Below are 389,246 nucleotides of genomic sequence, written 5' to 3' on the forward strand. Positions count from 1 at the left end.
CTCGCGCGTCCGCCCCGCTTCCATCAGCGCCATGCCGAGGCGAAACCGCAGCTCGGGATTGGCCGGATTACGCGCGAGCCGTTCGGCATAGGCCTCTGCCGACACCGACACGACCGCCGCTGGCGCTGCCGCTTCCGGCGCGCTGCTGGCCGCCGCATCGGGATGCGCGGCGATGGCCGTTGGTGTCCCGGCCATCGCCATCGCCCCCACCTGGGACATCAGCATGAATGCTCCCACTGCAGACATGTGCTGCCGTCCCATTCGATCCGCTGCCCCCACCACGCCCTCGGCGCCCCACGCGCGGGCAGCGGATCGCCCCTCGGGTTACTGCTTGATTCCGGCGATCGTGCCGAGCGCCGTGTTCGTGCCGTCAGAGAGCGACCAGATCGCGCCAATCTCATCGGCTGCCGGCCCGTAGAAGCTGCCGCCGATCGTGCCGACCGCGCCGCTCTGCAGGGATGCCGCACCGCTCGGTGCGCTCGTCACCGCCGTGGTGCCCGAGAAGTCATTGCCGGAGAGCGAAGCCGTGAACGAGGCATCGTTCCACGCCGCCTGCTGCCAGTTGCCGTTCTTCTCGTAGCCAACCTGCATGTTGGACGTGGTGCCGGTCAGGCTGTTGGCGGCAAAGTTGACGCTGATCGCGGCATTGCCTTCCAGCTCACCGACATTGCGGGCACTGCCATCGACAAAGCTGACATAGCCCTCCACCTCGCCGGCATAGGTGGCGGTGCCGCTCGTCGGCATGCCGGCGCTCGGCGTTTCGTACCCGCCGATCAGCGGCGCATAAGTTCCAAGCTGGCCGTTCTGTCCAAAGACCGCCCATTCGCCGAAGCGCAGATAGCTCAGATCGCCATTATCCAGCTCGCCATCGAGCACGACCTCCAGCTTGCGACCGTTGGAGAGGTTGGCCGAGTAGCAATCGTCGCAATCCTCGACGAGGGCCACATTGGTGATCCCGGCCGCGGGGACATTGACGGTGAACTTCAAGCCCGATGAGTCCCGGCTGATCGTGACGCCATTGGCGTTGGCAGTCGCCGCGGCGGTGGGATTCCCCTGTGCGTCGAAATTCACCGCAAGCTGGCTGAGCGGAAAGCTAATCGTTCCCGACGTCTGGGTATCGAACGAGGCGCCATTGGTGGCCTGCACGGCCGGCGTCGCGTTGCTGCCCGGCCCGGCGACGATGTTGGCGATCGGCCCCGCAGCAGGCGTGGGAGTCGGCGTGGGGGTTGGCGTCGGGGTCGGCGTGGGTGTCGGTGATGGCGTGGGTGTCGGCGCAGGCGTGGGCGTGGGGGCAGGCGTGGGCGTCGGCGTCGAGTTCACGCCTTCGTCTCCGCAGGCAGACAGGGTGAGTGACAGCGCCGCTGCCGAAGCGAGCAGCAAGGCCCTGGAATAAGTCCGTGAAACTATCATGATGCACCCCCTGGCAAAGACATGGACCGGCTCGGGATTTCATCCGTTCGCCGCTACAGCCTGCGCCTGCCAGAAGGTGATCAACCCGGCATCTCCCAAACGGGATATGCGCGTGCATCCACAAGAAAGGGGCGCCCGGCCCGTGCCGAACGCCCCTTTCCAATCTTAACCGATACGCCGCGCTCAGGCCGCCTTCGCCTGCTCCTCTGCCGGCGCGAGGCGGATCAGATAATCGAAGGCGGAGAGCGCGGCGGTGGAGCCCTGCCCCATCGCGATCACGATCTGCTTGTAGGGCACGGTGGTGCAGTCGCCCGCCGCGAAAATGCCCTGCTGCGAGGTGTGCGCCCGCGCATCGATCTCGATCTCACCGCGATTGCTCAGCGCCACCGCATCGGTGAGGAATTCGGTGTTGGGCACCAGACCGATCTGGACGAAAATGCCTTCCAGCTCGACCAGATGCGATTGGTCGCTGTTGCGGTCGCGATAGGTCAGGCCCACCACCTTTTCGCCATCGCCATGCACCTGCGTCGTCAGGGCGGAGGTCACCACCGTGACATTGGGCAGGCTGTGCAGCTTGCGCTGGAGCACGGCATCGGCGCGCAACTGGCTGTCGAACTCGACCAGCGTGACATGCTTGACGATGCCGGCCAGATCGATTGCCGCTTCCACACCGCTGTTGCCACCACCGATCACCGCCACGCGCTTGCCCTTGAACAGCGGGCCATCGCAGTGCGGGCAATAGGCCACGCCCTTGTTGCGATACTCATCCTCGCCGGGCACGTTCATCGTCCTCCAGCGGGCGCCAGTGGCGAGGATCACCGCCTTGGCCTTGAGGGTCGCGCCGCTCTCCAGCTGCACTTCGGCGAGGCCGCCCGGCGCCTTGGCCGGAACCAGCTTGCTGGCTTTCTGGAGGTTCATGATGTCGACATCATAATCCTTCACATGCTGCTCCAGCGCGGCAGCCAGCTTCGGCCCCTCGGTGTGCGGCACGGAGATGAAGTTCTCGATGCCCATGGTATCCAGCACCTGCCCGCCGAACCGCTCGGCAACCACGCCCGTGCGGATGCCCTTGCGCGCGGCATAGATGGCCGCGGCGGCACCGGCCGGCCCGCCACCGACCACGAGCACGTCGAACGGCTCCTTGGCGGCGATCTTCTCGGCAGCGCGGGCCACGGCACCCGTATCCAGCTTGGCGAGGATTTGCTCGATATCCATGCGTCCGGAGGCGAACGGCTTGCCATTCAGATAGACGCTGGGAACCGCCATCACCTTGCGCTCATCGACTTCCGCCTTGAACAGCGCGCCATCAATGGAGACGTTGCGGATGCGCGGATTGAGCACGCTCATCAGGTTGAGCGCCTGCACCACGTCCGGGCAGTTCTGGCAGGAGAGCGAGAAATAGGTCTCGAACTGATAGTCGCCCTCCAGCGCCTTGACCTGCTCGATGACCTCATCGCTCACCTTGGGCGGGTGGCCGCCGACCTGCAGCAGGGCCAGCACCAGCGAGGTGAACTCGTGCCCGAGCGGAATGCCGGCGAAACGCACGCCGATATCCGTGCCGACCCGGCGAATGAGGAAGCTGGGCTTGCGCGCATCGCCTTCATCGGCCGCAATGGTCACAAGATCGCTCAACCCGGCAATGTCTTCCAGGAGGCCCCGCAGCTCCGACGCCTTGGCGCTATCGTCCAGCGACGGCACCAGCTCGATCGGCTGCTTGATGTTGGCCATATAGGCCTGCAACTGGCTCTTGATATTGGCTTCCAACATGGGATTTCCTTTGAATTTCTCCTGCTTTCAGCAGGGTGGGGTGGTGGCGATGCGCAGCACCGCGCAAAAGCGAAAGGTCGCAGCGTCGCCGCACCACCCTCTGCCCCTCCTCGCATGAAGAGGGGAGAGAACGACGGGATCGCCACGCGACCCCGTCGCGAAGCAGTCTTAGATCTTGCCGACGAGGTCGAGCGAAGGTGCGAGGGTCTTCTCGCCTTCTTCCCACTTGGCGGGGCAGACTTCGCCAGGGTGGCTCGCCCAATATTGCAGCGCCTTGATCTTGCGGAGCAGTTCGGCAGCGTTGCGGCCGACGCCTTCCGGCGTGATCTCGACCAGCTGGATCGTGCCTTCGGGGTCTACGACGAAGGTGCCACGGTCAGCAAGGCCGACGCCTTCGCGCAGGATCTCGAAATTGTTCGAGATGCTGTGGTTCTGGTCGCCCAGCATGTAGTAGCTGATCTTGCCGATGGCCGGCGACGTGTCGTGCCAGGCCTTGTGGCAGAAGTGCGTGTCGGTGGAGACCGAATAGACTTCCACGCCCATGCCCTGGAGCGTCGGGTAGATGTCTGCCAGATCCTCAAGTTCGGTCGGGCAAACGAAGGTGAAGTCAGCCGGGTAGAAGAAGAAGACGGCCCACTTGCCCTTCACGTCCGCCTCAGTCACGTCGACGAACTTGCCTTCCTTGAAGGCCGTGGCGGAAAACGGCTTGATCGGGGTGTTTACGAGACTCATGTCTGCTCCTCTTGGTGAATTGACGCCTTCCACATAGGCATCATTGTTGTTCAGGCAAAATTGATTAATCTCAACGCAAAGATCGATTTTGTCGATCTCTGCGCTGTCGATTGCGCGCCTGTCACACAGTTAGGGAGAAAAAATGTCGGCTAAAGGACAGGCGCGACCATCCAACGCACATCGCACCCTGCCGGTCTCGAACCGGGCAGGGCGTCATGTGGCCAGAGCGGTACCGCGCTAGCCCCTCCCGAGATCAATCCTTGGCGAGATGCTCGGCAAAGAAGGGCAGGACGAAGGCCCGGAAGCGCTCGCGCACGCGATTGCCATGGTCGCCCTCATAGGCTGTATAGCTATGCGCAACGCCCATCCGGTCGAGCAGCTTGGCCATATCGCCATTATCCTTGATCAGCGTGTCCTTGTCCCCCACGTCAATCGCGATGGCCTTGAGGCTCTTGAGCGCCGGCAGATATTGCGGGGCCATGGCGAGCGGCGCATTGGCCGCCCATTGCGCGATGATCTGAGGCTGGACGACGCCCTTTTGCGTGCCAAGGTCGAGATAGAAGGGCGCCTTATCCGGCGCGGGCGACCAGGCCGATGCTGCCGCGAAATCGGCCCGCACGCCAAAGTCGCCTTTGAGTGCTTCATCCATGCTCATCGCTTCGAGGCGCTGGCTGCGCTCTGCATCCACCGGCCGGGCGGAGAGGCAGCAGGCGCTCATCGCGTAGATGCTCGAAAACACGCCGGGATATTTCATGGCGATCCGTAGCGTCCCATAGCCGCCCATTGAGTGGCCGCTCAGGCCGCGCGACTCTTGCTTGGCGAGCGTGCGATAGTGCTTGTCGACATAGGCAACGAGATCCTGCGCAATGAAGCGCTCGAAATTGCCCGTGGTCGGTGAGCTGGAATACATCGAGCCGCCATGGCGGGAGTTGGAATCCGGCACGACCAGAATCGCCTGGCGGTTCTTGGCCTCGGCGGTGTTCAGCGCGTCGGCAAAGCCGATATATTTGTCATAGCCCTCGGCCGATCCCATGAAGCCGTGCAGGAAATAGACGACCGGATAGCGCTTGGTGCTCGTCGCATAATCCTCCGGGAGGAAGACGATCACGTCGCGGTCGGCGCTGTTTCCTTCCAGATTGCCTTCCACCGCCTGCGAGTGGACCTTGATATGCTCCACCTTCACCTCGGCCCGGCTGGCCGTCAGTGGGAGAATCATCAGGGACGCCGCCATCAGGCAGCGGGCAAACAGGGATTTGGGCGGCATCACTCTCTCCTCAACGCGCGACCCGCCCTTGCGGGCGGATCGTTAGACCATAGCGTTAGCAGGAGTTGCACGACCGCCGCCGACCGCGCAACGCATTATGCGGTTGCGCGGTCGGTCTGATCAGCGTGCCTTGGCTTTCTCTTCGGCAAGCAGCGCCTTTGCCTGCTGGTTGAGATAGGCCCGGATGGCCTCGGCTTCCTCGGGCTTGAGATAGGCCGCGAAGCTCGCCATGCCATTCTGCGCCAGCGCGCCGCCGATCACGACCTGCTGCCACAGATCCTTGTCGGCAATCAGCGGCGAGCGCCGCAGGTTCGGGTTGACCGGACCGCCATGGCAGATCTGGCAGAACTGGAAGAAGCCCTTCTGGCCGGTCGCGATCTGCGCCGCCGTGAAGGTCTCGTTGCTCGGCGTCGGCTCGGGCTGCGGGATCGGCGTGTAGGGCGGCAGCTTGCCGCTGCCCTTGATCTTGAACGCCAGCACGAGGCCGTTGGGCATCTTGTTCTTCATGAACGGCGTGCCGCTTGCCATGCCCATCGAGCCGCCATAGCCGGCCATCACGGCAATATATTGCTCTCCATTGACACGATAGGTGATCGGCCCGGCCAGCACGCCGCGATGGGTCTGGAAGGACCATAGCTTCTTGCCATTGTCCGCGCTGAACGCCTCGAAGTCGCCATGCGGCGTGCCCTGGAAGACGAGGTTGCCGGCAGTCGCCAGCGTGCCGCCATTCCACGGCCAGTCGCGCTCGACCTCCCAGCGCGGCTTCTGCGTCACCGGATCATAAGCGACGAGCTTGCCCTTCACCATGGATTCGAGGGCCTTGCGGCGCCCTTCCACGGTATCGGGCAGACCCGGCATCGCCGGCGGATCGAGGAAGGACACTGCCGTATTCCAGCGCCCCTCATGGATCACGAACGGATCGGCATCGCCATAGACCAGCGGATGCTCCATCGCCGGAATGTAGACCAGCCCGGTCTTGGGCGAATAGCTCATCGGCATCCAGGCATGGGCGCCGATGCCCGAGGGGATGACCAGCGCCGGCCCATTGTCATAGCGCACGCCGGGCTTCTCGATCGGCCGTCCGGTCTTGAGATCGATGCCTTCGGCCCAGTTCTGCCGCGCATAAGGCTTGGCGGAGATCAGCTTGCCGTTCGTCCGGTCGATCACATAGAAAAAGGCGTTCTTCGGCGCCTGCATCAGCACCTTGCGGTCACGCCCGTCGATCTTCAGGTCCGCGAGCATGATCTGCTGGGTGGCCGTGTAATCCCAGGTTTCGCCGGGATTGATCTGATAGTGCCACTTATAGGCGCCGGTATCCGGGTCGAGCGCGAGAATGGAGGAGAGGAAGAGATTGTCTCCCTTCCCTGCGCTGCGCCATTTGTGGTTCCAGGGCGAGCCATTGCCGACGCCGATGAGAAGCTGGTTCAGCTCTTGATCGTAGACCACGCTGTCCCACACGGTGCCGCCGCCGCCGAGCTTCCAGTAATTCTCGCCATACCAGGTCGGCCGGGCGAGCTTCTCCAGGATCGCGTCGGACGCGGCACCATCGGGGCCGTCCTTCGGATTGCCGGGCACCGTATAGAAGCGCCAGACGAGCTTGCCGGTGTTTGTATCGTAGGCGGAGACATAGCCGCGCACGCCCAATTCCGCGCCGCTATTGCCGATGATCACCTTGTCGCGCACCACGCGCGGGGCCATGGTGATGGTATAGGGCTTCTTCTGGTCGACCGTGATGGTCTCCCAGACCTTCTGGCCGGTCTTGGCGTCGATGGCGATCAGCCGGCCGTCAATGGTGCCGACGAAAACGCGGCCCTTCCAGACGGCGACGCCGCGGTTCACGACGTCGCAACAGGCATGCGCGGCCTTGGAGCCTTCATTCTCCGGATCGAACTGCCAGAGCTGCTTGCCGGTCGCGGCATCGATGGCGACGACCTTGGACCAGGCGGTAGAGGTGTACATCACGCCATCGACCACGATGGGCGTGCCCTCCTGCCCGCGCGCGGTGTCAAGCTCCAGCGCCCAGGCGAGGCTCAGCTCGCCGATATTGCCGTCATTGATCTGGGTGAGCCGCGAATAGCGCTGCTCATCATAGGTGCGGCCGTAGGTGAGCCAGTTGTCGTCATCCTTGCCGGCCGCTTCGAGCCGCGCCTGATCGATGGCGGCGGGGCCGAGCGACGTTTCGCTCCCCTCGACGCCACTGCACGCCGCAAGAAGCATCGTCAGCACCGCAATCGGCACAGGCCGGATCGACCGCAACACCATAATCCACTCTCCTCTTCGCCCGACCCGCTCCGGCCCCGGCCTTGTCCTGATACAAAGATAAGAGGGGAATGCCCGGCAGGCAGTCCCCTCTTTCCCCCTTTTAGTCCGTCATCCTCAGAATTTGAACGACGCGCCGAGGTAGAAGCGGCGGCCATTCATATCATAGAAGTAGGCGTTGAACGGGCTGGCACCCACGCCATTTCCAAGCGCTGCGCCCGTGTTGTATTCGAGCAGCGGCGGCGCCTTGTCGAACAGATTGTCCACACCCCAGCGCAGCGTCGCGTCCCGCGTCACGGCGAACGAACCGTTCAGGTTGAACAGATCGTAAGCGGGCGCCCCGACAAAAGTGGTGGCGTTGTTGGAGGTGTAGGTGATCGACTTCGCGGCAGGCAGGTGCTGCCACTGTACCCCAACCGTGACAGGCCCGACCGCATAGCTGAACGAGTTCAGCATCTTCCAACGGAAGGAACCGGGATTGAGGCCGTTTTCGGCAATCGCCGCGCTGCCTGCCGGGCCCAGCGTGCCTGCATATTCAACCAATTGTCCGGCCGCACCAGCCGATGCCGGCAACGGCGCCGATTTCAGCGAGAGCAGATAGTTGAATACGGAGTTGATGCTGAACGTGCCTGGCCCCACCGGAACCGACCAGTCGAGTTGGACGTCGATGCCCGAGGTGCGGAAACGTCCGTTGTTCAGGTAGGTGACCTGCACATTGCCCAACGCACCATCGCCGGCCACGCGCCCGATAGCCTGGCAGGCTGCCGTCGCCGCAGCGGCTGTCGGATTGTTGGCGATCGCCGGATTGAAGACCGGATCGAAGCATTGGCGCTGCGCAGTGTCGAGGGTGAGCGGACCAATCGCGTCGTCGACCTTGATGTTATAGTAATCGACCGTCAGCCGCAGACGACGCAGCAACTCGCTGGTCGCAGTGGACCGCAGCACGGCGCCGAGAGTCCAGGTCTTGGCCTTTTCCGGCTGCACAGAAGGGTTGCCAACGAGGGTCGGGAACGCAAAGGCCGGGCCCTGGGCATTGTAGAAAGCCGGGTCCGAGTAGAAAGTGTTAGCCGTGCCCGCAATCGTCTGATCCATCAGGATTCGGCAGACTGCCTGCACATTCGCTGCATTCGAATTCTTCGCAGTATTGGCCGACCATGCTAGGCCGTTATTGAGGCGGCAGACATCGCCGCCACCGGCAGCCGTGAAGGTCTGCTGCGGTGCCAAGAACAATTCGGCGACGTTCGGGGCGCGAACGGCCTTGTTGAAGCCGCCACGAATCGTGAGGAAGTCGGTGACTTCCCAATCGGCCATCGCCTTCCACGTGAAGGCATTGCCTGTCGTGTTGTAGTGCGAGTTACGCGCACCCACGGTCACGTCCAGCTTGCGGATCAGTGGCAGATCGGAAAGCACCGGGACGAGCAACTCGCCGTAGAACTCGTCCACGCGGATGAGCCCCTGCGAGTTGCCGCTCGGGTAGATGCCGATCGCCTGATCCTGGAAGGACGTGCCCTGCGAGGTCAGCGTGTCATTCTGGAACTCATAGCGATTCTGGCGATGGCTCGCGCCGACCGCCGCACGAACCTGACCGGCTGGCAGGTTGAACAGCCCGCCCTGAGCATTCGCTTCAAACACGCTCTGTTGCATGACCGCGCGGTTCTTGAGATCGGCCCGGATCGCGTCGATACAATCCTGCGAAACCTGCGCATTGGGGTCGAACGGATTGAAGCCGCTCGTGCAGGTGGCTGAAGCCGCGCCGAAGCCGCCAAAGGCTGCGTTGCCCTGCGACTTGAAACCGGCGCCCCAGTTCGGTGACTGGATGACAGCGCGGAAGCGGGCGAGCGAGGCCGTGCCCGTGATCAGGGCGTTGGTTTCGGATTCACCTTGGGACGCATAGGCCTCCCAGGTCCAGTCCGTACCGGGGACCTTGCCTTCTATGCCAGCCACCAGATTGTAGGTAAAGACGTCGGTACGCGCTTCACGATTGGCGTAGTTTAGATAGTAGGTTAGCTGCCACGGCGCCGTGGGGTTCCCGCGAGAAGCCAGCACCTGCGCCAGTTCCGTTGGAATTGCCCGTCCGTCCACCGGGATCAGCGCGGACCATCCGTTCACCGAAGGCGAAGGCTGCTGGACCGTGTGAGTCTGAACGCGCGTGAACGTGCCTTGGGCGAAGGCGCCGATCCAGTCGTTGATTTCGTAATTGCCGCGTGCGTAGAGGTTATAGCGGTTGAGCGGCAGAACCAGCAGTTCGTCCTGGAAGTTCTGGCCGAGCGAGCCATCTCCCTGACGCTTCCATTTGAGACCCGTCAGATCGCCTTTGAAGCGCGACGCGCCGCCAGTGGGGCTTTGGAAGAAGCCGGTGAAGGCCGTGCCGTCGTCATTGAAATAAAGCCGGCTTCCGGCCGCCACATTCGGGACTGTTTGTCCTTGAGTGTTGACGGTGGTTCCGAACCAACTGTTGAGCAGTGCCTGATTGGGGTTGTTGCCGCCAATCGGCTGATAACCCGAAAAGTCGGGGAAGAACTCAGTGCCAGTAAAACGGGGGTCTTTCCAGGCATTGCGGAACCAGGGCCGGTCGCGGCGCAGGGCGCTCTCGCGATCGTTCATGGACAGGCCAATGGTGATGTTGCCTCGGCCGTCGTCGAAGTTCGCGCCCATGATCCCGCTGATCGAGAATTCACGGCCGTCGCCCCGCTGGGAGATGCCCATCTGGGTATCGAACTGAAGACCCTGGAAGTTCTTCTTGAGGATGAAGTTGACGACACCGCCAACGGCGTCGGCACCATAGGTCGCCGAAGCACCGCCGGTGATGATCTCGACCCGCTCGATAGCCGCTGCTGGAATCGTATTGATGTCCACCACACCCAAGGCGTTGGCCGGCGTGGCACGACGGCCATCGACCAGCACGAGGTTGCGGTTGGTGCCTAAGTTACGGAGAGAAACGGTTGCCGCACCGGGCGTGCTGGTTGCCGTCGGCTGAATATCGCTGGCAATTGCCGGCGTCTGCACAGGCGTAAACGCGGGAAGTTTGTTCAGGTTGGTCTCAAGCGCGGCGGTCGAGCTGTTCTGGAGCAGTTCCTGCCCCGCTGTGACGATCGGGCTGCTGGCTTCATAGTCGCGTCGAACGATGCGCGAGCCGGTGACCACGATGGATTGCTCGTCAGCGCCATCGGTCTGCTGCGCGATCGCGCCCGATGGCATGGACAGAACCGTCAGTGCCGTCGTGCAAGCCAATGCCGCGCGCACGCAAAACGAGTCCATTTTTACAGACATAGTTCCTCTCCCTTTTCTCAGCCGCCTCCCGACGACTGCACTCCCGCCCACTTTTCGGAGCCCGATTCTGGGTCGTCAGGTCGCTGACACCCACTTGTCGGCACACTCTCGTAGTAAGCTAACTAATAGGCTAGGCGACGATCCGGGACAAACTCAAGCGGATAATATCATCGATAACGCAATCGAACGGAGTGTTGCCAATTAGGCACATTTTTCAGAATTCCTATTTACCCTTCAAAAACAGAGCTTTGCAGATCTTTTCAGTCCGAAAATCGCCGATAAACAAGGAGATGTCGCCGGCCAATAAGTGGATGAAGTCAATTTTCGCAAAAACGCTTTCGGCAGTGCTGTCGGATTTCATGCAAATTCCGGCCCGCGATCCCGCGCAGCCTCCGTCGCGCGCCGCACCCGTTCGCCAAGGCTTGTGGCGTCGGCCAGCAGAGCTTAGATTGTGAGCATGGCCACCGCTGACCATCATATTCACAACCATGCCGAGCCGACGGGCATCAAGCTCTCTGCTGCGGCCCGCGCCACGCTCGAAGCCAAGGGTGAACAGTGGACGGATATGCGCAGCGACATTTTCGATGTGCTCGCGGCCGAGGAAAAGCCGGCCTCTGCCTATGATATCGCAGACAAGGTCTCGCAAAAGCGTGGCAAGCGCGTCGCGCCCAACAGCATCTATCGCATCCTCGACCTGTTCGTGGCGACCAACCTCGCCCAGCGGGTGGAAAGCGCCAATGCCTATATCGCCAACGCTCATCCGGGCTGCCTGCACGACTGCATCTTCCTGGTCTGCAAGGCCTGCGGCGAGGCCACGCATATCGACAATGACAGGCTGACCAGCGAAGTCCGCCGCATTGCCGGAGAAGATGGGTTCGCAACCGAACGTCCCGTCATCGAAGTGCTGGGCACCTGCGCCAAATGCGCCTGACCTGAGGCGCTCATAGGCACTGCGACATAGCGCCCTGCCCCTTAGACCAGTTGCCGCAATATGCGATGAGCGTATCATCACAGGTTGGATGACCGTTCGACAATGGCCGGTTAACGCACTAGATAAGAGCCGATGATGGACCAGCCCGAGACGCCCCTGCTCGATCAGGTGCGCACCCCCGCCGATCTTCGCAAGCTCGCCCCCGAACAACTGCGGCAGTTGGCCGATGAGTTGCGTGCAGAAACGATTTCCGCTGTCGGCACGACCGGCGGCCATCTGGGCTCCGGCTTGGGCGTCGTCGAGCTGACGACCGCCATCCATTATGTGTTCAACACGCCCGACGACAAGCTGGTCTGGGATGTCGGGCATCAATGCTATCCGCACAAGATCCTGACCGACCGGCGCGACCGTATTCGGACGCTGCGCCAGGGCGGTGGCTTGTCCGGCTTCACCAAGCGCTCGGAAAGCGAATATGATCCGTTCGGGGCGGCGCACAGCTCCACCTCGATTAGCGCTGCGCTTGGCTTTGCCATCGCCAACAAGCTGAGCGGCCAGCCCGGCAAGGGCATCGCGGTCATCGGGGATGGCGCCATGTCGGCCGGCATGGCCTATGAGGCGATGAACAATGCGCGCGAGGCCGGCAACCGGCTCGTCGTCATCCTCAACGATAATGACATGTCCATAGCGCCGCCGGTGGGCGGTCTCTCGGCCTATCTGGCGCGGATCGTCTCCAGCCGCGAATTCCTCTCGGTGCGCGAAGCGCTGCGCAAGCTGGCGCGCAAGCTGCCCCGCCCGCTCCACCAGGCCGCCCGCAAGACGGACGAGTTCGCCCGGGGCATGGCGATGGGTGGCACGCTCTTCGAGGAACTGGGCTTCTATTATGTCGGCCCCATCGATGGCCACAATCTCGACCAGCTGATCCCCGTGCTGGAGAATGTGCGCGACATGGCCGATGGGCCAGTGCTCGTCCATGTCGTCACGCAAAAGGGCAAGGGCTACGGCCCTGCCGAGGCGGCCGCGGACAAATATCACGGCGTGCAGAAGTTCAACGTCGTGACCGGCGAACAGGCCAAAGCCCCCGCCGGCCCGCCCAGCTACACCAATGTCTTCGCGCAGGCGCTGATGGCCGAGGCCGAGCGCGACGACAAGATCATCGCGATCACTGCCGCCATGCCCTCGGGCACCGGGCTCGACAAATTCCAGAAGACCTTCCCGAACCGCTGCTTCGACGTCGGCATTGCCGAGCAACATGCGGTGACCTTTGCCGCCGGCCTCGCCGCGCAGGGGATGCGCCCGTTCGCGGCGATCTACTCGACCTTCCTGCAGCGCGCCTATGATCAGGTGGTGCACGATGTCGCGATCCAGAACCTGCCAGTGCGCTTCGCCATCGACCGCGCCGGGCTGGTCGGTGCGGATGGCAGCACCCACGCCGGCAGCTTCGACATCACCTATCTCGCCACTCTGCCCAACATGGTGGTGATGGCGGCAGCCGACGAGGCCGATCTGGTCCACATGGTCCACACCGCCGCCTGCCATGACAGCAGCCCGATCGCGCTGCGTTACCCGCGCGGCAATGGCGTCGGCGTGCCCCTCCCGGCCAAGCCGGAGCGGCTGGAGATCGGCAAGGGCCGCATCGTGCGCGAAGGCAAGCGCGTCGCCATCCTCTCGCTCGGCACGCGGCTCGAGGAAGCGCTCAAGGCCGCCGATGCGCTGGACGCACGCGGCCTCTCCACCACGGTGGCCGACTTGCGCTTTGCCAAGCCGCTCGATGAAGCGCTGATCCGCAAGCTGCTGACCACCCATGATGTGGCGGTGACGGTCGAGGAAGGCAGCATCGGCGGCTTCGGCGCGCATGTGCTGACGCTCGCGAGCGACGAGGGCCTCATCGACGCCGGCCTCAAGCTGCGTACCCTGCGCCTGCCGGACGTGTTCCAGGATCAGGACAAGCCGGAAAAGCAGTATGACGACGCGCGGCTGAATGCGCCGCATATCGTCGAGACGGTGCTGACGGCGCTGCGCCACAACAGCACCGGCATCGAGGAGACCGGAGCGCGGGCGTGACCGCCGGCGCCATCCGCACCGGCATCGGCGGCTGGACCTACGAGCCGTGGCGCGGCACCTTCTACCCGGCCGATCTGCCCAAGGCGAAGGAACTGGACTACGCCGTCAATCATCTCGCGACGATCGAGATCAACGGCACCTTCTACCGCACCCAATCCCCGGCGACCTTCGCCAAATGGCGCGACGCGGCGCCGGACGGGTTCGTCTATGCGGTCAAGGCGCTGCAATATTGCGTGGCGAAGAAGAAGCTCGCCGAGGCTGGCGAATCGATTGGCAAATTCCTGAACTCGGGCCTGTCCGAGCTGAACGACAAGCTCGGGCCGATCCTCTGGCAGTTCCGCCCGACCCGTCAGTTCGATGCCGACGACATGGCCGCCTTTTTCGCCATGCTGCCGAATAAGATCGACGGCGTTCGCACCCGCCACGCCGTCGAGGTGCGTCATCAAAGCTTTGCGTGTGCCGAGTTCGTCGCCCTCGCCCGGCAACATGGCGTCGCCATCGTGATCGCGGATCATGACGAGCACCCGCAGATCGCCGATCTGACCGCCGATTTTGTCTATGCGCGCCTGATGAAGAGTGAGGAGCAGGTCGAGACCGGCTACGCAGCCGCCGATCTCGATCAATGGGCTGCGATCGCCCAATCATGGGCGGCCGGACAGGCGCCAGAAGCGCTGACCTATGTCACGCCGGACAAAGCGCCCGCGCAGCCACGCGATGTCTTCGCCTACTTCATTTCCGGTGCAAAAGAGCGCAATCCCGCAGCGGCCATGGCACTCGCCGAGCGCCTGACCGCGCGGGATTGATCCGACCGATCAGACCGGCATCTGCGCGTGATCGCCGGCTTCCTGCGGATCGATGCGGCTGCCGGTCAGCAGCTTGAGGCGGCCCTTGATGCCAAGATCGGCCGTCCAGATTTCGATGTCGCCAAGGTCCATCCGCAGCACCAGCAGCTTGGGGTCATCGCGGCCATCGAACCAGGCTTCGACAGGATTGCTCCAAAAGCGGTCGATCAGTCCCTCATCGGTTTCCTCGACAAGCTCACCTGATACGCAGGCGAACACATCATGCCCCTTGGACATGAACTGCGCCATGGCCGGGCCGCCGGACGCAAGGCGATTGTCACGCTCGGTAAAGAACCAGACCGCACCGCCATAAGCCGGGCCGAGATCCCTATCCAGGCAGGCGTGCATGGGCAGCGCATGCTCGTCGCTGCCGTTGCGGCGGACCATCAGCACCGGGCTGGCGGCCAGCGCCTTCCAGAAATCATCCTTGATATCGTGAGACATGAGTGACTCTCCTTTCCCCCGCTCAACGAGCCGCTGAGCGGAAAGGTTGCAGCGCTGCCCTTCGGGGCGGCGCCGTCACTCATGCTGATAAGCTGCGCCTTATTGCGCGGACGCAACCACGCGCGCGAACTGGCCGTCACCCTCGGGCGCGGCAATGATGTCCTGCGTGACACGGCCCTTTTCGAGCACTTCCGTCTTGGGGTCGCCAACGACCGAACGGATGCCGACCTCGGCCAGCGAGCGGCCGGCTTCGCGCAGCGCGGAGGTCTCCGCGCCGCTGCGCGCAGCGGTGCCGCCGAACATCGCTTCCAGCGCCTGCTGGTTGAGATTCTGCTGGCTGGCCGCCGTGCCGGGCGCCGGGGGCGAGAGCGAGAAGTCCGGCGGAATGACCAGCGGAGGCTGGCGGGAGACAGCCATTTCGTCCGGCCGGTCACGGTTGAACAGGCTCGTGCCTCCGCAGGCGGACAGCAGGGTCAGGCCGGCGAGCACAACCGGAAGACGATAAGACAGACGCATGTTAACGGGACTCCTTCGCTGCGGTCTTTTCGCGCAGCAGCAGCGCGCGTGCAAGCAGGATGACGACGCCGATACTGATTGCGGCATCGGCAAGGTTGAAAATGAGGAACGGCCGCCATTCGCCAATGTGGAAATCGGCATAGTCGATGACGTAGCCCAGGCGCACCCGGTCGATGATGTTGCCGATGGCGCCGCCCAGCACCAGGCCGAGCGCGAGCGCATCGTCGCGCTCCTTCTCACGCCAGATCCACCAGAGCACGAAGGCGGAGACGGCCATGGTCATGGCAACCAGCGCCCAGCGCATCACATCCGTCTCTGCGTGGAAGAAGCCCATCGAAATGCCGCGATTCTCGGCATAGGTCAGCTTGAAGAACGGGATCAGCTCGATGCCGACGAGGCCGCGCTCGTGCAGTTCCAGCACCTGCGTGACGAAAAATTTGACCAGCTGGTCAAGCGCCGTGACGCCGAGCGCAAGCGCCACCGCCGCCTTGCGCCAGGCCCCGGCAAGCGCCGCGCTCATGCGAGCACCTCCGCGCAACGCCCGCACAGGTCGCCATCCGCGTCCACCTCGGGCAGATGGCGCCAGCAGCGGCCGCATTTATGCTTGTCCGTCGCGGTAATCGCCGGGGCGGCCAGATCGGCATCCTGCGTCACGCTGGCCACGATGCACATCTCCGCAAAATCCACGTCCTCGGGCACATCGGCCATCCGCACATCCGCCGCGAGGCTGGAGCGCACGACCTTCTCGCGCCGGAGCGGTTCAATGGCTTCGTTCACCTGATCGCGCGATGAACGGATCGCCGCCCAGCGCACGCCGAGCGACGGATCGCGCCACAGCCGATCCACCTCTGGCCATTCGAGCAGATGCACGGAGCCATCCTCGCTCGGATAGCGCGCCTGCCAGACTTCCTCGGCCGTGAAGGGGATGATCGGCGCGGCATAGCGCACCAGCGCGTGGAAGAGATGGTCCAGCACCGTGCGGTAAGCGCGGCGCTTGGCCGTCTCCGCGCCCGTCGCCGGGTTCACGTCGCAATAGAGGCAATCCTTGCGGATATCGAAGAAGAAGGCCGAGAGATCGTTGTTGGCGAACTCGTTGAGTGCGCGGGTATAGCGGCCGAACTCCAGCCAGATGTCCCGCTCCTCGCCCTTGTCGACCACCGCGCGCAGCTCCGCGTCCAGCTCGGCGAGGCGATGGAGCATATAGCGCTCCAGCTCCGGCATGGCAGACGTCGCCACCCGATCCGCCTTTTCGAACCCAGCCAGCGCGCCGAGCAGATAGCGGAAGGTGTTGCGCAGCTTGCGATAGGCATCGGATGCACCAGCCAGCACTTCCTTGCCGATGCGCACATCGTCGAAATAATCGGTGGAGGCCGCCCACATGCGCAAGATGTCCGCGCCGCTTTCGTCCATCACCTTGAGCGGGTCGACCGTGTTGCCCAGGCTCTTGGACATCTTGCGCCCCTGCCCATCGAGCGCGAAGCCGTGGGTGAGCACCGCGCCATAAGGCGCATGGCCGCGCGTACCGCAGCTTTCCAGCAGCGAGGACTGGAACCAGCCGCGATGCTGGTCCGAGCCTTCGAGATACAGGTCGGCGCGGGCACCCTCGCCATAGCGCGCCTCGACCACGAAGGCGTGAGTCGAGCCGCTGTCGAACCACACGTCGAGAATGTCGTTGACGACCTCATAGTCCGCCAGCGCATAGTCCGGGCCGAGCAGCGCCTGATGATCCGCGCCGAACCATGCATCCGCCCCGCCCTGCTTGAACGCCTCGACAATGCGGGCATTGACGGCGGGATCGTTGAGATACTGGCCGGTCTGGCGGTTCACATAGAGCGCAATGGGCACGCCCCAGGCGCGCTGGCGCGAGATCACCCAGTCCGGGCGGTCGCTGACCATGGCGTGGATGCGGTTGCGTGAGCGGGCCGGCACCCAGCGCGTCGCCTCGATGGCATCGAGCGCCACTTCGCGCAGCGTCGGGCCGTTGCTGAGCGGCGCAGCGGCGTTGACGCCCAGCGCGATGCCCGCACCAATGCCAGCGAGCGGCGCGATCTCGACGTCGGACGTTGTGCTCGCCTTGTCCATCGGAATGAACCACTGCGGCGTGCAGCGATAGATGATCCGCGCCTTGGAGCGCCAGCTATGCGGGTAGCTATGCTGGAAATCACCGGCGGACAGCAGCGCCCCGGCCTCGCGCAGATCGGTCAGGATGGGGCCATCGGGACCGTTGAACTTCGTATTGATGACACTGCCCTGCCCACCGAGCCACGCCCAGTCGTCACGGTAGCGGCCATCATCGGTGACGGCGAACACGGGATCGATGCCGACCGCCTTGCAGGCAACGAAATCTTCCTCGCCATGATCAGGCGCCATGTGAACGAGGCCGGTGCCGGCATCGGTGGTAACATGATCGGCGGCAATGAACGGGCGGGGACGGTCGAAGAAACCGATCTTGCCACTTCCAGCACCCCCGTCACCCCGGACTTGATCCGGGGTCCAGCTGCCTTCGGCGCCGATTGAAGAGGAAGCGGGATCCCCGCTTTCGCGGGGATGACGAAGGAGATTGGCCATCGGGTGGCGCGCAATGGCACCAGCGAGTTGCGAGCCTTTTCCACGCCAAATTTCATCTGTGCGGTTTATCGGGAGACCTCTAATGGATGCCCGCCCGCCGTCGGGGCCGGTCGCCCTCTTCAGAAAATCAGACCAGCGATCAGGACTCAAAAGGACCTTGACGCTCGTTGAAGCGTCGAAGCCGACATCTACGCAGACATACTCAATATCCTCCCCATAAGCGATCGCCTGGTTCACAGGGATCGTCCAGGGGGTCGTCGTCCAAATCACCGCATAAGCGCCGACCAGCTCCGGCGCATTCGGCGCCTCGACAATCTCGAATGCCAGATCGATCTGCGTCGAGGTGACATCCTCATATTCCACCTCGGCCTCGGCCAGCGCGGTCTTTTCGACCGGAGACCACATCACCGGCTTGGCGCCGCGATAGAGCTGGCCGCTCTCCGCGAACTTCAAAAGCTCGCCGACAATCGCTGCCTCGGCCTCGAACTTCATAGTGAGATAGGGGTCTTCCCAATCGCCCATGATGCCGAGGCGCTTGAACTGCTCCTTCTGGACGCCCACCCACTTGTCCGCATAAGCGCGGCACTGGGCGCGGAATTCCTGCGGGGGAACCTCGTCCTTGTTCAGCTTCTTCTTGCGATATTCCTCCTCGATCTTCCACTCGATGGGGAGACCGTGGCAATCCCAGCCGGGCACATAGGGCGCATCCTTGCCGAGCAGGCTCTGGCTGCGCACGATGATGTCCTTCAACACCTTGTTCATCGCATGGCCCATGTGAATGTCGCCATTCGCATAAGGCGGGCCATCATGGAGGATGAAGCGGGTGCGGCCCTTCCGCTCCGCGCGCAGCTTACCGTAGAGATCCTGCGCCTGCCAGCGCGCGAGAATACCCGGCTCCTTCTGGGCGAGACCGGCCTTCATCGGGAAGTCGGTCTGCGGCAGGAAGACGGTGCTCTTGAAGTCTTCGCTCTTCTGGCTTGGCTGGTCGGTCATGGGCTTCCGGCAATCGCTATGGCGTCCGCATCGGGCGAGGCGCGGCGTCCGCCCCTGGCTGCCCTGCGCAGACGAACAGGAAATCAGCGCCCGCCCCTACGCGAGGGCGCGCGCTGGCGCAAGCGACGGGCAGCTCCACTGGCGCCGGCAAGGGCACATCGCGCCGCCCGCCATGGAACTACACGCCGGGCCGGACGTTCCTTTGAGCAGCATCTGGGATGCGCGCGCGGGACACAGCCTGGGAGATCGCTGTCGTCCAGCCGTTTAAAAAGACCGGGAGGGTTGCATGTCGCTTCTCAACATCATCATCATCTTGATCGTCGTCGGCGTGTTGCTGTGGCTCATCAACACGTACATTCCGATGGACGGCAAGATCAAAAGCATCCTCAACATCGTCGTGGTGATCGCGGTGGTGCTCTGGCTGCTGCAGGCCTTTGGCGTGCTCGGCTCGCTTGGCGGCGTCCACGTCAACTAGCTGACGTCGATCAGCCCTATCAAATCCCCATTTCAGCGGCGCGCAAGTCCGCCGCGCAGCAATCGAACGAGGTTATCCATGAAACTTCCCGCCACTCTCGCCAGCCTGGCCCTCATCTCGCTGCCCATTGCAGCCTGCAGTGAGAAGGCGCAGCAGGAAACCAGTGAAGCGGCCGACGCCGTCGGCAACGATGTCGAGCATGCCGGTGACCATGCCGCGCAGGAATCCCGCGAGGCGAGCCGCGAGGCCGGCGCCGCCGCCGACCGCATCGGCGACGACATCCAGCAGGGCGCGCGCGAAGCTGGCGCCGCAGCGGATCGCGTGGGCGACGACATCAGCCGTGGTGCCGATGCCGCAGCCGACCGCACCGGCGCTGCGCTGGAAAACACCGGACGCGCAATTCGCGACTGAATCTGAGGGGTAGCGCCTCCCGGCGCTGCTCCCCGCACGTCACAGAAGGGCGGCTCGGTTTACGGGCCGCCCTTTTTGCGTCTGGGCAGCACAGCCCACATTCTCATGCTTTATCAAGATGATCGACGCGCCCTTAGAAGATCGCTTGTCACGCGATCCATAATTCCGTACATCAGGAATTAACGGTCACTGAGAGCCGTCTTGGGAGAGTGAACATGAGAGCTTTGTTGTTGTGCACCGTCGCGTGCGCCGCCTTCATCCCCGCCGCCGTCGCCGCACAGGGCGCCGCGGTTTCGCCGGCCGATACGACCAATGATGGCGGCCTAGTCGACATCATCGTCACCGCCCAGCGCGTGGAAGAGAACAGCCAGCGCACCCCCCTCGCCGTCGATGTGATTCGCCCCGAGGAACTGACCCGCCAGAATGTTGTGCGCGCAGAAGATCTATCGCGCATCTCGCCGTCCCTCTCCGCATCCGGCGGCGGCGGGCCGACGACGGTGTTCTTCGTGCGCGGCGTGGGCAACTCCACCGTCAACGCCTATTCGGACCCGGCGATCTCGTTCAACTATGACGGCGTCTACATCGGTCGTCCCACCTCCACCTCCGGCGTGTTCTACGATCTGCAGCGCGTCGAAGTGCTCAAGGGGCCGCAGGGCACGCTCTATGGGCGCAACGCCACGGCGGGCGCCATCAATGTCATCCCCAATCGGCCCAAGCTGGGCGAGACATCCGGCAGCGCGACCCTGGGTTATGGCAATTATAACTGGTTCACCGGCCAGGCCGCGCTGAACGTGCCGCTCGGCGAAACTGTCGCCCTGCGTGCCGCCGGCACGTTCTCGCACCGCGATGCCTTCCAGACCGACGGGACCGGCAACCAGCGCGAGCATGGCGGCCGCCTGCAGATCTATGCCGAGCCCACACCGGACCTCTCCCTTCGTGTCGCAGCCGATTATGCCCACCAGGGCGGCGCGAGCAGCAGCGGCTATTATCTGGGCGCGGTCAACCCGACCTTCGGCCCGAACGGCCCCTCGGGCTACCAGTTCGTGCCCAGCAACTTCTCCACCCAGCAGGGACTGCTCGATCCAGCCTCCAACGCCTATCTGGCGCCGCGCTTCTTCACGCAGGTCGGTCGGGCCGGCGCGGTCGTGGACGGCCTGCCATTCAACGACAACGACTATTGGGGCGTAACCGCCGAGCTGAACTACACCACGCCCGCCGGCACCCTGACGGTCCAGCCCGCCTATCGTGAGGCGGACCTCGAATATGCCTTCAACGGCGTGTTCCGTCAGGGCTACACCAAGGAGAAGGACAAGCAGACCAGCGTCGAAGCCCGCTGGACGGGCGACTTCGGCCCCTCGGTCGATTATCTGATCGGCGCGATGTACTTCGACGAGGAAATCGCAGCAGTCGCCCGCTATAACCAGCAGAGCCTCTCGCCCTACCAGAATTTCCGGACGAAAACGGAAAGCTGGGCAGGCTTCGGCAAGCTCACTGTGCGCCCTGTCGAACAGCTGAGCCTGACGGCCGGCGCCCGTTATACCTCGGACAAGAAGCGGTTCGACGGCACCTCGAATGTCTACATCCTGTTCTGCGGCAATCCCGCGCCGCCGCAGGATGTTTGCCCGACGTTGCCGTTCATCCCGTTGGCAGAGACGGAAGCCGATTTGCAGGCCTTCTACGCCCAGCGCGGCATCCCGATCACGCCGGTCCCGCTCTTCGCCCTGCCACCGATCGCCGGCGGTTCTCAGACCGCACCTTTTGTCCTGCGCTCGCAAATCCCGATCAATTCCGGCCTAACCAATAACAAGTTCACTTATCGCTTGGCTGCGCAATATGATTTCTCGCCGCGCAATATGGTCTACGCCAGCTTCGAGACGGGCTACCATGCCGGTGGCTTCAACTTCGCACGCGGCCTTGAAACCTATCGGCCGGAAACGATCGACGCCTATACCATCGGCACCAAAAACCGGTTCCTCGACAATCGCCTGCAGGTGAACCTCGAGGGCTTCCTGTGGAAGTACAAGGACCAGCAGTTCAGCCAGTTCGGCTATGATCTCGGCACGCCGCCTTCGACCGTGTTCCTGACGCGCAACATCGGCAACAGCACGATCAAGGGGCTGGATCTCGACGTGGAGTTCATGGCCACGCCGAACACCCTGCTCTCGGCGAATGTGCAGTATCTCGACACGAAATATGACAGCTTCGTCTACTTCGCGCCGAATCAGGGCCTGCCGGCCAACACCACCTGCGCCTCGACGCCAGAGTTGCAGGTCACGCCCGGTGGCACGATCAGCGTGTTCCGTATCGACTGCTCGGGCAACCAGGCGTTCAACTCGCCGAAATGGTCGTTCAATCTCGACGCGCAGCAGACCATTCCGCTCGGCACATACAAGGCTGTGCTGCAGGGCGGGACGCGCTATCGTGGATCGAGCTATTCTACGGCGGACTATTTGCCCTATCTCCGGTCGGAAGCGGCGTTTGTGAGCTATGCGTCGCTGACGCTCGCAACGGAGGATGACCGGTTCTTCGTCACGGCGTACATCAACAATATCGAGAATAATCAGCGCCTCATCACCGGCAACATCACATCGGCCTCGCTGGTCACGGCCAGCGCAGAACAGCCCCGGACCTACGGTCTGCGTGTCGGCGGCAAGTTCTGAACGAGGTCAGGCTCATCCAGGGAGTTATGCATGGTTAGCGTTACCGATCTTCATTATGTCGCCATGGCCGTGCCGGACCTTGCCAAGGAACGCGAGTTCTTTGGCAAGACCTGGGGGCTGATCGAGGTCGCCGAGCAGGACGGCCGCGTCTACTTCGCCGCCGAAGGCATGCCCCATCCTTATGTGATCGTGCTGCGGGAAGACGTGGAGAAGAAGACCGATCTCGTCGGCTTCTCCGCCGCCTCCAAGGAGGATGTGCTCGCCATCTTCGAACAGGTGAAGGCAGCCGGCGCGAAGATCATCAGCGAGCCCGCTCCGGCCAGCGGCCCGGCCGGGGGCTTCGCCTTCCGCTTCTTCGATCCTGACGGGCGAGCGATGGAAGTGATCTGCGACAGCACCCCGCGCGAGTTCCGCAAGCTCGACAAGGGCGAGGCGATCCCCATCGGCATCAGCCATGTGGTGTTCCACTCGCCTGACCATGTCGCGCTGGCAGACTTCTACCAGAAGGCGCTGGGCTTCCGCCTGTCCGACTGGATCGGCAAGTTCATGGTCTTCCTGCGCTGCAACTCGGCGCACCACCGCCTCGCGATCCTCCCCGGACCGCCAGCGCTCAATCACATCGCGTTCGATGTCAGTTCGGTGGACGAGCTGATGCGCGGCCTCGCGCGGATGCATGAGAGCGGCATCAAGCTGAGCTGGGGGCCGGGCCGGCACACTGCGGGCAACAACACGTTCAGCTACTTCGTCACGCCCAACGGCAATGCCGTCGAGTACACTTCCGACCTTGAGGAAGTGGACGAGGACAGCTGGCAGGTCACGCATTATGAGCCGGGGCCAAACACCATCGATCAATGGGGCACCGGTCGCATCATCACCGGCAATGTGCCCCATGCCGAAATGCAGCCCGACAAGGGCCTGTGGCAGGTTCCGGCCTAAGAAAGGCGCTTACAGCATGATCCGTACAGCATTGGTCGTCGGCGGCGGCGTCGGTGGCATGAGCGCGAGCCTGTCGCTCGCCAAACGCGGCGTCGCCGTGGAACTCATCGATATCGACCCGCAATGGCGCGCTTATGGCGCCGGCATCAGCGTCACCGGCCTATCCTTACGGGCGTTCGATGACCTCGGCATTCTGGATGAAATCCGCGAGCAGGGTTTTGTCGGCACGGGCTTCCGCCTGCGCACGCCGGACGGCGCGGTGGTGATGGAAACGCCGCGCCATGCCGGGCTCGCTCCCATCGATTCGAGCGGCGGCATCATGCGCCCGGTGCTTCATGCCATCTTGCAAAGGCATGTTCGCAAGGCCGACGTCACCGTAACGCTGGGCGTCGAGCCGCGCGGCTTTAGGGAAAGCGGCGATGGGGTGACGGTTGCCCTGTCCGATGGCACGGAGCGCACCGTCGATCTGGTCGTCGCGGCCGATGGTATCCAGTCCAAGACGCGCAAGGCCCTGTTCCCCGATGCGCCGGCTCCGCAGTTCACCGGACAGGGCTGCTGGCGCATCGTCGCCGACCGCCCCGAGGGTCTGGACGGCGCCGAAATGTATATCGGCGGCCCGGTCAAGCTCGGCCTCAACCCGATCTCGCAGGACAAGCTCTACGCATTCATCCTCGAGCATGTGCCGGACAACCCCTGGTATGCCGATGAGGACATGCTGCCGCGCGTCGCGCAACTGCTCGCGCCTTATGGAGGCGACATCGTCAAAATCCGGGAAAGCCTCGGCGAAGACTCGCTGGTCAATTACCGCCCGCTCGAATGGCAGCTCCTGCCCCTGCCCTGGCACAAGGGGCGCGTGGTGGTGATCGGCGATGCCGCCCATGCGACCACGCCGCATATGGCCTCGGGCGCCGGCCTCGCTGCCGAGGATGGCCTCGTGCTCGCCGATGAGCTGGCGAAGACCGACGATGTCGAAGCCGCACTGACCGCCTTTGGCGTGCGCCGGTTCGAGCGCGCCCGCATGGTCGTGGAAAACTCGGTGCGGATCGGCGAAATCGAGATGGCCGGCGGCAATCAGGTAGATGCCAACAAGATGCTCGGCGGAACGATGCAGAAACTCAAGGAGCCCTATTGATGACTGTTGGTTTGGCGACAGTGGGCACGGCTGCCGTGCTCGTCCGCGACGATCGCTTCGTCCCGCTGGCCCATTGGGGCGAGCAGCGCGACCTGCCCGGCCTTCTGGCGGCGTGGGACGAGATCCTGCCGCAGATCGAGCGCTGGGCCGCTGACGAGGCGGCCTTTGCCGGTGCGCAGAGCTTTGCCGAGGCGGATGTGCGGGCGCCCTATCGCCCCGGGCAGGTGTTCTGCACCGGCGCCAACTACAAGAAGCATGTCGTCGGCCTTGTCATGGGCGACCCCTCGATGCGCACGGCCGATGCCGAGGCGATGAGCGACGACGAGCGCCGCCGCAAGGTCGAGGAGATGATGGACGCCCGCGCGCAGGCGGAACCCTATTGCTTCATCAAGCTGCCCTCCTGCGTGGTCGGTCCGCGCGATGCCGTGGTGCTGCCGCGCAACGTCATAAAGCCGGACTGGGAACTGGAACTGGGCGTGGTGATCGGCAAGCCGGCCCGCCATGTCTCCGCCGCGCAGGCGATGGACCATGTAGCGGGATTCGTGGTGGTGAACGACGTCACCGCGCGCGAGCAGATTTTTCGCCGCGATGCCGGCGGGCTGGGTGCCGACTGGCTCTCGGGCAAATGCTTCCCGACCTTCCTGCCCTTCGGCCCGATGATCGTGCCCCGGCAGTATGTCGCCGATCCCTATGATCTGACGATCACCCTGTCGGTCAACGGCAAGGTCTATCAGAATGAGTCGACGCGCGACATGATGGTCAGCATCGAGCGGCAGATCGCCTATCTCTCCAACCGCGTGGAGTTGATGCCGGGCGACGTGATCTGCACCGGCTCGCCTTATGGCAATGGCTCCGCCTTCGGCGTGTTCCTGCAGCCGGGCGACGAGATGGAAGGCATGATCACTGGCCTCGGCACCCAGCGCAACCGCTGCGTGGCGGAAGGCGCCAGCTAGGTGCGGGGCCGCAGGCCGTTCATCAGCAGGTCGACGACGAATTCCTCATATCGGCTGATCAGCTCCTCGGCAGCGATATCTGCCGGGAAGAGCTGCCTGACCACGGGCTCGGCAGTCGCAAAGAAGTCGAACAGTCCGAGGACCGCGACGTGAAGCAGGGCAGGATCGACGTCCCTGATCGAACTGGAGTCCCGCGCGAGCACTTCGCCCAGCCAGGCGACAGCCTCGCGGTTCATCTCGCCGAGGCGCTCGCCCACGTCGGACGATTTCGCGTCCGCCAGCTCGTCGACCATCAGCCGGTGGATATGGCGGTTGGAGCGGGTGAACCGCGCCGTGCGGCGGATATTATCTTCCACCACTTCATGCGCCGGGCGCGGATCGCGGGCGCTATAGGGCACCCGGTCCATCATCGAGGTCGCAACCGCCAGCAGCAGGTTGCTGCGGTCCTTGAAGTAATAGCGCACCAGCGCCGGGTCCACGCCCGCTTCCCGCGCGATCATCGCGATCGAGATGCGCTCGGGCGGATGCTCCTTCACAAGCCGTTCCGCCGTTTGCAGTACGACCTCGCGCCCAACCCCATTTTCGGTCGGCCGGCCCTGCCCCCGTTTGCGCGGTTTTTTCGCTTCACCCATGATGCTACGCTTGGCGCGAAAAATATATTCCTGCAAATAGGAATTGCTGGACCGCGCGCAATCGCTAAGCTTTGACGGATATCGACAGGAGAGACGGATGGCCAACTGGCCTTTCACCCAAGGCATTCATGACATCGGCAATGGCCTCTATGGCTATGTTCAGCCGGACGGCACGTGGGGCTGGTCCAATGCGGGCCTGATCGCCAGCGACGGCGAGACATTGCTGGTCGATACGCTGATGAGCGTGCCGCTGACGCGCGAGATGCTGGACCGGTTCAAGGCCAAGGTGCCGGAAGCCGCGAAGATCGACCGGCTGGTCAACACCCATGCCAACCCCGATCATTTCTTCGGCAATGGCCTGGTGGCGGATGCGGAGATCATCGGCACCAACGAAGCCAAGAAGGAAATGGCCGGCTTCAACCCGAAGATGCTCGCCAACCTGAAGAACGTCTACACCGAGATGGGCGACACCGGCGCGTTTCTCTATGAGACCATGGGCCGCAAGTTCGATTTCTCCGGCGTGGATGAACTGACGCTGCCGAACCGCACCTTCGACGGGCGGCTCGATCTCAATGTCGGCTCCAAGGCGGTCTCGCTGATCGACCTCGGCCCGGCACACACGGATTCCGACACGATCGTGTGGGTGCCGCAGGATCGCGTGGTGTTCACAGGCGACCTGCTGTTTAACGAGGGGCATCCGATCATGTGGGCCGGCCCGGTCGAGAACTGGATCGCCGCCTGCCAATATATCGTCGATCTTGATCCGCAGGTGGTGGTGCCCGGCCACGGTCCGATCACGGACACGACGGCCGTCCGCAACATGCAGGCTTATTTCGAATATGTCCGCGATGAATCGCGCAAGCGGTTCGATGCCGGCCTTTCCTATGAGGATGCCGCGCGCGACATCACCATGCAGGAGTTCCGCGGCTGGAGCGACCCCGAGCGGATCGTCGCCAACGTCTTCTCGCTCTACAAGCAATGGGGCGCGCAGTTCACGCCGGAGCAGCAGCGCGATCTGTTCGGCGCGATGGGCCGCTACCATCACGAAATGCAAAGCCATGCAGAAGGGTGCGACCATGCCCATTGAGATCAACGCGACGCACGACCCGCAGCGCAAGAGCTGGGTCGAAAGCGCAAACGCGGCTGACAGCGATTTCCCGATCCAGAATCTGCCCTTTGGCCTGTTCCGTCACCGGGGGGTGGCGCGCGGCGGTGTGGCGCTGGGTGCGTACATCATCGATGTACCCCAGCTCTACGCCGCCGCCCTGCTGGATGGCGACGCGGCAGAGGCTGCGGCGGCCATGGCCGGCCCCTCGCTCGCGCCCCTTCTGGCCACCAGCCCGGCCTCGATCAGCGCCTTGCGGGCCCGCCTCTCCGACCTGTTCCGCGCCGATGGGCTGGGCGACCGGCAGCAGTTGGAGACCATGCTGGTCCCGCAGGCCGAAGCTGAGCTGCTGATGCCGCTCAAGCCCACGGCTTTCACGGATTTCTGCACATCCTACGATCACATCGCGCGCATGGCGCAGAAGGCGCCGCCGCTGGCCGCGCTCTCGCTCCCGGTCGCCTATAATGGCCGCGCCAGTTCCGTGCGGGAAGACGGCACGCCGGTCGTGCGGCCGCAGGGCCAGTTCGAAACCCCGCCCGGCAGCGGCAACGTTCAGTTCGCGCCGGAGCCGATGCTCGACTTCGAGCTGGAATTCGGCGTGTGGCTGCGCGGCGGCAATCCGCTCGGGCAGCGCATCAGCGTGGCGCAGGCGGAAGACCTCATGTTCGGCTGCTGTCTCGTCAACGACTGGTCGGCGCGCAGCATCCAGTTCTTCGAATCCATTCTGGGGCCGCATCTGGGCAAGAGCTTCCTCACCACGATCAGCCCGTGGATCGTGACCATGGAAGCGCTCGCGCCCTTCCGCGTCGCCGCGCGCGGTCGGCCGGGCGACGAGCCGGCGGTCGCCGCCCATCTGCTCGACGCGCAGGATCGCGCGGCGGGCGGCATCAACATCGAACTGACCGCCGACTTCGCTAATGCGGCCGGATCGAGCGCGCGCATCGTGCGCAGCAATCTCGCCGAACTCTATTGGACGCTGGCGCAGATGGTCGCGCATCAGGCCTCCAACGGAGCCCCGCTGGAAGCGGGCGACCTGATCGCGACCGGCACTGTTTCCGGCGCCGCGCAGGAAGCGCGCGGCTGCCTTGCCGAGATCGTGCTGCGCGATGGCGAGACCATCGACCTGCCCGACGGCACGACGCGCCGCTGGCTGGAAGATGGCGACACCCTCACCCTCAATGGCCGCGCGGTGGCGGAGGGCTATGTGCCGATCGGCTTCGGTCCGTGCAGCGGCACCATCCATCCGGCAGGAGCAAACGCATGACCATCACCACCTGTGGCGACCGCCAGCCGATCAAGGTCGCCGCGCGCGGCAAGCATCTGGTGGTGGACATCCATTGCCACCTCGGTATTCCCGCCGCCGACGCCATCGTGCAGGCGCGCCACCCCGGCCCGCCGCCCGGCATCAACGATTTTACCAGTGCGAAAACGAGCGAGGTCAACCGCGCCCAGTTCGCCACGATGGGCCGCACCCTCAACACGCTCGACCAGCGGCTGGCCGACATGGACCGGCTCGGCATCGACGTGCAGGCGATCAGCCCCAGCCCCGGCCAATATTTCTATTATGCCGATGTCGATGTCGCGCGGGAGGCCGCGCGCGCCGTCAACGACGGCATGGCGGCCGCGGTCGCGCAGCACCCCGACCGGCTGGTCGGCATGGGAACGGTGCCGCTGCAGGATGTCGGCCTTGCCGTCGAGGAAATGCGCCGCTGCGTGCGCGATCTGGATCTGCGCGGCATCGAGATCAGCTCCAACGTCAATGGCCGCGATTTCCATGCCGAGGAGTTTCGGCCGTTCTTCGCGGCCGCTGAGGAACTGGGCATCCTGCTCTTCATCCACCCGCTGGGCTTCACCCATGCCAACCGGATGAGCGAATATTATTTCAACAACCTCATCGGCAATCCGCTGGAATCGACGCTGGCCGTGGGTCATCTGATCTTCGGTGGGGTGCTGGATCGCTATCCGGGGCTGCGCATCTGCGTGGCCCATGGCGGCGGCTATATGCCCGGCTATTGGGGCCGGATGGACCATGGCTGGCGCGCGCGCGGCGATTGCAGCGAGCATTGCCAGCACGAGCCCTCCAGCTATCTGCGCAAGCTGTGGCTGGATACGCTGGTGTTCGATCAGGACCAGCTCGACAGCCTCGTGCGCACTCATGGCGCGGACAAGCTGTGCCTGGGGACCGACTATCCCTTCGACATGTCCGAGCCCGATCCGCTGGGCTTCCATGCCCGCCTGAGCGACGAGGAGCAGCGCAAGATCCTCGGCCTCAACGCCGCTGAACTGCTTGGACTGGAGACTGCCGACAAGAGCTGACCCAGCCACATACGACCACCACCACCAAGGCCGCCGCACAAAGCAGACCTCCGATAAGAGGCAGGGCCGATCAGGAGAGAAGACGGTGACGAAGACGCAGCACGGCGGGGCCTGGGTGCCCGGCTATACCCTGTTCCTGCTCTTCGTGAGCAATGTGTTCAACTATGCCGACCGGGCCTTGCTCGGCATCGTCGTCGATCCGGTGAAGGCCGATCTGCAGCTGAGCGACACGGCCATGAGCCTTGTGTCCGGCACGGCCTTCGTGCTGTTCAACCTGATCGTGGGCATCTTCATCGCTCGCTGGGTGGACCATGGCAATCGCAAGAAAATCTTGCTGCTCGGCGTCGCCATCTGGTCCGGCGCCACGGCGCTGACCGGCCTTGCCGAAGGCTTTGTGTCGCTGGCGCTCACCCGGGTTCTGGTCGGTGTCGGCGAGGCGACGGCCTTTCCGGTCGCCATCTCCGTCATTGCCGACCTGTATCCCAAGGATCGGCGGCCGCGCGCGCTGGGCATCTATCAGTCGAGCGCCTTCGTCGGGATCGTTGGCGGGTCGATCGCAGCCGGGATTCTCGCCGCGATATTCGGCTGGCGGACGATGTTCTTCATCTGCGGCGGCGCGGGCCTCGCCTTCGTGCTGCTCCTCGCGCTGACCATGAAGGAGCCACAGCGTGGCATGCATGACGAGCCGGACGCGGCGGATATGGGCATGCGAAACCTCCCCCAATCCATCCGCTTCCTCCTCGACGTGCCGGGCTTCCGCATGCTCGCGGTCGGCATGGGGATCTCGGCGATGGGCGCGGGCGTGCTGCCGGTCTGGGCGCCAGCGTTCCTGCTGCGCAGCCATGGCGTCAGCCTTGCCGAGGTGGGCGCCCTCATCGCGCCCTCGGTCGGCCTTGGCGGCATCGCCGGCGCCATTGCATCCGGTTTCATGGCAAGCTACTTCACCAAGAAGCACGGGCGGGAGATCGACAGCCTCATGGTGCCCCTGATTGCGCTGCCCCTGTCCATCCCCTTCTTCATCGCCTTCTGCTTCGCGCCGTCGCTGGCTCTCACGCTGGGCGCGGCGGCGATCATGAACTTCCTGCTCTCCAGCGGCATCACCCCCTGCTTCTCCGCCGCCATGGGGCTGGCCACGCCACAGACCCGCGCGGTGGCGTCGATGTTGCTGCTGGCCTCCTCCGGGATCATCGGCTCGGCGCTGGCGCCGCTCGTGGTCGGCGCGGCCAGTGATACGCTGACGCCGCAGTTCGGCACGGAATCGCTGCGCTATGCCATGTCTGCCGTGACGGTGGCTCCGCTGCTGGGCTGCGTCTTCCTCTGGCTCGCTTATCGCCGCGCCCGCGCGACGGCCATGGCCGAGACAGCCACCGCGTGAGCACGCCAGCATCCCCGTCCGAGTTCCGTCATGGCTGGCCGGTGGTCCTCGCCGCCGCCTGCGGGTCGGGGCTGGGGATTGCCGGACTATTGACCTATTCGGCGGGCATCTTTGCGAAAGATCTTGAGAGTGCGATCGGCCTCAGCCGCACGACGCTGGGCGCCGCCTTCTTCCTGGCGACGGTGGCGCTTGCCATCGCCCTGCCCATCGCCGGCTGGCTGATCGACCGCGTCGGCCCGCGCTGGCCTGCCGTCGCCGGCTCACTGGCCCTGAGCGGCGGATTTGCGCTCCTCGGGACCGCCGTCCATTCCGTCGCGGGCTATATGAGCGTGATGGCAGGTATAGGCCTGCTGGCTGCCTGTTCGTCACCCGTTGCCTACACACGCGCCGTCAATGCCGTCTTCGATCGGGCCCGCGGACTGGCGCTCGGCCTGACGCAGGTGGGCATCGGCATTTCCGCCGCCACCGTACCGCCTGTTCTGGCCATCATCGTGGCGGAACGCGGTTGGCAGGCCGGCTATCTGGCCCTCGCCGCCATTGCCGCGATGGGCGTCATCCCGGCGCTCAGCCTGCCCAACCTCCGCAGCCCCCGGACGTCCGATCGCGCAGGCGGCATGGCCCGCGCCCAGATGCGCTCGCCCCTCTACCTGCTGGTGCTGGCATCCTTTGGCATGATGGCGCTCTCCTTTGCCGGCCTGCTACCGCATTTCGTGCCGATGCTGCGGGAATCCGGCCTGGATGCCCGCACCGCCGGATCGCTGGCGGGGCTCATCGGCGGCTCCGTGATCGTCAGCCGGATCGTTGTCGGCTGGCTGGCTGATCGGGTGCCTGCGCCACGCATTGCGGCGGCCTGCTGCGCCTTGTGCGCGCTGGGATGCATTGCGCTGGTGACCGGCGGCGCAACGCTCGCCTGGGTCGGCGCCATCGCGCTTGGCACGGCCATGGGCGCGGAAGCCGACCTCATCGGCTATCTGACCGCCCGCTACTTTGGCATCACCCATTATGGCGCGCTGTACGCCGTGCAATATGCCAGCTTCATGCTGCTGGCCGGGCTGGGCCCACTCTGGGTCGGCGCGCTGGCCGACGCGACCGGCGGATATAATGCCCCGCTCTGGGTGACCGCTGCCGGCCTTGGCGTTTCCATCTTGCTGTTCCTGCGCTTGCCCAACCCACAGACGAGCCGCTAGAGCCAGCGACAAGGCAAGTCGCAACCAAACGACCGCCGCGACCATTCACCCGAGGTCGAAACGGCTTTGATCCGGCGCATGGCCGGGCCAGACTGACCGTCACCCCAAAACCGGAGGCCTGCGCCTGATGCCTTTCTGCCCGTCATCTGCTCCCTTCGCCCGTCCTGTCGCACTGGCGCTGACCCTCGGCCTCACGCTCGGCGCCTTCGCGTCGACCGCCTCGGCCAGGGAGAAGGAACCGCGCCGCGTGCGCATCGCTATCGGGCCGGAAATCCAGCCCAGCTTCCCCGGTTCAGACAGCCTGTCCGTCCGGCCCTTTCTGGAAGGCGATATTGCGCGCGGGGATGAACCATTCGAGTTCGAGGCGCCGGACGAGAGCTTCGGCATCCCGGTCGTGAGTGTCGGCGGTTTTGAGGTCGGCCCATCCATGGCCGTGGAAGGCAAGCGAAAGGCGGACGAGGTTCCCGGCTTCGTCAAGGTCAACCGCTCGCTGGAGCTTGGCGGGTTCGTCCAGATGTTTCTCGCCCCTTCCTTCCGCCTGCGCGCCGATCTGCGCCAGGGCGTGACCGGCCATGAGGCGCTGGTCGGATCGGTCAGTGCCGACTGGATCATGCGCGACGGCGACCGTTGGCTGGTGTCGGTCGGCCCGCGCGTGACGCTCGGCAGCGGCAAGCACCAGCGCACTTGGTTTGGGGTGTCGCCCGCGCAAGCCACCGCCTCGGGCTTGCCGGTGTTCGAGGCGAATGGCGGCGTTCAGTCCGTCGGTGCCGCTGCCGGTCTGATCCGCCAGCTCGATGCGCGCTGGAGCCTCCATGGCTATGCGCGGTACGACCGGCTCGTTGGCGATGCCGCCGATTCGCCCGTTGTGCGGGCCTATGGCGCGCGCGACCAGTTTTCTGGCGGTCTGGCGCTCGGCTACACCTTCTGGTGGGGCAAACGCTAAGCCGCGCGGGGCGTCCTATCGCCCCTCCAGCCGCGCGTAGGCCGGCGACCGGGTAAAAGCCTCCCAGCGCGTGCACCATTGGCGTACCGGCTTGGCATCCGGCCAGAAGGGCGTCCAGATCTCACCCGGCTCGGCGCCCAGGGCCTGGGCGACCTTCTGGCTCGGCACATTGTCATCGGCGATCATGTGCAGCGTCTCACTCTGGCCAAGGGCCTCGTGCGACCATCGGAACGCGGCGGCTGCCGCCTCCGCTGCATAGCCCTTGCCTTGCGCGGACGGGAAGATGCACCAGCCGATCTCGAACGCCGGCCAGCCCGGCGGGTTCATCGGCCCGACATGGCCGATGAATGCCCCACTCGCTTTGTCTTCCACCGCGAAATTGCCATAGCCGCGCGCCACCCAATGGCCGGCGAGACTGCAGAAGCGTTGCCAGCTTTCGCCATAGGTGAGGCCGCGCCCTTCCTTGGTGATGAACCGCGCGAAGTCATCGTCCGCCATGGCCGCGCACAAGGGCTCGGCATCGGCCGCACGGAACGCTCGCAGGATCAGCTTGGGCGTTTCGATAGTCGGTGCGCGGTCGATGGTCGGGGCAGTGCTGTTCTGTTGGGTCATCCGTGGCCTCTCCTTGTCAGCGCAAGTCTTGCCGGAGACCTGCGCGGTGACAAGGCATGATTAGGCCCCGAGGATGATCCGCGCCCGCACGACATCGGCACTCATCTGCTCGACCAGCGCATCCAGACTGTCGAACTTGCGCTCGCCGCGCAACCACTCGATGAGGGCGATCTCCAGCGTCTGGCCGTAGAGGCTGCCGGAGAAATCGAACAAATAGGTCTCCAGCAACTCGCGCGGCGGCACAAAGGTCGGGCGAATGCCGAGATTGGCCGCCCCGCAGACGATTCGGCCATCGGGCAACCGCGCACGCACGGCATAGATGCCATAAGCCGGGCGCAGATAATGGCCCATCTCCATATTGGCGGTCGGGAAGCCGATGGTGCGGCCGCGCTTGTCCCCGTCGATGACTTCGCCGGCAATCGCGAAAGGCCGGGTGAGGAGGCCCGTCGCCGTGGCGCAATCGCCGGCCAGCAGGGCCTCGCGCACGCGGCTGGAGGAGATGATCTCGCCCTGCTCGTCGCGCACCGGCGCCACGGCCTCGGCGGCCAAGTCGTGCACCGCGCCAAGCGTGCGCAAAGCCGCGACAGTGCCCGAGCGCCCGCGCCCGAAGGTGAAGTCCTCGCCGGTCACCACCCCCGCCGCGCCCAGCTCGGTCGCCAGCATGGCCACGAAGTCCTCCGCGCTGTGCGAGGCCAGCTCAGCCGTGAAGTGGAAGACCAGCATGGCATCCGCGCCCGCCTCGCCGAACAGGCGCTCGCGCTGATCGAGCGTGGTCAGGCGGAAGAAAGGCGCATCCGGCCGGAACAGCCGCATAGGATGCGGATCGAAGGTCGCGACAATGGCGGGGCGGCCCTGCGCGCGGGCCAGCTCCACGGCCCGGCCGACCACGGCCTGGTGGCCCCGGTGAAAACCGTCGAAATTGCCGAGGGCAATGATGGCACCGCGCAAATGTGCCGGTATCGGCTGATCGCTGCTGATCCGTTCCATGGCGGGCGCCTATAGGGGGAGCGACGCGCGGGCGCCAGCCCCGATGGCGGCTCGCATGCGCACCGCGATCAGGCTCCGCGCCGCAGGAATGTGCGGTAGCTGAAAGCGGCGACTGCGCCCTCCGCCGGGTGATCCTCGCGCATCGTCTCTTCCCACCGGGCAGGATCGGGCGCATCGATCCGCGCATCGCCCGGCGGCGAGAGATGTACCTGCGTGATCTCCAGCCGGTCGGCCAGCGGCTCGAACAGCCGATAGACTTCCGCACCGCCAATCACCGACAGCACCGGCGCCTGCGCGGCGGCAAGGGCTTCATCGACGCTGTGGACCACCTCTGCGCCTTCCGCCTGCCACGCGGTGTCGCGGGTGAGCACGATGTGGCGACGGCCCGGCAGCAGCCCGGGCAGGCTGTCGAAGGTCTTCCGGCCCATCAGCATGGGCGTGCCCATGGTCATGGCCTTGAAGCGCTTGAGATCGCCGGGGATCCGCCAGGGAATGTCGCCCTCGCTGCCAATCACGCCATTGTCGGCGCGCGCGAGCAGCAGCACGATTTCTGGACGCGCGTCCATCGTCATGCCGCGCTATCGCTTATGTGCACGCGCGTCACATGGCCCATCTTGCGGCCGGGGCGTGCCTCGTTCTTGCCGTAGAGATGGAGATGCGCGGTCTCGTCGGCCAGAATCGCTTCCCACTCATTGGCCTCGTCCCCGATCAGGTTCTGCATGGAGACGGCCGGCGCGGCGAGCGCCGTCGATCCGAGCGGGAGGCCGCAGATGGCGCGGACATGGTTCTCGAACTGGCTGGTGACGGCGCCCTCAATGGTCCAGTGCCCGCTATTGTGGACGCGCGGTGCCATCTCGTTGAAGATCGGCCCGGCGGCCCCGGCAAAGAACTCCAGCGTAAGCACGCCAACATATTCCAGAGCCTGGGCGACCCGCGCGGCAATCGCCCGCGCTTCGGGCACCTGCGCCAGCACGACCGCCGGAGCCGGCAGCGTAGATGTCGCGAGAATGCCGTCGACATGCACATTATGCGGCGAATCCCAGAAGCGCACGGTGCCATCCTGTCCGCGCACGAGCACCACCGAAAACTCGTAGTCGAAGGTGACGAACCCTTCCAGCACCGCCGGATTGCAGCCGATTGCGTTCCAGGCGCTGTCCAGTGTCTCGGGCGCCGCATTCATCAGCCGGACCTGGCCCTTTCCGTCATAGCCAAAGCGCGTCGTCTTGAGGATGGCGGGCGCGCCGATCCGCGCGATTGCATCCTGCAGCACCGCGCCGCTGGAGACCGGCGCATAGGGCGCCGTCCGTCCGCCAAGGCCGGCGACGAAGCTCTTCTCGAGCAGCCTGTCCTGCGCGACCGCCAGTGCGCGGGCATTGGGCCGGACGTGCCCGAGCTTGGCGAGCAAGGCGACGGCGTTGCTCGGCACATTCTCGAATTCATAGGTGATGATATCGACCGCGTCTGCAAAGGCCGTGAGCGCGGCGTCGTCCTCATAGGGCGCCTGCGTCCACGCACTTGCAATGTCAGACGCGGGGCCGCTCTCTTCGGGCGCGAAAATATGGACCCGATAGCCAAGCTGGATCGCGGCCATGCCGATCATCCGGCCAAGCTGGCCGCCGCCGACGATGCCGATGGTCGACCCGGGCGCAATCGTCATGGGGGAGGTCATTGCGGGCTGCCTGCCACCGAATCCGTTTGCGCCGCACGCCATGCATCCAGTCGATCGGCCAGCGCCGCGTCGCTATTGGCTAATATTGCAGCTGCGAGCAAACCGGCATTCTTGGCGCCTGCCTTGCCGATGGCCAGCGTCCCGACCGGAATGCCGCCGGGCATCTGTACGATGGAAAGCAGACTATCGAGCCCGGAGAGGGTCGCCGACTGCACCGGAACACCGAGCACCGGCACGCGAGTCATGGCCGCGACCATCCCCGGCAAATGGGCCGCTCCGCCGGCTCCGGCGATGATGACGTGCAGACCTCGGCCTGCTGCCGTCTTGGCATAATCGACGAGTCGATCCGGGGTGCGGTGAGCCGAAACAATCCGCGTTTCGCATTCAATTTCAAGGTCTTGCAGAACATCGACGGCATGGCGCATCGTGTCCCAGTCGGACTGCGAGCCCATGATCACACCGATTTTCGCCATTCTTCGCCGCCCCGTCCTCATGCTGCCTGGCGTCAACGGGAACGCCGGCCGGAAACTTCTCTTTAAGTCTCAGCCCATAGACACCAGCGCCATGGCGCACAACCGGTCAAAACGCTCTGATCATACGGCGGAACGCGGGTTCCGCAGTGCACAAAGGCAAAGCTTGGAACTATACCCAGCGCACAGGGTTACATGCTGCGGTCGCGCACAGGAGATAGAGCTTTGATGGAAGCCACTGCGCGGACGGTCGCACTCGATCTTCCCGCACCTGACATTTCAGCGCTTGAGCAGGAGTTGGATATACTCCGCCGGGAGCTGTCCCTTCTTAAAACCGCCAACAAGGAACTTGAACGACTCGTCATTCGCGATACGCTCACTCCGCTCTACAATCGGCGGCATTTCATGAACTGCCTTCGGGATCGGCTGGACCGGCTCGAACGGCATGAAGGCAAATGCGCACTCGTGTTCATCGACGTGAACTCGATGAAGCGGATCAACGATCGCTTTGGCCATGGCGCCGGCGATGCCGCTCTGGTGCATATGGCGCGCCTTCTCGCGAATGGACTGCGGTCCACCGACGTCGCGGCCCGCATGGGCGGCGATGAGTTCGCGTTGTTGCTGGACGATCTTGACCCTGAGGCCGTGGAGGAAACCACCCGGCGGCTCCAGCGCATGATCGCGGAATCGGCCTGCTTGCACGAGGGCGTGATGCTGCCGCTGTCTATTTCCGTCGGCTGGACGGCCCTCGAACAAGGTGACACGGAGTTTTCCGCCCTTACTCGCGCGGATATGGCGATGTATGCTGCCAAAAGGCCCGGCAGCACCTTTGCCGAGGCAGCAGAATAAGGAGCAGGTCATGGCCCACGCGGTTCAGGACAATGCCGAGCGCAACCGATACGAGATCATAGTGGACGGCGAGATCGCTTTCGCTACCTATGAGCGCGATGGCGACACGCTGACGATCACGCACACCTTCACCCCACCGGCTTTGCGGGGGAAGGGCGTCGCGGCCGATCTGGTCGCCGGGCTGCTCGACGATGCGCGCGCACGCGGCCTCAAGATCCGGCCGGTGTGCAGCTACGTCGTCACCTATTTCGAGCGCCACCCCGATCAGCGCGACCTGCTGGCCGCCTGACGCGCGGGCCGTCCGCTCACGATCAGGCCCCCTCTAGCTCGGCCTTCTCGCGGTCCATCATCGCCTGAAGGATACGTCGGCCCTGCACCGCCGTTCCGTCGCTTTTGAGCATCAGCTCGGGCGGGAGGACGTCCAGCGTGGAAATGATCTTCTCGATTTCCTCGGTCGCGAACTTGTCCTCATCCAGCACCGGCTCGAGACGGCGGCGGGCGTCGTCCACCCGCGCCTGTGACGGCGCGCTCATCGCGAAGAAGTAGTTGCAGCTGGTCTTTTTCGCCGGCGTGACGGCATGCCAGACCCGGCTGGTGTGGAGCACCTCGCCAGCCTTCTCATGACCCTGCGGATAGCGGGATTCCCCAATCCCTGCGTGAAAGCCGGGGAAGAAGAAATCCATGCCAGAGATACGATCGACCAGCCCGTCATGCACGCTGCGATCATGATAAGGCGGCATCGGGGTATCGCGCATGATCCGGCGGCTCGACAGGCGACGGTCATTGAGGTCGCGCACTTCGGGCGTCGCGGCATCGTCGGGCGTGCCGATCGACGTGGCGTGGAGATAGCCGAGATGGCTCAGGTCCAGCAGGTTATCGTTGAGCAGTTGATAGCGCCCATCGACATGCATGGAATAAAAGGCATCCGGGATCATGCCGGGAATGTTGAAACCGATCTCGTCCAGCGTCGGGATGAGCGACTCATCCGCCTTGTCGGCATCACCCGGCCAGATCCACGCCCATAGCCCGCGCTCGACCAGGGGGTAGCTCTTGATCCGGTAGACGCCGGGAATGGTGCTCTGGCTCGGCACCATCGTGCAGGCCCCAGATGAATCGAAGGTGATGCCGTGATAGCCGCACTGGATCGCATCGCCGACGCGCTTGCTCGCGCCCAGGGGATAATGCCGGTGCGGACAGCGCCCCTCCACCGCCACGGCGGTGCCATCTTCCTTGCGATAGAGAACAACCGGCTCGTTGAGGATCCACCGGCTGAGCAAATCCTCGCCGATTTCGCGCGCAAATGCGGCGACGTACCAGCTGTTGCGCGGCGCGTAGCTGCCAGGGGTGAAAGGATACATAGGGTCCGCTCCTAATCGAACATCGTTCGTTTAGCGATTGATGCTTTTTCACCGGCAAACTGTCAAGGGAGCAGCATGTCATTCGCGAAGCTGGATCAGGACGGGATCGTCGAGGAAGCCATTGCGCTGCTGAAGGAAGAAGGGCTGGGGGCAGTCAGCCTGCGGAAGATCGCCACCCGGCTCAGCGTCAGCGTCTCATCGCTTTACTGGCATGTGGAGGACAAGCAGGCCCTCCACGCACTCATGTCCATCTCCATTTTCAAGGCCTGCCTCGACTCGGTGCCGCCGGCAGAAAGCTGGTGGGCATGGCTGCATGATTTCGGCATCGCCTTATGGGACGCGCAGACATCCATACGCGATGCGCGTCAGCTCATTGCCGTCACCCGCGCGCAGCGGGGGGCTGGCAACCATCTGATCGGGCAAATCGTGAAGGAGTTGACCGCGCTCGGCCTGAACGCAGAGAGGGCCGCCGTCGCGCAGCGGTCCGTCCAGGCGCTCGTCACGGGCTGGACGACGCTGCGCGCGGTTCAGGTCGAGGCGGACCGGGACAGCTTCATCCTGGCGCTGGATGTGCTCATCGACGGCTGGCGAACACGCGCAGCAGCGGATCAGCCGTGACGGACACGCCAAAACGCCCGGCCAGCAACTGACCGGGCGCCTGATCGGCAGAGGCAGGGCGAAAGCGCCCCGCCGCGCGTCTTCAGCCCTGGCGGGCCTTGAAGCGACGCTGCGTCTTGTTGATAACGTAGGTGCGCCCACGACGGCGGATCACGCGGTTGTCCCGGTGACGGTCCTTGAGCGACTTGAGCGAGTTGCGGATCTTCATGATCGGGTCCAAATGATTCTTGCGTGACGGAAAATTCGAAGCCGCGCCTCTATGGGTCAGTCCCCGGAAAGTCAAGGCGGCGGTGCAAGTTTTGCGCAGCCCCGTCCCCTCAGGCCGGCAACCGCTTTCCTGAACAACCGTTAAGCCATCATGCAGCATTTCCGGTGCAAACTCGACCGATGAGACGCCATTTCAGAGAGATGGCCAGATGATAAGGGATGCAAGGCCATGACGAGCAGTTTTCCCACGCCGCCGCTCCATGGACAGGCGACTCCCCGCATCAAGGGTCGTCGGCGATTCGGCGCGCGCAAGGTCGGCGTCGCGGCCATTGTGCTCGGCGCGCTCGCCCTGGGTGGCTGCGCGACATCCACCGGGCCTGTCGACGTCACCCGATTCCATCAGCCGGACATCACCAGGCAGGGAAGCGTGCTCATCGTGCCCGGCAATCCGGACGATAGCGCCAGCCTCGAATTCCGCACCGCCGCCAATGCCGTGAGCGCGGCGCTGGCGCGGACGGGCTTCTCTCCCCTCCAGCCCGGCGCACCCGGTGCAGGGGCAGCGCAATATGAGGCGGTTGTGGACATGGGGCGGGAAACGATCGCGCCGCTGCCCGCACGCTCCCCGGTGAGCGTCGGCGTGGGCGGATCGACCGGCTCTTATGGCAGCGGCGTCGGCCTTGGCATCGGGATCAATCTCTCCGGCAAACCCAAGCCCGTGGTCGTGAACCGGATGCGCGTGCAGTTGCGCCGCGCGAGCGACAAGGTGGTTGTGTGGGAAGGTCGCGCTGAGACGCAGGCCAAGGAAGGCACGCCGGCCGCCCAGCCCGGCCTCGTGGTCGGTCGCCTCGCCGATGCGCTGTTCAAGGGCTTTCCCGGCACGTCGGGCGAGACTATCACGGTGCCATGACCGCACAGCAGACAGGCAGCACCCCGCCCCTTCGCATCAACAGCAGCTTCGATAGCGGCAACATCCGTGTCGAGGCGATCGACGGCACCACCGCGACGCTCTCCATCCACAAGGATCATGAGAGCGATTTCTTCCAGTGGTTCTACTTTCGCGCTGCCGCGCCGGCGGGCACGCGCCTGACCTTGCGCCTCACCGGACTTGCGCAATCCGCTTACCCCGATGGCTGGCCAGGCTATGCCGCCTGCGTTTCGGAAGATCGCGAGCGCTGGGGCCGTGCCGCCAGCCGCTACGATCCGGGCGTCGATGGCGGCACTCTCACCATCGACTACACGCTCGCCGGCGATGCCGCTTGGTTCGCTTATTTCGCGCCTTACTCACAGGAGCGGCATCATGATCTCGTGGCGCAGGCGGCAGCCTGCGAGGGCGTGACCGTGCGCCAGCTGGGCGAGAGTCTGGACGGGCGCCCGATCGATTGCCTGGAATTGGGGAGCGGCGACAAGCCCGTCTGGCTGATAGCGCGCCAGCACCCCGGTGAGACGATGGCGGAATGGTGGATGGAAGGCGCGCTCGACATGCTCACCGACCCCACCAATGCCCATGCCCGCGCTCTGCTTGCCGCCTGTCGCTTCTACCTCGTGCCGAACATGAACCCGGATGGCGCCTTTCGCGGCCATCTGCGCACCAATGCCCGGGGCGTCAATCTCAATCGCGAATGGCACGAGCCGCAGGCCGATCGCGCGCCGGAAGTGCTCTGCGTGCGCAATCGCATGGACGAGACCGGCGTCGCCTTCGCCATGGACGTGCATGGCGACGAGGCAATCCCGGCCGTCTTTCTCGCCGGGTTCGAGGGCATCCCCTCGATCAAGGACGCGCAGCTTGCGCTGTTCCGGCGGTATCGCGATACGCTGGCCATCCGCACGCCGGACTTCCAGACCCGCTTGGGCTATCCCGAGGCACGCCCCGGCAAGGCCAATCTCTCCATGGCCACGGCACAGATCGCCGAGCGCTTCGGCGCGGTAGCAATGACGCTGGAAATGCCGTTCAAGGACAATCACGACCTGCCGGACACCGCCCAGGGCTGGAGCCCGGAGCGCTCCATGCAACTCGCGCGCGACTGCCTCGCCACGCTGGCGGAGATGGTCGGGGATATTTGAGAACGGTCGGGACCAGGGCGCCCGGACTGTGCCTTCCTCCACCGTCGCCCCGGGCTTGACCCTGGGTCCAGCTCACTCTTCCTAGGACGTTCGCCTGACGGGATGAGGCGTGAAAGGAAGCTGGCCCCCGGGTCAAGCCCGGGGTGACGGAAAATTGGGAGCGATCAGCGCTCTCGCTTCATCCCAGTTCATCGCCCAAAAACGCCATCGCAGCGCGCCAGCTGCGCCGGTTGGTCTCGGGCTCGAAGCCGAAGCTGCGGTCCGCATTCAGCGGCACATCGTCCGCCGTGAAGGCGTGGCCGGTGCGACTATAGGTGGTGAACTGGAAGTCCACGTCCGCCGCCGCCAGCTCCTTGCACAGGGCCAGCTTGGCATCGGGCGGGCAGAGATTGTCGTTCCAACCGTCGCAGATCATCAGTTTGGCGGTGATCGGCGCGTTGGGGAATGGCGGCGCGTCGTAGACGCCGTGGAAGGAGACACCGGCCTTGATGTCCGCCCCGGCGCGCGCAAGATCGAGCACGCATTTGCCGCCCGCGCAAAAGCCGATGGCGCCGATCCGGCTGCCATCCACGCCCGGCAACGCACGAAGCTCCGCAAGGGCATCGAGCAGCCGGGCCTTCACCGCCTGGCGATCCGCCATGAAATCATGCAGCAGCTTACCCGCGCTCTCCATGTCCGTGCCGCGCTTGCCCTGGCCGTAATAGTCGACGACCAGCACCTTGTAGCCCTGTGCCGCCAGCGTCTCGGCCTTGGCGAAATCCCATTCCTTGGTGCCCATGAAGTTGGGGAACAGCAGCACACCTGGCTGATCGCCTGCATCCGCATCGCCGACGAACATCGATTCAAAGGGACCGCCGGGGCCTTCATGAAGGTGGACAGTGCGGGTGATCGCCATGGTTCCTGCTCCTTTGCTGCAATGGGATGATGCGCTCATCCATGGCGAATTGTGCTCGGGCGGACAAGGGCGCTTGCGGCAGCAATTCCGGCCGAAAAGACAGCCCGCGCGGGTGGTTTCTCAACATTTAACGCAGCCGGTCGCTTTTGCCGGAACCAACCGGCCCCGGCGCAGTTTTCTGCCAGCAATATGGGAGTTTACGAGATGAAGACGTTGTGGGATCCGGGCTTTCTCCAGAGCCAGATCCAGCAATTCGAAGCGCAGGCCACGACGGCGATGCACCCGGATGAGAAAGCCGCCTATCAGAGCTATGTGCAGCATTACCAGACGATGTTGAAAGCGCTTCAAGCGCGTGGCCACGCCGCGACGCTCGAGCACGCCTGAAGCCTCTCTGCGCGTCTTCAAGACCCGCCCGAACGGATTGCGCTCACACCAAATCCCGCTATCAGGCCCGATAACGGTAAAACCGCCGAAGATCGGGAGATAAGACCTCATGCCCACCCTCGTCCTCATCCGCCATGGCCAGTCGGCCTGGAACCTGGAGAACCGATTCACCGGCTGGTGGGATGTCGACGTGACCGAGAAAGGCGCTGCCGAAGCCAAGGCTGCCGGCGCGCTGATGCGGGACAAGGGCCTCGATTTCGACCAGTGCTTCACCTCGCTGCAGACCCGCGCGATCAAGACGCTCAATCTGGCGCTTGAGGAAATGCAGCGGCTCTGGCTGCCGGTGGAAAAGGACTGGCGCCTCAACGAGCGGCATTATGGTGGCCTGACCGGCCTCGACAAGGCCGAGACGGCAGCCAAGCATGGCGATGAGCAGGTGAAGATCTGGCGCCGCAGCTTCGACGTGCCGCCGCCGCCACTGGAGGCCGGCAGCGAATTCGACCTGAGCAAGGACCGGCGCTATGCCGGCATCGCCATCCCGGCGACGGAGAGCCTTAAGGATACCATCGCGCGCGTGCTGCCCTATTGGGAGGGCCGGATCGCTCCCGAGCTGAAGGCCGGCAAGCGCGTGCTCATTTCAGCGCATGGCAATTCGCTGCGCGCGCTGGTCAAGCACCTCTCCAACATCCCCGACGACGAGATTACGGGCCTCGAAATCCCGACCGGCCAGCCCATCGTCTATGAGCTGGCCGACGATCTTTCCGCGAAGGACCGTTATTATCTGTCGGAACGGTAAGGGTTAGGCGGCCGGTCAGGCCGCCACCTTCACCTCAAGCTGATCGACGGCGGCGAGCGCCGCCTCGATGCCGGCTGCGCGATGCTCGGGACCGACGGCAGCGCCTTCCGCCACGATGAACTCGGGCACGATGCCGATGAAGCCGAACACGGCGCGCAGATAGCTCTCCGCATGTTCGACAGCGGCGGCAGGCGTGCCCGCACCGTAAAAGCCGCCGCGCGAGAGGGCGACGATCACGCGCTTGTCACCCGCCAGTCCGATGGCATTGCCAGTCTCGTCATAGCGGAAGGTCTTGCCAGCCACCGCGATATGGTCGATCCACGCCTTGAGCTGGGTGGAAATGGTGAAATTGTACATCGGTGCGCCGATCACGACCGTGTCCGCATCCAGGAATTCAGCCAGCACGGCCGCCGCCTCGTCCGTCCCGAAGCCGGGCAGCGTCAGGTGCGGCAAGGGCTGCGCAGCGAGATCGCGATAGCGCACGTCCGCGCCGGGCTGCTCCGCCTTGAGGCGCTCGACGATGGCTGCCGAAATCTGGCGGGTGATGGAGTTTTCGCCCTGAATGCTGGAATCGATATGCAACACGGTCATGGTCGGCCCTTTCGTAAAATTGCTGTTGAGAGACGGATCGGGAAGATCAGTTTCTGTTTGCAACCAGCTAGGGTGGACCTCTAGAACCAACAAGAACGCATTTTTTCGAGACCTAGTCACATGGATATGACCACCACCCGCCTCACCGTGACGTCGCACAAGGAGTGCATGCGCATCACGCAGACCCTCGCGCGCTTCGGCGACCGGTGGACATTGCCGGTGGTGGCAGCACTGGGTGATGGCACGATGCGCTTCAACCAGATCCGCCGGGAGGTGAGCAGTATCTCGCAGCAGATGCTCACCCGCACCCTCCGCGCGCTGGAGCGGGACGGCATGGTCAACCGCACCGTCCACCCGACGACACCGCCGCAGGTGGATTACGCCCTCACCCCGCTCGGCCATTCGCTGGCCCGCGAGGCGATCCGCCTCGGCAAATGGGCGCAGATGCATCGCGAGGAGATCGACGCGCATCGGGAGCGGTTCGATCGCCTGCAGGAGGGCTGAGGCGCTCTACATCATACAAAGTCCTCCTGCGAAGGCAGGAGCCTAGGACGGCAAGGCCCGGCATCTGAGCCATGGGCTCCTGCCTTCGCAGGAACACTGTGGTGGACCTATGCCTTGCTGCGGACGAACGCCACGGCGATGCCGGCGATGAACAGCGGCAACCCGAAGGCCAGCGCCACGCCGAACGGTCCAACACCCTGCGCCAGCAGCCAGCCCCCGGTCGCCGGCCCGATGATCGCCAGCAGTCGCCCCGCCCCGGCCGTCCAGCCAAGCGCCGTGGAGCGGATCTGCGTGGGATAGGCCGCGGAGATGAAAGCATAGAGCCCGCTGATCGAGCCGACCACGAAGGCGCCGAAGGCAATCGCCATGAACGCGGCCAGTGCCGGCGTGAACGGCTGTACCATGTAGACGAGCATCGAGGTGCCGCCCGCGAAATAGCAGAAGAGCAGGGTGCGCTTGACGCCGATCCAGCCGACCAGCGCGATCATGATGAACGGCCAAACGATCGCGCCGACGGAGGAGAGGGCAAACAGCGCTGCCGCATCCGCCATCGGGAAGCCGGCCTGCATGTGCCAGAAGGTCGGCGCCCAGGAGGCCACGGCATTGCCGACGAACATCATCATGCCGCCCGCCAGCATGAACAAGAGGGTCATGGCCAGCCGCCCCTCGGCAAAAACGGACTTGAGTGACGCCCGCCCGGCTGGCGGTTCATCGAGAAAATAATGGGCCGTGTCGCTGACGTCGCGCGTGATGTGCCGCAGGACGCGGTTGACCTGTGCAGTGCTGCGCCCGGCGGTGACGAGAAAGCGGGGAGATTCAGGCAGGGTGAAGATCAGCACTGGCAGGAGCAGCAGCGGGGCGGCGCCACCCGCCAGAAACGCGCCCCACCAATCGAGCCGATGAACAATGAGAGGCGCAAGCGCGCTGCCCATCGCCGAACCGAATGCAAAGCAGGCGGTGACCAGAATGATCTGGCGGGGACGGATGTGGCGCGGCGAAATCTCCGCCACCATTGCGATGATGTTGGGTGTGATGCCGCCGAAAAACGCAAAGGCGACCAGCCGCAGAAGCGAGACCGCCGTCAGGGTCGATGCCAGGGCCGTGACAAGCGTGACGAGGCCGAAGCCGAGCACGCACAGAATGACGATCGGCTTGCGTCCAACCCGATCTGCCAGCGGCGCGATGAAGGCATAGCCCAGGGCTAGGCCGATGCCCTGCGCCACGAACACGGCGGAAATCGCCGCTGGCTCGACAGCAAGACCCGCAGCAAGAGCCGGCACGATGGCCCCGAGCATGTACATGTCGAAGCCCTCCATTGCCATGGCGATGCCGCAGAGCGCAAAGATGTACCACCGCCAGGCCCCGTAAGGCCGGTCCAGAATGGTCTCGATGTCGATCCGCTGCCCGTCTGTATGGGACTGCGCCATGTATCTCTCCCCCGAAGGCTGGTCGGTCTGTCTTCGAGGGTCAAATGGTGAGAACCGCCCCCGCCGCATGTGCGCTCCTGCGGAACCGCTGCCCGTCTGGCAAGCCGGAATTCACCGTGACCAACCGCGCGCGAGGCAAGATTTTGCGCCGGCGAACAATGCCTTGCGGCTGCCTCCCATAGAGCCGGTTGAAGGAATTCTGGCCCTGCGCGATCACGTAAAGGTAGAGCGCGCCCCTGCGCCCTCATCGAAAACGGGTCCGATTGTGCGGTTGCACCAAAGTCGTGCGCCTGTAATGTCCCGCTCAGGTGCGCAATTCATCAGGCCACGAAGGGTCCCCAGTCTTGTTCGAAAAGTCCGCGACACTCATCCTGTTCGGCGCCACCGGCGATCTGGCGCACCGGATGCTGTTTCCTTCGCTCTACCATCTGCTGTGCGACGGGCTGCTGCCCGAGCCGTTCAACATCCTCGCCTCCGGCCGGTCCGAGATGGATGACGCGGCCTTTCGCGAGACCATCCGCAAGGCGCTGGCGACCTATCTCGCCGATGAGCATCATGATGAGGCGCGCGTCACCGCTTTTCTCGAAAAGATCAGCTATTGCGCCGTGTCTGCCGGCGAGCAGGCGCATTTCGATGCGCTGGCGAAACGGGCGAAGGCGCTGGGCGATGGTCCCATTGCGGTCTATCTGTCTACCCCGCCATCGCTCTTCGCGCCCACCGCTCAGGGCCTCGCAGCCGCGGGTCTGGTCGATGCGCACACCCGCATCGCCATGGAAAAGCCCATCGGCAAGGATCTCGCCTCGTCCAAGGTGGTGAACGACGCCATTGGCGACCTGTTCGATGAAGAGCAGATTTTCCGCGTCGACCATTATCTGGGCAAGGAAACGGTGCAGAACCTGATGGCGCTGCGCTTTGGCAACCGCCTGTTCGAGCCGCTGTGGAACGGGGGCGCCATCGATCATGTCCAGATCACCGTCGCCGAGACGGTGGGGCTGGAGGGCCGCGTCTCTTATTATGACGGCGTCGGCGCGCTCAAGGACATGGTGCAGAACCACATGCTCCAGATCCTCTCGATCATCGCCATGGAGCCGCCCGCGCGGATGGATTCCACCTCGGTGCGCGACGAGAAGGTGAAGGCGCTGCGCTCGCTGCGGCCGATGACGCCCGAAACGGTCCGCACCCACAGCGTGCGCGGCCAGTATCGCGACGGCGCGGTGAAGGGCAAGATCATCGCCGGCTATGCCGAGGAACTGGGCAAGGAGAGCGATACCGAGACCTTCGTGGCGTTGAAGGCCCATATCGACAATTGGCGCTGGACCGGCGTGCCGTTCTATCTGCGCACGGGCAAGTGCATGCCCAACCGCCAGTCGGAAATTCTCATCCAGTTCAAGCCGGTGACGCACAGCATTTTCCGCCGCAACGGCTATGATCGCGCGCTGGAGCCCAATTCGCTGATCATCCGCCTGCAGCCGGACGAGAACATCCGCCTGTGCATCATGGCCAAGCGGCCGGGGCTCGACCGGGATGGCGTGAAGCTGCAGGAAGTCGGCCTCGACGTCTCGCTCACACACGCCTTTGCCGGTGAGCGTCGCCGGATCGCCTATGAGCGGCTACTGTTGGATCTGCTGGAGGGCGACACCACATTGTTCGTGCGCCGCGACGAGGTGGAAGCGCAGTGGACCTGGATCGATTCCATCACCCAAAGTTGGCAGGAATCCGGCCAGCAGGTCGTGCATTATGCCGCCGGCACCTGGGGGCCATCCGCCGGCATTGCCTTGATCGAGCGCGATGGAGCAAGCTGGTATGACTGATCTCAATTCCACCGTCGCCGCCGTCACGCAGCGCATCGTCCAGCGCAGCGCGGCCAGCCGCCGCAAATATCTCGACCTCATCGAGCGCGGGCGCGATGCCGGCACCAACCGGGATCGACTTTCCTGCGGCAACCTCGCCCATGGCTTTGCCGCGAGCGGTGAGGACAAGCCGGCGATCCGCGCCGGCAATGCCATGAACATCGGCATCGTCACGGCGTACAACGACATGCTCTCGGCGCATCAGCCCTATGGCCGCTACCCGGAGGCGATCAAGATCGCGGCGCGGGAAGTCGGCGCCACGGCGCAGGTTGCGGGCGGCGTGCCGGCGATGTGCGACGGCGTGACGCAGGGCCTGGCCGGCATGGAGCTCTCGCTGTTTTCGCGCGACACCATCGCGCTCGCGACCGCCGTGGCGCTCAGCCATGCGATGTTCGAGGGCGCGCTGATGCTCGGCATCTGCGACAAGATCGTGCCCGGCCTGCTGATGGGCGCGCTGCGCTTTGGCCATCTGCCGACGATCTTCGTCCCCGCCGGGCCGATGCCCTCGGGCCTCGCCAACAAGGAGAAGCAGCGCATCCGCCAGCTCTATGCCGAGGGCAAGGTGGGGCGCGAGGAGCTGCTGGAGAGCGAGAGCGCCAGCTATCATGGCGCGGGCACCTGCACCTTCTACGGCACGGCCAACACCAACCAGATGATGATGGAAGTGATGGGCCTGCACATGCCCGGCGCCGCTTTCGTCAATCCGGGCACCAAGCTGCGCAGCGAACTGACCCGCGCTGCTGTGCATCGTGTCGCCAGCATCGGCTGGGATGGCGACGATTATCGCCCGCTCGGTAAGTGCATCGACGAGAAGGCCATCGTGAATGCCGCCGTGGGCCTGCTGGCGACCGGCGGATCGACCAATCATGCCATCCACCTGCCCGCCATCGCGCGCGCGGCGGGGATCGTCATCGACTGGACGGATCTCGCCGATCTCTCCGCCGCGGTGCCCTTGCTGGCGCGCGTCTACCCCAATGGCGCGGATGACGTGAACAACTTCCATGCCGCAGGCGGCATGGCCTGGATCATCACCGAACTGCTGCGCGGCGGCCTGCTGCACCGGGACGTGATGACCGTCGCCCGCGCTGATCTCACGGATTACGGGCGGATGCCGACGCTGGAGAATGACGCGCTCGTCTGGGACGAACCGCCAACCGCGCCCGGCAACGAGGCGATCCTGCGCCCCCTCTCCAACCCATTCAGCGCGGATGGCGGAATGCGGCTGCTCGCCGGCAATCTCGGCCGCTGCATCATGAAGACCAGCGCCGTGGACCGCGAACGCTGGACCATCGAGGCGCCGTGCCGCGTGTTCTCCGATCAGGATCAGGTCATGGCCGCGTTCAAGGCGGGCGAGCTGGATCGGGACGTCGTGGTTGTCGTGCGCTTCCAGGGGCCGCGCGCCAATGGAATGCCAGAGCTGCACAAGCTCACCCCGCCGCTCGGCGTGCTGCAGGACAAGGGCTTCAAGGTCGCGCTGGTGACTGATGGCCGCATGTCCGGCGCGAGCGGCAAGGTGCCGGCGGCCATTCACCTCTCGCCCGAGGCGCTGGGTGGCGGCCCCATCGGCAAGCTGCGCGATGGCGACATCGTCCGCGTCTGCGCCGAGAGCGGCACGCTGGAAGCGAAGGTCGATGCCGCGGAATGGGATGCGCGCGATCAGGCCGAAGCGCCGCCGCCGCCCTATGACACCGGTCGGGAACTGTTCGCCCTGTTCCGCCATAACAGCGATCTGGCGGAAGCGGGCGCCTCGCCGCTGCTGGCAGCCATGGATGCGGAACTATGACCGATCTCGTCGCCGCCGATATTGGCGGCACCAATGCCCGCTTCGCCCGTGCCACGCTCGATGCGCGCGGCGTGCCCACGCTGGGCACCGTGCGCAAATACAAGGTCGCCGATCATGCCAGCCTGCAAAGCTGCTGGCAGGCCTTTCTGGCCGATGACGATGCGCCAGCACCGGAGAGGGTCTCCATCGCCTTCGCCACGGCCATCGGGCGGGAGGTCATCAAGCTCACCAACTCAAGCTGGATCATCCGCCCTGCCCAGTTGGCCGATGATCTCGGCGTCGGGGCGGTGCGGCTGGTCAATGACTTCGAGGCGGTGGCCCACGCCATTGCGCGGCTGCCGCTGAGCGATCTGCCGCTGCTGTTCGGGCCGGATGAGGCCTTTCCTGAAAATGGCTCGGTCACGATTCTCGGCCCCGGCACCGGTCTTGGCGTGGCGATGATCGCGTTTGACGAGGGCGTGCCGCATATCGTCGCGACCGAGGGCGGTCATGTCGATTTCGCGCCGCTCGACGCGCTGGAGGGCCGCATTCTCGCGCAGTTGCGCACCGATCTCGTGCGGGTCTCGACGGAGCGGATCGTCTCCGGACCGGGGCTCAATACACTCTACCGGGCGCTGGCGACGATCAGCCAGGCGCCGGTCACGCTGATGAACGACGCGGACCTGTGGGCCGCCGCTCTGGATGGCAGCAATCCCCTCGCCCGCACGGCGCTGGAGCGGCTGTGCATGAGCTATGGCGCCACGGCCGGCGACCTCGCTCTGGCGCATGGGCCGCATCATGTGGTGCTGGCCGGCGGACTGACGCAGCGGATGCGCGACTTCCTCGTGAACAATAGCGCCTTCCATGACCGTTTCACTGCAAAGGGTCGCTTCGAAGCCTTGATGAGAACCATTCCGGTTCGCTTGGCAACCCATCCTGAAATTGGCCTTTATGGCGCCGCCGCTGCATGGCGGGAGAAGAAAGCATGAGCATGACTGTCGATGATGTAATGGCGCTGGCGCCGGTGATTCCGGTGCTGATCGTGGAGTCCGTGGCCGATGCCGTCCCGCTGGCGCAGGCGCTGGTCGCCGGGGGCCTGCCGGCCCTCGAGGTCACCATGCGCACCCCAGTCGCGCTCGAGGTGATGCGCGAAATGGCGCAGGTCCCCGGCGCCGTGGTCGGGGCCGGCACCGTGCTCAACCCCCGCCAGCTCGATCAGGCGCTGGAGGCGGGCGCGCAGTTCATCGTGTCGCCCGGCCTCACCGAGCCGCTCGGCAAGGCCGCGATCGCCAATGGGGCCACCCTGCTCCCCGGCGTCGCCACGGCGGCGGACATCATGCGCGGGCTGGATCTGGGGCTTGAGCGCTTCAAATTCTTCCCGGCCTCGACCAGCGGTGGCCTCCCCGCGCTCAAGGCGCTGGCGGCGCCGTTCGGCGGCGTGCGCTTCTGCCCGACCGGCGGCATCACGGCCGCAAACGCACCGGAATGGCTGGCTCAGCCCTTCGTCGGCTGCGTCGGCGGAAGCTGGGTTGTGCCCAAGGGGCCGCTCGATCCCGCAGCCGTGGAAGCACTGGCGAAGGAAGCCGCCGCGCTCCCGCGATGATCTGAGAAGCCAAGCCGGCGTGCCTTAACCGGCACGCCCCCCGCTTCCGTCAGTCCAGCGCGCCCCACAGGCTCGCGGCCTGCACATAGCCGCGCCGGCCGTTGACCTCCATCGCGCACCAGCCATCCGAACAGCCGGAGAGCCGCCCCACGACGCCTGGCGCCAGGCGGAACAGAAGGCGGGCGCTCTCGGAGGGGCCGTCGCGCATCTGGGCGATATTATCCTTCACGATCGCGGTCGCTTCATCTTTGAGCAGCCGCACATGCATCCAGCCCTGCGTGCCGTCCGGATCCTCGATCTTGCGCCAATTGGTGTAGACCTCGACCACCTTCACCGGCAGGTCGCGCTGGCGGTAGATCCAGCTCGCCGGATAGTCCGCGCTTGGCCCCACGCGCATCTTGGCTTCCCCCTTGGAGAGTGAGGCCCAATAGGGCGTCGGGCGACCGGTTTGCGCCTGCGCGCCTGCAGCACCCAGCCCGAGGCCCAGTCCCAGGGCCAGCGCCGCAAAAGCCGTGAATAGCCCGCGCGCGTTCATGCCATCGATCTCCCGGAAAATGCCCACACCATAAGGCCCGCTTCTGCCACGGCCACCGCATGGCATCAACCGGAAGCAGCCTTGCGCGAATTGCCGCTTGCCTTTCCGCTCTCGCCTGAGCATTCCGGCCACATGTCCAGGCGCCCCCGGCCCGCTTCGCCCCGCGTGATCGTGACGCGGCGTCTGCCGCAAGCGGTGGAAGCCCGGCTGGGCGAACTGTTCGACGCCCGCTTCAATGCCGACGATCATCCCATGACCCGCGCCGAGCTGCATGAAGCCATTCAGCAGTGCGACGTGCTGGTGCCCACCGTGACGGACGATCTCGATGCCGATCTGATCGCCGGCGCAGGCGATGCGCTGCAGCTGATCGCCAATTATGGCGCCGGCGTGAACCACATCGCCCTGCCCGCCGCCCGCGCGAAGAACATTATCGTCACCAACACGCCCGGCGTGCTGACCGAGGACACGGCGGACATGACCATGGCGCTCATCGTCTCGGTGCCGCGCCGCTTGGCCGAGGGCGAGAAGCTCGTGCGCTCGGGCGAGTGGACCGGCTGGAGCCCCAGCAACATGCTCGGTCACCGCATTGGCGGCAAGGCACTCGGCATCGTCGGCATGGGCCGCATCGGCCGCGCCGTCGCCCGCCGCGCTCGCGCCTTTGGCCTCTCCATCCATTATCATAATCGCCACCGCCTGCCCGAGGTCGCAGAGCAGGAAGTGGATGCGATCTGGCACCCCGACCTCGACGAGATGCTGCGCAGCATCGACATCCTGACGATCCACACGCCGCGCAATGCGCAGAGCGAGAACCTCATCGACCGGCGCCGCATCGGGCTATTGCGTCCCCATGTCTACCTCATCAACGCCTCCCGCGGTGGCATCGTGGATGAAGAGGCGCTGATCGAAGCGCTGGAAGCCGGGCAGCTTGCCGGCGCCGGCCTCGATGTGTGGGAGTTCGAGCCACAGATCGACCCGCGCCTGCTCGCTCTCCCCAATGTGGTGATGACCCCGCATATGGGGTCGGCGACCTTCGAAGGCCGCATCGCCTCGGGGGAGCGGGTAATCGCCAACATCCGCATGTGGGTCGGCGGCGACCGGCCGCCGGATCAGATTCTCGAAGGCTGGGTTTGAGCGAACAGCGCGCTCCTAACCTCACGTCATCCCGGACTTGATTCGGGATCCCGCTTCTTCTTCGCTCACCGCAAAAGGCAGCGAGGCCCCGGATCAAGTCCGGGGTGGATAAGGTGGGGCTGGCTTCCGCTCTTTAACCCGCCAGCGCCTTCGTCGCCTCGATCGCACTGCGATAGGCTTCCTGCCGCGCCTCGCTCCAGTAAGCGAGTTCGCCGAGCGGAATCTCCACCCCGCTCACGGCGCAGATCACGAAGCGGCCGGAGCGGACCACCTGATAATCCGCCGCACGATATTTGAGGATGGCGAGGCCCGGCATGTCCGGCGTGCGCATCATGCTCATCAATCCCCGGTGAGGATGCGGTCGACCAGTTGCTTCACGGTCGGCACGAACCCGTTGGAGTAGAAGGGGTCCTGCTTGAAGCGATAGGCGCCATGGCCGGCGAACAGCAGGTTCTTGTCGACATCGCCGCCATGCACCGCATCCTGCAGGGTCTTCTGGATGCAGAAGCTGCGCGGATCGGCAAGGCGGCCAGTCGAATAATCGTCATGGTCCTTCCACGACGAGAAACCGCAGTGCGAGAGGCAGCCCATGCAATCAGCCTGATCCTTGCGGATGACAGCCCGGTCCTCGTCGGTCACGAAGACCAGCGTGTTGTCGGGCGTCTTGAGCGCAGTCTCATAGCCCTGCAGCACCCACTCGCGGGCGCGCAGCAGATCGTTGCGGGTGACCCAGTAGTTGCGGCCCTTGATGCCGACATCGAGCTGATGGTTGTGGTCGCCCGCTTCCTCCATGGAGAAGGCAATCTGCCGCTCCGAGCGCGCCTCGAGATCGCGCAGGAAGGGATTGCGGATCGCGGAGGAATAGAAGCCGGTCGGCGAGAAGCGGTGGAGGAGGATGTCGCCTTCCTCCAGCGTCATCAGCTTCTCCTTCCACGCCTGCGGAATCGGGCTTTCCTGCGTGAGCAGCGGACGGGTGCCGAACTGGAAGGCAATCGCTCCCAGCTCCGGATTGTCGATCCAGTCGCTCCAGTCCCGCAGATACCAGACGCCACCGGCCATCACGATCGGCACTTCGTCGCTGATGCCGCCCTCGCGCATCGTGTCGCGCAGCGCCTTCACGCGGGGATAGGGATCTTCCGGCTTGGTCGGGTCTTCCGCATTGGAAAGGCCATTATGGCCACCGGCCAGCCACGGATCTTCATAGACAACCGCGCCCAGCCATTCCGCAGCCTTGTGATAGGCCCGCTTCCACAGCGCGCGGAAAGCGCGACCGGAGCTGACGATCGGCAGGTAGCTGACCTGATGCTGCGCAGCAATTTCGCTGAGCTTGTAGGGCATGCCGGCCCCGCAGGTCACGCCTGCGACCATGCCCTTGGTGCGCTCCAGCACGCCTTGCAGCACGGCCTGCGCGCCGCCCATTTCCCAGAGCACGTTGATGTTGATGGCGCCCTTGCCACCGGCCATCTCATAAGCGCGCTTCACCTGCTCCACACCACCTTCGATGGCGTAGGCGATCAGCTCTTCATGACGCTGCTGGCGCGTGCGGCCATGGTAGATTTGCGGGATGACATTGCCGTCGGCATCATAGCTGTCCGCATTCACGGCCGACACGGTGCCGATGCCGCCAGCGGCAGCCCATGCCCCGGAGCTCATGTGATTGGAGACCGCAACACCCTTGCCGCCTTCGATAACCGGCCACACCTCGCGACCGCCATAGACGATCGGCTTCAAGCCCTTGAACAAATGAAACTCCTCAGTGCCCCATCGGCCAGCTTCGCAAGCCAGCCACGAGCGCCTTTACCAGCATTTTCCTCAAACCAAGTGCTAAAATGCCACAAAACTCAAAATAACGCCAGTTCGTTACCGACCGCCTCACCATAGAGCCGGGCGTAGAGCTGGATCATCACGGCTTCATCGAAACAGCGCCTCGCTCTGTCGCGATTGGCTGCGCCGATGGTCCGACGCAGATCGGCATCCCCGGCCAGTTCTGCAAGGGCAGCCTGAAAATCATCGGTCGCATCCGGGGCCACGATGAAGGGCCGGTTGTCCGGCGCGACCATGCCGAGCGTATCGCCGACGTCGGTCGCCACCACCGGCAGGCCGGCCGCCATCGCCTCCATCAGGGCAGTGGGGAACTGCTCGCTATCGGAGGACAATGCGAAAATATCGAAGGCGCCGACATAATCCTGCGGGCGCGGCAGGGCTCCGGGCATCAGCAGATCGCGCATCCCCTGCCGCTCCGCCTCCGCCAGGATCGCGTCTCGCTCCTCCCCGTCACCGACGATGACCAGGCGCAGCCGGTCGCGCAGCGGCGCCACCGCCCGGACGAGCCGGGGCAGATTCTTGACCGCCCGCAGATTGGCGACGGTGCCCACGATCAGCCGTCCGTCCGGTACCAGCCCGGGAATCGCAGTGACCGGCCGGGTGCCCTCATAGGCGGCGACATCCAGCCCGTTGGGGATCTGGTGGACTTTCTCGGCGGGCTGCCGCCACTCCGCTTGAGCGATATGCGCCAACTGCGCCGACGGGACGACGAGCGCCCGCGCACCTTGCAAGGCGATCTGGCGATAGCGGTTGCGAGCGGCCTGGCGGACGAACGCCTCGTCCACATCGAAGCCCTCTTCGTGGTGGATCAACGCCGGCAGGCAGCGCAGCCGGCGGAAGAGACGGTGCGCCATGACGCCATCGATCGCGCCCCAATTGAAGCTCAGGATGAGGTCATAGCCGCGCATCGCCTTGGCCAGCGCGTTGAAGCGGGCGAAGGTCGCTGGCCCCTCCAACGCGGGCGAATCGAGAAAGCGCACCTTCAGCGCAGGGTCGAACAAAGCTTGCGCCGCAGTGGCGCCCGGCTCGCCCAGTAGGATGTCGTGCTGCATCCGCGCGCCCCAATGATTTATCAGCCGGGCAAGGCGCACTTCCTTGCCGCCCAGATCGAAGGTGCGGTGAATTTGCAGCACGCGCAGCGGCTCGCGGGAGAGATCGCGCCGGGCCGCCCGCCGCGTCATGGCTTCCCACTGATCCGGTCGAGCAGCCTGTCGAGCGCCGCCACCGCTTCTAGCTCTTCCAGCGTGGGTGCATGACCCACGCGCGGCACCGTCACCAGATCGAGCTGCGGCAGGCGCGCTTGCATCGCCTGCGCCGTCTGGACGGTCAGCAGATCGCTAAGCGCGCCACGCACCAAGGTGAGCGGGATGTCGCCGATCGCCTCGAACGCCGGCCACAGGTCGACGCCCGCCGCACCGCCGGGCGCCCGAAACGGCTCGGCGAGGCGCTGGTCATAATCCAGCACGATGCGCCCTTGACTGGTCAATCGATATAGCCGCTTGGCGATGCGCAGCCAGTCGGTCAGCTTGTAATCGGGGTAGATCACCCCCTGCACATCCGCCACCGCCCGCGCCGCGTGAACCCAGGTCGGCTGCGCGCTACCAGTGCCGACGCCCTGCCGGATACGCTCCAGCCCTTCCTCGGCAATCTCCGGCCCGATATCGTTGAGCAGCGCGCCCGCAAGGCTCCCGCGCCGCGTCGCCGCGATCAGCATAAGCATGATCCCGCCGAGCGACGTGCCGACCCCCACGAAGCGCGGCAGGGCCAGCTCATCGATCAGCTTGAGCAGATCCTGCAGATAGACCAGCGGCACATAGCTCATCGGGTCCTTGGCGTAAGCGCTCTCGCCGCGCCCGCGCAGTTCCACCACGATAACGCGCCATTCGCCCGCTAGCCGCTCTGCCACCGGCTCGAAGTCGCGGACGTTGCGCGTCAGGCCTGGCAGGCACAGGATCGGCGGCCGATCGTCGCGCCCGGGATAGTCCCGGTAATGCAGCCGTAAATTGTCCTGCGACCACCAATATTTGTCTTCATAGCCCGACAAGCTTGATCCTTTCCCGGGGCGCCCCCCATATCAGAGCATGGACGCAGCGCTTAAGACAGACATATTTCATCCGGAACGCGCAATAGCTTCAATTGCGGATTTTCTGGCCGACCCCGTGCAGCCGGCGGATTTCCCGCAGACGATCCTGCGCTTCCGCAATGATCGCGCGGCCAGCACGGTGGGGCTGGCGGAGCTCGACGATGCACAATGGATCAGCCATTTCGGCCGCTTCACGCCCCTGCCCGGCGCGCAGCAGACACCCTTGGCGCTGCGCTATCACGGTCACCAATTCCGTACTTACAATCCCGATCTTGGCGATGGACGCGGCTTTCTGTTCGCCCAGATGCGCGAGGCCGCGCCTGCCGGAGGCCGATTGCTGGATCTGGGCACCAAGGGCTCAGGCCGCACCCCGTGGAGCCGCACCGCCGACGGCCGCCTGACCCTCAAGGGCGGCGTGCGCGAAATCCTCGCGACCGAAATGCTGGAGGCGCTGGGTGTCACCACCTCGCGCACCTTCTCGATCATCGAGACCGGCGAGCCGCTGGTGCGCGGCGACGAGCCTTCCCCCACCCGCTCGGCGGTAATGGTGCGGCTCAGCCACGGCCATATCCGCATCGGCAGCTTCCAGCGGCTCGCTTATCTCGGCCAGCGCGAGGAGAGCGCACGGCTGATCGACTATTGCCTGCGCCATCTGCTGGCGCTGGAGCCCGGCGAGGTGCCCGCGCTCACGCTGCTGGAGGCGGTCGTCGCGCGCACGGCCGATCTCGCCGCGAGCAATATGGTCGCCGGCTTCGTCCATGGCGTCCTCAACAGCGACAACATCGCGGTCACGGGCGAGAGCTTCGACTATGGGCCATGGCGCTTCACCCCGCGCTGGGAGCCGGGCTTTACCGCCGCCTATTTCGACCAGACCGGCCTCTACGCCTTCGCCCGCCAGGCCGAGGCGATCCACTGGGATGTCGCGCAACTGGCGCAGTCGCTGGTGGAGCATGCGGAGACGGAGGCGCTGGTCGAGGTGCTTCGGCGTTTTCCGGCCATTTATGAGAGTCGCCTGATCGAGCGGTTCCTCTGGCGGCTGGGCCTCGACGCGCCGGACTCGGAGGCCGGCCGCGCTTTCGTGGTCGCCGCTATCGAGGCGCTGCGCGGCAGCGATGTACTCATCGACCGCTTCTTCTTCGATTGGCGGCGTGGCGACCATGCCGAATCGCGTTATTCGGGCGCAGCGTGGGACGAGGTGCGGGCCGCGCGCGTGTCCCTCGCCCCAAGACCCGGCGCCGGTGACCATCCCTATTGGCAGGCCGATGCGCCCTGCTCGATGCACATCGAGGAAGTCGAGGCGCTCTGGGCGTCCATCGCCGAGCGCGATGACTGGAGCCCGCTTTACGCCAAGATCGAGGCGATCCGCGCCATGGGGGCGGCGCACGGCCCGGTGCCGGGCCAGCCGCTTGCCTCGCGCAGCGCATAAGCCGATGCGCGCTCCGGCGCGCGCGTCGTAAATCCGCTGGAAACTAATTGCGCCGCATAGCCGCTGCATGTTGCACGCCCCGCTTCATGCCACCGAGGCTCCCCACGAGCCTGCCGTCCTCGAATCGCTCGATCCGGCGACGGGCGAGGTCGTCTGGCAGGGGCAGGAGGCCGACCCCGCCGCGCAGATCGCGCTGGTGGCGCACCAATGGACCGCATGGGCAGGCCTCTCCTCCGCTGTCCGCATCGAGACCATGCGCCGCTTCGCCAATGCCGTGCGCGCCAGTGAGGAGGCCTTCGCGACCCTGATCTCGCGCGAAACCGGGCGACCGCCCTGGTCCACGCGGCAAGAGGTGATCAGCCTGTTCGAGCGGGTCGAGAAGGCCGTACAGGCCTATTCTGAACGCACGGGCCAGCGGCAGAGCGAAGGCGCGATGGGCGCCCGCACCGCCCTGCGCCACAAGCCGCATGGCGTGCTCGCCATCATCACGCCGCATTGCCTGCCCGCGCGCATCCCCGTCGATCATATCGTGCCGGCGTTGCTTGCGGGCAATGGCGTGCTCTTCAAGCCCTCCGAGAAGGTGCCCGCCACCGGCGAAATGCTGGTGCGCCTGCTGCATGAGGCCGGCGTGCCGCACGATCAGGTGCAATGCGTGATTGGTGGCCCGGCGATCGGCGAAGCGCTGGCCGCCGCGCCGGATGTTCACGGCGTGCTCTTCACCGGATCGACCCGCACCGGCCGCGCCATCAACCGCGCCTGCGCCGACCAGCCCGGCAAGCTGCTGGCCCTGGAGATGAGCGGCAACAATCCGATCATCGCCTGGGACACGCCGGACATCGCCAGCGCCGCCGCGCTCATCGTCCAGTCCGCCTTCGACATGAGCGGGCAGCATTGCCTGTCCGCCCGCCGCCTCATCGTGCACAACACCCTTGCCGAGCCGCTGCTGGGCGCGGTGAAGGCGCTGACGGACCGCCTGATCGTCGGCCCGCCGACCGGCGATCCGCTCCCCTTCATGGGGCCGGTGATCGACATGGACGCTGCCGACGGCCTCACCGAGAGCTTCCTTTATCTGATGAGCCATGGCGGCCGCCCGATCCGGCACATGCAGCGCCCGGTCGAAGGCCTGCCCTTCGTCACGCCCGGCATCATCGATGTGACGGCCATGGCACCGCGCAGCGACGTGGAACTGTTCGGCCCGATCCTGCAGGTCCTGTGCGTCGCCAGCTTCGACGCGGCGATCATCGAAGCCAACAGCACCCGCCACGGCCTGTCCGCCACGCTGATCGGCGGTGGCCCGGAACATTATGATCGCTTCTGGGCCAACAGCCGCGCCGGCATTGTCAACTGGAACCGCCCCACTTATGCGCTCGCGCCCAACGCACCGGTCGGCGGTACCGGCCTGTCAGGCAATCACCGCCCCGGCGGCCATTATATGGCCGACCACTGCGCCTACCCCGTCGCCTCATCCGAAATGCCCCAGCCCCGCGCGACAATCGGCGTAGGTCTGCGCGCGATTGTGGCGGATCGGTGAAGGCTCGCGAGGGGTAAAGCCAGGGCGATAGGCCCGAGCCGTCGTGGGAGCCAGTTGTTAGCCCCTCCTCTTCAGGGGAGGGGTTGGGGTGGTGCAGCGACCGCGCCGTCATCCGCTGAACGCGCGATGCTGACGCATCGCCACCACCCCCGACCCCTCCTCTGAAGAGGAGGGAGACGTCTCCGCCAAATCAGAACGCCTGGACATCCTGCTGGCGGGCAGCGTCCAACCGCTCAGATACAGCGTGTGCATGGCAAGCATGATACGGCGAACCCTCCCCCCAACCCTCACCGTTCGTGCTGAGTAGGGTCTGAGTAGCGCCGCAGGCGCGTACCGAAGAGCCGTATCGAAGCACTGCAGCCCGAGGGCAAGTCCTTCGATACGCCGCTTCGACAAGCTCAGCAGCTACTCAGGACGAACGGAAATACCGTCTGCAATGTCGCTGTCTCTGGCCGAGCAGCCTCCATAATCGCTGCGAGTAGCCGGCATATGCACCAGCCACGCAGCCCAAAGCTCCCTCACGCCGCCAGCGGCTGCTCGTCCCGCCGCAGCGTCAGCACCTCTACGCCGGTCGCCGTCACGGCAACCGTATGCTCGAACTGCGCGGAAAGCTTGCGGTCCTTCGTCACCACCGTCCAGCCGTCGCCCTTGGTCATCACGCCGCGCGTACCCTGGTTGACCATCGGTTCGACGGTGAACACCATGCCCTCGCGCAGGGTGAGGCCAGTGCCGGGGCGGCCGAAGTTCATCACCTGCGGCTCCTCGTGCATCTCGCGCCCGATGCCATGGCCGCAATAGTCCCGCACGACCGAGTAGCCATGCTTCTTGGCGTGGCGCTCGATGGCAAAGCCGATGTCGCCGAGGCGCGCGCCGGGGCGCACTTGGCGGATGCCCTGCCACATCGCTTGCTGGGCAACGCGCACGAGCCGGCGCGCGGTGGGCGAGACCGTGCCGACAAGATAGGTCTTGCTGCTGTCGGCAATGAAGCCGTTCTTCTCCAGCGTGATATCGAGATTGACGATGTCGCCATCCGCAATGATCCGGTCGGCATCCGGCACGCCATGGCAGACGACCTCGTTGATCGAACAATTGAGCACATAGGCAAAGCCATATTGCCCCTTGCTCGCTGGACGTGCCGCCAGATCATCGACGATGAAGCGCTCGACCAGATCGTTGACCGCCATGGTGGAGCGGCCGACAAGATCCTCGCCGTCCAGCATCTCGAAGACCGATGCGAGCAAGCGGCCGGAGATGCGCATGAGGGCGAGTTCGTCCGGCGTCTTGACCATCTCAGGCGGCCTGCGCGGTGGCGAGGTCCTGCCGGTCCTTTTCCATCTTCACGATCTCGTTGAACGACAATGTGGGATGGGCCTCGGCGAGCATCCCGATCTTCATCCAGAACTCGGCCTGAGCATTGATGGAGCGGCACATGACGGCGCTGGTGCGGCGCGCTTCCTCATGCAACCCATCCTCGATCTTGACCAAACCCATGAACCGCTCCGTATATAGACAATATGCGGACCATATATGGTTCATATCGTCATACGTCAAACGATACGGTTCAGCTGGTGAGTCCCGCCAGCGTGGCCAGGCCCAGGAAGGAGAGGAAGCCCATCGAATCGGTGACCGTCGTCACGAAAATCGAGGAGGCGACCGCAGGATCGACGTTGAACCGCTCGAACAGGATGGGCACCGCGACTCCGGCGAAACCGGCGGTGACGATATTCAGCACCATCGCCGAGCCGATCACCCCGCCCAGCAAGGGGTCCTGGAAGAACAGGCCGACGCCTATGCCAAGCACCACCGCCACGGTCGCCCCGTTCAGCACTGCCACGCGCAACTCGCGCATGATCATGCGCCAGGTGTTGGATGCGGTGATCTGGTTGGTGGCAAGGGCGCGGACGGTCACCGCCATGGTCTGGCTGCCGGCATTGCCGCCCACACTGGCGACGATGGGCATCAGCACCGCCAGCACGACCATCTTTGCGATCGCATCCTCGAATGCAGCGATGATGGCGGTGGCGAACAGCGCCGTGATCAGATTGGCGAGCAGCCAGCGCACGCGCGCCTTGTAGCTCTCCCGCACCGGCTCGTTGATGTCGCCTTCACCGGCGCCGGACAGGCGGAGAATGTCCTCGCCAGCCTCTTCCTGAATGATGTGGACCACGTCGTCCACGGTGATCATGCCGACGAGACGCCCACCCGGGTCGACCACCGCAGCCGAGATCAGCGCATATTTCTGGAAGCGCAGCGCCACCTCTTCTTGATCCATATCGACCGGGATCAGCGTCTGCTCGCGCTTCATCACATCGCTCATGGCGATTTCGCGCGGGCAGCGCAGCACCCAGGAGAGCTGGCAGGAGCCGATGGGCCGATGGGCCGCGTCGACGACGAAGATTTCCCAGAAATCCGATGTCAGGTCGCGGGTATCGCGCAAAAAGTCGATGGTCTGGCCGACGGTCCAATGCTCAGGCACCGCGACCAGATCGCGCTGCATGAGTCGGCCTGCGGATTCCTCGGGATAGCCCAACGCGCTCTCGATGGCGGCGCGGTCTTCCGGCTCCATCGCATCGAGGACGGTCTGCTGGTCCTCCTCGTTGAGATCCTCGATGATCGCGACGGCATCGTCGGTATCCAGTTCGCCGGCCAGTTCCGCGAGTTGCTCAAGCTCGAGCGCCTCGACGACGGTATCGCGCACATAATCGTTGAGCTCGGACAGCACTTCCGCGCCGACCAGCGAGCCCAGCGCATGAACCAGCCCGGCCCGCCGATCCTCGGGCGTTAGCTCGAGAAGGTCGGCGATGTCGGCGGGGTGCAGCGTCTCGACCAGCGCCTGCGCGGCATCGTCCTTGCCCTCCTCGACGGCGGACAAAACGGCAGAGACGAACTCCGGCCGAAGACGATCGTCCTCGTCCAGATTGGTATCGACGAGCGCGTCTTCCTCCTCGGGAGGGATCGCGCCGGGCTGCGATGCGGCCTCGGTCTCGCTCATGCGGCGCCTCCCTTTCCGGCTGCGGCCGCCACTGGCCACGCCTGCTCTCGATAATCGCTCCTTTTGCCCATGCCCGGGGCAAATGCAACGTCATGCAGCCTTCCCTTGACGAAAGCAGTCACTATAGAGGCCGCTCCATTCCCCCGCCTGCTTCCGCTCCGCATTGCGACCCGAGGCCGGTAGAGACAAGGAGACTGCCCCCATGGCCGACCAGACCCTTACCCTGACGCTCGACACCGGCGACGTCGTGATCCAGCTGCGCCCCGATCTGGCCCCCAAGCATGTCGAGCGCATCAGCGCGCTTGCCAAGGACGGCTTTTATGATGGCGTGGTGTTCCACCGCGTGATCCCCGGCTTCATGGCGCAGGGCGGCGACCCGACCGGCACCGGCATGGGCGGCTCGAAGCTTCCCGATCTGCCGGCCGAGTTCAACAGCGAGCCGCATGTGCGCGGCGTGTGCTCTATGGCACGTAGCTCCAACCCGAACAGCGCCAACAGCCAGTTCTTCATCTGCTTCGACGATGCGACTTTCCTCGATCGTCAATATACCGTGTGGGGCGTTGTGACCGAAGGCATGGAGCATGTCGACGCGCTGCCCAAGGGCGAGCCGCCGGCAAAGCCGGGCAAGATCGTCAAGGCAACGGTGAGTGAAGCCTAAGGCAAGATTGCCTGCGCGATTGTAATACTATCGCGAAGTCTTCAAGTAAAACTGAACGCCAAGTGAATGGCCCCGTTGTGTAGCACATGTGCAACAGCGGGGCCTTTCCACAATTGCTCCACAATTCATTCGGGAACGGTTCATCTGGCTGAGCCATTTTAGGGACAGTGATCGACGCAGGTCGGTCGCGAAACGAGGACCTAAACAGTCCTGTTCTGTTAATAGAAGGTTCAGTGTTATGAAAGCTTTTCCCCTCACCCTCGCCGTTGCTCTGGCAGCGGGTCTCTCGGCCCCGGCTCTGGCACAGGACGCGCAGGGCCTGCAGCCCTATGTCGGCGTGATGGGCGGCCTGCATGACTTCGACAACCAGCAGCCCGCAGGTGGACCGCCGAGCGGCTATCGCGGTTGGGTCGCTGAAGGCGTGGCCGGTCTGAACTACGACCTCGGCCCCGTCGTGGTCGGTGCCGAAGGTAGTGTCGCCAAGGGCTTCGACAAGGACATCGACTGGGAATATGGCGCCGCAGGGCGTCTGGGCCTCAAGGCCGGTAAGGACAGCATGTTCTTTGCCAAGGTCGGCTATCAGTGGACCCAGTTCAATGACAAGACCGTGCCGCTGGCCGACACCGATCGCCACTATCATGGCGTGACTTATGGCGGCGGTGTCGAGCTCTCGCTGGCCGATATGGGCAGCACGGCTGAGACCAGCAACATCCGCCTGCGTGCGCAGGTCGACACGCGTGGTAACTTCAACAGCTTCCGCCCGATGGTCGGTGTTGTTGCCAAGTTCTGATGATCCAATGACTGCGATCCGCTCGATCTGAGCAGATCGCATGAAAAGAAGCGGCCGGGAGTTTCCTCCCGGCCGTTTTTTAATGGCTTACCCTTCCGTTCGCCCTGAGCTTGTCGAAGGGCCGTCCTTTCCCTCTGGCCGGGGAAGAGGAAAGCAGCCCTTCGACAAGCTCAGGGCGAACGGGACGAGTGAGAGGGGGCCGCAACGCCTGCCCGCCAGCCGTTCCTTATCCGCTGTTGCGCAGGGCCGTGGCAATTGCGTTGATCGAGAGTTCAATGCCTTCGCGAATGCGCGGGTCGGTCTCCCCGGCGCGGTGGCGCTTGAGCAATTCCACCTGCAGGAGGTTGAGCGGCTCGATATAGGGCAGCCGCAAGCGGATGGAGGCGTCCAGCGCCGGGCTGTCCGCCAGCAAATGGGTCTGCCCGGTGGCAGCGAGCAGCTGGTCATGGGCAAGATTCCAGCCCTCGCGGATGCGCTCGAAGATCGGATCGCCCACCGCGCGATCCGAGACCAGCGGCAGATATTTGGCGGCGATCTCCAGATCCGACTTGGCGAGCACCATTTCCATGTTTGCCATGCTCGCCCGGAAGAAGGGCCAGGCCTGCGCCATGTCCTTGAGCAGGGCGTCATCCCCGAAATCGCGCAGGGCCTGCCCGACGCCATACCAGCCCGGGAGCATCACCCGCGCCTGTGCCCAGGAGAAGACCCATGGGATCGCGCGCAAATCCTCGATGCGATTGCTCTTGGTGCGGCTGGCCGGGCGCGAGCCGATCTTGAGGCCGCTGATCTCCTGAATGGGGGTCAGCTCGCGGAAGAACTCGCGAAAGCCCTTGGTCTCGTAAACCAGCCCGCGATAGGCTTCAAACGCGAGGCCGGAAATGCTCGTCATTGCCTGGGTGAAGCGCTCGTTGTCCGCAGGGGAGAGCCGCTCGGGCTCCAGACTGGCGAGCAAAGCCGCGCTGGTTACTGCCTCAAGATTGGTCCGCGCGCTCTCCAGCGTGCCATATTTGGCGGCGATGACCTCGCCCTGTTCGGTGATGCGGATGCGGCCCTGCACCGTGCCGGGCGGCTGCGCCTGAATGGCCGCGAAGGACGAGCCGCCGCCGCGCCCGACCGCACCGCCGCGCCCATGGAAGAGCTGCATCGCAACGCCGGCTTCCTCGAACACCGGCGTCAGCGCAAGGCTGGCTTCGTACAGGCCCCAGGTCGAGGTGAGATAGCCGCCATCCTTGTTGGAGTCGGAATAGCCGATCATCACTTCCTGATGGCCCCGCGCCCGGACCAGCGCGCCGATCTCCGGCAGGGCGAAATAATCGCGCATGATGGCGGGCGCTTTTTCGAGGTCCGCGATCGTCTCGAACAAGGGCACCGCCATGATCGGGGCATGCGGCGCGCCCTCGCCCTGCGCCGCGCGCCACAGGCCGGCTTCCTTGAGGAGGATGTTCACCTCCAGCATGTCCGACACGCTCTCCGCCTTGGAGATGAGGTAATGGCGAATGCAGGCCGCGCCATAGCGGCGATGCGCCTCTGCGGCGGCCTCCACGATGCCGAGTTCGGTGGCGGTTTCCTCGCTCCAGTCGGCAAAGCGGGAGCCCAGCGGGCGGTTGGTGGCCAGTTCGCGGCGCATCAGAGCCACGCGCGCCTCTTCATCGAGCGCGAGATAATCCGGCTCGACACCGGCGACCTTGAGCAATTCCGCGACGACGCGCTCATGGACCGCGCTGTTCTGGCGCATGTCCAGCGTGGCGAGGTGGAAGCCGAACAGCTCGACCGCGCGGATCAGACGGGCCAGGCCGCCGCCACTGCCGAGCGCGCCATTGCCTTCGACGGCGAGGCCACGCCCAAGCGTCGCGAGATCGGCGCGCAGCTCACCCGCATCGGCATAAGGCTCGCCCGCAAGGCGTGAGGGGCGCGGCGGCGGGGTGCCGATGAGCTGTTCATAGGTCGCGGCGACGCGCGCATAGATACCCGCCACGGCCCGGCGATAGGGCTCGTCGCGCCGGCTGGCAGCCTCGTCACCGCTGGCCGCTGCCAGATCGCGCACGCCGGCAGGAATGGCCGCGAGTTCGCTGGAGATGGAGAGCTGCGCGCCCAGCTCGTGCAGCGCATCCATGTAGAAGCGCAGGGTCGATCCGCTCGCCCGGCCCAGCGCAGTGCGCAACTGCTCGGCCTGCACGAAGGGATTGCCGTCCCGGTCCCCACCGATCCAAGTGCCGAGCCGCAGGAAATTGGGGACGCGCTGCCCCAGCACCCGGTCCCAGCGGGCGTAAAGGCTGGGGAGCACCGGCATGAAGATGTCGCGAAAATAGGAGAGCGCATTGTCGATCTCGTCGCGTACGAACAGCCGCTCGCGGCGCAGTGGGCGCGTCTGCCACAGCAGGGCGATCTGACGGCTGATCGCCTCGTCGATCGGCTCGCCATGATCCGTCTCGCGCGCGCCGGTATCGCGCAGGGCCATGAGATCGGAAATGACGTTGCGATGGTCGATCATCGACTTGCGGCGCACTTCCGTCGGGTGCGCGGTCAGCACCGGCACCACCAGCGCCGTTTCCAGCAGCTTGACAATATCGGAGGGGCTGACGCCATGCTCGCTCAGCTTGGCGGTCGCACTGGCAACGTCCGCGCCCGGCTCGGCGGCGACGCCCTGGCGGTCCTCCGCGAGATTGGCGAGCATGGAGAACAGCATGAAGCCGCGCACGAAGGCGAGCGTATCGTCCAGCGTCAGCGCATCGAGACCGCTGTCCACGCCCTCGGCCGGGGCCACGCCGCGCGCCCGGTCGACGGAGGCAGACCGGATATATTCGGTCTGCTTGAACAGGCGCTCGCCACCATAGACGCGAATGACATCCCCGAGCAGGCGCCCGAGATAGCGAATGTCAGGATTTTGGGTGATGGCGGGGCGCATGGGTGACATGCACGCCATGCTGCATTGCAGCGATCAACGGGTCAAGAACGGATTGGGCGGGCGGCTACAAGTTCAGCCGCCCGATCAGTCGGTCAGGCATGCTCCAGCGTGCACTGGAGCGGATGCTGGTTCTGGCGGGCGTAATCCATCACCTGATTGACCTTGGTTTCGGCCACTTCATAGCTGAACACACCGCATACACCGACGCCGCGCTGGTGGACGTGGAGCATCACGCGGGTCGCCTGCTCGATGTCCATGCGGAAGAAGCGCTGCAGCACATCGACGACGAATTCCATCGGCGTGTAGTCGTCGTTGAGCATCAACACCTTGTAAGGCGTAGGCTTGCGGGTGCGCGCGCGGGTACGGGTGGCAACGCCAAGACCGGGATCGCCCGGCCCTTCCTCATCGGGCCGCCCAGCCATGAGCGGCTGATTCATGATCGCGCTTCTGTCTTGCATGGCCCAAAAATAGGGCATCGCCCCCCTTGGTTGCAAGGGCACAGAGACGGACTGCCCAAAAAAGCAAAGGCGGCCCGCCGGAGCGAGCCGCCTTTTCTGAATCGGATCGGCCCGATCAGGCTGCGATCGACTTCACCTTTTCCGTCACAACCGACACGCGGTTGCTGATCGGCTGGGAAATGTCGCTCACCAGCTTGAGCATCTTTTCGCTGTTCTTGGCAGCCTCGGACGCGAAGCTGTCCATCGTCTGGCTGAGCAGCTCGCTCTGAAGCTGGAAGAACTCGGCCGGCGACTTGATCGAGGCAAAGCTCTTCATCGTGGCGCTCGACTTCTCGAAGGACTTGCGGCCGAATTCGGCGGCGTCCTGGCCCAGCGTTTCCATGCCCTTGGCAGCGATCTTGGAGGATTCGACCATCGCTTCGAGATTGCCGCGCGTCAGTTCGCCCAGCTCTTCGAAAGCCCGGCCGGACTTCTCCATGGCCGCCTTGGTCTTCTCATTCATTTCAGTGAAGGCACTCTGCATACGGGTCTTGGCCTCCTCGGCATAGGTTTTCGCGGTGTCCATCATATCGGTCATGGTCGGTTCGCCTTTCGCTGCGGCGGATTTCCCGGTGTCGGGAAGGGGGAATGCATCCGCCAATTCTGGGTTCGAGACAGGTGAGAGGGGCGCCGGACTGGCATCAACGGCTTCAGCCTTGGCGGCAGCGCTGACGGGCCATTCCACCGGCGTTTTCACGGCCGGCACATCGACGGGCTTGCGCGCGACCGGAGCCTTCGGCGTCGCCGGCGCCTTGACCGGCATCGGAGCGGCCGCCGCGACCTTCTCACCCGTGGGCTTGGCCACAGGCTTGGAAGCGTCGTTCTTGGCCGGACTCCGTGCAACGGACGTCGCGGGCCGGGGACCGGCTTTGGACGAACGGGACTTGCGCGGGGTTGCCAACAAACTCACTCCTCGAACTTTGCTGCGATGCAACATAAGCGAATCGGATCGAATCTGCAAGCAAAATGATGCAGTGCAACAAAACCCTCTTATATGTGGGGAAAGGGCGCAAACGCGCCGGTCAACGCTGCGTGACGTAGCGTCCGGGCGCATCCTCGATCGCGGGAAGTTTGCCTTCTCCGGGCATCCGCGCACCGCTGGCACTGACCGTCTCTGGTGACAGCTCCCCCAGCCACGCTCGCCAATCCGGCCACCAGCTTCCCTTCGTTTCCTGCGCGGTCGCGCGGAACGCGGCAAAGTCCGGCTGCGGCGCGGCGCTGGTCCAATATTGATATTTGCCTGCTGCGGGTGGATTGACCACGCCGGCGATGTGCCCCGAGCCCGCCAGCACGAACCGCCGGGCCCCGGAGAACTGGTCCATCAGCTTCCATACGCTGCAGGGCGGCGCGATATGATCCTCGACACCGGCCTGAATGTAAGAGGGCGTCTCGACCTTGCGCAGGTCGATATGGATGCCTTCAATCTCAAGGCCGCCCGGCACGATCAGCCGGTTATCGCGATATAATTGGGTGAGATAGGCCCGGTGCCATTTCGCCGGCAGGTTGGTGGTATCACCGTTCCAGTAGAGCAGGTCGAACTGGGGATAATCCTTCCCCAGCAGGTAGTTGTTGACCACATAGTTCCAGATCAGATCCTGCCCGCGCAGCAGGTTGAATGTTGCCGCAAGATAGCGCCCATCCAGATAACCGTCCTTCACGAAGCCATCGATCAGCGCCAGTTGCTCGTCGTCGACGAAAAGAGCGAGATCGCCGGCCTCGGAGAAATCGACCTGGGTGGTGAAGAAGGTCGCGCTGGCGACCTTGTCGCTCTCCCCCCGCGCGGCCAACCATGCGAGCGTCGCGGCAAGGAAGGTTCCGGCCACGCAATAGCCGATGGCATGGACGCTGGGCACGTCGAGCAGATCGCGCACCACGTCGATCGCGTCCACCTGCCCCTTGAGCATGTAATCGCCCAAGTCGAAATCGGCCATGCTGGCATCGGCGGATTTCCAGCTGACCATGAACACGGTCAGCCCCTGATCCACCGCCCATTTGACGAAGCTCTTTTCCGGATTGAGGTCCAGAATGTAGAAGCGGTTGATCCACGGCGGGAAGATCAGCAGCGGTGTCTTCATCACCTGCGTTGTCGTCGGCGTATACTGGATGAGCTGATAAAGCGGCGTCTCGTAGACGACCTTTCCGGGCGTGGTGGCGATGTTGCGCCCCAGCTCGAAGGCGGAGCCGTCCGTATGGGTGAGCTGGCCGCGATCGAGGTCGGCGAGCATATGCTCCAGCCCGGTCAGCAAGCTCTCGCCCTTAGTATCGATCAGCCGCTGGAGCGCGGCGGGGTTGGTAAACAGGAAGTTCGCCGGGCTGGCTGCCTCGACGAACCGCTCGGTCACGAAGCGCAGCTTCTCCTTGTCCCGCACATCGAGACCATCGACGCTGTCGGCCAATTGCATGAAATAATCGGAGGCCAGCAGGTACATCTGGCGAATGAGGTCGAACACCGGATTGTCGTGCCAGCTCGGATCGGCAAAGCGCCGATCACGACTGGCAGGCGCAGGTTTCGCATCGCCATCAGGTCCTGCGCCGATGCCGTCCATTGCTCGCGCCAGCACCTGCTGCCACACCGCCATGCTGCGTTCCGCCGCCTGCGACTGGATGCGCGCGATCTTCCCGAGATTGGGCCGCGCCTCATGCCCGGGAAAGCGCGTCGCCTGCTCCGCCAGCTCGGCGCTGCGCTCCAATATGGCTTGCTGGGCGAGCCCCACCACCCGCGTCCAGTGCTGCAGCTGAGCAAGGCCGGTCGCGTCTTTCAGGTCCTGATCCATGGGAGATGCCTCGCTCGATTGTCCGGACGGTCTGTTTTCCAGACTCGCCGCCCGTTGTTTTGGTGGCACGACTGGCTGGCGCAAGCTATATGCAGCATTGGCCGGTCCTTACCACTTGCAGTGTGACACGGCCATTTCAACCCAAATGGAGATCGACATCCCAATGTCCGACGAATTCTACCGCATCAAGCGACTGCCGCCTTATGTCATCGCCGAAGTGAATGCGATGCGGGCAGCGGCGCGCGCGGCGGGCGAGGACATTATCGATCTCGGCATGGGCAATCCCGATCTGCCGCCGCCCGATCATGTGATCGCGAAGCTGGTGGAAGTGGCGCAAAAGCCCGATGCACACGGCTATTCGCAGTCCAAGGGCATTCCCGGTCTGCGCCGCGCTCAGGCGAATTATTATGCCCGCCGCTTTGGCGTGGAGGTGGACCCGGAGACCGAAGTCGTGGTGACGATGGGCTCCAAGGAAGGCCTGGCCAGCCTCGCCACGGCGATCACCGCGCCGGGCGACGTCGTGCTCGCGCCCAATCCGAGCTACCCGATCCACACCTTCGGCTTCATCATTGCCGGCGCGACGATCCGCTCGGTGCCGACGACGCCGGATGAGAATTATTTCCGCGCGCTGGAGCGGGCGATGCACTTCACCGTGCCGCGCCCGAGCATCCTCGTCGTCAATTATCCCGGCAATCCCACGGCGGAGACGGTGGACCTGGCGTTCTACGAGCGGCTGGTCGCGTGGGCGAAGGAAAATCAGGTCTGGATTCTCTCTGACCTTGCCTATTCCGAACTGTATTTCGACGGCAACCCGACCCCTTCCATCCTGCAGGTGCCGGGCGCCAAGGACATCGCGATCGAGTTCACGTCCATGTCCAAGACCTATTCCATGGCCGGCTGGCGCATGGGCTTTGCGGTTGGCAACCAGAAGCTGATCGCGGCGATGACGCGGGTGAAGTCCTATCTCGATTACGGCGCCTTCACCCCCATTCAGGCCGCTGCCTGCGCGGCGTTGAATGGCCCGCAGGATATCGTCGAGAAGAACCGCCAGCTCTACCAGAAGCGCCGCGACGTGATGGTGGAGAGCTTCGCGCGGGCGGGCTGGGACATTCCGTCCCCCCGCGCATCCATGTTCGCCTGGGCGCCCCTGCCCCCGGCGCTCAAGGAGATGGGTAGCCTCGAATTTTCCAAGCAGCTCCTCACCCATGCCAAGGTCGCGGTCGCGCCGGGCGTCGGCTATGGCGAGGATGGCGAGGGCTTCGTGCGCATCGCCATGGTCGAGAACGAGCAGCGCCTGCGCCAGGCAGCGCGGAACGTGAAGAAATATCTGCAGTCCATGGGCGTCAATACACCGGTGACCAAAGGCGCGGCCTGATGCCGGTGCCGGTGCTGGAAGCGCCCGAGGTCAGCCTCGTCGCGCACACGATCCAGTTGGCGGTGGCGCCGGTGTTCCTGCTCGCAGGCATCGGCGGCTTCCTCAACGTCTGCGCCAGCCGCCTCGCCCGCGTCATCGACCGGGCGCGGGCGGTGGAAGCGCAGGTGATGCGCACGACGGGCGCCGAACATGACCGGCTGATCGACGAGATCCGCATTCTCGACCGGCGCATCACGGTGGTGAATGCGGCGATCTTCCTTTCGGTGCTAGCCGCATTGACGATCAGCGCCGTGGTCATTCTGCTGTTCGCCTCCAATCTCATCGAGGTGAACCTGGGCACGGTCATTTCGCTGCTGTTCGTGGGGTCGATGACCTCCATCGCGGCAGCGTTCGCCATCTTTCTCTACGAGACCCGGCTGGGCTCGCGCGTGACGCACATCCGCAATGAGGTGCTGTATCACAAGGTGGAGAGCGAGCAGCTGAGCGAAGGGCCACGCCCGAGCAAGCCGGCCATTCCCGCGCCCGAGGTCAGGCAGTCGCACTAAGCCCGATGCCCGAGCCGTTTCGCCTCGTCATGCCGGCGCCCATCTACCTGCCTGCCTATCGTGCGGCGCTGGAAGCGGGCTGGTCGCCGGATACGGTGCTGGGCAATCTGGCGACCCAGCGCGAGCTGGACCGGATCGACCGCGACGCCATGGCCTTTCTGCTGTCACTGGATGATCCCAAGGCCAAGGGGCCGCCGGTGCTGATGAGGGACGGGACGCCCCGGCCACGGCTGCCCGGCTATCGCCGCTGGATGTGGGACGGCGAGTTCTGCGGCAGCATCAGCCTGCGCTGGCAGGAGGGCACGGCCGCGATGCCGGATTATTGCCCCGGCCATATCGGCTTTTCCGTCGTGCCCTGGAAGCGCGGGCATGGCTATGCGGCGCAGGCGCTGGGCGCCTTGCTCCCTGAGGCACGTGGACGCGGCCTCCCCCATGTCGACCTGACGACGAACATCGACAACGACGCGGCGCGTCGGACCATCGAGCGATGCGGCGGGATTCTGGTCGACCATGTCGAGAAGGACGCCGGTGACGGTGGCGGCAGCGCGGCGCGCTATCGGATCATGCTGGGATAATCGCCCGACGATCGGCAAGCCGTGCTCGCCACCCTCGCGACCAAAGAGACATAAGCCCAAATGAGAGGGGCCGCCGGAACCTCCCATCGGAGGTGCCGAGCGGCCCATCAGCATGGTCAGCGGCCGGAAGTGCCGCCACCCGGGGATTTACGCCGCGGTCCGGTTTCCCTCAGGAGACCCTCGCGCGACCCGCCACCAATGCCTTAGCGGCAGGCTCCCCGAACGGACTTGACCGACCCCATTGCTGAACCATGAGACATCGGATCACCTCCTTTCGCTTGCGTTGAAACTCTCTCGCCGGGTTGGCTGGAAGCCGTGCGTCCCTGCGATGGCTTAGATGTGAGTCATTCCGCGCTTGCGAACAAGACTTGTAATTATCTTTTTTCGAATCATAATCATGCGCTCGCCGATTTTAGGGCGACGCAGCCGGAAGGGCCTAGCTCCGGCAGTCCTCTACGACGCGCCCGATTTCCGAGACCACCGGCAGAATGATCCGTTGCCCGCCTGCGGGCTCGATGGACACGCGACCGCGCGAAAAGGCCATCCAGTCCAGCCCGGGATCGCTGGCGGGGCGCGTGATGACCAGCGCGCTGGTGCCGGCCATCGGCTGTGTGGCCCCGCTCCAGTCGAGCACGCCCTTGCTGGTGCGCAGGGTGACGCGCGGACTGGGGCTCCCCGCCAGCGTCATCGACACTTGCCGACTGCTCTTCTGACAGCGCAGGATCACAAGCGGCGCCACGGGTGAGGCGCCAAAGCTGGCGACACTCTCGCCAGTGCGGCTTTCATAACCCCAGCTACCGGACGTCACCGGCGCCACTTCCCAGGCATCGCTCGACTGTGACGGGGCAGGGACGGGCGCGGGGGCCGGAGCAGTTGGCGCGGGCGTGGGCGCCGGCGAGGGCTGCCGACCGCCCGTTTCCGGCACGACCTGGCAACCAGCCAGCGCGATAATAACGAGGGAAGCCGCAATATGCGGTACGATGCTTCTACCGATGCGCATGATCAGGGCCGGACCTGACCCGTGCCGCGCACGACCCATTTGTACGTCGTCAGCCCTTCCAGCGCCACCGGCCCGCGTGCGTGCATCCGCCCAGTCGAGATACCGATCTCGGCGCCGAGGCCGAATTCGCCGCCATCGGCAAATTGTGTGGACGCGTTCCACATGCAGATCGCGCTGTCGCAGCGGGCAAGGAACTGCTCGGCAATCGCCGCGTCCTGCGTGATGATCGCGTCGGTATGGTGGCTGCCATGCACGGCGATGTGATCGAGCGCCTCATCGACGCCATCCACGAAGCGCGCCGCGATGATGGAATCGAGATACTCGGTGTTCCAGTCGCCATCCTGCGCCGGCTCGATGCGGGGGTCGAGCTTGGTGACGGCCTTGTCACCGCGCACCTCGCATTGCGCATCCAGCAGCGCGGCCACCAGCGCTTGCGGCTCGGCATAGCCCTTGTCGATCAGCAGCGTCTCTGTGGCGCCACAGATGCCGGTGCGCCGCATCTTGGCATTGACCACGATCTCACGGGCCATTTTGGGATCGGCGGCGGCATGGACATAGGTGTGGCAGATGCCATCGAGATGGGCGAGCACGGGCACCCGCGCTTCATCCTGAACGCGCGCGACGAGGCTCTTGCCCCCGCGCGGCACGATGATGTCGATCAGACCCACCGCGCGCAGCATCGCGCCCACCAACGCACGATCGGTGCTGGGAACATATTGCACGGCATCGGCGGGCAGGCCGGCCTCGGTAATGCCGCGTACCATGGCAGCGTGGATCGCCCGGTTGCTCTCCACCGCTTCCGATCCGCCCCGCAGGATTACAGCATTGCCGGAGCGCAGGCCCAGCGCAGCCGCATCAGCGGTGACATTGGGGCGGCTCTCATAGATGATGCCGATGACGCCGAGCGGCACCCGTACACGGCTGAGGCGCAGGCCATTGGGCCGCTCGGATTCATCGATGACCTGTCCCACCGGATCGGCAAGATTGGCGACCTGCTCAACGGCATCGGCAATGCCACTGATCCGCGCCTCGTCCAGCCGCAGCCGGTCCAGCATGGCGGAGGAAAGGCCATTGGCGGCGCCGCGCTCCATATCGGTGCGATTGGCTCGGATGATCTTCGGCATCGCCTCCCGTAATGAACGGGCCGCGGCAACCAGCGCCTGCGCCTTCAGCTCGCTCGGCGCCTGCGCCATGTCCGCAGCGGCGCGGCGGGCACGCGCACCCATCTGGGCAATGAGCATTTCAGGCGTCTGCGTGAGATCATTCATGGTAAGAGTCGTCCTGTCCGGCGGAGGGCACTCCCCATAGCATGGGGAGAGAGTCGCGCAAATGGCGGCAACCCGACGCATGGCGGAGCGTTTGCCCTTTCAGCCGAAGGGAACCGCAAGCGATGCCCAAAGGGAGACGAGCATGAACCGACTGAGCCAGATTTCCTCGATTGCCGCGCTCACCCTCATCCTTGCAGGATGCCAGGTGTCGCCCGATGCGGACAATCAGGCCAATGGCATGAACGCGGCGCAGGCAGACGAAGCCCTTGATAACGCGCTCAATGCCAATGACAGCGGCACCACTTCGGTACAACCGGAATTTCTCGGCACGCTCGTTCCCCCTGCCCCTGGCGAGCAGGGCGGCCTGCCCGATGACCGCACCCCGCTCAACGAGGCGGCCGCGCGCGTGCCGACCAGCGTCGAGGCTTCCGGCGCGACCATCCAGCTTTGGGGCCTCGCGCTGGCGCAGGGCCGCTTTGGCGATGCCTACCGGCTCTACGCCGAGTCCGGGCGGGGCAGCGGCATGACGGAGGCCCAGTTTTCGAGCGCCTATAACCGCTACAGCGATGTGCAGGTTCTGGTCGGCCGGCCCCAGTCGACCAGCAATCAGCGCGTGAAGGTGCCGGTGCAGATGTACGGTCGCATGCGCGAGGATGGTCGCCCGTTCAACATGATCGGCACGATGACATTGGTGCGCAACCCGGGCGGACAGAGAGGCGAGAGCGGCCAGATGGCCTGGCTCATCGCGGAATCGGATCTCTCGCCGCGCGGCACGGTGAAGATCATCCCGCCGGGCGGCGAGACAGGCGGCGGCGCCATTCCGCAGGCCTTCCGGGGCAACTGGTCGTCCAGCGCCGCGGCATGCGGCAAGCCCGGCGACAATATGCGGCTAGCGGTGGGCGCGGACGACCTCACCTTCTACGAGAGCGTGGGCAAGGTGACGCAAGCCCGCCCGCTCTCGCCCAATCGCCTGAGCGTCACCGCCACTTACTCGGGCGAGGGCGAAAGCTGGACGGATACGGCCGCGCTGACTCTCTCCGGCGGGGGCGACGTGTTGACCATCGGGTCCGTCAAGCGCGTGCGCTGCCCGAGCTAATGCCCGGCACGGCGCCAGCGCAATAGCAGGACATTTAACGGCCAGCGTTTGAACAGCCGGGTACAGAAATGTCCGGAATGAGAGCCTTGCCTGCGTCGGCGATCCGCTTTACCCCGCCCTCGCCGCTCTGTTTTGTCAGACAGTATCCGCCTCCGAAGGGGCGGACATGCAGCGCCGGCAGGGAGAGGCGCGATGAGTCAAACCACGAGGCTGTTGGCAGGCCGGCTTCGCTGGGGCGTCCTCGCAGTGCTGTTTGGCGTCACCGTCATCAATTATGCGGACCGGGCGATCCTCTCGCTGGCGGCGCCTTTGATGACGCGCGATCTCGATATCGATCCGCTGCAACTCGGCATCGTCTTCTCGGCCTTTGGCTGGTCCTATGTCGCGGCGCAGCTGCCGGGCGGATGGTTGCTCGACCGGTTTGGCGTTCGGCGCGTTTATCTCGTCGCCATTGTCGGATGGTCGCTATTCACGGCCGCGCAAGGGCTGGTGGTATTTCTCTCAGGCGCCGCCGCGATCACGACGCTCTTCCTGCTCCGGCTTCTCGTCGGCTTGGCCGAAGCCCCATCCTTCCCCGGTAATGCGCGGATCGTCGCGAGCTGGTTCCCGGCCAGCGAACGCGGCCGCGCCACCGCCATTTTCACCTCCGCGCAATATTGCGCGACGATCCTGTTCGCGCCCATCATGGCCTGGATCATCGGGGTCATCGGCTGGCCGGAGGTCTTCCTGTTCATGGGCGGGGTCGGGCTGGTTGCGGCCATGGCCTGGGCGCGCACGGTTCACGAGCCGCATCGTCACCCGCGCATCCAGCCCGCAGAGCTCGCACTGATCGTCGATGGCGGCGCCTTGATCGAAAAGGCCGAGCCAGCCGGGCGGCCAAATGGCGAGACGGCGCGGCACGTGCGGGCCCTCATTCTCGCCCCGTCGCTCTGGGGACTCTATCTCCACCAGTTCTGCGTGAACGCCCTCACCTATTTCTTCATCACCTGGTTCCCAGTCTATCTCGTGCAGGAGCGTGGCCTCTCGATCATCGAGACCGGGCTGATGACCGCCATTCCGTCGATCTGCGGCTTTCTTGGCGGCTTGCTGGGCGGCCTGTGGTCCGACTGGCTGCTCAAGCGCGGGCATAGCCTCACGCTGGCCCGCAAACTCCCCATCGTCACCGGCATGATGGGCTCACTCGCCATTCTCGGCTGCAATTACACCAGCGCGCAGACAATGATCATGATCTTCATGAGCCTGGCCTTTTTCGGCAAGGGCTTCGGCGCGCTGGGGTGGGCCGTCATGTCCGATATCGCGCCACCTGGTGCGGCGGGCTTGAGCGGCGGCATCTTCAACATGTTCGGCAACATGTCATCCATCGTGACGCCGATCGTGATCGGCTTCATCCTGCAGCAGACGCAATCTTTCGAGCTGGTGCTGATCTTCCTCGCCGGCTGCGGCTTCACGGCCGCCTTCAGCCTGCTCTTCCTGTTCGGCAAGGTCGAGCGCATGAAAGCGCTCGCCCCTACCACTGGATAAATCAAAGCAATTTAGTCAGAGTTATTCCTCGATCGGCTGTGGCTCGGGCAAGGCGTTGGTCGGCTTCGCCCCCCACAACGCATAGAACAGCACGTAGAGTTCGCACGCCGCCGTCAGCAGGAAGGACATTTGCAGGCCATAGCTGTCCGCCAGCCAGCCCTGCACGATGACCAGCGCGCCGCCGGCAATTGCCATGATCAGCAAGCCCGAGCCTTCCTCAGTCAACGGTCCCAGCCCCTTGATGCCGAGCGTGAAGATGGTCGGGAACATGATCGAGTGGAAGAAGCCCACGAGGATCAAGGCCCACATCGCCGCAGGGCCGGTGGTGAAGACCGTGACCAGCATCACGACGAACGCACCGATGGAGAAGGCCGCCAGCACTGTCTCCGCCGGAATCTTCTGCATGATCGCCGAACCGACGAAGCGGCCGACCATCATCCCGCCCCACAGGAAGGTGAGGTAGCGACCGGCCTGCTCATGGGTGAGGTTGGCGATGTGCGGCTGACTGACGAAGTTGACGAACAGATTGGCGACGCCGATCTCGGCAATCAAATAAATGAAGATCGCCGGCACGCCGAACACCAGATTGCGGTGCCGCCAGAGCGAGTGGTTGCGGCGCTCCTCCTTGCTCGCGCGATTGGCGGCCGACCCCATGGCGGGCAACGGAAAGCGCGCAATGACGATGGCGAGCCCGATCAGCACCACCGCGACGAGGCCATAAGGCAGGATCACCGATTGCGCATCGGCAAGGCGCTCCGCCTGAGTGAGCACAACGCCCGCTTCCGCCGTGCCGCCCTTGGAGCGTCCGAGGATCAGATAGGCTCCGAACAAAGGCGCAAACATCGTGCCCGCCGAGTTCATGGCCTGCACGAGATTGAGGCGCGAGGATGCCGTTTCCGGCGAGCCGACCACCGCGACATAGGGATTGGCAGCCACCTGGAGCAGCGTGATGCCGCTCGCGATCACAAAGAGCATTACGAGGGTGACGCCATAAGATGGCAGGCTAGCGGCGAGCATCATGCCCAGCGAGCCTGCCGCCATCACCAGCAAGCCAACGACCAGCGATTTCTGGTAGCCGATCCGCTTGATCAGCCAGGCAGATGGGATCGACGCCACGAAATAGGCGATGAACCAGACCGATTCGATCAGCGTCGTCTGCGTATAATTGAGATCGAACACGCTGCGCAGATGCGGCAGCAGCGTGTTGTTGATGACAGTGATGAAACCCCACATGAAAAACAGGCTGGCCAACAGCACCAGGGCCGGGGTGTAATTGACCCCGCCGCTGTCCCTGCTCACCCCATTTGCAACCCCTGCCGGTCCGGCCATCGGCTCCATCCCCTCATCAATTTTGCCGGGGCGTTTTCGCCGGAATGTCGGCTTGCGTCAATGTCATTTGTCTGACTATAAACCCGCACAGCGCGAACAGAGACAAAAGGATTGGGGCAGGGATGCGACGTGCATATTGGATAGCGATCATCTCCGGAACACTGGCGATGGCGATGTCGGCTTCCGTGGTTCAGGCCGCCGAGGCGCACCGTGCGGCTGCCGGCACCCTGGCCGATGGCACCGCCATTGAGGCGATCACGCTCAAGAACGCGCAAGGCGTGGAAGCGAAGATCATCACTTATGGCGCCACGCTGCAGTCGCTGCTCGTCCCCGGGCGAGACGGCAAGCGGGCTGATGTCGTGCTCGGGTTCGACAGTGCGGCCCAATATGAGGCGCACCCCAATTATCTCGGCGTTACCGTCGGGCGGTTCGCCAACCGCATCGCCAATGGCCGGTTCGCGCTGGATGGCAAGACCTACCAGCTGACGCAAAATGACGGGACCAATTCGCTGCATGGCGGCGGCAAGGGCTTCGATCGCGCCGTATGGAAGATCGTCTCGGTGGAGAGCGGCCCGACCGCGCGTGTCGTGCTCGCCCATGTCAGCCCGGATGGCGATGCCGGCTACCCCGGCAAGCTGGACGTTACCACCACGTACACGCTGGATGAGAGCGGCGCGCTGGGCATTGCCTTCGAGGCCAGGACGGACAAGCCAACCATCGTGAACATGACCAACCATGCGCTGTTCAACATGGCCGGCGAGGAGACACCCGGCGGCGCGCTCGACCAGTTGCTGACCATACCCGCCAAGGCCTTCACGCCCGTCGATACCAAGCTGATCCCCACCGGCGAGCTGCGCCCGGTGGCCGGCACGCCGTTCGACTTTCGTAAGCCGCGCCGCATCGCGCAGGACATTCGCGATGGCCGGGACGACCAGATCCGCGCCGGCCGCGGCTATGACCATAATTTCGCGCTCGACAAGGGCGTGACGGCCAAGCCCGAACTGGCCGCCCGGCTTGAAGACCCCGCCTCCGGCCGCGTGCTCGAAGTGCTGACGACCGAGCCGGGCGTGCAATTCTATGCCGGCAATTTTCTGGATGGCACGGTCCCCGGCAAGAGCAGCCGCCTGTATCGCATGGGGGATGGCATCGCGCTCGAACCGCAGAAATTCCCGGATGCGCCGAACCATCCCGATTTCATTTCCGCCCGCGTCGATCCCGGTAAGCCCTATCGGCATGCCATGATCTACCGCGTTTCAATCCAGCAGGGCACGCACCACAAATGACAGACGCCAAAGGCTCGCGCCTGCGCTCGCGCGCATGGTTCGACAATGAAGACAATATCGACATGACGGCGCTCTATCTGGAGCGTTACCTGAACTTCGGCCTCAGCCTCGAGGAACTGCGCTCGGGCAAGCCGATCATCGGCATCGCCCAGACCGGCAGCGACCTCTCGCCCTGTAACCGCCACCATCTCGTGCTGGCCGAGCGGGTGCGCGAGGGCATTCGCGAGGCCGGCGGCATCGCCATCGAATTCCCCGTCCACCCCATTCAGGAGACGGGCAAGCGACCGACAGCCGGGCTGGACCGCAACCTCGCCTATCTCGGTCTGGTGGAGGCGCTGTACGGCTACCCGTTCGATGGCGTGGTGCTGACCACCGGCTGCGACAAGACCACGCCCGCCGCACTGATGGCCGCCGCCACGGTGAACATTCCCGCGATTGCGCTCTCCGTCGGCCCGATGCTGAACGGCTGGCATGAGGGCGAGCGCACCGGATCGGGCACGATCGTGTGGAAAGCGCGGCAGATGCTCGCCGCCGGCGAGATCGACGATGAAGGCTTTATCAAGCTCGTTGCCTCCTCGGCCCCATCGACCGGCTATTGCAACACCATGGGCACGGCGACGACCATGAACAGCCTGGCCGAGGCGCTGGGCATGATGCTGCCCGGCTCTGCCGCGATTCCGGCGCCTTATCGCGACCGGCAGGAAGTCGCCTGGCGCACCGGCAAGCGTATCGTCGAGATGGTGTCGGAAGACCTCAAGCCGTCCGACATCCTGACGCTCGATGCCTTCCACAACGCCATCGTGGTCAATTCGGCCATCGGCGGCTCGACCAATGCGCCCATCCACCTCGCGGCGATTGCGCGGCATATCGGCGTCGATCTGCCGCTCAAGGATTGGGAGCGGCTGGGCCACAAGGTGCCGCTGCTGGTCAATCTCCAGCCGGCCGGCGAGTATCTCGGCGAGGATTATTATCGCGCTGGTGGCGTGCCCGCCGTGGTCGCGCAGCTCATCCGCCACGGCCTGATCCGCGAAGGCGCGCTGACCGTGAACGGCGCCAGCATGGGCGACAATTGCCGGGATGCGCGGATCATGGACGAGCGGGTGATCCATCCGTTCGAGCAGCCGCTGGTCGAGGACGCCGGCTTTCTGGTGATGAGCGGCAATCTGTTCGATGCTGCCATCATGAAGACCAGCGTGATCAGCCAGGAATTCCGCGACCGCTACCTCTCCAACCCGGACGCACCGGGCGTGTTCGAAGGCCCGGCCATCGTGTTCGATGGACCCGAGGATTATCACAAGCGCATCGACGATCCCGCCACCGGCATTACCGAGAACACGCTGCTGTTCATGCGCGGCGCCGGTCCCATCGGCTATCCCGGCGCGGCGGAGGTGGTGAACATGCGGCCACCGGCCTATCTCATCACGGAAGGGATCAGTGCCCTCCCCTGCATCGGCGACGGGCGCCAGTCCGGCACCAGTGCCAGCCCGTCGATCCTCAATGCCAGCCCGGAAGCGGCGGCCATGGGCGGACTCGCCCTGCTGCGCGACGGCGACCGGGTGCGCATGGACCTGAATGCCTGCACGGTGGATGTGCGGATCTCCGACACGGAGCTTGCCGAGCGGCGTGAAGCCCTGATAGCCAAGGGTGGCTATGCCTATCCCGCGTCCCAGACCCCATGGCAGGAGATCCAGCGTTCGCTCGTCGGGCAGTTGGACAAGGGCGCGATTCTGGAAGGCAGCGAGCAGTTCCAGCGCATCGCGCAAACCCAGGGCCTGCCGCGCGACAATCACTAAGGCCGAAAGGGCAGCAGGATGACGGGCTGGCGGATCGTCGCGCGCGCCGTGCGCGATGAGCTTGGCGAGGGAACGCTGTGGAGCGCACGCGACAACGCACTCTACTGGACGGACATTCTCGCGCCAGCCCTCAACCGGCTCTCGCTCACCGATGGCACGGTTGACCGTTGGGCGATGCCGGAACGGCTCGGCTGGGTGGTGGAGCGCGATCCGGGCGGCTTCATCGCCGGGTTCGAGAGCGGCTTTGCGCGGCTCTCGCTCGATCCGCTCACCATCGAGCCGATCGGCAACCCCGAGCCGCATCTGCCGGACAATCGCATGAACGACGGCAAGGCCGACGCCAGCGGAACGATCTGGTGCGGCACCATGCACAGCCGGATCGAGGGTGAAAGCGGCACGCTCTACCGGTTCACGCCGGATGGTCGCTGGACGCCGATGGACAGCGGCTACACCGTCACCAACGGTCCTGCCTTCTCGACCTGCGGCCGCTGGCTCTACCATACCGACACCATGCGCGGCCTCATCTACCGGTTCGCGCGCACGCCCGATGGCGGCATCGCCGACCGCGAGGTCTTCATCCGCTTCTGCGAGCGAGATGGCGGGCCGGACGGCATGACCGTCGATGCCGAGGACGGGCTGTGGGTCGCGCATTGGGGCGCCGGCCGGGTGAGCCGCTTCCGCCCCGATGGCACCCTGGATCATAGCATTTCGCTACCCGCCTCCCAGATCACCAATGTCGCCTTTGCCGGTGAACGGCTCGACCGAATGTTCGTCACCTCTGCCGCGACCGGTCTGCCTCCGTCCGACTATGACGGCGCCCTGTTCGAGATCGAGACGCGGTTCAAGGGTGTCGCGCCGGGCCTCTTTCCGGCCTGACATCGACGCCAAGCCTCATCCGTCCTGCCCTGATCCTATTAGCGAGTAGCTATAACTTATAGCCTCACAGGCCGTTGCTTCTATCTGCCTCTCCGCATGACAAGGTGGTTCAAAATAGGGAGAGGAACGATGAGCTATTCAAGGAAGATGGCGTCCAAGGCCGCGTGGCGTGGCGCCAGCCGGCTGATTATCGCGGCATGTGCGGGCCTTGGGCTTTCCGCCGCGATGGCACAACAAGGCGCGAATTCGCAGCAGGCGTCGCCGCCGGTCGGCCCTGACTGGACCTATTATCCGCAGCCGACCAAGGCCCCCAAGGGTGCCCCCAATATCATCCTCGTCCTTATGGACGATGTGGGCTTCAGCGCCTCCACCTCTTATGGCGGCCCCATTCCGACGCCGGTGTTCGACAGTCTCGCTGCCTCCGGCCTGCGCTACACGCGCTTCCACACCACCGCCATGTGCTCGCCGACGCGCGCCGCATTGCTCACCGGCCGCAACCACCATGCCGTCGGCAACGCTTCGATCTCCAACGTGTCAATCGATGCCCCGGGCTACAGCTCCGTGATGCCGGACAGCGCCGCGACGCTGGGCCGGGTGCTGCGCGACAATGGCTATGACACGTCGTGGTTCGGCAAGAACCACAATATCCCCGACTGGGAGACCGGGCCGATGGGTCCGTTCAAGCGCTGGCCGATTGGCCTGGGCTTCGATTATTTCTACGGGTTCAACGGCGCGGGTGCCGATCAGTTCAACCCGACCATTGTCGAGAATATCAACCCCGTGCGGCGCGACCGGACGGACGATAATTACATCTTCGACCGTGACATGACCGACAAGATGCTGGGCTGGCTGGGCGCGCAGCAGGCGCAGGACCCGAACAAGCCCTTCTTCCTCTATGTCGCGCCCGGCGCCATGCACGGCCCGCAGCAGGCCCCGGCCGATTGGGTAGCCAAGTTCAAGGGCAAGTTCGACATGGGCTGGGACAAAATGCGCGACCAGATTTTCGCGCGTCAGAAAGCCATGGGCATCATCCCCAAGGACGCCCGCATGGCGCCGCCCCTGCCCGGCGTGCCGCGCTGGGATAGCCTGCCTGCCGATCAGAAGGCGCTTTACGCGCATATGATGGAAGTGGCCGCCGCGCAGCTTGCCTTCTTCGACAATCAACTGGGTCGCGTGATCGAGCGGGTGCGTCAGGATGGCGAGTTGGACAACACGCTAGTGATCTTCATCAACGGCGATAACGGCGCGGCGCTGCACAATATGTACGGCTCGATCAACGCTTACTCGCAGTTCGCCGGCATCAAGGAAACGCCCGAGACGCTGCTGCCGCAGAAGGACAAGTTCGGTACGGAGGAGAGCTTCGGCAACTACCCGGTCGGCTGGGGCTATGCGCTCAACACGCCCTACCCATGGGGCAAGACGGTCGCCTCCCAGCTCGGCGGGCTGCGTGTGGGGATGGTCGTCTCCTGGCCTGACAAGATCAAGGACAAGGGCGGCATCCGCACCCAGTTCAGCCATGTCATCGACATCGCGCCGACCATCTATGACGTGGTGGGGATTACCCCGCCGGCCACGGTGGACGGTGTGGCCCAGCAGCCGATCGACGGCATTTCGATGAAGTACAGTTTCGATGCCCCCAAGGCCCCGTCGCAACGGCGCGAGCAGTATTTCGAGATGCTGGGGAGCCGCGGTTATTACAAGGATGGCTGGTTCGCCGGCACCGAGGTCAATTGGGAACCATGGGGACCGAACAAGACCGACCCGACCAAGGCCGGCTGGGAGCTGTATAATCTCAACGAGGACTGGTCGCAGACCCGCAACGTCGCCGCGCAGTATCCCGACAAGCTGGCCGAACTGAAGGCGGACTTCGAGGCGGCGGCCCAGAAGTTCCATGTCTATCCGCTCTCGGCCGACTTCTTCGAGCGGCTGAACTACAAATATCGCCCCAACGCCCTCGCGCCCGAGCGGACGCGCACTTATTATACGAGCGACATCCGCTATCCGGCCGTGACCTTCCCGGAACTCAACCCCAACTGGACTGCCGAAGCCCGCGTCAAACTCAGCGGATCAGCGGTCAGCGGGCCAATTCTGACCCAAGGCGCCAAGTTCGCGGGTTATACGCTCGCGATGGAGAACGGCGTGCCGGTCTTCACCTACAACCCCTCGGGCCGCGCGCAGGAACGCAAGGTCCTGCGGGGCACCCAGGCGCTCGGTGCGGGCGACCATGTGATCACCGCCCAGATCGCCCCGGCGAGCGAAGGGCTGACGATCTCCTTGCTAGTCGACGGCAAGTCGCAAGCAACAGCTTCGATCCCCCGCGTCATCAAGATCGTGACCGGCGAAGCGATGATCGGCCACGCGCTGATCGATGATCGCACGGGGCCGCTGAACTTCCCCGATACGATCGAGAAGGTGACGATCACCAGCTACTGAGACCAGCACTTGCCCATGGCCGCCTGCCTATCGGTGGGCGGCCATGTCATTTGGGGTATGCAGGCCGCTTAGCGGCCGCTGTTGACCAGCAGCAAAATGGCCACGATCAGGATCGCGAGTGCCTGGAAGGTCACGCGGCCCATCATCGCCTTGTTCTGGCGCAGGCTGGACTGGCTCGGGCCGGTGCCATCGCCTTTCAGCTCCGCCTCGGTCGTGCGCAGGAACGTCACGATGCCGCGAACGAGCATGAAAAGTGCGCCTAGCATGGCGAGCACCAGCAGGATGATCATGAGGGCATTGCCCATAGCTTGTCTCCTTGTGGCCCCGATTTAGGAGGCTTCGACCCTGATTCCAACCGGAAAGCGGCCAGCCCGCAAATCTTCCGCGAGCGCCGGGCCGGAAAGGCCCTGATCGCGCAGCTCCGCAAGGCTCAGGCCATCGGCGCGCTTGGCAAGGCGCTTGCCCGCCGCATCCACGATCAGCCGGTGATGCCGGTAGCGCGGACTGGGCAGGCCGAGCAACGCCTGCAGGGTGCGATGGGCGTGGGTGGAGGCGAACACGTCCCGCCCCCGAATGACATGCGTGACGCCCTGCGCCGCATCGTCCACCACCACAGCAAGATGATAGCTGGCCGGCCGGTCCCGCCCCTTGATGATCAGGTCGCCCAGCGCATCCGGCTCGACCGGGACCGTACCGGCAAAATCATCCTGCCAGACCAGCGGACCGGTGCGCGCCAGCGCCGCGCCCATGTCCAGCCGCCAGCTATGCGGATCACCCGCCGCGATCCGTGCGGCGCGCTCGCCCGGCGACAGCGCTCGGCAGGTGCCGGGATACAGCGGCCCGTCGGCGCCATGCGGGGCGTGCAGGCTCGCGGCCAATTCCCGCGCGATATCGCCGCGCGTGCAGAAGCAGGGATAGACGACGCCCGATGCCTTGAGTCGCTCCAGCGCCTGCTCATAGGCATCGAAGCGCGTCGACTGGATCAGCAACCCATCCCAGCCGATGCCGAGCCACTGCAGGTCTTCATAGATGCCCTCGGTAAACGCGGGCCGGCAGCGGGTGACGTCGGTATCCTCGATGCGCAGCAGGAAGGTGCCGTCATTTTCCCGCGCGAAGTCATGAGCCTGCAACGCCGACCAGCCATGGCCGATGTGCAGGCGCCCGGTCGGGCTGGGCGCGAAACGGGTCACCACATGTCGTGGAGAGTCGTTTTCCATCATACAAGGCCTTGACGAAGACTCATCGTCTCTGCTGTCATATGCACGTCACGCTTCTCTTGGAGAGAGTGCGGCGAAACGAAAGGGGCAAGAGCGCGCATGTATCATCCCGATCGAATACGCCATCCAGAAAATTGCCCGGCGCTCGTGTTGAACGCCGACTACACCCCGCTTTCTTATTATCCGCTGAGCCTCTGGCCCTGGCAAACCGCCATCAAGGCGGTTTTTTTGGATCGGGTGGACATCGTCTCCAGCTATGAGCAGGAAGTTCATTCGCCGAGTTTCCAGATGCAAATCCCCTCGGTGATCGCGCTCAAGCAATATGTGCGGCCGAGCGAGCACCCCGCCTTCACCCGCTTCAACCTCTTCCTGCGCGACAAATTCTCCTGCCAATATTGCGGATCGACTAAGGATCTCACCTTCGATCATGTCGTGCCGCGCCGCGCCGGTGGTCGCACGACCTGGGAGAATGTCGCGACGGCCTGCTCGCCGTGCAACCTCAAGAAAGGCGGGCGCACCCCGCGCGAGGCGCATATGCCGCTGCGCCAAATGCCGATCCGCCCGACGACCTGGCAATTGCAGGACCATGGCCGCGCCTTCCCGCCCAACCATCTGCACGAGAGCTGGCACGACTGGCTCTACTGGGATGTCGAACTGCTGGCCTGAGCCAGGGAACCCGTCTCCGCCCTGCCCCTTGCACGCGGCTCTGGAGCCGCTAAGAAGCCGCGATGGACCGTATCCTCATCCGCGGCGGCAAGCCGCTCTCCGGCAAACTCCCCATCTCCGGCGCGAAGAACGCCGCGCTGACGCTGCTGCCTTGCGCGCTGCTGACCGAGGAGCCGGTGACCCTGCGCAACCTGCCCCGTCTGGCGGACGTGGACAGCTTCGGCCATCTGCTCAACCAGCTTGGCGTATCGACCACCATCGAGGGATCCCGGCAGGAAGATTTCGGCCGGGTGATGACGCTCAAGGCCGCGCGCGTCACCTCATCGGTCGCGCCCTATGACATCGTGCGCAAGATGCGCGCCTCCATCGTCGTGCTGGGGCCACTGCTGGCGCGCACCGGCGAGGCGACCGTGTCGTTGCCCGGCGGCTGCGCCATCGGCAACCGCCCCATCGACTTCCACCTGCGCGCGTTCGAGACGCTGGGCGCGACGATCGAGATGGCCAATGGCTATGTCCGCGCCATTGCGCCGGATGGTGGCCTTAAGGGCGCGCTCGTCACCCTGCCCTTCCCCTCGGTCGGCGCCACCGAGAACACGCTGATGGCCGCCGCGCTCGCCAATGGCGAGACGATCATCGAGAATGCCGCGCGCGAGCCTGAGATTGTCGACCTGTGCGGCCTGCTTGTCGCCATGGGTTGCGAGATCGAGGGCATCGGTACGGACCGGATCGTCATCCACGGCAAGCAGCGCCTCTATGGCACCACCTATCGGGTGATGGCAGACCGCATCGAGGCGGGAAGCTATGCCTGCGCCGCTGCGATCACCGGCGGGGAGCTGGATCTGATCGGTGCCAATGCCGACGACATGCACGCGATCCTCAAGGGCCTGCGCGATGCCGGCGTCCACATTGAGGAAAGCAAGACCGGCATCAAGGTCGCGGCCGATGGCCCGCTCAAGCCGCTGACGCTGACCACCGCGCCGCACCCCGGCTTCCCCACCGACATGCAGGCGCAATTCATGGCGATGCTGACGCTGGCCGGTGGCGCGAGCGTGCTCACCGAAACGATCTTCGAGAACCGCTACATGCATGTGCCCGAGCTGGCCCGCATGGGCGCGGATATCACCGTGAACGGCCGCACCGCCGTGGTGCGCGGCGTCGAGAAGCTGACCGGCGCCCCCGTGATGGCAACCGACCTGCGCGCCTCGATGAGCCTGATCCTCGCCGGCCTCGCCGCACAGGGAGAGACGGTGGTGAGCCGCGTCTACCATCTCGACCGGGGCTATGAGCGGCTGGAAGAGAAATTGAGCGCAGTCGGCGCCGACATCGAGCGCGACAGCGACGGCTAAGCCCCCGCCGCAGGTCTGCACGGCGTTTTAATCGCTAATCTTTAGTCATTCCCGCGAACGCGGGAATGACGGTGATTGAAATCGGCGGATGACTCGCCGCCGATCTTACCCGCAAAGGGGTAAGAGCGGCCCTCTCAGGCCGCCGTATCGATGCCCAGTTCCGCCAGCTTGCGGTAGAGGGTCGAGCGGCCGATGCCGAGGCGGCGCGCCACTTCCGTCATGCGGCCGCGATAATGGCCGATGGCGAGGCGAATGACGTCGGCCTCGATATCAGCCAACGCGCGCAAATGGCCGTTCGGCTCGTAGAGCGTGACGCCAATGCCACTTTCCTGCGCGTTGCGGACCATGGGCGTGACCTGCCCGTTCTCGCGCCGCACCGGCTCGCTCTGGTTGAGCTTGCCGGAGAGTTGCGGGAAATCGGCGGCCGTGAGGGCATCCCCCTCGCACAGCACAGCCGCGCGGAAGAGCGTGTTGTGCAACTGACGGACATTGCCCGGCCAATCGTGCAGGGCGAGCAGGTTGATCGCCTCATTGGTGATGCCGAGGCTGCGCATCCCCGGCTGCGCCACGACGCGCTCCAGCAGATGACGCGCCAGCGCAGGAATATCGCCACGACGATCCCGCAGCGGCGGAATGGTCAGCTGGACGACGTTGAGGCGGTAATAGAGGTCTTCGCGGAAACGCCCCGCCTCCACCTCGTCAAGCAGGCGCTTGTTGGTCGCCGCGATCACGCGGACATCGACCTGACTGGGCAGGCGCGCGCCGACGGGCTGGATCTCGCCGTCCTGCAACACCCGCAACAGCTTGACCTGCGCATCGAGCGGCAATTCGCTGATCTCATCGAGGAAAATGGTGCCGCCATTGGCGGTGCTGAACTTGCCGACATGCCGATCAAACGCGCCGGTGAAGGCCCCGCGTTCATGACCGAACAGGTCCGATTCGACCAGATTGGACGGAATCGCACCGCAATTGACCGTCACCATGGGCGCGCGGGCGCGCGGACTGGCGGCGTGGATGGCATGGGCGATGACTTCCTTGCCGACACCGCTTTCCCCCTCGATGAGGATGGGCACGCGGGCACGCGCCGCCTTGGCCGCGATGGCGAGGGCAGAGCGGAAGGTGGGCGAGGAGCCGACAATCTCGTCGAAGCCGAGCGGCGCCCGGTTCTTCTCGGTCAGCGGGCGCAGTTCACCCGCACTACCGGCATGGTTGAGCGCAGCTTGCAGCGCGCTCAGGAAACTGTCCGGCGCGATCGGCTTGATGAGGAAATCATGCGCGCCGGCCCGCATCGCATCCACCGCCCGCTCGGCAGAGCCATTGGCGGTGATGACCAGAACCGGCAATTGCGGGCGACGGACGCCGATGGCACGGATGAGGTCGCTGGCCTCGCCTTCCTGCGTCCAGTCGTCGATCATCACGGCATTGATGCGCGCGCCTTCACGGGACTCGAGCAGCTCGAGCGCGTCCTCCGCCGTGCTTGCGCTCATCGCGCGCCAGCCCGCCCGATGCGCCATGGCAATATTGAGTCGGCGCTGCGCCGGCTCATCATCGACCAGCAGCAGAACAGGATTTTCGGGATCGGTCATGCTCTCTTCCGCTCGTTGCAGCCGACGGAATTAAAGAGAGGGGGTAAAGAGGCTGTTAAGCCGACCTGTCTTTGCGGCAAGCTGCTTGAGGCCGCCAAATAATGCCGCTAGGACATTGCGAAGACGACAATCTGGAACAGGATAGCCATGGCGCACGAACAGGACATGAATCAGGCAACCGGCAGCTACAGCGGCTTCGTGACGCTGATGAAGTGGGGCACGATTCTCAGCGCAATCGCCGCGCTCATCGTCATCATGATCATCGCCTGATCCCTCCGAACGGGGGGATGTTCATGAAAATCGCCGTCATTCGCGAGACCGCCGCTGGCGAGCGGCGCGTGGCCGCGTCGCCCGAAACCGTCCGCAAGTTCAAGGCGCTCGGTGCGGAGCTGGCGGTGGAAACGGGCGCGGGCCTTTCTGCCAGCGTCTCCGATGCGGAGTATGAGGCCGCGGGAGCGACGGTGACCGACCGGGCTGCCGCCGTGCAGGACGCGGGCATTATCCTGTGCGTGCAGGGGCCGGAGCCCGAGAGCATTGCGGGCGCGGCGCCGGGCGCATGGCTGGTCGGATCGCTCAATCCCTTTGGCGAGCGCGCGCGGATCGATCGTTATGCGGCGGCCGGGCTGGAAGCGCTGGCCATGGAGTTCATGCCGCGCATCACCCGCGCGCAGAGCATGGACATTCTCTCCTCCCAGTCCAACCTCTCGGGCTACAAGGCGGTGCTGGACGCCGCCGCCGAATATGGCCGCGCCTTCCCGATGATGATGACGGCGGCCGGCACCGTTTCCGCCGCACGCGTCTTCGTGATGGGCGTAGGCGTCGCGGGGCTGCAGGCCATCGCCACCGCCCGCCGGCTCGGCGCGCAGGTGAGCGCGACGGACGTGCGCGCCGCGACCAAGGAACAGATCGAATCGCTCGGCGCCAAGCCGATCTTCGTCGATGCGGTGAAGGGCATCGAGGGCGAAGGCAGCGGCGGCTATGCCACCGAGATGTCGCCGGAATATCAGCAGGCGCAGGCCGAGCTGGTCTCCAGCCATATCGCCAAGCAGGACATCGTGATTACCACCGCGCTGATCCCCGGTCGTGCAGCCCCGCGCCTGATCTCGGACGCGCAGATCGCCTCGATGAAGCCGGGCAGCGTGATCGTGGACCTTGCCGTCGAACAGGGCGGCAATGTCGAAGGCGCGGTGCCAGGCGAAATCGTGGAGCGCCATGGCGTGAAGATCGTCGGCCACCGCAATGTTCCCTCGCGCCTCGCGGCGGACACCTCGGCGCTGTTCGCGCGCAATCTCTATAATTTCCTTTCCGCTTATTGGGACAAGGAGGCCAACGCCCCGGTGCTGCCGGATGACGACGAGATCGTAAAAGGCATCCGCATCACCCAGGGCGGCAAGGTGGTGAATGAGAGGCTGCAGACAAGCAGCACCTAGTCTCCATGGGAGGGGACCAGAATCATGGACTTCATTGCAATTCTTTCGATCTTCGTGCTGGCCTGCTTCGTCGGCTATTATGTCGTGTGGTCGGTCACGCCTGCACTGCATACGCCGCTGATGGCGGTGACCAACGCGATTTCCTCGGTCATCATCGTCGGCGCGCTCATCGCGGCGGCGGAGGCTGGCAATCCGCTGGCTGAGTGGCTGGGGCTGATCGGTGTGGTGCTGGCCTCGATCAACATCTTCGGCGGCTTTGCCGTGACCGAGCGGATGCTGGCGATGTACAAGAAGAAGGAGCGCAAGTGATGCTGGCGTTCCTGCCTGTCGGGCCGCTGGCGGCCCTCGCCTATCTCATTTCCGGCGTGCTGTTCATTCTGGCGCTGCGCGGCCTTTCCAACCCGGAGAGCAGCCGGCGCGGCAATCGCTTCGGCATGCTCGGCATGTTCATCGCCGTGGGCACCACCGTGGCGACGCATGATGCGGTCGCAATGCCGCGCATCGGCATCGCGATCATCATCGGCGGCGTGCTCGGTTTCGTGATCGCGCGGCGGATCGCCATGACGGCCATGCCACAGCTCGTCGCGGCCTTTCACAGCCTTGTCGGCCTTGCCGCCGTGCTGGTCGGCGTCGCCGCCTTCCTCAGCCCGGTGTCCTTCGGCATTGCTGACGAGCTGACCGGCGCGATCCATGCCGCCAGCCGCATCGAGATGGCGCTGGGCGTGGCAATCGGCGCGATCACTTTCTCGGGCTCGGTCATCGCCTTTCTCAAGCTCAACGGCAATATGAGCGGCAAGCCGATCCTGCTGCCGGGGCGCCACATCATCAACATCGGCACGCTGCTGGCGATCCTCTTCTTCACCTACGGCTTCTGGCACAGCCAGGCGCCGATGGACTTCTGGATCATCCTCGTCCTCGCCTTCGTCATCGGCTTCCTGCTCATCATCCCCATCGGCGGGGCCGACATGCCGGTCGTGGTCTCGATGCTGAACAGCTATTCGGGCTGGGCCGCCGCCGCCATGGGCTTCACGCTCGGCAACAGCGCGATGATTATCACCGGGGCGCTGGTCGGCTCCTCGGGCGCGATCCTCAGCTACATCATGTGCAAGGCGATGAACCGCAGCTTCCTGTCCGTGATCGCCGGCGGGTTCGGCGCAGAAGCGGCGAGCGGCGATAGCGAGGCCAAGGAGCAGCGCCCATGGAAGCGCGGCAGCGCGGAAGACGCGGCGTTCCTGATGAAGCAGGCGGACAGCGTCATCATCGTGCCGGGCTATGGCATGGCCGTCTCCCAGGCGCAGCACGCGCTGCGCGAGATGGGCGACATGCTCAAGGCGGAGGGCGTGAGCGTCAAATATGCCATCCACCCGGTGGCAGGCCGCATGCCCGGCCATATGAACGTGCTGCTGGCCGAAGCGAATGTGCCTTATGACGAGGTGTTCGAGCTGGAGGACATCAACAGCGAATTCGCGCAGACCGACGTCGCCTTCGTCATCGGCGCCAATGACGTGACCAATCCCGCGGCCAAGACGGACAAGTCCTCGCCGATCTACGGCATGCCGATCCTCGATGTGGCCAACGCCAAGACCGTGCTGTTCGTGAAGCGCTCCATGGGCGGCGTGGGCTATGCGGGGGTGGACAATGACGTGTTCTACATGGACAACACCATGATGCTGCTCGCCGATGCCAAGAAGATGGTCGAAGAGATCGTCAAATCGCTCGGGCACTGACACGCAAGATGGAGTTTTGATGCGCAAGCTTGGACTGATCGGTGGCATCTCCTGGACGTCCACGGCCCGCTATTACGACCTCATCAACCGCTCCGTGCAACGCGAGCTGGGCGGGCTGCACAGCGCGACCCTGCTGATTGACAGCCTCGACTTTGCCGATGTCGCCCGCTGCGCCTCGGCCAATGACTGGGATTGCGGGGCCGGCCACATGGTCGGCGCAGCCAAGCGCATGCAGGCCGCTGGTGCGGAAGCGCTGATGATCTGCGCCAACAGCCTACACAAGGTGGTGCCGCAGATCGGGGCGAGCGTGGACCTGCCGGTCATCCACATCATCGACGAGATCGGCGCGCGGCTGAAGGCGGACAAGGTGAAATCGGTCGCGCTGGTCGGCACCAGCAATGTGATGAGCGACCGCGATTATCGCCAGCATCTGGTGCAGGAAGGCGGCGTCTCACTGCTGCCAGCCGAGGCCGATCTGGCCGAGGGCATCGATAAGCTCGTCTATACCGAGCTGGCGGCCGGCATCATCACCCGCGAGGCCGAGCGCTACATGAAGACCGAGCTGACCAACATCGCCAAGGAGGATGTGCAGGCCGTGGTTCTCGCCTGCACGGAGCTCGACCTGATCGTGGACGTGAACGCCAATGTGCTGCCGATCTACGACAGCACGACCATCCATGCCGAGGCCGGCGCCCGCTTCGTGCTGGGCAAATAGCCGGACCGCTTTGGGCTTGTGCCGGGGTTCGCGCCGGGCGATACATACGGTCCTAATGGTTTAAAAGACCAAGCGAGAGGATCTGCCCGATGCGAGTCTCCCCGACCAAGATCTCGTTGCCTTTGATCGCCGCTGCGCTGTTGCTGGGCACGGCGCCTGCTCATGCTCAGATGCGTGCACTCAATGACGCGGTGGTGGCGCATCCCGACCCCGAATCGCTGTTCACGAGTCCCGACCCGAAGCTGCATCGCAACAAGCAGACCGCGCTCAAGATCGTGAAGGAGTTGCTGGAGGCCAATCACTGGGACCGCGCGCCGCTGTACCTCACCGATCGCTACATCCAGCATAATCCGATGGCGGGTTCAGGCCTCAAGGCCGTGATGGACTTCTTCATGAACGTCGCCAAGCGCACGCCCACGCCGATCCCTGAGAAGATGAAGACGCCGGTGGTGGCGGTGCAGGCCGAGGGTGATTTTGTGACGGTCAGCTTCGTGCGGGAAGTGCCCTATCCCAACGATCCTTCCAAGACCTACACGACGACCTGGTTCGACATGTGGCGCTTTGTCGATGGCAAGGCCGACGAGCATTGGGACCCGGCGACGCTGCCCGCCGCCCCGCCGCCCGCCGCAGCCCCGACGGCCGCGCCCGCCGCGCCGTCCCAGCCCGTGCCGCCGCCGGCCGGCTGAACCATAAACAGGGAGAGGACAGATGACGACACGCACAACTCTGACCGGCGTGGCGCTGAGCGCACTCATGCTGGTCGCTCAGCCTGCCCCGCTGCTCGCGCAACATGCCGGGCATGGCGATCAGGCCGATCACGCCCGCATCCTTCAGGAAGTGCAGGATCGCACCCAGATCGAGAAGCTGATGTGGGATTATGTGCGCGCGGCAGACAGCCTGAATGCGGATGCCTACGCCGCGCAGTTTACGCCCGACGGCGCCTTCAACGACGTCAAGGGCAGCGAAGCGCTGCGCAAGATGATCACCGCCATGAAGACCAGCCAGGAGGAGCGCCGGGCCAAGGGCGAGCATATCGGCGCGATGCACCACATGATGAGCAACCAGACCATCACCTTCATCGACCGCGACCATGCGCAGGTGAATTACTACTGGCAGACGGTGTTCGCCGACCGCGCGCTCAATCCTCCGCCGCGCCTCGCCGCCGCCGGTCGCGGACGCGACGACGTGGTGCGCGTTAACGGCAAGTGGCTGATCCAGCTGCGCAATGTCGCGGTAAAGGACTGACAGCGGAGGCCGCCCGTGCAGCAACAGATCGCCGTCATCACGCTGGGCATCGGCGATCTAGCACGCGCGCGGCGCTTTTATAGCGTGGGTTTCGGCTGGACGCCGGTGTACGAGGGGGAGGACATCCTCTTCTACCAGATGAATGGCTTCGTCCTCGGCCTCTGGGCGAAGGAGGCGCTGGCGCAGGACATGCAGCGCACGGTGGCTGGTGACGGGCCCACCGCCCCTTTCGCGCTGGCGCATAATGTCGCGACGCAGGCGGAGGTCGCGCCGCTGATTGCCCGGCTTGTCGAGGCCGGCGGCGAGCTGCTGCGCGCCGCCGACGCGCCGCCCCATGGCGGGATGCGCGGCTATGTTGCCGATCCTGACGGCCATGCCTGGGAGATTGCGTGGAACCCGGCCTGGCCGATCGATGCCGAGGGGCGCGTGACCTTCGCGCTTTGAATGGGGGTTAAGCTGTTTGTGCGCGCCTTAGCCCCTCCCCTTCAGAGGAGGGGTGGGGGTAGGGCTCAACCACCACGGATGTTCGCAATGCGAGCGATGCTGCGCATCGCCCCCACCCCCTTTCCACTCCCCTGAAGGGGAGGGGCTGATGGACGTCAGGCGTCCGTCGGCTCGGCAGGCTCCTTGGCAAGCAGGATCGGATCGTCCAGCCCCGCCGCGAGCGCATCCTCGACTGTCTCCAGCCAGATGAACTCCAGCTTCTCCCGCGCATTGGCGGGAATGTCGTCATAGTCGCGCTTGTTACGGGCGGGGAGCATGACGCGGGTGATGCCGGCACTCGCGGCGGCGACGACCTTCTCCTTGATACCGCCTACCGGCAGCACAAGACCGCGCAGGGAAATCTCCCCGGTCATCGAGGTATCGCTGCGCACCCTGCGGCCGGTGAGCAGGGAGGTGAGCGCCATGAACATGGCGACGCCCGCGCTTGGCCCGTCCTTGGGCGTGGCGCCGGCGGGGACATGGACGTGAATGTCGCTCTTCTCCAGCAGCTCTGCCGAGATGCCGAGGCTGTCGGCCCGGCTCTTGAGCAAGCTCAGCGCCGCCTGCGCGCTTTCCTTCATCACGTCGCCGAGCTGGCCGGTGAGGATGAGCCGGCCGGAGCCGGACATCTTCGTCGCCTCGATGAACAGGATGTCGCCGCCGACGGGCGTCCAGGCCATGCCGGTGGCAACGCCGGGCACGCTGGTGCGCTGCGCCACCTCATTCTCGAAGATGCGGTCGCCCAGCACCTCGTGCAGATCATCGACGCCGATGGAAACCTTGTCCGCACTGCCCTCGGCAATCCGCACGGCGGCGTTGCGGATGGTCTTGCCGATCTCCCGCTCCAGGTTCCGCACGCCCGCCTCGCGGGTGTAATAGCGGATGATCTCGCTCAGCACGGCATCGTCCACCGTCACCTGCTCGGCCGTGACGCCATTGGCGGCGAGTTGGCGCGCGACGAGATAGCGCTGGGCAATCGCCAGCTTCTCATCCTCGGTATAGCCCGAGAGGGTGATGATCTCCATGCGGTCGCGCAGCGGGCCGGGGATCGTGTCCAGCATGTTGGCCGTGGCGATGAACACCACGCGCGAGAGATCGAACGGCACGCCGAGATAATTGTCCCGGAAGCTGCCGTTCTGCTCGGGGTCGAGCACTTCGAGCATGGCGGCCGAAGGATCGCCCTGCACACCGCGCCCCATCTTGTCGATCTCGTCCAGCATGATGACGCAATCGCGCCGCCCGGCCTTGCGGATCGCCTGGATGATGTTGCCGGGCATGGCGCCGACATAGGTCCGGCGGTGGCCGCGAATCTCCGACTCGTCATGCACGCCGCCCAGACTCACGCGCTCGAACGGGCGGCCCATGGCTCGCGCGATGGACTGGCCGAGCGAGGTCTTGCCGACGCCGGGCGGGCCGGCGAAGCACAGGATCGGCGCCTTGCCGCCGGGCGCGAGCTTGCGCACGGCGAGATATTCGACGATCCGCCGTTTGATCTTGTCGAGGCCATAATGATCCGCATCGAGCGTCTCGCGCGCCTTGGCGATGTCGATGGGCTGCTCCTCAGGGATGTCCCAGGGCAGTTCCGTCAACCAGTCGAGATAGGTGCGGATGATGCCATGTTCAGCGGCGGCCTCGGGCATCCGCTCGAGCCGGCGCAGTTCCTTGCGCGCTTCCTTCTCGACCGCCTCGGGCATCTTGGCGGCCTCGATCTTCTCGGTCAGCTCCGCGATTTCCGCCGCGCGGCCATCATCCTCGCCCAGCTGGCGCTGGATGGCGGCCATCTGCTCGCGCAGGATCGCCTCGCGCTGGCGGCTGGTCAGCGTCTCCTGCACGTCCTTGCCGATCTCGGCCGAGAGGCGCAGCACCTGCAGGCGCTGCTCCAGCAGGCGCGAGACACGGTCCAGCCGCGCCGGCAGCGAGACAGTCTCTAGCAGCTCCTGCTTCTGGGTGGTATCCACGTCCAGATAGGCGGAAACGGTATCGGCCAGCGTCGAGGCGGACGCGATGTTCTGGATCGCCTCGGCCAGACCCTGCGGCGCCTGCGGCAGCAGCTGCACCGTCTCCAGCGCCTGCTTGCGCACATGGATCAGCCGCGCCTCGACGTCCGGCGTCTTGTCCTCCTGCTCGGCGAGCTTCTCGACCCGCGCGACCATGAACGGCCAGCCTTCCAGAAACTCGACGATGCGAAAGCGCGTCTCGCCCTGCAGGATGAGGTGATGGGTGTCATCGGGCGCCGTCACATAGCGCAGCACATTGGCGAGCGTGCCCATGGCGTGCATGTCCGCCGGGACCGGCGCGTCAACGCCGGCATCGCGCTGGGTGAGCACGCCAATTGGCAGACTCTCGCGCACCGCCGCCTGTGCGGCATTGACAGAGATCGCGCGGCTGAGCGCCAGCGGCATCACCACATCGGGGAACAGCACGAAGCCGCGCACCGGCACGATAATGATCGCATCCTCCGGCAGCGGGCGGAAAGGCTGCGTTTCGCCGGGCGCGGCGCCCTGGGGCTGCGCGGCACCGGTGGACGTGGGATTGGCGGTGTTCGTGGTCAAAACGTCCATCAGAAGCGGCCTCCATCGACCTTGCTGAGCGTAACGAGCAGGCAGCCATTCACGGCGGCGCGACGCACGCCGTGATACTGGCCACCGGGGAGCGGCAGGCGGCGCTCGAAGCGGCCCTGCGGCAGTTCGAGGCGATGAATGCGCGCGGTGCGCAGCTCCGGCGGCAGGATGCGCTGGCCGCGCACGATGAGCACGCCATCCTCGATGAACGCCTCCGCCTTCTCGGCATCGACGCCGGGCAGCGCGACGATGGCCAGCACCTCATGCGCGGTCTCGATCATGTCGGCGGGCGGCTCCCAGGCCGGCGGACCGCTGGCGGCGCGGACGGGCGCGTAATTCTGCTGCTGGAGGCGCTGCATGCGATCCAGCAGGTCGACCGCATCGGCCCACATCCAGTGCCTGTTCCGCGAAGTCATGCGCGCCCTCTTCCCCTTGGGTCACCGGGCGAGATGCGCGGCGTGCATCCAATAAGGTTGCTCGCCGGACCGATTTCAAGCCCGGCAGAAGGGCGCGGGGAAAGCCCGAGCAGCAATCAGTCGCCGGTCAGCACCGCAGGCAGATGCACGGGCGCGTTCGGCCCGAGCGGCAGGTCAAGGAGCGTCCAGCCGGCGAGCAGTGCCCCGCCAAAGAGCAGCAGCCAGAGCGAATAAGGCAGCATGACCGCCGCGAGGCTGCCAAGGCCGAAGCTCGGCACCCAGCGCTGGCAATAAATGAGGATCAGCGGGAAATAGACCATCAGCGGCGAGATGATGTTGGTCGCCCCATCGCCGACCCGATAGGCGGCCGTCGTCGTCTCCGCACTGATCCCGAGCAGCATCAGCATCGGTACCAAGACTGGGGCAAGCAGCGCCCATTTGGCGCTGGCCGAGCCGACGAACAGATTGAGCACGGTGGTGAACAGCACGATCAGGAGCAGCAGCACCGGCGTCGGCAAGGCGACGGCCTGCAGACCGCCGGCGCCGTGAATCGCGAAGATGAGGCCGAGATTGGACCAGCCGAACATCGCCACGAAATGCGCCGCCGCGAAGGCGAGGACGAGATAATAAGCAAGGTCGCCCATCGCCCCGCTCATCATCTTCACCACGTCACGATGATCCGCGATGGTGCCCGCCGCCTTGCCATAGGCCCAGCCGCCGGCGAGGAAGAGCAGGAAGAAGCCGCCGACCAGTGACTGGTAGAAGGGCGTCAGCCGCGCCTCCGGCACCGCTGCATTTGCATCGACCAGTGGCGCACCCGGCATCAGCGCCATGATCGCCCAGAGTGCGACCACCGCCAGCATCGCCAGGCCGCCGTGGCGCAGGCCCTTGCGCTGGGCGGCAGTGAGGCGCTGTTCGGCCTCTGCATCCGGTGTTCCCGCGATCATCGCCGCCTCACCCTGCGGCACATAGCCGCCAAGGCGCGGCTCGATGATCCGGTCGGTGACGTACCAGATGACCGGGATGTAGAGGATGAGCAAAGCGGCCATGAAGAACCAGTTGCCGGCAATGTTCATCTGCCAGTCGGCATCAAGCAATTGCGCGGCCTGCTGGGTGATGCCGAAGAGCAGCGCATCGAGCTGGCCGGGCAGGAGATTGGCCGAGAAGCCGCCGGACACGCCGGCAAAGGCAGCCGCGATCCCGGCGACGGGATGGCGACCGGCCGCCGCATAGATGATGCCCGCCAGCGGCACGAGCACGACATAGGCCGCATCCGCGGCGAGATTGCCCATCATGGCGACGAAGGCGACCATCGGCGTCAGCAGCATCGCCGGTGCATTGGCGACGCTGGCGCGCATGGCAGTGCCGAACAGGCCGGAGCGCTCGGCCACGCCCGCGCCGAGCATCACCACCAGCACATAGCCGAGTGGGTGGAAATGGGTGAAGGTGGCGGGCATCTCGACCCACAGGCGGCGGATATTCTCCGCCCCGAGCAGGCTTTGTGCTGTGATCGTCACCGGCGCGCCGGTTTGTGCATCGACCTGCGTCGGGTGCAAGGCCGACAGGCCGGCCAGCGCGGCGACGAGCGAGATCAGCACAAGCGCGAGGATCAGGTAGAAGAAGATGAACACCGGATCGGGCAGCTTGTTGCCCGTCCGCTCGATCCAGCCGAGGATGCCCTTTGATGCGCTGTCCGTCCCCGCCTGTGCCACGAGCCCTCGCTATGTGATTGTGATCGCTTGGCTTGTGCTAACCCGATGGCGGGAGCGGGGCAAGGCGGGTGGCTTATCGTCGACACAGTGCTCCTGCGAAAGCAGGAGCCTAGGGCAGATAAGGTGGTCGGTTGGGCCCTGGGCTCCTGCTTCCGCAGGAGCACGCGGGAGACCTAGTAGCGATAATCCACCGCAATGCGCACAGTACGCGGCCGCTGGGGCGTGGTGTAGCCGCCGGTGCCGGTGCCGAAGGGCGTGCCGAGCGCGAAGCGGTTGCCGGTTGTGTCGAAGAGGTTGGTGAGCGACAGCGTCACCCCCCGCCGCGCATCGCCGTAGCGGACGGTGACGCCGGTATCGACATAATCACCCTGTTCATCGCCCAGCACAGGCCCGATGCCGAGGCGCGAGGGGCCGATATATTTGAGCCAGCCGGCCAGCCGCAGATCCGCCGCACCGAGCGGCACGCGATAATCGATGCGCGCCTGCGCCGCATATTCGGCGACATTGGGAATGCTGCCGGGCGAGGCATCCGCGCTGAGCTGGCCCAGCGTGCCGGGCGCGGGAAGCTGGACCAGAGCATTGGTGACCGGCAGATCGGTGGCCCGCAGCGCAAAGAGCCGGAACGCCTCGGGCGTCAGCGCAATGACGCGGCTGTGATTGTAGACGGCATTGAAATCGATCTGCAGCCCCTCGAGCGGGAAGAGCGAGAGGCTGCCGGCTATGGAGGTGATGCGGCCATTGCCGATATTGGCTGTGGTCGGCAGCCCATTGCCGTCGATGAAATCGGCCTGAATGTCGCGCCAATAGGCATAAGCGGCCGAAAGGCTGGCCGCGAAGCCATAATAAGCGCTGCCCATCCGGACCCCGCCTTCCAGGCTCTGGATGTGATCGTTGCGGAACTGGCGGACGAACTGGGATTCGATCGCGAGGCCGCCCGGCCGGAAGCCCTCCTCATAGCGGGCATAGACGGTGAGGCCCGGCACCAGATGCGCCAGCACCTCGCCAGAGGGCAGCAGCTTGGTCTCGGTCCGGCTCGCGACAATATCGCCGCCCTGCAACGCGAACAGCGGCTGCACATCCTCCGCGCTGCCGCTCAGCCGGCTGTGCGTGATCCGCCCGCCGCCGCTCAGCAAAATGCCGCGCGAAACCTCGACGCTGAGCTTGCCATAGCCGGTCAGCTCCGTGACGCGATTGCGCACGCCCGTGGCAGCGGCGCGCAGCGTGGTGAGCCCGAAGGCGCGGCGCTGCTCGGCCTCATTGTCGATGGCGCTGACGCCCAACACCCAACCAAAGCCATTTTCGACCGGGCGCCACAGCCGCGTCTCGCTGGTCAGCATCCGCGTGCGGTTGCGCTGCTCGAACACGCGCGGGAGCGTGTCCGTCTCCGTCGCGTCGAACCGCTCGTCCAGCCCGTGGCTGACATAGGCATTGGAGGATTGGAAGCGCAGCGCGCCGAAATCCTTGCGGAGCACCAGCGTCGCCATGCCATAATCGGCATTGGCATCCTCGACTACAAAGCTGTTGCGGGTGAGCGGCGGGGCATCGCGGTCGGCATATTGGGAATCGTCGATGAGGGTCGACTGATAGATGCCGCCGACATCCACCGTCCATGCATCGCTCAGGTCCAACCGCAGCACGGCCCGGCCGCCAGCGATGCGCGTGCGGTTGACATCGTTCACGCCGCGTACCGGATTGTCGATATAGCCGCCGTCGGTGATGCCATAGCCGGTCAGGCGCAGGGCATGGCCGCGCGTGCCGATGGGCACGTTGACGGTCGCGGCGACATCGGCGCCCGGCTCGCCATGCTGGGTCACGCTGAGCCCAGCGCTGGTCTCAACCGTGAACCCGCGCGGATCAGGATCATTGGGCACCAGCCGGATGATGCCGCCGAGGGACCCCGCACCATAGAGCGTGCCCTGCGAGCCTTCCAGCACCTCGACCTGCTTGATGTCCTGCAGGCGCAGGTCCGGGTCCGGCGCATTATAGGTGAGGCGCAGATCGCCCAGATACTGCCCCACCGTCGCCTGCGTTGGCCCGGTGAAGCTGGAATCGGCGATGCCCCGGATGAACAGCTTGTTGCGCCCGGAACCCAGATGCGTCGAGGCAACGCTGGCGAGGCGCGAGGCGACGGAGTCCGTTCCGCGCTCACCGCCAAACCGCAGGTCACTGCCATCAAGCAGATGCACCGCGCCCGGATAATCCTCATAGCGCTGATCGAGCTTGCTCGCGGTGACGACGAAGGATTCCACCTCGGCCGGCGGGGGCGGCGCGGCGGCCGGACGCCTGGGCCTTTGCGCCTGCGCCACGGCAGCAGGCGTGCTCACGGCATCGATCCGCCAGCTGGTCGCGCTCAACTGCACGGCCCGGCTGCGCGTACCGGCCAGCATCCGCGCAATCGCCTCGGCCGGCGTCATGGTTCCGCGCACGGGCTTGACCTTTGTGCGCCAAAGCGCGTCGCTCGTCACGCTGATGCTGATGCCCGCCTGCCGCGCGAGTTGCGGCACCCGATCGGACAGGCGCCCCGCCGGCACGTCGATGGGCCGGGTCTGCGGCGCCTGCGCGGCGGCCGGCCCGGCGACGCCCAGCAGCGCCGCCGTGGCGAACAGCGCCAGCGGGGCACGAGCTATCTTGAGAGCGTCCACCCTCCGCTTTCCTTTGTCGCAGAGGTGCCGGAGAGCGCCGCCAGATCGTTCACCAGCCGTTCCTCGGGCAGATCGGTGCGCAGGGCCCCGCGAAAGCGAATGCCCGCCGCCGCCGGCGTGGTGCGCAGGGCAATGCCGGTGGTGCGCGCAACTTCCGCCGCCACATCATCCAGATGCACGCCATCATAGACGAGCTGGCCGGCGCGCCAGCCGCCCACCGCCGCAGGACTGACCGCGCTCAGGTCCGTCGCGCTGCCATCATCGCGTACGGTGAAGCGATAGCCGGCATCGACGCGGATCGCCGCGCCGCGCGGATTGTAGACCACCGCGCCTTCCGACACGGCCACGTTGATCCGCCCGTCATTGCGCGCGACATCGAACACCGTGCCCACATCGACCAGCTCGGCGCCGCCGACCGACACACGGAATGGCGCAGCATCCTTGTGGACGACGGAGACGAGCACCTGCCCTTCCTCCAGCTCGATCCGGCGCGGATCGCTGCGGCTGAGCTTGACCGAGGAGCCGCCGTTCACCGCAATCTCGCTGCCATCGACAAGCGTGACCACTTGCGAGCGGCCCAGTGGGGTTTTCACCCTGTAGCTATCCGACGACGTCTGAAACAGGCCGATGCCGACCATGCCGGCGATGGAAGCCGCCAGTGCGCCCCCGACCCACAGCCGACGGCTGAAGCGACGCGGCATGGACGGTGTGGCGGGCGCGGCCCGGCCCCCGTCCCGCGCCACGGCGGCGCCCTCCGGCCAGATATCCTCGGGGCGGGCGGGCAAGGTATCAAGATCGGCATCCATCGCAGCGAGCTGGTGATAGGCGGTCGCATGGGCCGGATCGCGCTCGAGCCAATCAGTGAAGGCCTCCCAAGCATTGAAGGCCGGATCGCGCTGGCGCATCAGCCAGTCGATGGCCGCAGCGTCCGCCGGGTTCATCCCCGCCTGCCGATCATGCGTCATCGGACTGTCTCCTTGCGGCCAGCAGGGCAGCATAAGCACGGCGCAGATCGCTCTCGACCGTGCTGAGGCTGACCCCCAGCTCGGCGGCAATCTGGCGCTGGGGCACGCCATCAAGACGATAGCGGCGGAAAACCTGGGAGGCGCGCGTGCCCAGCGCCTCCAGCGCGCGGTCGAACCGCCGCAAATCCTCGCGCGCAATCAGCTGCGCTTCCGCAGTCGGCTCGGGTACGACCTCACCCGTGCCGCGCGCCTCCGTCCAGGCCTGATCGCGGGCCCGCGCCTGCCGCTCGGCACGATAGCGATCGACCATGAGGTTGTTGGCGGCGCGATACAGATAGCCCAGCGGATTGCCGACCGGACCAGTAGGGCGCTGGGTGACGCGCATCCACAATTCCTGAAACAAATCCTCGGCGGCATCCCCGGCGCCATGGGCGACCAGAAAGCGGATGAGCTGGACGCGATGCGCCATCAGCGCACTGGCCAGCCCCTGCCCTTCGACAGGACCGGTATCGGTTCCCGTTTCACCTCTCATGGTCCGTCCGTTGTGGCTTCCCCGTGCCTTCATCGCCCGGCACCCTGCGTCCCGGGGCGCACCTGAAGCTCCTGCGCGGTATAGCCCGCTGACACCGCCACGCAAGGGCCGGCGCGGCCTACTCCACACAGGCTCCACGCCCCGTGAGCGAACGGCGCAAGGGGATTGTGAGCCAGCATGCGTGCAGCGGTCGATCGCAAGGACGGTCATCTCCATTCAACTCCGGGTTGGGCAAGAGGGAGTTGGGGGGTGGTGGGCACGGTTCCACGCTCCCTCTTGCCCGCACATCGGCCTCAAGAACCGCTTAGAGGCCGATGCGAAGACTGGCGCGCAGCGACAGGGCCCAATTGCCCTGATACTGCTCCGCGCCGAGTTCACCGCCGATCTGGAAGCCGCTGTTGCCGGCGACGCCGCGCAGGCGCCCGACCCAACCGCTTTCCCGATCATCGGGCAGCAGCGTGAACGCCTCGCCACCCTTGAACTGCGCCACAGTGGTTCCGAGATTGCCGCTCACGATCTCGCGACGACCGGCCTCTACCTCCAGCCGCGACCAGCCGGACCACTCATCCTGGCCGCCCATGTCGATGCCCAGCACTGCGGTGCCTGTAACCGCCAGCTCATCGCTGGTCCGCGAGCGCACGATGAGGTTCATGGCATCGCCACCGCCCGTCTCGGTGTAGCCATTCTCCTTCAAGCGGAAATAATCGAGCGACACGACCGGGCGGAAGGAGATGCCGCCCCGCGACACCCAGTCGTAGGAGAGCGTGCCCATCGCCGAATAGAGCCGGGCATTGCGATCGCTAGTGGCAGTCAGCGTGGTGGCGGTGCCATCCTTCAGCCCGTCGAAACTGCGTTTGCCTTCCAGATCCACGAAGCCGACCGATCCGCGCGCCGTCGCCCGCAAGCTCCCGGTCTTCAGGCGCCAGTAGCCGGCGACCTCGATCTGGTTGGCGGTCACCTGATTGGCCGTGTCGCCATCGCGATTGCGACCCCACAGGTAGGCTACCGACGTGCCGAAGCTGCCAAGGCCGGTCTTGATTTCGGCGCCGCCGCCGAAGCCCCAGCCGGAGGTCTTGTACGCCGCCGTGTCGCCGCGCCCCTTTTCGACGCCCCAGACGAGCTGGTTGATCCAGTAGCCCCATTTGCCTTCATCCTTGAACGGGCCGGTGGGGTCATCCAGCATCCGCCCGAAGGTGCGCGATCCTTGGGTGACGACTTGGAAGGTGCCGCCGGCATGATCGGGCAGGAGCTGGCGCAGGCTGGTGCGGAAGTCCTCGCCATCGGTGATACCGAGGAAGGCGGTTTCCACGCGCTCGTCCTTGGAGAGGGCGGCATAGATCGCATCGAAGGCCGCAGCCTCCGAGCGGTTGAGGCCAAGGTCCGCAGTGGTCTTGCGACCGAGGGTCACGCTGAGCGTGTTGGCGCTGCTGCTGAGCGTCGCCTTGTAGAGATAGGGCACCATCGCGGTTTCGGCATTGAGGTTGCCGGCGCCGGTGAGTGTGTCGGCGGTCAGCACGAGATGATTGCCCACTGCATTCTCGATATCGCTGACCCGCAACACCAGCCGCGAGTCCGCCGCGAAGCTCGCGGTGCCGGCGACCGAGAGATAGGCCGTGCTGTTGCCGGCCGCCCCCAACGTGATGCCGAGCGCGCCCTTGTCGGTCACGGCCAGGCTGCCGATCTGCGCCGGGCCCGTGAGATCGAGTGCGCCGCCCGCAAGGCTTAGCGCCAGCTGGCCGGCATTGGCGAAGGTGCCGGAATAGACGGCAGTGCCGCCAATCGAGAGCGTGCTCGCGGTGCCGCCGAAATCGGCCGTGCCCTTGAAGCGCGACGTGCCGGCAAGGCTCATCGTGCTTGTGCCGGTGCCGAAGGCGACATTGCCGGTATAGACCGCATCGCCGCGCAGTCGGAGCGTGTCGGCTCCGGCACCGAAGCTGGTGTTGCCGGTGATCGTGCCGTCCGCAATGTCGAACACGTCATTGCCGCTGCCGAACCGCACATCGCCCACAATGCTGGGCGCGGTGGCGCTGGCGGCGACCTCGGTCTGCTTGACGGTCACGCCGCTGCTATTGGCGGCGAGATCGATAGCGATGTTGCGCCCCGAATCCGCCTTGGCGCCGGTCGCCGAGATGGCGCCGCTGTTCTCGATGAGCGTCAGCCCGCCCGAGGCATCGACGATCCCGACCGCGCTGCCGGCCTCGCCGGTCGTCGCCTTGATCGTGCCGGCGTTGCGGAGGGTCGGCAGACTGGCGCCGGCATCGACGCGCACGGCGGTCGCCGTCGTGCCATCCTTGCTGGTGCCGGTCGCCTCGACCTTGCCGGTGACGTGCAGCAGCGGTGTCGATGCCCCGGCGCCGAGGCGCAGGGCCGTCGCCGAGGCATCGCGGGCGGAGGCCTCGACGCTGCCACTGATGCCGATGCCCCCGGCGATGGTCACGGCGCCGCCCTGGCCGCCGACGAGCAGGCCATTGCCTTGCACCCCAGTGTAGAGGCCGCTGCCGGACACGGTGCCGTCGATGATCAGGCCGTAGCCGCTGCCCGTCGCCGGCACCGCACCGATGGCGATATCCCGCCCGGCCGCGCCGATCCGCATCGCCGGTGCCGCGCCATAAGAGCGCACGACGGCGGAGCCTTCCTCGCTGTCCTTGATGCCGTCCTTGTCTTCATCATCATCGGTGGTGCTGGCGTCCTTGGGCGGCACGGCAAGGATGATGCCGCCCGCGACATTGCCTTCCACGATGACGGCCGAACCGCCCTGCAGCAGATCGTCCGCATCCAGCTTGGAGGGGTCCGACGGCGGCGTGGTATAGCGATAGCCCGTGGCGCTGATCGCGCCCTGAATGGTCAGCGTGCCGCCGACATTGCCTAGGAACGCCGCGCCGACCGCATTCACCCCCTGAGCGCCGACCGTGCCGGCGAGACGGACATTGCCGCTGATGTCTCCGGCCTGCACGCCGATCGCACGATCGCCCAGCACGCTGGTCGTGCCATCGTGCGAGAAGGCGCCAGTGAGCGGACCGCCCAGCCGGATGCCGAAGGAATCATTGCCCTCGATCTGGATCGTGGCACCGCGCGCCACGGTGATGGCGCCGGAATAGGCGCCCAGCGTGCGGATGCCGTGGCGCCCGGTGCCGACCGCGAACGGCCCGTCGAGATCGCCATCATTATCGCCGTCGGCGGGCGTGTAGCTCTCATCGATGATGATTTTGCCGCTGTGGACGATGCCGCCCGACGTGCCGGCATTGGCGACGATACCCGCGGCATTGTCCGCATTGCTGATCTGGATTGTGCCTTCATTGGTGATCTTGTTGGCACTGTTGACCGTGACCGCAACGCTGCCCGCGCCGGTCAGTTCGATCGACCCGGCCGAGCCGATCTTGATATCGTCGGCCGCGCCATTGTTGGCTGTGGCCGTCGTGATCGCGGTGGTCCGCTTGGTCGTGATCGAGGTTTCCGCTGACGCCGCATTGGCAAGAGCGAAGGCGCAGGTGGAAGCAAGCAGGAAATGACGCATGAATACTCCGCTGGTCGTTCAGTACCGGGGAGTGTTCCCTCCCCCCTTGACCAGCAGGACGGAGCCGAGGGCATACAGCCTTGGCTCCGACCGATATTCTGCGCCGCGTGACGCGGCGACCGGCGGACTGCGGCCCGCCGATCTGCCGCTTATTGCGGTTTTGCTGCTACGCTCATCACATAAGTGGCGACGTCGTTGATGTCCTTCTCGCTCAACTGCCCCTCATAGCCCGGCATGGCGCCGGCGCCCTTGGTGACGCGCTCGACGATCAGCGCGTGGGTGAGATTGGCATTGCCATCCAGCGAGGGGCCGATGGGGCCGCTGGCATCAGCTGCGGCCAGCGTGTGACAGGCGCCGCACACGGTGCTCTCGAACACCTGCTTGCCATGGGCAGGATCGCCGGCGGGCGCATCGGCTGCCTGCGCCGGAATCAAAGCAAGCGGGGCTGCGGCGAGCAGGGCGGCAATCGCTGATATGCTCCACATCTTGGCGGCGTTTGCGCGTGTCACAGAAAAATCCCTCCGTCCGAATCATTGCCATTCTAATCATCTGTGCCCTAAGTCAGGATCGGCGAAAAAGTCCAGAACCGCGCCTGACGCTCAAGGTCTTCGTCCCGACGCCTGAACCGGGGCGGCTGAACGGCGGCTGACGCGCGCGGTAAGACGAGAGGAGCAGAGCCATGGGCCAGGCAGACACAACGCGCTTTTCCGACGTGCGCTTTCCGCAAAGCGGCGGGTGCCAGTGCGGCGCGGTGCGCTATGAACTGAGCGCGCCGCCAGTGGGCATCTGGGCCTGCCATTGCAGCCTGTGCCGCAAGCAGAGCGGCAGCGCCTTTGGGCTCTCCATGGGCGTGGCTATCGAGAGCCTGGCGTTCACACAGGGGACGCCGGCGATCTGGACGCGCGACACCGACTCCGGCCATCGGCTCGACTGCCTGTTCTGCGCTGATTGTGGGTCGCGACTGGTCCATCGTCGCCATCGACATGAAGGCATGCAGACGCTCAAGCCGGGCACGCTGGACGATACGAGTTGGGTGGTGCCGGGGCGCCATTTCTTCGCGGAGACGGCGCTGGATTGGGTGAGGCCGCTGATTCAGGGCACGGACTAATCGACGATATAAAACCTATTTGGAATATTTTTTGAGATTGATCATTCCAAATTGACGTGCCTGCGCCTGAGACTGCAAACACCTCAAGTCTCTGGTGCCCCCTGCACTTGCCAATATCCCCGGTCAGGCCCATGGGATGGGGATGCTTTCGCTGCTCTCCATCCTGATCGGCGCGGTCGCGCTGATTCTTGCCATTCCCGCGATCATCCCCGGCCTTGGCTGGGCCAATTGGGTGATTGTGCCGATGGCCCTGTTCGGGGCGCTGATCGGCCAGTTCGCAGCGGGCACCGGAGCGCGCAATTTCTGCCTCGCCGTGGCCGCCTTCGGCATGTTGCGCCTGTGGGCCGGCGGCGGAATTTTCTGAACGAGAGCGGCAATATGAGCAGCCAACCCACCGACATCGCAGGCGCCGAACAGGCGGCGCAACGACGCGCTGGCCTGCTTGCCGGTGTTGGCGCCTATGCGATCTGGGGCCTGATGCCGCTTTATTTCAAGCTGCTCGGCCATGTCTCTCCCTTCGAAATCGTGGCGCATCGGGTGATCTGGTCCGTCGCCTTCCTCGCCATCGTGCTGGCGGCGATGCGGCAATATCGCGCCTTCGTCGCGATCTTCAGGCAGCCGCGCATTCTCGCCGCGCTGGCGCTGAGCGCGGTGCTCATCGGCATCAACTGGCTGGTCTATATCTGGGCGGTGGATACCGACCATGTCGTGGCGGCGAGCCTGGGCTATTTTCTCAACCCGCTGGTCAATGTGCTGCTCGGCACGCTGGTGCTCAAGGAAGTGCTGCGCCGCCGGCAGGCTGTCGCCATCGGCATCGCAGCGGTGGGCGTGGCATTGCTCGCCATCGGCGAGTGGCAGACTCTCTGGATCAGCCTCGCGCTGGCGATCAGCTTTGCCTTTTATGGGCTCGTCCGCAAGCTGACGCCGGTGCCCTCGACCTCGGGTCTGGCGGTGGAGACGCTGGTGCTGTGCGCCCCGGCCCTCGCGCTGGTGAGCTTTTATGCCGCGCAGGGCACCCTGGCCTTCGGTGAGGATCGCTGGGTGACGCTCGGCCTGATCGGCACCGGGGCGCTCACCTCCGTGCCGCTGATCCTGTTCGCGATTTCCGCGCGCGCCTTGCCGCTCGTGACGCTCGGGCTGATGCAGTATATCGCTCCCTCGCTGCAGTTCCTGTGCGGGGTGTTCCTGTTCGGCGAGCCGATGTCCGCCGGGCGCTGGGGCAGCTTCCTGCTCATCTGGGTCGCCCTCGCACTGTTCGTGTGGGACAGTCTGAGCGGCGCTCGCGCGCGGCGGCGCACGCTGGCATGAGCAGCGCCGCCGCTGCCGCGGCCCCCTCCGCGCCCGCACGCCGCGACCGGCCCCTGTTCGCCATCATGCTGCGGCTGCTGGCGATGATGATGATCGGCGCGACCTACGCCATCGGCAAGCTGCTGATCGAGCGCGGCGCCAATCTGGCCGAAGTGGTGTTCTACCGGCAGTTATTCGCCTTCCCCGTCGCGGCGATCTGGGCGGTCGCACTGATGGGCACGGCCCTGCTGCCCAAGGCGCCGATGCGCACCCACATCACCCGCACCAGCCTCGGCATGATCGGCATGTTGCTCAACTTCGGCGCGGTCGCATTGCTGCCGCTGGCGGAGGCGACCTCCATCGGCTTTACTATGCCGATCTTCGCCACCATCCTCTCCGCGCTGCTGCTGCGCGAACAGACCGGTGTCCACCGCTGGAGCGCCGTTCTGCTCGGCTTTGTCGGCGTGGTCATCATGACCCATCCGGACTCCGCCAATTTCGCCTCCGCCGGCGTGTTCGTGGCACTCGGTGGGGCGATGGTGACGGCGCTCGTTGCCATCGTATTGCGCGATCTCGGCAAGCGCGAATCGGCGCCGATCATCGTCTTCTGGTTCACCCTGCTCTCGCTGCCGCCGCTCGGGCTGATGCTGATCTGGTATGGGCAAAGCCATGATCCCGTCGCATGGCTGCTGTTCGTCGGCCTGGGGCTGACCGGCGGGGCGGCGCAATTGTTCATGACCTCGGCCCTACGCTACGGGCCGGTCTCCATCGTCATCCCCATGGATTACAGCCAGATGATCTGGGCCACGCTGGCCGGCTGGCTGCTTTGGTCCTACTGGCCGGAGCCTTCAACGTGGGTCGGGGCGGGCCTGATCGCGGCGAGCGGCCTCTACATCGCCTGGCGCGAGCATGTGCGCCGCCGGGCGCTCACCGTCAGCCCGGATGAGGACCGCGCCGGAAGATCAGGCTGAGATTATTGGCCGGCATCTCGACAACGCGCTTCAGCTCGAAGCCCTCGGACGCCGCTGCCGCCTCGACATCATGCACCCAGCGCAGGCCCCAGGCGGAGTCGCGCGCGCGCAGCGACTCATCGAAAGCGATATTGCTTGGGGCAGTCTCCACCTCGCGGCGGAAATAGGGGCCGTAAAGAAAGAGCGGCGCGCCTTCCGGCAACAGCATCGCCGCGCCGTGGAGCAGGCCGAGCGTCGCAGCCCAAGGCGAGATATGCACCATGTTGATGCACAGGATCGCGTCCGCCTCGCCGATCGGCCAGGCCTCGGGGTCGGCAGCGTCGATCTGCAGCGGCGGGGCGAGATTGGGCAGCGCCACCTCATCCGCCCAGGCGGTGATCGAGGCGCGCGCGACCGGGTCAGGGTCGCTCGGCAGCCAGCGCAAGGCAGGGAAGCAGCGCGCGAAATGCACGGCATGTTCGCCCGAGCCGCTGGCGATCTCCAGCACGAGCCCGGTGGCGGGCAAGGTTTGCGCGAGCAATTGGGCGATGGCATCGCGGTTGCGCACCGTGGCGGGCGCGTGGCGCTTGCCGCCCCGTGCGGGAGATTCACCGGTCAGCCAAGGCTTCGACCTGTCATCCATCGATCCGTGCTCCCTGTTCAAGCTCACCCTCTATAACAGACCGGGCGACGAAAAGAGGCATCAAACCGACGTAAAATGGCTCAATCCCAGCGCATGACGGTCTTGCCGATCAGTGCACCGGCCTCCAGCGCGGCGTGCGCCTCGCGCAGCGTGTCGACACTGGCGGTGAGCGTTCGGGTGCGGGTGGAGACGAGCGTGCCCGCATCAACCAGCGCGGCTACCTGCCGCAAAACCGCCTGCTGCTCGGCCATGCGAAAGCCGTTGATCGACTTGGCGAACATGAACTCCCAGTGGACCGAGAGCGCCTTCTGCTTGAACGGCAGGATGTCCAGCGCGGCGGGATCGTCAATGACCATGAGATGACCAAAGGGGCGCAACAGCGCGGGAATGACCGGCAGATAGGCGTCGGTATGCGTGGTGCTGAAGATGGCATGGAGATCATGCAGGCCCAGCGCCGCCAGTTCGGGCTGAACGTCGCGGCCGATGACATGATCGGCGCCCATAAGCTGCGCGAAGGCGACCGTCTCCGGCCGGGACGCGGTGGCGATGGCGGTGGCCGGGGTCAGCGCCTTGAGCAGCTGGATCGCCATCGAGCCGACACCCCCTGCCCCGCCGATGATCAGCACGCGGCTGTCCGCATCATAGACGATGCCGCGCTCCAGCATCGCCTCATAGGCGGTGAGCGCGGTCAGCGGCAGGGCGGCGGCATCGGCAAAATCGAGGCTCGCGGGCTTGTGCGCGACAAGGCGATGATCGACCGCTTGCAGACGGGCATAGCTGCCCGGTCGGTTGAGATCGCCGGCATAATAGACGGCATCACCAACCGCAAAGCCCTGCACCTGCGCGCCAACGGCCTCGACGATGCCGGCAGCATCCCAACCGAGCACGACCGGCGCATTCGCCGTGCCGCCGCGGCGCTGGCGGATCTTGGTATCGACCGGATTGAGCGCGAACGCCTCGACCCGGACCAGCAGATCCTGTGGGTCGGGCACCGGATCGGGCAGGTCGCGCAGGGTGAGCGCGAAGTCCGTCAGCGGGTGGGCGGCGTCATAAGCAAAGGCCTTCATCGCCGATCGACTCCTGGCTCCTGAATTGGGCATCTGGTTGGAAAGGGCGCCGTCAGTCCTTCAAGCGAACCCAGACCGGGGCGTGATCGCTGGCTTTCTCCCGCCCGCGATAAGCCTTGTCCACCTGCGCATCGGCCAGCCGGTCGGCAGCTGTGGGCGAGAGCAGCAGATGATCGATGCGGAAGCCTGCATCGCGCTGCCAGGCGCCGGCCTGATAATCCCAGAAGGTCCATACGCCACCGAGCGGATGGCGCGCGGCGAGCGCATCGGTCCAGCCGTCGTTGAGCAGCGTCTTGTAGGCGGCGCGGCTCTCCGGCTGCATCAGTGCATCGCTGGCCATGGCGGGTGGCGACCAGACATCGCGATCGAACGGGATGACATTATAATCGCCGGCCAGCACGGCGGGCACTTCCTCCGCCCAGATCTGCGCCGCACGGGCGCGCAGCCGCGCCATCCAACGCAGCTTGTACTCGAACTTGGGGCCGGGCACCGGATTGCCGTTGGGCAGATAGATGGAAGCGATGCGCACCCCGTTCACGTCCGCCTCGATGTAGCGGCTGTGCTCGTCTTCCGGCTCTCCCTCGAGCCCGCGCGTCACTTCCTGCGGGGTCGCGCCCTTCGCCAGGATCGCGACGCCGTTAAAGCCCTTCTGGCCGTGCCAGATGGCGCCATAGCCGGCATCCTCGATATCCTTGATCGGGAAGCCTTCATCCTGCGTCTTGATTTCCTGCAGGCAGGCGACGTCCGGCTGGGTTTCCGTCAGCCACTCGACCAGACGCGGCAGCCGCGCCTTGATGCCGTTGATATTGAAGGTCGCGATCCGCATGAACTAAAGCCCTTTTGCCGGCACCTGCCAGTGAGGGTCCGTCTTAGGGAGAAGCGGGGCGCTTCGACAAGCGCGTCCCGGCGCAAACGCTCAGAAAGTCAGACCGAGAAGCTGGTTCCGCAGCCGCAGCCGGCGGTGGCATTGGGATTTTCCACCTTGAAGGCGGCGCCGCCGAGATTGTCCACAAAATCGACCACGCAGCCCCGCACCAGATCGAGGCTCATGGAATCGACGACCAGCTTCACGCCGTCCGTCTCGACCATCACATCGTCCGCCTCGGGCGCATCGGCCAAGCCGAAGCGATACTGGAAGCCGGAGCACCCCCCGCCTTCCACCGCGAGGCGGAGAATAGCCGGCTTGCTCTGGCGCTCGGCGATCCAGGCGACCCGTGCGGCGGCGGTGGGAGAGAGGCTGATATCCATGGCTGCTAGATAGGGCGCGCGCGCCACAACGGCAAGCGGCGGCCCGCAAGGGAGCCGCGTCGCGCTTGACGATAGAGAAGGAAACTCAGGACAGCCTGCTCACCCGAGCGGGCGAGCGGCGATCAACGATCGCGGTTGTCGGTGGGGCGGTTGGCTTCCGGGCCACCCATGGCGACCTGACGATCGCTGTGCTCCTTGGCCTCGGCCAGAGCCAGCTCGTAATTGGTGCCTTCCAGATAGGGCATCGGGTTCACGGCGCTGCCGGCGATGCGGACTTCATAGTGAAGGTGGCTGCCGGTCGAGCGACCGGTGGAGCCCATCAGGCCGATGAGCTGGCCGCGACGGACGCGCTCATTGGGCTGGGCGATCAGCTTGGACATGTGGCCGTAGCGGGTCTCGAGGCCGTTGCCATGGTTGATCTCGACGAGATTGCCATAGCCGTTCACCCACTGCGAGCGGCGCACGACGCCATCGGCCGTCGCATAGATCGGCGTGCCGATCGGGCCGGGAATGTCGATGCCCTGATGCATGCGAGCGCGGCCGTTAAACGGATCGCTGCGGGTACCGAAGGAGGAGGTGAGACGCACATCGTCGACCGGCTGGCGCGACGGGATGGAGGCCTTGCTGTCCGTGCTCTGCTCGGTGGACTGCTCCATCTGGACCATCGCCGAGAAGAGCGAGGCGAACTGGGCGTCGTGCCCGGCATCGGCCAGAGCAGGAGAGGCAACCATCAGACCGGCAATCGCCAGAACCTTCGCGGCAGCTTTGAGGACACCCTCTTTAGCGAAGGTCATAGCGCTCGAATCGATCATTTGGACCCCGTGATGGGCCGTGACCGACCCCTCAATGTTTTTGTGTTTCCGGCTGATGTGAACCGGCTGGGGCTTTTCGAGCGAAGAACGGGTTAAGGCGCAAGAGGCAGGTAGAAATCGCGCGTCAAACCGGCCTGACTCCGCGCTGAGTCGTTGAACGGCGGCTTAACGGCACCGCGAAAGTGGCGCCGAACCAACATTTGGTAGCTTTCCTGCGGGTTTGCGCCGGATCGATTCATCGACCACAAAAACCATTTCGTCCCTGCGCCGACATGGCGAACTTCGTCGTCAATGATTCGGGTCAGCATCCGCGCGGTCCGCTCATCGTTGAAATGCCTGAACCGCACGATGGTTTCCGGCGTGATGTCCAGCGCCCGCGCTTCCAGCACCATCGGCACGATGGCGAGACGGGCCGCGACATCATGGGCGGTTTCGATCGCGGCTTCCCACAGACCATCATGGGCAGGCAGATCGCCATAGGCGCTGCCCAGTTCTTCCAGCCGGCGCGCAAGCAGGGCGAAATGCATCGCCTCGTCGGCACCGACACGCAGCCAGTCGTCGGCAAAGTCGGGCGGGAAGTCCGCGCCAAAGCGTGCGATGAGATCGAAGGCCAGGTCGATGGCGACGAATTCGATATGCGCCAGCGCGTGAATCATCGCGATGCGGGCGCGCTCCGAGCCACCCTTGCCGCGCTTGGGCATGCGGTTGGGCGGCAGAAGCTCAGGGCGCTCGGGCCGGCCGGGTCGGTCTGGCGGGGGCGTATCGAACCGGTGCGAGAGGCGCCCGAGGCGCCAGTCCCGTGCCGCCTTGCGCGCCGCCATCACCTTCTCGCGCGGATTGCTGCATTGCAGCACTGCAGCGCAGGCCTCGCCCAAGGTGGCGGGTTCGGTCAGAGCCATTCCATCACCGCCTTCCCGATGTAGAGCATGCCAATCGCGGTGACGATCCACGCCGTATAGCGCCGGAAGTGGCCGTCACTGATCCGATCCAGCAGTCGCCCGCCAAGCATCGTGCCGACCATGGACAGCGGCACGGCGATGGCGAACACCCACCAGGGCGGCATGGCACTCCGACCGGCAAGCAACATGGGCATACCAAAGACGCCAATCTTCGCGATATGGCTGAAAACCTGCCCCGCCGCCTTGGTCGAGACGATCTGGTGGCGGGTCAGCGGGGTGCGGACGAAGAACACGTCCATCATCGGGCCGGCAACGCCCGCCGTCAGGTTAAGGCCTGACACGGTGAACCCGGCGAGGAAGGCGTGGGAGGGCCGGGATGCATCGAGGGCGATCCACCGGCGGGGCAGCCAGACGACCAGCGGCACCAGCCCGAGCAGCAGGAACAGCAAGGGCCGCGAGGGCGAGAAGCCGATCATCGCGACCACCGCACCTGCAGCAAAGACCCCCAGGGCATAAGTGCGCATGATCGGCCAGACGACATGTTCGCGATGCACCACCGCGCGCCAGCCATTGGCGACAAGCTGGAGGATGCCATGCGTGACGAAGGCCGCGGACACCGGCAGCAGGAAGGCGAGGATGCCCATCAGCAGCAAGCCCCCCGCCATACCGAAGATGCCGGAAAGAAACGCGGTGGCGAAGGCCGCGATTATGATCAGGACGCCCGTCATCGTCGGCGCGGTTAGCCGCTTTTAGTCGGCCCGTCACCCGCCTGCTTGCCCATCACCAACGCGCCGCCGCATCAGTCTTGCCGGGCGAGAACGACGCGCCTAGGGCGAAACCGTGTGACGGATCAATGATCGGTTCAGCACGGAGGGGACCAGCATGATGAGCGCGCAGCAGACAAGGGACCAACGGCCATGAGCGGCGGCACCTTTTCTCCGTTGCGCCACCGGACCTTCCTGCTGATCCTGCTCGGCAGCCTGTTCTCGCACTTCGGCAATGCCATCCAGTCCGTGGGCGCCGCCTGGCAGCTCACCATCACGGGCCAGCCGGCCGACGTCATCGCCCTCGTCCAGAGCGCGACCAATCTGCCGATCATGCTGCTGGCGCTGCCGGCCGGGGCATGGGCGGACATGTTCGACAAGCGACTGGTGATGCTCGGCGCGCAGACCGGTATGGTCTCGCTTTCCATCCTGCTGGCGGCGCTCGCCTTTGTTGGCACGACGCCGCCGGGGCTGCTCATCGGCCTCACCGCTCTTCTCGCCTGCGGCGTGGCCTGCTTCAACCCGGCGCTCGCCTCCTCCATCGGCAGCATCGTGCCGCGCAACGAACTGGCCGCGGGCGTCGCGCTCAACATCCTCGCCTTCAACATCGCGCGCAGCCTTGGCCCGGCCATCGGCGGCGGCATCGTCGCGCTGGGCGGCGCGAAAGCAGCGTTCGTCGTCAATGCTCTCTCCTATCTGATGGTCATCGTCATCCTGCTGCGCTGGCGCACCGCGCCGCCAGCGCCGGCCACAAGGCGCCCCCTGCTGACGGTGATCGGCGAAGGCTTCCGCTTCGCGCTCGGCTCCCCGGCGATCCGCACCGTGCTGGTCCGCGCGATCAGCTTCACGCTCGCCGGCAGCGCCGCCTGGGCGTTGATGCCGCTGGTCGCGACGCAGATGCTCGGCCGGGGATCGATGACCTTCGGCCTGCTGCTCGGCGCACTCGGCCTTGGGGCCGTGATCGGCGCAGCGAGCAGCACCTGGTTCCGCCAGCGCTTCTCGAGCGAGGCGATCATCCGCGGCGCCGGGCTCCTCTATGGCGCGGTGTGCGTATGCGTTGCGCTCGGCATCGGGCTGGTGCCCACACTCGTTCTGCTGGTGCTGGGTGGCGCCGGCTGGGTGCAGGCGCTTTCCGGTTTTGCCGTCGCCGGCCAGATGTGGTCGCCCGCCCCGCTTATCGGGCGCATTACCGCTATGGTGAGCAGCCTCACCTTCGGCGGGATCGCGCTGGGGAGCTGGCTGTGGGGCCATGTGGCGCAGGCCCATGGCGTTGCCAGTGCGCTGCTGTTCTCCGGTCTGGCGATGCTGGTTCTGCCGTTCATCGGCCTGATCTGGCCGATGCCCCGGCACGAGGGCGCTAAGCCCGCCTGAGGCTCTGCGTTCGCGGGGCCTGCCCGCCTCTCCTCTGCCCCACGCTCTTGCCGCCGCTGGCCCACGCGCCTAGGGAAGCAAGGGACCATGGCCGATCCCCGCATCATCGACATCGTGCTCGACGAGAAGACGATATTGTGGCGCAGCGCGGATGTGGAGCAGGAACGACGGATCGCGATCTTCGACCTGCTGGAAGACAATCATTTCGCGCCGGTGCGCCAGCATGAGGACGGCTATGCCGGCCCTTACCGGGTGTTTCTGCGCGTGGCGGACGGGCGGCTGGTGATCGAACTGCGGCGCACGGATGACAGCGCGCTGGAAGCGATCATCCTCGGCCTCGCCAGCCTGCGGCGCGCGATCCGGGACTATTTCGCGATTACGGAGAGCTATTATCAGGCGATCCGGCAAGCGACGCCGAGCCAGATCGAAACCGTCGACATGGCCCGGCGCGCTGTCCACAACGATGCCGCCGAATTGCTGCGCGGGCGGCTGGAGGGGAAGATCGACGTGGACTTCGATACCGCGCGGCGGCTGTTCACGCTGATCTGCGTGCTGCATATCCGCGCATAACAGGACTGACGAACGACATGAGCACCACAAAGGCCAAGCGCATGACCAGCGCGCCAGGCGCCCGGCGCCGGCGGATCAAGGTGACGCCGCTGCGCCTCTTCATGCTGCTCCTGGTGATCGGTGGCGGATTGGTGGCGGGCCTCTTCATGCTCGCCCGCAGCTGGACGCCCTCAGCCAAATATTTCCCCGTGCAGGGCATCACGCTGAGCGCGCAGAGCGGCACGATCAACTGGCGGATGGCCCGCGCGGCAGGTGCCGACTTCGTCTATCTGCGCGCCACCGATGGCGCGCGTGGGCGGGACAGCGCCTTTAATGATTATCTCGCCGGCGCGGTCGCCAACGACATGCGCCACGGCGCGATCCATCGCTATGATCTGTGCAGCAGCGCCTCGGCGCAGGCCACGCGGTTCATCGCCACCGTGCCGCGCGACCCGCAGATGCTGCCGCCGGTGGTGGAAATGGGCTTCGACCTGCCCTGCACGGCGCGGCCCAACCGCGATACGCTGCTCGCCGAGCTGAACACCTTCCTCAACCAGATCGAAACCCACTCCGCCAAGCCCGCCGTGATCCGCACCAGCCGCGAATTCGAGGCGGCCTATGACGTGGCCGGTGGCATCAACCGCACCTTGTGGGTGGACGGCGACTTCTTCGTGCCCGATTACACCACCCGTCCCTGGACGATGTGGACCGCCTCCACCTGGAAGCGGGTCAACGGCATCGAGGGGCCGATCGAATGGAATGCGGTGCGGCAATGAGCGATGAAACGACCCGACAAGACTTGACAGCGCCGACCCCGGACGAGCGCACGCTGATCGACGCCGCCCGCGGCGCCATGGCGCAGGCCCATGCGCCCTACAGCCGCTTTGCGGTCGGCGCGGCGCTACGATTGACCGACGGGACGATCCTCACCGGCGCCAATTTCGAGAATGCGAGCTACGGCCTGTCGCTCTGCGCCGAGACCGTGGCCATCGCTGCCGCCAATGCGCAGGGGCAGCTACGGGATATCGCGGCCATCGCGGTGACGGGCGGCGCGATGGACGGCGGGGATGGCGGCATCATCACGCCCTGCGGTCGCTGCCGGCAGATCATCAAGGAAGCGCAGGATATGGGCGGGCGCCCGCTGACGATCCTGTGCGCCACGCCAGATGGCAGCGCCGTGCTGCGCCTTACGCTCGACGCGCTGCTGCCGCACGCCTTCGGCCCGGCCAATCTCGGCATCGGCCCGGGCTGATCCTCACCATATCATCGCCTCTGGCATTCGGCGCGGCGAGCGATTAGCAACGCCCCCATGGCCATACTCTCCGACAAATGGATTCGCCGTCAGGCGCAGGAAAACGGCATGATCGAGCCGTTCGTGGAAAGCCAGCGGCGCGAGGGCTGCATCAGCTATGGCCTCTCCTCTTACGGCTATGACGCGCGGGTGGCCGAGGATTTCAAGATCTTCACCAATGTCGATAGCGCCGTGGTGGACCCCAAGGACTTCGCCGCCAACAGCTTCGTCGACCGCAAGACGGACGTGTGCATCATCCCGCCCAACAGCTTCGCGCTGGCGCGGACCGTGGAATATTTCCGCATCCCGCGCGATGTGCTGGTGATCTGCCTCGGCAAATCCACTTATGCGCGCTGCGGGATCATCGTGAACGTGACGCCGCTGGAGCCGGGCTGGGAAGGCCATGTGACGCTGGAATTCTCCAACACCACGCCGCTACCCGCCAAAATCTACGCCAATGAAGGCGCCTGCCAGTTCCTGTTCCTGGAAGGCAATGAGCCGTGCGAGACGAGCTATGCCGACCGCGCCGGCAAATATATGGGCCAGCGGGGCGTGACTCTACCCAAGCTCTGATCGCGCCGGCATATCGCCGGAAAGCTTTTGCTAAGCACGATTGCGCTGGCCGGATCGCTCCCGCTCGCTTTATATGGAGAGGCACATGTTTGGCCTCTTCAAATCCAAGTCAAAGCCTGAACCTCTGACCCATGCGCCAGACCTGGGCGAGGGCCGCCGCGTCTACGCGATCGGCGACATTCATGGTCGCCTCGATCTGCTGCTCGAACTTATCGATCTGATCGCGGCCGACGACCATAGCCGAGGCCCGACCGGCAGCACGCAACTGGTGTTCCTGGGCGATTATGTCGATCGCGGGCAGGACAGCAGGGGCGTGATCGACTATGTGCTGCAACTTCGCGACTGGTGGCCAAACATCCTCTGCCTGCGCGGCAATCATGAGGAAGTATTCGCGATGGCCGTCGAAGGCGATGAGAGCGCGCTGCGCTTCCTCACCCGCATCGGCGGCCGCGAGACATTGCTCTCCTATGGCGCGAGCGAGGCCGATCTCGACACGATGACGCTGGGCGAACTGCGCGACTGGCTGACGAGTGCGGTGCCGGACACGCATCGCGCCTTCCTCGCCGGGCTGACGGACAAGGCGATCATCGGCAATTACGCCTTCGTCCACGCCGGGGTCCGGCCCGAAGTGCCGCTGGACGAGCAGGACGAAAAGGACCTGCGCTGGATCCGCGAGGAATTCCTGTTCTATGACGACCCGCACGATTATTTCATCGTCCATGGCCACTCGATTACCGAGGCGGTCGAGCAGCGCGAAAACCGGATGGGAATCGACACCGGCGCGTACAAGTCCGGCGTGCTGACAGCGGCCGGACTTGAGGGCACGGAGCGGTGGTTCCTCTCGACCGGTAAACCGGGGGGCTAGGTCGGCTCCGTCAGGCACAACGCAGACATTGCGATGAGTGCAGCCGGACTGCCCTCGCTTCCCGTCACCTACGGCTCCCCACCGCTCCGTTCGTGTCGAGCGAAGTCGAGACACGGTTGGTACAGGCCTCGCGTGTCTCGACTTCAGCCAAAGGCTGAAGTTCATCCCGAGCGCTCGCCTGCGGGCAGTCGAAAGGCTCGACACGAACGGCGCGTCTGTTCTGAGGACATGATGCGATCACGCCGAGGGCCATCGCCACGGGGTTGAGGCTGCGCGCAACTGCTTTAAAGGCTTCCGCTCACGCTCTACGAGCGCCTTGTCGGTCGCCTCGCGCGTCCGCCCGGCCGCGCGTGTCAGGAATTTGAATCACCATGAATTATCGCCATTCCTTCCATGCTGGTAACAGCGCCGATGTCGTGAAGCACAGCCTGCTGATCGCCCTTGTGCGCGCCTTGCAGCAGAAGCCGGGCGCCCTGACCCTGATCGACACCCATGCCGGCTGCGGGCTGTACGACCTTGGCGGCGAGCAGGCCCAACGCACCGGCGAGGCCATGAACGGCGTGCTGCGCGCCTTTGCCGATCCGAACCCCTTGCTGAGCGACTATCGCGCCGCCGTGCAGGCGGTGAACGTGGGAGCCGAGCCGCGCCTCTACCCCGGATCGCCGCAGATTCTGGCGCAGCTTCTGCGCCCGCAGGATTTGCTGATCCTCAACGAAAAACATCCCGAAGACGCTTACTCCCTGCGCGGCGTAATGCGCGGCACATCCGCCGCCGTGCACGAGCGCGATGCCTACGAGCTTTGGCTGGCGATGGTGCCGCCCCGCACCGCGCGCGGCGTGGTTGTGGTCGACCCGCCCTATGAGCAGACGGACGAACGCGCCCGCATCACCGCCACCCTCGCCGCCGCTCACCGCAAATGGGCGCATGGCGTGACGGTGATCTGGTACCCGCTCAAAGACCGCGCCACGCATCAACGTTGGAGTGGGCAACTCCGCAAGCTCGGCATCCCGAAATTCTTGCAGGTGGATCACTGGTTGTACGATGCCGACCAGCCGGGCATCTACAACGGCGCAGGCCTTTATATCGTCAACCCGCCCTACGCCTTCACGCAGGCGCTGCCGCCTCTGCTGGACGCCTTGCGAGCCGTCTTGGCGCCCGAGGGGCACAGGGGCGAGATCACGGCCGATTGGTTGAGCGAGTAGGGCAGAATCTCATCGGGGGCGGTAGTGGGCCGATCCTTCGATACGCTGCTTCGACAGGCTCAGCAGCTACTCAGGACGAACGGAGGATTGTCCGGATGTCGTTTTCGGCCGCAGATGACGCGGCGGCTATTCCATCGGAGACTGCATCTGCCTGGGGGTGCGCCAGGCCAAATCGAGGTGCTTATCTGCCCTGGGCTCCTGCCTTCGCAGGAGCACGGGGTGGTTTTTTGGAGGTCGGGCGTGTCCGGTATATGGGGCGTATGGTGTGCCCGCATGCGGCTGCGTTTTCTGCACCCCTGTCCTGATCCACCGGTTCCGGCGAGGCCCGCGTAGCAAAGGCCGACGGATCGCTCCGCCGGCCTTTGCCATAAATCCCGTTCGCAGCGTGAAGTCAGGCGACCTGCGCCGTCTCCAGCTCGTCGATGATCTCGTCGGGATCGCGCAGCACATAGCCGCGGCCCCAGACGGTCTCGATGTAATTGTCGCCGCTGCATGCCAGACTGAGCTTCTTGCGCAGCTTGCAGATGAACACGTCGATGATCTTGAGTTCCGGCTCGTCCATGCCGCCATAGAGATGATTGAGGAACATCTCCTTGGTGAGCGTGGTGCCCTTGCGGAGCGAGAGCAGCTCCAGCATCGCATATTCCTTGCCGGTGAGGTGGACCCGGTTGCCATCCACCTCCACGGTCTTGGCGTCGAGATTGACCGACAGCTTGCCGGTGCGGATGACGCTTTGCGAATGGCCCTTGGAGCGGCGGACAACGGCATGGATGCGCGCCACCAGCTCTTCCTTGTGGAACGGCTTGGTGACGTAATCGTCTGCACCGAAGCCGAAGGAGCGGACCTTGCTGTCCATCTCCGCAATGCCGGAGAGAATAAGGACCGGGGTCTGCACGCGCGATGCGCGGAGCTTCTTGAGCACGTCATAGCCGTGCATGTCCGGCAGGTTCAGGTCGAGGCAGATGATATCGTAATCGTAGAGCTTGCCGAGATCGAGGCCTTCTTCGCCAAGATCGGTCGTGTAGACGTTGAACCCCTCGGTGGTCAGCATCAGCTCGATAGCTTTGGCAGTCGTCGGTTCGTCTTCGATCAGCAACACGCGCATACACCAGCCCCTTTGCTCAGTTGGCCGGAGAGCTGCTCGTCACTCAATCCAACCACCAGTAACTATTAACCATATGAAGAGTGAACGCAAAAGGTTAATTTTACGTAAACTGGCCTGAAAGCACGAGTCGCGGGCCGTTTGCGTGCTTAATGGAGTGAGAATCAATGCGGCTCCCTCCGCCAATGGCAAGTAAATGGAGGCCATCCCTCCCTGCGTCTTCCCCCTGCGGGCGATAGCGCCTAGGGAGGCTGCATGTCCTTTACCCATGATCCCCGGAACAGCCGCAGAGGGTCGCCCGCGGGCGATCTGTCCCCCCTTACCGACCGGGTGATCTTCATGGATGGCGAGGCCATCGTGCTGGACAAGCCGGCGGGCCTGCCCGTCGACCGCCCGCGCGACGGCGCGCTGAGCCTGGAAAATCATCTCGACAGCCTGACCTTCGGCTTCCAGCGCTGGCCGGTGGCGGTGCATCGGCTGGACCGGGACACCAGCGGCTGCCTGCTGCTCGCTCGTAATCCCAAGGCTGCCAAGCGCTTCACCCAGGCCTTCGAAGCGCGCGAGGTGGAGAAGGTCTATCTTGCGGTGCTGGACGGCGTGCCAGCGGAGCGCGAAGGCGTGATCGACCTGCCGCTGGGCAAGACCAGCACGCGCGAGGATGGCTGGCGGATGCAGCCGGACCCGAAGGGCAAGCCGGCCGTCACGCGCTGGCGCCTGCTGGAGGCGCGCGATGGCCGCGCCCTCGTGCAGTTCCGCCCCGAAACCGGGCGCACGCACCAGCTGCGCGCCCATGCCCTGCACGGCCTTGGCCTCGGCATATTGGGCGACCGTTATTACCCCTCTGCTACACCCGGCGCGCCATGGGATGGCCGGATGCTGCTGCACGCGGTCAGCCTCAAGCTGCACCGCCCAGGCAAGCCGCCCGTCGAGGCCGAAGCCTTGCCACCGGCCCCGTTTGCAGCGGCGGGCTTCCCGGATGCCGAGGCGCTTAACCGGGATGCGCCCTCACCGGCCGAGGGCTAACGGGGCTGGTCAGACCTGCGCCTTGAACGGCGTGAAGTCAGTCTGCTCATCATAGACGTCCAGCCCTTCGCGCCGCTTGAAGAAATTGACGGCGAGGTAGGTGACCGGCGTCAGCACCGCTTCCCAGCCTACTTTCAGCGCCCAATTGGTGACCATCACGGTCAGCACCTGATCGGTGGACCACAGGCCATAAAAGGCCAGCGGATAGAAGAGCAGGCTGTCAACGCCCTGCCCGACGATGGTCGAGCCGATAGTGCGGGTCCACAGATGCTTGCCTTTGGTCAGCAGCTTCATCTTGGCGAGCACGAAGCTGTTGGTCAGCTCACCGGCCCAAAAGGCGAAGATCGAGGCGAAGACAATCCGCGGCACCTGGCCGAAGACCGACTCATAGGCTGCCTGCCCGTCCCAGCCGTCCGCCGGGGGCAGCGAGACGACCACCCAGCTCATCAGGGCCATGAACAGCATCGCGGCGAAGCCGGCCCAGATGCAGCGGCGGGCGCGGGCATAACCATAGACTTCGGTCAGCACGTCGCCCAGCACATAGCCCAAAGGAAAGAACAGGATGCCGGCACCGAAGGTGAAGCCCCACAGGCTCGCCAGCTTGGCGGCGCCGATGACGTTGGAGAGCAACAGCACCGCGACGAAGGCCGCCATCACGAAATCATAATATTGCAGCCGGTGGCCCGCGAGCGCGCTGGCATCGACATGAGCGATCGAATGGGGAGCGATCGAGGGCGGAGTCGCGGCGGACGCGGCGTCGGAGGGAGCAGCCATGGCGCGGGACTATGCCGCGCGATATCGCGCCCTGCAATCGATCTTGCAGCCTCCTGCTCCCGCCCAAAACCGCGCGCGGCATCGCTTTGCCATTGCCAGACGCCCGGCGATGCGGTTAGCGGATCGTTCCGTGGCCCCGTAGCTCAGCCGGATAGAGCATTCGCCTTCTAAGCGAATGGTCGCAGGTTCGAATCCTGCCGGGGTCGCCACTTCTTCCATTTCGCGTCAGCAAAGGCCGGGAAAGTTAAGCCCGCGCCGCCTGTGCCTGAGCGCGCCGTCGCTTGGCGGCATAGAGCGCCTCGTCCGCCTCGCGCATCAGCACTTCCATGTGGCTCTCCTCGGCGCGCGCGGTCGCGGTGCCGATGCAGGTGGAGATGCGGATGCGGTTGCCCTCGATGACGAAGGGCTGCGCGATGGCGCGGACCACGCGATCAGACAGCAGCGTGGCATCCTCCGCCTTATCGAGGCCGAACTGCACGATGACGAACTCATCGCCGCCCAACCGCGCCACGATATCCTCGCTGCGGATGGCACTGCTCAGCCGCTTAGCGACCATCTGCAGCAGCGTATCGCCGGCGGCATGGCCGTGGGTGTCGTTCACCGGCTTGAACCCGTCGAGATCGAGATAATGAACGGCCACGATCCCCTTTCCCCGCTTGAGGACCACGGCCTCATCGAACCGCTCGCGCAAGGCGAGCCGATTGGCGAGGTTGGTCAAAGGATCGCGCCGGGCCAATGACCCGGAGGTCAGCCGCTTGCTGATGCCTGTCACGGCAGACTCATGCCGCGTCGCCAGACTTTGCACGCCGGCATAGAGGAAGGCGAGAATGGAGGCGCCGGTGGCGATCGACATGGCATCGGCACGGATAAAGGCGGCCAGAGCGGTGGGGAGGCTGGCCGCCAGCATGCCCGGCACGGCAACGGGGGGGCGCAGGCCCGACCCGGCGGCGAGGCCGGCACAGAAGCCGACGACCAGACACACCATCAATGGCTGCCCGTCCGACTTCTGCAGGATGACGAGCCCGCTGAACAGGCCAAGCGCGAGGGCAAAGCTGAGCTGGGGTATGAGGAACATGAGCTCGAGCTGTCTGGCTCGAACCGGGTGAAGGTCGCTGGCCAGGGCCTGCCCGCGCAAGCGTAGCGTGACGATGATCCGCACCCCCATCGCCAGCACTCCGGCCACGCCGAGCGTCAGTGTGAGCCGGTCCCGCGTCTCGTTCACAATGAGGGCGACGCTGAGGGTAAAGGCGACCGCCATGATGGCAGACGGCGTCACATTGACGAACAGGCTGCGCACCAGTTCGACATACACCTTGTCTGCGAGCAGCACCTGCCGGTTGATCATTGGCCCTTCCCTGCCCCTTTGTACCAGCAAAACACACGGGCGCCGAGAATGTTCGCCGGGAGCCGGAAAAGACGGGAAATGCCAAGACGGCGCAGTGGTTCCCTACGCGCGGAGTTGGCGCGTTATCCGCGGATCAAGGTTCCGGCGGCCCGCAGGCTTTCATCGCTATTGACGAGCATCGACCAGCCCTGCGCATGCTGCTGCTCCAGCAGGCGACCGATCTCGCGATAGCCCTGCGCGAGCGGGTAGCGCTCATGCGCCTCCAGCCAGAGCCGCAGGAGCAACCGCTCGCGACCGGGCGTGTTGGTAAAGCCGGTGCGCGAGTGCATTACCCGGAAATTGTGCCAGAAGATCATCTCGCCCGGCTGCAGGGTGAAGGATACCTTCAACTCCGGCCGCGCCGCCATGCGCATCAAGACGCGCAAGGCCTCCACGAAGCGCTCCGGCACCGGCTCGCCCCTGATCTGCGCGGCCTGCACGATGAAGAGCACATAATTGTAGATGCCGATATGCCCGTCGATCACGGAGAAGCTGGGCACCTTGTAATCGGTGACGCTCTCCAGGCTGGTCGGGTAATAATAGCCCTCCTCCAGCACCGCCAGAACGTCCGGCCGCTCCGCCTGGATCGCCGCATAGACGGCGGCAGCACTGACCAGCCCGCTCACCCCGCCTTCCGGCGAGGTGACGACGGAAGCCAGGCTGAGAATCTCGTGATAGTCTGTGTGCGGCCCGAGCTCGGTATCGTTAAGATAGCCGCGCCGTTCGGGATTGGGCTCCTTGCGCACCAGCCCGATGCGATCATGCCGCGCGCTCTGTTCGACCGCGCGGCCCAGATGCGTCCCAAGACCGAAGTGCAGGCGCTGGAACGCCTCCAGATCGTAGCGCGCGATGTCGATCCCGCTCAGCAACACGGCGCCGCGCCCGGCCATCAGGTCGTAATTCACCGCTGCCATCAGGCTCGCGATCTCAGGCGCGCAGAAATCCTCCCGCGTGACGGATGTTGGCGCGCGGCCCTGCGTGGCGCGGACGGCAGCGTCCAGCGCGTCGAGCTGCGCCGGTGCCAGCCGCCGGGTCAGGCCTTCGGCACCCCCGCCGAGCGTGCCGGTCCATGCGCCGGAAGGCTTGCCGAGACGGGTCAGTTCGCTCGGGTCGGGGCGGGATAGGGTCGCGCTGTCAGTCATCAATACTCTCAATTCGCAGGATCATTCCGCCACGGCGGCCTGTTCGGCTTCCGGCATCTTGCCTGCCTGGTCATGCAGGAACACGCCCTGCCTGCGCAACTCTGCCTGCAGGCTGGTCACATCGAGCGCGCGGGGCTGGACGCCGGCGTTCACACTGAGCGCGGCTGCGGCGCCAGCGGCCTGTCCGGTCAGCCAGCATTGCGGGATCTCGCGCATGAAGCCATGCGAGTTGGCATCGCAGCTGATGTGCTTGCCACCTGCGAGCAGGCCATCGAGCTTGCGCGGCACCAACGCACCATAGGGCACCGAGATCACCGGATATTTGAGGCTGACCGAGGGGCTGACCCCGACCTCGTCAGGCAGCGCAATGCCATCGGCCCACTGGCTGCGCAGGATCTTGCCCATGCCGGCCAGACGCCTTGTGTGCCGCACGCCAAGCTGCGAGCCGCTCTGCAGCATATAGCATTGCTCGAACCCCGGCGCATGGGCGAGGAAGAATTCGCAATGCGTCTGCATGAACCGGTGCGAGCGGATCTCCAGCTCGGTCTGGTCGTCGACATCCAGCGCCGACAGGCCGGACTGGCGTGGGCCGAGGAACAGCGCGATGTCGTTGCGCCAGGAGACATAAGGCGGCTGGAAGAAGCCGAGCCGCTCACGGCCGAGCTTGGCGAACTCGGCATATTGCTCGGGCTCATTGGCGCGGAACGCCAGCCAGCGGTCCATGTCCACACCGCCCAGCATGAAGCCGGTGTTGGCGCTGTGGTGGACGTCGCCTTCCTCGATATCGGTGTCGAACTCGGCGCCGGCGCGCGCGAAGATGTCGCCATCGCCGGTGGTATCGACCACCACCTTGGCCCGCAGCGCCTGACGCCCGGCCTTGGATTCGAACACCACGCCCTCGACCTTGCCGTCGGCGACCATCGGCACCGCCGCCCAGCTGTGGAACACCAGCCGCACGCCGGCTGCCAGCAGCATCTCCTGACTGATCAGCTTCAACCGCTCGGGATCGAGCGTGGGCGACCAGCAGACCGTGCCGTGGAAGGCCGCAGTGCGCTGGCCCCAATAGCTCGCCTTCTTGGGATCGCGCGAGCCCCAGTCGGCGCGCGGCGGCCCGGCGAGGCCCGCAGCGGGCAGGCGCCCGAGCACATCATTGGCAAAGCCCTGAATGACCTGGCGGCCGGTCCAGTCGGTCATCCGGTCGATCCAGATGACGAGGCCGCCCGTGGAAAGGCCGCCCAGATGATTATAGCGCTCCATCAGCACCACATCGGCCCCGGCCTGCGCCGCTGCCCAGGCCGCCGCCGTGCCCGAAGGCCCGCCGCCGACCACCAGCACGTCGCAGCTATGATACACCGGGATCTCGCGCGCGGGCTCGACCCAAGTCCCCGTGCCATTGGCCCGCGGCAGCACCCGACCACCCGTCTCGAACACGTCAGAGGCCAGAAAACGATCCTCCGACTGGCGAACCTGACGGACCTTCGGCGTCTGCTCTTCAGCCATTGACATTCTCTCCTCACTGATTCGCCTTGCTTCATAGTCAAGGCAACAAATTTTCGCTCGTGTATAGAGAGCTTGCTAATTATTAGTTCAGATGTAGCTAAACAGGTAGCGAAATGATCGCGGTCCCGGCAAAGGACGGCGAGATATGGATAATCTGCGCGAAGAGGGAGATGCCTGCGGTATGGCCAGAGCGGCAAAAACGGTTGATCTTGCGACGTTGCTCGACGGACGCAAGCTCACGCCCTTCAACTATCTGCTGATCATGCTCTCCTGGCTCGTCACGCTGTTCGACGGGCTGGACATGATGATGATGTCGTTCACCGCCCCCTATATGCAGGACGAACTGCAACTGACCGACATCGAGATCGGCAATGCCTTCTCGGCCGGCACGGTGGGCATGGTCGTCGGCGGGTTGATCTTCACTTATGTCGGCGACCGCATCGGCCGCCGCCCGACAATCATCATGTGCACCTTCGCCTTTGGCATCCTGACCTTCCTCACCGGTTTCGCGACCAATTATCCGGCGCTGCTCACCCTGCGCTTCCTCGATGGTCTGGCCATTGGCGGCGCTCTGCCGCTCGCCTGGGCGCTCAATGTCGAATTCGTGCCACCCAAGCTGCGTGCCACAGTGATCGCCTTCATCATGATGGGCTTCAGCCTCGGGAGCGCGGCCGCTGCCCCGCTCACCAACATGATCGCACCCATCCATGGCTGGGAAGGCGTGTATTTCGCCGGCGGTATCGGCTCGGTCGTCTGCGCGCTTGCCATCGCGATCTTCCTGCCCGAATCCCCGCGTTTCCTGGCCAGCAAGGGCATCAAGCCCGAGCTGATCGTCGCGACGATCAAGCGGCTGGACAAGAGCATCGACGTGCAGGCGGACGACCAGTTCATTCTGGCCGACGAAGGCAAGCACAAGCGCAACTTCCGCTTCAGCGACCTGTTCGTCGGCAATCTGCGCCTGCTCACGCCGATCATCTGGATCGGCTATGGCGCCAGCGCCCTCGGCATCTTCTTCAAGTCCGCCTTCGGCCCGCTGGTGCTGGAGCGGATGGACGTGGCGCGGGAAACCGCCGCCAACGTCTCGGCCATCGGCGCGCTGCTCGGCGCGGTTGCCGGCGTGGTCATCATGCGCTTCTCCGCCCGCTACGGCCTCAAATTCGCTGCTGCCTGCACTCTCCTCATCGTGCCCATGGCCGTCGGCATCGGCATGGAGTGGATTCCGCGCGCGATGCTGCTGCCGACCATCGTGGTGCAGAGCATGCTGGTCGGTGGCTGCCATGCGGCGATCATCAGCCAGCTCGCGCTTTATTATCCGAGCGCGATCCGGGCGAGCGCCGGCGGCTGGGCCTCGGCGGTCGGCAAGATCGGTGGCATCGTCGGCCCACTGATCGGCGGCGCGATCCTTGCGAGCGGCATCCCCGCCGTGCGCACCTATGCACTGGCGGCGATCTGCCCCTTCATCCTCTTCCTCTCGATCCTCGTGATCAACATGCTGCTCAAGCGGCCGGAACGCCCGGCGCCTGAGACTGCCGGCACTGCAGCGGCTTAACAAGATCCTCCCCGCTTGCGGGGAGGGGGACCGCCGAAGGCGGTGGGGGGTCTCGCCCGCCCCCTCCGTCAGCGCTGCGCGCTGCCACCTCCCCATATATGGGGAGGATTTGAGGCGCGCTTAGCCGAGTGCGCGCTCGATCAGCGCCATGGTGGAGGGATCGAAGCCCTGCGCGCCATTCTGTTCGATGGACTTGGCGATCTCCTTGCCGAGTTCCACGCCGAACTGGTCGAAGCTGTTGATCTCCATCAGCACGCCATTGGCAAAAGTGCGGTGCTCGTAGAAGGCAATCAGCGCGCCCAGCGTGTGCGGGCTCAGCTCATCGATGAGGATCGTCGTCGAGGGGCGGTTGCCCGGATAGGCCCGCGCCGGGTCGGCGGCATTCTCGCGACCCTGCATCAGCGCGGCGCCCTGCGCGAAGCAATTGACCAGCAGGGTCTGGTGATGGGCAGAGTCGAGCGTGTCGCCCGGTTCGGTCACCGCGACGAACTCCACCGGCACGACATGCGTGCCCTGATGGAGAAGCTGGAAGACCGCGTGCTGCGCATCCGTGCCGACACCGCCCCAGGTGATCGCAGACGTCGGTCCATCGACCGGGCTGCCATCCGCCTTCACCGACTTGCCGTTGCTCTCCATCTCCAGCTGCTGAAGATAGGAAGGCAGCAGCCGCAGCCGTTGATCATAAGCGAAGACCGCGCGGGTCTGGCAGGCCATGACGCGGGCATAGAACAGGTCGACAAAGGCAGCGCGCAGCGGGGCATTGTCGCGGGCGCTGGCGTGACGGAAATGCCGGTCCATCGCCGCAGCGCCCTCTAGCAGCGCCTCATAGGCATCCCAGCCCAGCGCCAGCGCGGCCGGGAAGCCGATGGAGGACCAGAGCGAATAGCGCCCACCCACGCTTTCGGAAAAGCCCAAGATGCGCGTCTCGTCCACGCCCCATTCGATGGCCTTGTCCGGCGCGGCGGTGAGCGCGATGACCTGGCCATAGGGATCGTCCACCCCGGCCTGCGTCATCCACGCGATCGCACTGGCGGCATTGAGCATCGTCTCGGTGGTCGTGAAGGTCTTGGAGGCGATGACGAGCAGCGTGAAGGCCGGATCGAACCGGGCCATCGCATCCTCCAGCGCCACGCCATCGACATTGGAGACGATGGCGACGTCATAGCGGTCGGCATGGCGAGCAAGCGCATCGACCAGCAGATCAGGCCCCAGCGCCGATCCGCCGATGCCGACGTGCAGGATGTGGCGGATCTCGCCGAGCGCGCCGGCCTCGATGGCGTCGATCAGCGTGCGCATCCGCACCTTATGCTCGCGTGCTGCGGCCACGCTGTCCGGGTTGCCCTCGCCCCGCTCGGCGGTGTGCTCGACAGCGCGACCTTCGGTCACATTGATGACCTCGCCGGCGAACATCGCCGCGCGCTTGCCGTTAAAATCAACTGCCTGTGCCAGCGCCTCGAAGGCCGAGAGCGTCGTCTCGGTAAGGTGCGTCTTGGAGAAATCGAAGCGCAGGCCGGCCTCCTCGACCACATGGCCCGCCAGCCGATCCGCCTCGTCGCGGAACAGGCTGCGCAGATCGGGAATCGGCGCCGCCTTGATGTCGGTCCAGCAAGCGGTGATGCGATCAGGGTCGGTCATGGTGCGTAAGCGCTCCGGTCTGGCGTTGCTTCATTAAGGGGCGGCATATCCAATGCGCAGGCCTATTGCACGTGCGAAGCGCGCCGCAATGCTTGACGCCGCCATCCCCGCCCCGCAAAGACACTATTTTCCCGTCATCGCGACGAACCTGTCTGGAAAGCTGCCTTTCGATGTCCCACAAATCCGAGACACGGGATTTCCTGTGGTTCCTCGTCAAGCTTGTGGTGATCGTGGTGGCGATCCGCTCGCTGCTGATCGCGCCGTTCAATATTCCCTCCGAATCCATGCAGCCGCGCCTGCTGATCGGCGACTATCTGCTCGTCTCCAAATGGTCCTACGGCTATTCGCGCTACAGCTTCCCCTTCCAGCCCGCTTTGTTCGAGGGGCGGGTGATGGGCAAGGTGCCCGAGCGCGGAGACGTGGTGGTGTTCGCTTCGCCAGGCAATCCCAAGGAAGACTGGATCAAGCGCGTCATCGGCCTGCCGGGCGATACCATCCAGATGCAGGACGGCGTCGTCTATCTGAACGGCAAGGCCATTCCCAAGCGGCGAATCGATGATCTGGTGATCCCGGTGACCGCCAACATGCTGCAGGCAGCCAATACCGAGCGCAGCCCCTCGCCCTGTTTCATCGAGGAATTCGAGTTCACGGATGCCAAGGGCGAGGCGTTTTGCCGCTACCCGCGCTATCGCGAGACGCTGCCGAACGGAAAAAGCTACGAAGTGCTGGACCTTATCGACGGTCCGGCGGACAATAGCGCCGTCTCTGTTGTACCGGAGGGCCACGTCTTCGTCATGGGCGACAATCGCGACCGCAGTGCCGACAGCCGCATTCCCGTCGACGCCCGGGGCGTCGGCCCCTTGCCGATCGACCATCTGATCGGGCGGGCGCTGATCAGCTTCTTCTCCACCGACGGCTCGGCCAATCTGCTCCTGCCCTGGACATGGTTCACCGCCGCCCGGCCTGAACGCATTGGCGAAGGCTTTTGAGCACGGCCGATCTCGACGCCTGGCTCGCCGGCCTTATCGGTCAGGCGCCGGGGCAGCGGCCGCTCTATGAGCAGGCGCTGACCCATGGCAGCGCCAGCGCGACCCATTATGAGCGGCTGGAGTTTCTGGGCGACCGGGTGCTGGGGCTGGTGATGGCCGATTGGCTTTACGTCCGCTTTCCCGCCGAGAAGGAAGGCCAGCTCTCCCGCCGGTTCAATCAGCTGGTCACGGGTACCAGCTGCGCGCAGGTTGCTCGCGAGATCGGCGTGCGCACGCATCTGCGCCTCGGCAAGCAGGCGCGCGACGATGGCGCGGTCGAGAGCGACAATGTGCTCGGCGATGTCGTGGAAGCGCTGATCGGCGCCATGTATCTGGACATCGGCATGGATGCCGCGCGGGCGTTCATCCACCGCATGTGGGAGCCGATGGTCGAGGGACAGGCCAGCGCGCCCAAACACCCCAAATCCGCGCTGCAGGAATGGGCGGCGGCCCATAACCGCCAGCCGCCACATTATGAGCTGCTGGAACGCAGCGGGCCACAACATGCCCTGCGCTTCACCATCTCGGTGTCCATCCGCAATGCGGGTGAGGCGCAGGGCGAGGGCCATTCCAAGCAGGAGGCCGAGACGGCCGCCGCCATTGCCCTGCTCGCCAAGCTCAAGGCATGATCCGCACCCCCTTTTCAGCCAGCGCGCGCCATGCGCCCGACGGAGTGACCAGTGACCTCAACGCCATCGCCTGACCATCAACGCTGCGGCGTCGTCGCGGTCGTGGGGGCTCCGAATGCGGGCAAGTCCACGCTGACCAATGCCCTGGTCGGCCAGAAGATCGCGATCACCAGCCCCAAGGCGCAGACCACCCGCACGCGGGTAATGGGCATCGCCATCGAGGGGGCCGCGCAGATCATCCTCGTCGACACGCCGGGCATCTTCCAGCCGGACAGGCGGCTCGACCGCGCCATGGTGCAGGCCGCTTGGGGCGGCGCACAGGATGCCGACCTGATCGCGCTCATCGTCGACGGCCGCGCCGGCCTTGGGCCCAAGATGGAGCCGATCCTCGATGGCCTCGCCCAGCGGCGCGAAACAAAATGGCTGATCGTCAACAAGGTGGACATCGCCGCCAAGGACAAGCTGCTCACGCTGACCCAGCGTCTGCATGAGCGGGTGGATTTCGCCGAGACCTTCTTCGTGAGCGCCACCACCGCGGACGGGCTGGTCGACCTCAAGGCCGCCATGGCCGCCGCGGTGCCGGAAGGGCCGTGGCATTTCCCCGAGGATCAGGTTTCGGATGCGACGGACCGCCTGCTCGCCTCTGAAATTACCCGCGAGCAGCTCTATCACCAGCTCCACGACGAACTGCCCTATCAAAGCGCGGTCGAGACCGAGCAATATAAGGAACGTGCCGACGGGTCGGTGGAGATCCACCAGCAGATCCTCGTCGCGCGGGCCACGCAGCGCGGGATCATTCTCGGCAAGGGCGGGCAGCGGTTGAAGGAGATCGGCAGCAAGGCCCGGGCCGAACTGTCGAGCCTGCTGGGCGTGCCCGTCCACCTCTACCTGCATGTGAAGGTGAAGGAAGGCTGGGACGAGGACCGCCATGTCTATCGTGACATCGGCCTCGACTGGGTGGACTGACCCATCCCTCGCGCAATCCCGGATTGGATCAATCCGCTCCTCGCGTCGAAACCAGTGGTTGACGCCACGACCCTGCTTTTTCATGGAGCTTAGGTCGCTACGGAACGCCGGGAGGCTCGGTAGCGGGGGTGGGAGGATTGATCGCTTTTGGGAAGAGCGCTGCCCAGTCTGACCGAAGCTATCCTGAGTGCGCCTCTCACCGAGGGCGGCTGGGAGGGCGCCTTGCGTGCGCTCGCCAGAGAGACGCGGTCCTTGTCCGGCCAGTTGCTCGGGATCGGGTCGCCGACCACGCTGGCCTTCAACCTCCTCACCGATCCGGTAAACGAGCGTCTCTGCCGCCAGTTTGACAGCGAGGTTGCCAATTATTCCCATGGGAACTGGCGGGTCGCCGCTGCCAGCGGTCCGCTCGATGTGCGCCACGAATATCATTATGATGCCATCAAGGCCGCGCAGAACACCGACATCTATGACGACTTCACGCATGACGCCAACATGCCACATGGCTGCCAGGTCGTGCTCGTCAATGACGGGCAGGTGATGGTTGGACTGGCCGTTCTGCGCACCTATCAGGATGGGCGTACCACCGAGGCTGATCGCGCCGTTTTCACGCAGGCCGCGCCGCTGATGCAGTCCGCCGTCCGGATGCAGCGCACGCTGGAAGGCGAAGGCGCAAAGCTGCTCGCCGGATCGCTGGACACGATGAACACCGCCGCTTTCGTGTGCGACGGGCTGGGCCGGGTGTGCGCCACCACCCGCGCCGGCGAGGCGCTGCTCCGCGCCGAAGACCTGATCATGCTGCGCGATGAGCGGTTGACCGCCCCCAACAGCGCCGAAGCGCGCGAACTGCGGATGCAGATCGGCGCGATGCTGCAGGCAGGCGACCTGGCGCTGCCGAGTTGCGGGGTGTGGCTGGGCCAGCAGCGCCCTATCGCCCAGCGCCGCCTGTGCGAGATCTTCCGCCTGCCGGCCAAACCCGCCGCGCTCGGTTTCGAGCCGCGGGTGCTCGTCACTGTACGCGCGGCTGGCAACATTGGCGCGATGGAGCGCCAGGCATTGCAGCGCATGATGGGCCTGACGCGGGCCGAGACCGAGATCGCCATGCTGCTGGCCGAGGGCACCTCCCGCGAAATGATCGCCCTGCAGCGCGGCACGAGCCTTGGCACGGTCAACATCCAGATCAAGCGCCTGTTCGAGAAGACGGGCACCAATCGGGAAGCCGAGCTAGTCGCGCTGATCAATCGCCTGCTCCGCTGAGCGGCTTTTCGGACTTTATCAACGTCAACCATCGCGCATGGCTTGACCGGCGGAGGACAAGCGGGCAGCAGCGGCAGCACGAGACTTTTCGAGAGGAGCCGGAAATATGAGCGCCGGAAATATGAGCGATCGCCGCATGGTGACCATTGCGCCCACCGGGGGCACCACCTTCAAGAGCGCCAACCCGGCGCTGCCCACCCAGCCGCAGGAAATCGCCGACGACGTCTACGCCTGCTACAAGGCCGGCGCCTCGATCGCCGCCATCCATGCGCGGCGCCCGGACGACGAGGCGACCTGCAACCCGGCCATCTACCGCGATATCAACGAGCGCATCCGCGCCAAGTGCGACATCATCCTCAACAACTCCACGGGCGGCGGCAACAGCGGTGACATGCTCATCGAGCGGCCCGACGGCATGTTCGAAAACAGCTTCGAGGAGCGCCTCAAGGGCACCGAAGGCGGCGCGGAGATGTGCACCTTCGACGGCGTGACCGTGGTCGATACGATCAGCGGCAAGGACGTGCTGGTCATCACCCCGCCCTCGCGCTGCGAAACGCTGGTCAAGGCGATGGTGGACAAGGGCATCAAGCCGGAATGGGAAGTCTTCTCGCCCGACCACATCCTGCAGGACGTGACGCGGCTGATCCAGAAGGGCTATGATAAGCCGCCCTACTACATCAACATCGTGCTGGGCGGCGAAAAGGGCTTTCAGGGCGCAATGCCCTACAGCACCGACATTCTCGACTTCATGGTGAAGTGCCTGCCGCCGCAGTCGATCTGGTGCATCTCCGGCATCGGCCCGGCCCAGCTCCCGGCCACCACGCAGGCGCTGCTGCTCGGCGGTCATGTCCGCGTGGGGCTGGAGGACAATCATTATTATTCGCGCGGTGTGAAGGCGACCAACCTCCAGCTGATCGAGCGGCAGGTGCGCATCATGAACGAGATGGGCATCGAGCCGATGAGTGCGGCGGAGTCGCGGGAGTTGCTGGGATTGAAGGCGGTCTGAAGTCGGGCGGTCGGGGAGCGGCGCGCCGCTGCCCCGACGGCGCGCACGATTGCGAGCTTGCTCCCCACCCCAACCCCTCCCCTGAAGGGGAGGGGCTTGAGAGAGGGTGCCCGGTGAGAGGTTTGACTCTGCTGCACCGACCATCCAAGGTCGCCCGGTCGATGATCGGGCGGACGGGCTGCTGAGATCTGCCTCATCGCGCATGGAGCCGCCCGATTGTCCGCGCTGACCGCGCCGGCCTGACGGCTGCCGGGAGTTGGGACGGACAGCATGGCGGACGCATCGATGGGTTTCGGGCTGGGTCAGGCCATCATCCTGATGGGGGCCGGCGTGATCGCGGTGCCGCTGTTCCGGCGGCTGGGCCTCGGATCGGTGCTGGGCTACCTCGCCGCCGGCCTCGCCATCGGCCCCTTCGGCTTGGGGCTGATCAATGATCCGCAGGCACTGCTGCACATCGCCGAGCTGGGCGTGGTGATGTTCCTCTTCATCATCGGCCTCGAGATGCGGCCGCGCAAGCTGTGGAACCTGCGCAAACAGATCTTCGGCCTTGGCGCGGCGCAGGTTCTGCTGTGCGGTGCGCTGCTGACCCTGCTCGGCATGGCGGCCGGCCTGCCTGCGGCCGTGGCGGCTGCCGGCGCGATGGGCTTTGTCCTCTCTTCCACCGCCGTCATCATGCAGATGCTGAACGAAGCCGGGGACGCGGGCACCGAGGAAGGCCAGAAGGCGATCTCCATCCTGCTGCTGGAAGACCTCGCTATCGTACCGCTGCTGGCGCTGGTCGCCTTCTGGGCGGCGTTCCATGGCGCGGCGGGCGTGGAAGACGCGCCGCCGGTCTGGCAGAGCGTCGGCCTGGCACTGGCGGCGCTGGCCGCATTGATCGCGGCTGGGCGCTGGCTGCTCGATCCGCTGTTCGGCCTGATCGCGCGGGCCGGCGCACGCGAAGTGCTGACCGCCGCGGCGCTGCTCATCGTGCTGGGATCGGCCGTGTTGCTGGATGCCGCCGGGCTCTCCATGGCGATGGGCGCCTTCCTCGCCGGCGTGCTGCTCTCCGAATCCAGCTATCGGCACGAGCTGGAGGCGGATGTCGAGCCGTTTCGCGGCATCCTGCTGGGGCTGTTCTTCATGAGCGTGGGCATGTCGCTCGATCTCTCGACCGTGCTGCGCGAGTGGCAGCTCGTGCTCGGCGGCGTCATTGCCTTCATGATCGTCAAGGCCGTGGGCATCTATGCCGTCGCGCGGCTGCTCGGCTCTCCACACAGCGCCGCGACGCACCGTGCAGCGCTGTTCGCGCAGGGCGGCGAGTTCGCCTTCGTGCTCTATGGCGCAGCTGTGGCGGTCGGCCTCTTCGATGCCCGCATTGCCGCGATCATGAGCGCCATCGTCATCCTCTCCATGGCGCTGACGCCGCTGGTGCTCATCGTGCAGAGCCGGATGCGTCGCAACGCTCCGGTCTCGCTGGATGGGGTGGACAAGGCCAAGGATTTGACGGCACGCATCCTGTGCATCGGCTTCGGGCGGTTCGCGCAGGTCGCGAGCCAGGCGCTGCTCGCGCGGCGCTTCGAACTGTCGCTGATCGAGAATGACGTTGAGATGATCCAGGCGGCGGGAAATTTCGGCTTCAAGGTCTATTATGGCGATGGCACGCGGCTGGACGTGCTCCATGCCTCCGGCGCCGGGCGGGCCGAGGCGATCCTCGTCTGCGTCGACAAGCCGGATGTGGCCGACAAGATCGTCGAGCTTTGCCGGCACGAATTCCCGCTCGCCAAGCTCTATGTGCGCGCCTTTGACCGCGGCCATTCGCTGCGCCTGATCAAGGCGGGCGTCGATTATCAGATTCGCGAGACCTTCGAATCCGCGCTGGCCTTCAGCGAAGCGGTGTTGACCGACCTCGGCGTGGATGAGGACGACGCGCGCGAGGCAATCGAGGACGTGCGCGAGCGCGATGCGCAGCGGGTGGAACTGCAGTTGGTCGGCGGGATTACCGCGGGCCGCTCGCTGATGCGCGGCAATATGGTGACGCCCGAGCCGGAGCCGTTCTTCCCGCCGCAACGGGCGGAGGGAGGCTGAGGAGGGAGCTGCCACATTCCGTTCGTGTCGAGCGAAGTCGAGACACCAAGCGCGGTGCCAGCGTGTCTCGACTTCGCTCGACACGAATGGGGTTGGAGGGCGGGGTCTGGGGTTTTAAGGCCAAGAGCGAAGGGGCGTGGAGTTCGATGTTTGCGGCTTGCGGCACGACTGATCGAACGAGCCATCAACTTCCTCATCCGTTCGCCCTGAGCGAAGTCGAAGGGCCATGCTGAGCGGAGGCGAAGCGAACCTAACTGCGCTCGGCTTCACCCTTCGACTTCGCTCAGGGCGAACGGTGAGCGTAAGCGACGCGCGCGCCGAAGTGCCCCGCCTCAGCCCTCGCTGAGTGCAGCGACCAACGCCTTCACCTTCTTCTGCCGCCATTGCGGGAGGGGAGCGATCAGCCAGTAGCCGGGACCATCGCGTGATTCACCGAGCGCCACCACGCGGCCGGCGGCAATGTCGGCTTCCGCCAGCAGCGCCGGGACGCAGGCGCGGCCGAGGCCATTAGCGGCAGCATCTATGGCCAAACCCGCATCGGCGACGCGGACGACGGCCTTGCCATCCTCCACCGGGCAGCCGGGCCAGGCGATAGGCGACTCCAGTCCGCCGCCATCGGGTGCGCCGACCGTGACGAAGCGCGAGTCCCCGAGGGGCACGCCTTCATGCTCGCCGGTGCCGTCGGTCAGGCGCAAGGCGAGATCGAGATTGGCCTCGGTGAAATCGAGCGCGTCGTCCGCCGCAACGAGCATGAACTGCACGCCCGGCTCCTGCACCGCATAGGCGGCGAGGCGCGCGCTCAGCCATTTGGCGGTGAGATCGCGCGGGGCGGCGATGGTGAGATGCTGGCTGCTCTGCCCGGCCTGCATGGCGCGGACTGATTCCTCGAGTTCCAGGAAGGCGCTGCGCAGTGCGGGCAGGCCAGCTTCGGCTTCCGGCGTCAGTTCCAGCCCGCGGGGCGTGCGACGGAACAGCACGACGCCGAGCATATCTTCCAGCGCGCGGATTTGCTGGCCGACGGCGGCGGGTGTCACCGCCAGCTCATCCGCCGCGCGGGTGAAGGAGAGATGCCGCGCCGCCGCGTCGAATACGCGCAGGCCGTTCAGCGGCAGGTGGGTGCGCTTCATCCCGAGACCGCCGGCGCCTGAAGCGCGAAGCGGGGAATACGCACATCCAGCAGGCTGCCGCCGGCATCGAGCATCTGGTAGCTGCCTTCCATCCAGCCGGTCGGCGTGGAGAGCGGACAGCCGGAGACATAATCATAGGCCGCGCCGGGATGGATCACCGGCTCCTCGCCGACGACGCCCTTGCCCTCGCGCTTGTAGAGCGCGCCGCGACCATCCGCGATGGTCCAGTGGCGGGTGAGCAACTGCACCGGCGCCTTGCGGCCATTCTCGATGCGGATGTGATAGGCCCAGAACCACTTGCCCATGTCCGGCTCCGACTGCTCGGAGAGAAAGTTGACGGACACGCGCACTGTGACGTCGTGCGTGGTCTCGGCATAGGCGAAAAGGGCGTTCATCAAGGCATTCATGCTACGACCCGTCCTGTGTCCTGCCTGGCCCCGAGACCGACCCTAGTCAAAGGCCGACGGCGGTCAATGCCTGATCCAGATCGGCGACAATGTCCTCCGGGTCTTCCAGCCCCACATTGATGCGCACCATGCCCTCGCCCACGCCGGCCTCGGCGCGGCCCTCCGGCCCCATGTTATTATGGGTGGTGGAGGCGGGATGGCACAGCAGGGTGCGGGAATCGCCGATATTGTTGGAGATGTCGCACAGCTCCATCGCATTGAGCAGGGCCATGGCCTGCCCGCGATCGGCAAGGTTGAACGAGAAGATCGGCCCGGCGGCGCTCATCTGCTTCATCGCGAGATTGTGCTGCGGATGGCTCGGCAGGCCGGGATAGAGCACGTCGACGCCACGCTGCTCCATGAAGCGCGCGACCTTGAGCGCGTTCTCGGACTGGCGATGGGCACGCAAGTCTAGCGTCTCCAGTCCCTTCAGCACCACCCAGGCGTTGAAGGGCGAGCAGATCGGCCCGGTATTGCGCTGGAAAGGCGAAAGGACGCCGTTGATCCACGCATCCGTACCGCAAATGGCGCCGGCGAGCACGCGGCCCTGCCCGTCCATCAGCTTGGTGGCGCTGTAGGCCACGACATCCGCGCCGAAATCGAGCGGGCGCTGCAGCACCGGCGTCGCGAAGGCATTGTCCACCACCGTGGTGATGCCATGGGCACGGGCGAGGCCGCAGACATGCTCCAGATCGACGATGTCCATCGTGGGATTGGCCGGCGTCTCGAAGAAGAACACCTTGGTGTTGGGCTGGATCGCCTTTTCCCACGCATCATTGTCCCGCGCGTCGACGACGCTGTGGGTGATGCCGAAGCGGTTGAGCACATTGGAGAGGATCCAACGGCACGAGCCGAAGGCCGCGCGCCCGGCGACGACATGATCGCCCGCGCTCAGCATGCACAGCAGCGCACTGGTCATCGCCGCCATGCCGCTCGCCTGCACCTTGCACGCCTCGGCGCCTTCCATCAGCGCAATGCGCTCTTCCAGCATCTGCACCGTCGGGTTCTGGAAGCGGGAATATTGCATCCCCGTCGCTTCCCCGGCGAAGCGGGCAGCGACTTCCTCCGCGCTGTCATAGGTATAGCCCGAGGTGAGGAAGAGCGCCTCGCTCGTCTCCCCCTGCTCGGAGCGCCAGGTGCCGCCGCGCACGGCCTGTGTCGCGGGCCGCCAGCGGCTGGTGCGGGAACGATCCTGTCCGGTTTGTCTCTTCATGACGTTGCCTTCTAGACCCTGTCATGGGTCGGTCAATCCAATGGCGTCAGAGCGCCGCGAGCACGGCATCGCCCATGGCAGACGTGCTCATCGTGCCGCCGAGGTCGGCAGTGCGGGCACCACCGGCCAGCGCCTTGGCCACGGCAGCCTCGATGCGATCGGCCGCCTGTGCCTGATCGAGCGAGAAGCGCAGCATCATCGCGGCGGAGAGGATCGTCGCCAGCGGGTTGGCCTTGCCCTGCCCGGCAATGTCCGGCGCCGAGCCGTGGATCGGCTCGTACAGCCCCTTGCCGTTGGCATCGAGCGAGGCCGAGGCCAGCATGCCGATGGAGCCGACGCACATGCTCGCCTGATCGGAGAGAATGTCACCGAACAGATTGCCGGTCACGATCACATCGAACTGCCCCGGATTGCGCACAAGCTGCATGGCGGCATTGTCGACATACATGTGGGAGAGCTCGACATCGGGATAGTCGGCGGCAACCTCGATCACCACGTCGCGCCAGAGCTGGCTGGTCTCCAGCACATTGGCCTTGTCCACCGAGCAGAGCTTGCCTCGGCGCGCCTGCGCGGCACGCAAGGCGCTGTGGGCGATGCGGCGCACCTCGCCCTCGTTGTAGGACATGATGTCATAGCCCTCGCGCAGCCCCTCGGCGGTCTTGCGAATGCCCTTCTCGCCGAAATAGACGTCGCCATTCAGCTCGCGGACGATCAGCAGGTCGATCTTCTCGGCGACTTCCTTGCGCAGCGTGGAGGCGTCCGCCAGCTCGGCGAACATCTTTGCCGGGCGCAGGTTGGAGAACAGGGTCAGCTCCTTGCGCAGGCCGAGAATGGCCTGCTCTGGCCGCAAGGCGCGCTCAAGCGAATCGCAATCGGGATCGCCCACCGCGCCGAACAGGATCGCATCGGCGCGCTTCGCCAGATCGAGCGTGGCCGGCGGCAGCGGGTGACCCTGCGCCTTGTAGGCCGCGCCGCCGACCGGCGCTTCCTCATAGGTCAGGCCGGGGATCGCCAGCGCATCGAGCACACGCTTGGCCTGCGCGGTGACTTCCGGGCCGATGCCGTCTCCGGGCAGGATCGCAACGAGCATGGGTTTCCCTTTCTCAATCTGAAGACGGGCGGTGGCTGCGAGACAGGCGCGCCGGCCCTGAGGATGTGGGCTGAGCCATTGCCTCAAGCAGGCCGGGTCACGCAACCGCTCTTTTGAGCCGTTCGATCAGCCGCTCGCGCGCGGCCAGCACGTCAGACCGGCGTGGATCGAACAGCGACTGGGCGAGGAAATGGCCGGTCAGGTCAAATCCGGCGAGAATATCCGGCCAGCCGGCTTCGCCGCCCTCGGTGAGGAAGCCGGGCAAGGGCAGCAACCGGTCGCGGTGTGTACCGGCCGCCGCTGCCGTCACCGCGCGCCCGGTGCGCGGGCTGACATAGGCCAACCCCTCGCGCGCGCCGGTGACGGCGCATTCCGCCAGATCGAGTCCGAAGCCCAGCTCGGCGAGCAGCAACAGTTCGTAGCGCACCAGCGCCACGGCCCAGCCACGCGCGGCGGGCGCGGCTTCCACCGCGTCGAGCACCGCGCCCAGCGCGGCGAAGAGCGCCGGATAGGGATGGCCTTCCGGCAGCGTAATCGCCGTGAAGGCGCAAGCCCAGTCTATGGCGGCGGCGGGCAGCGGCTCGGCGAGCAGCGGCCCCCGGCTATGCTCCAGCTCGGCCGAGAGGCTGGCGAGCTGATCGGCCGTGCGAGCGCGGAAGGTGCCCCGCACGATATTGCCGGGCAGCAGCACCGGGCGCATCCGGCTCGAGCGGCCGCCCTGCACATAGCCCGCGACCAGCCCCGCATCCGCCGTGAGCGCCCGCACGATCGCGCCATGCTCGCCATGCGCCCGAACGGCGCAGACGATGGCAGTGGCGGCGAGCGTGGACATGGGCGCTTATCTACCGGCTCGCCACCGGTTTAGCGATGCCGATCAGGCTGCAGCGATGATCGGCCCGAATTTGGCGGCGGTGAGGCTCGCCCCGCCGACCAGCGCGCCGTCGACATTGTCGGTGTGGAGGATATCCGCGGCGTTCTCGCCGCTCACCGAGCCGCCATAGAGGATGCGCATGGCATTGCCGGCATCCGCACCCAGCGCCTTGACGAGCGCGGCCCGCAGGGCGGCGTGCATGGCGGCGATCTGCGGCGGGGTGGCGACCTTGCCGGTGCCGATCGCCCAGACCGGTTCATAGGCGATGGTCAGCCATTGCGGATCGGCGCCCTCGGGCAGCGAGGCGACAAGCTGATCGGCCACGAAGGCGTGCGCCACATCGTCGCCCTGCTCGCGCGTATCGAGCGTCTCACCCACGCACAGCACCACCGAGAGACCGCCCTTGTGCGCGGCGAGCGCCTTGGCGGCGACATCGGCATTGCTCTCCTGCTGATATTGCCGCCGCTCGCTATGCCCGACCAGCGTGCCGCGCGCGCCGGCTTCGGCCAGCATGGCGGCCGAGAGATTGCCGGTATAGGCCCCGGCCTCCGCCTGATGGCAATCCTGCGCGCCGATGAGCACGGCGCCGCCAAGCGGCGCGGCGGCCGCGATGAGGGTGGCCGGGAGATAGAGCGCCACATCGATATCGTTGCGGGCGGCGGCAAGCTCGGCAATGGCGGATACCTCGCCAAGCTGCCCCTTGAGGCCGTTCATCTTCCAGTTGCCGGCGACGAATTTGCGGCGGACGGTCATAGCTTCACTCTCCTGCACAGGTGATCAATGATCTGGCGGCCCGGATGAACGGGCAGGACGGCTTTGTCCAGCCGGCACCGCATGGCTGCGGAAGCCCCATGGACAGCCGAGCGCGCAAAGGCTTGATGCCGTCGGACGCCCGCCCTAAAGCAGCCCCCAGCCTTTCGCCGCCTTTCTGGACAAAGACCCCATGCAGATTTTCCGTCGTCTTCTCGGTTCGAAATTTGGCGGCCTGTTCGCAATCGGATTTCTCGCGATCATCGCCTTTGCCTTCATCGCCGGCGATCTCACTGGCAACAACGTCAGTTTCGGCGGGAGTTCCAAGACGGAAGTCGCCAAGATCGGCGACCGCCCGTTGACCGTCGCCGAGTTGCAGAGCCGCACGCAGATGGTGTTCGAGCGGCAGCGGCAGGAAAATCCCGCGCTGACCATCGACCAGTTCCTGGCACAGGGCGGCCTCAAGCGCGTGGCCGACGAGCTGATCTCCTCGCGCGCGCTGATTGCCTATGGCGAGAAGCACGGGATGCGGGTGAGCAAGGCGCTCATCGATGCGGAGATCGCCCGCAATTCCGCCTTCACGGACGCGACCGGCAATTTCAGCGAGACGGTATTCCGCCAGATGCTCGCCCAGCAGCGCGTCTCCGAGCAGGATCTGCGGGACGATATTGCCGCGCAGATCATCCAGCAGCAGCTGCTCCAGCCGGTGGGCGTGGGCACCAAGGCGCCGGCCAGCATGGTGCCGCCTTATGCCGCGATGCTGATCGAGGAACGCGCCGGCGAGATGTTCGCGATTTCCGCCGCCAGGTTCGCGCCGCAGACCGCGCCGACCGAGGCGCAACTGCAGGATTATTACAAGCAGCATGGCAGCCAGTTCGCGATTCCCGAGCAGCGCCAGCTGCGCTACGCGCTCGTCAATCTCGCCCGGTTCGAGCCCCAGGCGACGCCGACCGACGCGGAAATCGCCGATCTCTACAAGAGCCGCCAGAGCCAGTTCGCCGGCCGCAAGACGCGCGATTTCAGCCAGCTGATCCTCGCGACGGAAGCGCTCGCCAAGGACGCCGCCGCCAAGGCGAAGGCCGGCCAGTCGCTGCAGGATGTCGCCAAGAGCCTCGGCCTCGCCGCCTCACGCGTCGATGGCGTGGACGAGAAGCAGCTTGCCACGCAGATGAATGCGGAGATCGCCAAGGCCGGCTTCGCCGCCGCGCAGGGGGCCATCGTCGGTCCGGTCCGCTCGCCCGCGGGCTGGGCAGTGCTGCGCGTGGAAGCCCAGCGTGACGTGCCCGGCAAGACGCTGGCCGAAGCGCGCGAGGAACTGTCCGCCGAAGTGCGCCAGATCAAGGAGCGCCAGCTCTTCAGCGAATTCCTGAACGATATGGATGGCCGCCTGGGCGCCGGCGCGACGCTGACCGACATCGCCAAGGAGCACAACCTCACCATCGTCGAGACGCCGCTGATCGTGCGCGACGGCCAGTCGCTGCGCGACCCGGCGTTCAAGCCCGACGCGACGCTGCAGGCGCTGCTCGAAGGCGGCTTTGCGGCGCGGCAGGATGACGATGCGCAGATCGTGCCGGTAAAGCCCGACGAAGAAGCCGCGCTCCTGACCGTGGCCGAAGTGGTGCCCGCCGGCCCGCCGCCCTTCGCGCAGGTGAAGCCGGCCGTGGAAGCGGCCTGGAAGCTGGCGCAGGGCGTTGGCAAGGCGCGCGAAATTGCCACGCAGCTCGCGGCGCAGCTGGGCAAGGGCGCCGAACCGGGTCCGCTGCTCGCCAAGCTCGGCATCGCCGACGCGCCGCGCCAGCCGCTTTCCGCGCGCCGCGCCGACATCAACCAGCAGGGCGGCCAGATCCCGCCGCCGCTGAAGGCGCTGTTCAGCATCCGCCAGGGCGGAACGCAGATGGTGCCGCTGGAGAATAATCAGGGCTTCATCGTCGTGCGGCTGGACAAGATCACGCAGAATGATCCCACGCAGGTGCCGCAGCTGATGCAATCCACCGCGGCCGGCCTCAGCAATGTGCTGGGCGGGGAATATGCGCAGCAGTTCGTCACGGCGATTCAGCAGGAGCTGGGCGTCAAGCGCAGCGAGGCGGCCATGGCGGCTGTGGAGCAGGAGCTGCGCCGCGCCTATGGCGGCAGCGCGGAATAAGGCGGACCCGTTGACCATCGCGCAGGACAGCATCGACGCCGCACGCGCGGCCCTCTCCGCCGGGCGCTCCGCGCTCGTGTGGGCACGGCTGATCGCCGATACCGAAACGCCGGTCTCCGCCGCGCTCAAGCTGATCGAGCCGGAACGGGGCGACTTCATTCTCGAATCGGTGGAGGGTGGCGCTGTACGCGGGCGCTACAGCCTGATCGGCATCGCGCCGGACCTCGTGTTTCGCGCCACTGGGCGCAGCGCCGAGATCAACCGCGACTGGCGGACCGACCGGACCGCCTTCACGCCGCTGGAGAGCGATCCGCTCGCCGCGCTGCGCGATCTGGTGGCGGAATGCCGGGCAGACGTCGACCCGGCGCTGCCGGCTGCGCTCGCCTGCCTTGTCGGCTATTTCGCATATGAGACCTTCGGCCTGGTCGAGAAGCTGCCGCGTCCCGCCGACAATGGCCTCGGCACGCCCGACATGCTGTTTGTGCGGCCGACGGTGGTGCTGGTATTCGATCGGCTGGCAGACGCGCTTTACATCGTCGCGCCGACCTGGGCCGACCGGCTCGGCACTGGCGAGGCCGCCATCGACGCGCTGATCGGCTCCGCGGCCGGCCGCATCGAGGATGTCGCGGCCCAGCTCGCCCGGCCGCTCGCCGCGCAGACCAGTCAGGCCCCCGCCATCGATCTGGACGCGATCACGCCAACGCCGGTGATGAAGCCCGGCGCCTATGCGGAGATGGTGAGCAAGGCCAAGGACTATATCGTCGCGGGCGACATCTTTCAGGTCGTGCTGGCGCAGCGCTTCACCACGCCCTTCCCGCTTCCGCCCATCGACCTCTACCGGGCGCTTCGGCGGATTAATCCCTCGCCCTTCCTCTATCATCTCGATCTGCCCGGCTTCGCGCTCACCGGCTCCAGCCCGGAGATTCTGGTCCGTGTGCGCGATGGGGAAGTGACGATCCGGCCGATTGCGGGCACCCGCCCGCGTGGCAAGACGGCCAGCGAGGATGCTGAGAATCGCGATTCGCTGCTCGCCGATCCCAAGGAGCGCGCCGAGCATCTGATGCTGCTCGACTTGGGGCGCAACGATGTCGGCCGCGTCGCCAGCGCCGGCTCGGTGAAGGTGACGGACAGCTACACCATCGAATTCTACAGCCATGTGATGCACATCGTCTCCAATGTCGTCGGCAAGCTCGACCCGAAGCACGATCCGCTCGATGCGCTGTTCGCCGGCTTCCCGGCCGGCACAGTATCCGGCGCGCCCAAGGTGCGGGCCTGCGAGATCATCGCCGAGCTGGAGCCGGAAACGCGCGGGCCTTATGCCGGCGGCGTCGGCTATTTCTCGCCGGATGGAAACATGGATAGCTGCATCGTGCTGCGCACCGCGCTGGTGAAGGACGGCGTGCTGCACGCGCAGGCCGGCGCGGGCATCGTCGCGGACTCCGAGCCGGCCTATGAACAGCGCGAATGCGAGCACAAGGCCGGCGCGCTGTTCGCGGCCGCGCGGGAGGCCGTGAAGGTCGCGCAGGACGGCCGCTTCGGGCAGTAATAGCCTGTTCTCAGCAGTGTCGTGCTCCTGCGAAGGCAGGAGCCCAGGGCGGGTAGGGTCGTCCGTTGCGCCCTGGGTCCCTGCCTTCGCAGGGACACGAAGGTTCTCAAATACCCCGATCAGCCCTCTGACCGCGCGACAAACGCCCCCTTGGCACGATCCTTCACCACCTGATCCGCACGGAACACCGTGCCATTCATGGTGATATAGACGCCCGGCGGGGCGATCTGCGCCGTCGCGAAGGCCATGCCGAGATTGAAGGTGGCGTCGCTCTCGGAAAAGCGCGCCGGGGTCAGCGCGCCCACCGACACGATGGTCTTGCCCGATATGCCCGCCAGCGCGGCGGCCGTGTCCGTCATCGTATCCGTGCCGTGGGTGATGACGATGCGCTCGGCGGGCGAGGCCGCAACCCGCGCCGCGATCAGCGCGCGATCATCGGCGGTCAGCTCCAGACTATCCTTGCGGGCCACCTCCTCGATCTCGACCGGCAGCTTCACCCGCGCGATCTCCAGCAGGCGCGAGAGGATCGACTCGCCGATCTGATATTCGCTCAGCGCATCGAAATAGAGCTTGTCGATGGTGCCGCCGGTGGTGAGCACATGGATGCGCGGGTCTTGCTGGGTCATGCCCGCGCTTATAACCGGCCGGGGCCGCCTTGTCCCGCTTGCGCGGCGCAGCGGCGGCCCGTAGAAGCCGGCCATGATCCTCGTCATCGACAATTATGACAGCTTCACCTGGAATCTCGTCCATTATCTGATGGAGTTGGGCGCCCAGGTCGAGGTGGTGCGCAACGATGCCATGTCCGCCGGACAGGCGCTGTCCTCAGGCGCGGAAGCCTTTCTGCTTTCGCCCGGGCCCTGCACGCCCAATGAAGCCGGGATCAGCCTCGATCTCGTCGCGGCCTGCGCCGATGCCGGCAAGCCGCTGCTCGGCGTGTGCCTGGGCCATCAGACGATCGGCCAGCATTTCGGCGGCAAGGTGGTGCGCGGCGGCCTGATGCACGGCAAGACATCACCGGTCACGCACGATGGCACCGGGCTGTTCGAGGGTCTGCCCTCGCCCTTCACCGCCACCCGCTATCACTCGCTGATCGTCGAGGACATTCCCGATTGCCTGCTGGTCAATGCCACCAGTGAAGATGGATCGGTGATGGCATTCCGCCACGCGAGCCTGCCCATCCACAGCGTACAGTTCCACCCGGAGAGCATCGCGACCGAGCACGGCCACGCGATGCTGGCCAATTTCATGCGCCTCGCCGGAATGCCGGTGACCGCGCGCGCAACGGCCTGACCCGAAACCGTTCGTCCCGTTTGAGGGAACGCCCATTTATCTCCCACGTTGGTCGGCCATCATGCGAATGCGCCGCAACAGTGGAGACTATAGGTGAAAATCGACCCTGCGGCCGCGCTCGCCTTGGCCCTTTTACTTGCGGCCTGCAGCGGTCGCGATGACGCGGCCAATCAGCATCCCGATGAGCCTGCCGTCCAGCTGATCGCCCATCCCGGCTCTCAGGCCGCCAAGGGCAAGGCCGCGCTGAATCTGACCGAACGCGAACTGCTCGATGCCGAACTGGTCGATACAGACGGCACGGAACTGGGCGATGTGATCGCCCTGAAGCGCGGTCCCGGCGGCGCTGTCGAAGGGCTGGTGATCGCGGTCGAAGGCAGCGTGCCCGAGCAGCATGTCTATCTCCCCCTCGATGGTCTCGCGCCCCTACGCGAGGGCGATGACTGGACGATCGTCACGAGCCTTACCCCTACGCAGATCGCCGCGCTGCCCAAGGCCAATCCTGACCCGCCGACCGGCCACCCCGCAGCTGCCGCCGCCGGTTCGGCGCCGTCTCACCGAGCAGCCAACGTCCGTTGAGGGCAAGCGTCGGCCAGGTCTGGCGCCCGCGACAATCCACCTAATATTAACGCCGGGCTGATAGAACGCCCCTGTCCGATCCCGGTGCGGCTGCCATGGTTGCCGCTTGTTCACGCTCCAGCGGCGAGTTAATAGGTGCCACAAAGTACGACGAGCCGATCCATGTTGCTCGACAAGATGAGGGGGATGTTCAGGCAGCCAATGGCCGGGCATATACTGGCCGCAATCTTCCCGCCGCACATGTAATGATTTGTAGGCATCTTGCCTCGCCCACTGCTTTCTAGGATGACAGGCTCGATCGGGGGATCGCCGGGCCTTCAACCGAGAACCGATTTTTACCACTTCACGCTTGTTCTGGAGACTATGGATGTCACTGCTGAGGAACGTCTCGCTCGTTGCGCTCGCTTCCCTTTCCCTCACGATCGCCGGCTGCGAGAAAAAAGCCGAAGGTCAGGTCGTGGCCGTGGTCAATGGTGAGGAAATCACCCTGACCGAACTGAACGCCGAGATCGCCGATCTCAACGTCCCTGCCAGCGCCGACAAGGACATGGTGCGCAGCCGCGTGCTGCAGCGCATGGTCGACCGCCGGCTGTTGGTTCAGGCCGCCAAGGAAGCCGGGCTGGACCGCGACCCAGAATATCTGACGCAGGAGCGCCGGATGCGCGAGCAGCTGCTGGTCAACCTGTACGGTCGCAAGACGATGGACACGGTCAAGGTGCCGGATAACGCGGCCATCGACAAATATATCAGCGAGCGCCCCAACGCCTTCGCCCAGCGCAAGCGCTTCGCCCTCGAGCAGCTGCAGATGGACCCGCCGTCCAAGCCGGACAGCCTCAAGGAGCTGGAAACCGCCAAGACGCTGGATGAGGTCGCATCCCGCCTCACCGCCATGGGCATCGCCTTCGAGCGTGGCCGTGGCTCGCTCGACACCGCCGTGATCGATCCGCAGATGCTGGCCCGCATCGAGGCGCTGCCCCCGGGCGAGCCGTTCATCGTGCCGGCCAATGGCAAGCTGGTCGTGAGCGTCATCACGGGTAGCGAAGCCACGCCGGTGCCGCAGGAGCAGGCCCGCCAGATTGCCGCGCAGGCCATGCGCAACGAGGAGCTGAACAAGATCGGCGAATCGCGCCTGAAGGAAGCCAAGGCCAAGGCCAAGATCGAGTATCAGCCGGGCTATGCACCCAAGGACGATGCCAAGGCCGCCGGCGCCCTGCCCGCAGCCGGCAACGCCGCGGCGCCCGCCGCCAAGTAACGGCGAGGCGTTTTCCGCACGATATGAGGGGAGGAGGCACCAGCCTCCTCTCCGCCCCCTCGAAGCGTCGACGCGCCAGTCGCCGGACGCGGGAATGAAGGCATGATGATCCTCGACTCTCTGGCCTGGCTCATCATTGCCATACCCGTGCTCCTGCTGGCCGTGCTGGCCGTGGAGCTGGCCCTGGGCCTGATCGACGGCCGCCCGGCAAGGCCGCGCATTGCCGCCCCCCACAGCGCCATCATCCTCATGCCCGCCCATAATGAGGCCGCCGGCATTGCCCGTACCATCGCGCTGCTCCAGCCGGCGCTGGATGTGCAGATCCGCCTCATCGTCATTGCCGACAATTGCACGGACGACACCGCCGCCGCCGCGCGCGCGGCTGGGGCACAGGTTATCGAGCGCAATGACCCCAGCCAGCGCGGCAAGGGCCATGCGCTGGCCTTCGGGCGGGACTGGATCAAGGCCGCGACCGACGCCCCGCCGCCGGATTGTATTGTGGTGCTGGACGCCGACTGCGAAATCGACGGAGCGTCTCTGCGCGCGCTGATCGACGCGACCTGCGTCCGCCAGCGCCCGGTGCAGAGCTGCTACCTGCTCCGCTCAGCCGCCGAGGACGGCGCGATGACGCAGATTTCCAACTTTGCGATGCTCATCAAGAACCGCGTCCGCCAGCGCGGCGCCTCGGTTCTGGGATCGCCCGCCATTCTCGGCGGCACCGGCATGGCCTTCCCCTGGGCATTGATCGAGTCGGCGCCGCTGGCGACGAGCCACCTGGTCGAAGACCTTGTGCTCGGCCTCCATTTCGCGCGCGCAGGCGCAGCGCCCCGCTATCTGGAGGCCGCGACGACCTGGAGCGACCCAGCGAGCCAGAGCGACACGCTTACGCAGCGGGCGCGCTGGGAGCATGGCTATATCCAGACCGCCCTGCAGCAAGGCGCGCCGGTCGTGCTTGAGGGTATCGCCAAGGCCAAGCCGAGCCTCGCCTGGTTTGGCCTGAGCCTGCTCGTACCGCCGCTGGCCCTGTTGATGAGCCTGAGCCTGATCGCGCTTGTGGTGAGCGCCGGGCTCACGCTGCTGGGCGCTACCGCTGCCGCGCCTGCTACGCTGGCGGGTCTGTTGACGCTGGTCGCGCTGCTGCTGGCCTTCGCCTGGATGCGCGATGGGCGGGACACGGTCTCGGCCGCAACGCTGGCGCGCATCCCGCTCTACATTCTATGGAAAATCCCCGTCTATCTACGACTGGTCAAGAAGCGCGAGACCGAATGGGTGCGCACGCGCCGCAAGGGCGAGTAATGAAGCGAGGCGCCAAACCGGTCCCCTGAACCGCTCAACAGCCTCGCATTGATGATCTTTCAACTTGCATTGGCCGCCGCAAAGCGCGCTATGATGGCAGGGCGCCAGCAGGTGAAGGAGAGGGCATGACGGGGACGAGCGAAGCGACGAGCGCGCGCGGCTGGGGCGGGTTCGTGCTGATCCTCATCGCGCTGATGGTCGAAGGCTTCGACCTGCAGGCCGCCAATTTCGCCGCGCCCTCCATCCTGGAGGACTTTGGCGTCAGCCGCGCCGAGATCGGCCCGCTGCTCTCCGCCAGCCTGTTCGGCGTCCTGATCGGCGCCGTGTTCATCGGTCCGCAGGGCGACAGGCTGGGTCGCCGGACGATCCTGATCAGTTGCTGCATCGGCTATGGCATCATGTCGCTGGTCGGCGCGCTGGCGACCAACCTGACGCAACTCATCGTGCTGCGCTTCCTCATCGGCATTGGCCTCGGCGCCGTGCTGCCCAATGCGCTGGCGCTGGCCGGCGAACTGGCGCCGCGCAAATATCTCGCGCGGGCGACGGCGCTGGTCGGCATCGGCATCACCTTTGGCGGGGTTCTCGCCGGGATCGCCGCCGCCAAGCTGCTTGCGCCTTATGGCTGGCAGAGCTTGTTCATCCTCGGCGGTCTCCTGCCCATCGCGATTGCAGCGCTGCTGTGGATCGGCCTGCCGGAAAGCCCGGTCCTCAACCGCGCACAGACCCATGCGCCGGGCGAGCGCGGCCTTTCGGCCATCCTTTCCCCCGCCCAGCGCGCCCGCACGATCGCGATCTGGATCATCTTCGCGCTAGTGCTGATGGTCGTCTATCTGGTGAGCGGCTGGGTGCCCCTGCTGGTCAAGGATCAGGGCTATTCGACGACCACCGCCTCGTGGATCGCCACCGGCACCCATGCCGGCGGCGTGGTCGGCGGTGTGGTCGCCAGCCTACTGCTGGTGCGCCGCAACTGGTCGGTCGTGGCGCTATTTGCGGGGCTTGGCGCTCTCACACTGGCGATCATCACGGTGCATGACTGGGGCATTGTCGGCCTCACCGTGTTGCTCGTGCTGGTCGGCCTGTTCAGCACCGGCACGCAGAATGGCCTCAATGGCTCATGCGGCGCCACTTACCCCGCAACCATGCGCGCCTCCGGCCTTGGCTGGGCGCTCGGCATGGGGCGCGTCGGCTCGATCGCCGGGCCGCTGGTCGGCTCGCTCGCAGTGCTGCTCGGCCTGTCGGCGCCGCGCACCTTCTTCATCCTGCCGGTCATCCCGCTGGTGATCGCGGCCGCGCTGGCGCTCTGGCTCGCCCGCCGGACCGGCCCCGCCGCGCCCGAGACCAGCGCTCAGGACAGCCCGGCTCCCCTTTCCGCCCCCATCATGGAGACTGCCCGATGACGAAGATGCGCAAGATCGCCACCGAAGAAGCCTGGTCGATCCCCGAGGTCGCCCATGCCCTGCGGGATGTGACGCGCGGGCCATCGCAAAGCCTCGACAAGCTGCTCGTCGGCGGCATCTACGATCCGCCCGAAAACGCGACCGGCTATGCCGCGATGAACTTCCTCGATGGTCTGCTGGATATCGAGGAAAAGCGCCTGCCGGAGATGGACGCGCTGGGCGTGGACATGCACCTGCTCTCGCTCACCGCGCCGGGCGTGCAGATGTTCGATGCCGACACGGCGACCGATCTGGCCGCGCTCGCCAATGACCGGCTGGCCGAGATCTGCCGCAAGCACCCGGACCGCTTCGCCGGCCTCGCCAGCTTCGCCCCCCACAGCCCCAAGCGCGCGGCAAAGGAAATGGAGCGGGCGATCAATGATCTGAAGCTCAACGGCTTCATCCTCAACAGCCACACCCATGGCGAATATCTGGACGATCCCAAATATTGGCCCTGCCTCGAAGCCGCCGAAGCGCTCGATGCCTGCATCTACATCCACCCGCGCGCCGCCTCCGACACGCTGAAGGGGCCTTTGCAGGATTACGGCATGGACAGCGCCATGTGGGGCTATGGCGTCGAGGTCGGCACGCATGTCGTGCGGATGATGGCCAGCGGCGTGTTCGATGCCTTCCCCAAGCTCAAGATCTGCATCGGCCATATGGGTGAGGCGATTCCCTTCTGGATCTGGCGCATCAACTTCATGAACAGCCGCGCCCAGAAGATCAGCCGTGCGCCGAAGACGAAACTGAGCATCGCGGAATATTTCCAGCGCAACTTTGTGGTGACGACCAGCGGCGTCGAGGACCCGCTGGCACTGCGCTACACCATCGACAAGCTCGGCATCGATAATGTGCTCTGGGCGATCGACTACCCTTATCAGCCGCAGCAGCCGGCGGTGGATTTCATGGATGCGGCGCCGGTGACGGAGGCGGAGCGCCACGCGCTGTACCACGGCAATGCCGAGCGCATCTTCCACATCGCGCCGCTCACCGACTGACGGCGACTGACTAAACCTGGCAAAAGGGGCCGGGCGTCATCGACGTCCGGCCCCTTTTTGTGGTGACAGTCCGGTCAGAAATCGACGGACAGAGACGCCTTGTAGGTGCGCGGCGCGCCCTGCAGGAGCTGGGGGCTGAACGCATCGAAAGCCGAGGCCCAGTACCGCTCATTGGCGACGTTATCGACGTTGAAGCGGAAGGTGACCGGCTGCGAACCCAGCACTGCGACATAGCGTGCGCCAAGATCGACGCGCGTCCACTCGGGCAGGCGCAGGGTGTTGGCATTGTCTGCCATCTGTTTGCCGGTGTGGACGACCCGCCCGGTGAGCGTGAGGCCGGGGACGAATGCGGTGTCCCACTCGAGTCCGGCGTTGACAAGATAGTCCGGAATGCCCGGCACGCTGTTGCCTTCGTTGACGCCATTCAGCGTCTCGCGGAACTTGGCTTCATTCACCGAGGCACCGGCAATGAGGTACAGGCCCTTCGTCACTTCGCCATCCAGCGAGACCTCAATGCCCCGATTGCGCTGTTTGCCATAGGCGCCGTAGCGCAGCAGGCCCGACCCTTCCGGATCAGGAATCGCATAAGCGCTGGGCTTATCGGTCTGGTAGAAGGCGAGTGAAGCCGCGATGCCGCCGATGTTGAGCTTGCCGCCAAACTCATATTGGGTGGACTTGAACGGCGCCAGCACCTCGCCACGATTGATGACGGTCGCCTCGTTCGGCGCGGTGGCGCCGCGCTGCAGGCCCTCGATGCGGTTCGCGAAGAGCGACAGGCCCTCCACCGGCTTGATGACGAGACCAGCGACCGGGGTCAGCTCGCTTTCGTCATAAGTGTCATCCAAGCTTCCGTCCCCTGTGGAGTAGGTACGAACCTTGATTGCCTGAATGCGCACGCCTCCCGTCAGCAATATCCGATCCTCCCAGAAGCCGAGCGTATTTGATGCAAATACGCTCGCCAGACGGCTGCGCTCGATCGGATAGGGATCATTGATATCGCCACCGGCGAACGTCACCGCCGAGGACCGGGGAAGCACGACCGGATTGTAGATGTTGGTCATGCCGCTCGACGTATAAAACTCGTAAGCATTGCGATTGGTGAGCCAGTTCACCGAGCCGCCGATATTGGCCTGACTGCTCACAACATCATTGCCGAACTTGGCGCGCAGGCCGGCCTGAACGCTCTCATTGTTATCCGTGCGGGGGATGTACGAACTCGAATAATCGGCAGCGCCGGTGGCGGCGTCCGCCACCGTGATGCTGCCGTAGATGCCATGCTCGCTGCTGTCGCGCGCGCCGGCCGAGGCATAGAACAGCACGTCGTCGGCGAGGTCATATTCCAGCTTGGCGATGCCGAAAATGTCGCGCGCCGTGGTGTAGGTCCATGGCTGGGCATAATTGGTGTCGGCAGCGGGTACGGCAGGGATGGCGCCGGCGAACCGCAGCTTGGGGCGCAGGCCGCGCACGTGCATCCGCTGGTAGGCCACATCGAGCGACATGCGCAGCGGCCCGGAATTATAATCGAACGCGCCGCCGACCAGATAGGTGCTGCGGAATTCGTCGTCGATAGCGACATCGCCGCGACGGGCCACGGCATTCAGCCGCACGCCGAACGCACCGTCGCCAAAGCGCTGGCCAACATCGAGGCTGCCGCCGAAATGCTCGCTGGAGGTATAGTTCAGCGTCGCGCGCTTCAGGCCTTCCGCCGTCGCCCGCTTGGGGACGAGGTTGACGCTGCCGCCCAAGCCACCACCACCGGGCGCCGCGCCGTTGAGAAAGGCGCTCGCCCCGTTCAGCACCTGTACCGACTCGTAAAGCTCCGGCGCGACGAGTTGGCGAGGGACGATGCCATAGAGACCGTCGAAGCCGACATCGTCGCTCGCCAGCGTGAAGCCGCGAATGACAAACACTTCCTGCGCGTTGCCAAAGCCGTAGGTCGTGCGGACCGAGGGATCGTTCTCCAAGACCTGTCCCAGCGTCTGCGGCTGCTGGTTGAGGATGAGCGCCGCGTTATAGCTCTTCACGCTGAACGGCACATTCTCGGCGGACTGGTTGCCGAGCACGCCGACGCTTCCCTCGCGGCTGACCTGCGTGCGATTCTCGCGCTGTGCCGTGACGATGATCTCGCTGGCCTCCTGCGCCGCGGCAGGCATGGCAACCGCGGTGACCGAGGCGATCAGCGCAGCTTTCAACATTTGGCTGGAACGATGGAAATTCATGCTTCTTTTCCCTTTGAAACGCGCTTGCATGCGCGGCTTGTTCTCATGATCGGCGATATCGGAAAGCCCAGAGGGTGGCAGCGAGCGGCGCGGCCAGCGCGATCCAGGACAAGGCGTCGGCCCAGCCATCGCCGGTCAGCGCGCTGACCAGACCGACGATGCTGAGCAGGGCGAGGGCGAGCGGCATCGCGAAGATGCGGCCGAGCGGCGTGCGGCGGCTCATTCGGCTGGCGCCACAAGGCCGCCACTCTCGACCTCCCGCACGCGGGCGGCGAGCGGGGCGCGGCGCTTGCCGAGCCAGAGGTAGAGGCCCGAGCCCAGCACGACGATGGTGAACAGCGTCAACGCCGCCCACAGCATCTTGAGCGGTAGCCCGCCATAATCGCCAAAGTGCAGCGGCTGCGAATAGAGCAAGGCGAGCGTGTACCAAGGCATCGGCCGCACATCGGTCAGTTCGCCGGTCTCGGCATCGATGAGCGCAGGGGTGAGCGCGCGCTGGGTGAGTGGCGTATTGCCCTGGAAGAACACCGCATAATGGTGCTTGCTGCTGTACGAGCCGCCGGGAAAGGCGATGAATTGGGGATTGTTGCCGGGCAACGCCTGCCGGGCGGCGGCCATGGCCTTGTCCAGCGAACCATAGCGCGCGGGCGGCAAGGCCGGGCGACCGGCATAAGCACCGGTCATCTCGGCCAGTTCGCTCATCTGCCACACCTTGATGATGGGCGTCGCGAGCGCGTTGATGACCCCGGTCAGGCCCACGACACTCATCCAGGCCAGCGCCACGATGCCGAGCAGATTATGATAATCCAGCCATTTGAGCCGGCGGCTGCGGCTGACCCGGATCGTTCCGAACTCCAGCTTGCGCATGAAGGGCGCGTAGAGAACCACGCCGGAGACAATGGCGGCGAAAAACAGCACGCCCATCGCGCCGAGGAACAGCATGCCCGGCAGGCCCATGAACATGTCGGTATGGAGCTGCAGGAGGAAGTGCATCACGCCCTCCTCGACCACTTGCCCCGCCGGCTCCCCGGTCACGCGGTTGAAGAGCTGGATGGTCATGGCACTGCCCGGCGAATCCGGTGCCGGGGCAGTGGTGACCGTGAGGATCGGCGTCTCATTGTCGAAGGCCATGAACACCGGCACCTCGCCCGGTCGCGCGGCCAGTGCCTTGCCGAGCATGACATCCAGCGGCTGCAAGCTCGGCCCGTCGCCGGACGAGCCCGCCCCCTGCATCGCCGGTGCCTCCCCGGTCATCACCTCGATTTCGTCATGGAAAATCAGCGGCAAGCCGGTCAGGCAGAGCATCAGCAGGAACGCCGTGCAAATCAGACTCGTCCATTTATGGACGAGATACCAGATGCGGAGACTGCGCGTTCTCAACGAGACACAAACCTTGATATTGCGAGCGATTTGCATGGGCGCTTAATAGGAAGCCCTCGCAATTGCAACATGAGCCGGCGGCAATTCGGCGCATAAGCCCTGCGTCTATTGGCGCGGACGGGTTGTCCCGCGAACAGCAGAGCCAACCAGCCCTTGCCCCCACGCCGTCCATGGCTATGACGGCGCGGTGACCTCTTCAATCGTGATCGGGACGGATGCGCATGGCGCGCCGGTGCCCATGGACATGGAAGAACTGCTGGCCACCCGGCTGCTCGTTCAGGGCAATAGCGGGTCCGGAAAGTCGCATCTTCTGCGCCGGATGCTGGAAGAAAGCGCCGGGCTGCTGCAGCAGGTGGTGATCGACCCGGAAGGGGATTTCGTCACGCTGGCCGAGCCGTTCGGCCATATCGTCATCAACGGCGCGGCGCATAATCCCGGCGAGATCGAGACGCTGGCGGCCAAGGTCCGGGCGCGCCGCGCCTCCGTGGTGCTGGCGCTGGACGAGCTGGAGCTTGAAGCGCAGATGCGCTGCGCCGCCCAGTTCATTGCGGCCTTGTTCGATGCGCCCCGCGAGCATTGGTATCCCGCTTTGGTGGTGGTCGACGAGGCCCAGATGTTCGCCCCGGCCGCCGCCGGCGAAGTGGCTGACGACATCCGCCGCATGTCGCTCGCGGCGATGACCAACCTGATGTGCCGAGGCCGCAAGCGCGGCCTCGCCGGCGTGATCGCCACCCAGCGCCTTGCCAAGCTGGCGAAGAATGTGGCGGCGGAGGCGTCCAACTTCCTGATGGGGCGCACCTTCCTCGACATCGACATGGCGCGCGCCGCCGACCTGCTCGGCATGGAACGGCGGCAGGCCGAGCAGATCCGCGATCTGGAGCGCGGCCGCTTCCTCGCGCTCGGCCCGGCGATCAGCCGTCGCCCGGTTTCCGTGAAGATCGGCGCGGTGAAGACGAGCGCGCGCACCTCATCGCATTCCCTCATTCCCCTGCCCGGCGAGCCGACCAGCGATCTTGAGGATCTGCTCGCGCCGCAGCCCGGCGAGGAACAGCCCGAACTTTTTGCCGCGCTGATCGCGCCGCCACCGGCCAGCGACAACAGCGCCCGGCTAGAGCGCGACGACCTGCCCGAAGCCACCGACATTACATCAGCCGATGTCGAGTCGGGCATCGAAACAGCCAGTCCTGCCGCCCCCGAGACGCCGGACAGGCCAGCCCGCGAGCCGGTGATCCGCGCGGTTTTGGCTGACATGGCTGCGGAAGACGACTGCACCTATCGCTCGACCGCGGCGCTATTCCAGGATTTCGCAGTGCGCTGCCGGATGCAGCGGATCGGCAATCCCGGCATCGATCTGCTCAGCTTTCGCCGGCGCTTCGCGGTCGCCGTGGCGGGTGGCGAGGAGGATGAAGACCCGCGCTGGCAGGCCGCGCTCGCGCTCTCCAGTCGCGTCCAGGACGATGTGCTCGCGCCGTTCCTGCTCATCGCCCGCGCCGCGATCAAGGGGCAGCCCTGCCCCGACGACGAGGCGCTGGCCCGCGCCTATGGCACGCGCTCGGTAGGTCGAATCCGGCGGTTGCTGGATTATCTGGAAAAGGGCGACCTCATTGTCGTGCGGACCGATTTCGGTGGGCGGCGTTCGGTTGGCATTCCCGAACTCGGACTGGCCACCGCCCCGGCCGAAGGCTGACCGCCGCCGGGATGGTGCTAAGCAGCGGCTGGCGGAGACTTCTGCATCGCCTCATAGGCCCGGCGCAGCAATTGCTGCAGTGTCTTCACCTCTTCCTCAGACAAGGCATCATGAATCGGCTGCTCGACGTCCTGGGCGCGGGCGATCATCTGCGCGGCAAGGCGCTGGCCTTCGGGCGTGAGCGACAGCGTGTTGCGCCGCCGGTCCCGCGTCGAGCGCATCCGGCGGGCAAGACCGCGGGCTTCCAGATCGTCGATGATCGCCACCATCGCCGAGTCGTCCATCGCAACTTCCCGCGCGATTTCGGATTGGGAGCAATCGGGATTTGCCTCGATCAGCGCCATGGTCGAGAGGGCGCCGTGGCGAAGGCCGAAGGACGAATAGACGTCCACGATCCGCACCGACAGCTCATTCCGTAACAGCCGAACGACTGTGCCTACTGCCTGATCGAGCGCACCCCAGTTCAGGCCGGTCTCCTCCGGCCGCTTCCCGTCTTTCATAACACTCCCCTTCGACCCGGTGCCTTATTTGGCTTGCCGCTGTGTAACTTATAGCAATGATTGTGGTGCCCGACTATTTGGATCGGCGATTACCGGGGGCTACTCAAAAAAGGCGATGCTGCGGCATTCGATGCTCTCGCGCGGCACCGCGTTGGGCAGACTGTCATCCCAGAATGCCGTATGCGGCACCCGCCAGGCACCGCTGCGGTCGCTATCGTGGAATTTGAACAGCAGGGCTTCCTCCCGCACCATGTTTGAAAAATACCACCAGCGGTGAGCGGGATTGTGCCGGAAGATGTGCGCAGCCGGTTGGCGATCATCGTCCATCGGCGCGAACATGGCGTCGCCTTCGGGGATCTTGTCGACGATCCACAGGATATTAGTAGTCCCTTCCTCATCCCCGACACTGCGCGCATCGCACAGGGCCAGCGGACAATCCTGTGGCGGGGGCGAATAGCTGCGCCAGAAGCTGGAGACGATGAACCGGCGGAACCCCGGCCCGTCCGGACGGGCCTTCCGATAGGCGACCTCGGCGGCGCGCTGCTGCCGGGCGGGGTCGGTATCGACGTGTACCTCGCCAGCAGGCGGCTGCACGCCCTCGGCATGGCGATAGGGCGCATCCAGCTTCTTCTGCCGGCTGGCAAGATCGCCGGACGTGCGGATCATCCAGCCACCGACGACGACGAGATCGGCGCCTGTCGCCTGTTGGACATAGCGGGAGACCTCGCCCGGGTAGACGCGATTGACCTCGTCCCGGTCGGTAAAGTCGGCGACGTCACTCGGCGCATCGAGCAGCACGAAGCCCTGCCGATCGAGCGTAAAATGCGGGCGGATGGCGCGCGCGTCACGGATCGTGACGGGGAATGGCCCGTAGCGGCCGGTGTTCACTTCCACCCCGGCGGAGACGAACCGCCGATTGATCGCGGGGCCGGGCAGCAGATATTGAAGCTGCGCCTCGACGCTGCGCACCGTGGCTTCGGGATCCATGACCTCGTTACTCATTATCTGCTCTCCTAAGCGACGCCCGACTCTTTTGCCGCACCATGGCAGGCTATCCCGCTCCCCCGCAAGCGCCTGCATCGGCAACTATTCTTCGGCGCCTCTTGGCGAACGCGCGCGCGCCTGTCATGGCTGGCGCGGGATGAGTTTGACTAACAATCCATCGGAGGGGGAGGCCAGCATAGCGTCGGACGACGCCGCGGCCTTGCGTCGCTCGCGGCTGGCCGCCATCGTTCTGGCCGCCACGTCCTTCATGGTCGCCATTGATTTGATGGTGCTGCTCACTGCCCTGCCGCGCATGGCTCAGGATTTCGCCGTGCCGCTGACCCTGCTGAGCGCGACGATCACCATCTATATTCTCGTCACCGTGCTGGTACTGCCGATCAGCGACTGGGTGGGCAAGCGCTTCGGCACGCGCCGGGTCTGCACGCTTGCCATTCTTGGGTTCGTGCTGGCCTCGCTGGGGGCTGGCCTGTCGCCCAATCTTCCGGTCTTTCTGGCGATGCGGATGTGTCAGGCGGCCTTTGGCACCCTGATCGTGCCAGTGGGCAGCATCGCCCTGCTCAGCATCACGCCCAAACGCTACCTTGTCACGGCAATGACGATCAGTTCCACCCCGGCCCTGATCGCGCCGGTGATCGGCCCGCCCATCGGCGGCCTCATCACCACCTTTCTGGACTGGCGTTGGGTGTTCTTCCTGAACGTGCCCACAGGCCTCATCGCCTTTGTCCTCACCCTGCGCTTCATCCCCAATATCCATGCTGTCGAGCGAAGGCCCTTTGACGGGCGCGGCTTTGCGCTGGTCGGTGGGTTCCTGGCCTGCATCATTGCCGGGTTCGAGCGGCTGGGCGCCAAGGGCGGGGGCTGGCAGCAAGGGTTGCCGCTGCTCGCGCTCGGGATTTTCCTGGGCTGGCTGTGCTGGCGACACATCCGTCGCGTGCCCCACCCGGTCGTTCCGCTCGATGCGCTGCGCCACCGCAGTTTCTTCGTTTCCACGATCGGCGCGGGAATGCCGGCGCGCACGGCCTTCATGGCGACGGCGTTCATCATCCCGCTGATGATGCAGGTCGGCCTCGGCCTCACCGCCTTTCAAGCCGGGCTGCTGCTGCTCGCTCAGAATGCCGGCGACCTGGCGCTCAAGGCGATCGCCACGCCCTCGGTACGGTGGCTCGGCATCCGGATGGCGCTGACCAGCGGGGTGGTGACCATGGCGCTCTCCTTTGCCGTCTGTGCGCTCCTGACCCCGACCATGCCCTTCTGGCTGCTGGTGGCGATCATGGTCTTCGTCGGCATGGCCCGCTCGGTTCACATGACCGCGATCATGGCGCTGCGCTTTGCCGACGTGCCGCAAAGCGAAGTCGGCGGGGCGACTGTGCTCGGCAATATCGCCAACCAGATCTCGCAGGCGCTGGCAATCTCCGCCGCGGCCGCTCTGCTCAACTTGCTCTCACTCGGTGTCGCGGAGCCGACCCTCGCCGATTTCCAGATCGCCATGCTCGTCTTCGCCGGCCTCGCGCTGGCCGCTGCGCCTTTCTATGCGCGCCTTGCGAAGGATACCGGCGCCGCCGTGACCGGGCGCGAGACGCGGGGCCTGCGCGCGATTCGCAGCGAGGAGGTTTAGATGAGTGCTACAGCCTCCGCGCGACCCCGCTGCTTTTCCGTCTGCGTCAAAGCGTGGCTCTATCTCAGTCAAAGCCTCGCTTCGGGCAAAAGGATAGTGAGCTTCCTAGCCAACGGATGGACGGGGCGCTCCATGAGAGCCTCGCGCCGCGTCGTCTGGCTGCCGGTCATTGCGTCTCATCGGCGACAGCCGCCCGACCTTTCCGCCTGACAGAGGCGGGCAGGCGGCTCGCGCGGGGACGAAGAAACGACCGGCAAAGCGAAGAGGAGGGGAGATTCACCAATGAACAAAGTTCGTCATAACCGCGCACGCACCGTGTCGCGCATGGCGCTGAGCGCCGGGACCATGTTGTCCGGCGCGCTGATGCTCGCAATGCCGGCAACTGCCCAGACCGCCGCGCCGCAGGGCGCCGCCGAGGGCAATGTCGACGACATCATCGTCACCGCGCAGATGCGTGCGCAGAATGTGCAGGACATTCCGCTGGCAATCACCGCCATCAGCGGCGACCAGCTCGAAGCACGCAGCCAGACGCGCCTGACCGACATCACCGCGCAGGCACCGAACGTCATCCTACAGCAGAACCCCTCGGGCTCGGGCAACTCGATGCGCGCCTACATCCGTGGCGTCGGCCAGGGCGATGCCAGCCCCTCGGTCGAGCCAGGCGTGGGTATCTATGTCGACGATATCTATTTCGGCACCGTCACGGCCTCGGCCTTCGACCTGACCGACCTCGAGCGCGTCGAAGTGCTGCGCGGCCCCCAGGGCACGCTGGCCGGCATGAACTCGCTGGGCGGCGCGGTGAAGCTCTACTCGCGCAAGCCCGAAGGCCGAGGCGGCTATGTCGAACTGACCGCCGGCTCGCTCAACCGCCGCGACATCAAGGCGAGCGCCGACTTCACCGTGGTGCCCGATGCCGTGTTCGCCCGCATCACTGGCGTGTCACGCAACCGCGATGGCCATGTCACGCGCTACGATTATGCCTGCCTCAATCCCAACGATCCCTATGTGCAGCCGGGCACCAGCGTGGTGCAGCCGGGCGGCGCGGCGATCCCCAGCCTGGCATCGGGCGGCAATTGCAAGCTCGGCACGCTGGGCGGCCAGAGCATGTACGCCGTGCGCGGATCCTTGCGCATTGCGCCGGTCGGCAGCCCGCTGGAGATCAACCTGTCGGGCGATTACACCCACGACACCTCCACGACGCAGGCCTCCGTGCTCATCGCCAGCGCCGAGCTGACTGGGCGGCAAAATAACAGCATTCCCTATCAGGGCGCGCCGTTCGACAACCGCTTCGTGACCTACGGCCAGTATCGTCGCGCCGGCGCGGTGCTGAACGATCCCTATGCGACCTACGCCAACTTCTACGATCCGGGCGTGACCTATCGCGCGGCGACGACGGCGTCTGCGGGTGGCCCCGGCACGGCCGGCGCGCCCAATGGCCCAACCTATGCCGAACCCCTGAGCGGTGTGAAAGGCTGGGGCGTGTCCGCCGAGATCAACTACACGCTGGGCGACAATCTCGCGCTCAAGTCGATCACCGGCTACCGCAAATATGATTCGCGCAGCTCGGACGACAACGACAACTCGCCGATTGCCTTCATCGGCGGCGTCTACAGCGACTTCTCGCACAAGCAGTTCAGCCAGGAACTGCGCCTCTCGGGCAAGGTGCTGGACGATGCGATCTCCTTCACCATCGGCGGTTTCTATTATGATGCAGACACGCGCTATAACGCCCGCATCCACACGCCGTTCTCGGGCTTCGGCGAATATGCCGTTTCCCCCTGCGGTGGCGCGCTCCCGGCGTGCGTGATCGCCAAGCCGACCTTCTCGTTCATCAACGACGATACAGCCAGCCTGCGCACCTATGCCGGCTTCGGTAACGTTGCGTGGAACATCACGCCGGCCCTGACGCTGGAAGCCGGCATCCGCGTGAGCCACGAGAAGAAGGACTATCTCTACAACCGCCTCAACCCCAATGGGGTCGGCGACTATCTGCCGCTCAGCAACGCCACCAATCCGCTGACCGGCCAAGTGGGTACCTACAAGGAAACGCTGACCGACTATCGTGCGGCGCTCTCCTACAAGATCACGCCCGACATCATGGCCTATGCGCAGTTCGCGACCGGCTTCAAGGGCGGCGGCGTGGCACCCCGTCCGTACAGCTTCCAGCAGATCCGGCCGTTCGGCGCGGAAAAGCTGAAGTCCTATGAAATCGGTATCAAGGCGGACCTGTTCGACCGGCTGCTGCGGATCAACGCCAGCGGCTTCCGCATGGACTATACCGACTATCAGGGCATTCCGCAGGTCTGCCTCGACTCCAACAACAATCCGCTCCCGGTCAACCAGGGCGGCGTACCCGGCCTGTGCGGCCAGTATCTGAATATCGGCGATGCCCGCGTGAACGGCTTCGAGCTGGAAACCACGCTGCGCCCGGTCGAGGGTTTCACCATCGACGGTTCGCTCAGCCTCACCGACTTCAAGTTCACCTCCATCAACTATCCCACGACCTCCATCGTCGTCGGCGCGAGCCGGCCCGGCGTGGGCAAGTGGAAGTGGAGCCTGGGCGCGCAGTATCAGGCTGATCTGGGTAATGTTGGCACGCTGACGCCGCGCATCGACGTCTCCTATACGGACGGCTATTGCGGCGACTTCCTCTGCACGCCGATCGCCATCGTGGACAGCTACACGCTGGCCAATGCCCGCTTGACCTATGAGACAGTGGACAAGGACTGGTCGGTCGCGCTGGAAGTGACCAACCTGTTCGACAAGCTGGTCTACCTCAACAAGTTCACGAACGCCTGGTATGCGACGGCTCAGCCCGGCCTGCCGCGCCAGTGGGCCGTGACCGTGCGCCGCAAGTTCTGATCAAGCGGTGCGCAACACAGATTGATCCGATAGAAAGAGGAGGAGAGGGGCAACCCTCTCCTCTTTGTCGCTTGGGCGACAGCAGAATGATAAATTGGGAGAGTGGCATGACATATTGGCGGACCGGTTCGAGCGCATTCCTTCTGTCCCTGCTGGCGATGACCGTCCCGGCGGCCCTCCAGGCCCAGCCGAGTTCCGCGCCGCCGCCGGAAGTCGGCGCCGATCTCGCCGCACAGGCCGCCGTCCAGATGATGGAAGAAAGCCGGGCGCCAGACAGCACGGGCACCGGACCGTACAAGGCCATCAAGCGGCAATATGAGAATTTCCCCGGCTTCGTCGTCTATCAGCCCGCCGATCTGAGTGCACTCGGCGCTCGCAAGATGCCGGTCTATATATTCGGCAACGGTGCCTGCACCGAAGACGGCGCCTCATCACGCCAGCATTTGCTGGAGGTCGCCTCCCATGGCTATCTCGTCATCGCGCCGGGCGGCATCTACAGCGGCCCGGGCGTGACCGTCACGCCGCAAAGCTGGGAGCAGCATCGAGACAAGACGCGCTACCAGCAGCTCGGGCAGGCCATCGACTGGGCCGCAGCCGAGAATGGTCGCGCGGGCAGCCCGTTCAAGGGCAAGATCGACACTGCGCATGTCGCGGCCTCTGGCTATTCCTGCGGCGGCATTCAGGCGCTCAAATATGCGGGCGACAAGCGCGTCAGCACCTTCGTCATCATGAACAGCGGCATCATGAACGGTCCGGTCCCGGGCGGCTCGGGCGAGATGTCTGCGCAGAAGAGCCTGCTCCAGAAGATCGACAAGCCAACCCTCTATGTGCTCGGCGGCAAGACGGACATCGCCTACCCCAATGGCATGGACGATTATGCGCGGCTGACCCACGTCCCCTCCGCCGTGATCAACACCGACGTGACACACGCTGGCACCTATGCCGAGCCAAATGGCGGACGCGCGGCGCAGGCAGTGGTGGCGTGGCTGGACTGGCAATTGCGCGGCGACAAGGCGGGGCGAGCGTGGTTCGTCGGGGATGATTGCAAGCTGTGCAGCGATCCTGCGTGGACGATCGAGAGCCGCAAGCTGGACATGTTGCCATGAGCCGGTTGTTGCGGGCAGCGCTGGCTCTGGCGCTGATCGCGCCCAGTGTGGCGATGGCGCAGCAGGGTGGCGCTCCTGACAGAGCGCTCGCCCAGCGCGTGCAGATGCTGGAGGACCGCGAGGCGATCCGCCGCGCGATCATTGCTTATGGCGAATATCTCGATGCGCGCGATTATGCCGGCTATGCCGGGCTTTTCGCCAGCGACGGGACTTGGTCCGGCGGGCTGGGCAGCGCCACCGGGCCGGCGGCGATCCAGAAGCTGCTTGAGGAGAAGCTGGGCAAGCCGGAAGCGGGCTTCGTCAATAAGCGCAGCTTCCACCTCGTCACCACCGAGGTGATCGACGTGACCGGCGACACCGCCATCGCCCGCTCCCGCTACATGTTCTACACCGCCGACGGCGAGGGCCGCCCCGCGACCACGCTGGCCGGGCGCTATGTCGATCATTTCGTGCGCGAGAACGGCGCCTGGAAGATCAAGACGCGCACCAGCCACGGCGTGATCCCATGGCGCGATGGCGACAATCCAGAGCGCCCACCGCTGCCGCCGCAATTGCAGGGCGCCGTGAAGAACTGAGGGGCAGGACGACGTCGCCGGCTCGCCCTCACCCTTCGTCATTCCCGCGAACGCGGGAATCCAGTTCGGCCTCGCGTTGACGAGCAGCATTGCAGCTGGATTCCCGCGTTCGCGGAATGACGGGGGTTAGGTGCAGAAGGCGCGCCCGGAGCGCCTCACTCCTCGCGGTGGGTGCGCAGCTCGTCGCCCCGAATGGTCGCGACATGGAGCACATTGGTGGACCCCGGCGTACCGAAGGGGACACCGGCGAGCACGATGATCTTGTCGCCTGCCCCCGCAAAGCCGTGGCGCATGGCCATGCGCTTGGCCTTGCCGATCATTTCCTCAAAGCTGCCGATATCCTTGGTGCGCACGGCATGGACGCCCCACATGAGGCCCATGCGCCGCGCGGTATCCATGCGCGGGGTGAGCGCGAGAATCGGCGCGCCCGGCCGCTCGCGCGCGATGCGGCGCACGGTGCTGCCCGAGGTGGTGAAGCACACGATCACCTTGGCCGAGACCGTGTTGGTGATGTGCTGGCTGGCGCCGGCCAGTGCGTCCGACGTTGTCGGGTCCGGCATGGTCTTGGTGAAGTGCAGCCGGTCCAGATAGCCCGGATCATGCTCGACGCTGTGGGCGATGCTGTCCATCATCGCCACGGCTTCCTCCGGCCAGTCGCCCGCCGCGGTCTCCGCCGAGAGCATCACTGCATCCGCGCCGTCATAGACCGCCGTGGCGACGTCCGACACCTCGGCGCGGGTCGGCGTGGGCGCCTTGATCATCGATTCCAGCATCTGCGTGGCGACGACAACCGGCTTGCCCAAGCGCCGGGCGCTTTCCACGATCTGCTTCTGCAGCGGAGGCACGGCATAAGGCGGCAGTTCCACGCCCAGATCGCCCCGCGCGACCATCACCGCGTCGGACATCTCGACGATTTCCTCCAGTCGGCCAAGCGCGGCCGGCTTTTCGATCTTGGCGAGCAGATAGCCATAGCCACCCATCAGCTTGCGCGCCTCGGCGAGGTCATCGGGCCGCTGGACGAAGCTGAGCGCGATCCAGTCCACGCCGGCCTCGATGGCGAAGGAGAGATCGCGCCGGTCCTTCTCGGTCATCGCCGCCATCGGCAGCACGACGTCCGGCACGTTGACGCCCTTGCGCTCGGACAACGAGCCGCCGACCTCGACCAGCGTATCGATGACATCGTCGCGCACCGCCCGCACGCGCAGGACAAGCTTGCCGTCATCGATGAGCAGGCGCATCCCTTCCTGCGCGGCGGCGAAAATCTCCGGGTGCGGCAAAGTAACGCGGCTGCTGTCGCCGGGCGCGGGGTCGCGATCCAGCCGGAAGGCGGCGCCCTTTTCCAAAAAGACCGCGCCTTGCGCGAAGGTGCCGATCCGCAGCTTCGGTCCCTGAAGGTCCGCGAGGATGGTGGTCGGGCGGCCGAATTCCTTTTCAAGTCCCCGGATGATGGCGACATTGGCGGCATGAACGTCGTGCGTGCCGTGGCTCATGTTCAGCCGGAAGGCATCGGCGCCGGCCAGGAACAGCTTGCGGATCATCACCTCGCTGCTGCTCGAAGGGCCGAGGGTCGCCAGAATGCGGACCTTGCGGGTGCGGGGAGTGAGCTTCTTCATTTGGCCTCTTGCTTCGGTGCGTTCTCTGCCCACATGGCGAATGCCGTGGCGGCCACCGGCGTGGCCCGAGGTTGGAACCGGACATGAAGGTGCAAGCAATGACGATAGACACGCTCGATGACAAGACAGCGGCAGAAGCTTTTCGCCGGCTCGTCCACCATCTGCGTCACCGCACCGATGCGCAGAATGTCGATCTGATGGGTCTGGCGGGCTTCTGCCGCAACTGCCTGGCCGACTGGGTGGCCGAGGCCGACGGCACGCTGGGCAAGGCCGCTGCACGCGAACTTATCTACGGCATGCCGCAGGATGAGTGGAAGACGCGCTACCAGACCGAGGCAACGCCTGAGCAGCTCGCGCGGATGAAGGACAGCGTGGCGAAGAACAATCACTGAGCGACGGCAAGCCTAAAAAGCCGTTTCTCATACGCCGCGCGATCCCGTAAAGCGCGGACATGCTCGCGCGCCTGACCTGCACTGATACCAGCACTGTTACCGGCACCGGGCAAGCCCGTGGCCTGATCGCCGCGTGGCTGGCGCTTGTGCTGCTCGCGCGGCTGCTGGTGCCTGCCGGTTTCATGCCCGCCGTGCAAAACGGTCCCGCGGTCGTGCTCTGCACTGGCGCCGGCATGGTCACCGGCTGGATCGATGCAGACGGCACCGTCCGCAAGCAGCCGGACAAGCAGAACACCGCCCCGGATGCGCCCTGCGCCTTTGTCGGGATCGGCGCCTCGCTGGACAGCATCCCGCCCGCGATCGCGCGGGTCGCCGTGACGATAGTGACGGTACCCATCCTCAGCCCGAGCACGGCCGTGAGCATCGGACGCGGTCTGGCCGCGCCGCCGCCCCCGCAGACCGGCCCGCCGCATCAGCCCTGACGCTCCCCTCGCTGTCGCCTCGCGCGACATCCCATTTCGGCACGCCCCCGCGCGCTGCCCGTCAAGGCTGACCCTTTCATGACTCGATTGCTCTTCTGCTGCGCAGCCATGCGCCGCCCTCCCCTCGTCCGTGCGCCATTGTCCGCCGGAGGCCGCCGATGAGCGCGCGCTCCACGACCGGCGGCGGCTTCTATCAGGCTGTCTGGCGCTGGCATTTCTATGCCGGGCTGATCGTCCTCCCGATACTGCTCTGGATGGCGATGACCGGGGCGCTCTATCTCTACAAACCGGAAATCGAGCGGCTGGTCTATGCGGACTGGTCGCATGTGACGCCAAAGGATGCGCCCCAGCCGCTGAGCGAGATGATCGCCACCGTCGAGCGGGAATCCGGCCAGCAGGTGAGCCAGATCCAGCGGCCTGCCGAGCCGACAGAGAGCTGGCGCATGACCCTGCAAGGCGCGGACGGCACGCGCCGGCTCGCCTTTGTCGATCCCTATCGCGGCATGCTGCTCGGCACCGCGCAGGCCGGCGGCATCATGCAGACCGTGCGCGATCTGCACAGCCTCATCATCACCGGACCGGTCGGCAATGCGCTGGTGGAGATCGTCGCGGGCTGGGCGATCCTGCTGGTGCTGAGCGGGCTTTATCTCTGGTGGCCCCGGCGCGGCAGCCCGGTACTCGGTCTGCGCGGGCAGGCGCGCGGGCGCCTGTTCTGGCGCGATCTGCATGCCTCGACCGGATTGCTGGCCGGCGCGGTGATCCTGTTTCTGGCGATCACCGGCCTGCCTTGGTCCGGCTTTGCTGGCAAGCAGTTGCAGGGCTGGGTCGCCCGTGCGGAGCTGGGCCGTCCCATGGCGCCCGGTCCCAATCCCTGGGAGGCGCCGGCGCCGCGCGCGCATGATGGCCACGACCATGACGAGAGCGCGAAGCAGAGCCTGCCCTGGTCGATGCAGGAGGCAGCGCCGCCCGCCGCATCCGGCAGCGACGACATCGGCGTCGACCGGGCTGCGGAGATCGCCGGCAAGCGCGGCCTCGCCGCCCCTTGGACGCTCACCCTGCCGATGGCGGACGGCGCGCCCTATCTCATCTCGCAGACCGTACGCCGGGCGCAGGATGCGCGTGCTATCTACATCGATCCGGCAAGCGGCGCGGTGATGCAGGATGCCCGCTTTGCGCATTTCGGCATCGGTGCGCGGGCGATCGAATGGGGCATCGCCACCCATCAGGGCCAGCAATATGGCGAGATCAACCGTATACTGATGCTGCTCGGCTGCCTCGCGCTGATGCTGCTGTGCCTGACCGCGCCCGTGCTCTGGTGGAAACGCCGCAAGAACGGCCGGCTGGAGGCGCCTGCCCGGCCCGCCGATCCCCGCAAGGCGCGCGGCGTCGCGGCGATCATGCTCGCCATCGGCCTGTGCCTGCCGCTAACCGGCCTCACGCTGGGGGCCGCCCTGGCGCTCGACATGCTGATTGGACGCTGGCGACACGGAGCCGCCCTGGCGGGCTGACCAAGCGATGAGTCATGATACCGCCGGAACAAGGGCGGTTGTGCGGCGTTATTCAGCACGAGCCGGCGCGATACGTGCCGGTCGCTTGTTTGATATTACGAGGATGAGTCCGATGAAGAAGATCCTGCTCGCCACGGCGCTGATGGCGTTTGCGATGCCCATGGCACCGGCCATGGCCGATCCGCCGCACTGGGCGCCCGCGCACGGGAAGCGCGCGAAAGACCGGGACAATGGCCGCGCCCTTTCCCATAACGACCGCATATGGCGCGGCGACGATGGCCGGTACCGCTGCAAGCGCAATGACGGCACGACCGGTCTGCTGATCGGTGCCGGCGTCGGCGCGCTCGCCGGCCGCGCGATCGACACGAAGGGCGATCGCACGGTTGGGACCTTGCTCGGAGCCGTTGGTGGTGGCCTGCTCGGTCGCTCGATCGACCGGGGCGAGGTGCGCTGCCGCTGATCCACTCCGAAATCTGAACATCATCGATGCCTGCTTTCTCCCGAGAGCAGGCATCTTTGTCATTTACAGCCGGCGCCGCGCTCGCTAGAGGCGCGCGCCATGTCCATGATGATCGTTCAGCCGATTATTACCAAACCGACCCGCATCAGCGGGGCGGTTCGGATGCGCGCGGCCTAAAGAGCCACGATCAGCCGGACAGGAAGCCCCGCGAAGTGCGCGGGGCCGACTTTCCAGACGAAAGCCTGACCGCCGCGTCCTTCAATCAACAGGAAGGAACGTATAGATGGTTGCCCGCTTTTCCCCCGATGCCCGCCTGAATGTCGGCGTGGTCGGCGCCACCGGCCTCGTCGGCTCGATGATGCGCCAGTTGCTCGCCGAGCGCGATTTCCCGGTCGGCACGCTGCGTCTGTTCGCCTCGGCCCGCTCGGCCGGCTCGCAGGTCGAGTTCAAGGGCCAGCAAGTGACGGTGGAAGATGCCGCGACCGCCGACTTCGCCGGGCTCGACATTGTGTTCTTCTCCGCGGGCGGCTCCACCAGCAAGGCGCTGGCGCCCAAGGTTGCCGCAGCCGGCGCCATCGTGGTCGACAACAGCTCGGCCTGGCGTTCCGACCCGGACGTGCCGCTCGTCGTCTCCGAAGTGAACCCGCATGCGCTGGCAAACCTGCCCAAGGGCATCGTCGCCAACCCCAATTGCACGACCATGGCCGCCATGCCCGTGCTCAAGCCGCTGCATGAGGCCGCCGGCCTCAAGCGCCTGATCGTGGCGACCTATCAGGCCGTCTCCGGTGGCGGCATGGAAGGCATCGACGTGCTGGCGCGCCAGATCGCTGCCGTGGGCGACAAGGGCGCCGCGCTCGCCTTCAACGGCAAGGCCGACTTCGTGCCCCAGCCCGAGAAGTGGGCGGTGCCGATCACCAACAACATCGTGCCGCTCAATTATGTGCTGGGTGAGGACGGCTATACCGAGGAAGAGCTGAAGCTGCGCGACGAGAGCCGCAAGATCCTCGAAATTCCCGGCCTGCCCGTCTCCGGCACCTGCGTGCGCGTGCCCGTGTTCACCGGCCACGGCCTCTCCATCAATGCCGAGTTCGAGCGGCCGATCGATGCGGAGACAGCGCTGGCGCTGCTCGGCAAGGCGCCGGGCGTGGTGGTGAGCGATGTGCCCAACGCACTCGACGCGACGGGCGCGGACCCGGTGTTCGTCGGTCGCGTGCGCCCGGACCGCACGGTTGAGCATGGCCTCGCCATGTTCGTCGTCGGCGACAACCTCCGCAAGGGCGCCGCGCTCAATGCCGTGCAGATCGGCGAAGTGCTCGCCGGGCGCTAAAATCCATATCGTGCCTCCCCGGCCGCTGGTCGGGGAGGACATAGAGCGCTGCTCTCAGAGGCGCTTGCTCAGGAAGAAGCGCTGCTGGCCGACGGGATGATCGTCCAGCTTGCCGAACACGCTAAAGCCCAGCTTCTCGTAAAAGCCGCGCGCCTGGAAGGCATAGGTATCCAGCCAGATACCGACACAGCCATGGGCCCGCGCCACCCGCTCTGCCTCGGCCATCAGCGCCTTGCCGTGGCCACCGCCGCGATGCTCCGCCGCGATGGCGAGAAGCTCCACGAACATCCAGTCATAGGAGCATTTGCCCCAGATGCCGCCCACGCGCTCGCCCTGCTCGTCGGTCAGCAGAATGGCGATAGGGCGGATATTCGGATTCCCCGCTTGCGCGATGTTATAGGCCAGCAAGGGTGCGAACACGGCATTGCGGTCGGCCTCGGAGGGCTGCTCGGGCACAGTGATATGAAGAGGCATAGGCTGATTAGTAGGCCGAATGCAGGGCATGGCAAGGGCGACGACCGGCTCGGCTGCGCGTCCGAAATCGCATGCCCACGCGAGCATACTTGCTTTTTCCGCAAACGCCCTCTATGTGCATCGCAGCATTCGGCGCCAGGACTAGTGATCCGGCGCAATCCCGCGCAGCGTGAGGCCCCGCATCTTGCACAAGGGCCGCCGGGACGGACGGATGCGAGAATCGCTCAAGCTTCCTTATTCACGCAGGGTCGCCCGTTTGGAGACCACTGCTGCGCCCGCTCGCGACAGACGCGAGGGCGACGCATGTCATATCGAAAGTCTATTCATGTCTTTTTTCAATGAGCTTGGCCTTGCCGAGCCTATCCTCCGCGCCCTTGAGACCAAGGGTTATGCGGACCCCACGCCGATCCAGCAGCAGGCCATTCCGGCGCTGATGCAGGGCCGCGACCTGCTCGGCATCGCGCAGACCGGCACCGGCAAGACCGCAGCCTTCTCGCTGCCCTCGCTGCACCGGCTGTTCAACAATCCCCAGCCCCGCAAACCGGCCTCCTGCCGGATGCTGGTGCTCTCGCCCACCCGCGAGCTGGCGGCGCAGATCGCCGAGAATATGCGCGGCTATGCCAAGTATCTCAGCCTCAACGTGCAGGTCGTCTTTGGCGGCGTGCCGGTGGGCAAGCAGGCCCGCGCGCTGGTGCCGGGCACCGACATTCTCGTCGCGACGCCGGGCCGACTGCTCGACCTGATCGACCAGCGCGCGCTGACGCTGCGCAATGTCGAGATCTTCGTGCTCGACGAGGCCGACCAGATGATGGACCTGGGCTTCATCAAGCCGCTCACGCAGATCGCCAAGATGCTGCCGGCCGAGCGCCAGAGCCTGTTCTTCTCCGCGACCATGCCGCAGGCGATTGCGGAACTGGGCAAGCGCTTCATCAACGATCCGGTCAAGGTCGAGGTCGCGCCGCAATCCACCACCGCCGAGCGCGTGGAGCAATATGCGACCTTCATCGACCAGAAGGAGAAGCAGGCGCTGCTCACCCTGCGCCTGCGCGATGCCATCGCGTCCGGCGCGCTCGACCGGGCACTGGTCTTCACCCGCACCAAGCATGGCGCGGACCGCGTGGCGCGGCACCTCGTCGCTGCCAAGATCAGCGCGGCGGCCATTCACGGCAACAAGAGCCAGGGCCAGCGCACTGCTGCCTTGCAGGGCTTCCGCACCGGGAGCGTGCAGGTGCTGGTTGCGACCGACATTGCCGCGCGCGGCATCGACGTGTCGGGCGTGAGCCATGTCTTCAACTTCGAGCTGCCCAATGTCGCCGAGCAATATGTCCACCGCATCGGCCGCACGGCCCGTGCCGGCGCCGATGGTATTGCGATGAGCTTCGTCGCGCCGGACGAGAAGCCCTATCTGCGCGACATCGAGAAGCTGACCCGCGTCAAGCTGGCGGTGATGCCGCTGCCCGAGGACTTCGTGGTAGAAGCCCGCCGTCTGCCGCTGCCCTCCAAGGCTGCTGTTGCGGACGCCGTCGGCGATGCCGATGGGCGCCGTCAGGGACGCGGTCAGGGCCAGGGCCGTCGCCCCGACTCGCAGCAGCGCCGTGATCGCCCGGAACGCGGCCGGTCCGACGACCGTCGCGAAGCCGGCGCCGGCGCACCGCGCCATGATGGACGGAGTGAGGGACGCGGCGAGCGCCCAGCCCGCTTCGATCGCGCACCCGGTCAGGATGGCCAGCGCCGGAATGCCGGTGAACGCGGTGAACACCCCTTCCGTGGCGAGCGGGACGGCCAGACCGCCCGCCCGGCGCGCACGCCTCGCGATGGGCAGGACGCCCAGCGCAGCGGCCAGCGCAATCCCGGCGGTCGCTATCATGATGGCCACGCCCCGAACCGCCCCGGCTTCGACCCGCTGGCCCAGCGCCCCGAACCGGCCGCGACCATGGATGCCGAGCGTCTGCCCAAGCGCCTGCGCCCGGTCTACGGTACGGCATCGGGCGAACAGCGCCAGGCGGACACCCGCTCCGAGGGCGATCGTGCCCGCAAGCCGGGCGGCCAGCGTCCGCGCCACTTCGGCGGTGGCCGTCCGCAAGGCAATCCCGGCGGCGGCCGCCGCAGCGGTGCCGGTCGCGCCGGCTGACCGGCCAGCCCGATAAAATTGAGATCCGATGAGGGGGGAGCACTGCTTCCCCCTCACTGCATTCCGCCTAGTGCAAGTGCCGTAGTTTATCGGGATTGCGCACCACATAGATGCCCATGATGCGCCCCGCCTCGATCTCGAAGGCAGTGGTCTGCAACTCGCCATCGGCCTCGCGCGTCACGAAACCCGGCAGGCCATTGATGAGCGCCGTGCGCACAAGCTGCGAGCCATGCCTGCGGAACAGCACCGCCAGCGCCCTGTGCAACAGCAGCACATTGCGTCGCCCGAGAACTGCGGCGACCGCTGCGGAGCGCTTGCCGCCGCCATCGGCCTGCATGCTGACATCGGCGGCCAGCATCGCCCCAAGAGCGGTCATGTCGCCCGTGCGCGATGCCGCAAAGAAGGCGCTCGCGATCTCCAGACCCCGCTGCTTCTCAACCTCGAAGCGCGGCCGCGCCTGCCGCACATGGTCCCGTGCCCGGGCGGCAAGCTGGCGACAGGCCGCCGGCTCGCGATCGATGGTGGCGGCGATTTCCTCGAACGAGACGCCGAACACATCATGCAGCAGGAACGCCGCGCGCTCGAGGGGTGAGAGCCGCTCCAGCGCGAGCATCAGCGGGAGGGTCACATCCTCCTGCTCATCCTCCTCCTCGATGACCGGTTCGGGAAGCCACGGCCCGACATAATGCTCCCGCTGGACCCGCGCCGACCTGATATGGTCGAGGCAAAGCCGCGTGACCGTGCGGCGGAGGAACGCCTCCGGCTCGCGCACTTCGGCACGGTCGACCCGCATCCAGCGGATGAACGCCTCCTGCACCACATCCTCGGCATCGGCCACCGAACCGAGCATCCGGTAGGCGACGCGCACCAGCCGGGGACGCAGCGGATCGAAGCTGATCGCTGCATCCTCCTGCTGATGAGCGGACATGGGATGCCCCGTGCGCATCAGGCCGCCAGCTTGCGGGTCGCCGGCGTTTCGATCCACAGGTTAAAGCCGACCGCGAGGCGGTTCCAGCCATTGATGATGTTGATCAGCAGCGTCAGCTTCACCTGCTCTTCCTCGCTGAACTGGGCCGCGAGCTGTGCATAGGCTTCGTCCTTTCCGCTATGCCCTTCCGACAGACGCGTAAGCGCCTCGGTCCACGCCAGCGCGGCCCGCTCCCGTGCGCTATAGCATGGCGCCTCGCGCCACACCGAGAGCAAGTAGAGGCGCTGCTCGCTCTCGCCCTTTTCACGGGCTTCGGCGGTGTGCATGTTGAGGCAGTTGGCGCACTGGTTGATCTGCGAAGCGCGGGCCTTCACCAGTTCCACGAGCGCAGGCTCCAGGCTGTCGTTGATGGCGAGCGAGGTCGCCATCCATTGCTTGATGAGCGCGGGCGCGGCGGTGAAGGGATCGAGGCGTGCGGTCATGATCGTGTCTCCTGTCCATCGGGTTTGCACAGGCATGACGAGTGAGCGGGCGGCGATTGTGACATGGCGGGAAATTTTTTCTGCCGCCTGCGCAAAGGCTACGCCGTCCGGTGCGATCGATGCCTAGACAGGAAGGGCAGCGGCTGGCTAGGACCGCGCATTCGATTCTGACACATTCCATCCGGAGACCTTGCAGACATGAGCGACAACATCGCCGCCGACCAGTTGCGCCTTCTCATCGAGCGCATCGAGCGCCTCGAAGAAGAAAAGAAGGGCATCTCGGACGACATCAAGGATGTCTATGGCGAAGCCAAGGCAACAGGCTATGATGTCAAGATCATGCGCCAAATCGTCCGCCTACGGAAGCTGCCGCCGCATGATCGCCAGGAGATGGAGGCAATCCTCCAGACCTATCTGGCGGCCCTTGGCATGGAATAAGCCGCACGCGCGGCGAGAGGAGCGGAGAGATGGCCGATAATCCCTGGGGCAATGCCCCGACCGAGATGATCGTCACGACCACCAACAATATCGATGGCCGTACGGTGCAGCGTTATTGCGGCGTGGTGACGGGCGAAGTGATCGTGGGTGCCAATCTCTTCCGCGATCTCTTTGCTAGCGTGCGCGATATCGTCGGCGGGCGGGCCGGCGCCTATGAGGAAGTGCTGAGCCGCGCCCGCGAGGAAGCCATGGCGGAGATGCGCCAGCGCGCCGCCGCGGCCGGTGGCAATGCGATCATCGGCGTGGACCTTGATTATGAAGTGCTCGGCTCGGGCGGATCGATGCTGATGGTCTCGGCCACCGGCACGGCGGTGCTACTCGCGGACCCGGCCTGAATTGACGCCAGCCGAGGCGCCGCCGCTCAAGGCGCAGTGGGCGCCAGCGGCTTGAGCTTTCCGCGATTGAAATCCGGCACCGGAATGGGCGCATCGAGCATGGTCCATTGCGCGCCGACCAGCGCCAGCCAGCTCGTATAGGGATGCCAGTTGCCGTCCCGGCGCTGCTCCCACTGGCAATCAAAGGCACCGGGCGCCTCACTGGTTTCCGCGCAGGTCACGGCGCGCAGATCACCGGCATCCACCTCCCCGCTGCCATGATCCCGCAAGGCCTGCGAGAGCGCGTCCGGACTTGGTGCGGGCGACGCGACAGGCGCCTGCGCCGCCAGCGGCGCCGCGACCGGCAAGGCGAGCGCGACCAGCCCGGTCAGGACCGCCATGGCCGCGCCGCGCATGACGCCTGTTACTCCGCCGCCTTGGCCACGCCGACCAGAGCCGGGCGCAGCAGGCGATCCTTGATCATGTAGCCGGCCTGCATCTCCTGCACAATGGTGCCGGGCGCAGCCTCTGCCGAGGGCATCTCGATCATCGCCTGATGCTTGTTGGGATCGAGCGGCTCGCCCACCGAGGTGAACTTCTCCACGCCGTGCTTGCGCAGCGCGCTCTCCATCTCCTTGCCGGTGGCATCGAGGCCCGCGATCAGGCCTTTCACCTTCTCGTCCGCGCGCAGCTCGGCCGGAATGGCCTCCAGCGCGCGGCTGAGATTGTCGGCCACGGAAAGAATGTCGCGGGCGAAGGCGGTCGCGGCATAGGCGCGGGTATCGGCCAGTTCCTTCTCCAGCCGGCGACGGACATTCTGGGTATCCGCGACGGCGTAGAGCGTCTCCTGCTTGGCGTTGGCCAGCTCTTCCTCCAGCGCGGCGATACGCGCGGCGGCGATCTCCTCACGGCTCAGCGTCTCGCCCGCGCCCTCGGCGATGTCAGCGGCCAGGGTCTCATTCTCATTGTTGGTCTGGTCAGTCATGTCTTCCGTCATTTCATCAATCTGCTGAGGGTCTGTGCGGTGAAGTCCACCATGGGGACGACGCGGGCATAGTTCAACCGGGTTGGGCCGATCACACCGACCACGCCGACCACCTGCCCGCCGGGTCCGCGATATGGCGCTGCTATGACCGAAGAGCCGCTCAGGGAAAAGAGCTTGTTCTCCGAGCCGATGAAGATCTTGGTCGCGGCGCCGGCGCGAGCGCTGTCCAGCAGGCGGGCGATCTCGCTCTTGCCCTCCAGCTCGTCCAGCAACTGGCGCACGCGCTCGAGATCAGCAGCGGATTGCTCGTCGAGCAGATTGGCTTGGCCGCGCACGATGAGCACGGGCCGGTCCTCGGTATCGCGACTCCACGCTGCCACGCCCCGCGCGACCAAATGGCGCGAAGCCTCATCAAGCGCCGTTTCCTCCGCTTCGATCTGTCCGCTGAGCCAGGCCTGCACCTCGCTCAGCGTGCGGCCGGTGGCGTGGGCGGAGAGATAATTGGCCGCTTCCACGAGCATCGATGGCGTCGTGCCCGGCGGCAGATCGACAATGCGGTTCTCGACGGTGCCATCCTGCCCGACCAGCACGGCCAGCGCCTGCCGGTCCGAAAGCCAGGCAAAACCGAACTGCTTGAGCAGCGTCTCGCGGCGCGGAACCATCACCAGCCCGGCGCAGGCAGACAGGCCCGAGAGCAGAGCCGAGGCGGCGTTGAGTGCTTCCTCGATCGGCCCTTCCCCGGTCAGCTGCCGCTCGATGGCGCGCTTCTCGTCCTCGGAGGGCTCGGCGACCTGCATCATGGCGTCCACGAACAGACGCAGGCCGGATTCGGTCGGCATCCGCCCCGCCGAGGTGTGCGGCGCAGCGAGCAACCCCGCTTCCTCGAGATCCTGCATCACATTGCGGATCGACGCCGGCGAGAGATTGAGCCCGCTCAACCGGCTGATCGTGCGCGAGCCGACCGGCGCCCCGGTGCCGATGTAGGATTCCACGACGACGCGAAAGATATCGCGCGCGCGATCGCTCAAAAGGTTGATGGGCGGGCCGGACATGCCCTGTATGTAGGACGGCGCGCGGCGCTGGCCAAGCGTCCTGTCTTCGGGCCTCTTTTCTTGATTTTAAGGTTGTTTCCGTCTCAGAGACATTCAACTCCGCACACAGGTTTTCCATGCAGCGCCGCCACATCCAATCGCATACTGCTCTTCGCGGGATCGCGGCTTTGCTCGTGGTCTTGTATCACCTGCAGTTCGGCGCCGACTTTCGGTTCAGCTGGGAGCAATCCACACCCTTTTTCACAAAGGGATATCTGTGGGTGGATCTCTTCTTCATCCTCTCGGGCTTCGTTATTGCCTATTCAACACAGGCTGAAACGCGTCACACATTCCCATGGCCGGAGGTAAAGCGTTTCTGGCGTGCGCGATTTGCGCGCATCTATCCGCTGCACCTCTTCTGCCTCCTTCTGATGGCCGGCATCCAAACGAGCATTCTGACTCTGAGTTCGATGGCCGGAAAGGACTATGGTGACCCCGACCTGTGGCGCGGGGACTCGTTGCTGAACTTCGTGGAGCAACTGTTCCTTCTGAATGCCTGGGGCCTCACCGGCCGGATCGGATGGAACATCCCGAGCTGGTCCATCAGCGCAGAAGCCTTTGCCTATCTGCTCTTCCCAGCCCTCGCCTTGTTTTTGGCGCGCGGCGGGAAATATTGTGTCGCGGCGCACCTTGCCGGTTCCGCTGCATTCTATGCCTATGTCGCGCTGACGAGCGGGAACCTCGATATTGTCAAAGGCCTGGCCATCGCGCGCTGTCTGGCCGGCTTTTCCCTCGGCATGATCCTGTATTGGCAGAGATCAGCGTTCGATCATCTCTCTAGCGGCACCCTCGGACTGCTCCAGTTGATCGGCCTGGCGCTCATATCTGCGCCTCTGATCGCCGGGCTGAACGACGTGATCGCGATCCCCGGCTTCTTCCTTCTGGTCGCCGCAACATGGCCCGACCGTGGTGCGTTGCCGAGACTTCTGGCCCGACCGTTCTTTCAGTGGCTGGGCGAAATCTCCTATTCCATTTACCTCACCCACGTCGTTCTGCTGGGGCCGTGGCGCCTGATTGTCCCACCCATCACGGAACGCCTGCACATAGGGGACGCAATGGCGCGCGTGATCCTGATTGGTGGCGGTGTCCCGATGATCCTGCTTGCCTCCACCCTCACCTTCGTCTTCATCGAGCAGCCCGCTCGCGCGGCGCTGAACCGGAAATCGGCGCATTCATCATGATCCGGTGCAGGCACGACCTTGCGCCTTGGTCCTGTGCTGATAAAGCCGGTCACCATCTTCCCAACCCGAAAGGCACTCAATCTATGCGCCCATCCGGCCGCGCCCCCGACGAAATGCGCACGATCGCCATGGAACCCGGCTTTACCGTTCATGCCGAAGGCAGCTGTCTCGTTTCCTTTGGCGATACGCGGGTGCTCTGCACGGCGAGCGTAGAAGAGCGGGTGCCGCCGTTTCTGCGCGGCAAGGGCGAAGGCTGGGTGACGGCGGAATATGGCATGCTCCCCCGTGCCACGCACACGCGTGGGTCACGCGAGGCAGCCAAGGGCAAGCAGTCCGGCCGCACGCAGGAAATCCAGCGGCTGATCGGCCGCTCGCTCCGGGCGGTGGTGGACCTCAAGGCACTCGGCGAGCGGCAGATCACGCTCGATTGCGACGTAATCCAGGCCGATGGCGGCACCCGCACCGCCAGCATCTCCGGCGCCTGGGTGGCGCTGCGGATCGCGGTCGACAAGCTGCTCGCCAGCGGCGCGCTGACCACCGATCCGATCCAGGCCAAGGTGGCGGCGGTTTCTTGCGGCATCTATCAGGGCAATCCGGTGCTCGACCTCGATTATATCGAGGACAGCAATGCCCATGCCGACGCCAATTTCGTGCTGCTCTCCAACGGCAACATTGCCGAGGCGCAGGCGACGGCGGAAGGCGCGACCTATGACGAGGAAGCGCTGCTGCGGCTGCTGCGCCTTGCGCGCATCGGCTGCACCCAGATCTTCGCCGCGCAGGACCGCGCCACGGGGCGGTGAGTTACCTCCCGTTCGTGTCGAGCGAAGTCGAAACACGGAAGGACTGTGCTGGACGTGTCTCGACTTCGCTCGACACGAACGGAAAGAGAGCGCTGAATGAACCGCAAACTCACACCCGGCAAGCTCGTCATCGCGAGCCACAATGAAGGCAAGGTGCGTGAGATCAGCGCGCTGCTCGGGCCTTACGGCATGGCGCCGGTGTCTGCCGGATCGCTCGGCCTGCCCGAGCCGGAGGAGACCGGCACCACCTTCGCGGAAAACGCCGCCCTCAAGGCGCTCGCCTCCGCCACCGCCTCCGGCCTGCCCGCGCTGGCCGATGACAGCGGCCTCGATGTGGCGGCGCTGGGTGGAAGACCCGGCGTCTACACCGCCGACTGGGCGGAGCGGCAATGGTTCGAGGGCGAGCCCGGGCGCGACTGGTATATGGCGATGGGCAAGGTCGAAGGCCTGCTCTGCGCGCAAGGCCCGCAGGTGGACCGCAGCGCGGCCTTCGTCTGCACGCTCTGCCTCGCCTGGCCGGATGGCGAGACCGTTTTATTCGAGGGCCGCGTCGCCGGCAGTCTCGTCTGGCCGCCGCGCGGCGCGCAGGGCTTCGGCTATGATCCGGTGTTCCTGCCGACCGGGGCGACGCAGACCTTTGGCGAGATGTCCATCGAGGCCAAGCAGGCGGTCAGCCACCGCGCCCGCGCATTCGAGCAACTGGTCACTGCGCTGTTCTGAAAGGACGCCCCGCGCTCAGCGCCCCGCGTAATCGACCGACGCGCGGTGCCCGTAGACATTGCCCGCCGGATCGTAGCGGCACACCAGCACGTCCAGCGTCGCCGTGGGGTGGAGCGCGCAGCCGACGCGGCGCGTGCCGGCCCAGATGATCTGTGAATAATGGCCAACATCCGCCCAATTGCCGCTGCGCGAAATATCCGGCACCGGCGCATCCAGGTAGAGCGCGCGCTCTTCCAGCCAGCTTTCCGCCATTTCCTCATAGGCATAGGCATCGCGGGTGCCGGCCCACAGATTCTCGCCATAGTGGCCCGCGCCGCCGGATTTGTGATGGGCCGCAATCGGGTCCGGCTCCTGCGCCAGCCGGGTAGCACTCTGCGCCGCATCGGCTGCGAGTTCATCGCTCCACGCCAGTTTCGGCACGCCGCGCGCGGCGCGTTCGCCATTGTGAGCACCCAGCATGATATCGCGGAAATGCGCCGCATCGCGCGGCATGGCAGCAGAAGGCGCATCGCCAGCCAGCACGGGCGCCGGCGTCAGGGTGCAGAGCACGAGCAGGCCCATCGCCGCCCGCATACGCCGTCGCACCACTTCTCGCCCTTTGCCCGCGTCCATGTGCGTCCGCCGTTCCCCCCTGCGGTTCCGGTGTGGAACCTAGCTCAGTATGAACGGTTGGGAAAACATTTTCTTCACCAATAAATTGCGTTAAATCATTGTTAATTCATATTTAACTATTGAGCCGTGTCTTATTCGCCATGGGCTGACTTTGGCGCGCAGTCCGCTATAGCGGCGGCCATGGCCTCTCCCGCGCCGCTTGCCCTCTATATCCACTGGCCGTTCTGCGTGGCCAAATGCCCCTATTGCGACTTCAACAGCCATGTCCGCGATACGGTGGATCAGGAAGCGTGGCGCGCCGCGCTGCTGGCCGATCTGGCCCATGAAGCCGCGCTGCTGCCGGGGCGGACGCTGGGCAGCATTTTCTTCGGCGGCGGCACGCCCTCGCTGATGCCCCCCCAGACGGTGGCCGCCCTGATCGATGCGGCGACCGGCTACTGGGCGGTCGCGGACGACATCGAGATCACCATGGAGGCCAATCCGAACAGCGCCGAGGCCGCGCGGTTCGCGCAGGTGGCCTCTGCCGGCGTCAACCGCCTTTCGCTGGGCCTGCAGGCACTGGACGATCATGCCTTGCGCTTTTTGGGGCGGGCGCACGGCGTGGACGAAGGCCTCAAAGCGCTGGCGGCCGCGCAGGCTTGCGTGCCGCGCGTCAGCCTCGACCTCATTTATGCGCGCCCCGGCCAGAGCGAGGCAGACTGGGAGCGCGAACTGGCCCGCGCGCTCAGCTTCGGCACCGACCATCTCTCGCTCTATCAACTGACCATCGAGCCCGGCACGCGGTTCGAAACCGACGTGCGCCGGGGCACGCTGGTGCCCGCCGATGCGGACCATGCCGCCACGCTGTTCGAGCTGACACAAGCCATGACGCTGGCGGCCCGCCGCCCGGCCTATGAAGTCTCCAACCATGCCGCGCCGGGGCAGGAGAGCCGGCACAACTTCGCTTACTGGCGTTATGCCGATTATGCCGGCGTTGGCCCCGGCGCGCATGGTCGGCGCGACGGCATGGCCACCGTGCGTCACCGCAAGCCCGAGAATTGGTTGGCAGCGCTGGACCGCAATGGCCATGGCCTCGCCGAGGAGCGTGTGCTCCCCGCCAGCGAACAGGCGGCCGAAGCGCTGATGATGGGCCTGCGCCTTGCCGAGGGGGTGGATCTGGCCGCCCTCAGCCAGCGCACCGAGCTTGATCGATCAGCATTGGTGGACGAGCAGGCCATTGCAAAGCTGGCCGGCCATGGCTTGCTCAAGCAGACCAGTGAACGCCTACGCGTCACCCCGGCCGGAATGCTGCTGCTCGATGCCATTCTAGCGGACATCGTGGTGGCAGGCTGAGGCGACCACGCCCCGCCTTCATTAACCATTCGACCATTTGGGTTAACTCGAGGATAATGGCCACAGTCCTTCCCACCCGAGTCAGCTCGTCTGAGGGAAGGCGTCAACTTCGTGGGGGAGTAGACATGGCCTTTCCAACCATTTCCAAAATCGCATCGCGCCGGTACGGCGTGATCGTCACTGCCTGTGCGCTAGCGCTGCAAGGGAGCGCTACGCAGGCCCTGACAATCGCCAGTCTTAAGGGCCAAGGCCTCGATCACATCTATGGCAGCTACGCGCCGCGCGGCGATTGCAGCGGGGAGCCCCGCGTCACGATCGACGACAAGGGCATGACCTTCCGCGCCCATGGCCGCACCGTCACGCCGCCACGCGTCGAATATGCAGTGAGCTTCATGGGGCCGAGCTATGAGGGGATCACGGCCGTGTTCATGCCGTTCCCGATCAGCCCCAGCGACTCCGGGCGCGTTTATATGTACGTCAATGATGACGAAAAGGCCGGGGTCATCCGGTTCGAGGACAATCTGATGCGCGGTCAGAGACCTGACCCTTTTCATGCCGCCTTTACGGCAGGCGGTTTGTTCATGCTCTGCAAGGGCAGCGCGGCCGTCGGCAGACCAGCCCCGACGCCACCGCGACCAGCGGTAGCACCGGCCGCCGCCGTGCAGGGCATCCCGGCGGAATGGACGAACCTCGCCAGCCTCGTGGGCAAATATCCGGGCAGCTACGCCAAAGATAATATCGATCTGCTGGATCGCGGCGCCGTCGCGGCGGCGCTCAAGGCCCGGCTAGGGCCGAAGATGGACGTGCTGCGGACCAATCTCTCGGTCGTCACCTCGCTCAAGCGCGTCGGGAATTATTATTATCTCTCCGGCAACGCCCAGCACAAGGGCGGCGAGGAGCAGGCCTATATCATGATCGACCCCGCCCGGCGGGCGGTGCAGGTGGGCCTGTGGGAACGCGGCAAGCTGAGCGTTTACGCCCCCGCCACCGGTACACGGCTGCCCGTCGCGCCCGAGATCAAGACCCTGCTTGATAACAGTCCGCCCGAGACGGCGGTGGCCCTGCCCGGCACGCCGTGGGAAGTCGTGCCCGTCGCCGGGCGCGCGCCCATGGCCTATGTCAGCGCCGCAGCATCCCCCAACATCGAAGCCCTCAGCCTCTATTGCGAGGGCGGGAAGCCTTATATGGCGATGCTGCTCAACAAGCCGACCGCCGGCAACGCCTTGACGATGACCTGGAATTTCGCCGGCCGTCTGGTCAACATTCCCGTCCAGCGTGGCAGCGCCAACGGCACCCACTGGATCGGCGGCATCACCGGCACACCTTTGGTGCCGCTGCTGACCCAGCAGAAAGGAACGGCGATGCTGCGGATCAACGGCAGGCTGGAGGGCGAGGCATCGCTCAGCAATGCGACGATGGCGCTGCGCGCGGCCTTGCGGGGCTGCGTGAAAATGTGATCCGACAGGGGGCGGATGACCTCGCAGGCCATCACTCCCGCCACTTCCCCCGCCCGGCTTTTACCGACGCGCGCTTGGTCTTGCCTTCGACACGGCGCACCTGCGAGGCTTTGGTGGGCTTGGTCGGCTTGCGTTTCTTGGGCACGATGGTGGCCTGCGCGATCAGATCGCACAGCCGCTGGCGCACTTCGCGCCGGTTCTCGAACTGCGAGCGCGAGCCTTCGCTGCGCAAGATGAGCACCCCCTCCCCCGTCATCCGTGTGCCCGCCAGCGCTGCGAGGCGCACCTTAACCGCCTCCGGCAGCGACGACGAACCGGCGACATCGAAGCGCAGAATGACCGCGCTGTCGGTGGTATTGACATGCTGACCGCCAGCCCCGGACGCGCGCGTGGCGCTCTCGAGAAGCTCGTCCTCATCGATGCTGATCGATCGCGTGATCTGGATGCGCGGCATGGCCCCTCATCACCCGGCACGGGGCACGGCCGCAAGAGCCAATCGCTGCCGTGCCTGACGATCAGTTTCCGGTGGTGGGGGCGCCGGGAGACAGTAGCGGCGCCTCACTCGGCACCGAAGGCGAGGACGCGGCGGGAGGCGGGGCGGGATTCGCAGACGCGGGCTGCGATGTGGTGCGTGCAGGCGCGGATCTGGCCGGCGCCGTTGAGGCCTGCCGCTCGGTCCTCGCGGCGGGCGCAGATGCGGGCGGTGCGGCGCGTGTCTGCGCCTGTTTTTGGTTTTGGGCCAGGCGCGCGGCAGCACTGGGCGCAGGCGCAACAGCCGAAACCGGCGGCGCGGCTGCTTCAGGGAGAGGACTGGCGGGCGCAGTGCTGTTCGCAGCGGCCTGGGGCGCCGCGCTCTCCACCGCAGCGGCGGGCTCGCTCGAGGGACCGAAGGCGCCCAGCCGCTCGCCGAGCATGAGCGCCCCCGCCGCAAACAGCGCCAGCGCAATCAGCCCGACCAGGCCCATTGCGGCGATCCACACCGTCCCCATCCGGCGGACGTGGCGGGCGGAGGTCGTCGCCGCATCGCTCAGCTCGCCGGAGAGAGAAACCTCGGTCCAATCCGTCATCGCTCGCCGCATCGCTCCAGCCAGTGGGACCGTGAGCGCCAGGCCAACGAGCGACGCCAGCAGCGCCATCATCATGCCGCCGAAGAAGGTGAGCGCCACTTGCGGGAGGGCATCCGGCCCGAGGCTGTCCCGCGCGAGCAGGCTCAGGCACAGGCCGCCTGCATTCAGCAGAACCAGCATCGTGAGCGCCCAGCGATAGAGCGCGGAGGTCTCCTCCACCAAGCGCGTCATGCCGGTGCCAAGCCGCTCGACGCCACGGCGCCCGACGTCCCGGCCCAGCAACCGCATCTCCTCCGCTTCGCTCACGCCTGCCTGCCCGATCGGCTCCATGGCTGCTTCCCCGTTTCGTTAACCGCCCGATAATCCTGCGCCTGAAGACCATGCGGCGGCCCGATCCGCAAGAGCCAAGAGGCTGGCGCGGGGGACAAGCGGCGCCTAAATGGGCAGGCATGTACGATTTTTCTCCCGCAACGGGCAGCGACAAGCCCGCTCTTTATGCCGATCTCCTCGCTGCGGCCCGTGCGCTGACCGAGGGCGAGCCGGACGCCATCGCCAATATGGCGAATGTCGCGGCGCTGATCTGGCAATATGTCCCGGACCTCAACTGGGCCGGCTTCTACCGGCTGGTGGATGACGTGCTGGTGCTCGGCCCGTTTCAAGGCAAGCCTGCCTGCATCCGCATCGCGCTGGGCAGCGGCGTGTGCGGTAGGGCTGCGGCGACCCGGCAGGTCCAGCGCGTCGAGGATGTCCACGCCTTCCCTGGCCACATCGCCTGCGATGCCGCCTCCGCATCGGAACTGGTCGTGCCGGTGATCCATAAGGGCGCGCTGATCGGCGTGCTCGATCTCGACAGTCCCCGCCCCGCCCGCTTCGACGAGGCCGACGCCGCCGGGCTGGACGCGCTCTGCGCAGCAATCGCCCCCGCTCTGGCAGGCTGACGCACGGGCCTTTCGGCTGATCCACTTTGGGACGCGCGACGGGGCGAGCGGACTCGCCAAGCCGCTAAGGCATTGATAGCCTCCCCTTATCGCTCGCACCAAGGCGCATGACCGCAAGGCGCAACATCGCGGCCGCACGCCCCGAGCGAACTGGAACCGGGGGGCTTTCCAGCAGGGGTCCGGCAGCTTTCGAGCGGCCGGACCCTTAGCGTTTATGGACGGGTGGTGTACACAAGGCGCTCTTGCACGAAAGGGCGGCTTTTCGATTGTAAATGCGAAAGCTGCCCTTGCTGACACGACGCCAATGCAGCCCGAACCTCCGTTCGTCCTGAGTAGCCGCTGAGCTTGTCGAAGCGGCGTATCGAAGGACTGCCCATGCACGGGGATACTTCGATACGGCTCTTCGATTGCGCCTGCGGCGCTACTCAGACCCTACTCAGCACGAACGGTGAAGGTCGGAGATGCCTACCTGCTCCCCATTGGCGCCCCTCCCAGCGCAAGTCGCCGCGCACCCTCGACAAGCCCCTCCAGACGGCCGCAGGCCGATTATTTGAGCACGCGCCCCTCGTGGTCGCGGGTAAGGCTCTGTTCCGGGCGGCCGGCATTCGGGGCATCGGACTGGCCAGCCGGCAGCACCAGCCGCTCCCAGCCGGCACGGCCGAGCTTTTCCATCGGCTGATAGCGGACCTTGTAATTCATCCGGTCCGAGCCTTCGACCCAGTAGCCGAGGTACACATAGGGTAGGCCGGCGCGTTGGGCGCGCAGGATGTGGTCGACGATGATGTAGCTGCCGAGGCCATTGCGGCCTTCCAGCTCCGGCTCGAAGAAGCTGTAGATCATCGACAGCCCGTCGCCCTGCTTGTCGGTCAGGCAGGCGCCGATCAGCCGACCGGGGCGGCCGTCTTCCCCCGGTTCGCGATATTCGATAAGATAGGTCTCGACCGGCGTCTGCTCGACCATGTCGGCAAAATCGATCTCGTCCATCTCAGTCATTCCGCCAGTCGGGTGGCGGGCGGCGAGATAGCGCTGGAGCAGCGAGAATTGCTCGTCGGTGGACCAAGGCTTGCACGCCCGTACGACGAGATCGCTATTGCGGCGCACGAGGCGGCGTTGGGTGGCGTTGGGCTTGAATTCGTTCGCCACGATCCGCACCGAGACGCAGGCCGTGCAATCCGCGCAGCTCGGGCGATAGGCGACGTTCTGGCTGCGGCGAAAGCCGATGCGGCCCAGCGCGTCATTGAGCTCGGACGCGTGCTCACCGGTGAGTTCGGTAAACACCTTCCGCTCCGTGCGCCCGGGTAGATAGGGGCACGGTCCGGCATTGGTCATGAAGAACCGCGGAAAGCGGAAAGCAGCGCTCACATCAACTCCCAGCGGCCCGGCAAAGGCCCGTGATTCAATGGCTCAAGAGACTATGCCTCTATCCCCCCAGTGTGAAAAGAGCATTTACCACGGATTTTTCTGTGCCCGATGGGGCGGGGCTTCGCGCTGCGCGACAATCACGAGCCTTGCTTCTCGCGCCATCCTGATCGATAGTAAGGTAACGAATAATGGAGAGCCTGCCATGGTTATGCTGACCGATGCCGAACAAGCCATGCTGGACGGAGAGTCCGGCGCCGCGACGCAAAAGGCCATGGAACTGCTGATCCGCTATGCCGACGCGCTCGGCGCGGAGCGTTTCGTCGAGACAAACAACGTTGCCGGCGTGCCCGGCTCCGCCCCGCAATGGGTGAAGGATTATTATGCCGCAGATGGCGGAGATTATCGCGCCGTTTTTTCCCGCTTCGATCTCGACAGCGACGAAGTTGTGGAAGTGCCGCGCATGAACGCCTTTTCGTGCCATCTGCAGGGCGGCATGGACCCCACGCTCTGGCAGGAGCAGGGCATGACGACGGAGGCGCACGACAATTTCGTCTCTGACGAGGCGGAAGTCGCCGCCCACGGTATCCAGATCCTCAAGACCTGCACGCCCTATCTCGCCGGCAACGTGCCGGTGATGGGCGAGCACTGCGCGTGGATGGAATCGAGCGCGGTGGTGTTCGCCAACTCCGTCATCGGCGCGCGGACCAATTGCGAGGGGCGCGAATCCACCAGCGCCGCGATGCTGGCCAAGCGCATTCCCGACTGGGGCTTCCACCGCGACGACTTCCGCAAGGGGCAGCATAGCGTGGACGTGCAGGTGCCGGTCGACAGCATCTTCGAATGGGGGATGCTCGGCTATTTCGTCGGCGATGCCGTGCAGGACACGATCCCCGTCATCACCGGCGACATCAGTGAGGCGAGCCTCATCCGCCACAAGCATTTCGGCGCGGCCGCGGCCTCGTCCGGCGGCGTCGAGATGTATCACATGGTCGGCATCACCCCCGAGGCGCCAAGCGTGGAGACGGCCTTCGGCGGAGCAGCCAAGGGCGAGCGCTTCGTCTATGACGCGGCGGCGCGGCGGCGCATCTACGAGACATTGAACAGCGTGGGCTCCAGCGAGGATGTCGATTATGTCATGCTCGGCTGCCCGCATTATTCCATCGAGCAGATCGCCCAGGTTTGCGCGCTGATCGAGGGACGCAAGGTGAGCGCCAACAGCGCCTTGTGGGTGTTCACCAGCCGCGCGGTGAAGGCGACGGCGGACGCCAATGGCTATTCCAGGATCCTGCGCGATGCCGGCGCCTACCTGATGACCGACACCTGCTCGGCGATCAGCCAGGCGGTGCCCCAGGGCACCAAGGTCGCGGCGCTCGATAGCGCCAAGCAGGTGCATTATCTGCCCGCGATGATGGGCATCGAGGGCTGGTATGGCACCACTGCCGACTGCGTGGATGCGGCCTGTACCGGCAAGTGGAAAGGAGCCCTGGCATGAGCGACGTTCTGGACAAGCCCCGCCTCATCATCCGCGGTCGCGCCGTGGTGCCGGGCATCGCCGAGGGAGAGGCGCTGGTGACGCGCGAGACGATCTCCGGCTGGGGCGGCGTCAACCCGATGAGCGGCACGGTGATCGAGAGCCGCCATGAGCTGAAGGGCCAGAGCTTTGCAGGCAAGGTGCTAGTCTTCCCCGGCGCGAAAGGCTCCTCGGGCTGGTCGAGCATTTTCCACATGTCCAAGCTGCGCGGCGCCTCGCCGGTGGCGATGGTGTTCAACATCATGACCACCAAGGCCGCGCTCGGCGCCGTGGTGATGCGCACGCCGACGGTCACCGAGTGCGACCAGGACCCGCTGGATGCCATCCGTACCGGCGACTGGGTGCGGGTGGATGGCGATGCCGGGACGATTACGGTTTGGGATCGCAAGCCCGGGTGAACGGCGGGTGCGGGTCGGCCTTCCCCTGATCCTCATCCCTCGTCATTCCCGCGAACGCGGGAATCCAGCTTCGACACTGTCCCATAACGCAAGCGCTGACCTGGATTCCCGCGTTCGCGGGAATGACGAAGTGTGAGGTTATCCGCGCAGGCTTCGGCTCGCTACCTTACCGCCGCGCCATGATGCTCTGCGCCACGGCCTCGGCGACCTTGATGCCGTCCATCGCCGCCGAGAGGATGCCGCCGGCATAGCCCGCGCCCTCGCCGGCGGGGAACAGGCGCGCGACATTGAGGCTCTGATAATCCTTGCCGCGGGTGATGCGGATCGGTGAGGAGGTGCGCGTTTCCACGCCAGTCATCACCACATCGGGATGATCGTAGCGCGCGATCTGGCGGCCGAAGGCGGGGATCGCCTCGTGGAAGGACTCCAGCACGAACTCCGGCAGGCAGGTGGCGAGGTCCGTCATCTTGACGCCCGGCTTGTAGGAGGGGGTGATGCTGCCCAGTTCCGTGGAGGCGCGCCCGGCCAGGAAATCGCCCACCTTCTGCCCCGGCGCGCAATAGTTGGAGCCGCCCGCGACAAAGGCCAGCGATTCCCAATGCCGCTGCAGCGCGATGCCCGCCAGCGGCCCATCGGGATAATCGCGGGCGGGATCGATGCCCACCACGAGGCCCGAATTGGCATTGAACTCGGCGCGGGAATATTGGCTCATGCCATTGGTGACGACGCGCCCTTCTTCGGAGGTCGCCGCGACCACCCGGCCACCGGGGCACATGCAGAAGCTGTAGACGGTGCGCCCGTTGGCGCAGTGATGGCTGAGGCTATAGGCCGCCGCGCCCAGAACCGGATGCCTGGCGTATCGCCCGTAGCGCGCCTCATCCACCCAGGCCTGCGGATGCTCGATGCGCACGCCGAGCGAAAAGGGCTTGGGCTCGATGAACACGCCGCGCTCGTGCAGCATCTCGAAGGTCGGCCGGGCGCTGTGGCCGACCGCGAGGACGACATGATCGGCCTCCAGAAAGCTGCCATCGTGCAGATGCAGCCCGCGCAGGGCCATGTTGCCGTCCGCGCTACGATCCAGCTCCAGCCCGTCCACCCGCGTCTGCCAGCGATACTCGCCGCCAAGCCCCTCGATGGTGCGGCGCATGCTCTCCACCATGGTGACGAGGCGGAAGGTGCCGATGTGCGGATGCGCCTCGGTGAGGATGTCCTCCGGCGCGCCGGCGCGGACGAACTCCTCCAGCACCTTGCGGCCGAGGAAGCGCGGGTCCTTCACCCGGCAATAGAGCTTGCCATCCGAGAAGGTGCCCGCCCCGCCCTCGCCGAACTGGACATTGCTGTCCGGGTTCAGCTGCGAGCGGCGCCACAGGCCCCAGGTATCCTTGGTCCGCTCCCGCACCACCTTGCCGCGATCCACGATGATCGGGCGAAAACCCATCTGCGCGAGGATCAGCCCCGCGAACAGCCCGCATGGCCCGGCGCCGATGACGACCGGGCGCAGGCCGGACCAGCCCTCCGGCGCGCGGGCGACGAAATGATAATCCGTATCCGGGCGCGGGCGCACATCCTTGTCCCCCGCAAACCGCGCCAGCACGGCGGCTTCGTCGCGCAGCGCGACATCCACGGAATAGACGAGCAGGATCGCGCTCTTGCGCCGGGCATCATTGCCGCGCCGCACGACCTCATGGCTCAGCAGATCGGCCTGCGGAATGCCAAGGCGCGCGGCAATGGCGGGCGCGAGCGCATCTTCCGGGTGATCGAGGGGCAAGGTGAGACCGGTCAGGCGGATCATCGCGCCGCCCTAGCGCGTGTGGGGCGGGAGGGGAATGGGGGTGTTGAGGGCGCCGGTTCATAAAATAGGACGAAGTCTCAGGTGCCGGTCGACGCGGCCCGGGCCGAGCCATGCGGCAACGTTGGCCTGTTTACCGCTCGACTGCGTCGCGTACCAAGTGGGCATTACTGCGGATCAGCAGCGCCCGCCGCGCTTCGAATCCGCCAGCCACCCGCCGGAACAGCTGTGAACAACCTCTCGCAGCCACTCACAATCGACATCCTGATTTAAGCGGCCATCGATACTTACGTATCGTAATGTTATTTTTCGCCTATTTATCATGATGATAACCCGATCAAATCTGCATGTACCTGTAACCAATGCCAATCGGACAGGGTATTGACGATGTTCGTTCAAGCCTTTATGGGATGCGTCACCAAATGATTTAGAGGCTATATGCCATGCCGGTTACTGTTGATCAGCCAGCTCCGTATGCTCCGGCCTCCGCAATTTTGGAGCTTATTGAGCGTCATCGCAACAAAGGCCTCCCCCCCGTGGTCGACGCGGACGTTCTGGCTCGAGCTGGCATCTCAGACAGCCTTATTCCTCGCACCCTTCAAGCTCTGAAAACGCTTGATCTTCTGACCGATGACGGTCGGCCAAGTGAAGTGTTCGAGGGCATCCGTCTTGCACCCACAGCAGAGTATCAGCAGCGCCTCTCCGAGTGGCTGAATGGCGCTTATGCTGATGCCTTGTCATATGTCGATCCGACTACGGACGATGAAGTGGCAATGCGCGACGCCTTTCGGAAGTACATTCCTACTGGACAACAGGGACGGATGGTTACGTTGTTCATGGGGTTGTTCACAGCCGCCGGGGTAATGCCACCAAGAGCAAAAGCGTTACCGCCGCCGAAACGTACTGCGCAAGCAAGCGGCGCAACGAAATCCAAGCCGGGTATTAGCAACTCCCAAAGGACCTCGGTTAGGGCACTTTCCGGGCAGCGCCAACCTCCCCAAGACATGCGCACACCCGCTTTCCCCGGCTCCGTCCCGCCTGCAATCGCCGGCCTACTAGCCAGCCTTCCCGCCAATGGCCGGTGGACGCAGGCGCAGCGAGACAAGTTTATGACCGCGTTTCCAGTGATGCTCGACTTTGCCTTCGAAATTGTCTCGGAAGCCGAAACGGTCGCTGATGACAAAGAAAACGGCGACTGATCAATGACCCGTCGCCGCTTCATGTTCTTGCCCAGCGCATTGCTTTCCACGGCGTGCGCGCTGGGCTCATCGCCGAGCGAAAGGAGGTGCGTCATGTGGTCCATGACCCGGAGATTACCGGCGAGGGGCTGACGCCCAACGTCACCCTGTCCCCTTCCACAAGGGATAAGAGCTTCGGCGCGCTTCCAGTCCAATCGGGGCGCGCCGATGTGCGTATATACAAAAATCCTGAAAATCCGTCTACTACTGTCGGCGTAGTCCGAGTTGCCAACCGAGTACCACGCTTGACCGAATACATCGAGACAAGCGCAATCCGGCAAAATGGATGCTGAAACAAGTTCAGCATGACGTATTGAGTGGCGGGGCCGTCGCGCTATTGCGGGCTACTCCTACTCCTCCCCCTTCAACACCCCCGCCACCAACGGCCCAACCCGCCTCACAATCTTCTCCACGCCTTGCGGGTTGGGGTGGATGCCGTCCGCCAGCATGAGGGTGCGGTTGCCGATCACGCCATCGAGGAAGAAGGGGTAGAGCGGCGCGTCATATTTCTTCGCGAGGTCGGTGAAGATCGGATCGAAGGCCTTGGCGTAGTCGGCGCCCATATTGGGGGCGGAGACCATGCCGGTGAGCATGGTGGGGATGCCGCGCTTTTGCAGCTCGGCGAGGATCGCATCGAGATTGGCGCGGGTTTCCTTCGGCTCCAGGCCGCGCAGCATATCGTTGCCGCCGAGGCCGACGATCACGAGATCCGGCTTGCGCTCCAGCCCATCCAGCGTGAAGGCGAGGCGCTGGCGGCCGGCTGCGGTGGTATCGCCCGAGACGCCGGCATTGACCACCTGCGCGGGCACGCCCTGCCGCTCCAGCGCGCGCTCCAGCACGGGGGCAAAGCCCTCGCGTGGCCCAAGATTGTAGCCGGCGTAAAGACTATCCCCGAACACCACGACCAGCTTGCGGTCCGCAACCGGGGCGCTGCTGGCGTTAGCGGCATTTGCCGTATTGGAGAGGGCTGCGGCGGCGTTATTGCCGGCACTGGCATCCCCCTGAGTGTCGGGACTTTGTGGAGAACAGGCGAGCAGTGCTTGGACAAGCAGCAGTGAGACACCATAACGAGTAAACGTCTTTGCCACGCGAGGCCCTTTCCGCATGCATGCACCCATCGATGCCTCCCATATCGCGATCCGCGCCCGCAATGTCACCCTCTCGCTCGGTACGGGCGAGGCGAAGGTGGATATCCTCAAGGGCGTGGACCTGGACATAATGCGCGGGGAGAGCATTGCGATCCTCGGCGCCTCGGGATCGGGCAAGTCCTCGCTGATGGCGGTGCTCTCCGGCCTGGAGCAGGCGAGCAGCGGCAGCGTGAGCGTGGCGGGCACGGATTTCAGCACGCTGGATGAGGACGGGCTGGCGCGGGCGCGGCGCGGCCAGATCGGCATCGTGCTGCAGGCATTCCACCTGCTGCCGACGATGACGGCGGTGGAAAATGTCGCGGTGCCGCTGGAGCTGGCGGGGCTTGAGGACGCCTTTGCGCGAGCGCGCGCGGAACTGACGGCGGTGGGCCTTGGCCATCGCATCGACCACTATCCCGCCCAGCTTTCCGGCGGGGAGCAGCAGCGCGTGGCGATTGCGCGCGCGGTGGCGCCGGGGCCGCAGATCATCTTTGCCGATGAGCCGACGGGCAATCTGGACGGGCACACCGGCGCGGCGATCATCGACCTGCTCTTCACCCGCCAGCAGGCGAGCGGGGCGACGCTGATCATCATTACCCACGACCCGGATCTCGCGCAGCGCTGCGACCGCATCGTGGAAATGCGCGACGGGCTGATCGTGGAGGGCGCGCCCGCATGAGGGCGGCGCGCATGAGGACTTTGGAGCTGCGGGCGAGCTGGTCCATTGCCCGGCGCGATCTAAACGCCGGCCTGCGCGGGCTGCGGCTGCTGTTCGTCTGCCTGTTCCTGGGCGTGGCGACGCTGGCGGCGATCGGCAGCCTGACGACCTCCATCACCAGCGAGATTGCCGCACGGGGGCAGACGATCCTGGGCGGCGATATCGAGGCACGGATGAGCCAGCGCGAGGCAAGCGAGTCCGAGAAGCAGACGCTACGCGCGCTGGGGACGATGAGCGAGACAATCCGGTTGCGGGCCATGGCGAATGCAGTGGGGGCCGGCGATACCGATAGCCCGGCTGCGGTGCTGACCGAACTCAAGGGCGTCGATGGCGCCTATCCGCTCTATGGCAAGCTGCTGCTCCGCACCGGGACCTATGCGCCGCTGGCCGCCGACCGCATCCTGATCGGCGAGGCGCTGGCGGAGCGGCTGCAGATCAAGCCCGGCAATGCGCTGCGCTATGGCACCGCGATGTTCACCATCGCCGGCATCATCGCCGAGGAGCCGGACCGGGTGGGCGAAGGCTTTACGCTCGGGCCGGTCGCCATCGTCTCGCTCGACGGGCTACGGCGCACCGGGCTGATCCAGCCGGGCAGCCTCTATGAGAGCAAATATCGCGTCCGCATGGCGCCGGGCACCGATGTCGAGGCGCTGCGCAAGCGGCTGGAGGACGAGCAGGCCGAGGCGGGCTGGTCGTTCCGCGACCGGGAGAATGCGGCGCCGGGCACCAGCCGGTTCATCGAGCGGATGGGGCAGTTCCTGAGCCTCATCGGCCTCACGGCGCTGGTGATTGCGGGCATCGGGGTGAGCAATGGCGTCTCCTCCTATCTCGCGATCAAGCGTGGCGGCATCGCGACCTTCAAGGTGCTGGGGGCAACCTCGGCGGATATCGAGCGGATCTATCTGATGCAGATCGGCACGGTCGCGGCGATCGCCATTGCCTGCGGGTTGATCGCGGGCGCGCTGCTGCCGCCGGCGCTGATCGCCGTGCTGGGAGATGTGCTGCCGGTGCAGCCGGGCTTCCGCATCCATCCGCTGCCGCTCATCACGAGCGCGGCTTATGGCCTGCTGATCGCCTATATTTTCACCCTGCCGCCGCTCGACCGGGCGCGGACGCTGCCGGTCGCCGCGATCCTGCGCGCGCATGTCGAGCCGCGCAGCCGGCTGGACCGGCGCAGCGTCGCGGGCGTGGTGCTGGGCGTGCTGGGGGTACTGGCGATTGCGCTCGGCACGGCGCGCGAGCCCTTGTTCTCGGCTGCAGTGCTGGGGGCGACGGCGGCGGTGCTCGGCCTGCTGCTGCTGCTCGGCTGGGGGATCAGCGCGGTTGCGCGACGGGTGCCGCGCCCGCGCCGACCACTGTGGCGCCTCGCCATCGCCAATCTCTATCGCCCCGGTGCGCAGACCAGCGCGCTGGTCATCGCGCTCGGCCTTGCGCTCACCTTGTTCGTGACGCTGGCGGGCGTGCAGACCAGCCTCACCGCCGAGATCGACCGGACGGTGCCAAAGAAGGCGCCCAACCAGTTCGTGCTCGATATCCCGTCCGATCAGGAAGCGCGCTTCCGGCAAATCGTAGCGAAAGAGGCGCCGGCGGCGGAGTTGAACGTGGTGCCGGCGCTGCGCGGGCGCATCGTGGCTTATGCCGGGCAGCGCGTCGCCGACATGGAGGAACTGCCCGAGGGCGCCTGGTTCCTGCGCGGCGAGCGCGGCGTGACCTATAGCGCGACGCTGCCGGAGGGAAGCGATCTGGTCGCGGGCCAGTGGTGGACGCCCGATTATGCCGGTCCGCCGCTCATCTCGCTGGACGAAGAGGCAGCGAAGACCCTCAACCTCAAGATCGGCGACAGCATGACGGTGAGCGTGCTCGGCCGCGAGATCGAGGCCAAAATCGCCTCGCTGCGCAAGGTGAACTGGGACAGCATGGGGTTTAATTACGTCATGGTCTTCTCGCCCAGCGCCTTGGCGAGTGCGCCGCACAGCCTCACCGCCACCATTACCATGGACGAGGCGCAAGGCGCGGGCGTGACGCGCGAGTTGCTCGCTGCTTTCCCGGGCGTCTCGGTGATCGCGGTGGCCGAAGTGGTGGAGCAGATCAGCGGGCTGCTGGAGCAGATGTCCGGCGCCATCGTGGCGGCGGCCTCCATCGCCATCTTCGCGGGCGTCGCGGTGCTCATTGGCGCCATCGCCGCCTCGCGGCAGGCGCGCAGCTATGACAGCGTGATCCTCAAGACGCTGGGCGCGACGCGCTGGCAGATCCTCGGCACGCAGGCCATGGAATATGCGCTGCTCGCCGCCACGCTGGCGCTGGTTTCGCTGGCGCTCGGCATGGGCGCGGCCTGGTATGTCATCGTACAGGTGTTCGAGTTTGGCTGGGCGCCGGACTGGGGCGTGGTGCTGGCGACATTGGCGGGCGGCGCGATCATCACGCTGGGCATCGGGCTGGCCGGATCAATCCCACTGATGTCGCTGCGGCCCTCGCGGGCGCTGCGGGAATTGTAAGGGTCGGCATTTTGTCCACAACTTATGTGCAATTGTAGACATAAGTCCGCTTTACAGGCACCTAGGGTCCCTCTTATGGTTAATGCATCTCAGAAGCATGACCATTTAACGGATCATCAAACGGCCGATGAAGCATTCCTTGAGCCTTTTGACAGGTCTTTTTTCGCTCTACGGCCTGCCGCGGCCATGGGCGATCGCAAAGCAGCTTTCGAGGCAATTCGCCTCGCTGGCTGAGCTGGTCCACGCTCCACCGGACGTCCTCAAATTGCGGGGCGCTTCGGAGGCGCAGATACGCGCGATCAAGGACTTTCGGAGCCTTCATCTCAGCGTGCTGGCATCCGAAGCGTTGAAGACCACGCAGCCCCTCGATGTCGAAAAGTTGAAGCGTCACCTTGCTGCGGAAATCGGGCATTGCCGGATCGAGCACTTCCATGTGGTCTATCTGAGCCAGCTCAAACACGTCATCGAGAGCCGTACTCATTGGTCCGGGGGATATGACAGCACCCCGGTCTATGTCCGCGAAATCGTCATGACCGCGATCATCCTCGGGGCGGCGCACATCATTCTTGCCCACAACCACCCCTCCGGCATCGCCGAACCCAGCAAGGCCGACCGGATCATGACGGACCAAATCTGCAAAGCGGCGCGCCCCTTGGACATTCATGTCGCAGACCACTGGGTTTTTGCCGGTCAGGCCGTCTTCAGCTTCGCCGAACACGGCCTGTTGTAGCGGGCGGGGTTGCGGCAATGGCTCGCAGGCCTGGCACGGCTGAAGGAAGCGGCTTCAGGCCATGTCGGCTGGCAGAACCTGCTGGGGATGCAGTCAGTCCACTTTGATGCTCTGTGGCCCACAGCAATATCTCAGAAAAGGCATGGGCAGTGAACAAAGTGATCGCTATGATCGGCTTATGGAAAGCCCAGAAGACCGTGTGGACTATGACCGCCAGCCTCCAGAGGAGGGCATTCCGAAAGATCGAAGTCGTTGGCTGCTGTTAATCAAAGAAATGCGGGCCGCCCATAGTTGCGGCATTTATGAAGCCGAGTGCCGGGCTTTGCAGCAGCCTGCCTGGAAACGATGGGTCGCGCGCCAAATCAATCATGACGCCGAATGTGCAAAAATGGCGCGCAGCCATATTCGCTATAACGGCGACAGAGCTCTGATCGCGGAAGACAATGGAAAGCTGATCGTCCGCAATGGCGTGGGTTCCAAATAGGCCCCCTTTTGCTCTCACTCCGTTGAAGAGCAGCATTGATTTCCAGCCCAGTCCAACCCTCTCCTGTTCCAGGAGAGGGCTGACGGACCAGCTCAGAACAGCTGATCGAACGCCGTTTCCAGCCGCTTGAGGCTGGCGGGCACGTCCTTGAGCTTGTCGAGGCCGAAGAGGCCGATGCGGAAGCTGCGATAATCCGGGCCTTCATCCACCATCAGTGGCACGCCGCCGGCGACCTGCAGGCCGAGCGCGGCGAAGGGCTTGCCGGTCTGCATCGCGGCATCCTCCGTGAACACCACGACCACGCCCGGCGCGGCAAAGCCATCGGCGGCGACCGACCGCACGCCGCGCTCCGCCAGCATCGCCCGCACGGCATTGCCCTGGTCCCATTGCGCGGCGCGCAGCGTCTCGAAGCCGATTTGCTTGGTTTCCATCATCGCCTTGTGGAAGGTGCGCAGGGCATCGGTGGGCATGGTGGCATGATAGGCATGGCCGCCGTTCAGATAGGCTTCCATGATGCTGTTCCACTTGGCGAGATCGATCGCGAAGCTGGTCGACTGGCGGGCGCGGCAGCGCTCCAGCGCGGCGGCGTTCATCATCACCAGCCCGGCCGACGGCGGCGCGGACCAGCCCTTTTGCGGGGCGGAAATGAGGATGTCGACGCCGGTCGCGACCATGTCCACCCAGATGCAGCCCGATGCGATGCAATCGAGCACGAAGAGGCCGCCGACCTCATGCACCGCGTCCGCGACGGCGCGAATATAATCGTCCGGCAGGATCATGCCCGACGCGGTCTCGACATGCGGGGCGAAGACGACGGCGGGCCGCTCGGCACGGATGGCCGCGACGACCTCGTCGACGGGCGCGGGCGCGAAAGGCTGGTCCGCGCCGCCATTGCCGATGCGGCGGGCCTTCATGACCGATTCCGACGCGGGGATCGATCCCGCCTCGAAAATCTGCGTCCAGCGATAGGAGAAGAAGCCGTTGCGGATGACCATCACGGTTTCGTCGGTGGCGAACTGGCGGGCGACTGCTTCCATCGCATAGGTGCCGCCACCGGGGACGACCACGGCGCGCTCGGCCTTGTAGACTTCGCACAAGGTGGCGTGGATATCGCGCATCACGCCCTGGAAAGCCTGGCTCATGTGATTGAGCGAGCGATCCGTGAAGACCACCGAATATTCGAGCAGGCCATCGGGATCGATATCGGGGCGCAGGGCGGGCATAGATGGTTCTCCTTGCTTCAGGCAGCGCATCCTGATGCTGCCCGTTCGTGCGACGGCGCTGACTCGATGCCACGCAATCGCCGCTGGCCGCGCATAGCGGGGCATGGTGCGGGATGCCAGTTGATCCTTCGCATCACCGCTCGGCGCTCGGATGAAGCGAAAGATGCAGATCGCGCTTGACGACGTCCACAGGGATCGGCATGACGCTGTTAATGCGATTCATTGTCATTAGCAGATGATGCAGTCGCAACGCCTTCACCCGCGCGAACCCCTCTTCGCGCGGCGCGGACGTTCCCGGCCTGCAGGTGCAGCAGGCCGGGGACGTCCTTCCACCGGCGATATGCGCGCTTGCCTTGCCGGAGCCAGCGCCGCCTGCCATCGCCCCTGCCTGCCACGGGAGAGATTGCCCATGTATGCGTTTCTGGATTGCCCGCTTTCCTCGCTTGATCGTGGCGGCCGTTTGCTCGTCTGGGCCATGCGGCATTGGGCAAAGGCGGTCTCTTGCGGGCGCTGCCCGTGCGGCGATGTCGGCCCCGCCTTTCACAAGGCGGATCTCATGGCCGGCTTCCCGCATTTCCACATGATGATGGCGGTGCTGAACCGTCACGCGCGCGAGGAGCTGTCCTTTGCGGATGTCGATTGCCCCCGGCTCAGCGATGGCGAGGCGCTTCTGCTCAGCCTGATCCGCCTGCCGGGTGGAGCGCACGCGGATCGAACGCCCGCGACGGTCGCGCTTGTCGTGCAGCCCGAGGGCGCCCCGGCGCTGCGTATGGCGCTGGATTCGCTCGGCGCGGCGCTACGGACGGTTGAACTCTGGCCCGCGCTGCCCATGTTCGATCCCGCCACTGTAAGGTTCCCCAATGAATGACATGACCCATCACGGCTTCGAGCTCAAGCCGACCGGCGCACTCAGCGTGGAATCCGTTCGCTGGGTGAAGCACTGGAACGACCATCTCTTCAGCTTCGCGATCACGCGGCCGGCGAGCTTTCGCTTCCGCTCCGGCGAGTTCGTGATGCTCGGCCTGCCGGGTGAGAATGGGCGGCCGCTGCTGCGCGCCTATTCCATCGCCAGCCCCGCTTATGCCGAGGAACTGGAATTTCTCTCGATCCGTGTCGAGGATGGCCCGCTCACCTCGCGCCTGTGCAAGATCCAGCCCGGCGACAGCCTCTATCTTGGCCGCAAGCCCACCGGCACGCTGGTGATGGACGCCCTGCGGCCCGGCAGCCGCCTGTTCCTGCTGTCCACCGGCACGGGCCTCGCACCCTTCCTCAGCCTCGTGCGCGATCCGGACGTCTATGAGTATTTCGGCCAGGTCATGCTCGCGCACAGCGTGCGCAAGGTCGCCGATCTGGCATGCCGCACCGATCTGGAAAGCCAACTCGCCGGCGATCCGCTGGTTCAGGATCAGGCCCTGCTGCAATTCCATTACTGCCCCACGGTGACGCGCGAGCCTTTCCGCACCACGGGGCGGCTCGATGCCCTGATCGACGACGGCACGCTGTTCCGCGGCCTGAGCGGCCCGGCGCGCTTGGACCCGGAAACCGACCGGGTGATGATGTGCGGATCGATGGCGATGATCCGCGACTTCTCCGCCCGCCTCGACGCGCTGGGCTTTGAGGAGGGCTCGAATGCCAAGCCGGGGGATTATGTGATCGAGCGGGCGTTCGTGGATTAGATTGCGTAGATCGCTCGGCGAGAACTGACACTGGCCGGCAGCATCAACCGCTCAACCACCCACATTCGTCATTCCCGCGAAAGCGGGAATCCATTTGCGGCGTTGCTTCGTGGCGCACGCGTTGACCTGGATTCCCGCTTTCGCGGGAATGACGAGGGCAAAGTCGGTGGCCTGAACGTGGCTTCGCCGACCTGTGGCGATCAGGCGGCCCAACTCACCGCAAGCGCACCTAATGCCTTGAGGGCGGCTTCGTCTTGCGGCCGGACATCTTCGGCGAAGGTCGGCGTCTCGACATAGCCGATCACGATCAGCGGACTGCGCCCGCCCGGCGGGACCAACACCGCCAGATCATTGGTCTTGTTGCCAACGCCCTGGCGCATCCCGGTGCCCGTCTTGTCCATGCCCTGCCAATCGGCGGGAATGCCGGCCCTGATGCGATTGCGCCCGCTCTGGGTCTGCACCATCCAGTCCCGCAGCCGATCGCGACTGGCGGCGCTGAGCACATCGCCGAGTACGATCTTGCGCACGGTTTGCGCCATTGCCGCTGGCGTGGTGCTGTTCTGCTCGGTGCCGGGCGGGATCACATTGATCTCCGGCTCATAGCCATCCAGCCGGCTCGTGCTGTCGCCAATCTCCCGCCAGAAGCGGGTCAACGCTTCCGGGCCGCCGAGCCGGCGCATGAGGATGTTGGCGGCGGCATTGTCGCTGGTGATCTGGATCGCCTGGGCCAAGCTGAGGATCGGCAAGCGCCCTTTGGCCAGATTTTCTTCCACCATGGGCGCGTAGGCGACGAGGTCCGCCTGACTGAAGCTCAGCTCTTCCGCCAGATCGAGGCGCCCGGCGTCACTCTCACGCAGGGCCATTGCCGCCAAGGACAATTTGAAGGTTGAGCAGTGACAGAAGCGTTCGTCGGTCCGCCAGCCGAAGCTGCGTCCGCTGCCGGTATCGAGCACGAGCGCGCCCAGCCTGCCGCCGATCGCGCGCTCCATCGCCTGCAGGCGGGCCACCGGGTCATTCATCCCCTCCCGCTTGTCGGCACAGCCGGCCAGCAGAACACTCGCGCCCATAGCCAGGGCAAAATCGCGACGATCCATCATTCGGCTTTGGTAAGCGGGACGCACCGGTTTCGCCAACCCTTCCTGACTGCGCCGCGCGTTGCCCGGCATGCTAAGCGAGAAAACTCGCCAGGACGGCCTATTGGGTGCTGCATCACAAGGCAAAACTGTGCATTAGGTTCGGTAGATGCTGACGATATTGCTGATTTCCTTCCTCGGCGCCTGCCTGATGCCGCTGCTGGCCTACGTCATTGGGCGTGGTGCGGGCATGGTGATCGCCCTCTTCCCCTTCGGCCTGCTCGCGGCGTTCGTAAACATGGCGCAGTTCGTGGAACGGGGCTGGGTCAAGGGGGAAGCGGCGGAATGGGCACCTTGGCTCGGCCTTGATTTCACGCTGCGGCTCGATGGCTTTTCCTTCCTGCTCTGCCTACTCATCACCGGGCTGGGCGGCTTGGTGACGATTTATGCCGGCGGCTATCTCACCAACAAGTCGCCGGCCGAACGCGCCCGTTTCTTCTGTTACATCCTGCTCTTTCTCAGCGCGATGCTGGGGGCGGTGCTGGCCGAGAACCTGCTCGTCTTCCTCGTCTTCTGGGAAGCGACCAGCATTCTCTCCTTCCTCCTCATTGGTTTCGAGGGGCGCAGTGCCCGCGCCCGCCGGGCGGCACTGATGTCGCTGCAGGTGACGGCGTTCGGCGGTCTCGCCTTGCTGATGGCCGTCGCGATGATCGGCCATGTGCTCGGCACCTACTCCATGGCGCAGGCGGTGGCGCGGGTTGGCGAATTGCATGACAGCCCGTGGGGCACGGCGATTGTCGTGTGCATCCTGATCGCGGGTTTCACCAAGTCCGCGCAATTCCCGTTCCACTTCTGGCTGCCCAACGCGATGCAGGCGCCAACGCCCGCCTCGGCTTATCTGCACTCGGCGACGATGGTGAAGCTCGGCATCTATCTGCTCGCCCGGTTCGAGCCGGTGATCGGCGCGGAAAGCTGGGGACGGGGCGCGCTGATTACCGTGGCCTGCGTCACCATGCTCGTCGCCGCGTTGCAGGCCCTGCGGGCCGAGAACTTCAAATCCGCGCTGGCTTATTCCACGGTCGCATCACTCGGCATTCTCGTGCTGCTCGTCGGGCTGGACGGACCGGCGGCGTCGGTGGCGATGATCGGCTTCCTGTTCGCGCACGCGCTCTACAAGGCGGCATTGTTCTTCTGCGCAGGATCGGTGCTGCACGCGACGGGCCTCTACAGTTTGCGCGCCATGGGCGGGCTTGCCCGGCATCTGCCGCTGACGGCGCTGGCCTGCCTCGGTGCCAGCCTTTCCATGGCCGGCATCCCGCCGTTCATCGGCTTCATCTCCAAGGAATTCCTGTTCCAGGCGCAGTTGGAGAGCAGTTGGGAAGTCATCCCGCTGGCCATCGCCGTGATGGTCAACGCCGTCATGGTCGGCGTGGCCGGAGTGGTGACGCTGCGTCCGTTCTTCATGGGCCGCGGCAAGGTGAACAAGGTGCAGCATGGCGAGACCTTCTCGCTGGTGATGCCGCCGCTGCTGCTCTCCGCCGCTGGCCTGTTCATGAGCCTCGCGCCGGACTGGATCACGCGCGTCGCCATCCGCCCGGCGGTCGCCTCGGTCTACGGTCGGGCCGTGGAGGTGGACCTGACCGTGTGGCACGGCCTCACGCCGATGCTGCTGCTGAGCTTTGTCGTGGTCTCCATCGGCGCGCTGATCGTGGCCTTCTGGCGCAAGATCCACATCTGGCTGCGGCAGACCAAGCAGTTCAACACCTATGAGATCGAGCCGCTGTGGGAAATCAGCCTGCGCAACCTGATCCTTTCCTCCCGCAAGCTGACGGACGCGCTCCAGCATGGCGACCTGCGCCGCTATCTGCTGGCGGTGGTCGGCGGCGCCGGGTTGCTGATCGCCTGGTCGGTCGCGAAGGCCGGCGTCGCGCCTGACATCCCATTCCCCGGCGATTTCCGGCCGGGCGAGGCGCTGGTCGCGCTCATCGGGCTCGGCGGAGCCATTGCCGCTGCTCGCGCCAATACGTTGCTCAGCGGCATGATCGCCACCGGCCTTGCCGGCTTTGCCGCCGCGATTACCTTTTTGATGAACGGCGCGCCCGATCTTGCGCTCACCCAGTTCACCGTCGAAGCGCTGCTCGTCGTGCTGCTCTCCGCCCTGTTACTGGCCGTACCGCTCGCCAGCCCGGCGACCCGCACCCGCGCCATGCGCAAGCGCGATGCCCTGCTCGCAACCAGCATCAGCGCGCTGCTGTTCCTGGCGGTGATGGACATGGCCGCGCGCGAACATGTGTCCGCCGCCAGCCACTTCTTTGGTCAGATGAGCCTCGCGGCGGCGCACGGCCATAATGTCGTCAACGTCATCCTCGTGGATTTCCGCGCCATCGATACGCTGGGCGAGACAATCGTGATTGCCATTGCGGCCGTCATGGCGCGCTCGCTGCTGCGCAGCCGGGGCAGTGAAGGGCCGGTGCCCGGTCCCGAGCCGGTCCACTTCTCGCTGCAGGTTGCCGGGCGCTGGATCAGCCTGCTGCTGCTGCTCGCCTCGCTGGTCATTCTGTTCCGCGGTCATAACCAGCCAGGCGGCGGCTTCGTCGGCGGGCTGGTCGCGGCTCTCAGCTTTGCGCTGCTGGCACTGGCTTATGGCGTCAATCACGCCCAGCGCGTGCTGCGCCTGCGCACCCTGACGCTGGTGGGCCTGGGCATGCTATGCGTGCTGCTCGCTGGCCTGCCCGGCCTGATAACCGGCGAGCCATTCCTGACGCATCTCTGGTGGGAGCCGGGCGGCCTCATCCCGGCCCTCTCGACCACGTTGATCTTTGATCTGGGCGTCTATCTCGTGGTGCTCGGCGCGGTGCTGGCCTTCCACTTCGGCCTCCAGCGGGAGGCGACGCGATGACCCTGCTTTATGGCGCCGTCGGCGCAGGCATCATCGCCTGCGCGCTTTACATGATCCTCTCGCGCAATCTGGTGAAGATGCTGCTTGGCTTTTCGATGCTGGCGTCGGGGGTCAACATCCTCATCTTCCTTGCCGGGCGCATCCAGAGCCGGCAGCCGCCCATTGTGGGCGAAGGCCAGCGCGCGCTGGGCGAGTCCGCCGATCCGATTACGCAGGCGTTGATCCTCACGGCGATCGTCATCGGCTTCGCGCTCACGGTGATGCTCGCCGTTTTGGTGCTGCGCGCCTGGCGCCACAGCCATAGCATCGATGCGCGCAACGTCGATTCCGCCGAGGCGCTGGGCACGCCGCAGGAGCGGGAACTGACCGATGACTGATGCGCTGCTGCTGCCCGCGCCCGTCATCCTGCCCTTCATCGGCGCGGCCCTGGTGCTCATCCTGCGCGCGCGCATCGCGCTCACCCGCGCCATCGGCCTGATTACGAACGGCCTGCTATTGGTCGTCTCGCTGCTGCTGTTCGTGCAGGCCAATGGCGGCAATCTGGTGCCGCTCACCGTGTTCGGCGGCTGGCCGCACGGCATCTCGATCAGTTTCTCGGCAACGATGCCGGGGCTGGTGCTGGTGGTCGTCACAGCGCTCATCGCCTTTGCTGCCGCGATCTACGCGCTGGTCGACGTCGGCCCGCGCCGCCGCCGCGCCGGCTATGACGCGCTGATGCTGGCGATGACCGGCGCGGTGAACGGCGCGTTCCTGACCCGCGATCTGTTCAATCTCTACGTCTGGTTCGAGCTGGCGCTGATCGCCGCGCTGGGCCTGCTGACGCTGGACCGCCGCCCGGCGCAGATCGACGGCGCCATCCGTTATGCCAGCTTCTCCATGCTGGCGGCGACCTTCATCCTGCTCGGCGTCGGCATGATCTACGGGATCACCGGCACGCTGGACGTCGGCGCGGCCGCCACTGCGCTCGCCAGCCGCCCGCCCAGCTTCGCCTCCGCCACTGCGACCGCTCTGTTGATGACCGGTTTCGCGCTCAAGGCCGGGCTGTTTCCCTTCCACCTCTGGCTGCCGGCTTCCTATCATACCGGGCCGATCACCGCCGTCGCCGTGTTCGCCGGCCTGCTCACCAAGATGGGCTTTTATGCGCTGCTGCTGGTCTTCGCCGGGGTGTTCGGCGTCGGTGCAGGCGGCATCGGCGCCGCGCAGATGGTGCCGGTGTTCGGCTGGATCGCAGCGGCGACCATCCTCATCTGCTGCGCGGGGGCGCTCGCGCACACCGATATGCGGCGCATCCTCGCCTACCATATCGTCGCGCAGGTGGGCTACATGAACATCGGGCTGGCGATCGCCACGCGCGAGGGGATTGCCGGCGCGGTGTTCTACATGGTCCACTCGATCATCGTGCAGGCCAATCTGTTCCTCGGCGCAGGCCTGATCCGCCGGGCGAGCGGCAGCTGGGATCTCACCCGCGCTGGGGGCATGGCGCGGACGAACCCGCTCTTTTCGCTGGTGCTCGCCGTGCCGGTGCTGTCGCTGGCCGGCATCCCGCCCCTCTCCGGCTTCTGGGCCAAGTTCATCGTCATTCGCGAAAGCTTTGATGCAGGCATGGCCTGGCTGGGCATTATCGCGCTGATCGGCGGGCTGATGACCATCGTCTCCATGTCCATCTTCTGGTCCGATGCCTGCTGGAAGGAACCGCGCGGCAAGCCGGTGCGCAAGGTGCCGCTGGCGGGGTTGATCGCCATGGCGATCCTCTCCGGCGCGACCATCGCCATCGGCCTACTGCCACAAAGCCTGTGGACGCTCTCACTCCTCTCCAGCCGCGCGCTGGCCGCCGTCAGCGGAGGCGGCTTATGAGGCCCGCCCGCCGCCTGCGCGCCGGTCTGACCCTGGTCGCGATGTTCCTGTGGGATCTCCTCGTCGCCTCGCTCGCGGTCGCCAGGATTGTCCTGTCCCCGCGCATCCGCACCGCCCCAGCGATCATCCGTGTGGAGACGGACTTGCAGCGGCCTTGGGCCGTTGCCCTATTCGCCTATTTCATGTCGCTCACGCCCGGATCGACCTGCCTGCATGTCTCCGAGGACCAGCGCAGCCTGTACGTCCATGTGCTCAACACCGCCGATGCCGCGACGACCATCGCGCGGTTCAAGCGGATCTACGAGCGCTGGATCATGGAGTTGGAGCGATGATCGATATGTCGACGCTCACCACTGTTCTCGCCGTGCCGCTGGCACTGGCCTTCCTGCTGGCCGGCTGGCGCATGGTGACCGGGCCGAGCTTTGCCGACCGGTTCGTCGCGCTCGATATGCTCACCGCCATCGCCGTCGGGTTCGCGGCGCTGACCACGCTGGCGACCGGGCGCGGCGCCTTTCTGGACATTGCGCTCGGCATCTCGCTGATCAACTTCGTCGCCACGGCAGCCTTCGCCGTGTTCCTGGAACGCAAGCGGAGGCGGCAATGATGATCCTCGCCATGGCCCTGCTGATTGCCGGCACCGCCTTTCTGCTCATCGCCGCCATTGGCATCGTGCGGCTGCGCGATCCCCTTCAGCGGATGCACAGCGCCACCAAGGCCGGCACGCTGGGCGCAACGCTGATGCTGCTCGGCGTCGTGCTGGCGGCCGACGTCGCGGAGCTGAACTGGACCAGCGGGCTGACGATCCTGTTCCTGCTCATTACCCTCCCGATCGGCGCGCAGTTGCTCGGCCGCGCTGCCTATGTTTCCGGCACGCGGCTGGAAGGGCTGGCGCATGATCCGCTCAGTGAGGAACTGGAGCGCCAACCCGGCAAGCCTGACGAGCTGACGCGAGACAGCTAGGCCTCAGCGTCCGCCCGAGGACGGACAAAAATCCTTATGTTTCGCTTGGCTAGATATGTTGCATATCTGCAACAATCCGGCGCCACTAGTGATGCATCGCAACCACGAGAAGGTTGACCCCGTTAACCGGGCTCCATAAGCGGCCCGTCCGCCTCGTGCAGAAGGCGAGATTAAAACAAGGAAAATACAATGAAACTTGCTGTTCTGGCTTCCGCAGCCGCCGTGATTGTTGCCACCCCTGCCGCTGCGCAGGAAGGCCCCACCTTCTCCGGCCTGAGCCTCGCGGTCCTCGGCGGCTATGACTCGGTGCGGCTGAGCGACGGCGTCGACAATGGAAGCAGCGATGATTTCGCTTATGGCGTGAGCCTCGGCTACAATGCCGATCTCGGTTCCGCTGTGGTTGGTGTCGAAGCGGAAGTCGCTGACTCCGAGGTCAAGGAATCGGTCACGGACCAGTTCGTGACGGGCGATGAGCTGTCCCTGTCAGCCGCGCGCGACCTGTACGTCGGCGTCCGCGCTGGCGCCAAGCTCGCCCCCAACGCGCTGATCTACGCCAAGGCCGGCTACACCAACGCCCGCCTCAAGGTGAGCTACACCGACGGCGTCGACTCCATCAGCGACGGCGACAATCTCGACGGCTATCGTCTCGGTGCCGGCGTTGAGTACAGCTTCGGCCGCTTCGGCATCCGTGGCGAGTACCGCTTCTCCGACTATGGCAAGCTGAAGTTCGACGATGTCGACACCGGCCTCAGCATGCAGCGCCATCAGGTCATGGTCGGCCTCGTCGGCAAGTTCTGATCCAGCGTTTTCGCTAAACGGGAAGGGTCGGCCTTGCGCCGGCCCTTCTTTTTGTGCGCGACATGGCCAAGCCAGGCGCGCCGGTTCCAATCTAGGCGGCTACGGCGCTCACCAGCAAAGCCTTGCCGGCCAGCATGACGCCCTGGCCCGGCACATGATGCGGTGCAAAGGCCGCCGCGAGGCGAGCATGCGCCTCGGGCATCCGGTCAGGCGCGACCTGATTACCGATGTGCATGGCCGACAGCACGAAGGTCGCGGCATCCTGCGCGCTCGCGCCGGGGCCGCCGACGGGGAGGTCGCGCAGGCACGGCGCCACGTCCATCTCCGCAAAGCCGGCCTGGGCCAGCACCTCTCCCAGCCATACCGTATCGGCAAAGGCGAACGGGCCGGGGGCTCTGGGGTCCGGCCGCCCATCCGGTGCCGGCAGCAGATCCTTCAGCGCCTGCTGCATCAGTTGCATCCAGGAATTTTCCGGTGGCGCCGCCCAGACCGCGAGATCGATACGCCCGCCGTCGCGGACCTGCCCGCGCAGATTTCGGAACGCCGCCTTGGGCTCGGCAAAGAACATCGACCCGAAGCGCGAAAACAGCCGGTCGAACGGCGCGCCGTTGATCGGCGCCGCGCCAGCGTCTGCACAGACGAAGCTGACATTCTGCAGGCCGCTGAGCGTCGCACGCGCACCGCAGGACAGGATGAGGTCGGACGAGATATCGACGCCGGTGACATGCCCATCCGGCGCGACCGCCTGGGCAATGGCAAGGCTGGTGCCACCGCCGCCGCAGCCGACATCGATCACGCGCTCGCCGGGCTGGAAGTCCGCCCGAGCCAGCGCCACCGCGCCGATCGGGTCAATCATCCCCTCGAGCCGATCCAGATTGGCGAGCCAGTTGCGCCCCATGTCGCCAGCCCAGCCTTCAGCAGTTTTGCTGATCTCCACCCCGCTGCCATCGGCACCCATGCCTTTGTCTCCCAACCCATGATGCGGCCCCTGCCGTCCTGACTGTCCGGCAGGCCGCTTGCTCAATAGATGACAATGTCCCGTCCCTCTGTCGAGCGGTGATGCGCGCGACATCAAATGCTTTGCGCTTGCAGGTTTCCGCGCAGCGCAAGCTCCAGCATCCGCGCCGCCAGTTCGCGCTCGCCCATCACCACGTCACCGATCCCGAGCTTGATCAGATGCTCCACCTCGCCGTCCGAATGGGCCCGCGCGACGATGCCGATGCCAGAGCGGAGCGCCCGCGCCTTCTGGGCGATGGCCCCGGCGTCGAACCCCTCGGGAATCGCAATGAGCAGGCTGGTCGCGCGGTCGATGCCGGCCGCCTCCAGCACCCGCCGGTCCAGCGCGTTGCCGGTCACGGCCTCATGACCGTCGCGCCGCGCGGCATCGGTCAGTTCGGCATTGCTCTCAATGACCACCAGCGGCTTGTTCCGCTCGCGCAGCGCCTTGGCGATCAGCCGGCCCACGCGGCCGTAACCGACCAGCACGACATGCACGAGGGTAGCGGACGGGGCTGCCACCGGCGGCGTATCAACCTTGGCCGCCTCGCTCGCGCGATGGGTGATGTAGGAGAACAGGAACGGGTGCAGGAAGATCGAGATGATCGCGCCGGCCAGAATCAGGTCGCGCGCTTCGGACGGAAGGACGCCGAGACCGAAACCCAGCGTGACGAGAATGAACGAGAATTCGCCGATCTGCGCGAGGCTGGCTGCAACCGTCATCGCCGTCTCGCGCGGATAGCCGGAGACGCGGACGATGGCATAGGCAGCGAGCGATTTGCCGACCGTAATGATCAGCACCGTGACGAGCAGCGGCAAGGGCTGGCGAAGGATGACCATCGGATCGAACAGCATGCCGACCGAGACGAAGAACAGCACCGCGAATGCATCGCGCAACGGCAGCGTCTCCTCGGCCGCGCGCCGGCTGAGCGGGGTTTCGCCGAGGATCATGCCCGCAAAGAAGGCCCCGAGCGCGAAGGACACATCGAAGATGAAGGCCGATCCCGCTGCCACGCCCAGCGCAATCGCCAGCACCGCGAGGCGGAACAGCTCGCGTGAGCCGGTATGCACCACCCAGTGTAGCGCCCAGGGAATGATCCGGCGCCCGACCAGCAACATCACCGCGACAAAGCCGCTCACCTTGATGATGGTCATCAGCACCGGCCAACCCATCGCCGAGAGGCCTTCGCTCTGCGGATCGAGCGCAATGCCGGCCAGTACCGGCAGCAGCACCAGCGCCAGGACCATCACCAGATCCTCGACGATCAGCCAGCCCACGGCGATGCGCCCGCGCTCCGTCTCGACCAGATCGCGTACCTGCAAGGCCCGCAGCAGCACGACGGTACTCGCGACAGACAAAGCGAGGCCGAAGATGAAGCCGGAAAGCACGCCCCAGCCCATCAGCCAGGCGAGTCCCATACCAAGCACAGTGGCCGTGGCGATCTGTACAATCGCGCCGGGCACGGCGATGCGGCGCACCGCCATCAGATCCTTCACCGAAAAATGAAGCCCGACGCCGAACATCAGGAGGATGACGCCGATTTCCGCAAGTTCATTGGCGAGGTTGGGATCGGCGACGAAGCCGGGCGTGAACGGCCCCACCATCACGCCGGCAACGAGATAGCCGGCAATGGGCGAGACCCGCAGCCGCATCGCCAGCGCGCCCATGAAAAAGGCCGCGACGAGGCCGGCGACGACCGTGGCGATGAGCGGCGTGTAATGCGGCATCCTTTATGGCAGCTCCTGTTGAGGCGAAATCCTATGGTGCGGAACGCGAATGTTGCAGCGTCTCTGCCAGAAAGGCATCGCACGACGCTGCAACCGTCGCTTCGTCGCAAGGACTTTAATGGCTTGACGACCATGCGCAACGATGGTCATTGCCTTCAAGCACTTAGGCTGGCCGCACCGACTATGACGAGGCCGCGGACCATCCGCGTTGCTGGCCGTTGCGCCGAGCGCCGCTTTCCGCTAAGGGCCGCGAGAAATTCCGGCCGGATGACCCGTGTCGGCCGTCCACAAGCCCAGAGAGATTATCATGAGCCCCCGTCCCAACGCTCTGCGGAACGTTGCCATCATCGCGCACGTCGATCATGGCAAGACCACCCTCGTCGACCAGCTTTTCCGCCAGTCCGGCACTTTTCGAGACAATCAGCGCGTCGATGAGCGGGCGATGGACTCCAACGATCTGGAGAAGGAGCGCGGGATCACGATTCTCGCCAAGCCCACCTCCATCGAGTGGGAAGGCACGCGCATCAACATCGTCGACACGCCCGGCCACGCCGACTTCGGCGGCGAGGTGGAGCGCATCCTCTCGATGGTCGATGGCGTGGTGCTGCTGGTGGACAGCTCTGAAGGCGCGATGCCGCAGACCAAGTTCGTGACCGGCAAGGCGCTGGCCCTCGGCCTGCGTCCCATCGTCGTCGTCAACAAGGTCGACCGGCCCGACCAGCGCATCCAGGAAGTGCTGGACGAGGTGTTCGATCTGTTCGTGAGCCTCGACGCGACCGACGAGCAGCTCGACTTCCCCGTGCTCTATGCTTCCGGCCGCAACGGCTATGCCAGCACCGACCCGACCAAGCGCGAAGGCACGCTGACGCCGCTGTTCGAGACGATCGTTAACCATGTACCGCCGCCGGCGCTGGACATCGAAGCGCCGTTCACCTTCCTGGTGACGCTGCTCGACCGCGACAACTTCCTCGGCCGCATCCTCACGGGCCGCGTGAACAGCGGCGTGGTGAAGATCAACCAGCCGATCCACGCGCTGGACATGGACGGCAAGATCATCGAGACCGGCCGCGCCTCCAAGATCATGACCTTCCGTGGCCTCGACCGGGTGCCGGTCGATGAGGCGCAGGCGGGCGACATCATCAGCCTCGCCGGCCTGACCGTGGCAACCGTGGCCAATACCATTGCCGACACCTCGGTCTCCGATCCGATCAAGGCACAGCCCATCGATCCGCCGACGCTTTCCATGCGCTTTGCGGTGAACGATTCGCCGATGGCGGGCCGTGAAGGCGACAAGGTGACCAGCCGCATGATCCGCGACCGCCTGTTCCGCGAAGCCGAGAGCAATGTCGCGATCAAGGTCACCGAGAGCGCGGACAAGGACAGCTTCGAGGTCGCCGGTCGCGGCGAGCTTCAGCTGGGCGTGCTGATCGAGACAATGCGCCGCGAGGGCTTCGAGCTCGGCATTTCGCGTCCGCGCGTGCTGTTCGGCGAAGACGAGAACGGCAACCGCACCGAGCCTTATGAGACCGTCGTCATTGACGTTGATGATGAATTCTCGGGCACGGTTGTGGACAAGATGAACCAGCGCAAGGCCGAGATGACCGACATGCGGCCCTCGGGTGGCGGCAAGACCCGCATCACCTTCTCGGCGCCCTCGCGCGGCCTCATTGGCTATCATGGCGAGTTCCTCTCCGACACGCGCGGGACCGGCATCATGAACCGGCTGTTCGAGAAATACGGTCCCCACAAGGGCAAGATCGAAGGCCGCAAGAACGGCGTGCTGATCTCCAACGGCGCCGGCGAGGCCAATGCCTATGCGCTCGGGCCCCTTGAGGAGCGCGGTGTGCTGATGGTCGGCGTGGGCGAGGCGCTCTACGAAGGCATGATCATCGGCGAGAACGCCAAGCCGGAAGACCTTGAGGTCAACCCGATGAAGTCCAAGGCGCTCACCAACTTCCGCGCCAGCGGCAAGGACGACGCCGTCCGCCTGACGCCGCCGTGGAAGCTGACGCTGGAGCAGGCCATCGCCTATATCGACGATGACGAACTGGTCGAGGTGACGCCCAAGACCATCCGCCTGCGCAAGCGCTACCTCGACCCCAACGAGCGCAAGCGCGCCTCGCGGTCCAAGGCCGCTTGAGCCAAGGGGCGCTTGTCCAACCGGACGAGCGCCCTTTTTTTTGGGGGAAGAGGCGGCGTGCGCCGAACGACCCCATTCCCAGTCCCGCTCAAGGGCGTTGTGCGCGCGAGGGACAAGCTCCAAACCCTCTCCCCTTGAGGGAGAGGGATGCGCAGACTTGGCAGCCTGCTGCCTTAGTCGAAGCTGGGAGAGGGGTAAGCGATCCAAAGGATCTCGCGGATCAGAGATCCGCCACCCCTCATCCAACTCCGCCTAACCGCCAGATGGCGACAAGGCTCCGTATCCTTCTCCCTCAAGGGGAGAAGGTTGAATTTGACCCGCGCCACATCGTCCTCGCAACCTAGCGCGCAGGCGTGGGCGTTGCTGTCCCAGTCGTCCGCATCGCGGCGACAACCCGTTCCGCCTCGGCATGGGCCTCCGCCTCGACACCCTGATAATCCCGCGTGTAGCGCTGGGCGAAGCCCTGGACGCCCCATTGGCGATACTGGTGCACATGATGCAGCTCATGCGCCCAGAGGCCGACATCCGAGGCGGCATCCTCGGCGGAGCGGAAGAGCACCACATCGTCCAGCGTGATCGCCGCGGCATTGCTGCGGTTGAAGGTATTGGTCTGCAGGCTGAACTCGTGACCCTGGCCAACGCGATAGCGCACGCGGTCCAGCAGGGCGTCCGGCATATGGCCGCGCAGCCGAGCGCGAATGGCGGGCGGGATCGGCTCGACGCCGGCGGCCACCGCATCGTTCCGCGAGGCGGTGATCCAGCTCGCCAGCGCCTGCGCCGCGAACAATTGCCCCGCACCCTGCAGATCAGTCAGCAAGCGCCGGCCGGCCTCGTCAAATGCCGGTACGACCTGGCGGGCGGCGTCCTGAGCCCGCGCGGGAACGGTGAAACCGGATGCGGGAATCAGAAGCCCCACCGCGGCAAGCGGCACGACCAGCAGGGAGGGAAAGGAGAAACGGGGCATGACACCACCTCTACGTCCGCACGGCTGAACCCGCTTTTAACGCCTTACGCGTCCCACGCCCTTCGCGACCATCCTTCCACATATCACCGCATCCAGGGCACGCCCCATGGGCAGATGAACGGCCTGTTTCGCGGGCGTTCAGGCCGGTCTGGCAGAAAGGATGGATCGGACGAGCGAGGCCGCGCGCAACGCCGACATTGGACACAGGAGAATGACATGCCTCTTACCCCCCGCCTCGCTTCGGTCGCCTTCGCCGTTGCGGCCACATTCGGCCTCATGCCGCTCGCTGCGGCACCGGCTCAGGCCCAAAGCAGCCTGTCGATCAGCTATCGGGATTATGATCGTGGCGCCTATCGTGATGGCTACCGCGACGTCCGCCGCGACCGCCATTATCGCGAACGGTCTTATCGCAGCGACCGCCGGGACTGGCGACGTCACGACCGCGGCTATCGTAGCGGCTACGGCTATAACGACCGTCGCCGCTGCTGGACCGAAACCCGCTGGGACCGCTGGCGCGGCGAGCGGTATCGCGTGCGCATCTGCCGCTGATCATGCCAACCGCACGACCGGGGCCGGACAGTCTCCGGCCCGGCCGCCCTCGCGGACTGCCCCATGCGCGCTCCTGAGAAGCGTTGACTGGCCGAAAGCTCTTCGGCAAGGACGAGCCATGGTTGATACTCCCGCATCCGACACGCCCGCCGCACCGCAGAGCGAGACGCCGCCCGACCGCCTCTCCACCAATCCGCGCAGCCCGCATTTCGACGTGGAGACGCTGCAGCGGGGCATCGGCATCCGCTTCAAGGACCGGGTGCGCACCGATGTGGAAGAATATTGCATCTCCGAAGGCTGGATCCGCGTCGCCGCCGGCAAGACCCGCGACCGCCATGGCCAGCCGCTGACCATCAAGCTCTCCGGCCCGGTCGAGGCCTGGTTCGAGGACGCCAAGCAGGACTGAGCCCTGATGGCCCGCGACAGGCGCGCGGGCCAAACCATCTGCGTTGATGGCCGCGCTGATAGTGGCGGATGATCGCCATCCGATCGAAAGAATTGCCTTCCCGCCCGCCTCGTTTATGGTAGCGTTATCAAAACGCGAAGTTGAACGCGATTGGGGAGGATTAGATGGCGGCTATGTCCTGTCATATGCATGCAAGGGGCGTGTCGGCGTCTCGCCGTGAGTTGCTGGCTTCCGTCGCCTCGGCCACGCTGGTGAGCGGGATTCTCGCGCCAGTTACCGCGCGTGCAGCCTTGCCATCAGCTCAGTCTAAGGGCGCGCTCAGCGTGGCGCCGCGCCTTCAGCCCTTCGACATGGCGGATGTGACGCTACTGGAAAGTCCGTTTCTCGCCGCGCAACGAGGCACGGAAGCCTATCTGCTTTCGCTCGAGCCGGACCGGATGCTGGCCAATTTCCGCACAAATGCCGGGCTCGCTCCCAAGGCACCGGTCTATGGCGGTTGGGAATCCGAGGCGACCTGGGCAGACATCCACTGCCACGGCCACACGCTCGGCCATTATCTCTCCGCCTGCGCACTGATGTTCCGGTCCACCGGCGATGGGCGATTCAAGCAGCGCATCGATTATATCGCCGACGAGTTGGATGCCTGCCAGCGCGCATCCGGCGTGGGGCTGGTCTGCGCCTTTCCTGAAGGCGCCGCGCTCGTCGCCGCGCATATCCGGGGCGAGCCGATCACCGGCGTCCCCTGGTACACACTGCACAAGATTTTTGCCGGTTTGCGCGATGCGTGGCAGCTTGCCGGCAGTGACACTGCTCGCCTTGTGCTGCTGCGCATGGCCGATTGGGCGGTGGTCGCCACCCGGCCGCTCGACGCCGCCGCCTTCGAGGCGATGCTCGCCACCGAGCATGGTGGCATGAACGAGGTGATCGCCGATCTCTATGTACTGACCGGAAAGGCCGATTACCGCACCTTGGCCGAGCGATTCTCCCAGAAGGCGGTAATGGAGCCGGCCGCTAAGGGGCGGGACTTGCTGGATGGCATGCACGCTAATACGCAGGTGCCCAAGTTCGTCGGCTTCCAGCGCGTCTACGAGGTGAATGGTGAGAAGGCCTATGGCGATGCCGCAGCCTTCTTCTGGCGCACAGTCGCCCGCACCCGCTCCTATGCGACGGGCGGCCATGGCGATGCCGAGTTCTTCTATCCGCCCGCCGACTTCGCCGCGCATGTCTTCTCGGCCAAGGGCTCTGAAACCTGCGGCCAGCATAATATGCTCAAGCTCACCCGCGCGCTGTTCCTGCACGATCCGCAGGTGGAGCTGGCCGACTTTTACGAGCGCGCGCTCTACAATGGCATTCTGGCGTCACAGGACCCGGAGACCGGCCTCGTCACCTATTTTCAGGGCGCGCGGCCGGGCTACATGAAGCTCTATTGCACCCCGATCGATTCCTTCTGGTGCTGCGCCGGATCCGGCATGGAGAACCATGCGAAGTATCGGGATTCGATCTATTTTCATGACGCCGAGGCGCTGGTCGTCAACCTGTTCATCCCCTCATCGGTGCGCTGGCGGGATAAGGGCGCGGTACTGACCCAAACCACGCGCTTCCCCGAAGAACCGTCCACCACCCTGCGCTGGTCTCTGGCCCGCCCCATCCGCGCGACCCTGCGCCTGCGCCACCCGCGCTGGAGCCGGACAGCGCGCGTCAGCCTGAATGGCGCGCCGCTGGCGCAATCGACGAAGCCGGGCAGCTATCTGGAGCTGGACCGCAGCTGGCGGGATGGCGACATACTGACGCTCCAACTGGACATGCAGGTGCGCGTCGAGGCATCGCCCGCGGCGCCGGGAATCGTGGCATTCACTTATGGGCCGGTCGTGCTCGCTGGCGCATTCGGGACGGAGGGGCTGGCACCGGGATCGGATGTGGTCGTCAACGAGCGCCTTTATGGCCAATATAACGATACGCCCTTCTCCCCGCCCCAACTGGCGGGCGATGCCGAGACGATTGCGGGGCAGCTCCGCCCCGGCACCGCCCCGCTGGAGTTCATGATCCCCGACCGGGAGGGCCGCCCCGTGCGGCTGATCCCTTATTATCAGATCCGTCACGAACGCTACGCGACCTACTGGCCGCTGCATCCTGCCAGCAATTGAGGGCCAGCCCCCCTCCCTGGTCGGCCCGCTCTTTCGATGCGGCTTAGCGGTCCCGTACCGCCATCTCGTCTTGCGAATGCTTCTCAATATATGCAATGGAGGCGCTCGAACATGATTCGCGCAGGCTGATCGCTGCGCGTCGCCAATCATCGTCGGGGGGCATGTGGACGGACAGCGGGTGGACAGGCAGCGGGCGGATGAGCCGGTAGCGGCAAGCGGCGGCGCGGCAGCCATCGCGCGCGGGGCGTCCGTGTCGGCATCTCCCTCCAGTGCCGCTCGGCCCGCGCAGAAGGCCCCGGGCAAGCGCAAGGCACGCGCCTTCTGGCTCAAGCAATTGCACAGCTGGCACTGGATCAGCGCGGCGATCTCGCTGATCGGCATGATGTTGTTCGCGATCACCGGCATCACGCTCAACCACGCCGATTCCATCGGTGCCGCGCCGAAGGTCGAGGAGCGAACCGCGACCCTGCCGTCCGCCCTGCTCGCCCAGATCGAGGCGGCGCCTGCTTCAGCCGATGCGCCGCTGCCCGCCCCGGTCGCCGCGCATCTGCGTCAGGCAGTCTCACTCGACGCAACCGGGCGCGCGGCGGAATGGTCGGACGAGGAGGTCTATGTCGCCCTGCCCGGCCCAGGCAGCGATGCGTGGATCACCATCGATCGCGCGACCGGCGCCGTGACGGCCGAGCGCACCGATCGCGGCTGGATTTCCTACTTCAACGATCTGCACAAGGGCCGCAACACTGGCGGCACGTGGAGCTGGTTCATCGACATCTTCGCTGTCGCCTGCATCGTGTTCACCCTGACCGGCCTGCTGCTGCTCCAGCTTCACGCCCGGCATCGCCCCTCCACCTGGCCGCTGGTCGGGCTGGGGCTGCTCATCCCGCTCGTCATCGCCCTGCTATTCATTCACTGAGGACCCGCTCTCCCATGAAGAAGACTTCCCTCGTCCTTGCCGGTCTCGTCGCCACGCCTGCCACGGCCGGCACAATCAGCGTGACCATTCCCCGCCTCAATGTCGCCGAATATCACCGGCCTTATGTCGCGGCATGGGTCGAGCCGACCGGCGGCGGCGCGGCGCAGACCATCTTTGTCTGGTATGACGTCAAGCTGCAGGGCCGCGAGCCTGGCACGAAGTGGCTCTCCGATCTGCGCACCTGGTGGCGCAAGGGCGGCCGCAGCCTCAAGCTGCCCGCCGATGGCGTGAGCAGCGCCACCCGCGCACCGGGCACGCACAAGATCGCCCTGCCCGCCACGCTCAAGCCGGGCCAGTACACGCTCTATGTGGAAGCCGCGCGCGAGACCGGCGGGCGCGAGATCGTCTCCATTCCGCTGCAGGTGCCCGCCAAGGGCGGCTCCGCCACCGGCAAGTCCGAACTGGGCGCCATCACCATTTCCGCTCGCTGAGCTTTCCAAGACCCGAAAGGCCACGACCCCATGCGCATCAAGACCGCTCTGCTTGCCGCCGCCGCGCTGATCGCCGCCACGGCGATGCCCGCCAATGCTCACCGCCAGTGGCTGCTCCCCTCCGGCACCATCTTCTCGGGCGGAGACCCGTGGGTGACGGTAGACGCGGCCAGCTCCAATGACCTCTTCTACGCCGATCACAACGCCATGCGGCTCGAAGCCGTCAAGGCCTGGCGGCCGGACGGCAGCGAAGCGCAGATCAAGAATGCCGCCACGGGGCGCTATCGCTCGGTGTTCGACGTGCAGCTCGACCAGCCGGGCACCTGGCGCATCGGCAGCGCGCAATCCGGCGTGATGGGCACGTTCAAGGTCGATGGCGTGGAGTGGCGCCTGGGTGGACGGCGCGGACCGCCGCCGGCACTGGGCGCACAGGCACCGGCAAATCAGGTGAGCAGCGTCGCGGAGATTCCGGCCAACGCAACTGACCTCAAGCTGACCGAAACCAGCGGTCGCAACGAGTTCTTCGCCACCAAGGGCGAGCCGAGCGCTATCAAGCCGCTGGGCAAGGGGCTGGAGATGGTGCCGATCACTCATCCTGCCGAGCTGGTACAGGATGAGCCGGCCAAGCTGCGCTTCCTGGTCGATGGTCAACCGGCGGCTGGCCTCAAGGTCACGCTGGTGCCGGGCGGCAAGCGCTATCGCGATAATGAAGGCGTGTTCGAGGTAACGACCGATGCCGACGGCGTGGCCACGGTGAACTGGCCGATGGCGGGCATGATCTGGCTCAACGCCTCGCTGAGCGACGACAAGCCTGCCACCCCGCGCGTCACGGCGCGGCGGATGAGCTACACCGCCACGCTGGAAGTGATGGCGCCTTGACCATGCTCGGCGCCGTTCCGCGCATCGTCGTGCCCTCGATCCAGCCCGGCGCCCTCGCCGGGATCGACCCGGGCGCGCCGGTGCAGGAGATTGGCGGCGAAACCATGGGCACCATCTGGCGGGTGCGCTTCTGCGCCCCGCCGGATGTGGATGCCGACGCGCTCAAGCCGGATGCGCAGGCACGGCTCGATGCCATCGTGGCGGATATGAGCCATTGGGCGCCGGATTCCGCCCTCAGCCGCTTCGGCGCGGCGCCGGCTGGGCAGTGGACCACCTTGTCCGCCGACTTTGCCGCCGTGATGGCGACCGGCCTCGCTCTTGCCGAGCGCACCGACGGCGCGTTCGATCCGGCCATCGGGCGTTTGACGGATCTCTATGGGCTGGGGCCCAACCCCATGCAAAGCGAGCCGACGGACGAAGCGCTTGCGCAGGCGCTGACGGAATCGGGCTGGCGACGCCTCGCGTTCGAGCCAACGACCCGCCGGTTGCGTCAGCCGGGCGGCCTGTGGCTGGACCTCTCCGGCATCGCCAAGGGCTATGCCGTCGATGCCGTGGCGGACCTGCTGGCCGAGCGCGGCGTGGCGCATTGCCTCGTCGAGGTGGGCGGCGAATTGGTGGGCCGCGGGATGCGCCCGGATGGCGACCCGTGGTGGGTCGACCTTGAAATTCCGCCGTCCATGCGCGCCCGGCCGATCCGCATCGCCCTGCATCAACTGGCCGTGGCGACATCCGGCAATTATGTGCGCGGCGCCCACACGCTCGATCCGCGCACCGGGCGGCGGGTGGAGAACGGCGTCGCCTCGGTCAGCGTCCTCCACGCCCGCGCCATGGATGCCGACGCCTGGGCCAGCGCGCTCACCGTGCTCGGACTGCACGCCGGCGCCGCACTGGCGATCCGCGAGGGGCTGGCCGTCCATATGCTCGTCCAGGATGGCGCGACGACCCGCGAGTGGATCAGCCCTGCGCTGGCGGAGATGCTGGGCGATTGAGCCCCGCCAGTTACTTCGCCTTCATTTCCCCATTTCATTCGGGTCAAATTTCAGCATCGCCGCACTTTTGAGAGCCGGGTCCCAATGTTCGGCGATCAGGCCGTTTTCGATCCGGTACACATCGAACCAGCTGGTGACATAGGGCTTGCCCGCCTCGTCCTTCATCGGGCGCTCGCTCATCACCAGCACATAATCGCACTCCGCCACGATCCTGATGATCGGCAGCGTGATGATCGGCGAAATCGGGCGGGCGGGGCGTGAGCCGCGCAGGAAGGCCGCCAGCGCATTCCGGCCCGAGGCGACATTGGGATTGTGCTGGATATAGTCGGGCGTGAAGAAGCGCTCGACCAGATCGGCATGGCCACCCTGCACAATATGGCGATACATGTCGTAAACGAGCTTCTTGTTGGCGGCGAGCTTTGGGTCCGGGCTGGCGAGCATCGCCTGCTGCGCCTCGGCCGAGGCCGCGACCTGAGCATGCCCCGGGCCGGTGACCATGGTCATGGCAATTAACAGCGCCGCGATGGTCGGAATGCGTGCGAAAACCCTCATGCTCTCTCCCCTCTCCATTCCGCCCGTGCGCTCCGTGCCGGCGGCTCTGGCCTTTGTGCCGCAAAAGTCTCATGCTGGCGAGCCTGAGGGAGAGACCGCATGGACGACCGCAACAATCGCCGGGCCGTAGACCTGCTCAACAGCTTCCCGTTGCTGCTCATTCCGGTGCTGATCTACAATCTGGTGGCGCTGTTCGCCGGCGCGCCGCAGCCGGATCAGACCGAGCCGCCGCTGGCCGCCGTGATGCGGGGCGAGGCTTTCTCGCTGCCCATGCTTTCGGGCGTAATGCTGATGCTGAACTGGGGTGACATGCTGCTGCTGCTCACCATCGTCTTCCTGCTGGTCGAGGTGGTGCGATCGACGCGGCGCGGGGCATCCTCCATCGCCAATCTACTGCTGACCATGGCGGTGTTCCTGTTGTGCGCGATCGAGGTCTTGCTCCTCCCGGGCTTTGTCAGCGCCACCTTCTTCCTGCTCACGATGATCGTTCTGTTGCACGGCCTGACCGGCCTGTCGCTCTGGCTGGCAGACCGACGCCACGCCGCAGCCGCCCCGCCCGCTTAGCGCAAGGCCAGTTCCGCAGGCTTCGGCGCCGGGCCAGCCGCCGCCACGTCGGCCGTCGCTCCGCCGCGCAGCAGCGTCCCGCAAGCCGGCGCCTGCGCTTCGTCCGGGTCGACAAAGCCGAAGATGGCCCGCACATCCGGCAGCATCATCGAAAAGCCGAACAAGCGCTGCGGCCGGAACAGATCGACCGGCTCGCGCAGCACGGTCGGCGCGGCCAGCGTGCCGCCGATCAGGATCGGCGCGGGGCGACCGAACCATTCGCGGCTCTTGCCCTGCGCCTGCAAGCGCAGATCGAGCCGCTCGCCCCGCAGATCGAACTCGCCGCGCCCGGTGACGACATGACCATCGGTATCGATCAGGATCGGGTCGGCCGTCGCCAGCCCGTCGCGGACCGAAAAGGCGATCAGCCCGCAATTGAGGTGGGTCGCGTCATCTGCCCCCGCCTTATCGCCGCCGATCCCGAGGCGCTGACCGAGGCCCCAGAACATGCCTCCCCCCGAATCCACCCCGTTGCCGCTGCGCGTGCCGAACATCGCAGCACGCAGATTGGTCATATCCAGCTCCGAGGCGCTTGCCCGCGCCATGCCCACGCGCCCTGCCGGCAGCACCAGGGCGATGCGGCCATCGGCATGACCGAGCGTCTCGCGCAGGGTCTCGCCGCGCCCGCTCAGCTGGATGCGCCCGCGCGCCAGCGCCGTCGTCTCGCGCGGGGCGAGGCCCCAGCCGGCCAGCAGCGGCCCCATCGGCGTCGGCGAGAGGCGAATATCGTAGCGGGCAAGCGCCGGGGCGGATCGCGCATCAATGTAGATATCCGATGAGACGAACCCGCCGGCGAGATCGACACTGGCCGGCGACAGCATGAACCGCCCATCGATCAGCGCGAGCCGCATGGCGAGATGCGCGGGCTTGAGCACGGAGCCCGCGTCCCCGACGCCCTCGATCTGCTCGGCCTTATAGTCGACCACAGCATCGAAACTGCGCAACGCTTCGGGAGACAGGGTGGCATCCGGCAGCAATGAAGCGACGGGCTGCGGACCTTCGCCATCGGATAGGGACGTCGCCGTGCGCAGCCCCAGCACAGCCATGCCGTCCGCCAGATGCAGGGCATTAGACGCCAGAGAGGCCACAACGCGCGGACGAGCGCCGCGTTGATCGAGCGTCAGGCTGCCGCTGAGATCTGTCTCGCCAAGCTGCCCTGCGATGCGACTGAAATGCCAGCCGCCACGCCGCTGCGCGAGCCGGGCCGTCAGCGAAAAGGACGGCGCGGCTGGAAGATCGATGCGCGCCAGTGCCGCTAGCGTCGCAAGATCGGGGCCGCGCGCCCCGACCCGCAGGTCCGCCCCGGCCAGCCGGAACGGGCTGTCGCTTTCCCCTTCCAGCCGCAGGTCCAGTGTCTCCGCGCCCGCGCGCAAGGCAAAGCGGAACGGTTGCCCTTCGGCCGAGTTGCTGGAGCCATTCATGCGGAAGCCATCACCGACAAGACTGGCCCGCCCGGTGAAACGCACCGCGCCCGGACCGCTGCCGACCAGCTTGAGCCAGCTCTCGATCCCGTCGCGCTCGTCCCGGTAGCGCAGCACGACATCGTCCGCGTCCACCCGCTGCACGCCAGCGACGGCAAACAGACCGTCCTTGCCACCGAGTTTCCAGTTGGCCGCGCCCGTGCTCGCCTGCCGCTCCAGATCGAGCGTGCCGCCGCGCAACCCGAGCGCACGCGGGCCAGGGCGCCCGATCAGCAGATCGAATGTGGAGAAGCGCGCCGTCAGAGCGCGGACATTGAGCAGATCGGGCGCCTGCGCCCAGCCGGCATTGGCGATGCGCACATCGTCCGCAGCCAGTTGCAGGGAGAAAGGCGTCACCAGCAGGCGGACATCCCCATCGATCGCGACGGCACGGCCCAGCGCGGCGCTCGCCCGGCGCTCGATCGGCTCGCGCAGCAGCGTGGTGCCAAGACCGGCGGCCAGTCCGGCCCAACCCAGCAGCGGCACGGCCAGCGCTGCCCAGAGCAGCGGACGGCGACGGCGGGCGGCCCGAGGCGTGGCAGGGTGAGGATCGTCCAAGGGCGGCAGGCGCGGTGGTGCGGTCACGGCGCACCAGTACTGGCACGCCGGATCATCAGCGCTGCCGCCGCCCCACGCTCATCCCCGGAGTTCATGCCGCCGCACTAGCGCCGGCAAGCTGAACCGCCGCTGAGCGCTGGCGCGACCTACTTCTCGAAGGCCGCGCTTATGGTGAGTTCGACCTGGTCGGAGACGATGGGGATCGCATAGGTCATGCCGAAGTCCGACCGCTTGATCGCCGCCGTCGCCTCGAAGCCGAGCGTCGCCTTGCCGTTATAGGGATGCTTGCCGGCCCCGGTGAACTCCGCTTCAAGCACCACCGGCTTGGTCACGCCGTTGAGTGTCAGGTCGCCGGTGATCTTTGCAGCCGTGGTGCTCGTCGCGACCACACTGGTGGAGACAAAGCGGGCCGGCGCCGGATCGGGGCCGAAAAAGTCAGGTTTGCCGCCATCCTTGCCGGCACGCAGCAAATGGCCGTTGAGGCCGGCACTGGCCGTCACCACGCGCGCGACCGGAATGGACACATCCACCTTCGCGGCGGAGAGCTTGGCCGGATCGATCTCCAGCGTGCCGGTGATGTCCCCGAAAATGCCGAAATAGTCGTTGAAGCCGAAGTGGTTGGCGCGCCAGCCGACGAGCGTGTGGCCCGCATCGGCCTTGTAGGTGCCGGCCGCGACCCGGCTGGCATCCTTCTGCCCGGGCAGTTGCGCCTCATTTTGCGCGGCCAGCGGCGCCACGACCAGAATGGCCGGCAGAGCCACCAATGCAGTCGCCAGAGCGATCTTCGTTCTTTTCATCATTCCACGGTCCTCCAACCAGTCAAGAAAAGGCGTGCGGATATCGGGCGCTCAGAGCGGCGAATCCGGATTGAACAAGGTCCGCCACATATGGGCGCTCGGGCTGCTATCGAATCCGAGGCCCTCCGCGGGCTGACGGAAGTGGCGGCCGATCACATCCTCGAACGGATCGAGCGAGACCTGCGCACTGGGATCGAAGGCGTAGAGATCGTTCACGGTCACAAGGCGGGCCGCCATGTACCAGCGGTGCTTGCGGACCATCGCGAACTCCCGCTGCACATGCGGCGGCGGGACATAATCCTCGCCGAACATCTCGCGATAGATGTCGGGATAGGTGTAGCCCGTCTCATCGTCCGGGAAGAAGCGCAGCGCGGCATGATGCCGGATGGCGAAGGCGACCTTCTCGGAGACATAGGGCTCGAAAAGCTGCGCACTCCAGAAGCCATGATTCGCGCGCATCATCGCCATCGACAGGTCATGGACGAGGCAGGCGAAGACGATATCCTCATCCATGTTGCGCTTGCGCGCCTGCGTGGCGCTCTGCAGGCAGTGGTTGGACGTGCTCTGAAAGCGCAGGCGGATGAAATCGGCGAGCTGCGGCTTTTCCGGCATGGGCGTCAGCACGTCGACCGTCCCCTGCTCGGCGATGAAGACATTGCCGACACCCCGCCGGTAGTGGCGCGTCGGGATCTGCGCATCGACCTGCGCGACGGTGGGGAAGGTGCGACCGGCAGGGCCGAGGTTATCCGCCAGCGCATGTTCCAGCGCATCGGCCTTGGCCTCCGCGCTCATCGCCGCGACGGCGGCCGCGCCACCGAGCGAGGCGATGAACGCACGCCGCCCGATTCCGCCGACAATATCCTCCGCTACTCCCGATTGCATGTGATCCCTCCCCGTCTGCCCCGAGACTTTTCAATTGACTTTGTGAACTCCATTGACGGATTTGCGAACAGATTTGTATCTGGATCATGACGTTGCACTGCGTTTTTCCGTCAATCGGAAAACTGACAGATGCTGATTGACAGTGCTATCCGAATAGCACGCGCAATGGAGGGGAATGATGGGCGGCACGCAAAGCCGGGGACGGATCGGCGCGGCATCTTCATGTCCATGGGGGACGCGATATGGGGCGCACGCGCCAACCGAGCGCGCCGCCTGGATGCACGCGGAATGACCAGCCCGCGCGGCTCGGCAGAGCGAGTCATCTATCTCCTCAGGCTGGTGATCGAGGGCAGCGAGCAGTTCACGCTCGGCGAGCTTGCGGAGCGGTCGGGCCTGCCGCTCAGCTCCGTCCACCGCCTGCTGCGCCCCCTGCTCACCGAAGGCATCGTCGAGCGCGGCGATGGCCAGACCTACCGCACAGGGCGCGAACTCACGCGGCTGGCATCGCAGCTGATGGCACAATTCGATCCGGTGCGCAGCGCGCGGCCGCTGCTTGCCGGGCTTGTGCGCAAATGGTCGGAAACCGCCGTGCTATGCCTCTATGCCCCGGTTCGGCGCCGCGCCGTGGTCGCCGCTGTGGCCAATGCCGCCTGCGACCATTGCCCGGCGCTGGAAGAAGGCATCGAGATCGAATTGCCTTGGGGATCGCTCGGCCAAGCCATTCTCGCCAGCCTGCCACCGAGTGAGAGCGAAGCCATCTTCCGGTCCATCACCCGCAGCCCCATCGCGGGCAGACCGCCGGCAAAGCGCGCCCAATTCCTCGAGCAGATGCGGTGCATCCGCGACGAGGGCGTCGCACGCAATCTGGATGAGGAGCTTGGCCTCGCCGGGGTCGCAGCGCCGGTTTTCGATGGCGCGGGACGGCTGATCGGCTCGCTCGGCGTCGTCATGCCCCTGCCCCGCTTCCACGCGGCGCGCGATGCCGATCTCGTCCGTGACGTGGTGAGGGCCGCGAACAGCTTCGCAGGCCGCGCCGCCGACAGCACAGGGCGCGCCCATCCCTTCCACATTCCGAAATTGCGCCCCGATGTCCATTGAGAGGATTGACGCCATGGGGGCCCCGTCCCTGTCTGGCAGGCAGAGCTGCACACTGTGCGCAATGGGGAGAGGCGGGGTGACACATATTGGCCGATTACAGGGCAAGCGCCGTGCGCCCGATTACTGAGCCGCTGCCCATCGGCCGGGAGAGCGCGGCCGGCCCATCCCCTCTGCCAAAGGAACAGCGGGCGCCCTGGCCCTGGCAATCGACCTGGCCATTCGCAATGCTGATGGTCGTCTCCATCTTCAACTATCTGGACCGATCCCTGCTCGGCCTCGCCTTGCCGGCGATCAAGGCGGAGATGGGCGTTTCCGACACCGCGCTCGGGCTGGTTTCGGGCGTCGCGTTCATCGTGATCTATTCGCTGATGGGCCTGCCCATCGCGTGGGCGGCCGACCGGTTCAATCGCCGCACGATCATCTCCATCGGCCTCGCCTTCTGGAGCGCCGTCACGCTCGCGACCGGCTGGGTCACCAACATCTGGCAGCTCGCTTTCGCGCGCTTCTGCCTGGGCGCGGGCGAGGCCAGCAGCACGGCGCCGGCCAATTCCATGATCGCCGACCTGTTTCACCCTACAAGGCGCCCGCTGGCCTTGGCGATCTACGGGGTCGCGGCGACCATCTCGCACATCGTGCTGTTTCCCGTGGCCGGCTGGATTGCGGAAACCTATGGCTGGCGCGCCATGTTCATTGCCGCCGGCGTGCCGGGCATCGTGGCAGCGCTGGTCTTTCGGCTCACGGTCCGCGAGCCGGCCCGCACAGCGGCTCGGCCGGCGCACAGCCGTTCGCCGATTGCCGCGATCAGAACCGACGTGCGCGCGTTGCTGGCCAACCGATGCTATGCCTGGATGCTGCTCGGCATGACGTTCATGGGATCCAACATCTGGGCGACCGGCTCCTGGACGCCGACCTTCTTCCAGCGGGTCCACGGCCTGACCATGGCGGAAGCGGCGACGATCATCGGCCCCTCGCGCGGTTTTCTCGGCGCGGCGGGCATTCTCCTGGGCGGCCTGCTGGTGGATCGGCTGCGCAAGAGCCAGTTGCGCTGGCGGGTCGGCATTCCGGCGCTCGCCTGCCTGGCGATCGGCCCCGCGGAACTGCTGTTTCTGCTCGGCGAGGAGACCGCGATCTGGGTGCTGGGCTTTGCCAGCGCCAGCTTCTTCACCCTGCTGCATCAGGGGCCGATCTACGCCGCCGTCGTCAATGTGGTAGCGCCCGACCAGCGCGCGCTGGCCATCGCGATGCTGCTGCTGGGCGGCGGCCTCGTCGGCAACATCATTGGCCCGACGGCGGTCGGCATTTTGAACGATGTGCTGGCGGCGGACTTCGGCCAGTCGGCCATCCGCTATTCCCTGCTGCTCATCGCGATCACGCCGCTCTGTGCCGGTGCCTGCTTTTGGCAAGCCTCGCGCCTCTACGTGCGCACCGCGAATGAGGAGGGTTGAGCAGCACCGCGCGACGAGTTGATTTCGGAAATCATGTTCGCTGCTCAATGCCGCCATGCCCTCCTTCCATATATTAGAAATCCTGCCTTCATCGCGTGACAAAAGAAAATTGATTTTGTATACCGAGACTCATGAAGGGGATTTCTGAAACGGCGCGCAAGAGAATGAGCGCGATGGCAGGAGAGGCAGCCCGGTTCGGCGGATCACGCCAGGGCGCTGCTGTGATTCTTGCGGCGGGCGCAGTTTATCTGGCCGCGCTCGGCGCTGCCTTCCCTGTGCAGGGCGACGAGCCGACCGCCGTGGCGGAGAATGCGCCGCACCCGATGATCGGCAAATACTGCATGTCCTGCCATGATTCGGAGGAGCGCGTGGCTGGCCTCTCCTTCGAGGGCATGGACTTCGACCATACCGGCAAGAATGCGGCCATTTGGGAAAAGGTGGTGCGCAAGGTGAGCGCGGGCGCCATGCCGCCGCTCAACAGCCCTCGGCCCGAGGCGGGCGAACTGGCCTCGTTTCTGGGCGAATTGACCGACCGGCTCGATTCCACGCCCGCGCCACTCCCCTCGGCGAACCTGCGCCGCCTGAACAGAACAGAATATGCCAATGCCGTGCGCGATCTCATCGGGCTGGAGATCAATCCCGCGGACTTCCTGCCGCCCGATGCCGCGACCGGCGGGTTCGACAATATCTCCAGCGTACTGACCACCTCCCCGGCGCTCATTCAGGGCTATCTCAACGCCGGGCTCAAGATCAGCAGCATCGCCACGGGCGCTTCAACGCTCGAACTGACGCGGACCGTTTACAACGCGCCCGGCAAACTCGTGCAGACCAAGCATCTGGAAGGGCTGCCGCTCGGCACCCGGGGCGGGATGCGGGTCAACCATTTCTTCCCGGTGGACGGCACCTACGAGATCAGCGTGCGCACCAGCACCGGGGGGTTCATCGCCGGGCGCCGGGCGCCGGCTCCCATGCCGGCCGTCAACCTCACCATCGATGGCCGCCGGGTCGCGCTGGGCAAGGGCGACAAGGTCCGCGTGAAGCTGGGCGCCGGGCGGCGCACGATCACGGCGGCGCTGCTCGATGAGGTCGCGGGTGCGGGCGTGAACGACATCTACGCCAATTATCTGACCAAGGGCCTCGTCCTCAACGTCGCGGTCAACGGGCCATTCACGACACAGGGGCCGGGCCGCAGCGCGCCGCGCGCCACGGTCTTCTCCTGCCGCCCGAAGAGCTGGATGGAGGAAAAGCCCTGCGCCCGCGCGATCCTGACGCGCCTCGGCAGCCTTGCCTTCCGCCGCCCGCTCAAGCCGATGGGCGGCGAGGTGGACGCGATCATGAAGATGTATGATGCGGGCCGAGCGCAAGGCACGTTCGAGGACGGCGTGCGCGCAGGCCTCTCCTACATTCTCGTCGATCCCCGCTTCATTTACCGGTTCGAGCAGCCGGTCGCGCAGGACAAGTTCGCAATCAGCGATCTCGACCTCGCCTCGCGCCTCTCCTTCTTCCTGTGGAGCAGCATCCCCGACCAGCAATTGCTCGATCTGGCGGCGCAGAACAAGCTCAGCGACCCGGCCGTGCTGGACCAGCAGGTCAACCGCATGCTCGCCGACCCCAGGGCGGAAGCGCTGGTCGACAATTTCGCGACCCAGTGGCTGCATCTGCGCGAATTGCGCTCGGTCCAGCGCGAGAGCCCGGCGTTTGACGACAATCTGCGCGTCGCTTTCGAGAATGAGACCAAGGGCCTCGTTCGCTATGTGATGCTGCAGAACCGCCCGATCCGCGATCTGCTCGATGCGGACTACACGTTCGTCAACGAGCGGCTGGCCCAGCATTATGGCATTAGCGGCGTGCGCGGCGACTATTTCCGCAAGGTCAGCCTGCCCAAGGACAGCGTGCGCCGTGGCCTGCTCGGGCAAGGGGCGATTCTCACCGTCACCTCCGTCGCCAACAGAACCTCGCCGGTCATTCGCGGCGCCTGGGTGCTGGAGAACATCCTCGGCGTGAAGCCGCCGCCACCGCCGCCGGGCGTGGAGACCAATCTCGACGCGAATGCCGAGGCCACGAGCCTGCGCCAGCGCCTTGCCGTGCATCGCGAGAACAAGGTGTGCGCCTCCTGCCATAATATGATGGACCCCATCGGCCTGGCGTTGGAGAATTACGATCTGGTCGGCCAGTGGCGGACGCGGGACGGCGCCTTCCCCGTCGATGCCTCCGGCGTGATGTCCGACGGCACCAAGATCAATGGCCCGCGCGATCTGCGCAACGCCATCCTCGCCCGCTCGGACGCCTTCACCCACACCTTCATCGAGAAGCTGATGACCTTCGCCATCGGCCGCGAACTCACCTTTGCCGACATGCCGGAAGTGCGCCGGATCGCCCGGACCAGCGCCGGCAATGGCGATCGCTTCCAGACGATCCTGCGCGGCGTCGTCACCAGCCGGCAGTTCAGGATGCCGGCGGGCAGCCAGAAGGATCGGCTGCGCGTGTCGCCCAGCCAGTTGACCTGGAATACCAGCCGGCAGCCGCCCGCCATGATTGGGAGAAAGAAGTGATGAACGGCGATGAATTTTCAGGCGATGGCGCGGGCATATTCGACCGGCGCAGCGTGATCGCCGCCGGCTCGCTGCTTTCGCTGGCTCTCTCGTCGGGTGTGGCGATGGCCGCGGAAGCCCTGCGTGGTGACGAACTGCCGCTGCGCACCACGGGTCTGGAACATATCGGCATGCTGGTGCCAGACGTGACGAAGGCCGCGCAATTCTATGGCCGGCTGTTCAATCCGGCGGTCCACAAGGAGGCCGATCCGCCGCTGCGTTATTATGTCGTGCTGGGCAAGGGCTATATCGCTCTGGGATCGCGCGCCACCGCGCCCGATCCGGCGATCGACCATTATTGCGTGCTGCTCGAGAAATACGACCGCAAGGCCATGGATGCGCGCCTCGAGCGCGAAGGGCTGGCCCCTGCCATGCGCGGCATCGTCTACGATCCCGATCACATTGGCCTGCAATTGCTGGAAGAGCCGGCCGGCCTCGCCAGCACGACGGTGCCTGCCGGAAACATCGTGGAGGGCGCGCCCCTCGTCACCCCGCTCAAGATGGAAAGCATCCTGCTGCGCGTCAGCGATCTGGCTGCCACCAGCAAGTTCATGTCGCTCTTCTTCAAGGAGATGCGCGCGCCGGTGCCGGGCCAGCGCTGGTTTGCCGCGGCGAACACGCCCATCGCCATCCGCCAGACGGTCGGCCGGGAAAAGCCGGCCGTGGATGACTGGACGGTGAGTTGCCGCCGCTTCGACAGTGGCAAGGTCGCCGCCGCGCTCGCGCAGATGGGGGCAGTGATCCTGCCTTCCGCGCCCGGCACGCTGCGCCTGCTCGATCCCAATGGTTTGCCGCTCACGATGAAGATGGCCCGCTGATGCGCCGGCCTGCCCCGCCTTTTCCGCTTGGCTCTGAGGTCTGGAGACGTCGATGACCTACCTTACCCGCAAATCGCTTTCGCGCCGGACCGTGCTTCGCGGGGCCGGCGCCTGTCTTGCGCTCCCCTTCCTGGAATCGATGATACCCGCCGCGTCATCCGGGCTGCCACCGGCGCGGACGCGGCTCGGCTTCTTCTATGTGCCCCATGGCGCGGTGATGGACAGGTTCCGCCCGGCGACGCTGGGCGCCGGCTTCGAGCTGTCGCCCACGCTGCGGCCGCTGGCTGCCTTTCATGACAAGATCAACGTCATCAGCGATCTGACGCTGCCGCTCGCCTACACGCAGGATGCCTCGGCCGCGGCCAATCACAGCAGTTCTTCCGCCGTCTACCTCTCCGGCACGGCGATGACCAAGAATGTGAACAAGCTCGGCATGACCGCGGATCAGGTCGCCGCCAAGCATCTGGGCCAGGATACGCCCCTACCCTCGCTCGAACTCGGCATCGAGGAGCCCTCTGCGATCTGCGGCGAAGGGTGGAGCTGCGCCTATCGCGACACGATCAGCTGGCAGGACGCCAACACACCGCTGCCAATCCAGCGCAACCCGCAACTGCTGTTCGAGCGCCTGTTCGGCGCCGGTGGCACGCCGGAGGAACGCGCCGCGATCTGGAGTGAATCGCGCAGCATGCTGGACACGGTAACCGACCAGACGCGCAAGCTCTCGGCCGATCTTCCGGCCGAGGACCGGCGGCGGCTCGACCAGTATCTCACCGACGTGCGCGAGGTCGAACGGCGGCTGGAACTGACCCAGGCACAGACCAGCCACGACATCATGGTGCCGGAAAAGCCGATCGGCATTCCCGAGGATTTTGAGACGCACATCAAGATGATGTTCGATCTGCAGGTTCTGGCCTGGCAGACCGAGCTGACCCGCATTTCGACGCTGATGCTGGCGGTCGAGAACAGTAACCGCATCTATCCGGGAAGCGGCGTGATGGAGAGCTTCCATCCGCTCTCGCACCACAGCAACGTGCCGGCCAACAAGGACCGGCTGGCGCAACTCAATGCCTATCACGTCTCCATGTTCGGCTATCTGCTCGACAAGATGGCCAGCACGCCCGATGGCAATGGCTCGCTGCTCGACAACAGCATCCTGATGTGGGGCAGTGGGATGAGCGATTCCAACGTCCATAATCACGGCCCCCTGCCGATCGTCCTCGCGGGCGGCGGCTCGGGCAAGATCGCCGGCAAGCGCCACATCAGCGGCGGCGTCGGCAAGGATCGTCCGCTCTCCAACCTGCTGCTCTCCATCCTGCAAAAGGCGGGCGCACCGGTGGAAAGCTTCGGCGACAGCGACGGCACGATCGACATCTGATGCCGGCCACAAGCAAACGCATCGCGCTGGCAGGCCTGGCGCTCCTGGCGCTCGCCCTTGTCGCCTTCCTGCTGCTGCGTCCGCAGCGGCCGGTGCTGCCGCCGGCCAAGGCGCAGGAGCTGGGCGTGCAGATGGCCTCGGCGGCACGTGACAATCAGCTCAAGCGCATGTACGAGCTGGTCGACAGCGGCGCCAATCTCGATGCGCGCTCGCCGGACGGCACGCCCGCGCTGCACTGGCTGGCGCGGCGCAACCTCGCGGACGATGTCGACCGCCTGCTTGATCTTGGCGCCAATGCAGGCCTCACGAACGAATATGGCCTCACGCCCTTGCATGTGGCCGCCGAATTTGGCGCGTCCGCTGTGCTGCGCCGCCTGCTCAAGGCCGGCGCGCCTGTGGATACCCTCTCCCACACCGGCCAGACCGCGCTCATGATCGCCGCGGGCGAAGGGGACGGCGCCAACGTCAAGGCGCTGCTTGCGGCCGGTGCGAACCCCAATTTCACCGACAAGGCCTATGGCCAGACCCCGCTGATGCTCGCGGTGCGCGGCGGCAGCGTGGAGGCAGTGCAGGCGCTCATCGCGGCCGGCGCCAACGTCAATGCGGCCACGAAGCTGGGCAGGAAGCCCGAGTTCCGCGCGCCCGGCGAAGGCGGCGGCTCGCATGGCGATGGCATCGTGCGCGGCGGCGTGCCGCCCGAGGGTTCGCGCGCCGAGTGGCCCGGCAAGATCACCCCGCTCCACCTCGCCGCGCGCGAGGGCACGGTCGAGATGGCCAAGGCGCTGGTCGAGGCCGGCGCGAAGATCGAGCAGCCCGAGGCCAATGATGCGCGCCCGCTGCTCGTGGCGGTGCTCAATGACAATGTGCCGGTCGCCCAATATCTGCTGGACAAGGGCGCCAATCCCAACGCCGCCGATTGGTACGGCCGCACGCCGCTCTGGGCCGCCGTCGACGTGCGCAACATGGAGCTGGATACCGACACCGCCAAACAGAAGGGCGTGGATCGTCCCCGTGCGCTCAAGTTCATCGGCGCGCTGCTCAACAAGGGCGCCAACCCCAATGCGCGGGTGATGCGCTATCCGCCGACCCGCTTCTGGCTGCTGACGGCTGGCTCTCTGTCCTGGGTCGATTTCACGGGGCAGACGGCGTTTCTGCGCGCCGCCCTCTCCGGCGATGTGGACGCCATGAAGCTGCTCGCCAGCAAGGGCGCCGACCCCAATATCACGACGAACAACGGCACCACGCCGCTCATGGCCGCTGCCGGCATCAACTGGGTGTTCTTCCAAACCTTCGATGAGGGCGAGGACAAGCTGCTCGAAGCCGTGCGGCTCTGCCACGAGCGGTTCGGGCAGGATCTGAACGCGACGAATGCCATGGGGCTGGCCGCCGTTCATGGGGCTGCCAATCGCGGATCGAACAAGATCCTGGCCTATCTGGCGAGCAAGGGCGCGCGCTTCGACATTCGGGATGCCGAGGGCCGCACGCCCTACACCTGGGCGAAGGGCGTATTCCTGGCGACGACCGCCGCAGAACCGAAGCCGGAGTCCATGAAGCTGATCGAGCAGGTCTGCGCGCGTACCGGGCAATCCTGCGGCATCAACTGACATCGTCCGGACACAGCGGACCGCATCATTCGGGGGATTTTCGTGCAGGACTTCATCTTCTTCCTCGGTCGCTTCCACGTTCTCGTGCTGCACCTGCCGATCGGCATTCTGATGCTGGCGATCGGACTGGAGATCGCGACGCGCTGGCCGCGCTTCGCCGCCCTGCGTCCTGCCGTCCCGGCGACATGGCTGATCGGCGCGCTCTGCGCCTTTCTGACCGTGACATTGGGCTATATGCACGCGAGCGAGCCCGGCTTCACCGGCGAGGCGGTCAACTGGCACCGCTGGAGCGGCGTGCTACTGGCAGCCAGCGCGCTGCTGGTCTGGGCCTGGCAGCGCGAATTCCCGAAAATCTATGACCGAGGCTGGCCGCTCGCCTGCCTGATCACCGGAGGGTTGCTCGTGGCCACCGGCCATTTCGGCGGCAATCTGACGCACGGCCCGACCTACCTCACCGAATTCGCGCCCGGCCCGCTACGCTCTGGCCCTGGCGGCCGGTCACCGGTGACCAATGTCGCCGATGCGGATATCTTCCTCGATGTGGTCCACCCCACCCTGCAGACGCGCTGCGCCTCCTGCCACAATGATGACAAGCGCCGCGGCGCCCTCTCCATGGCGACCTACAAGAGCCTGATGGAAGGCGGCGAGAGCGGCGCGGTGATCGATCCCGGTGAAAAGCAGCGCAGCGACCTGTATCGCCGCATCACCCTGCCCGCCGACCACAAGGACTTCATGCCCAAGAACGGCCGCACGCCGCTCACCCCGGATGAAGTTGCGGTCATCGGCTGGTGGATCGAGGCCGGCGCCCTGCCGGAAGGCACGGTGGGCAAGCTGAATGCCCCCGAGGACGTCCGCGCCAAGATCGCCAAGGTGCTCAGCCTTTAACCGCAAGCCGCCACGCCGGGCCCGCTGGTGGGATAAGGAGCTCGGCCAATCCACGTTGCGCCTCTCGCGCAGTGATCCAGTCGTTCTAAGCCCAGCCCTCATAAAAAAAGGGCGGATCGATTATCCGATCCGCCCGCCGCAATGTTGTTAGCGGGTGCCGGGGCACCCGCCCCGTCAGAAGTCGTAACGGATCGACGCACCGATCATGCGCGGCTTTCCACGCACCACCGAGAGCATGTTGCGCGGCGGCGCGCCGACACCGGTGGGCGTGAAGCTGTCGAAATAGGCCCCGCCGAAGCGGGTGGCGCCCGTCGCATAGGTCTTGTCGAACAGATTGTTCGCGAAGACCGAGATCACCACCGGCACATTCTTCGGCATGAAGCGAATGCGGGCGTTAACGAGGCTATAGGCCGGAAGCTGGTACTTCGAATCTGGGTTGTCGAGGTTCAGCGTGGCCTGATCGTCGGTGTAGCTCCAGTTCATGTTGACCGTGAACTCGCCGAATTCGGCTGGCACGTTGAGCGTTCCGCCGAGGCTCAATTGCTTGCGCGGGATATCCGGGAAGAGGAACGGCCCGCCATTACGCACCGGATCGAGTTTGACGCCGGTCAGCGAGCCGCTGGCATCGAGCGAGAAGTTCCGCGAGAGGCGCAGGCGGCTGTCCAATTCCAGTCCGTAAACGTCGATGTCGCCGGCATCGACAACCTGAAGGTTGAACCCCAGCGGGCAGGACGGTCCCGTCGTGCAGGTCACGCGACGCGCTGACTGCCGGTTGCCCCATTGCATGTAGAAGACGGTCGGATTGACGATGAACGCCCGGTTGAAAAGCGCCATACGCAGGCCGACTTCATAGTTACGGACGGTCTCGGGCGGCACGGTCGGCACGCCGTCGCCGCTCTGCGCCGGGCCGGGAATGTTGTCGGCGATCGAGAAGCTGTAGAGGCCTGCCTTGTACGCCTTAGAAATCGTCGCATAAGCGAGGATATCCGGCGTAATCTTGTAGTCGATGGTCGCGCGATAATCGACCTGCTGCCAATGTCGCGAACTGTCCACGAAGGTCGATGTTGTGCCGGGCGCCGGCGTGAAGTCCGACGAGGCATATTCGATCGATTCGATCCGCTTGCGGTCATACGCATAGCGCAGGCCGCCCGTAAAATTGAGCCGGTCGGTCACGTGCCAGGTCGCGCTGACGAAGGCACCGAAAGAGTTGGCCACCTGCGTCGTGTCGGCATCCTGCCGGCGGACCAGGCCGCCATCGGCATTGCCGTTAGGGCTGTTTGGATAGACGCTGGTGCCCTTGCGGGTAATGGTCAGGCCCTGCTCGTCCGACTTTTCGTAGAAATAATTGAGGCCACCGACGACATCGAGCGCGCCACCGAACGGCGCCGCGTTGAGCTGCAGTTCCTGATAGAAAACCTTCGACCCGGTATCGAGCTTGCGGTTCTCCGTGCCCAACTGCTGGTAATCGATCACCCCGTTGAAATCGAGCTTCGACAGGCCCGAGGTCGAGGACAGGGTGACATCATCGGACAGCTCGTAGGACATGCGCAGATCGGCCTGCCAATAGACCGACGTGTTCCGCTGCACGCACTCTTCGCCAAAGTCGGGATTGAAATCATCCAGCATGCAAATGTCATGCTGGCGATATTTGTCACCGGTCACCACGCGCGGATCGTTATAAGGCGCAATCGGCGCCTGACCGACGGACTTGAAGGCATCATTGAGCCAGTCGCCATAATTGCCCTGAATGCCGACAAAGCCCGGCGCGGGCTCGATGCCCGGTCGCAGATCGAGCTCCTCGGTGACGATCGGCGACCCATTGGCGCGGGAATCGGTGTAGAGAAAACCCAGCGTGGCACTGAAGCGGTCATTGGGTTCGTACAACGCCTGCACGCGCCCGACATAGTCCGTGGACGCGCCGTTCTTCTCGGTACCGCGCTGCACCCATCCGCCCTGATGCAGATAGGCGCCCTGCGCGCGCACGGCCAGCGTATCGCCGATGGGAATATTGATCGCGCCGACGATATCCGCCCGGTCATAATTGCCGGCCGTCACCTGCGCATAGCCTTCCGTCTCGCCGAGGCGCGGCTGCTTGGTGAAGTAACGCACCGCACCGCCCGTGGAGTTGCGGCCGAACAGCGTGCCCTGCGGGCCGCGCAGCACCTCGATCCGGTCGATATCGATCACTTTGAGAACCGAGCCGGCGGTGCGCGGCATGTAGATGCCGTCGATATACAGGCCCACGCCGCGCTCGCCGAGTGCGCCACCGCCGCCGCCGATGCCGCGGATCGTGAAGGAGGGGGTGGATGTGCTGCCGCCGCGCTGCGGGGCGATGCTGAGATTGGGTGTCTGGTTGGCCAGATCCTCCAGATCCTCGATGCCGCGGGCTTCCACCATTTCTTCGTTCACGGCGACGATCGAGAGCGGGGTATCCTGCAGGTTCATCGCGCGCCGCTCGGCGGTGACGACGATGTCATGGATGACGGAGGTCTTGTCCTCATCGTCATTATCAACGTCTTGCGCGGAAACCGGAGAGACGCCGCCCGCCCCCATCAACGCGGCGCCAGCCAATAGCAATCCATTGCGCCGCAAGGGCGCCCGTCGAACGATCTGCATGTAACCTCCCCTAGATGGAAACCTCTGGCTTCCGGCCCCGCACCTTGTCGGTGACCGAAGCAGGGAGGGGTATTGCAGGCCAATTATCGATGCACAAGAGTTTTGTTGATTTTGATAACGAAATGGATCATCCGTTCAGGCAGATAGCTTGACGAGGTCTCGAACAGCCAAAACAGTTTCCCAGAAACCAGCGTCATTCCAGCCAGAATCAGCACGTCACGCACATCTGCGCGACGCGTTTCTGCCTAAATGCTGTTGTTGATTTGAATACCGCCGAACGATCGCCGGGGACCGGTTGATCGATCGATCAGCCGCGCGCCATCGCGCGCGCATTTTCCATCAGCAAAGTGAGGACGGCGCGATAGCGGGCCTCTTCTCCGGGCTCCAGAACCCCCAGCAACCGCGCGTCCCGATCAGCCTCCGCCGTGGTCAGCAGGCGCCACAAGCCGCGCCCCTCCGCCGAGAGATCGAGCAGGATGTCGCGGCGGCCCGGCACTTTCGTGCGGTTGACCAGCCCGATGCTCTCGATGCGCGTCAACGCGCGCACGATTTGGCTCTTGCTGGCCCCCGTCGTGCGCGTCAGGCTGAGCTGGGTCATCGGCTCGTTCTTGCCGATCAGCAGCAGCATATCCGCCTCAAAAGATGAAATCGCTCCGACCCGCTTGGCCAGCAGGGTGGCGGTGCGGTTGAGATAGGAGGCCAGCGTCGTCAATGGCGGCAGAACCATCACATGGACGCGCGCATCGGCAATGCCCGGCTCGTTTCGTTCATTGGGGCGCCGCTCCGACTTGCGCTCCGCCCCCGGCTCCTGCGTCCCGCCGGACAGCTGGATTTCCGCGTCGAGCATCGCCGCTGCCTCGTCGATCATGAAGCGGGTCGCGCGGATGAAAAAGTCCCGCGTCGGCGCATCGAGCCCGCCGCAGACCTCCACATTGCGAGCAATGGCAACCGCGAGGATTTCCTCGTAGACCGCCCGGCCCTTCTCGGTGAATTCCGCCTTGGAGCGCACGTCGGGACGGTGCACGAGGCCCTTGGCGGTCAGGTGCGCCAGCGACCGACTGATCTGCGCGCGCTGAATGCCCGAGAGGCGCGCAATCTGCGTGAAGGTCACCTTGCCCCGGCGACCGATCAAAGACAGCAGCCGCCGATCGAGATTGGCAAGATCCAGCTCGGCATCGATCTGCCGTGCGCTGGACATTTGCGCGGTCGCCAGAAGACTGTTGATCAGCCTGCCAAAAGGCGTGCGCTCGGGCGCCTTGCCAGCGGATAATTCCGGTTCTCGCGACATGATGCGCGTTATGCAATGAAACGCGCCAAAGCCAACCGGAAATCGCGAGCGCGGGGAGATCAGGGCGGGACACTAGGGTAGCGAACTGGTCACCAGCTTGCTGCGAGACCGGCTGCTTGGACCTGACTCATTGCCCCGATCCTGTCCTTCATCCGAAGGACAGACGGCGCGGCGGCGCTTCCATATGGCTCCAGACATCATCTGGAGAAAAGCGGAATGCTGGCTGACAACAAGGTCATAATTACAGTCGCGATCAACGGCGGAATGCAGCAGGACCGCGATGGAGCGGTGGTGCCCAAGCAGCCGGTCGAGATCGGCGAAGCGGCCGCGCGTTGCTATGAGGCGGGCGCGGCGATGGTGCATTTTCACGCACGCGGCCCCGATGGCATGAACAGCGGTGATCCCGCGATCTATGCCGAGGCGATCCGCGAAATTCGCGCCCGTTCGCCGATCCTTGTGCAGACCACCAACGGCATTGGCGTTCGCCGGGACAAACTGACCGGGCAGTTGCACTGGCCATCGGACAAGGAGCGGCTCGGTATTCTCTCCATTGAGCCGTCGCAGGACTTGTTCGGCATCGCCGCGGGCTCGGCGGATTTCTACAATCCGGGCGGCAATTATCCGGGCGAAACGCCCTATGTGAATTCGCCCGAACTGCTCAAGAGCACGATCAAGGCGGTCTATGAACGCGGCTCGGCACTTGAATATGAAGTGGTGGAAGCCAGCGCCCTCCATCGCCTGCTGCGCTATGCCAATGAGGGCATTTTCGATCGTGATCGGGACAATATGTGGCTGCTCCATGGCGGTGGCTTCGGGGCAACGCCGGCGATCGCTCGCAATGTGATCTTCTCGATCGATGAGGGCCTGCGGCTTTTCCCCAAGGCCATCGTCGGCGTCACCGCCACCGGGCAGGACATGTTCCGCTTTGTCACCCTGGGCATCGCCATGGGGTGCGATCTCGTGCGCGTCGGCCTGGAAGACAGCCTGTACATGCCGGACGGCTCAATCGCGCGGGACAATACCGACATGGTGCGCGCCGCGACGCAGATCGCGGCGCTCTATGGCGCAAAGCCCGCGACGGTCGAGGAAGCCCGGGCAAGGTTCGGCCTCAAATCATGAGGCCGCCTGTCCTTCGGATGAAGGACATATTTCGGCCCGCAGAGCCGCTACGTCACAAGAATAAACAGAAACAAAGGGAGATTGTATGTCGAGCCGGCTAATCGTGCTGTTATCGGGCACAGCCCTGAGCATCATGCCCGCCCTTGCGCATGCGCAAGCCGTCACGGCTGCTGCCCCACAGGATGGCGCAGCAGGGCTTGAGGATATCGTCGTCACGGCGCAGCGGCGGGAAGAGAATCTGCAGCGCGCGGCCGTCTCTGTCACCGTCCTTTCCGGCGAAAATCTGACGACGCGAGGCGTGACCACGGCAGCGGCGCTGACCCAGGTGGCTCCTGCGCTGCAGGTCACGGCAGGAACCGGACCCTATACCGTGCTGACGATCCGGGGCGTCAGCAACTTTGGCGGCAACGCCTTCTCCGACCCGGCCATCGCCGTCAATTTCTCAGGCGTATATCTTGCCAGCCCCACGGCGGTGCAGGGCCTGTTCTATGATCTTGAGCGCGTCGAGGTGCTGAAAGGCCCGCAGGGCACATTATATGGCCGCAACGCGACGGGCGGTGCCATCAACATCCTGCCGCAGCACGCCCGCATCGGTGAGCGTGGCGCGCAACTCAATTTTGAAGTCGGCAATTATGCGCGGGTTGCCGCGTCCGGCGCTGTCAACCTCCCGGTCGGCGAGAGCAGCGCCTTCCGCGCCGCATTCCAGATCCTGCAACGCGATGGCTTCTTCTCGGACGGGCTCGACGATGAGCGCGGTCAGGCCGTCCGGCTCTCCTACCGCCTCCAACCGAGCAGCGCCGTCACCATCGACATCGTCGGGGATTATACCCATCAGGGCGGCCGCGGCGGCGGCTCGACCGTGCGCAAGCGCTGCGGGCCGGACATCTGCTATTTCGGCGACCCGCGCACCAGCCTTTCCCAGCAGGATGCGGCATTTGCCCCACTCGCGCGGCAGACCGACAATTCGTTCATCGACAGCGACTATTATGGGCTGCTCGCGAACGTGAATGTCGAGGCCGATGCCGGCACGCTGACGCTGATCCCCGCTTATCGGACATCCAGGCTGAGCTACACCAGCGCGCAGACCGGCTTCCAGATCATCGAGCAGCAGCAGCCCGAGCAGATTTCGATGGAAGCGCGGTTCGCCTCGCCATCGGGCAATCGCTTTGGCTGGCTGATCGGGGCCTACTATCTCGACACGCATGTCACCGCCCGCTCGAACACGGAAAGCGCGGCCGCCCTCACCTACAGCGATCAGATCATCGACACATCGGGCAAGACCGCCGCCGGCTTCGGCCAATTGACCTTTGCGATCGTGCCCACATTCCGCGTGACCGGGGGCCTGCGCTACACCTGGGAGCGCAAGACCAGCGACAGCGAGCGGTACACCATCCGCAATGCTCCGGGGCCGGACCCGGTCATTCCCCTCGTCCCGGTCGGCGCGCCGGCATTTGTGGTCGATCGATCGCTGACCTTTGAAGCGGTCACATGGCGTGCCGGCCTTGAGTTTGATGCGGGGCCGCGCTCGCTGATCTATGCCAATGTCGGCATCGGTTTCAAAGCGGGCGGTTTCTTCCTCGGCCCGCCGGGCGCCAACAGCTTCGAGCCGGAAAAGGTGACCGCCTATACCATCGGCACGAAGAACCGCTTCCTCGACAACCGCCTGCAACTCAACGTGGAGGCGTTCCTGCTGGATTATAAGGATCAGCAGCTCGGCTATGTGAAGCTCATTCCCCCGGCCGTGGTTCTGGTGACGGAGAATATCGGCCAGGTTCGCACCAAGGGCGTGGAGGCCGAAGCAGAACTGCTGGTCTCCCCGACCACCCGGATTGGGCTGCAGGCCCAATGGCTGGATGCCCGGGTGAAAAAGCTCGTCTATAATTCGGTTTCGACCCCCGGCCCGACCTCACAATGCCGCACCGCCGGCACCACGGTCGATTGCAGCGGGCTTCGCGCGCTCAAGTCGCCGGAGTGGGTGGTCGCTGCCTCGCTGGAACAAAGCTTCACGCTCGGATCGGGCGACCGCATCATCGCGAACATCTTCAGCCGCTATGAAGGGCCGCGCGAGCTGGATCTGGCCTACACGCCGGAAACGCGCGTTGGCGGATCGACCCGGACGGATGCAGTTCTGACCTATGCGTTCGAGGGCAAGGGCATGAGCATCAGCGCATTCGTCAACAACATCGAGGATGACGTCGTCGTCAACAATGTGGCGCCAAACCCGGCCTATTCGACCATTGGTGTGGTCGCGACGTCGCTTCGCCCGCCACGGACCTACGGCGTGCGACTGTCGGGAACCTTTTGATTTCACCCGCATCACTCCAACGGCCAGGTGCGAAAGCCTCGACGCTTCTGATCGTGTCGATCTGTGCGATGGTCTATTTTCTGGACGGGCTGGTCCACACGATCATGGGGCCGCTCGCTCCCGAATTCGCGCCGATGCTCGGCCTTGGTGATGCCGATCTCGGTCCGATCTTTTCGGCCAACCTGATCGGCCAGTGCATCGGCCTGATTGCGTTTCCTCCGCTGGCCGCGAGATTTGGCGACCGGTGGACGGTGGGGCTGACCCTCGCCGGCTTTGGCGCCGCTCAGGCCTTGACGGGTCTGGCGAACAGTGGCGAGCAGTTGTTCTGGATGCGGCTGATAACCGGCGTCCTGTTGGGTGGCTGTCTGCCGAGTTGCCTGGCAATCGTCACGGCAGCCGCCCCCCTCGAACGCCGTGGCCTGGCGATCACCTTCCTGTTCACCGGCTACGGCCTCGGCGCCACCATCGCGGGCATCGTCGCCATAGCCTTTACCGGACTAGGCGGCTGGCGCGTGGCGATGGGCGCGGTGGGACTGCTCTGCCTCGCGACATCCATCATCACCATCATGGTTCTGCGGGACGCCGAGGATGTGGTACCGCAAAGCGATGCGCCGCAGCCCAGGGCCAACCCCTTGAGCCTTCTGGCGCCGGACTATCGGCTGGGCACGGCGATGCTGTGGCTCGTCTTCATTGCCATGCTGACCATCAGCTACTGCCTCAGCTCGTGGCTACCGGTTCTGCTCGTCCGCCTCGGCTACGCGCCAGCGTTCGCGGCCATGGCGCTCTCCATCTTTTCCTTCGGCGGCATTGCTGCAGCGCTGTGCATGGGCCTTTTTATCGACCGCTACGGCGCGTTTCGCGTTCTCGTCTCGTCCCTGCTCATCGCAGCAGCGTTCTTCTTCGTGGCCGGCCAGATTGTGGGCGCGTCCTCGGCCTTGGTCCTCCAACTCGTTCTGGCAGCCTGCGGCTTCTTCGCCCTCGGCGCTTATGGCGGCGTGAATGTCATCCTCGCCAGCTTCTACCCGCCGCACCTGCGATCGACTGGCATCGGATGGGCCAAAAGCGTCGGCCGCATCGGGACGGTCGCGGCGCCGGTGCTGATTGGCGCGCAGCTTGAGGCGGGCATTGCGGAGACCACCATTCTGGCCTCCTTTGCGGTGCCGGCTATCGCGGCAGCGATTGCGTTGATCGCCATGAAGGTGTTCAAGAGGCGTGGAGTCGCGACTGAGGGGGTATAATCCCAGAGGCGGCAGGAGAGCTGAATGTCCTACATCCGCAAGATCGAGGAATGGCGCGCCCCCGTCTCCATGGGTGCCATCTATGAACGCTTGCTGGAAACCGCCGGGACCGACCAGTTCGGCACCGCCGTCCATGATTCGGTGATGACGGTCACCGGTGGCGCGCGCAGAATTTACCTGTTCGAGGCGACGGGCAGAGAAACCAGCGACCTGCAATATTTCTTCGGCGAACCACGCGTGGAAGCAATGCTGCCGGCTTATAGCCAGCATTATCACAATATCGACCCGGTGTGCGACGCCTATAGCGCAGCGCCATGCGTGAGCGACCTTGCCATCCAGCGCATCCGGCCGCCGGACATCAGCTCCGATGAGTTCCGCAGGCGCTTCTTCGATCAGGCCGGTATCGTTGAGCGCGTCTCGATCATCCAGCGCGGACCACAGGCCTGGCGCGTCATCAATGTCGCGCGCCATCGCTCCACCGGCCTGTTTATGGATAGCGAGCTGGACGCATTGGTGGGTCTGGCCCGCCTGGCGCTGCCGATGCTGCCCCTCAACCGCAGGCGCGCCCTTTCCTGCTTCTCCTCCGCCCAGCACATCGAAAGCCGACTGCGGCACCTCTTCCCAAATCTGACACGGCGCGAGCGGCAAGTCTGCGCCCGCGCAACCGCCGGCATGTCGGTCGAGGCAACAGCGCTGGATCTGGGTATCGCGAAAACGAGCGTCATGACCTACCGAAAGCGCGCCTATCAGCGACTGGGGATCAGCAGCGTGCCGGAATTGTGTGCGCTGGCCGCGCATTGATCCGAGGAAAGCCACGACGAGGTCTGGCGGAGCGGGAGGGATTCGAACCCTCGATACGCTTTTGACGTATACTCACTTTCCAGGCGAGCGCCTTCGACCACTCGGCCACCGCTCCGCATGCACTGGAGCCGTGCGCCCTAGCCGGGTCGCGCGGCTTTCGCAAGGTGCCTTTGCGCATCAACATTGACGACGCCGCGCCACTCGTGCGCAGGCACGCCGGCTGGGCGGGTTCGGCCGATTTGCGCCTGGAGAGCGCGCGCCCCCCATCCTCCCCCGCCCAGCCGGGAACCGCCGCCCGGCGCGAGACGTTAAAACCCTGTCAGCAACAGGAGCCCGTCATGATCCGTCTTGCCATCCTCAGCCTGCTCATTGCCGGTGCGGCCGCCCTGATGGGCTTTGGCGGCGTGGCGGGGGCGTTTGTCGGGATTGCGAAGGTGCTGTTCTTCATCGCCCTTGCGCTGTTCGGGATCTTCCTGGTGCTCGGCATCCTTGCCGGGCGCCGCATGTCCCGCGTGCTCGACTAAACCGCGCGGTTATCGCCCGCCCAGGGCTTTCTGGCGGCGTCGCTGCACGGACGATCCTAGCCCGATGGCCTCACGATATTTGGCCACCGTGCGCCGCGCGATGTCGAAGCCGCGCTCACGCAGCAGATCGACCAAAGAGTCATCGGAGAGGATCGCATTCGGCGGTTCATCGGCGATCAACTGTTTGATGTGGCTCTTCACAGCCTCGGCCGATGCTGCCTCACCGCCATCTGCTGCGGCAATTGCGCTGGTGAAGAAGAATTTGAGCTCATAGGTCCCGCGCGGGCAAGACAGATATTTGTTGCTCGTCACCCGGCTGACCGTGGACTCGTGCAGCCCCACCGCATCGGCGACCACGCGGAGAGTAAGTGGACGCAGATGGGCCACGCCATGGCGGAAGAAGCCCTCCTGCCGCCGCAGGATTTCCTCGGTCACCCGTAGGATGGTGCGCTGGCGTTGGTCGAGCGCCTTGATGAGCCAGTTGGCACTGGCAAGGCAATCCGACACCCAAGCCCTGGACGTCTTGTCCCGCGCGCCGCTCGCCAATTGGTGATGATAGCGGCGATTGATGAGGATGCGCGGCAGCGTCGCACCGTTGATCTCCACAGACCAGCCATTACCCGCAGGCGCGATGAGCACATCCGGCACCACGGCTGCAGGCCGATCATTGGCGTAGCGCAGGCCGGGCTTGGGATCATAGCCGCGCAGCTCGCGGATCATGTCCGCCATATCCTCCTCATCCACCCCGCAAATCCGGCGCAGATGCGCGATCTGGCCCTTAGCGAGAATGTCGAGATTGGCGATCAGCGTCGCCATGGCCGGGTCATAGCGATCCGCCTCCTTGGCTTGCAGGGCGATGCATTCGCTGAGGCTGCGCGCCGCGATACCGGCAGGATCAAACCCCTGGATGACGGCCAGCACAGCCTCTACTTCTGCCAGCGGCACGCCCAGCCGGTAGGCGGTCTCCAGCAGATCGGCCTCCAGATAGCCGGCATCGTCGATCTGGCCGATCAGCTGCTCGGCGATCATCAGTGCCCGGCCGGAGAGCGCGGCACCGGCTTGGTGCATCAGATGCTCGTAAAGCCCTTGCTCGGGTGCCGCGAAACTGTCAAAATCCGGGCCTTCACTACCGAAGTCGCCGGATGTCCGGCCAGTGTCCGCCCCGCCCGGCAGCGCGCGGTCGCTTGGGCCATCGTCGATGAAGGTCTCCGCACCGTGATCAACATCCAGCGGCCCGTCCGCCTCGCCGCTGCCCTTGCCGATCAGCACGTCGGCCGGAGCGTCGGGCCCCGATTGCGGTTCTACGCCGTCCGGAAGCTCGGCCTGCTCCCGCGCGGGCAGCGCGATGTCCGTGCCGGCTTCCAGCAGCGGATTGCGCTCCAGCTCGCCGCCGATGAATGCCTCAAGCTCCAGATTGGACAGCGCCAGCAGCTTGATCGCCTGCTGGAGCTGCGGCGTCATCACCAGCGACTGGCTTTGCCGAAGATCGAGGCGAGGCGCCATCGCCATGGGTGGTGCTGCCCCTCAGCCCGTCCGCGACCGGCCCGCCATCACAGCGAGAAACTCTCGCCCAGATAGAGGCGGCGGACATCGGCATTGGCGACCAGTTCGGCGGGGCTACCGGCAAACAACACCTTGCCATCGTAGATGATGCAGGCGCGATCGACGATCTCCAGCGTCTCGCGGACATTGTGATCGGTGATGAGCACGCCGATGCCGCGCGTCTTGAGATCCTTCACCAGATCGCGAATGTCCGCGATGGAGAGCGGGTCGATGCCGGCAAAGGGCTCATCAAGCAGCACGATGGACGGATTGGCTGCCAGCGCCCGCGCGATTTCGCAGCGCCGACGCTCACCGCCGGAGAGCGCCATGGCAGAACTCGCGCGCAGGCGGGCGAGGCCGAATTCCTCCAGCAGCGTCTCCAGCTTCTGTGCCCGCGCCGCCTTGTCCGGCTCGGCCAGTTCCAGCACCGAGAGAATGTTCTGCTCCACGGTCATGCCGCGGAAGATGGAGGTTTCCTGCGGGAGGTAGCCCAGACCCAGGATCGCGCGACGATACATGGGCAGGCCGGTGATATCGGTACCTTCCAGCAGGATGCGGCCCGAATCGGGCTTCACCAGACCCATGATGGAATAGAAGCAGGTCGTCTTGCCTGCGCCGTTCGGCCCGAGCAGCCCGACGACTTCGCCATGGCCGACCTCAAGGCTGACATCGGCGAGGACGGTGCGCTTGTCGTAGCTCTTGGCGATGGAAATGACCTGCAGGCGATGATCCTCTGCCGCGCCGGCGGTGTCGTCCGCGACTGCGGGATCGCGCATCGTGTCTGCCTCACTCATCGCCTTGTCCTCATTTCCAGATCATCCTGATCGCCGGCCCTGTCGAACCGACGTTCCTCCGCAGCTTCCACGATCTGGCAGGAAAATTGCATGGAGACCGAATCGTTCAAGGCAGCGAAAAAGGCAAGCTTTTTGGCGCCGCGTCCGGCCTTTTCCTACTGATCGCCGCTCTGGCGAACCTGGAACGTGCCGGAGACGCGACCACCCGACTGGGTGGTGCCCGGCGCGCCGCCAGCGGCAGAGCCATCCACCGTCGAGCGGCCACTGGCCAGATCGATGACGAGGCGCGAGCCGGTGAGGCGGTTGCCGCCCTGATTGAGCTGCACATTGCCGATCATGGTGATCAGCCGGCGATTGAGATCATAAATGGCGACCGAGCCACTGGCCCGCTCATTGCCGCGCGTCACGACGACACCGCCCGAGGCGTCGAGTCGGTCGATCTCGATGCCGCCGGTGTTGTGATAGGCCACGGTAAGACGTTGCGCCGTCATGGTCATGCCGGCCTGCGTCACCTGCACATTGCCGGAGACGACGACGCGGTCGGCGCGATCCTGCACCTCGATACGGTCCGCCGAGAAATCGACCGGCGCGCGTGTATTGTGCCCCCGCAGAACCTGCGCATCGGCAACGCCGGCAATCGCGACCAGAGTGGACCCGGCCAGGGCGCCGGCAGCGACAAGAAGGAAGGGTCTGCGCATCGACATGCCCTTAGCGCCCGACCTGCTCCATGCGCAAGCGGGCGTTGCCCTCCAGCGTGACGGTGCGCCCCTCCAGATCGGCCTTGAGATGATCGGCGCGGAACGTGCCGGTCGGCATCCGCCCCTCGACATCGCCCCGGCTGCGCAAGTCCCGCTCCTGCAGGCGAATGTCCACATCGCGCGTGGTCAGCCGATAGCCATTGGCGCTCTGGAACTGGATCGGCCCGTTGACCGCGACCGTCTCGTTCTCGATGTTGTAATTGCCTTGCCGCGCGGTGACGACGGCGCCGCCGCCTTCCATCTGCAGCCGCGCTTCCAGCTCGTTGAGCTGCACGATCGGATCGCGCGAGGTCTTTTGCAACGCAGAGCCGGCACGCAGCGAGAACGGCCGGCCTTCGCCGTCTTCGCCGCGATAGAGCGCCTCCGTCACCTTCAACCGCTCGCTCGCGACGTCCACCTTGTTCTTGTCGAGCACGAAGCTGACCTCGGTCTGGTGGGTGAATGGCGCCGCCAGCAGGAAGGCGCCCAGCACGCCGGCAGAGATTGGCAATACCCGCTTGAGCAGGGTCACCAGCCGGTCGTGGCTGCCGCCGGGCGCGGCCCAGCGCTGCAGCCGGCTGTGCTCGGCCCGTGCCAGCGCCGATGGCGCCAGCTCGTCCTCGGACCCGGACGTCCCGCGCAGGGCACGCCCTTTACGCATGGGCGAAAATATCTGTCTCCGGCCAGCCGGCGAGATCCAGCAGCGCCCGGTGTGGCAGGAAGTCGAAACAGGCCTGGGCGAGCGCCGTGCGCCCTTCCCGCTCCAGCCTTATATCCAGCTCCGCCTTCAACTGGTGGAGAAAACGCACGTCGGACGCGGCATAATCGCGCTGCGCCTCGCTCAGCACCGGGCCGCCCCAGTCGGAACTCTGCTGCTGCTTGCTGATGTCCATGCCCAGAAGCTCGCGGACCAGCTCCTTGAGGCCGTGGCGATCGGTATAGGTGCGCACCATGCGCGAGGCGATCTTGGTGCAGTAGACCGGCGCTGCCAGCACGCCCAGATAATGCTGAAGCGCCGCGATATCGAAGCGGCCGAAGTGGAAGAGTTTGAGTCGCGTGGGATCGGCGATCACCGCCCGCAGATTCGGCGCGGCATAGCTGCTCCCCGGCGAGAAGCGGACGAGATGCTCATCGCCCTGCCCATCGCTGATCTGCACGACGCACAGGCGGTCGCGCGGGGTGATCAGGCCCATCGTCTCGGTATCGATGGCAACGGCGCCCGGCGCGAGCACATCGGCAGGCAGGTCTTCTTCATGAAAATAAACGGTCATGCCGCTCCTCTTAGCTGCATGACCGGGCCAGGGAAACCTCCGAAAAAGGCAAGACGGCAGAGCGCCTCCCCAGCGCTGCGGATCGGGCCGATGTCGCCCGCGAGTGGGATCGACGTTCAGCGCGGCAATTGCGCCAAAATCATTCGCGCTTTGCGAAAAAGGCCGCTATAGCGATGCTTGGCCGAGTGTGGCCTTGGTCGAGTCCCTGTGCATGTCGTCCGGCATGGGTGCGGATCGAGAGTGGACGAGCGAAAGTGATTAACAGGGCATGAGTTTTGATAGAGGGCGCCGCGGTCGCGGCAGGGACAAGCGGGACAGCTTCGGAGAACCCCAGTTCGACGCCTTTCCGGAATATGGTGGCAGCAGTTACGGTGGACCTCGCGGCGGCGGTGATCGCGGCGGCTTCGGCGGCGGCGGCGGTTTTGGCGATCGCGGCGGCTTCGGCGGCGGCGGTGGCGGCGGCTTCGGTGACCGCGGCGGTGGCGGCGGCGGCGGGTTCCGCAGCGGCGGTGGCGGCGGCTTCCGTGGCGGCGGCGGCGGCGGTCGTGGCGGTATGCCCGCGCAGGTCGTTGGCGAAGGCTCCGGCACGGTCAAGTTCTTCAATGCCCAGAAGGGCTTCGGCTTCATCGTCCGTGACGATGGTGCTGAAGACGTGTTCGTGCACATCAGCGCTGTCGAGCAGGCTGGCCTGACCGGCCTCGCCGAAGGTCAGCAGCTCAAGTTCACGCTGGTGGACCGTGGCGGCAAGATTTCCGCAACCGATCTGGTGATCGACGGCGAGCCGCTTCCGGTTCCCGAGCGCGCTGCAGACCGCGCACCGGCCGAGCAGCGTGGCGGACCGTCGCGTCAGCTCACCGGTGAGCGGGCCAGCGGCACGGTGAAGTTCTTCAACGCCATGAAGGGCTTCGGTTTCATCCAGCGCGATGACGGCCAGCCCGATGCGTTCGTGCACATCAGTGCTGTCGAGCGTGCCGGCATGGTTTCGCTGCAGGAAGGCGACCGTCTGGACTTCGAACTGGAAGTCGACCGTCGTGGCAAATATGCCGCCGTGAATCTCGAGCCCAAGTCCGAGTAACAGGCGACTCATTTCGCAAGAAAAAGGGCCGGGATGAAAATCCCGGCCCTTTTTGTATTTCCATCGCCGCAACTGCAGCCCGGCGATGGCTCAGTCCAAATGGATCAGCCGTTGCGGCTCGTTTCGAACAGGAACCACGCCCGCTGCTCGGCCTGATCGGTCCAGTCGTCGATCAGCCCGTCGGTTGCATTGTCGCCGGCGGCCTCGGCCAGTTCCTTGGCGGCACGCAGCGATTCCACCAGCGCCATATTGTCGGCCCGCAGCTCCGCCAGCATGTCCGCAGCGGAGACGAAGTCGTCATTGTTATCCTGAATGCTCTGCTTGCGGGCGATGTCGCCAATGGAGCGCAGCGCAGTGTTGCCGGTCTTGCGAATCCGCTCGGCGATCAGATCCGTCGTCGCAAGAATCTCGGCCGCCTGTTCGTCGAACATCAGGTGATAATCGCGGAAATGCGGGCCGGAGACATGCCAGTGGAAATTCTTGGTCTTGAGGTAAAGCGCATAGCTATCCGCCAGCAGGCCGTTCAGCGCGTCGGCGACGGCCTTGATGGCATTTCCCTTCAGGTCCGTGGGCGTCTTGAGCGCTTTGTCTGTCATGAAAGGCCTCCAATGGTTGATGTGTCTGACGTAAATTTCGGAACGTCGAACGTTCCCCACGCCCCGCTTATGCCAGATGGAACTCGGAATGACGAACAGATAGGCCCGCACAGATTGATCGACGAAATCAATCAACACTTATGCGCCGGCGCAATGAAGCGATCAGCGACACCCCCGCAGGGCGGCCGCGGCAAGGTAGACGCGCGCAGTCTGGGGCGCAGCCGAATCACCCTGGGCAGCGTCCCGCATGAGCGTGAGATAGGTCTGCGCCACCTGGCGGTGACCGTTATAGGCCACCACCGACTCGAGGAGGCTGGCCAGCCCCTCCACCGCCGCAAAGTCATGCCGGCGCGCAAACAGCCGCAAATCTTCCAGCCGCTCGCACAGGGAGAAGAGGGACAGGCCCGTGCAAGCCCCCTCCAGCGCCTCGATGCGGCCAAGCATCTGATCGCGAACCAGACGGTCCGAGCCTTGATACATCCCGATTCTCCCATCTCGCCTTGTCCATCGCGAATCGGTCTTGCCAGCCTCGCGAGTCAGGCTTGTGACAACGGCACCATAAGCGCCCATCGTTAAGCTTCGGTTTTGCAGCGAAGAGCGGCGACTGCGGCGACTCCTTCCCTTGACAAGGGCCGGCTTTTCCCGCATTGGCCGCCGCCGAACGGGTCTCGCCAGAGGCGGAGCCCGTCTTTTGCATGTATGTCAGCGCACCGCACCTGCCCGCAGGGAGGTCGCTCAATTATTTGAGGAATTGGCCATGGCGAAGCCCGCCACAGTGAAGATCAAGCTGGTCAGCACCGCTGACACGGGCTTCTTCTACGTGACCAAGAAGAACCCCCGCACGCAGACCGAGAAGTTCACCTTCCGCAAATATGATCCCGTCGTGCGCAAGCACGTCGAGTTCAAGGAAGCCAAGATCAAGTAAGTGCCGCGGCGGGCCTGTTGGTCCGCTTGGTTGTGCCTTACGCTTCAGGCTCGGATCGCGCGATCCGGGCCTTTTTGCGTGCGGCAGCGTGACGATGAAGTGGGGCGATGGCGCGCCGGGTGGGCTCAGCTCGCCAGCGCAGTCGGCGCGATGAGTCCGTTGACGACATTCATGAACATGAGCACCGAGATCGGCTTGGAGACATAGGCATTCGCGCCTGCTTCCCGAATCCGTGCTTCATCGCCCGGCGCGGCATAGGCCGTCACGGCCATGATCGGCGTCTCTGCCAGAGCCGCGTCCGCGCGGAAGGAGGCAATGAGGTCCAGACCGTTCACATGCGGCAACTGGATATCCGTGATGATGAGATCGGGCTGAAAGGCGGATGCGCGGGCGAAGGCCTCCCGCCCGTCCCGCACCGGCTCAGTCTCATGGCCATGCGCGCGGAGCAGGTCGCAAAAGAGCTTCATGTTGAGCTCATTGTCCTCGACAACCAATATGCGTTTTGACACGAACAGTCCTTATGCCGATGGACGAAGCCATTTTTGCAGCCGCGCAGGGGAAAACCTCCCGCTGCCCGGCATACAGGTGAACAATGCGGACCTATCCGATCCCTCAAGATGATGAAACCATGGCGCTGCGCCTCGTGGGATGGATTGTGGCCGATTCGGTCCGTGCCGAACGGATGCTCAGTCTCACCGGGCTGCAGCCGGATGCGCTGCGGCAGGCCCTGACCGATCCCGCCACGCTGGGTGCGCTGATGGATTTCGTCATCAATCACGAGCCGGACCTGCTGGCCTGCGCGGAGGCGCTGGCGGTCGCACCGGCCGATCTCGTCGCCGCACGCGAGCGGCTCGGCCGATGAGCCGCCCGCTTATCATCAGCGATTGCGACGAAGTGCTGATGCACATGGTCGTCCCCTTCCGGTCCTGGCTGGAAGAGCAGCACGGCATCGACTTCAGCTTCTCCGGCGGCTTCGAGCGCGCGCTGCGCCACAAGACAAGCGGCGACCTGATCGAGCGCGAACTGGTCTGGACGTTGCTGGGCGCATTCTTCGAGACGGAGATGCATCGCCAGACGCCCATTCGCGGCGCGGTGGAGGCGATGGCCCGAATCGCACAGCGGGCGGACATCGTGATCGTCACCAACATCGGCGAGGAACGCGCGCAGGCCCGCGCCGACCAGATCCATGCGCACGGCCTCCCCTATCCGGTCATCGGCAATCGCGGCGGCAAGGGGCCGGCGGTGCGCAAGCTGCTGGACGAGCGCAAGCCGGGCCTGAGCATCTTCATCGACGATCTGGGTGCCAATCATGTTTCCGTGGCGCGGGACGTGCCGGAATGCTGGCGGCTGCACATGGTCGGCGAGCTCGAGTTCGCCCCCCATGTCGAACCGGTGCGCGAGGCGCATGAGCGGATCGACGACTGGGACCGTGCCGAGACATGGATCATGGCCCGCATCGACGAGTATGACGCGATTGCCACCGGGGCGTTGTCCTAGCCGGTCTTGACGCATCTGCGGCCTCATGCTCTGGCTCCGCCCATGAGCAAGATCGACCAACACCTCGCCGCGGAGAACATCTCCCTTCCGCAAGCCGCCGCTCCTGTCGCCGCTTATGTGGCCTCGGTTCAGACCGGCAACCTGCTGCACATCAGTGGCCAGCTGCCCTTCGCGGCCGATGGCGCCCTGATGAAAGGCAAGATCGGCGGCGAGCGTGATCTCGATTGGGGCGTCGCGGCTGCAGAACGCTGCGCGCTGATGCTGGTGGCGCAGATGAAAGCGGCGCTGGGGGGCGATCTCGACCGGGTCGAGCGCATCGTGAAGCTCGGCGCCTTTGTCGCAAGCACCGCTGAGTTCACCGATCAGCCCAAGGTCGCCAATGGTGCCTCGGAAATGATGGTCCGCATTTTCGGCGATGCCGGCCGCCACGCCCGCAGCGCCGTAAGCGTGCCGGTGCTGCCGCTGGATGCATCGGTGGAAATCGACGCCATCGTGCAGATTCGCGACTGAGCTACCGCGCCCGGCCGGCATGTTGGCGGCGTTGGGCGCGATGGACCTGCGGGCACTGGCAATTTCGCGCCAGACGCCCCATGTTCCGCACGTGCTGCACGACGTCGCTCCGTTTCGCTCTCCGCCCTCCTTGGCGCACCGAGAGGCGCCGTCCTCATGAGCGACGCGCTGACCGTCCACCTCACCCAATCCGTCGCGGCGCTGGACAAGGCGCAGTGGGACGCTTGCGCCGGCCCGGATAATCCCTTCGTCAGCCACGACTTCCTCTCCATCCTGGAAGAATCGGGCAGCGTCGGCCCCGGCACGGGCTGGTCGCCAGCGCCGATCACCATTCAGGACGGCAGCGGCACGCTGATTGCCGCAGCGCCGGCCTATCTCAAGGGCCATAGTCAGGGCGAATATGTGTTCGACCATGGCTGGGCGGACGCTTGGGAGCGTGCGGGCGGGCAATATTATCCCAAGCTGCAGATCGCCGCGCCCTTCTCCCCGGTGCCGGGCCCGCGCCTGCTGCTGCGCGACGCCGGTAAAGGCCCCTCGCTGATCGCAGGCATTGAGGCGGTGGTCGACCAGAATGAGCTGTCCTCCGCCCACGCGACCTTCATCACGCCGGAAGAATGCGCGCTGTACCGCGCGGCGGGATGGCTCATCCGCCAGGGCAGCCAGTTCCACTGGGCCAATGAAGGCTATGCCAGCTTCGATGATTTTCTCGCCCGTCTCTCCAGCCGCCACCGCAAGGATCTGCGCAAGGAGCGCGCCAAGGCGCAGGCCGGGCTGGACATCCGGCACCTGACCGGCGACGCCATCGAGGAACATCATTGGGATGCGTTCTGGGATTTCTACCAGGATACCGGCAGCCGCAAATGGGGCCGCCCCTATCTCACCCGCGCCTTCTTTTCCCTGCTCGGCGCCCGCATGGCAGACCGGGTCCTGCTGATTTTCGCCTATCGCAACGGACGGCCGATTGCCGGGGCGCTCAACCTCATCGGCGGCGATGCGCTGTACGGGCGTTACTGGGGTTGCAACGAGGAGGTGCCGTTCCTCCACTTCGAGCTGTGCTATTATCAGGCGATCGACGCCGCCATCGCGCGGAGCCTTGCCCGCGTCGAAGCCGGCGCACAGGGCGAGCACAAGCTCTCGCGCGGCTATCGGCCGGTGCCGACCTATTCAGCGCATTACATCCCGCATCCCGATTTCAGGCGCGCCGTGGCCGACTTCGTCGAGCGCGAGGCCGCCGCCGTCGCGGATGAACGCGAATGGCTGGATGAACGCGCGCCGTTCCGCAAGGGCGGAGACGCGGGCTAAAGCCGATCAGGCCGCGACACGCTGACTGGTCTCGATCGTCCAGGCGCGCGCGAGGCGCTGGGCCTCGGCGATTTCCCGCGCGGTCATTTCCTCGGCGATTTCAGCGCGGCAGGTCTGTGCCTCGCGGCTGCCTGCCTGTGCGGCCAAATTGAACCAGCGATGCGCTTCGACAAGATCGACGGACAGGCCGCCGGTGCCGCAACTATAGGCCACGCCAAGATCGAAACAGGCCTGCGCATTGCCGAGCGCGGCGCGCACGCGGCTTTCGATCAGGACCCTGGCATTGTTCATGCTTGTACCCACGAATTCCCCCCAAAAACAGGTTCGCGATACCGCAACCAAGCACGCCAGCTCTTGCGAAATGGTTAACGTAGCAGAAGGGATGTTTGCGCCCGGATTTGCTCGGGCATGTCTTCAGGGGTGGATGGGGATATTGTCGATCAGGCGCGTGCTGCCGATCCGCGCCGCCACCAGCAGGCGGGCGGGCCGATCCAGCCGGGTCATCGGCTCCAGCGTGTCGGCATCGCTGAGCAGGAAATAATCGACCGAATCGAAGCCCGAATCGAGCAGATAGCGGATCGCCCAGGCCTGCACGGCGGCAACATCCTCGCCGGCGCTGATGCCTTCCCCGGCCCCCACCAGCGTCTCCGGCAAGGCGGCCGCGCGTGCGCGCTGGTCGGCAGTGAGATAGGCGTTGCGGGACGAGAGGGCGAGGCCGTCATGGTCGCGCTGCGTCTCGACGCCGACGATCTCGACCCCCAAATCGAGGTCGCGCGTCATCCGCCGGATGATGGCCAGCTGCTGATAATCTTTCTCGCCAAAACAGGCGATGTCCGGCCGGACCTGATTGAAGAGCTTGGTGACGACCGTCGCCACGCCCTCGAAATGGCCGGGCCGCCATTCGCCATCCAGCCGGGCGGACAGGCCATCGACATTCACATGGCTGGTGAAGCCGGCGGGATACATGGTCGCGACATCCGGCAGCCACAGGGCGGCAACGCCCGCCTGCGCCAGCATCGCGGCATCGCTCTCTTCGCGGCGGGGATAGGCCGACAGATCTTCATTGGGGCCGAACTGGGTGGGATTGACGAAGATCGACGCGACGACATGGCTCGCCCGGCGCCGCGCTTCCGCGATCAGCGCCATGTGCCCGGCGTGCAGCGCGCCCATGGTGGGGACGAAGGCAATGCGGCCCGCATCCGCCCGCAGCGAGGCGAGACCGGTTCTGAGCGAGGGAAGGTCACGGAAGATTTGCACGCGGCACGAGGCTCCGATAAGGCCGGCGGAGAAGGTCGGGGCTGGCTTCGCTTGTCCTGACCGGACGGTCAAGAGGCCGTAACCACCCAGGAAGAGTTTCGACCCAGCCCATGTCCAGCGCCGCGCCGCATCTCATCGTCTTTGCCAATGAAAAGGGTGGCACAGGCAAGTCCACCACCTGCGTCCACACCGCCGTCGCGCTGGCTGCGCAAGATGTGTCCGTGGCCCTGATCGACCTCGATCACCGGCAGCGCACCTCTGCCCGCTATCTCGAGAATCGCGAGGCGACCGCGCGCCGCCGTGAGGTGGACCTGCCCTCCCCCAGCTACGCCGTTTATGATGGCGACAGCACTGCGGGCCTGAACGAGGCCATCGCCAAGGCCGCCAGCCAGGCGCAGGTCGTCATCATCGACACGCCCGGCCGCGATGATCCGATGGCGCGTTATGCCGCGGCGGCGGCGAACACGCTCGTTACGCCGATGAACGACAGCTTTGTCGATTTCGACCTCATCGGGCAGGTCGATCCGGAGAATTTCAAGGTCAAGCGGCTGAGCTTCTACTCGGAGCTGATGTGGGAAACTCGCAAGACCCGCGCGAAGGCCGACGGCGCCTCGATCGACTGGGTGGTGCTGCGTAACCGCCTGCATCACATGGAAGCCCGCAACCAGAAGCGCGTCGGCGATGCGCTCTCGGAACTCGCCCGCCGCGTGGGCTTCCGCGTCATTCCTGGCCTCTCCGAGCGCGTGATCTTCCGCGAACTCTTCCCCTCGGGCCTGACTTTGCTCGATCGCGGCCATCTCGGTGAGCTGGGCGTCAGCCATCTGGCGGCCCGGCAGGAACTGCGCGAGATGATCGCCGGCCTTGCGCTGCCGATGCTCGGCGGGGCTCCCCAGAAAAAGAGCGCCGCCTGAGGCATGCTGCTGCTCGCTGTCGCACTGGGCGGGCTGGGCTTCTGGTTCTGGTACCGCCTCCGCAAGAGCGGGCGCAAGGTGCCGGCGGCCTGGCTGGGCATCGCCGGCACGCTGATCGGCACGATCATGATGACCAAGGGCATGGCGGTGACAGGCGCGCTGGTTGCGACCGTCTCCGGCCTGTGGCTGCGCTTTGGGGACAGTCTGGCAGGCGGGCGCGCGCCCTCTCCCGCTCCGCTAAGCGCGCGCGATCTCAGCCGGGCGGAAGCGGCCGACCTGCTTGGCGTGTCGATCAATGCCAGCCGCGACGAGATCATCGCCGCGCATCGCAAGCTCATCGCCAGAAATCATCCGGACGCCGGCGGATCGCCCGGCCTCGCCGCGCGGATCAATGCTGCGCGTGATACGTTGCTAAAATCGCAAGAAACATAAGCTAGTCGGTTCGCTTTCCTTCGACCTTCTCCGGGACTTTCCATGACGCATCAATTCCATCCGACCACGCTGCGGGAATATGACATTCGCGGCATCATCGATGAAACGCTGGGCGAGGCGGATGCCTATGCCATCGGCCGGGGCTTCGGCACGCGTGTCGCGCGGCTGGGCGGACGGGCCGTCGCGGTCGGCTATGACGGGCGCCTCTCCTCGCCGATGCTGGAAGAAGCGCTGGTGCGCGGCCTCAATGACAGCGGCATTCACGCGGTCCGCATCGGTCTCGGCCCGACGCCGATGCTCTATTATGCCGAGGCCGTGCTGGATGTGGACGGTGGCATCCAGATCACCGGCAGCCACAACCCGGCCAATTACAATGGCTTCAAGATGGTGCTCCAGAAAGGCCCCTTCTTCGGCAAGGACATCCAGAGTCTGGGCACGATGGCAGCGGCCGGTGATTGGGTCGAGGGCAGCGCCGGCAGCGAGCAGGTCGACATTCTCGACCGCTATGTCGCCCGACTGATGGAAGGCTTTGACGGGCAGGCCTACAAGATCGGCTGGGATGCCGGCAACGGCGCCGCCGGCCCGGTGATCGACCGGCTGGTGAAGCTGCTGCCCGGCGAGCACCACACGCTGTTCACCGATGTCGACGGAAATTTCCCGAATCACCACCCCGACCCCACCGAGGAGAAGAACCTCGTCGACCTGCGCGCGCTGGTCGCGGAGAAGGGCCTCGATTTCGGCCTCGCCTTCGACGGCGACGGCGACCGGATCGGCGCCATCGATGGCGAAGGGCGCATCATCTGGGGCGACCAGCTTCTTGCCATTCTCGCCGAGCCGGTGCTCGCCGCTGAACCCGGCGCCACGATCATCGCCGATGTGAAGGCCAGCCAGGCGTTGTTCGACCGGGTGGCGGAACTGGGCGGCAAGCCGCTGATGTGGAAGACCGGCCACAGCCTCGTCAAATCCAAGATGAAGGAGACGGGCAGCCCGCTTGCCGGCGAGATGAGCGGGCACATCTTCTTCAAGCACGAATATTATGGCTTCGACGACGCCCTGTACGCGGCCGTCCGCCTGATTCGCGCTGCCAGCACGCTGGGGCGCAGTGTCACGCTGCTGCGCGGCGCCATGCCGGCCATGGTCAACACGCCGGAGCTGCGTTTTCAGGTCGATGAGAGCCGGAAGTTCGCCGTAATCGAGGAAGTGCTGCGCCGACTCGCCGAATCCGGTGCGACGATCGATTCCACGGATGGCGCGCGCGTCACCACGCCGGACGGCTGGTGGCTGCTGCGTGCGTCCAACACACAGGACGTTCTGGTCGCCCGCGCGGAGGCGCGCGACGCCGACGCGCTGGACCGCCTGCTGGCGCAAGTCGATGAACAGCTTGCACTTTCTGGTCTGGAGCGTGGTCCCGCCGCTGGGCATTAACGTCAACCAGATGCGTAGACTGAAGAGGTCGATTGCAAATTGTGCAATCAACACTCTTCATTTCGCAATTGCAGGAAATTCGTATGTAACGCATACAGTTCCTGCCTTTCAGGCATCCTCTCCTAAAACTTCCAGGCCGTCCTTCGGGGCGGCCTTTTTTTTGGCTTACCGCACCGCCATCCGTCACGTAGCGAGGTGCGCCGAACCCGCTGCGCGGCCAGCCGCGAAACTCAGGCGGCGCCCATGCGTTTAATGGGTTTGGAAAATAGGAGAGAAACATGGGCAGCCTCTGGAGCCTCATGACCGTTGTCGGGCCAGTCCTGTTCGCCGCGGTGCTGGTCTACGCAATCTGGCGCAACAAGCGCGACACCAAGCCGGGCGACGAAGCGCGGAGCGACCGCGCCGCGAAAGACCTGCGCGACAGTCTCGACCGCGAAGACAAGCGCCGGGATCGTAAGGAGCCCTATTCCACCCGGGCTTGAGTAAGCATGGCGGGGCATCCACATTGAAGGCATGGCCCCGCGCGCGCACATGACCCCATCCCTGCCGCCCCTCATCACCGGATGGTTCGACCGGCGGGGTTGGTCCGTCCGTCGCCATCAAGAGGCGATGCTGGAGGCAGCGCAGGCGGGGCGCCATGCCCTGCTCGTCGCGCCCACAGGAGCCGGCAAAACGCTCGCCGGCTTCCTGCCCACGCTGGCCGACCTCGCGGAGGCGCCGACAGAAGGCCTGCACAGCCTCTATATCTCCCCGCTCAAGGCGCTGGCCGTGGATGTGCAGCGTAATTTGCTCACCCCCGTCAGTGAGATGGGCCTGCCCATCCGCATCGAGACGCGCAGTGGCGATACGCCGTCCGATCGCAAGGCCCGGCAGCGGGCCAAGCCGCCCCACATCCTGCTCACGACGCCCGAATCGCTCTCCCTGCTGCTGACCTACCCCGATGCGGACCTGATCTTCGCGTCCCTTAAAACCGTCATCATCGATGAGATCCATGCCTTTGCGAGCGGCAAGCGCGGTGATCTGCTGGCCCTGTCCCTCGCTCGCCTGCAGAGCATCGCCCCCGGCCTTCGCCGCGTCGGCCTGTCAGCAACCGTAGGCGACCCCGATGCGTATCGACGGTGGCTGGCGCCCGCCGGCGCGCAGGCGGAAGTGGCGCTGGTCGAAGGCGAGCCGGGCGCCGCGCCGGACCTCACCATTTTGATGCCGCAGGACCGCGTGCCCTGGTCCGGCCACAGCGGCAAATATGCGGCGGGTCAGGTGATCGACATCATCCGCCAGCACCGCATGACGCTGGTGTTCTGCAACACGCGCGGCCTGGCCGAACTCATCTTTCAGGAATTGTGGGCGGAGAATGAGGATACGCTGCCCATCGGCATACACCATGGCAGCCTCTCCCGCGAGGCGCGCCGCAAGGTGGAGGCCGCGATGGCGGCCGGCAAGCTGCGCGGCCTTGTCGCCACCGCTAGCCTCGATCTGGGCATCGATTGGGGCGATATCGACTGCGTGATCCAGATGGGCGCGCCGAAGGGCAGCTCGCGCCTGCTCCAGCGCATCGGCCGCGCCAATCACCGGATGGATGAGCCGAGCAAGGCGATCGTCATCCCCGGCAACCGCTTCGAATATCTTGAAGCGCAGGCTGCCTGGGACGCCGTGATGAGCGGCGAGCGCGACGCCGACGATTTCCGCCCCGGCGCGCGCGATGTGCTGGCCCAGCACATCATGGGGCTCGCCTGCGCCGGCCCGCTCGATCCTGCGGCGTTACTTGCCGAAATCCGCACCGCCACGCCTTATGCTTGGCTGGACGCGGCCCAACTTGAGGACATTCTCCAGTTCGTCTCCACCGGTGGCTACGCGCTGCGCGCTTATGACCGGTTCCAGCGCCTTGTCCGCACGCCCGAAGGCCTCTGGCGCATTGCCCATCCTCGCCTTGCCCAGCAGCATCGGCTCAACGCCGGCATCATCGTCGACCAGCCGGCGCTCGACGTGCGCTTCAGCAACGGCCGCAAGCTCGGCACGGTGGAGGAGAGCTTTGCCGCGACGCTCAGCCCGGGCGATCGCTTCTTCTTCTCCGGCCTCTCGCTGGAGCTGGTCCGCCAGACCGAGGCCGAGTTGTTCGTCAAGGCGACATCGCAGCAGGCCCGCATTCCCAGCTGGGGCGGCACGCGCATGGCGATGTCGACGCATCTGGCCGGCCGCGTGCGCGCTTTCCTGGCCGATCCGACGCAATGGAACCGCTTCCCGCCCGACGTTCATGAATGGCTGGCGATGCAGGCGGTCCGCTCCGTGCTGCCGCAGCCCGAGCAGTTGCTGGTCGAAACCTTCCCGCATGAGGGGCTGCACCATATAGTGGTCTACAGCTTCGAGGGGTGGAACGCGCATCAGTCGCTCGGCATGCTGCTCACCCGCCGCATGGAAGAGCGCGGCCTCAAGCCCGTCGGCTTCGTGTCCAACGATTATGCGCTGGCCGTCTACGGCCTGGAGCCCGTTACCGACCCCCGCCCGCTCTTTTCCGCCGACATTCTGGACCGTGAGTTCATCGCCTGGGTCGAGGAAAGCAGCCTGCTCAAGCGGGCCTTTCGCGACGTGGCGGTGATCTCCGGCCTCATCGAACGCCAGCAGCCTGGCGCGCGCAAGACCGGGCGGCAGGTCAGCTTCTCGACCGACCTCATCTATGACGTGCTGCGCCGCTATGAGCCGGAGCATCTGCTGCTCAAGGCCGCCTGGGCCGATGCCCGCGCGCGCATGACCGATGTCGGAAGGCTCGGCGAGCTGATCGACCGGGCCAGCGCCACCATGCTGCACAAGCCGCTCGACCGGGTGAGCCCGCTGGCCGTGCCGGTGCTAATCATGATCGGGCGCGAGCATGTGGCCGGCCCGCAGACCGACGACAGCCTGCTCGCGGAGGCCGAATCGCTCGCCCGCATTGCCATGACGCCCGACGCGCCGCCCGGTTAGCATCGCCCGCCCCGCCTCGATCCTTTTGGCGGGACCGCAAAACCGTGATAAGCTGCGCGTCTTGGGAGACCTTGGGGATGGTTTTCGGCTCGACGCTTCGGCTGACCCTGGCAAAGGCTGTGATCACGGCCGCTGCGGCTTTGACCGGGCCGTTCGGCATCGCCAGCCAGATCCCGAGCGCAAACGAGCATTTCGTCATCGCGCCGCGTGGTCCTGAGATACCGGTCGACCCCAGCACCTTCGACCTCAACGAGCCGGTCATGCCCATCGGCGGCGATCCGGGGATGCGGATGACCATGCCGGTGCGGATCGGCGAGCGCGGCCCTTATCCGTTCATGATCGACACCGGCTCCCAGCGCACCATCGTCGCCACGGAGTTGGCCACGCGACTGATGCTGCCGCCGCTCCAGCCGGTCGAGATCATCAGCATGGCCGGGCGCGTCACGGTCTCATCCGTTCAATTGAGCGATCTGCGCTTTGGCGACCATGCGGTCAGTTCGCTTGCCGCGCTCACCATCGCTCGCGCGGACATGGGCAGCCTGGGGATCATCGGGCTGGACAGCCTCGCGGACAAGCGCCTCATCCTCGACTTCAACCAGCGCCGCATGGAAGTCAGCCGCAGCCGCCGCTCATCCGCCGTGCGTGACGAGAAGGACGCCATCGTGGTGCGCGCGCGCAGCCGCTATGGCCAACTGATCCTCATGAACTCGCGGGTGGACGGGCGTAAGGTAGACGTGATCCTCGACACCGGCGCCGAGCAGAGCGTGGGCAATATGGCGCTGTTCCGCAGCCTCAAGGCCAAGCGGCTGGTGGTGCCGCCAACGCCCACTGTGCTGACCAGCGTCACCGGCGTCGACGTGCCGGCCCAGTTCGCCGTCGTCCGCCAACTCACTATCGGCGACGCAACGCTCGACAATGTGCCGATGCTGTTCCTGGATGCCGCGCCCTTTACCGAGCTTGGTCTGGGCGAGCGGCCCGCCATGCTGCTCGGCATGGGAATGCTGCGCCTGTTCGACCGGATCGCGATCGATTTCGGCCAGCGGCATGTCGATTTCCACCTCGCCGGCGGCGATGCCCGGCAACGGGGCAGGCTAGACTTCGCCGATACCGGCGCAGCGGACGCAAGCGGGCGCTGAGCCTCCCTCATCGGCGCCTCCGGCAAGCGGTTGCCCGCAGGCCGGGCACAGCGCGGCCGGGACCACCTGCTCGCCATGGGTGATCCCGACGCGCTCATCGAACAGGAAGCAGGCGCCGTCCCACAGGCTGGCGGCCTCCTCGACTTCCGCGAGATAGGCGAGGATGCCGCCCTTGAGGTGATAGACCTCCTCAAAGCCCTGCGCGCGGGCATAAGCCGTCGACTTCTCGCAGCGTATGCCGCCGGTGCAATACATGGCGATCCGGGGCTGGCGGCCTTCCGCGCGCCACTGCGCCGCCTGCGCATCGAACCAGTCCGGGAAGTCGCCGAAGCTCGCCGTCATGGGATCGACGGCGCCGGCGAACCGCCCCAGCGCCACCTCATAATCATTACGGGTATCGATCAGGATCGTGTCCGGATCGCTGATCAGCGCGTTCCACTGCGCCGGCGGCACATGCGTGCCCGCGCCCTGCGCCGCATCGACACCGGGCCGGCCCATGGTCACGATCTCGGGCTTCACCTTCACTTTCCAGCGCGCGAACGGATGCCGCTCCGTGCTGTGCAGGCGCGGCGCCAGGGGCGCGAAGCCCGGCTCGGCGCGCAGGCGCTCGAACAGGCGCTCCACCGCATCGGCCGACCCCGCGATAGTGCCGTTCATGCCCTCCTGCGCGAGGATGATGGAGCCGGAGAGACTCAGCGTCGCGCCCAGTGCGCGCAGGTCGGTCGCCAGCGCCTCCGGGTGGGGCAAGGGCGCGAAGCGGTAGAAGGCGGCGACGGTCAGCAGGGATGCGGGTTCGTGCGACATGGGCGCGCGCCTACACCAGCCGAGCGGGGAGAGCCAGAGCATGCGGGCCATCGCAAAAGTTCCACTTTTGTTCAACTGCCCGATTGCGCCATGCCCGCTGCGACGGCATAGCAGGGCCATGAGGTCGTCCCCACTCATCGATCATCCCATGCCGCGCGCGGCAGGCTGTGGCCCGTCCTTCAGCTTTGCCGGCCAAAGCTGGCAGGCTTTGCCGCAGGGCGCCCTGTTCTGGCAGGAGCGGGCCGCGCTGATCGTTGCCGATCTTCATTTCGAGAAGGCCAGTGCCTTCGCCCGGCGCGGCCAGATGCTGCCGCCTTATGACAGCCGCGCCACGCTGGATGCGCTGACGGCGGTGATCGCCCTCACCCAGCCGCAGGAGATCTGGTGCCTGGGGGACAGCTTCCAAGATGGCGGCGCACACGAGCGGATGAGCGGCGAGACGCGCGCGCGGATCGCGCAGCTGACGGCCACCTATCGCTGGACCTGGATCACCGGCAATCACGATCCCCTCGGCGCCTCGGGCGTTGATTCGCCGCTGGGGGGTGAAAATCGGGCAGAAGCGCTCGTCGATGGCGTCATCTTGCGCCACGAAGCCATGCCGGGAGAGGTGCGACCGGAAATTTCCGGACATTTTCATCCCAAGTTGCGGATGAGCCTGCGCGGGCGGCATATCTCGCGGCGCTGCTTCGTGAAGGGCGGCAGCAAGATCATCGTGCCCGCCTTCGGAGCGTTCACCGGTGGCCTTGACGCAGCGTCACCGGCAATCGCCTCTCTTGTCGGCCGGAACAGCGAAGCGCTTATCGCGTTGGAGGATCGGCTGTTGCGTTTCGCTCTTTGGCGATAAGCGGCCTCCGCCGACTGTAACCCTTATGCAACAAACCGTTGAATCCCGGAAATGAGGGAGTTGCGCCCCATGGCTATTGGCATATGCTCTCGAATAACCGGCACAAATGCCGGACCGGACAAACGTGCAGGAGAGCGAATGATGCCCAAGCCATCCCTCATTGCGTCTGCCAGTGTTGCCGCACTGCTATGCGCCCTTGCGACCCCCGCCTTTGCTCAGGACGCCAGCGATGCGACCGCGCAGAGCGGCGACGAGAGCAATATGGGCGAAATCATCGTCACCGCTACGCGGCGCGCCAGCCCGCTCTCGGATGTGCCGATCGCCGTCTCAGCCGTGACCGCCCAATCGCTGCAGAACAGCGGCGCGAACGACATTCGCCAGCTCAACCAGCTTGCGCCCTCGCTGCTCGTCTCCTCCACCGGATCGGAAGCCAATGGCGCCGCGCGCATCCGTGGTGTCGGCACGGTGGGCGACAATCCGGGTCTGGAAAGCTCCGTCGCGGTGTTCATCGACGGCGTGTATCGCTCCCGCACAGGCGCGGGCTTGACCGATCTCGGCGAGATCGAGCGCGTCGAAGTGCTGCGCGGCCCGCAAGGCACGCTGTTCGGGCGCAATGCCTCGGCCGGCCTGCTCAATATCGTCAGCAAGGCGCCGGAATTCCAATGGGGCGGCAGCGCGGAAGCCAGCTTCGGCAATTATGAAGCGTGGCGGCTCGCCGGGCGGATCACCGGCCCGCTCAGTGAGACCATCGCCGCCAGCATCGACGGCGTCTATTCGCGGCGCGACGGGTTCCTGAACATCGTGGATGCCTCGGGCGCCAAGATCGGCGACACCAATGACCGCAACCGCTATTTCCTGCGCGGGCAATTGCTCTTCGAGCCCTCGGATGCGCTCTCCGTCCGGCTGATCGGCGACTACACCAACCGCGACGAAAGCTGCTGCGGCGCCGTCTATATCGACACCGGCGAGGAGGTGGGCAGCTCGCCCACCAATTATACGCAGAACGCCACCAACCGCATCGTCACGATCCTGAGCGCGCTCGGCACGCGCTTCCCCAATGGCCCCACGCCCTATGCCCAGAATCCCTATCAGCGGAACATCAGCATCACGCCGGGCCGGGACTATGTGAGCAAGCTGGAGGATTGGGGTCTCTCGGGCGAGATCAATTATGATTTCGGCAATGCCAAGCTGACCAGCATCACTGCTTATCGCGACTACAAGTCGTCGGATTACGGCGATTATGACTATTCGACCGCCGACCTGCTCTATCGCGACCCGGGCACCTTCCGGCAGTTCCGCACCTTCACACAGGAACTGCGCCTGCAGGGTTCGGCGCTGGGCGGCATGCTCGACTGGCTGGTGGGCGGCTATTACGCCAATGAAAAGCTGACGCTGCGCGACAATATCCGCTTCGGCGCTGATTATGGCCGCTTCGCTGCCTGCCGCCTGATGGCCGGCACCGGCGCCGCCAGCAACCTCTCACCCGCCCAGCTGAGCCTGTGCGCCGCGCCGATCGACGGCAACGCGCTCACGCCGGACGTCGGCAACCTGATCAGCGCGACGCAAGCCAGTCTGAATGCTGGCCTCTATGCCTCCATCTACGCCCGGGCGATCGGCCAGGGTGCCTCGCCGACGGTGGCCAATGCGACGGCAACAGCGCAGGCGGGCGCGATCTCGGGCGGCCTCGGCACCGGCCTCACCGCGCTGGCGACCATCCCCAACGGCGCTGGCGATACCGACAGCCGCTATTATCAGCGCAGCGAGAACTGGGCGCTGTTCACCCACAACATCATCCACCTCACCGATGCGCTCGATCTGACCCTGGGCGTGCGCTACACGCGCGAGACCAAGCGCTTCTCGGGCGATCTCAACAATAACAATGCGACCTGCGCCGCCTTGCAGGCCTCCGCCCTGCCGGGCATCGCGACCAATCCGGCGCTCGGCTCGGCCGCGCAACTTGCGGGCGGCATTCTCACACTCGGCTGCCTGGGCAATGCCAGCACCGGCCTCAACGCGCTCGACCTGCAGGACCGGCAGACCGAGGGTAAATTCTCCGGAACTGCCGTTCTCTCTTACAAGGTCGGCGGCGGCCTGATGGTCTATGGCGGCTATTCGCGCGGCTATAAGGCTGGCGGTTACAATCTGGACCGGTTCGAGCTGGGCAATACGGGCGTGGGCACCGGCATCGCGCCGATCACCTACTTCTCGCCGCGCAGCAATGCCGATGCGGCGAGCCTCGCCTTCGGCGCGGAGACGGTGGACGCTTACGAGATCGGCCTCAAATATGCGCGCCGCGAATGGGGCTTCAACCTCGCCGCCTTCCGGCAAGAGTTCAGCAACTTCCAGCTCAACACGTTCAACGGCACCAGCTTCGTCGTCCAGAATATCAATGGCTGCGATGGCGCCAAGGCCGCGAACGGCACCTGTGCCGAGACCAAGCCCGGCCTCATCAGCCAGGGCGTCGAGATCGAGGCCTATGTCCAGCCGGTTCGCTCGCTGCGGGCCACGGCGGGCGTGACCTATACTCGCGCCAAGTTCGCCGACCAACTCGTCGGCAATGCGGATGGCTCGGTGCCGCTCGATCCCGCATTGTTCCTGCTCGAAGGGCAGGATAACAGCAACGCGCCGCGCTGGGTGGCGACGAGCAGCATTGCCTGGACACCGGAGCTGGGCGGTGGCTTCAGCGGCCTCGTCTATGTCGATAACCGGATCACCGGCGACTATAACACCGGCTCGGACCTCTATCCCGAGAAGGCGCAGGACGGCTACATCGTCACCAATGCCCGCATCGGCCTGCGCGGTCCGGGGCAGGCCTGGGCCATCGAGCTGTGGGCGCAGAACCTGTTCGACAGCGATTACAGCCAGGTCGCCTTCAACAGCCCGCTGCAAAGCTCCAGCCCCAATCACCAGTCCCGCGCGCAGCTGGGTCGGTTCGGCGCCATGTCTAACCAGCTCTTCTCGGCCTATCTCGCCGAGCCGCGCACTTATGGCATCACGGTGCGCAGCCGCTTCTGAGCGGGCATAGCCAGGACGACGGAAGGGCGCGGTGCGAGCCGCGCCCTTCGACGTTTTTCACAGATCAAGAACGCCGCCGCTCAGGCGGTATAGCGATGCAGGCCCCGTCCCTCAGCGCGCAGCCAGGCGCGGGCCGTATCCGGACAGACCGGCGAAATCGCGCGCACCAGCGCATGGAATTCGGGGCCGTGGTGCATATGCTCCAGATGCGCGACCTCGTGCGCCACGGTGGCCAGCCGCACATGCGGGGGCGCCAGAATCAGCCGCCAACTGTAGCGGATGTTGCCATCCACCGAGCAACTGCCCCAACGCGCGCGGGGATCGCCAATTGCCACCTGACGCAGCGGCAGGCCGTGCCGGGTCGCGAGGGCTTGCGTTTCGGTCGTCAGTGCCGTGCGCGCCTGCGTTTTGAGCCAGCGCAGCGCCCGTGCACCCGCCAGATCGACCGGTCCGCCTATCAATAAATCGCCCTGCTCGACGCGCACCTGCCGGGTGCGCGCGCCGGTCGCGACGATGCGCAGCGGCGTCCCTTCGAAGGGCACAAGCGCGCCATCGGCCAGCGTGACAAGCCCGCCATTGCGGCCCCGCTGCCCCTCAATCCACGCCCCTTGTGCCCGGACCCAGTCCAAGGCGCGCGGCAGGGAGGCACGCGGGGGAATGGTCAGCAGGGCACGGTCGCCCAGCTCATCGAACCGCAGCTTCATCCGCCGCGCCCGCCCATGGCGCATCACGACGACGGACAGCGCCGCCCCGTCCGCCAGCGTCAGCCTGTGCTCAGAGCGCGCGGTCGACAATGTGATTTTCCAGATCGCCCGCGATCGTCTCGGAGATCGTCCAGCCGCGAATGCTCTGGCCGGCGCGATGCACCGCCTCGCGATCCCCGCAGATCAGATAATGCCAGTCCGGCAAGGGCTCGTCATGGGCACGCAGGCGATAGGCGCAGGTCTGCGGGAGCCATTCGATCTCCTGCAGATTGGCCCGGCTCAGCCGCAGGCAATCGGGCACGAACGCGCGGCGTTGGCGGTAATTGCTACACTGGGCGGTATCCCGATCCAGCAGTCGGCAGGCGACATTGGTCGGGTAGATGCGTCCGGTGTCGGCATCCTCCACCTTGTGCAAACAGCATTTGCCGCAACCGTCGCACAGCGCCTCCCACTGCGCGCGATCAAGCGTTTCGAGAGGCTGCTCCCAGAAGCTCATCGGACATAGTGGACGAGGAAATCGTGCACGCCCTTGGCCACCGTCTCATCCGCCGAGGCCAGTTCCTCGACCGGCACGAGCGCGATGGGCTTGCCATCCGGCCCGAACAGGAAGGGCGTGCGGGTGTGGTTGACGAGATAATCCTGCTTGGCGGCCTGATCGCCCTCCTTGCTGGCGACCACCACGAAGTCCGTCTTCACCTTCTCGATCTGCTCGGGCGTGCCCGTGAGGCCGATGAGCCGGGGATGGAAATGCGCGACATAGCCTTTCACCACATCGACGGTGTCACGCTCGGGATCGACGGTGATGAAGATCGGCTGGATCTTGGCCGCAACCTCGGGATGGTCCTTCTCCAGCATCCGGTAGCCGAGCATGATCCGGTTGAGGTCCAGCGGGCACACATCCGGGCAGAAGGTGTAGCCGAAATAGACGAGGCGGTACTTGCCCTGGAAATCCGCCCAGCGCACGCTCTTGCCATTCTGGTCGGTCAGCGTGAAATCGCCGCCGATCCTGGCGCCGACGAGATTGCCCTCGGCAGGAAGCGACTCACTGCCGCCGGCCTGGTTGCCGCCGCTCTGGCCCTGGCAGGCGGCCAGCGCCAAGCCGATGGAAAGCGAGAGGATTTTTTTGCAGGCTTTATTCATGACAGGGCCAGCCATGCCCTGCTATTGGAGCCAAGGCAACTGCTTGAGACGAACGCAAGGCGAAGGGGGCACAGGGTGAAGATCGAACGGCGCAGGGGAATGTTGGTCCGCATGGGCAGCCCACTGGCGCTCGCGCTGGCGCCGCTGATTGGCGCGGTGACGACACAGCCCGCCATGGCGCAATTCTCAGACAGCTATCGCTTCCTCGAGGCGGTGCGCAAAGGCGATACCGCCAAGATTGCCGAAGTGCTCGAAACGCCCGGCGTCACCCCGATCAACACCAAGGATCGCACCAGCGGCGAGACCGCATTGCTGATCGTGGTCGGCCAGCGCAGCGTGATGATGACCAATTATCTGCTCTCCAAGGGCGCGCGTGCGGACCTGACCGACAATAACGGCCGCACGCCCCTGATGCTCGCCGTGGAACGCCGCTTCGTGGAAGGCGCGCAGCTGCTGCTCGCCCACAAGGCCGATCCCAACCAGACCAACAGCAGCGGCGAAACCCCGCTGATCCGCGCGGTGCAGATGCGCGATATGGAAATGGTGCGGCTGCTCGTCACCAACGGTGCCGACCCGCTGCGCCGCGACCGACTCGCCGGCATGTCGGCGCTCGATTACGCAAAGGCCGGCGCGCCGATGAGCGGCCTGATCGATCTGCTCAACAGCGCGGAAAAGCCCAAGGTCAGCGGCGCCGTGCAAGGCCCGCGCCTCTAGGCCACCCCTGACGCTCACAAGCCAGACTGCCTGGCCCGGCCCGCATTGCAAGCGGGACCGGATCGACAGGCTGTTGGGATATTACGCCATATTGGATGCTTCACCGCACGGCTTTGGTCGCGCGACGCGGCCCCGCGCATCCCGTCCGCAGATCAAGTGCTATTGCATCCATTTCGGATCGGGGGGACCTTCCGCCCAAGTCCAGATTTGTTACTTGATGGTTAACGGAACGATAATTTGAGCAGCATCCGTCATGCTCCAGATCATGACGGAACTGTTCCAGATTAGTATGATCATCAACGGGCGACGAAATCGATGAACTGGTCTGTATTCGACGAATATGGCTGCCGAAAATATTTGAACCGATCCGAAATGAGCTGCTTCCTCGATAGTGCAAAGACTGCCCCGCCTTCCGTCCATGCCTTCTGCCGCTTGCTCGCCGAAACCGGGTGCCGCATTTCGGAGGCGCTCTGCCTGACCTTAGGGCGGATCGACCCCGCCGCCTGTGTCGTCATCTTCGAAAGCCTCAAGAAGCGGAAGAGAGGAATTTTCCGCCGCGTGCCGATCTCGTCGGGGTTGGTGCGCCTGCTTACCGATATTGCCGGCAATGATCGCGCCGCCCCCCTTTGGCGCTGGTCGCGCACCACCGCCTGGCGCCACGTCCACGAGCATATGGACCGGACGCATATCAAAGGCCCCCAAGCCTGCCCGCGCGGCCTGCGCCATGGCTTTGCCGTCGCCGCGCTCGGAGCCGGCGCGCCGCTCAATCTCGTGCAGTCATGGCTCGGCCACGCCAATATCGAAACCACGAGCATCTATGCGGTAGCGGTCGGTCCCGAGGAGCGTGAGATCGTCGAGCGAATCTGGAGCCGCATCCGCGCCGGGGACCTCGCGCCGCGCCGCGTCCCATCCGCCAACCACCGCAGTGCCGGATCGGTAGCAGCCCGGCGCAATGCCAGCCCGGCGGCATCCGAGCATTATTTCTTCTGAACACCACAATCTTAGCCCCTCCTCGTCAGGGGAGGGGTTGGAGGTGGTGCGGCAACCGCCACGTCATGCACCTTCCGCGCGATGCATCTCCCCTCAGGACGGACTCTTGATCCGCCCCAGGCTCGTCTCCTCAAGGGCGAGGCGGGAGATGACGTCCTTGATCAGCGCCGCGCAATCGGCCGGTACGCAATAGCCGCGCCGATAGAAGGAAACGATCGGGTCCGGCATATTCTTGTTGCGAAACGCCTTGCGCAGCTCGGACACGAACACCTTGATCGAGCTTTCTGCAAATCCCAAGCTCGCCCGCAGTTCGTGCGGCGCGTGGAACACATCCGGATTGGCCATCAGCCACATGAGCAGGCGCACAGCGCTGGGGCTGCGCAGATTCATATGCGCCTGCAGCATCCGCAGGATCTGCGTGTCGCCCTGTCGTGCAGAACGGCGGACGCCGCCTTCTCCCGTCCGGCTGTCGATCAGGTCGCTCGCAGAGGCGTGCTCCATCTTCTCGATGGCCTCCGCCAGCGCGCGCGACCAGATCAGCCGCGCATAGGCCGATTCCATCGTCCCCAGCCGCCGCACCATCAGCGCGATTCCGGCGGCCGATCGCGGTACGGCGGCCCCTACGCTCTCGAAGTCACTATCGAATATGGTCATAACCCTGCCCCCAGCATGAAGCGCGAGGCCGCTCCATTCGTCTCCCCGGTTTCCAACTCTTCGCGGGTCATGCCCCCCCGGCCGCGAAGTCGGTCCACATACGGCGATAGGCGTCTTCCAACTCGCGCGTGTACCGATCGATGTCGCCGGCCGGCGATGCGGCGAAGCGCGCGCGCAGGCTGCGCTTTTCCTCCAGCAGCGCGGCGCGGTCGGAGGCAAGGCGGACGGCGATCTCCACGAACGCCTCCTCGTCCTGCGCCACCCATTCGGGGCGGCCGATGGCGCTCATCAGCCCCGCGCCCATGCGCTGCACGAAGCTCTCGCCGGCCAGCGTGATCACCGGCGTGCCCATCCACAGCGCCTGACAGCTGGTCGTGCCGCCATTATACGGGAAGCAGTCCAGCGCGATGTCGATGTCGGCATATTCGGCCATCATCTCATCAAGGCTCGATGGCCCCCGGAATTCCAGCCGGTCGGCGGCAACGCCGGCGTCCACGAACAGGTCGCCGAAGCGGTTCACTGCCACCGAGTCCAGGAAGCTCGGCCCCTTGAGCACCAGTCGCGAGCCGGGCGTGGCGACGATCGCCCTGGCCCACAGGCGAATGGTGTAGGGGGTGAGCTTGGAAACATTGTTGAACGACCCGAAGGTGAGCCGGCGCTCGAGATGCGTCTTGCCATAATCGGGGAACGGAAACTCCCGCTCGGGCGCATAGCAGAACACAAAGCCCGGCACATGCTCGAGCCGCTCGGTGTAGAGATGGGCATGGTCGGCGGGTGAGGTCACCGGATCGCTGATCAGCCAGTCCATATTGGGAATGCCGGTGGTCGAGGGATAGCCCAGGAACATCGCCTGCACCGGTGCCGCCCGGCGGCCGAACAGCGGCGCGCGATTGCGCCCGGTGTGGCCAATGAGGTCGATCAGCACATCGATGCCGTCATCCTCGATCATCTGCGCCAGGCGCGTGTTGCTGATGCTCGCCGCATCCCGCCAGCGATCGACATGGCCCCGCGCGCGGCGGGTCATGTCGTCGGTGAGCGGGCTGAGCGAATAGACCGTGATCTCGAAGGCGTCCCGATCATGCCGCGCCAGCACCGGCCGCATGAACAGGCTGACCGGATGCTCCCCATGCATGTCGCCCGTGACATAGCCAATGCGCAACCGACGGCTGCGCTTCCCGGCATCGGCCGCGCCGGCCCCGGTCGAGCGATCATTGGCAAACGAGGTCGCCGCCCTCGCACCCTCGGCCAACGGCGCGAACAGCGTCTGATGGAAGTCGCGGGTCTCCTCCGCCGTCATCGTCTCGCTGTACAGCGCCGCCATCGCCGCCGAGCCACGGAACGGCGATTCCGGGCCTTCTTCCTCGCCCAGCTCGGTATAGATATCGCGCGCGGTATCCACATCGCCGCGCTTGCCGGCAATCGAGCCGCGCATCGCCCGCAGGTCCGGCGCGTCATCGCCGGCAAGGTCGTCCACTTTGGCGAAGCAGGCCTCGGCCTCCTCGGTGCGCATCCCTTCGATGAGCACCTTGCCGAGATTGAAATGGCCCCGCCAGTTGTCCGGATCCTTCTCGATCCGCGCGCGGAGCACCGCATCGCACCGGTCGAACTGGTTGTGCTTCATCAGCGTGCCGGCAAATCTGATCTCATCGTCTTCGTCGAGGTCCGTCGCTTCCAGCTGGGCGAACAGCGGCTCGGCCTGCTCGGTCGCGCCCATCTGCATGAGCGCATCGGCCAGATCGATCCGCGCGGCGTGGAAATCGCTCGCTGCCGTCAGCGCATGACGGAAGCCCACGACCGCGCGGTGCCACTCGCCTCGCTCTGCCCGGCCCAGCCCCATGCGGTGATGGATATCGGCATGATCGTCCGGCCCCGCGCAATCCAGCGCCTTGAGCCAGGCCAGCACCGCCTCGTCCTCCCGCCCGACCTGCTCAAGCGCGCGGGCGACGCTCAGATGCGCGCCATAGCGCGAGGGCGCTGCCTCGGCGGCCCGGCGGTAGAAATCGAGCGCTTCGTCCAGCGTGCCATGGTGGCGGCAGACATTGCCCGCTTCCAGCCAGGCGGTGAAGTTGTTGGGGTCGCGGCGCAGCACATCGCTGAACAGTCGCCGCGCCTCCTCATACTCGCCCTGCCGCACTGCGCAGCGGGCGAGTTGAATGGTGGCGGGCACGATGGCAGGGCCATCCTCCCGCTCCAGCGCCAGCGCCTGCTCGAAGGCGGCCTGAGCCTTCTCCCACTTGCTCTTGTCGTAGAGCACATTGCCATAATTGAACCAGACCGCCGCTGGTGCCTCCGGGCTCTCGATCGCCCGGCCATATTGCACCAGCGCCTCGTCATCCCGGCCAAGCTTGCGCAGCACCTGGCCATGGTTGCCGAGCAACACCGGATCGTCCGGCTGCTCGGCAAGCAGGTCTTCATAAAGCTCGGCCGCCCTGGCCCAGTCGCCACGCGACTGGGCCTTGACCGCCTGCTCCGGACCGGGTCGCTGCCCCTGAAACATGGACCTGCGACCTCAGGCTGCCAGAACGGTCGTGGTGACCGCGTTGTCGATCAACAACTGAACCGCAGCCCCGTTGTAGTTGTAGAGGCTGTAGCTGACACCGCCGTCGGTATAGTCCTGGCCGCTGTCCACCCACAGGCCGGCTCCGACGAGCTGTACCGCGTCACCAGCGTCGCCGTCGATCATCAACTGCTGCTTGCCGGTGGCGCCGGTGATGGATTGGAACGCGTTGAACGCGCTTTCGTCCGTATCATGCAGGTTGAGAACATCGGTCAGGTTCAGCTTCAGGGTATTGTTGCTCGAACCGGTGATGTCGATCTTCTCGATGCCCTTGATCACACCGTCCTTCAGGGTGGTGAGGTTGAGGGTGATGATGCCTGTCCCTTCCAGCGCCAGCGTATCGATGCCCTGCCCACCCTGAATGCTGGACCCGGATTGGCCAAGCTTGGCGACATTGTCCGCATCGAGCACGATCCGGTCATTGCCCGTGCCGCCATAGAGCACGTCGATGCCGCCCTTACCGTAGAGGATGTCGTTACCAGCCCCGCCAATGAGGGAGTCGTTGCCCGTGGTGCCGGTGAGCGTATCGGCCGCGGCGGTCCCCATCTGGCTGACCTTGCTGGTCGAGAAGACACCCGAAGTCGAACCATAGACGACGAAGGCAGCACCGTTATCGGTCAGGCCATTCACATCCGCATTGCTGCTGCCGATGATCAGGTCGGCCAGGCCGTCGCCATTGAGGTCGCTGCCGGCCACCGCGCCGAAGGTGAGCGTACCGGCCTGATTGCCCTCGATGACGAACCCTTGGGTATTTCCGGCAACGCTCAGTGCGGACAGATCCACTGGGCTGCTGTCGGTCTTGCCGAAGACGACATAGACCTTGCCCGCGTCAACCCCGAGGCTGGTATCCGCCTGCCACGATCCTATTGCGAGGTCAGCCAGACCGTCGCCATTCATATCGCCGATCACCGACACCCGGTTATGATAATCATACGCGCTTGAGCCGTTGATGACGAACCCGAGCGTGTTCCCGGCGGCCGTAAGCTGGCTGACATTCACCCCTGCGCCGCTGGTCTTGCCGAACAGCACGTAGGTTCTGCCTGCGTCGGTGGCGGAGGGGGTGTCCCCCACGCGCGCCTGGACCACAATATCTGACAGACCGTCGCCATTGATGTCGCCGGCAGCGGTCCATTGCACGGTATTGTCGCCCAAGCTCGAGCCGCTAATCGCGAAACCGAGCGTGTTGGTCGCTGCGGTCAGAGCTGTGAGGTTAAGCGGTGCTCCACTGGTCCCCGTCCGTCCGAAGACCACATAGCCCCCGCCGGCATCACCCACACCATTCGGGTCGATGATTGCCGAGCCAACCAGGAAGTCGGCCAAGCCGTCCCCGTTCACATCGCCAAGGCCGTTCACCCTCATGCCCAACTGATCGTTGGCGCTTGAGCCATCGATGATGAAACCGAGCGTGTTGGTCGCGGCCGTGAGCGCCGAGAGACTGAGGCTGCTGTTGTTGGACCGGCCATAGACGACATACACGCGTCCCTGCGTGCTTGCGCCTGTTCCAAGCGCACCCACCAACAGATCGGCATAACCATCGCCATTGATGTCGCCAGCGGCAGAAACCGATGAGCCGACATATTCACTCGAGGTTCCACCCAGCAGCTGGAAGCCCGCGGACACGGCCGTGGACAGGCTCGATACGGCGACCGTTGCGCCCCCAGTCTTGCCATAGACGATGTACGCAGCGCCCGAGAGCGTATTCACATTATCCACGCCGGTGGCACCGACGATCAGATCGCCAAGTCCGTCGCCGTTCACATCGCCCGCACTAACCGCATTGGCAAGATAATCGCTCGCCGACGAGGCCAGAATGGCGAAGCCCGCCGTTCCAGTTGCGACATTGTATATGCTGTCGATCACGCTGCCGTAGATGTTGTTGGGTCCGCCAAAGACGACATAGGATTTCGAGGCGGTCTGGTTGGCGCCGCCGACCGAAACCACGAAGTCGGCATAATCGTCGCCGTTCACATCACCCGCAGCGCTGACCGATGCCGCGAAGGACTCGGTGCCGCTGGAACCGGCGATCATATAGCCCAGCGAATTGCTGGCCTGCATGATCGCGCTCGCCTGGATGACGGGCGTCACGGTGAAGCTGTTGGCGCTCGGTGAGGACAGATTGCCCAGCGCGTCGACCGCATAGGCCTTGTACGTGCCGCTGGCCAAGCCGAGCAGGCTGAGGTTGGTGTTGGTATCGGCGGCCGTGATGGCAACCGAGTTCCAATATTTGCTGTCCTTGCCGGTTATATCCGCCAGCGTGGTGACCGTAGGAATGGCCGTGGTGTTCACGAGATAGAGCGTGCCCACTTCGGTCGAGCGGACGACGGCCACGTCCGTGCCGGTTCCGCTGATGCTCGTGTCCGCAAAGCTCGGCGCAGGGGCAGCATTATCCTGCACCGTCACGGTGACCTGATTGTCCACCAGCAACTGCACCGCAGCCCCGGCATAATTGTAGACGCTGTAGCTGCGGGTGCCGTCCTGCACGTCCACACCGCTGTCGAGCCAGCTACCGACGAGCTGAAGGGCATCGCCGCTGTTACCATCGACCATCATCTGCTGCTTGCCGACCTTGCCGGTGAGCGCCTCGAACTCGTTGAACGCGCTCTCCTCCGGATCGTGCAGGTTGAGCACGTCCGTCAGGTTCAACTTGAGCGTATTGTTGCCCGAGCCGGTGAGGTCGATCTTCTCGATGCCCTTGACGAAGGCATCCTTCAGTGTGGTGAGATCGAGCGTAATGCCCGCTCCGTCCAGTGCCAGCGTATCGGTGCCGAGGCCACCCTGGATGCTCGCGCCCGAGACCCCCAGCTTGGCGACATTGTCCGCGTTGACGATGATCCGGTCATTGCCCGCACCGCCATACAGCACGTCCGCGCCGCCGTTACCGCGCAGCACGTCGTTGCCTACGGCACCCACAAGCGAGTCGTTGCCGGACGTGCCGATCAGCGTGTCGGCTCCGCTGGTTCCCATCTGGCTGACCTTGGCCGCGTTGGAAAATACGCCCGAGGTCGAGCCATAGATGACGAAGACGCCGCCGCCCTCGGTATTCCAGTAGTCGTAATAGTTCGCGCCAATCATCAGATCGACCAAGCCGTCGCCATTGAGATCGCCCGCCGACACGGACTTGCCCAAAAACGCACTCACCTGCCCCGTGCCATTGATCGCAAAACCTTGCGTATTGCCGGCCACCGAGAGGGCGGAAAGGTCCACGGCGCTGCTGTCCGTCTTACCGAAGACGACATAGGCCTTGCCTGCATCTGTGCCGCCGTTCGAATCGGAAACGCTTGAGCCGACCAGCAGATCGGCCAGCCCGTCGCCGTTCATGTCGCCGATCACCGAGATGCTGGTCGCATTATCGTCAGTGCTGGACCCATTAATGACGAAGCCAAGCGTGTTGCCGGCTACGGACAGGGCACTGGCGCCAACGCCAGCCCCGTCCGACTTGCCGAAGACTACGTAGAACTTGCCTACATTCGATGCAGACGTATCCGCATAAGCGGCGGCAAAGGCCAGATCGGACAGGCCGTCACCATTGATGTCGCCGGAACCCGCGATGGAAAAGCCCAAATTATCGCCTGCACTGGACCCGCTGATCATGAAGCCTCGAGTGTTCGTGGCAGCCGTCAGGGCAGACACGTTCAGGGTCGCGCCGCTGGTGCCCGTCTGGCCGAAGACGACATAGGCCGCGCCGGAATTGTTGCCGGGGGTATCGGCCGTAAAAGATGAAACGATGAAATCGCTCAGGCCGTCGCCATTGACGTCTCCCGCGTCGCTGACCGTATATCCCAACTGGTCACCCCCACTCGACCCTTCGATCATGAACCCCAGAGTGTTGCTGGCCGCACTAAGGTCTGAAAGCTGGATCGTGCTGTTATTGGAACGACCATAAACGACGTAAGCTCGCCCCGTGTCAGTCGCCGTTCCGTCCTGCGCGAAGGCACCGACAACAAAATCGGCGTAGCCATCGCCGTTAATATCGCCTGCAACAGAGACTGAGAAGCCTGCGCGACCATCCGCGTTGCTGCCGATCAGAACAAAGCCGTTCGATTTTGTCGCGCCGACCGCACCGGGAAGCTGCGCGAGATCGACGAAGGTTCCGCCGGTCTTGCCATAAACGATATAGGCACCGCCGGCCAGGTCATTGGTATTGTCGCGGCCGTAGGCGCCGACCAGAAGATCGTTCAGGCCGTCACCATTGACGTCGCCGGCATTGGACACGGAATGGCCTGCATATTCAGCATATTGAGAGGCACTGATGTAGAAGCCCAGCGTGTTGTTGCTGGCTATGAGCGAACTGACATTATACGGGCCACTCAGATTGGTCGGGCCGCCGAAGACGACATAGGCACGGGCCCAGTTGCCCGTTGCCGTAGAGCCCACGATGAAGTCACCATAGCCATCGCCGTTCACATCGCCGGCGTAATCGATTGAGTTACCGACGAACTCGTTGGTCGACGAACCGAAGAAGCCAAAACCTATCGAATTCGACGCTTGAAAGACGGCGCCGGCCTCAACCACGGCATTCACCGTGTAGGTATTCGCGCTAACCGCAGAGATGTTCCCGGCATTATCGACCGAATAGGCCTTATAACTTCCGCTAGCCAAGCCAAGCATTTGCATGGTCGTGTTACTGTTTGCGGTGGTTATGTTGACGGAGTTCCAATATTTCCCGTCGATGCCAGTAATGTCCTCTAGTTTCGTCACCGTCGGGATCATCGCCGTATTGACGATATAGACCGTACCGATTTCCGAGGACTGCACCGTGGCGCTGTTGGTGTTTGCACCACTACCGGTGCTTAGAACGACGGTCGGATTGACGGTATCGAGTACGAAGGTGCTGCTGGCGCTTGTCGCCGAGATGTTGCCCACGGCGTCGGTCGCTGTCGCCGTGACGGTGACAGTGCCGTTGCCCAGCGTGGTGAGCTGGGACGCATCGAGCGTCACCGCCTGTGCCGAGCCGGTGCCGATCACCGTCCGCACCACAGGGCCAAGTGTGCCGGCGAACGTCACAGTGACCACCGAACCGGCCTCGGCCGTCACGGTAACGGCACCTGCGGCATTCAACGCCTCGGCGCTCGAAGCACCGCCCGTGAAATAAGACGGCAGGGTGATAACCGGCGCGGTCGGCGCGACGGTATCCAGCAGGAAGGTCAGTGGATCGGCGGTGGTGACATTGCCTGCGGCGTCCGTCACCTGCGCCGAGACGAGCACATTGCCATTGCCCAGTGTCACGAGATCGGCCGCCGTCAACACGATCGGTTTGGCGGTTCCATCTGCGGCAACCGTCTTGGTGACGGGGCCGCTGTTACCGATGAAAACCACCTGGATCGTGCCGCCATTTTCAGCAGCCACTGTAACCACGCCGCCCGCGGCTACCGCCTCCGCAGAGGAAGCGCCATCGGCGACTCCCGCTCCGAGCGCGATGACCGGCGCTGCCGGCGCCACCCGGTCGAGCGTGAACTGACGGGTCGGTGAGGCGGCAGAAATATTACCCGCGGGGTCCCGCGCCAACGCCGAGAAGGTGATGGCACCGTCCGCAAAGCTGGCCACGTCGGTCGCCGTGAGGACGACATCCTGTGCCGCGCCCGTGCCGACCAGCGTCTTGGTGATCTCGATCGAGCCCTGGATGAAGGTCACGGTAACGGTCGCGCCCTGTTCGGCGGTCACCGTTGCCACCGTGCCGGTCGCTAGTGCCGTGTTCTTCGATGCCGTGCCAGAGAGCAGCAGCGTGGGGCTGGTCGGGGCCACGGTGTCGATGGTGAATGTGCTGGTGGCGGCTGCCGACTGGTTGCCGACCGCGTCCGTCACGAAGCTGGCGACCGACACCGCACCGTTGCCCAGCTTCACCACATCGTTCGCGGTCAGCGACACCGTCTGTGTGAGGCCGTTGCCGGTGAACGTCTTGGTGACGCTGTTGGCTCCCGCTGTGAAGACGACCGTGACCAGCGCGTTGGCCTCCGCCGTCACCTTGACCACACCCGTGCTCGCAAGCGCCTCGAGGGCGGTAGCGCCACCGGCAATGCCGTCCGAGAGGGTCATGGTCGGCGTCGCCGGTGGCGTCCGATCGAGCACGAAGCTGCTGGCCGTTTCGGCCGACTCGTTGCCCGCCGGATCCTTCGCCTGCGCGGTGACGGCAATCGTGCCATCACCCAGCGCCTGCAGATCAGCCGTGGTCAGCACGACAGCCTGAGGCGAGCCAGTCGCCGTCAGCGTCTTCACGATACTGTTCGAGCCGTTCGAGAACACCACCGAGATGCTGGAACCGATTTCGCCGGTGATGCTGATCACACCGCTTGCCGCAGTGGCCTCCGCCGCCGAAGCGATGTCGGCGACGCCCGTGCCGAGCGTGATCGTGGGTGCACCCGGCGCTGCACGGTCCAGCGTGAACTGGACCCCCGAGGCAATAGACGAAGCGTTGCCCGCCGGGTCAGTCGCCACGGCCGTGATGGCCACGGTGCCATCGCCCAGGGCGACCACTTCGGCCGCCGAGAGCGCGACGCTTTGTGCGGTCCCAGTTCCTGTGAGGGTCTTCACGACCGTGTTGCTGCCACGCGCGAAGGTGACCTTCACGACCGCACCCGCTTCCGCCGTCACCGTCACCACGCCCGAAGGGGCCGCAGCGCCGGTGGACGACTTGGTGGCATCACCCAGCAAGGCAAGCGTGGGCGATGTCGGCGCGACCATATCCAGCGTGAAGCTGGCGGTCACCGGCGTCGAGGCGTTGCCCACCGCATCCTTGGTGACCGCGGAGACCGAAATCGTGCCGTTACCGAGCAAGGTGAGATCCGATGCCGAGAGCGTCACCGGGTTCGGACCACTTGCGGCCACGATCGACTTTTGCACGGTGGCGCTGCCGTTGGTGAACGTCACCGTGACGGTCGTGCCGACTTCCGCCGTCACCACGACGGCGCCGGTCGCAGCTCTGGCTTCCGCCAGCGTGGCGCCATCGCTCATGCCCGCACCCAAAGCTAGGGTGGGCGGAACCGGCGCGATGCTATCCAGCGTGAAGCTGCTGGTGCTTGCCGGAGACGTGTTCCCGGCCGCATCCTTGGCGCTAGCACTGACGGCGATCGTGCCATCTCCCAGCGTCGCAAGATCAGCGGCGCTCAGCACCACGGCCTGCGCCGATCCCGTGCCGGTCAGCGCCTTGGTGACGCTCTTGCTGCCATTGGTGAAGGTCACCGTGATGGCGGCGCCGGCTTCCGACTGCACAGTGATGACGCCGGTGGCCGCCGTGGCTTCCGCCGCCGAGGCGATATCCGCCACGCCGGTGCCCAGCACGATGACGGGCGCATTCGGCGCGACGTCATCAATGGTGAAGCTGGTCGTGGCAGTGGTCGAGAGATTGCCGACCGAGTCCTGTACCTGCACGGAAACAGTCACCGTGCCATTACCCAGAGAGGACGCGTCAGCAGCCGAGAGAAGAACCGTCTGCGCCACGCCGGTGCCGACCAACGTCTTCTTCACGACCCCCGCCGTGCTGGTGAACGTGATCGTTGCCGTGGCGCCCGGTTCCGTGGTGACCTTGACCACACCCCCGGCCCCGGTTGCCTGCGCCGTCGTTTTGGCCGGCGAGCCCACCAGCGCGAGGACGGACGGGTTGGGCGGCGTCATGTCCAGCAGGAAGGTGCGGCTGGCTTCGGCCGATTCATTGCCGACCACATCCGTGGCGACCGCCGACACCGAAATCGTACCATTGCCAAGCACCGTCAGATCCGCCTGGGTCAGCGTGACGGACTGGGTGAGACCGGTGGCGACGACATTCTTCACCAGGGTGTTGGAGCCGTTGACGAAGGTTACGGTGACCAGCGAGCCAGCATCGGCTGTAACGGTCGCGACGCCCGTTTCGGCGAGCGCCTCGGACATGGATGCACCGTCGGCAATGCCCGCGCCAAGCGTGAGCGTGGGCGCATTCGGCGCGACCCGATCCAGCGTGAACTGCACCGAACCGCCGCCAGCGGAGACGTTGCCCGCCGTGTCGGTCGCCGTTGCCGTGACGTAAACGGAGCCGTCACCAAGGGTCGCCAGATCCGTGGTGCTGAGCGTCACGATCTGCGGGGCGCCGGTGCCCGTCATGGTCTTGGTCACGACATTGGCGCCATTGGTGAACGTCACGGTCACCGCCGAGCCGAGTTCGGCTGAAACCGTCACGGCCCCCGCCGAGCTGCTTGCTGCCGCGGCGGACTTCTCCGTGGAGCCAACCACCGTCAGCGTCGGATTGTTGGGCGGGGTCATGTCGAGCGTGAAGGTCCGGCTCGTCGCCGCCGAGTCATTGCCGACTGTGTCACGGGCCACTGCGGACACCGAGATGGTGCCGTTGCCGAGCGTCGCCAGATTGGCGGCGGTCAGCGTGACAGCCTGGGCCGAGCCCGTGCCGGTCAGCGTCTTGGTGACGCTGTTCACGCCATTGGTGAAGGTCACGGTGACGGCAGCGCCAGTTTCGGCTGTGACGGTCACCACGCCCGTGGCGGCCTTGGCCTCGGCAAGCGTCGCGCCATTGGAGACGCCGGCGCCAAGCGCCAGCACCGGCGCCGTGGGCGGCGTCCGATCCAGCACGAAGCTTGCCGGTGTGGCTGCGGCGGAGGTGTTGCCGGCCACATCCTTGGCAATGGCGGAGACGGAGATCGTTCCGTCGCCGAGCGCTGCCAGATCGCTGGCCGTCAAGACCACAGCCTTTGCCGTGCCAGCGCCGGTGACCGTCTTGGTCACGGTATTGCCGCTGCGGGTGAAGGTGACAGTCACCGTCGCGCCGTCCTCCGCCGCGACGGTTACGACGCCCGTGCTCGCCGTGGCTTCCGCCAGCGAGGCGGTATCCGCCACGCCTGCACCCAGCTCGATGACGGGGGCAGCAGGCGGCGTGTTGTCGATGACGAAGGTCGCATTGCCGGACTGCGAGATGTTCCCCACCGCGTCGATCGCGGTGACGGACACGGCAATGGTGCCGCTGCCGAGCGATGCGACGTCACCGGTCGTCAGCACAACGGATTGCGCCGCTCCCGTACCGGTGAGCGTCTTGGCCACGCTGTTGATGCCATTGGTGAACGTCACCGTGACAGCCGAGCCATTCTCCGCGGTCACCTGAGCGACGCCCAGCACATTGGCAGCCTGGGTGCTGGTCTTGGCCGAAGCACCGATCAGCGAGACCAGCGGAGCCGCCGGCGCCACCGTATCCAGCGTGAAGCTGGACGTGGCGGCCGTCGAGGCGTTGCCCGCCTCGTCGCGGGCCAGGGCACTGACCGAGATCGTGCCGCTGCCCAGCGTCGCCAGGTCGTTTTCGGTCAGGACCACCGCCTGCGCCGCACCCGTGGCCGCCACTTCCTTGACGATCTGGTTGCTGCCATTCTTGAACGTGACGCTCACCGTCAGCCCAGCCGTGGCGGTGACCAGAGCCACGCCCCCCTGCGAGGAGGCTTCCGCTGCCGACGCACCGTCCGCGATGCCGGTGCCAAGCGCCAGGGTCGGCGCACTGGGCGCCACCCGATCCAGCGCGAACTCGAGCGGCGTGGCCACGGGCGAGGCATTGCCTGCCGCGTCCGTCGCCGTGGCCGTTACCGAGATGGCGCCATCACCCAGCGTGGTGAGATCAGCGGCGGTGAGTGTCACCGCCTGGACCGCACCCGTGGCGACCAGTTGCTTCGAGACTGTCCCTAGAGACCCGGCGAAGGTGACCGTGATGGCCGACCCGCCTTCCGCACGCACGGTCACCACACCGGTGCTCGCAAGCGCTTCGGCCTGCGTCGCGCCGCCGGCAACGCCGGCGCCAAGGGCGAGAGTTGGCGAAAGGGGCGCCTGCCGGTCCAGCGTGAAGCTGGAGGTCGCCGGGGTGGAGACATTCCCGCTGGCATCGCTGGCGACAGCGGACACCGCCACGGCGCCGTCACCGATCGTCTGCAGTTCCAGCGCGGTGAGGACAATCGTCTTGGGTGCCCCATCGCTGACCAGCGTTCTGGTCACGCTGCCGACAGACCCACTGAAGGTCACCGAGACGACGGCACCGGGCTCAGCGGAGAGCGTGAGAATGCCGGTCGGGGCCGTCGCTTCCGCTTCCGTCGCGCCGTTCGCAGCGGCAGTGGCCAACGTCAGCGTCGGTGCTTCCGGCGCGCCGGCGTCGAGATTGAACGTCAGGTTTTCGAGCGAGGACTGATTGCCCGCCAGATCAGTGACGACCATCGAGACCTGGACGACGCCGTCACCCAAGGCCGCGATCTGGGCTGCCGTCAGCGTCACGGCCTGTGCCGTGCCGGTGCCGATCAGATTGACCGTTTCCGTGCGGCCCGAATAGCCGTTGAACGTCACCTTGATCGCCGCGCCGTTTTCGGCAGCGGCGAGCACGACGCCGTCGACCGAAAGCGCGTCAGCCGAAGACTTGGTGCTGCCGCCGACCAGCGTGAGGCCAGCAACCGGCACGGCCGTGTCGAGAATGAAGGCCGCCTGGGCCGGATCGGATTGGTTGCCGGCGACATCCGTGGCGACGGCCGTCACCTGGATCTGTCCATCGCCCAGCCGGGCCATGTCGCCAGCCGTGAGATGGATCACCTGCGAGGCGCCGTTGGCCGTGATGGCCTTCACAACCTCATTGCTGCCATGGGTGAAGGTAAGCGTGACGATGGTGCCGGTATCGGCCTTCACCAGCACGGCGCCAGCGCTGGCCTCGGCTGAGGTCGCACCGCCATTTTCCACACCCACGCCGAGCGTGAGCAGCGGCGCCGCGGGCGGCACCGCATCCAGGCTGAAGTCGAGCGTGGCCGGCGCCGAAGCGTTGCCGGCCACGTCCAGCGCAAGCGCGGTCACGAGGATGGGGCCGTCGCCCAGCGTCACGAGATCGCCGGACGTCATCGCGATGATGTCCTCACCGCCGCTCGCTGCAGCAATGACCTTGACGACCGTGCCGCTCACGCCGGTGAAGACGAGGCGGACGCCGAGACCTGCTGCGGCTGTCACCGTCAGCACGCCGTCAGTCGACAGGGCATCGGCCAGCGACTTGGTCTCGCTCCCCACGATTTGCAGCAGCGGCGAGTCAGGCAGCGCTGTCATCAGGGTGAAGCTGGCCGTGCCATCCAGGGAGGTGTTGCCGGCTGCATCGCTGGCCACGGCCGTGACCGCGACCGGACCATCGCCGATCTGGGCCAGTTCGGCAGCCGAGAGGAGAACCGCCTTCGGGGCACCGGTGCCGGTCATCGTCTTTTCCACGACGCCGTCGGCGCCGGTGAAGGTCACCACCACGGTGGACCCGGCTTCCGCAGCGACGCGCACGATGCCGCCACTCGATGTGCCTTCTTCCAGCGAAGCGCCATCGGCGACGCCCGCGCCCAGCGTGACCGTCGGCGCGGCAGGCGGCGCTGTGTCGACCGTCAGGCTCATCATCGACGCGGCGGAGAACTTGCCGCTTACGGCGTTGAACTGCCGGACAGCCAGCAGGGTCGCCCCGTCCAGATTGCCGATGTCGTCGCTCCAGCTTTCGCCGCCATCGAGGCTGTATTGCAGCGCGGTGTCGCTCTCCTGGCCACCGACGACCAGGCTTGCGTCATAGGTCACGCCATCCGTGTTCGAAACGCCGGTATCATTGCCGAGCGAGAGGGACAGCGACGTCAGGGTGATCGAGGGATCGAGCGTGAACTCCTCCAGCGTGGCCGGCGAGATGTTGCCGGCCACGTCGGTCTGGCGCACCATCACCGAATTGGGGCCCGGATTGGCCGTAAAGCTCTTGCTCCACGTCGCGCCGCCATCGACGCTGAACTCGATCAGCGCACCCGGCTCCTGCCCGGTGATGCTGAGGATTCCGGTATATTCATTGCCTTCGACGACGAGCGCATCGGGCAGACCCGTGTCCAGAGCGAAGCTGAGCGCGGATGCTGTCGACACATTGCCGGCGCCATCCTTGGCCGTGGCCGAAACGGCGACAGTGCCGTTGCCGAGCGTGGTCAGCTCGGCCTGCGTCAGGCTGACCGCGACCGCCGAGCCCGTGCCCTGCACGAGCTTCGTCACCGTCCCGCTGGTGCCGTTGAACACCAGCCGCACGCTGGTGCCGACATCCGCCGTCACCGCCATGGCGCCCTCAGTGCCCGTCGCCTCCGCGGCGGTCTTCTGCGCATCGCCGATCAGGTCGAGAAGCGGTTCGCTTGGGGCGGTGGTGTCGAGCGTGAATGCGCTCGTCGCGACGACCGACGCATTGCCGGATGCATCGGTCGCGATAGCGGAGACTGCCACCTCGCCATCACCCAGAATGGCGAGATCCGCAGCATCGAGAACGACCGCCTGCGCGGCGCCAATCCCGGAGACGGTCTTCACCACGCTGCCTTGCGCGGTCGCGAAGGTCACCGCGACGGACGTGCCGATTTCGGCCGCCACTTGCACGGCGCCGCCGGAATAGAGCGCTTCCGCAGCGGTCGCGCCGTTCGCAACATTCGCAGCGACAGTGATCGCGGGCGCCTCCGGCGCGACCGTATCGAGCGTGAACACCAGCAGCACGGGCGGGGAGAGGTCCGCACCGTTCACCTGGCGAACGTGGACATGGTTGAGCCCTTCCACCGCCGTGAAGGCGCTGGTCCAGCTCTGCCCACCGTCGATGCTGTACTCCACCGTAGCGCCCGCGCTCACGCCGGAAACCTGCAGGCTGCCATTGCTGGTCAGCCCGTCAATGGCCGAAAGGCCGCTATCCTGTGCCAGCCCGACCGACAGCGCGGGCAGCGCCGTTACCAGATCGAAGCTCAGCGACTGCGGCGCCGAGGCATTGCCCGCAGCGTCCACCTCGCGCACCTGAACGGCATTGGTGCCGGCCCGCGCTGCGAAGCTCTGGCTCCAGCTCTGCCCGCCATCGATGCTATATTCGATGGTCGATCCGGCTTCCTGACCGGTGATCGAGATAATCCCGCTCTGCGCATCCGCGCTGGCGACCATCGCGCTGGGCGCGACGGTATCGAGCGTGAAGGCAACCGGCGTCGCCGCCGAAACATTGCCCGCAGAATCAGCCGCCGTGACCGACACGGCAATCTGGCCATCGCCCAGCGTCGCAAGATCTTCCGCCGTCAACACGACAGCCTGCGCCGTCCCGTCGGCGCTCAGTTGCTTGGTGATGCTGTTGGTGCCGTTGGTGAACGTCACCGTCACGCTGGACCCGGCCTCGGCGGTCACGAGGACCACGCCGTTGGCTGACGTCGCTTCCGCTGCCGTCGCGCCCGTGCCGACGCCCGCGCCCAGGGCCAGCACCGGTGCGCCCGGCGCCTCGCCGTCAATGGTGAAGCTGAGGTCGCTCTGCGCGGACACATTGCCGGCGGCATCGGTGACCTGCACGGAGACCTGCACCGGGCCATCGCCCAGCTCGGCCAGATCGGCGGCGCTGAGGGTGATCGCCTGCGCGGCGCCTGTGCCGGTGACGGTCCGCACGATCACGCCGTTCGCGCTGCGGAATTCGATCTGCACGGTCGCCTGATTTTCAGCCGTCAGCGAGAACACGCCGTCCGCAGAGAGCGCCGCATCGACGCCCTTGATCGCATTCCCGACAAGGTTGAGCGTCGCGGCATCCGGCGCGCCGGTATCAACGCGGATATTGGGCGCCTGGATCGCGGGCGATGTCAGCACAACCGGCAGGCCGCCCTCGCCCTTGAAATCGTCCGTTGTGGCAGTGCCGAGCGCGAGACTGTCCGCCTTGAGCGTGATGCCGTCGCCATCATAGAGATTGCCGGCCAGCGCCGCTGTGAACTCCAGCCCGCGCACGCCAGCCGCCGTTGCGCTGGTGCCGGTTGCCGTCAGCAGCACTTCCTGCCCGCCGATCAACGCCACGACCGTGACGGTCTTGCCTTGCGCCAACACGACCGGCTGAGAGAAATTGAGCGTGAGGCTGAGCGTGTCGCCAACCTTGAACCAGCTCGGCGCGGCTGGCTGGGCGATGGACTGGATCGCCACGTTGAGGCCGGGCGTCACCGTGGCGGGATCGTAGCCGGACAGGTCGGCGAGGGCGACGGTGGCATTGGCTTTGACCGCTGTGCCCGCCACCTGCGAGCGCACCGCACCATCGGCAAAGACGAGCAGATCGTTCAGCGTGTTGCCCGCTGCCGACACCGTCACGGTCTCGACGTTATCGCCCACCGCGCGGGTGAGCGTCATACGCGAGCCGCTCACCGTCTTGGTGTAATCGCTCCACCGACCGCGGAAATAGATGACGTCCGTGCCGCCACCCAACGCCGATGCATCGATGGTCGTCCCATCTGCCACATAGACGACATCAACACCGTTGTTACCGAGAATCTGGAACGTCACGCCCGGCTTGGAGAGGGAAATAGTTTCGCCGTTGGCATCGAAGGACACGACCTTGACGGTGGCGGACAGGTCCGCGCCCGGCGCCGCAGCGCCGGTCGGCGCGGTCGAGGTCTCGCCGGACGGCACCGGGAGCGGGTCGCCTTTCGACACATAATTGTACAGCGCGTTGGTCGCGACCGTGCCGTCCGCGAAAATCAGCGCGTCGGGCGTCGTGGCCGAGTTGGCACTGGCGAGATTGACCGTCTCGACCTTACCTTCGACCGTGCGCGACAGGGTCAGCGTCGCACCGGTCCGCGTTACCGTATAATCCGCCAGCGATCCTTCAAAATAGATGCGGTCCGCGCCCGCACCTGTGCTCAGCGAATAGGTCGCGCCGGGGCGGATGAAGATGGCGTCCACAAAAGAGGAGCCCAGAAACTGAATTTCCTGCCCATCCAGAGACAACGTTCCGTAATTCAACTCGAAATCGATGAAGTTGCCACCATTGGTGGTGTTCATGATGATATATTTCGACGTGATTGCCATGACCTTTGACTCCGGAAGAGAATTTCAAAAAATTCTGCTAGAAAATATTCTCGAGGAAACGCGTTAAGGCGGGCCAGATTTCGATCTGGCCCGGCATAATTTAACCGCCTACAAAAAGAGCTGTTTGTGACTGTAGGAAAGCCTGCGCAGCGGCCGGCGAATCTTGCCACTCGCCACCGATATCGAGATCGATCCAGGCCTGACTACTGTTTGGGAATGGCGCAGTTGCGCTGTAGGTGCCGAAGTCGACGCGCGTGTCATTCGGGTTGGCGGCATCGCCGCTTCCGAACGAGGTGCTTGCGAGATCCCACCCACTCGTTCCGTTGTGCTGGTTGTCCAGATAGACGAGATCGTCAGCGCCAAAATTGGTCGCGCGGACCCAGAAGTCCCAAGTACCGACCACGCTTGAATCGTCCCTGTCCGTCACAATCAGCGCATAACCATCCGCGGCAAGGCTACCGATCGACGTGGCAGCCGAGACCGCCGTGTTGCCAATACCGTCGAGGCCGACCCATTTGTGGCCTGCGGTCAGAGAGCCATCCGCCACCATGGTCTGCGAAGCCGCAGCGCCGGTAACGAGCGCGGCTCCGGTGCCGCTGGTGTTGGGCGTGACGGTCGAGAAGGTCGCGCCGCTGAGCAAGGCCGCGTTGCCGAGACCCGAGGTCGCGCTAACGAGAAGGCCCGCATCAATCTCGACATGATAATTGTTCGAGAAATCGAGATCATATTTGGGATTGATGATCAGCTTGTCGCCCGAAATGGTGAGGACATCCGCAATGGCGACGGTCGCACCGTTCCAGGTCGCCGAGACCTCGCCGTCGACGACGGTGACGACCAATGTTTGCGTGTTGTCGATCGCTTCACCCAACGAGCCGGAATATCCCGCCTTAGCGGACGTGTTGGCATCGTTGACGATCTTGATCTCATAAACGCCGTCGACAGCGGTCAGAGCGATGTCCTCGCTCGAGGTGAAGACGAGGTCGGACCGCACATCAAGGTTGGTCACGCCATCGACATTGGTCGAAAGCAGCGGCACAGGATGCGCTTCGATGGTGAAGTCGTCGGATGCCGACAGGCTCCCATCCGAGGCCGTGACGCGAACGGTGATCGGACTGGCCAGTGCCGGCGCGGACGTGGACGAGAAGGTGCCGGTCGCGCCATCGAAGCTCAGCCAGGACGGCAATGCGGAAAGATTGCCCTGCGCATCGACCAGCTGCGCCGTGTAGGTCAGCGCATCGCCATCCGGGTCCGTGAAACTTCCGGCCGCGATGCTGTAAGTGAACGCCTGCCCCTCGACCGTCATCTGATCCACCAGTGCCTCGGCAAGCACCGGCGCCTCGTTGAGACCGGGCGTGATCGTTGTTGCGTCGTAGCCGGAGATGGCCGCAATCGCGACGTTGGCGTCCGCCTTCACAGCCGTGCCGGCAACCTGTGAGCGCACGGCGCCGTCAGCAAAGACGAGAAGATCGTTGAGCGCATTGCCGGCGGCCGAGACGACAACTGTTTCGAGCTGACCGCCAACCGTCCGGGTCAAGGTCATCTTCGAGCCCGAGACCACTTTGGTGTAATCGGCCCAGTGACCACGCATGTAGACAATATCGGTGCTGTTTCCGAGCGCCGAGGCATCGACCGTCGCACCATCAGAGACGTAAACGACATCGACGCCGGCATTGCCCAGCACCTGAAATTTCATGCCCGGTTTTGACAGCGCAATCGTCTCGCCGGTCCCGTCGAAAGACACGACCTTGACCGTCGCGGACAGGACTGCCGCCGGCGCGGCCGGTCCGCTCGGCGCGACAGATGTCTCGCCGGACGGCGCCGGCAACGGGTCACCCTTCGAGACATGATTGTACACCGCATTGGCTGCCACGCTGCCATCCGAGAACACCAGCACATCAGGGGTCGTCGCGGAGTTAGCGCCGGCGAGACTGACCGTCTCCACTTTGCCCTGAGCCGTCCGCGTCAGCGTGAGCGTCGCGCCCGATCTGGTGAGCGTATAGTCGGCCAATGCCCCTTCAAAATATATGCGATCTGCGCCCGCACCCATGCTGAGGGAATAAGTCGCGCCCGGTCGGACGAAGACGGCATCGACCAGAGCCGAACCGAGAAACTGCATCTCCTGCCCGTCCAGCGACAGCGTACCGTAATTCAGGCCGAAGTCGATAATGTTGGAATTATCTGCTGCAGTGCTCATAATGATATATTTTGAAGTTGTGGCCATTTTTTGCCCCCTACGAAAGTAAAATTGAATATTTCTTCTTTCGATTATCCCACAGGTCACACTGTTCAGGGCCGGATGCTCATCCGGCCCTGATGGATATTCATCCGCCCACGAAAAGCGGCGTCGAAGATTGGAAATAAGTCTGAACAGCGTCAGGCGTTTCACGCCATTCGCCACCAATATCGAGGTCGATGTACGACTGGCTGCTGTTCGGGAACGGCGCCGTCACGTTGTAAGTGCCGAAGCCGACGCGCGTATCGTTGTCATTGGGCGAATCGCCACTTGCAAAGGATGTGGTAGACAAATCCCAGCCCGCAGTGCCGTTCTGCTGATTATCGAGATACACCAGATCGTCGGCACCGAAGTCGGTCGCCCGCACCCAGAAGTCCCAGGTGCCGATGTCAGCGGAGGCGTCGCGGTCACTGACCACCAGCGCATAGCCCGCGGCAGAGAGGCTGCCGATGGACGTGGCCGAAGCAACCGCCGTGTTGCCGACGTTATCGATCCCCACCCACTTCTGGCTCGCAGCCAGCGTGCCGTCTGCATGCATGATCTGCGAGGCCGCTCCGCCCGAGACCAGCGCTGCCCCCGAACCGGTGGTGTTGGGCGTGACGGTCGCGAAGGTCGCACCGCTCGCCACCGCCGCGTTGCCAAGGCCAGAGGTCTGCCCGATGAACAGTCCCGCGCCGATCTCGACATGGTAATTGTTCGAGAAATCGAGGTCGTAGACCGGATCGATGATCAGCTTGTTGCCGGAGACGGAGAGCACATCGTTGACGTTCACCGTCACGCCGTTCCACTTGGCGGAAGCCGCCCCGCCGCTGACAGTGACGACCAGCGTCTGCGTGTTGTCGACGGATTCCCCGAGCGTGCCGGAATAGCCCGTCTTCGATCCGCTGTTGGCATCATTGACCAGCTTGATGGTGTACGTGCCGTCGACCGTCGTCAGTGCAATATTCTCGCTCGCGCTGAAGACCACGTCGGACCGCACATCCAGATTGGTGACGCCATTCACGTTGCTCGAGAAGACCGGGACCGAGGCCTGCGAGACGGTGAAGTCGTCCGAGACCGACAGGCTGCCATCGGACGCGGTCACCCGCACCGTGATCGGGCTGGCGAGCGCCGGCGCGGACGTCGAGGAGAATGTGTGGGTCGCCGCATTGAAGGTCAGCCAGGACGGCAAGGCCGACAGGGCGCCGCCGCTGCCCACCAGCTGAGCTGTGTAGGTCAGGGTCGTGCCGGCATCCACGTCCGAGAAGCTGTTGGACGGCACGGTGTAGCTGAACGTTTGCCCCTGCACGGTCGCCTGATCTGCGAGCGGATGCGCGACGACCGGCGCTTCATTGACGTTGGCCAGGTTCACCGTGACGGCCTGCGACGTCATGTTGCCTGCCAGGTCCGTCATGTTGACGTTGATGGTGTAGCTGTGGGCCTGCGTCTCGTAGTCGCGCGGCGCGGCAAAGCTCAGCGCACCTGACGAGCTCAGCGTGAACAGGCCAGCATCGCCGCCGGGGGCCAGGGCCCAGCTCACCGCTTCGCTGGCGGAGAGGGTCCCCACCGCAGTGGCGTTCTCATTCACGGTGAGCGTCGCGCTGGTCAGGGCAGGCGCCGTGCTGTCCACAACGAACGGCAGCGCCCCGTAGGTCACGAGCTGACCTGAGTCCGAAGAGACCGGCTCGCCGGACACCAGACCCGTCACGTCTGTGAAGTTCAGTGCCAGGATTCGCACTTCTGTGGTGTCCGTCACCGGCACTTGAGCCGTGAACACCAGCTTCGTCGGGTCGTTCAACGCGGCCGTGGCGGCTCCGTCCAAAGTGGCTGTCGCAAGATATGTGTTGGTCGCAACGAACCGAAGCACAACCTCTGGAACAGGGCTCGACGGATAGGTGACACCCTCGCTGAGCGTGACCGTGAACGTCACGGTGCTCGCTCCCATCGCAACCGCCTTGTTCGCGACGATTTCCGTCACGACTGGGGCGCTCGCGATCGACAGGGTAAAATCGTCAGTGGCGGTGAGGCTGCCATCGGACGCTGTCACGCGGATCGTGATCGGGTCGGTCAGCGCCTGGGCGGCCGTCGAGCTGAGGGTGCCCGTCTGCGCATTGAACGTCAGCCAGCTCGGCAGGGCCGAGATATTGCCCTGCGCATCCACAAGCTGCGCAGCGTAGGTCAGCGTATCGCCGTCGACGTCGTAAAAGGCGTCGCTGGGGATGATGTAGCTGAACGGCTGATTGGCCGTCGCGACCTGATCGGCGAGCGGATGATCCAGAACTGGCGCTTCGTTGACATTGCCGACGTTCACGGTGACCGCCTGAACGCTCTGATTGCCCCAGAAGTCCGTCGCTGTGACCTCGATCGACCAGCTGGCGCGATCCTCATGATCAAGGGTCTGAACCGTCTTGATCACGCCGGTCTGCGGATCGATGGTAAAGAAATCCGCGATGTCATAGGCGGCAAAGGGCGCGGGACCGCTGCCCCAGGCGATCGAATAGCTCGTCTTGCCCGAGGGATCGGAGGCCGTCGCGGTGTAGAGCAGCGTACCGGGGGCCGCCGTTTCGAGGACGGACACGCTGACCGTGCTGCCGCCGCTGAATGCCGGCCCGGTCGTGTCGTTGATCATGCCGAGTTGCTGCAATTGGGCCTGCGGCAGCGAGGCATTGGCCAAGGCCGGATTGACCTGGGTGACATCGTGAAAACCCTGGATCAGAATGTCGGCGAGCAGCTGGCCCTGAGCCTGTCCCAGATCGGCCAGCGTCGTGTTGGCACCCTTGGCGGTGGTGGTGATGGCATCGACGATCTGCTGGATCGCCTGATCCAGCGTCAGGCCTTCACTATGCGCCCAGCCCTGAAGCGCGGCGAGGTAGACGCCATAGACATTGGCGTTGGCAGCAGTGTTGGCGCCCGTGCTGTCGATCACCAGCTTCATCAGTTGCGCGGTCAACGGCGTGTCGACATTGTCGGTGAATAGGGTTCCGACGGTCGCATTGGCCTTCGCCGCGACATCCGCGGAGAGATTGGCAAGGTTGGTGGAGCCACTGGTGGCAAGCCCCGACGACATGAGACGCGTGGCGACTTCCGTAAACGGGCTGATGTTGATCACGACATCTTGGCCCGCCGTCACCGTGGCAACGGCGCGGAGCATCACATCGATATCGGCCTGAGTGCCAGTGGCTTCGTTGAGATAGCCCTGCGCATTTGTCGTCGGGTCCGTGGCGGCGACCAGCACGAGGCCAGTATAGCCCTTGAACGCCACGCGGAACGCGCCACTGGCATCCGTGACCGCAGAACCGAGCAGCGTACCATCCGCCTTATAGGCCTTGATCTCGATGCCGGCGATCACCGGGCCTGCAGCGACCGTGCCGGTGATGTAGTTGCTGCTGTCGATCGTAACCGGGCGAGAGCCGGTTGCGGAGATGTTGCCTGCGGCGTCGGTGGCTTTGGCGGTGATGGTGGTGGCGCCATCGGCGGGGAGGTCTGCGGCGGCGAACGTGGCGGTCCAGGTGCCGTTGGCGGCGGTGGTGACCGTCTTGGTGGTGGTGCCCCAGGTGACCGTGATGCTGGTGCCGGCCTCGGCGGTGCCCGAGACGCTGACCGGGGCCTGGGTTTCGGCCTGGTTGACCAGATCGTCACCGGCGACCGCGTTGATGACCGGTGCGGCGGCGGCGGTCTTGTCGACCGTGATGGCGTTGGCGATCTTGCCGGCCTCGCTGGTCTTGCCGCTGGTCACGTCCTTCTGGCGGACCTGCACGGCGCCGGCGGCGTAGCTGCCCTCGGCCAGCGTGAAGCTGGTGCCGGTGCCGGCCGTCCAGGTCGAGCCGCCATTGGTGGAGTATTCCCAGGCGTTGGTGCCGGTGATGGCAGAAACGTCGATCGTGCCGTCCTGGGTGATGTAGTCGGTCGCCGAAGCGCCGGTGTCGGTCTTCAGCGCGAGCTTGGGCGCAGCGATGCTCGCCTCATCGCTGCCGCCGCCGAAGATGGCGAACCCGGCGCCGATCGCACCGGCAGCGCCTAGCACATAAAAGGCGGGCGTGGAGAAGAAGCTGCCCGATCCGCCGCCAGCGCCGGCGCCGGCAGCACCCTGGGCATAGACGCGATCGGCCCACTGGCCTTCACCGACATGACCCTGTCCACCGGCGGCCGAGGCCTGCACGGCGCTTTCGGGCTGATCCGCGTCGGCCTGCGCAGCGTCGGCATCCTTCTGGTCGCCATTTTGGGCAGCGTCGTCCTCGTCGTCCTTCTTGTGCGTTCTGGCCTTCACCTTCTTGAGCGTGGCGCTGTGCGCGGCAAGGGTCGCGTGTGAGGCCGCGGGCGCCACAGGTGCATGACCGGCGGCGGCCTGAGCGGAGGGAGCCGGTGCGGCCTGGGCCGGTGCAGCTTGGGCCAGAGCCTGGGCCTGCTCGGCCGGAACGGCTGCGTTTGCGGGAGCCGGAAGCTCTGCCTGCATCTGGCCCGGAGTCGGGGCCTGCATCTGGGCCTGCGTCTCGCTCTTGTTGGTCATGTCATTCGCTCCCTGTATTCCAAGCTGTGTCTTCAAAGCTGTGTGCGGTTGAGGTCAGCGCTCGCCGAGCGCCTCATCGACGGTTTTGGTGATGGGTTTGGTGAGGTAGGTGAGCACCGAACGCTTGTTGGTGCGCACTTCCACGGTGGCGGTCATGCCGGGGCTGACCTGAATGGGCTTGCTGCCCGCGTTACCCGCGCCGTGGTCCTTCAGGCGGATGTGGACGCGGTAATAGAAGTGCTCGCTGCCCTGCGGCCCGGGCTCGCTCAGCGCATCCGGGCTGATGTAGACGACCTCGCCGGCAAGGCTGCCGTAGATGCTGGGATCATAGGCATCGAGCTTGACCTGCGCGGACTGGCCGACCTTGACCGAGCCGAGGTCGGCGGGGCTGAACTTGGCCTCGACAATCAGCTCGCTGGTCGTCGGCAGCATCTCGATGATCGCATCGCCCGGCCGCACCGAGGCGCCCAGCGTGGTCACGTTGATCTTGCGGATCTGCCCGTCATGCGGCGCGCGCAGCTCGGTAAAGCCGAACACCGCCGAGCGCTCGCGCAGCGCCTCTTCCTGCGTGGCGAGATCCTCCTCGGCCTTGGTCATCTCGGCCTGGGCGTCCTGGAAGTATTTGTTGCGGGCATTGACGATCTGCCCGTCGAGCTCGGCGACCGCGCGCTTGAGGCGGATCACCTCGGCCTGCCCGACATCGCCCGCCGCCAGCAGCGGCTGCGTGATGTCGAGCTCGGCCTGCACGAGCCGGCGGCTCTGAACGAGCGCGCCAATGCCCTCGTTGAGCGCCTGGCGGCGCCGGTTGAACAGATCGGTCTGGTTCCTGCGGAACGCCGGATAGGCCTCCAGCTCGGGCGGGAACACCAGCGCCTGCCCGTAAACCTCGGCCCGCAGCCGGGCGAGCGTCGCCTTGAGCGCGGCGACCTTGTTGCGGCTGTCGTCATAGGCGGCCGAGGCGCGGCTCTGGTCCATGAGGGCCAGAAGCTGGCCCTTGCGGACCATCTGCCCTTCCTCGACCTTCATCTCCGCCAGCACGCCGCTGTCCGCCGCCTGGATGACCTGCGTGCGGGCCAGCGCGATCACCTGCCCCCGCGCGCGGGCCAGCTGGTCGATCTGCGAGACGCTTGCCCAGATCAGCAGCGCTACAATGCCAAGGCCAGTGATCACGATGAACCAGCCCCCCGGCCCCAGCGGAAGCCGGGCCAGTTGCTGGCGCACGCTGTCCAGGCCCGCGCGCATCGCCCTTGGATCTTCCATCTTCATGCCACGCTTCCCTTGTGATGCTCAGCTTGTGCTGCCGGACCCTGCCGCAGCCGCTCGATCACCGCGTCGCGCGGGCCATCGAGCGCGATGCCCTGCGGGGTCAGCACGATCAGCCGGTCGATGAGCTCGAGCAGCCGCAGCTTGTGGGTGACCAGCACCAGCGTCTGCCCGGGCTGAACCGCGGCGCGCAGGGCCGAGAGGCAGCGCTCCTCGGTCCCATCGTCCATCGACGAGGTCGGCTCATCGAGCAGCCACAGCTGCGGGCGGGCCAGAAGCAGGCGCGTCAGGCCAATCAGCTGGCGCTGACCGCCCGACAGGCCCCCACCGCCTTCGGCAATGCGCAGATGCACGCCCTCGGGACGCCCGGCGAGGAAGCCGGCAAGACCGGTCGCCTGGATCGCCGCGACCAGTTCCTCGTCGCTCACATAAGGCAGGCCCATGGTCAGGTTGTCGCGCAGCGTGCCGCTGATCATCCGCGCCTGCTGGGGCAGATAGCCGATCAGCTCGGCCCGCCGCTCGCTGGCGATATGCTGCAGATCGAGCCCGTCGAGCAGCACATGTCCCCGCTCAGGCTTGACCAGCCCGGCGAGCAGCTTGAGCAACGTGCTCTTGCCCGATCCCACCGCCCCCAATATGCCCACCCGCTCGCCCGGCGCGATGGTCAGCGCCGGCAGCTTGAGCGGGGCAGGCTGCGAGGCCCAGGCGAACTCCAGATTGGCGACCTCGACCCGGCCCTGGATCGCATCGGGCACCAGCGGTGCATCGATGCCATCATTGTCCTGCTCCGAAGCGTAAAGCCGTTCGAGATTGTCGAGCGCGACCTTGGCATTGGCGCCCTGCACCAGCAGCCCCGGAATGGCGTTGACTGGCGTCAGCACCCGGCCCGAGACGATCGAGCAGGCGATGATCGCGCCCACGGTCAGGCTGGTGGTCGTCGCGGCGAGATAGGCGCCGGTCGCCACCATGCTGACATAGCTGATCTGCTGGACCAGGCCCGAGATATAGCCGGCCGTCTCGTTGAGATGGCGGATTTCGGTCATCTCGTCGGCGGTCCGCCGTGAGAGATCGTTCCAGCGGTTGCGCATTTGCCATTCGCCGCCGCTGGCCTTTAAAAACTCGGCGCCCTGGATGGTCTCGACCAGCAGGCCATAGCGCTGGTTGCCGACCAGATTTTCCCGCGCGCTGTGCGCCTCGATCGCCCGGCGCGAGCGCAGCCCCGCCGCCACCGCCACCACGAACGCCAGGGCCGGCACCGCTGCCACGAACGGCCCGCCGATGAGGAAGATAACCGCCAGGAAGAACAAGGCGAACGGCACGTCAGTGAACAGATAGAGCTTGCGCGCGACGATGAACGCCCGCACCCCCTCATAGCCGCGCACCTGCGCCGCGAACGTGCCCACGCTCGGCGGATATTGGTCGAGCCGCGTTGAGAGCATCCGCTGGAAGACGCTCATCGCCGCCTCCAGATCGATGCGATGCACCGCCTTGTCGACAATGGCCGAACGCGCCAGCTTGAGCGCGAACTCGATGCCGATGGCGATCGCCGTGCCGACCGTCAGCACGATCAGCGTCGAGACGCCGCCCTGCCCGATCACCCGGTCATAGACCTGCATCGAGTAAAGCGAGGTTGCCAGCACCAGAATGCTCGCCAGCGTCGAGGCCAGCGCCGCCATCACCACCCAGGATTTGTCGACGGCCATGATCGCCTTGAACACGCCCTCGGCGGTGCGCGCATGGGCGATCTCGCCACGCGGGGTGACGCCGGCGAACATCGTGCCTTCGGGCCATGCCGCCATCCGCTCGCGGCCCTGCGGCCCCTCGCACAGCCAGGTGCCGTCGTTGCTCAGGCTCAGCACCATGCGATAGCCGGCGCCGGGCACCAGCGCGATCATCGGCAGGTCCGCCTCATGCGGTTCGCGCCGCCAGCGCGAGAGCTTGAGCCGCAGCGTCTCGCACAGCGCCAGCGCCGCGCGCGCCGCAATGCGGCTCTCCTCGCCCGATGCGCCTGCCCCCGATGCGCCAGCACTGAACAGCGCGCGGATGCGGCGACCGTCGCGCCGCGTCAGACCGCCCTGGCACGCCAGCGCCGTCGCCAAGCGCCCGCCCAGCCAGAGCACGCCATCGGCAAAGGGGGTCGCGGGCGGCGGCCCCATGAAGAGGACGTCCTCGGACGCACTCTCAGGCGCCCCGGCGGGAGTCTCGGCCGGTGAGGGCCCTGCAATCAGTTCCATGGGAAGGCCCCTTCCTTGAGGCGCAAGCGGTAGCGGGCGATCAAAAGCTGGACCTGCGCATCGCTCAGGCTCCGCTCGATGTCGGTCTGCTCTCGGGTGACATTGAGAACGTCCAGCCAGCTGCGCTTGCCGGCCAGGAACATCCGGTTGTAGGATTCGAAGGTCTGCTGCTGCACGCCCCGGCTGACCTGCAACTCGCGCACCAGGCTGCGCGCCGCGCGCCAGCTCGCCAGATCGGCCGCGACCTCCGCCGTCAGATCGGCCCGATAGGCATCGCGGGCATTGCGCGCCGCGCTCTCCAGCGCCTGCGATGCCCGAATGCGCTCCACTGAGGCGAGCCCGGAGCCGAACGCGAACTTCACGCCGACCACGACCCGCGTGTCAGGCAGCGCCGAGGCATAATAGCGATCATCCGAGAAGCGCTGCTCGGCCCGCGCATAGATGGTCGGCATCATCGCCCTGGACGCCACCCGCGCCTCGGCCTTGGCGACGCCGATCTCCTGCTCGGCGCGCAGCAGCGCCGGGTTGGTCTCGATGCTGCGTGCCAGCAGGTCCTCGCTGCGCACATCCAGCGGCTCGTCGCCTGCCGCCACGTCGAACGCGATCCGCGCCGGATCGATCGGCCGCCCGGTCAGCTGGCTCAGCGCCTCGGCCGCGGATTGCTCGATTGCCTGATAGTTGGTCAGCGTGTTGCGCGAGAGGCTCAGCCGGGTGAGCACCAGATTATGATCGACCGGCGCGGACAGGCCCGTGGCCACCCGCCGGCGCATCATGCCTTCCAGCGCTTCCAGCCGGGCAATATCGGCCGCATAGACCTGCGCGCCCAGACGCGCTGCCACGAACCGGCCATAGCTGTCGATCACCCGCAGCGCGACCTGGTAGCGCGTCGCGTCGATCGCCGCTTCCGCCGAGGAGAGCCGCGCCTTGGCCGCATCGACGTTCGCACCGATCCGCCCGAAGGTCCACACCGGCTGCGTCAGCGTGCCGGTGACGACATAGCCCCGCCGCCCCCGCTCGCTCTCGAACGCCGGCTCGGGAAAATACGCCCAGCGCGCGCTCGCCACTTCATAAGCCGACGCCCGCGCGCCATCGGTCTGCGAGAGAACCTGCGGATTGGCCCGCGCCGCCTGCGCCATCAGATCATCCAGCGACAGAGACGACGGCTCGGAGACCTGGCCCGGCACTGCGGCCACGGCCGCCGGCGCGCGAACATCGCCCTGCTGCGCAAAGGCCGTAAGCGGAGCCGCAAGCACCGCCCCCAGCACCGCGCAGCCGATCAGCCCGCCCCCGCGCCCTGCGGGACCGCGCAAACCACGACACAGCGTCGCAGCGCGCCTCGTCCCAACCCCCTCAAACATCGAAATCACCCCGAATATCCTGATCTTGTGCCGACATCGCCAACCACCCCGCGCCAAAGCTACGAAGCGACCCGCACAACCAGTTGAAGAAGAAGCCACCACAGCAGCAGACTGACCGGAGCACCCAGGAGAATGCCCCGCGCCAGCGAAGACTGGACCACATCCGGCGCAGCCCAAGGATCACCGAAGGGCGTGCCTGTCCGGGCGCGAACATCCGCAAGGCCGCTCATCCGACGGCTCTCCGCGTTTCGGACCAGCCGGCTTGCGGCTGATCGAACAGCGTCAGCACATTGGTGCCGCCCATAGGACCGGACCAGGAGCGGACGACGGAGGGATAGCCCGTGTGATAGCCTTGCAGCCACACAGCGCCGGCGCGCAGGGCCAGATCGGCCTCCGCGCGCGTTTCCACGCCTTCCACCACGACATCGCGGACAAAGCTGCCCGCCAAGCCGATCAGATGATGCAGCGCGACGCGATCCGGCTCGGAACTGGCGGCCCGGCGCAGGAAGAAGGCGTCGATCTTGATGATATCGGGCTGCAGCGCCAGCAGGGAACGCAGCGAGGCATGGCCAACACCGAAATCGTCCAGCGCGACCCGCACGCCGAGCTTGCGCAGCCGCGCGGCAAAGCATGTCGCCTCGCCAATATCCGGATAATGCGCAGTCTCGGTGATCTCGATGACCAGACGGCGCGCGACGGACGGCATGTCGCGCAGGCGCGGCATCAGCTCATCCCACCACCCACCGGGACAAGCGCTGTGCGCAGAGATGTTGGCACCCAGGCACACGTCGGGATCGCGCTGCAGTTCCTCGATCACCGTCGAGACCACATAATGATCCAGCACGCCGACCATGCCCAAGCGCTCCAGAGCGCCGATGGCAGGGCCGGCCGTCTCCTGACGCCCGTCCTCGAGCATCCGCAGCAGACATTCATGATAGAGCACGGCATCGCCCTGCGCGCCGCTGCGCACCGGCTGCCAGACCGGCAGCAGCCGCCCGTTCGCCAGCGCCGAAAGCAGGGACGCAGCCTGCGCCATGTCACCCCGATAACGCTGCGCCCAGTCGGCCTGCGTATCGATCGCGTTGCCGTTGAAGCGCTGGGTCGTCAGGCGATGCGCCAGATCGTCCCGCGCTGCGCCAAGATCGGCATCGGAATGAACATCCGGCAGCAGGGACCAGGCTGCACTGACGGCGAGCCGCAGGTCCGCGTTAGCGTGAAGGAGCGGCCGACCAGCGACCGCGACCGCAAAGCGCCGGGCGAAATCCGCACATGCCGCGTTCGTGAAGGCTTGCCCGAAGGCCGTCGGCGACCAGACCACCGCCGTGATCAAATCATCGCAGACCGGCATCACGACCCCGTCGCCGCCGAGCACCTCACCGAGCAGACCGGCCAGCAGAGCGCGCGCGCCTTCACGCACAGCTTCGCCATAAGCCTGGGCAAGGTGGGACAGGTTATCGATCCTGAACCCCACCATCACGAGTTCGGGTGCCGGCCCCACCGAAAGGTTAACCGGCACCCCGAAATCGTCTGCCATCCGTTGCGCCATATCCAGCATCCCAAACCCCTCTGAGTCCGTGACAGAATACTGAATACTGTTTCAAACGACTGTTTTTGCATCCTTTTGCAGTGCGGAAACACCTGGATGGCGGTCCCGGCGGCGGTTCTCCACGAGGGAGATGCGGGATGCTGAACATGGTTTACGGCAATGAAGGGCAGCGCAAATATCTGACCCAGGAAGAGCGGGCCGCCGTGCTCGCCTACGCCGCACGCGAAGCGCCCGAGACCTATACCTTCTGCATGGTGCTCGCCGTGACCGGATGCCGGATTTCGGAGGCCCTGGCGCTTACGCTCAGGAGCATCGATCTGCGCTCGCAATGCATCATCATCGAAAGCCTCAAGAAACGGAAAAGGGGGATTTATCGCGCCGTTCCGGCTCCGCTGGAGCTGGTGAAGCTGATCCACAAGGTCCATGGCCGAGGCAATGGCGCGGACGACAGCCTGCTATGGACATGGTCGAGAATGACAGCGTGGCGAAAGGTCAACGCAATCATGCAGGCGGTCGGCATCAAGGGAATGCAGGCGACGGCCAAGGGTTTTCGACACGGATTTGGCGTATCGGCCATCCACTCGGGCGTGCCATTGAACATGGTGCAGAAGTGGATGGGGCACACCGACATCAGCACCACCGCCATCTACACCGGCGCCGTTGGGCGGGAGGAGCTGGAGATTGCGAGCCGCATGTGGGGAAGCAGACCACGTCAGCGGAGTCGGCGCCAGATCGGCCTGAAGGGAGTGACGGGCACGCTCGGAAGCGCCTGGCAGTCGTAAACGGGCAGAAGGTTAAGGGCGTTTGCGCTCTTGGCCTTCTCCTTGCCGGTCAAGGCAGGAGTGAGAAATATTCTATATTTTTCAAAGTGTAAGGCGGCGTGGGCCGGCTATTGGCTCGGGCTAAATCGACGTTAAAAGCAGATCGGTAATTAAATAATTTAATGGATTTCGTTGAAGCTGTTGCCAGAAGATACAGTATTCAGTATTTTGTAACGTGTAATTTTATTCATTTTCAATGCCTTACCCGTTTTATGTTGTGATCATCCGACTTTAAACCGGCATGGTGCGACCCAGCAATGCTGCGCTGCAATAAACCCTTAACGACCGACAGATTTGGGGCCTGACATGGCTCAAATGAACCCTGCCCCTCCCGCATGTCGAGCGCCGTATGTCAGAAGCAGGTCGGATGCTCGAGACTCCTAACAAATCAGGAAATTCCAGTAAAATTAAATAGAATTAATTATAGGTTAAATATTGCATAATAACCATTATTGTTGACTATTTTAAACGTTTCCTTCTTCAATCATCAATCTCCTTCCTTTCCAAGATTCCCCTACGTCCGTGGCTATTTTTTCGGGTGCCCTGCTTATGGGGGCGGGCAATTCACGCCAAGCTCTTCACGATCGTCATCCCCGGACAAAGCCGCGTCCGCCTGCGCAACTGGAACCGAGTACCCTTGCCGCTGTCACGAAGATGACGATGCTGGGGAGGCGAATCCCTTGAACCGCTGTCGCCGGACTGATCTTTCCCTAAGCTCGATCCCCCCCCGAATGGCCCGACAGGCGTCGGGATCCCGTCTCTACTTGCCCTTTGGGGCCAACCCCGCTTCAACGCTCCGCAGAGACGGACAAAAAGAAATTGATCCCGCTTCCGCATCTGCTATCGGTTTCGTTGATTACTCAACGAGGAGCGGATGACTGACACCGAAGTTCTAATTATCGGCGCTGGGCCCGTGGGGCTGCTGCTCGCGCTGGACCTGGCGTCGCGGGGGATCCAGGTCGTCGTGGCCGAGACGCGCCCCGCCGGTCAACCACCCAGCGTGAAGTGCAACCATGTGTCCTCGCGCACGATGGAAACGCTGCGCCGCCTCGGCCTGTCGCGGGAGGTGCGCGCGGTCGGCCTGCCGCACGATTACCCCAATGACATCGTGTTCCGCACCCGGATGACCGGCACCGAACTCGCGCGCATCCCCATCCCGTCGCGGCGCAACCGCTATCAGGACAGGAGCGGGCCGGATGGCTGGTGGCCCACCCCCGAACCGCCGCATCGGGTCAATCAGATCTTCTTCGAACCGATCTTCTTTGCCCATGCCGCGCAGCACCCGAACATCACGCTGCTCAACGAGACCCGGTTCGACAGCGTCGAGGACGAGGGGGAAGACGTACGCGCACAGCTGACCGACCTCCCGAGCGGTGCGTCCCGAGAAATCCGCTGCCGCTACATGGTCGGCTGCGACGGGGGCAGTTCCGCGGTGCGCAAGCAGATCGGCGGAAAGCTTGAGGGCGATGCCGTTGTCCAGCGCGTCCAATCCACCCTGATCGACGCGCCCGATCTTCTCGACGCGCTCGGCAGTGGTCCGGCGTGGATGAACTATAATTACAATCCCGATCGCGCCGGGACCGTGCTCGCCATTGATGGGGAGCGGCGGTGGCTCGTCCACAATTATCTGCGGCCCGATGAGGAGACGTTCGAGGAGGTCGACCGGGACCGGTGCATTCGGTACATCCTGGGCGTCGGGCCGGACTTCCCTTTCACGCAACTCTCCAACGAGGACTGGATCGGCCGGCGACTGGTCGCCAACCGCTTCTGCCAAGGCCGCGTCTTCATCGCCGGCGATGCCGCGCATTTGTGGGTGCCTTATGCCGGCTATGGCATGAACGCCGGCATTGCCGATGCCATGGACCTCTCCTGGATGCTCGCCGCCACCTTGCAGGGCTGGGCGCCCGAGAACATTCTCGACGCCTATGTCGCAGAACGCAAACCCATCACCGAACAGGTTTCCCGCTTTGCGATGGGTCATGCCAGCGGCGCCATCAAGGAGCGTAATACCTTGCCGCCGGAGATCGAGGACGGCACGCCCGAAGGCGAGGCGGCGCGGCGGGCCGTGGGCGCCGCTGCCTATGCGCTCAATGTGCAGCAATATGCCTGCGCCGGGCTGAACTACGGCTATTTCTATGATGCTTCGCCGATCATCGCCTATGATGGCGAAGCCGCGCCCGCCTACACCATGCACGATTATACGCCGTCGACCGCGCCAGGGTGCCGCGTGCCGCATTTCTTCCTCGCGGACGGGCGCTCGCTCTACGACCTTTGCGGGCCGGGCTACACGCTGATCTGCATTGAGGACGAGGGTGAGGCCGCGCCGGACGTCGAGCCGCTGGTTGCAGCGGCGCGGGCTTGCGGGATGCCGCTCACGGTCCTCGCCGTAGATCGCGCGCTCGATAATGTGCCGGAGGTTTACCGGCACCGCCTGCTGCTGGCCCGGCCGGACGGCCATGTCGCATGGCGCGGCGATGCCATCGACGATGCAGCCTCGCTCGTGGATCTGCTGCGCGGCGCACGAGTGGCAGCGTGAAGCGCGACCTTAAGGGGTCGCACTGTCGCCCGCCTGCTCTATAAGTTGATCTATCAACACAAGCCGCAAGGACATCCATGACTGACGATCCCCTCGCCCTTCGCTACGATCATGTTTTCGACATCCGCATCAATTTCGACAAGCGCTGGGCGACTGGCGCCATCCATGCGGGCGGCCCCAATCACGGCTACACGTCCGTAGGGGAAGGCAGCACCGTCGAGGGGCCGCGGCTCAATGGCAAGCTGGTCGATTATAGCGGCGCAGACTGGCCGGTGGTCCGCACCGACAAGGTGGTGGAGCTCAATGCCCATTATATGATCGAGGCGGATGACGGCGCGCTGATCTATATTCGCAACCTTGGCTATGTGCACGGTCCGCTGGATTTGCCGGATGGCACCAAGACATCGTCCTACTTCCGCTGCACGCCCTATTTCCGCGCGCCGGACGGGCCGCATGGCTGGCTCAACCGCACCGTGATCGTCGGCGTTGGGCAGCGTCGCCCGAAACTGACGCCCGACGACGCGCCGGACCATTCGCTGTTCCGCTATTACGCGATCATTTAACCGCGTCGGTCGACACCGGTTGCGAAAGCACGACCAGCTGCTCGCCGATCTTGGCGAGCAGCTGGTTGAGCGTCTCACACTCCTTGTCGGAGAGTTTCGCGGTCAGCAGTTCGTGGAAGGCTTTCCGTTCGGCCAGCGCCGCGCGGTATCGCTCCAGCCCCACGGGAGTCATCTTGAGAATGGGCGCCCGCCGGTCATGGGGGTTCTCCATGCGCAGCGTATAGCCCTTCTCTTCAAGGGTGCTGACGGCGCGGCTGACTTCGGCCCGGTCGACCCAGGCCATCTCGGCCACCTGCCGCACCGTTCCGCCCTGGTGCATCGTGGCGAGCCGCGCCATCACCCGCCATTCCGCATAGGTGATGTCCTCAATCTCCGCGAGATTGCGAATGGTCAGCCGATCCATGATCTTGGCGATCAGCGTCATCCGGAACGTCGGATAGTTCAGCTCATCAAGGTTCCAGCCGGGGAGCTGGACCTCGTCCGCCGAGCCTGCTTTACGACCGCTCACCTTCGACTGCACTTTCTCATCGCTCATCATTACAACCGCTGCCCCCTTGCCCGGCCCACGCCCCAGCGGTCAAGCTGCGGGCGACGCGCCCCCAAGCCACGTCGCGAAACTCTTCCACTGCAACAATTGCGCGCCAAAAGCAATTCATTGAGTCATCAACAGTCTTGCGTCACCGGTTGGCCGGTCTATACCGTCTGCGCGCAGGCAAGCGCCTTCGTCCCACCCCCCTATTGCCCAGGCCCCATGACCCACGACGCCTCGACCACCCCATCGCAGCGACATTATGGCCCCGGCTATCGCGCCATGCTGCTGGCGCTGATCATGCTGGTCGCCGCCTTCGCCTATATCGACCGGGTGATCGTGCAGACGCTGGGCCAGCCGATCAAGGAGGATCTTGGCCTCACCGATTTCCAGCTCGGGCTGTTGGGCGGGCTCGGCTTTGCCATTCTCTATTCGACGCTGGGCTTGCCGATCGCGCGCCTTGCGGAACGACGCGACCGGATCACGATCATTTCCGTCTCGGTGGGGCTGTTCTCGCTGATGAGCGCGCTGTGCGGGCTGTCGGCAAATTTCTGGCAGCTCTTCCTGTGCCGGATCGGCGTCGGCATCGGCGAGGCAGGCGTGCAGGCACCCAGCACGTCGCTCATCGGCGATCATTTCCCACCGCATCAGCGCGGCTTTGCAATCACCATGATGCGGCTGGGCTCCCCGCTCGGCTCGTTCATCGGTGCGCTGGCGGCGGTGTGGATCGCCAAGGACCATGGCTGGCGGACCGCGATGATCGCAGTATGCGGCCCCGGCCTCGTCGTCGCGCTGCTGTTCCGCCTGTTGCTGCGCGATCCGCCGAGAGGCCTCAGCGATGGCCTGAGCAACGGCGCCCCGCCGACCAGCAAAGCCGCGACGCCACCCCCGCCGATGGGAGAGGTCATGAGCATGATGGCGCGCAAGGCGGTGTTCCGCAATCTGCTCATCGGCCTCGCCCTTTCCAGCATGGCGCTCTACGCTGGCGGCGCTTTCACGGCGCCGTTCTTCATGCGCGTCCATGATCTCTCGATCACGCAGGCCGGCGTCTATGTGGCAATCATCTCGTCCACGGCGGCCACGGCTGGCATGGTGCTGGGCGGCGTCGGGATCGACTTCATCGCCCGGCGCAGACAGCATTGGTATGCGCTGCTGCCCTTTTGCGGCATCGCCACCAGCGTGCCGCTCTATCTGATCGGCTATTCGCTGGGCAGCCCGTTGCCGGCGCTGGTCTGCCTGACCGTCGCCGGGGTCTTCCTGTTCTTCTATTCGGTGCCGACCTTAGTTGCCCTGCAGAACCTCGTCGCGCCCAACGCGCGGACGACGGCGGCCTTCATCTACTTCTTCATCGCCACGCTGGTCGGCGTTGGCCTCGGCCCGCCGATCATCGGCCTGGCGAGCGACATCTTCGCCGGTCTCGCAATGCCCGGCTTCAAGAGCGTCTGCACGGACCCCCGCCTGACCGGCGCCTGCGCGACAGCCTCGGCCTGGGGTGTGCGCCACGCCCTGCTGGCCAGCATCGCCCTCTATGCGCTGGCTGCCTTCCATTATTGGCGCGCGGCCTGCGCGCTCAAGCGGGACGCCAGCCTGTCGGCCTGATCGGACGTAGCCCTAAACCCTGAACCGAGCGCAACCCTCCTTTTCTTGCGGCAAGGGATTGCATCGCCCGAACAATCGACATAGTTGCGACTTACTCGCATTATCGATTCGTTCAGGGGGCTTTCTTGTCTTTTCTCCGATCCGTTCTGCTGGCGTCCGTCGCGCTGTCCGCTGCCCCCGCTATGGCCCAGATGGAAGGCGCCCCGGCGGAGGCTGGCGCGGATGGGGAAGACACGATCATCGTGACGGGCCGCGTCCAGCGCCTGTACCGCGCGGATGAGACGACAGTCGGCAAGGCCGCCGAAGACCCCATGAATATCCCGCAGGCCGTGCAGGTCATCAAGTCCGAGCTGTTTGCCGACCAGGGCGCGCGCGATGCGACCGACATCTATCGCAACATCTCCGGCGTGAGCGCCTTCAGCTATGCCGGCGTCACCTTCCGGGGCTTCCGTCAGGACCAGTCCTTCTACGATGGTCAGCGCGGCAACCCGTTCATCGGCTTTTCCGTGCCGCAATTGTTCAACATCGAGCGGGTGGAAGTGCTCAAGGGGCCATCCGGCCTGTTCTTCGGCCCGGGCTCCCCGGGCGGCATCATCAACTATGTCTCCAAGACACCGTCCGACAAGCGCGGGCTGCGTATGGTCGTGACCGGCGGCAATTACGACCGCGTCGGCATCTCCGCCGAGGCGACCGGGCCGATCGATGCCGAGGGGATCGTCACCTATCGCGTGGGTGGCTTCTATGAGTCCATGGACCCTTACCGGCTCAACACTCAGAACAAGGCGCGCATCGCCGATGCCGGCATCGCCATCAAGACCAACGAAGGCGGCAAGCTGACTCTGCAGGCGACCATCTATGACAATGAGCTGCGCGCCAATCGCCTGCGCGGTGTCCTTGTCGATAATGCCGGCAATTTCCTCACCGACATTCGCTGGAATGCCAATGAGCCAACCGACTTCCTGCACCTGACGAGCGAAGCCTATCAGGCGCGCTATCAAACCGCAATCGGCGAGCGGGTGACCTTCGATGCCGGCGTGCGTTACTTCACCGCGCGCGAGGTCCAGCAATATCATGAGCCGCGTGGGCTGAACGCCAATAATCCTGACCTTGTTCTCCGTGAGTTTCGTGACCAGATCCGTCCGGTCGATGGCCTGTCCTTCATGACCAACGCCACCGCGCGCGTCGACCTGTTCGGCCTGGAACATAAGTTCCAGGCGGGGGCCGACTGGTATGACGAGACGAACCTTCTCGACTCCCGCATCCTGCGGGCCGGGGTCAGCTCGCTCAGCCTCTCCAACCCGATCTACGGTGCAGGCAAGGGGGATGCCGCCCGCGCCGCCCTTTTGCCCTTCACCACCACCGACACACGCTCGAAGCGGCGCGGCGTCTATCTGCAGGACCAGATCAGCCTCACCGATGCGCTGCTGCTGGTCGGCGGGATGCGCTACGACTGGTTCCAGGACAAGGTGACGACCAGCACCGGCGGGACCGTCAGCAGTCGATCATCCTACACCGATAATGATGTCAGCTTCCGCACCGGTCTGATCTTCAAACCCCGACCGGACGTTTCGACCTACGTAAGCTGGTCGCAGAGCTTCGAGCCGCAGAGCGCTGCCAGTCAGGACGCCAATGCGGGCGGCCCCTTCGCGCCGGTGACTGGCAATCAAATCGAAGGCGGGATCAAGACCGAGCTGCTCGACGGGCGCATTCAGGCGAATGCCGCCGTGTACCGGATCGTGCGGCGGAACATCCTGCAGGTCGATGCCACCCGCGCGCCAGTCAACGGTGTCGATCAGTTGGCGCCCATCGGCGAAGTGACCAGCAAGGGGTTCGAGATCGACCTCGCCGCGGACATCACGCCCAACTGGGTGGTGCTCGTCAACTATGGCTATAACAACGCCCGCATCACCGACACGGCCCCCGGCCAAGCCATCACCAATGCAGTCGGTGACCGCTTCGCCAATGCCCCGCGCCACAAGGTGGGCTTCTGGACGCGCTATCAGCTGCCCGTCATCGACACCGCCTTCGCTTTCGGTGGCGAGCATGTCTCGCGCCGCGTCAGCCTATCCGGGCAGACGGTGAAGCCCTACACTATCTTCGACGCCTCGATCACCAAGGGGCTGGGCTTTGCCGAGGTGCTGCTGCGGGTGGATAACATCTTCGACACGGTTTATGCCGCATCCGGCTTCAGCGCGCAGAGCGGGCACTTCCCCGGCGAGCCGCGCACCTTCCTCGCCGAGTTGCGGTTCAAGTTCTAAGTCCCTCGATGAAACCCGCCCGGCAACCCAAACCCCGCTCGATCTGGTGGCGCGTCCATAGCTGGGCGGGGCTGAAGCTCTCGATTTTCCTGACCTTCATTCTGGCGACCGGCACGCTGGCGGTGTTCGCGCATGAGATCGACTGGCTGGTGACCCCGGCGATGCGCGTGACCCAGCAAGACCGACCCGTGGCAAGCTGGGGTGCCATCGCGCAGGCGGCCGCCCGCGCGGAGCCGGAGGGGCGGCTGCAGATGGTCCACGCCCCGATCGATCCCTGGTTCGCTGCGGAGGCGTGGGTGGACATGGGCAAGGGTTCGCCTCGCCGCGTCTATGTCGATCCCTGGGAAGCGCAGGTGACCGGCACGCATGGCTGGGGCAATGTCCACCGCTTCTTGCGGCAAGTGCATCGCCACCTCATGCTGCCGACCAAGATCGGCATCCCCATCGTCAGCGCGCTCTCGCTGCTGCTGCTGGCGTCGCTCGTCACGGGTATCGTGACGTACAAGAAATGGTGGCGCGGCTTCTTCCGCGCGCCAAGACGTGGGGACTCACGGCGCTTTCATGGCGACCTGCATCGCCTTGCCGGTCTGTGGAGCCTGTGGTTCGTCGCGCTCATCACGCTGACCGGGCTCTGGTATCTGGTCGAAACGCTCGGCGGTCGGGCGCCGGTGCCGGAACTGCCCGAGATCGCCGCCGCCACTGCGCCGCCGCCGACCGGCGCCGCGCTGGATCGGCTGGTCGCGGTCGCCCATGCGGCCAAGCCGACACTCTCGATCAGGGAAATCCGCTTCACCCCTGACAATGGCGTCATCTTCCTCGGGCAGGATCAGGCTTGGCTGGTGCGGGACCGCGCCAATGGCGTCGCCGTCGATCCCTCCACCGGCCGCGTGACCGCCCTGCTGGATGGGCGCGACCTCAACGTCCATCAGCGCATCTCGGAGATGGCCGACCCGCTCCATTTTGGCGACCTCGGCGGCCTGCCGACCAAGCTCGTCTGGTTCCTGTTCGGCGTGCTGATGACCGGCCTCTCGGTCACCGGGACAATCATCTACGCCCGCCGGCTGCAGAAGGCCGACGACATGGAGGGCGGCGCCCTGCGCGCGGCCTGGGCCGGCATGGGCGTCTGGGCCTATATCGCCACCGCGCTCATCCTGCTGGCGCTAGTGCTGACGCCCGGAGCAATCGGCGGCGCAAGCTGAAGACGACCTGCATTGCCTAACAATTTTATGTAGCCAATGCCCGCCCCGCGCGGCACTGTGCGCCCTATGAAGATCGTGAGGACAAGGGCGTTGCGGGTGAAGGCTGTTCGGAAAATCATCCTCTCGGGCATGATAGCTTTGGCCGGCGTGGCCAGCCTCAGCGCCTGCGCGACCAGTGGCCTGCCAAAGGCAGTGTCGAACGAGACTCCGCTGGGCTCCGGCCCATTTCCGGTGACCCCGTCCACCGATGCGCGCCTCCCCGATCACACGATCTACGATCCCCTGCGTGGACGCACCCCGCCAAAGCAGAAGCTCCCCATCGTCGTGTGGGGCGTTGGCGGCTGTCTGGACAAGGGCACGTGGTTCCGCTGGTTCCTCAGCGAGGTCGCCTCCCACGGCTATCTCGTGGTGTCGAACGGCAAGATCGGCGCGCTGGAGGATCAAAGCTGGCGACCCGAGCCTGCGCCCAACCAGGGCCCGCCCGATCCGGCAACGGCGCCGCCCGCCCCGACATCGGGCCGGCAGTTGATTGCCGCCATCGACTGGGCCATCGCCGAGAACAGCCGCGCCGGCAGCCCCTACCAGGGCCGCATCGACACGGCGAACATTGCGGTGATGGGCATGTCCTGCGGCGGCGTGCAGGCGATCGAGGCGGGCGCCGACAGGCGCGTAACCACCACCGTCGTGTGGAATATGGGCCTGTTCCCTGACGAGTCCGGCCTCAATGCCACCGCCGGCGGCAAGGCGCTGGTCAAGGCCGACCTGGCGAAGCTGCACGGTGCGGTCGCCTATATTAGCGGCGATGAGATGGATGTCGCCTTCCCCAACGCCAATGACGACTTCGCCCATCTGCCGAACATTCCGGCCCTGCGCGCCTATCGCAAGCAGACCCCGCATGAGGGCACCTATTGGGAGAAGAATGGCGGCGAGTTCGGCAAGGTGGCTGTCGGCTGGCTGGACTGGCGCCTGAAGGGCGATTCACAAGCGCGCGCCATGTTCGTCGGCACCGATTGCGGCCTGTGCCGTAACCCGCGCTGGGTCGTGCGGCAGAAGAACCTGCAATAGCGCAGGCGCCCGCCTAAGACGGGCAGCAGACTTTCAAATGCTGAGGAAAGTGGTGCCCGGGGACGGAGTCGAACCGCCGACACTGCGATTTTCAGTCGCATGCTCTACCAACTGAGCTACCCGGGCACGGGGATCGCCTTTGGTGCAAGACCCGGCGAAAGAGCGTGCGCTATAAGCATGGTCGCGGGGGCATGTCCAGCCCCGTTTCGCCCTTTCCGCCCAAGAAAGTGACCGGAGCGGAAGATGCGCATTCCGCCCGCATTCGGCGGGCGTTGCGCGCCGGTCAGCCCCGCGAACCGTCCTCATTGGCCGGCCCGGCACTGCCGCCTTCGCCATCCTCGTCATCATCGGCACGGATGGGGACGCGATAGCCCTCATCCATCCAGCCGATCAGATCGCGGTCGCGGCAGCCGCGCGAGCAGAAGGGGCGAAATTCCTGTACGCTCGGCTGGCGGCACAAGGGGCAGACATTCTTAATGGGCATGATGTGCCCCCAGCGGCAAGGCGTCGTCGATGCGCAGGTCCAGCGACCCGCCGCGCCGGCGCTCCAGCAGCTTGATCCAGTCCGGATGAGTGCGGATATCCTTGGCCACCGCAGCCGGCACCGTCAGCACGACCGGCCCGCCTCCGCCGCCAGCAGTCTCCTGCCGCTCGGCCGCGCGCAGCGCCGCCAGGCTCGCGGCGCGCACCGAATCCGCGCGCAGCAGTTCCATGAGCGAGGGCCGCTCGCGCTTGCGGATGATCTGCACGAAGCCAAAGCCGTTGACCGCCGTGCGCTCGAAGGGCTGGGGCAGATATTTGTCGATCTGCGCCGCCGCGATCAGGCGCTCGTCCTTATTGTTCATCGTCGGCAGATCGACGCCGATGGAGCCGGATATGCCCATGCGCGCAATCGCCTGCGCCGCAAGCTTGGCGCCCTTGGGGCCGAGCTGGGCGGGCGGCGCGGCGCCGTCCACGTCAATAAGCGTCATCGCCGGCGTCGGGAAGATGCGCAACGCAGCATCCTCGGCGCCGACCTCACCGCTCATCGCCTCGGCCAGCAACTCGCTCCAGCCGGCCGCTTCCATGCGGTCGGCCTCATGCGCCGGGCATGGCACGATAGGCACGCCGCTCGCCTGAAGGCGCTGGAGCAGGCTCGGCCCGGGACCGGCCTGTACGCCGGGCTGCGCGATGCGCCCCTTAGCCAGCTTTTCGCGCGCCTCGTCCAGCCCCGGCTCGGCGATAGCCTCGCGCAGGATTTCGACGCGCACCGGCGCGCCTTCCGCCACCTTGGGCGGGATCGGCTCGATCAGGACCATCTCGCCACTATCCAGCCGCGCGATGCCGCGCTTGCGGGCAATGAGCGTGCGCACCAGCCGCCCGGAATGAATGCCGCCAGCGCGGGCGCGCTTGTCTTCCCGCTCGATCTGGGCCTCGACGATCCGCCCGCCCCTCACCAGCGCGGCGCGGGCCTCGCCAATGCCCTCTTCATAGAGCCAGTGGAGCGTCGTGGGTGTATCAGTCACAAGAATAGCCTGCTGAAAGGAGGAGCGTGCGCGTTTCGTGGAGCGGCAGGCCGATCACGCCGGACGGACTGCCAGAGAGGGCGCGAATCAGTCCCGCCGCGCGTCCCTGAATGGCGTAGCCACCGGCCTTACCGTCCCACTCGCCGCTGGCGAGATAGGTGTCGATCTCCTGCGGATGCAGGCGCTTGAAGGTGACAGTGCTGGTCGAGAGCTTGTGGCGCGCCTTGCCCTCAGCATCGATGAGCGTGACCGCACTCAGCACGCGATGCCGCCGGCCGGAAAGGAGCGTCAGGCAGGCGCGGGCCGTGGCTTCATCCTCCGCCTTGGGCAGAATGCGCCGCCCGCAGGCTACCACCGTATCGCCGCTCAGCACCAGCGCGCCGGGATGACGCGCCGCCACCGCCGCGCCCTTCTGCGCGGCCATGCGCGCGGCATAGGGCGCGGGCAGTTCGGTCTTGCCCGGCGTTTCATCGATGTCGGCAGGGTCCACGCCATCGGGCGTCACGCCGATCTGGGCGAGAAGGTCCAGTCGGCGCGGCGAGGCGGATGCGAGAATGAGGCGCATGGAGTCGCCTGTCCGGCTATCGCGGGGCGGAGACGCCACCGCGCTGCCGATCAGGGCTGGCCGGGGCCAGGGCCGCCGCGGCCGGGCATGTAGCGATAGGTGATCCGGCCCTTGGTCAGGTCATAGGGCGTCAGCTCGACCAGCACTTCGTCACCGACGAGCACGCGGATGCGGTTCTTGCGCATCTTGCCTGCGGTGTGACCGAGGATTTCGTGATCATTTTCCAGACGGACGCGGAACATGGCGTTGGGCAGCAGCTCAACCACCTGCCCGCGCATCTCGAGGAGTTCTTCTTTGGCCATAATCTTCCAGTTTTTCGCGAATGGCGCCCCATAGCCGCAAAAGCGCGGATTGGGAAGCGATTGAGCCGTCCGGTGAATTTCAGCGCGTGTGCCAGTTCGGGCGGGTGTCCACCGCGTCCGCAATGACGGAGAAAGCCTGCGCAATCTCGGCCGGCGTCGTGCAATAAGGCGGCATGAGATAGATGGTGTTGCCGAGCGGCCGAAGCAAGAGCCCCTGCGCCAGCGCATGCGCCCGCAAGCGGGGGGCGACGTCCGAGAGATAGCCGCCATCGGGCACCACCATGTCGATGGCCGCAATAGCACCGATCCGCCGGGGGTTGTGCAGGCGGCCAAGGCCGGCGAGCGTTGCCAGCCCTTCATCAAGGGCCAAGCCCAGCGCGGCGATGCGCCCCGGCACATCCTCGTCTCGCCAGATCGCCAGATTGGCATTGGCCGCCGCGCAGCAGACCGGGTTGGCCGTGAAACTCGATGAGTGAAAGAACATCGTCGCGCGGTCCATGCTGCGGTGCGACTCGAAAATTGCTGCGCTGGCCAACGTCGCCGCCAATGGGACTGCGCCTCCGGTGAGCCCCTTCGCCAGGCAGAGGATATCTGGCGCCACGCCGGCCTGTTCGCATGCGAAGAGCGTGCCGGTGCGGCCCCAGCCGGTCATCACTTCATCCACGATGAAAAGCACATCATGCTGCGCACAAATTTCGGCAAAGGCGCGGAGTGTTTCGGGTGGATAGAAGAGCATCCCGCCGGCCCCGAGCACCAGCGGCTCGACGATGAACGCGGCGGGCTTCTCGCCCGTCCGGCACAGCCGTTCCAGTGCATCGAGACTGGCCTGCACCTGCCCTTGCGCCGGAAAGGGCACCGTCTCCACGTCGAACAACAGCGGCGCATAAGCACGATTGAACACGCCGCGCTCGCCCACCGACATCGTGCCGATCGTGTCGCCATGATAGCTATGCTCGATCACCAGCAGGCGGTGCCGCGCCTCGCCGCGATTGTGCCAATGGCCGAGCGCCATTTTGAGCGCCACCTCGACAGCCGTCGACCCACTGTCCGAGAAGAATACATGGTCGAGGCCGGGCGGGGTCAGCGCCACCAACGACCGGGCCAGCGCCTCCGCCTGCGGGTGGGTGTAGCCCGCGAAAATCATCTGATCGAGCGTGCTCGCCTGCGCCGTGATGGCCGCCGCGATGCGCGGTTCGCAATGGCCGTGGGTGATGACCCACCAGCTCGAAATGCCGTCGAGCAGCCGGTGGCCGTCATCGCAGGTCAGCCACGCCCCGGAGGCGGACACGATCTGCGGGATCGGCTCGCCAAGCCCGTGCTGCGTGAACGGATGCCAAACCGGGGACGTCATAGCGGCACCCCCATCGCCGAGCGCACCCCGGCCAGATCGATCTGCGCATGCATGGCCTGCCGCAGATGCGGCGCATCGAGCGGATCGAGCACCGGCAGGCGCCCGAAGCTGCGCACGCCGGTCAGCGCCGGCACGATCGCCTCATTGTCGGGACGTGCCGCCCCGACGAAAATCAGCCCGGCAATCGGGATGCCCCGCGCTCTCAGCGCTTCGATGCTGAGCAGACTGTGATTGATCGTGCCGAGCTGAGTGCGCGCGACGAGCAGCACCGGCGCACCCCACCCTGCGAACAGGTCGATCATCAGCATCGGCGGATCGCGGCGAACGGGCACCATCAGGCCGCCGGCGCCCTCGACGATCAGCGGACGCGCGGGCGGGAGCGCCAGACGGGATGGGTCCAGCACGAGCCCCTCGCGCTCGGCGGCCAGATGCGGCGAGGCCGGGAGCGTAAGCCGATACGCTTCCGGGAGGCATCGATCCGGCGCAACGCCGAGCGCCACGGCATCCGCACTGTCCGTGCCATCGGCGGTCCCGGCCTGGATCGGCTTCCAGTAGGAAGCGCCGAGAACGGCAGCGAGACCGGCCGCAACCACCGTCTTGCCGATGCCGGTGTCCGTGCCCGAGACGATGAGGGCGCCGCTCATGCCGGCACCTGTCCGAGCGCTTGCTGCAAGGCTTCCCCCAGTTCTGCGATGATCTGCTCATCGACATTCAGCGTGAGCGACACGCGCAGGCGCGCGGTGCCGCGCGGCACCGTGGGCGGGCGGATGCCGCGCACATCGAACCCGGCCTGCTGCAGCAAGGCCGCAACCTGCATCGTCCGCGCATCGTCCCCCAGCACGATCGGCAGGACTTGGCTGGCAGGCAGGGGAAGCCCCAGCGGCGCGCATAAATGCTGCGCAGCATGATCGATCAGATCGCTCAGGCGGGCGCGCAGATCGTCGCCCTCCAGACTGCGCGCCAGCGCGGCCTGCACCGCAACCGCCATCAGCGGCGATGGCGCCGTCGAGAAGACGAAGCTGCGCCCGCGATTAACCAGCAGATCGATGATCGGCCGCGCGGCCGTCACCAGCGCCCCCTCCGCGCCCAGCCCCTTGCCGCAGGTGTGGAGCGCAATGACATTTTCCGCCGACTCAAGATGCGCGCCCAGGCCCCGCCCGCCCGGCCCGTGAACGGCGGTCGCGTGCGCCTCGTCCAGCACCAGCATCGCATCATGTCGCGCGGCGACGGCGGCAAGGTCATCGACCGGCGCCCTGTCACCGTCCATGGAATAGAGCGTTTCGGCGACGATCCACACCCGCCCCGTGCCACCCTCGCGCCGCCAGCCGGCAATGGCGTCGGCAAAGGCGTCGGCATCATTATGCTGCGCCAGCACGGAGCCGGCCTTGCCGAGCTTCATCCCGTCATGGGCGCTGGCGTGAATGAGCGCATCCGCGACGACAAGATCGCCCGGACCCGGCAGGCCGGCAAGAATGGCGATGTTCGCGGCAAAGCCATTGGCCAAAAACAAAGCCGCCTCGCTGCCGAATATCTGCGCGGCCTGCGCCTCCAGTGCCTCATGCTCCGGCGCATTGCCGCGCAGCAGCCGCGACCCGCCCGAGCCGACCGGAACACCCCGCGCCAGCGCATCAGCCACCGCAGCCGCAATCGCCGGGTCGCCGGCAAGGCCGAGATAGTCGTTGGACGCGAAATCATGGCCCGCGCGCGGTATGAGCCGTCGCCGGCGTGCGCGACGCTCCAGCGCGTCAAGCTGGGACTGGAAGGAGGCAAGCGCAGAAGACATGGCCGGCGCTATAGCGTCGGCGCCTCCGGCTCGCCAGCATCGCGGAGAGGGCCCATCGGCCAAGACGTGAAAAGCCCGCCCGGACAGGATCCGGACGGGCTTTCCTCCTCTCCCGTTTCCGGGATTGTGCGCCGGGATCTTTACATCGCCCCGTGCGCCAGTGCGGCGAGCAGAAGCAGCGCCACGATATTGGTGATCTTGATCATCGGGTTCACGGCCGGGCCGGCCGTATCCTTGTAGGGATCGCCGACCGTGTCGCCGGTGACGGCCGCCTTGTGGGCCTCCGAGCCCTTGCCGCCATGATGGCCATCCTCGATATATTTCTTGGCATTATCCCAGGCGCCGCCGCCACTGGTCATCGAGATAGCGACGAACAGGCCGGAAACGATGACACCGAGCAGCAGCGCGCCCAGTGAAGCAAAGCCCTGCGCCTGCCCGGCCACGGCGGTGATGATGAAGTAGACCGCAATGGGCGTCAGCACCGGCAGCAGCGAGGGAATGATCATTTCCTTGATCGCCGCCTTGGTCACGATGTCCACGGTGCGGGCATAATTGGGTCGGGACGTGCCCGCCATGATGCCCGAATCGCTGCGGAACTGCTCACGCACATCCTCGACCACCGCGCCCGCTGCCCGGCCCACGGCAGTCATGCCGAATGCACCGAAGAGATAGGGCAGCAGCGCCCCCAGCAGCAGACCCACGATGACGTAGGGATTGCTCAGCGAGAAATCGACCGCGATGTCCGGGAAGTAGATTTCCAGATCCGCCGTGTACGCCCCGAACAGCACCAGCGCCGCCAACGCCGCCGAACCGATGGCATAGCCCTTGGTCACCGCCTTGGTGGTGTTACCCACGGCATCGAGCGCATCGGTGCGGTGGCGCACATCATCGGGCAGGCCCGCCATTTCCGCGATGCCGCCGGCATTGTCGGTCACCGGGCCATAAGCATCGAGCGCGACGACCATGCCGGCCAATGCGAGCAGCGAGGTAGCCGCGAAGGCCACGCCGATGATCCCGGCGATCTGGTAGGTCGCGATCACCGCGATCGTGATGACCAACGTCGGCAGCGCCGTCGATTCCAGGCTGATCGCCAGACCCTGGATCACATTGGTGCCATGGCCCGTGACGCTCGCCTTCGCGATGGACTTGACCGGGCGATAGTTAGTGCCGGTGTAATATTCCGTGATCCACACCAGCAGGCCGGTGACGATCAGGCCGATCAACATGCACCAGAACAGCGCCATGCCGGTATAGCCACCAGTGCCATCCAGCCCCGCGCCGATCGCCACATCCATGTCGCCCAGCACGCGCCAGGTGACGTACCAGATGCCGCCGACCGAGAGCACCGCCGTCATCCAGAAGCCCTTATAGAGCGCGCCCATGATGTTTTGCGATTTGCCCAGCCGCACGAAATAGGTGCCGATGATCGAGGTGATGATGCAGATGCCGCCGACGACCAGCGGCAGCGACATCAGCGCCATGAGCTGCGCAGACGGCGCATCGACCAGCAGCGCGATGGAAACCATGGTGAGGCCGAGCGTCACCACATAGGTCTCGAACAGGTCGGCCGCCATGCCCGCGCAGTCGCCGACATTGTCGCCGACATTGTCCGCAATGACCGCCGGATTGCGCGGATCGTCCTCTGGGATGCCGGCCTCGACCTTGCCGACGAGATCGGCGCCAACATCGGCGGCCTTGGTGAAGATGCCGCCCCCCAGCCGCGCGAAGATGGAGATGAGCGAGGCGCCAAAAGCCAGCGCCGTCAGCGCGGCGATGATCGAGCGATCATTGGGCGCGAGGCCGCCCGGCCCGGTCAGATACCAGAACGTCCCGGCGATGGAGAGCAGGCCGAGGCCGGCCACGAGCATGCCGGTCACCGCGCCGGACCGGAAGGCCAGCGTCAGCCCTCCCTGGAGCGACTCGCTCGCGGCCTGCGCGGTGCGGACATTGGCCCGCACGGAAATGTTCATGCCGACATAACCGGCGACGCCCGAAAGCACCGCACCGATCAGGAACGAGACCGTGGAGAGCAGACCGAGCGTGAAGAAGAGAATGAGGGCGACGATGACGCCGACGATAGCGATGGTGGTATATTGTCGTCCGAGATAGGCTTTGGCGCCTTCCTGAATGGCACCCGCAATTTCCTGCATCCTGGCACTACCGGCCGGCGCGCTCAGCACCTGGCGACTGGTCACCAGACCATAGATCACGGCAAGCAGGCCGCAACCAATGGCGATCAAGACCGAGGTCATATCGCGTTCTCCCCTGTGACGGTGCCCGGGCGTTGGCCGCCCATGTTCGGCTTTGGAGCGGAAGGTAAAGCGCTCTCCCGTGCCGTCAAGCGGTTAAACGGAGGGGGCGGGATCGGGACTATGCGTCCGTTCGCATCGAGCGAAGTCGAGATGCCGCAAGCGCCGCCCGCTGGGCGGGGTGTCTCGACTTCAGCTTACAGCTGAAGTTTATCCTGAGCGCCGGCCCTGCGGGCAGTCGAAGGGCTCGACACGAACGGGGCCAGGAATAAGGCCGTAACAGCTCACGAACAGGTCGCCGGCCTTGCATCAGCCCAACGGCCGCACTCCCCAATCCGTTCGGCCTGAGTAGTTATTGAGCCTGCCGAAATGGCGTATCGAAGGACTGCTCAGGGCGCGATGCTTCGATACGGCGCTTCGATACGCGCCACGGCGCTACTCAGAGCCTACTCAGCGGAACGGAAGCTGGAGCGCGACCATCAGCCGTGCTCGTAGCCCAGCCGCGCCGGCAACGGCACTGCCTTGCCATCAAGGCGCAGCGTCAACCCCTCGCCATGCTTGAACCGCCCGACCTCCAGCAGTCCGCGCGGGGGCGCCAGCGTGCCGGGCAAGGCAATGAGCAGCACATAATCATCGCCGGCCGTCGCAGCGGCCAGCCGCGCCTCGATGCCGTTCCCGCGCAGCGACACATAGGCGTCCGACAGCGGCACCTGATTGATTTCCACCGCGCAATCGCTGGCCAGCGCCATGCGCTGCGCATCGATCAGCAACCCGTCGGAGACGTCCATCATCGCATGGGCCTGCGACGAGAGCGTCTGCCCGAGCGTGATGTGCGGCGTGGGCACGCGATAGGCACGGATCAGCTCCGCCGGCTCCTTCAGCCCCTCATCGAGCAGCCCCAACCCGGCGCCAGCATCGCCGATCGGGCCGGAAACAAACAAGCGGTCTCCCGGTCGTGCGCCGGTGCGCGCCGGCACCTGTTCATGCGCGGGCACCTCGCCCATGGCGGTCAGGCTGAGCACGCGCGGCGCGCCCGCGGGCAGCTTTACGGTATCGCCGCCAATGAGGTGCATCCCGAAGCTGCGCAGCGCCCGCCCCAGCCCATCGAGGAACCCCTCGTCCCAGCCGGGCTGACCGGTCAGTCCATAGTTCAGCAGGCAGGAGACCGGCACGGCGCCCTTGGAGGCGAGATCGGAGAGATTGACCGCCGCCAGCTTCCAGCCGACGGTCTCGGGTGGATCGTCGGCGCGGAAATGCACGCCTTCGACCATCGTGTCGCTGGTGATGACGAGTTGCTGCCCCATGGTGGGCATCACCGCGACATCGTCCATCAGGCCGCGCGCCGCGGGGTCGCTCGCCATGGCGCGCAGACGGCGGAGAAGGTCCGCCTCCGCGCTCATCTTAGCTGCGCACGCTCTTGGCGATGCCGTCGAGCAGGCCGTTGACGAAGCCGGCCTCGCGCTTGTCGTAGAAGGCGTGAGCGACATCGACATATTCGCTGATGACGCTCGCCGTGGGCACGTCGGCGCGGGCCAGCAGCTCATAGGTGCCGGCGCGCAGGATCTGCCGCATCGGCTTGTCGAGGCGCTCCATCGACCAGCCCTTGGCCAGCCGGTCGATGATATGCTGGTCGATCTCGTCGCGGCGCGCGTCCACGCCCTTCACCACATCATCGAAGAAGGCCTGTTCGGCCGGGTGATAGGTCACGTCCTCGATGGTTGCGCCAAGGCGGTGCTGATGGAACTCGTGGAGGAGCAGCGGCAACGGCGTGCTTTCCATCTCCTGCTGGTAGAGCGCCTGCACGGCCGCTAGCCGCGCCGCAGAGCGGGACTTTGATTTCGTTGGCTTCATTGCGTCCTTCATATCGGTTCGGGCGCGCGATGGATACGGGATTTCACCATCCCGTTCCGCGCGCCCCTGCATCGGGTCTGTCTATTTCAGCCGCACCGCCACGCTGGCCGCGTGGGCCGGCAGCCCCTCCGCCTGCGCCAGCGCCAGCGCTGCCGGGCCGATGGCGCCGATGGCCCGCGCATCGAGCTGCAGGAAACTGGTGCGCTTCATGAAGTCCAGCACGGAAAGCCCGGAGGAGAAGCGCGCGCGGCGCCCGGTCGGCAGCACATGGTTCGGCCCGGCGACATAATCGCCGATTGCCTCCGGCGTCATCCGGCCCATGAACACCGATCCGGCATGGCGCACCTTGTCGAACAGCGGCTGCGGATCGTCCACGGCCAGTTCGAGGTGCTCGGGCGCCAGCCGGTCGACCAGCGGCAGCGCGGCCTCAAGGTCCGGCACCAGGATGATCGCGCCATTATTGGTCCAGCTCACCCGCGCGCGAGCGCCGGTTTCGAGCCGATTGAGCCAGTCCTCGACCGACGCGGCCACCGCCTTGGCAAAGGCCGCATCGTCAGTGAACATGATCGACTGGCTGGTCTCGTCATGCTCCGACTGGCTGAGCAGATCGGCAGCGATCCATTCGGGATCGTTCTTGCCGTCCGCGACCACCACGATCTCGCTCGGCCCCGCCACCATGTCGATGCCGACAACGCCGTAAACCTGCCTCTTGGCTTCCGCGACCCAGGCATTGCCCGGCCCGACGATCACGTCCACCGGCTTGATCCGCGCCGTACCATAAGCCAGCGCAGCGACGGCCTGCGCGCCACCGACGCGCCAGATTTCGCTCACGCCAGCGATGTGCGCCGCCGCCAGTACGGCAGGGTTGAGCTGCCCGCCCGGCGTCGGCGACATCATCACGATGCGCTCGACCCCCGCCACCTTGGCCGGAATCGCATTCATCAGCAGCGAGCTGGGATAGGCGGCCAGCCCGCCCGGCACGTAGATGCCTGCCGCTTCCACAGCGTTCCACCGCGCGCCGAGCCGCACGCCGGCCTCGTCGGTCCAGCCGGCATCTTCCGGCTTCTGCTTTGCGTGATAGGTGGCGATCCGCTCAGCGGCGAGATTGAGCGCATCGCGCAGCGGCGCATCGATCTGCGCATAGGCCTGGGCGCATTGTTCGGCGCTGATCGACCAACCCTGCGCATCAAGATCGAAACGGTCGAACCGCGCGGTCAGGTCGGCCAGCGCGGAGTCCCCCTCGGCCCGCACGCGCCGGACGATATCGCGCACAGCCTGTGCGACATCCTCATCCGCCTCGCGCCGGGCGTTGACCAGCGCCTCGAACTGCGCAGCGAACCCCGCATCACGGGCATCCAGCTCAAGCGGCACGGCTGGCCTCCACGGCAGCGCGGAAGCGCTCGACCATCGGCACCAGCTCGGCAGCGCGCATCTTCATCGCCGCCCGGTTGACGATGAGTCGCGCGGAAATGTCCATGATCTTCGCGGTTTCAACGAGGCCATTGGCCTTGAGCGTCGCGCCGGACGAGACGAGATCGACGATCCGCCGCGCCAGCCCGAGCGAGGGCGCCAGTTCCATCGCGCCATTCAGCTTCACGCACTCGGCCTGGATGCCCAGCGCCTCATAATGCGCGCGGGTGAGATGCGGATATTTGGTCGCGACGCGGACATGGCTGGCCGCCCCGAGCACCTCGGGCACCGCATCGGCCGGCTCGGCGACAGACAGGCGGCAATGGCCAATATCGAGATCGACCGGCGCATAAAGCTCGGAATAGCCGAACTCGGCGATCACGTCCGACCCCACAATGCCGACCTGCGCCGCGCCATGCGCGACGAAGGTCGCCACATCGAACGCGCGCACGCGGATGATGGACAGGCCCTCGACATTGGTCGCGAACCGCAGCGCCCGGCTTTCCTTCTTATGGAACTCCGCCTCGGGCTCGATGCCCGCGCGCGCCAGCAGCGGCAGGGCCTCTTCGAGAATGCGTCCCTTGGGAATGGCGAATGTGATGGAGCGGCTCATAGCCGGCGCGCTTTAGGCCCTCACGCGCGAAACTGCAATTGCGGGCCGCATTCGCTCCTCAAGGCAACGGATTGGCGCCCGAGGCATTGGTCAAAGAGATAAGAAGGAGACTGATGACATGGGTAAAGGTATCTTGCTGTGGCTGATCGGGATCCCGATTCCCATCATCATCCTGCTCTATCTGCTTTTCTGAGGGGTTTTAGCACAGACATCGGCGTCTCTGCCGTTCGCCCTGAGCTTGTCGAAGGGCCGTCCTTCCTTCAAAATGGCTTCATGTCGTTCTGGGTTTACATGCTGCATTGTCAGGGAGGCGCGTTTTATGTGGGCCATACCGATGATATTGAGCGTCGTATCAATCAGCACCAATCCGGCGAAATTGCTGGGTTTACGCAGCACCGGCGACCGTTAATGCTGGTCTGGTCTGAGCAGTTCTCAACCCGGATCGAGGCGCTGGAAATGGAACGAAGGCTGAAAGGCTGGTCTCGGGCGAAGAAGATGGCCCTCATTCGTGGCGATTGGGAGACGATCTCCCGACTGACCAAAGGCCAGAAGAACAGCCCTTCGACAAGCTCAGGGCGAACGGATGGGTAGGTCTCCGTTGACCGCAGGGCGACCTCACCCCACCCATTAACGGGCTGATTTTATGTCCCGATAAATACCGTTATTAGCTGAGCTTGTTGAAGCCATCTCAATCCTCGAACGGATCGCGCACCAGGATCGTGTCCTCACGCTGTGGCGAGGTTGAGACGCTGGCGACCGGGCATTCGATCAGCTCTTCGATGCGGCGGATATATTTGATGGCCTGCGCCGGCAGGTCCGCCCAGGAGCGGGCGCCGACGGTGGTGCCTTCCCAGCCCTCCATCTCTTCATACACCGGCTCGACTGCGGCCTGATCGGCCGCGTGCGCGGGCAGATAATCGATGATTTCGCCATTCAACCGGTAGCCGGTGCAGATTTTGATCGTCTCGAACCCGTCGAGCACGTCGATCTTGGTGAGGGCAATGCCGGTGACGCCGGAAAGCGCGCAGGTCTGGCGGACCAGCACCGCGTCGAACCAGCCGCAGCGGCGCTTGCGGGCCGTGACGGTGCCAAATTCATGGCCGCGCTGACCGAGACGCTCGCCGGTCTCGTCCACCAGCTCGGTCGGGAACGGGCCGGAGCCAACGCGCGTGGTGTAGGCCTTCACGATCCCCAGCACGAAGCCCGCCGCACTCGGCCCCATGCCGGAGCCCGAGGCGACCGTGCCGCTCACCGTGTTGGAGCTGGTGACGAACGGGTAGGTGCCGTGGTCCACATCGAGCAGCACGCCTTGCGCGCCCTCGAACAGGATGCGCTTGCCGCCCTTGCGCACATCGCGCAGCCGCTTCCACACCGGCTCGGCGAACTGCAGCACGAAGGGCGCGATCTCGCGCAGATCGGCGATCAGCTTGGTCCGATCGATGGGGGGCTCGCCAAAGCCGGCGCGCAGCGCATCATGATGGGCGCAGAGCCGATCGAGCTGCGGCTCCAGCGAATCGAGATGAGCGAGATCGCAGACCCGGATCGCACGGCGGCCGACCTTGTCTTCATAAGCCGGCCCGATGCCACGGCCGGTGGTGCCGATCTTGCCCTTGCCGGCGGCCGTCTCGCGCAGGCCGTCAAGATCGCGGTGGATCGGCAGGATGAGCGGGCAATTGTCGGCGACGGCGAAATTGTCGCGCGTCACATGCACGCCCTGACCCTGCAGCTTCTCGATCTCGGCCTTGAGCGCCCAGGGATCGAGCACCACGCCATTGCCGATGATGGAGAGCGTACCCGTGACGATGCCCGAAGGCACGAGGCTGATCTTGTAGACCTGCTCGCCGACGACGAGCGTGTGCCCGGCATTGTGACCGCCCTGGAAGCGCACGACGCAATCGGCGCGGCTGGCCAGCCAATCGACAATCTTGCCTTTGCCTTCATCGCCCCACTGGGCGCCGATCACGGTTACATTTGCCATGGATACACGTCTCCGCCTGCCAGGCGGATCGCGACCACCCTTCGACAGGACTCGGTGGTCGGACTGGATCAAAGCGGGCGCGCCATCGCACCCGGTCCGGGGCGCCCGTTAGCCGCTCGATGGACCTTCCGTCAAGGCAGGTGCGGCGAGCAGGCATGTCAGGAGATGGGACCATTCACCAGCAGCAAACTTCCGTTCATCGCATTGTAAGGCAAAGTTCCCGATCAAAAGGCCTGGCGTTTTCGAAAGTCAGGCTCATGATTCGCTCTCATTTACATGGCGTCACCCTCATCGCCGCAATCGTGGCCACGGTCGGCGTCACCAGCCTGCCCGCCGATGCAAGCCTGCGCGATCGCATTCGCGAGCGCATGGCCGGGCGGATGCAGCAGGATATCGCAGCCGACAAGACGGTGGACGGGCGCGAAATGGCCTATGGGCGCGACCCGGCGCAGACCCTCGCCTTCTGGCCCGCTGTTGGGCAGAGGTCCGCGCCGGTGCCCCTCGTCCTCTTCGTGCATGGCGGCGGATGGCAGCATGGTAACAAGACCAATGCCACGGGCCAGCGCAAGGTCGCGCATCTGACGGCGCAGGGCTATGCGCTCGCCTCCATCGACTACCGGCTGGTGCCGCAGGCGACGGTCGAGCAGCAAGCGGCGGATGTGGCCAGCGCCCTCGCCTATGTCATCGCCCACGCGGACAAGCTGAACATCGACCCCCGGCGGATCGTGCTGATGGGGCATAGCGCGGGCGCGCATCTCGTCGCATTGGTGGGCACGGACCCGCGCTATCTGCGCGAGGCCGGTCTGGCACCAGATGCCGCCGCCGGCATCGTGGCGCTGGATGGCGCCGCATATGACGTGCCGGCCCAAATGAAGTCCGGGCCGCGCATCATGGGCAAGACCTACACGGAGGCCTTCGGCAACGATCCGGCCCGGCAGAAGGCTCTCTCTCCGACGCTGCACGCCGCCGCACCCAATGCGCCGGCCTTCCTCATCTTCCATGTCGACCGCGAGGATGGCACCGCGCAGGCCCGCGCGCTGGCCGAGGCTCTGCGCAAGGCCGGAACGCCGGTGCAGATCGACCGGTTCGAGGGCAAAGGCCTGCAGGGCCACATGGAAATCAATCGCCGGCTGGGCGACCCGGATTATCCCGCCACGCCGGTGCTCGACAAGTGGCTCAAGGCGCTCTTCGCGCGCTGAGCGCGCCATAAGCCGGCGATAAGGGTCGCAATCGCGGTCGCGCCGGCCTATCATGCCCGCCCCAGCAAGAACGCCCCGGAGATAGACCCATGCGTGTTTTCCTGATCGGCCTGGCCACGCTCTCGCTCGCTGCCTGTGGCGGCGGCGCCAGCCAAGAGAATAGCGCAGGCGCAGCCAACAATGCCGCGCTGGCCCGCAATGCGATGGACAACGCCGCCAACGCGATCGACCATGTCGCGGCCATCGAAAATCTCTCCGAAACGCAGCAGCAGGCGGTCTTCCTGCGCGCCATTCGCGATGCCGATATTTCCTGCCGCGACGTCACGAAGGTCGAGCGGCTCGAGCCGGAAGGCGGCGTGCCCACCTGGCGCGCCCAGTGCGATCAGGGTGATGCTCATCTCATCATGGTCCAGCCGGACGGCAATGCGCAGGTCATGTCGCGCCCCACTCGCTGACCGCCCTGCCGGCAGGGTCGTCAGCCAGGCCATTGCACTTTGCCGATGAGTCTCTAGCATCCTGAGCGGCCGGACAATCAAGCCGCAGGGGACGCGTCATCAGCCTGATATTGAGCGAGAGCAAGCGGCTGCGCATCGGCAGCATGATGACCTTCTATGTGGCGCAAGGGCTGCCGCTCGGCCTTTTCCTGACGGCGGTGGCAGCCTGGCTTGCCTCTAACCAGATGCCGCCTGCCGCCATCGCCTCGCTGGTGGCGACCGCCTATCTGCCGTGGAGCTTCAAGTTCATCGGCGCGGCGCTGATGGATCGTTACGCCTATCTGCCAATGGGGCGGCGACGCGCCTGGCTGATCGGATCACAGACCGTCATCCTGATCGGCCTCACCGTCGCCGCGATTGCCGCACCGGGGCCGCAGGATCTCGGCCTCATCACCGTGCTCGGCGTGCTGATCTTCTCCGGCGGCGCCATTCAGGACGTGGCGGTCGATGGCCTCGCGGTCGATATCCTTCCAGATGAGGAACAGGGAACGGCCAGCGCCTTCATGTTCGGCGGACAAGCGCTGGGCATGGCCATTGGTGGCGCGATGGGGGGCTATCTGCTCCAGCATTATGGCGCCGCGATCGCCTTTGCCGCCTTCCTGCCCTTCAATGCCGGCTTCCTGCTGCTCGCTCTGGTGCTGCGCGAGCGGCCGGGCGAGAAGCTGCTGCCATGGACAAAAGGCCGGGCCTCGGCCGAGGCGCTGAGCGCCCATGGCCTGCCCTGGCTGCGCATCCTCGCCATCACCTTCCGCTCGATGATCAAGCGCGACAGTCTGGTGCTGCTCGCCGCCAGCGTGCTCGGCCGCGCGGTGGGCGGGGCATTCACTGCCTTCTGGCCGGTCTTCGCGACCACACAGGCGAATTTCAGCACCAGCAGCTATTCGGGGATGGTCGCCACGGTCGGCCTGCTGGTGTCGATCTCCTGCATGGGCGTCGGCTCCCTCCTCGTCGGGAAGATCGGGCCGCGCCGCGCGACCGTCATCACCTATGCCGGCTATGCGATCATGTCGCTGGTCTTCCTGCTCTCGCCCGAGGTCGCGATGATCGGCACCGTCTTCGTGTTGCTCTCCATCGGGCGCGAGGCGACGGACATTCTGACGTCGATCAGTTCCAACCCGCTGCGGATGCGTCTGTCCGACAAGCGGGTCGGCGCCACCCAGTTCACGATCTATAATTCGCTGTCCAACCTGCCGGTCGCGCTGGGCGCCAGCCTTTATGCGTGGATCTATGGCGCGAGCGGCCTTGCCTGGCTGATGGTCATCCTGATCGCGATGACGGTGCTGAGCTGCGTCATCTTCGCCATGCTGCGCATCGGTGAAGTGGCTGACACGCCCGCCTCCAATGAGGACGACCTCATCCCGGTGATTAACTAGCCGGCGAGGGACGGGCCCGCTAGATCGTCAGCCGGCCTCGCAAAATGTCCGGTAGGTATGCAGCTCATGCACGCCGGTAACGATGCCGAAGCGGTTCATATACTCTTCCGCCTCGCGCGCCGCCTCGCGGAAATCATAGGTCGCGCCGATGGGCTTGGTGTGTCGGAGCGCCGTTCCGTCGACGACGCCCGTCTTCCAGCCTTCTTTCTCCGCGAGCACCGGCCACACCGGGTCCAACCCCCAGCCATATTTCAGCGAGGGGAAGGGAAAGACGATGTCGAACACTTCGCGGCGAAAGGCGACCAAAGGGCCGACCTCCGTAAAGTTCGTCTCACGCACCAATACGCCCTTGCGCCGCCGCATGATGTCCCACCCCCAATAAGAGTAGGCGCGCTGCGCGGGGCCGCAGATCTTCAGCTCGGCATATTCGGCGAGCGCAAGGAAAGTGTCCATGAACTGGTCGGGCAGTTCGACATCGTCGTCGGTCATTACCACCCAGTCGAATTCGCTAAGGTCATGCCGCGCCAGGAGGACGTTGGTGTTGTCCAGCTTGCCGAGATTATCGACGCCCTTGCTGTCAAAGGTGATGCGGTGTCGCTCGCTCTGCATCCGAGCATAGATTTCGCCCAGCGATTGCGGCGAGCGGTTCGATTGAACGCCAACCACGAGAACCCGCAAGCTCGGCAGGGACTGGAAGTGCTGGGAAGCCCGAAAGCGGGCAATTTTGGGATCGATGGCGCGATCGTGGAAAACGTCCACCACCCGGCCTGAGAGATTCCTCGCGGTTCGACTCGCCCGACCCTTGATCCTTTTCAAAATTGCCATGAACGCACTCCCGCAAACCGTCACTCGCCCTACGACATGGGAGTTGACGTTTTATTCACGGCAAAGCGCACAGGATCGTCAGCCCGCCTCGTAAAATGTCCGGTAGGTATGCAGCACATGCACGCCGGTGACGATGCCGAAGCGGTTCATATACTCTTCCGCTTCGCGCGCCGCCTCGCGGAAATCATAGGTCGCGCCGATGGGCTTGGTGTGCCGGAGCGCCGTGCCGTCGACGACCCCGGTCTTCCAGCCTTCCTTCTCCGCAAGCACCGGCCAGACGGTGTTGACGCCCCAACCGTATTTCAGCGAGGGGAAGGGAAAGACGATGTCGAACACCTCGCGGCGGAAGGCGACCAGCGGGCCGACCTCCGCAAAGTTCGTCTCGCGCACCAACGCGCCCTTGCGACGGCGCATGATCTCGCGGCTCCAATAAGAATAGCCGCGCTGCGCGGGACCGCAGATCTTCAGCTCGGCATATTCGGCGAGCGCAAGGAAAGTGTCCATGAACTGATCGGGCAGTTCGATATCGTCATCGGTCATCACCACCCAGTCGAACGCGTTGAGATCATGCCGCGCGAGGAGGACGTTGGTGTTGTCCAGCTTGCCGAGATTATCGACGCCCTTGCTGTCAAAGGTGATGCGGTGGCGGTCGCTTTGCATCCGGCCATAGATTTCGCCGAGCGATTGCGGCGAGCGGTTCGATTGAACGCCGACCACGAGAACCCGCAGGCTCGGCATGGACTGGAAGTGCTCGGAGGCCCGAAAGCGGGCGATTTTGGGATCGATCGCCCGATCATGGAAAACATCCACCACCCGACCTGAAAGGTTCCTGGCGATTCGATTCGCCCGACCCTTGATCCTTTTCAAAATTGCCATGGACGCACTCCGCAAGCCGCCACTCACCTCTAAGCCATGGGAGTTGACGTTTTGTTTCACGGTAGGGCTCGCGGCCCTTATGCGATGGCCATCTCCGCGCCTTCCGTTTCCGCGATCCAGCCGCCACCGAGCACCCGGTCTCCATCGTAGAGCACTGCCGCCTGACCCGGCGCCACGCCAAATTCTTCGCTCTCGAAGAGCAACCGGTCGCCATCCAGCCGGGCGGGAACGGGACGGGCCATGGACCGCACCTTGGCGCTCAAGCTTCCATGGAACGTCCCGCCGAGCCAGTTGATCTCGTCAAGGCGCGCGGCGCGCACGGCCAGTGCCGCTTTCGGCCCGACGATCACCCGGCGCTGCTCGGCATCCAGGCGCACGACATAGAGCGGTTCTGCGAGGCCGCCGATCTCCAGCCCACGCCGCTGGCCCACCGTATAATGGATCAGGCCCTTATGCGGCCCCAGCACACGGCCATCGATATGGACGATCTCCCCCGCATCATCGGCTTCGGGCCGGATTTTCCGCACCACGCCCGCATAGTCGCCATCGGGCACGAAGCAGATGTCCTGACTGTCCGGTTTGAGCGCAACCCCAAGCCCCAGTTCTGCCGCGATCTGCCGGACGACCGGCTTTTCCATGCCACCGAGCGGAAAGCGCAGATAATCAAGCTGGTCCTGCGTCGTGGCGAACAGAAAATAGCTCTGGTCCCGCGCGGGATCGACAGCGCGATGCAGCTCGGCGCCGGCCGGACCTGCCACGCGCCGGACATAATGGCCGGTGGCCAGGCAATCGGCACCCAGATCGCGGGCCAGCGCAAACAGGTCGGTGAACTTAACGCCCATATTGCAGCGGACACACGGAATGGGCGTGCGTCCGGCCAGATATTCGTCGGCGAAACGGTCCATCACGCTTTCGCGGAAGCGGCTTTCATAATCAAAGACATAATGCGCGATGCCGAGCTTGTCTGCGACCGCCCGCGCGTCGCGAATGTCCTGCCCGGCGCAGCAGCTTCCCGTCCGCCCCACGGCGGCGCCATGATCGTAAAGCTGCAGCGTGACGCCGATCGTTTCCGCGCCCGACCGTGCGGCCAGCGCCGCAACCACGCTGGAATCCACGCCGCCGGACATGGCGACGATGATGCGCTTGCCCTGCAGAGGCATTGGAAGCTGAAAAAGTCCGTCCATCGGCGCCATATAAGCGCATTGGGGCGCAGCGACCAGCACCCGCAACCCATGACCAGCGAGTAAAGACCGTCCGTCGCGGTCTATGCACCGGTAATCTCACCTAACAACCTGTCACCACGGCCTTTACGAGCGCTTATCTTTTGGCTGCTAGCAGGGTGGCCATGGACATAAGTGCCAACCTCGATGATCAGGCCCTGCCTGTCGCCCTGGCAAGCGGACGCAGCCCCCGGATCCCGGATCTGCGCCTGCTGCTCACGGTTCACGCCGCGCGCCAGGATACGACACCGACGGCCCGGGCCATTCGTGAAGCCGATCTTCCGGTCGTGCTTGCGGATGAGCCGTCACGGCTGAGCCTGATCTTTGCATCGAACACACCGAGCCCAGCAACGCTGCAACGCGCGGCGGGATCGTTCAATGCATCCGTGGCGGCATTCATGGCGGTGGGGACCAATGGTGAAGGCGCCGTTCACTCTGGCGGTTAGCCGGAGTGAAAAGCTTTGGGGTCAACATCATGAGCAAGAAGACCGTGTCAGACCGATCCCCGTCGGTGAATGAGGAAAGAATGATCGAGAACCAGAAGATTCGCCCTGCTCAAGTTGTCGGCCCTCTCGGTGAGCCGCTGACGCTTGACTCGCTGCCGCCCCCGTCGACCACCCGCTGGGTAGTGCGTCGCAAGGCGGAAGTCGTGGCGGCCGTCAATGGCGGCCTGCTGACAGTGGACGAAGCCTGTGCGCGTTACGATCTGACGCTCGAGGAATTCGCCAGCTGGCAGCGCGCGGTGGACCGGTCCGGCATGCCGGGTCTGCGGGTCACGCGGATCCAGCATTACAAGTCGCTTTACGAGCGCCAACAGCGCTTTTGAGGCAGCGCGGGGTCTCTTTCGCGCTTCCCAAAGAAACAGGCCCGCCCGAGCCATCGGCGCGGGCCTTTCTTTATGGGCGTTTGCTGGAGGCCCCAACTTCCTGTCTCCGCCAGCGGCGCCAAAACCACGCGGCAGTCATCATCGCCAGCCCGGGCAGCCAGATCAGCAGCAGTTCGGAGTAGACCGTCTCCAGCCCGCGCGCCGAGAAGAAGCGCGCGCCGATCGGGGAGACGCGGATCGGCTGCCAGTCGAGGAACAGCCGCTGATGGTCGAACGGCCATAACAGCATCACGCCCTGCCCGCCGTCGGTCAGCATATCGAGCAGAGGATGGGACGCTGCGCAGGCGAACAGAAAGGCAAAGGCCGCTGGATGCCGCGCGCGCGGCCAGACCAGCGCGACCAGGCCGACCACGCCGAGCGCAAACGCCAGCGAATGGGTAAAGCCTCGATGCCCCCATTGGCTGGCATAGCCGATGCCGAGGGGAAATCCGATCACATCGAGGTCCGGCAGGGCAGCGAGCGCCCCACCGATGATCGCAAGGGCTGGCGCAATCCGGCGCCGGCCTAGCGCACCGCCGGCGAACAGGGAAATGGCGGCATGGCTGAAGATGGTCGGCATGTCGCCTCTCTGCGCGACTTTCGGCTGTCAGCCAACCGCCATCGTCGACGCTTAATAGCCGACCGTCAGTCCCACGGACACATAACGGTCCCCGACATTGCCCTTCACGGCAACGCGGGGCAGCAGGGGCATGGCGACGGTGCCATAGACGCGCGGCTCCTCGCCGCTGATCCGCGCGCCGATGCCGATGCGCAGGGACATAGGGATCTGATAAGCCGCTTCCACCCGGCCATAGGCAGCCGTGCCGCCATCGCGCAGATAAACCCCGGCGGCCGGCGTGAGGCTGAAGCCTGCAAAGTCCACCGCATAACCAGCGCCCAGTTCAGCACCCCAGCGCCCATTGGCGCGGGCATAATTGCCCTCCGCCCCAAGCCCTTCTGCCTGCGCGGGGACGGCAAGACCCGCAAGAAGAAGCCCCGTGCAAGAAATCAACGCGGTGCGAATGGTCATTGTCATGGGGAACTCCGGGAAACTGGCTTCGCGATCGGCTAGACGGGCAGTTCCGCAGCAGCAACGTTGCGGGGACGAACCGAGTCGCCGGCGCGACGGACAGACTCCGGCCCCCCCGCGAGCCATCGCGCACAGTTCCGCGCGAAAAGTGGCAAGGCTCCAGGCACCCTTTTGCGTTGCAACCGTAATGATAGCCGTTACGCCTCAGGGTTCCGATGGCGATTGAAACGGGGAAAGCATGATCGAAGCAGGCCGCCTACAGCCCCACCCTCGCGGACACGTCGAGGCGGGGGTCGCGGGGAGCGCGTCGGCATGAAGGGCAATTATTGGCGGGCTGCCAAGGCCGCGAAAGCCTGCGTGATCGTCGACGCGGAAGACTATTTCCGGTTCGCGCGGCAGGCCATGATCCGCGCCCGCAAGCGCATCATGCTGGTCGGCTGGGATTTCGATGCGCGGATCGAACTGGCGCACCGGGAAGACGGGCAACCCGATGGTCCGGAACCGACCACCATCGGCGATCTCATATACTGGCTGGTCGAGACCAATCCCGAGCTCGAAGTCTATCTGCTGCGCTGGGATCTCGGCGCCATTGGGTCGCTGTTCCGGGGCAAGACCATCTTCACCGTGGCCAAATGGGCCATCCATCCGCGCATCCATGTGAAGCTGGACGCTCATCACCCCACCGGCGGGTCGCATCATCAGAAGATCGTCGTGATCGACGATTGCTTCGCCTTTTGCGGCGGGATCGACATGACCGGCGACCGGTGGGACACGCGCGCGCATCGCGACGAGGAACCCGAGCGACATCGCCCCGGCAAAGGGCCGGCCTACATGCCCTGGCACGATGCCACGACCGCGCTGCAGGGGCCGGCGGCGGCGGCGCTGGGCGAGCATTCGCGCGACCGCTGGAAGCGGGCGACCGGGCAGACCATTGCCGGCATCCGCAGCAAGCATGACGTTTGGCCGGAAGCGCTGCCGGTGCAATTCGAGGATGTGGAGGTTCTCATCGCCCGCACGGCACCCAAAATGCCGGACCAGCGCGAGGTGACCGAGATCGAGCAGCTCTATATCGAGCAGATCGGGCGCGCGAAGCGGTGGATCTATGCCGAAAGCCAGTATTTCGCCTCCCGCCGCATCGCCGAAGCCATGGCCCGGCGACTGGACGAGCCGGACGGGCCAGAGATCGTGATCGTCAATCCCGAGGCCGCGCAAGGCTGGCTCGAACCGCTGGCCATGGATACCGCGCGCGCCCGACTGGTGGCCGCGCTGCGGCGGCGGGACAAGCATGGCCGGTTCCGGCTCTACCACCCCGTCACCCGCGATCAGGAGCCGATCTACGTCCACGCCAAGGTGATGATCGTGGATGATATGATCCTGCGCGTCGGCTCATCCAACATGAATGCCCGCTCCTTGCGGCTCGATACGGAATGCGACGTGGCCGTGGACTGCTCGCGGCCGAGCAATTCTGGATGCAGCGCCGCCATCGCGGAGGTTCGCAACGATCTGCTGGCCGAGCATCTCGATGCCAGCATCGCACAGGTCGAGAAAAAGCTAGCCGCCAGCGGATCGCTGATCGAGACGATCGAGGCGCTCCGCTTCAAGGGCCGGAAAAATGCAAAGAGCCGCCGGCGCACGCTGGTGCCCTATGAGATTCCCGACCTCACAGGCGTCGAGGCTTGGCTGGCGGACAACCAGATCCTCGACCCCGAAGGGCCGGACGACATGTTCGAAGCCCTCAGCAACCGCGGCCTGCTGCGCCGCCTCTCCGGCTGGCGCCGTAGCAGGGGCTGATCCTCCCCAACGATCAAGCGGGTAGCGCGGCACAGCCCGATTGTGGGCCTCACCCGGCTTGCTTCCGCGCGCGAAGGGCCTAAACCTGTAATCGATTGCGAACACCTTAGGGCAAGGAGAGGAACATGACAGGTTCGCGTGGAGAGGGCGCAAGTCGTCGGGCGCTTCTGCAAGGGCTTGTCGCCACCGGTGCCTTAGCCAGCGGGGCGCGACCGGCGCAGGCGAGTCCCGGAGCCATCGGCGGGCGCGGTCCCATTCTTACCGGCACAGGCATGGCGGATGTCGAGACCGCCAGCGGCCGGGTGCGCGGCTTCATGCGGGGCGGGATCACCATGTTTCGCGGTATCCCCTATGCCGACACGACCGGCGGCGCCAATCGCTTCCTCCCGCCCAAGCCAGCCAAGCCCTGGACCGGCGTGCGCAGCAGCCTCGCCTATGGGCCGATCTGCCCGCAGGACAAGGGCACAGGCCGCCAGAATGACGAAGAGGCGTTCATTTTCCAGTGGAATGACAGCTTCGACGGCGAGGATTGTCTGCGCGTCAATAGCTGGACGCCCGGCACGGACAATGCCCGACGCCCGGTGATGGTCTGGCTCCACGGCGGCGGATTTGTCGCCGGCTCCGGGCACGACATCCCCGCCTTCGAGGGCTATAATCTCGCCCAGCGGGGCGATGTGGTGGTCGTCACGCTCAATCACCGTCTCAACCTGCTCGGTTTTCTCGACCTCTCCAGCGTGGACCCGGCCTATGCGCAGTCCGGCAATGTCGGCATGCTGGATATCGTCGCGGCGCTGCAATGGGTGAAGCGCAATATCGAGGCCTTTGGCGGCGATCCCGGTCGGGTCACGATCTTCGGCCAGTCCGGCGGCGGCGCCAAGGTTTCGACGCTGATGGCCATGCCCGCCGCGCGCGGCCTGTTTCACCGCGCGATTGTTCAGAGCGGGTCCTTTGCAAAGGCCACGCCCCACGCCCAGGCCCGTAAGCTGGGGGAACTCATGCTGGCGGAGTTGGGCATCGGCAAAACCGATCTGCGCGCCTTGCACTCCTTACCCTATGATCGCTTGCTGGCGGCGAGCTCGGCCATCTTCCGCCGGGAGAATCCGCCACTGCCCGAAGGCGGCTCCATGGAGGCTCGGACCCGCGGCCGCTACGGCTTTACCCCGGTAGTGGATGGCGCGGTGCTGCCCGCCAATCCCGACGCCCCGCAGTCCCTTGCGCTGTCGGCTGATGTGCCGCTGATCGTCGGCACGACCCTCAACGAGTTCACCACCGGGATCAACCAGCCGGACTTTTTCACGATGAGCGAGGCGGAGCTGCTGAACCGGGCTGATCGATACACGGGAGGGCGCGGCGCGGCGGTGGTGGCCGCGTTTCGTCGGACGACGCCGGAGGCCCTGTCCTGCGACATCTGGTCACGCGTCGCCACCGCACCGATCCGCCAGACCGCCATCGATCAGGCGAGCGGCAAGGCCGCGCTGCGTCGCGCCCCGGCATGGCTTTACAGCTTTGATCGGAGCACGCCCGTGCTGGACGGGCGTCCGCGCGCATTCCACTGCGCGGAAATCCCCTATGTCTTCGCCAATGCCGAACGATGTGCCAGCATGACCGGTGGCGATGCCGCCGCCCTTAAACTGGAGGCCGAAATGGCCGACGCGTGGATTGCTTTCGCGCGGACGGGCAATCCCAATCATGGCGGGCTGGCGCAATGGGACGCCGTGGTGGGCCATGGCGCGCAGACCATGCGGTTCGACACCGTCTCGGCCATGCGAACGGGTTGGGACGAGTCCGAGCTCGGCGCGATGAAAGGCTGACGACCCACGCCCGATCGACTGTAAGGAAAAGGGGGCGACCTTGCGATCGCCCCCGTCTGTGCTCTCCGACCGGTGAGGGCCGGCAGACGCTGTGAATCAAGCTACGGCTTATTTCTCTGGCGTCGCCAGAGCGCGGCGCAGGGCTTCGATGCGGGCCTTGTTGAATTGCTTGGCCTGCGGCGAGTCCGGCGCCATGGCGTCAAAGCCATGATAAGCCGAGGGGACGACGAGCAACTCGGTCGGCACGCCGGCCTCGGTCAGGCGACGGGCATAGTCGATGTCTTCGCTCACGAAGAGATCGACACCGCCGACAGCGATGAACGCGGGCGGCAGACCCTTGAGCGAAGCAGCGCGCGCCGGCACGGCGGTGGCCGGCACCTTGTTCGTGCCCGGCTGCTGGCCGAGGAACGCCTTCCAGCCGAGCTGGTTCTGCTGCGCGTCCCAGCCGACTGTGGCGATGTGCGAAGGCACCTTCACCACGCCGCCGGTGCGATCATCCAGCATCGGGTAGATGAGCACCTGGAAAGCAACCGGGATTTCGCCGCGGTCGCGCGCGGTCAGTGCCAGCAGCGCCGCATGGCCACCACCGGCGCTCTCGCCCATCACGGCGATCCGCTTGGGATCGAGACCGAGCTTGGCGGCATTGTCATGCATCCAGCGCAGGCCGGCATAATTGTCTTCGATGGACCCGGCATAGGTCGTTTCCGGCGCGAGGCGATATTCGACGGAGACGATGACCACGTTCAGTTCCTTGGCCATCTCCTGCAGGCGACGCACGTCCGTGGCGGCCGTGCCGAGGATGTAGCCGCCGCCATGCGTGTGCAGGATGCCGCCGCGCCAGGCGCCTTCCTGCGCATTGATGACGTACAGCTTGACCTGCGGCGCGCCGGCCGCACCGGGGATCATCTGCTCGACGACCGGAACGTCGCGGTGATGCGGCGGCGGGGGCGGCCCCATGCGGCCCGACGTGCGCGAGGCGCGTACGCTTTCCTCGTTCATCGGCCCCATCAGGGTCGAGTAATACAGCGCCATGCGTGCAGCGCCGTGCAGTTCCGGCGCGACGGGCGCGAGCTTGGCTGCATCCTCCGCGCTCAGCGGGGCCGCCATGACGGCGGCGGGATCGGGCAGCGGCTGGGCGCTGGCCATGTGGGCGGGGCCGGTCGTGGCGAGCAGCGCCGCCACCAGCCAGGCCGAGGATCGGTTCAGAAACTTCATGATTGCGTCTCCTGTCGCATGAGTCAGATCAATGATCGCTGGCGCCGGCGGCGCCGATGCCGGTCTCGGACCGGATGCGCTGGGCAGTGTAGCCCGCGCGGTCCACCTGCGCCCGCGCGCTGCGGTCGAGCGTCGAGATCAGCCAGATGGTGAAGAAGGCCAGCGGCATCGACACCAAAGTGGGCGAGGCCAGCGGGAAGATGGGGTGCGCAGCGCCAAGCTGGCCGACCCAGATCACCGGCGAGAGGATCGTCAGCGCCAGCGCGGTCAGCGTGCCGATGGCCGATCCCCAGGCGACGCCGCGCGTCGTGCAATCCTTCCACAGGATAGAGAGCAAGAGGGCGGGGAAGTTGCCAGAAGCAGCCACGGCGAAGGCCAGGCTCACCATGAACGCCACATTCTGCTTTTCGAACGCGATCCCCAGCCCGACCGCGATCAGGGCCAGCACCAGCACGGTAACCCGCGACAGGCGCAGCTCGGTCGCCTGGTCGACATTGCCCTTGCGGATGACCGAGGCATAGAGATCATGCGCGATGGTCGAGGCGCCGGAAAGGGTAAGCCCGGCCACCACTGCCAATATGGTGGCGAAGGCGACCGCCGAGACGAAGCCCATGAACACCTCGCCGCCCACCGCGTCCGCGAGATGGACGGCAGCCATGTTGCTGCCGCCACGTAGCCCGCCGCTCAAGGCATCGAGATAGGACGGGTTGCTGCCGACGAACACGATCGCGCCAAAGCCGATGATGAAGGTGAGCACATAGAAATAGCCGATCCAGCCCGTCGCCCACAGCACGGAGGCGCGCGCGGTGCGGGCATCGCGCACCGTGAAGAAGCGCATGAGGATATGCGGCAGGCCAGCGGTGCCGAACATCAGCGCCATGCCGAGCGAAATCGCAGACAGCGGGTCCTTGATGAAGCCGCCGGGTGCGAGAATGCCCCGCGCGCTCGCCGCCGCTGCATCGGCGCTGGCGCCTGCGGCCAGCGCAATCGCCTGCTTGGCGGCGACGGCCTGCTCGAACAGCGTGTCCAGCGAAAAGCCGACGCGATACAGCACGGCGAGCGACATGAAGGTGGCGCAGCCGAGCAGCATAACTGCCTTGATGATCTGCACCCAGGTCGTCGCAATCATCCCGCCAAACAGCACATAAGCGGTGATCGCGAGGCCGATGATGCCGACCGCATAAGGATAGGGAATGCCGAACAGCAGTTGGATGAGCTGCCCCGCGCCGACCATCTGGGCGATCAGATAGAACAGCACCACGGTGAGCGAGCTGAAGGCGGAAGAAATCCGCACCGGCGTCTGCGCGAAGCGGAACGCGACGGCATCGACAAAAGTGTACCGGCCCAGATTGCGCAACCGCTCGGCGAGCAGGAACAGGATGATCGGCCAGCCGACCAGAAAACCTGTGGAGTAGATCAGCCCATCATAGCCATCGGCATAAATCTGCGCGGAGATGCCGAGGAACGAGGCGGCGGACATATAGTCGCCGGCGATGGCCAGACCGTTCTGCCGACCGCTGATGCCGCCGCCAGCCGTATAGAAGTCACTCGTCGTGCGCGTCCGTCGCGCGGCCCAGGCCGTAACGCCCAGAGTGACGATGATGAACAGGCCGAAGGTGACCACGGCCGGCATATTGGGACCGCCATTGCCCGGCGTCTCCGCGCGGGCGATCCCGGGCATGAGCGCGCCGATAGCCACCATGAGGGCAAGCGCCGCCCAGCGCGAACCGCTCACAGGCGATGCTCCGCGCGCAGCGCATCCAGCTCGGCATCGAACCGGCGGTTGGCAATCCACACATACAGGCCGGTCAGCGCGATGCCCGAGAGGATCACCGCCATGCCCAAAGGCACGCCAATGGTCGTCGTCATGCCCGGCAATGGCTGGCCAAGAATGGTGCGCCCGAACGCCACCAGCAGGATGAAGCCGAAGAAGATCGCCATCATCACGCCGCTCAGAATCCAGCCGAGGCGGCCACGGGCCTTGACGAGAGCCTGATAGTGCGGATCGCGACTGATGGCCGCAAGTTCATGATCGCCATCCAGACCCATCAGCCACTCCCCTCGCCCGCCACATTTATGTGTGACAGGCTATTGTCCATCGATTGCAAGTCAATCCCTCATCCGGCGGCTGGGGACTTTATCCACATCGGTCGCCCAACTCTGCCCGGCCAGGTGTGCAGGATGGCCGGGCAGAGGGTTCGGGCGACCCGAACTCGTAGGTCTGAAAACGATTTTGCAATCGATTGCCATTCAATACACGGGAGTTTCGGCTGTGACAAGCGTGGGTTAGAATCGGCGATGGGGCCAATTTTATTGGAAGGTTCGCGACACGTTCGCCGGGCGATATGAGCCTCGGCTTCATCAACCGCCCTCTTTCAGGCTGATGAATCCATCTGCCCCAGAATTTCGACGGTGCGTTCGTCCGGGCTGCCAAACCAGCGCTCGATTGCCGCGCGGAAGATCGGCCTGTCCTCAACGCTGTTAAACAGCGTCAGCGACGACCTGAGCTTGATCGCGTCGATGGTCCCGAAGACTTGCTCAGCGCTGGAGCCATCCAGCTCCTGTAATGCGATGACGCATTCCTCATAGCGCGGGCCGAGGACCGGGTGCGCCAGATAGGCTTTGGCTTCGGTGCGCGAGCGGATCGCGAAGTGCTGCGCCGTGGGGCTGATCCCCAGGCCCGCAATCTGCGGAAACATGAACCACATCCAGTGCGTTCGTTTTGCACCGCCGCGGATTTCCGCCAAGGCCTGCGCGTAGCGTCCCTGCTGGGCGTCGACAAATCGGTTCAGATCGAATGGATCGCTGGTCATCCCGCACATTGGCAGTGGGAGCCTGTAAAGCCAACCTATCCCGAGCGGTGCTGACAGGCGGGCAGTGCCGCGCCTGTCTGCCACCCACGATAATTTGGAAGCCAATTCGCGGCTGCTGCGTTCGGCCAGCATGGGATTATCCAATCAGCAGGTGCGAAGGACGACGATGCCATGGATCGATCGGAGGAGTGGCACGTCTCTCGACGCGGCGTGCTGGTTGGCGGCTCGGCCACGGCGGCGACCATGAGCCTGAACAACGCCGATGCTCGGCAGCCCTTGCCGCAACCACGCGAGGCGATGGTCGAGGTTGCCCTGAGCGTGAATGGTCAGCCGCACAGGTTCCAAACCGACACGCGCACCACATTGCTCGATGCGCTGCGCGAAGAGCTCAAACTCACCGGCACGAAAAAAGGCTGCGACCATGGCCAGTGCGGCGCCTGCACCGTGCTGATCGACGGTGTCCGGATCAACAGCTGCTTGACGCTCGCGGTGATGCATGATGGCGACAAGGTCACCACCATCGAAGGACTGGGCACGCCAGACCAGCTCCACCCGATGCAACGCGCCTTCGTCAAGCATGATGGCTATCAGTGCGGCTATTGCACGCCGGGCCAGATCTGCTCTGCGGTGGCCATGCTGGATGAGATTGCCGCGGGCGTGCCGAGCCATGTCACCGATGATCTGTCGGCCCAACCGCAACTCAGCAACGCTGAACTGCGCGAGCGGATGAGCGGCAATATCTGCCGCTGCGGCGCCTATTCCAACATTGCCGAGGCGATTACCGAAGTCGCGGAGGCCAAGGCATGAGACCGTTCACCTATGAGCGCGCGACCTCGCCCGCTCAGGCCGCGACGGCCGTCTTGAGCCAGCAGGGCGCGCGCTTCATTGCCGGCGGCACGAACCTGCTGGACCTCATGAAGCTGCAGATCGAAACGCCGACTCATCTGGTCGATGTGCAGGATCTGGAACTCGATCAGATCACGCAAGAGACCGATGGCGGCCTGCGGATCGGCGCGCTCGTCACCAACACGGCGCTGGCGGCGGATCGGCGCGTGCGCAGCGATTATGCGGTCCTGAGCCGGGCCATTCTGGCCGGCGCATCCGGGCAGCTGCGCAACAAGGCGACCACCGGCGGCAATCTGCTGCAAAGGACCCGCTGCCCCTATTTCTACGATACCAACCAACCCTGCAACAAACGTCAGGCCGGGACGGGCTGCGCGGCCATTGAGGGCGCCTCCCGCCAGTTGGCAGTGATTGGCGGCAGCGCTGCCTGTATCGCGACGAACCCGAGCGACATGGCGGTTGCGATGCGGCTGCTTGATGCGCGCGTGGAGACGGTCGATGCACAGGGCAATGTCCGGTCGATCGACATTGCCGACTTCCACAAATTGCCCGGTGAGACGCCGCATGTGGAAACCGCGCTGGCGCCTGGCGAATTGATCACGGCCGTGCTGCTGCCCAAGCCTATTGGCGGCCAGCATGTCTACCACAAGGTGCGTGATCGGGCCTCCTATGCCTTTGCGCTCGTGTCGGTGGCGGCGATCCTCCAGCCGGATGGCTCTGGCCGCGTTGCGGTGGGCGGGATCGCGCCCAAGCCCTGGCGCACGGACGCCGCGGATGCCGCGCTCCCGCAAGGGGCGGAGGCAGTGGCCCGGCACCTCCTCGCCGGCGCCGCGCCGACCAGGGACAATGCATTCAAGATCGAGCTGGTCGAGCGGACGCTCGCCGGCATCTTGCACGACGCGAAGGGTTGATGCCGTGAAGTTCGATGCCCCCGCCACCCAGAACCCGATCGATCAGCTCAAGGTCGTCGGCAAGTCCAGCGATCGCATCGACGGGCCGCTCAAGACAACGGGGCGCGCACCCTATGCCTATGAGCGGCATGATGTCGCCGCGAACCAGGCCTATGGTTTCGTCGTCGGCGCGGCCATCGCCAAGGGGACGATCCGGTCTTTCGATCTGGTCGACGCTAAGGCCGCGCCTGGCGTGCTCTCGATCATCACCACGTTGGACCATAAGCCACTGCCGCTCGGCGACCAGAACACCGCCAATCTGTTCGGCGGAGCGAAGATCCAGCATTATCATCAGGCGATCGCGCTGGTGGTCGCCGAGACCTTTGAGCAGGCCCGCGCGGCCGCATCGCTGATTCAGGTCGATTATGTCCGGGAAGATGGCAAATTCGATCTCGAGCGTGAGGCGCCCCGGGCCGAGCCCGTTCCGGACGAGGACGAGACCAACAAAGCCGGCGATTTCGCAGCCAGCTACGCCAAGGCTGAGGTCAAGCTCGACCAGCGCTACAGCACGCCGGACGAGAGCCATGCGATGATGGAGCCGCACGCCACCATCGCCGCGTGGGAGGGCGAGAAGCTCACCGTCTGGACGTCGAACCAGATGATTGCCTGGGGCAAGCGCGATCTTGCCAAGGCCCTATCGCTCAAGCCCGAGCAGGTGCGGCTCGATTCCCCCTATGTCGGGGGCGGCTTTGGCGGAAAATTGTTTCTGCGCTCCGATGTTGTTCTTGCGGCGCTGGGGGCCAAAACGGTCGGGCGGCCGGTGAAGCTGGCCCTCACGCGGCCGATGATCATCAATAACACGACCCATCGACCCGCGACGCTGCAGCATATCCGGATCGGCGCGAATAAGGATGGGCGCATTCTCGCGATCTCGCATGAGAGCATTTCGGGAAACCTGCCGGACGGCGAGCCGGAGACCGCCGTCCAGCAAACCAAGCTTTTCTACGCGGGGGAAAGCCGGGAAGTCGCCATGAAACTGGCGCAGCTCGATCTCCCGGAAGGCAATGCGATGCGCGCGCCTGGCGAAGCGCCGGGGCTGATGGCGCTGGAGATCGCCATGGATGAAATGGCCGAGACGCTGGGAATGGACCCGGTGGAATTTCGCATCCTGAACGATACGCAGGTCGACCCGATGAAGCCCGAGCGTCCCTTTTCAGCGCGTCATTTCGTCGAATGCCTCAGGACCGGCGCGGAGCGCTTCGGATGGCACAAGCGCAAGGCGACCCCCGGCTCCGTGCGTGAGGGCCGCTGGCTGATCGGCATGGGCGTGGCCGGCGGCCTTCGCAACAATCAGCTGACCAAATCCGCGGCACGGGTCCGGCTGTCGGGCGACGGCAAGGTCACCGTCGAGACCGATATGACCGATATCGGCACCGGCACCTACACGATCATCGCCCAAACCGCCGCCGAGATGATGGGCGTGGACCTGGGCGACGTCATCGTGAAATTGGGCGACTCTGATTTCCCCGCCGCGGCGGGCTCCGGCGGCCAATGGGGCGCTGCCAACTCGACGGCTGGCGTCTATGCCGCGTGCATCAAGATGCGCGACCAAGTGGCGGCGCGCTTGGGGCTGAACAATGCGGATGTGACGTTCGCCGATGGCGAAGTCCGCTCGAGCGATCGCGCCGTGCCCTTGCGCCACGCCGCGCGCGATGGGGAGCTCGTCGCCGAAGATGGCATCGACTATGCCGACGACTTCGCCGACCGGGCGCAGCAATCCACCTTCGCTGGTCATTTCGTGGAGGTCGGGGTCGACGCCTTCACGGGCGAAACCCGCATCAGGCGAATGCTCGCTGTGTGCGATGCCGGGCGCATCCTCAACCCCAAGTCAGCGCGAAGCCAGGTGATCGGCGCCATGACCATGGGCACAGGCGCGGCCCTGATGGAAGAACTCGTCGTCGACAAGCGGTTCGGCTTCTTCGTCAATCATGACCTCGCGGGTTACGAAGTCCCGGTCCATGCCGATATTCCGCATCAGGATGTCATCTTCCTCGATACCACCGATCCCTGGTCCACGCCGATGAAGGCGAAGGGGGTGGGAGAACTGGGCATTTGCGGCGTGGGAGCCGCGGTCGCCAACGCCATCTACAATGCCACCGGCGTGCGGCTGCGTGATTATCCGATGACCTTGGACAAGCATCTCTCGCGCTTACCGAAGGCGGTTTAGGCTGGTGCGGATGAGGCTTTAGTGAAGTAGCGCGGGACGGCCTGAGATAAGGCGCGAGGAAGACATGTCGCGGCGGCCAAGTCATGGTTACGAGGCGTGCTATCCCCTGTTTTCATCGAGGTCCTGCTCTGCTGCCTCTGATGTTGGACGAAGGGGCTCAATCGTCGCCCGAGATGACTATTCGGCGTTCTTACGAAGAAACATGCGCGTGGCTCCTGAGGTTGGGTCCGCTAATGACGCATGTTGGTGGTTTCTCCGGCCGGCTGACTATGGGATTTAGCAAAACCGCTGAAATAGGCTTTTAAATTTGCGTCGGCGACAGGTTCAAGCAAGCTTGCCACCTGCTCTTCAAGGGTCGAGCCCTCGTTGACGTCGCCACCCCGCTGAAATCCCATCTCCCAACGCGCGAACGACCGTGCCGCGATTGCCTTGTTATTCAGTTGGACCACAGCATAGTGACGCTGATCCTTTGAAATGCGGGAGAACGTCGAATTGACGGCATCTTCCGGGCCTTCGAGAACCTGAAGGAAGCGCCGATTCCCGACCACGAGCAAGCCCGTTACATCAGCGAGCCGATTATTCCGTCGGGACGCAACCAAAATGTCCTCAAGCTCCGCATCCGAAAGCGTTCGACGGACAGTGCTGATATATAAAAAGCGATGCATGGCAGGCTCCTTAGCGACCGGGCTAGGGATGCGATGTTAATCAAATACTTCCAGCGCGGTGAGCCGAGTGGAGACCCCATGATCGGCGGCGATTTAAATGGTGAAAATCCGTGCTCCGCTGGGTCGCACGCTGACGCTGATTGAAGTCCGCGGTGCCCAAATCAGGGTCATTCACCGCGCATGTTGGCTATGTGGGACTGGGCCGAGTTCGGGCATGAGGCGACCTTAGCTCCTGACCAAGAGGAATTACACTCGCCAAGCTTCTGACCAGCGCCGCAGGCCGGCCACGTGACCGCGCGAAGGGCGTCAAGGCAAGCATTGCTTGACCGATAAAACATGTAAACATATGTTTAAAGTGATCCCGCAACGCTGCGTCGTACCAGCCCAAGATGCAGAGAGCTGGCCGTGACAACCGCTCCTGGCCTGACGATCAGAGAGGATACAGATATGAAGATGCGATTGTTGGGTGGTCTTGGCCTTGTCACTGCCTCGGTGGCTGCCGGCGCCGCGCCCGCCGCTCTGCCGATCGCAAGCCGGGCAGAGGCCCCCAACACCCAGGTTCGGGTGGAGCGACGGTTGGTGCACTCGCAAGCCATTGCCGGCAATCTTCTCAGAACCTCCGCCGAGCGCGAGGTCTTTGTCATTCTTCCCCCGAGTTATGACCGCGAAGCCAAGCGGCGATACCCCGTGGTTTACGCCCTGCACGGCTTCTCCATCGACGCGGCGAGTTGGATGCAGAAACTCGATGCGGCCAGGCGGATCGCTGCAGCCTTTGCTGCGGGAGTGCCGGAGGTCATTGTCGTGTTCCCCGATGGGAGCAATGAGTATGGCGGGTCCTTCTATGGCAACTCCACTGTCACCGGCGACTTCGAGACATTCATAGCGGATGAATTGCCTGCCTATATCGACCGGGAGTTCCGCTCGATTCCAGAGGCGGCCGCGCGTGGCTTGATGGGGCATTCCATGGGCGGCTACGGCGTCGCGCGCATTGGCATGAAGCGCCCAGGGCGGTTTGGCGTTCTCTACATGATGTCGCCCTGTTGCCTGAGCGCTCTCGGAACGCAGGGATTGACCGCAAAAGAAGTGAGGGAGATCAACGATCTTGCATCCCCTCAGGCTGCCCGAGGCCTCCCGTTCAAATATGCAGGGCCACTTGCGACAGCGGCGGCCTTCTCGCCCAATCCGGCGAAGCCGCCGCTCTTTGTCGATCTGCCGATTACGGAACAGGGCGAGTCGCGCGAGGCGATCATGGCCAAGCGCGCAGCCAATGCCCCGCTCAGTTTCATCGACCAGTATGTCGCTGCTCTCAGGACCTATCGCGCCATTGGCATCGACGTCGGCGATCAGGACACGATCGTCACCGCAGCAACCGAGCTCCATAAAAACCTAGATAACTATGCTATAAGCAATCAACTGGACATTTATCCGGGCGATCACAGCAGTAAAGTTCCGGAAAGACTGCAAAAAGAAGTCCTCCCAGTCTTCTGAAAACATCTGAAAATTGTCGTAGATCGATAAACATATACATGAACTCGCTCAGCGAGATCATACATGTAGACAAGACATATCTGTAGTTGATCACATATTTTATCGCCCGACTCATCACAGTCCTGTCTCATTTTTACAAAATAGATACATCGCACCTCCGCCAAATTCCTCTGGAGTTCGCCGATTATTAGGATTGCAGCTGCCGAAAATGCGCGCTAGATCGCTAACCGGAAAAATATCCGGAAATATGGCGAGCATCGCGAGAGGCGACGAGAGGGTCTCCATTTCGCTAGAATTCGCCCGAGGGAGACTGAGATGAAAAACCTGGAATTGGCAACCATAAGCTCGGCAGCGCTGGTTCTCGCTTTGTTAGCAGGGCCGGCAAGCGCACAGGTTGGATCGGCATCGGCGGCCCCGCAAGCGACGCCACAGGACAGCCGGGCAGGCGGCCTTGAGGACATTGTGGTCACCGCCACGCGCCAGTCGACGAATTTGCAGGATACGCCGATCGCCATCACCGCGGTCACGGCCGAGGCGATCGAGCAGAAGGGCATCACCAGCGTCGGCGAACTGACCGCTGTGGTTCCCAACACGCAATTCCGGAAGTCGCAGGGTGCATTTGGGCCGGGTATCGACGCGACGATCCGGGGGATCGGCAATCGGGATACGAGCCTCGCCAGCGAGCCTGTCGTCGCTTTCTATCTCGACGACGTCTATTTCCCGACGCTGCTCGGGTCGAACTTCGATCTTCTGGATATCGAGCATATCGAGGTGCTTCGGGGCCCGCAGGGCACCCTGTTTGGGCGGAATTCGCTTGCCGGCGCCGTCAACATCATCAGCAAGCAGCCCTCCACCAGCGATGTTTATGGGCGTATTCAGATCACGGCGGGATCCTATGACCGCATGGACTTCCGCGGCTCGCTGAATCTGCCGTTGAACGAGCAGCTCGCCCTCTCCGTTTCCGCGCTCTCGAAGAAGCGGACCGGTTATCAGAAGATCCTCGATTTCACCTGCGAGATGCGCGCGCGCGGCACGCCTGCGCTATCGGGCTCCTTGCCTTATGCCTCGACCCTCAACATGCCGACCGCCGGGTTCACGCCCAAGGATTGCGTCGTCGGCCATCAGGGCGGCGAAGATGTGCAGGCCTACCGGGGGTCCTTGCTCTGGAAGCCGTCCGAGGATCTGCGGTTCACGGTGACGGGCGACTATATCCGCGATACGAGCGAGAATAACGCCGATAGCATCGTCGGGATCATCAACAACCGGGTATCCGGGACGGTCGTGTCTGCCGCCAACACCCTGGGTCTGGCCTATGACACCCGCTTCCTGACTGGCGACCCCTACAGCACCTACGCCAGCTTCAGCGATCCCATCGCCGCAGGCACGGTCATCCCGGGCAACACATTCTATAACGGCCTGCGGATCAATGGTGTGGCCGTGCGCGGCGGCGCCAGCTTTTCGCCGTTCATCGACCTCAAGAACTGGGGTGTCTCAGCCAAGATGAGCTGGGACATCAATCCCGACATCAATTTCCTCGCGGTGGTCGCCCATCGTGAGATGGTCGAGACCCATTCCTATGACGATGATGGCTCGCCGCTCAATGTGGTGTTGCGGTCCAATACCTTCTCGGAGGAATATTGGACGGCCGAAGCGCGCCTGTCCGGCAAGTCATCGTTCATCGACTGGGTCGTGGGCGGCTTCTACTTCACGGCCGATGGCTCGCAGCACGCCGCCTTCATCTCGCCCCAAAGCTCGTTCCAGCGGCTGATCGATTCTGAGTTCAACCCGACGAGCAAGGCGGTCTTCGCCAACGCCACGATCCGGCCATTTGGTGAAGCGCTCAGCTTCGTGGGCGGCCTGCGCTATTCGGACGACAAGAAGGTCGTCGACTTCTATAACGTCCTCGACACCTCACCCAGCGCCAGCGACACGGTCTTTTACGTCGTTCCGCAGCAGACGCGGTTCGACTGGAAGGCCGGCGTCAATTATCAGCTGGCGTCCAACGCGCTCATCTATGTGTCCGCTGCGACCGGCAACTCGCTTCCCGGCTTCGATCCGCGCCCGCAACAGCCCTCGCAGATCGCGCAATATGATGGCAATGACGACATCGCTTACGAAATCGGCGCCAAGCTCGATCTCTTCGATCGTCGGGTGCGCCTGAATCTCGCGGCCTTCTATACCGACTTCAAGAACCGCCCGACTTCGATTTCAGGATCCGAGGCCCTGCTGGACGCAAATGGTCAGCCCGTGCCCGGAAATCGCACGCTCGTCCCACTCGCGGGAGGCCCTGCGGGGTCGACCACCTGCGGTGCGGTTGTGGCGGCAGGCACCGGCATCACCTGCCTCGGGCGGACCTATTATCGCAATCAGGCCGCAAAAATCCGCGGCTTTGAAGCCGAGTATACCATCAATCCCGTCGATGGCCTGCTCATCAATGGCTCGGTGGGGTACACCAAGCTGACGGCGCCGGACATTCGGGAGCGCGCAGTCAACCGGCGGCAGAATTCGCCGTTCTGGACGGCAAACGCGGGCGTGCAGTACACGGCAGAGCTTCCGTCACTGGCCGGATCGATCACGCCCCGGGTGGACTGGATCTATGAATCGAGCCAGGTGGTGTCCGGCACGTCGACCACCTTTGATAACCTTATGCCGGCGCGTTCGGTCTTCAATGCCCGCCTGACCTACGACAACGACGAATATGACTTCTCTATCGCCGTGGGAGCCACGAACCTCTTCGACAAGGTCTATTATTATAACGTGTTCGACTCCCAGGCATTGGGCGCGGCCTACACCAATGCGCAGCCGGCGGCGCCGCGCCAGTTCTACCTGACTGTGGAGAAGAGCTTCTGAGAATGCGCTGAGCCGAGCATTCGGCTCACCCCAAAGCGACACAGGGCTGTCGGCTGGCGCCGGCGGCCCTGTCCGCTTCTGGGCCGCCTGCTTCTGGTTCTGCCCGCCATGCAGGATCGGCTAAGGGCGTCAGCTTGATTCTGACCGCCAGCCGTGGAAAGCAGAGCAGCATCATTCCCCGCGAAAAGTCGGAATATTGAACATGGCCAAATCGAAAACGCAGACTGGGGAGCAGGAGGGCGTGCGCGCGGTGGATGACGACTTCATTCCCTCGCTGGAAAAAGGGCTAGCCGTCCTGGAGTTGTTCGGATCCGACAATCCTGACTGGACCTTGAGTCAGATTGCGCGGGAGCTCAAGCTCACCCCCGGGACCACCCGCCGTATTCTGCGGACTCTGGAGAAATTGGGTTATGCCGTTGCCGACGAGGGGCGTTTCTGCCTCACCCCCCGGGTTCTCAAACTCGGCTTTTCCTACCTCTCGTCGCAGCCCTTTGCTACCATCGCGAAACCGCTTCTCACCCAGCTTGCGCGCAGGCTGAATGCGACGTGCTGCATCACTGTGCTGGACGAGCGGGATGTGGTCTACATCGCGCGGGGCACGCATAAGCCGATCGAGCCCTTTTACGTGCATGTCGGCGCGCGACTGCCGGCCTATGCGACGGCGCCGGGCAAGGTCCTGCTCGCCGGATTGGCGCCGGACGTCTTGGCAGAGCGCCTGAAGGGCTGGGACTTCCAATCCTTTACGCCCAACACCCTTTCGAGTGCCGCAGCGCTGAAAGCCGATGTGGAAGAGGCGCGGAGCAAAGGCTACGCCCTGAACGATCAGGAGATCTTCCTGGGCCAGCGCTCCATTGCCGTTCCCCTGTCGCTGGGCGGGGTTCAGGCGGCTTCGATTGTCGCAGCCGCCTCGGTCAGCAGTGCGTCACTGGATCGGCTGGTGGCCGATCTGCTTGGCCCATTGCAGGAGGCTGCGATCGAGATCGAACAGGCGGCGTCTTCGCTGCTCTGACGGCAGCCGCACCGGCGCAACTAGTCCTTCCAGGAGGCCTTCCACGTCGCGCAGACTTTGTTGCCGTCGGGGTCGCGCAGATAGGCGATATATGGCTGGCCGTAACTGCCCGGCCGCGTGCCAGGCGCGCCATCGTCTACCCCTCCATTGGCCAACCCGGCACGATGAAACGCATCGACATGTTCCGGGCTTGGCGCCCGAAAGCCGATCGTGCCGCCATTCGCGAAGGTTGCCGGATCGCCATTGCGCGGCGCCCTGACAGCGAAGCCCTGCTCACCACAACGATAAGAAAGCAGGGGCGCGTCCGGGGCGGCGGCATTGGCGTGCCCCAGTGCCCCCATCACGGCATCGTAAAACTGCCGCGCTCTCTCCAGGTCATTCGTTCCGACAAAGATGTGATTGAACATCATGGCTGGGACACGCAGGCCGCTGCTGTGCACCCCGCCCGATCGAGGCGAATGCCCGAAACGGAGACCCGCTGCATGACCCGCCGCTCACCGTGATAATCATTGACGGCATAGTGCAGGACCTGGAGATTATCCCAGAACGCCACCGTTCCCGGGCGCCACTTGAGACGGACCTGATATTCCGGTCGTTCGCACTTCTGGAACAGATATTGGAGCAAGGGCGCGCTCTCTTCCTGCGTCCAGCCCTCGAAATGGGTCGTGTAGCCGCGGTTGACGAACAGGGATTTACGGCCGGTGATCGGATGCCGGATGACCACGGGATGGGTCGCCTTCACGATCTTCGCCTTGGCGCCTGCATATTGGGGCAGCAGGGACATCGACGTGATGACCCGCTCGTTATTATGCTCTGCGCGCATCGTTTCGAGCTGGGTCTTCATGCCCTCGGAGAGATCATCATAAGCGGCAGCGAGGCTCGCAAACACCGTGTCGCCGCCGGCTGACGGCAGCACCTTCGCCGCGAGGATAGAGCCCCAGGACGGAACCTCGTTGAATGTCTGGTCGGCATGCCAGCCTCCGCCCACATTCTTGAGCTGCTGCTCTTCCTTCTCGATCATCGTGATCTGCGCGTCCGCCACTGGCGCTCGCTTTGCGCCCGGCAAGGCAAAGCGGCCTGCAAATGCGCGTTGCCGGTCGGCGCTGAGATCCTGATCGCGGAAAAAGATGACGCCATTCTCGGCGAGAGCTTTTGTGATCTGCTCGATCGTCCGGTCATCAAGATCCTTGGACATGTCCACATTGCCAATCTCGGCGCCGATGAGACCGTTGATCCGCGTGACTGAAATGTCGTCCAAATTTCCTCTCCGAACCCCGCGATGCATCGCTCTTGTCTGGGCGGACGCCTGCTCAAGACGCCGCTGGGACGCTGCCGAAACCCGCCCGCGCCGCAATAAGCCGGAAAATATTCCGGATTTATAAATTGCATGGCTTTGTCTGCGGCGCAAGCCATCCTCCGGCCTTGAGAAGCGGAAATTTCTCCGGTAGCATCTGCGGATCAATGGATGATGCAAGACCGGCGGTGGGAAACTGCCTCCGCGCCCTGCGAGCCTCCTGACATTCTTCATCTGCCTTTCCGGGGAAGACCGAAACCATGAGAAGATCACTGCGCCGATTGCTAACGTTGGCGAGCATCGGCAGCTTCTGCGTCGCCGCGAGTCCGTTCACGGCAACTCCCGCATTCGCTGCGCCCATCGTCCTTGAGCGGCAAGGTTCGTTTTCGGTCGGTGGTGCGCTGCTGGGCGATGCCGCGTCGGGGCATCTGTCGTGCGATCATGGGTTCGTGGAATATCAGATCCCCCGGCGGGCGCGGAAGACCGCGCTGTTGCTGTGGCACAGTTCCAGCGTGGCCGTGTGGCAAAACCGGTGGGATGGCGGCGAAGGCTTCCAGAGCATCTTCCTGCGACGCGGTTTCCCGATCTACCTCTGGGATGGTCCGCGCGTTGGCCGCGCGAACTGGGGCTGCGAGGATTATACCTACAAGGCAGTGCCCGGCCGAGATGAGGGGAATTTCAAGGCCTGGCGCCTGGGGGAAGCCTACCCCAACTGGTTCCCGGGCATCCAGTTCCCCAAGGACGACCCGCAAGCCTGGGATCAGGCAATGCGCGCGCGGTACGATGAGTTCGACACTGTACCGAACGCTCAATTGCAGAGCGCGGCAGCGGCGAAGGCGGTCGACCGAATTGGGCCGACGGTGCTTGTCACCAATTCCGGCGGCGGGTTCAGAGCCTTCATGACCGCGCTCGAGAGTGACAATGTCAAAGGCATCGTCGCTTACGAGCCGCCCGGGTTCGTGTTTCCTGAAGGGGAAGGCCCGCCGGCCGGAAAGGGACCGTTCGGCCCGGTCAAGGTGTCCGCTGAGCAATTCAAGCGGCTCACGCGCATCCCGATCCAGATCGTGTTCGGCGACCACATTGCGCAGTCGACGAACTGGAGTGCGGCCTATCGCGCAGCGACGACCTTTGTGGCGATCGTCAACGCCCATGGCGGCAAGGCGGAAATCCTGTCCTTGCCTGCCGCCGGCCTCTCGGGGAACACCCACCTCCCCTTTGCGGACCTCAATAATGTGGCCGTGGCCGACCTCCTCTCGGCCTTCCTTCACCGGCACGGGCTGGACGAGCGCTGACAGCTGCTGCCGTGGGGCAAGCCGGCCTTAGGACGGGCGCGGCGGCATGGTCAGCCCGCGCTGAACTGCCGGCCGCGCCAGTCCTTGTTCGAGCCATCGCGCGACGTGGGGCATTGATCCGAAGTCAACCAGCTCTGCCGCGTCGAACAGGCCGACAATATTACGGATCCATCCGAGCAGCGAGATGTCGACGATCGAATAGTCCTTGCCAAGAAACCACTCCCGATCTTTGAGCCGCGTGTTCATGACGCTGAGCAGCCGAGCCGTTTCCGCCGCATAGCGGTCTCTGGGTCGCTTGTCCTCCCAGTCCTTGCCCGCGAATTTGTGGAAAAAACCCAGCTGGCCGACCGTCGGACCAACGCCCCCGACCTGGAACATCAGCCACTGCAGCGCTTCCCAGCGACCGGATGCGTCGGTGGGCATGAACTGCCCGGTCTTCTCGGCAAGGTAGAGCAGAATGGCACCGGACTCGAACAGAGCGATCGGGGCTCCTCCGGGACCAGACGGATCGACGATGGCCGGAATCTTCCCGTTCGGGCTGATCGAGAGAAACTCCGGGCTCTTTTGCTCGTCCGTCGAAAAGGCGACGAGATGCGCCTCATAAGGCAGCCCCGTCTCTTCAAGCATGATAGAGACCTTCACGCCATTAGGCGTGGGGACGGAGTAGAGCTGAATCCGATCGGGGTGTTCGGCCGGCCAACGCCGGGTGATTTCCATCTCAGACAGGCTGGGCATCGCAATTCTCCGCTATGTTGGGGCATGGGAAGCTTCAACGCTCGAAAAGTAGGTTCTTGCCGCGTCCATCAGGTGATCGATGACCGCCTGCCGCGCTTCCAATGTGAAGCTTGCGGCGTGCGGCGTCAGGATCACATTCTCGAGGCGAGCCAGGCGCGGGTCGAAGTCCGGCTCCTTGTCGAACACGTCGAGCGCCGCGCCGGCGATCGTGCGACCTTCCAGGGCCTCAATCAACGCCTCTTCATCGATCACGGCGCCGCGCGCGATGTTGACGACGATGCCTCGGGGGCCAAGCGCGTTCAGGACGTCGCGGGTGACCATGCGCCGCGTCTGATCCGTCACCGCGCAGGCCAGCACCAGAATGTCGCACGCGGCAGCGAGCGCGGTTACGTCGGAATGATAAGTGTAGGCGCAATCCGCGACCGGCGCGCGCGCATGGTAATCAACAGACATGCCCAGGCTGGCACATTTCTCGGCGAGCCTCCGTCCGATCCGACCCAGCCCGACAATGCCAACCCGCCGGTCGCTCACGCGACGGCCATTCATGAAGCGGTTCTCCGCCCAACGTCCGCTGCGCATGAACCGGTCCGCCGCGACGATGTTGCGCTCGGCGGCGTAGATGAGCCCGAGTGCAAAATCGGCGACATCCTCCGTGAACTGGTCTGGGGTGTGCGCGAGGACGATCTGGCGTGCGGCCAGCGCCTCGACGTCGATATTGTCCAGACCAGCGCCGAGGGAGAGCACCAATCCTAAATCCGGCAGCGCTTCCAGAAGGCCCGAGGGAATGCCAAGGACCGCCCGCGTGGCCACAGCGCGCACAGTCGATGGAATTGCCGTGACGGGCTGCGAATTCGCGCCTTCGAGCGGGACGGGGATCAACCGAAAATCGCGTTCGAGCGCGGTTCGCAAATCTGCGGGCAGCTCGGCGATGAGGGCAATTTCGGGCAGGTCGTTCACGTTCGCTCCTTCTGGCTGACTTGCATGACCTAAAGAATTAGGTCAATAGCGCTAGCCCCGGCCGTCGCCCGACGGTGAAATCACGTCAGGAGGCAGAAGCATGACCAGCAACTCCGGAATCTCCGGTGACGGTCGTCCTCCGCACATCCTGCCGGCCGGCGCCTGGGATTGCCACACCCATGTTTTCGGGCCGCGTCGGCACTTTCCGCTCGCACCAGGCGGCGCTTACGAGCCTCCGTCCGCCGACCGCGACCTGCATCTTGCGACGCTCGACCGGCTGGGGTTCGATCATGCGCTTCTCATCCAGCCCTCCCTCTATGGCGACGATCATAGCGCCCTGCTGGATGCTTTGCGCCACGGCCAGGGCCGGCTGCTGGGAGTCGGCTCTGTCAGCGCGACGATCGATCGAGATAGGCTGGCAGCATTAAGAAGCGCAGGCGTCGTCGCCCTTCGTTTTGTCGGCGTGCCGGGGCCGGACGGCGGCCCCTATCCGGGGACGCAAGGCTTTGATCAACTTGAGGATCTGCGCAGCGACATGCGCGCTCTCGGGCTTCACGCCCATGTGTGGGGAAGTTTGGAGCAATGCGCTGATCTGGCGCTTGGCGACGCTTGGAGCGATATGCCGTTGGTGTTCGATCACCTCGCCGGTCTCTCCCCGGATGACCGTCCGGGCACCTATCGCTTCGACCGGCTACTGGATGCCATCGCCACCGGCATGGCCTGGGTCAAGCTGACCTATTTTCGGCGGTCGGCACTGCCGGGCGCCTATAGCGACATGCAGCCGGTCGTATCCGCACTTGTAGACGCGGCACCCCACCGGGTGATCTGGGGATCGGACTGGCCCTTTGTACGGACCGCTCAGGTGCCCGACCCGTCGGCCCTGCTCAATCAGCTCCGGTCCTGGGTGGGAGAAGAGGCTTTCCGTCGCTGCCTTTCAGACAACCCTGCCGCCCTTCTCGGCATGAAAATGCCTTGACCGTGCCAATCCCGACTCCTAGAACTAAAACCTAGTTATATGGGTATTCTCTTGTCATGATTACCGAGGATCTGGTCCAGGAGATATCGGAATCCCTCTACTCAGCCGCATTGCGGAGGGTTCCGCCGGATACGGTCCAGGCGCTGGAAGCTGCTCGGGAAAATGAAGCGCAGGAGAGCGCCAGGGCAACGCTCGATCTCATGGTGCGAAGTGCGCGTCTCGCAGAGGCGAGAGACACATTCATCTGCTCGGACAGTGGTGTGCCGACCTATTTCGTCGAAATCGGCGGGGCGGCACAGTGGCAGGGCGACCTCAAGGCCGCCATTACCCGCGGCTTCGACCATCTTGTCGAGACCATTTCACCGCCCCTTCTCAAACACGTCAATAATCCCCTGACGAACGAGCGCGGCGGCCCGGGCAAGGACATGCCCGCCATTACCGTCGATCTGCTTGGCAATGCCGATTACATCGACATCACCTGCGTGCCCAAGGCGCTCGGGTCCGGACGTTGGGCATCCTTGCGCACGTTGATCTCGCCTTCGCTGGAAGACATCGAAGCCTGCGTGCTGGATGCCATCATCGAAGCGGGGTCTCAGCATTGCCCCCCTGTCGTTGTTGGCGTGGGAATTGGCGGTAATTTCGACCTGACGGCCAAACTCGCCAATCGCGCGACCTATCGTGAGATCGGCTCTCTCAACCCCAATCCAACGCTCGCGGCCATGGAAGAGCGGCTGACCGAGGCGGCCAATGCAACGGGTTTCGGCCCGATGGGGGTTGGCGGCAGCACCACGGCGCTTGCCGTCCACATCGATTATGCTTTCGGTCATGGCTACACGCCGGTCGCGGTCTGCTTCAATTGTTGGATCAACCGGCGGGCGAAGGCGCGGCTCCATAGCGATGGCCGCGTGGAACGACTGCTCTGATGGCGGTCGTCTCGATCACATGCCCGCCTTCCCGGGACGCGGTGGCCGCGCTCAATGTTGGCGATCTGGTCTTTTTGAGCGGCGATATCGCCGTCACCGGCGGCCTGCCGGCCCACAAGCGGATGATCGACTGTCTCGATCGCGACTTGCCGCTGCCGCTGACGTTTGAAGGTGTTTTCATCCATCTCCCGCACATGATCGAGGCGCGGCCCGACGGCGGTTATGATGTGCAGTACGTCAATCCCACGACCAGCCGCCGCTTCGATGCCTATATGCCGCAGCTTATCCGGGATCTGGACCTGCGCATCGTTGGCGGCAAGGGCGGCCTGGGCGCGGACGTCGCCAAGGTCATGGCAGAAACAGGCTGCGTCTACCTGTCGCTGCTTGGCGGCGGGAGCCCGATCCTGTCCGAAGCGATCAAAGCGGTTCTCGCCGTCGAATGGCGGGATTTTCCATCGCATTTCAGGCTAAGCAAGATGAGAGTCGAAAATCTCGGCCCTCTCACCGTCGGCATCGATGCCCGGGGCCGCTCCATCTACCAGTCTCTTGAAGATCAGGCGCGCAGTCGCCTGCCCGCAATCATGCAGACGCTCAAACAGCGTCGCGTAGCAGCCGAAAGATCGGAATAATCATGGCCAACATCCAGCCCCTCTTTTTCGATCCGAAGGACAGCGCGTCGTTCAAACGCGGTATCTTCAATGCCATTGTGGCGCCCCGGCCCATCGGGTGGCTGAGCACGGTCGACGAGCACGGCAAGTCCAATCTGGCGCCCTTCTCCTATTTCAATATCGTCTCGAACCTGCCGCCTATCCTCATGTTCTCCTGCAACACGCCGGAGGATCGGCCGGCCAAGGACACGTTGGCGAACGTCAGGAAGACCGGCGAGTTCGTCTTCAATCTCGTCGCTGCCAGTCAGCTCGAAGCGATGAACGATACCTCCTCGCCGGTCCCTTACGGCGTCGACGAATTCGAGCATTTCGGGATCGAAAAAGCGCCTTGCCGGGTCGTCGCCGCGCCCCGCGTTGCCGCTTCGCCCTGCAGCCTGGAATGCCGGGTCATCAAGGTGATCTCGTTCGGCGGCGGCGATCTGGGCCCGGAGACGAATGTCACGTTCGGCGAGGTGGTGGGGATGCATATTGCGCCCGGCTATCTGCACGAAGACGGGCATTTCGACACGCTCGCAGCCCGTCCGGTGTCGCGACTGGGCGGCGCCGAATATGCGGTGACGCAAGAGAGCTTCGAACTGACGCGCAAGTTCAAGCGCGCCAATGAAGCAACCTATTGAGGGCCGAACACATGAACAAGCCAGTGCGAACGCCCATGCTCGTGGACCTGATGCCCTCTCCTGCCGATGAGCTTGGCCGCACCGCTGCCAGAGCGCAGAATTTCTCCATCGAGCGGGTCGAAAGCGGGCCCGCCGCATCGCATCGCTTCGCTTCGGAGCGGGAGATCATCCTGCTTCTTCCGCATGCCGGGGGAACGCTGAGCGGAGATCGGGCCATGGCGCTGCCTGACCACAGTGTGGTCATCATCCCGGCCGGCGCCTATGCCTTCGAATTGGACCGGCCCGCGGCCTTCTATCTTCTCGCGACCCATCGTGAGCAGGCCGACATGGCGATGCCCCGCAATGCCGACGCCTATGCTTCGCATGACGCGCGGGTGCGTCCCGTGGGCAAGGCTTATGAGCGCATCGCGCATAGGGGGGATGTCCGCATTCACCGGATCGAGGATGTGACCATTCCGCCCGACAATGGCAGGCTGCGTTTCCTTCAAAGCGAAACCATGAGCATCAACTGGGTCGAATATGACGGGCTGCGGGACAATAGCGCGCTAAGCCCCCATGCCCATGCCGATCTGGAGCAGGCAAGCCTGGCCATCGAAGGCCAGTTCACCCACCATCTGCGGACCCCCTGGGGCCGCGATGCGCGGCTCTGGCAGGAGGATCAGCATCTGCCTGCCGGCCCTTCCAGCGTGGTCGTCATTCCGCCCGAGATCATCCACACCACGGAAGGCGTAGGAGACGGCAAGCATGTGCTGGTCGACGTGTTCGCGCCGCCTCGCGCCGACTTCATCGCGAAGGGCTGGGTGTTCAACGCACATGAATATCAGGTCCATGCGGAGCCGGCGGCATGAGCAGGGAAGCGCCTCGCGGGCTGTTCATCAAGACGCCCGCGCCACAGATTGTCGAGATCCTGGCGCTAGAGAAGCCGGATTTCGCGGTGATCGATGCGGAGCATGGCCCTTTCGACCGGGGCATGCTCGATCTCATGATGCTGGCAGGACGCGCGGCGCAGTTGCCCTTATTGGTGCGGGTTGCCGACGCCCAGAGCAGCTCGATCTGCGGCGCTCTGGATCTTGGGGCCGCCGGGATCATGGTTCCCCATGTCGCGTCGGTGGAGATGGCACGCGCCGTGGTCGCGAGCGCCCGCTATAAGGGCGGCAAAAGAGGCTATTCGAGCGCGCCGCGCCACGCAAATTACGGTTCGGGCTCGATGCGTGACGTCATCGATGCCGCGGACGATGTCCTTGTTCTGGTGCAAATCGAACATCCGGACGCGGCACTTGAGGCGAAAGCGATTCTGGAGCTTGAGGGCGTCGACGGGATCGTAATCGGTCGGGCGGACCTGGCCGTCGCCTTGGGCGAAAGCGACGCCTCCTCCCCTGCTGTCGAAGCGATCGTGACCTCGATTTTTCAGGCCGTGGCAGACAGCGAAAAGATCAAGGGCGTCGTCGTCTCCAGTGAGGCGGAGCACCGTTACTTCTCGGACATGGGTGCCAACTGGTATATCATGGGGAGCGATCAAAGCCTTTTACGGAAGGCAGCCCGGCAGCTAATGGCGGACTCTTTGTAACGGAGACAGGCTGTGAGCACGCATTCAACCCGGTCCAATCCGAAAGGCGCCGGTGGCCGGCCCGCAGGAGCCGCCGACCTCGGCAGCCGGGGCATCGCGCGCTATCATCAACTCGCGGCCGTCTTCCGCCGCCATATCGAGACGGGTGTGTGGGAAGTCGGCAGCCAGATACCGACCGTCGTTGAGCTGGCCCTGTCCTATGATGTGGCGCGGGAGACCGTCCGGCAGGCCCTGGGCATGTTGGCCGATGAAGGTCTGATCCGCCGATACCGCGCCAAAGGCACGTTCGTCACCGGCGCACCGCGCGATCAGATCTGGTGCCAGTTGGAGACGAACTTCCTCGGCCTGCTCCAGGCGCGCGAAGGCGCACAGATTGAATTGGTCGGCGAGGAGCGCAAGGTCGGCATCGCGGGAACGATCGAGTTTGGCGTTGCCGACGGGGCCTATCGCAAGCTGAGCCGTCGGCACTGGCGCGATGACCAGCCCTATATGATCGCCGAGGTCTTCATTTCCGAGCGCTGGGCGAACAAGATTCCGCGCGCGGCGTTCACAAGCAAGACGGCGTTGAAGCTGGTCGCCGACATCGATGGCCTCGCCATTGCCGATGTGGAGCAGATCATGACCATCGGCGTAGCGGATCTCGACGCGTCGGTCTCTCTCCAGATCCCGCTCAACGCCCCTGTCGCGCAGATCGAGCGCTATGTGGTCGATGCGGACGGCATTCTTGTTCTGTTTGCGCGGAACACCTATCGGGGGGACGTCGTTCGCCTCAACATCAAGTCCAAATAGGCTTGAAACGGTCATTTCGTGGCCATTTCCTCCCAATCTCCGCTTTACTAGGCGGTTAATCTGGATATATAGGTTTTATGTGAGGGAGAGCGTGCGCTGATGAGGGCGCGCTGTCGAGCCGGAGGGATGCAATGAACTGGCCACAGTTGATCGGCATAGGTTGCGCAGTGACATCGTCATGCGTCGGCGCCTTCGGGCTCTTCACCCTCAAGCCATTACCGCCATCAGCCCGGCTGGGCGCCCTCGCGACGCTGGATAGCGACGGAAACGGCCAGCTTTCGCGCGCGGAATGGGCATCCGGCGGTCGAAAGGCTGCCGCTTTCGACGCCCAGGATACCAACCGCAACGGCACCCTTGAACCCGCCGAGGTCCGGTCTCGGCGCGGCGCTGCTCGGAAGGATTGATTATGGATGCTCGGCCCGGCCTTGCCGGTGGCGCTCTCAAGCCAGCCGCCACCAAATTCTCCAGTCAGCAGCTCTGGGCACTGACGATCCTGGGGATTTTCAGCGGCTTCAACATGGTCGATCGCGGCTTGCTGGCGCTCAATCTGGAGCCGATCAAGCTCGAGCTCGGTGCGACCGATACCCAGATGAGCCTGGCCGCAGGCATCGGCTTCTTCCTGCTGAATGCCGTCGCCGGCGTGCCCCTGGCGCGTCTGGCCGATCGCTACAGCCGTCGCGACATCATCGCCATCGGTTTCGGCTTTTACAGCCTGATCATCGGCTTGATGGGGATGGTCACCAGCTTTGTCGGCCTGCTGTTCACGCGCATGCTGCTGGGGATCGGCGAGGCATCGGGTAACGCCCCTTCCAGCGCGATGGTCAACGATCTGGTGCCGCCGCAAAACCGCCGGATGGCCCTTGCAAGCCTGCGGATTTTCGGCGCGGTCATCGTTCTCGTGATGATGAGCAGCCTCGGCTACGTCACGGATCGCTACGGCTGGCGTGCGTCTTTCTACGTTCTGGCTTTGCCGGCGATCATCCTCGTGCCGTTGGCCATCTTCACCGTGCGCGAGCCGGAGCGCGAGAAGGACGCCCAGGGCAAGGCCATTGCACCGGTCAGCCTGAAAGCGGCCTGGGCTCAGTGGCGCCGCTCACCGGCTTTCCTGCTTGTGATCACCGGGTTCGCGCTGGCTGGCGTGACGTTGCAGGCCAACAGTGTATGGGCGCCGGCCTTCCTCGTTCGCGTTCGGGAACTGTCTCCCACGGAAATCGGCGTGCTTTCGGGAATTTCGCGGGGCCCGGCCTTGCTGATCGGCGCGCTTGTCGGCGCATGGGTCACCGACCGGCTCGCCCGGCGTGACCATCGCTGGCGCTTCTGGGTGCCGGGGATCATGCTGATGCTCGGGGCGCCCGCCGAAATGACCTATCTGATGGCAGACGACTATTGGGTGTGGATGCCCGCCTATCTGCTGACCGGAATGCTGATCATGGGGTCGCAAGCGTCGACGGTTGCCATCTGCATGGACGTATCGGGCGCCGGTCTGCGCGCGACAGGGTTGGCCTTCGCGCTCCTCGCCAGCAATTTTCTGGCCGATCTCATCGGGCCCACCAGCATCGGCCTGATGAACGATACGATCTTCGCCGATCTTGGCGTCCACGCGTTGCGCTATTCGATGGGAATCGTGGCGTGCTCGGCGGCCGTTGGCGGCTTTCTGATCTTCGTCGCCTCCCGGTTTGAGACGGAGCAAACCCGCTCCGGCTAGCCGATGGCGGCGGGACATGGGCGCCTTGGGCGGATCGGCGTTCGCCCCCTGCCCTACCCCGCGTGATCCGTTCGGTTTTGGCCTCCTGGATTTAACATCATGATCGACAAGACCTTTGAATCCCTGATCGAGGCGACAGCGGATATCCCTGATGGCGCCTCGGTGATGATCGGCGGGTTCGGAACCGCTGGCATGCCGGACGAACTCGTCGACGCGCTGATTGCGCGGGGCGTGGGCAACCTCACCATCATCAGCAACAATGCGGGCAATGGCGAAACGGGCCTCGCAGCATTGATCCGGGCCGGATGCGTCGCGAAGATCATCTGCTCCTTCCCGCGCCAGGTTGATTCCCACCATTTCGACGCGCGCTATCGGGCCGGAGAGATCGAGCTCGAACTCGTGCCGCAAGGCAATCTGGCAGCACGGATACAGGCCGCCGGTGCGGGCCTTGGCGCAATCTTCACGCCCACCGGCTTTGGCACGCAACTCGCAGAGGGCAAGGAAACCCGCCGCATCGGCGAGCGCGATTATGTGCTGGAATATCCGATCTCGGCGGACTTCGCGCTGATCAGGGCGCATCGCGGCGACCGCTGGGGCAATCTCGTCTACAGCAAGACGGCCCGCAACTTCGGCCCGATCATGGCGATGGCGTCCAGAACATGCATCGCTCAGCTGTCCGAAATCGTCCCGCTGGGCGCCCTCGATCCTGAAGCGATCGTGACGCCCGGCATCTTTGTCCAGCGGGTGGTGCAGGTCGATCGCCGGCGCGTGGCCGCCGCATGAGGAGAAGCCTGCCATGAACCGACGCGATCGCAATCAGCTTGCCCAGCGCGTGGCGCAGGACATCCCGGAGGGCGCCTACGTCAATCTCGGCATCGGACTGCCAACCAAGATCGCGGACTATCTGCCCGCAGACCGCGACATTTTCCTCCAGAGCGAAAATGGACTGCTCGCCATGGGGCCTGCGCCAGCGCCGGGCGAGGAGGATTGGGAACTGATCAACGCAGGAAAGCAGCCGGTCACCCTGCTGCCCGGCGGCGCCTATTTTCACCATGCGGACAGCTTCGCGATGATGAGGGGCGGCCATATCGATATATGCGTGATGGGCGCCTATCAGGTGTCCGTGACCGGCGATCTTGCCAACTGGCACACCGGCGAGGAAGGCGCGATCCCGGCTGTCGGAGGCGCGATGGATCTCGCGATCGGCGCCCGGCAGACCTTCGTGATGATGGACCTGCTTACCCGGCAGGGGAAGAGCAAGCTGGTGGCCGAGTGCAGCTATCCGCTGACAGGGCTGGCCTGCGTGTCCCGCGTTTACACCGATCTTGCGACCTTCGAGGTCGGGCAGGCAGGCGCCCGCGTCATCGACATGGTGGATGGCCTCGGCCTTGACGATCTCTGTGCGCTCACCGGGGTCCCCTTGGAACTCACGGCCGGAGTGCGAGGCCTCTCCGGATCGGGGCAAGAGGCATGAGAGACGCCTTCATCTGCGATGCCATCCGCACCCCGATCGGCCGCTATGGTGGCAGCCTCTCCGGCATAAGGGCGGACGATCTGGGCGCGTTGCCTATCAAGGCGCTGCTCGAACGCAATCCGCAGCTCGACCCAGCCGCGATCGAGGAGGTGTTCTACGGATGCGCCAATCAGGCGGGCGAGGACAATCGCAATGTCGCCCGGATGAGCCTCTTGCTTGCCGGGCTACCTGTCACGGTGCCGGGCGTAACCCATAACCGCCTGTGCGCTTCGGGGCTGGAGGCCGTCAGCGCGGCCGCGCGCGCGATCGGCACGGGGGAGATGCAGCTTGCGCTGGCTGGCGGTGTGGAGAGCATGAGTCGCGCGCCGCTTGTCATGGGCAAGGCCACAGGCGCTTTCGACCGCGATCAGCAGTTGATGGATACCACAATGGGCTGGCGCTTCGTCAATCCAGCGCTCGATGCCGCCTATGGCACGGAGACGATGCCGCGAACGGCCGAGAATGTCGCATCGGCATACCAGATCAGCCGCGCGGATCAGGACGAATTTGCGCTCCGCAGCCAGCAGCGTGCCGCCGCGGCCAGAAGCAGCGGCTTCCACGACGGTGAAATTCTGCCCGTCGCGGTGCCGGGAAAGGTGCGTGGAGAGACGGATCTCATGTCCTTCGACGAGCACCCGCGCCCTACCACCTCCCTTGAAACGCTCTCGCGGCTGAAGCCCTTGTTCGGTGCCGAAGGCACCGTCACCGCCGGAAATGCGTCCGGCATCAATGACGGCGCGGCGGCGATGATCATCGCGAACGAACAGGCCGCGAAGACCTTCGGGCTGACGCCGCGTGCGCGCATCCTCGGCGCGGCGGCGGCGGGCGTTGAGCCCGGGCTAATGGGAATCGGCCCGGTGCCGGCCACGCAAAAGCTGATGCAGCGTCTCGATCTCACCATCCGCGACTTCGACGCGATCGAGCTGAACGAAGCTTTTGCCAGCCAGAGCCTGGCGGTCCTCCGGTCGCTCGGGCTAGAGGACGATGCGGCGCACGTCAATGCGCATGGCGGCGCCATCGCGCTGGGGCATCCGCTCGGCATGTCGGGCGCGCGCCTCGCGCTGACATTGGTGCGTCAATTGGAACAGACCGGTGGCAAACGCGGGCTCGCCACCCTTTGCGTGGGTGTGGGCATGGGCTTGGCGCTGGCGGTGGAGCGCGTCTGAACAGGCGCTTTCAGAGCTTATACGAAGCACTACGGGTGGGCGCCCCCCTTAACGGGAGGGCCGAAAACCGGCCCTCCCTCAGCCTCAGTATCTCACCCGCACACCGGTCTGGAAGCGAGCGCCCAGCGTGTCGAAGAACACAGGGTTCGTGGGGTAAGGCGAGCCGCCGCTCCCGCCGGTAGCAACCGCAATCGGCGGCGATTTATCGAACAGGTTCTCGATCTTTCCGAAAATCTCGAAGTTCTGATCGCCCGAGCCGAAGGGGATGCGATAGGTCATCGCCAGATCCACATAGGTCGCACCATCGAAACGATTGACGCTGATGCTGTTGGGAAGAGAAGGATCATAGCCCTCGTCCTCAGGACCGACCTTGGTCACGTCGCCAATGCCGGAGCCGATCCGCCGCACCTGCAACACACTCGTGAAGCCACCCTGATTGTAAGTGACCGATGCATTCCACCGCCACGCCGGCGCCGGATTGAAGTCGGCCCGGCCCACAAGAGGCCCGGTCATGCCGGCATAATCGAGGGCACGGACATTGGGATCGGGTTGAACCTTGAGATCATATTGATGCGCCGCAAGTACCCGCAGGGTCAGCGCGCCGTCCCAATTGCTTGCCACGTCGGACAGCGGAAGATTGTACTCCAGCTCGAAATCAAGACCGCGATAAGTGATCAGGCCCAGATTGACCTGACGGGCATCGATGAAGCTGATGTCGGCTAGATTGCCGCCGCTGAATGTTATGCGGTCGCAGAAGGTGTCGAACTGATCGCACAGGTCGACAATCGACTGGCCCGACAGCGTGGTGACCGCATCCTTGAGCTTGATCTCGAACCAGTCCGCCGAAAAGCGCAGACCCGGGACGAAGGCAGGTTGCAGCACGATCCCGGCCGTCGTCGTATCGGCCTTCTCGGCGCCTAGCTGGAAGCTGCCGCCGCTCAGGATCGGCGTGGCATCATTGGCGTTGCCGCCAGGCCCATTGGGATTGCGGACGGTGCCCTGCGAGGTGCCAGGATCGGTCGGCACCTGCTGCAGGAACAGTTCCCGGAAGCCCGCAGCGCGAATATCGCGAGACCGCGATCCACGAAACCGCACGCCCCGCAGCGGTTCATAGATGGCGCTGAGCTTCCAGCTGGTGGCGGTTGTCGACTTCGCTTCGTCGGTGATGCGGTTCTTGGCGCTGTTGCGCGTGTACCGGATTGCGCCGTTCAGATCGAGCCGCTCGGCTCCTGGCAGCCCGGCCAGCAAAGGCGCGTTGAGTTCCGTAAAGCCTTCAAGAACCTTGATGCTTCCGCCGTAATCGAGGCCGAAGGTGAAAGCGTAATCAAGATAGTTGGGAATGTCGCCATGGGTGACGTTGCCGCTTTCCGTTCTATACTCGCCGCCCGCCGCAAAGCCGATCGGCCCCGCGCCGATGCCGCCAAACAGATCGCCCGTGATGCTCGCGGCCAGGACGTGCTGATCATAGACAAAGTCCTCGAACACCGGCCGATAGACATAATCGATCGCGGCTTGCGTCAGATTGTCGAGGCCGAAGAAGTTTGCCGGAGAGCAACCGACCGCAATGGGGTTCGGGTTCGGCTTCAACAGCTCTGCGCATACGATCGTGCCAGGAGCGACCCCCAACACATTGCCCGCCGGCGCGCGAACGGCATCGAGAGCGAAGGTGAAGGGCGTGTTGACGCGCGAGCGATTGCGCATCTGATTACGCTCATTGTGCCCATATTGATAATAGGCGTCCCATTTCCAGCTGCCGCCGAGATCGCCCGAGAGGGCAATCACGCCCCGGTACACTTCCACCTCCGCGCGGCTGTAGGACGGGATCTGACCGTCAAGATCCTTGCCGAAACTGAATGAGGCACCGCCCAGCAGAGCGGCAAGCTCCGGCGGAACATAAGGGTTGGTGGCTTTTACGAAGAAGGTGGATCGCGGACCTGCCGTCAGCGTGGCGGCCCGGGCGATCCGCTTGCCATAGTTGAACTCTCCGGAAAGCGTCAGGCTATCGCTGAGGGCAAATTCCGCGGCCGTATAAGCGACAATGCGCTCCAGCCCGGCCTGAAGGCTGGCATCATCATAGTTCGAAATGCCATCGCTGCCCTGGACCTGCCCGATGGTGCTGTTGTTGACGAACTCGCCCTGATCGAAGGGCACGATTCCTCTGCCATCCGCCGTGAACCGATAGTTTCGTGCTGCAAGCGGGGCGGGCGCGCGATTGCGCACGACGCCATAAGGTGTGTTGAATGCCAGCGCCGAATCCCGGCCCAAAACATAGTTGGGCAGCCCGTAGCCCGGCGAGCCCGGAACATTGTATCCCGAGGGTTGGCCATTGGGCAGGATATTGTTGGCGTTCTCGAAGATATCCCAGCCGGCCTGACACCAGCGACGGGCGTTGAAACAGCTCTCGATCTCGTCCTGATCCTGATACTCAACCCCGACGATGATGTGGCCGCGATCCCCTGCGAAAGACGTGCCATAGGCCAGCGACCCATGGATCTTGCGGCCATCACCCCGGAAGGTGAGGCCGGAATCAACCTGTGCGCGAAGGCCCGTCATCTTATTGTCGAGGATGATGTTCACGACCCCCGCGACAGCATCCGAGCCATAGGCGGCCGAGGCCCCACCCGTCACGGTCTCCACCCGCGCAATCAGGGCGCTGGGAATGAGGTTGAGGTCAACGGCCCCGCCGTCCCCGGTCGGCACGAAGCGGCGGGTGTTCACCAGCGTCAGCGTGCGGGTTCCGTAAAAAGGGTTCAGGCCACGGAGGTTCGCCGTCGCCGACCCCACCTCCGCGCCAGACGCATTACCCGGGTTGGTGTCGGAAATGGCACTGGTGATCTGAGGGATGCTGTTGAGAACATCCTGCGAATTGGTCTGCACGAGATTCCTGATCTGCTCGGCGCCAATCACGGTAAGAGGCTGAGGGGAGTTGAAACCGCTGGTGCGGATGCGCGATCCGGTGACAACGATCGACTCCTGCTCGGCGGCGGCCCGCGCTTCAGCGGACCCGGCCCCCTCCCCATCTTGCGCATGCACAGGCGCTGCTGAGCAAATGCATCCCAGGGCGACCGCTCCAACAGATGCCAACAAGTGATTCCGCGATATGTTCTGCCTCACCGTCTATCTCTCCCCATCGCCCGATTAGATTACCGGTAACTTTTCCGGTAAATCCTAGGATGGAGATTGGGTCTTGGCAAACCAACTATCGGCAATTGGGTCGGTATGCCTTTTTAGGCAAGCAACTGAGCCGTTCGGATCAAAGCAGGTAACCGCGTCGGGAGCGCCACCTATCGCGGCCTTGTCAGAACGCGCACGCTCCTGGAGTGCCAGCTCAACCGTAGCAACCTCGTGACGTCCCACATGGTCGAGCGCTTAAAGCGGCCCGTCTGCGGCAATAATACACCGCTTCGATGAAGCCACGTGCGCATATTGATCAATGAAGTGATCGTCGGCGAGAGTAGCGAAACCCATGTCATCGGGCATGGCGCACACGCTGCCATCGAAACGGCAGCGTTTTCCGCCGTCTTCTCAAAGAAGGCCTAAATGCTCATCTTTGACTGGGAATGGTGCGGTCGAGAAGACTCGAACTTCCACGGGCTTTCGCCCACAACGACCTCAACGTTGCGCGTCTACCAGTTCCGCCACGACCGCACATCAGGGAGGTGGGAGCCGATGGCCCCCGGGTAGGCGGCGGCCTTTAGCAAAGGGATTCGGGGCATGCAACCATCCTTCGCACTTCATCGTGATATAGCGTGAAACGCGGCGCGGGATCGGGCTGTTGGCTTGACTTGCGCGCTCCTGCAGGCAATCCAGCAGGGCTGCTGACGTGCCCAATGCACGCGCTTTTATGACGATTTTTGCAGTCCTTGTGTCGCGGGCGCTAAAAGCCCGGTGATGGCTGCGCCGGAAGGACCGATCCGATGCCACGCGGCTGTGCTGACCATGCGTTTCGTCACTTCGATGATCCACAGCCTGCGCCGCGCGAATCAGTGTGGCCGATGCGTGCGCGGAATGCATAACCTCTCCCGGTCTCGTTTCCTCTCTCCCCTCCTCTCCTGATCAAGCAGCTTCATGTCCGACACTGACACCATCTTGCCACCCCGCCACACCGGCCTGCTGAGCGAGGCCCGCCGCATCGCGTGGCTGGCCTGGCCGATCGTCCTCACCAATCTCAACTGGACGATCATGCACCTCGTCGATGTGACGGTGGTGGGCTATGCCGGCACGAGCGAACTCGGGGCATTGGCGGCCGGCCGGGTGGTGATGTTCGTCATCCTGATGCTGCTGCTGGCCGGCATGTCCGGTGTGATCGTCTTCACCAGCCGCGCCGATGGCGGCGGAGACCTGCACCGCACCGGCGCGCTATGGCGGGAAGCAGTGCTGACCGGCCTGCTGCTCGGCGTGCCCAGCGCCGTCGTCATCGCGCTGTTCGCCCGGCCCCTGCTGGCGCTGACCGGCGTCGCCGATGCGCTGGTCGATCCCGGCGCGCATGTGCTCGCCGCGATGATGCTGGGCCTGCCCGGGCAGATGCTCTCGATCGGCTGCGCTTATTTTCTGGAAGGGGTGAGCGCGCCGCGCCGGGTGCTGATCGTCAACCTCGCCACCCTGCCGGTCAATGCCGTGCTGACCTGGGCCATGGCGCTCGGGCATCTCGGTTTTCCGGCGATGGGCGCGTTCGGCGCCGCGCTGGCGACATCACTGACCTCACTGGGCGGCGGCCTGGCCATGGCCTATATGGCGTGGACGCTGCCAAGCGCGCGCGAGCGCGGATTGCGCCGGCTCGATCTCGCGGCCTGGCGCAGCGCGCTGAGCGGCATCGACGCGATCGTCCGCTTCGGCGCCATGCCCGGCATTGGCGCCGCCATGGAAGTGCTCGGCTTCTCCTATCTCATGATCCTCTCCACGCAGATGGGTGAGATCGTGGCCGGCGGCTTTCAGGTGATGCTCTCGCTGCATAATCTCGGCTTTGCGCTGGCGCTGGGGCTCGGCTCCGCGGCAGGCGTGCGGGTCGGCAATGCGGTAGGCGCAGGCGAGCCATGGGAGGCGCGCAGCCGCACCATGATCGCGTGCGGCCTCTCCATCCTGTTCATGGGCGCGGTGGTGCTCGCCTATCTGCTCTTCGGCCGGCCGATTGTCGCAGGGCTGACCGCGCAACCGGCCGTGGCGCGGGAAGCGCTCATCATGCTGCTCATTCTGGCCCCCTTCATCCTGTGCGACGGCATCCAGGCGATCTTCGTCGCCGCGCTGCGCTCACTGGGGGATCAGGTGATCGCCAGCGTCAATGGCATCATCGCCTTCTTCGGCGTGATGGGCGTCATGGGCTGGTACGGCCATGCGCAGGGCTGGGGATCGGCCGGGCTGGCGTTCGCCGCGGCGCTCGGCATGGCGGCGGCGATGGTGCTGCAGGCAGCGCGCTTCTGGCAGGTCAGCCGGCGTTATCGGCGAACCTGAGTTCCAGGTTGCGCGCGTTCTTAGGGATGTCCAGCCGGCTCTCGGACACGCGCGCTTCCTCATTGGGCTTGAGCGTGGACTTGTCCGCCTTGGTCATCCAGCTGAACACCAGCCGGCCCTGATCGTCGCGCAGTTCGACCACCACCGGCGGAACGGTCCGTTCCTGGTCGCTATCGTTGAGGATGCGGGCGCTGAACGCGAAATATTCCTCGCCGGTCGGCAGGTTGCGGCGCTCGGGCGGCTTGGGCAGGTAGAAATTGAGACCGGAGGTGGCAGGCGCTCCGCCAAAGCCGAGCGCGACGGCCCAATTGGGCGGGCCGAAAAAGGCCAGTGCGCCACCGGCGAGGCTCACCGCAACGAAGAAGGCCAGCGCCGCAGCCGTCCAGAGTCTGGCGGGATTGCGTCGCGGACGCGTCGGCGCCTCGGTCGGCTCGTCGGGATAATGAACGAACTCCTGCGACGGCGCGGCAGCAGCCGGCGGATCGATCGGGTCGTGACGCGGTTCAGCCGGGGGCGCTGCGGCGGCGGTTTCCTCAGTGCCGACCGAGACCGGCGCCACAGGCGCCTGCGCTTCTACCCTCTCGACGGGTGCGGATGCGGGGACCTCATTCGGCGCAAGGGCGGCGTCCGCCGCAGCATCGGCCATCGCCGGCTCGGGGCGCTCCACCGGCGCGCCCTCCTGAAACCAGCTGTGACGGCACGACGCGCACCGGACCTGACGGCCCGCAGCACCAATCGCGCTATCAGGCACAACATAGCGTGTGGCGCATTGAGGGCAGACGAGGATCATCGCGCTCCATAAACACCGGTTTCCCGCAGAGGGCAAGCGGGCGTTTGAACGTGGCCGGGGATATCCCCACAGCGACGGACGGCAGGGCCTGTGGGACGCGCGCGAGGCCGGCGCACCATCCGCCACCTTGCCCGCAATGGGGGCCTGTGCCATGCACGGCGCGGCAGATCATCGGCGGGCGTGGCCGCGCGCCATTAATGGGGACATGCAATCGCGGCGATGGCTAGAATAGTCCAGTTCGAGAATGTCGGGCTGCGGTATGGGCCCGGCCCGGAAACGCTGTCCGACCTCAGCTTTTCGCTCGACGAAGGGGCCTTCTATTTCCTCACCGGCGCGTCCGGCGCGGGCAAGACCTCGCTGCTCAAGCTGCTCTATCTCGCCCAGCGCCCCAGCCGCGGCGCGATCCGCCTGTTCGATGCCGACATCGTCACCTTGCCCCGCGCCCGTCTGCCGAGCTTCCGCCGCCGCATTGGCGTGGTGTTTCAGGATTTCCGGCTGGTTTCGCACCTCTCGGCGTTCGATAATGTCGCGCTGCCATTGCGCATCGCCGGCGTCAACGAAGACCAGATCCGCCCGCCCGTGGAGGAGATGCTGCACTGGGTCGGCCTGTCCGACCGTGCCCATGCCTTGCCTGCCACCCTCTCGGGCGGGGAGCAGCAGCGCGTCGCCATCGCGCGCGCCGTGATCGGCCGGCCGGAACTGCTGGTGGCCGACGAGCCGACCGGCAATGTGGACCGGGACATGGCGACCCGGCTCATCACCCTGTTTGAGGCGCTCAACAAGCTCGGCACCACCATCGTCGTCGCCACGCACGACACTGCCCTGCTCGGCAAGGTCTCCGGCGCGCGGACCATGCGGCTGGAGGGCGGACGCATGGCACCGATCGAGGGGCAGGACGGCGTCAGCGCGCTCTCCTCACCCTATCGCCCCGCGCCCCACCAGCCGGGACAAGCCTGAGCCATGGCGCGCAATCCGCTCGAAGGCATGAGCCGCCCTTATCGCCCTGGCCCGCTGCTGCCGCAGGGCCGGCTGACCGGGCCGATGCCGTGGGTGATCGCGATCATGATGTTCCTGACCGTGCTGGCAACCGCCGCCGGCCTCGCCCTCAATCAAGGCGCGCGGGCGCTGGTGGATGAGGTCTCCGGCCGCGTGACCGTGCAGGTGGCCGAGGCCGATCCGCAGGCGCGCGGGCAGGCGGTGCGCCGCATCGTGGGCCTGCTCGATCGGGCCGAGGATGTCGGCACCGTGCATGTCGTGCCGGAGAGTGAACTGGCGGCGCAACTCGCGCCCTGGCTCGGCAACGACCTCAAGCTGGCTGACGTGCCTCTGCCGGCGCTGATCGATGCCGAGCTGCTGACCCCGGAGAGCGCGCGGACCGAGCGCCTCGCTGTGCTCGACAAGGCAGTGAAAGAGATCAATCCCCATGCCCGCGTCGAGCCGCATGGCGATTATCTCTCGCCCCTCGCCCAGCTTGTCTGGTCCATCGGCCTCGTCGCGTTCGCCGTCGTCGCGCTGATGGCCTTTGCGACCGGCGCCGTGGTCGTGCTGGCCGCGCGAGGCGCGCACGCCACCCATCGCGGCACCATCGACATCATGCACATGCTGGGCGCCACCGATGCGCAGGTGGTGCGCCTGTTCCAGCGGCGGATGATGCTCGATGCGCTGTTCGGCGGCGTGGTGGGCTATGCGGCGGCGACGCTCGTCATCATCCTTGTCGGTCGCTCGATGGCGGCGGTGGCGTCCGATCTCATGAGCAGCGCCTCGCTGCCCGGCATCGCGTGGATCATCTTCCCGCTGCTGCCGGTGGCGGGCGTGGGCGTCGCCTCGCTGTCCGCGCGTCTCACCTTGCGGCGGGCGCTGGAGCGCTCCTTGTGATCCGGCGGTTTCTCTCGATCATCCTGCTAATCTGGGCGTTCGGCTTTGCCTGGTTCGCCCTGCTGCTGCCCCAGCCGCAGGACGATGAAAAGACCGATGCGATCGTCGTGCTCACCGGTTCGGCAGGCCGCATCGAGCGCGGGCTGGCCCTCCTCCGCCGCGACCAGAGCCGTCATCTGCTGGTCTCCGGCGTGGACCGGGACGTGCGGCGCGGCGAATTTGCCGCGCTCTACAGGGTTTCGCCGACACTGATGAGCTGCTGCATCACCTTGGGCCGCGAGGCGATCGACACGCGCTCCAATGCCATCGAGACCGCGCGATGGCTGCGCCGCAACCGTTACACCTCCGTGCGGATCATCACCACCGACTGGCACATGCGTCGCGCGCAGTATGAACTCTCGCGCCAGATCGATCCTTCGGTCCGCATCGTGCCGGACGCGGTGCGGTCTCACCCCAGCCTGACCGTGCTGTTCCGCGAATATCACAAGTTCGCCCTGCGGCGGATTGCCGGTCTGCTCGGCATTTGAGCGGGAACGGAAAGCCCATGCCGCCCCTGTCCCCGCTCGGCACGCTGGTCACGGCGCTGCGCTCGGCGCTGTTCTCGGTGCTGTTCTACGGCATGACCGTCTTCCTGCTGCTCGCCTGCCTGAGCGTGATGCCGTTCGGCGCGCGCAAGGTCGTGCCGCTCGCGGCGGTGTGGTCGCGCATTCACCGGTTCCTGGCGCGCTGGGTGCTGGGCCAGAAGATCGTCGTGGAGGGCGCCTTCCCTGACGAACCGGTGTTCATCGTCTCCAAGCATGAATCGATGTTCGAGACGCTGGACGCCGTGATCCTCTTCCATCGCCCGGTGATCGCCGCCAAGCGCGAGCTGGGGGACATCCCGGTCTGGGGCGCGGTGGCGCGGGCTTATGGGCTGATGATCGTCGACCGGGCAGGCGGTGCCAGCGCGCTGCGCGGCATCCGTGCCGAAGCGCGCGCCGCGTTCGCAGAAGGGCGCCCCGTGCTGCTCTACCCGGAAGGGACGCGCGTGCCGCATGGCGAGCGTGCCCCGCTCAAGGCTGGCTTTGCCGGACTGTATTCCATGCTCGGCGTGCCCGTGCTGCCGGTGGCGCTGGATACGGGCCGGCTATCGCCCCGCAACAGTTTCCTGAAGCGCTCCGGCGTCATCACCTACCGGCTGGCGCCGCTCATTCCGCCCGGCCTGCCTCGCGCGGAAGCGGAACGCCAGCTGTTCGAGGCGATCAACAGCCTCAATGGACCAGCGGCCGAGCGGGAAATCGATTCGGTTTGACGCGAAATCGATTCGACTCACCGTTCGTTCATTGTCGTTTCATCCGGGCGAACGGATAGCTAAGCTCGAGCGGGGGTCTGATCGTGCCAGCGATATTGCGGCACGACCGCTGGCCGATCTGCGATTGCGGGAGACATTTGAATGAACCGGACGAGAGCACCGATCCAGCCTCTCATCACTTGGGCGATCGGGCTGGTGGCCAGCGCGGCACTGGTGGCGGCGCCTGCCGCGGCCCAGATCAACACGGTCGATCCCAACACGCAGATCGACGCAGATCTCGCGCCCGGCGCACCGGCGAACCAGACGCCGTTGCCATCCGAGCCTGCGCCTTCTTACCCGCCAGCCGATCCGGTCTATAACGATCCGGCCACCAGCCCGCCCCCCGCGCCACCGGGGAGCACCACGGCCCAGACCGGAACCACAGCGACCGAGGCCGCCGGCGTACCGGAGAATGCCGCCGCGAACACCTACAAGAAGGACGATCTGATCGGCGCGGCCGAGGGCGTCTTCGGCAAGGGCGCTGAAGGGCTGGCCGGCATCATCGAGAACATCCTCAAGGATCAGGGCGAGCCGATCGCCTACATCGCCGGGCGCGAGGCCTCGGGCGCCATCGGTATCGGCCTGCGTTACGGATCGGGGACGCTGTTCCACAAGATCGAGGGCCAGCGCGACGTCTACTGGACAGGCCCCTCCATCGGCTTTGACCTCGGCGGCAATGCCGCGAAGACCTTCGTGCTCGTCTACAATCTCTATGACAGCCAGGAGCTCTATAAGCGCTTCCCGGCCGGCGAGGGCGCCGCTTATCTCGTTGGCGGTTTCAACGCGAGCTACATGCGCTGGGGCGATATCGTGCTCATCCCCATCCGGCTGGGCGTCGGCTATCGGCTGGGCGTCAACGCCGGCTACATGAAGTTCACCGAAAAGCGCAACTGGCTGCCCTTCTGAGCATCCACGCGAGCGGCGCATCCACCGATCAGGTAAAGCGCCGCTTTGCGCGGGCAGAGACAAACTCATCCCACGCAGCGCTGGTCTGTGCGCGCGCATGCGCTAGATTGGCGGCATAACACCGCGCACAGGAGACAAGACCATGGCCGACAGCGACCCCGCCAACAATCTGCCCGCCGGATATGTTCCGCCCAAGGTGTGGCGCAACGAGACAGAGAATGGCGGGCAGTTCGCCAGTATCAATGCGCCGACGGCGGGCGCGCGGCAGGACATCACCCTGCCCATCGGCGAACATCCGCTCCAGCTCTATTCGCTGGGCACACCCAATGGTCAGAAGGTCACGGTGATGCTCGAGGAGCTGCTGGCCGCGGGCTATGACGCGGAATATGATGCTTGGCTGATCAAGATCTACACCGGCGAGCAGTTCGGCAGCGATTTCGTGAAGATCAACCCGAACAGCAAGATTCCGGCGATGATGGATTACAGCCAGAACCCGCCGCTGCGCCTGTTCGAGAGCGGTTCTATGCTGGTCTATCTGGCCGAGAAGTTCGGCGCCTTCCTGCCGACCGACGTGCGCAAGCGCACCGAGACGTTCAACTGGCTGATGTGGCAGATGGGCTCCGCGCCGTTCGTCGGCGGCGGCTTCGGGCACTTCTATGCCTATGCGCCGATCAAGATCGAATATGCCATCGACCGCTACGCCATGGAAACCAAGCGCCAACTGGACGTGCTCGACAAGCAATTGGCCGACAAGGAATTCATCATCGGCGACGAGATCACCATCGCCGATTTCGCCATCCTGCCCTGGTATGGATCGATGATGCGCAGTGCCTATGATGCGCAGGAGTTCCTCTCGGTCCATGAGTATCGCAATGTCGACCGCTGGGTGACGCAACTCCATGCCCGCAAGGGTGTGAGCCGCGGCCTGCTCGTCAATGCTGCAGGACGCCCCGGCGGCGGCATCGCCGAGCGACACAGCGCCAAGGATCTCGACGACGCCATCGCCGCAGCGGCGGAAAGCGCGCCCGCATGAGGCGGCTTTAAACGCACAACGCGCATGGCCGGGTCAGCCAGGCCCGGCCATGCGCATCATCCTGCCTGTCCGGATTCCCCGGTTATCAAGGCGCCGAACAGCCCCGCCGAGAAATTTCTTCACGCATTTAAACGGTGCGGGAACCAAAATGCCTGATTGGCGTTCCCCTCGGGGGTCTGAGCTATCTGCCCTTTTGGCATCTGAAAGGGCGGGCATTAAGTGCTTCATAATAATCGCGAAGTGTTTCTCTATGCCGCCATCGCCTTCCTTCTGGCGATCCCGTTCGCCGGAGACCTGATCTTTCCGCTCGGCACCGCTGTCTGGGTCATCTACCTCCTCCCTACCGTTCTCGCCTTCCTCGCGTCCGCTCCCCTCGCGCCGCTCGTGACCGCGTCGCTGGCAACGCTGTTGACGATCATGGGCTTCTTCTTCGCGCGCGATGGAGTCGATCCGAACATCGCCATCGTCAACCGCGTCATCGGCGCCTCCGTGAACTGGCTGCTGGCCGCTGTTGGCGTCATGTTCATCCGCAGCAAGCTGGAAATCGCCCGGCAGGATTGGCTGCAGGCCGGGCAGGTCGGGCTTGGAAATGCCGTTGCTGGCGACCTGTCAATTGAAGAGGTGTCACAGCGGGCCTTGCGCTACCTGGCCGAATATCTCGGCGCGCAAGCGGCTGCCCTGTTCGTGCGCGAGCAAGCGAGCTTTCAGCGCCGTGCCGTCTATGGCGTTCCGCAGGACGCCCCCATTCCGCAGGAGATCACGCCCAATGATGGGTTGCTCGGTCAGGCCGTACGCGACAAGCGCAGCTTTCTGCTGACCGAGGTGCCGGAAAATTATCTCTATTACGGCTCGGCCTTCGGCCGGGCGGTCCCGCAGCAGATTCTGGTCGCGCCCGCGCGCGCCGATGGCGAAGTCAACGCCGTGATCGAACTGGGATTGACCGGCAAGGCTGCCCATGATGCCGAAGCCTTCATGACGCGGATCGCCGCGCAGCTTGGCGTCTCGATCCGCTCGGCAGCCTATCGGTCGCAGCTTCAGGCGCTGTTGGAGGAAACCCAGCATCAGGCCGAAGAACTGCAGGCGCAAGGCGAAGAGCTGCAAGCCAATAATGAGGAGCTGGAAGCGCAGAGCCAGCGGCTGCTGGAATCGCAGGCGCGGCTGGAAACGCAGCAGGCCGAGCTGGAGGAAAGCAACGCCTCGCTGGAAAATCAGGCCCATGAGCTTGAGGCCCAGCGCGACGAGCTGGAACAGGCCCAGGCCTCGCTTGAGGAGCAGACCGCCGAGCTTGAGAAGGCCAGCCGCTACAAGTCCGAATTCCTCGCCAACATGTCTCACGAGCTGCGCACGCCGCTCAATTCGCTGCTCATCATGGCGCGGCTGCTCGGGGAGAACAGGGCGGGCAATCTCTCCGCCGATCAGGTCAAGCACGCCCGCACGATCGAATCCTCCGGCAATGATCTGTTGGCGCTGATCAACGACATTCTTGACATCTCGAAGATCGAGGCGGGCAAGGTGGAGCTGGACATCCGCCCGGCCAAGCTCTCGACCATGTTCGAGCGCCTGAGCGCGACCTTTTCCGCAGGCGCGACCTCGAAGGGGCTGGCGCTGCGGACGGAAATCGACCCCGGCCTGCCAGCCGACATCCGCACCGACGCCCAGCGCGTCGAGCAGGTGCTCAAGAACTTCCTCTCCAACGCGATCAAGTTCACGGCCGCCGGTGAGATAACGCTGCGCGCATCGGCCGCGCCGGGCGGCGGCATCGCGCTGAGCGTGCGGGACACCGGCATCGGCATTCCGGCCGAGAAGCTGGGCATCATCTTCGATGCCTTCCGGCAGGCGGACGGGACGGTCAGCCGCAAATATGGCGGCACCGGCCTTGGCCTGTCGATTTCCCGCGAACTGGCCGGGCTGCTGGGCGGTTCGGTCGGCGTCGAGAGCGCTGCCGGCGAAGGCAGCGTGTTCACGCTGACGCTGCCGCTCGAGCTGGAGCCATCCGCGCTCGATCAGGGCCGCTCGCAATCCCGCCCTGCCCTGCCGGAACCCGCGCGTGGGCCGGCGATGCCAGCCTTGCCGCGCCAGTCGCCGGTGGCGGATGATCGCGAGGTACTTTCGGGCGATTCCCGCTTGATCCTCGTCGTGGAGGATGATGCGCGTTTTGCGGAAATCCTCGCCGACCTCTCGCACGAACTCGGTTTCCAGTGCCTCGTCGCGGGAACGGCGGACGAAGGCGTCTTGCTGGCCCGGCAATATCTGCCCCACGCCATCATCCTCGACATGAACCTGCCCGACCACACTGGCCTCTCCGTGCTCGACCGGTTGAAGCGCGACGTGCGCACGCGGCACATCCCGGTGCATATCGTTTCGGTCAGCGAGGATGCGCAGGCGGCGCTGGCCAATGGCGCCGTGGGCTATCTGCTCAAGCCAGTGCGGCGCGAGCAGCTGGTCGACATGCTCGAAGCGCTGGAAACGCGCATTTCGCAGCGGGTGCGCCGGGTGCTGGTGGTGGAGGACGATGCCCGCCAGGCCGAGAGCATCGGCCTGCTCTTGGGCTCGCGCGATGTCGAGACGGTGGCCGCACACAGCGCGGCCGAATGCCTCGACCAGCTGGGCACGACCAGCTTCGACTGCATGGTGCTGGACCTCAACCTGCCCGATACGCCGGGCCTCGATCTGCTCGAACGGCTGAGCGAGGATGAGACGATCGGCTTCCCGCCGGTGATCGTCTACACCGGCCGCGATATCTCCCCCGAGGAAGAGCTGCGCCTGCGCCGCTATTCCAAGTCGATCATCGTCAAGGGCGCCAAGTCCCCCGAGCGCCTGCTCGATGAGGTGACCTTATTCCTGCACCAGGTCGTTTCCGAACTGCCCGAGGCGCAGAAGGAGATGGTCGTCCGCTCGCTCAACCGGGATGTCGCGCTGGATGGCAAGACCATCCTCGTGGTCGAGGATGACATTCGCAATGTCTATGCGCTGACCAGCATTTTCGAGCCGCATGGCACCACCATTCGCATCGCCCGCAACGGCCGGGAGGCGCTCGACGCGCTGGACCAGTCCGCAAAGGGCGAGGCGCCGATGGTCGATCTGGTGCTGATGGACGTGATGATGCCGGAGATGGATGGCCTGACCGCCACCCGCCACATCCGCGGGCAGAGCCAGTGGCGCAACCTGCCGATCATCGCGCTGACCGCCAAGGCCATGGACCGCGACCAGCAGGAATGTCTGGCAGCCGGCGCCAATGATTATCTCTCCAAGCCGCTCGACGTGGACAAGCTATTGTCGCTGGTGCGCGTGTGGATGCCGCGATGACCCCCGAAGCCGAGCTTGCCCCGCTGGACGTGCTGGAAGCCGATCTGCTCATCGAGGCGATCTGGCGGCATTATCATTATGACTTCCGCGGATACTCGCGCAATTCGCTCCACCGCCGCCTGCTGCGTGCCCAGCCGCATCTTGGCTGCGAGAGCTTCTCCCAGATGCAGCATATCGTGCTGCGCAGCCCCGCCGCCTTTGGCGAGCTGATGCGCTACCTGACCATCCAGGTCAGCGAGATGTTCCGCGACCCCGATTATTTTCGGGCGCTGCGCGAGCAGGTGATCCCGCACCTGCGGACCTACCCCTCGATCAAGGTCTGGATCGCCGGCTGCGCCAATGGCGAGGAATTCTATTCCATGGCCATCCTGTTTCGGGAAGAAGGGCTGGAGGAACGCACGATCTTCTACTGCACGGACATCAGCCCCGGCGCGCTCAACAACGCGCAGAGCGGCGTCTACGAGCAGAGCCGCATTGCGAAGTTCACCGAGAACCACCGGCTGTCCGGCGGACACACATCTCTCTCCGATTATTATACCGCAGCCTATGGCGGCGTGGTGTTCGACAAGTCTCTGCGGTCGCGCGCGGTCTTCGCCGAGCACAGCCTTGCGACGGATCAGGTGTTCGCCGAGGCGCACCTGATTTCCAGCCGCAACGTGCTCATCTATTTCGACCGCGATCTGCAGGATCGCGCGATCGACCTCTTCGCCAATTCGCTGGTGCGCGGCGGGTATCTCGGCCTAGGCTCGCGTGAGACGCTGCGCTTCTCGCGGACGTCCGGCTGCTTTGATGACTTCGTGCCTCAGGAAAAAATCTATCGCCGCAACCTCGTCCCGTCACAGGAGCCCGGCCATGTCGCCTGATCCGGTCCGCATCCTCATCGTCGATGACGTGGTGGAAAATCTCGAAGCGCTCGAAGCGCTGCTGGCTCATGACGGCGTGGAAACGGCCCGCGCCGGTTCGGGCGCCGAGGCGCTGGAGCTGTTGCTGGTGAACGAGTTCGCCCTTGCCCTGCTCGATGTGCAGATGCCGGGGATGGACGGGTTCGAACTGGCCGAGCTGATGCGCGGCACCGAGCGGACCCGCCGAATACCCATCATCTTCCTCACCGCCGTCGCCACGGATGAGACGCGGCGTTTTCGTGGCTACGAGGCCGGCGCCGTCGACTATCTACTCAAGCCGATCGATTCGCTCGTGCTGCGCAGCAAGGTGGAGGTGTTCGTCGAGCTTCACCGGCATCGGCAGGCCCTGGCGCGCCATGGCGATGAATTGAGCCGCGCTCTCGGCCGATTGCAGGCGCACCGGGACAACAGCCCGCTCGCCATCGTGGAGTTCGATGACAGCGAGCGGATCGTCGGCTGGTCGAAGGGCGCCGAGCGCATGTTCGGCTGGAGCGAGCGGGAAATGCTCGGCGGCGACCTCGCCACGACAGCCTGGAGCGATGCCGATGGCACTGCCCCCCTGCACAGCCTGTTCGCGGACTTCCGCGCCGGCGTGAAACAGCGCGATATGCTGAGCCTCGTGCTGCACAGCCGGCAGGGGACAGACATCGACACGGAATGCTATTGTTCCGCGGTCCATGGCGTCGGTGGCAGGCTGCTTTCGGTGGAAGTGCAGATTCTCGACGTGACCGAGCGCCGAAGGGCCGAAAAGACCCAGCGGCTTCTGGTGGGCGAGCTCAACCACCGGGTGAAGAACACCATGGCCTCCGTGCAGGCCATCGCCTCGCAGACATTGCGCCATTCGGCCGATCCCGCCGATTTCGCGCCGACCTTCATTGGTCGCATCCATGCGCTGAGCAAGGCGCATTCGCTGCTGAGCGAAGCGACATGGAAGGCCGCGAGCCTGCGCGAGCTGATCCACGGCCAGTTCGACATGGGCGTGGTCGGTCCCGACCGCCTCTCGGCGTCCGGGCCCGACGTGGACCTGGAGCCCGAGCCGTCCCTGCATCTCTCCATGGTCCTGCACGAACTGGTGACCAACGCCCTCAAATATGGCGCGCTATCCACCGCAGAAGGCCACGTCGCGCTGAACTGGACGCTGGAGGATGAGCAACTGCATCTGGAATGGGTGGAGCGTGGCGGGCCGCCCGTCTCGCCGCCATCGCGCACCGGTTTCGGCAGCATGTTGATCGAGCGCAGCCTGCGCAGCGAGGGCGGGGCTTCCACCGCCACTTACGAGCCGGAGGGGCTGCGCTGGACCCTGACCCTGCCCTGCGCCGTGGTTAGAAAGTCCGCCCCCGCCGCGATCACCCGGGCGGCTCCCCACCCCGTCCTGCCGGTGACGACAGAAGGCTCGCTGGACGGCAAGTCCGTGCTCGTCGTCGAGGACGAGCCTCTGGTCGCGCTGGATATCCTGACTGTGCTGGGAGAAAGCGGCGCGCAGGTCATCGGGCCAGTCACCACGCATGATCAGGCGCTGGAACAGGCCCGCACCGGGGAGTTCGACCTCGTGCTGCTGGATGGCAATCTGCAGGGCGAGACGGTCGAGGATATCGCCGCCCTGTTGCACGCCCGCGCCATCCCGTTCCTGATGGTCAGCGGCTATGGTGCGGCGCAATTGCCGGACCTGCTCGCGCGCCAACCGATCGTGACCAAGCCGTTCAGCGCGGAGGAATTGCTCCGGGCTGCACGATCCCTGCTCGCGCCCAGCCCCGCCATGGATATCGCAGTCTAGCGCCGCGATCAAAGGAAGGCCTCGGGACGTGGGCAAGGTTAGTGAAATCTGCTACACATCGGGAAAATTTTCACACCTTTCTGCCATGTCCGTTCCGCTGACGTTCAGCGAAATGGCGTAAAAGCAGCCCCAGCCACAAATTGGCACGACACATGCTTTGGAGAGGACAGCGAGTCGAACGGATCGGCCCGCCTTCAAGGAGCCAACCGATGTCCGCCTCACACCCCTCGATGCTCGCACGCCCCGACACGCTGCTGGGAATCTGCCAGGCCATTGGCGAGGATCTCGGCATCAACCCGACCTGGGTCCGGGCGGCGCTTGCCTGTGGTGTCTTCTTCAATCTCGCTGCGACGGTGGCCATCTATCTCGGCCTCGGGCTTGTCGTGGCCGTCAGCCGCTGGCTGTTCCCTGCGCCATCGCGCCCAATTGCTGATGTTGTGGCGGTCGACGCAGACGCCGCGCAGGCCGAGCCGGCTGCAGAGCCCATCGATCAGGGCACTCACGCGCCACAGCCCCTTCCACTGGCCGCCTGAGCCTATTCGGCTCCCGCGCCTGCCTGACGATCAGTGCAGGCGCTGGCTGCCCTGCCCATCGCCCCGCCGCGCGAACTGCATGAGCTGGATGATCAGGTCGTTGCGGTCGCGCAGCGCATCGGCTTCGAGCAGGGCCTGTTTGGCCGCCGGATCGAAGGGCGCGATCTGCGCGATGGCATTGACCAGCATCTCGTCGTCCAGCGTCTCGACCGCATCCCACTCGACCTCATAGCCAAGCGACGCGGCGAACGCCCGGGCCTCATCCTCCAGCGCGGCCCGCTCGCTGGGCGCCAGCACGCCGGGTTCATCCTCGACGCCCTCGATCATCTCGACTTCAACCTGACGGAAGGCGGTGGGGACATCCAGCTCTCGCTGCACGCGAAAGCGCGCCTCCCCGGCCAGAATG

Annotated in this window: 344 protein-coding genes, 4 tRNA genes and 3 pseudogenes (2 of these 351 cut by a window edge); 195 read left to right on the forward strand and 156 right to left on the reverse strand. The window is 65.2% G+C overall.

Features of this window, described 5'->3' with window-relative positions:
* The 7 genes from M2341_RS13905 to M2341_RS13935 form a co-directional block, all read right to left on the reverse strand.
* On the reverse strand, positions 1-225 hold the start of the coding sequence (locus M2341_RS13905; protein WP_264585634.1) for a porin family protein. It extends 1,062 nt beyond the left edge of the window; only the first 225 of its 1,287 coding nucleotides appear in the window; it begins with the start codon at positions 223-225; the stop codon falls past the left edge of the window.
* Between the two features lie 99 nt (positions 226-324).
* Positions 325-1,410 carry a transferrin-binding protein-like solute binding protein gene (locus M2341_RS13910; RefSeq protein ID WP_264585635.1) on the reverse strand — a complete coding sequence of 362 codons (1,086 nt, stop codon included), beginning with the start codon at positions 1,408-1,410 and terminating at the stop codon, positions 325-327.
* A 183-nt stretch (positions 1,411-1,593) separates the two neighbouring features.
* On the reverse strand, positions 1,594-3,177 hold the full coding sequence (ahpF, locus tag M2341_RS13915; protein ID WP_264585636.1) for an alkyl hydroperoxide reductase subunit F: 1,584 nt from the start codon (positions 3,175-3,177) through the stop codon (positions 1,594-1,596).
* A 168-nt stretch (positions 3,178-3,345) separates the two neighbouring features.
* Positions 3,346-3,909: an alkyl hydroperoxide reductase subunit C gene (ahpC, locus tag M2341_RS13920; RefSeq protein WP_181560465.1), complete on the reverse strand. Its 564-nt coding sequence runs from the start codon at positions 3,907-3,909 to the stop codon at positions 3,346-3,348.
* A gap of 253 nt (positions 3,910-4,162) precedes the next feature.
* Positions 4,163-5,173 (reverse strand): alpha/beta hydrolase, encoded by a 1,011-nt coding sequence (locus tag M2341_RS13925; protein WP_264585637.1) that lies wholly within the window; start codon positions 5,171-5,173, stop codon positions 4,163-4,165.
* A gap of 120 nt (positions 5,174-5,293) precedes the next feature.
* Positions 5,294-7,435, reverse strand: coding sequence for a PQQ-dependent dehydrogenase, methanol/ethanol family (locus M2341_RS13930; protein WP_264573474.1), 2,142 nt, complete (start codon positions 7,433-7,435; stop codon positions 5,294-5,296).
* A gap of 114 nt (positions 7,436-7,549) precedes the next feature.
* Positions 7,550-10,690: a TonB-dependent receptor domain-containing protein gene (locus tag M2341_RS13935; protein ID WP_319801057.1), complete on the reverse strand. Its 3,141-nt coding sequence runs from the start codon at positions 10,688-10,690 to the stop codon at positions 7,550-7,552.
* A 469-nt stretch (positions 10,691-11,159) separates the two neighbouring features.
* On the opposite strand from M2341_RS13935, the gene M2341_RS13945 reads away from it, so the two are divergent.
* The 3 genes from M2341_RS13945 to M2341_RS13955 all read left to right on the forward strand — a co-directional run bounded on the left by M2341_RS13945 (position 11,160) and on the right by M2341_RS13955 (position 14,497).
* Positions 11,160-11,633, forward strand: a complete 474-nt coding sequence (locus M2341_RS13945) for a Fur family transcriptional regulator (protein WP_264571155.1) — start codon at positions 11,160-11,162, stop codon at positions 11,631-11,633.
* Positions 11,634-11,765: 132 nt separating this feature from the next.
* Positions 11,766-13,694: a 1-deoxy-D-xylulose-5-phosphate synthase gene (gene dxs / locus M2341_RS13950; RefSeq protein ID WP_264585638.1), complete on the forward strand. Its 1,929-nt coding sequence runs from the start codon at positions 11,766-11,768 to the stop codon at positions 13,692-13,694.
* Complete coding sequence (locus M2341_RS13955) at positions 13,691-14,497, forward strand: DUF72 domain-containing protein (protein WP_264585639.1); 807 nt, start codon at positions 13,691-13,693, stop codon at positions 14,495-14,497. Before dxs ends, M2341_RS13955 begins: the two co-directional genes overlap by 4 nt.
* A 9-nt stretch (positions 14,498-14,506) precedes the next feature.
* On the opposite strand, the gene M2341_RS13960 is transcribed toward M2341_RS13955, so the two are convergent.
* From M2341_RS13960 to ileS, 4 genes are all read right to left on the reverse strand, one after another.
* Positions 14,507-14,980, reverse strand: coding sequence for a pyridoxamine 5'-phosphate oxidase family protein (locus tag M2341_RS13960; protein ID WP_264585640.1), 474 nt, complete (start codon positions 14,978-14,980; stop codon positions 14,507-14,509).
* A 99-nt stretch (positions 14,981-15,079) separates the two neighbouring features.
* Complete coding sequence (locus M2341_RS13965; RefSeq protein ID WP_181560472.1) at positions 15,080-15,496, reverse strand: DUF3035 domain-containing protein; 417 nt, start codon at positions 15,494-15,496, stop codon at positions 15,080-15,082.
* Between the two features lies 1 nt (position 15,497).
* Positions 15,498-16,016: a signal peptidase II gene (gene lspA / locus M2341_RS13970; protein ID WP_264585641.1), complete on the reverse strand. Its 519-nt coding sequence runs from the start codon at positions 16,014-16,016 to the stop codon at positions 15,498-15,500.
* Positions 16,013-19,057 (reverse strand): isoleucine--tRNA ligase, encoded by a 3,045-nt coding sequence (gene ileS, locus M2341_RS13975; RefSeq protein ID WP_264585642.1) that lies wholly within the window; start codon positions 19,055-19,057, stop codon positions 16,013-16,015. The genes lspA and ileS overlap by 4 nt, the downstream gene beginning before the upstream one ends.
* A 286-nt stretch (positions 19,058-19,343) precedes the next feature.
* Between ileS and M2341_RS13980 the strand changes: the two genes are divergently transcribed.
* From M2341_RS13980 to M2341_RS14005, 6 genes are all read left to right on the forward strand, one after another.
* Positions 19,344-19,532 carry a Thivi_2564 family membrane protein gene (locus M2341_RS13980; protein WP_181560474.1) on the forward strand — a complete coding sequence of 63 codons (189 nt, stop codon included), beginning with the start codon at positions 19,344-19,346 and terminating at the stop codon, positions 19,530-19,532.
* A 78-nt stretch (positions 19,533-19,610) separates the two neighbouring features.
* Positions 19,611-19,943 (forward strand): entericidin EcnAB, encoded by a 333-nt coding sequence (locus M2341_RS13985; RefSeq protein WP_181560475.1) that lies wholly within the window; start codon positions 19,611-19,613, stop codon positions 19,941-19,943.
* Between the two features lie 215 nt (positions 19,944-20,158).
* Positions 20,159-22,603 carry a TonB-dependent receptor gene (locus M2341_RS13990; protein ID WP_264585643.1) on the forward strand — a complete coding sequence of 815 codons (2,445 nt, stop codon included), beginning with the start codon at positions 20,159-20,161 and terminating at the stop codon, positions 22,601-22,603.
* A gap of 30 nt (positions 22,604-22,633) precedes the next feature.
* On the forward strand, positions 22,634-23,539 hold the full coding sequence (locus M2341_RS13995; protein WP_264585644.1) for a VOC family protein: 906 nt from the start codon (positions 22,634-22,636) through the stop codon (positions 23,537-23,539).
* A gap of 16 nt (positions 23,540-23,555) precedes the next feature.
* Positions 23,556-24,671 carry an FAD-dependent oxidoreductase gene (locus M2341_RS14000; protein WP_264585645.1) on the forward strand — a complete coding sequence of 372 codons (1,116 nt, stop codon included), beginning with the start codon at positions 23,556-23,558 and terminating at the stop codon, positions 24,669-24,671.
* The gene (locus tag M2341_RS14005; RefSeq protein WP_264585646.1) at positions 24,671-25,624 is read left to right on the forward strand and encodes a fumarylacetoacetate hydrolase family protein; all 954 of its coding nucleotides are present in this window, start codon (positions 24,671-24,673) and stop codon (positions 25,622-25,624) included. The genes M2341_RS14000 and M2341_RS14005 overlap by 1 nt, the downstream gene beginning before the upstream one ends.
* Here M2341_RS14005 and M2341_RS14010 read toward each other — a convergent pair.
* Entirely contained in the window at positions 25,621-26,256 is a 636-nt protein-coding gene (locus M2341_RS14010) for a TetR/AcrR family transcriptional regulator (RefSeq protein WP_264585647.1), read from the reverse strand. The two genes, M2341_RS14005 and M2341_RS14010, sit on opposite strands and share 4 nt — an antisense overlap.
* A gap of 97 nt (positions 26,257-26,353) precedes the next feature.
* Between M2341_RS14010 and M2341_RS14015 the strand changes: the two genes are divergently transcribed.
* The 6 genes from M2341_RS14015 to M2341_RS14040 all read left to right on the forward strand — a co-directional run bounded on the left by M2341_RS14015 (position 26,354) and on the right by M2341_RS14040 (position 33,182).
* The gene (locus tag M2341_RS14015; protein WP_264585648.1) at positions 26,354-27,343 is read left to right on the forward strand and encodes an MBL fold metallo-hydrolase; all 990 of its coding nucleotides are present in this window, start codon (positions 26,354-26,356) and stop codon (positions 27,341-27,343) included.
* Positions 27,333-28,625, forward strand: a complete 1,293-nt coding sequence (locus M2341_RS14020; RefSeq protein WP_264585649.1) for a fumarylacetoacetate hydrolase family protein — start codon at positions 27,333-27,335, stop codon at positions 28,623-28,625. The genes M2341_RS14015 and M2341_RS14020 overlap by 11 nt, the downstream gene beginning before the upstream one ends.
* The gene (locus M2341_RS14025) at positions 28,622-29,677 is read left to right on the forward strand and encodes an amidohydrolase family protein (RefSeq protein WP_264585650.1); all 1,056 of its coding nucleotides are present in this window, start codon (positions 28,622-28,624) and stop codon (positions 29,675-29,677) included. Before M2341_RS14020 ends, M2341_RS14025 begins: the two co-directional genes overlap by 4 nt.
* An 85-nt stretch (positions 29,678-29,762) precedes the next feature.
* Positions 29,763-31,052: a spinster family MFS transporter gene (locus M2341_RS14030; protein WP_264585651.1), complete on the forward strand. Its 1,290-nt coding sequence runs from the start codon at positions 29,763-29,765 to the stop codon at positions 31,050-31,052.
* A complete protein-coding gene (locus tag M2341_RS14035) occupies positions 31,049-32,239 on the forward strand; it encodes an MFS transporter (RefSeq protein WP_264585652.1) in 1,191 nt (396 codons plus the stop codon). The genes M2341_RS14030 and M2341_RS14035 overlap by 4 nt, the downstream gene beginning before the upstream one ends.
* Positions 32,240-32,366: 127 nt before the next feature.
* Positions 32,367-33,182 carry a MipA/OmpV family protein gene (locus tag M2341_RS14040; RefSeq protein WP_264585653.1) on the forward strand — a complete coding sequence of 272 codons (816 nt, stop codon included), beginning with the start codon at positions 32,367-32,369 and terminating at the stop codon, positions 33,180-33,182.
* A 15-nt stretch (positions 33,183-33,197) separates the two neighbouring features.
* Here the strand turns inward: M2341_RS14040 and M2341_RS14045 are convergent, their stop codons facing one another.
* From M2341_RS14045 to purE, 5 genes are all read right to left on the reverse strand, one after another.
* Positions 33,198-33,794, reverse strand: a complete 597-nt coding sequence (locus tag M2341_RS14045; RefSeq protein WP_264585654.1) for a GNAT family N-acetyltransferase — start codon at positions 33,792-33,794, stop codon at positions 33,198-33,200.
* A gap of 60 nt (positions 33,795-33,854) precedes the next feature.
* Positions 33,855-34,781, reverse strand: coding sequence for a bifunctional riboflavin kinase/FAD synthetase (locus M2341_RS14050; RefSeq protein WP_264585655.1), 927 nt, complete (start codon positions 34,779-34,781; stop codon positions 33,855-33,857).
* A gap of 68 nt (positions 34,782-34,849) precedes the next feature.
* A complete protein-coding gene (locus M2341_RS14055; protein ID WP_181560489.1) occupies positions 34,850-35,347 on the reverse strand; it encodes a dihydrofolate reductase in 498 nt (165 codons plus the stop codon).
* 2 nt (positions 35,348-35,349) lie between these two features.
* Complete coding sequence (locus M2341_RS14060) at positions 35,350-36,438, reverse strand: 5-(carboxyamino)imidazole ribonucleotide synthase (protein ID WP_264585656.1); 1,089 nt, start codon at positions 36,436-36,438, stop codon at positions 35,350-35,352.
* An 8-nt stretch (positions 36,439-36,446) separates the two neighbouring features.
* On the reverse strand, positions 36,447-36,923 hold the full coding sequence (purE, locus tag M2341_RS14065; protein WP_264586054.1) for a 5-(carboxyamino)imidazole ribonucleotide mutase: 477 nt from the start codon (positions 36,921-36,923) through the stop codon (positions 36,447-36,449).
* A 225-nt stretch (positions 36,924-37,148) separates the two neighbouring features.
* Here purE and M2341_RS14070 point away from each other — a divergent pair, with 225 nt between their 5' ends.
* Positions 37,149-37,769: a GGDEF domain-containing protein gene (locus M2341_RS14070; protein WP_264585657.1), complete on the forward strand. Its 621-nt coding sequence runs from the start codon at positions 37,149-37,151 to the stop codon at positions 37,767-37,769.
* Positions 37,770-37,779: 10 nt separating this feature from the next.
* On the forward strand, positions 37,780-38,058 hold the full coding sequence (locus M2341_RS14075) for a GNAT family N-acetyltransferase (protein WP_264585658.1): 279 nt from the start codon (positions 37,780-37,782) through the stop codon (positions 38,056-38,058).
* A 22-nt stretch (positions 38,059-38,080) separates the two neighbouring features.
* Here M2341_RS14075 and M2341_RS14080 read toward each other — a convergent pair whose 3' ends face one another.
* Entirely contained in the window at positions 38,081-39,127 is a 1,047-nt protein-coding gene (locus M2341_RS14080) for an aromatic ring-hydroxylating dioxygenase subunit alpha (protein ID WP_264585659.1), read from the reverse strand.
* A gap of 75 nt (positions 39,128-39,202) precedes the next feature.
* On the opposite strand from M2341_RS14080, the gene M2341_RS14085 reads away from it, so the two are divergent.
* Positions 39,203-39,745, forward strand: a complete 543-nt coding sequence (locus M2341_RS14085) for a TetR family transcriptional regulator (RefSeq protein WP_264571178.1) — start codon at positions 39,203-39,205, stop codon at positions 39,743-39,745.
* Positions 39,746-39,827: 82 nt separating this feature from the next.
* On the opposite strand, the gene ykgO is transcribed toward M2341_RS14085, so the two are convergent.
* Positions 39,828-39,953 carry a type B 50S ribosomal protein L36 gene (ykgO, locus tag M2341_RS14090; protein ID WP_008069451.1) on the reverse strand — a complete coding sequence of 42 codons (126 nt, stop codon included), beginning with the start codon at positions 39,951-39,953 and terminating at the stop codon, positions 39,828-39,830.
* Between the two features lie 228 nt (positions 39,954-40,181).
* Here ykgO and M2341_RS14095 point away from each other — a divergent pair, with 228 nt between their 5' ends.
* Together M2341_RS14095 and M2341_RS14100 are read left to right on the forward strand one after the other, a co-directional pair.
* Positions 40,182-40,859, forward strand: coding sequence for a DUF4136 domain-containing protein (locus tag M2341_RS14095; RefSeq protein WP_264585660.1), 678 nt, complete (start codon positions 40,182-40,184; stop codon positions 40,857-40,859).
* A complete protein-coding gene (locus M2341_RS14100) occupies positions 40,856-42,013 on the forward strand; it encodes a M14-type cytosolic carboxypeptidase (protein ID WP_264585661.1) in 1,158 nt (385 codons plus the stop codon). The genes M2341_RS14095 and M2341_RS14100 overlap by 4 nt, the downstream gene beginning before the upstream one ends.
* A 178-nt stretch (positions 42,014-42,191) precedes the next feature.
* On the opposite strand, the gene M2341_RS14105 is transcribed toward M2341_RS14100, so the two are convergent.
* The gene (locus M2341_RS14105) at positions 42,192-42,908 is read right to left on the reverse strand and encodes a dienelactone hydrolase family protein (RefSeq protein WP_264585662.1); all 717 of its coding nucleotides are present in this window, start codon (positions 42,906-42,908) and stop codon (positions 42,192-42,194) included.
* A 204-nt stretch (positions 42,909-43,112) separates the two neighbouring features.
* Between M2341_RS14105 and M2341_RS14110 the strand changes: the two genes are divergently transcribed.
* Complete coding sequence (locus M2341_RS14110; protein WP_264575083.1) at positions 43,113-43,292, forward strand: hypothetical protein; 180 nt, start codon at positions 43,113-43,115, stop codon at positions 43,290-43,292.
* Positions 43,293-43,401: 109 nt separating this feature from the next.
* Positions 43,402-44,088, forward strand: coding sequence for a 2,3-diphosphoglycerate-dependent phosphoglycerate mutase (gene gpmA, locus M2341_RS14115; protein WP_264573500.1), 687 nt, complete (start codon positions 43,402-43,404; stop codon positions 44,086-44,088).
* Between the two features lie 15 nt (positions 44,089-44,103).
* Here gpmA and M2341_RS14120 read toward each other — a convergent pair whose 3' ends face one another.
* Complete coding sequence (locus tag M2341_RS14120) at positions 44,104-44,679, reverse strand: FMN-dependent NADH-azoreductase (RefSeq protein ID WP_264585663.1); 576 nt, start codon at positions 44,677-44,679, stop codon at positions 44,104-44,106.
* A gap of 120 nt (positions 44,680-44,799) precedes the next feature.
* Between M2341_RS14120 and M2341_RS14125 the strand changes: the two genes are divergently transcribed.
* Positions 44,800-45,183, forward strand: coding sequence for a winged helix-turn-helix transcriptional regulator (locus tag M2341_RS14125; RefSeq protein WP_181560501.1), 384 nt, complete (start codon positions 44,800-44,802; stop codon positions 45,181-45,183).
* Positions 45,184-45,290: 107 nt separating this feature from the next.
* Here M2341_RS14125 and M2341_RS14130 read toward each other — a convergent pair whose 3' ends face one another.
* Positions 45,291-46,610 (reverse strand): MFS transporter, encoded by a 1,320-nt coding sequence (locus M2341_RS14130; RefSeq protein WP_264585664.1) that lies wholly within the window; start codon positions 46,608-46,610, stop codon positions 45,291-45,293.
* A 344-nt stretch (positions 46,611-46,954) separates the two neighbouring features.
* On the opposite strand from M2341_RS14130, the gene zwf reads away from it, so the two are divergent.
* From zwf to eda, 4 genes are read left to right on the forward strand one after another with little or no spacing between them, the layout of a single operon-like run.
* On the forward strand, positions 46,955-48,421 hold the full coding sequence (zwf, locus tag M2341_RS14135; protein ID WP_264579662.1) for a glucose-6-phosphate dehydrogenase: 1,467 nt from the start codon (positions 46,955-46,957) through the stop codon (positions 48,419-48,421).
* Positions 48,414-50,243 (forward strand): phosphogluconate dehydratase, encoded by a 1,830-nt coding sequence (edd, locus tag M2341_RS14140; RefSeq protein ID WP_264585665.1) that lies wholly within the window; start codon positions 48,414-48,416, stop codon positions 50,241-50,243. The genes zwf and edd overlap by 8 nt, the downstream gene beginning before the upstream one ends.
* A complete protein-coding gene (locus M2341_RS14145; RefSeq protein ID WP_264585666.1) occupies positions 50,240-51,211 on the forward strand; it encodes a glucokinase in 972 nt (323 codons plus the stop codon). Before edd ends, M2341_RS14145 begins: the two co-directional genes overlap by 4 nt.
* Complete coding sequence (gene eda, locus M2341_RS14150; protein ID WP_264585667.1) at positions 51,208-51,825, forward strand: bifunctional 4-hydroxy-2-oxoglutarate aldolase/2-dehydro-3-deoxy-phosphogluconate aldolase; 618 nt, start codon at positions 51,208-51,210, stop codon at positions 51,823-51,825. The genes M2341_RS14145 and eda overlap by 4 nt, the downstream gene beginning before the upstream one ends.
* 49 nt (positions 51,826-51,874) lie before the next feature.
* On the opposite strand, the gene M2341_RS14155 is transcribed toward eda, so the two are convergent.
* Positions 51,875-52,360, reverse strand: coding sequence for an SH3 domain-containing protein (locus tag M2341_RS14155; RefSeq protein ID WP_264585668.1), 486 nt, complete (start codon positions 52,358-52,360; stop codon positions 51,875-51,877).
* Between the two features lie 132 nt (positions 52,361-52,492).
* On the opposite strand from M2341_RS14155, the gene M2341_RS14160 reads away from it, so the two are divergent.
* Positions 52,493-53,491 (forward strand): 2-hydroxyacid dehydrogenase, encoded by a 999-nt coding sequence (locus tag M2341_RS14160; RefSeq protein WP_264585669.1) that lies wholly within the window; start codon positions 52,493-52,495, stop codon positions 53,489-53,491.
* Positions 53,492-53,624: 133 nt separating this feature from the next.
* Here M2341_RS14160 and M2341_RS14165 read toward each other — a convergent pair whose 3' ends face one another.
* The 4 genes from M2341_RS14165 to M2341_RS14180 form a co-directional block, all read right to left on the reverse strand.
* Complete coding sequence (locus M2341_RS14165; protein WP_264571193.1) at positions 53,625-53,831, reverse strand: DUF2093 domain-containing protein; 207 nt, start codon at positions 53,829-53,831, stop codon at positions 53,625-53,627.
* On the reverse strand, positions 53,831-55,234 hold the full coding sequence (locus tag M2341_RS14170) for an NAD(P)H-dependent flavin oxidoreductase (RefSeq protein ID WP_264571194.1): 1,404 nt from the start codon (positions 55,232-55,234) through the stop codon (positions 53,831-53,833). The genes M2341_RS14165 and M2341_RS14170 overlap by 1 nt, the downstream gene beginning before the upstream one ends.
* Positions 55,235-55,332: 98 nt before the next feature.
* Entirely contained in the window at positions 55,333-56,496 is a 1,164-nt protein-coding gene (locus M2341_RS14175) for a glycosyltransferase family 4 protein (protein WP_264585670.1), read from the reverse strand.
* Entirely contained in the window at positions 56,493-57,359 is an 867-nt protein-coding gene (locus M2341_RS14180) for an alpha/beta fold hydrolase (protein ID WP_264585671.1), read from the reverse strand. The genes M2341_RS14175 and M2341_RS14180 overlap by 4 nt, the downstream gene beginning before the upstream one ends.
* A 37-nt stretch (positions 57,360-57,396) precedes the next feature.
* Here M2341_RS14180 and M2341_RS14185 point away from each other — a divergent pair, with 37 nt between their 5' ends.
* Both M2341_RS14185 and M2341_RS14190 read left to right on the forward strand, forming a co-directional pair.
* Complete coding sequence (locus M2341_RS14185) at positions 57,397-58,824, forward strand: protein adenylyltransferase SelO family protein (protein WP_264585672.1); 1,428 nt, start codon at positions 57,397-57,399, stop codon at positions 58,822-58,824.
* Between the two features lie 67 nt (positions 58,825-58,891).
* The gene (locus M2341_RS14190) at positions 58,892-60,355 is read left to right on the forward strand and encodes a succinylglutamate-semialdehyde dehydrogenase (RefSeq protein ID WP_264585673.1); all 1,464 of its coding nucleotides are present in this window, start codon (positions 58,892-58,894) and stop codon (positions 60,353-60,355) included.
* Positions 60,356-60,873: 518 nt separating this feature from the next.
* Here the strand turns inward: M2341_RS14190 and map are convergent.
* From map to mgtE, 3 genes are all read right to left on the reverse strand, one after another.
* Positions 60,874-61,644 carry a type I methionyl aminopeptidase gene (gene map, locus M2341_RS14195; protein ID WP_264585674.1) on the reverse strand — a complete coding sequence of 257 codons (771 nt, stop codon included), beginning with the start codon at positions 61,642-61,644 and terminating at the stop codon, positions 60,874-60,876.
* A gap of 1 nt (position 61,645) precedes the next feature.
* The gene (locus tag M2341_RS14200) at positions 61,646-61,846 is read right to left on the reverse strand and encodes a ParD-like family protein (protein WP_181560517.1); all 201 of its coding nucleotides are present in this window, start codon (positions 61,844-61,846) and stop codon (positions 61,646-61,648) included.
* A gap of 70 nt (positions 61,847-61,916) precedes the next feature.
* Positions 61,917-63,347 carry a magnesium transporter gene (mgtE, locus tag M2341_RS14205; RefSeq protein WP_181560518.1) on the reverse strand — a complete coding sequence of 477 codons (1,431 nt, stop codon included), beginning with the start codon at positions 63,345-63,347 and terminating at the stop codon, positions 61,917-61,919.
* A gap of 202 nt (positions 63,348-63,549) precedes the next feature.
* Between mgtE and M2341_RS14210 the strand changes: the two genes are divergently transcribed.
* Both M2341_RS14210 and M2341_RS14215 read left to right on the forward strand, forming a co-directional pair.
* Complete coding sequence (locus M2341_RS14210; RefSeq protein ID WP_181560519.1) at positions 63,550-64,005, forward strand: peptidylprolyl isomerase; 456 nt, start codon at positions 63,550-63,552, stop codon at positions 64,003-64,005.
* A 238-nt stretch (positions 64,006-64,243) separates the two neighbouring features.
* Entirely contained in the window at positions 64,244-64,795 is a 552-nt protein-coding gene (locus M2341_RS14215) for an outer membrane beta-barrel protein (protein WP_181560520.1), read from the forward strand.
* 226 nt (positions 64,796-65,021) lie between these two features.
* Here the strand turns inward: M2341_RS14215 and ppc are convergent, their stop codons facing one another.
* The 4 genes from ppc to M2341_RS14235 form a co-directional block, all read right to left on the reverse strand.
* Entirely contained in the window at positions 65,022-67,709 is a 2,688-nt protein-coding gene (gene ppc / locus M2341_RS14220; RefSeq protein ID WP_413715562.1) for a phosphoenolpyruvate carboxylase, read from the reverse strand.
* Positions 67,710-67,792: 83 nt separating this feature from the next.
* Complete coding sequence (clpS, locus tag M2341_RS14225) at positions 67,793-68,137, reverse strand: ATP-dependent Clp protease adapter ClpS (RefSeq protein WP_264571201.1); 345 nt, start codon at positions 68,135-68,137, stop codon at positions 67,793-67,795.
* A gap of 136 nt (positions 68,138-68,273) precedes the next feature.
* The gene (locus tag M2341_RS14230) at positions 68,274-69,098 is read right to left on the reverse strand and encodes a phasin family protein (RefSeq protein ID WP_264585676.1); all 825 of its coding nucleotides are present in this window, start codon (positions 69,096-69,098) and stop codon (positions 68,274-68,276) included.
* Between the two features lie 121 nt (positions 69,099-69,219).
* Positions 69,220-70,971 (reverse strand): PHA/PHB synthase family protein, encoded by a 1,752-nt coding sequence (locus M2341_RS14235; protein ID WP_264585677.1) that lies wholly within the window; start codon positions 70,969-70,971, stop codon positions 69,220-69,222.
* 163 nt (positions 70,972-71,134) lie between these two features.
* On the opposite strand from M2341_RS14235, the gene M2341_RS14240 reads away from it, so the two are divergent.
* The 3 genes from M2341_RS14240 to M2341_RS14250 are packed head-to-tail and all read left to right on the forward strand — an operon-like array spanning position 71,135 to position 73,466.
* A complete protein-coding gene (locus M2341_RS14240) occupies positions 71,135-72,346 on the forward strand; it encodes an LL-diaminopimelate aminotransferase (protein WP_264573517.1) in 1,212 nt (403 codons plus the stop codon).
* Entirely contained in the window at positions 72,346-72,891 is a 546-nt protein-coding gene (locus tag M2341_RS14245) for a DUF2721 domain-containing protein (RefSeq protein ID WP_181560524.1), read from the forward strand. The genes M2341_RS14240 and M2341_RS14245 overlap by 1 nt, the downstream gene beginning before the upstream one ends.
* Positions 72,892-72,896: 5 nt before the next feature.
* Positions 72,897-73,466 (forward strand): GNAT family N-acetyltransferase, encoded by a 570-nt coding sequence (locus tag M2341_RS14250; protein WP_264585678.1) that lies wholly within the window; start codon positions 72,897-72,899, stop codon positions 73,464-73,466.
* A 436-nt stretch (positions 73,467-73,902) separates the two neighbouring features.
* Here the strand turns inward: M2341_RS14250 and M2341_RS14255 are convergent, their stop codons facing one another.
* Entirely contained in the window at positions 73,903-74,466 is a 564-nt protein-coding gene (locus M2341_RS14255) for a hypothetical protein (RefSeq protein WP_264585679.1), read from the reverse strand.
* Positions 74,467-74,468: 2 nt separating this feature from the next.
* Positions 74,469-75,734, reverse strand: a complete 1,266-nt coding sequence (locus tag M2341_RS14260; protein ID WP_264585680.1) for a glutamate-5-semialdehyde dehydrogenase — start codon at positions 75,732-75,734, stop codon at positions 74,469-74,471.
* A gap of 142 nt (positions 75,735-75,876) precedes the next feature.
* Between M2341_RS14260 and M2341_RS14265 the strand changes: the two genes are divergently transcribed.
* Positions 75,877-76,830 (forward strand): hypothetical protein, encoded by a 954-nt coding sequence (locus tag M2341_RS14265; protein ID WP_264585681.1) that lies wholly within the window; start codon positions 75,877-75,879, stop codon positions 76,828-76,830.
* 192 nt (positions 76,831-77,022) lie between these two features.
* Entirely contained in the window at positions 77,023-78,351 is a 1,329-nt protein-coding gene (locus tag M2341_RS14270) for an MFS transporter (RefSeq protein ID WP_264585682.1), read from the forward strand.
* Between the two features lie 21 nt (positions 78,352-78,372).
* Here the strand turns inward: M2341_RS14270 and M2341_RS14275 are convergent, their stop codons facing one another.
* A complete protein-coding gene (locus M2341_RS14275; protein ID WP_264585683.1) occupies positions 78,373-79,680 on the reverse strand; it encodes a sugar MFS transporter in 1,308 nt (435 codons plus the stop codon).
* A 173-nt stretch (positions 79,681-79,853) separates the two neighbouring features.
* Between M2341_RS14275 and M2341_RS14280 the strand changes: the two genes are divergently transcribed.
* From M2341_RS14280 to M2341_RS14295, 4 genes are all read left to right on the forward strand, one after another.
* Positions 79,854-80,963, forward strand: a complete 1,110-nt coding sequence (locus M2341_RS14280) for an aldose epimerase family protein (protein WP_413715565.1) — start codon at positions 79,854-79,856, stop codon at positions 80,961-80,963.
* A complete protein-coding gene (locus tag M2341_RS14285; RefSeq protein ID WP_264585685.1) occupies positions 80,960-82,756 on the forward strand; it encodes an IlvD/Edd family dehydratase in 1,797 nt (598 codons plus the stop codon). The genes M2341_RS14280 and M2341_RS14285 overlap by 4 nt, the downstream gene beginning before the upstream one ends.
* Positions 82,757-82,774: 18 nt before the next feature.
* On the forward strand, positions 82,775-83,632 hold the full coding sequence (locus M2341_RS14290) for an SMP-30/gluconolactonase/LRE family protein (protein ID WP_264585686.1): 858 nt from the start codon (positions 82,775-82,777) through the stop codon (positions 83,630-83,632).
* A gap of 129 nt (positions 83,633-83,761) precedes the next feature.
* The gene (locus M2341_RS14295) at positions 83,762-86,065 is read left to right on the forward strand and encodes an arylsulfatase (protein ID WP_264585687.1); all 2,304 of its coding nucleotides are present in this window, start codon (positions 83,762-83,764) and stop codon (positions 86,063-86,065) included.
* 68 nt (positions 86,066-86,133) lie between these two features.
* Here M2341_RS14295 and M2341_RS14300 read toward each other — a convergent pair whose 3' ends face one another.
* Entirely contained in the window at positions 86,134-86,370 is a 237-nt protein-coding gene (locus M2341_RS14300) for a twin transmembrane helix small protein (protein ID WP_181560534.1), read from the reverse strand.
* A 24-nt stretch (positions 86,371-86,394) separates the two neighbouring features.
* Positions 86,395-87,285 carry a tRNA glutamyl-Q(34) synthetase GluQRS gene (gene gluQRS / locus M2341_RS14305; RefSeq protein WP_264585688.1) on the reverse strand — a complete coding sequence of 297 codons (891 nt, stop codon included), beginning with the start codon at positions 87,283-87,285 and terminating at the stop codon, positions 86,395-86,397.
* 96 nt (positions 87,286-87,381) lie between these two features.
* Between gluQRS and M2341_RS14310 the strand changes: the two genes are divergently transcribed.
* Positions 87,382-87,948 (forward strand): HNH endonuclease, encoded by a 567-nt coding sequence (locus M2341_RS14310; protein ID WP_264571216.1) that lies wholly within the window; start codon positions 87,382-87,384, stop codon positions 87,946-87,948.
* A 62-nt stretch (positions 87,949-88,010) separates the two neighbouring features.
* On the forward strand, positions 88,011-89,294 hold the full coding sequence (gene murA, locus M2341_RS14315; protein ID WP_264573530.1) for a UDP-N-acetylglucosamine 1-carboxyvinyltransferase: 1,284 nt from the start codon (positions 88,011-88,013) through the stop codon (positions 89,292-89,294).
* A gap of 134 nt (positions 89,295-89,428) precedes the next feature.
* Here murA and M2341_RS14320 read toward each other — a convergent pair whose 3' ends face one another.
* Positions 89,429-90,880: a sigma-54-dependent transcriptional regulator gene (locus M2341_RS14320; RefSeq protein ID WP_264579688.1), complete on the reverse strand. Its 1,452-nt coding sequence runs from the start codon at positions 90,878-90,880 to the stop codon at positions 89,429-89,431.
* A gap of 147 nt (positions 90,881-91,027) precedes the next feature.
* Between M2341_RS14320 and M2341_RS14325 the strand changes: the two genes are divergently transcribed.
* The 8 genes from M2341_RS14325 (at position 91,028) to M2341_RS14360 (ending at position 96,441) form a co-directional block, all read left to right on the forward strand.
* Positions 91,028-91,150, forward strand: coding sequence for an aa3-type cytochrome c oxidase subunit IV (locus M2341_RS14325; RefSeq protein ID WP_181560539.1), 123 nt, complete (start codon positions 91,028-91,030; stop codon positions 91,148-91,150).
* Positions 91,151-91,173: 23 nt separating this feature from the next.
* Complete coding sequence (locus M2341_RS14330) at positions 91,174-92,310, forward strand: Re/Si-specific NAD(P)(+) transhydrogenase subunit alpha (RefSeq protein ID WP_264585689.1); 1,137 nt, start codon at positions 91,174-91,176, stop codon at positions 92,308-92,310.
* Between the two features lie 24 nt (positions 92,311-92,334).
* Positions 92,335-92,619 (forward strand): NAD(P) transhydrogenase subunit alpha, encoded by a 285-nt coding sequence (locus M2341_RS14335; protein ID WP_264573533.1) that lies wholly within the window; start codon positions 92,335-92,337, stop codon positions 92,617-92,619.
* Positions 92,619-94,037, forward strand: a complete 1,419-nt coding sequence (locus M2341_RS14340; protein ID WP_264585690.1) for an NAD(P)(+) transhydrogenase (Re/Si-specific) subunit beta — start codon at positions 92,619-92,621, stop codon at positions 94,035-94,037. The genes M2341_RS14335 and M2341_RS14340 overlap by 1 nt, the downstream gene beginning before the upstream one ends.
* Positions 94,038-94,056: 19 nt before the next feature.
* Positions 94,057-94,752 (forward strand): aspartate/glutamate racemase family protein, encoded by a 696-nt coding sequence (locus tag M2341_RS14345; protein WP_264585691.1) that lies wholly within the window; start codon positions 94,057-94,059, stop codon positions 94,750-94,752.
* Between the two features lie 89 nt (positions 94,753-94,841).
* Complete coding sequence (locus tag M2341_RS14350) at positions 94,842-95,438, forward strand: nuclear transport factor 2 family protein (protein WP_264585692.1); 597 nt, start codon at positions 94,842-94,844, stop codon at positions 95,436-95,438.
* A 22-nt stretch (positions 95,439-95,460) separates the two neighbouring features.
* Positions 95,461-95,997: a nuclear transport factor 2 family protein gene (locus M2341_RS14355; RefSeq protein WP_264579693.1), complete on the forward strand. Its 537-nt coding sequence runs from the start codon at positions 95,461-95,463 to the stop codon at positions 95,995-95,997.
* 15 nt (positions 95,998-96,012) lie between these two features.
* Entirely contained in the window at positions 96,013-96,441 is a 429-nt protein-coding gene (locus M2341_RS14360; RefSeq protein ID WP_264585693.1) for a VOC family protein, read from the forward strand.
* Between the two features lie 155 nt (positions 96,442-96,596).
* Here the strand turns inward: M2341_RS14360 and lon are convergent, their stop codons facing one another.
* The 8 genes from lon to M2341_RS14400 all read right to left on the reverse strand — a co-directional run bounded on the left by lon (position 96,597) and on the right by M2341_RS14400 (position 109,331).
* On the reverse strand, positions 96,597-99,041 hold the full coding sequence (gene lon / locus M2341_RS14365; RefSeq protein WP_264585694.1) for an endopeptidase La: 2,445 nt from the start codon (positions 99,039-99,041) through the stop codon (positions 96,597-96,599).
* Positions 99,041-99,457: an Hsp20/alpha crystallin family protein gene (locus M2341_RS14370; protein WP_264571226.1), complete on the reverse strand. Its 417-nt coding sequence runs from the start codon at positions 99,455-99,457 to the stop codon at positions 99,041-99,043. The genes lon and M2341_RS14370 overlap by 1 nt, the downstream gene beginning before the upstream one ends.
* 116 nt (positions 99,458-99,573) lie before the next feature.
* Complete coding sequence (locus M2341_RS14375; protein ID WP_264585695.1) at positions 99,574-101,169, reverse strand: AbgT family transporter; 1,596 nt, start codon at positions 101,167-101,169, stop codon at positions 99,574-99,576.
* Positions 101,170-101,342: 173 nt separating this feature from the next.
* The gene (locus M2341_RS14380; protein WP_264585696.1) at positions 101,343-103,811 is read right to left on the reverse strand and encodes a TonB-dependent receptor; all 2,469 of its coding nucleotides are present in this window, start codon (positions 103,809-103,811) and stop codon (positions 101,343-101,345) included.
* Complete coding sequence (locus tag M2341_RS14385) at positions 103,793-104,776, reverse strand: FecR family protein (RefSeq protein ID WP_264585697.1); 984 nt, start codon at positions 104,774-104,776, stop codon at positions 103,793-103,795. The genes M2341_RS14380 and M2341_RS14385 overlap by 19 nt, the downstream gene beginning before the upstream one ends.
* On the reverse strand, positions 104,766-105,308 hold the full coding sequence (locus M2341_RS14390) for a sigma-70 family RNA polymerase sigma factor (RefSeq protein ID WP_264585698.1): 543 nt from the start codon (positions 105,306-105,308) through the stop codon (positions 104,766-104,768). The genes M2341_RS14385 and M2341_RS14390 overlap by 11 nt, the downstream gene beginning before the upstream one ends.
* Positions 105,309-105,612: 304 nt before the next feature.
* On the reverse strand, positions 105,613-108,822 hold the full coding sequence (locus M2341_RS14395) for an autotransporter domain-containing protein (RefSeq protein ID WP_264585699.1): 3,210 nt from the start codon (positions 108,820-108,822) through the stop codon (positions 105,613-105,615).
* 149 nt (positions 108,823-108,971) lie between these two features.
* The gene (locus tag M2341_RS14400) at positions 108,972-109,331 is read right to left on the reverse strand and encodes a c-type cytochrome (RefSeq protein WP_264571232.1); all 360 of its coding nucleotides are present in this window, start codon (positions 109,329-109,331) and stop codon (positions 108,972-108,974) included.
* Positions 109,332-109,501: 170 nt separating this feature from the next.
* Between M2341_RS14400 and M2341_RS14405 the strand changes: the two genes are divergently transcribed.
* From M2341_RS14405 to M2341_RS14420, 4 genes are all read left to right on the forward strand, one after another.
* On the forward strand, positions 109,502-109,930 hold the full coding sequence (locus M2341_RS14405; RefSeq protein WP_264573546.1) for a GFA family protein: 429 nt from the start codon (positions 109,502-109,504) through the stop codon (positions 109,928-109,930).
* 136 nt (positions 109,931-110,066) lie between these two features.
* Positions 110,067-110,294 (forward strand): hypothetical protein, encoded by a 228-nt coding sequence (locus M2341_RS14410; RefSeq protein WP_413715145.1) that lies wholly within the window; start codon positions 110,067-110,069, stop codon positions 110,292-110,294.
* A gap of 14 nt (positions 110,295-110,308) precedes the next feature.
* On the forward strand, positions 110,309-111,238 hold the full coding sequence (gene rarD / locus M2341_RS14415; protein ID WP_264585700.1) for an EamA family transporter RarD: 930 nt from the start codon (positions 110,309-110,311) through the stop codon (positions 111,236-111,238).
* Complete coding sequence (locus M2341_RS14420; RefSeq protein WP_264585701.1) at positions 111,235-112,188, forward strand: DMT family transporter; 954 nt, start codon at positions 111,235-111,237, stop codon at positions 112,186-112,188. The genes rarD and M2341_RS14420 overlap by 4 nt, the downstream gene beginning before the upstream one ends.
* Here M2341_RS14420 and M2341_RS14425 read toward each other — a convergent pair.
* From M2341_RS14425 to M2341_RS14455, 7 genes are all read right to left on the reverse strand, one after another.
* Positions 112,151-112,810 (reverse strand): class I SAM-dependent methyltransferase, encoded by a 660-nt coding sequence (locus M2341_RS14425; RefSeq protein WP_264585702.1) that lies wholly within the window; start codon positions 112,808-112,810, stop codon positions 112,151-112,153. The genes M2341_RS14420 and M2341_RS14425 overlap by 38 nt on opposite strands.
* A gap of 80 nt (positions 112,811-112,890) precedes the next feature.
* Positions 112,891-113,877: a zinc-binding alcohol dehydrogenase family protein gene (locus M2341_RS14430; RefSeq protein ID WP_264585703.1), complete on the reverse strand. Its 987-nt coding sequence runs from the start codon at positions 113,875-113,877 to the stop codon at positions 112,891-112,893.
* Positions 113,878-113,929: 52 nt separating this feature from the next.
* Entirely contained in the window at positions 113,930-114,703 is a 774-nt protein-coding gene (gene xth, locus M2341_RS14435) for an exodeoxyribonuclease III (RefSeq protein ID WP_264571238.1), read from the reverse strand.
* A 98-nt stretch (positions 114,704-114,801) separates the two neighbouring features.
* The gene (gene erpA / locus M2341_RS14440) at positions 114,802-115,125 is read right to left on the reverse strand and encodes an iron-sulfur cluster insertion protein ErpA (protein ID WP_181560559.1); all 324 of its coding nucleotides are present in this window, start codon (positions 115,123-115,125) and stop codon (positions 114,802-114,804) included.
* A 122-nt stretch (positions 115,126-115,247) separates the two neighbouring features.
* The gene (locus M2341_RS14445; protein ID WP_264573551.1) at positions 115,248-115,919 is read right to left on the reverse strand and encodes a M23 family metallopeptidase; all 672 of its coding nucleotides are present in this window, start codon (positions 115,917-115,919) and stop codon (positions 115,248-115,250) included.
* A 110-nt stretch (positions 115,920-116,029) separates the two neighbouring features.
* Positions 116,030-116,836: a ferritin-like domain-containing protein gene (locus M2341_RS14450; RefSeq protein ID WP_264585704.1), complete on the reverse strand. Its 807-nt coding sequence runs from the start codon at positions 116,834-116,836 to the stop codon at positions 116,030-116,032.
* The gene (locus tag M2341_RS14455) at positions 116,827-117,564 is read right to left on the reverse strand and encodes a sulfite exporter TauE/SafE family protein (RefSeq protein ID WP_264585705.1); all 738 of its coding nucleotides are present in this window, start codon (positions 117,562-117,564) and stop codon (positions 116,827-116,829) included. The genes M2341_RS14450 and M2341_RS14455 overlap by 10 nt, the downstream gene beginning before the upstream one ends.
* Before the next feature lie 189 nt (positions 117,565-117,753).
* Here M2341_RS14455 and M2341_RS14460 point away from each other — a divergent pair, with 189 nt between their 5' ends.
* The 7 genes from M2341_RS14460 (at position 117,754) to M2341_RS14490 (ending at position 123,451) form a co-directional block, all read left to right on the forward strand.
* Positions 117,754-118,971, forward strand: coding sequence for an MFS transporter (locus tag M2341_RS14460; protein WP_264585706.1), 1,218 nt, complete (start codon positions 117,754-117,756; stop codon positions 118,969-118,971).
* Positions 118,972-119,058: 87 nt separating this feature from the next.
* On the forward strand, positions 119,059-119,541 hold the full coding sequence (locus M2341_RS14465) for a UPF0262 family protein (protein ID WP_181560564.1): 483 nt from the start codon (positions 119,059-119,061) through the stop codon (positions 119,539-119,541).
* Positions 119,542-119,558: 17 nt separating this feature from the next.
* Positions 119,559-120,296: a glycoside hydrolase family 25 protein gene (locus M2341_RS14470; protein WP_264585707.1), complete on the forward strand. Its 738-nt coding sequence runs from the start codon at positions 119,559-119,561 to the stop codon at positions 120,294-120,296.
* Positions 120,293-120,772: a cytidine deaminase gene (locus M2341_RS14475; protein WP_264585708.1), complete on the forward strand. Its 480-nt coding sequence runs from the start codon at positions 120,293-120,295 to the stop codon at positions 120,770-120,772. Before M2341_RS14470 ends, M2341_RS14475 begins: the two co-directional genes overlap by 4 nt.
* Positions 120,773-120,829: 57 nt before the next feature.
* Positions 120,830-121,384, forward strand: a complete 555-nt coding sequence (gene dcd, locus M2341_RS14480) for a dCTP deaminase (protein WP_181560566.1) — start codon at positions 120,830-120,832, stop codon at positions 121,382-121,384.
* Between the two features lie 85 nt (positions 121,385-121,469).
* Positions 121,470-122,249: a metallophosphoesterase family protein gene (locus M2341_RS14485; protein ID WP_264585709.1), complete on the forward strand. Its 780-nt coding sequence runs from the start codon at positions 121,470-121,472 to the stop codon at positions 122,247-122,249.
* A 371-nt stretch (positions 122,250-122,620) separates the two neighbouring features.
* Positions 122,621-123,451: a 23S rRNA (adenine(2030)-N(6))-methyltransferase RlmJ gene (locus M2341_RS14490; protein ID WP_264585710.1), complete on the forward strand. Its 831-nt coding sequence runs from the start codon at positions 122,621-122,623 to the stop codon at positions 123,449-123,451.
* Positions 123,452-123,842: 391 nt separating this feature from the next.
* Here the strand turns inward: M2341_RS14490 and ctrA are convergent, their stop codons facing one another.
* Positions 123,843-124,556, reverse strand: coding sequence for a response regulator transcription factor CtrA (ctrA, locus tag M2341_RS14495; protein ID WP_181560569.1), 714 nt, complete (start codon positions 124,554-124,556; stop codon positions 123,843-123,845).
* 336 nt (positions 124,557-124,892) lie between these two features.
* On the opposite strand from ctrA, the gene M2341_RS14500 reads away from it, so the two are divergent.
* Positions 124,893-125,576 carry an RluA family pseudouridine synthase gene (locus tag M2341_RS14500; protein ID WP_264586055.1) on the forward strand — a complete coding sequence of 228 codons (684 nt, stop codon included), beginning with the start codon at positions 124,893-124,895 and terminating at the stop codon, positions 125,574-125,576.
* A 9-nt stretch (positions 125,577-125,585) separates the two neighbouring features.
* On the opposite strand, the gene M2341_RS14505 is transcribed toward M2341_RS14500, so the two are convergent.
* A complete protein-coding gene (locus tag M2341_RS14505; RefSeq protein WP_413714709.1) occupies positions 125,586-126,350 on the reverse strand; it encodes a queuosine precursor transporter in 765 nt (254 codons plus the stop codon).
* Positions 126,351-126,482: 132 nt separating this feature from the next.
* Between M2341_RS14505 and M2341_RS14510 the strand changes: the two genes are divergently transcribed.
* Positions 126,483-126,559 (forward strand) — tRNA-Arg (locus tag M2341_RS14510).
* Between the two features lie 35 nt (positions 126,560-126,594).
* On the opposite strand, the gene M2341_RS16445 is transcribed toward M2341_RS14510, so the two are convergent.
* From M2341_RS16445 to M2341_RS14525, 3 genes are all read right to left on the reverse strand, one after another.
* Positions 126,595-127,695, reverse strand: a complete 1,101-nt coding sequence (locus M2341_RS16445; protein ID WP_319801058.1) for a GGDEF domain-containing protein — start codon at positions 127,693-127,695, stop codon at positions 126,595-126,597.
* A 122-nt stretch (positions 127,696-127,817) separates the two neighbouring features.
* Positions 127,818-128,876 (reverse strand): TauD/TfdA family dioxygenase, encoded by a 1,059-nt coding sequence (locus tag M2341_RS14520; protein ID WP_264585711.1) that lies wholly within the window; start codon positions 128,874-128,876, stop codon positions 127,818-127,820.
* Positions 128,877-128,897: 21 nt separating this feature from the next.
* Positions 128,898-130,376 carry an FAD-dependent oxidoreductase gene (locus M2341_RS14525; protein WP_264585712.1) on the reverse strand — a complete coding sequence of 493 codons (1,479 nt, stop codon included), beginning with the start codon at positions 130,374-130,376 and terminating at the stop codon, positions 128,898-128,900.
* 181 nt (positions 130,377-130,557) lie between these two features.
* Here M2341_RS14525 and M2341_RS14530 point away from each other — a divergent pair, with 181 nt between their 5' ends.
* Positions 130,558-131,925, forward strand: a complete 1,368-nt coding sequence (locus M2341_RS14530) for an MFS transporter (protein WP_264585713.1) — start codon at positions 130,558-130,560, stop codon at positions 131,923-131,925.
* Positions 131,926-132,045: 120 nt separating this feature from the next.
* Here the strand turns inward: M2341_RS14530 and pgi are convergent, their stop codons facing one another.
* Positions 132,046-133,560, reverse strand: coding sequence for a glucose-6-phosphate isomerase (gene pgi, locus M2341_RS14535; RefSeq protein WP_264585714.1), 1,515 nt, complete (start codon positions 133,558-133,560; stop codon positions 132,046-132,048).
* A 170-nt stretch (positions 133,561-133,730) separates the two neighbouring features.
* Here pgi and lepB point away from each other — a divergent pair, with 170 nt between their 5' ends.
* The 6 genes from lepB (at position 133,731) to M2341_RS14565 (ending at position 140,510) form a co-directional block, all read left to right on the forward strand.
* Positions 133,731-134,549 (forward strand): signal peptidase I, encoded by an 819-nt coding sequence (gene lepB, locus M2341_RS14540; protein ID WP_264585715.1) that lies wholly within the window; start codon positions 133,731-133,733, stop codon positions 134,547-134,549.
* Positions 134,546-135,217, forward strand: a complete 672-nt coding sequence (gene rnc, locus M2341_RS14545; protein ID WP_264585716.1) for a ribonuclease III — start codon at positions 134,546-134,548, stop codon at positions 135,215-135,217. Before lepB ends, rnc begins: the two co-directional genes overlap by 4 nt.
* Positions 135,218-135,268: 51 nt before the next feature.
* Positions 135,269-136,183, forward strand: coding sequence for a GTPase Era (era, locus tag M2341_RS14550; RefSeq protein WP_264585717.1), 915 nt, complete (start codon positions 135,269-135,271; stop codon positions 136,181-136,183).
* A 222-nt stretch (positions 136,184-136,405) separates the two neighbouring features.
* Positions 136,406-137,437 (forward strand): helix-turn-helix transcriptional regulator, encoded by a 1,032-nt coding sequence (locus M2341_RS14555; RefSeq protein ID WP_264585718.1) that lies wholly within the window; start codon positions 136,406-136,408, stop codon positions 137,435-137,437.
* Positions 137,438-137,543: 106 nt separating this feature from the next.
* On the forward strand, positions 137,544-138,443 hold the full coding sequence (locus M2341_RS14560) for a 3-keto-5-aminohexanoate cleavage protein (protein ID WP_264579716.1): 900 nt from the start codon (positions 137,544-137,546) through the stop codon (positions 138,441-138,443).
* A gap of 270 nt (positions 138,444-138,713) precedes the next feature.
* Positions 138,714-140,510, forward strand: a complete 1,797-nt coding sequence (locus tag M2341_RS14565) for a monovalent cation:proton antiporter-2 (CPA2) family protein (RefSeq protein WP_264585719.1) — start codon at positions 138,714-138,716, stop codon at positions 140,508-140,510.
* Positions 140,511-140,842: 332 nt separating this feature from the next.
* Here M2341_RS14565 and M2341_RS14570 read toward each other — a convergent pair whose 3' ends face one another.
* The 6 genes from M2341_RS14570 to tpiA all read right to left on the reverse strand — a co-directional run bounded on the left by M2341_RS14570 (position 140,843) and on the right by tpiA (position 146,010).
* Positions 140,843-141,637, reverse strand: a complete 795-nt coding sequence (locus M2341_RS14570) for a LysR family transcriptional regulator (RefSeq protein WP_264585720.1) — start codon at positions 141,635-141,637, stop codon at positions 140,843-140,845.
* A complete protein-coding gene (gene apaG, locus M2341_RS14575; protein ID WP_181560583.1) occupies positions 141,634-142,032 on the reverse strand; it encodes a Co2+/Mg2+ efflux protein ApaG in 399 nt (132 codons plus the stop codon). Before apaG ends, M2341_RS14570 begins: the two co-directional genes overlap by 4 nt.
* 58 nt (positions 142,033-142,090) lie before the next feature.
* Positions 142,091-143,296, reverse strand: coding sequence for a trans-sulfuration enzyme family protein (locus M2341_RS14580; RefSeq protein WP_264585721.1), 1,206 nt, complete (start codon positions 143,294-143,296; stop codon positions 142,091-142,093).
* A 46-nt stretch (positions 143,297-143,342) separates the two neighbouring features.
* A complete protein-coding gene (gene leuB / locus M2341_RS14585) occupies positions 143,343-144,386 on the reverse strand; it encodes a 3-isopropylmalate dehydrogenase (protein WP_264585722.1) in 1,044 nt (347 codons plus the stop codon).
* Between the two features lie 97 nt (positions 144,387-144,483).
* Positions 144,484-145,218, reverse strand: coding sequence for a DNA repair protein RecO (gene recO / locus M2341_RS14590; RefSeq protein WP_264585723.1), 735 nt, complete (start codon positions 145,216-145,218; stop codon positions 144,484-144,486).
* Positions 145,219-145,260: 42 nt separating this feature from the next.
* Complete coding sequence (gene tpiA / locus M2341_RS14595) at positions 145,261-146,010, reverse strand: triose-phosphate isomerase (protein WP_264585724.1); 750 nt, start codon at positions 146,008-146,010, stop codon at positions 145,261-145,263.
* A gap of 190 nt (positions 146,011-146,200) precedes the next feature.
* Here tpiA and M2341_RS14600 point away from each other — a divergent pair, with 190 nt between their 5' ends.
* On the forward strand, positions 146,201-148,150 hold the full coding sequence (locus tag M2341_RS14600) for a peptidylprolyl isomerase (RefSeq protein ID WP_264585725.1): 1,950 nt from the start codon (positions 146,201-146,203) through the stop codon (positions 148,148-148,150).
* Positions 148,131-149,696: an anthranilate synthase component I family protein gene (locus M2341_RS14605; RefSeq protein ID WP_264585726.1), complete on the forward strand. Its 1,566-nt coding sequence runs from the start codon at positions 148,131-148,133 to the stop codon at positions 149,694-149,696. The genes M2341_RS14600 and M2341_RS14605 overlap by 20 nt, the downstream gene beginning before the upstream one ends.
* 119 nt (positions 149,697-149,815) lie before the next feature.
* On the opposite strand, the gene M2341_RS14610 is transcribed toward M2341_RS14605, so the two are convergent.
* The gene (locus tag M2341_RS14610; protein WP_264585727.1) at positions 149,816-150,322 is read right to left on the reverse strand and encodes an asparaginase; all 507 of its coding nucleotides are present in this window, start codon (positions 150,320-150,322) and stop codon (positions 149,816-149,818) included.
* Positions 150,323-150,395: 73 nt separating this feature from the next.
* Between M2341_RS14610 and M2341_RS14615 the strand changes: the two genes are divergently transcribed.
* The 6 genes from M2341_RS14615 to M2341_RS14640 all read left to right on the forward strand — a co-directional run bounded on the left by M2341_RS14615 (position 150,396) and on the right by M2341_RS14640 (position 156,544).
* On the forward strand, positions 150,396-150,986 hold the full coding sequence (locus M2341_RS14615) for an anthranilate synthase component II (protein ID WP_264585728.1): 591 nt from the start codon (positions 150,396-150,398) through the stop codon (positions 150,984-150,986).
* A gap of 93 nt (positions 150,987-151,079) precedes the next feature.
* The gene (locus M2341_RS14620; RefSeq protein ID WP_264585729.1) at positions 151,080-151,562 is read left to right on the forward strand and encodes a PRC-barrel domain-containing protein; all 483 of its coding nucleotides are present in this window, start codon (positions 151,080-151,082) and stop codon (positions 151,560-151,562) included.
* A gap of 367 nt (positions 151,563-151,929) precedes the next feature.
* Positions 151,930-152,814, forward strand: a complete 885-nt coding sequence (locus M2341_RS14625) for an EpsD family peptidyl-prolyl cis-trans isomerase (protein WP_264585730.1) — start codon at positions 151,930-151,932, stop codon at positions 152,812-152,814.
* Positions 152,815-152,916: 102 nt separating this feature from the next.
* On the forward strand, positions 152,917-154,110 hold the full coding sequence (locus M2341_RS14630) for a glycosyltransferase family 2 protein (RefSeq protein ID WP_264585731.1): 1,194 nt from the start codon (positions 152,917-152,919) through the stop codon (positions 154,108-154,110).
* 125 nt (positions 154,111-154,235) lie between these two features.
* On the forward strand, positions 154,236-155,507 hold the full coding sequence (locus M2341_RS14635) for an MFS transporter (protein WP_264585732.1): 1,272 nt from the start codon (positions 154,236-154,238) through the stop codon (positions 155,505-155,507).
* Positions 155,504-156,544 (forward strand): amidohydrolase family protein, encoded by a 1,041-nt coding sequence (locus M2341_RS14640; RefSeq protein ID WP_264585733.1) that lies wholly within the window; start codon positions 155,504-155,506, stop codon positions 156,542-156,544. Before M2341_RS14635 ends, M2341_RS14640 begins: the two co-directional genes overlap by 4 nt.
* 74 nt (positions 156,545-156,618) lie before the next feature.
* Here the strand turns inward: M2341_RS14640 and M2341_RS14645 are convergent, their stop codons facing one another.
* Genes M2341_RS14645 through M2341_RS14655 form a run of 3 tightly spaced genes read right to left on the reverse strand, consistent with a single transcriptional unit; the run spans position 156,619 to position 160,143 of the window.
* Positions 156,619-158,763: a TonB-dependent receptor gene (locus M2341_RS14645; protein WP_264585734.1), complete on the reverse strand. Its 2,145-nt coding sequence runs from the start codon at positions 158,761-158,763 to the stop codon at positions 156,619-156,621.
* Between the two features lie 43 nt (positions 158,764-158,806).
* On the reverse strand, positions 158,807-158,986 hold the full coding sequence (locus M2341_RS14650; RefSeq protein ID WP_181560596.1) for a hypothetical protein: 180 nt from the start codon (positions 158,984-158,986) through the stop codon (positions 158,807-158,809).
* The gene (locus M2341_RS14655) at positions 158,983-160,143 is read right to left on the reverse strand and encodes a PepSY-associated TM helix domain-containing protein (protein WP_264585735.1); all 1,161 of its coding nucleotides are present in this window, start codon (positions 160,141-160,143) and stop codon (positions 158,983-158,985) included. The genes M2341_RS14650 and M2341_RS14655 overlap by 4 nt, the downstream gene beginning before the upstream one ends.
* 187 nt (positions 160,144-160,330) lie before the next feature.
* Here M2341_RS14655 and M2341_RS14660 point away from each other — a divergent pair, with 187 nt between their 5' ends.
* On the forward strand, positions 160,331-161,830 hold the full coding sequence (locus M2341_RS14660; protein ID WP_264585736.1) for an ATP-binding protein: 1,500 nt from the start codon (positions 160,331-160,333) through the stop codon (positions 161,828-161,830).
* A gap of 17 nt (positions 161,831-161,847) precedes the next feature.
* Here the strand turns inward: M2341_RS14660 and M2341_RS14665 are convergent, their stop codons facing one another.
* Positions 161,848-162,330 (reverse strand): MarR family winged helix-turn-helix transcriptional regulator, encoded by a 483-nt coding sequence (locus tag M2341_RS14665; protein WP_264571270.1) that lies wholly within the window; start codon positions 162,328-162,330, stop codon positions 161,848-161,850.
* Between the two features lie 99 nt (positions 162,331-162,429).
* A complete protein-coding gene (locus M2341_RS14670; RefSeq protein ID WP_264585737.1) occupies positions 162,430-163,332 on the reverse strand; it encodes a CmcJ/NvfI family oxidoreductase in 903 nt (300 codons plus the stop codon).
* Between the two features lie 139 nt (positions 163,333-163,471).
* Between M2341_RS14670 and M2341_RS14675 the strand changes: the two genes are divergently transcribed.
* The 4 genes from M2341_RS14675 (at position 163,472) to M2341_RS14690 (ending at position 169,493) form a co-directional block, all read left to right on the forward strand.
* Positions 163,472-164,950, forward strand: a complete 1,479-nt coding sequence (locus tag M2341_RS14675) for an MFS transporter (protein WP_264585738.1) — start codon at positions 163,472-163,474, stop codon at positions 164,948-164,950.
* A gap of 282 nt (positions 164,951-165,232) precedes the next feature.
* Positions 165,233-167,812, forward strand: a complete 2,580-nt coding sequence (locus M2341_RS14680; RefSeq protein ID WP_264585739.1) for a TonB-dependent receptor — start codon at positions 165,233-165,235, stop codon at positions 167,810-167,812.
* A 107-nt stretch (positions 167,813-167,919) separates the two neighbouring features.
* Entirely contained in the window at positions 167,920-168,918 is a 999-nt protein-coding gene (locus tag M2341_RS14685) for a hypothetical protein (protein WP_264585740.1), read from the forward strand.
* The gene (locus tag M2341_RS14690) at positions 168,915-169,493 is read left to right on the forward strand and encodes a nuclear transport factor 2 family protein (protein ID WP_264585741.1); all 579 of its coding nucleotides are present in this window, start codon (positions 168,915-168,917) and stop codon (positions 169,491-169,493) included. The genes M2341_RS14685 and M2341_RS14690 overlap by 4 nt, the downstream gene beginning before the upstream one ends.
* A gap of 155 nt (positions 169,494-169,648) precedes the next feature.
* Here the strand turns inward: M2341_RS14690 and pyk are convergent, their stop codons facing one another.
* Positions 169,649-171,106 (reverse strand): pyruvate kinase, encoded by a 1,458-nt coding sequence (gene pyk, locus M2341_RS14695; protein ID WP_264571276.1) that lies wholly within the window; start codon positions 171,104-171,106, stop codon positions 169,649-169,651.
* Positions 171,107-171,204: 98 nt separating this feature from the next.
* Between pyk and M2341_RS14700 the strand changes: the two genes are divergently transcribed.
* The 5 genes from M2341_RS14700 to M2341_RS14720 all read left to right on the forward strand — a co-directional run bounded on the left by M2341_RS14700 (position 171,205) and on the right by M2341_RS14720 (position 175,275).
* Positions 171,205-171,498: a DUF1244 domain-containing protein gene (locus tag M2341_RS14700; protein WP_264573589.1), complete on the forward strand. Its 294-nt coding sequence runs from the start codon at positions 171,205-171,207 to the stop codon at positions 171,496-171,498.
* Between the two features lie 59 nt (positions 171,499-171,557).
* The gene (locus tag M2341_RS14705; protein WP_264585742.1) at positions 171,558-171,980 is read left to right on the forward strand and encodes a hypothetical protein; all 423 of its coding nucleotides are present in this window, start codon (positions 171,558-171,560) and stop codon (positions 171,978-171,980) included.
* A gap of 158 nt (positions 171,981-172,138) precedes the next feature.
* Positions 172,139-173,488 (forward strand): PepSY-associated TM helix domain-containing protein, encoded by a 1,350-nt coding sequence (locus tag M2341_RS14710; RefSeq protein ID WP_264585743.1) that lies wholly within the window; start codon positions 172,139-172,141, stop codon positions 173,486-173,488.
* Between the two features lie 112 nt (positions 173,489-173,600).
* Positions 173,601-173,948 (forward strand): glycine zipper 2TM domain-containing protein, encoded by a 348-nt coding sequence (locus M2341_RS14715; RefSeq protein WP_181560607.1) that lies wholly within the window; start codon positions 173,601-173,603, stop codon positions 173,946-173,948.
* A 283-nt stretch (positions 173,949-174,231) separates the two neighbouring features.
* Positions 174,232-175,275, forward strand: coding sequence for an aspartate-semialdehyde dehydrogenase (locus M2341_RS14720; protein ID WP_181560608.1), 1,044 nt, complete (start codon positions 174,232-174,234; stop codon positions 175,273-175,275).
* Between the two features lie 54 nt (positions 175,276-175,329).
* On the opposite strand, the gene M2341_RS14725 is transcribed toward M2341_RS14720, so the two are convergent.
* Positions 175,330-175,749: a GNAT family N-acetyltransferase gene (locus M2341_RS14725; protein ID WP_181560609.1), complete on the reverse strand. Its 420-nt coding sequence runs from the start codon at positions 175,747-175,749 to the stop codon at positions 175,330-175,332.
* 325 nt (positions 175,750-176,074) lie between these two features.
* Here M2341_RS14725 and M2341_RS14730 point away from each other — a divergent pair.
* Positions 176,075-177,499 (forward strand): annotated as a pseudogene (locus M2341_RS14730) (DEAD/DEAH box helicase); the annotation flags it as partial.
* A gap of 448 nt (positions 177,500-177,947) precedes the next feature.
* On the opposite strand, the gene M2341_RS14735 reads toward M2341_RS14730, so the two are convergent.
* Together M2341_RS14735 and M2341_RS14740 are read right to left on the reverse strand one after the other, a co-directional pair.
* Positions 177,948-178,808: a sigma-70 family RNA polymerase sigma factor gene (locus M2341_RS14735; protein ID WP_264585744.1), complete on the reverse strand. Its 861-nt coding sequence runs from the start codon at positions 178,806-178,808 to the stop codon at positions 177,948-177,950.
* Between the two features lie 17 nt (positions 178,809-178,825).
* Complete coding sequence (locus M2341_RS14740) at positions 178,826-179,290, reverse strand: carboxymuconolactone decarboxylase family protein (protein ID WP_264585745.1); 465 nt, start codon at positions 179,288-179,290, stop codon at positions 178,826-178,828.
* A 198-nt stretch (positions 179,291-179,488) separates the two neighbouring features.
* On the opposite strand from M2341_RS14740, the gene M2341_RS14745 reads away from it, so the two are divergent.
* Both M2341_RS14745 and M2341_RS14750 read left to right on the forward strand, forming a co-directional pair.
* Positions 179,489-179,728, forward strand: coding sequence for a DUF2312 domain-containing protein (locus M2341_RS14745; RefSeq protein ID WP_181560613.1), 240 nt, complete (start codon positions 179,489-179,491; stop codon positions 179,726-179,728).
* 65 nt (positions 179,729-179,793) lie between these two features.
* A complete protein-coding gene (locus M2341_RS14750; RefSeq protein ID WP_181561513.1) occupies positions 179,794-180,123 on the forward strand; it encodes a heavy metal-binding domain-containing protein in 330 nt (109 codons plus the stop codon).
* Positions 180,124-180,149: 26 nt separating this feature from the next.
* On the opposite strand, the gene M2341_RS14755 is transcribed toward M2341_RS14750, so the two are convergent.
* The 3 genes from M2341_RS14755 to hrcA are packed head-to-tail and all read right to left on the reverse strand — an operon-like array spanning position 180,150 to position 182,139.
* Positions 180,150-180,518 carry a hypothetical protein gene (locus tag M2341_RS14755; RefSeq protein WP_264585746.1) on the reverse strand — a complete coding sequence of 123 codons (369 nt, stop codon included), beginning with the start codon at positions 180,516-180,518 and terminating at the stop codon, positions 180,150-180,152.
* Positions 180,519-180,526: 8 nt separating this feature from the next.
* Entirely contained in the window at positions 180,527-181,087 is a 561-nt protein-coding gene (grpE, locus tag M2341_RS14760; protein WP_413715579.1) for a nucleotide exchange factor GrpE, read from the reverse strand.
* A gap of 8 nt (positions 181,088-181,095) precedes the next feature.
* Positions 181,096-182,139 carry a heat-inducible transcriptional repressor HrcA gene (gene hrcA / locus M2341_RS14765; RefSeq protein WP_264572305.1) on the reverse strand — a complete coding sequence of 348 codons (1,044 nt, stop codon included), beginning with the start codon at positions 182,137-182,139 and terminating at the stop codon, positions 181,096-181,098.
* 116 nt (positions 182,140-182,255) lie between these two features.
* On the opposite strand from hrcA, the gene M2341_RS14770 reads away from it, so the two are divergent.
* The 3 genes from M2341_RS14770 to rdgB all read left to right on the forward strand — a co-directional run bounded on the left by M2341_RS14770 (position 182,256) and on the right by rdgB (position 184,879).
* Complete coding sequence (locus M2341_RS14770; RefSeq protein ID WP_264585747.1) at positions 182,256-183,359, forward strand: acyltransferase family protein; 1,104 nt, start codon at positions 182,256-182,258, stop codon at positions 183,357-183,359.
* Positions 183,360-183,442: 83 nt separating this feature from the next.
* Positions 183,443-184,159, forward strand: a complete 717-nt coding sequence (gene rph / locus M2341_RS14775; protein WP_264585748.1) for a ribonuclease PH — start codon at positions 183,443-183,445, stop codon at positions 184,157-184,159.
* A gap of 96 nt (positions 184,160-184,255) precedes the next feature.
* The gene (gene rdgB / locus M2341_RS14780) at positions 184,256-184,879 is read left to right on the forward strand and encodes an RdgB/HAM1 family non-canonical purine NTP pyrophosphatase (protein ID WP_264585749.1); all 624 of its coding nucleotides are present in this window, start codon (positions 184,256-184,258) and stop codon (positions 184,877-184,879) included.
* Positions 184,880-184,894: 15 nt separating this feature from the next.
* On the opposite strand, the gene M2341_RS14785 is transcribed toward rdgB, so the two are convergent.
* Complete coding sequence (locus M2341_RS14785; protein ID WP_264585750.1) at positions 184,895-185,491, reverse strand: CAP domain-containing protein; 597 nt, start codon at positions 185,489-185,491, stop codon at positions 184,895-184,897.
* Between the two features lie 180 nt (positions 185,492-185,671).
* Here M2341_RS14785 and hemW point away from each other — a divergent pair, with 180 nt between their 5' ends.
* Together hemW and M2341_RS14795 are read left to right on the forward strand one after the other, a co-directional pair.
* Positions 185,672-186,823 carry a radical SAM family heme chaperone HemW gene (hemW, locus tag M2341_RS14790; RefSeq protein ID WP_264585751.1) on the forward strand — a complete coding sequence of 384 codons (1,152 nt, stop codon included), beginning with the start codon at positions 185,672-185,674 and terminating at the stop codon, positions 186,821-186,823.
* Between the two features lie 125 nt (positions 186,824-186,948).
* Positions 186,949-188,280, forward strand: a complete 1,332-nt coding sequence (locus M2341_RS14795) for a hypothetical protein (RefSeq protein ID WP_264585752.1) — start codon at positions 186,949-186,951, stop codon at positions 188,278-188,280.
* Between the two features lie 31 nt (positions 188,281-188,311).
* Here the strand turns inward: M2341_RS14795 and arfB are convergent, their stop codons facing one another.
* Both arfB and M2341_RS14805 read right to left on the reverse strand, forming a co-directional pair.
* On the reverse strand, positions 188,312-188,734 hold the full coding sequence (gene arfB, locus M2341_RS14800) for an alternative ribosome rescue aminoacyl-tRNA hydrolase ArfB (protein ID WP_264585753.1): 423 nt from the start codon (positions 188,732-188,734) through the stop codon (positions 188,312-188,314).
* Between the two features lie 61 nt (positions 188,735-188,795).
* Positions 188,796-189,677, reverse strand: coding sequence for a hypothetical protein (locus M2341_RS14805; protein WP_264585754.1), 882 nt, complete (start codon positions 189,675-189,677; stop codon positions 188,796-188,798).
* 119 nt (positions 189,678-189,796) lie between these two features.
* Between M2341_RS14805 and M2341_RS14810 the strand changes: the two genes are divergently transcribed.
* Positions 189,797-190,285, forward strand: coding sequence for a GAF domain-containing protein (locus M2341_RS14810; RefSeq protein ID WP_264585755.1), 489 nt, complete (start codon positions 189,797-189,799; stop codon positions 190,283-190,285).
* Positions 190,286-190,831: 546 nt separating this feature from the next.
* On the opposite strand, the gene M2341_RS14815 is transcribed toward M2341_RS14810, so the two are convergent.
* A complete protein-coding gene (locus tag M2341_RS14815) occupies positions 190,832-191,647 on the reverse strand; it encodes an arginyltransferase (RefSeq protein WP_264585756.1) in 816 nt (271 codons plus the stop codon).
* Between the two features lie 202 nt (positions 191,648-191,849).
* Between M2341_RS14815 and M2341_RS14820 the strand changes: the two genes are divergently transcribed.
* On the forward strand, positions 191,850-193,139 hold the full coding sequence (locus M2341_RS14820; RefSeq protein ID WP_264585757.1) for an aconitase X catalytic domain-containing protein: 1,290 nt from the start codon (positions 191,850-191,852) through the stop codon (positions 193,137-193,139).
* Entirely contained in the window at positions 193,136-193,576 is a 441-nt protein-coding gene (locus M2341_RS14825) for an aconitase X swivel domain-containing protein (RefSeq protein ID WP_264571294.1), read from the forward strand. The genes M2341_RS14820 and M2341_RS14825 overlap by 4 nt, the downstream gene beginning before the upstream one ends.
* A 166-nt stretch (positions 193,577-193,742) precedes the next feature.
* Here the strand turns inward: M2341_RS14825 and M2341_RS14830 are convergent, their stop codons facing one another.
* Positions 193,743-195,368 (reverse strand): NAD(P)/FAD-dependent oxidoreductase, encoded by a 1,626-nt coding sequence (locus M2341_RS14830; protein ID WP_264585758.1) that lies wholly within the window; start codon positions 195,366-195,368, stop codon positions 193,743-193,745.
* A gap of 440 nt (positions 195,369-195,808) precedes the next feature.
* Between M2341_RS14830 and M2341_RS14835 the strand changes: the two genes are divergently transcribed.
* Positions 195,809-196,564 (forward strand): DUF5343 domain-containing protein, encoded by a 756-nt coding sequence (locus M2341_RS14835; protein WP_264585759.1) that lies wholly within the window; start codon positions 195,809-195,811, stop codon positions 196,562-196,564.
* A gap of 389 nt (positions 196,565-196,953) precedes the next feature.
* Here M2341_RS14835 and M2341_RS14840 read toward each other — a convergent pair whose 3' ends face one another.
* Complete coding sequence (locus M2341_RS14840) at positions 196,954-197,709, reverse strand: arylesterase (RefSeq protein WP_264585760.1); 756 nt, start codon at positions 197,707-197,709, stop codon at positions 196,954-196,956.
* Between M2341_RS14840 and M2341_RS14845 the strand changes: the two genes are divergently transcribed.
* The 4 genes from M2341_RS14845 to M2341_RS14860 all read left to right on the forward strand — a co-directional run bounded on the left by M2341_RS14845 (position 197,708) and on the right by M2341_RS14860 (position 202,157).
* Positions 197,708-198,409, forward strand: coding sequence for an ABC transporter ATP-binding protein (locus M2341_RS14845; RefSeq protein ID WP_264585761.1), 702 nt, complete (start codon positions 197,708-197,710; stop codon positions 198,407-198,409). The genes M2341_RS14840 and M2341_RS14845 overlap by 2 nt on opposite strands.
* 11 nt (positions 198,410-198,420) lie before the next feature.
* Positions 198,421-200,943: an ABC transporter permease gene (locus M2341_RS14850; RefSeq protein WP_264585762.1), complete on the forward strand. Its 2,523-nt coding sequence runs from the start codon at positions 198,421-198,423 to the stop codon at positions 200,941-200,943.
* A 127-nt stretch (positions 200,944-201,070) separates the two neighbouring features.
* Complete coding sequence (locus M2341_RS14855; protein ID WP_264585763.1) at positions 201,071-201,673, forward strand: JAB domain-containing protein; 603 nt, start codon at positions 201,071-201,073, stop codon at positions 201,671-201,673.
* A gap of 142 nt (positions 201,674-201,815) precedes the next feature.
* On the forward strand, positions 201,816-202,157 hold the full coding sequence (locus tag M2341_RS14860) for a hypothetical protein (protein ID WP_264585764.1): 342 nt from the start codon (positions 201,816-201,818) through the stop codon (positions 202,155-202,157).
* 92 nt (positions 202,158-202,249) lie between these two features.
* Here M2341_RS14860 and M2341_RS14865 read toward each other — a convergent pair whose 3' ends face one another.
* The gene (locus M2341_RS14865) at positions 202,250-203,380 is read right to left on the reverse strand and encodes an aminotransferase class V-fold PLP-dependent enzyme (protein WP_264585765.1); all 1,131 of its coding nucleotides are present in this window, start codon (positions 203,378-203,380) and stop codon (positions 202,250-202,252) included.
* A 409-nt stretch (positions 203,381-203,789) separates the two neighbouring features.
* Between M2341_RS14865 and M2341_RS14870 the strand changes: the two genes are divergently transcribed.
* Both M2341_RS14870 and M2341_RS14875 read left to right on the forward strand, forming a co-directional pair.
* Positions 203,790-204,248: a hypothetical protein gene (locus M2341_RS14870; protein ID WP_264585766.1), complete on the forward strand. Its 459-nt coding sequence runs from the start codon at positions 203,790-203,792 to the stop codon at positions 204,246-204,248.
* A complete protein-coding gene (locus M2341_RS14875) occupies positions 204,241-205,056 on the forward strand; it encodes a ferredoxin--NADP reductase (RefSeq protein WP_264585767.1) in 816 nt (271 codons plus the stop codon). Before M2341_RS14870 ends, M2341_RS14875 begins: the two co-directional genes overlap by 8 nt.
* A gap of 200 nt (positions 205,057-205,256) precedes the next feature.
* Here M2341_RS14875 and bla read toward each other — a convergent pair whose 3' ends face one another.
* Complete coding sequence (gene bla / locus M2341_RS14880) at positions 205,257-206,153, reverse strand: class A beta-lactamase (protein WP_264585768.1); 897 nt, start codon at positions 206,151-206,153, stop codon at positions 205,257-205,259.
* Between the two features lie 145 nt (positions 206,154-206,298).
* Here bla and mbhE point away from each other — a divergent pair, with 145 nt between their 5' ends.
* The 7 genes from mbhE to M2341_RS14915 all read left to right on the forward strand — a co-directional run bounded on the left by mbhE (position 206,299) and on the right by M2341_RS14915 (position 212,640).
* Complete coding sequence (mbhE, locus tag M2341_RS14885) at positions 206,299-209,028, forward strand: hydrogen gas-evolving membrane-bound hydrogenase subunit E (protein ID WP_264585769.1); 2,730 nt, start codon at positions 206,299-206,301, stop codon at positions 209,026-209,028.
* Positions 209,025-209,405, forward strand: coding sequence for a sodium:proton antiporter (locus M2341_RS14890; protein WP_264585770.1), 381 nt, complete (start codon positions 209,025-209,027; stop codon positions 209,403-209,405). Before mbhE ends, M2341_RS14890 begins: the two co-directional genes overlap by 4 nt.
* Entirely contained in the window at positions 209,398-210,882 is a 1,485-nt protein-coding gene (locus M2341_RS14895) for a complex I subunit 5 family protein (protein ID WP_264585771.1), read from the forward strand. The genes M2341_RS14890 and M2341_RS14895 overlap by 8 nt, the downstream gene beginning before the upstream one ends.
* Positions 210,879-211,214 (forward strand): Na+/H+ antiporter subunit E, encoded by a 336-nt coding sequence (locus tag M2341_RS14900; protein ID WP_264577348.1) that lies wholly within the window; start codon positions 210,879-210,881, stop codon positions 211,212-211,214. Before M2341_RS14895 ends, M2341_RS14900 begins: the two co-directional genes overlap by 4 nt.
* Positions 211,211-211,486, forward strand: a complete 276-nt coding sequence (locus tag M2341_RS14905; protein WP_264577347.1) for a monovalent cation/H+ antiporter complex subunit F — start codon at positions 211,211-211,213, stop codon at positions 211,484-211,486. Before M2341_RS14900 ends, M2341_RS14905 begins: the two co-directional genes overlap by 4 nt.
* Positions 211,483-211,842, forward strand: a complete 360-nt coding sequence (gene mnhG, locus M2341_RS14910) for a monovalent cation/H(+) antiporter subunit G (RefSeq protein ID WP_264579765.1) — start codon at positions 211,483-211,485, stop codon at positions 211,840-211,842. Before M2341_RS14905 ends, mnhG begins: the two co-directional genes overlap by 4 nt.
* Before the next feature lie 189 nt (positions 211,843-212,031).
* Entirely contained in the window at positions 212,032-212,640 is a 609-nt protein-coding gene (locus M2341_RS14915; RefSeq protein ID WP_264585772.1) for an outer membrane protein, read from the forward strand.
* 91 nt (positions 212,641-212,731) lie between these two features.
* Here the strand turns inward: M2341_RS14915 and M2341_RS14920 are convergent, their stop codons facing one another.
* Both M2341_RS14920 and ybaL read right to left on the reverse strand, forming a co-directional pair.
* A complete protein-coding gene (locus tag M2341_RS14920; RefSeq protein ID WP_264585773.1) occupies positions 212,732-213,598 on the reverse strand; it encodes a class I SAM-dependent methyltransferase in 867 nt (288 codons plus the stop codon).
* Between the two features lie 113 nt (positions 213,599-213,711).
* Positions 213,712-215,364 carry a YbaL family putative K(+) efflux transporter gene (gene ybaL / locus M2341_RS14925; protein WP_264585774.1) on the reverse strand — a complete coding sequence of 551 codons (1,653 nt, stop codon included), beginning with the start codon at positions 215,362-215,364 and terminating at the stop codon, positions 213,712-213,714.
* A 307-nt stretch (positions 215,365-215,671) separates the two neighbouring features.
* Between ybaL and typA the strand changes: the two genes are divergently transcribed.
* A complete protein-coding gene (gene typA, locus M2341_RS14930) occupies positions 215,672-217,504 on the forward strand; it encodes a translational GTPase TypA (RefSeq protein WP_264585775.1) in 1,833 nt (610 codons plus the stop codon).
* 340 nt (positions 217,505-217,844) lie between these two features.
* Here typA and M2341_RS14935 read toward each other — a convergent pair whose 3' ends face one another.
* Positions 217,845-218,468, reverse strand: a complete 624-nt coding sequence (locus tag M2341_RS14935; protein WP_264585776.1) for a DUF4157 domain-containing protein — start codon at positions 218,466-218,468, stop codon at positions 217,845-217,847.
* A 216-nt stretch (positions 218,469-218,684) separates the two neighbouring features.
* Between M2341_RS14935 and M2341_RS14940 the strand changes: the two genes are divergently transcribed.
* From M2341_RS14940 to M2341_RS14970, 7 genes are all read left to right on the forward strand, one after another.
* A complete protein-coding gene (locus tag M2341_RS14940) occupies positions 218,685-219,017 on the forward strand; it encodes a hypothetical protein (protein WP_264571314.1) in 333 nt (110 codons plus the stop codon).
* Positions 219,018-219,135: 118 nt separating this feature from the next.
* Positions 219,136-219,423: a DUF3297 family protein gene (locus M2341_RS14945; protein ID WP_264571315.1), complete on the forward strand. Its 288-nt coding sequence runs from the start codon at positions 219,136-219,138 to the stop codon at positions 219,421-219,423.
* A gap of 200 nt (positions 219,424-219,623) precedes the next feature.
* A complete protein-coding gene (locus tag M2341_RS14950) occupies positions 219,624-221,567 on the forward strand; it encodes a glycoside hydrolase family 127 protein (protein WP_319801059.1) in 1,944 nt (647 codons plus the stop codon).
* A gap of 250 nt (positions 221,568-221,817) precedes the next feature.
* Positions 221,818-222,480 carry a PepSY-associated TM helix domain-containing protein gene (locus tag M2341_RS14955; protein ID WP_264586058.1) on the forward strand — a complete coding sequence of 221 codons (663 nt, stop codon included), beginning with the start codon at positions 221,818-221,820 and terminating at the stop codon, positions 222,478-222,480.
* A gap of 14 nt (positions 222,481-222,494) precedes the next feature.
* Positions 222,495-222,971 (forward strand): DUF2271 domain-containing protein, encoded by a 477-nt coding sequence (locus M2341_RS14960; protein ID WP_181560645.1) that lies wholly within the window; start codon positions 222,495-222,497, stop codon positions 222,969-222,971.
* A gap of 30 nt (positions 222,972-223,001) precedes the next feature.
* Positions 223,002-223,850, forward strand: coding sequence for a DUF4198 domain-containing protein (locus M2341_RS14965; protein ID WP_264585777.1), 849 nt, complete (start codon positions 223,002-223,004; stop codon positions 223,848-223,850).
* A 2-nt stretch (positions 223,851-223,852) separates the two neighbouring features.
* Complete coding sequence (locus M2341_RS14970; protein ID WP_319801067.1) at positions 223,853-224,839, forward strand: FAD:protein FMN transferase; 987 nt, start codon at positions 223,853-223,855, stop codon at positions 224,837-224,839.
* Between the two features lie 21 nt (positions 224,840-224,860).
* On the opposite strand, the gene M2341_RS14975 is transcribed toward M2341_RS14970, so the two are convergent.
* Positions 224,861-225,391, reverse strand: coding sequence for a nuclear transport factor 2 family protein (locus M2341_RS14975; protein WP_264585778.1), 531 nt, complete (start codon positions 225,389-225,391; stop codon positions 224,861-224,863).
* A gap of 99 nt (positions 225,392-225,490) precedes the next feature.
* On the opposite strand from M2341_RS14975, the gene M2341_RS14980 reads away from it, so the two are divergent.
* On the forward strand, positions 225,491-225,955 hold the full coding sequence (locus M2341_RS14980) for a hypothetical protein (RefSeq protein WP_264585779.1): 465 nt from the start codon (positions 225,491-225,493) through the stop codon (positions 225,953-225,955).
* Here the strand turns inward: M2341_RS14980 and M2341_RS14985 are convergent.
* From M2341_RS14985 to M2341_RS14995, 3 genes are all read right to left on the reverse strand, one after another.
* Positions 225,952-228,039, reverse strand: coding sequence for an AsmA family protein (locus M2341_RS14985; RefSeq protein ID WP_264585780.1), 2,088 nt, complete (start codon positions 228,037-228,039; stop codon positions 225,952-225,954). The two genes, M2341_RS14980 and M2341_RS14985, sit on opposite strands and share 4 nt — an antisense overlap.
* Before the next feature lie 119 nt (positions 228,040-228,158).
* A complete protein-coding gene (locus M2341_RS14990) occupies positions 228,159-228,812 on the reverse strand; it encodes a YceI family protein (RefSeq protein ID WP_264585781.1) in 654 nt (217 codons plus the stop codon).
* 48 nt (positions 228,813-228,860) lie between these two features.
* The gene (locus tag M2341_RS14995) at positions 228,861-229,691 is read right to left on the reverse strand and encodes a hypothetical protein (RefSeq protein WP_264585782.1); all 831 of its coding nucleotides are present in this window, start codon (positions 229,689-229,691) and stop codon (positions 228,861-228,863) included.
* 288 nt (positions 229,692-229,979) lie between these two features.
* Here M2341_RS14995 and M2341_RS15000 point away from each other — a divergent pair, with 288 nt between their 5' ends.
* The 7 genes from M2341_RS15000 to M2341_RS15030 all read left to right on the forward strand — a co-directional run bounded on the left by M2341_RS15000 (position 229,980) and on the right by M2341_RS15030 (position 239,507).
* Positions 229,980-230,789 carry an IclR family transcriptional regulator gene (locus tag M2341_RS15000; protein WP_264585783.1) on the forward strand — a complete coding sequence of 270 codons (810 nt, stop codon included), beginning with the start codon at positions 229,980-229,982 and terminating at the stop codon, positions 230,787-230,789.
* 110 nt (positions 230,790-230,899) lie between these two features.
* Positions 230,900-232,234 (forward strand): spinster family MFS transporter, encoded by a 1,335-nt coding sequence (locus M2341_RS15005; RefSeq protein ID WP_264585784.1) that lies wholly within the window; start codon positions 230,900-230,902, stop codon positions 232,232-232,234.
* Positions 232,235-232,407: 173 nt separating this feature from the next.
* A complete protein-coding gene (locus M2341_RS15010; RefSeq protein WP_264585785.1) occupies positions 232,408-234,786 on the forward strand; it encodes a DUF1592 domain-containing protein in 2,379 nt (792 codons plus the stop codon).
* The gene (locus tag M2341_RS15015; protein ID WP_264585786.1) at positions 234,786-235,643 is read left to right on the forward strand and encodes a VOC family protein; all 858 of its coding nucleotides are present in this window, start codon (positions 234,786-234,788) and stop codon (positions 235,641-235,643) included. Before M2341_RS15010 ends, M2341_RS15015 begins: the two co-directional genes overlap by 1 nt.
* A gap of 52 nt (positions 235,644-235,695) precedes the next feature.
* On the forward strand, positions 235,696-237,018 hold the full coding sequence (locus M2341_RS15020; RefSeq protein WP_264585787.1) for a DUF1552 domain-containing protein: 1,323 nt from the start codon (positions 235,696-235,698) through the stop codon (positions 237,016-237,018).
* Positions 237,018-238,622: an ankyrin repeat domain-containing protein gene (locus M2341_RS15025; protein WP_264585788.1), complete on the forward strand. Its 1,605-nt coding sequence runs from the start codon at positions 237,018-237,020 to the stop codon at positions 238,620-238,622. Before M2341_RS15020 ends, M2341_RS15025 begins: the two co-directional genes overlap by 1 nt.
* 42 nt (positions 238,623-238,664) lie before the next feature.
* Positions 238,665-239,507 carry a c-type cytochrome domain-containing protein gene (locus M2341_RS15030; protein WP_264585789.1) on the forward strand — a complete coding sequence of 281 codons (843 nt, stop codon included), beginning with the start codon at positions 238,665-238,667 and terminating at the stop codon, positions 239,505-239,507.
* Positions 239,508-239,681: 174 nt separating this feature from the next.
* On the opposite strand, the gene M2341_RS15035 is transcribed toward M2341_RS15030, so the two are convergent.
* Positions 239,682-242,123: a TonB-dependent receptor gene (locus M2341_RS15035; protein WP_264585790.1), complete on the reverse strand. Its 2,442-nt coding sequence runs from the start codon at positions 242,121-242,123 to the stop codon at positions 239,682-239,684.
* Positions 242,124-242,430: 307 nt separating this feature from the next.
* The gene (locus tag M2341_RS15040; protein WP_264571331.1) at positions 242,431-243,321 is read right to left on the reverse strand and encodes a MarR family winged helix-turn-helix transcriptional regulator; all 891 of its coding nucleotides are present in this window, start codon (positions 243,319-243,321) and stop codon (positions 242,431-242,433) included.
* Positions 243,322-243,627: 306 nt separating this feature from the next.
* Between M2341_RS15040 and M2341_RS15045 the strand changes: the two genes are divergently transcribed.
* The 4 genes from M2341_RS15045 to M2341_RS15060 all read left to right on the forward strand — a co-directional run bounded on the left by M2341_RS15045 (position 243,628) and on the right by M2341_RS15060 (position 248,874).
* Positions 243,628-244,530 (forward strand): 3-keto-5-aminohexanoate cleavage protein, encoded by a 903-nt coding sequence (locus tag M2341_RS15045; RefSeq protein WP_264585791.1) that lies wholly within the window; start codon positions 243,628-243,630, stop codon positions 244,528-244,530.
* 85 nt (positions 244,531-244,615) lie between these two features.
* Positions 244,616-246,835, forward strand: a complete 2,220-nt coding sequence (locus M2341_RS15050; RefSeq protein ID WP_264585792.1) for a TonB-dependent receptor — start codon at positions 244,616-244,618, stop codon at positions 246,833-246,835.
* Between the two features lie 53 nt (positions 246,836-246,888).
* Positions 246,889-248,073 (forward strand): MFS transporter, encoded by a 1,185-nt coding sequence (locus M2341_RS15055; RefSeq protein WP_264585793.1) that lies wholly within the window; start codon positions 246,889-246,891, stop codon positions 248,071-248,073.
* 24 nt (positions 248,074-248,097) lie between these two features.
* The gene (locus tag M2341_RS15060) at positions 248,098-248,874 is read left to right on the forward strand and encodes a helix-turn-helix transcriptional regulator (RefSeq protein ID WP_264585794.1); all 777 of its coding nucleotides are present in this window, start codon (positions 248,098-248,100) and stop codon (positions 248,872-248,874) included.
* A gap of 24 nt (positions 248,875-248,898) precedes the next feature.
* On the opposite strand, the gene M2341_RS15065 is transcribed toward M2341_RS15060, so the two are convergent.
* Positions 248,899-248,989: transfer RNA gene (locus M2341_RS15065), tRNA-Ser, on the reverse strand.
* A gap of 223 nt (positions 248,990-249,212) precedes the next feature.
* Between M2341_RS15065 and M2341_RS15070 the strand changes: the two genes are divergently transcribed.
* Positions 249,213-249,398 carry a DUF1328 domain-containing protein gene (locus tag M2341_RS15070; RefSeq protein ID WP_264571939.1) on the forward strand — a complete coding sequence of 62 codons (186 nt, stop codon included), beginning with the start codon at positions 249,213-249,215 and terminating at the stop codon, positions 249,396-249,398.
* A 9-nt stretch (positions 249,399-249,407) separates the two neighbouring features.
* Here M2341_RS15070 and rpoN read toward each other — a convergent pair whose 3' ends face one another.
* From rpoN to M2341_RS15095, 5 genes are all read right to left on the reverse strand, one after another.
* Positions 249,408-250,907 carry an RNA polymerase factor sigma-54 gene (gene rpoN / locus M2341_RS15075; RefSeq protein ID WP_264585795.1) on the reverse strand — a complete coding sequence of 500 codons (1,500 nt, stop codon included), beginning with the start codon at positions 250,905-250,907 and terminating at the stop codon, positions 249,408-249,410.
* A gap of 41 nt (positions 250,908-250,948) precedes the next feature.
* Entirely contained in the window at positions 250,949-251,716 is a 768-nt protein-coding gene (gene lptB, locus M2341_RS15080; RefSeq protein ID WP_264572359.1) for an LPS export ABC transporter ATP-binding protein, read from the reverse strand.
* A gap of 173 nt (positions 251,717-251,889) precedes the next feature.
* Positions 251,890-252,432: an LptA/OstA family protein gene (locus M2341_RS15085; RefSeq protein ID WP_264574928.1), complete on the reverse strand. Its 543-nt coding sequence runs from the start codon at positions 252,430-252,432 to the stop codon at positions 251,890-251,892.
* Positions 252,433-252,442: 10 nt separating this feature from the next.
* Positions 252,443-253,132 (reverse strand): LPS export ABC transporter periplasmic protein LptC, encoded by a 690-nt coding sequence (gene lptC, locus M2341_RS15090; RefSeq protein WP_181558578.1) that lies wholly within the window; start codon positions 253,130-253,132, stop codon positions 252,443-252,445.
* A complete protein-coding gene (locus M2341_RS15095) occupies positions 253,125-253,742 on the reverse strand; it encodes a ribonuclease D (RefSeq protein WP_181558577.1) in 618 nt (205 codons plus the stop codon). The genes lptC and M2341_RS15095 overlap by 8 nt, the downstream gene beginning before the upstream one ends.
* 268 nt (positions 253,743-254,010) lie before the next feature.
* Between M2341_RS15095 and M2341_RS16450 the strand changes: the two genes are divergently transcribed.
* On the forward strand, positions 254,011-254,817 hold the full coding sequence (locus tag M2341_RS16450) for a cold-shock protein (protein ID WP_319801060.1): 807 nt from the start codon (positions 254,011-254,013) through the stop codon (positions 254,815-254,817).
* A gap of 104 nt (positions 254,818-254,921) precedes the next feature.
* On the opposite strand, the gene M2341_RS15110 is transcribed toward M2341_RS16450, so the two are convergent.
* The gene (locus tag M2341_RS15110; protein ID WP_181558575.1) at positions 254,922-255,413 is read right to left on the reverse strand and encodes a Dps family protein; all 492 of its coding nucleotides are present in this window, start codon (positions 255,411-255,413) and stop codon (positions 254,922-254,924) included.
* Between the two features lie 162 nt (positions 255,414-255,575).
* Entirely contained in the window at positions 255,576-255,893 is a 318-nt protein-coding gene (locus M2341_RS15115) for a hypothetical protein (RefSeq protein ID WP_181558574.1), read from the reverse strand.
* A 277-nt stretch (positions 255,894-256,170) separates the two neighbouring features.
* On the opposite strand from M2341_RS15115, the gene rpmG reads away from it, so the two are divergent.
* The gene (gene rpmG, locus M2341_RS15120) at positions 256,171-256,338 is read left to right on the forward strand and encodes a 50S ribosomal protein L33 (protein WP_181558573.1); all 168 of its coding nucleotides are present in this window, start codon (positions 256,171-256,173) and stop codon (positions 256,336-256,338) included.
* 125 nt (positions 256,339-256,463) lie between these two features.
* Here rpmG and M2341_RS15125 read toward each other — a convergent pair whose 3' ends face one another.
* On the reverse strand, positions 256,464-256,847 hold the full coding sequence (locus M2341_RS15125; RefSeq protein WP_181558572.1) for a response regulator: 384 nt from the start codon (positions 256,845-256,847) through the stop codon (positions 256,464-256,466).
* A gap of 83 nt (positions 256,848-256,930) precedes the next feature.
* Between M2341_RS15125 and M2341_RS15130 the strand changes: the two genes are divergently transcribed.
* From M2341_RS15130 to M2341_RS15145, 4 genes are all read left to right on the forward strand, one after another.
* Complete coding sequence (locus M2341_RS15130) at positions 256,931-257,200, forward strand: DUF3572 domain-containing protein (protein ID WP_264585796.1); 270 nt, start codon at positions 256,931-256,933, stop codon at positions 257,198-257,200.
* Entirely contained in the window at positions 257,197-257,835 is a 639-nt protein-coding gene (locus M2341_RS15135) for an HAD family hydrolase (protein WP_264585797.1), read from the forward strand. The genes M2341_RS15130 and M2341_RS15135 overlap by 4 nt, the downstream gene beginning before the upstream one ends.
* Positions 257,836-257,877: 42 nt before the next feature.
* Complete coding sequence (locus M2341_RS15140) at positions 257,878-258,345, forward strand: RidA family protein (RefSeq protein ID WP_264585798.1); 468 nt, start codon at positions 257,878-257,880, stop codon at positions 258,343-258,345.
* Positions 258,346-258,501: 156 nt separating this feature from the next.
* On the forward strand, positions 258,502-259,647 hold the full coding sequence (locus M2341_RS15145) for a GNAT family N-acetyltransferase (RefSeq protein ID WP_264585799.1): 1,146 nt from the start codon (positions 258,502-258,504) through the stop codon (positions 259,645-259,647).
* Positions 259,648-259,653: 6 nt separating this feature from the next.
* On the opposite strand, the gene M2341_RS15150 is transcribed toward M2341_RS15145, so the two are convergent.
* Positions 259,654-259,950, reverse strand: coding sequence for a hypothetical protein (locus tag M2341_RS15150; RefSeq protein WP_264585800.1), 297 nt, complete (start codon positions 259,948-259,950; stop codon positions 259,654-259,656).
* A gap of 111 nt (positions 259,951-260,061) precedes the next feature.
* Positions 260,062-260,904 carry a pantoate--beta-alanine ligase gene (gene panC / locus M2341_RS15155; protein ID WP_264585801.1) on the reverse strand — a complete coding sequence of 281 codons (843 nt, stop codon included), beginning with the start codon at positions 260,902-260,904 and terminating at the stop codon, positions 260,062-260,064.
* A 110-nt stretch (positions 260,905-261,014) separates the two neighbouring features.
* Between panC and M2341_RS15160 the strand changes: the two genes are divergently transcribed.
* The 6 genes from M2341_RS15160 to M2341_RS15185 all read left to right on the forward strand — a co-directional run bounded on the left by M2341_RS15160 (position 261,015) and on the right by M2341_RS15185 (position 267,763).
* A complete protein-coding gene (locus M2341_RS15160; protein ID WP_181558565.1) occupies positions 261,015-261,815 on the forward strand; it encodes a division plane positioning ATPase MipZ in 801 nt (266 codons plus the stop codon).
* 3 nt (positions 261,816-261,818) lie between these two features.
* A complete protein-coding gene (locus M2341_RS15165; protein WP_181558564.1) occupies positions 261,819-262,247 on the forward strand; it encodes a molecular chaperone DnaJ in 429 nt (142 codons plus the stop codon).
* A 42-nt stretch (positions 262,248-262,289) separates the two neighbouring features.
* Positions 262,290-263,672, forward strand: a complete 1,383-nt coding sequence (pgmG, locus tag M2341_RS15170; protein WP_264585802.1) for a phosphoglucomutase/phosphomannomutase PgmG — start codon at positions 262,290-262,292, stop codon at positions 263,670-263,672.
* 278 nt (positions 263,673-263,950) lie between these two features.
* Positions 263,951-264,154, forward strand: coding sequence for a hypothetical protein (locus M2341_RS15175; RefSeq protein ID WP_264585803.1), 204 nt, complete (start codon positions 263,951-263,953; stop codon positions 264,152-264,154).
* Positions 264,155-264,203: 49 nt separating this feature from the next.
* On the forward strand, positions 264,204-266,627 hold the full coding sequence (locus M2341_RS15180; protein ID WP_264585804.1) for a ligase-associated DNA damage response DEXH box helicase: 2,424 nt from the start codon (positions 264,204-264,206) through the stop codon (positions 266,625-266,627).
* Positions 266,628-266,704: 77 nt separating this feature from the next.
* Positions 266,705-267,763, forward strand: coding sequence for a retroviral-like aspartic protease family protein (locus M2341_RS15185; RefSeq protein WP_264585805.1), 1,059 nt, complete (start codon positions 266,705-266,707; stop codon positions 267,761-267,763).
* Here the strand turns inward: M2341_RS15185 and M2341_RS15190 are convergent.
* Entirely contained in the window at positions 267,719-268,567 is an 849-nt protein-coding gene (locus M2341_RS15190; RefSeq protein ID WP_264585806.1) for a rhodanese-related sulfurtransferase, read from the reverse strand. The two genes, M2341_RS15185 and M2341_RS15190, sit on opposite strands and share 45 nt — an antisense overlap.
* Positions 268,568-268,685: 118 nt before the next feature.
* On the opposite strand from M2341_RS15190, the gene pdeM reads away from it, so the two are divergent.
* Together pdeM and M2341_RS15200 are read left to right on the forward strand one after the other, a co-directional pair.
* Positions 268,686-269,411 (forward strand): ligase-associated DNA damage response endonuclease PdeM, encoded by a 726-nt coding sequence (gene pdeM, locus M2341_RS15195; RefSeq protein WP_413715612.1) that lies wholly within the window; start codon positions 268,686-268,688, stop codon positions 269,409-269,411.
* 138 nt (positions 269,412-269,549) lie between these two features.
* Positions 269,550-272,426 (forward strand): TonB-dependent receptor, encoded by a 2,877-nt coding sequence (locus tag M2341_RS15200; RefSeq protein ID WP_264585807.1) that lies wholly within the window; start codon positions 269,550-269,552, stop codon positions 272,424-272,426.
* Between the two features lie 80 nt (positions 272,427-272,506).
* Here M2341_RS15200 and M2341_RS15205 read toward each other — a convergent pair whose 3' ends face one another.
* The 3 genes from M2341_RS15205 to M2341_RS15215 are packed head-to-tail and all read right to left on the reverse strand — an operon-like array spanning position 272,507 to position 274,285.
* Positions 272,507-273,220: a M48 family metallopeptidase gene (locus M2341_RS15205; protein WP_264585808.1), complete on the reverse strand. Its 714-nt coding sequence runs from the start codon at positions 273,218-273,220 to the stop codon at positions 272,507-272,509.
* On the reverse strand, positions 273,201-273,626 hold the full coding sequence (locus tag M2341_RS15210; protein WP_264571920.1) for a YcgN family cysteine cluster protein: 426 nt from the start codon (positions 273,624-273,626) through the stop codon (positions 273,201-273,203). The genes M2341_RS15205 and M2341_RS15210 overlap by 20 nt, the downstream gene beginning before the upstream one ends.
* Positions 273,623-274,285, reverse strand: coding sequence for an SCO family protein (locus M2341_RS15215; protein ID WP_264571919.1), 663 nt, complete (start codon positions 274,283-274,285; stop codon positions 273,623-273,625). The genes M2341_RS15210 and M2341_RS15215 overlap by 4 nt, the downstream gene beginning before the upstream one ends.
* A gap of 96 nt (positions 274,286-274,381) precedes the next feature.
* On the opposite strand from M2341_RS15215, the gene M2341_RS15220 reads away from it, so the two are divergent.
* Positions 274,382-274,984: an ankyrin repeat domain-containing protein gene (locus M2341_RS15220; protein WP_264585809.1), complete on the forward strand. Its 603-nt coding sequence runs from the start codon at positions 274,382-274,384 to the stop codon at positions 274,982-274,984.
* Positions 274,985-275,299: 315 nt separating this feature from the next.
* Entirely contained in the window at positions 275,300-275,974 is a 675-nt protein-coding gene (locus M2341_RS15225) for a tyrosine-type recombinase/integrase (protein ID WP_264585810.1), read from the forward strand.
* Between the two features lie 93 nt (positions 275,975-276,067).
* On the opposite strand, the gene M2341_RS15230 is transcribed toward M2341_RS15225, so the two are convergent.
* From M2341_RS15230 to M2341_RS15275, 11 genes and pseudogenes are all read right to left on the reverse strand, one after another.
* Positions 276,068-276,628: a helix-turn-helix domain-containing protein gene (locus M2341_RS15230; protein ID WP_264585811.1), complete on the reverse strand. Its 561-nt coding sequence runs from the start codon at positions 276,626-276,628 to the stop codon at positions 276,068-276,070.
* Positions 276,629-276,695: 67 nt separating this feature from the next.
* Positions 276,696-279,125 carry a tetratricopeptide repeat protein gene (locus M2341_RS15235; protein ID WP_264585812.1) on the reverse strand — a complete coding sequence of 810 codons (2,430 nt, stop codon included), beginning with the start codon at positions 279,123-279,125 and terminating at the stop codon, positions 276,696-276,698.
* Between the two features lie 12 nt (positions 279,126-279,137).
* Positions 279,138-293,960, reverse strand: coding sequence for an Ig-like domain-containing protein (locus tag M2341_RS15240; protein ID WP_264585813.1), 14,823 nt, complete (start codon positions 293,958-293,960; stop codon positions 279,138-279,140).
* A gap of 100 nt (positions 293,961-294,060) precedes the next feature.
* Positions 294,061-296,154, reverse strand: a complete 2,094-nt coding sequence (locus M2341_RS15245) for a putative Ig domain-containing protein (RefSeq protein ID WP_264585814.1) — start codon at positions 296,152-296,154, stop codon at positions 294,061-294,063.
* Between the two features lie 127 nt (positions 296,155-296,281).
* Positions 296,282-300,679: a putative Ig domain-containing protein gene (locus M2341_RS15250; RefSeq protein WP_264585815.1), complete on the reverse strand. Its 4,398-nt coding sequence runs from the start codon at positions 300,677-300,679 to the stop codon at positions 296,282-296,284.
* A 54-nt stretch (positions 300,680-300,733) separates the two neighbouring features.
* Complete coding sequence (locus M2341_RS15255) at positions 300,734-301,945, reverse strand: HlyD family efflux transporter periplasmic adaptor subunit (RefSeq protein WP_264585816.1); 1,212 nt, start codon at positions 301,943-301,945, stop codon at positions 300,734-300,736.
* Positions 301,942-302,607 (reverse strand): annotated as a pseudogene (locus M2341_RS16505) (ATP-binding cassette domain-containing protein); the annotation flags it as partial. The pseudogene M2341_RS16505 and the gene M2341_RS15255, both read right to left, overlap by 4 nt.
* Before the next feature lie 237 nt (positions 302,608-302,844).
* Positions 302,845-304,176: pseudogene (locus M2341_RS16510) on the reverse strand (ABC transporter transmembrane domain-containing protein); the annotation flags it as partial.
* Positions 304,167-305,534: a TolC family protein gene (locus M2341_RS15265; RefSeq protein WP_264585818.1), complete on the reverse strand. Its 1,368-nt coding sequence runs from the start codon at positions 305,532-305,534 to the stop codon at positions 304,167-304,169. The pseudogene M2341_RS16510 and the gene M2341_RS15265, both read right to left, overlap by 10 nt.
* Before the next feature lie 59 nt (positions 305,535-305,593).
* Positions 305,594-305,764 (reverse strand): hypothetical protein, encoded by a 171-nt coding sequence (locus tag M2341_RS15270; RefSeq protein WP_264585819.1) that lies wholly within the window; start codon positions 305,762-305,764, stop codon positions 305,594-305,596.
* Positions 305,761-307,068, reverse strand: coding sequence for an EAL domain-containing protein (locus tag M2341_RS15275; RefSeq protein ID WP_264585820.1), 1,308 nt, complete (start codon positions 307,066-307,068; stop codon positions 305,761-305,763). Before M2341_RS15275 ends, M2341_RS15270 begins: the two co-directional genes overlap by 4 nt.
* A 149-nt stretch (positions 307,069-307,217) precedes the next feature.
* Between M2341_RS15275 and M2341_RS15280 the strand changes: the two genes are divergently transcribed.
* From M2341_RS15280 to M2341_RS15290, 3 genes are all read left to right on the forward strand, one after another.
* On the forward strand, positions 307,218-307,862 hold the full coding sequence (locus tag M2341_RS15280) for a tyrosine-type recombinase/integrase (RefSeq protein ID WP_264573738.1): 645 nt from the start codon (positions 307,218-307,220) through the stop codon (positions 307,860-307,862).
* 913 nt (positions 307,863-308,775) lie between these two features.
* Positions 308,776-310,437 (forward strand): FAD-dependent oxidoreductase, encoded by a 1,662-nt coding sequence (locus M2341_RS15285; protein WP_264585821.1) that lies wholly within the window; start codon positions 308,776-308,778, stop codon positions 310,435-310,437.
* Between the two features lie 77 nt (positions 310,438-310,514).
* Positions 310,515-311,000: a DUF3237 domain-containing protein gene (locus M2341_RS15290; RefSeq protein WP_181558549.1), complete on the forward strand. Its 486-nt coding sequence runs from the start codon at positions 310,515-310,517 to the stop codon at positions 310,998-311,000.
* Here M2341_RS15290 and M2341_RS15295 read toward each other — a convergent pair.
* Complete coding sequence (locus M2341_RS15295) at positions 310,993-311,538, reverse strand: MarR family winged helix-turn-helix transcriptional regulator (RefSeq protein WP_264585822.1); 546 nt, start codon at positions 311,536-311,538, stop codon at positions 310,993-310,995. The two genes, M2341_RS15290 and M2341_RS15295, sit on opposite strands and share 8 nt — an antisense overlap.
* Positions 311,539-311,751: 213 nt before the next feature.
* Here M2341_RS15295 and M2341_RS15300 point away from each other — a divergent pair, with 213 nt between their 5' ends.
* From M2341_RS15300 to M2341_RS15315, 4 genes are all read left to right on the forward strand, one after another.
* A complete protein-coding gene (locus tag M2341_RS15300; protein WP_264585823.1) occupies positions 311,752-313,128 on the forward strand; it encodes a spinster family MFS transporter in 1,377 nt (458 codons plus the stop codon).
* Between the two features lie 125 nt (positions 313,129-313,253).
* Complete coding sequence (locus tag M2341_RS15305; RefSeq protein ID WP_264585824.1) at positions 313,254-315,386, forward strand: TonB-dependent siderophore receptor; 2,133 nt, start codon at positions 313,254-313,256, stop codon at positions 315,384-315,386.
* A gap of 8 nt (positions 315,387-315,394) precedes the next feature.
* Complete coding sequence (locus tag M2341_RS15310; RefSeq protein WP_264585825.1) at positions 315,395-316,585, forward strand: PepSY-associated TM helix domain-containing protein; 1,191 nt, start codon at positions 315,395-315,397, stop codon at positions 316,583-316,585.
* A 96-nt stretch (positions 316,586-316,681) separates the two neighbouring features.
* A complete protein-coding gene (locus tag M2341_RS15315; protein WP_264585826.1) occupies positions 316,682-317,650 on the forward strand; it encodes a hypothetical protein in 969 nt (322 codons plus the stop codon).
* 50 nt (positions 317,651-317,700) lie between these two features.
* Here the strand turns inward: M2341_RS15315 and M2341_RS15320 are convergent.
* The 13 genes from M2341_RS15320 to hisG form a co-directional block, all read right to left on the reverse strand.
* Positions 317,701-317,776, reverse strand: a tRNA-Phe gene (locus M2341_RS15320).
* Positions 317,777-317,933: 157 nt separating this feature from the next.
* Positions 317,934-318,134: a DNA gyrase inhibitor YacG gene (locus tag M2341_RS15325; protein ID WP_264585827.1), complete on the reverse strand. Its 201-nt coding sequence runs from the start codon at positions 318,132-318,134 to the stop codon at positions 317,934-317,936.
* Entirely contained in the window at positions 318,124-319,161 is a 1,038-nt protein-coding gene (locus tag M2341_RS15330) for a ribonuclease (RefSeq protein WP_264586061.1), read from the reverse strand. Before M2341_RS15330 ends, M2341_RS15325 begins: the two co-directional genes overlap by 11 nt.
* Positions 319,148-319,720: a Maf family protein gene (locus M2341_RS15335; RefSeq protein ID WP_264585828.1), complete on the reverse strand. Its 573-nt coding sequence runs from the start codon at positions 319,718-319,720 to the stop codon at positions 319,148-319,150. Before M2341_RS15335 ends, M2341_RS15330 begins: the two co-directional genes overlap by 14 nt.
* 50 nt (positions 319,721-319,770) lie before the next feature.
* On the reverse strand, positions 319,771-320,022 hold the full coding sequence (infA, locus tag M2341_RS15340; RefSeq protein ID WP_181558542.1) for a translation initiation factor IF-1: 252 nt from the start codon (positions 320,020-320,022) through the stop codon (positions 319,771-319,773).
* A 79-nt stretch (positions 320,023-320,101) separates the two neighbouring features.
* Positions 320,102-321,373 carry an adenosylmethionine--8-amino-7-oxononanoate transaminase gene (locus tag M2341_RS15345; RefSeq protein WP_264585829.1) on the reverse strand — a complete coding sequence of 424 codons (1,272 nt, stop codon included), beginning with the start codon at positions 321,371-321,373 and terminating at the stop codon, positions 320,102-320,104.
* Positions 321,370-322,017, reverse strand: coding sequence for a dethiobiotin synthase (bioD, locus tag M2341_RS15350; RefSeq protein ID WP_264585830.1), 648 nt, complete (start codon positions 322,015-322,017; stop codon positions 321,370-321,372). The genes M2341_RS15345 and bioD overlap by 4 nt, the downstream gene beginning before the upstream one ends.
* Positions 322,014-323,156, reverse strand: a complete 1,143-nt coding sequence (locus M2341_RS15355; protein WP_264585831.1) for an 8-amino-7-oxononanoate synthase — start codon at positions 323,154-323,156, stop codon at positions 322,014-322,016. Before M2341_RS15355 ends, bioD begins: the two co-directional genes overlap by 4 nt.
* A gap of 140 nt (positions 323,157-323,296) precedes the next feature.
* Positions 323,297-325,408 carry a sodium-translocating pyrophosphatase gene (locus tag M2341_RS15360; protein WP_264585832.1) on the reverse strand — a complete coding sequence of 704 codons (2,112 nt, stop codon included), beginning with the start codon at positions 325,406-325,408 and terminating at the stop codon, positions 323,297-323,299.
* A 476-nt stretch (positions 325,409-325,884) separates the two neighbouring features.
* Complete coding sequence (gene thiL, locus M2341_RS15365; RefSeq protein WP_264571893.1) at positions 325,885-326,805, reverse strand: thiamine-phosphate kinase; 921 nt, start codon at positions 326,803-326,805, stop codon at positions 325,885-325,887.
* Between the two features lies 1 nt (position 326,806).
* Positions 326,807-327,256, reverse strand: a complete 450-nt coding sequence (gene nusB / locus M2341_RS15370) for a transcription antitermination factor NusB (protein WP_264571892.1) — start codon at positions 327,254-327,256, stop codon at positions 326,807-326,809.
* 81 nt (positions 327,257-327,337) lie between these two features.
* On the reverse strand, positions 327,338-328,627 hold the full coding sequence (gene hisD, locus M2341_RS15375) for a histidinol dehydrogenase (protein ID WP_264585833.1): 1,290 nt from the start codon (positions 328,625-328,627) through the stop codon (positions 327,338-327,340).
* On the reverse strand, positions 328,617-329,279 hold the full coding sequence (hisG, locus tag M2341_RS15380) for an ATP phosphoribosyltransferase (protein WP_264579866.1): 663 nt from the start codon (positions 329,277-329,279) through the stop codon (positions 328,617-328,619). Before hisG ends, hisD begins: the two co-directional genes overlap by 11 nt.
* A gap of 138 nt (positions 329,280-329,417) precedes the next feature.
* Between hisG and M2341_RS15385 the strand changes: the two genes are divergently transcribed.
* The gene (locus M2341_RS15385) at positions 329,418-329,870 is read left to right on the forward strand and encodes a GIY-YIG nuclease family protein (RefSeq protein ID WP_264585834.1); all 453 of its coding nucleotides are present in this window, start codon (positions 329,418-329,420) and stop codon (positions 329,868-329,870) included.
* Between the two features lie 97 nt (positions 329,871-329,967).
* Here the strand turns inward: M2341_RS15385 and M2341_RS15390 are convergent, their stop codons facing one another.
* The gene (locus M2341_RS15390) at positions 329,968-331,257 is read right to left on the reverse strand and encodes an adenylosuccinate synthase (protein ID WP_264579867.1); all 1,290 of its coding nucleotides are present in this window, start codon (positions 331,255-331,257) and stop codon (positions 329,968-329,970) included.
* Positions 331,258-331,625: 368 nt separating this feature from the next.
* Between M2341_RS15390 and M2341_RS15395 the strand changes: the two genes are divergently transcribed.
* The 3 genes from M2341_RS15395 to M2341_RS15405 all read left to right on the forward strand — a co-directional run bounded on the left by M2341_RS15395 (position 331,626) and on the right by M2341_RS15405 (position 334,323).
* Positions 331,626-332,456, forward strand: coding sequence for an alpha/beta hydrolase (locus M2341_RS15395; protein ID WP_264586062.1), 831 nt, complete (start codon positions 331,626-331,628; stop codon positions 332,454-332,456).
* An 89-nt stretch (positions 332,457-332,545) separates the two neighbouring features.
* The gene (locus M2341_RS15400) at positions 332,546-332,911 is read left to right on the forward strand and encodes a hypothetical protein (protein ID WP_264577265.1); all 366 of its coding nucleotides are present in this window, start codon (positions 332,546-332,548) and stop codon (positions 332,909-332,911) included.
* 110 nt (positions 332,912-333,021) lie between these two features.
* Positions 333,022-334,323, forward strand: coding sequence for an MFS transporter (locus M2341_RS15405; protein ID WP_264585835.1), 1,302 nt, complete (start codon positions 333,022-333,024; stop codon positions 334,321-334,323).
* 27 nt (positions 334,324-334,350) lie between these two features.
* Here M2341_RS15405 and M2341_RS15410 read toward each other — a convergent pair whose 3' ends face one another.
* From M2341_RS15410 to mnmA, 3 genes are all read right to left on the reverse strand, one after another.
* A complete protein-coding gene (locus tag M2341_RS15410) occupies positions 334,351-335,082 on the reverse strand; it encodes a hypothetical protein (RefSeq protein WP_264585836.1) in 732 nt (243 codons plus the stop codon).
* Positions 335,083-335,226: 144 nt separating this feature from the next.
* Positions 335,227-335,961 carry a hypothetical protein gene (locus M2341_RS15415; protein ID WP_264585837.1) on the reverse strand — a complete coding sequence of 245 codons (735 nt, stop codon included), beginning with the start codon at positions 335,959-335,961 and terminating at the stop codon, positions 335,227-335,229.
* A gap of 140 nt (positions 335,962-336,101) precedes the next feature.
* Entirely contained in the window at positions 336,102-337,208 is a 1,107-nt protein-coding gene (gene mnmA, locus M2341_RS15420) for a tRNA 2-thiouridine(34) synthase MnmA (protein WP_264585838.1), read from the reverse strand.
* 161 nt (positions 337,209-337,369) lie between these two features.
* Between mnmA and M2341_RS15425 the strand changes: the two genes are divergently transcribed.
* Entirely contained in the window at positions 337,370-337,690 is a 321-nt protein-coding gene (locus M2341_RS15425; RefSeq protein ID WP_264585839.1) for a hypothetical protein, read from the forward strand.
* A gap of 80 nt (positions 337,691-337,770) precedes the next feature.
* On the forward strand, positions 337,771-338,070 hold the full coding sequence (locus M2341_RS15430) for a DUF1153 domain-containing protein (RefSeq protein WP_181561284.1): 300 nt from the start codon (positions 337,771-337,773) through the stop codon (positions 338,068-338,070).
* A gap of 70 nt (positions 338,071-338,140) precedes the next feature.
* Here M2341_RS15430 and M2341_RS15435 read toward each other — a convergent pair whose 3' ends face one another.
* Positions 338,141-338,689, reverse strand: a complete 549-nt coding sequence (locus M2341_RS15435) for a metal-dependent hydrolase (protein WP_264585840.1) — start codon at positions 338,687-338,689, stop codon at positions 338,141-338,143.
* Between the two features lie 51 nt (positions 338,690-338,740).
* Positions 338,741-339,145: a hypothetical protein gene (locus tag M2341_RS15440; RefSeq protein WP_413715630.1), complete on the reverse strand. Its 405-nt coding sequence runs from the start codon at positions 339,143-339,145 to the stop codon at positions 338,741-338,743.
* Positions 339,146-339,451: 306 nt separating this feature from the next.
* Between M2341_RS15440 and M2341_RS15445 the strand changes: the two genes are divergently transcribed.
* Positions 339,452-340,930: a phospholipase D-like domain-containing protein gene (locus tag M2341_RS15445; RefSeq protein ID WP_264579875.1), complete on the forward strand. Its 1,479-nt coding sequence runs from the start codon at positions 339,452-339,454 to the stop codon at positions 340,928-340,930.
* Between the two features lie 125 nt (positions 340,931-341,055).
* The gene (locus M2341_RS15450; protein WP_264585841.1) at positions 341,056-342,741 is read left to right on the forward strand and encodes a carboxylesterase/lipase family protein; all 1,686 of its coding nucleotides are present in this window, start codon (positions 341,056-341,058) and stop codon (positions 342,739-342,741) included.
* 108 nt (positions 342,742-342,849) lie between these two features.
* Here the strand turns inward: M2341_RS15450 and M2341_RS15455 are convergent, their stop codons facing one another.
* The 4 genes from M2341_RS15455 to M2341_RS15470 form a co-directional block, all read right to left on the reverse strand.
* Entirely contained in the window at positions 342,850-343,956 is a 1,107-nt protein-coding gene (locus M2341_RS15455) for an alpha/beta hydrolase (protein WP_264585842.1), read from the reverse strand.
* 28 nt (positions 343,957-343,984) lie between these two features.
* Complete coding sequence (locus M2341_RS15460) at positions 343,985-345,658, reverse strand: cation acetate symporter (RefSeq protein ID WP_413715711.1); 1,674 nt, start codon at positions 345,656-345,658, stop codon at positions 343,985-343,987.
* A 29-nt stretch (positions 345,659-345,687) separates the two neighbouring features.
* Complete coding sequence (locus M2341_RS15465) at positions 345,688-346,005, reverse strand: DUF485 domain-containing protein (RefSeq protein WP_264585844.1); 318 nt, start codon at positions 346,003-346,005, stop codon at positions 345,688-345,690.
* Positions 346,006-346,331: 326 nt separating this feature from the next.
* Positions 346,332-346,901: a DUF1810 domain-containing protein gene (locus M2341_RS15470; protein ID WP_319801061.1), complete on the reverse strand. Its 570-nt coding sequence runs from the start codon at positions 346,899-346,901 to the stop codon at positions 346,332-346,334.
* Positions 346,902-346,940: 39 nt separating this feature from the next.
* Here M2341_RS15470 and paoA point away from each other — a divergent pair, with 39 nt between their 5' ends.
* The 3 genes from paoA to paoC are packed head-to-tail and all read left to right on the forward strand — an operon-like array spanning position 346,941 to position 350,729.
* Positions 346,941-347,576 carry an aldehyde dehydrogenase iron-sulfur subunit PaoA gene (gene paoA / locus M2341_RS15475; protein ID WP_264585845.1) on the forward strand — a complete coding sequence of 212 codons (636 nt, stop codon included), beginning with the start codon at positions 346,941-346,943 and terminating at the stop codon, positions 347,574-347,576.
* Positions 347,573-348,523, forward strand: a complete 951-nt coding sequence (locus tag M2341_RS15480) for an FAD binding domain-containing protein (RefSeq protein WP_264585846.1) — start codon at positions 347,573-347,575, stop codon at positions 348,521-348,523. The genes paoA and M2341_RS15480 overlap by 4 nt, the downstream gene beginning before the upstream one ends.
* A 4-nt stretch (positions 348,524-348,527) precedes the next feature.
* A complete protein-coding gene (gene paoC / locus M2341_RS15485) occupies positions 348,528-350,729 on the forward strand; it encodes an aldehyde oxidoreductase molybdenum-binding subunit PaoC (protein ID WP_264585847.1) in 2,202 nt (733 codons plus the stop codon).
* 230 nt (positions 350,730-350,959) lie between these two features.
* Here paoC and M2341_RS15490 read toward each other — a convergent pair whose 3' ends face one another.
* Positions 350,960-351,394: a BLUF domain-containing protein gene (locus M2341_RS15490; RefSeq protein WP_264585848.1), complete on the reverse strand. Its 435-nt coding sequence runs from the start codon at positions 351,392-351,394 to the stop codon at positions 350,960-350,962.
* A gap of 447 nt (positions 351,395-351,841) precedes the next feature.
* Here M2341_RS15490 and M2341_RS15495 point away from each other — a divergent pair, with 447 nt between their 5' ends.
* The 3 genes from M2341_RS15495 to M2341_RS15505 all read left to right on the forward strand — a co-directional run bounded on the left by M2341_RS15495 (position 351,842) and on the right by M2341_RS15505 (position 356,741).
* A complete protein-coding gene (locus tag M2341_RS15495) occupies positions 351,842-352,882 on the forward strand; it encodes an alpha/beta hydrolase (RefSeq protein WP_264585849.1) in 1,041 nt (346 codons plus the stop codon).
* A gap of 315 nt (positions 352,883-353,197) precedes the next feature.
* Positions 353,198-355,732: a TonB-dependent receptor gene (locus M2341_RS15500; RefSeq protein WP_264573772.1), complete on the forward strand. Its 2,535-nt coding sequence runs from the start codon at positions 353,198-353,200 to the stop codon at positions 355,730-355,732.
* Between the two features lie 241 nt (positions 355,733-355,973).
* On the forward strand, positions 355,974-356,741 hold the full coding sequence (locus M2341_RS15505; protein WP_264585850.1) for an IclR family transcriptional regulator C-terminal domain-containing protein: 768 nt from the start codon (positions 355,974-355,976) through the stop codon (positions 356,739-356,741).
* 20 nt (positions 356,742-356,761) lie between these two features.
* On the opposite strand, the gene M2341_RS15510 is transcribed toward M2341_RS15505, so the two are convergent.
* Positions 356,762-357,148, reverse strand: coding sequence for a VOC family protein (locus M2341_RS15510; protein WP_264580007.1), 387 nt, complete (start codon positions 357,146-357,148; stop codon positions 356,762-356,764).
* Positions 357,148-357,999, reverse strand: a complete 852-nt coding sequence (locus M2341_RS15515; protein ID WP_264585851.1) for a TauD/TfdA dioxygenase family protein — start codon at positions 357,997-357,999, stop codon at positions 357,148-357,150. Before M2341_RS15515 ends, M2341_RS15510 begins: the two co-directional genes overlap by 1 nt.
* A 296-nt stretch (positions 358,000-358,295) precedes the next feature.
* Between M2341_RS15515 and M2341_RS15520 the strand changes: the two genes are divergently transcribed.
* Positions 358,296-359,327, forward strand: a complete 1,032-nt coding sequence (locus M2341_RS15520) for an alpha/beta hydrolase (RefSeq protein WP_264571871.1) — start codon at positions 358,296-358,298, stop codon at positions 359,325-359,327.
* A gap of 27 nt (positions 359,328-359,354) precedes the next feature.
* Here the strand turns inward: M2341_RS15520 and M2341_RS15525 are convergent, their stop codons facing one another.
* Together M2341_RS15525 and M2341_RS15530 are read right to left on the reverse strand one after the other, a co-directional pair.
* Positions 359,355-360,062: a glutathione S-transferase N-terminal domain-containing protein gene (locus tag M2341_RS15525; protein WP_264585852.1), complete on the reverse strand. Its 708-nt coding sequence runs from the start codon at positions 360,060-360,062 to the stop codon at positions 359,355-359,357.
* A gap of 12 nt (positions 360,063-360,074) precedes the next feature.
* A complete protein-coding gene (locus tag M2341_RS15530; protein ID WP_264585853.1) occupies positions 360,075-361,019 on the reverse strand; it encodes a 2-hydroxyacid dehydrogenase in 945 nt (314 codons plus the stop codon).
* Positions 361,020-361,119: 100 nt separating this feature from the next.
* Between M2341_RS15530 and M2341_RS15535 the strand changes: the two genes are divergently transcribed.
* The 11 genes from M2341_RS15535 (at position 361,120) to pcaF (ending at position 370,943) form a co-directional block, all read left to right on the forward strand.
* Positions 361,120-361,995, forward strand: a complete 876-nt coding sequence (locus M2341_RS15535) for an amidohydrolase family protein (protein ID WP_264585854.1) — start codon at positions 361,120-361,122, stop codon at positions 361,993-361,995.
* Positions 361,996-362,051: 56 nt separating this feature from the next.
* Positions 362,052-362,918: a fumarate hydratase gene (locus M2341_RS15540; protein ID WP_264585855.1), complete on the forward strand. Its 867-nt coding sequence runs from the start codon at positions 362,052-362,054 to the stop codon at positions 362,916-362,918.
* Complete coding sequence (locus M2341_RS15545) at positions 362,918-363,547, forward strand: fumarate hydratase C-terminal domain-containing protein (protein WP_264585856.1); 630 nt, start codon at positions 362,918-362,920, stop codon at positions 363,545-363,547. The genes M2341_RS15540 and M2341_RS15545 overlap by 1 nt, the downstream gene beginning before the upstream one ends.
* Before the next feature lie 2 nt (positions 363,548-363,549).
* Positions 363,550-364,203 carry a flavin reductase family protein gene (locus tag M2341_RS15550; protein WP_264585857.1) on the forward strand — a complete coding sequence of 218 codons (654 nt, stop codon included), beginning with the start codon at positions 363,550-363,552 and terminating at the stop codon, positions 364,201-364,203.
* Between the two features lie 11 nt (positions 364,204-364,214).
* Positions 364,215-365,051, forward strand: coding sequence for a hypothetical protein (locus tag M2341_RS15555; RefSeq protein ID WP_264585858.1), 837 nt, complete (start codon positions 364,215-364,217; stop codon positions 365,049-365,051).
* Positions 365,048-365,770, forward strand: a complete 723-nt coding sequence (locus M2341_RS15560) for an HpcH/HpaI aldolase family protein (protein WP_264585859.1) — start codon at positions 365,048-365,050, stop codon at positions 365,768-365,770. The genes M2341_RS15555 and M2341_RS15560 overlap by 4 nt, the downstream gene beginning before the upstream one ends.
* Before the next feature lie 12 nt (positions 365,771-365,782).
* A complete protein-coding gene (locus M2341_RS15565) occupies positions 365,783-366,559 on the forward strand; it encodes a GntR family transcriptional regulator (RefSeq protein ID WP_264585860.1) in 777 nt (258 codons plus the stop codon).
* 406 nt (positions 366,560-366,965) lie between these two features.
* Positions 366,966-368,264 carry an MFS transporter gene (locus M2341_RS15570; protein ID WP_264585861.1) on the forward strand — a complete coding sequence of 433 codons (1,299 nt, stop codon included), beginning with the start codon at positions 366,966-366,968 and terminating at the stop codon, positions 368,262-368,264.
* A 99-nt stretch (positions 368,265-368,363) separates the two neighbouring features.
* Positions 368,364-369,047, forward strand: coding sequence for a 3-oxoacid CoA-transferase subunit A (locus tag M2341_RS15575; protein ID WP_264585862.1), 684 nt, complete (start codon positions 368,364-368,366; stop codon positions 369,045-369,047).
* A 13-nt stretch (positions 369,048-369,060) separates the two neighbouring features.
* Complete coding sequence (locus M2341_RS15580; RefSeq protein WP_264585863.1) at positions 369,061-369,738, forward strand: 3-oxoacid CoA-transferase subunit B; 678 nt, start codon at positions 369,061-369,063, stop codon at positions 369,736-369,738.
* Complete coding sequence (pcaF, locus tag M2341_RS15585) at positions 369,735-370,943, forward strand: 3-oxoadipyl-CoA thiolase (RefSeq protein ID WP_264585864.1); 1,209 nt, start codon at positions 369,735-369,737, stop codon at positions 370,941-370,943. Before M2341_RS15580 ends, pcaF begins: the two co-directional genes overlap by 4 nt.
* Before the next feature lie 84 nt (positions 370,944-371,027).
* Here pcaF and M2341_RS15590 read toward each other — a convergent pair whose 3' ends face one another.
* Together M2341_RS15590 and M2341_RS15595 are read right to left on the reverse strand one after the other, a co-directional pair.
* Positions 371,028-373,976 carry a TonB-dependent receptor domain-containing protein gene (locus tag M2341_RS15590; RefSeq protein WP_264585865.1) on the reverse strand — a complete coding sequence of 983 codons (2,949 nt, stop codon included), beginning with the start codon at positions 373,974-373,976 and terminating at the stop codon, positions 371,028-371,030.
* Between the two features lie 528 nt (positions 373,977-374,504).
* Positions 374,505-374,591: transfer RNA gene (locus M2341_RS15595), tRNA-Leu, on the reverse strand.
* Positions 374,592-375,011: 420 nt separating this feature from the next.
* Between M2341_RS15595 and M2341_RS15600 the strand changes: the two genes are divergently transcribed.
* The gene (locus M2341_RS15600; protein WP_264585866.1) at positions 375,012-376,391 is read left to right on the forward strand and encodes an MATE family efflux transporter; all 1,380 of its coding nucleotides are present in this window, start codon (positions 375,012-375,014) and stop codon (positions 376,389-376,391) included.
* Here M2341_RS15600 and M2341_RS15605 read toward each other — a convergent pair.
* On the reverse strand, positions 376,366-377,181 hold the full coding sequence (locus tag M2341_RS15605) for a zinc-ribbon domain-containing protein (protein WP_264585867.1): 816 nt from the start codon (positions 377,179-377,181) through the stop codon (positions 376,366-376,368). The genes M2341_RS15600 and M2341_RS15605 overlap by 26 nt on opposite strands.
* A 219-nt stretch (positions 377,182-377,400) precedes the next feature.
* Here M2341_RS15605 and ftsE point away from each other — a divergent pair, with 219 nt between their 5' ends.
* The 10 genes from ftsE to M2341_RS15655 all read left to right on the forward strand — a co-directional run bounded on the left by ftsE (position 377,401) and on the right by M2341_RS15655 (position 388,840).
* Positions 377,401-378,138: a cell division ATP-binding protein FtsE gene (gene ftsE, locus M2341_RS15610; protein ID WP_264585868.1), complete on the forward strand. Its 738-nt coding sequence runs from the start codon at positions 377,401-377,403 to the stop codon at positions 378,136-378,138.
* Between the two features lie 3 nt (positions 378,139-378,141).
* Positions 378,142-379,056, forward strand: coding sequence for a cell division protein FtsX (locus M2341_RS15615; RefSeq protein WP_264585869.1), 915 nt, complete (start codon positions 378,142-378,144; stop codon positions 379,054-379,056).
* On the forward strand, positions 379,053-379,583 hold the full coding sequence (locus tag M2341_RS15620) for a YdcF family protein (protein ID WP_264571852.1): 531 nt from the start codon (positions 379,053-379,055) through the stop codon (positions 379,581-379,583). The genes M2341_RS15615 and M2341_RS15620 overlap by 4 nt, the downstream gene beginning before the upstream one ends.
* 17 nt (positions 379,584-379,600) lie before the next feature.
* A complete protein-coding gene (locus M2341_RS15625; protein ID WP_264585870.1) occupies positions 379,601-380,347 on the forward strand; it encodes a lysophospholipid acyltransferase family protein in 747 nt (248 codons plus the stop codon).
* Positions 380,348-380,488: 141 nt separating this feature from the next.
* On the forward strand, positions 380,489-381,292 hold the full coding sequence (locus M2341_RS15630) for a DUF1134 domain-containing protein (RefSeq protein ID WP_264585871.1): 804 nt from the start codon (positions 380,489-380,491) through the stop codon (positions 381,290-381,292).
* Between the two features lie 142 nt (positions 381,293-381,434).
* The gene (yghU, locus tag M2341_RS15635) at positions 381,435-382,325 is read left to right on the forward strand and encodes a glutathione-dependent disulfide-bond oxidoreductase (protein WP_264573797.1); all 891 of its coding nucleotides are present in this window, start codon (positions 381,435-381,437) and stop codon (positions 382,323-382,325) included.
* 219 nt (positions 382,326-382,544) lie between these two features.
* Positions 382,545-385,631 (forward strand): response regulator, encoded by a 3,087-nt coding sequence (locus M2341_RS15640; RefSeq protein WP_264585872.1) that lies wholly within the window; start codon positions 382,545-382,547, stop codon positions 385,629-385,631.
* Positions 385,628-386,494 (forward strand): CheR family methyltransferase, encoded by an 867-nt coding sequence (locus tag M2341_RS15645; protein WP_264571847.1) that lies wholly within the window; start codon positions 385,628-385,630, stop codon positions 386,492-386,494. The genes M2341_RS15640 and M2341_RS15645 overlap by 4 nt, the downstream gene beginning before the upstream one ends.
* Positions 386,484-388,307 (forward strand): response regulator, encoded by a 1,824-nt coding sequence (locus tag M2341_RS15650; protein WP_264585873.1) that lies wholly within the window; start codon positions 386,484-386,486, stop codon positions 388,305-388,307. Before M2341_RS15645 ends, M2341_RS15650 begins: the two co-directional genes overlap by 11 nt.
* Before the next feature lie 209 nt (positions 388,308-388,516).
* Complete coding sequence (locus M2341_RS15655; RefSeq protein WP_264585874.1) at positions 388,517-388,840, forward strand: PspC domain-containing protein; 324 nt, start codon at positions 388,517-388,519, stop codon at positions 388,838-388,840.
* A 30-nt stretch (positions 388,841-388,870) separates the two neighbouring features.
* Here the strand turns inward: M2341_RS15655 and M2341_RS15660 are convergent, their stop codons facing one another.
* Positions 388,871-389,246: the 3' portion of an LON peptidase substrate-binding domain-containing protein gene (locus tag M2341_RS15660; protein ID WP_413714875.1), read on the reverse strand. The gene runs 239 nt beyond the window's last position; the window shows 376 of its 615 coding nt (coding positions 240-615); its start codon lies beyond the right edge, outside the window; its stop codon occupies positions 388,871-388,873.

Source organism: Sphingobium sp. B7D2B (genome assembly GCF_025961895.1).
GTDB lineage: Bacteria > Pseudomonadota > Alphaproteobacteria > Sphingomonadales > Sphingomonadaceae > Sphingobium.

What these genes read in the sequence shown, in the direction of transcription:
- M2341_RS15535 (WP_264585854.1), top strand. Translation starts at nt 361,120, where the DNA reads ATGACCAGCAACTCCGGAATCTCCGGTGACGGTCGTCCTCCGCACATC.
- M2341_RS15390 (WP_264579867.1), bottom strand. Translation starts at nt 331,257, where the DNA reads ATGGCAAATGTAACCGTGATCGGCGCCCAGTGGGGCGATGAAGGCAAA.
- M2341_RS15045 (WP_264585791.1), top strand. Translation starts at nt 243,628, where the DNA reads ATGCTGGCTGACAACAAGGTCATAATTACAGTCGCGATCAACGGCGGA.
- M2341_RS14820 (WP_264585757.1), top strand. Translation starts at nt 191,850, where the DNA reads ATGGTTATGCTGACCGATGCCGAACAAGCCATGCTGGACGGAGAGTCC.
- M2341_RS15095 (WP_181558577.1), bottom strand. Translation starts at nt 253,742, where the DNA reads ATGACCGTTTATTTTCATGAAGAAGACCTGCCTGCCGATGTGCTCGCG.
- M2341_RS15560 (WP_264585859.1), top strand. Translation starts at nt 365,048, where the DNA reads ATGAGCAGGGAAGCGCCTCGCGGGCTGTTCATCAAGACGCCCGCGCCA.
- M2341_RS14810 (WP_264585755.1), top strand. Translation starts at nt 189,797, where the DNA reads ATGTACGATTTTTCTCCCGCAACGGGCAGCGACAAGCCCGCTCTTTAT.
- map (WP_264585674.1), bottom strand. Translation starts at nt 61,644, where the DNA reads ATGGTCAAGACGCCGGACGAACTCGCCCTCATGCGCATCTCCGGCCGC.
- M2341_RS14685 (WP_264585740.1), top strand. Translation starts at nt 167,920, where the DNA reads ATGACATATTGGCGGACCGGTTCGAGCGCATTCCTTCTGTCCCTGCTG.
- M2341_RS15295 (WP_264585822.1), bottom strand. Translation starts at nt 311,538, where the DNA reads ATGATGAGCGATGAGAAAGTGCAGTCGAAGGTGAGCGGTCGTAAAGCA.
- M2341_RS14525 (WP_264585712.1), bottom strand. Translation starts at nt 130,376, where the DNA reads ATGGCTGAAGAGCAGACGCCGAAGGTCCGTCAGGTTCGCCAGTCGGAG.
- ftsE (WP_264585868.1), top strand. Translation starts at nt 377,401, where the DNA reads ATGGCTAGAATAGTCCAGTTCGAGAATGTCGGGCTGCGGTATGGGCCC.
- M2341_RS15445 (WP_264579875.1), top strand. Translation starts at nt 339,452, where the DNA reads ATGAAGGGCAATTATTGGCGGGCTGCCAAGGCCGCGAAAGCCTGCGTG.
- M2341_RS15285 (WP_264585821.1), top strand. Translation starts at nt 308,776, where the DNA reads ATGACTGACACCGAAGTTCTAATTATCGGCGCTGGGCCCGTGGGGCTG.
- M2341_RS14505 (WP_413714709.1), bottom strand. Translation starts at nt 126,350, where the DNA reads ATGGCTGCTCCCTCCGACGCCGCGTCCGCCGCGACTCCGCCCTCGATC.
- M2341_RS15050 (WP_264585792.1), top strand. Translation starts at nt 244,616, where the DNA reads ATGTCGAGCCGGCTAATCGTGCTGTTATCGGGCACAGCCCTGAGCATC.
- M2341_RS14860 (WP_264585764.1), top strand. Translation starts at nt 201,816, where the DNA reads ATGGGCAGTGAACAAAGTGATCGCTATGATCGGCTTATGGAAAGCCCA.
- eda (WP_264585667.1), top strand. Translation starts at nt 51,208, where the DNA reads ATGAGCATGACTGTCGATGATGTAATGGCGCTGGCGCCGGTGATTCCG.
- M2341_RS15015 (WP_264585786.1), top strand. Translation starts at nt 234,786, where the DNA reads ATGAACGGCGATGAATTTTCAGGCGATGGCGCGGGCATATTCGACCGG.
- M2341_RS14250 (WP_264585678.1), top strand. Translation starts at nt 72,897, where the DNA reads ATGCCCGAGCCGTTTCGCCTCGTCATGCCGGCGCCCATCTACCTGCCT.
- M2341_RS14625 (WP_264585730.1), top strand. Translation starts at nt 151,930, where the DNA reads ATGTCACTGCTGAGGAACGTCTCGCTCGTTGCGCTCGCTTCCCTTTCC.
- M2341_RS14295 (WP_264585687.1), top strand. Translation starts at nt 83,762, where the DNA reads ATGAGCTATTCAAGGAAGATGGCGTCCAAGGCCGCGTGGCGTGGCGCC.
- edd (WP_264585665.1), top strand. Translation starts at nt 48,414, where the DNA reads ATGACTGATCTCAATTCCACCGTCGCCGCCGTCACGCAGCGCATCGTC.
- M2341_RS15130 (WP_264585796.1), top strand. Translation starts at nt 256,931, where the DNA reads ATGCGGACCTATCCGATCCCTCAAGATGATGAAACCATGGCGCTGCGC.
- M2341_RS14020 (WP_264585649.1), top strand. Translation starts at nt 27,333, where the DNA reads ATGCCCATTGAGATCAACGCGACGCACGACCCGCAGCGCAAGAGCTGG.
- M2341_RS15040 (WP_264571331.1), bottom strand. Translation starts at nt 243,321, where the DNA reads ATGTCCAGCGCACGGCAGATCGATGCCGAGCTGGATCTTGCCAATCTC.
- M2341_RS15525 (WP_264585852.1), bottom strand. Translation starts at nt 360,062, where the DNA reads ATGCCCAGCCTGTCTGAGATGGAAATCACCCGGCGTTGGCCGGCCGAA.
- M2341_RS14465 (WP_181560564.1), top strand. Translation starts at nt 119,059, where the DNA reads ATGGCCGATCCCCGCATCATCGACATCGTGCTCGACGAGAAGACGATA.
- M2341_RS14490 (WP_264585710.1), top strand. Translation starts at nt 122,621, where the DNA reads ATGAATTATCGCCATTCCTTCCATGCTGGTAACAGCGCCGATGTCGTG.
- M2341_RS14900 (WP_264577348.1), top strand. Translation starts at nt 210,879, where the DNA reads ATGAGGCCCGCCCGCCGCCTGCGCGCCGGTCTGACCCTGGTCGCGATG.
- pdeM (WP_413715612.1), top strand. Translation starts at nt 268,686, where the DNA reads ATGAGGTCGTCCCCACTCATCGATCATCCCATGCCGCGCGCGGCAGGC.
- M2341_RS14325 (WP_181560539.1), top strand. Translation starts at nt 91,028, where the DNA reads ATGGCGCACGAACAGGACATGAATCAGGCAACCGGCAGCTACAGCGGC.
- M2341_RS14875 (WP_264585767.1), top strand. Translation starts at nt 204,241, where the DNA reads ATGAATGACATGACCCATCACGGCTTCGAGCTCAAGCCGACCGGCGCA.
- M2341_RS14245 (WP_181560524.1), top strand. Translation starts at nt 72,346, where the DNA reads ATGCCGGTGCCGGTGCTGGAAGCGCCCGAGGTCAGCCTCGTCGCGCAC.
- M2341_RS14070 (WP_264585657.1), top strand. Translation starts at nt 37,149, where the DNA reads ATGGAAGCCACTGCGCGGACGGTCGCACTCGATCTTCCCGCACCTGAC.
- M2341_RS14185 (WP_264585672.1), top strand. Translation starts at nt 57,397, where the DNA reads ATGGACGCAGCGCTTAAGACAGACATATTTCATCCGGAACGCGCAATA.
- M2341_RS15490 (WP_264585848.1), bottom strand. Translation starts at nt 351,394, where the DNA reads ATGCATCGCTTTTTATATATCAGCACTGTCCGTCGAACGCTTTCGGAT.
- M2341_RS15175 (WP_264585803.1), top strand. Translation starts at nt 263,951, where the DNA reads ATGGGCAGCCTCTGGAGCCTCATGACCGTTGTCGGGCCAGTCCTGTTC.
- M2341_RS15470 (WP_319801061.1), bottom strand. Translation starts at nt 346,901, where the DNA reads ATGCTGGCCGAACGCAGCAGCCGCGAATTGGCTTCCAAATTATCGTGG.
- M2341_RS14640 (WP_264585733.1), top strand. Translation starts at nt 155,504, where the DNA reads ATGACGAAGATGCGCAAGATCGCCACCGAAGAAGCCTGGTCGATCCCC.
- M2341_RS14670 (WP_264585737.1), bottom strand. Translation starts at nt 163,332, where the DNA reads ATGAGTAACGAGGTCATGGATCCCGAAGCCACGGTGCGCAGCGTCGAG.
- grpE (WP_413715579.1), bottom strand. Translation starts at nt 181,087, where the DNA reads ATGACTGACCAGACCAACAATGAGAATGAGACCCTGGCCGCTGACATC.
- M2341_RS14935 (WP_264585776.1), bottom strand. Translation starts at nt 218,468, where the DNA reads ATGCCCCGTTTCTCCTTTCCCTCCCTGCTGGTCGTGCCGCTTGCCGCG.
- M2341_RS14000 (WP_264585645.1), top strand. Translation starts at nt 23,556, where the DNA reads ATGATCCGTACAGCATTGGTCGTCGGCGGCGGCGTCGGTGGCATGAGC.
- M2341_RS15210 (WP_264571920.1), bottom strand. Translation starts at nt 273,626, where the DNA reads ATGAGCTTCTGGGAGCAGCCTCTCGAAACGCTTGATCGCGCGCAGTGG.
- gluQRS (WP_264585688.1), bottom strand. Translation starts at nt 87,285, where the DNA reads ATGATGGAAAACGACTCTCCACGACATGTGGTGACCCGTTTCGCGCCC.
- M2341_RS15645 (WP_264571847.1), top strand. Translation starts at nt 385,628, where the DNA reads ATGACCCCCGAAGCCGAGCTTGCCCCGCTGGACGTGCTGGAAGCCGAT.
- M2341_RS14355 (WP_264579693.1), top strand. Translation starts at nt 95,461, where the DNA reads ATGACGACACGCACAACTCTGACCGGCGTGGCGCTGAGCGCACTCATG.
- M2341_RS15035 (WP_264585790.1), bottom strand. Translation starts at nt 242,123, where the DNA reads ATGCAGATCGTTCGACGGGCGCCCTTGCGGCGCAATGGATTGCTATTG.
- M2341_RS14265 (WP_264585681.1), top strand. Translation starts at nt 75,877, where the DNA reads ATGAACCGACTGAGCCAGATTTCCTCGATTGCCGCGCTCACCCTCATC.
- M2341_RS14445 (WP_264573551.1), bottom strand. Translation starts at nt 115,919, where the DNA reads ATGACCTTCGCTAAAGAGGGTGTCCTCAAAGCTGCCGCGAAGGTTCTG.
- ahpF (WP_264585636.1), bottom strand. Translation starts at nt 3,177, where the DNA reads ATGTTGGAAGCCAATATCAAGAGCCAGTTGCAGGCCTATATGGCCAAC.
- M2341_RS14055 (WP_181560489.1), bottom strand. Translation starts at nt 35,347, where the DNA reads ATGGACGCGCGTCCAGAAATCGTGCTGCTGCTCGCGCGCGCCGACAAT.
- M2341_RS14385 (WP_264585697.1), bottom strand. Translation starts at nt 104,776, where the DNA reads ATGACGCATGATCGGCAGGCGGGGATGAACCCGGCGGACGCTGCGGCC.
- M2341_RS15060 (WP_264585794.1), top strand. Translation starts at nt 248,098, where the DNA reads ATGTCCTACATCCGCAAGATCGAGGAATGGCGCGCCCCCGTCTCCATG.
- M2341_RS14755 (WP_264585746.1), bottom strand. Translation starts at nt 180,518, where the DNA reads ATGCGCGGCGCGGCCATGGCGGTCCTGACCGGGCTGGTCGCGCTCGCC.
- M2341_RS15460 (WP_413715711.1), bottom strand. Translation starts at nt 345,658, where the DNA reads ATGGTGGCTATCGGCGCGCTCATGCCCGGGATCGCCCGCGCGGAGACG.
- M2341_RS15300 (WP_264585823.1), top strand. Translation starts at nt 311,752, where the DNA reads ATGACCCACGACGCCTCGACCACCCCATCGCAGCGACATTATGGCCCC.
- M2341_RS15180 (WP_264585804.1), top strand. Translation starts at nt 264,204, where the DNA reads ATGACCCCATCCCTGCCGCCCCTCATCACCGGATGGTTCGACCGGCGG.
- M2341_RS14710 (WP_264585743.1), top strand. Translation starts at nt 172,139, where the DNA reads ATGAGCGCGCGCTCCACGACCGGCGGCGGCTTCTATCAGGCTGTCTGG.
- M2341_RS15625 (WP_264585870.1), top strand. Translation starts at nt 379,601, where the DNA reads ATGCCGCCCCTGTCCCCGCTCGGCACGCTGGTCACGGCGCTGCGCTCG.
- M2341_RS15655 (WP_264585874.1), top strand. Translation starts at nt 388,517, where the DNA reads ATGTCCGCCTCACACCCCTCGATGCTCGCACGCCCCGACACGCTGCTG.
- mnhG (WP_264579765.1), top strand. Translation starts at nt 211,483, where the DNA reads ATGATGATCCTCGCCATGGCCCTGCTGATTGCCGGCACCGCCTTTCTG.
- M2341_RS14795 (WP_264585752.1), top strand. Translation starts at nt 186,949, where the DNA reads ATGGCCTTTCCAACCATTTCCAAAATCGCATCGCGCCGGTACGGCGTG.
- M2341_RS15575 (WP_264585862.1), top strand. Translation starts at nt 368,364, where the DNA reads ATGATCGACAAGACCTTTGAATCCCTGATCGAGGCGACAGCGGATATC.
- M2341_RS13910 (WP_264585635.1), bottom strand. Translation starts at nt 1,410, where the DNA reads ATGATAGTTTCACGGACTTATTCCAGGGCCTTGCTGCTCGCTTCGGCA.
- M2341_RS15570 (WP_264585861.1), top strand. Translation starts at nt 366,966, where the DNA reads ATGGATGCTCGGCCCGGCCTTGCCGGTGGCGCTCTCAAGCCAGCCGCC.
- M2341_RS14715 (WP_181560607.1), top strand. Translation starts at nt 173,601, where the DNA reads ATGAAGAAGATCCTGCTCGCCACGGCGCTGATGGCGTTTGCGATGCCC.
- M2341_RS14965 (WP_264585777.1), top strand. Translation starts at nt 223,002, where the DNA reads ATGCGCATCAAGACCGCTCTGCTTGCCGCCGCCGCGCTGATCGCCGCC.
- M2341_RS13935 (WP_319801057.1), bottom strand. Translation starts at nt 10,690, where the DNA reads ATGGACTCGTTTTGCGTGCGCGCGGCATTGGCTTGCACGACGGCACTG.
- M2341_RS14430 (WP_264585703.1), bottom strand. Translation starts at nt 113,877, where the DNA reads ATGAAGGCCTTTGCTTATGACGCCGCCCACCCGCTGACGGACTTCGCG.
- dxs (WP_264585638.1), top strand. Translation starts at nt 11,766, where the DNA reads ATGATGGACCAGCCCGAGACGCCCCTGCTCGATCAGGTGCGCACCCCC.
- M2341_RS14175 (WP_264585670.1), bottom strand. Translation starts at nt 56,496, where the DNA reads ATGACGCGGCGGGCGGCCCGGCGCGATCTCTCCCGCGAGCCGCTGCGC.
- M2341_RS15280 (WP_264573738.1), top strand. Translation starts at nt 307,218, where the DNA reads ATGCTGAACATGGTTTACGGCAATGAAGGGCAGCGCAAATATCTGACC.
- M2341_RS14565 (WP_264585719.1), top strand. Translation starts at nt 138,714, where the DNA reads ATGGCGGACGCATCGATGGGTTTCGGGCTGGGTCAGGCCATCATCCTG.
- M2341_RS15140 (WP_264585798.1), top strand. Translation starts at nt 257,878, where the DNA reads ATGAGCAAGATCGACCAACACCTCGCCGCGGAGAACATCTCCCTTCCG.
- M2341_RS14735 (WP_264585744.1), bottom strand. Translation starts at nt 178,808, where the DNA reads ATGTCCGCTCATCAGCAGGAGGATGCAGCGATCAGCTTCGATCCGCTG.
- M2341_RS15455 (WP_264585842.1), bottom strand. Translation starts at nt 343,956, where the DNA reads ATGAAGTTTCTGAACCGATCCTCGGCCTGGCTGGTGGCGGCGCTGCTC.
- M2341_RS14840 (WP_264585760.1), bottom strand. Translation starts at nt 197,709, where the DNA reads ATGCGGAAAGGGCCTCGCGTGGCAAAGACGTTTACTCGTTATGGTGTC.
- paoA (WP_264585845.1), top strand. Translation starts at nt 346,941, where the DNA reads ATGGATCGATCGGAGGAGTGGCACGTCTCTCGACGCGGCGTGCTGGTT.
- M2341_RS14650 (WP_181560596.1), bottom strand. Translation starts at nt 158,986, where the DNA reads ATGAGCCGCCGCACGCCGCTCGGCCGCATCTTCGCGATGCCGCTCGCC.
- pgi (WP_264585714.1), bottom strand. Translation starts at nt 133,560, where the DNA reads ATGACCGACCCTGATCGCATCACCGCTTGCTGGACCGACATCAAGGCG.
- M2341_RS14470 (WP_264585707.1), top strand. Translation starts at nt 119,559, where the DNA reads ATGAGCACCACAAAGGCCAAGCGCATGACCAGCGCGCCAGGCGCCCGG.
- M2341_RS14580 (WP_264585721.1), bottom strand. Translation starts at nt 143,296, where the DNA reads ATGAAGAGACAAACCGGACAGGATCGTTCCCGCACCAGCCGCTGGCGG.
- M2341_RS15235 (WP_264585812.1), bottom strand. Translation starts at nt 279,125, where the DNA reads ATGTTTCAGGGGCAGCGACCCGGTCCGGAGCAGGCGGTCAAGGCCCAG.
- M2341_RS14350 (WP_264585692.1), top strand. Translation starts at nt 94,842, where the DNA reads ATGCGAGTCTCCCCGACCAAGATCTCGTTGCCTTTGATCGCCGCTGCG.
- M2341_RS14630 (WP_264585731.1), top strand. Translation starts at nt 152,917, where the DNA reads ATGATGATCCTCGACTCTCTGGCCTGGCTCATCATTGCCATACCCGTG.
- M2341_RS14285 (WP_264585685.1), top strand. Translation starts at nt 80,960, where the DNA reads ATGACAGACGCCAAAGGCTCGCGCCTGCGCTCGCGCGCATGGTTCGAC.
- M2341_RS14075 (WP_264585658.1), top strand. Translation starts at nt 37,780, where the DNA reads ATGGCCCACGCGGTTCAGGACAATGCCGAGCGCAACCGATACGAGATC.
- M2341_RS14990 (WP_264585781.1), bottom strand. Translation starts at nt 228,812, where the DNA reads ATGATGAAAAGAACGAAGATCGCTCTGGCGACTGCATTGGTGGCTCTG.
- M2341_RS14750 (WP_181561513.1), top strand. Translation starts at nt 179,794, where the DNA reads ATGATCGTCACGACCACCAACAATATCGATGGCCGTACGGTGCAGCGT.
- M2341_RS14025 (WP_264585650.1), top strand. Translation starts at nt 28,622, where the DNA reads ATGACCATCACCACCTGTGGCGACCGCCAGCCGATCAAGGTCGCCGCG.
- M2341_RS14120 (WP_264585663.1), bottom strand. Translation starts at nt 44,679, where the DNA reads ATGACCGTGTTGCATATCGATTCCAGCATTCAGGGCGAAAACTCCATC.
- M2341_RS15270 (WP_264585819.1), bottom strand. Translation starts at nt 305,764, where the DNA reads ATGAGCGGCCTTGCGGATGTTCGCGCCCGGACAGGCACGCCCTTCGGT.
- M2341_RS14455 (WP_264585705.1), bottom strand. Translation starts at nt 117,564, where the DNA reads ATGACGGGCGTCCTGATCATAATCGCGGCCTTCGCCACCGCGTTTCTT.
- M2341_RS15115 (WP_181558574.1), bottom strand. Translation starts at nt 255,893, where the DNA reads ATGTATCAAGGCTCGGACCGTCTGGTTCGCGATCAGATGCTTGGCCGC.
- M2341_RS14345 (WP_264585691.1), top strand. Translation starts at nt 94,057, where the DNA reads ATGCGCAAGCTTGGACTGATCGGTGGCATCTCCTGGACGTCCACGGCC.
- ykgO (WP_008069451.1), bottom strand. Translation starts at nt 39,953, where the DNA reads ATGAAGATCCGCAACTCGCTCAAGTCGCTCAAGGACCGTCACCGGGAC.
- M2341_RS14865 (WP_264585765.1), bottom strand. Translation starts at nt 203,380, where the DNA reads ATGCCCGCCCTGCGCCCCGATATCGATCCCGATGGCCTGCTCGAATAT.
- M2341_RS14500 (WP_264586055.1), top strand. Translation starts at nt 124,893, where the DNA reads ATGGATGGCGAGGCCATCGTGCTGGACAAGCCGGCGGGCCTGCCCGTC.
- M2341_RS15400 (WP_264577265.1), top strand. Translation starts at nt 332,546, where the DNA reads ATGCGTGTTTTCCTGATCGGCCTGGCCACGCTCTCGCTCGCTGCCTGT.
- M2341_RS14330 (WP_264585689.1), top strand. Translation starts at nt 91,174, where the DNA reads ATGAAAATCGCCGTCATTCGCGAGACCGCCGCTGGCGAGCGGCGCGTG.
- M2341_RS15355 (WP_264585831.1), bottom strand. Translation starts at nt 323,156, where the DNA reads ATGTCTTCTGCGCTTGCCTCCTTCCAGTCCCAGCTTGACGCGCTGGAG.
- M2341_RS15085 (WP_264574928.1), bottom strand. Translation starts at nt 252,432, where the DNA reads ATGCGCAGACCCTTCCTTCTTGTCGCTGCCGGCGCCCTGGCCGGGTCC.
- M2341_RS15335 (WP_264585828.1), bottom strand. Translation starts at nt 319,720, where the DNA reads ATGCGCCTCATTCTCGCATCCGCCTCGCCGCGCCGACTGGACCTTCTC.
- lptB (WP_264572359.1), bottom strand. Translation starts at nt 251,716, where the DNA reads ATGCGCGATCCCGCAGTCGCGGACGACACCGCCGGCGCGGCAGAGGAT.
- M2341_RS14785 (WP_264585750.1), bottom strand. Translation starts at nt 185,491, where the DNA reads ATGGACGCGGGCAAAGGGCGAGAAGTGGTGCGACGGCGTATGCGGGCG.
- M2341_RS15580 (WP_264585863.1), top strand. Translation starts at nt 369,061, where the DNA reads ATGAACCGACGCGATCGCAATCAGCTTGCCCAGCGCGTGGCGCAGGAC.
- M2341_RS14095 (WP_264585660.1), top strand. Translation starts at nt 40,182, where the DNA reads ATGACGAGCAGTTTTCCCACGCCGCCGCTCCATGGACAGGCGACTCCC.
- M2341_RS14680 (WP_264585739.1), top strand. Translation starts at nt 165,233, where the DNA reads ATGAACAAAGTTCGTCATAACCGCGCACGCACCGTGTCGCGCATGGCG.
- M2341_RS15070 (WP_264571939.1), top strand. Translation starts at nt 249,213, where the DNA reads ATGATCCGTCTTGCCATCCTCAGCCTGCTCATTGCCGGTGCGGCCGCC.
- M2341_RS15630 (WP_264585871.1), top strand. Translation starts at nt 380,489, where the DNA reads ATGAACCGGACGAGAGCACCGATCCAGCCTCTCATCACTTGGGCGATC.
- M2341_RS14130 (WP_264585664.1), bottom strand. Translation starts at nt 46,610, where the DNA reads ATGGCGCAGTCCCATACAGACGGGCAGCGGATCGACATCGAGACCATT.
- purE (WP_264586054.1), bottom strand. Translation starts at nt 36,923, where the DNA reads ATGGCGAAAATCGGTGTGATCATGGGCTCGCAGTCCGACTGGGACACG.
- murA (WP_264573530.1), top strand. Translation starts at nt 88,011, where the DNA reads ATGGACCGTATCCTCATCCGCGGCGGCAAGCCGCTCTCCGGCAAACTC.
- M2341_RS15255 (WP_264585816.1), bottom strand. Translation starts at nt 301,945, where the DNA reads ATGAAGATGGAAGATCCAAGGGCGATGCGCGCGGGCCTGGACAGCGTG.
- M2341_RS14615 (WP_264585728.1), top strand. Translation starts at nt 150,396, where the DNA reads ATGATCCTCGTCATCGACAATTATGACAGCTTCACCTGGAATCTCGTC.
- M2341_RS14895 (WP_264585771.1), top strand. Translation starts at nt 209,398, where the DNA reads ATGACTGATGCGCTGCTGCTGCCCGCGCCCGTCATCCTGCCCTTCATC.
- ahpC (WP_181560465.1), bottom strand. Translation starts at nt 3,909, where the DNA reads ATGAGTCTCGTAAACACCCCGATCAAGCCGTTTTCCGCCACGGCCTTC.
- ppc (WP_413715562.1), bottom strand. Translation starts at nt 67,709, where the DNA reads ATGTCACCCATGCGCCCCGCCATCACCCAAAATCCTGACATTCGCTAT.
- M2341_RS14155 (WP_264585668.1), bottom strand. Translation starts at nt 52,360, where the DNA reads ATGAACGCGCGCGGGCTATTCACGGCTTTTGCGGCGCTGGCCCTGGGA.
- thiL (WP_264571893.1), bottom strand. Translation starts at nt 326,805, where the DNA reads ATGAGCGCGGAGGCGGACCTTCTCCGCCGTCTGCGCGCCATGGCGAGC.
- mnmA (WP_264585838.1), bottom strand. Translation starts at nt 337,208, where the DNA reads ATGGACGGACTTTTTCAGCTTCCAATGCCTCTGCAGGGCAAGCGCATC.
- M2341_RS14450 (WP_264585704.1), bottom strand. Translation starts at nt 116,836, where the DNA reads ATGGCTCTGACCGAACCCGCCACCTTGGGCGAGGCCTGCGCTGCAGTG.
- lptC (WP_181558578.1), bottom strand. Translation starts at nt 253,132, where the DNA reads ATGCGTAAAGGGCGTGCCCTGCGCGGGACGTCCGGGTCCGAGGACGAG.
- M2341_RS14830 (WP_264585758.1), bottom strand. Translation starts at nt 195,368, where the DNA reads ATGATCCGCCTGACCGGTCTCACCTTGCCCCTCGATCACCCGGAAGAT.
- M2341_RS14280 (WP_413715565.1), top strand. Translation starts at nt 79,854, where the DNA reads ATGTCGGCTTCCGTGGTTCAGGCCGCCGAGGCGCACCGTGCGGCTGCC.
- M2341_RS14460 (WP_264585706.1), top strand. Translation starts at nt 117,754, where the DNA reads ATGAGCGGCGGCACCTTTTCTCCGTTGCGCCACCGGACCTTCCTGCTG.
- M2341_RS15290 (WP_181558549.1), top strand. Translation starts at nt 310,515, where the DNA reads ATGACTGACGATCCCCTCGCCCTTCGCTACGATCATGTTTTCGACATC.
- M2341_RS14475 (WP_264585708.1), top strand. Translation starts at nt 120,293, where the DNA reads ATGAGCGATGAAACGACCCGACAAGACTTGACAGCGCCGACCCCGGAC.
- M2341_RS14980 (WP_264585779.1), top strand. Translation starts at nt 225,491, where the DNA reads ATGGACGACCGCAACAATCGCCGGGCCGTAGACCTGCTCAACAGCTTC.
- xth (WP_264571238.1), bottom strand. Translation starts at nt 114,703, where the DNA reads ATGCGGATCGCGACCTTCAATATCAACGGCATCAAGGCGCGGCTGCCG.
- M2341_RS13965 (WP_181560472.1), bottom strand. Translation starts at nt 15,496, where the DNA reads ATGCGTCTGTCTTATCGTCTTCCGGTTGTGCTCGCCGGCCTGACCCTG.
- rdgB (WP_264585749.1), top strand. Translation starts at nt 184,256, where the DNA reads ATGAACCGCAAACTCACACCCGGCAAGCTCGTCATCGCGAGCCACAAT.
- lon (WP_264585694.1), bottom strand. Translation starts at nt 99,041, where the DNA reads ATGGACGTTTTGACCACGAACACCGCCAATCCCACGTCCACCGGTGCC.
- M2341_RS15010 (WP_264585785.1), top strand. Translation starts at nt 232,408, where the DNA reads ATGGCAGGAGAGGCAGCCCGGTTCGGCGGATCACGCCAGGGCGCTGCT.
- M2341_RS13995 (WP_264585644.1), top strand. Translation starts at nt 22,634, where the DNA reads ATGGTTAGCGTTACCGATCTTCATTATGTCGCCATGGCCGTGCCGGAC.
- M2341_RS14940 (WP_264571314.1), top strand. Translation starts at nt 218,685, where the DNA reads ATGCCTCTTACCCCCCGCCTCGCTTCGGTCGCCTTCGCCGTTGCGGCC.
- M2341_RS14635 (WP_264585732.1), top strand. Translation starts at nt 154,236, where the DNA reads ATGACGGGGACGAGCGAAGCGACGAGCGCGCGCGGCTGGGGCGGGTTC.
- M2341_RS14410 (WP_413715145.1), top strand. Translation starts at nt 110,067, where the DNA reads ATGGGGATGCTTTCGCTGCTCTCCATCCTGATCGGCGCGGTCGCGCTG.
- M2341_RS15220 (WP_264585809.1), top strand. Translation starts at nt 274,382, where the DNA reads ATGGGCAGCCCACTGGCGCTCGCGCTGGCGCCGCTGATTGGCGCGGTG.
- M2341_RS14610 (WP_264585727.1), bottom strand. Translation starts at nt 150,322, where the DNA reads ATGACCCAGCAAGACCCGCGCATCCATGTGCTCACCACCGGCGGCACC.
- M2341_RS14805 (WP_264585754.1), bottom strand. Translation starts at nt 189,677, where the DNA reads ATGGAGCCGATCGGGCAGGCAGGCGTGAGCGAAGCGGAGGAGATGCGG.
- M2341_RS13945 (WP_264571155.1), top strand. Translation starts at nt 11,160, where the DNA reads ATGGCCACCGCTGACCATCATATTCACAACCATGCCGAGCCGACGGGC.
- M2341_RS14570 (WP_264585720.1), bottom strand. Translation starts at nt 141,637, where the DNA reads ATGAAGCGCACCCACCTGCCGCTGAACGGCCTGCGCGTATTCGACGCG.
- bioD (WP_264585830.1), bottom strand. Translation starts at nt 322,017, where the DNA reads ATGAGCGGCGCCCTCATCGTCTCGGGCACGGACACCGGCATCGGCAAG.
- M2341_RS15440 (WP_413715630.1), bottom strand. Translation starts at nt 339,145, where the DNA reads ATGACAATGACCATTCGCACCGCGTTGATTTCTTGCACGGGGCTTCTT.
- M2341_RS14995 (WP_264585782.1), bottom strand. Translation starts at nt 229,691, where the DNA reads ATGCAATCGGGAGTAGCGGAGGATATTGTCGGCGGAATCGGGCGGCGT.
- pcaF (WP_264585864.1), top strand. Translation starts at nt 369,735, where the DNA reads ATGAGAGACGCCTTCATCTGCGATGCCATCCGCACCCCGATCGGCCGC.
- rph (WP_264585748.1), top strand. Translation starts at nt 183,443, where the DNA reads ATGCGCCCATCCGGCCGCGCCCCCGACGAAATGCGCACGATCGCCATG.
- M2341_RS14960 (WP_181560645.1), top strand. Translation starts at nt 222,495, where the DNA reads ATGAAGAAGACTTCCCTCGTCCTTGCCGGTCTCGTCGCCACGCCTGCC.
- M2341_RS15000 (WP_264585783.1), top strand. Translation starts at nt 229,980, where the DNA reads ATGACCAGCCCGCGCGGCTCGGCAGAGCGAGTCATCTATCTCCTCAGG.
- tpiA (WP_264585724.1), bottom strand. Translation starts at nt 146,010, where the DNA reads ATGACCGTCCGCCGCAAATTCGTCGCCGGCAACTGGAAGATGAACGGC.
- M2341_RS15325 (WP_264585827.1), bottom strand. Translation starts at nt 318,134, where the DNA reads ATGCCCATTAAGAATGTCTGCCCCTTGTGCCGCCAGCCGAGCGTACAG.
- M2341_RS14275 (WP_264585683.1), bottom strand. Translation starts at nt 79,680, where the DNA reads ATGGCCGGACCGGCAGGGGTTGCAAATGGGGTGAGCAGGGACAGCGGC.
- M2341_RS14235 (WP_264585677.1), bottom strand. Translation starts at nt 70,971, where the DNA reads ATGGATCAGGACCTGAAAGACGCGACCGGCCTTGCTCAGCTGCAGCAC.
- M2341_RS15245 (WP_264585814.1), bottom strand. Translation starts at nt 296,154, where the DNA reads ATGAGCACTGCAGCAGATAATTCCAACATTATCGACTTCGGCCTGAAT.
- M2341_RS13925 (WP_264585637.1), bottom strand. Translation starts at nt 5,173, where the DNA reads ATGCCGCCCAAATCCCTGTTTGCCCGCTGCCTGATGGCGGCGTCCCTG.
- M2341_RS14200 (WP_181560517.1), bottom strand. Translation starts at nt 61,846, where the DNA reads ATGGGTTTGGTCAAGATCGAGGATGGGTTGCATGAGGAAGCGCGCCGC.
- M2341_RS15425 (WP_264585839.1), top strand. Translation starts at nt 337,370, where the DNA reads ATGGACATAAGTGCCAACCTCGATGATCAGGCCCTGCCTGTCGCCCTG.
- M2341_RS15555 (WP_264585858.1), top strand. Translation starts at nt 364,215, where the DNA reads ATGAACAAGCCAGTGCGAACGCCCATGCTCGTGGACCTGATGCCCTCT.
- M2341_RS14005 (WP_264585646.1), top strand. Translation starts at nt 24,671, where the DNA reads ATGACTGTTGGTTTGGCGACAGTGGGCACGGCTGCCGTGCTCGTCCGC.
- apaG (WP_181560583.1), bottom strand. Translation starts at nt 142,032, where the DNA reads ATGAACGCCCTTTTCGCCTATGCCGAGACCACGCACGACGTCACAGTG.
- M2341_RS13960 (WP_264585640.1), bottom strand. Translation starts at nt 14,980, where the DNA reads ATGTCTCACGATATCAAGGATGATTTCTGGAAGGCGCTGGCCGCCAGC.
- M2341_RS15025 (WP_264585788.1), top strand. Translation starts at nt 237,018, where the DNA reads ATGCCGGCCACAAGCAAACGCATCGCGCTGGCAGGCCTGGCGCTCCTG.
- M2341_RS14520 (WP_264585711.1), bottom strand. Translation starts at nt 128,876, where the DNA reads ATGACTGACAGCGCGACCCTATCCCGCCCCGACCCGAGCGAACTGACC.
- M2341_RS15500 (WP_264573772.1), top strand. Translation starts at nt 353,198, where the DNA reads ATGAAAAACCTGGAATTGGCAACCATAAGCTCGGCAGCGCTGGTTCTC.
- M2341_RS15160 (WP_181558565.1), top strand. Translation starts at nt 261,015, where the DNA reads ATGTCCAGCGCCGCGCCGCATCTCATCGTCTTTGCCAATGAAAAGGGT.
- gpmA (WP_264573500.1), top strand. Translation starts at nt 43,402, where the DNA reads ATGCCCACCCTCGTCCTCATCCGCCATGGCCAGTCGGCCTGGAACCTG.
- M2341_RS14255 (WP_264585679.1), bottom strand. Translation starts at nt 74,466, where the DNA reads ATGCGCATCGGTAGAAGCATCGTACCGCATATTGCGGCTTCCCTCGTT.
- M2341_RS14835 (WP_264585759.1), top strand. Translation starts at nt 195,809, where the DNA reads ATGCCGGTTACTGTTGATCAGCCAGCTCCGTATGCTCCGGCCTCCGCA.
- M2341_RS14405 (WP_264573546.1), top strand. Translation starts at nt 109,502, where the DNA reads ATGGGCCAGGCAGACACAACGCGCTTTTCCGACGTGCGCTTTCCGCAA.
- rpoN (WP_264585795.1), bottom strand. Translation starts at nt 250,907, where the DNA reads ATGGCGATGGCGCCTCGCCTCGATCTTCGGCAAAGCCAGTCGCTGGTG.
- M2341_RS15435 (WP_264585840.1), bottom strand. Translation starts at nt 338,689, where the DNA reads ATGCCGACCATCTTCAGCCATGCCGCCATTTCCCTGTTCGCCGGCGGT.
- M2341_RS14335 (WP_264573533.1), top strand. Translation starts at nt 92,335, where the DNA reads ATGGACTTCATTGCAATTCTTTCGATCTTCGTGCTGGCCTGCTTCGTC.
- clpS (WP_264571201.1), bottom strand. Translation starts at nt 68,137, where the DNA reads ATGAATCAGCCGCTCATGGCTGGGCGGCCCGATGAGGAAGGGCCGGGC.
- M2341_RS14040 (WP_264585653.1), top strand. Translation starts at nt 32,367, where the DNA reads ATGCCTTTCTGCCCGTCATCTGCTCCCTTCGCCCGTCCTGTCGCACTG.
- M2341_RS14145 (WP_264585666.1), top strand. Translation starts at nt 50,240, where the DNA reads ATGACCGATCTCGTCGCCGCCGATATTGGCGGCACCAATGCCCGCTTC.
- M2341_RS15165 (WP_181558564.1), top strand. Translation starts at nt 261,819, where the DNA reads ATGCTGCTGCTCGCTGTCGCACTGGGCGGGCTGGGCTTCTGGTTCTGG.
- mgtE (WP_181560518.1), bottom strand. Translation starts at nt 63,347, where the DNA reads ATGAGCGAGACCGAGGCCGCATCGCAGCCCGGCGCGATCCCTCCCGAG.
- M2341_RS14485 (WP_264585709.1), top strand. Translation starts at nt 121,470, where the DNA reads ATGTTTGGCCTCTTCAAATCCAAGTCAAAGCCTGAACCTCTGACCCAT.
- erpA (WP_181560559.1), bottom strand. Translation starts at nt 115,125, where the DNA reads ATGGATATCAGCCTCTCTCCCACCGCCGCCGCACGGGTCGCCTGGATC.
- M2341_RS14690 (WP_264585741.1), top strand. Translation starts at nt 168,915, where the DNA reads ATGAGCCGGTTGTTGCGGGCAGCGCTGGCTCTGGCGCTGATCGCGCCC.
- ybaL (WP_264585774.1), bottom strand. Translation starts at nt 215,364, where the DNA reads ATGCCGCATTACACGCCGCTCATCGCCACGGTCGTCGCCGGCCTCGTC.
- M2341_RS15230 (WP_264585811.1), bottom strand. Translation starts at nt 276,628, where the DNA reads ATGACCATATTCGATAGTGACTTCGAGAGCGTAGGGGCCGCCGTACCG.
- M2341_RS14700 (WP_264573589.1), top strand. Translation starts at nt 171,205, where the DNA reads ATGACGATAGACACGCTCGATGACAAGACAGCGGCAGAAGCTTTTCGC.
- M2341_RS15605 (WP_264585867.1), bottom strand. Translation starts at nt 377,181, where the DNA reads ATGATCCTCGTCTGCCCTCAATGCGCCACACGCTATGTTGTGCCTGAT.
- M2341_RS14370 (WP_264571226.1), bottom strand. Translation starts at nt 99,457, where the DNA reads ATGACTTCGCGGAACAGGCACTGGATGTGGGCCGATGCGGTCGACCTG.
- M2341_RS14210 (WP_181560519.1), top strand. Translation starts at nt 63,550, where the DNA reads ATGGCCGACCAGACCCTTACCCTGACGCTCGACACCGGCGACGTCGTG.
- M2341_RS14100 (WP_264585661.1), top strand. Translation starts at nt 40,856, where the DNA reads ATGACCGCACAGCAGACAGGCAGCACCCCGCCCCTTCGCATCAACAGC.
- M2341_RS14600 (WP_264585725.1), top strand. Translation starts at nt 146,201, where the DNA reads ATGCAGATTTTCCGTCGTCTTCTCGGTTCGAAATTTGGCGGCCTGTTC.
- M2341_RS15215 (WP_264571919.1), bottom strand. Translation starts at nt 274,285, where the DNA reads ATGGCTGGCCCTGTCATGAATAAAGCCTGCAAAAAAATCCTCTCGCTT.
- M2341_RS14745 (WP_181560613.1), top strand. Translation starts at nt 179,489, where the DNA reads ATGAGCGACAACATCGCCGCCGACCAGTTGCGCCTTCTCATCGAGCGC.
- M2341_RS15185 (WP_264585805.1), top strand. Translation starts at nt 266,705, where the DNA reads ATGGTTTTCGGCTCGACGCTTCGGCTGACCCTGGCAAAGGCTGTGATC.
- M2341_RS15225 (WP_264585810.1), top strand. Translation starts at nt 275,300, where the DNA reads ATGAACTGGTCTGTATTCGACGAATATGGCTGCCGAAAATATTTGAAC.
- M2341_RS15520 (WP_264571871.1), top strand. Translation starts at nt 358,296, where the DNA reads ATGAGAAGATCACTGCGCCGATTGCTAACGTTGGCGAGCATCGGCAGC.
- M2341_RS15495 (WP_264585849.1), top strand. Translation starts at nt 351,842, where the DNA reads ATGAAGATGCGATTGTTGGGTGGTCTTGGCCTTGTCACTGCCTCGGTG.
- M2341_RS14905 (WP_264577347.1), top strand. Translation starts at nt 211,211, where the DNA reads ATGATCGATATGTCGACGCTCACCACTGTTCTCGCCGTGCCGCTGGCA.
- lepB (WP_264585715.1), top strand. Translation starts at nt 133,731, where the DNA reads ATGTCCCACAAATCCGAGACACGGGATTTCCTGTGGTTCCTCGTCAAG.
- M2341_RS15265 (WP_264585818.1), bottom strand. Translation starts at nt 305,534, where the DNA reads ATGTTTGAGGGGGTTGGGACGAGGCGCGCTGCGACGCTGTGTCGTGGT.
- M2341_RS14975 (WP_264585778.1), bottom strand. Translation starts at nt 225,391, where the DNA reads ATGAGGGTTTTCGCACGCATTCCGACCATCGCGGCGCTGTTAATTGCC.
- M2341_RS14310 (WP_264571216.1), top strand. Translation starts at nt 87,382, where the DNA reads ATGTATCATCCCGATCGAATACGCCATCCAGAAAATTGCCCGGCGCTC.
- M2341_RS14290 (WP_264585686.1), top strand. Translation starts at nt 82,775, where the DNA reads ATGACGGGCTGGCGGATCGTCGCGCGCGCCGTGCGCGATGAGCTTGGC.
- ileS (WP_264585642.1), bottom strand. Translation starts at nt 19,057, where the DNA reads ATGACCGACCAGCCAAGCCAGAAGAGCGAAGACTTCAAGAGCACCGTC.
- M2341_RS14270 (WP_264585682.1), top strand. Translation starts at nt 77,023, where the DNA reads ATGAGTCAAACCACGAGGCTGTTGGCAGGCCGGCTTCGCTGGGGCGTC.
- hemW (WP_264585751.1), top strand. Translation starts at nt 185,672, where the DNA reads ATGGCCTCTCCCGCGCCGCTTGCCCTCTATATCCACTGGCCGTTCTGC.
- M2341_RS15650 (WP_264585873.1), top strand. Translation starts at nt 386,484, where the DNA reads ATGTCGCCTGATCCGGTCCGCATCCTCATCGTCGATGACGTGGTGGAA.
- M2341_RS14320 (WP_264579688.1), bottom strand. Translation starts at nt 90,880, where the DNA reads ATGACCGATCCCGAAAATCCTGTTCTGCTGCTGGTCGATGATGAGCCG.
- M2341_RS15240 (WP_264585813.1), bottom strand. Translation starts at nt 293,960, where the DNA reads ATGGCAATCACGTCGAAATATATCATCATGAACACCACCAATGGTGGC.
- M2341_RS15345 (WP_264585829.1), bottom strand. Translation starts at nt 321,373, where the DNA reads ATGACGTCCCCGGTTTGGCATCCGTTCACGCAGCACGGGCTTGGCGAG.
- M2341_RS15020 (WP_264585787.1), top strand. Translation starts at nt 235,696, where the DNA reads ATGACCTACCTTACCCGCAAATCGCTTTCGCGCCGGACCGTGCTTCGC.
- M2341_RS15275 (WP_264585820.1), bottom strand. Translation starts at nt 307,068, where the DNA reads ATGGCAGACGATTTCGGGGTGCCGGTTAACCTTTCGGTGGGGCCGGCA.
- lspA (WP_264585641.1), bottom strand. Translation starts at nt 16,016, where the DNA reads ATGAGCGCGGCGCTTGCCGGGGCCTGGCGCAAGGCGGCGGTGGCGCTT.
- M2341_RS15430 (WP_181561284.1), top strand. Translation starts at nt 337,771, where the DNA reads ATGATCGAGAACCAGAAGATTCGCCCTGCTCAAGTTGTCGGCCCTCTC.
- recO (WP_264585723.1), bottom strand. Translation starts at nt 145,218, where the DNA reads ATGTCCACGCTCGCCGCCACTGCCATCGTCTGCGCCGTTCGGGCGCAT.
- M2341_RS14870 (WP_264585766.1), top strand. Translation starts at nt 203,790, where the DNA reads ATGTATGCGTTTCTGGATTGCCCGCTTTCCTCGCTTGATCGTGGCGGC.
- M2341_RS13930 (WP_264573474.1), bottom strand. Translation starts at nt 7,435, where the DNA reads ATGGTGTTGCGGTCGATCCGGCCTGTGCCGATTGCGGTGCTGACGATG.
- M2341_RS14420 (WP_264585701.1), top strand. Translation starts at nt 111,235, where the DNA reads ATGAGCAGCGCCGCCGCTGCCGCGGCCCCCTCCGCGCCCGCACGCCGC.
- M2341_RS15450 (WP_264585841.1), top strand. Translation starts at nt 341,056, where the DNA reads ATGACAGGTTCGCGTGGAGAGGGCGCAAGTCGTCGGGCGCTTCTGCAA.
- mbhE (WP_264585769.1), top strand. Translation starts at nt 206,299, where the DNA reads ATGCTGACGATATTGCTGATTTCCTTCCTCGGCGCCTGCCTGATGCCG.
- M2341_RS15480 (WP_264585846.1), top strand. Translation starts at nt 347,573, where the DNA reads ATGAGACCGTTCACCTATGAGCGCGCGACCTCGCCCGCTCAGGCCGCG.
- yghU (WP_264573797.1), top strand. Translation starts at nt 381,435, where the DNA reads ATGGCCGACAGCGACCCCGCCAACAATCTGCCCGCCGGATATGTTCCG.
- M2341_RS14915 (WP_264585772.1), top strand. Translation starts at nt 212,032, where the DNA reads ATGAAACTTGCTGTTCTGGCTTCCGCAGCCGCCGTGATTGTTGCCACC.
- M2341_RS15200 (WP_264585807.1), top strand. Translation starts at nt 269,550, where the DNA reads ATGATGCCCAAGCCATCCCTCATTGCGTCTGCCAGTGTTGCCGCACTG.
- M2341_RS15135 (WP_264585797.1), top strand. Translation starts at nt 257,197, where the DNA reads ATGAGCCGCCCGCTTATCATCAGCGATTGCGACGAAGTGCTGATGCAC.
- M2341_RS14740 (WP_264585745.1), bottom strand. Translation starts at nt 179,290, where the DNA reads ATGACCGCACGCCTCGATCCCTTCACCGCCGCGCCCGCGCTCATCAAG.
- M2341_RS14340 (WP_264585690.1), top strand. Translation starts at nt 92,619, where the DNA reads ATGCTGGCGTTCCTGCCTGTCGGGCCGCTGGCGGCCCTCGCCTATCTC.
- M2341_RS15510 (WP_264580007.1), bottom strand. Translation starts at nt 357,148, where the DNA reads ATGTTCAATCACATCTTTGTCGGAACGAATGACCTGGAGAGAGCGCGG.
- M2341_RS15545 (WP_264585856.1), top strand. Translation starts at nt 362,918, where the DNA reads ATGGCGGTCGTCTCGATCACATGCCCGCCTTCCCGGGACGCGGTGGCC.
- M2341_RS14045 (WP_264585654.1), bottom strand. Translation starts at nt 33,794, where the DNA reads ATGACCCAACAGAACAGCACTGCCCCGACCATCGACCGCGCACCGACT.
- M2341_RS13985 (WP_181560475.1), top strand. Translation starts at nt 19,611, where the DNA reads ATGAAACTTCCCGCCACTCTCGCCAGCCTGGCCCTCATCTCGCTGCCC.
- M2341_RS14160 (WP_264585669.1), top strand. Translation starts at nt 52,493, where the DNA reads ATGTCCAGGCGCCCCCGGCCCGCTTCGCCCCGCGTGATCGTGACGCGG.
- M2341_RS15360 (WP_264585832.1), bottom strand. Translation starts at nt 325,408, where the DNA reads ATGACCTCGGTCTTGATCGCCATTGGTTGCGGCCTGCTTGCCGTGATC.
- M2341_RS14665 (WP_264571270.1), bottom strand. Translation starts at nt 162,330, where the DNA reads ATGAAAGACGGGAAGCGGCCGGAGGAGACCGGCCTGAACTGGGGTGCG.
- M2341_RS14050 (WP_264585655.1), bottom strand. Translation starts at nt 34,781, where the DNA reads ATGGAACGGATCAGCAGCGATCAGCCGATACCGGCACATTTGCGCGGT.
- M2341_RS14125 (WP_181560501.1), top strand. Translation starts at nt 44,800, where the DNA reads ATGGATATGACCACCACCCGCCTCACCGTGACGTCGCACAAGGAGTGC.
- arfB (WP_264585753.1), bottom strand. Translation starts at nt 188,734, where the DNA reads ATGCCGCGCATCCAGATCACGCGATCGATCAGCATCGATGAGGACGAG.
- M2341_RS15145 (WP_264585799.1), top strand. Translation starts at nt 258,502, where the DNA reads ATGAGCGACGCGCTGACCGTCCACCTCACCCAATCCGTCGCGGCGCTG.
- M2341_RS14705 (WP_264585742.1), top strand. Translation starts at nt 171,558, where the DNA reads ATGCTCGCGCGCCTGACCTGCACTGATACCAGCACTGTTACCGGCACC.
- M2341_RS14645 (WP_264585734.1), bottom strand. Translation starts at nt 158,763, where the DNA reads ATGAATTTCCATCGTTCCAGCCAAATGTTGAAAGCTGCGCTGATCGCC.
- M2341_RS14190 (WP_264585673.1), top strand. Translation starts at nt 58,892, where the DNA reads ATGTTGCACGCCCCGCTTCATGCCACCGAGGCTCCCCACGAGCCTGCC.
- M2341_RS14390 (WP_264585698.1), bottom strand. Translation starts at nt 105,308, where the DNA reads ATGAGAGGTGAAACGGGAACCGATACCGGTCCTGTCGAAGGGCAGGGG.
- M2341_RS14825 (WP_264571294.1), top strand. Translation starts at nt 193,136, where the DNA reads ATGAGCGACGTTCTGGACAAGCCCCGCCTCATCATCCGCGGTCGCGCC.
- M2341_RS14720 (WP_181560608.1), top strand. Translation starts at nt 174,232, where the DNA reads ATGGTTGCCCGCTTTTCCCCCGATGCCCGCCTGAATGTCGGCGTGGTC.
- M2341_RS15310 (WP_264585825.1), top strand. Translation starts at nt 315,395, where the DNA reads ATGAAACCCGCCCGGCAACCCAAACCCCGCTCGATCTGGTGGCGCGTC.
- M2341_RS14010 (WP_264585647.1), bottom strand. Translation starts at nt 26,256, where the DNA reads ATGGGTGAAGCGAAAAAACCGCGCAAACGGGGGCAGGGCCGGCCGACC.
- M2341_RS14165 (WP_264571193.1), bottom strand. Translation starts at nt 53,831, where the DNA reads ATGAGCATGATGCGCACGCCGGACATGCCGGGCCTCGCCATCCTCAAA.
- M2341_RS14395 (WP_264585699.1), bottom strand. Translation starts at nt 108,822, where the DNA reads ATGCGTCATTTCCTGCTTGCTTCCACCTGCGCCTTCGCTCTTGCCAAT.
- hisG (WP_264579866.1), bottom strand. Translation starts at nt 329,279, where the DNA reads ATGAGCCGCTCCATCACATTCGCCATTCCCAAGGGACGCATTCTCGAA.
- M2341_RS15395 (WP_264586062.1), top strand. Translation starts at nt 331,626, where the DNA reads ATGGCCGGGCGGATGCAGCAGGATATCGCAGCCGACAAGACGGTGGAC.
- M2341_RS15190 (WP_264585806.1), bottom strand. Translation starts at nt 268,567, where the DNA reads ATGTCGCACGAACCCGCATCCCTGCTGACCGTCGCCGCCTTCTACCGC.
- M2341_RS13980 (WP_181560474.1), top strand. Translation starts at nt 19,344, where the DNA reads ATGTCGCTTCTCAACATCATCATCATCTTGATCGTCGTCGGCGTGTTG.
- M2341_RS14920 (WP_264585773.1), bottom strand. Translation starts at nt 213,598, where the DNA reads ATGGGTGCCGATGGCAGCGGGGTGGAGATCAGCAAAACTGCTGAAGGC.
- M2341_RS14770 (WP_264585747.1), top strand. Translation starts at nt 182,256, where the DNA reads ATGCAGCGCCGCCACATCCAATCGCATACTGCTCTTCGCGGGATCGCG.
- M2341_RS13990 (WP_264585643.1), top strand. Translation starts at nt 20,159, where the DNA reads ATGAGAGCTTTGTTGTTGTGCACCGTCGCGTGCGCCGCCTTCATCCCC.
- M2341_RS14425 (WP_264585702.1), bottom strand. Translation starts at nt 112,810, where the DNA reads ATGGATGACAGGTCGAAGCCTTGGCTGACCGGTGAATCTCCCGCACGG.
- M2341_RS15110 (WP_181558575.1), bottom strand. Translation starts at nt 255,413, where the DNA reads ATGACAGACAAAGCGCTCAAGACGCCCACGGACCTGAAGGGAAATGCC.
- M2341_RS14560 (WP_264579716.1), top strand. Translation starts at nt 137,544, where the DNA reads ATGAGCGCCGGAAATATGAGCGATCGCCGCATGGTGACCATTGCGCCC.
- M2341_RS14240 (WP_264573517.1), top strand. Translation starts at nt 71,135, where the DNA reads ATGTCCGACGAATTCTACCGCATCAAGCGACTGCCGCCTTATGTCATC.
- hrcA (WP_264572305.1), bottom strand. Translation starts at nt 182,139, where the DNA reads ATGTCCGGCCCGCCCATCAACCTTTTGAGCGATCGCGCGCGCGATATC.
- M2341_RS14675 (WP_264585738.1), top strand. Translation starts at nt 163,472, where the DNA reads ATGAGTTTGACTAACAATCCATCGGAGGGGGAGGCCAGCATAGCGTCG.
- M2341_RS14300 (WP_181560534.1), bottom strand. Translation starts at nt 86,370, where the DNA reads ATGGGCAATGCCCTCATGATCATCCTGCTGGTGCTCGCCATGCTAGGC.
- M2341_RS15600 (WP_264585866.1), top strand. Translation starts at nt 375,012, where the DNA reads ATGTCCGACACTGACACCATCTTGCCACCCCGCCACACCGGCCTGCTG.
- M2341_RS14060 (WP_264585656.1), bottom strand. Translation starts at nt 36,438, where the DNA reads ATGACGATTGCGCCCGGGTCGACCATCGGCATCGTCGGCGGCGGCCAG.
- M2341_RS14085 (WP_264571178.1), top strand. Translation starts at nt 39,203, where the DNA reads ATGTCATTCGCGAAGCTGGATCAGGACGGGATCGTCGAGGAAGCCATT.
- M2341_RS14530 (WP_264585713.1), top strand. Translation starts at nt 130,558, where the DNA reads ATGGCCAGAGCGGCAAAAACGGTTGATCTTGCGACGTTGCTCGACGGA.
- M2341_RS14605 (WP_264585726.1), top strand. Translation starts at nt 148,131, where the DNA reads ATGGCGGCAGCGCGGAATAAGGCGGACCCGTTGACCATCGCGCAGGAC.
- rpmG (WP_181558573.1), top strand. Translation starts at nt 256,171, where the DNA reads ATGGCGAAGCCCGCCACAGTGAAGATCAAGCTGGTCAGCACCGCTGAC.
- leuB (WP_264585722.1), bottom strand. Translation starts at nt 144,386, where the DNA reads ATGCTCGTTGCGATCCTGCCCGGAGACGGCATCGGCCCGGAAGTCACC.
- M2341_RS14015 (WP_264585648.1), top strand. Translation starts at nt 26,354, where the DNA reads ATGGCCAACTGGCCTTTCACCCAAGGCATTCATGACATCGGCAATGGC.
- bla (WP_264585768.1), bottom strand. Translation starts at nt 206,153, where the DNA reads ATGATGGATCGTCGCGATTTTGCCCTGGCTATGGGCGCGAGTGTTCTG.
- M2341_RS15540 (WP_264585855.1), top strand. Translation starts at nt 362,052, where the DNA reads ATGATTACCGAGGATCTGGTCCAGGAGATATCGGAATCCCTCTACTCA.
- M2341_RS15615 (WP_264585869.1), top strand. Translation starts at nt 378,142, where the DNA reads ATGGCGCGCAATCCGCTCGAAGGCATGAGCCGCCCTTATCGCCCTGGC.
- M2341_RS14970 (WP_319801067.1), top strand. Translation starts at nt 223,853, where the DNA reads ATGCTCGGCGCCGTTCCGCGCATCGTCGTGCCCTCGATCCAGCCCGGC.
- M2341_RS16450 (WP_319801060.1), top strand. Translation starts at nt 254,011, where the DNA reads ATGAGTTTTGATAGAGGGCGCCGCGGTCGCGGCAGGGACAAGCGGGAC.
- infA (WP_181558542.1), bottom strand. Translation starts at nt 320,022, where the DNA reads ATGGCCAAAGAAGAACTCCTCGAGATGCGCGGGCAGGTGGTTGAGCTG.
- M2341_RS15550 (WP_264585857.1), top strand. Translation starts at nt 363,550, where the DNA reads ATGGCCAACATCCAGCCCCTCTTTTTCGATCCGAAGGACAGCGCGTCG.
- M2341_RS14260 (WP_264585680.1), bottom strand. Translation starts at nt 75,734, where the DNA reads ATGAATGATCTCACGCAGACGCCTGAAATGCTCATTGCCCAGATGGGT.
- dcd (WP_181560566.1), top strand. Translation starts at nt 120,830, where the DNA reads ATGGCCATACTCTCCGACAAATGGATTCGCCGTCAGGCGCAGGAAAAC.
- M2341_RS14725 (WP_181560609.1), bottom strand. Translation starts at nt 175,749, where the DNA reads ATGCCTCTTCATATCACTGTGCCCGAGCAGCCCTCCGAGGCCGACCGC.
- M2341_RS14945 (WP_264571315.1), top strand. Translation starts at nt 219,136, where the DNA reads ATGGTTGATACTCCCGCATCCGACACGCCCGCCGCACCGCAGAGCGAG.
- M2341_RS16445 (WP_319801058.1), bottom strand. Translation starts at nt 127,695, where the DNA reads ATGATCAACCGGCAGGTGCTGCTCGCAGACAAGGTGTATGTCGAACTG.
- M2341_RS15250 (WP_264585815.1), bottom strand. Translation starts at nt 300,679, where the DNA reads ATGACCAACAAGAGCGAGACGCAGGCCCAGATGCAGGCCCCGACTCCG.
- M2341_RS14890 (WP_264585770.1), top strand. Translation starts at nt 209,025, where the DNA reads ATGACCCTGCTTTATGGCGCCGTCGGCGCAGGCATCATCGCCTGCGCG.
- M2341_RS14215 (WP_181560520.1), top strand. Translation starts at nt 64,244, where the DNA reads ATGAAAGCTTTTCCCCTCACCCTCGCCGTTGCTCTGGCAGCGGGTCTC.
- M2341_RS14845 (WP_264585761.1), top strand. Translation starts at nt 197,708, where the DNA reads ATGCATGCACCCATCGATGCCTCCCATATCGCGATCCGCGCCCGCAAT.
- typA (WP_264585775.1), top strand. Translation starts at nt 215,672, where the DNA reads ATGAGCCCCCGTCCCAACGCTCTGCGGAACGTTGCCATCATCGCGCAC.
- pyk (WP_264571276.1), bottom strand. Translation starts at nt 171,106, where the DNA reads ATGAAGAAGCTCACTCCCCGCACCCGCAAGGTCCGCATTCTGGCGACC.
- M2341_RS14850 (WP_264585762.1), top strand. Translation starts at nt 198,421, where the DNA reads ATGAGGACTTTGGAGCTGCGGGCGAGCTGGTCCATTGCCCGGCGCGAT.
- ctrA (WP_181560569.1), bottom strand. Translation starts at nt 124,556, where the DNA reads ATGCGCGTGTTGCTGATCGAAGACGAACCGACGACTGCCAAAGCTATC.
- pgmG (WP_264585802.1), top strand. Translation starts at nt 262,290, where the DNA reads ATGACGCATCAATTCCATCCGACCACGCTGCGGGAATATGACATTCGC.
- M2341_RS14110 (WP_264575083.1), top strand. Translation starts at nt 43,113, where the DNA reads ATGAAGACGTTGTGGGATCCGGGCTTTCTCCAGAGCCAGATCCAGCAA.
- M2341_RS14105 (WP_264585662.1), bottom strand. Translation starts at nt 42,908, where the DNA reads ATGGCGATCACCCGCACTGTCCACCTTCATGAAGGCCCCGGCGGTCCC.
- M2341_RS14855 (WP_264585763.1), top strand. Translation starts at nt 201,071, where the DNA reads ATGAAGCATTCCTTGAGCCTTTTGACAGGTCTTTTTTCGCTCTACGGC.
- nusB (WP_264571892.1), bottom strand. Translation starts at nt 327,256, where the DNA reads ATGAAGCCAACGAAATCAAAGTCCCGCTCTGCGGCGCGGCTAGCGGCC.
- rarD (WP_264585700.1), top strand. Translation starts at nt 110,309, where the DNA reads ATGAGCAGCCAACCCACCGACATCGCAGGCGCCGAACAGGCGGCGCAA.
- M2341_RS15465 (WP_264585844.1), bottom strand. Translation starts at nt 346,005, where the DNA reads ATGGGTCTGGATGGCGATCATGAACTTGCGGCCATCAGTCGCGATCCG.
- M2341_RS14080 (WP_264585659.1), bottom strand. Translation starts at nt 39,127, where the DNA reads ATGTATCCTTTCACCCCTGGCAGCTACGCGCCGCGCAACAGCTGGTAC.